This window comes from Sorangiineae bacterium MSr11954 (assembly GCA_037157815.1).
Classification (GTDB): domain Bacteria; phylum Myxococcota_A; class Polyangia; order Polyangiales; family Polyangiaceae; genus Pendulispora; species Pendulispora albinea.
Window position 1 is genome coordinate 3,936,029 of record CP089984.1, and the last position, 461,373, is coordinate 4,397,401.

The window sequence follows — 461,373 nt, forward strand, 5'->3', positions numbered from 1 at the left end:
TCGCGCACCCCGACAAGGGGCAGCAGCCGGCGCACATGTCCAAGTACGTGAACACCACGCAAGACAACGGCGGCGTGCACACGAACTCGGGCATCCCCAACAACGCGTTCTACCTGATGACCAAGGGCGGAACCAACGATGTGTCCAAGGTCCAAGTGTCGGCCGGCATCGGCTGGGACAAAGCCGCCAAGCTCTGGTACCGCACGCAGACGACGTACCTGACGTCGAACGGCAACTTCACGGCCGCCGCCAACGGCAACGTCTCGGCCGCGAACGATTTGAGCTTTACGCAGGACGAGAAGAACATCGTGCAATGTGCATGGATCGCGGTGGGCGTCCTGCAAGGGACCTGCAAGCCCATCACCGGTGCAAGCGGCGGCGCGGGCGGTGGTGACGGCGGTGGTGGTGGTACCGGCGGCGGCGATGGCACGGGCGGCGGTGGTGGCAATGGCACCGGCGGGGGTGGTGGCAACGGCACCGGTGGCGGCAAGGGCACCGGCGCGGGCGGAAACAAGGGCAGCGCCAGCGGCAATCCGAGCGGCAACGACGACGCGCAGTTCAAGACCACCGCCAAGGGTTGCTCGGTCTCATCGTCCATGGTGGAAGACGCCACGAGCACGTCGTACGGCGCCATCCTATTCGCGGCCGCCGGCCTTGGCGCCCTCGTTTCGCGCCGTCGCCGCGCCGTCAACGTCATCAAGTAGGGCGAGCTTTCCTGCGTCTGAACCTCCGATGCGCGCGTCCGCCGTTGCGGCGCGCGCCGCGTCGCGGTGGATGCGCGACGTTTTGCGTGTGAACCGAGCGATGTCTGCGCGCGCGTGTCGCGGCGGACCGAGCGATGTTCGCGCGTAGGTTGCGGTGAACCGAGCGATGTTCGCGCGTGGGTCGCGTGGACCGAGCGATGTTCGCGCGTGGGTCGCGGTGGACCGAGCGATGTTCGCGCGTGGGTCGCGGTGGATGAGCGATGTCCGTACGTGTCGTGGTGGAACGAGCGATGACTCCCCTCGCCGGGGTGCTTTTCACCTTTCGTCCGTGCGCGTCGCGATCGAACGCGGTCGGCGTTGCGTTCGGACGCATCCCATCAATGGCGTTGCGTCGCGGATCGCGTTCGAGGTAGCGCCTGCCGCGATACGATCCTCGCAATTGCGCGGCGTACGACGTTTGAGGTGAACCGAGCGTCCACGATGCACCGCCCATCTCCTGCCGCGGTATGTCGTTTGCGAACGACCGTCGAGACACGCCGAAATTGGAGGCCGGGCCCCCGGCGATGCGTTCGTCGCGCGCGGGAGGGGATGCGGCCGAATCCGACTCGTGCGTGGTTCGAAGGGAGCAATTGGGATATGCAGGAATCACATCGACTCCGAAGGGAGGCGCTCCGCCTGGGCGTGACTCGTTTCTTTTCGGATCGAAGAGGGGTGAGTGCCGTCGAATATGCGCTGCTCGTCGTCGCCATTCTTCTGGTGGTGGCCGGCGGTTATCGTGTGCTGGGCGCCCAGAACGCGAAGTCCGTCTCGGTCGCGACCGCAACACTTTATGGGCACACGAGCTCGAATCCTTCCGGCGGCGGTGGATCCATCCCGACGGGCGGCGGCGGTCATGGAAGTCCGGGCGGGGGGAACGTCGTTTGCGAAGGTGCCTCGTGCCGGGGACCGGGGGCATGTTTCGTCGCCGGAACCCTGGTCGCCACGCCATCTGGCGAGCACCCCATCGAAAGCCTCCGCGAAGGCGACCTCGTGTTCGCCCGCGGCGAGTCGCCCGACGATGCCGTCCGCGCGCGTCCCGTGGTACGCACCCTGGTGCGACCCGCGCCCTCGCTGGTGGACGTGCACATCGTACACATCGACGGCGAGCACGAACGCGTCCGATCCACGCCGGACCATCCGTATCGCACGCTCGATCGAGGGTGGTCGGTCGCAGGGGATCTGGTCGGCGGCGATACGCTGATCGAGCGATCGGGAAACGAAGCTCGCGTGACCAAGGTCGTACCCATCGCGCAGGAGGCGTCGGTCTACAACCTCGTGGTCGACGTCGATCATACGTACTTCGTGGGGCACACGGGGGTGCTGGTTCACAACGGCCAATGCGACGGGCCGGGAGGATCAGGCGCGGGCGGCAACGAAGCGAATGGCGGCGATCCGGCTGCCATTCGGCAAAGTTATGCCAAGGCGCTCGAGGATCTCCGCAACGAAACGCAAGCAAGGCTGAACCAGCTGGACGAGAAACTGAAGTCCGCGCAAGGGATAAGGGAGTACGAGCGAATACGCGAAGAGGGATTGAAGGAGATCGCGACGTGGGCACACGGCGAGCGCAGGGAGGTGGGCGAACGCCACAAAGATGCGACGCCGCCCGAGATCCGTGAGTTGATTTACCAGCGCAACGAAGAGCGGTATGGCGATAAGCTCGGCCCCTCGGTCGATTACCTGCGACGACAGGGCAAGAGCTGGGAGAGCATCGTCGACAGCGCGTCGCGACCGAACCAGGAGATCAACGCATCGCTCGGCGTGAACACGCCGCCCATTCCATTGAAGATACCGCCCCCGCGGTCGCCAGCGAGGCTCTGACGTCGACCGCACGACGAGCGCGCAAGAAAGGTCTAAAATAACGGATGATGAGCACCCGCGACGAGCCGCAGCGAACGGTCACGTTGGGCCCCGAGTACGACGAGGCCACGCGCAACGCGTTGGAAGAGACCCTCGTAGCGCTCGGGGCCTCGCATCTCGGCGGGAGCTGGGGCATCGGCGGCTCGCAGGAGCTCGAGACGGCCATCGTCGTGCTCCGCGGTCGCGAGCTTCGGATCGAAGTCGAAACCTATATCGGCATCAGCATCGTCGGCGACGACGACCTCGTGACGATCGTCGCCAACGGTGTCGCCGATCGCCTTGGTCGTCGGTGACGAACATCACGCGAGGAGACCTCCCCGCATCTCGACCTCGAGCCCTCCGTGCTCCGAGGCGCGCAACGCGAGCTCGGGTGGAGCTCACGCGCGTCCCTTCCTCGTGCCCAGCCCGCACTCCCTCCGACACCGCCGCGCGTGCTCCTTCCATCTCCAAGACATTCGAGAAAGTGTCTTTTCGTGCGCCGCGCGTGTTGCGGGCGCGCAATGTCTTTAGCGCCCTAAAGCTTCTTCGAGAGCCATGCCGGCAGTGCTGGAGCATCGTTCCACGCGCCATCGAAACGCGATCCCGCGCCCGCGAAGACGATGCACCCATGGCCGGCATCGCGCATCGGAGCTCAAATGTACGATCGACAAGCCGTTGCGAGAAATGCGCGCCACGGCAGACATCCTCCGTCACGCGAACGATCACGGCGGCGGGGGGACCTCACAACCCGCTTCAGGGGCGCCCCCGGGCAGAGTCGAACTGCCGACCAACGGTTTAGGAAACCGCTGCTCTATCCTCTGAGCTACGGGGGCGGATCTCAGTTTTTCTTCGTAATATTCGATAGTTACAGGCTTCCGTAGCTCCTTCTGGGACGTCGTCCTCCGAGACACGCCGGACACCAAACTCGGCGCCAGCGACCCCTTGAATAGCCGGACGGCTCGGCCCCGTCTATCCCGTACCCGCCGAGCCGCACCTTTTCCTGCGTCCGCGCGCCGGCGACGTCCCAAATGTCGTTTCGTGAGGAGCGCCACACCCCCGTGAGACGGTTCCAGCAATACTGGAACTGCCCTCCCGGCCCCTGGAGGTAGAGCAGCGGTTTCCTAAACCGTTGGTCGGTAGTTCGACTCTGCCCGCGGGCGCCACTGGAAGCCGGTAGTTCCGGCACATGGCGTCTCGCCCTCTGAGTTTTTGGCGCAGCGCTGCGCCAGGCTTTGTACCAAAAGCCGCACCAAACCTGCCTGTTTCGGGTTTGAATCGAGGGCGCGACATGTCGGTGTCGCTTGCACCTGGTGGGGCTTTCAGAGGTCGAGAAACTTCCCCTTGATGATCTTCCTCGACGAGATCGAACGACGCCGCGGCGCAGTTGCCGCAGGTCGAGCCGACCAGACTGGGCTCGATCCAACGACGGTGTCCAGTAATACCAATATTGATAAACTTGCCGCCCCGGGAGCGCCACCCAGAGCGTGCGCTTGAGGGCGCGCTCTCCTCTCGGCGTTTGGGCGCTCCCCTTACAGGCGATCGCCTGGACGGGGGCACCCCTCGGGAAACGCTAATCGACGATGCGAGGAGAAGGGGTGGCTTCAGCGGGGTTGACCTTTGGATCGGCGGCCATTTCGACGAGGGACACGATGCTCTTGCCGTCGTCCGTGGGGGTGGTGCCAAGAACGACCATCAGGCCGTCCTTGACATAGCCGCGCGCGTCGCGTTCGGGCTCGAGGCCGTGGGTCACGGTGAAAAAGCCGCGCGCTTTCATTTCGGTGTCGTACGCGTCGACGATTTCACGTGGGGTTCCCATCGAGATGTATCCGCGCACGCCGTACGGCGTTCCGTCGATTGACGCGGACAGGGTGCGGCGCGCGCGAATGGGGCGCGGTAGCGCGGGGTTGTCCATACCCGGCTCGTATTCATCGGTTGCCACCAGCTTGTCGAGGTGGAAATGCGTCGCGGTCCAGACGGTTAGAATGTGCGACTGCGCACCATCGCTCCGAACGAAGGCGTAGCGCACCCGTCCCAAGGAGCCGAGATCCTGCGTCCGCTCGAATGCTGCCAATCGATTGAGCCATCCATCGGGCGTTTCCTCCGCCTTGGGGAAACAGACGACCATTCCTTCGTTGCCCTTCTCGTGCCGGATAATTCCGAGATCGAAGCGATTCAAATCGACCTTCGCGAGATCGGATTCCTTGGCGAGCCCTTGCCATGTGCCCTCGCTTACCCCATTCTCGCGGCAATTCGCCGCGAAGCGGCCCAGGATCTTGTCGATCGGATCGCGCGAGATGCTGCTGCCGACCCACGCGGTTTCACCATCAATATTGATTTGCGCGCGCTCGCCCAGCAAGTCGGCGATGGGAAGCAGATCCCGCCCGACTTGAAGGGAGCCCTCCAGCACTACGGCCCGCGCCGAGCGGGCCGTAAAAAAACTCCGATCAAGAGGAGCACTCCAAAGTACACGAGGACGCGATACACCCGCGGCCCATTCTTCACGGAGGTTGCCATGGAGTCGCCGTGAAATCGCTCGATCAAAAACTGAATCCACACGATGGTTCCCTCCGTGTCGGACTTAAAAAAAACATGACGCCCGCGATTCACATGACGAGCCCGCGGGCCATGCCCAGCAAGGTTTTGACAATGCTCATCATGCTGCCCTTGAATCCCGACTCCGGATTGCAATAGACGGAGCTCGTGGTCGTTTGCATGTTGCGTCGAATCATGCTGGTAAGAGGTGCATTGGTCGTCTCCCGGCGTTCGGTCATGGTCGTGGCAATGAAACCTCCGGTGATGATCGCGTCCAGCTTTGCCTGCCCGATCGCCGCTTGACCCTGCTCGCCCCCCACGCTGCTGGCGCCGTTCACCAGGTCGTCGAATCCACCGCTGCCGCGCTCCCCGCCGCTGGGGCACGAACGCAGCGAATTTTGAAATGCCTTGTGCCGGGTTACGAGCATCGTCTCTTGCTTGATCGTAATATGGTTGTAGGCGAATAGGATCAATCCATAGAAGATGACTATGACCGGCATCACTACGGCCCCCTCCACCAACGCGGCCCCCCGCTCTCTGGCGCGATTCCTACGCATCGTCGTCCTCCTTGGTTTCAATGATAATTGCCGGTGGGGATTCGTCCGGCCGTCTGCGAGCGCTCCTTGAGGATCGCCTTGACCATGTCTGCGAAGTAACGCACGGCCGCATCCAGGAGGGGTGCATTGGCAGTCTTGGCGTGAGCCTCTCGGAACCCCTTGCCGGTGAAGTACTCGAGCCCCTTCTCGAGCCCCACGCGTGCAAGCACCTCGAGGGGGTTCATCGATCGCTTCAAGCGTGCCTTCCAGCGAATCGAGTAGAGCGCGTGCTGATACCCCGTGGCGGTTATGCCGATACTGCTCGGGCCATTGCAGCTCGGTTTGCTCCAGGTCTCGCCGCAATCGTAGAAGAACTCCGCCTGCGCGTCGTATGCGTGCACGGAATCCTCCACGCCGCCGCCGTATTGCTGGGAGGCGAGCTGCACCCTCCGAATCGACGTATCCCGGAAGTCGCCACCCAGCGCCCAGCCGAGCACCACGAAGTGGGTGTCGCCATTGGCGAAGGCCATCTCCTTGGGCCCTTGTTCGCGCCAGAGGTCGCGATCGCCAAGCGGAATGTCAATCGTCACCCCGAGCTTTCGCAACGTTTTGACCGCCCCGTCCAGCTTCCCGGCGACGAATTCGACGTTTGGCAGCACCTTCTTGGGCACCAGCTCTTTGAGCTCACCGCCGCAATGAATCCACGCAGGTGCGATGGCCACCGTCTCCACGACTTGCGCGATCCAAGCGCCGACCATCGGGATGGGGATCACGCTCCGGAGCCAATTGGTCAACAAGATGATGGGATAGCCGATCGCCCGCACGCACAGCGCCTGGTTCTTCTCCCGGCTCACCGGTAGCCCCAGGACCTTGTGCTCTCCCTTGTCGAGGAACCCTAGGACCCCGCCGCGTGACTTCGCGTCCGAAGGCTTGTTCGGTTCATTTTCTTTGTAGAAGATGCCGTTGAAGTTGGATGGACCTATCGCGACCCCCATGAAGGAATCCTTTTGGTCGCTGTAGCGACGCGCCGCCTCTCCCGCTGCCGCGGTGCCGAGCCATGGAGCGGTGACAGCGACGGTCGACGACGCGAGGCCGAGCATGGGCAAGGCCGTTTTGAGCGCCGTCTTTTCGTATTTGACCGCCATCTTGTAAGGCGTCGTCGCTGCTTTTGCGAGCTGCAGCGCGGCCGCTTGCCCGCCCGGGATGATGGCCGCTACGATCGCCAAAAGTAGGAGGATATCGCCGATGAGCGAGAGGATGAGATAAAATGCAACGAGCGCGAGCGAAATGATGTTGATCGCCGCGATGGTATTCATCCCACGCGCATGGATGGTGGCCGACGAAAGCGCGACGGAGTCGGCAGCCTCCTGGCCGCGGTCGCGAAAGACGATGGCTTGTCCAATCCCAATCAAGAACCAAAGAGCCCCGCTCAGCGAGAGGGCCACCAAGAGCCCTATCACCATGATCGCCCCCTGCTCATCGTCTTTCAGTCTCTTGACAGAATCCACGTATCCTCCAATCGTCGTTGTCCGAACCGTCATTTGTCGCCGAGCGCCACGATGGCTGCACCGCTCAATAGCCGCTGCCTTCTCCGCCGCAGTTGGACCCAGCCTTCGAGCCTTTGAGACCGTCGGTGGCATCGCCCAGTGCGTTCATCTTGTAACAAGCGCCGTGATTGGGTGAAACAGCGCGAATTTCCTTCGACAGCACCCCCGAACGGCAAAATATATTCTTCCCAATCGGAACGCCGCATTGATATCGGAACGCGACCGTGGTCGACACGTCGCCGAACGGCTTCGAGCAGCCCGCGCCACTGCCACCGGGATAGCTCACGTTGATCTTCTCGACCGTAATCCTACCGTTCCAGGGCCCGAGCGCAGCCTTCGCCGCGGCCATGTAGTTCTCATTGCCTTCTCCCTCCGCAGCTTCGGCCACGTGCGGAACACATCCTTCCACCACGCTCGCATAACGCGCCACCACGGTCGTCGCGTGGCGCATCACCACCCCCGCCGTGAACCCGAAGGCCATCTGCGTGAAGCAGAGAAAGGCATACAGCAGCGGCATGAACGCAATGAGGAACTCCACCGCGACGGCACCGCGCTCTTCGCGCCTCGAGGGGGCTAAAATTCTCCGCATATTGCTTTCTCAAAATTTGGTGAGCGGATGTCCAAGGCGGTGTTTCTCGCCCTCTCCTTATGTTTCGTCAAGCAGGGCTCATGCCGATGCCATTTCGAAAGAAGAGCCCACCGAGCGCTGGCCCTCAGACAATCTCCGACGCAGCGATCCTTTACGAGTAGCAGCTCGTTGGATATGGCCCGGACGTGCGGGCGGGCCTAGCAGGGTGCGATCGTCGGGATCGCATGGTGCGATCGGGCCGATCGAGTGGCGGCTGCCTACATACGAGAGATCGGCTTGGAATTCATGAAAAATGGATTCTTGAGCTCAGCGGCAATTTGCTTTGCGCCATGCTCCTTGTTCGTCGGACGCTTCTCCAGCGCCGCATAGGGCACACGGACATCGGCACTGGGCACTTCGCAACCACACGATTCAGGTGGGAAGACTGCGACCGGTTCCGTAACTGGATCGTCTGGCTCCAGTGTTGGCGAACTGTTTATCCGCAGTGCACGAACATCCGCTTTCGTTGCATCCAGTCTTCTGTGTTGCGTCGGACCTTTCGCCGAGCCGCACCCGCACTCACGACGGAGCGCGCGTCCACGTGCGCGGCGGCGTCCAGAGCGCACGCGTTTTGCTCGACGAGCGCGGCCTCGCGCCTCATCCCGCTCGCGGATCAGACCTCCGCGTCTCTCTCGTGAATATGTACGTGTTTCCAACACGATGATAAGAGAGGCGAGGGACAGGCTATCGCCGATACTATCGGCGCTTCGGTAGCTTGGCACTTACGATATCGACGCCGATTTGGACAATGGCTGAGCCGACCCTTCGTCCGAGAGATGCCGCGGCTATTCGTGGTTAGGGACCTATTCGGTCGAGAACAGAAGCGCTCTGCGAGTCACGCTCCAAACGCCGACGAAGCTCCTGTCCTGTCAGAGTGCTTGCCTTCGAATACCGCGGAACGTTCCGAGTTGGTCGTGTTTAAGCAACTCCGCAGCGCCGTCTCGGGTCGGCTCGCTATGAGCCGGAGAGCAACCCAACCTACCTCGAGATGGCCTCGCACGACACCGCCTGGGTTATTCGCTCACCACGCAGGACAGAAGATCCGTTGCCAAAAGCCGTCGAAAACCGATGCGCGCAGGCTTCACGCCCTAGAAATGTCACGTCGCCCGGCGCGGGCCAAGGTGCGTCGACAAGGGTATGCAGCTTGCTGCAGCGTGCATCGAACGAAAGGGGTAAACGATGCCGTTCTCGTCCATGTCTATTTCGCATGCATCCTTCATGCGTGTACCGCTCATGCATCTCGTCCTCGCAGCTCTCATTTGCGGCTGCTCCGTGAAGAGCAATGATGCCGAGGAGCCCCACGGGGACCCCCCGGGGAAAGAGCCTACGACCAATGGCGACAACGACAGCGTCGGCGAGGTCGTCGAACGCGTCGCCGATGCCCCCGAGGTCACCAAAGTGACCACATTCGGGCTCAGGTCGGGTGATTTTCCAGCGTACGTGAGCCATCTCCTCGGCGGCAAATGGGATCACCTGTTCCAGAACATCACGATCCGCAATCCGAACAAGTCGAAGCAAACGGTCGTTCTGAGCGGCGCGCTCGCTGGCTACACGAAGACCCCTGCCACGGGCACGGTGAAGCTCGATCCGGGTCAAGAAGTCAGCGGGTGGTTCGATGCAGCGCTCGATTTCGAAGCACTCGACAAAATAACGTCCCCTGTCACCGCGAGCATCGAGCTGAAGTTGACGACCCAGGAAGGCAAAGTGCTATTCGCGTCGACGAAGCCGACCCGCGTCTTGCCGAAGAACACCGTTATCTGGAAAGACTTCTTCAGGGCTTCCCACCCGACTTCGCTCGGCCTGGGGTTCCTGGAGATGAAGATCGCCGCCCTCTCCCTGACGACACCGCACGATGGCTGGGGCGAAATCGACAAGCTGCTCCACGAAGCTGCTACCTATTCGACCTACAAATCCATCAGCGGGTATGCCGCCTACCACAAAGCCGACAGCACCCTCGATCAAGACCAAGCGGGATTTGCCGATCAAGTCGGATCCATCTGGAGCGCCCTGAAGGCGCGCGGCTTCAACTACACCAACGTCCCACAGAACTTCTTCGCCGCGAGCCAGAACGTACGCTACCCCGCCGAGTCGCTCCGAGTGACCACGGGAAACTGCATCGACGGCACACTCGTCTTGGCCTCCGTTCTCGAGGCAATAGGCATGGAGCCCTTCATCAACTACGTACCGGGCCACGCCTTCGTGGGCGCACACCTCGCACCCAAGGGATCTCCAAACTACGGCTACTACGCCATCATCGAGACCACCATGCTCGGTACATCGTCCTTCGCCGACGCAACGATGACCGGCCTTCGCGAGTACAACCAGAACAAAAACGCAGGAACGCTCGTGACCTTCGAGGTGAGCGAGGGTCGCGCCGAGGGGTATTTGCCATCGCCGTTTCCCCTGCGATGAATGTCATCACGCTATTGCGCCGGCGGCAGGGAGCTATCGGTAGCGCACCGGCGACATGCGTTCGATTTGCAGTACGCGACGCACACCGCCGCAAAACACCCTTCGACGGCCGCGCCGAGCGGGCAGCATACGTCTTTGCCCGTGTTCGGACGTCCGCAGTGGGGACCTTCGCGTACGCGAGGCACTGGATGCAAATTGGAGAAGACGTGTTGTTCCACCCAGCGCGAATCTCGCACGCCTTGTCGGCATCGTTGACCCATTGTTCGTCGTCGCGGTGTTCTCGGACGACGAGCGCGTTACGCCAACGTTCTCGGGCTCTCGTTCGAGCTTTCGCATCTGTGTGGACGGCTCGGCTCGAGGTCAAAGGTGTTGGTGTTCGCCGAGTGGCCGCAAAGGTGCTGAAAATCTTGCCGATGCTTTTGAACATCAGCGAGAGGTGCCTTTTCGCGCTGGATATCGAGATCCCCATTCTGGACACGCCTGTATCCGCGTGCCTCGATGAACGGCGACAAACGCCGGAAAGATTGCATCGGCCTGCACCTTGCATCACGATCTTGAAGAGGAGGAAGGCATTCATGGGCAAGAGCAAACGGTGTGGTGAGAATACCGTCTGGAACGACACCGCACGTTGCGTCTGATTCGAAATCATAGAGGTGCCGTTCTGAAAGGAGTACGCCTTGCTGCTTGTGCTATTCCGTGTACCCATCCTCGGCATCTACGTGGCGGCACGAAAGTCGTCCCGTTCTACGGGAACGTTCGCGAGCACGAGCTCTCGACTTACCCGTAGAAGAGGCGAAGGTACGCATCAACGAGGTCGTAGTATGTTTTTATTGATGAATTTTGCATTGCTTGCAATGATGTTGATAGCACTGTTTATATTGTGCAACGCCGGCACGAGACGTACGCCAAATTGGCCAACCGCACTTGGAATGATCGCTGTTATTGCCGTCCACACGGGCTTGGTCTATGCTACCACCTCGCTACCTTTCGCTGCGGGTATTGTCAAAATACAAATTAACAAGGTTACAATATGTGCTCATCGATGATGATTTTGTTGACCGCCATTGTGTCCCTGGAGCAGACGGCGAGCCGCATCGTAGACGGGACTATTCTAGCATTCGCATGAACGACCCTTTTCCTCGGTGCGTACGCAGGGGCACGTGCACGTCTCGACGGCGCGAACCGGCTGCCGCGACTGTCCGCAAGCGCTCGCCCGGGCTCGACGTGACCGAGCACGCCGGCGCAGGGACACCGGCAGATGCTCGACCCTTGCGACGCTGCGCTGCGCGCCCGTGACGTGGAAGAGACGCGGTGCACGTGCGTCGAAAGGTTTCTGGCCTCGGCTCGGCCATCTCAGCGCAAATCGACATTCAAACGATCTTCATCCGAGCGCTTGCGCAAACGTTTGGTTGCGGAGCCGTGCTCGACGAGCCCCGCCTATCTCTCCGGCCAGACTACCATCACACGGTGCAGCCTCACCTCTCGCTCGAAACGAGAGGCGATGCGATCCGCCATCGCCTCTCGTTTCGGCTACTACGCTCAAGCTAGAACTACGGTCGTAACTGCACGACTGCGCAGCCTTCAGGGCCCCCGTGGGTGCCGCGCGACTGCGCGGTCTTCACGTGCGTCTTGGTAACCTTTTTTTTGATCCTCGGCAATATATGCGAGCTGCTCCTTATTCGTCCTGAACGATCATCTCCTCTCGCAGCGCCGCTCTCGCGCAGCATTGCCTTGACTTGTCGAAAGGGTGCGAAAAATACTCGCCGAACGGATCGGTGCAAGCTACCCTGGGGTGCCAAGAATCCGCAGAGTTCGATCGTCAGGAGTTGATGCTCGAATCCATCACACGGGGCCAAGTCGATTGGAGAACGCGGCGCGCTCGGCTTACAGCGGCGTAGAAGGATGGCCCATTCCAAGTTGAAGCTGCTCGAACGCGATGGCGCCGACGCGCGAAACGGTCGGCGGCGACCAAGCGTCTCGGCCGTGCCCGGTCCGCGAAGTCGCGCGGCGCGAGGCTCTCGTCGGCGTCGCCGAGCACGACGATGGCCGATGCTCCCTGCGTCCGCCGTTCAGAGGTTCGGTGACGTCGGGTTGGGGCATGGCTCGCGATAAGGGTTGCATGGCTGCGGAGGCGGCGGCGGCATGGAAGCGCTCGTGCTTGGAGCCTGGACGACTTCTTTCTGGCGGGGCCTCCCCTCGTGGCCGCGTTTTTCGCTTGTTGTGTTTGGTCGCGGGCCGGCGTCTCGGACGGATGGGGAAGGCGCCGCCGATGCGCTCGCGAGCCCGCCTGCGAGCGTTGCCGATGCGCTCGCGGGCACGTCCACAACGTCCTGCGATGTTGTCTCGGGGAGCTCGAACGTGGTCGGGCTCGAGGGCAAGGCCTCGGCCGAGTCGCGCGCTGCAACGCGATTCGGCCGCCTCGCGAGGGTGCCCGTGAGCGTGAGCCCCCCGAATGCCACGGCGACGACCAAGGCAAACGTCGTGAACGAGAGCCTTGCCCCGGCGCGGGGGCGAGGTTGGTCGGGCAGCCTCGCGGTGTCCGCGGGGCTCATCGTCAGCTCCAGCGGCAAAGGCAGCGGTGGCCCCGGCTCGCGTGCGACGACCAGGGGCGTAGCCGGGACATCGGGCACGGAGATCGAGCGCAAGCCATCCTTGATGCGCTGCTTTCGCGCGAGGAGCCGCGGCCCCATGCGATCGCGCACGAAGCGGGCCACCTCGTCGTGCGTTCCCGCGTAATCCGAGCGCGCGATCGTCGCGTCCAGCGCGGCGCCGAGATCGCTGGCGCGCTCGAACCGGCCTGCGGGATTTCGGGCGAGGGCGCGACCAACGAGGGCGTCGAAGGTATCTCCGAGCTCGGGCACCACCTCGGACACGAGCGGTACGCGATCCCTCAGCACCTTGTTTATGATGGCGACGGAGTTCTCGCCCTTGAAGAGCCTTCGGTTCGTAAGGATCTCCCACAGCATCACGCCCACGGCAAAAATGTCCGAACGCTGATCGATCCTCGCTCCCGCCATGTACTCCGGCGCCATGTACTGGATTTTGCCCTTGAGGATCCCTTCGCCCGTCGAGGTTTCGTGCGTGTAGAGGCATTTGGCGATGCCGAAATCGGCGAGGCGCGCGACGCCATCGAGCCCGACGAGCACGTTCTGCGGCGACACGTCGCGGTGCACGGCGCCGAGCGGCCGATCTTCATCGTCCGTCAAATCGTGGACGGCTTGCAACCCCGCGCACAGATCGCGGATCACGCGCATCCCCACGCGAATCCGGGGCATTCGATCGGTGCCTCGCGCGCTCGAGAGGAGCTCGTGGAGCGAGGCCCCTTCGACGTAATCCATGACCAGGAGCACGGAGTCGTCCTCCATCTCCACGTCGCGAACGCCGACCACGTTGGCGTGCCGGATGCGCGAGGCCAGCCGCGCCTCGGCGATGAGCGAGTGTCGAAAGTCCGGGAGCTGCATGACGTGCGGGTGCGGGCGCTTGAGCGCGACGAGCTGCTCGAACCCGAGCGCGCCGCGGAGCCGGCCCACGTAAACCGTTGCCATTCCCCCGGAGGCAATCTTGACGAGGCGCTCGTACCGCGATCCCGGTGCAGCGTCTTTTGGGATGGGCGGCGGTGCGGATCCCATTAAAAATCTCCGCGGATCACCATGTGTGATGCTCCCGGCACCAACGCAACCGATATTCTCGGCCAGGGTGACTTCGCCGACGCCGCCGATCCTGGTGGCTTGTTCGCCGCTCGATGCGCGGCATCGTCGCCGCGCGCTCTCCAATCGACCAAGAAGATCCCCACGGCCGCCGTTGCAATCCCCGTTACCACCGCTCCACCCAATAGAATGTTGGTACGAGTCGCGGCCGACTTTCCATCCTCCACCCGCTGCAAGCAATCGAAATTTCCATTTTTGTCGCAACCATGGTCGAGGAAGTCCTGATGCATATTCTTCGCGTCAACCCACGAGAGCACGGCGCCCGCGGCGCCGAGGGTAGTCGCACCCATCCCAATCCAGAACCACGCTGGCGATAGGCCACGGTCCGTGTGCGTGTGCATGGGAGGTGGTGGAGGCCGAAAATCCACGGTTGTGATCCCGATGGATGTGACATTTACGCTATGCTCGTCGCGGTGATCCTTGGTCATCAAAACGATGACGTGGGGTCCAGTCGTCAGCCATCCCTCATTCGTGTCGTCGAGCGGCTTGCCATCGACTTCGACCTTGCAGTGGTCGGGACAGCGCGGCTCGATTCGTCCGGCCCGACCCCGGAATTTGGCTTTGGCGTTTGCCGCGGCCCGTTGCAAATTCGCGGCTTGCGGGCTTCGCGCTGCGCGCGCCATCAGCATCGATCCGAATGCGGCGTCGTCGGCCGCGATGCTCTCGTTGATGGCTTCGGCGAGAACCGAATCCATTGGCCCGAGCTGGTCGGCCAATGCGAATTGCCGGGCGGCGCAGGCAAAATCGCCTCGATGATGACATACGAGGCCGCGATCGTACGCATCAGCCGCGGCGGAATTGGGTGAAGGTGAAGGCGCCGGCGTTTGCGCCAATGCGGGATGACTCGCGAATAGGGTCGCCACAGCGAGTCCCTGGAGGAGGCCCGTTCGATGCCACTCTACCCCGTAGCCCATATAGGTTCGGAGAATAGCACACCGCATTCCGTGTCGCTGATGGATAAAAGCCATCGACCTCGGATGGCTCGAATCATCCGCACTCGTTGCATGAGGGATGTTTAACGTACTCCTCGGAGATCTGAGCAGCGCAGCCGTCGGATCCCTCGTCATGGCGATGCAGGTCCATTGCGCCCGAGGATCGAGATTCAGGAACGACGTGGGGTGCGCGTGTCCCCAAGTGACGTATGCAACCGTCAGGGATTGAAGACTCCATCCGCCGAGCGTTTCGTCCCGCCGAGCCGATCACGGATGATCCAGAGTCGCGGGACTTTAATGCGATCGATGTCCTATTCACTCTTCGAATGGACGTAAGATTATCGACGATATGATGGATCGATTCCGTGGTGCGCAAATCGTGCTCGCGTTGGGGGTTCTGCGGGCCGTGTTCGGCTGCACGTTGGACTATTCCGTGGGGTCGGTGGATGCGGGCGATCGGGGTGCCGGCGGGGGAAGTGGCGGGCTGCCGCCGAGCTGCGCGGTGCCGAAAAGGTGCAATGGCACCGATTGCTGCGCGTCCGGTCTGGTTGCGGGTGGCGGGCCATTCTACCGCGACGGCGCCCCTCAATATCCCGCCACGGTGAGTGATTTTCGGCTCGACATTTTCGAGGTTACCGTAGGTCGATTTCGCGTATTCGTGGAGGCAGGAAAGGGCACGCGCGCCGATCCTCCGGCCGTAGGTGACGGCGAGCGTCCGGGCATGCCGCGGAGCGGGTGGCTGCAGGAGTACAATGACAAGCTGGTACCGGACGTCGCGGCGATGCGGGCTGCGTTCAAATGCGATGGCGGTGTCATCGAAACGTGGACCCCGTCGCCGGCGACGCAGGAGAATCTACCGATGAATTGCCTGACGTGGTACGAAGCCTTTGCGTTCTGCGTTTGGGATGGTGGATGGCTTCCCACCTCCGCCGAGTGGTACTACGCGGCTTCCGGCGGCGTCGAGCAGCGTCCGTGGCCGTGGGGCATCGACGCCATCGATCCATCTCGCGCCACCTATGGCTGCGGCAGCGATTGCAAGCTCGTCGATCTCCCACCGGTCGGCTCGAAGTCTCCCAAAGGCGACGGAAAATGGCGGCAATCCGATCTCTCGGGGAGCCTCTGGGAGTGGACGCTCGACACCGAGGGTGGATATCCCACGCCTTGCATCGATTGCGCGAACCTGACGAACTCACCAAACCGCGTACGGCACGGTGGGAATCTGAAGAGCTCGGAGAACGAGCTCGCGCCGGGCGCGTTCAGCTACACACCGGCAACAGAACGGAGTTACGGCCACGGGGTGCGCTGCGCAAGGCGCAAGTGAGTTTTGCCTTCATCCGCGGGGTGATGTGTGGGGCCCACGGTCATGTTCAGAACAATTGGTAGATGATATTATCGTACCAGACCCGCCACGGGGAACCTGTATTGGGAAAGATCACGCCGAGGGCAAGCTCCGTTTCTTCGGGCGTCCAGCTCGCGCGCAGCTTCTGGTCAACGACGACGTGACCATCGAGCACCGCCGTGAGCCGGCGCGTGGAGCCCGAAATCAGAATATCGATGTGCGCCCAACGCCCAACTTCAGGCCGAAAGCCAGCGAACTCGTGGTCGACGTTTTGAACGCCGGCGTCGCTCACGAACTGCTCCGTCAATCGGGCACCGTCGACGCTGGCATAGATTTCTATCGAGTGCTCGCTCCGCGTCCCTTGCTGGGCATCGATCTGAGCGATTCGTACGGCTTGTTTCGCTCCTACCTCGATGAATACATGGAATGAAAGTCGGATATCACTCGATCGGATACCGTCGAATTTTCGGTGCATGAAGGCGCGAGAGTCCGAATTGGGCGCGACCTCGGAGACAAGTGCTCTCGGGGATGAAAGCGAGCGGGTCGAATCGACCATCAATGTGTCGGTCGTGGATTTCTCGACCGTGAAGTCCGCGCTGAAGGGTCGATCGTCGTCGAAGTCGCGACAGAGCGCGACCGGTACCGTCAGACTCCGACAGAACGGCGATAGGCCCGCCTCTTCCATTCCGCCCACGGAGGTATCCCCCCCGCCTCCCGCATCATCGTTCCGCGCCGCCATGCGAAAATCGAGTGTACACGCGACCACGACGACGCATGCGAGGTTTACCACCCCCCCAACACAGAAACGATCGGAGGCGGCGTCGTCGACTCGAACGACGGTGCGGCCGAAGCAATCTTTCGTGCTCGAGCAAATCCATGCGAGTAAGCCATTCTACGCGATATCGAAACACTGCACTCGTGGTGGCGCCGTGGAAGTTTCAAGGACGCATCGAGGCAATCGCGCTCATCTACCGCCGGGGTTATGAACGGACACATCGTGGCGCGGATCTTACACGAGAAAGGATACCATGCTTCCATGCCTCGAAGGCATTGGGCCGATGTAGCATTCAAACGTAGTTCTGCGTCCAACCTCAGAGCAACGCCCGCAACCCGAAATACCTTCGAATGGATCGCACGGGGCGTCCTAGGGAGCCGGCGCCGGAGGATAGCTCGTTATGGGGGAGCCGAGATCGCAGAGGGTCCGCGAAGGGGACCCACCTGCGTCGACGGAGCCTGCGTCGGGGCTGCCACCGCCCGATCCGCCGCCGCATGGCCTGCAATTGCCCGATCCGCCGCCGCCCGACCCACCTGCGTCGACGGAGCCTGCGTCGGGGCTGCCACCGCCCGATCCGCCGCTGCCCGATCCGCCGCCGCACGGCCTGCAACCTCCCCCGCTACCACCACTATCATTGGGTTTCGAGGGGCAAACGTTGATCGGCAAGCTCGCGGTTGCCGTCCATTTCAGCTCCAAGTGTTCGATCGGAAACCACCGTCCATAGATCCATCCGAGGTTGAAGCCGGGCTGGGGCAAACCGCCGGAGGAGTCCCGCAGTTTTTCGTAAGTGAGGGGGCCGCCGTCGCGGAGATACGTGAGATAAATGTCCTGGTCGCCGCCGACGACGTGATCGCCATCCGGATCGAGTTTGCCGTTTCCATTTTTGTCCACGTAAATGAGAAATCCTGCGACCGCCCGCGATAGCGGTTTGGTCACTTGCCCGCCGGTCGTGCGCGTGCTCACCTCATCGGTGTCGAAGCCGGGCTTCGGGGCGGGCCCCTCCACAGGGGGCGGCCTATGGGGGATGTTCCCCAGAGGAAAGGGGTCGTCATCGGTCATGAAGTAATGGTTCGGTGGCGCTGAGACATCGAGCGAAAAGTGGCCATCGATGACGGGTGCATCCGCGTCGACGGAAACACCGCCATTTCGGCCGACCCGCCAGACCAGCGCGACATGCGCGCCATCGGGCAACGCGGCCCCGGTGCATGTTCCGGATAGCGACATCGGCGGCTCTTGCCGAGGCGACGTCGGATTGGAGAGATCTCCGCAAGCAGCGAGGGCAATGCCAATAAGGGAAGAAAGCGCAATGGCGTGTGGCAACCGCTTCATCGTGGTCTCCTTTCGAATGGGAGGATGGGGTACGGCCATGGCAAGATCTCGGCCTGCAATGCGCGCCGTTTCCAATCGACGTCATTCGTTCGCCGAGCGTGCGTCCGCAAAGGTTGATGCCCGTATCCAACATCGCTCGATGTTTCGGCCCTCCGGATCGTTCGGTCCCCAGACAGGGCCTTCCGGGATCCTCGAGCAAGCCTCGCCGTGTACGACGGCGGCGGGCCCGTAATGGCGGAGCGCTGGCTTCACAAGGACCGAGCCGACCCGACGGCGCATGCGCGGGCAGCGCCGGGGTCAACGTGAGGAGAAGCTCCGCGAGCCCCGCCACAGTGGGATGCTCGAACACGTCGCGGACGGTGACGGGTAGCCCCGCTCGATGAAGGGCGCTCACTGCCCTCAAGACCAAGAGCGAGTGGGCGCCAATTCGAAGAAGTTGTCGTAGCGTCCGATCGGGTTGCGTTTCAGCCATTCCGACCAGATCGCGGCGAGCGCCGGTTCGACCTCGTCCTGTGGGGCCTCGTACCTTCGCGCGGCGTAGGCCCCCGGGTCGGGTGCGGGGAGCGCGCCTCGATCCAGCTTGCCAGGGGGCCCGAGCGGCAGGGACGTCACATGCACGTACGCGGCCGGCACCATGTGCTCCGGCAATGTTCGGGAAAGGTGCGCTCGAAGCTCCGTGACAGGCACTGGCTCATTTGCAACATAGTAACAGGCGAGGCGTAGGTCACCCGGTGTGTCTTCGCGCGCCGTGGCTGCGGTTTCGCGCACCGTGGCATACGAGAGCAGCCGTGCCTCGATCTTCCCCAGCTCAACGCGAAACCCGCGAATCTTGACTTGGTCGTCGTTTCGTCCCAGAAACGCGATATTCTCGTTTAGAAGCCATCGGCCGATATCGCCCGTTCGGTTTCGGATTCGGTGACGAAGGGATCCGTCGAGAATCGCTCGGCGGTGAGCTCGTGCCGGCCGAGGTATCCCCGTGCAACGGCCACTCCGCCAATGTACAACTCTCCAGCTCCGATTGAATCCATGACAACGGCGGCACCGGCACGTGCAACTGATTGCGTCGGCGGGCGCGTGATGCTCGAGCACCACGCGCCGCGGGGGCGGCGTTCGGCCGACTCCACCATCGCGAGATGGTGCGCCCGATGCGCCCCCGCTGACGAATCCCGAACGTTTCCACGTCATCCTTCGAGCACGGCCGGGGCCGTCGTGGTGTCGCGCCAGGCTACGAGTCGCCTTGGAGCCTTCCGTCAACGAAGGTGCGGCTCGAGCCGTGCTCCCTAATTGCCCACGCAGGCAAAGTCGACCGAGACTTTGGCCGCCGTGTCGGTCTTGACCGAATCACAGGTTGCGGCGCAGAGCTCGATGTTCGTGGGGGCGCGCGGATTGTCGTAGCGCCATCCCGAACCGGCGCAGGTGGCGTTGTACGGGAGCTTCGTCGCGAGCCCGTCGTGGGTGAGGGTTACGTCGACCGCGTTGGGGTCGAGCTGTTTGCCTGCCGGGGCCGTGGGGGGCGCAAATCGACATGCCAATGGCTGGAAGCGGCCTTTGTCGAGCGCCGTGGCGAGGGCGTTTGCGGTGTTCTCGGGCGCGGCGACGTCGAGAAAAATGGCTTTTTCGGTGCCGCCTTGTGCCGCGATGGCGTTGAACTTGTTCCGATCGGGTTCATTGCCGACGGCAATGACATGCGTGGGGATGCTGGGGTTTGCCTTGAATGCGGTGGCCGCCGTCTGGTGCAGGTTCTCGTAGGTGGTTTCGCAATTGGCGGGGTTGGTTGGATCCGTGGACAACAGGCCGTCCGTGATCAGGACGATGACCGCTTTTTCTCCGGGCCGCTTGGTGGCCATGTCTTTGGCATACAGCAACCCACCCTCGAGCGCGGGCAGAATGGCGCTACCTCCGACGGGATCGGACGTCTGCGATAGAAAGTTATTGAATGTATTGCTGGGGAGGGCCGTGATGGGGACGTCGGGCCGCTGATAGAGCTCTCGCCTGCACGACTCGGGCACCGAGGCTCGTTCCTGCGGGTAGATGCGAAGCGACGCGTTCATTCCGGCCGTGCCGCCTTGGGTGAAGAAGCTGTTGAGCGCACGGACCATCGGGTACCAACGCCTGCCGATGTTCTGCTCGCTGCCGCTGTTTCCCATGCTTCCCGAGTGATCCAACAGGACGGTGGCATGGACCTTCGCGAGCGAAGTTCGTTCGCTCTTGGTGGCGCACACGGGGCGATCGCCGCGCCCGCCGCCGACGGGGCCGCCCGCGTCCCCGAAAGGGTTGCCGCCATCGCGCGTCGTTTGGCTCCCCGCGTCCCCTCCATCCTCGCCATCCCCGGGGCCGTCACCCTTGGGAGAGGCGGAGTCCTCGCCGCACGACGCACAAATGATGCTCACGATCGCCGATATCGCGCAAAATCCCAAGCAACGAAGCTTCATCCAGCCATGCCTCCATGGAGCTACGACGTATCCGACCACGTTCTATTCATGGAAGCGATTTTTCGTAGACCCTCGTGCGTCGATACGTTTGGAAACCAGCCATGCCCAAATCAGGGTGCGGGAGCGTCCATCCTTGGTCGGCAATGTGCCGATGGGTAGGTCATTCCGCGCCATGAAGATCGGCGGATCGCGCCAAATCGCATCGGCCTCGGACGGTCATCGCACGGAGAGAAGCTCCGCGAGACCCGCGACGGTGGGATGCTCGAATACGTCGCGGAGGGTGACGGGAAGGCGAGCTCGTTGAAGGGCGCTTACGGCCCTCAAGATCAAGAGCGAGTGGGCGCCCAAGTCGAAGAAGTTATCGCAGCGTCCGAGCGGCGCCCGGTTCAGCAACTCCGACCAGATCGCGGCGAGCGCCGATTCGACCTCGCCCTGCGGGACTTCGTACTTTCGGGTGGCATACGCCTGCGCATCGGGCGCGGGCAGCACGCGTCGATCCCGCTTGCCGTGGGGCCCGAGCGGCAGGGTCTCCAAGTGCACGTACGCCGCCGGCACCATATGCTCCGGCAATGTCCGTGAAAGGTGCGCTCGAAGCTCCATGACGGACAGGTGCTCGTCCGCAACGTAGTAAGCGACCAGACGCGCGTCACCCGGTGCGTCTTCACGCATCGTGACCACGGCGTCGCGCACCCCGGGGTACGAAAGCAGCCGCGTCTCGATCTCGCGCGGCTCGATGCGAAAGCCGCGAATCTTGATCTGGTCGTCGTTTCGCCCCAGAAATTCGATATTCCCGTCTGGGAGCCATCGGCCGATATCTCCCGTACGGTACATGCGCGCCTCGGATTCCGCGACGAATGGGTCTTTCGAGAATCGCTCGGCGGTGAGCTCGGGCCGGTGGAGGTATCCCCGCGCAACGGCCACCCCGCCAATGTACAACTCTCCCGCCACGCCCGTGGGAACGGGCTCACCGCGCTCATCCAAAATGTAGATTCGCGCATTCGAAATCGGACGGCCGATGGGAATGCTCGATCGCCCGCCATCGGCCGTGCATGGCCAGGCCGTCACCTCACCGCTCTCCGTGGGGCCGTATTGATTGGAGAGGCGAGCGTTCGGCCACGTCGCGTAGACGCGGTCGACGATGGATGCGGGCAACGCTTCTCCGCTGCAAACCACGCGGGTCAAGCTGGTGCAGCTACCGGCACCGGGCTGGTCGAGAAACATCGGAAGCATCGAGGGGACGAAATGAACGGTGGTGACGCGCTCCTTCCGAATGGTGTCCACGAGGTAGGCGGCATCGCGATGGCCCTCGGCGTGCGCGAGCACCACCTTGGCGCCGGCGGTCAACGGCCAAAAGAGCTCCCATACCGACACGTCGAACGTAAAAGGCGTCTTTTGCAGCACGGTATCGTGGCTTTGCAGAGCATCGGCGTGCTGCATCCACGCGAGTCGATTGACCACGCCACCATGCTCGTACATGACGCCTTTTGGCTCCCCCGTCGAGCCGGAGGTGTACATCACGTAAGCCAGGTGATCCCGTGTGAGGCCCACCTCGGCGCGGTCGAGGTTGTCCGCGGAGAGCTCCGACCAGGGAGGCTTCGGTGCTTCCAGATCGAGCACCGGACAGGCGCCATCGGTGAGGCCAAAGGCGGACAGAGAGGCTTGCGTCAGCAGCGCCTTGGGGGCGCTGTCGCGCAGCATACCGCGAAGGCGCGGGGCGGGAGACGACGGGTCCAGCGGGACGTACGCCCCACCTGCCTTGAGCACCGCCAAGAGGGCCACCACCATGGACACGCTTCGCGCGGCGCACACCGCGACCCGATCATCCGGCCGCACGCCGAGGCTCCGAAGATGACGCGCGAGACGATTGGCGCGCCGATTCAGCTCGGAGTAGGTCGACCTCGACGTGCCGTGCACCACCGCGATCGCATCCGGGGTGCGAGCAGCTCGCGCCTCGAATCCTTCGTGGATGCAAAGATCGTGGGGATAGACGCTATCGGCAGCGTTCCATTCGCGCAAGACGCGGTGGCGCTCTTTCGGGGGCAGCGCGTTCAACGTCTCCACCGCCTTCGCGGGCGCCTGCTCGAGCGCATCCACCAACTCCGAGAGCACGGAGATCATCAGCTCGCAAATGAGATCGGGCTCGATGGGAGCTCGAACTTGGGCGGTCAGGTTGAATCCTCGGCCCCGATCGTCCACCGATAGCATCAAGGGGTAATTGGTTCGTTCCTCGACATGCACGGTCTCGATGCCGTGCCATGCGGGGGAAGGATCGAGCGTTTCGGGGGTGTGGCGGTAATTGAGCAAGGCGGAGAACAGGGGGGTCGGTGCCGCGACCTCGCTGCAGCGTTGCGCCAGGGCCAGCGGTGCATGCTCGTGATGGAGCAAATCGGCTAGCAATTGCTGCATGTGGAGCACGCTGGCTTCGGCGCCCGTTTCATCGATGCGGATTCGCACGGGCAACGTATTGAGGAATACACCCACCGCGCGGTCCATGCCCTCGGCCCCCAACATGCGCCCGAGCAAGACCGTACCAAACACCACATCGCGGCGACCGGAGGTGCGGGCCAAGACTCGGGCCCATGCCAAATGGATGATGCTCGCGGCGCTCACACGAAGACGGCGCGCCGCCTCGCGGAGCCGCAGCGCGAGCTCCGGCGCCAGCGCCGTTCGAGCTTCATCGAGCCCGCGGCCATTGCCCCGCACGTCGAGCAGGCCGAAAGGTGCCGTCGGTCCATCGACGCCGTTCAGGAGCTCTCGGAAGAACGCCTCGTGTTCCGCACGGCTCACCCCCAACCGCCCCTGCGCCACGAAATTGCGGAAGGGGATCGGTGGGTGGAGTCGCTCGGGATGCCCCAGCAGGTGCGCCTCCACCTCTTCGTCCATCACCGCCACGGCGCTGTGATCCATCACCAATTGATGCATGAGCAGCAGCAGCACCCACCCTCCGCGGTCCCCGTCGCGTGAGACGTAGGCGCGCAGCAAGGGTGCCTTTTGCAGATCGGGCTTGTGCCGGCGCGGATCGACCCAGCGATAGAGCTGCTCGGCGATGTCTCCATTCGCGGATTTCAGCTCCACCTCCTCCACGGGGAGCACGGCCTGCCGCCACACCACTTGGACGGGCTCGGAGATCCCTTCCCATACGACCGCCGTGCGCAGAATGTCGTGCCGCGCGATCACGGCTCGTGTCGCTCGAAGATAGCCCTCCAGCTTCGCCCGATGCTCGAAGTGCAGCGTGACGGAGAAGGAATAGGGATCGCCCTCGGTTGCCAGCGCGTGATGGAAGAGAACGCCCTCCTGCAAGGGGGTGAGGGGATAGATGTCTTGCACGTTCGGCGCTCCGCCCGTCACCGTGCCCACCACCTGCTCGATCTCCGGCGCCGTGAGCGCGACCAAAGGGAGCATCTCGGGCGTGATTCGGGACGAGCCATCGTTCGGGATGGCGTTTGGCGGAATGACCGCGGTCGCACCGCTGCTTCCGATCTCGGCGGCCAGCTCCGCCAAGGTCGATGTGGCGAACAAGGAGCGGACGTTGGCCGCGAGCCCCCGGCGTCGCAGCCTCTCCATCAAGGTCACCGCCATCAGCGAGTGGCCGCCCAGCTCGAAGAAGTTATCGCGGCGTCCGACCTGCTCGCGCTGCAAGAGCTCCGACCACAGCCCCGCCAGGATCGTCTCCACCTCGCCGCGCGGAGCCTCGTAGCCGCGAGACGCGTAGGCTCGCAAGTCGGGCGCCGGTAGGGCGCGCGCATCGAGCTTGCCATTTGCGGTGAGCGGGAACGCCTCGAGGTGCAGATACGCCGCCGGCACCATGTAGCTCGGCAGCCCCGCGGACATGTATTCACGAAGGTCCTCGACCTCGGCGGGCTCCTGTGCCGTGTAGTATGCAATGAGCCGTTTGTCGCCCGATTCATGCTCTCGCGCCAGGACGACCACGTCGCGCATACCCGGATACGACCGGAGCCGCGCCTCGATCTCACCCAGCTCGATGCGGAAGCCGCGAATCTTGACTTGATGGTCATTGCGGCCCAGGAATTCGATGTTCCCATTCGGGAGCCAGCGGCCGATGTCGCCGGTCCGATACATGCGCGCTCCTGGCTCGCGCGCGAAGGGATCGTCTCGAAATCGCTCGGCGGTCAGCTCGGGGCGATTCAGATATCCGCGCGCGACCCCCGCGCCACCAATGTACAATTCGCCGGCCGCGCCCACCGGCGCGGGTTCGCCATGGGCATCCAGGATGTAAACCCGCGTGTTTGCGATGGGGCGGCCGATATGCACGGCGTGCCCAGCATCCACGCGGCCCGAGGTGGCGACCACCGTGGTCTCCGTTGGGCCGTAGTTGTTGACCAGGGCGAACGGCAACGTGCGACCGAGGGGGGATCGAAGGCGGTCTCCCCCGATCAACAACGCTTTCAGTCCCCGAGGCAGCTTTTGCTCCGAAATCGCCATCTCCGCCAACGGTGTGGGCAGGAAAGCGATATCGAGCTCTTGTTCCTGCCACCACCCGAGCAATGCATCGGGATCGTCCGCATGCTCGTCGGGAGCCAATCGAATTGTCGCCCCGGAGCAAAGGCCCGACCATAGCTCCCACGCCGCGGCGTCGAATCCCAACCCTGCGACCATCGACGTGCGGCAGCCGGGACCCACCCCGAACGTGCGGCCATGCCAATGAACGAGGTTGCATACGCTGCGGTGCTCGACCATCACGCCTTTCGGCTGGCCGGTGGAGCCCGATGTGTAGATCACGTAGGCGAGGTGCCGGGGCGTAGAGCCCACCCTCGTACCCTCGAGGTTATCGGCCTCGAGGTCCGACCAAGGTGGCTCCGGTAGGTCCAGATCCAGCACGGGCATGTCTTCACGTGGAGAGAGCGCATCGACCGACAATCCGGCGCAGGTCAAGAGCACTTTGGGCGCGCTGTCGCGAAGCATGAAGGCCAGTCGCTCGGGCGGATAGGCGGGATCCAGCGGAATATAGGCGCCGCCTGCCTTGAGCACCGCCAAGAGACCGATCACCATCGCGGGGCCGCGGGAGACGTAGGAGGCAACGAGAACGTCGGGCCCCACCCCGAGCTGCCGGAGATGGCGCGCGAGGCGGTTCGACAATCGATTGAGCTCCGCGTACGTCCATGTCGAAGCGCCTTGCACCACGGCGATGGCGTCGGGCATCCGAGCGACCTCCGCCTCGAACAGCTCGTGGATGCATCGGTCGTGGGGATCGCCCGTTTCGCGCGTGTTCCACTCGTACAAGACGCGGCGCCGTTCCGATGCGGGGAGGACGTCCAGCGATCGGACGGTCTTCTCCGGAGAGCGCTCCAGCGCAAAGGCCAGCGCGGAGAGGGCCGCGATCATCGCGCCGCAAACCCGATCCGGCTCGATGGGGTTTTGCACCTGGGCGGTGAGGGCGAATCCTTCGCCGAGATCGTCCACCGACAAGGTCAATGGGTAATTCGAATACCCATCGGAGTGCACCGTGCGTAGCTCGACGTTGCTGCGGCCCTGGCCGTGAAGGTAATTGAGCAAAGACGAGAAGAGCGGGGTAGGGGCCGCGACGCCGCTGCACCGTTGGGCCAGCGCGAGCGATGCGTGTTCGTGGTGGAGCAAGTCGGCGAGCTGCGTGTGCACCCGCCGCGCGCTGGTGTCGACCGCCGTCTCGTCGATGGCGATTCGGACGGGCAGCGTATTGATGAATACCCCCATGGCATGCGCCGCCCCGTCGCTCTCCAGCGCGCGTCCGAGCAGCACGGTGCCGAACACCACATCGTCGCGGCCGGAGACGCGCGCCAAAACGCGCGCCCAGGCCAAATGGAAGAGGCTGGCCGCGCTCACACCGAGACGGCGCGCCGCCTGGCGAAGCTGCGCGGCGAGATCCGGCTCGAGCACCTGGCGTGCTTCCCGGAAGTGCGCGCTGCCGTCGCCGCGCACTTCCAGCAGGCCGAAAGGTGCGGTCGGCTCATCGACGTCGCCCAGGAGCCTCCGGAAGAAGGCTTCGTGCTCGGCGCGACTCACCCCCAGGCGCGCGTGGGCCACCAAGTGACGGAATGGAAGCGGCTCCGAAAGCCGCTCCGCCTGGCCCGAGAGGTGCGCCTCCACCTCGGCCGACAACACCTCCATGGTGAGGTTGTCGAGCACCAAATGGTGGGTGACCAAGAGCAGCGACCAGCGATCCCGGGCGGTATCGCGCGCAACATAGGCGCGTAGCAGCGGTGCCTTTTCGAGGTCGAGCGGTCGCGTGCGAGGGCCCACCCGGCGGAAAAGTCGTTCGGTCGCCTCTTCCTCCGACGGCTCGAGCTCCACCTCCTCCACCGGCAGGACGGCGCGCCGCCAGACGATTTGGACCGGCTCGGAGACACCTTCCCATACCACCGCCGTGCGTAGAATATCGTGCCGGTCGATCACGGCCTGCACCGCCCGAAGATAGCTCTCCAGGCTCGTTCGATCGGCGAACCCGAGGCCGAAGGAACGAACATAGGGATCGCCCTGCGTGGCCATGAGGTGATGAAAGAGAATGCCCTCTTGCAGTGGCGCCAGCGGGTAGATGTCTTGCACATTGCGCGCTCCGCCGTCCACCCCTGCCACCAGCCGCTCGATCTCCGCCGCCGTGAGCGCCACCAAGGGCAACATCGCGGGCGTGATGAGCGGGCAGTCGCTTGGAATCGCGTTGGGGGGGACCACCACGGGCGGCGCCTCGCGCCCCACCGCAGCGGCAAACTCGGACAAGGTCGATGCGGCAAACAGCGATCGGACGCTCGCCGTGAGCCCGCGACGTCGCATCTTCTCCATCAAGGTCACTGCCGTCAGCGAGTGGCCGCCCAATTCGAAGAAGTTGTCATGGCGCCCGACCCCTTCACGGTGCAGCGACTCCGACCAAAGCTCCGCGAGGATCGACTCCACTTCTCCTTGCGGCGCCTCGTACCTTCGGGACGTGTATGCGAGAGCCCCCGGGGCGGGCAATCGGTGGCGATCCACCTTCAGGCCATTGGCGGTGAGCGGGAGCGCCTCGAGATGCACATACGCGGCCGGCACCATATGATCCGGCAATCCGCTCGCCAGGTGCGCACGAAGCGCCTCGGCCGGCGCGGGCTCCGCGGCCGTGTAATAGGCAACGAGTCGCTTGTCCCCTGGCACGTCCTCGCGCACCAGGACCACCGCTTCGCGCAGGCCGGGGAGGGCCCGAAGCCGCGCTTCGACCTCGCCCAGCTCGACGCGGAAGCCGCGGATCTTCACCTGATCATCGTTTCGACCCAAGAACTCGATATTCCCATCGGGGAGCCATCGTCCGATATCTCCGGTCCGATACATACGAGCTTCGGGATCGCGGACGAAGGGGTCTTTCAGGAAGCGCTCCGCGGTCAGCTCGGGTCGATGGAGATATCCGCGCGCGACGGCGGCTCCACCGATATACAGCTCTCCGGCGGCGCCCACTGGGACGGGCCGCCCGTCGCGGCCCAAGATGTAGATGCGCGCCGTGGGAATGGGGCGGCCAATCGGAGGGTTCACAGGGGCCGTTTCTGGACACGTGTACCAGCTCGCCGTAATGGTGGTCTCGGTCGGGCCATAGCAGTTGATGAGCGGCGCACGCTTCTCCGCATTCTGCGCGTGCCAGCTCTCGATCGTGCCTCGGTCGAGCGCTTCGCCCCCGACGAAGACCATGCGCAATCGATGCGCATTCGGGCTCGAAGCCCCCGCGGCCAGGACGTGCCGAAGGACGCTGGGCGGCAAATCGAGGAGGGTGACGCCTTCTTCGCACACCAATCGATGGAAGTCGCGGGGAGAATGGGTCAGCTCGTGCGGCACCACGATGGCGCGCGCGCCGTGCAGGAGCGCTCCCCATAGCTCCCAAACGGATACGTCGAACGACGAAGAGGTAAAAAGAGTCCACACGTCGTCGGCGCGAAATTGAACCGTCTCCGCGGTCGCCGCGAACAAGCGCACGACGTTCTGGTGCTCGACCATCACGCCTTTGGGCTGTCCCGTCGAGCCGGAGGTGTAGATGACATAGGCCAGGTGCCGCGCGGTGAGGCCCACCTCGGCGGGGTCCAAATTGTCCTCGGAGAGGCCCGGCGCGAGCGCCACCGCGTCGATGTCCACCACCGGCACGGGGCTGTCCGTGAGCCACTCTTCGAGCCCCAACCCCGTTTGCGTCAGCAGCACCTTGGGCGCGCTGTCGCGCAGCATGAAGGCCAGTCGCTCGGGCGGATACGACGGATCCAAGGGCACGTACGCCGCGCCGGCCTTGAGCACCGCCACGACGCCCACCACCATGGCCAGACCGCGCGCGGCGCACAATGCGACGCGATCGTCCGGCCGCACCCCGAGGCGCCGGAGGTGATGGGCGAGCCGATTGGCTCTCCGATTCAGCTCCGAGTACGTCAAGGACATGGATCCGTGGACCAAGGCGATGGCATCGGGCGTGCGGGCGACCTCTGCCTCGAACAATTCGTGGATGCACGCCTCGGCGGGATATTCCGCGGACGCATTCCATTCGTGCAAGACCCGGTGCCGCTCCCGCGCGGGCAACACGTCGAGGGTCCGGATGGCCTTTTCGGGGGCGCGCTCCAGCGCGTCCACCAATTCGGAGAGGGCCGCGACCATCGAGCTGCATACCTGCTCGGGCTCGATGGGGGCTTGCACTTCCACGGTGATGCGGAAGCCTCGTTCCAGCTCGTCCACCGACACGATGAGCGGATAATGGATGGAGCCTTGGCCGTCCGTGCGCAGCGCCTCGATCTCCGTCTCGTCCTTCGGTGCCTCGCGCGGAGCATCGCCCCGACCGTGGCGGTAATTGAGGAGCGACGAGAACAGGGGCGTGGGCGCCGCCACCCCGCTGCAGCGTTGGGCCACGGCCAGCGAGGCGTGCTCGTGATGCAGCAAGTCCGCCAGCCGTTCGTGCATCCGGCGCACCTTGGCCGCGACCCCCGTATCGTCGATGGCGATGCGCACGGGCAGGGTATTGATGAAGAGACCTACGGCACGCAGCGCATCCTCACCGGCCAGCATGCGTCCGAGGAGCACGGTGCCGAACACCACGTCGTCACGATCGGTGGCGCGCGCCAAGACCTGCGCCCACGCCACGTGGAAGAGCGTGGCCGCGCTCACCCCCAGACCGCGCGCCACCGCGCGAAGCCGCCGCGCGAGCTCGGGCTCGAGCTCGTGGTGCGCCTCCGTGATCCCGGCGGGGTCACCGTGCACGTCCAACAAACCGAAAGGTGCGGTTGGCTCGTCGACGTCCCCCAACAGACCTTGGAAGAACGCCTCGTGCTCCGCGCGGCTTACCCCGAGGCGCGTCTGCGCCACGAAGTCTCGGAATGGGATTGAGGCGGAGAGCTGGTGCGTTCTTCCGGACAGATGCGCCGTAACCTCCTGGTGCATCACCTGCAAGGTGAGATGGTCCATCACCAGATGATGGGTGACCAGGAGCAAGAGCCAACGCGAGCGGCCCGATGGGACCGGATCGCGTGCGATATAGGCACGAAGCAAGGGCGCCTTTCGAAGATCGAGCCTCTGCCGGCTCGACGCGGTCCGGCGGTGAAGCTGCTCGACCGCGTCCCCGTCTCGGGGGTCGAGCTCCACGTTTTCTACCGGGAGCACGGCGCGCCGCCAAACGACCTGGACCGGCTCGGGAACACCTTCCCAGATCACCGCCGTGCGCAAAATGTCGTGCCGATCGAGCACCGCCTGCATCGCGCGAAGGTAGCTCTCCAACTTCGCCCGCTCCTCGAACGCGAAGGTGAGCGATGCGACATAAGGATCGACGCCGGTCGCGAGCAGGTGGTGGAAGAGAATGCCCTCCTGCAGAGGTGCCAGCGGATAAATATCCTGCACATTGGCCGCGCCGCCCGCGACGCAACCCACCACATGCTCGATCTCCGCCGGCGTGAGGGCCACCAAAGGGAGCATCTCGGGCGCAATGGCGCGGCAGTCGTTTGGAATGAGGTTCGGTGGGACCACCAAAGGCAGCGCCTTTTGCTCCACGGTGGCGGCCAATTCGGACAGCGTCGATGCGGCGAACAGCGCGGGCACGCTCGCCGTGAATCCGCGGCGTCGCATTCGCTCGACCAGCGCCACCGCCATCAGCGAATGGCCACCCAATTCGAAGAAATTGTCATGGCGACCCACCCGATCGCGGTGGAGCAACTCCGACCAGAGTTGCGCGAGGATGGGCTCCACCTCGCCGCGAGGGGCCTCGTAGGCGCGTGCGGTGTAGGCTTTCGCATCGGGGGAGGGGAGCCGACCCCGATCGAGCTTGCCATTGGGCGTGAGCGGCATGCTCGGCATATGCACATAGGCCGCCGGCACCATGTAATCGGGCAATGTCCGCGACATGTGCGCGCGAAGCTCGGCGACCACGACCGGCTCCGCGGCCGTGTAGTACGCCACCAGGCGGGTGTCGCCGGGCACGTCTTGGCGCGCCCGGACGGCCGCTTCGCGCACGCCGGGATACGACGCGAGCCGCGCCTCGATTTCGCCCAGCTCGATGCGGAAGCCACGGATCTTCACCTGATCGTCATTGCGACCCAGATACTCGATATTCCCGTCGGGGAGCCATCGACCGATGTCCCCCGTCCGATACATCCGCGCCCCCGGCTCGCCGGCGAAGGGATCTTTCAGGAATCGCTGGGCGGTCAGCTCGGGGCGATGGAGATACCCCCGCGCGATGGCAGCCCCGCCGATGTACAGCTCTCCCGCGACGCCCCTGGGGACAGGCTCCCCGTCGCGGCCCAAGATGTAAACGCGCGTATTCGAAATCGGGCGGCCAATGGGAGGGGGCATGGCCTGCGCGGCCTGGCAATCGTACCACGTGGCCCATACGGTGGCCTCCGTGGGGCCGTAGCCGTTGATGAGCCGTGGACACTTGCCCGGATTCTGGGCGTGCCAGCGTTCGACGGTGGTGCGGTCGAGGGCTTCGCCGCCGACGATGACCGTTCGCAAGGCGTGGGCTCGCGGGCTCGCCGCCTGCGCGGCCATGAAGTGTCGAAAGGCGCTGGGCGGCTGACTGAGGACGGTGACCTCTTCGTCGCATATTAATCGATAAAGGTCGTCGGGGGAGCGGGTCTGCTCGTGCGACACCACAATCAGACGTGCGCCACGCAGGAGCGCTCCCCACAGCTCCCAGACGGAGACGTCGAACGACAAGGAGGTAAAAAGGGTCCATACGTCGTCCGCGTCGCCAAATGGAACGACGAACAAGCGGGTTACGCTCCGGTGCTCGACCATCACCCCTTTGGGCTGTCCCGTGGAGCCGGAGGTGTAGATCACATAGGCGAGGTTCCGCGAGGTGAGCCCCACGGTGGCGCGGTCCAGGTTGTCCTCTGGCAGATCCGGCGCCAGCTCCGCGGCGTCGATGCCGATGTCCACCACCGGCAAGGGGTCGTCCGCGAGGAGCCCAAAGGCCCCCGAATCCCGTTGCGTCAGCAGCACCTTGGGCGCGCTGTCGCGCAGCATGAAGGCCAGTCGCTCGGGCGGATACGATGGATCCAAGGGCACGTACCCCGCGCCGGCCTTGAGCACCGCCAGCACGCCGACCACCATCGCGAGCCCGCGCGCGGCGCACAACGCCACGCGATCGTCCGGCCGCACCCCGAGGCGCCGGAGATGATGGGCGAGCCGGTTGGCCCTTCGATTCAGCTCCGCGTACGTCAACGACGTAGGGCCGTGGACCAAGGCGATGGCATCGGGGGTTCGGGCGACCTCGGCCTCGAACAGCTCGTGGATGCAGGCCTCGACGGGATACGCCGCGGAGGTGGCATTCCATTCGTGCACGATCCGGTGTCGCTCCGGCGCCGGCAGAAGGTCCACGTTCCGCAGGCTCGTTTGCGGGGCGCGCTCCAAAGCGTCGACCAGCGCCGAAATGGCGGCCACCATCAAGTCGCATACGTGCTCGGGGTCGATAGGGGCTTGCGCTTGGGCATTGAGCGCAAAACCCTGCCCCAGGTCGTCGACCTGCATGAGCAAGGGATAATTGGTGCGCTCTTCCCAATGCAGCATCTCGATGCCGTGAACGGTCTGTCGCGCGCTCTCCGGGACTTCGGGGCTATGGCGATAATTGAGCAAGGAGGAGAACAAGGGGGTGCGCGCCGGCACCCTGCTGCAGCGCTGGGCCAACGCGAGCGAGGCGTGCTCGTGGTGAAGCAAATCGGCGAGCCCTTTGTGCACCCGCTGGACACCGGCTTCGACCCCCGTTTCATCGAGGGTGATTCGAATGGGCAGTGTGTTGATGAAGAGCCCCACCGCGCGCATGGCCGCATCACCACCCGAGAGGCGCCCGAGCAACACCGTACCGAAGACCACATCGTCGCGACCCGATGTCCGCGCCACGAGCTGGGCCCATGCCAGGTGGAACACGGCGGCCGCGCTCACCCCCAGGCGACGCGCGGTCTGGCGAAGCCGCCGCGCGAGGTCCGGCGCGAGCTTCCGGTCCGCCTCCGCGATTCCGCGGCCATCACCGCGCACCTCCGACATGCCGAAGGGCACCGTGGGCTCCTCGATCCCCTCGAGGAGGTGTCGAAAAAAGGACTCGTGCTCGGCGCGATTCACCCCGAGGCGCGTCTGGGCTATGAAATTGCGGAAGGGCACGGGTGCCGAAAGCCGACTCGTTTGGCCCGAGAGATAGGCCGTTACCTCCTCGTGCATCACCTCCAGGGTGTTATGGTCCAGCACCAGGTGATGGGTGAGCAGCAGCAAGAGCCAGCCCTCGCGAACCGTGTCGCGCGCGATGTAGGCGCGCAGCAAGGGCGCCTTTTCGAGATCGAGCCTTTGCCGATGCGGATCCACCCGGCGATGCATTCGCTCGGCCGCGACGCCGTCCGATGGCCCGAGCTCCAGCTCCTCCACCGGCAGCGCGGCCTGCCGCCATACCACTTGGACCGGCTCGGATACACCTTCCCAGACGATCGCCGTACGCAGGATATCGTGCCGCGCCATCACGGCCTGCAGGGCTTGCAGATAGCGCTCCAGCGAGGGCCGATCGTCGAAGCGAAAGGTCATCGAGACGACATAGGGATCTCCGTCCGTCGCCAGGAGATGGTGGAAAAGAATGCCCTCTTGCAAGGGGGCCAGCGGATAAATGTCTTGCACATTCGACGCTCCGCCCGCCACGCGCCCCACCACGCGGGCGATCTCGTTCGGCGCGAGCGCCACCAAAGGCAGCATCTCGGGCGTAATGGCCTGGCAGCTCTCCGGAATGCCGTTCGGCGGGACCTCGATCGAGGCGGCGCGGCGCCCGACCACGGCGGCGAATTGGGCCAAGGTTGGTGCGGCGAACAGCGCGCGGACGCTGCCCTTGAGGCCGCGCCTCCGCATTTTCTCCGTCAGCGCCACCCCCATCAGCGAATGTCCGCCCAATTCGAAGAAGTGGTCGTGGCGTCCAATCCGCTCACGCTGGAGCAGCTCCGACCATAGCTCCGCGAGGATGGACTCCACCTCCCCCTGCGGAGCTTCATGGGGCCGGATCCCGTACGCTCCCGCATCGGGCGCGGGCAGCGCGCGGCGATCGAGCTTTCCATTGGGGGTGAGCGGCAGCGACGCCAGGCGCACGTAGGCCGCCGGCACCATGTAATCCGGCAATGTCGCGGACAGATGTTCGCGGAGGTCGCGGACGGACAGATGCCGCGTGGCCGTGAAATAGGCGACGAGACGTTTTTCGCCCGCGGCATCTTCGCGCGCCAAGACCACGGTCTCGCCCACCCCGGGGTACAGCAGGATGCGCGCTTCGATCTCACCCAGCTCGATCCGGAAGCCGCGAATCTTGACCTGATCGTCGTTTCGACCCAGAAACTCGATGTTCCCATCCGAAAGCCACCGGGCGACATCGCCCGTCCGATACATTCGGGCTTCGGGCTCGTCCACGAAGGGATCGATCAGGAACCGCTCGGCGGTCAGCTCGGGCTTGCCGAGGTATCCGCGCGCGACCGGCACCCCACCGATGTACAACTCTCCGGTCACGCCCGCGGGGCAAGGCTCACGCCGGCTGTTTAGAATATAGATTCGTGCATTCGAAATGGGCCGGCCAATGGGAATGATCGCGGAGCTCGAAGAATGAGCCGTGCAATCCCACGCGGTGACGTCGACGGCGGCCTCGGTCGGCCCGTAGAGATTGTACAGTCGGGTGCTCGGGAGCCGTTCGCGAAAGCGCTCTACGCTGGACGCGGCCAACGCCTCGCCGCTGCAGACCACCCGCGTCAAGCCCTGGCAGCGGCTCGCATCGGCGTGCTCGAGAAACGTATTCAGCATGGACGGCACGAAATGCAATGTCGTGATCTCTTCCTGCTGAATCACCTCGGCCAGGTACGCAGGATCCTTATGACCGTGAGGGCGCGCCATGACCAATTTGGCGCCCGCCAACAAGGGCCAGAAGAACTCCCACACGGACACGTCGAAGCTGAAAGGCGTCTTCTGCAGCACGGTGTCGTGCGCCTGGAGCCCATAGGCTCGTTGCATCCAGATCAGACGATTGACCACGCTGCGATGCTCGTTCATCACCCCCTTCGGCTTACCGGTCGAGCCGGACGTATAGATCACGTACGCCAGATGTCGCGCGGTAAGCCCGGTGATGTCGCGCCGGGGATTCTCGGAGGAAAGATGCGAACACGCCTCCTCGGGGGCGTCCATATTCAACACGGGCCATGCCGCCTCGCGCGCCGCGGCGTCGAGCGCGACGCCGGCGTGTGTGAGCAGGACCTTCGGGGTGCTGTCGCGCAGCATGGAGGCGAGCCGTTCGGGCGGATAGGACGGATCGAGCGGGACATAGGCGCCGCCGGCCTTGAGGATCGCCAGGAGGGCGACCACCATCGCGACGCTCCGCTCCGCGCACAATGCGACGCGATCGTCCGGCCCGACACCGAGCTGCCGGAGACGGTGCGCGAGGCGGTTGGCCCGTTGATTCAACTCGGAATACGTCAACCTCGAATCGCCATGCACCAGGGCTACGACGTCGGGCGTTCGTGCCACCTGGGCTTCGAACAGCTCGTGGATGCACGCGTCGTGCGGATAGTCGCTGTGGGTCGCGTTCCACGCGTGAAGGACGCGCCTGCGCTCCGACCTTGGCAGCACGTCCACCGTTTGGATCGCCTTCTCCGGGGCGTGCTCCAGGGTCCGCACGAGCTGCGAAATGGCCGTGACCATCGAGGCGCTCGCGAGCTCGGGATCGATCGGCGCCTGCGCCTGAACGGTCAAGACGAACCCGCGTCCCACCGCCTCCAACGATACGATCAGCGGGCAAGGAGGGCGCGCATCGCCGTCCAGCGCGCCGAGCTCGAGCCGCGAGGAGAACGGGGGTGCAGGCGGAGCGTGCGGGTGACGGCGCAAGTCCGAGAGCAATTGGTGCATCTGCTTCACCGTGGCGCGGGCGCTCGCGTCGGCCAGGGCGATCCGCACGGGTAGCTGGGTGCGGATTCGCTTCGTCGCCGTGCCGAACACCACATCGTCGCGCCCCGACACGCGCGCCAAGACCAGCGCCCACGCGAGATGCAAGATGCTGGCTGCGCTCACCCCCAGTCGTTGCGCTTCTTTGCGAAGCCGCCGCGCGAGCCCGGGCTCCACCGCCCGGCGCGCCCTCCCGAGATCCCGGCCGTCCGCGCGGGCCTCCAGCACGCCGAAGGGCGCAGTCGGTTCCTCGACGCCCGCCAAGAGGCGCTGGAAAAAGGTAGCGCCATCGTGAAAGGGCGCCGCCGCGTTCTCGTGTAGCTGCTGGCCCATCGCTTCGTCTTGCATCCGTCCGACTCCTCACCGGCCCCTCGGGGCTTTCATCGACTACCGCGCGCGCGATCCGCGCGTCTCTTCATCCGGCCGCACCGCGATGAGATCGTAAAGACCGGTTCCCTTCAATTTGGGGTCTTGTTTGACCGTGGAATGGAACCCATGTGTTTCGAGCAAGCCGCGAATCGAAGCGAGCCTCCCTCCGAAGTCGTGCACCTCGATGACGGCCTGTCGGATCAACGGCCAATGCTCCGATCGGATCCCGCGCAAGACGTCGAGCTCCGCCTTCTCGACGTCGATTTTGAGCAGATCGATGCTTTCGATCCGGTCTCGATCGATGATCGATGAAACCGTCGTCAACGTGCAATCGTACTGCTCCGGCGCGAACGTCTCGGAGAGCAAAAAGTCGGCGTCTTCGGGATCCATGCCCTCGTTGATCATATAGGCACGCGTCGTTCGCGCGTCCGCCTCGGGATCCGCGTACAAGCCCGACATACAGCTTTTGTTCGGATAGTGCGTCAGCTTGGCGGTGCCGGGCGAATCGGACAGGGCACACGAAAGCACGGTGGCCTCGATCCCCAATCGTGCAACATTTGCCGAGAGGACCTCGAACGCCCTGGGGTTGGGCTCGAAGGCGAAGATCTTCTTGCCCGGGTACTCCTTGTGAAAGAAGTACGTCGCCATGCCGATGTTCGCGCCGACGTCGAAGATGCACCCCGGTGCGTTTTGGTCGAGGCGCAATCCGTTGCCTGCGTAACATCTCCTCTCGAAGATTTCCTCGTACAAGAAGACGCACTCGCCTGCATGCAAATGAAACATGGTTGCGCCATCGGGTAGCTTGAATTCGAGCATTTTCCTTTTCATTTCGCACCAGCGGCGGCTATCCATCGTTACTCGAAGCCACGATGGCTCGAAAATCTTCAGCGAACGGCGGAGGGGCCAAAACGAAGTTTCTTCGGTATTTGCATGTTACGAGCTGAAGATAGCCGGCGAACCGATGGCAATTTGCGACAAATTCTGGCGAAGAACGCCAAACTACCCGTTTGCACGACGCCTCGCGGTCGCCGAACGCGTGTGCAAAAGTTGCGTGTGCGTCGCCCGCGAGGCGGTGGCGCGATCGTCACCTCGAACGTGGCCTCCGTGGTGCCTCGCCCAGGGGAACGGCGTATGAACGCCGTGTTCTCACCCCGGACGATCGAGGCTTCTCCCGCCGCGCTTACCGATACGAAACCACGTGTGCAATGGGATTTCACATCTTCGGGATTGTCATTTTCGGCGCGCTCGGAGCCGCGGTGCATATAGAATCGCGTGATGTCGATGCGCTCCTCCACCCGTTGCAATTCGTCTCGTTCTCGAAGAGCTTCGCGCTGGCTTCGCGTGCAAACGATGGCGGCCGCCGTCTGTGTGATCACGGGGGCCGTCTTTGCGGCGTCCGTCGGTTGCTCGGACGAGAAGAACACGAACATCGATTCGGCTGGAACGTTCGGCGCCGAGGTCTTCGTGACCGTGCGAGGGCCGGGGCGTGTGACCACGAATGGGCCGGGGATCGATTGCCCGGGGCAGTGCGCTGCAAAGCACGTCGTCGCGGCGCGCGGCGAGGAATCCGGCCTGAAGCTGAAAGCGATCCCCGAGCCCGGCGCAAGCTTTCGCGGATGGACATTCGAGACGACCGCGGTGTCCAGCGCGGGGCGCGGCCCTTCGAATTGCAATCCCATCACGCGCTCCGCCGAACCGTCGTCCGTTTCGGCGGGCCAGCTCGAAATCACGTTGCCGTTCGGCGAGACGACGGGGGCGCCGCCCGAGGGCCAGGAGAGCGCTTGCCAGCTCCATGCGAAGGTCCCTCTGGCTTATCGGCTCGTCGCCGAGTTCGGGCCTTCGGGCGGCCTGCCCGACGGCGGCGGCGACGGGAGCGCCGACGGTGGAACGCCCGAGATCGTCGATGGGATCGCCAATGTGAAGGGCGCCGACATAGGGATGTCGGGCACGACCCTCTATTTCCTGGCGACGGGCAGCGGCGGTCACTCGATCTGGATGATCGAGCAACCGAGCAAGCCCGCGCCGCCCAAACCCTACCTCCGTCCGGTGACCGGAGCGACCTCCTACACGATAACGCTCTTTCGGGTCGAGCCGCACGCCGGGCTCATTTTTCAATCGAATTTCGGACTCCAATACGGGACGACACACCTCGCGAACGCGCCGGCGTGCGATGGCATTGCGGTCGACGCGACCCGCACCGTGTACTGCCGCACCTCGGGCGGCTCGCTGGTCACCTGGCGGAACGGCTATTACAACGAGTCGCCGGTCACGCTTTATACGGGGCTTCCTGCCGGACGAGCTCTGGCCGTGGACTTGGACTCGAACAATCTGTACATCGGAATCACGACGGGGACGAATCATGCGATCGCCAGCGCGTCGCGCGCGGGCGACGGCGGCGCGATCGCGCTTTCGCCGCGGGTCGAGGGTCGCCCCTATGCTGCCAGCGGCCTTCAGGCGTTCGGGTTTCGTCTCTGGTGGGTGGAGTCGTCCGATCTCCTGTGGTTCTCCGTTTATGGTCCGCCGAAGACCATGGCGACGTCGCTCGGGCCGGCGGACAACGCGGCCGCTCGGACAGCGCCAAACATCATCGACGACAGCGGAAATGTCGATACCAATACGTACTGGATGGCGACCCCGACGACGATTTACTTCGCCTCGTACGACGGTACGACCCGTCCCCTCGTCCGCGATCAGGACATCGCGGGCATCGCCGCCGATTCCATCTACGTGTATTGGACACGTTCCACGGACGGGCTCATTCGCCGCTTTCCCCGGAGAGGATTCTGAGTCGGCGCGTTTGATTTGCGCGATTCGGATATTGCGATATCCCGCCTCCGGGCCAGACCTGCGCGGGCCGCCAACGACCCTGCCGATTCATGGATACACCATGTGCGCGGCCATTGCGAGACTGGTATGTCGGCGCGCGGTGGCTAGCTTCCACGCCTCACCAAGGAGGCGACCATGGGTGATTTCACCATTTTGTTCGGCCGGCCGCAGCGGGCACCGGACGCCGACGACCGCTTCGAGATCGAGGTTCTCGCGGCCGAGGAGCTAGGGATCGAATCGTTTGCCATCCCGCTCGACCGCATCGTCGATGGTGACGTGGAGCGGGCGTTGAGGGGCCTGCCGCGGCCCCGGGGACGCACATGGCTTTACCGTGGGTGGATGTTGAACGAGGAGGAGTACACGAGCTTGTACGAGGCCATGGGCGATCGCGGTGAGGAGCTGGTGGTCGATCCCGAGAGCTTCGCCGAGGCCACGTATGCGCCCAATTATCTTCCGCTCCTGGGTGAACGTACGGCCCCGGCGCGCTGGACGGAGGGTGAGAGCATCCAAGAGGCGTGGGAGGTCGCGCAGGAGCTCGGGCCGCCGCCGTGGGTCGTGAAGGATCACGTGAAGTCGGCAAAGGAAGCGTGGCACCGCGCGTGTTTCGTCCCAGAGGGCGCGGACTTCGATGACTTCGCGGCCGTTTGCGAGAAGCTCCTCGAGCTGCGCGGCGAGCGCTTCGAGCGCGGGTTCGTGGTGAAGAAATACCTCGAGCTCGCGACCCATCCGGGTTGGACCCCCGAGCGGCGTCGGGTCACCGACGAGCATCGTTTGGTCTTCTGGGACGGACGTCTGGTGGCGCATGCTCCGTATTACGACGTGGACGCCGAGCTCCCATCGCCGGAACGATTCGCGTACCTGGGTCGAATCGTGGCCTCGCCGTTCTTCACGGCCGACGTGGCCCGCCTCGCCGGCGGCGGTTACACCATCCTCGAGCTCAACGATGGCGGCTGTTCCACATTGCCCGAGCAAATGGATCCGCGCGACGTTTATCGTGCCATGCTCGGTTGAAGACCGGGGCGGACGACCTCCGCATCCGCGCCCGCGGCCTGGTGCAGGCCCGGACGACCGGATGAGCGGACCTCGAGACGTCCGGACCCGCGAGCAGCGGTGCCGCGGCCGGGTGCGCGCACGGACCCGAAATCATGATTCGGCAAAGTACGATACGCGCCATATCACATCGTGAATCGAATCGATCAGTGGGCCTGGATTGCCATTTTAATTTGGGCAAATGCGGTATTGCGGCCATGGGAGTATGTTACGTTTGGAACTCGACCAAGGTGCAAATGCAATCGATATCATCGAATTTTACACGACAACGTTGCCTGGCCATTTTTGCCGCCCTGAGCGGTCTCCTCGGGTGTGGGGCGTCCAAAGCATCGGACGAACCCGACCCGGCGTCTTCCGTGCCCGATTCTGCCGACGTGCGCGCGGCCCGCGATGCGGGCCCGGCGATCGGGCGAGACGACACCCGAGCCGCGAGCACGAACTCGCTCGGTCAATTGTACCTCGATTGGGACGAGAGGTCGCTCATTACCCAGCACGCTGGCGCGTATTCGTGGGAGGTCCTCCAGAGCTACATGCGCGACCACATCGATCTCGCGCAGCTGAAGGCGAACAACCCCAATATGCGCCTCTTCATGTACTTCGAAACGGCGGGTGCGTACGACGAGACGCCCGACGCGACATGGCCCTCGGGGATGCCGTATCAGTGGGTGAAGGCGAATCATCCGGATTGGATCCTCAAGGATGGGGCAGGGAAGGACATCACGTTTTGGAATGGATCCCTGCACCTGTACGACGTTGGAAATCCAGCGTACCAAGACGAGTGGGCCAAGCGCGCCGTCGACTATGCCCGCAGCGGCGGCTTTCATGGTGTGTTCGGCGACGACGTGAACATGGGTGAGAGCTTCCTCACGTCCTGGTCGGGGACATCGTCCAAGTACGCGAGCAACATTGCGTGGACGCGCGCCGTCGAGTCGTTTCTGGAGCGCGTCTCGCCCAAGCTGAAGTCGGCCGGCATAACGTTCATGCCCAACGTGGCCTCGCTCTACGACTCCGATCGCGCGACGCAGGTGCGCTGGGCGAAGCTCGCCGGAGCCTATGCGCGCGAGCACTATCAATCGTGGTCGGCCGACACGGAGCTCCTCGGCGGGGCCATGTGGGCATGGATGGCCTCCTTGCATCGCGACATCGTCGCAGCCGGTATTCCGTTTTATGCGTTCCCGCACGGAGGCGGCGCACAGGCCACCGACAAGATGCGCTACACGCGCGCTTCGTTCCTGCTTTGGCACGAGTCGTCGGTGGGGGGAGGCTTCGCTTACTCGACCGGCGGCGGGCCTCAAACCGGACGAGATCCGTACAATTCGGCGTGGACCTTCGACTTGGGGGCGCCCAAGGGTGCTGCCGTCGAGCAGCCCAAGGGCGTATGGACGCGATCCTTTGCCCAAGGGAAGGTCGTGGTGGATTCGAACACCAAGAAGGCCACGATCCGGTAGAGCGGCGAGCGGTGCTGGCTCGATGTCGACGGTGACCTCGGCGCCTGGCGGGATGTCCATGGTGGACCTCGGAGCCTGGCGGGATGTCGACTCGAGCCGGCGCCCTCCTCACCTTTGCGCGGCGTGGCCATTCCCTGTGGTGCGCCGCGCACAGGCTTGAAAAAGTCACACCCCGCCGCCGAATGATTTCGCGGTGGAATGGCTCCGTGTCTTCGCACCGGGCGATGGCCCGCCAATTGCGATGTGTCGTCACGTGGGCAAATTCGGACTTGGCCTCCTCGTCTTCGTGTCTCTCGCGGTCACCGCCCGCTCCGCGCAGGGCGCCGGCGCGGCCATTGGCGCCGAGCCCACGCACGTGCGCATCGCGATCGCGCCGGGGGCCGATCGCACGACGCGTTGGTACTCCATCTCCGCCGGCGCCGTGTCGCAGCCATTTTCATGGGTGATCCCCGTCGGGCACGAGGCCGCCGTCGACACCGTGTCGGATGCTTGGATTGAATCGCTCGATACCGTCACGGCGCCGCGCATCGTCTCGGCGTGTGGCGGCAACGCCATCGAGACCGTGCCCAGCGCCGAAAAGCTGCGCGCGTCCGAGGCGGCGCCCGCGGTGAGCATTTTGACGACCGGCGCGGAGCTGGATGCCAAGCTTGGAAATACGTCGGTGCCGGCGCAGACGCGCGCCGAGCTTCATCGCCTGCTCGCCGCGTCGTACGATCTGGCGTGGATCCATGGCATGGGCCCGTCGCTCCCCACGATCCGTGTGGTCGATCGCGATCCCCGGCTGATTGTTCCGATGTCGCTCATGCGCTCGTCGCGCGCGGTCGACGTCACCGCCTTCGTCATCGGCGGCCAGCGCGCCACCATGGGGGCGGCCGTCGCGGCGCCTACGACGATTCATTGGTATGGCTCCCGCTCGGATTATCTACTTCAACGCGACGAGCTCCTCGCGCGGGCGCCGCCGGGCAGCTTCATCACCGAGAGCGCCATCGCCTCGGCGGTGGTCGAAGAACAGCGGATCAGCCCCCACCGGGTGCAATCGCTGGTGAGCGACTATTTCGAGCGCGCCCGCCAATACGGCGATGGGACCGCATCCGCGGCGTCCTGCACGCAATCCGCGACCGCCGCGGCGGAGACGGTGGCACCCGCTCTCTGCGCGCCCGCCTTGCTCGCAGGCGCGCCCGTCGAGCCGTGCACCCCGTCGAGCCCCTTGGCGTGCGGCGCCACCAGCCACGATGTGGCGCTCGCGGTCTCCTCGTATCGGCCCAAATCCGTATGGCTCACGCGCTTGGTGGGGCGCACGGCCGGAGGCGCTGTGTCGCCCGATTTGGCTCTCTCGTTTACCGACGATCCCGCGGTCCCGATTTTGCGCGTGGGCACGGCTTTCTGCAACGGCGGTGGATCGGGCGGCGGTGGCGGATCGGGCACGTCGGGCGGCAGCAAGCAAAACCCGCCTTCGTATGGATCGAACGAAGGGGGTTGCGGTGGATCCACGGCGCCCTCGCGCAGGAGCTCGAGCGACTCGAGCACGAGCGCGTCCAGCAGCCAGAGCAGCGAGAGCTGCGGCCGCGACGATCGGCCCCGAAGCTCCGAGCCCACCGACGACGATTGCGATTCGGACGAACCCGGTAAACAAGACGATTCGGACGACTCCTGCGACTCCGACGATCCCGGTCGCGAAGACGATGACGACGGCGGGGGTTGCAGCTCCGACAGCTCCGATAAGAAGAAGTCCAAAAAGACGTCGCGCCGGAGTCCGATATCGCGCATCTTGCTCGCGGTCGCGACCTTCATTTTGCCCTTACGGCGCTGGGGCCGCCGTTCGCCCGAGCGCGCAAACGATGGTTGAGCATCGTGAAACGATTTCGGCTCGAGCTGGACGGGTATTTCCAAACGAGACTGGACGGTATTTCCAAACGGGACGTGGCATATCGACACGATGGGCGGGGGCGTCTCGTTGCAGGCGATGCGAAGGCAGGCGATCCGCGTCACGCTGCAAAACGCGCCCGTCCTATGTCGCGAACGCGCCCCTGCGGCATGGCGAACCTACGGCATGGTGAAGCGCGGCTGGACCTTGCGAGGGCGCCGGTATGCAAAGCGCGCCCCATGCGACAGGGTGGGGCGCGCCGGTTGCACTGCAAACCATGATGAACGCGAACCGATCCATCGAGCACCCCGAGCAAGCTCGGGAGCTCGCCACGCAACTTCGCATCGACAGCCTTCGCTGCTCGACGGCGGCGAAGTCCGGCCACCCGACCTCGAGCCTGTCGGCGGCCGATCTCATGGCCGTTCTCCTCTGCGGCCATCTTCATTGGGATACGGCGCACCCGGACAATCCGAACAACGACCACCTCATCTTCTCCAAGGGACATGCCTCACCCTTGCTCTACGCGATGCTCCGAGCCATCGGGGTCCTCTCGGAGGCCGAGCTCCTCTCGTACCGGCGGCTGGGCAGCCGGCTGCAGGGCCACCCCGTGCCGGTGCTCCCGGGGGTCGACGTCGCCACGGGATCGTTGGGGCAAGGATTGCCCATCGCGGTCGGCCTCGCCCTGTCTGCAAAGCGCCTGGAAAAGCGCCCCTACCGCGTTTGGGTCCTCGTGGGCGATAGCGAGATGTCCGAGGGCTCGATGTGGGAAGCTCTCGATCACGCGCGTCACGCCCGACTCGGGAATGTGACGGCCATCCTCGATATGAATCGATTGGGGCAGCGCGGCGAAACGCCGCTCGGCTGGGACTCGGCCGCCTATACGGCCCGGGCGCGCGCGTTCGGCTGGCGCGCCGTCGAGGTCGACGGACACGATGTATCCGCCATTTCGCGCGCCTACGACGAGGCCGTGCGCGATCCCGATGTACCGGCGCTGATCGTCGCAAAGACCATCAAAGGCAAAGGCGTTCCGTTCCTCGAGAACGAAGACGGCTGGCACGGCAAAGCCCTGGACCACGAGCAGGCGGCCAAAGCGATCGCCGACTTGGGCGGGCCGCGTTCGCTCGCCCTTTCGCTGGCGGCCCCTCCTCCGGTGGATCGGGCCGCGCGCGTGGCCCCCGCCAAAGCCGTTCAATTGCCCAGCTACGAGCGCGCCAAGCCGGTGGCGACCCGAAAAGCGTACGGGGAGGCGCTCGCGGCGCTGGGCGATGCCCGGGGGGATATCGTGGCCTTGGATGGAGAGGTGAGCAATTCCACGTTCGCCGAGGACTTCGCCAAGGCGCACCCCGAGCGGTATTTCGAAATGTACATTTCCGAGCAGCAGATGATCGCGGCGGCCTTGGGCCTCGGTGTGCGCGGACACGTCCCGTTTGCCTCGTCCTTTGCGGCGTTCCTCACGCGTGCGTTCGACTTCATTCGCATGGCCGCCGTCTCCCGGGCCGATATGAAGCTCTGCGGCTCGCACGCAGGGGTCTCCATCGGCGAAGACGGTCCTTCGCAGATGGGGCTCGAGGATCTGGCCATGATGCGCGCCGTGCATGGCAGCACCGTTCTCTATCCTTGTTGCGCCAACCAAACGGCGAAGCTGGTGGCGGCCATGGCCGAGACCCGAGGCATCGTGTACCTCCGCACCACCCGCGAAAAGACGGCCGTTCTCTACGATCCTTCCGAGAGCTTCGCGCCAGGCGGCAGCAAGATCCTGCGCCAATCGCCGGACGATCGCGTGGTCATCTTTGCGGCGGGCATCACGGTGCACGGAGCGCTTCGAGCGCACGACGAGCTCGCGTCGCAGGGGATCGCGGCGCGCGTGGTCGATATGTACTCCATCAAGCCCATCGACGCGAGGACCGTGCGTGAATCGATCCGCGAGGCGCACGGAAATGCCCTCATCGTGGAAGATCATTGGGCCGAGGGAGGTCTCGGCGACGCCATTCGCGCCTGCTTGGGGGAGGCGCCCGACGAGCCGCTCGCCGTTCGATGGAGACACCTTGCCGTTCGTGAAATGCCGACTTCGGGTACCCCGGCGGAGCTCCTTCATGCGGCGGGCATCGACGCAGAGGCCATCGTGCGCGCGGCCGTGGAGCTCGTCTCTCAGCCGGGGGCCGACGGCAAGACCGACGCGCGCGCGCGAGGTTGCTACGTGTGCGGCCGTCCGGCAGCTTGGAAAATCGCCGTGGCGGGGGAGGATGAGCGACCGACGGAGGAAAATGCGTGCGAAGTGCACGCACGTGGCCATGTCCGCCGCGAGCCGCTCCTCACCGATCCGGAAGCGCCCCGAAAAAATGGCTCGTCGCTGCGCACGCACTGATCCGAGGCGCCGCGAGCGCGGGGGCGCTGCGAGCGCCGGGGCGCCGCCACGAAGGGAGCCGCGCCCCGGCGGCCGGCTCCCTCCCGCACGTCCTCGTAGCGGAGATTCAAATGCAACGCATCGTCATCGCGCGCCCGAAGGGTGCAAGCAGAGCGCGCTGGTTCGGCAGGCGGTGATGCGCTCGAGCTTATCGAGGGGATCGTTGCAGTTTTCGGCCTTGATGGCCGCCACGCACGCGTCGAGCTCCTTGGGCGCCACGCCGGCGGGGCAGTCGGCGGCGTTGAGATCGTCCCTCATGTCCGCACGGATCTTCTGGGCGCATACGCCGGTGGTGGCATAAGCCTTTTCCGTGCCGATGTTGTTGCAGGTGGCCTCGCGCGCGCACCGGGCGTCGGCAATGCGACCTACGGCGGTGGCGTTCGCGACGGATGGCACATTGGCTCCCGTCACCGTGGTCGTGCCCGGCGAATGCTCCGGGGAGCGCTCTCGGTCGCACCCGACCAGAGCCATGCAACATGCGAACGGTACCGCGTAGCGGGTGAAGCTGCTCATGAATCACCTCCGTTTTTCAGTGGGTTTCCGCGCGGTGCATACGCCACCGCTTGTTCCTCCGCTGAAAGAACGGGCTGCGAGATGCGTGCCGATCCGCACTCCGCTTCAGTAACGGCGCTGCCACACCCCATCCACGATGGATGTCCCGCGATCCCCAAAGGTGGTCTCCAATGTCCAATTGCGTTTGACCCGCCAGCCAATGATCAAAAAGTTGCGGTCGGGCCTGTCGAGCGGCGGGATACCCAGCGCGCGACCCAGCTTCACCGAGAGGCTGCGCGACAATTGGAACTCGAGCTCCGGCCGCGGGTTGGCCGATTGCGTCGTATCGATGTGCGCGGTGATGCGATCGGTCCCCGCGAGATCCTCGATGGCCTTGTTGGCCCCTTGCGCTACATACGCTCCGCCCATCCCCACGGCGCGGACCGTTCCATCGGGCTGGCGCTGAGGGTAAGGGGTCGATTGCGAGCCTTCGGCCGTGCCAAACATCAGCAGCGCCATGATTTCATTCTTGGGCCGGGGCGGCTCCGAGCGCAGATTCACCTTGCCCGTCTCGAGCGGGCCGACGAAATCGGCATACACCAAGGTGCCGTCGGGCGCGTTCCAGCGCGCGGTCACCACCAGCTCGGGATTGCTCGGCTCCCCCACGAAGGTCACCGTGCCGTGCTCGATTTCCAGCTTCTTTCCCTGCAGCTCGATAAATCCGCCCGTGAGACGAAGCTGGCCCGACATCTCCGTTTTCTCCCCCACTTGAATCTTGGGGTTGCCGGTGACACCCACTTTGACGTCCGTGGAGCGTCGAATCTCCACGTCGCCGAGGTGGACATCGATGTTGAGAATGGGCGGCGGCTCCTTCGGTTGGTCTTCGTTGCCCAGGTTCTCGTAATCTTCTTGATCGAGCGCCAGCCGGGTCAGCTTGTCGCGCTCCCGTTCGACCCCGACTCGGATATCGTCCCGCGCCTCGAGATCTTGGACCGAGTTTCCCCCGGTCGGGGGGAGCTTCGTGTGGAAGCTCGGAATGTCCACGGTCATGGTCTTGTCGCGACCGTTGGGCGCCGTTTTCAAGGCGACGCGCACATCGCCGAAGACCGTGCCCACGGGTTGCCCCTGCAAGGCAAAGGGCATGGCCTCGCGCTCGGAGATATGCACCTTGCCCGACGCTTCCACCAGCGACAAGCCCGCCAGCTTGGCCTCCGCGTTGGCCGACACTTTTCCCTCGGTCCCGCGGGCAACGACGTCGTCCACGCGCACCCGCCCGTCCTCGCTCAAGCGAACGGTGGCCCGCACCCCGTGCAGCTCTTCGCCCAGGGCGGGGATGTTGACGACGCCATGACGAAAGGCCACGCTGCCACTCAGCTTGGCGTCGCGCGTTCGCGGATCCAGCTTGGCCTGCGCGCGGGCATCGAGGTACCCGTCCAGATCGGCCACCGCGCCCGCGAGGAAGGGCTCCAAGGCCGCCGCGCGAAAGTGACGCGCGGAGACGGACGCCTCGAGGGGCTGCGTTGGATCGAGCTCGGGCGCCACCCGAGCACCCCATTGGGCGCCGGCGCGTGCGCGCGCCTCCAAAAATCCGTCGTCCTGATCCAAGCGAACCACCGCCTCCGCCGGCGCATTTCCACCGGCGCTCGCTTGGATGAAGCCGCCCTTGTACTTGGCCTCGCCCACCATGAGACGCTCGACGTCGATGCGTGCGCGGGCCTTGGCGTCTTGGTGCAGGCCGTCGACGGTGATCTCGCCATGGATCCGTCCGCGGATGGGCATGGCGGAGAGCGGGGCCAGGATCTCCAGCGGAAAGCTGCTCAACTTCGCGCGCAGGTTGGCGTCCCAAGGCAGCTCGCGGCCCGGCGCCGGGTGGATCAGATCCTCGATGGCGACCTTGGCATGGGCTTCGGCCGCCAAGAGCTCGCCGGCCGGCGGCGCCTTGGGACCCGCGCCGCGCAGCGCCTGCATGCGCACGGAGGCGTCGGCGCGCTGGCCGTCGTAGGTCGCGAGCAGATCGGTGCTCGTGGCTTGGACCAGCGGGGAGGATGAGCCTTGGCCGTCTTGGTCGTCGCGCAGGTTGGCCGCCAGCTGCACCCGCGGCGCGGTGGCGCGGCCCGCGGCGGTGAGATCGAGCTCGAGCGCGCCCGGCATCCCCGCCGTTTGCAGCACCGCGGGGAGCTCGGACAGCTTGCGCCGCGGCACCGACAGGCGCGCTTCGAAGGGGGCCTTCTCCAGCTCGGCCGCCGCCCGCCCTTTGTCGGGATCGGTCCATAGCTCGTTGTACGGGATATCGGCCTTCATATCGAAGTTGGCGAGCAGGCCGTGCTTATCGGTCAAACGCGCCGTCACCTCCGCGTGCCCGCTGGTCGCGTCGACCCGCACATTGAAACCGGCGTCCACATCGTTGCTGCGCCAGGGCGGCGGTGCGAGCACGCGGGTGCTGCCCACGGGGGGCGGCTCTTCGGGCGCGGGCCCGGTGAGGACGAGCCCGCGCGTTTGCGTCGAGAGGGCCACCTCGGGGGCCACCTTTGCCGAGTCGCGGCGGAGGGTTCCCTCCAGGGACAAAAAGCCCTTCACCTCGCCGAAGGGGAGGGCGCGCGGAGGGAGCAGCGACGCGATCTTCTCCAGATCGAGCTCGCCCTCGATGGCGGCCCGCCCGATGGCGTTCGTCCACGCAGCCGGGTCGAGCGGCCCCTTGGCCGAGCCCAGCTTCACCCCCGAGCTTTGCAAGGACAGATGGCCCGCCTCCGCCAAATCGGCCCGCAGCGCCACCGCCAGATCCTCGTCGTCGAGCGTCGCCACCAGCTCCATGTTTCCATTTCGAAGCTTGGAGACCGTGGCCTCGCGCAACCCCAGCTCCACCTTGCCCGTGCTGGCCCCCTTCGCGAGGTTGGCATCGATGGCAAAGGCGAGCGTCCCGTGGCTCACCTGATCTTGCACCTCGAGGAACCGCGCCACCTTCGCGAGATCGAGCCCGTCCGTTTTCGCGTGCACGGTGAGCCCGCGCGCCGTCTTGACGAACGACGCGTTCGCGGGCGCCCCGAGCCCATCGATCACCAGACCATCGACCTTCAATGCGCCGTGCGCCGCCGCCACCTTGGCCACGCGCGCATCCAGGGTGACCCCTTGGCGCACCAGCGATACCCTTGCGCCCTCGACGGCCATGTTGGCCACATCGAGACGGGCGCCGGCGCGCACGTCGTGGAAGGCATACTCGCCGGCCACCACGTCGGTCGCCTGCACCGTGGCGCCGACCATGGGCGCGGACAACGCCCCCGTGGCGCGCGCCCGAATCGCGGCGCGCGCTACCTTGGCGGTGTCGCCGTAGACGACGTTCGTGGCGTTTGCTTCGAGGCGCGCATCCAGCCTCGCGCCCTCCACGTCCACCGTGCCGGTCGCCCGCAACACGGCGGCGCCCGTCACCGGTAAATTTTGCCCGCTCATCGCCTCGAGGCGGGGGATGCGCTCTAGGGCCGGCACCTTCGAGGACACCGAAAAATCGACGCGGTGCCGATCGCCTATTTGCTGCATGGTCGCTTCGAGCGCGACGGGCGCCCCGCGCTCCGCGATGGTCCCCTCGACCCGCGCGCTCGCCTCGGTGAACTTTCCGCGCAGCTGCGCGGCGGGCACCGGGTTCGTTCCCACCGAGCCCGGCGCCAGCGCAAAGGTGTACGTGCCGGAGAGCGCCCCCGCGGGTCCGATGTTCACCTCGATGTCGCTCGCGGCCGCGAGCCGGGAGGCCGGCGCCGTCTCCGAAAAGGCGCGAATGTCCACGTCGTGCGCATCGATGTGCGCCACGATATGCGTCTTGTCCGGATCGAGGCCGATCGTGGCGGCGACGTCCACCGCGCCGCGGCCCGCGTGCAAGGCCGCGGTGGCCTTCAAGCTCGGCATGTCCCCGTGGACCTCCGCGTGCGCGGCAAAGGGCTCGCGCAAGGGCGAGGGGGAGGGATCGAACAGGGGACGCAGCCGCTCCGCCTCCGCCTGCGGCACGTCGAGCACCGCGTCGAGCCGGTCGCCGTTCATCGTTGCCCGAGCAACGGCTGGAACGCCGCCCACGTCGCCGCCGAACCGGCCCGTGAGATCCACGCCCTTTCCGCCCGCCGACGGGGTGACCAGATGAAACTCCGCCTCCCCGTGCGGATCGAGGTGGTTCGGCATGCCGCGGCCCGTGAGCTGGGCGCGGTCCAAATCGACCCGCGTCTCCTTGGGGGCCACGAGCACGCGCACCCCCAGACCATCGGCGTCCACGTCGAGCGCGGGCGCGCCGGCCATGGTGCCGTGGACCCAGCCATGGGTGAGGACGATGCGCGGGAACGATAGACGCAGACCGCGCGCCGTGGGGTCCTCGGGCGCGGGGGGCGAGGTGTCCTTCGACTCCAAGGCGCGAAGGAGGCGCATGGTGTGCTCGGGGCTCTGGTCTTCGTCGACATTGACGTCCAGATAGGCGACGTCCACCGCGCGCACGGCGACGTCGATATCGCCTTTGCCAAAGAGCGCCGATTTGGCCACCGCGATGGCCGAGAGCTCGGCGCTTACGTCGTCGGCGTACAGCACCTGCGTGCCGTTCGGATCGGTGATGCGCACGCGCACCCCGCGCACCCCATCGAGCCCCAGATGCGCCACGTTCTCGATGGCGATTCGGCCTTTGAAGGTGCTGGCCAGCAGCGCGTTGAGCTGCGACGCGGCGACGCGGCGCGTAGCCGGGCGGTCGAGGTGAAGCAGGATTCCGGCGCAGGTGGCGCCGGCCAAGGTAACCGTGGTCCCCACCACCTTGCCGATCACCCCGAGGACCCGGCGCGCGCGGCTTCGAGGTTTGGCCGATTTGGCCGATTGGACGGTCGCGCGGTGCCGCATTTTAGAATGCCTCTCCAAGGCCGAAGGCAATGGCAATTGGAATGCCGAAGAGATCCGACGGCACTTTTTCGTCGCGGGTGCGGCCGCCCAGCACTTGAAGTCCCGGGATTCGGTAGCCGATATCCAAGCGAATGGGCCCCACAGGGGTGTCGTAACGTGCGCCGGCGCCGCACGACAGGTGCAGGTGCGCGAGGCGAATGTCCACGGTGTTCGGCGATACGTCACTCATGTCACAGAAGACGGCCCCAGCCAGCGGACCGTGGATGGTGAACCGCAGCTCGTTCTGAAACTCCCAGAGCGTAAAGCCGCCCACGGGAATGGTGCAGTTCGGATCGAGCGAACCGGGGGCGCACGCGCTCGCCACTTGCGCGGCGGCGGTCTCGGGGTTGAGAAAGGGGACGAACGCGTGCGGGCTCACCCCGCGAAACGGATAGCCGCGGTTGGAGGTGGCGCCGCCCGAGAAGAACCCGCGAAAGAACATGATTTGAAGATCGCGCGTGCGATCGGCGTCGGAGAGGCTGCGCGAGGGATCGCGCACGGCGTCGCCGTAGTTGTAGGGGAATAGAAAGCCGACCGACAAGCGGGTGACGAACGAGCCCTTGGCCGCGACCGGGATGTACGTGCGAATCTCGGGTTGAATCCGGACGTCCCGAACATTGCCTCCGAGGCCGGCTACTTGCAAATCGTTGCCGAGGAAGATCCCTTTGCGCGGGTGCACGGAGTCATCGCGAAAATCGAGCTGGGTCAGGAGCTCGGGGTAGCTCACGACCACCGTGGAGAGGGTGGGGTCGCGGGCGCCCTGGTACATGAACGGTACGTCGATTTGCACGTTGTGGCTCAGGGCGACATAGAGCTTCCAAAGGGTGCGATCGACGCCGGTCGCGCCGCGAAACTCGGCATACCCCAAGACCGGATCCTTGGTCTCTGCGCTGGGGTTCAGGAGCACCGGAAAGACATTGAACTCGGGGCGAATGAACCCCGTGGTGCGCGCCTCCAAGAAGCCTGGCTGCCGCAGCTCCGCCCGGAGCTTCTCCTCGGGAAAGAAGCGCTCGGGCAGCACCAGGTGGTTGATGCGGGTCGGATAGAAGACCAGCCCCGGTTTGAGCTCGACCTGAAAGCTGCGCAGCCCGCCGAGGAAGTTTTTGCTCTCCCACCCGACGAGCCCGTGGATATCGGTTCGCAATTGGTCGAATTCGAACCCTCCGCCCAGCCGCACGGTGCGCAGCCGCGAGGGCTCGACCTTCACGGTCACGGGCACGATTTCCTGGGCGGGGTTCTGCAAATCGGGTTTCATTTCCACCGACGCAAAGACGCCCAAATCCAAAATGGCTTGTTGCGCGCTGTCGAGCTCCGCCTCGGAGTACGGGGTGCCCTCCTTCAAGTTCATGGCGCGCCGCACGGGTGCCTCGGGCAGATCGCGCAAGCCTTCGATGGTCACCTTGCCGAAGCGCGCGGGGTTCTCGGGGGTCGCCCCGAGGACGATCTTGACCGTGTGGCGCACCAGATCGACGGCGGCGCCGCGGGTCACCTTGGCATAGGCGTAGCCGCGATCGCTGAGCGCGCGCCGCACGTCGCCCTCGGCCGCGGTGAGATCGTCCTCGGCGAACGGGGCGCCGTGCTTCAAACGATCCCGGGCGGCGCGCGCGGCGGCCTCGCGGATGGGGGGCGGGATGGTTTCGAGCCCGGTCACCGTCACCCGCTCGATCCGCACGGGCGGTCCCTCTTCGACCACCACCTCGACCCGCACGTGCCCCTCGCTGGTCCGCAGCACCCGGCCCGCGGTGGCACGCGCTTCGTAATAGCCTTTTGCGCGGTAGAAGCGCTCGACCCGCGCGAGATCGCGCTGCAAGACGAAGCGGTCGAGGATCTCGTAATCGAAGACCACGCCTCGAAAGAGCATGAGAAATTTGGGGCTCGCGTTGGTGGCGAGCTTGCCCGTAATGTCGGATTCATCGAGCTCGTGCGCGCCGCGAACGCTCACGTCGTCCACGGCCATGCGCCCTTTCGGGACGCTCGCGCAGCCGGCCAGCAGGATCAGCATCAGCGCGACGCGTAGGATGGCCACGAGGCGCAGGGCGGGCACGAGGCGCACGGCGGACACGATCGGCGTGACCAAGGTGGCGAAAAGACATCTCAAGCGAAGGACCGCAGCCATGGGTACAAAGCAACCGGAGGGCCATCCGTACACCTCGGCACGCCTCCTGCTGCGCGCAGGTGCATGCGCGAACGATGCACGCATGGGGGAGAGGGCGCAGGGCTCGTGGTCCTGCGCCTGTTCCTGCTCATGTTCCTCGCGGGGGTATCCGTTGCATGCGGGTATGCGAGGCATCCGCGCCCGCCGTACGTTCGGCAAACGTCCGAAGCGTTGGTCGAAGTTCCTTATCCGCCGCCGCCGGCCAAGGTGGAGTTCATCCCCGATTCGCCGCGCGAGGGTGCGGTGTGGATCGACGGCGAATGGGCGTGGCATGCGCGCCGTTGGGCATGGCGCAGCGGGCGCTGGGTGATCCCCGCGTCGGGCACCGCGTTCTCACCGCGCGCGGTGATTCGAAATGGGGCAGGGACCTTGTTCGCCGCCGAAGGACGCTGGCGCGATGTCCAATCGGGAAATGAGGTGCCGGCGCCCCCCGCGCTCGCCCTGGCCAAAGCGAGCCCCGGCGAGGTGGTCGATCCCGAGGGCGATTCCACGACCACGGGGCAAGATCTCGCGCCCCAAGGTGCCGATGCCGGCGCACCTACACCCGTGGATCCGCCGCCCGGCGACCCTCGAGCCCGGTGATGCCGCGCGCGTCCCCGGGGCGGGGCAAGAAAGAAACAGTGGCAAAAATGCCACGTTCCTCGGGTTCTTTTTTGGCGACGCGCATCAGGGCGCCCTGGGGCCGCTCGTAGCAAGGGCTCCGCGGCCGTAAACCCCGGCGAGGCGTTCGAGCGCGGCGATCATCGTTTGAAGCAGCTCGTTCACGGGGGTGGGGACACCGTGGCGCTGGCCGAGCTCGATCACGGTGCCGGCGAAGATCTCCACCTCGGTTTTTCGCCCTGCCTCCACGTCCTGGAGCATCGATGTTTTGCCATTTGGATCGAGCGACGCCAGAATGGGGAAGAGCGAGTCGACATCGTCGTTGGTCAGATTCACCCCCTCGCATCGCGCGACGGCGACCGCCTCCAAGGAGGCCCTGCGCGTCAAGGTCTGCACCTCGACGACCTCCGCAAACGCGCGGTAGGGCGCGCGGAGCACGGCCGAGACCTGGTTGACCCCCACGTTGAGCATGAACTTCCACCACAGCGCGCGCACGATATCGGCGCGCACCTCGTGGGGAATGCGCGCCCGCTCGAGCAGCGCGCTCACCTCGGTGACGCGCGGATCGTGCACGTCGCCCGAGGCGGCGCCGAACACCAAGCGGCCGAAGTTCGAATACCGTGTCGCGTTGCCCTCGCGCAGACCATCGTTGCCCACCATGAACGCGTGAAGCACCTTGTCCGCGCCAAATGCGGCGGCGAGCATCGCTTCGCTCGAGATGCCGTTCAAGAGCGAGACGAGGATCGTTCGCTCGCCCACCCATGGGCGCACGTCCTCGATGGCCGCGGTGAGGTGGTGCTGCTTGACGCCGAGGATGACCAAGTCCGCGGGCGGCGCGTCGCCGGGCGCGTCGCCATGGCCATGGACGTTGCCCTCGCCTTCGCCCTGCGGCGCCAGGCAGCGCACGCGAATCGAACGGCCATTGACGATCACCCCGTTCCGCAGAATGTCCGCCCGCCGCGCGCCGCGGGCGACGACCGCGATACACTCCGGATCGAGCTCGAAGAGCCGCTCCACATAGGTGCTCCCCACCGCGCCGGCGCCGCAGAGGACGATCCGCCGAATGTCGGTTCTGCGAATGTCGTTCATGCCCTCGCAGTGTAGAGCACCGAACGGTCCGGTGCTCTAGGGTCCGGGGTCCACCAAACGCAGACCCCGCGGCAGCCCTTCGCCGTAGAACGCGGCGCGATCGGCCTCTTCCACCGGCACGTGCTCGCGCACGGCGCGGATCCACTCGGGTTTGGCCGCTAGTTTTACGAGGCGCTTGTCCACCTCGCGCCGCACACGTTCGCTCACGTCGCGCGCACGATCGTCGGTCACACGCGAAAGTTCCACGGCGGCGCGTGGCGCGGTTGGTACGAGCTCCCATTTTTCGCGCAGCAGGTGATCGAGCCAGCGCTCGGCCACCAAGGGCGTGACCACATGGTGCACGCTGGCGTAGGCCGGTACCCGTGCGCCGATGCGGCCGAGCGCGGCCCATAGGCGCGGATCGCGCTCCGTCCAGGTGCGCTCGAGGATCCAGCCGCCGAGCTCCGAGCGGCGGTTGGCCGGGAGACGCTCGAAGGTGGACACCGTCTCCAAGAGCTCGTCGAGCGACTCCGGTTTGAGCTTCTTCGGCTTCTTCTTCCCGCGATCGGCGGGCGCCAAGAACGCCTCGAACGTATCGAGGACCAGCACCTGCGCCGCTTCGTCGAGCCCCGCGCCCATGCGCCGCAAGGCGATGAAAAACTGCTGCCAGCCGCGGGGCCCCTCGGGGAACGCGAGCTTCTCCGGAAAGAGCGCGAACAACGGCCCGACCCGCGCGGGATCGTTGGGATCGCCGAACCCCGGACGCACGCAATAGCCGGCCAGGAGCCAGAAGACGCGCTCGTGATCGGCCGAGCGCCGCCGCCCGCGCGCAAATGGAAGGAGCGCATCGAACAGGGCGCGCGCGTCGTGCGTGGTCCAGCTGCTTCGCTCGCCGAGCAGGCGCTCGAGCTCGCGCACCAGATCCTTCGCGTCGCGCGGCGATGCGTCCGGGCGCGGCTTGCCGAAGGCGCGATCGATGAGCTCGCGCGCCTCCTCGAAGCGCTTTCCGCGGAGCGAGGTCGCGGGCGCCGGCGGCAAGGACGAGCCTCGCCCCTCCGCCTTGTCGGCCGCCGGCGCGCGCAGCTGAAACGCGAGCCGAAAACGTCGCGGCGCTTTGCCGGCGGGCGGGTCGGCCTCGACGCACGCCAGATCGAGGGTGCCAATGGCCGTGAGCTTCCCTTCGAGCACCACGCCGACTTCGCCTTTGGTCTCGTCGGCGCGAAACGTTACCGCAGCGGGGGGCAGGGGCGTGAAGTGCTCGTCGTCGAGGGTCACCACCGAGCCCGCCGGGTCGATGCGCGCGTCGTCCGAGGTGAAGAGATCGAAGCGCACCGGCCTCCCCACCGTGAGCGCCAGGCGCGTTCCCTCGGCCACGGTGGTCACTTCTTCTTTCGTCCCGCGCGGCACCACGGAGATGGCGCGCTGCTCGCCCAGCGCCACGTAGTAGCCGTGCGCCGCGCCCCCCTCGATGCGCAGCCCATGACCGCGCAGCGAGAGCCCGTACGCCACCGCGCCGCGCGCCACGCCAAAATCCGGATCGGGGTGGGGGAGGATGATGGGCGCCTCGTCGCTCGGGTGCCACGCGCGAATCACCTCCGCCATGCGCTCCGTGATCCGCGGCGCCCGAAAGACGCCGCCGTTGAGCAGGATCGCGTCGATGGGGGTTCCGTCCGGTACGTGCCGCGCGACGAACCACGCGATGTGCCGCGTGATGGCCACGTCGCGCTCGTACGGGAGCCCGAACGCCACCAGCGCCCCGCGGCTGCGCGACGGCCGCGCATCGCGCTCGACCCTCGGAAAGAACCCCTCGAGGACGATGCGCTCCACCTCCTCGCGTCCGAGCTCGGTGCTCTGCGCGCCGCCCACCAGCCGCGCGCCGTGCCCCAGCACCGTCACCTGCGCGCTCTCGGGCGCACCGTCGCCGAGCAGCCGCTCCTTCGCCGCGCGGCAGGCGGCCGTGAGCTGCGCAAAACGACCCGGATCGAATCGGGTCGCGAGCCGCTCCTCGCAGAGGTGGGCCAACGTCAGGTCCATGTTGTCCCCGCCCAGGAGCAAATGGTGGCCGGTGGCCACGCGCGAGAGCAAAGGTCCGTGCTCGCCGCGGGTCACCCGGATGAGCGAAAGATCCGTGGTCCCGCCGCCCACGTCGCACACGAGCACGTGCGCCTCCTCCGAGCCCGCCTCTGCGTTGGCGCCGGCGCCCGAGCCCGAGCGCGAACGCGAACGCGCGAGCAACGCCTCGAGCCCCGCCACGCCGATGCGCTGCATGCAATCGTAAAACGCCGCCTGCGGCTCCTCCAAGAGCCGCACCGAGAGCCCCGCGCGCGCCGCCGCCTCCAAGGTCAGCTCGCGTGCCCCTTGATCGAACGACGCCGGCACCGTGAGCACCACGTCCGCCGCGGCGAGCGGCGCATCGGGGAAGGCCGCATCGTAGGTCGTCCGCAGGTGCGCGAGGTAGCGCGTGCTCGCGTCGAGCGGCGACACCTTGGGGATCGATTCGTCCTCGGAGCCCCACGGCAGGATGGGCGCCGCTCGATCCACGCCCGAGTGGCAAAGCCAGCTCTTGGCCGACACGATCAGCCGGCCCGGCACCTCGGCCCCGCGCCGCCGCGCGAGCTCCCCCGCCACATAGGGCGCGTCCTGAAATGGATCCCCCTCGACCTCGCCGGGGGTCGGCGCAAAGAGGCACGAGGGGAAGAGCTCGCGCGCCTCGATTTCGGTCCGGCTCACCAGCTGCGGGACGGCAAAAATGCGCGGCGCCGATCCCTCCTCGCTGAAGGCGAGCAACGTATTGGTGGTTCCGAGGTCGATGCCGACGACGCGCGCGCTCATGACTCGATCTTAGGCGGAGTTAGGTGGATCCGTCGTTGCCTCGCACGGCCAGCTCGATCGCCCAGCGCTCGTCGGGCTTGCGCGGTGCGGTCGCGACCGCCTCGAGGAGCAAGGTCCCCACCTCGCTCACCGCCGCGTGCAAGCGCACCGGAACGACGTCGCCCTCGCGGCGACCTTCGGCCGGGAGGGTGACCTCGATGGGCGCGAGCTCCTCGAGCTCGCCCTCTTTCCATCGTTCCAGCTCGGTCCCCGCCTCGTCCTCGCGGCGCACCGTCGACCCAAAGAACCGAAAGCGCACGGGCTCGCCCACCACCACGCCCACCTCGTTGGGCGGGAGGCTCGCCTGCGTTCCTTCTTCCATCCCGAACGGCGCCACGCAAAGCGCCGTGATCGGCGGCTCGATACCGGGGACCGCGGGCATGGAGCTCTCGATCCCGACGTAGTACGCGCGCGCCGTTCCACCGCGGATGCGCAGCCCGCGCCCGCGCCGCACCAGCCCGTACGCCGCCGCGCCGCGCGCCACCGCCAGATCGTAGTCCACCTCGTTCAAGGTCCGCACGGGCGGCGCGCCGTCCTCGGCGAGCCATGCGTTCAATGTCCCGAGCAGCCGCGTTCGCAGGGCGTCGCTCTTCATCACGCCGCCGTTGAAGAGCACCGCCGTCGGATGCAGGAGCGAGGGCCCCCGATCCGCCGCCGTCCCCGTGCCCGCGTGGGGCAGCGAGAGCCGCGCGAGCGCGTCGGCCTGCCGCCCCAAAAACGCCGCCAGGTGCTTGGTCACCGCCGCATCCGACGCGTACGGGAGCCCCAGCTGCGTGAGCGCTCCGCGCGCGCGCACCGCCGGCCGCGCCGATCCCGGCACCACGGGGAAAAATCCCTCCACCAGCACCCGCGTCACCTCGTCGCGGGTCAGCTCACTGCGGACCCCGCCGCCGATCAACTTCGAGCCGCGGGCCGCCAGCACGATGGGCACCGCGTCGAGCTTCGCATCGCCGAGCAGCCGCTCCTTGGCCCCGCGGCACGCGTGGGTGAGCGCGCCCATCTGCCAGCGATCCAGCTCGACCCCGCCTTGCGCGACCTTCTGCTTCACCACGTGCGCCAGCGCCAAGTCCATGTTGTCGCCGCCGAGCAAAATATGGTCGCCCACCGCCACCCGTACGAGCTCCAGCGACCCTTCGGTCTCCACCGCGGCGATGGCCGAAAAGTCGGTCGTTCCCCCGCCGACGTCGACCACCAAGATCACATCGCCGACCTTGAGCTCCTTGCGCCACCTTTCGCCCATCGCCTCGATCCAGGCATAGAGCGCGGCCTGCGGCTCCTCGAGCAAGGTGACCTTCTCGAGCCCGGCCGCCATCGCCGCCTCCGCGGTGAGCTCGCGCGCGCCCGCGTCGAACGACGCCGGCACCGTCAGCACGATCTCCTGCTGGCCCAGCGGCGCCGGCGCCTCCCCCAGGCTGGCGAGCCGCGCATCCCACGCTTCCGTGAGGTGCTCCAGGTACCGCCACGACACCTCCACCGGCGATATCTTCTCGATGTCCTCCGGCGCCCCCTGCGGAAGGATCCCGCCGCGCCGATCCACCCCCGGGTGGCAAAGCCAACTCTTCGCGCTCGAAATCGTCCGCAGCGGCGCATCGGCCCCGCGCGACCGCGCCAGCTCGCCCACCGCAAACCGCCGCTCCGCATCCCACGGCAGGGCCTGCGCCCCCTCGGCCTCCGCGGCAAAATACAGGAACGACGGCAGCAAGGTCCGGGCGTCCACCGTCCCCGCCGCCACCAGCTGCGAAATGGGGAGCACCTCGGGCCGCGCGCTCTCCTCGTCGAGCCGCGCGCCCGCCATGGCCGTATGCGTCGTCCCCAGGTCGATGCCGACCACGTACCGCTCTTGCTCGTTCGGTTTGGTGCTCACAGCTCGACCTCCGCCGGGCACAAGATCGTCGCATCGTGCCCCGGCACCGCCGCCGGCAGGGCGATCTCTTTGGCGCGCCACCCCCGGTGCCGCAAAATCCCGCGGTACGGTCCGGACCCCTTCACATTGCCTGTCAACTTCACCTCCGCGGGATCGAACCCCGTATTCAACGTCACCGGACTATCCTCGTTCTCGGCGCGCACGGGGACGATGGTCGCGTGGGAGAGCAGCGCCTTGCGGCACCCCTCGTGGATGACCCGCGCCGTCGCCCCAATCTCGGCATCGCCAAATGGCGCAATTTCCTGTGTCAAAAAGTCGACCAAGCGCCCCTCCCGCTGAAACAACGCCAGCAGCTGCAAGGCTCCCTCCACCGAGCTCTCGGCTTTGCTCGCCGTCGCGGCTGCAACCGCGGTCGCCGTCGATGTGCGCGCGGGCGCCGGGGTCTCGACGGTCGCCGCGGGCGCTTCGTTCGCGGGTTTCGCGGGCGCCCGATCGGAAGCGGGTGCCGCCTTGGGGGCCTCGAGCTCGCGCACCGGCTCGGGGGAGGGCGCGGGCCGGGCAGGGGGGAGCGCCTCGGGCGATTGCGCGCCCCAGACGCGGGCCGCGAACGCCCCATCGAACAGGACGCGGAAAAAGGCCAGCCACGCGAACCACAGACGCGTGAGGAAAGGGAGCTGAGTCGGAAGAGCCGTCGTTTCGGTCACGCGGGCGAGGCTACTTCCGCCCGGAACGCGAAGCAAAGGTTAGGATGGCGCCCATGCCCGAAGGACCGTACACGCCTCCTCCGAACCCGGGGCGTTTCATCATCCAGAGCATGCTCGCGCTCCGCGGTTGGCTCCTCAAGTTGGTGGACACCATCACCCCCCCGGAGCTCACGATCTTCGAGCACACCTTCGCGGTGATGCGCACCCAGATGGTTCACGTCGCCGCCAAGCTCAAACTGGCCGATCAGCTGGAAAACGGGCCTCTTTCTGCGCACGAGCTCGCCCTCCGCACCGGCGCCAACGCCGACGTCCTCGAGCGCATGCTCCGGGCCCTCGCCCAGCTCGGCGTCTTCCGCCGCCAACCCGACGGCCGCTTCGCCAACAACCGCATCTCGCGGGTCCTGCGCACCGGCGCGCTGGGCGGGCCGGCCTTCCCCGAATATTTCGGCAGCTCCTACCACGCGCACGCGTGGGCCGAGTTGGAGCACACGGTCATGACGGGCAAGAGCGCCTTCGAGCACGTCCACGGCGCTTCTTTTTGGGACTACTTCGAGCGCCACCCCGAGCACGGCACCGTCTTCGACGAGGCCATGTCGCGCCTGACCGAGCTCGATGCTCCCGCGGTGGCCTCCTCCCCCATCTTCCGCGAAGTCCGCAAAGTCTGCGACGTCGCCGGCGGCAGCGGCATGCTCCTCGGCGCCATCCTCGCGCGCCACGACCACCTCCACGGCATCCTCTTCGACCAGCCCCCTCGTCTCGACGACGCCCGCGCCCGCCTCCGCCAGCGCAACGTGCTCTCCCGGTGCGAGCTCACCGCCGGCAACTTCTTCGAATCCATCCCCACCGGCGCCGACGCCTACCTCCTCAAAGACGTCCTCCACGACTGGGACGACGCCCGCAGCACCACCATCCTCCGCAACTGCCGCCGCGCCATGAAACCGAACCAGCGCTTGCTCATCGTCGAAATGCTGCTCACCGACGCCCCTCCGTACCCCATGGTCAATTTGCTCGACATGGAAATGATCACCGTCTGCTCCGAAGGCCGCCAGCGCACCGCCACCCAATTCGAAGCCCTCCTCGACGACGCCGGCTTCTCGGTCCGGAAGGTTCACCCGTTACCCGGACTCACGAGCTTGATCGAGGGGGTTGCTCGTTGAGGATGCCCCGCCCCCGTCTCGTGCCCGAAGGGCCGAGGGCGATGGCCGATAGCCGAAAACCGAGGGCCGAAAACCGAGGGCCGAGGCCGAAAAGCTGAAGCCGAGGGCCGGGTCTGGTGCCAGGCCATCGTTGACAAGGGCGGCGACCTTCTCTCCCTTCGCCGCACTTTCGTGCTGCCACCATTCCAAGGGTCTCGAATGAAAATATTCTCTCCTCGCATTCCATCGACCACAACAGAATGGGACGTCCCGAGACGTCCACTCCGTCAGGTCGCGGGCGAAGTGAAAAGCTTGAACCGAGGCAAGACGTTTATCAATTTGACTTGCCACTCTCATTATGAATCGGGAACGACGTCATGATCCGCGCTCTCTTACGATTGGCCCACAACCTCTCGAACTCTTCTTTGGAAACTGTTGTTGCTTCGTACTCAGGATCGGCGTTCAAATCTTCAATTGAAGGCGTTGGTGCTTCCCCCAACACTGAGCCTCCAGCTCCTTCAGTCATGTCCGCGAACCCCCATCGGCCGGCCGGATATATGTCGATCTTCCGAAGTTGCATTCGTTGTTCGTTGAGTTCGGAATATAGAATATTCGGCTCAGCTGGATTCGAGTGTTTCTACTTTACCAATAAATAGTGCATGGCCTAGTGCGCCTGTCCGAAGCTCATGATGCGCCCGGATATGTTCAGCGATTTGTCATTAGGCACGAGGAATACTCCCGAACGACCTTGGGCGACATTCAGCCCCGCGGTATCGATTTCAATATAATGACTATATCGGACGCCCCGCCAGGGCACTCCCAGGAAGGTTGCCGAGAGGGAACCGGCGCTTCTCGTTCCCGGGATGACGTCGGTAAGATACCGTCCGTTCCCATGAACGTTGCTCGTTCGATTTGGCGCTGTTGCGCTAGGGCGAGACATTTAGTTCTCGCGCGAAGTGAAACGCTTGAACCGCCGCGAGAAGACGCTCGGCACCGGGTCGTTGGAGCCCAACAAACTCTCCAAACGCATCATCCCACTGGACAACCTCAATACCACTACTGCCATGCAGCTCGACTATAAATATGAACGTTCGTTCATCCTGTCCTCTGGCAAGAGCTACTCGATATATTCGTTCTTCGCTGCACTCGATCGACTTTAGACTCCACTTCATGGAAGTACTCCGTTGCCGGTCCAAGCGTCATGAAACGCATCCACGGTCATCTCATACGTGCTGCCACCGTTCCAAGGGTCTCGAATAAAGAGGTTCGCTCCTTGCATCCCGTCGACGACAACGAAGTGCGATATCCCCTGAGGTCCACTCCTCAGTTCCGCTATCCAGGGTCGTTTCAGACCCATTAAGTGTGAATATAGATTTGGACCGAGGTAGCCTCCAATTCTTCCGATACCTTTGCCGAGAAATTTAGCATCTGTCGGCGCCCCGACACGAGGAATCAGTTCGTCCTGCGGAATTCCCGACACCATCTCGCCACAGGCCGCGCCGCATGATGTTGGAGTCCGTTGACCAACGGCGCCACCGGCGCTTTCGTTAATGACGCGCCACCCCTTTCCGCCGGCCCCAGCGCCTGACGGGAACGCTGGGCCTTTGGGGCCAGATCTAGACCCAACGAAGACTCCCACCACGTGTTTCGCTTGTTGTGCGTACGAAACTCTCGGTGCCGGTAAGTCGTCAGCTCGCGTCGGAGCGCCCGCTTCGCCGCCACCAAGGATGCCCGAGATCATTTCTGCGGGACTTCCCCGCCTAAGTTCGTCTCGCAGCGCCCTGCGTGTTGCCGGGTCCGAGTCAATGGCTCGGAGTTCACGAAACAGCCTGGCGGCTCCCGCCATGGCGATGTGGACAATTGTGGCGGGGCCGTCAATCTCGCTCGGTCGAGACCACTCTGTCTCCGGTTCCCCAACGATCGTCCCTGCATCGCAGGTCCCGACATTGCCTGCTGTCCCCGCACCAGGGGTACATGTAACGCGACTCCATTCGCCGCTCGAATAGCTGCTCCCTGGAAGGCCCGCATTCGTCATTACGGCGAACCCTGGAACCATTAGCCCCAACGGGTCCACCAACCTCTGCGGCGAGCCCATGACGTACGCGTACGGATTTAGGTCGCTCCCAAGCTCGTGCACCGTCAGCGGGTCCGCACTCGCCCACTGCCCCAACGCCGGCACGTAGTAGCGGTACCCGAAGTACGTGAGCCCGACGCCGACGTCGTCCTCTTTACCCGTGAACCGGAAGTCCTCGCGGAAGAATTGCCATCGCTTCGGGCGATAGTCCGTCTCTGCCTGGCCGTAGGCCAAGTACGTGCTGCGTTCGACGAGCTCGCTCGTCGACTTGTCGACCACCACGCTCGTCGACCCGATCGGATCCGTCATCGTGAAATAGACGCGCGCCTTCTTGAGCCCGATGGTCGGCAAACCAGGGTCTCCATGGACCACACGCGCGATTCCTGTGCCGTTCGACACCAGGTACACGGCTGCGGTGTCCTCGTTTAGCTCGTACTCGAGCGAGCGAAACCTCGCGCCATTGAGCCGCAGGGTCGGGAACACTTCGACCGTGTACACCCGCTCGTGCGACCACGGGTTCTCGACGGACTTAATCACCCGCTGCCCACCCGCGGTGTACGTGTAGCGGAACTCCACGCCCATCGCGATGCCGGAGACTGGCGTGCGCTTGGCGCGCACGAGCTGCCCCACTTCGTCCCATTCGTACGAGAACGACAGATCGATCGCGCCCGCGTCTTCATCGGCGCTCGGTCCTGGCTTTCTTAGCGTGAGCCCGGTCAGGTTCCCCGCGGCGTCGTAGGTCGCCTTGGCGTACCCTTTTTCCGCGCTCGCCGACGCCACACGATTCGGGCCCTTGGTCGGCGTTCCATAGGTCATGGTTCCCATCGAGCGATCGTGGAACGCGTGCACGTCGTCGTCGGACTTCGTCAGGTTACCTTGCCAGTCGAACTCGAACGACTGCCACTGCACCCGCTTGGCGAGCCTCTGCGCGGGGATCGGGCGCGTGTCGTTGTTTTCCAAATCTTCGGCGAACGGGGATACCTGTACGTCGCCACCTGTCTCGTACTCGACGCGGCGCAGCTGGTACCGATCGTCGTATGTGAATTGCTGCATGGAAATCGGTTTTGCCCCCGCTGGCCATTCGTCGCCAATCCGCTCGTCGCGCACGGTGAGGGCGTTGTCAACGGCGTCGTAAGAGACGACATGGAGATCCTGAAGTACCGTCTGCGCCGTCTCCGACGGTGAGGGCTTCTTGTAGCCGGCAGGCGGATTCTTCCAGATATCCGGAGCAACGCGGCGGATCCGCGTCCGTTGAAGCCGACGACGCGCGTCGTACTCGTTGCCCAGCTCCGTGTGCGCCGTGTCCCCGTAGGTGACGAATCGCACGAGATCATCCGCATCTACGATTTTGTTCGTGACGAGATCGCCGTAGCTCCCGGCGACGTGATTGGCAATCCCGCGCGCCGTGTAGCTCGTAGTGACCAAGTCTTTTCCGTTCAGCCCTCCGGCCGTTACGGATTCACCTTGCAGCTCCGGAACCTCGAGCCCCATCGTTTGCGCGATCACTCGGTCCGCTGGGTCGTAGCCAACGGCGGTCTTGTACCAGTGGGAAATGTACCCCGCGGCAAGAGCCGCCTGGTCTTCCTCGGCCGCCGCCGCTGCGCCCTCCTCCGCTCCTCCTTCGAAGGGTCGGCCGTTCTGCTCGGCCATCGCAATCTGCCGCGCAACTTGCGTGGTTCGCCCGCGGCCGTCATAGGTATATCGCGTCCTCTGAGCGCGATCGTAGGAAGCCGCGAGACGGCCGATGAAGAACAATGGGTTGCCTTCTTGTCCCTGCTCGGGCGCGTCGTAGACGAACAAATTCGTCACCTGTTGCTCGCGGTAGCGCGCGTGGCTCCGCAAGCACGGCGAGTACGTCTCCGCGAGCGGCCTCCCAAGACCGTCCCACTGAGTATTCTTCCCGCACCCGCGCGCGTCGCTCGTTCCTATCACGTCGCCGGAGTCGTTGTAGGCGTAGCGCCACGCTTTCATCTTCGTGGTACCGAAACCGCTCGACGTGTTCGGCTCGGCGTTCTGCACGAGCCTGCCCCATGAGTCGTACTGCATCGTGCGCGTGTACACATCACCGCCCGCGCTGTGCGAACGTGTGATGGTCGAGAGCTCTCCTGTCGGGAGGTACACCATCCGCGTCGTGATGGTGTCCGCCGACGTTCCGAGAGCGTTGGTTGCCCGCTGCTTCAGCGTGATGCGCCCATGCCCGTCCCACACCGTTTTGGTCGGATGCGGTGTTGCTCCGGGCGTGAGGTCCGCCGCGTCGAAAGTCTCCTGCCAAAGCCCGTGATACAGCACCGAGCCCTTCGGCTCGCCCTCGAGCCCAAACGTTTGCATGGCCTGTCCAAACGCATCGTACGCGATACGGCTCGACAGCACGGACGCGGGCACGGCCGGCGGCGTTGGACCTTGTGGGTCCACGGTGGCGAAGTATGGCTCGTACGCCTTCACGACCCGTCCACGCGCATCGCGCTCGAGCTGCCCGCTAACGATGTACGGGCCCAGGTCGCCCGCTGCGGGGTCGGCCTGCTTGATGGTCGCAACCGTGTGCCCGTACGGATCCACGTAGCTCCATGCGGACCGGTATCGCACCGCGCTCCCATCATCGTCTCGCGTTTCGACGTGCACGCGCTGATAGGGGCCATTCTCGACGTCGACGTACGTCATCCTCGCCGAAGGCACGCTCTCAGCCAGCACGCCCAGGGTCGGACTCGGCTTGTAGATCTCCTTCGGCCGCCCCCATCCGTCGTACACTGTCGTCGACATTGCCCCGGTCGGGTCGGTGACCATCGTCGCGACTTCAAGCCCGCGGTCGTAGACCGTCGTCGTGGTGAGCCCGCCGCTTCCGCACCCGTTCCTATATGCGGTCTGCGCCACGGGGAGCTGCCCGAAGGAGGCATCGTAGCTCGTGTCTGCGCAGCGCATCCCGGTGGCATTTTTCACGCGCCGCGGGTTGCCGAACAGATCGTACGTCACCTCGAAGCGCAACAAGTTCACGCCGTTCCGCGAGGCGTCTGCAGGCGTCGGAGCCACCTCGGCGAGCCAGTCTTCATGGAATCGGGCAAGTGCCAACGTCCCAGTCAAATCACCGTACGTCTTGAGCAGGTTTCCGACCGCGTCGTGCTCGTAGCGCGCATGCTGCAGGTTCGGTCCCGGAAGCGACTCCCGCACGTAAGTGTCCTTGGCGCGCCAAAGCCAGTGCGACGAATCACCCGATGGAACGGCCCACTCCGTCACCCTGTAGATAGGTGAATCCACCGGAATATCCGGGCTCAACCGAACTAAATTGCCGAAGTCCGCCTCGGACGTGATGTTGCCAAAAGCATCGAGCTCGCGCGCCGTGGCCGTGTGCGCAGTGCCCTGGGCCGTTGCAACCGTATACGTACCGCGCAGCGTGACCTCGGCCGACTGGAGATCGATCACCTCGAGATTCGCGGGCGCGGGCGAGAAGTTCGCTGTGTCGTACCCCCAGTTGTCGGTGAAGGCCGCGTAGATCCGACGAACCTTGCGCCCGTCCGCACCGTCGTAGAGCTTGTCCATCTTGTACTGGTGATGGATCGTCGTGAGGTGAACGCCGTTGGTGTCGAAGGTGTCAACGGTCAGCGGCAACCCGCGCACGGCGGTCCGCGGATTGTCGACGGCGGGTGCGCAAGGCACGTCTCCGCCCGAGCTGCTCACGCACGATCCGATGAGAAAGCGAGTCTCCATCGTCACGCGATTCGGATCGTTGGTGGTGGCTCGCACCGATCGGAAGCCGCGGAATTGACGCTCCAGATGGTCGTAAACCGGCTCGCGATAATCGTAGCTCGTGACGTACGGGCCGCCCGTTCCCTTCACGTCGGCGTTGCTGCTCACCGTGACTTTGCTCACGTGCGCGGGCGCACCGGGCACTCCCGCCGTGATCCCGTACTCGAGCTTGGTTTCCGCTCCGAGTCCGTTCGTGATGGTCGACAGTAGGCCGGGGCGTCCGTTCACGAAGTTCCGTAAATGAAGGACTTCCGTGTAGAACTGCTCCGTTCCCGTCGTCACCACGATGTTGTCGATCCCCGTCCCATACTGATCCGCGAATTGGAGCTGCATCGGCTGCTGCAGGCGACCGGCTCCGGGACCGACGCGATACATCGTCGCCCACTGAGCGACGTCTTCGCCCGGCTTCAAATGCGCCACCGGGCCAATCCATTGCGTTCCATCCCCGAGGGAGATGTCGATGCCAGGATAGGGATCACCTTCGAAGTTCCTCAGATCGATCCGGTCGACAATCGAGTCGCCGTTCAGATCATGCAGGTACGTGTTCGCAATGTAATCGGGGCGCACGGCTTTGACTCCACCGGGGACGAGCTTGTAGCCCACGAAGTTGCCACTCCCTGTCCCATAGGCGACGTGCCATTCCTGATCCCAAAGGTCCGGGGTTGCGCTTGGAACCCACCTGACCGTGAGCTGGTCGACAACACCATCGCCCGTAAAATCCCGATAGAACGTTTCTCCGAGCGTCAGGTACTCGTCATCGTCGTCCTTTGGAACACAATCCCCGGCGGCGGGGCCACGAGAAAATGGCAATACATCTCCCGCGCCGTCCCGAGTCGTGAAGAAGCTGCATGTGCGGAACCTCGTTTTCGGCGGGTCCGAAGGATTCGCGGAGGGAGCTGTCGACTCTGGACGCTTGAGGAGCACCTCGTGGCTATCGAGGTTGCCGTCACCGTCCAGATCCATGTACTCACGGTCACCAGGCATCGCACGCACCGCCGACCAGTCCGAGCTCACGGTGCGAGTGTCACTCGGCACCAAAGACCACGTGTTCGACGGGCCGCTCTGCGGCGAATAGATCGCGTAGTGACCCGTCGGCTTCGCTCCATCGAGCTCCGACCAAAGAATATTGACCTTCCCGTCGCTGCTCCAACTTCCGAACCTACCAAAGATGAAAAGGTTGGAGGAATTCGCGCCCAGCACGGATGTGGGCACGTTCATCGTTCCCATCACGTACTTGAGCCCCGTTTCGCGGATCCCAATGACCAGCGGCCCCACCGGCTCGCCATTTATGGCGGGTGGCCTGGCAAAGGCATCGGCCACGCCGTCGGCGTTCAAATCCATGAAACTGAGGCGGTTCGAGTTCGGCACGTGGTCATGCGGGAACTTCGCGATCAGGCGGCTGCCGAGAGATTGGTTGATGTCTCCAAATCCCGTATAAGCCATTGTAGCGAGGTCGCGCTCTTCGGTCACGCACAGCGGTCCCGAAATCACGAAGTTGTCGTCTTCGCGAACGTCTGGACAGGCCCCCGACAAATGAACCTTTCGGACGATCGACCGCACCTGATGGGAGTGCGCGCGCGAGGGCCAATACGCCACCTGATAGCGTCGGACTAGATGCCGCCGACCATTCCCCGGATCGGCGAAGTCTGCGCTGGTGACATCGACATGATCGAGGTGATGCGCCGGCCTTAGGTGCCATGGCGGCCCGTTGGGAAAGACCTCTCCTTTTTCGGGCACGCTATAGCTGATGTGCGTATGATGCGCGAAATGACCTAGGGGAATCTGCGACGGGGTGGCCACCGGTGCACCCACGCGCGGGGTATCGAAGATGTCCACGAGATAGCCACGTGCTTCGCCCTGGAACCTCTCCCAGCGGTACACGACAACGTTGGCGCGTCCGTTCCCCCACTGCCTCACGAGGTTCCAACGGAAAGCAATCGGCTTCCCGTCCGCGGCTGCTGCACCGGCATCAAGGCCAGAAAAGTTGCCGATATCGTCGCGCGGCGCCCCATACTCCGCCTGCACGCCCGACTTGCCGTCGGCGCGCCACGTTCGCCTGTCGGGAGAGAGAAAGTAGCGTACGCCGTCATCCATGGCGGCGCGAAAGTACGTCCAACCGCTCATGTCGTCGGGAAGCGTCTCACCCGGCAGAAGAGATCCTTGTCCGAAGCATTGCCCATCGGTGACGAGGCAGACCGGAACGAGGTCGACCCCGTTGATCCGGAAACGATCCCTGTCGTCGTAGCGAGGTCCACCACCGCGATTCTCACGTTCAATCCGAGGAAGATTGAGACGCCATGCGTAGCCGACCTCCGTGTTCGTGCCCGCCGAGCTGTAGCTGATTCCAAGGCTGGGTTGCGCCTGGCCACGAGCTCGCGGCAACTGGAACCCGATCGAGGCTTGCGCTGCGCCCGTGGACGGGTCGACCCCAGCCATCGCGCCGTTTCCGGCGCTGCTTCCCTCGGGGATCCCGAGCGTGGCACGGCCGAGGGTCGGGAGATCGCCATCGTGCCCTTCCGCACCGGCCAGCAGTGCACTTCGCGTGGTGCCTGTAGATTCTCCGGTCGCTGCCGCTTTCACCGGCGGTGAGCCCGTGGAAGTGGGCTCTCTCGGCGAGGATTCCCGCGGACCGTCCTCCTCGGCGTAAGCTCGATGCGGGATCATGGCGGTGATGAAGACGGCCGTTAGGACCGCCGCGACGAGGCGAGGACAGCTTCGAAAATGGGCAAGCAAGGTCTCTTCCATGACGGATCTCACATGCGATGGTCGTTGGAATTAAATCAGGCACGCGCCTAGCGGCAGGCGCGGGAAAGCTGTTCACCGGCGACACGGCACTGGGCGGCGAGTCGCCCTTTCGCAGCGTCGTCCTTCGCGGCAACGGTGAGCGCCTGCCGTGTTGCGGCCGCCCGTTGAGAGGCCACATCGGGGCTTATGTCGCTCATGCACCGATTGAGCTGAGCGAGATATGCGACGCAATCCGGCACGAGCTCGTGGTCATCCGCATCGCCACCACCTCGCGCGCTGCATCCGAGTCCGAGAACGATGACGATGGTCGCGACCAACCACGCGAGCCGGTGCAAATATGTGTGATATCTACATCCAACGGGACTCATATCGCTCATCCCCTCTCGCGCCCATCGACCTTTCGTAGGCTGCATTGCGTGAATTTGCATTAGCTTGATCAATTCAAGCAATAAGTTTCGTCGGCTCTAAATTTTGCGACTTATAAGTGTGCTAAAACACTGCACTTCGCGATGGGTTTGCCGATCCGTCACGAACGTCATACTCAAAATTGGCCGGAGAGATGGCTGGACGAGATGGGCGCCAGCGATTTCATTTGCATTCGCGAAACTGCGCAACATTTCACCGAACTTAAAGAGATGCGACTTCAACCGACAGAGAAATCGCCATCGCCATTGTCGTGGGACGCGGGGCATCGTTCAGCCCGACGCCGCATCGGAACTCTCGGAACTCGCCGCGACGGCGCCCCACGCTCGCGGTGTCGACAGTCGGCGTGGACGGACCTCCAGCGCTTCCATTCCTGCTGTTGACACCGCGACATCTTGGGCAGCCGCCGTATACGGCTGGGAAGCGCTTGCGCTTCGCGCACGAAACGTGAAGCCACAAACTGGCGGCATTTTGGCACGTCATCGACACTTCGTAATGTCCACATGGGGTGGGTGTGGCTATTATCCGGCCGATTGAGAGTGGCCATGACCCGAGGCGGCGACAACCAACCGTTGATTCGGATCGAGAATATTAACAAGCGATATCGGAGTGAGTGCTCAAACCGCGCATATCCGGCATCGTTGAGAAGCTCTACGTCGAGACAGCGCACGACGTCAAAGCACACGCTCTCGTCGCCAAAATTCGCGCGCGGACGTTCACGCCGGACCGCAGTCGATGGCGATCGGCACCGTAACTTCAGCCTCCGTAGGTACGAGCGATGGGGGCCATCTCACCGAGCACCCCCCCAAACATTTCGGAGCGTCGAAATGCATCGCGGAGGTTCTCGAGGGCCCCGCACTCGTTCACGGTAAGGGGGCGCTTCGCGAATGTCGCGACTTCCCTTTCGAGTGCTTCGCAGGGCGCACCGGTCAGGAGGTTGCGCAGCGCCATCGCCGTCACCTCGTCGAGCGGAAAGCCCAATGCGGAAGGTTCCTCGAGACGAATGGCCGGGAGCTTCGAGAGCGCAAGAATCCACTCCATGACCGTATCCACGGGATCGCGCTCACGATACTTCTCGCCAATGAGGCGAAGCGCGTTCTCTCGCCCGCGCACGTTGAGAAGGACCGCCAGAAAAAAACGTAGCCCAGGATCCGTCACTACGGACCTTCGGCGGATGATCCCGGCCTCGCATCGGTCCGCTGCGACGACATCCCGCGCAAGCCTTGTAAGCTCTGGGCGGCGTAGCTCCGCGGCATTAAGCAAAGCATTGCCTTCGTCGGGCGAAAGCCGCCCAACCCCGCTACGCAGCGCAAGAAAGGCGCCGACGTCATCGGCGACGTCGAACCAGCGCAGGCAATACTCGTGGACGTGGTCGGGACGCGTCTGCTGTACGAGCTGCAGGAGCTGGCCGCGCCGCTTGATCTCTTTTCGATCGTACAAAGAGTTCCACGCCGCGCCCGCCCGACTATACGAGTATTGAGGTCGCGTCCGCGTGTCGCGATACGTGCGCACGACCAGCGTTGCGGATGGGCGCTCCAAGTGAAAGAGCGAATGAATCGTGCTGTCGGGGTGACCGTTGCCGTGAATCTCCCTTACGTCGCCCGGCTCGAGGCGCTCGACGTGCTTCTCATGCAGCTCTCCGATGGCGAAGTGATCGTTGATCTCGTGCGCAGGACGGAAAGCAAATGTCGTATGAAGACTGCCGCCCTCAAGCACCACGAAGGCGCCGCTAAACCCATGCTCGTGAATGTTGGTGGTTCCGTCGAGCCAGAAATGGACGGATATATAAAATCGCTCGCTAGAAAAAACGGTCAGAGGCGGCTCGCCGAAATCGAAATCTGCGTCCACCTGCTCAGGAAGCCGTTCGCAGCCGAGGCCCCAATCGAGGAGTGCTTCGACATCCACGACGCGTGTCTCGCTGAGAGCACGTGCACAGATAGACGGAAAAGATCTGTCTCGAAAGTTGGCGCGAAACCACTCTTTCTCGATGCGGTCGCCAAGTCGTTGAAGCGTTACATCCATGAGAACCTACAGACGTCCCACGTACACCTGCCAGCTACTACTAGTGGCGCATCGCGGTTCGTTGCTCTGAACAAACTTCGGAAGGCAATTGCAGGCCATTCGCGGCAGCCAAATTGGCTACATGATTCCTCCGGAACTGCTCCCCGGAGCCGCATGTTCGGGGACCTGCACGCGACGGCTCACGCGTCCGGGCGTATACGGTTGCAGACGTAGGCGTTTGCGGCGCTTGGGCTCCGCTCTCGGGCGCAGTCGCGCAACTGCTTACTATGAACGGCAAAAACGACACTATAGATGCGACCCGCATACCCATGTTAAAATCCCGACGTGTGGGCCCCCGCCAGGCCGCGGCGCGGCCCTTGCATCGGGACAGCGAGTTGGCTTATGTTTCAGTCGTTGGCATGGAGGGAGGGGTCCGCGGGCAATGCCGGACAGCAGGGAGGATCCATTGCACGAAGATCAGTAGGCGCTCGTAGGGAATCGATAACAGCAGGGTCAACCAAACAATCGACCTTGTTGAGGTGTGCTCCAGGCGAAGGCTCGCCTGCCTCCGCGTTGACGTCTGCGGAAAGAGGCGTCTGCGACCCGGGCTCACTCGTCTCGGTGTCGATTACACAACCGCTGGCCAGGAGTGGGAGCAATGAAACGATGGCAGCGACATTGGAACGTCGTCGTGAGTAGCTGGATTCCATGATGGCGGTCCTCCGAGTGTTAACACGCACCCAAATGGCCAACAATAAGCGAAATCGTCTCACAAATCGATGCAACGGACAAGGGCCTCGTTGACCTCAGCGGCGGGGTATTCTGTGCTCGATCGCCGCTCCTAGAGACGAGGGCAAACAGCCGCAGCGCGCGATGCCGCCCGCGTCGCGGTTGTGCTCTCTGCGACCCGCGGCCAATAGTGAAGCACTCGGCGATAGACTTCGCAGGCGCGTTCCTTCTGCCCAATATCTTCGAGCAGGGCTCCGTATTGCGTCAGCATCTGGGTGTGCTGTACAGGATTATCGAGACGAGTGCATGCTGCCGATGCACGTTCAAAGTAGGGCAACGCCATGGTGGGTGACCCCGTAAGCCAATAGACTCTCCCAACGGCGGCATCCTCGTTTGCCCACCGCTGCGTGCGCGAAAGTATGGGCGCATATTCCGGCAATACGGCGAGTGCCTCTTTCGCGGCGACGGACGTCGTCGCGGGGACTGCATAAAGTTCGAGCCACGCACGTTGGCGACCGTGCACAAGATCGTCACGGCTGATGTGACGCCTAAGACGCGTATCACGGATAGCTGCCCATTCTGTCCACGAGATGAGTTGCCATTGTGCGGCGAGGCCATTGAGTACGGTCGAATTGTCGCCAACATAACTATGATGATTTACAAAAAATTCTGTGCGGTTTGCGACGAATCGGTCGACTGCCTCGCGTGCCTCTGCCGGCATGCCAAGTTCCACACGCACGTACGTGCTATGGAGTGCGGCATAATAGTGCTCCCAAGCATCGTTGCTGCTCTGAAGTCGACTCTCGTGCTTGTCACTCAACGCGAGCGCATCGTTGAATCGCCCCTCATGGACCGCTAGCGTGAAGTCAGCGGCGGACAACGCGCTTTGCCCACCGGGAGCACCATCTCGCAGTTCCGCACCCTTGTTAAGGGCCGACGCGATCTCCTGGATGCTGGCCCCCTGGGACTCACGGGCATTCGCAAGTTGGAAATAAGCTTCGGCGTCGTTCGGATTCGTTTCGATCTCCTGCCGCAAAATTTGCTCCGCGGCCGCGCACTGCCCTTCCATCAGTTCGATTCTTGCTAAAAATGTCGCGCAATTCGAACTTCCGACAAAATTCACCAGACAACGGCGCAGCGTGTGGCGGCTCGCATCAACGTTATCAATGAGTGCGTACGCAACCGCTAGGAGTTGGAGCACAACGCCCGGGGCATCGGATGTCTGCGCGAGTGGCTCCAGGAGCGTCAAAGCGTCCGCTACGCGGTCGACGCGTATCCAATTTTGAGCGAGGGCGATCACAACTTCAAGATTGATTGGGTCATTTTTTTGGAGCGCCGCGAATCGTTCGCCCGATAGGCGAAAGTTTGGCGGAAACGTCATCGCAGGTGCCAGCGCTTCCAGGTAACTGCGCGCCGAAGGGGAGAGCTCACTTCGACCTTGATACGCTTTTGCGAAATGCTCGCGGTCACCGTCGGTCGGCCAGAGCCCGACGGTCCGTGTCATGGCGAAGCGAGCCTCCGGTGACGCGCCGTGGACCGTGATCGCCTTCCGCGCCTCCTCCCGGGCCACGTCACTCCGAGCGCCGAGCCAAGCGCTTCGCGATGCAACGATATAGGGTGTTGGGTCACCATAGCTGGTTCCGGAGGCGGCCCTCTGAGGTGCCGTGTCACCTCGCGCCACGGTCAAGCCCACAATGGATCCCCCGGCTACCACACCGATAGCTGCGATACCAAGGCTCGTCGCGAGTCGTTGTCGCCATCCCCACCCCGCTCGTCGCTCCGTGGATGTCGGAAGCGAGGGGGCCAGTCCCGATGCAGGGCCGTCAACCGTCGGCGTCCCTGATTCGCTGATCGTAGCCGTGGTTGCCGGTTCGTCGTGGGATTCGTGGAGCGTCGGTGGTACGTGGAGACGGGGTAACTCGCACGGTTGGACCCCGAACTCGGCGCGACACGCTTCGACGAGGGCGGCACGCATCGTCGCCGCGTCGGGCCAGCGGCGCGATATTTCGAACTCGAGGGCGCGGTCGACCAATTGACAGAATGGACCAGAAACCTCGGGGGCAACCTCTCCAAGTGGCCGTGCCTTGCTCGTAGCGGCGCGAACGACTACCTCGTTCCCCGACCGACCTTCATGGACGTGTTTGCCCGAGAGAAGTGCGAACATCGTCGCGCCGACCGCCCAAAGATCGGTGCGCCCATCGACGTCTCGCCCCAGAGCCTGTTCGGGCGCCATGAACGCTGGCGTCCCCCTCGCGTGCCCCGAGCGCGTGACGGCGGCTTCCGCACCCGAAAATAGCCTCGCAGTACCCCAATCGATCACGCGAATGTCGCCGGCTTCCTGCGTGACGAACAGGTTGCTTGGTTTGAGATCCCGATGAACGACGTTCGAGGCGTGGGCCGCCTCGAGAACGTCGAGGAGCGCGTCCGCAACGACGACCACCTCCGAAAGGGGCAGCTTCTTTTCATTCCGCGAGGCTCGTTGCTGCAACGTCTCACCTTCGAGCAGCGGCATGACCAAGAAGATGTGCCCATCGTCGGTCACGTTGTCGTCGACCGCGGAGACGACACCGGGGTGGTTCACACGGTTCGCGAGGAGCGCCTCCCGATGCGATAGGACCTCAACATCGAGACGTTCGCGCAGGATTTTGACTGCGACCGGGCGGCCATTGCGGTGCACCGCGGCGTACACTGACGACGTGCCACCCGTGCCGAGGAGTCGCAAAATGCGATACTTTTCGCACAGAGTCGTTCCAGTGTAACGCCCTGCACTACTCCCCGAAGTGCGGTCGAACATTTGACGGAAAATGCCGTAAAAAAAACTAACGGGTCAAGACGCCGCGCACACGATTACCAATCGATGTTGATTCAACACATTTGAGAATTTCAGTCCGTCTTTCGAAGTGCTTGAGCTCACTCGGCGGGCCGGGCTCAGGACCACTCTCTCGCTTCGTGTAGGAAAATACCGGCAGTCGCCGAACCAAGTCTCAGCCCAAGCTTCGTGCTCCAGCTTTAGGGTTTGAGGTCGTATTTCTTAATAAGGCGTCTCAACTGGTAACGATTTCTGAACCCGAGGGCTTGCCATGTGGCCTCAAGATTGCCGTTATGACGCGCGAGGGCCGCACGAATTTGTTCCCGCTCCTCGGTGTTCTCGTCGCGATCCACGGGAGTGCCCTCGAGGTTTGCGCCATCGCCGGTGCTCTCTGGTGTAGCTTCGGGTGCCTGGATGATGTCGCCGTCGCTGTTCTGGATAGCCGACCACACGATAACGGATAGCTCGCGCGCATTGGTGCGATATCGGCGCAATACGAGCTTGCGCAAGAAAGTGAGTGATATGCGTGGTAGTCCATCGCGGTTGCCGTTGGGGAAAAAGCGCGCGATGGATGGGTCTTCCGTCATGAAGGTGCGCAAAAGGTGTAGGAGAAGCAATGGGATGTCTTCACGTCGCTGATTCAAATCGGGAACTTGTATTCGATACTGAAGTCGGGCGAGAAGGTCTTCTTTGATGGTTGCTATTGGCCGGTTCGTTGATGCAATGAGACGAAATCTCGAGCGTCGAGCGACAGCCTCCCCCAAACGCTGATATTCGCCGCTGTCAAGGACTCGCAAAAGGTGAGTCTGCAACGTCAGTGGCAACTCTGCGAATTCGTCCAGGTAGAGCGTCGATTCGTCAGCCTGCCCAACGAGGCCATGCCGTTCCGGCATGCCGGGATTCGGGTAATTTCGGACATTGCCGAACAGTTCCGCGTCGATGATCCCTTCGGGCAGAGTGGCGGCGTTCCGAGCGACCATGGGCCCCCCCCGCGACAACCGGTGAATAGCATTCGCAACCAGCTCCTTCCCACTGCCGCTTGGGCCATGGATCAGCACGTGACCCGTCCGAGGACCGACGAACGCAAGCTGTCGGCGCAGCTTCCATATCGCGGCGGACTCACCCACAAGGCCGAAAGCATCAGGCTGCCCGTGTGTATGCTCTGGGTAGGCATTGTTGACGGCCGTAGTTGCGGAATGTTCGACGACGCACACAAGCAGGAGTTGCCGTCCGAACTGCACCAAGTCGCCAGGGCCCACTCGACATTTTTCGACCGGGTAGCCGTTAAGGGTCAATCCCGCCCGCCCTACGTTGTGGACGTCAATCGCCATGTCGTGATGCCGCACGCGCAGCAGTGCTTGGATGCGGGAAATTTGCGGGATCTCCATGGGGGAACGAGCAGCGAGCTCGGAGCGCTTACCGAATTGCACACGGCGACCGGGGTCGTTCGTGCGCGCACCGCCACGACCAAAGACGCAATCGCCGCCGGCAGGTGGGAAATGCATGACTTCTCCGAGACGCCACGGCTCGGAGCACCATAGGATCACGAACGTCACCATTCGGCGTTCTTCTTCAACGGAAGCGCCACTCGTCGCGGCTTCGTCATCTATCGTGCCCGTTGACGGGCTGAGTAGGTGCTTTGACATAGGACCGTTCGGGAGCACAGTATATGACCGTCATCGGTTGAGCAACCAGGCGCCGGTGGGCGCCCAATGGGCGCCCCGGGCGCCCCCGGGGCGGCGGTTCAAGGGGATGACGACAAACCTATGCGGGCGAGTTTCCGGCCAAAGAATAGGGCCCGCAGTCTTGGCTTTATGCTTAAACGACATCCCCGTGTCAAATTCCGAGCGTGGAATGGAATTCGCTATGCCGTGGCGTACCCAAACCTTAGGGGAGGTTCGCTAATGGGAGTACATTGCGGAGGACGATGAGGACCTCAGCAGTTCACCCTCGCCGGGGCTACTCGCCGGGGGCAGCCCCAGAGTGAAGCGAGGAACCCGCTCATGAAGCCCAGGAGGGCCCGATGACGGCGAGGGAAGTCATCGTCGCTCAGCTGGTCGTCCCGGCAGTGCGGGCAGCCGTGAGCGCGAAAGGACAGGCACGCCGATCGTAATAATAATTTAAATATTGCATGTCCGACATTGCCAAATACAATGCAGGTCGCAATATGGTCGAAGTGACGAGGGTCGGCAATACACTATTGTCACTGCTTGAGTACCGCATTATATTCATTCTGCCTCTGGAATTGTTCGCTCTTCGACTGGCCCCGAACACCTTCTTCGCGCAACCGCCCGTGCAACTACTTAGCTTATGTCCTCACTCACTCCAGCAGACAATCGTGAAGAAAGGGAGTGTCCCCCATGCAGGCGTATTACGAGCCACTGACAGGCCGCATCACCATCGACAGCGGGGCTCGCGCCGGGTACGCCATGCATGATTTTGTTTGCAGCCGGCCGCGGCTAGATCTTGCATAACGTGTCGTCATCGGGGAGGGGAACTTTGAATTGCCAAATCACATCTCGGTCGTCCCGCGTCGAGCGAGTTGTCAAAGACATGGACCCCACGCTGAGGCGTTACTACTATGAAGCGGTTCAAAGCGCTTTGGACGCGCGCGATCGGGCTCTGACGCATTTGGACTGTACCGGGGTAGCCCTTGCAGCAACCAAACGTCGGCTCACAGCTCGCACGCGACGAAGAGCCACCCTCGACACGGCGGATGCTGGCGGGCCTACCCCCGAAAGGACAATCTCCGTGATGTTCTGCTAACGACGAGGGAGAAGCACGTAATGGAGAACTATTATGAGTCGCCCCTGGATTTGATCACGTCCGACCCGGCGATACGCTGGGGGTTGCCTTGCATTCGCGGGCAGATTCCGGCGTCCCTGCCACTGCTCCGAATGGCCGAAGGCGCATCCATCGAGGGTGTCATGCAAGAACTCGGGATCTCGCGCAGCGAGATCCTCGCGTGCCTTGCGTACGCGGCTCGGGCGGTGGGCGTCGAAACCGACCGCCTGATCCATCCGCTCTAGCGAGCGTTCATCCCGGCTCCAGGCCCTCGTCCAGTTAACGCTTCTTAACTATTTGAAAGGAGTCGATGTCGAGCAAGTACCAGCGTTCTCGCCGTGCCTACCAAATCGCAGGCACCTGGCCGAAACGAGCGTGGACCGGAAACGACGTGACGCATTCGTGGTGCGTGCCTCCGTGCCCGTGGGCATGCGTCATTTCGCCTGATCCGCGCTCGTTTCGGCCAGGAGCTCCGATTGTGTATTCAGGCGTCGCCCGATCCAATCGGTGTGAACAGTCTCCGAAAGAGCGAAGCGACAGCGTCGCGCTGTGATCCCCCCTTTCCACATTGCGCAATCCAGGTGCAGCTCACGCTGCGGTTCCGGTTTCGGAGGATTTGAGACCAACGTCGTAGAAAAGGATTTTCAAATGAGCACGACAAGTGTCCTCACAGTCCCGCGAAACTTCCTCCCGCCCTCTGGCTACAAGATGCTGGAGGGGATCGTCGGCGTTCCGAATGTCCTCGGCGTGTGTCGTGTGGTGCTGCGAGAACGCGATGGGCGAATGTGTCTCATCCAATACTCGCCGAGCGTGAAGCCCGTGGCTGGGGCGACGCTCGAGCTCGTGACGGCCGCGAAGCTCGATGCCGAGATAGGGGCGAACCCGTACATTCCGGAGGATCGCCCGACCAAGCGGGAGATCCCTGACGACGAAAAGGAGCATCTCGTCCCCGACTTTAACCAGGACTTGTGATGTGCAAAGGAATTCGGATCCTCGCTCAGCTTGTCAGGGAGGCGTTCAACGCCCACGTAGTGACTATCCTCACTTCGGTGTTCCCCACCTGGTTTGGGATGTGGGGAGGAGCGCCCGCACCTGAGCGCCATTGCGGCTCACGGGATAGCGCAGAACGGATTTTGCGGAGGAGGAACTACCTGACTTGGGTGCCTCGATACCCAGCTCACGAAGGGGACCCAATTAGGCTGCTTTCTGGATGGTCATGGATCAAGCGATGGCGGGAGATCGAGCCCGTGCTGGAGAAAGAAGACGCAATGGTCGTGGGAGGTGCCATTGATGACGTAGCGGGGGAACGTCTCGCGTCCGGGTTTTCTAAACCAGATATTCTCGCCGCGGAGCCAATTCCGCGGGCCGCCGCGATCGCAATCGGCGCACCTGATATCGGCGAACGGGACGAGGTCGCACTGGCCTACCTCCGGTGGCGGCTCGGCAATAGCGTAACAACCGCATATGGGATCGTCTCGCTTCGATGTGATGGAGAGATGCCACATGGGGAAGGCGGGACGGGGCCGTACAAGGCTTTGGCCAAGTTCGGAGACGTAAAGATTCACGTGCTGAGCGATTGGGATACGTTTTTACTGTCAAGAACGCACGTGACGGGATTGCTGGCTAAGCTCAATGCTCGCTACGAGCTTGGTGAGTCTAATAACGGGTTCGACGCGACCGGCCAGGAGCCATTCGTGGGCGAGCAAGTGGTTGCACTGTTCGCGATAAAGATGTTGCCGAAATAAAATCTCGTGATACCGTACTGCACGTCAGCGACACTCGTGGAAGCCGAGCGGCTGCTCCGCACCATCCGCTCTACGGCTCACGGTGCTCGTTCGGTAATCCGGAGATTTAGGAAGGTACTCGGAGAACAATCAGACCAACACGTGAGGTGTCAAATGAGCAATGCACCCTTGATGACGCACGAAGAGATGGACGCTCTCATGGACGAGCATCTCGCCGCGGAAGCTGCGGGAGACGTGGATCGGGTGATCGCAACGTTCGCCGAGAACGTGGAGCACGACATCGTGGGTCCCGGCGATGTTCCAGTGGTGTTCGGCGTCGACGCAGTGCGGCTCCGCTACGATAGTCTGTTCAAGAACATCCAGGTTGTAGATCGCAAGCAGTTCAGACGGGCCCATGGGGACAACGTTCTCACCGATGACTCGATGTTGACCGTGAAGGTCATCGGTAGGATGGGGCCGATGGAGGGCGGTGGTCGCACCATCAGCTTCCGAATGTTTCATGTTGTGGAGATGGCGCATGGCAAGATCGTGCGCGAGAACGTTTGGTTCGATACTGCAGGTATCGCGCGGGAGCTCGCTGCTGTGGAAACTCAGAGCAACAATGCGGCAGCGGACTAGGTACCCCAAGGACGCAGATCCCGACGCCTTCGAGGAACGCCAAATCGATCTCGGGAAGAACGTGGCTTTGCCCGGTCTGCTGACCGTCACGAACGGGGCGGGACCCTTCCCGGCAGCGGTCCTCGTGTGCGGCGCCGGACGATGGATCAGGACAAGACCGTCGGTGCCGTGAAGGTGCACTGTGATCTCGCCTGGGGGCTCGCGAGCCGCGGGAACGCAGTGGTTCGCTACGCCAGTGCCTTTGGAAATCAACGTGATTGCTTGTGGTTACGCAAATAGATCAACTGCACAATTTGATGGAGTGCAATACCTCATGGCATCTCCGGCTCGCGTCGTACACCCCAGAGCTGCGGGTCAGTACGCGAAAACACTCGTGGCGGATATGATTCGTCTTACTGAGGTCATAACAAGGACACCAGGAGGTTCAACTCGGCGGGCGCTGGTGTCTCAGCTCAACCTTGGCGATACACGATTTCAGTTTGCGTGCTTCGCTGCGCTCGCCACGGGGGCGATGCGCCGGGTCGGAACCCGAACTAGCACGCGGTACGTACCTGCTTCGACAGAGACACCAAGCGAAGTACAGCCGGAAAGGGAGTTATTGCAACGACTTGTCAGTTACGTGAAGGGCCACTCCGCAGGGGTCCTCCGTAGTACCTTACTGATTCAGCTCGGGGTAAACGAACCTCGCCTTTGGATCGCAAGCGAGGTAGCAATTGCTCTTGGCGCCATCGTGAGCAAGACAACGCCGCAGGGACGTGTTTTCTATCCTGCACCCGAAGCATCACCGAACACGCTCCCGAGCGGAGATGACCTCCACCTCGGCGTCCCGGCCCGCGCGACCTCGATCTCGAGTTTGGACGAGCCCTACCCAGAAGGCGATACGGTATGAACACGGGAGCGCCGTCGAAAGGAGAACTCTTCGGGCTGTCACGCGACTACGGTGAGCGGCTGGAGCGGACGCAGAGCGAAGCGCTCTACGAGCTCGCTGCGGACCGCCCGCGGGAGGGGACAGCGCGCAAGCCGTGCTCTCGCACCGCCAAAGGCACGTACGTCGCCGCCGGATTTGCACTCTCGAGGATGCCCGAGCCAGAGTGCTTCGATGCAGACGGAGCCGGCGACTATCATCACGTCGTGTTGGGAGCCATGTCATGAGGACGAACGAACCCGAGATCCTCTGTACGGAACCGGTCATCAGTCCGAATACCGTGCATTTGTTGGGCGGGCTTGTAAGCCCGAACGCCTATGTCGAGCCTGCCATGATGCGGTGGCCCCGTGACCAGTGTCGGCCCGAGATCGGGTACGGCCTCGTGGTGCATTACGAGGCGGACGTGACGAGCGAGACCGAGGTGACGACAGCCACGCGTGCCGGGTCGGCCACCGTCCTCAAGCTTATTGCCGTTATCACGATTGCCCCGGAACAGCTCGACCGTCTGAAGGCAACCATCGAGCGACGTACTCTCGACGCACTCCAACACGCCTATGTGCGGGACGTTTTCGCGGGCCGGTTTGGGCCTGCGGTGGAGGGAGATATCGTGACCAACATTGTAGATGATGTACTACTTGGCGAGCGATTGACGACAGCATCGGTCGATTGAGCGTGGGTGTCTGTTAATTTGTCTCCGGAATACCCAAGAGGCAGCGTGAGCCATCTCCCAATACCAACTGAGCACGATTCTCACCAATGGCTCACGGTGCCCCTTGGGTATTCTGGAGGTGTACGTGGGTGCCGTGCACTTCCTCGGCCTTCGACAGTTCCAGTCCGGGGAGCTCAAGCGGTGCTTCGCGGCCATCGTGCGCGGCGTAGACGCTGGTCTTTCCTACTTCAAGGATCAGCGGGTGAAGCAAACCGGCGCATCCCTCGGGAGAATCGTCACACCAGACGAAATACAGTTGCTTCACCGGTTCGTCGAAGTCCTCCAAGCGCGCTTCAAACCACAAATGGACGACGTCCGACTGCGACCAGGTTGGGCGTCGCAAGAGCAACGACCATGATCCAATCCCGCACGATATCTTTCCAGCACGCATATTCCGTCGCCCTGCTCGCGACGGCCTGCTCCTCACCGCAGGTCCCAGCGCGCGTTTTCCCGAAGGTGCCGACCGCGGCGGCGGTTTCGACGCCGCTTGACGTGAAGGCGCGGACCTTCCTCGAGGAGCTTGGACGCTCCGAATGGGAGCACCCACGCAGCGCGTTCACGGCGCGATTGTCTAACGCGCTTCCACCCTCCAAGCTTCAATCGGTTTGGAGGAGCGTGGAGTCCTCTGCGGGGCCATTCCATAAGGTTTCGGTGACCGAGATGACGGATGGATCGCGCGTCGTTCGGGCGGTCTGCAGGTTCGACCGCGCCACCCTGACGTTCAAAATCACCTACGACACCGAAGCCCGCGTCGCGGGGTTCTACGTCTTGCCCCCGCCTTCCTCCTCCACGTGGGTTGCACCGCCGTACGCGGACCCTGAGGCGTTCGAGGAACGCGAGGTGAAGGTTGGTACTCAGCCCGCATTACCAGGAGTCGTGAGCGTGCCAAAAGGAGCCGGACCCTTTCCGGCAGCGGTTCTGGTGCATGGTTCCGGACCGATGGACCGCGACGAGAGTGTGGGAGGCGTCAAGGTGTTCAAGGACTTTGCCTGGGCGGTTGGCAGAGGTTGAGCTCATTGACACCACGATGAGGACGTATAAAAGACGGCTGGTAGCTCCAACCGAAGGCAAATGGACGAGAGCGAACGAGGTGCTCGAATCTTCTGTCGCGCGGCTTGCGCAACTCGTTGACGCGGTGCCAAGTGGAGTTGAAATGGAAAAGCTGCGCGCGCGACTGGGGGGGCTGGACGCGCGCCTGTTTTCGAAAGTGCTCTTCGTGGCCCTCGATAGGAAGCGCGTTCAAAGGCTGGGCCGAGAGGGGAAAGACGACCTTCTTCTTCCCGCGAACCCGCACGTCGAGGAAAAGACGCTCACGAATCCGGCTGCTCTCAAACGTGCGGGACGTCCCCGATGAAAGAGCCGACCCCTCTTGCAAGCGAGATCGAGCAACTGATCTTCACACCCGATTATATCATTCATGTCCTGCGCAACTCGGGCCCCCTTACGACGAGCGTCCTGACGGCGCGCATGAAGAGAGCAGGCTGGTCGACAAAACGGAAGAATGCACTCGAGAGAGTTAGCACATTTCTCGGTCGGCTGCTCGTTGCGCGGAAGGTGGCGATGACTGCGGATCATCGCTACAGGTTGGTGTCATGATGCACTGCGTACCATGCCTGAAGTGCTATGAATCACGTGCATGCCGTGGCATTCATGAAACCCCGCATTGGCACGGAAGTAGGGGGCGACTGAGTCCAACTGCATCCGCTTCGCGGAATGCGGGCGGTGGCGAAGAGCGAGGGATCATGTCGAAGGCGTTGTTCATGGCGGCGCGCCAACTTGCGCGCGAATTCGCGGATGGTGTGATGAAGCCGGGAAAGCTTGGTTGCAGGGAGCCTCTCCCTGCGAAACATGCTCGCGCCCAGCCCACAAGGGACGTTTGCAAGGGGCCACGCTCATTTCGAGGGGGCGCATGCGCCTCTCGCTCGGACGCGTCGCGGTGCTGGTCTGCGGTGCTTGATGGGCAGCCCCCGCGTTGCGGTATGACCGTATCACGCACGACCCGCGCGTTCGACGAACGCAGCGGTGCCGGGCACACGAGGTAGCATGTCGAACCAGCTCTTTTTGGAGACGCGCGAGTGCGCGCGCAGGTTTACCGACGGCGTGCTCGACGCGGTGCTCGCTGCGTCGCTCGAGGAGCTTCATGCGGCGCGGGCCCGCCGCGCGGAATCCGTCCGTGCGCCGAACGGCGGTCCCGCACGAGGTACCGCGTGGAACCGGTTCTTCTTCGAGGTGCGCCAGTGCGCGTTTAAATTCACCGATGGAGTTCTCGATGCGGTGCTCGCCGGATCGCTCGAGGAACTGTACGTCGCACGAGCCGGCCGCGCGGCAGTTGCAGAGCGCAGCGGCGGGGTGGTCCGCGCCAGCGTAGCCGCTCGCAGCGCGCGCACCGGTGCGCCAGATCCTGCCGCGATCGATGCTGGCTTCGACGCGACGCTCATCGCGCGCACTGGCGGCCGTGTAGCGCGCGTCGCCAAGACGGCCGTTTCCTCCGAGCTTACGGCTGCACCGGATGATGTGGCCATCGACGCGCTCCTCGACCGGATGCTCGAGCTGCTCAAGGTGCGCCCGGAAGGCGTCCGCTCGGAGGAACTACGTGCGTTTCTGAGAATGGAAAAGGTACCTTTTCGCACCCTCATGAAGGAGGCAGAGGAGGCGGACTTGGTCGTACGAAGGGGGGAGAAGCGCACGACGACGTTCTTGGCGGTGTAACGCGTGAAGCGAACGGAACTTGCCTGCTGCCTGCCAAATTGCGGACAAAGAACTCGAACGAATTTGTCCGCTGCTTTACGCAAAATATCGACACCTGTTTGCGAACATCAACGTGCCTACAATTCGATGATACCATTTGTGTGACAATGGGAATGCCGAAGGAGCGCCGTGAGCCACTGCCGACCTGGAAGAGGTCCCTCCATCGTGCGGCTCACTGCGCTCCTCCGGCATTTCGGAAAAATTGAGCCACGTCAACGATGCGTCACGTACACGAAAGGATTTTTTTTCTTCGGAAATTGGCAAGCTGTTGTCGCGGTTTCACATGAGTGCTCGGTCCATGGGCGACCCCGCCCCGCCAGATCGTCGGCATGAATCTTCGAAAAGAGCCATGAGAAAGAATCATGCGGATAGCGCCCAGTTGGAGGGTGCAAACGACTACCAAGATGAAACCAGGGGCACACTTCACGAGGACGGCTCGAAGGGAGCGACCGATGTCAGGTCGTTTGACGTTATTCTCTTGGCCGCGCGCGATATGACCCTCGCGGGGAGAGCTGAGTTCAGCTTGCCACATCTCGCCGTGGTGAGTTGGATGCGTGCTCCGCATCGGTTTGGCTTGCGTGGATTCGAGATAGCGTACCCTGACATTCAATGCGTCTCAGCTGAACTTACCGAACAGCGATACCAATGGCTCGAGAAGACGCGCCCCGATTACTACCGACTAACAGCGCTTGGGCTCACGAGGGCCTCCGAGCTCGGCAATCCCAAGTGCGAGATTGCAATGGTGCACGGGGAACGGCTTGCCGAGTCGTGGTGCAATGTTGCCCTTGGACATCACGAGCAAGCCATCCGTGCCGCGCCGCTGTCGGACGTGGCCCGGAACGCCATTACGCGCTACGCCGGTCATCGCGTGTTCCGTCAATGGCTCGCAAATCCCGAGCAACCGTCAACATGGGCGGATGTTGGCGCCTTTTTCGAGTTTTCAGTGCCGCCTATCGAATTCAGTCGCCGCACTGAAAGGGTGTTGCAGCACATATGTGCGGCTATAACGTGGTGCCGAGAGCACGGTCGCGGTGGGATCGTCGGAAGCGTCGGTATAGTTACCATTATTCAGCTCGAAAAGTTGCGTCAGTTTATTCAACATCTGCGTGAGCGCTTTTCGGGATGAAGCACGAAACAGGGGTAGTGATGGTCCACTTTTCGGTGAGGAGCAGCAGGGTGTTGCACCAGGAGACGCACACTTGTTGGTCTTGGTCGCGGCAGATGAGTCTCAACAAATGGATCTCTTGGGGTGTGCCGGTACCGCGGCCGATGTGGTCTTGGAGAAGACGCTTTGCTGCGTCAGGATCTCGAAGGATCAGGGCGCGTGCTCGGTCGGCTACGCTGGTGGGCGAGAAGGATGCGGGGGAGCACCGTCGCCGGATCGGGGCCGTCGAAGACTTCGCGGTTGGTGAGGCAGCGGAAAAGTACGCAACCCAGCGAAAAGAGGTCGGCGCGACCGTCGAGATCCGGGACGCTGCGCGCTTGCTCGAGAGCCATGTAGCCAACCGCGCTGCGGTCGATTGCGTATCGAGCTTTACCCCGGCTGCCGGCGAATACCCCCGGCGACTTGCGGCAGCGTATCCTCGATTCCGAACCACGCCGCTTTTCGGTCGACGAAGATGTGCCGCATCGGCCGCACCTCGGGATCGTCGTCGAGGCTCCCAGCCGGAATCGACACGAGCCCGCGCTCGGCATGAACGGTCGGCACCGGGCTACCGCACGATGCGCAGAACGTCCTTCGGTAGCCGGGAGGCGAATCGCGCACCGGCGATTCGTAGAGGCGAATCTGCGACTCACCGCCAAGCCATCGAAATTGGGAGAGCTCGGCAACGATCTCGGCGAAGAAGGCCGAGCCGGTGTCAACGGCCACCGAAAACTGACCCATCTCGGCCATCAAAAACTGACCCACCCCGCCGCGATGGGGGGCACTCACCGCGTGAGCGCCGGCACCTCCTGGGTCGCTTTGGGTTTGCTCTCGTCAGATCTTGAATCTGTCTTTTTGGTGGCCGCGGCCGGGACACGGTCTCCCGGACCGCGAGTGACGAGGACCTCCGCATGCTGGGCCAGACGGTCCAGGAGTGCGGCCGTCAGCTTGTCGTCGACGAAGACCCGGTTCCATTCACTAAAAGCCAGATTCGATGTGATCACCGTTGCGCACCGTTCGTGCCGGGTGGACAAGACGTCGAAGAGCAGCTCTCCGCCGGCTTTTTCAAACGGTACAAAGCCAAGTTCGTCCACCACCAAGAGTGAAACCCTTCGCAGTCGCTCTTGCAGGCGAGAAAGAGCGCGTGCATCCCGGGCCTCGGTCAGTGCCCGGACCAAGTCGGAGGCGCGGTAAAAGAGCACGTGGTGGCCGCGCTTGATGGCCTCGATGGCGAGCGCGATGGCCAAGTGCGTTTTTCCGGTGCCCACGGGGCCCAAGATCACGATGTTGCGCGCCGTCGGAATCCAGGCACCACGAGCCAAGTCTTCGACGCGGGCGCGTTCGAGACCGTGTGGCCTCCGCCAATCGAATTGCGACATCGTTTTGTGCACGGGCAGACGAGCCGCTCGCATGCGGCGCCCAATCGCGTGCTCGGCGCGGACTGCGAGCTCGGCGTCGAGCAACGCCCGCAAGTACTGCAACGGTGACCAGCCTTCGGCCAGCGATTGACGTCCCAGCGTTTCGCACTCTCGTGCGACGGTCGGCAGCTTGAGTACGCGCGTATGGGCGCGTACGGCGGCCAAGAGCACGTTGTCGGTGCTCATGCCGATGCCCTCTCGAGAAGCACGTCGTAGCGCGATAGGTCGGGCGTCTCGACCGCGTATTCCGATAATGCCAGCGGGACAGCGGCGAGGGTTTCGGTGCGCCTTGTGCGTTGCAGAAAGGGCACCAGCGTACCGCACGCAAGGGCGGTGATGATGGCTCGCTTGACCCGACCGACTCCCTCGCGGTCAGCGCGCTCCAACCACGGAGCCAGTCTTCGTGCAGCTTCGATCAGGTCGGGCGAATACCGATTGCAAAGCGTCTCCCAGAGCTCGGGCCATGGTGAGCCGAATTGTGCCACCAACTCGTGAGCGACCTGGCGCAGAGCTTGTGGCTTGCGCGATAGTGGCAGTAACAAATGCCGATAGTCGATACTTCGGCCACCGAAGGCCACGCGAGGATGGCAGATGGTCTCGTCGCCTTTGGCGAAGGTGACGGTGTCGATGCCTAGGAATAGGTCGACCATCTGACCGCACCACCGACTGGGCACCGAGTAGTGAGCGCCCGCGACGAGGTAGCTGGCGTGGTGGCGAAGCTGCACGGTGCGCACCTGGCGGCCGTCAAAAGGCGCTGGGAGAGGCCGCAGCGCGCTGCGCTCGCGGGCCCAGGCCTCGACGTACATCGGATTGCGCGAATGCTGAGCATCGAGGCGTGCTTGCAAAGCCGTGGTCATGGCGGCAAGTGATTCACCGCGCGGAATGGGCACCAAATGCTGGCGACGTACGTGTCCTCCGCGGCGCTCGACTCCTCCCTTGTCGTGGCCTTCGCCGGGGCGGCAAAAACGTGGCTCGAAGGCGTAGTGGGCGCAAAGCGCGGCAAATCGGGGCCGAAGCAGCCGTGGCGCCCCAACGAGGATCTTGGCCACGGCAGCGCTCAAGTTGTCATAGGCCACGGCGGCCACCACCCCCGCGAAGTAGGTAAACGCCGCAACGTGAGCCGCTAAGAACCAAGTGGCGTCTTGTTGCGCGCAGAGCATGGCGAAGTCGCGCCCTGAGTGCATCAAGCGCATCACGAACATCCACGCCTTCTGGCGAATCCCCGAGGGCTCGACCCACACCTCGAAAAAATCCACCTGTGCGAGCTCGCCCGGCGTGTACACCAGGGGAACAGTCACCTCACGCTCACCGCTCCGGAATTCGGCCACCAATCGCCGCACGGTGCGCTCGCTCGCCGTGTGCCCGTTTTCACGCAATAGCTCCCACAGCCGCTTGGCCGTCAGCCGCTGTTTGCCCGCCGTAAAGGATCGGCGCGCTCGCCAGATAGCCGCGGCCGCCGTGGCCACCTCGTCGCGCACCGGGCTTGGTCGGACCTGTTTTTCTGGCCTTGGAACCGGAATCTTGTTGGCCCTCACGTATCGCCGAATCGTGTTTCGCGACAATCCGAGCTCCCGCGCCACTTCTCGAATCGGAACCCCTTCGCTCGCCACCTTGTGTCGAATCACTGCCACCACGTCCATCGGCACCATCCCCGGACGACGACTCCATCGCCCGCTCGCCTGTCCACCCCTTTCAGGGGTGGGTCAATTTTCCCTGGCCGAAACTGCTCCCCCCCGCGCTTCGCTCCGCCGGGTGGGTCAATTTCTGGTGGCCGTCGTGGGTCAATTTAACGTGGCCGCGTACAGCCGGTCGACTTGCGGCATCGCGAACAGTGGTCGAGTACGAAGTCGACGACCGCGCCGCCCGATTCAAAGCTGACCGCACCGCACAAACAAGAGCCGATCATCGTGGTTCCCCTCCCGCACACCCGTTCCCAACCTCGCGCGCTCACGCCTCGCGCGCCGGCCGCGCGCTCGCGTTCACCCCCGCGAATCGCGCGCCCACATCGTCTCGAAGAATGCGCACAGCTCCTCGTGCCGCAACCCCGCATCGCGGCGCCCCAATTCGATCAGCTCCGCCGCGAACTCGCCATCGAAGAGCACATACGACAACAAATCCGACTCCGAGTCGCCGCCCGCCTCGGCGAGCCGCCGCATGACGCGCGCGAGCGCGCCCGACAGACGCCCTTGAAAGCGCGGCGAGCGCACGAAATCGACGCTCATCTTGCCGATGTCCTCCGAGGCCCGCACCAACAAGGTCGTGAGCGGCCGCATCTTCGGCGTATCTTTGGGCCGCCCCAGCTCGTCGTTGATGGCGTCGATGAACCCGGGACCATAACGGTGCACGCCGGCCGATAGCAAACGGTTGATCCCCTCCAGGCGCGCCAAATCGGTGTCGAGCCGGTCGAGCAGCAACGAGTTGAGCGCCTTGCCCAGCAAGAGCAGCGGCCCGGGGCGAGGCTCGTCTTCGGCGGGCCGCTCGGCGGGGATACTGCGGATATGGCGCGGATTGACGATAATCAAACCGTCCGCGCCCAGCCGCCGCGCGGGCGACAAGGGGACGTTTTGACGGAGACCGCCATCGCAGTAGTACTGCCCGTCGATCAAGATGGGGCGAAATAGGATCGGGATCGCGGCGGAGGCCAGCGCGTGATGCTCGGTCAATGTCGCGGCGCGCGGCTCGATCGTCGGATCGTGGCTCCAGGCCACCAGGCCCGATCCGGCGCGCTGCACGAAGACCACCGTCTTGCCGCTGGCCACGTGCGTGGTGGACATGGTGATGGCGCTGAAGAGCCCCCGCGCCAGGTTCTCGCCGATGCGCGCGAACGGGATTTGGTCGACCACCAGCTTTTCGAGGCCGCTCGTATCGAACAAGGCGCGCGAGCCCGTGAGCAGCCCCCGCAAATCCGATTTGACCAAGTCGCCGATGCGAAGGCTGCACCACACGTCGATGAGCCGCTGGGCCCGGCCGCGGGGCTCGTCCGCGAAGGCCGCGAGCGCCGCCACATTGAGGGCCCCCACCGAGGTGCCGCAGAGCACATCGAGCGGGACCTCGCGGCCCAGCGCGCGCGACACGTCTTCCAGAATGTACGAGACGACGCCGACCTCGTACGCGCCCCGCGCGGCGCCGCCGGCTAGAATGAGCGCGATCTTTTTCAAGGGCTCGGACCCACCACGAGGAGCTCACCCCCCTCAGGCCGCTCAGGCCGCGCGCACATCGATGAGTCGAAATGCATCCACGTCCATGAGACCACGATCCGTGAGCTTCAGCGAGGGGATCACCGGTAGGCTGAGGAACGCCAGTTGCAAAAAAGGCTCCGGCAGCTCGCACCCGATGTCCGTGCTGGCGCGATGCAAATCGACCAGCGCCCGCTCGACGAAACCCGCGTCCTCCGGCGACATGAGCCCGCCGATGGGCAAGGGGAGACGCGCGCGCACGCTTCCCTGGCTCACCACACAAAAGCCGCCACCGCACGCGATGAGCGCGGCGAGGGCCGCCCGCATGTCGGAGGGATTGGAGCCCACGACGATCAAGTTGTGGCTATCGTGCCCGACGCTCGATGCGATGGCGCCCCGCAAATGGCGGCCGAATCCGCGAACGTAGCCATTGGCCGGCTTGAGGCCGTGACCGTGGCGCTCGAGCACCGTCAGCCGCGCGACCCCCTCGGCGTCGTGGGCCATCACCGCGCGATCGGTCAGAATCCGCCCCTCGCGAACGCCGATGACATGAACGCTGCCCTTGGGGCCCTCGAGATCGGCGAGCTCCGGGACCTTGGCGCGCATCGTCTCCCGCGCCGCGCCGTTTTCGGCGGCCGCGCGCGCGGCGCTGCTGTCCAGATCGAGCTCGCCCGCGGGGGTGCCCGAGACGAGCACGTCGGAGATGGCGCAGGTGTTCGCGTCGTCGAGCAAAATAAGGTCGGCGACATACCCCGGTGCAATGGCCCCGCGCCGCGTGAGCCCGTAGTGCCGCGCCACGCTGAACGATGCGGAGCGGTAGGCAACCTCCGCCGGCACGCCAAGGCCGATGGCGCCGCGCACCAGGTGATCGATGTGCCCCTCGCGCGCGATGTCCAGCGGGTTGCGATCGTCGGTGCAGAAGCCGATGCTCGTGGAGGTGGCCATGGTGAGCAGCGGGGCCAGGGCCCGCAGATCCTTGGCGACGCTCCCTTCGCGGATCCACACCGCGATGCCCTTGCCGAGCTTTTCGCGCGCCTCCTCCAGCTCCGAGCTCTCGTGGCACGAGGAGATGCCGGCCGCCGCGTACGACGAGAGATCGCGCCCGCGCACCAGCGGGCAGTGCCCATCGATGCGCCGCCCGGCGAAGAGCGCGAGCTTGGCGAGCACCTCGGGATCGGCGTGGAGCACGCCCGGCACGTTCATCATCTCGGCCAAGCCGAGGGTCTTGGGATGATCGAGCAACGTGGAGAGCGCCGCGGCGTCGATGGTCCCCCCCCCGTTGGTCTCGAAGGCGGTGGCCGGAACGCAGGAGCTCAGCATCACCCGCAGGTTGAGCGCCATGTCCTGGGAGGCGTCGAGGAAATAGCGGATGCCGGGGAGGCCCACCACATTTGCAAGCTCGTGGGGATCGCAGATGGCCGAGGTCGTGCCCCGCCCGAGCACCGCGCGCTGGAAATGATGCGGCGTGAGGAGGGAGCTCTCCACGTGCACGTGCGCATCGCAGAACCCCGGCACCACCGCGCGCCCTTTGCCCTCGAGGACGCGGCGGGCTGCGAGGCCCGGCTCGACCCCCACGATGTAACCATCCTGGATGGCGAGATCGCCTTGGTGCCAGGTGCAGCTGAAGACATCGAGGTAGCGCACATCGCGAACCACCGCATCGCACGGCGCGCGCCCCTGCGCCGCATCGATCAACCGAGCCAATTTCGCCGCTTCCATCTTCGTAGTGTATCAAGAAACGGACGCGGTAGGATGCGGCGCATGCCCCGACACCCGATGCACGGTTCCTCCCGCGGCCCTGCTCCACACCGCGCCCCCGCTGCGCCCTTCGCGTTCGCCACGTTTGCCGCGATCGCCACCCGCGTCACGCGCGTCACGCGCACCACGATCGGCATGCGCGCCGCGTTGGCTGCGCTCGCCGCGCTCGCCCTCGCCCCCACCATGGGCTGCAGCGCACGCGCATCGTCGGCGCCCGCGCCCGCGGCGTCATCGTCCGTCGAGGTTCACAGCACCGGCGCCAGCATCGCATCCCTCCAGGTGGCGCCGGAGTCGCTGCAAGTCGACAAGGTGGGAGGGCGCGACGGCTACCTCTATCCCGACGGCCTGCGCGATCTCGTCTTCACGGCCGATGTCACCGGCCCCATTTCGGCCTTTTTTCTCCTCTCCACCGACGAGCGAGGCGAGCCGAACGGCTTCTTCCGAACCAACACCTTGACCCGCGCGGAAGAAGCCCCGAAGGAGTTCGGAGGCATGCTCGAGCTCGGGCGCATGACACCCGGGCTCGGCGTGTATGAAGAGGGCAAACCCCTCAACAAGGACAGCGGCGCGGTGAACGTCCCGGCCGGCCGTCATCTCTTGAAACTTTACACGTCGAACCCGGGCAACGTGACGTCGCGAAGTTACCTTCGCCTGTTCGGCGTTCTAGCCGATAAGTCCATCGTCAAGAGCCCCATCCTCGCGATCCCGTGACCTCGGCGAAGACGCGCTCCCGGGCGCGTCGGTGCCGGCCTTCTCGGCTTGCCCGAGGCGAACGGCAGGGAAGAGGAAGCTCAATGCGAGCGCCGCCGCCGCCATCGCCGCGATGATGCGGAAGATGGTGACCAGCGAGCCCTCGAGCTGCGCCGCGATATGCTGCAACACCCTCGGATCGAGGTGGCGCCCGTGCTCGGGGCCCATCACCTCGGACAAGGTCCGCGCATCGGCCGTGCCCGCGAGCCCCGCGGCCAGCACCGCGCCCAGCGCGCCGATGGCGATCGAGCCGCCGATGGTGCGCGCGAAGGAGCTCGCCGCGGTGGCCACCCCGCGCTGCTGCCACGCCACGCTCTCCTGGACCACCAGGATCACGGGCGTGTTGGCGAACCCCAGCCCCAGCCCCAAAAAGAACATGATGACGTGAACCACCGCGGAGCTGGCGGTGGCGTGGATCTCGATGGCCAGGGCGACGGTCGCCGAGGTGGCGAAGACCCACCCGATGATCATCAGCGCGCGGTATGAAATGCGCGCCAGGATCCGGCCGGTTACGGCCGAGGCGATGGGCCACCCGATGAGCAGCGGGGCCAGGGTGGAGCCGGCCTCGGTGGGGCTCGTGCCCAAGATCCCTTGCATGTACAAGGGAAGGTAGGTGACCGTCGACATCAAGCTCGCGCCCACGGCCGCCGCCAGCGCACAGGCGATCCCGATCACGCGGCGCCGCAGAAGATCGAGCGGCAGCACCGGCTCGGCGGCGCGCCCTTCGACCACCACGAAGGCGATGGCGAGCGCGATGGCCAGCGGGATGGTGATCGCGGGGTACGTCTGGCTGGTGCCCAAGAGCAAGGCGATCACGGCGCTCGCCAGGAGCGCCGCGCCGGGCAGATCGAGGCGCACCGCGCGACGGGTCACCGACTCGTGGAAGGCGCCGAAGTACAGGACGGCCGCGATCAGGCCCACGGGGACGTTCACATAGAACACCCACCGCCACGAGAGGTAGCGGACCAAAATCCCCCCGAGGAAGGGCCCGCTCATCCCGGCGACCGCCCAGACGGTGCCGAAGATCCCCTGGATCCGCGCGCGCTCCTTGGCCGTGTACATGTCGCCCGCGACCGTGAAGGCGAGGGTCTGAATCCCGCCCGCGCCCAGCGCTTGCAAACCTCGGAACGCGATGAGCGCGCCCATCGAGTGCGCGAGACCGCTGGCCATCGAGCCGACGAGAAAGACGGTGATGGCGAACAGCATGAGCGGTTTGCGCCCGTAGAGATCGGCCAGCTTGCCGTACAAGGGCATGGTGACCGTGCTCCCGAGCAAATAGATGGACCCCACCCACCCGTACAGCTCGAGGCCCCCCAGATCGGCCACCACCGTGGGCATCGCGGTGGCGATGACCGTCATCTCCATGGCCGCCATGAAGATCGAAAGAAGAATGGCGGCCGTGGTGACGGGGCGGTTCGTACGCTTCTGTGCCGATGACGCGGACGACGAAGGAGACGAATGTGGGGATGACATGAAGTACGTCGCTAGAGCTATTCTCCCGGCATGGGAAGGGACTGTGAGCTTCCGTCGGCCGTTGGGATGACGCTCTCCGCGTGCGGGTGAGAGACCCCACCCTCGGAAGCGTGCTTCCTTTGGCCTCTTTCGGCGCCGGGAACCACGTCGAACTCACCCGGGCCTTTCATCCGGAACAGCTTGCGAAGTTTTTGCGACGCGTCGTCGAAGAGCGAGTAGGCCACCGGGGTCGCGAGCAAAGTCAGCAGCAGCGACAAGAGCTGACCGCCCACCACCACGCCCGCCGTCGCGCGGTTGTACCCTGCGCCCACGCCCTTCGACAGGATGAGCGGGATCATTCCGGCCACGAAGGCCAGGGTGGTCATCAGAATGGGACGCAGACGATCGCGGTTGCCGGCGAGGATCGCCTCCAGCCTCGGCATGCCCTCGCGCCGCAGCTGGTTGGTGTGATCGATCTGGAGGATGGAGTTCTTCTTGACCACCCCGAAGAGCACCAGGATGCCCAGCATCGAGTAGATGTCGATGGCCTGCTTGAACAGGATGATCGAGAGGAACGCGAAGGGGAGGGTGAGCGGGAGGCTTAAGAGGATGGTGAACGGGTGCAGCCACGACTCGAACTGCGCCGCCAGCACCAGGTACATGAAGACGAACGACAGACCGATGGCGAGCAGGAAGTTCTTCAGGGTGCGCCCCATCTCGCGGGTCTGGCCCGTGGGCGCCGCCACGTAGTCGGCCGGGAGCTTCTCCTCGTCGATGATCTTCTTGAGCGCCTCGGCGATCGTGCCCTCGCCCACCCCCGGGATGACGTTGGCCAGCATGGTCACCACGCGCTGCCGATTGAGGTGGCGGATCTCGGCCGGTCCCGTGCCGCGTTTGAGATCGACCACGTCGCTCAGCGGAACGAAGCCCAGGCGCTTGGACGGAACGGTGAGCAGGCGGAGCCCCGTGGCGTCGGCGCGGTACTGCGGCTCGGCGCGCACGCGCACGTCGTACTGTTCGCCGTGCTCCTCGTAGTTCGACACCTCGTCGCCCTCGACCAAGAGCCGGAGCGCGTCGGCGATGTCGGTCACCTGCACGCCCAGATCGGCGGCGCGCGCGCGGTTGATGTACACGCCCAGCTCGGGCTTGCCCAAGATGAGCGACGAGTCCACGTCGACGGCGCCGTGCACCTTTCGAAGCTTGGGGAGCACGTGGCTGGTGACCTCCTCCAGCTTCCGTAGATCCGGCCCCCGCACCGTGTACTGGATCTTCGCGGTCGAGAACCCGCCGCCGGAGAAGGCGCCGATCTCCGAGATCGTGATGCGCAGATCCTTCGGTTGCTTCGGCACCAGCTCGTTGCGGAGCTGGTTCATCACCTGCTCCTGTTTCTGATCCGGGCGCTGCGCCGGATCGGTCATGCGCACGTAGATGCGGGCGGCGTTCTGCGTTTTGTAGGCGTCGCCGCCCACGGTGACCAAGGTGTGGGACACCGTCGGGTACGTGCGGATCTCGCGGGCCATGCGCTCGCCGATCAGCTCCGTCTGCGCCAAGCTGGTGCCCTCGGGGGCGCGCACGACCACCTCGAACTGCGCGTCGTCGTTGCGCGGGAGGAAGCCCTTGTTGGCGGCGCCGGCCAGCGGGAAGCACGAGCCCAAGGTGAGGGTGGCCATCACCACCACGATCCACCGCCGGCGCATCACGAAGCCGAGGATGGCCATGTAGACGCGCTCGACGGGGCGGTAAAAGACGTTGACGATGCGCTCGCCCAGAGGTTCTTGGGCGCCGTGGGTGCGCTCGCTCTTCGGTTTGAGCCAGCGCGACGCCATCATCGGCGTGAGGGTAAAGCTCACCAGCAGCGACACGGCGATGGCGAAGGCCATGGTGACGCCGAAGCTCTTGAGGAAGCGCCCCGGGATGCCCCCCATGAACGCCACCGGCAAGAACACCGCGATGAGCGAGAGGGTGGTCGCGAGCACCGCCAGGCCGATTTCCTTGGTGCCATCGAGCGCGGCCTGCTCCGGCTTCTTCCCCTTCTCGTCGATGTGGCGCCAGATGTTCTCCAGCACCACGATCGCGTCGTCGATGACGATGCCGACGGCCAGGGCCAGGGCGAGCAAGGTGATGGTGTTGAGCGTGAACTGCTCGATCCACATCAAGGCAAAGGTGCCGACGATGCTCGTGGGGATGGCGATGGCGGCGATGATCGTGCTTCGCAGGTTGCCGAGGAAGACGAGCACCACCAAGGCGGCCAGGATGGCGCCCACGATCAAGTGCTCGCGCACGGCGTCGACGCTGGTGCGAATGACCCCCGAGTCGTCGCGCACCGGCTCCAGCTGGTAGCCGGCCGGGAGCGTCTTTTTCAGCTCCTCGATGCGGGTCTTGATCGCGTCGGCCACCTTGACGGTGTTGGAGCCCGACTGCTTGCGCACTTGGAGCGTGACCGTGCGCTTTCCATCGAGCTGCGCCGCCGTCTCCCGCTCCTCGGCGCCGTCCTCCACCCGCGCCACGTCCTTCACCCGAATCGAGTGTCCGGCGGCTTGCCGCACCACCAGCTCGCCGATCTCCTCCGGCCGGCCGACCCGGCCGTGGATGCGCAAGGTGAGCTGCTCGGGCCCCGTGTCGACCCGGCCGCCCGGCGTGGTCAGGTTTTGCTTGGAGATCGCCTTCTCCACGTCGATGGCGGTGACCCCCGCCCCGCGCAGCGCGATGGGGTCGATCCACACGTTCACCTGGCGCTCTTGCCCGCCGACGACCTGCACCTGCCCGACCCCGTCGATGGTCTCGAGCAAACGGCGGATGCGCTTGTCCGCGTACTCCGTGATCTCTTGGATCGGGTGCCCCGGCGCGTTGAGCGCGAGGTACACGATGGGCGAGACGTCCGGATCGAGCTTTTGCACGGTGGGCTGCTCGATGTCCTTCGGCAGATCCGGCAAGATCGTGTTCAGTCGATCGCGCACCTCTTGGGCGGCGATATCGGCATCTTTCTCGAGGATGAACGTGATGTTCACCTGCGAGACGCCCTCGGTGGTGATGGACCCGAGCTCATCGATCCCGCTGACGGTGTTGACCGCCTCCTCGATCTTCTCGGTGATCTCCGTCTCGACGTCCTCCGGGGCGGCGCCCGGCAGACGGGTGGTGACGGTGACGATGGGCAGGTCGACCTTGGGGAAGCGGTCGACGCCCAGCTGCAGGTAGCCGAACAGGCCCACCACGCAGATGACCAGGATCAAGACCGTGGCGAAGATGGGCCTTCGAACGCAAATCGCAGCGAGCCATTGCATGGGTGCCTACTTCTCCGATTCGCTCGCCACGCGAAGGCCGTCGCGCATGTCCGGGCCGGGCTCGGCGATCACGCTGTCACCTCGATTGATGCCGCTCACGACGGCGATGGCGCCGTCTTTTTCCTCGCCGAGCTGCACCAGCCGCTCGTTGCTCCGCCCCTCGACCACGACAAAAATCCGCGCGGTGGCGCCCTCGCGGCGGAGCGCTTGCACCGGCACCGTGGGAACGGGGTGCTCGCTGAGCAGGAGCTTCGCGGTCGCAAACATGCCCGGACGAAGCTTGCCCGTCGCCGCCTTCGCGCCGTCTGCTTTGTTCGTCTTGTCTGCTTTGTCTGCTTTGTCGGCCGGCGCGGGAGGGTTGGGCACCAGGGCCTCCACCACCAGATCGCGGCTGGACTCGCGGATGTTCGGGCTCACATACTTCACGGTGCCGGAGAACGTCTCGTTCCCGAACGCGGTGACGTGGAAGGTGAGGGTCATCCCCTCGTGGATCACGCCGGCCTGCGCCTCCGGCACCGTGAGCTCGAGCCGCAGGGGATCGGGTGCATAAATCGAGGCGACCTTGGTGCTCGACTGCACGTACTGCCCGACATTCACGAAGCGCTCGCCGATCACCCCGTCGAAGGGGGCGCGGATGTTGCTGTCGCCCACCAGCTTGCGCGCGTTCTGTTGCTGGGCCTCGGCCGCGGCCAGAGACCACTGGGTCGACGAGCACTCGGTGGTGGTGCGGTCGTACTCCGCGCGGGAGATGGCGCCCGTTTCGAGCAGGTGCTTGACCCGATCGCACTCGCGCTGCGCCTGCTCCAGGTTGGATTTGACGAGGTTCGATTGGGCCTCGGCCGCGCTCACGCTGATGACCGCGGCGCGCGCGTCGAGGCGGGCGAGCGAGTCCCCCTTCCTTACGAGCTGGCCGCGCTCTACGAATGTGGCGACCACTTTGCCCGCGGCGTCGGCCGCAATGTCCGACTCTTGATTGGCCCGGAGTGTGCCTATGAGCGTGAGGTATTCCGGCATCGGCCGCTCGGTGACCTGAGCCACCTTCGCGTGAACGACCGGATCTTCTTTGGTGTGGGACGACGATTCCGACTTGTCCGACTTCGCTTCGGCGCCCCGGCATCCGGCGCTGCCGAGACCGAGCCCGATCCCGATAACAACGATACCGATACCCGGGAGGGCGGTGAGAGCCGTCAGGCCAAGCGCGGAAAACCAGGGAGAAAATAGCGTGGAGCGCATGTGGGATTGTGGGTTAACTAACTAGGTGGTTACATAGCGTCAAGCGTGACCAAGTCCAATCATCAAAGGGTTAAGAAGTATAAAGAGCCGACTCCCGCGACGTCGCGACGGGACCCGGAGCGCTCGCGCGCGCGCATCCTCGCGGCCGCGATGAAGGAGTTCGCGCTGCGCGGGTTTGCAGGTGCGCGGGTCGATGCGATCGCGCGGCGCGCGCGCATCAACAAGCGGATGCTCTACCACTACTTCGGAAACAAACAGGAGCTGTTCGAGGCCACCATCATGGCCATCCAGGCCGACAAGGAGGAACTGATCAACACCGGGCCGCGCGACATCGCGGACTTGCTCGCCTACATCCATGCAAACGTCGGTGGGAAGCGCGACTGGATGCGCATGATGCAGTGGGAGGCGCTCACCTATGGGGACCGCGAGGTGCCGGCCGAGGCGATGCGCGCGGAGCTCTTCAAGCCGTCCCTGGAGCGCATCCGCGGTTTTCAGCGGGAACACGGGATTCTCGGCAAAGAGACCCCCGAGCTCGCTTTGCTCATTTTGATCGCGCTGGCAAGCTATCCTTGGCTGATGCCCCAGGTTGCACGGATGCTCACCGGCCATGGCCCAACCGAGCCGCAATTTCGCCGCATTTACGCGGCGCTCCTGCGACGGATGGTCGGTTACCTAACGCGCCCGTGATATAGCGGTAGGCCCGAGTAGCAGCCGCCAAAGGGCCAAGGTCCCGAATGTCCGAACGTCCCCCCCCCGACCCCGATACACCGTTCGCTCGTTTTGCCGCCCTCGTGCGCCGCGAGCTCGGGGCGGAGGATGTACGCCTCATTAAAGATGCCGAGCCGCAGAGCCCGGCGGCCAATGTCCTCTATGCCCGCCTCCTCGATGGAACCCGGCTGGCCGTCACCTTCGCCCGGGCGCCGGAGAACCCCGCGGCGTTGCGGCGGCGGCTGGGGATGCTGGTCGGCAGCTTTACGCAGACCGCGGGGGGCACCGAGGATCCCCGGCTGCACGGGCGCATTTCCATCTCGCGCTCGCTTCGTGAGGAGCTTCGGGCGCTGGCCACGCGCACCCAGGCGGTCGAGGCGTTGGTGCTCGACGCGCACTCACCGGTCGTTTGGGGGGCCACCTCGCAGCGCGGTCCGTTGGAGGAGCCGCCCGAGCTGAGCGCCGTTCTTCACGTGGTGGATCCGTTCGAGGAGGGTGGAACCGTCACCCAGCTGCACCCCGAGCGGGTGCAGCAAGATTCGGAGCAGGAGACGAAGCAAGATACGGAGCGGGCCTCGGAGTCGCACATCCCGCTGCCGCCCCCGCGCACCCTGCCTCTGCCCCCGCTCCCGGACGTGAACTCGCCGCCCCCCGAGCCGAGTCAGACCAAGGTGGCGGACACCACCCGCGAGGCCTCCTCCACGAAGACCCCGTCCGTGCCGCCGCCCGATCTTCGCGATCTCGCGCCCAGCGCCCAGCGCGCCCTGCGCGAGGTGCGCAGCCTGCCCGGCATCGACGCGCTCCGCAAAGGCAAGGCGCTGCGCGAGTCCGTGCGGCACCCCGATTTCGGCTATGTCGCGCAGTCCTTCGCGGCCATCTACATCGTGGTCCTCGTCTTCGAGTCCCACTTCGACGAGCTCCGCGCCGAGCGCGCCCTGATCGACGCGCTCCCGCGCATCGAGCGCCTGGTCCTCGCCTTGCCGCCCCTCGATCCCACGCCGGAGCCGCGCTCCAACGCCGTCGCCCTGCGCCGCCCGCGCCGTCGATAGCGCATCCACGCATCGCTTCGTGAGCGCGCGCGTCACTTCACGTTGGCGCGCGTCACTTGACGAGGGCGCGCGTCTTTCACGCGGGCGCGCGTCACTTGACGAGGGCGCGCGTCACTTGACGAGGGCGCGCGTCTTTCACGCGGGCGCGCGTCACTTGACGAGGGCGCGCCCCAACATGTCCTTGACGCAGCGAAGGGCGTGCGAGCGCATGGCGCGCGCCAGCTCCACATTGACCGTGCTTTGGGCCAGCGGGCGAAGGCGGCGCACCCGATCGGTGATCTCGGGGATGCGCTCCGAGCTCTCCTTCGGGATCGCCCCGGGATCGCTGCCCAGGTAGCGCGCGAAGATATGCCGGGTCGAGAGCTCCAGAAAGCGCCGCGCGATGCGATCCATGTCCTCGCGCAAAAGCTCGACTTGCTCGAGCAGCGCCCGAATCGGCACCCCGGCGGCATGAAGCTCCACCCCGATGGCGAACAAGCGCGGGCTCGGCACCCGAAACAGCGTTGCCTTGGCAATATTTTGCACATCCGCCGCCCCCACGCCGGAGAGGCGCCCCGACATTGCCGGCACGTCCGAGCCCGCCTCGGGCTCCACGATGCCGAGCCGGATGGCCGCCGCCAGGCAGGTGATCGCATCCGGCTCGGGAAAGAGCCGAAACAGCTCGTCCAAGCTCACGGTGCCCGGCGCCTCGTCCGCCGGCCCCATGGCCTCCGCCACCAACCCGAGCACGGCGCCCAGGCTTTGCCCGCCGTCCCAGGCTTGCACCAGCTCCTTGATGTTCGCCAAGGTATAGCCCCGCTCGAGCAGCTGCCCCACGAGCCGCAAGCGCGCCAAATGCGTCTCGTCGTAGACGGCGACCCGGCCTCGTTTGCGCGGGCGCGGCAGGAGCCCCTTGTCTTGATACGCGCGCACGTTGCGCACGGTGGTCATCGCCTCGCGCGCGAGATCCTCGATGCGGTACTCCGCGCTGGCCTCCGTCACGCCGCGGCCTTCCACCGCCAACGTCGCACGTGCGGCAGATCGTCATCGAGCCAGAATGCGTCGTCTTTGGTGATCACCAAGAGCTCCTCGAACTTGACCCCCACGCCCCGATGCCCCAGGTGCGGCTCCACCGCCCACAACCCCTCCGCCGGAGGATGATCCGACAACCGGCTGGGCCCCCAAAACGGCGACCAGCCCGCGCGCGTACCGATCATGGCGTCGCCCAAGAGCGACCGCAAGCTGCGCAGCCCAAAGCCGGCCACCGTCCACCGCGGCCCATTCATCGGAAGGTGCTCGATGCGGTGGGCGAGCACGCCCAGCGGGTAGCGCCGGTGCCGGTTCTTGTGGCCTTGCTGCGCGAGGAGCCCGTCCACCTCGCGGTAGATCGCGCGGAACGACCTGCGCGCCCGCACGCCCTCCAGGATGAGCGCGCGGTACGCTTCCAGATCCCGGAGCAGCTGCTCGTGCACGGGGTTCGTTCCCAGACACCCCGCATAGCCGATGTCGGCCGCATATCCATTCACCACCGGCGCGACATCGAGGATGTACGGCATGTTCGCCTCCAGCCGCCGATTCGTCGGAAAGAAGTGGTGCGGCAGCCGCACCCCCTCGAACGCCGTGCGATCCCCGAACCACACGAAGGGTCGATGCAGCCAATCATCGACCCCCCGTCCCAAGAGCCATGTGCGCATGGCCGCCGCCGCATCCCGCTCCGTCACCCCGGGCCGAAGGCTGGCGCCCACCGCCTCGGCGCAATCGTACGCAAGCCGCTGCACGGCCCGAAACTGCTCGAGATCTTGGTCCATGGTTTTCACATCGACGAATGTTACAGTCGTCGATGGTAAGATCAACCGTGGAGACCTTCGCGGGCCGCGGGTCGCGCCTACCGGTCAGCCGTTGACGAATTTATCGGCCAACGACAGCGCCGAGTCGATGATGCCAAAGCCCTCGGCGAGCTCGTCCTCGGTCACCGTGAGCGGCGGGTTGGTCATGATCCCGTTCCAGCGCACGAAGGTGTAGAGGCCCTTCTCCTTCAAGTGCCCGTGCACCTGCTTCATGGCGTCGCTGGTGCCGTTGTAGGGGGCCAGCGGCTCGAAGGACTTTCGATCGCGCACCAGCTCCACCATGCCAAAGAGGCCGATGGATCGGGTGGCGCCCACGCTGGGGTGCTTTTCGTAGAGCGCTTGGTGATGCTTTCGGAGCACCTCGCCCATCTTGGCCGCGCGCTCGATCAAGCCGTCTTCCTCGTAGACGCCGATGGTGGCCAAGGCCGCGGCACAGCCCATCGGGTGGCTGTTGTACGTGAGGCCCGCGAAGAGCACATTGCCCTGGAAGTGATCGGCGATGGGCCGGCGCATGCCCACCGCGCCCAGGGGCAGGTAGCTGCTGGTGAGCCCCTTGGCCATGGTGATGATGTCCGGAACCACGCCATAGTGATCGACGGCGAACCACTTTCCGGTGCGTCCGAAGCCGGCCATCACCTCGTCGCAAATCAGCAAAATGCCATGGCGATCGCAGATGGCGCGCAGGCCCTGCATGTAGCCGTCGGGCGGGATGAGGATGCCGTTGGTGCCGACCACCGTCTCCACCAAAATGGCGGCGATGTTCTTGGCGCCCTCGAACATGACCACCTCTTCGATGTCGCGCAGCGACTCGGCGACCGGCTCCGGATCCTTGCGGCCCCACTTGTGGAAGTCGGGGAAGCGAACCACCCCCGGGATCCCCGGCTCCGCAGCCCAGCGCCGCGGATCGCCCGTGAGGGTCATCGCCCCGGCGGTGCCGCCGTGGTAGGAGCGGTAGCGCGCCAGGATCTTCGAGCGACCGGTGTACAAGCGCGCGATCTTGATCGCATTTTCGTTCGCCTCGGCCCCGCCGTTGGTGAAGAAGAACGCGTCGATGTCGCCCGGGCAGATGGCGGCGAGCTTCTTTCCAAGGCGTGCACGGGGCTCGTGGGCCATGAAGGGGTTGGCGTAGGCGAGCGTCTCGGCTTGCTTCTGGATGGCCCGAATCACGCGCGGATCGCCGTGGCCGACGTTCACGCTCATTAACTGGCTATTGAAGTCGAGGTAGCGTTTCCCATCCGGCGTGTAGAAATAGGAGCCCTTGGCGTGCGAAACGGGGATGGGGTCGACCGCCGATTGCGCGGACCACTCGAACAGGGTGTGCTTTTTCGACAGGGCGACGATTTCGTCGGCCGTGAGTGCTTGGTCGCTCATGCGTTCACGATCGTCCGCTCGCGCCTGGGAATCAAGCGGCCGAGCGAACGCGACATGCGCTTTTCGTCGGGCGATCGCGGCGCCCGACGCGCCGGATCACTCGTTCGACATCCGCACGCGGAACGTGATGCGGGGCGAGCCCTCGGTGGGCTTTTTGAACTGGGCCGCCTCGATGCGCTTGACCAAACAGGGCACGGCGCCTTGCGCAAAGGACGTGCCCCCGACCTTGTCGCTCTTGAGCACATTGCCTTTGGGGCCGATGCGCGCGGTGATCTCGACCCGGGCGTTTTGGGTCGCCTTGCCGTCGACGCAGGCCTTGAGGGTGGAGCGCATGCCGGCGATGGCCTCGTCGAAGCCGGGGATCTTCCCGCCGCTGAGGGTCGCGTCGACGCGCGGGGTCAAGCCGTCGGTCGACGTGGTGCCTGCCGGCGCCGCGTCGAAGGGCGGCGGGGCGGCGGAGGTGGTCTCGCCGGTGGTCTCGGCGGTCGGGGCAGGGGCTCCGGAGCTCGGGGGGAATACGGTGGCCGCAGGTTGGGGTTGGGGGCGGGCGACGGGAGGTCCTTTGGGGCCGCCCCAGTCTTCCTGGACGCAGCCGGACGCGGCCGCGAGCCAAATCAAAGTCGGAGCAAAAATCCGCATGTGAGCCATGCCTTTCGATTCGATGACCTTGCCGGCCGCGACGTCGCGCGCGCTTGCTTCGCAGGCGCATGCGGGCGTGCGAAGATGCCGGGGCCATGTCGCAGCTCGTCCTTTATACGTATTGGCGGTCGTCTTCCTCGTACCGTGTGCGCTTCGCGCTCGCGGTCAAAAAGCTCCCATTTCAGTCGATCCCGGTCAACTTGCGCGAAGGGGAACAGCACCGCGACGAGCACCGGGCCCGAAGTCCTACGGGCTATGTCCCCTGTCTGTTCGTGGACGGGCGCCCGTTGGTCGAGTCGGTGGCCATCATCGAGCTCCTTGATGAGCTGTACCCCGATCCGCCGCTCTACCCGCGCGATCCCTGGGCCCGGGCGCGGGTGCGCTCCTTGGTCGAGGTGATCAACGCAGGGACGCAGCCGATGCAAAATCTGGCGGTGACCGATCGGCTCGCGTCCGATCCGGCGCTGCGCAAAGAGTGGTCCAGGCACTTCAACGCGCGCGGGCTCGCGAGCTTCGAGCGGCTCATGGCGCTTCATGAGCAAGAAGGCGTCGAAGGACGCTATGCGTACGGCGACACCTTGACCGCCGCCGATCTCTTCCTGGTGCCCCAGATGTACAGCGCCCAACGCTTTGGCGTGGACCTGTCCCCGTACCCACGCGCGGTGGCCGCGGCGGAGGCCGCCCTCGCCACCGACGCAGCCCAAGCCGCCATACCCGAGCGCCAACCCGACGCCAGTCCGTGACCTTTTTCCGTAACCGCTATCGTCGCCCGGCGGCGGCGCTGGGAGCCGGGCTCGCGATGGCATGGTCCGCCGTCGCCTCGGCGCAGCCCATTCGCACCTGGGGCGGCGAGCGCACCCCGCCCGAGGTGACGCCATCCGCGCCATCGGCCTCGGCGCCTCCGGCCGCACCGCCCCCGCCGCCGCCCACCACCATCGGCACCCCGGTCGAACCCCCCGGCGGCGCCGCGCCCCCGGCCAGCCCCGCGCCGCCTTCATCCTCGGGCGAGAGCCCCTCGCCGGAGGAGGCGACCCCCGAGGCGCCCAACGACGAGGGCGAAGGCGCGGCGCAAGCCATGGCAGCGCACGCGCCCGGCCGCGGAGGGCTCCGCTATCGGCTGGAGGGCGTCGAGATCCAGGGCAACACCACCACGCTCTCGCGGGTCATCCTCCGCTACGTCCCCTTCAAGACCGGCGACGCGCTGGACGTCGACGACAAGGAAATCTCCGTCACCCGCTTTCGCCTGCTCGGAACCGGCTTTTTCCGCGACGTGCAGCTGTCGCTCCGCCGCGGCTCCCGGCGCGGCCGCGTGGTCCTCGTCGTCCGCGTGGTCGAGCGCAACACGGTGATGATCAACGATTTATGGCTCGGTCTCTCGGCCGACGCCGAGCCCAATGGCCGCGCGCGCCCGCTCACGGCCTACGGCGGCATCGATGTCTCGGAGCGCAACCTCGCGGGCACCGGCATCACCTTGGGCGGCGCCGTGGCCCTCGCCGATCGCCAGCTGGCGCTGCGCACGCGCTTCGCCGACCCGCATTTTTACGGCACGCCGTGGATCGCGAATGTCGAGCTGCTCTACAACAACGCCAAAGACTTCTTCGGCAACCGCGACGTCTTGGTCGACGGCAACCGCGATGTGCTCGGCGACGATCCCTCCCGCATGGGGGAGCAGGACTTTGCCGTCGCCGCCTACCAGCGCTTCGGCGGCTCCTTGGGCGTGGGGCACGATCTCGGCCTCGGCACGCAGCTCTTCGTCGACTACCGCTTCGAAAAAATCGACGCCAACCTCCCGCGCGCGGCCAGCCACCGTCGCGGCCTCGACATCGAGCCCATCGACTTTCACCTGCACGGCGGCAGCTCGCTGCTCTCCACCTTGCGCGCCACCCTGGTGCACGACACGCGCGACGAGCCCTTTCTGCCGAGCCGCGGCAGCCATATCACGGTTCGCTCCGAGGTCTCGCTCACCCCGCTCGGCACCGCCTACCCGTATACCAAGTTGCAATTCCGCGGCTCGCGTTGGTTTCCGCTGCCCTGGGGCCACGTGCTGCGGCTGGAGGGCTTTCTCGGCAGCATCTTCGGCGACGCGCCCCTCTTCGAGCGCTTCTATGTGGGCGACTTCTCGGAGCTGCTCCCCGACCGGGTCCTCGACCTCAACTTCGACCGGCGCGCGGCGCCCAATTTCTTCGACACGAGCATCCTCGAGATGCGCTATGGCACCTACGCTGCCAAGCTGAACTTCGAGTACCGCATCCCCATCTACCGCGGAACGCGCTCCATCTACGGCATCGATCTTTTCGGCTCGGCCGGCATCTACGGTCTGACCGACGACTTGAACCTTCAGAAGCCCCCGCGCGGCTACAACGGCCTCTCCAAGGTCCCCATCGATCTGACCTTCAACGCGGGCCTGCGCATCGAGACCAGCGCCGGCGGCTTCACCTTTGGCATTTCGAACCTCCTGGGCTTCGTCCCCGTGCGCTCGGAGGGCAAATGACCCGAGCCCACCGCCTCCTCGCGGGCATGGCCGCGGTGATCGGCCTGGCCTTTGGAGCCCCCGGCGAGGCCGGAGCCCAAGAGCAGCCCCCCACGGCCACCGCGCTCCCATCGCGTCAGGCCAACTTCGCCTGGGACAAGACGCGCCTCATCGCGAGCTTCTCCTACCGCGACGTCTTCGACGCGCCCTTGACGCAAAAGCTCTCCAGCGGCCTTCCCACCGTCATTTCCATGCGCTCCTTCGTGATGCGCCCGGGCGAGGACAAGCCGGTGGCGCTGGCCTTTCAAACGTGCCGCGTGGTCTACGATCTCTGGAACGAGGCGTACCGGGTGACCATCACCAGCACCCGCGGTGGCGTACGCGAGCAGCCGGCCATCAACACCGAGGGCGTCCTGCGCCAATGCGCCGAGGCGCGCGATTTGTTCATCGCGGACAAGGCGCTCCTTCGGGCGGGGACCGCGCATTTTCTGGCCGTGATCGTGGAGATCAACCCGGTGAGCCAAGAGATGCTCGAGCAGATGAACCGCTGGGCCTCGCGCCCCACCGGCTCGACCGGCATCGGCCCCAGCGACGCCCTCTTCGGCTCGTTCGTGAACCTCTTCGTCCGCACCGTGCGCACCAGCGACCGCACCCTTCAATTCCGTACGCAGTCCATCGTGCCCTCCTGAGCACCGAAGCGCGCCCGCGTACCGAAGAGGTGCTCTCCCCGAAAACGAACGCTATAAGAACATCCCGTGCTCCCCGACGTGGTTCAGGAAAAGCTTCGCGCGCTCCCCGCCGAGTCCGGCGTGTATCTGTTCAAGGACAAAAAAGGCGAGGCCGTCTATGTCGGCAAGGCCAAGAGCCTGCGCAGCCGCGTCCGCAGCTACTTCCAGAGCGGCAGCAGCGACACGCGGCTCTTCATTCCCCATTTGCTGGAGACCATCGGCGATCTCGAGACCATCGTCACCGCCAACGAAAAAGAGGCGACGATCCTCGAGAACACACTCATCAAGGAGCTGCGCCCCCGCTACAACGTCAAGCTCCGCGACGACAAGGAGTACCTGTCCCTCCGCTTGAACGTCACCCACGCGTGGCCGCGCCTGGACGTGGTGCGCAAGCCCGCCGCCGACGGCGCCCGCTACTTCGGCCCCTACCATTCGGCCACCGCGGCCCGGCGGGCGCTTCATCTCATCAACAAACATTTCCAACTTCGGACTTGCAGCGATCTGGAGCTGACGAGCCGTCGGCGCCCATGTTTGCAATATCAAATCAAGCGCTGTCCGGCCCCATGCGTCTACGAGGTCGACCCCGCTTGGTACAAAGACCAAGTGCGCGCCGTGGCCATGTTCATCGAGGGACGCCATGACGAGCTGTCGCACGAGCTCGCCGATCGCATGCGCAACGCCGCGCGCGAAACGCGCTTCGAGCTGGCCGCCGTCTACCGCGATCAGCTCCGCGCCATCGAGCAGGTGCGCCAATCGCAACGGGTCGTCTCGGCGGACGACGACGTCGAAAAAGACGTCATTGGGCTATACCGCGAGGGGGAAGGGGACCTGGTCGAGCTGGTGATCCTCCATGTGCGGGCGGGGCGGCTGGGGGAGGTGGGTACATTCGCCGTCAAGCACGCCGAGATCCCCGACGAGGAGATCGTCGCGGCGTTCATCGCGCAGCACTATGGCGATGTGGAGCCCGACCTCGAGGACGAAGGCGAGGCGGGCGCGCGCGACGCGGTGGCAGGTGATCCGGCGCCGCGCGACGTGACGGCGGTGCGCGATATGACGGTGGCGCGGGTGCCGATCCCGCGGGAGATCGTGGTGCCGTGTTTGCCGGAGGGTCACGCCGGTATTGGCGAGTGGCTATCGGACAAGGCCGGTCACAAGGTATCCATCGTTCATCCAAAGCGCGGTGCACGCGCCGATTTGCTGGCGATGGCGAACGACAACGCGCGGCACGCCTTCCTGGAGAAGCGGCGGGTGTCCGACAGCGTGGAGGAGCGCCTTGCGCAGCTGCAGGAGCGATTGCGCTTGCCCACCTTGCCCCGCCGGATTGAGTGCTGCGACATTTCGCACCTTGGCGGTGGCGATACGGTGGGGGCCATCGTCGCCATGACCGATGGCGTACCCGACAAAAAGCGTTATCGCACGTTTCATGTCCGTGGCACCTCCACTCCAAATCGCAGCTCCGGCGGAGAATTGGTCGGCGACGACTATGCCGCCATGTACGAAGTACTGGCACGGCGATTCCGTCGCGGCTTGGCGGCAGGTGCAGGGCAGGGCCCTGGGGTTCTCGAAGACGTTTCCAAGGCGGGCGCTGCGTCTCTCGAAGACGTTTCCGAGGCGGGCGCCGTGTCTCTCGAAGACGTTTCCAAGACGGATCCCACCCCCCTCGATGACGTTTCCGATGCGGACCCCACCCCTCTCGATGACGTTTCCGATGCGGACCCCACCCCCCTCGACGACGTTTCCGAGGCGACGATCGTGGAAGATCCCGGGGTCGCCGAGAGCGCAGACGGAGAGGCCACGTCGCAGCTCGGTGGGACGGAGGCGGATCCGTGGGAGCTTCCGGATCTCTTCGTGGTGGACGGCGGCCGCGGCCAACTCGGCGTCGCGCTCGCGGCCGCACGCGATTTGGGGCTACACCATTTGCCGATCGTCGGCCTTGCAAAGGAAAAAGAGAACGTCCTTGGCGAGACGATGGTCGACCGCGTCTATCTCCCCGGACAGAAAAATCCGATACCACTCAAGACACATTCGGCATCGCTCTTCTTTCTCGCCCGCCTGCGCGATGAAGCGCACCGCTTCTCCAACCGAGGACGCGAGAAGCGCGGCAAGGCGCGGCGACTTCACTCGGTGCTCGACGACGTTCCCGGTATTGGTCCGAACACGAAGAAGGCATTGCTCAAGGCGCTTGGCTCGGCGTCCGCCGTTCAGCGCGCCGACGACGCAACCTTGCTCGCCGTACCTGGGGTCAACAAGCGACATGTGGCTGCGCTTCGCAAGGTTTTTCCTGGGCCGGCGACCACGCCCGACGAGGCAACGACGTGAGCGTCTGCCAACGTCGTTGACAGCTGCTCTCATGCCCTACCGTGTGCGGAAAACGGCATTTTCATAAGGACTTTCATCGAAGGTGGCGCACGCGAAGACCTTCACACCTTGGTGCGCGATATGCTTTACTCCAGCCGAGCTCCTGAAATCAGGGGCCGCGCAGCTACGCACGACCACGAGGGAGTAGCGGACATGGAAAAGACCGGAGGCGGCCCCGAAGCCGCCTATGCCACCCGCGCCACAGCGCGAACCCCGCAGGAACCCACGCCACGGCGCTCGCTCATGGGCTCGGCCGCCCGTGCGTTGATGGTCGCGGGCTTTCTGGCGGGCATCGGCGGCGTCGGTAGCGGGTGTCTGACCCGCAAAGTCAGCGGTGAACCGCCCACCACGAAAATCAACTACAACACGCGCATTCGGCAGTCGGCGATCGACAAGCTCGATCTCCTGTTCGCCATCGACAACTCCTCGTCGATGGGCGACAAGCAAAAGCTCTTCAGCGAGGCCGTGCCGGCCCTCATCACCCGTCTGCTGACCCCCGACTGCATCAGTGACTCAAACGGCGGGGTCGTCGAGCGCGTGGGCGGGGCATGCCCGACGGGCAGCAAGCCCGAGTTCGAGCCCGTGCAGGACATCCACATCGCCATCGTCTCGTCCTCCTTGGGCGACCGAGGCACGGGCGCGACGTGCGGCACGGACACCACGCGCTTCGACGACGACAAGGGCCGCCTGCTCAATCGGCCCCCGACGGCCGACACCGCACCGAGCAACTTCCTCGCATGGCTTCCCCCCGTCGAAAAGAACAAAGAGAAGCGGGCGAAGCTCAAAAAAGGCGAGGATGTGACGCCGCAGGATGACCAGCAGCTGCTGGTCAATGACTTCAGCTCCCTGGTCGTCGGCGTGGGTCAGAACGGATGCGGATACGAGGCGCAGCTCGAGAGCGCCTACCGCTTCTTGGTGCAGCCCGACCCGTACGAGAGCATCTCCCTGGTCCCGTCGGGCGGCGATCAAATCGCGCAGCTCAACGGGGTCGACAACACGATCCTCGCGCAGCGCGCCAAGTTCCTCCGAGAGGACTCGCTCGTCGCCATCATCATGCTCACGGACGAGAACGAGTCGAACGTCGACCCGCTCGCCGTCGGCGGGCACGGCTACTACTACACGGATCGAAGCACGCACGTGGCGGGCGGTACCGCGGCTTGCGCCCAGAACCCGAACGACGACGCGTGCTTCTCGTGTTACCAGACGAACGCCAAAGGAAAGCCCGAGTGCCGCGACGCGAACGATCAGGTGATCCCGCTGAGCGACAAGGATGACAACCCCAACGTCCGCTTCTACGAGATGAAGCGACGCTTCGGTGTCGATCCGCGGTATCCCATCGAGCGGTACATCAATGGCTTCAGCAAGGCGAAGGTGCCGGATCGCCGCGGCGAGCACCCTGCCAACGCCGAAGGCAAGCCGTCCTTCAACTACGTCGGGCAGACCAACTGCACGAGCCCTCTCTTCGCCAAGAATCTCCCGAAGGATGGCAAGGCGGACGCCGCGGGCCTCGATGCGCTCTGCAACCTGCCGAAGGGAAGCCGCACGGACGATCTGGTGTTCTTGGCGGTCATCGGTGGTGTCCCCTGGCAGCTCCTGACGACCAAGCCGGACGACCTCACGGACGACAACAAGGCCGAGTTCAAAGACAGCCTGGATGTCACCGATTGGAACCGGATCTTGGGACCGGATCCGCTCCACTACAAGTTCGATGGGATCAACGCCCGCATGCGGGAGTCCATCGCGAAGCGCGCAGGTTTGGCCGAGGCCTCCACGTCGGGCGCGGCCAACGGTGGTGAGTGGGATACGGCCTTCAAGGACTTGCAGTATGCATGCACCTTCAAGCTGCCCACGCCGCGGGATTGCACGAACAAGGCCGAGAAGGACGCGTGCGACTGCTCGACGGACGACAGCGGAAACCTCTTGTCGCAGTCCTCGCTTTGCGAGCTGGATCCGAAGTCGGGGAAGAAGACGCTCCAAACGCGCGGCAAGGCCTATCCGACGGTCAGCGAGCTCTCGGTGGCCAGGGCGCTCGACAAGCAGGGCATCGTCGCCTCCCTCTGCCCGCGCTCGCTCGAGGGCGGGGTCAAGAACCCGACCTACGGCTACAACCCGGCGGTTCGGACCATCATCAACCGGCTGAAGGACGCGCTCAACGAGCGATGCATCCCGCAGCCTCTGGAGGAGGCCTCCGACGGCACCGTGCCCTGCTTGGTCCTCGAGCGGCTCCCGCAAACGGGCGACCAGGCCACTGCATGCGATCCGGCAAAGAACCGCGAGCAGCCCGATCCCGGCATCCTCGCTCGGTACAAGGAGCAGCTGAAGAACGATGGTGAGCCGCAGGAGGTGCTGGATCAGCCGGTCTGCGCGATCAAGCAGCTCACGGGAACGCAGCTGGTCAACAACTCGTGCGTCAACTCGACCAAGGGTGGCTGGTGCTACGTCACCCGGAAGAAGAGCCCGAACGAGAAGTGCGCTCAGGCGGTGAAGTTCTCCAACCAGGACAAGCCCGTCAACGGCGCCACCATCGACCTGGCGTGCATCGAGGAGCCGCCCAAGACGGCCGGCGGCGACGGCGGAACCCCCTGACACCGCGCCTCCGCGGTTTCCATCGAGATGGTCGCGCAACTCAAGAAGACGATTCTGATCATCGAGGACGAGCCTCACATCGTCCTTGGGTTGCGCGATTCGCTGGAGTTCGAAGGCTTCCGCGTCCTCTCTGCAGATAAGGGAAAAGAGGGGGTCTCGCTCGCCCGGAACGAGACCCCCGACGCCATCATCCTCGACCTGATGCTCCCGGACATGAACGGGTACGCCGTCTGCGAGGAGCTCCGGCGCTGGAGCCCGTTCGTGCCGATCATCATGCTCACGGCGCGCTCCCAAGAGACCGACAAGATCCGCGGCCTGGACGCGGGCGCCGACGACTACGTCACCAAGCCCTTCAGCGTCGGCGAGCTCATTGCGCGCATCCGCGCCATCTTCCGCCGCGCCGCCCGCACCGGCTCGGCGCCGGAGACCTTCGAAATCGGCGAAGCGCAGGTCAACTTCGCGGCGCACACCCTCACGCGCCACGGCGAAGTGTTGCAGCTCTCGTTCTACGAAGTGGAGCTTTTGCGCCTGCTCTCCGATCGCTCCGGTCAGCCCGTGAGCCGCGATGAGATTCTGCACAAAATTTGGGGTCTCGATGCGTCCCCGTCGAATCGCACGGTGGACAATTTCATCGTGAAGTTGCGTAAAAAGATCGAGATATCGCCCGAGAAGCCGAAGCACATTTTGACGGTGTACGGCTACGGGTACAAGTTGGCGCTTTAGAATCGGTCGGCCTTTCGTCGGGTCGACGTGGATACGCACGAGCGGGATACGTTTTGACGACACCCGTGCGCATCCCCAATCCCGCGAACGGTGCGACGACCTTTGCATACGAGCCCCCGACCCGTCGATTGACGGGGATCACCGAAGCGAATGGAGTGGTGACGACCGCGATCCGCTTACGGATGCCGCTATGTCGACGTTCGTCGATCGAGGTACTAACCCTGTCGTACGCTCCTTCAAGTTTGACGCACTGGAGCGGCTCTCGGTGTCGTGGAACAACTTGGGGCCCAGCTCGCAAGAGCTTCCGCTCGAGTCGTCGACCATTTCGGCGGGCCAAGGAGCGAACCGGGTGGGCGCTCCAGGAAATTCGATCAACGGGATCGCGCGCGACAAACCCATGCGGAGCATCTACGAAGGCGCAGCCGGCGCTATCATCACACCGAAGCTTGGACCACTCACGCCACCCGATCGAGAGCAGCTAGCGCGGTAGAATTCATGGCACGGCGAAAAATCATACCCCGACTTGGAGATGTTTTCGAGATCCCGTTGGCAGACGGCAAGCTCGCGTTTGGTCACATTCTTCGAGGAAATCTCGTAGGCTTCTACGGCTTCGAGAGCGATCGTAGGGTTTCCCTCGATACCGTCGTTGCTAGTGTCGTTGCTTTTCGTATTGTCTGCATGATCGATTCCATTGAAGAGGGTCAGTGGCCGATTTTAGGCAATGTACCTCCGCCTGCTCCTATGAATGAACCCATGAGGTTCTGGAGATCGACCGCCGCCGGATTCTTGTTCATACAGGAATGGCGGTCTGACACAGGCAAAGAGGAAAGGCGCGCAACGGAGGCCGAGATCGCCGGGCTCGAAGAGTCGGTCATCTGGAATCCGAGCGCCGTGATCGCTCGCTTGAAGTGTTTCTTTCGCGGTGAGGCTTGCCCGCAGGTCAGGCTCGGGTAAGGAACGTCATGGGAGCGTGGGGACATCAACCGTTTCAAAACGATACCGCGCTCGATTGGGCCGACTGGGTCCTTGAGACGGGCGTCGCGACCGCGATTCAGCAAACACTTCAACACGTGGCGAGTGCCAACTATCTGGATGCGGACGATGGATCCACGGTGGTGGCCGCGGCCGCGATTGTCGCCGCAGCATGCGACGGTGACGTCGCGGGCTTGCCCGATGACATCGTCCCAATCGTTCCGCATTGGAATCCCGGCGCCGACATCGTGCAGCTTGCTCGCGATGGGCTGAGCGCCGTCTCTGGCGCACAGTCGGAGCTCGCATCCCTCTGGGGAGAGAGCTCCGAGGACGCACTCTGGCGAGCCACGCTCGAAGGACTTCAAGGGAGACTTCGCCACGATCGCGTGTCCCCCACGGCTCGTCATCGACCGTAGGTGGTTCGCCGCCAAGCACGCGGTGGTCGTCTCGAGAGTACGTCGAGGTGATGGTCGGGCCCTTTGTTGCGCGTCAGGTCGGGAGCGCCGCGGTTCGAGGTGTCGGTCGACGAATCGCGCCATGATGGCGATGCCGTGTTCGTGACGCGACGCGCTGACCGGAACTGGCCATTGGCCGGACATAGGAGAGCAGGACCTGGAACTTACCCGAACCAGCCATCCGCGATCTGGATTACCTGCACCTGCAAGAAGCGACAAAAGCGCGCTGGACACAAGACGTCCGGGGGGAACTTGCCGCCGTGTCAGCGTAGATTGCAGAGCCCATTTTTTTCTTAGGAGGGGTGTCTCATGCACCGTGCTTCTGCGTTACTTACGGGATCCTTTGCGATCCTCGCTGGCGTCATCTTTGGCCTCCCGAGCTGCGGGAGCAGCGATGACGTGGGCTTCAACCCCCTGGACGATGGGGGGCGCGTCGACGACGGTAGCTTCACCCCACGACCCGATGGCGGCGGTCCTCGACCGTGCACCACGGGTCTATGCCTCAAACGCGTGTCGTGCCCGGGGGGCGGCGACACGACGATCACGGGGACCGTCTACGATCCGGCTGGGAAAGTGCCGCTCTACAATGCATTCGTCTTCGTACCGAACGCGCCGCTTCAAAAGATTCCAACCGGCGCGTCGTGCGACCGATGTGACTCGGGATCGAACGTGTACTCCGGCGATCCGGTGAGCTCCGCGCTCACCGATGCGTCGGGGAAGTTCACGTTGAAGAACGTGCCCGTCGACAACAACATCCCCTTGGTCGTCCAAATCGGGAAATGGCGCCGCGAAAACGTCAAAATAAACGTGACCAAGTCGTGCGGTGAAAATCCGGTCGCGGCCGAGGTCACGCGTCTGCCGAAGAACAGCGGTGAAGGAAGCATTCCGCATATTGCCCTTGCCACCGGCGGCTGGGACTCCATGGAGTGCTTGCTGCGCCGCATGGGGCTCGACTCCAGCGAGTTCTCGACCAAGGGCGCTGCGGGCGACGGTCGCGTTCATCTTTTCCAGGGGCAGGGCTCGGGAACCCAAAAGCCCACCATCAAGTTCGATAACGACGTGGCAGGCGGCGCGTCCTTCGCCAATGCCGGCACGGATATGTGGAGCAACGTCGACCAGCTCAAAGCTTACGACATGGTCATTCTCTCGTGCGAAGGTGCCCGATTCCCGGATAGCAAACCGGAATCGGCGCGCAATGCGCTTTACGAATACGAGAAGATCGGCGGTCGCGTGTTTGCGTCGCACTGGCACGATATCTGGTTCAGTCAAGGTCCCAGCCCAGTGCCGGCGATCGGGCGATGGACCAATTCGAGTCAGGAGAACGACAGGGACACCCAGGTCGCGGAGGTGAACGAGAAGTTCCCGAAGGGGAAGGCGTTCTCGGATTGGCTGCAGAACGTCCAAGCCACGTCGGCGAAGGGCAAGCTGCCGATCGAGCAGGCTCGCCGCAATTTGAGCTTGCCCCTCGGTTCGAGGGCGCAAGACTGGGCCACCATCCCGAACTACATGTGGCGAAAAAATAACGTCGACGATCCGCCGACCCTGGCCAGTCCTCCGGAGGCCGTGCAGTTCGTCTCCTACAACGCGCCGCTCGACAAACCGGAGGCCGAGGCCTGCGGGCGCGCCGTCTACAGCGGTCTGCACGTCTCGTCGGGCGCTCGAAAAGACAATATCGGGCAGACGTTCCCCGGCGCCGAGTGCATCTCCGGCGATCTGTCGCCGCAGGAAAAGGCCCTCGAGTTCATGCTCTTCGATCTCTCGTCGTGCATCTCGAAGGACACCGAGCCGCCGCCGCCGCCCATCCACTGATCACCAAGCGGTCACCCGCCCGTCGCGCGTCGCGTGCGACGGGCGGACGCATCGACCTACGGCGAGCGACGAGCCCCGTCACTGGAATTCAATCCCCCGCTCGCGACCAACGTCGATTACCTGCACCTGCAGCTGGCTACAAAAAGCGCATGGATGCACGACGAATGGACGAATTCGGTCGGGTGTTGGCTTAGATGACGGGGTTCATTATTCCACTTCAAGGGGTGTTCTCATGCACCGTGCTTCACAGATCCTTACGGCGTCGTGCGCGATCCTCGCGGGCGTCTTACTCGGCCTCCCAAGCTGCGGAAGCAGCGACACCTCCGGGTTCGGCCCCGCGCCGGGCGAAGACGGCGGCAACCCCGTGGACGGCTCCTTCATTCCGCGGCCCGGCGGCGGTGACGGCGGCAAGCCGTGCAACACGGGCCTGTGCCTTCAACGCGTCACGTGCCCCGGTGGCGGCGACACGACCCTGACGGGCACCGTCTACGATCCGGCGGGCAACGTGCCGCTCTACAACGCGCTCGTCTTCGTGCCGAACGCAAAGCTCGAGACCATCCCCACCGGCGCATCGTGCGACCGCTGCGACTCGGGCTCCAATGTTTACACGGGCGATCCCGTGAGCTCCGCGGTGACCGACGCGTTCGGAAACTTCACCCTCAAGAACGTGCCCGTGGGCGAGAAGATCCCGGTGGTCGTGCAAATCGGGAAATGGCGCCGGGAACATGTCACGGTAAATGTGCCGGCCTGCACGGAGACCAAGCTCACCAAGGAGCAGACGCACCTTCCGCGCAACCGGGGGGAGGGGAGCATTCCCCATATCGCCATCGCCACCGGCGGGGCCGACTCCATGGAGTGCTTGCCCATCCGTATGGGGCTCGACCCGAAAGAGTTCTCGACGCGAGGACAAGACGGGCGCATTCACCTGTACCAAGGCAAGGGCGGCGCGACGGTGAAGTTCGATTCGGGCACCGAGTTCGCGAGCGCGAACGAGCTGTGGAGCAGCACGGACACGCTCAAAGCCTACGATATGGTGATCCTCTCGTGCGAAGGCGGGAGGTTCGCGGACGACAAACCGCCGGCCACCCGAAACGCCCTCTATGCCTACGAGTCGATGGGCGGCCGCGTGTTCGCCTCGCACTGGCACGAGATCTGGTTTCGCCTAGGGCCCGCCCCGGTGCCCTCGATTGGAAGCTGGAACGTCAACGAAATCCCCGAGAACGACAGGGATACGCAGCTCGCGGTGGTGAACGATAGCTTCCCCAAGGGGAAAGCCTTCGCCCAATGGCTCAAAAACGTCGGCGCCACGCCCCAAGACAAGATGCTGCCCATCCAACAAGCGCGCGACATCATGAGCGCCGTCACCGATCCACGGGCCCAAGATTGGGCGACCATTCCTCAGTACGTCGGCCGGCACGAGAACGGCGACAAGTTCAACGCCAATCCGCCCAAGGCGGTGCAGTTCGTCTCGTACAACGCGCCCCTCGACAAGCCCGAGGCGGAGGCCTGCGGACGCGCCGTCTACACCAACCTGCACGTTTCGGCCGGCGCACGCGCGGACCACCTGGGCAAGACGTTTCCCACCCAAGAATGCGTCTCGGGCCCGCTCTCGGAGCAAGAAAAAGCCCTCGAGTTCATGCTCTTCGATCTCTCGTCGTGCATCTCGAAGGACACCGAGCCGCCGCCGCCCCCCGTCATCCACTGATGGGTCGTCCGGGCGGCAAACCGTCATCGAGAAAGAAAGAAACCGCCAGGACACCAGGGGCGCCAGCAACACCCGCGTGAAACCTCTGGGTCCTTGGTGCCCACCCTTGGCGCTCCCTCGCGTCCTGGCGGTTGAATCATCGAGCGGAAAGAAACCGCCAGGACACCAGGGGCGCCAGCAACACCCGCGTGAAACCTCTGGGTCCTTGGTGCCCACCCTTGGCGCTCCCTCGCGTCCTGGCGGTTCATTCATCGAGAGCAAGAAACCGCCAGGACACCAGGGCCGCCAGCAACGCCCGCCGTGAAACCCTTGGGGCTATGGTGCCCACCCCTGGCGCTCCCTCGCGTCCTGGCGGTTGATTCATCGAGCGGAAAGAAACCGCCAGGACACCAGGGGCGCCAGCAACACCCGCCGTGAAGCCTTGGGGCTATGGTGCCCACCCCTGGCGCTCCCTCGCGTCCTGGCGGTTCATTCATCGAGAGCAAGAAACCGCCAGGACACCAGGGGCGCCAGCAACGCCCGCCGTGAAGCCCTTGGGGCCATGGTGCCCACCCCTGGCGCTCCCTCGCGTCCTGGCGGTTCATTCATCGAGAGCAAGAAACCGCCAGGAACGCCAGCGCACCCGCGACGCGTCCGCGCGGTTACCCCATCATCGCCTTCGACGATTCGCCTCTTCGCTCAATGAATGACGGGCGGAGGCGGCGGCTTGTCGTCGCTGGATACGCAGGATGCCAGGTCGAACAACATGAACTCGAGCGCCTTTTCCTGCGGGGTCAGATCGGCTTTGCGGACGGCCTCCGGATCCTTGGGATCGTAGCCCTTGCAGCCCGCCGGAAATTGAGTGCCTTGTTCGCCGACGATGTCGCGCGGGGTTCCGCGGGGGACGCCGGCCGACACGTGCATGTCGGTGAAGATGGCGCGGCCGCAGATTTTGTCGTCGGCTGCGCCGATGGGGGCGTTGTAGGACATGAATTGTACGGCGGGTGCGCGCGGATACGTGGGGATCGTGATCCACTCTTGCGCCTTGCTCGCGTTCACGGCGGTGAGCACGCCGCGGGGCTCGGTGATGCTGAGCTGCGTGCGCGGGTTGGTCGCCTTGACGTTGTCGAGCCAGTCGGCGAAGGCGATGCCCTTCGGAAAGTCTTTGTCGCCGTTTTTGGTTCGCACGATGCCCATGGCCGTGTAGGTGTCGCTCGTGGGCTCGTAGGCCTCTTCGTCCCAGGTGCCCGTCTTTTGCACGTCCTCGGGGCCCTTTCGGAAGAAGTACTCGTGCCAGTGCGATGCGAACACGCGACCGCCGATGGACTCGTACTCGTAAAGGGCCTTGGTGGCCTCCGGAGGCTTGCTCTTCGGGTTGGGGCTCCCCTCGCACGACAGAATCACCATGTCGTACGCCTTGAGGCGGTCGGTGCTGTTCCACAGCTCGGTCGACGCCGGGAATGAGGCGCCGCCCGCGACGCTGCTCACGAACTTGCCCGTGGAGTACGCGTTGTCGCTCGGATCTTCCTCGATATCGTTCTCGCCCTTGTAGAGGTGGATCCGGCCCGGGCCGCCCTTGATCGAATATTCGCTGATGTCGATCCCCATGCGCAGCGGCAAGCACTCCATGGAGTCCGACCCGCCCGTGGTGATGGCCATCAGCGGGATGTTGCCCTCGCGCTGGTTGCGCGGCAGACGCGTTTCGGTGGCCGGGAGCGGGGTGTCGACGCACCTCGCGACATGGGGCACCTTGATCGTCCGGCGCCATTTGCCGATTTGAATCACCAGCGGGATGTCTTTGCCGACCGGCATGTTCGGGATTTTGAACTGGCCCTTGGCGTCGGTCTGCACGCCGGTGAGCGGGTTGCCCGAATAGAGGCTTGGATCGCAACGGTCGCAGGAGGCGCCCGTTTGGATGCCCCCGAGCTCCGCGTTCGGCACATAGACGACCACGTTGTACAGAGGGACTTTGCCGGCAGGATCGTAGACGATGCCGCTCACCGTGGTGTCGCCGCCGTCGTCGCAGCGCACTTGCTGCTGGCAGAGCCCCGTGCACGGCTTGCCGCCGCGGGGGCCCGAGTCGCCGAAGTCGCCGCCGGGGTTGGGGCCGGGGATGCCTGCCTCGTCCACCATGTTGTCGAACCCCGAGACGTCGCTGCTCCCGCAGCCAGGGGCCAGCATGACAATCGACGCGGAGGCGGTGAGAAAGCCAATCAGCAGGGTCGAGCCACGTTTCATGAAGTGCATCCTGAAGCTAATTGTGGCCGCAGCGCGGCATGGGATTCGGAAAATCCGACCCACGCATATTTTATCGCCGATGGTGGGTGTCAACCCGAATTCGGTACACTCAGTCGGTTGGTGTCACGAAAACAATGTCGAGACGTGCGTTGCGCGCACGCAATTTCGCGTCGGAAGGATCGACCAGCGGGGCGCGGCTGCCCGCCGTTTCACCATGGACGCGGGTCGAGTTGGCGGCCGATGCCAGGGCCTTGGCGGCGTTGTCTGCGCGCTGCTTGTCCAGGACCGCTTCTTGTGCACTGGGCGCTGCAGCATCGTGGACGACGACCTGCACGGCCACGCCGGGGTGCGCGCCCAGCACGCGGCCGAGCTCTTTGAGCTTCGCTTCGCCGTCGGCGGTGAGGCCCGACGACTTCGAAAAGGTGTCGCGCAGGGTGACGACGACGCCCCGCTCGTCGCGAACGGGCGACCAGCTGCCCGCCGCCGAGAGCTCGGCGAGGAGCGCATCGGCTTGGCCTGCGCTGGCGCGGCCCTCGCTCCTGCGCACCTTGGTCAGCACGGTGAGGCAGGCGACCCGCGCGTGCGTGGCCGCATCGATGGGCGCGGGCTTGGGGCTCGATTCGAGCTTCTTCTCCAGATCGGCCGCCTCTTTTTCGGCCCCGGCGAGGCCCTCCAAGTTGGGCGACAGGAGCCGCGCGGCGCCGCAGAGGAGGCGCGCTTGCGTGGCGAGGGAGCGGGCGGCTTGAAGGCGCGCGGCCTCGCGCAGGGGATCGGCCGGACGGCTCGAAGGCACCAGCGCCTCTTGCGAGAGGGTGAGGCGGCGATCGAGCTCGGCGCCCTCGCGATCGACGTCGATGCGCGCTTGCGAGAGGCGCCGGGCGTCGGCTTGGGCGGCGCTGCGGGCGGTCTGCGCCTTCGTTTCATCGGTCTGCGCGCGCGCCAGGCGGGCGAGGACCGCCGCGTGCTCGTAGGCGGCGATCGCGTGATCGGCATAGAGGCGCGCGGCCACGTCGTCGCCCTCGTCGTGGGCCTTCTTGGCCAGGGCGCGCTCGCGCTCGGCCACGCCGTATTCCTGCGGGGCGAGGGCGGCGCCTTCGCGGGCGCCGGGGCTGCTCCGGGCGCGCTCCACGGCGTCGAGCGCACCGAACGATCCGCGCGGGGTGGCCGCGGCGCCGCCGCAGCCGGTTGCGAGCGCGAGGAGGGTGCATGTGGCGAGGGTCGAGGCGGCGAGCCGCAAACGGAACGAACGGGAGAAAGCTCTCACGGCTGTCGTCCTTTCGAGGGGGTCGCCTTGTTTCCCTTGCTCGGGGTGCTCGCGGGCTTGGCCGGCGAAGGGCCTGCGTCGCGGGTGGCGCTGGCGGAGGTCTTCTCGGGCTCTTGCTTCTTTTCGCGCTCCGCGGACTCCACTTGGGCGCGCAGCCGGCCGTTTTGCGCGATGGCCTCGTCGAGGAGCGCGCGCTCGCGTTCGACCTCGGCCCCCGCGTCGTCGGCCGTGTGGCGGGCCTCGATGGCGCGGCGCTCGAGCTCCACTGTGCGCACCAGATCGCGGCCGACCTCCGCCCACTCGCGGGCGACCACGTCGGCCAGCTTGGCGTGGGCTTCATCGCCCCCCGCCCGCAGCTTGTCCCCTTGCTCCAGGTACTGCCGCGCGCGTCGCACCACCTCGGCCGTCAGGGCCTTGTGCGCCGCATCGGCCTCGAGCTCCGAAACGAGAGACTCCGCGCGTGCTCTATCCCCTTGACCCCCGGCCGCATGGGCCAGGGCTCCCACGAAGAGTCCTACCGCAGGACCGATCCACCACCACCGTATGCGCATCGTTCGGGATGTGCCCTTCGCCATGGGATCCGTCAATGAATTTGGGATGAGGAGTTGATGCGGCCTCGACTTGGCCCCGACGTGAGATGCTTGCCGCCCGGGATCCGGGACCACCCAGGGCGAGGAAAGGCTGCGATTTGCATAGATGACAATGTGACATCGCGCGAAATGCGCGAGAAAAAAAGCGAAAATTGAGCAGTGAATAGGCCGGGAAGGGGAATCCGTGGTATCCCATGAGGCAATGTCGGTTGGGGCCGAACAAGGCCAAGAAGCCGGGATGGAGGCGCTCGGGGTGGGCTCCCCCGCCTCGACGTTCGGCAAATATCACCTGTTCGCCACCTTGGGGCGCGGAGGCATGGCAGATGTTTTTCTGTCGATTGCCCGCGGCCCCATGGGGTTCAACAAGCTCGCGGTCATCAAACGGTTGCGGTCGAACCTGGCCGACGATCCCGCGTTCCGCAACATGTTCCTCGACGAGGCCCGGCTGGCGGCGCGGCTGAATCACCCGAACATCGTTCACACGTACGAGGTCGGCGAGAAGGACGGCAACTACTTCATCGCCATGGAGTACCTCGAGGGTCAGTCCCTCAACAAAATCATCCGCGAGGCGGTGAAGCGCAACGAGGTGTTCGACCAAGCCTTCTGCGCCCGTATCATCTCCGATGCGCTGGCCGGTCTGGAGTGTGCGCACGCGCTCGTCGACTACGACGGCCGCCCGCTCAACATCATCCACCGCGACGTGAGCCCGCACAACGTCTTCGTGACCTACGGCGGCCAGGCCAAATTGGTGGACTTCGGCATCGCCAAGGCCGCCCTCAGCTCCACCGAGACGGAGATCGGCGTCCTCAAAGGCAAGGTCGCGTACATGTCGCCGGAGCAGGCGGTGGGCGGCCCCATCGATCGCCGGGCCGACGTGTTCTCCATGGGCATCTGTTTGTGGGAGATGCTCACCCGCCAGCGCCTGATGACGGGCGACTCGGCCGCGAGCACCCTGCACCGCCTTCTGCACCTGCCCATCCCCGCCGTCTCGTCGGTGCGGGCGGACATCGATCCCGAGCTCGACGCCATCGTGGGCCGCGCGCTGGAGAAAGAGCCGCGATTCCGCTTTCAGACCGCCCAAGAAATGCGCGACGCGCTCGATAGCTTCCTCACGGCGACGGGGCGGCCGATCCGGCAGGACGAGATCGGCCGCAAGATGTCCTCCATGTTCTCGCGGGTGCGCGAGGAGGTGCAGAAGCAAATCCAAGAGCACATGGCGAAGGTCACCGCGGCCACCAGCACCGAGGAGCTGGCGCTGCTCAACGCCGAGGCCATTCGCCGCGCGGGCAACGGCATGGGCTCATCGCCCTCCAGCGCGCAGTTGATGCGCCTGGGGGTGAGCGGCGGGAGCGGGAGCGGGATCGTCCCCAACTTCAGCGGCTACTCCGCCGCGCCGGGCTTTAGCCAGGCGTCGCAGCCGGTGATCGCGGCCGAGCCCAAAAAGAGCCGGCTGGCGGTCATTCTGCTGTCGGTGGTGGTCGGCATCCTGGCCATCGCGGTCATCTTCCTCTATGCGCAAGGGCAGCGCGGCGGCACCGCGCAGGCGAACAAAGGCGATCCGCCGGCCCGCGGTCCGGAGGCTCCCCGCGCCGATAATTCCGGGTCCGCATCGGGAGCAGGCCAAGCGGGCCAAGCGACGGGCGCGGCCACCGGCATCGTCGGCGGCTCGGGGGTGGGCGTGGTCCCGCAACCCGGTACGTCGCCGGGTACGTCCGCCGCGTCGGGTGCGATGGCAGGGAGCCCGGTGCACTCGGGGCGCGTGGCCCAGAGCGGCGGCGGGCGCACGCGAACGCAGCCCCCACCGCACCCCACGGGCACGGCCGCGTCGGGACCTGCGCCCGCCGAGAAGGCCGACGACGGGTTCTTGACGCTCGACACGTATCCGTGGACGAAGGTGAGCGAGGGCGGGCGCGTCTTGGGGACCACGCCCATCCTCCGCGTGCCGCTGGCGGCCGGGTCGCACACCTTGACCTTGGAGAACCCGGACGACGGCATCAAACAGTCGTTTACGGTGACCATCAAGAGCGGCGAGACATTCAACAAGCGCCTCGGTCTAAAGTAGGACTACTCTTAGGCGCGCCATGGCCCGAGCACGCGTTTCCTGGGACGAGTATTTCATGAACATCGCGCGGGAGGTCTCCACCCGCTCGACGTGCGATCGCAAGTTCGTGGGCGCCGTCATCGTGCGCGACCGCATCATCCTGGCGACCGGGTACAACGGGTCGATCCGAGGGATGCCGCACTGCGACGACGTCGGCCATCTGATGGAGGACGGGCACTGCGTGCGCACCGTGCACGCGGAGGCCAACGCCATCGTTCAGGCCGCACGCAATGGCGTCCGCATCGACGCGGCGGACATTTACGTCACCGCATCGCCTTGCTGGATTTGCTTCCGCCTGATCGCCAACGCGGGCATCCAGCGCATCGCGTTCGGCGAGTTTTACCGCGACCCGCGGGTGTTCGAAATGTCGCAGGCGCTCGGCATCGAGCTCGTGGACATGTCGCCGAAAGGATCCGCCGCGTGATATCGTGGCGGGATGTCCGTAGCTCCTGAATCGCCCTCGCGTCTTCGTGTAGCCGTCATCCAGGGAGGCCCTTCCTCCGAAGCCGGTGTGAGCCGCGCCTCCGCCGCCGCCGTGCATCAAGCCCTCACCGAGGCCGGGCACGACGTGACCCGTCTCGAGCTCGATACCGGCATCTTCGAGGCGCTCTTGCGCGGCAAGTTCGATGTGGTGCACCCCGCGGTGCACGGCGCCGTGGGCGAGGACGGGTGCCTCCAGGGCGTGCTCGAGGTGCTGGGCCTGGCCTACGTGGGCTCCGACGTGAAGGCCAGCGCCGTGGCCATGGACAAAGTGTACGCGCGGCGTCAATTCGAGCTGGCCGAGCTGCCGGTGGCGCGCGGCATCTCGCTCTCCCGCGACGCCGAAAAAACGCCGCGCGCGGCCGCCGAGTTTGCGCGCCAGGTCGTCGGCGCCAGCGTGGTGGTCAAGCCTTCGGCGAGCGGTTCGGCGGTCGGCGTGAGCCGGCACGAGGCGGATGCGCCCGACGCGCAGGTGGCCGCGGCCATCGAGGCGGTGTGGGAGCTGGGCGACGCGGCCCTGGTGGAGCATTTTGCGCACGGCCGCGAGGTCACCTGCGGCGTGCTCGATCTGCAGGGCGAGCAGGCGTACGCGCTCCCGCCCACCGAGATCCTGGCCCCCAACGACGCCTTCTACACCTTCGAAGCGCGCTACGCGCCCGGGCGCAGCGTGCACCGCTGTCCGGCCCCATTGGGCGACGAGCTCACGCGCCGGGTGCAGGAGCTGGCCTTGCAGGCGCACCGCGCGCTCGGCTGCCGCGATCTGTCGCGCGTCGACTTCGTGGTGGGCGACGGCGCCGATGCCTCGTCGTGCATCGTGCTCGAGGTCAATACGCTCCCCGGCTTCACCAGCACCAGCTTGTACCCGGAGGCCGCGGCCGCGGTGGGCATCCCCTTTCCGCGCTTGTGTGACGCCCTCGTCCGCAGCGCCCACCGCCGCGGCCCGTCCCGCCGCAACGCACCGCTCGCGTTTCCCGGCGCCGTGCAGTCCTAGCCCCGTCGAGCGCCAAGTCGCCGGGAACACCCAAGGTATGGCCCGCTTCGTGCGTCTCAAGGGCGAGACCATCGAACCCTGCTAGAACTAGGCTAGACCCCCCGCGCGAGCTTGGCATGCGCATGGAGCGCGACTCTCTCTTCAACGAAACGATCCTCTGGTCCGGAAGGCCCCGGGTGGTTCGCGCTCCGCTCGGGGCAAAGCTCGTGGCCGCGGTGTGCGCGACGGTCTCGTTGGTGACCCTCTCGTTCGCGGTCCTCGCCCGCACGTCGTTGCATGCCCACGTGGGCGGCATGATCCTGTTTGCCCTCTGGTGCGCATCGATTGCGCTGGGCGCATGGCGGCTGCCCATCCTCTGGCGTAGCGGGGTCGAGTACATCGTCACGGAGAAGCACATCATTTGGCGGCGCGGCCGCGTGCGGCGCACCATGGACCGCTCCGCCATCAGCTACGCCGTGATCCGGTGGGATCCCAAAGAATCGGACGTGGGGGATTTGATCCTGGTGCGCGCCGTGCCGACGGGGGCGCTGCGGCGCACCTTGAAGCTCGCCCTGCATGGCGTGACGGGGCCCGATCGCCTATGGGCCATCGTGCGCGGCATGACCCCGTGCGCGCCGCTGGGGCAGGGCACGCGGCCCTTGGGCCAGCGCCTGGATCCGGGCGAGCGCGTGCTCTGGAGCGGCATTCCGCTGGCCTCGTCGTGGACGTCGCGGCGCCTCGGGACCGCGGTTCTCTCGCTGGTGGTCTCGCTGGCGGCGGTGCACGTGCTCGTGCGCGCGATCCCCACGCTCCGCGGTGTTCTGCGGCTGCATGCGCTGCCGCCCGTCATGCTCGGGCTGCTCATCTTTGGCGTGGCGCTCACGGTGCTGCTCTTGGCGGCGGTGGCCATCGGCGTGGGGTACGCGTCGGTGGTGCGTCCGATGTTCCTCGCCCGACGAACCATTTACGTGGTGACCAACCGCCGCGTGCTCATTCGCCGCCACCGTGAAGAGCTGCACCTGGAGCGCGGGCGCATCGCCTATGTGATCGCCGCCCCCGCGCGCCGTCTGCACGACGTTTTCTTGGTGCTCGACGGCCCGCAAGCGCGGGCGCTCGCCCCGAGCGGCGCCTTTGCGAGCTTTGGACGCGAGGAGGCCGAGGGCGCGCTCCTGCCCGTGTTTGCCCGCATCGAGGACGCAGAGACGGTGGGCGTCCTCCTGCAAGCGAACGCGTCGGGTGATCTCAGCTCGATGCGCGACGCGGCCTGAACACCATGGCCGCGCAGGCGAGGGCCAGGATGGCGACCTGAAGCCCCAAGGTGCGCGGGTTGGAGCCTCCAATTTTGGCGATGACATAGCCGGAGACGGAGCCCGCGACCATCTGCAGAAAGCCAATGAGGGCGGACGCGGTGCCGGCGATCTCGGGCACCGGCTCCATGGCCATGGCGGCCGAGCTGGGCACCACCAGGCCGATGCCCACGAAGCACCCCACCACCGGCACCATCAAGCCGAGCACGCCGGCGGCGGGCACCTGCACGAGCGCCGCGAGCGCCAAGGCGGCGACGAACAAGGTGAGGCCGCCCAAGGTCACCACCCGGCGCGTGGGCCGGCCCGTCTTGAGAAGGCGCCCCCCGGCCGCGGACCCCGCCATGAGCGCCAGGGCGGTGGCGCCGAAATAGAAGCCGTAGTGCGACGGTTCCACCTTGTAGCCATCGATGAGCACGAAGGGGGAGCCGGAGATGAACGCAAACTGGGCCGCGAAGGAGAGCGCGATGACGGCCGAGGGCCCGCGCGTGCCCCGCGTGCGAAAGAAGCGCCCGACGGACGAGGCGATGGCCCCCAGCGCGAGAGGGCGCCGCTCGGCCAAGGTCTCCTCGAGCGAGAGCGCCGTCATGACGCCCAGCGCGATGCCGCAGAGCCCCAGGGTGGTGAAAATCGCCCGCCAGCCCAGGTGCACGAGCAAAAATCCGCCCACGATGGGCGCCAGCATCGGCGCCAGGCAAAGGACCGCCGTCATGGTGGCAAAGAGCCGCGCGGCTTCGGAGCCCGCGTGCGTATCGCGCACCATGGCGCGCGCGATCACGGTGCCCGAGGCCGCCCCCGTGCCTTGCACGAAGCGCAGCGCGATGAGGACCGAGAGGTTCGTGGTGATCGCGCACGCGAGGCCGGCCAGGGAAAAAACGGCCAGGCCCGCGAGCAAGAGCCTTCGGCGGCCCAGCGCGTCGGAGACATAACCGACGATGAGCTGCCCGATGGCGTATCCGAGCAAGAAAAGGCTGAGGGTGAGCTGGGTGCGGTCGGAGCCCACGCCGAACTCGCGCATCAATGTCGGCTGGGCCGGCAGGCTCATATCGATGGAGAGGGCGGTCATCCCGGTGAGGGCTGCCAGCGAGCCGATCCATCGCGGCGATCCAACGAGCGCGCGGAAAGGCAAGCCGCGGGGAGGAGGAGGCGTGGAGCCCAAATGCAAGAGAGACGACATTCGTGAGGAGAACTCGGGGTATAACCCGAATGTGGCAGGAGTTGGGTACCTCGTCAGTTCCAAGTATCGCCTGGTGCGCCTTTTGGGTGACGGCGGGATGGGTTCGGTTTACGAGGCCGTCCACGAGGTGCTTGGGTCGCGTGTGGCCATCAAGCTTTTGCACCCCGAGCTGGCCGGGCGATCGGGGCTGATCGATCGCTTTCTGCAAGAGGCTCGGGTGGCCGCGCAGATCCGCAGCCCCCACGTCGTGCAGGTGATGGACGTGGATCGCACCCCCGAGGGGCTCGCGTACATCGTGATGGAGCTGCTCCAGGGCGAGCCCCTTTCGAGCGTGCTCGAACGCGAGCGCAAGGTCCCGATCCCGCTCTCCTGCGCGTACACGAAGCAGATCCTGGAGGCGCTGGAGGCGGCGCATGCGCTGGGCGTCACCCACCGCGATTTGAAGCCCGAGAACGTGTTCGTCACCTTCTCGGCCGGGCACCCGGTGCTCAAGCTGATCGACTTCGGCATCGCCAAGTTTCGAACGAGCGAGCCGGGCGCGCCCCGAAACCTCACGGTGGCCGGTGTGGTGATGGGCACCGCCGAGTACATGGCCCCGGAGCAGGCTTACTCCGCCGACCGCGCCGATGCACGCTCCGATTTGTACGCCGTCGGGGTGATGCTCTACGAGATGATCGCCGGCGTGCGCCCCGTGGAGGGCGAGGGCGACGCGCGCATCATCGCCGCGCGCGTGGAGCAGGGCGACGTGAAGCCGCTGGTGCACGCGGCGCCCGACGTTCCGCGCGAGCTCGCAGGGCTGGTGCACCGCGCGATGGCGGCGCGCCCCGATCTGCGCTTCGCCAGCGCGACCGAGATGCGCTTGGCGCTCGAGAAAGTTTCGCTGGCCTCCGACCTCGGGCGCGCGCCCACCAAGCCGCTGGGCGCCGCCGCGCTGGTGGGGCCTGGGGTGGGGCCCGGGACGGTGCTGGGGGCGCCGGCGGACGCGGTGTTCGCGGCCGCACCGGGGCCCAGTCTGTCGGGCGCCACGGTGCTGGGCGCGGTGCAGCTGCCGGTGGCGCCTCCGCCGCCCGGCGCGCCGCCGCAGGTCTATGTGATGGATCCGGGCGCGCTCGCCGCCGGTGCGCCGCCCCACGCGCACGTGCCGCCGCATGCACAGATGCAGGTGCACCCGCAGATGCAGGCGCACGCGCGGGTGAGCACGCCGTATCGATCGCCCGAGCCGCGCCGAAAGCCGGCGAGCCGCGGGTGGTTGTGGCTCCTGGTGCCGCTGGTGCTCGGCCTGGGCGGTGCGATCACGTACGCGGCCATCAGCTGGCAGTCGGATGGCGACGTGACCGCCTCACCGGGCACGCCGGCCGCGACCTATCCGCCCCCGCCCGCGACCCCGGCCGACAGCGCGACGAACGCGCAGACCCCGGCGCCGCCGGCCAATACGTTGGCGCCGCTCACCGGGACCGGGCAGCCGCCGCGGCCCACGACCCCGGGCGCGCGTCCTTCGCCCAAGCCCTCGTCGGCGCCGTCCGCGAGCGCATCGAGCCCCGGGGGCGCGGTGCCGTTTCCGAGCATCCCCATCCCGCTGCCGTCGGCCATCCCGCTGCCGTCGGCCATCCCGCTGCCCTCGACCTTTCCCACCGCGCTCCCCAGCGGGTTTCCTCCGCTTCCAAGCGGGATGCCCGGCGGTTTTCCCTCCACGTTGCCGCCGTTTCCCTCCACCATTCCGCCCCTTGGACCCGCCCCGGCCCCCGCGCCCGCCGGTTCGTAACGACGCATGAAATCGCCCCTCTTCGATCCCCTGCGTCCGCTCTCCGAGGCTTGGCTCCGCGCGGTGCGAACGCCGCGCGAGCGGGCCATCGCAGGGTTCGTGGTGCTCTCCATCACCTCGGCGATGTTTCTCGCGCGCCGCGGGACGCCGGGCGCGCGCGCGGCCGCCGCGGCGGCGATCGCGGCCGTGATTGGCGCGGTCGTGTGGCTGCATTTTCGGGAGAAGCGCGCGTGGGACGATCCGGCGCGGATCATCCGGCGGATCGCGTTCTCGGCCGATCGGGAGCGCGCCGATCGGGCGCTGCGCGCGCTCTCGCTGGTGACCGAGGACGGCGAGGCGAGCACGGGGACCTCGGCGCCGCTGGCGCGGCTGCACGTGGAGCGCACCATCGCGGCGCTGCCGGGCGATCGCATCATGATGGGCGCGCGGCGGCGCGCCATGCAGTTCGGGATCGCCAGCGCCGTGTTTGGCGTGGCGGTGCTGGTGCTGGGCATCTGGAGCCCGTGGGCCATCCTCGAAGGGGCCGACGTGCTGGTGGCCCGCGGCGGGATCGCGCCGGTGTCGATGCGCTGGCTCGACGACGTGCAGATGCTCGTGCGCCCGCCGGAGTACCTGCACGCCGAGGAGTACCGGGAGCAGCCCTACGATATGGCGCAGCTCCACCGGGGCACCTTGGTGACCTTCGTGGGCCGGCCCCTGCACTCGAACCGGCGCATCTTTCTGACCGACGGCCAGAGCGAGATCCCATTCGCCGACGACGGCCACCATCGCCTGGTGGCGCGCTGGCCGTTGGGGGAGACGGTCACCTTGCGCGTGGTCGCGCGCTTCGGCGACGTGCGCATCGAGGAGCCGGAGGCCACGCCCATCACGTCGATCCCCGATCGCGCGCCCGAGGTGGTGCTCGAGGGCGCGCCGCGCAAGGTGCTCTTGGCGACCGAAACGGTGAGCGAGATCCCCATTCGCTACGCGGTGACCGACGATCATGGCCTGCGCGAGGTGCACCTGGTGCTCCGCTCCGCCGGGCGCGAAGAGCGCCGCGTGCTCGCGCGCCTCGACGGCGAGACCCGCAGCGATCGCGGGGGGCACGTGCTCAAGACGACCGATCCCTTCGTGAAGAAGAGCCACGCGCCGGTGGAGGTTCGGGTGGAGGCCAAGGACAACGATCCGGTCACCGGGCCCAAGTGGGGCGCCAGCGCGGCCATCACCTTGATTCCGCCCGAGGTGGGCGAGCCCGAAGCGCGCCGCATCGAGGCGCTCCGCAAGCTGCGCGACGCCTTCGTCGACGCCTTGGCCTGGCGCCTCGGGCACGAGGTCCCCAAGGCCGCCCCGGATCGCAAAGCCTTCGTGCGCGATCTGGTCCGCGGCGCCGACGAGACCTCCGATTTCCTGGAGGCGACGCTCTCCGGCTCCTACGCGGGGCTCCGCGTCCCCTCGCGGCTCCAAGCGATTTTGCGCGGCCAAATGCGCAAGGTGCGGGTGGCGGTGGAGCTCGAGGCGCGCGCGCCCGACAAGGCCAAGCACGACGCGACGGTGAAGGCCACCGAGCGCATCACCTTGGTGGTCGACGCCATCCTGCGCGGTCTGGGGCAGCGCGATACGCGCGACACCTCGCGCCGGCTGGCCGATGTGGCGGAAGATCTGGCGATGGGGCTCGCCGAGATGGCGCGGCACACGAGCCCGGCGCCGCCGTCGCCGCAGCAGCAGCAAGGAAGCGACAAGCCCTCCTCCGATCGCGCCGACGCGGCGGCGGAGGTGCTCACGGGCGGCGGGCGCTCTTTGCTGGCCCTCGGATCGCTCGGGCGCGACATCGGCGAGATCGTGAGCGCCTACCTCGCGCGCGTGGCGCGGGGCCGCAAAGACGACGATCTGCACCACGCGGAGCTGGCAGCGCGCGATCTCGCGGCGCGGCTGCGGCAGCCGGATCCGTCGTTTGGCTCCAAGGGGCAGTCGGGGCGCGCGGGCGGGGAGTCGGGCGGCGGCCGTGGGACGGAGGCGGGCGAATCGGGCGGGGAGGGCGATGCGCCCGACGACGCCGAGCGCGCCTTCAACGAGGCGGCGCAGGAGCTGGAGCGGCTGGCGCAGGATCACGCCGGGGGGATCAACAACGTGGAGCAGGCGCTCGCCGGCGCGGGGAGCGAAGACGAAATGAAGCAGCTGTCGGACGAGGCGAAGAAGCACGCCGCGCAGGTGCGCGAGGCCACGCGCTCGCTGCCCACCATCGGCGCCGGCAGCGACTCGTGGACGAGCAAAGGCGCCGCCGCGCGCGAGCACGGCGAGCAGATGGCGCGCTCGCTCGAGCACGGCAACCCGGCCGACGCCGTGGCCAGCGGCCGCAACGCGCTGCAAGCCCTGGAAGAGGCGAAGCGCACGGCCGCGCGCGAGAAATGGTCGATCTTCTCGCCGCGCGACAACGACGCGGAGAAGAAGCTCGACGAGGCGCAGAAGAAGCTCGAGCCCGAGGTGAAGTGGGCGGAGCAAAAGCTGGAGGCGCTGCGCCAGCGCGCGGCCGAGCGGGCGCAGTCGCAGCTGTCGCGCGAAGGCGAGGAAGAGGACAAGCGCGCCGAGCGCGCGCAAAAGCTCGGTGAGAAGGGGCGCGAGCAAGGCGTGCCCCCGCCGGCGCTCGACTCGCTCGACGCGGCGGAGCGGGCCGCGCGGGAGGCGGCGCGTGCGCTCAAGCGCGGCGAGGCCGACAAGGCGCTCGAGCGCCAGCGCGAGGCGCAGCGCATGCTCGAGATGGCCAAAGAGGCGCTGGGCAACAACAGCGGCGAAGGGGAACGCGCCGAGTCGGAGGGCGATCCCTCGAACGATCACGCCGACATCCCCAAGGCCGACGCGCACAAGGGGCCGGAGGACTTCCGCCGCCGCGTGATCAAGGGCCTCGGGCAGTCGAGCAGCGGCCGGCACGGCGACGCCGTGCGCCGCTATGCGGAGGGGCTCTTGCGATGAAGACCGTCCAACGCTCCTTGCTCGCCGCCGGCGCCGCGCTCACCGTGCTCGCCGTGGCCGGAGGCGCCGTGCGCGCCGATGGCCCCAACGACCACGCGGCGCGCGCGCAGGACCTCATCATGGCCAACGACTTCGACGAGGCGCGCAAGGAGCTCGGCCGCGGCCGGGTCGACGATCCGGCCATCGCCCTCGAGCGCGCGCGCCTTTCGCTCTACGAGGCCGACTGCGACGGCGCCTTGGTGGTCCTGAGCTCCCCGGACGTCGCCAAGACCGAGCAGGGCGCCATGCTGGCCGACATCGCCCGCGGCTGCGCGCGCATCACGGCCGCCACGGTGCTCGACGAAGACCGCGACCAAGGGGTGTGGATCCGCTACCAGGACGAGAACGACCGCGCGCTCACCCCGCTCATCGTCGACACGGTGGTCAAGGCGCGCGACGCGCTCACCCGCGATCTCGGCGCCACCTGGCCCAAGCCCACCCGCATCGTGGTGGTGCGCGATCTCCTCTCGCTCTCGGCCATGACGGGCCTGCCCTACGAGTCGGCGCAGACCACGGGCACGGTGGCCGTCGCCAAGTGGGGTCGGGTGACCTTGCTCTCCCCGCGCGCCAGCATGCACGGCTACGCGTGGCGCGACACCATGGCGCACGAGCTCACCCACCTCGCGGTGACCCGCTCCACCATCGACCGCGCGCCGCTCTGGCTCCAAGAGGGGGTCGCCAAACGCGAAGAGGTCCGCTGGCGCGAGCCGGGGCCGTTCGACGACCGACCCTCGCCCGACGCCATCGCCGCGCGCGGCATCGAGCTGAAGCTGGATCTGCCGCTCGACAAGCTGGGCCCTTCGATCGCCATGCTGCCCAGCGCCGACGCGGCGCTGGTGGCGTTCTCCGAGGTCACCAGCTTCGTGCGTTACTTCGCGACCAACACCCCGCCGGGGACCTTGGAGCGCCTCTTCGCCGCGCTCCGCGAGGGCAAGGAGCCCGATGCGGCGCTGGAGGTCGCGAGCTCCGCCAACTTGAAGCAATGGGATACGCGCTGGCGCGCCTACCTCGCGTCCAAGCCCAAGGAGACGTTGCCTGCGCGACTATCGCTCGGCAAGGAGCGCCCGAACCTGCGCGACATCCGCGAGCGCGTTCGCCTGGCCGAGCTGCTCGTGGGGCGCGATCATCCCGCCGAAGCGCTGACCGAGCTCGATCGCCTTCAGGCGCCCGCCGGAAAGCCACCTGCGGCGAACGGCGGACCTCCGGTGGACGATCCCAGCTACCGCTACCTGCGCGGCCGTGTGCTCCTCGCCTTGGGCGGCGAGGGTCGCACGAAGGAGGCGGAGGTGCTCTTTCAGGAGCCGAAGGAGGTGCTGGCCTCCTATGGACCGTGGTGGGCGGTGCGCGGTGTGCTCGCGCGTGTGCGGGGCGATGGGAGCAGCGCGGAGACATCGTTCGCCGAGGCGGTGGCCACCGATCCCTTCGATCTCGAGGCGGCGTGCGAAGTTCTGGATGCACCGCCTTCCGCCTCTACGCCGGCTTCGACTGGCTTGTCTGCCCCACCCGTCACGTCAAAGGATCCAAACCCGTTATGTCAGACCGCGCGAGCATGGAAAGTTCCAGCACTAGGACAGGACTGAGGCATTTGACCGATTCGGTGCGCCGAAGGTACCATCGTGGCGAAGTGGATTCTTCGCCGCGCGGCGCGGCGTCCGGCCTCGGGGACTCCCCAGCGCGTGCGAAGTTGCCGATGAGTGCACTCTCCTCCGTCATCGCCGAGCTGCTGCGAGTCTGGCCAAAGACCCCAATCAACCGCGTCATGGGAAAGCTCGCAGACCATCGCTGGAATCCGGTCGTCGGCCGAGCCGTCGTGGACTTGTACACACGCGCGTACGGCATCTCCTTCGAGGAGTGCATCAAGCGCGAAGGGTGGTCCTCGTTCGATGAATTTTTCACCCGCACCCTTCGCCCCGGCGTACGACCGATCGATCCGGATCCAAAGGTCGTGGTCAGCCCGGCCGATGGTCGGGTGGACGCGATCGGCCGCGTCGAGCCTGGCCGGCGCTTCCTCGTCAAAGGGCAGGCGTACAGCGTGGACGAGCTCGTGGGCGACTCGGAAGAGGCAGCTCGTTACGAGGGGGGCGGCGGCTGCGTCGTTTATCTTTCACCGCGCGATTACCATCGCGTGCACGCGCCCGCTGGCGGTGTGATCCGGCACGTTCGGTCGATGCCGGGCGAGTATTACCCGGTGAACGAGGTCGGTGTGACCTATGTGCCGAAGCTGTTCGTTCGCAATCGCCGCGTGTCGATTGCGATCGACACGCCCCCCGAAACGGGACTCGGCTGCATCACAGTCGTTATGGTCGCTGCCCTCGTCGTCGGTCGGATTACCGTTGCGGGCATCGACGCACACGATGTTCCGCTCGGGCTCCACAAACCGGGTCTACCGATCGCACGTGGCGACGAAATCGGCATTTTCCACCTGGGCTCGACGGCCGTCCTGTTTCTCGAGCCTTCCGCATTTGCATTTCTCAGGGGCGAAGGACCGGTACTCTACGGTCAGAGCTTGGCGCGTGCTTCGAGGACGGAGTGAGTCCCGCTTATGAAAGAGCCTCGATCGTGCGCAGAGGTGGCGGGCAGAGGCCGCGGACGGCCATAAGGCAGGGGTAACCTGAGAGTGAACGACGAACTTCCCCCCTCGATCAATGCTGCGGCAAGCGGCGGTGCAACTGCATCGGAAGCGCTTGGCGAGAGCATCGATGTAGCGTTGGAGGATGACGCCTTGCCCACCCCCATCGCGCCGCCCGTGCGTCCCGCGAGCTACAGCGCACCCGCGCCCTCGGGGTCGCCCTCGCGCACGCGGCTGCGCGATCTGGAGGAGGACTCGGGCCCCAGCCGTCGTGTGCGTCCACGCATGACATTGCGCATCCCCGACGACGAGGTGGCGCGTCCGCTCAGCGCACCTCCGCCGGAGGCCAGCCCCCAGTCGCGCCCCGAGATTGCACCCATGCGGCTGGAGCCTCCGCCGCCACCCAGCTTGAAGTCGGCCATGGCAGCGCCCGCGCGGCGCTCCGATCCCGAGTCGCGCCCCGCGCCCAAAACGTCGCCCAGCACGCGGGATGTGGCGACGAGCGCGGCAAATGCGAGTGGAGCTGCAGGCGCTGCAATGACGAGCAGCGCGAGCAGCGCGCCGGTGGTGCCACGTCGCAGCGAGATCCCGCCGCGAAGCTCGGAGACGGCGGCGACGCAACGGGTGGAAATTGCGCCCCAGCGGATCATTACGATCAACGCTCCCGCGGGGCTCGCGGCGTCGGCCGTGGCGGCAGCATCTGCGCCTGCGCCAGCATCTGCTGCGCCTTCACCGGCATCGGGACCTCCACCTGCATCCGGAATGGCCCGCTCCGATGCGCTGGCGGATCTGCCGGTGGTGCGCCTGGGCGATACGCCGCCCAAGACACCGGTCGCGCGCCCCGCGAGTTACCGCGAGGTTCCGGTCGCGGCGCCGGTGAGCGTCCACGAGATCGCGGCGGCGCCCGTGAGCCCCCGGGATCTCGCGAGCGGCGGCGGACCTCCGTCTCCGCCGCCCGATACCGAACCGTTGCCGTCGCCCAACGATCTCACGTTGGTGACCTTGGTCGAGGAGGCTCCCGAGATCGAGGTGGAGCCCATCGCGGAAATCGACGCAGCCCCGACCCCGCGCGATGCCTCGGCAGGGCCGCCGCTTCCGGTGCCGCCAGTTCCTGCACCGCCTCTACCGGCGCCCAACTCGCCGAGGGTCAACATTCCGCCGCGCATCGGCACCATCAAGCCGGTCATCGCGGACTCGTACGACTCGCGCTCCCAAATGTTGACCATCCCCGACAGCGATGGGGGCCTCGATATCCCCGTCGTCGAGGACGAAGACTTCGCGCGCCCCTCGGCCCCCGAGCTGGAGCCCGACGATCTGGTGAGCATCGAGTCGGAGCCCAATGTCGAAGCGCGGCCGCGCATCCCACCGGCGCCGCCGACCCCACCGGCCGCCGCGCCGCCTGCGCCCCCACCGGCGCCGCCTGCACCGCCGCCGCCCATCTCCATTTCCACGCCGGTTCCCTCCAGCGCGTCTCCTGTAGCCCTCTCGCCCCCCTCGCCGAGCGCTCCCCCGGTGCGCGAGCACGCCGCGGTTCCCATCGGCGTTCCGTTGGGCTCCGTCGTCGCCAAGTCCCTCCCGCCGCCGAGCGGCGGAGGCGGGGGCGCAGCCTCGGCCGGCGCCCCTTCGCCCGCGGGCATGGGCGCGCGCATCTCCCCGCAGCCCGTGGTGCCCATGGTCCCCGGGCACGGCATGTCGTCGACCCCCGATCTCGGCACCTTGCAGCAGGGCGACGAGCACCCCATCGCCGACGTGATCGGCCCCGCGCCCAGCGAGCTCGCGCCGCCCCCGTTGAGCGACGCCACCGTTCCCCAGCGCAAGCGCACGCGCCCCTGGTGGGAGGAGCTCTTCAACGACGATTTCATCCGCACCATGGCCAAGGTGACGGACGCGCAAATCGCCGCCGAGGCCGACTTCATCGAGGACAGCCTGGCGGTCGCCAAAGGCGCCATGGTGCTCGACCTCGCCTGTGGCACCGGACGGCACGCCATCGAGCTCACGCGGCGCGGATATCAAGTGGTGGGCTACGACTTGAGCCTCTCGATGCTCGCCCGCGCGGCCGACGAGGCGCAGGACCGCAACCAGAAGCTCAACTTCGTGCAGGGCGACATGCGCGAGATGACCTTCGAAGAGACCTTCGACGGCATCTACTCGTGGAACACCAGCTTTGGCTTCTTCGACGAGGACCGCAACGCGCAAGTCATCTCCCGCGTGCACCGCGCGCTGCGCAAAGGCGGACAGTTCCTCCTCGACGTCGTCAACCGCGACTACATCAGCCGGCAGGCGCCATCGCTCGCGTGGTTCGAGGGCGAGGGCTGCGTGTGCATGGACGAGATGACCATCGACTGGATCACCAGCCGCATGCGCATCAAACGCACCATGATGATGGACGACGGCCGCTCGAAGGAAATCGAGTACTCGATCCGCATCTACTCGCTCCACGAGCTGGGAAAGATGCTCCACGACCACGGCTTCCGCGTGGCCGAGGTGAGCGGACGGATCGCGACACCGGGCGTCTTCTTCGGCACCGACTCCCCCCGCACCTTGATCCTGGCCGAAAAGCGCGCATAACTGCGCTTATCGGGGTTCGGTGTGAGGCAAGGGATGCGGGCGTTCTTCGTCGATGGCGAAATCACGGGCGAGACGGACGATATCGACCATGTCCGAAGGCTCCACGCGGCCGGCCAGATGCTCTGGATCGACCTCGGCGAGAAGAGCGACGAGCTGGACGCGATGCTCACCAACGACTTCGGGCTCCACCCGCTGGTCATCGAAGACATCTGGTGCGACCGCGCGCTGCCGAAGATCGAAGACTTCGACGACTACCTCTACGTCTTGATGCACGGCGTGAAGCACGGCGCCGACGTGCAGGAGCTCGCGCTGGTGGAGGTCGACATCGTGGTCGGCCGATCGTGGGTCATCACGCACCACCACGGCGCCGGCTGCGTGGGGGCCGCGCGCCAAAACCTGAGTCGCTCGCCGAAGAGCTTGAAGAAGGGGCCCGCGTGGGTGCTTCACGCGGTGCTCGATCACCTGGTGGACGACTATCTTCCCATCCTCGACGCCTTCGACGACGAGCTCGACAAGCTCGACGAAGCGGTCATCCACAAGGCCGGAACGCGCGGGGGCCATCGGGTCCTCAAGCGCCTCTTTACCTTGAAGCGCACCCTCCAGAGCCTCCGGCGCATCAGCGTCCAGCAGCGCGAGATCCTGCTCCGCCTCTCACGCGGCGAGTTCGACGAGGTGCCCGAGAAGGCGATGCCCTTCTTCCGCGACGTCTACGATCACTTCGCGCACGTCACCGATCTGACCGACAGCTACCGCGAGCTGGCGGGCAACGCCATCGAGTCGTATTTGAGCTTGCAGTCGAACCACATGAACGAGGTCATGAAGACCTTGACCATGATGTCGACCGTCATGCTCCCGCTCACCTTCATCGCCGGCGTCTACGGCATGAACTTCGAGCACATGCCCGAGCTCAAATGGCTGCACGGCTACCCATTTTCGCTCAGCCTCATGGCGGTCATCGCGCTCGCCATCATTCTGTGGTTCCGGCATAAGCGCTGGCTTTGACGCGGGCGCATGCGAAGACGTGCGCCGCGCGGGCGCGGGCTTCGTCCGGGCGTGGGGGCTCCCCGTCGTGCTACAACCCGTGCCATGGCCATCCGCAAAATTGCGACCATTGGACACCCGGTGCTCCGCGAGGTCGCGCGCAAGCTGACGCGCGAAGAGCTCGCCTCTCCCAAGGTGCAGTCGCTCATCGACGATCTCATCGAGACCATGCGCGACGCAAACGGGGCCGGCATCGCGGCCAACCAAATCTTCGAGCCCGTGCAGCTCTGCGTCATCCACGTCCAGAACAACCCGCGCTACCCGTACAAGCCCAACTACCCGCTGACGATCCTCGCCAACCCCGAGGTCACCCCGCTCACCGACGAGACCTTCGACAACTACGAGGGGTGCCTCTCGGTGCCCAACCTCCGCGGGCAGGTGGCGCGCTTCACCCACGTGCGCGTGCGCGCCTGGAACCGCGCCGGCGACGATCTCGAGTTCGAGGTGAAGGGGCTCACCAGCGGCACCTTCCAGCACGAGGTCGATCACCTGCAGGGCAAGCTGTTCGTCGACCGCGTCACCGACACGCGCACCTTGGCGACCTGGAGCGATTTCGAGCGCTTCCACCTCGCAGGCTTTGCGGAGCGCGCGCGCGCCCTGGTGGCCCGCTTCGGGAGCTGAGTCGCGCGCCCACGAAGCGCTACGGAATGAGTCGCGCGCCGCGAAGCGATGCTCAGCAAGGTTCCGTCCGCGAGCGGCTCGAGGCGCAGGGATTGGACTCGGTCGTCGACCCCGTTGCCCTCCGCCGGAACACCGCGCGCCCAAGCATCGTCCACGGTGGCAAACCAGCCTCGCGGGGTGCGAAGCGCCAAACCGAACGCCTTCCAGCGCCTGCCCTGGCCCTCGATGTGCCTGCCGTGGCCCTCGAGGTAAACGCGCATGCCGAACAAACGCGCCTCGAGGATCGAGCCCCGCGGCCCAACGACGCGTTGGCGTTCGGGCGGCTCGTCCGACCAACCCGGCTTGGGCTCGCAGTGGGTCCTTCCTTTTGCGAAAGCGCGGCAAACGTCCTCCGGAAAACGCGCATAGGGACCCTTGAGGCGTTCTCCGCGCACGACCACCACGGGGGTTTCGGGTGGGGGCACTTCGGATGAAGGCGTCTCGCGCGAAGGCGCGGCGCCGTCCGCGGCGACGGTCTGCGCGGGCGCCTTCTTCGACTCCGTCGCGACGACGACCGGCGCGGGTCGGGCTTTGCACCCCGCGCCTGCAGCGAGCAAGGACACGGGTGCGCTGGCGAGCAGCCCCACGGCGGACGCGATGGAGGCCTGTGACGAACGAAGCTTGGCGAAGGAAGTCACCCTCACATGGAACGCGCCCCCGCGTTACGGTACAACGTCCGTTTCGACGGGGGCGCACTGGAGTTGCGCGGGCTGATGCCGATCGAGCGGGCGGGGGATGTCGGACGGCTTGGTGACGACGTCCCACACCTTGCCGCGAAACGTGATCTTGTAGTGCCCAGCCTTGGTGAAGTCGTAGGCGAGCCCCAGGTTTACGTCGGCCTCGAGCGGCTTGCTCGGGGTGAGCGCCAGGTAGCTCTCCGCGCCCGGGTTCCCGCGCTTCATCATCGGGCCGCGGTAGGGAACCTCGACACCATCGCGGGTGACGAGAAAGTCGTCGCCACGAAGCCCCTCGAGCGGCGTACGCCAATTGAGCACGTACACGGCTTGTGGGGACCGCAGGGACAAGCGAAAGTGAACGGTCGCCGGCTGCCCGAGCTTGATCCGCGGATCGACGCGGATTTGACACTCGAAGGCCGGATCGGTCGACGAAGCCGCCGGATTCGACGGCGTCGACGGCGCCACGGGACCCGTTGGATCCGCGGGACCGGACGGAGCGCCCGGCGCCGCAGGACCCGACGGACCTGCAGACGCCGATGCGGCCGACACCGGAGCTTCCGCCGGCGCAGCTTCGGAAGGGCCTTTGGCGCACGCGATGGTACCCATCACGCTGACCATACCGAAGCACGCGACGAGCCTCAAAGAGACCCACGACGAAGCACCGGAGCTCAACCGCGACCGTTCTCTTTCGTTTTTCATCGATCGGTTCACTAAATCAGGGCACACGAGTACGCAACACCCGAGGCTGCGTACACCGTGCAACCCTCGGAGGGGAGGTGACACTCCGTCCTAAATGAGCCCGACAGTCGGGCTTACGTTTGGGATCGAAGACCCCAAACCGCGCACTTAGTTTTGTGGCGGGTTGTTCTCGGCGAAGTACTCGTGGCTATCCGCATTATCGAGCGCGTTGGTGGGGTTCGACTTTGCGAGGCTCTTGCATGCGCTCTGACCGTACGCATGGTCGTCCGTTCCGGCCACCACGGTGAAGTGGCTCATCTCGTGAACGAGGGTGCCCGCTTTGGAGTCGGTGCCGGTTTGCGGTGCGCTCCAGAACGCGCCGCAGAGGTAAATCTTGTAGGGCGAGCCCGGATATACGTACGCATAGACCCCGCTGTCGTTGCAGCTGCAATCCAAGGTGACGTTCTTGGTATCGAACGCATCCTTGATCTTCGCGAAATGCGATTTCGCCGTGCCCCAGCGGGCGGACGTGTAAGCGCCAAACCAAGTCGTGTAACGCGGTGTGGAGCCGGGGGTGCCGTTCAAATAACTCACGGCACCGTTCGCGTAGGTGGTGGCGCCGTTGAAGCCCGTTTGCAGCGCGGTCTTCTCGCTGGCGGTGCAGCCTCCCGTGTACGTGATCGTCCCCGCGAGCTCCGCCGGTCCGCTCTCCTGCGCGTCGGTGCTGGCCGAGGGGCGGCCTTCGACCCAGAGGCCCACGTCGTTCGACACGAGCTCCTGGCGGAAGTTGCCCGCATAGGCCGTATCCGCGCGGAAATGGACCGTGTAATGGCCCGTTACCGACAGATCGTACGTTTCCGCGAGATCGACGGTGCGCGTGAGGCTCTCGCCGGCGCGCAGCACCACGTAATCGCTCGCGCGCGGCGCGATGCGCTTGTACACGCGGCCCGTGTACGCCACCTCGGCGCCGTCGCGCGCGACGACGAAGAGGGATTCGTTGATCCCATCCACCGGCGTCTTCCACTTGAGGAGACGGACGGCGTGGTTGGCCGTGTTGGTCATGGTCACGGTGACCGCGAGGCCTCTCTGCGCAGCGAGCGCGGATTGATCCGTGCTCAAACTCACCGCGACCCGGCCCAAATCGGTATCGAGGTTATCGGTCGTCGTACCGAGGGTCTCCCCTTGGCCGTCACCGGGGGTGACGTCTCCGGATTCCGATGCGCAGGCGGCAAGGACCGGCAGTACGGCGACACATCCGATCCACAACTTGAATTGACGTCGAAACGTATTCATCGTGCTTGCTCCTCTCACGCTTTCGCGTGGACGGTGAAACAGCGCCAACGGTATGAACACTTTCTAGAGAGCAACGCCTTCACGCGAGTGGGCTTGCGTCGTGACGGACGTCATCAAAGCAGCGGTCACGCGGCGCGGACCGAAATAAGCGGGTTGGTCGAATGCTCGTACGAGGGCGCGGAGTGTCGCACGCTGTTTATGGTCCAGCAAGTTTAGAATCGATGAATCGTTGCTGATGCATGTTTGCGTCCTCGGTATTTCTCCCGCGATGACTGGAAAAGACTGAAAAGACCGCGGATGTCGTCGCGCTGCATATGTATGTACACGTGAGCGGCACCTGGTTGGACGGGATGGACTAGGATGACCCGTCCATGACTCCCACGACGCATCGTTCTCTATCGGCCGATTGGCCGCGTCCCGCGGGGCCGGGATCGCAGGGTCTGCTCCGGTCGGTGCCATCTGCGATTGGAATTTTTCGCGATCCGATTGGCTTCGTGTCGCGGCGCTTCGATGCCTACGGCGATATCTACTATGTGCCCAACGGCGATGGTGGCTTGTACGTGCTGCGCCACCCCGATCACGTCGGCGACGTCCTCGTTACGCATGCCTCGAAATTCGACAAATCGCATACGTCGTCGTCGCAGCTCGCCGAGTTTCTCGGCAACGCATTGTTGACCAACGAGGGCGAGGCATGGAGGCGTCAGCGGCGCATGGTGGGGCCCGCGTTTCATCGCGATAGGCTCTCGGGCTACGCCGAAATCATGGTGGAGGAGAGCGTGCGCACCGTGCGCGCATGGCGGGGAGGGGAAGAGCGCGACATGGCGCGCGAGATGATGTCGCTGACGCTTCGCATCGTCGATCGCACGCTCTTCGGGCGCCGCGTCGACGACGCGGAGATCGCCGAGGTCGCGCGCTCGGTGAACACGGCGCAGCGTTCTTTGTGGCTGCCCGGAGCGCTCTTTTCGCTCTACCGCCGCCGCGTGCACCACGCGCGGCGCAACATCGACCGAATCCTCTCCCGACGCATCGACGCGAGGCGGCAGACGCCCGGGTCGGGCGAGCCCGATCTGCTCGATGCCCTGCTTCGCGCGGTCGACGTGGAAGGCGACGGCCGCGGCTTGTCGGATCGCGAGCTCCACGATCTGGTGGCGACCTTCTTCGTGGCGGGCCACGAAACGACGGCGCTCGCGCTCACATGGAGTCTCTATTTGCTGTCGCAGAACCCGGACGCCGGATCGAAGCTCTCCGCGGAGGTCGACGCGGTCCTCGCCGGGCGCACGGTGACGTACGACGATTTACCGAAGCTCGTTTACACGCGCCGCGTGCTCCAAGAGGCGATGCGCCTCTATCCCCCGGCGTTCGCCATCGCACGGCGGGCGCGCGACGACGCGCGCATTGGCGACTACATCGTTCCGGCTGGGAGCGAAGTGGTCATTTGGATTTATATGATGCACCGCCACCCGCGCTTTTACCCGGAGCCCGAGCGCTTCGATCCCGAGCGCTTCACGGAGGAGAGCGAGGCGCGGCGTCCGAAGCATGCGTATCTTCCGTTCGGGGGTGGCGCGCGTGTCTGCATCGGCAAGGCGTTCGCGATGCTCGAGGCCGAGCTCGTCCTGGCGACCTTGGTGCAGCGATTTCGGTTCGAGCTGGTGCGGGGCCACCGGGTCCAGGCGCGCCCGCGAATTACACTGGGACCGAAATATGGGATGCGTATGGTTCTGCAAGGACGAGCTTGACCTTACGGCCGGGGCCCGTATGATGCGCGCCCTTTCCTCTGCCTGACGGCGTCGGGGGCTACCTCGGTAGGTCCCACGGTCACCCGGCACTTCGCACCAGGGTTCGACCGCTTCCTCGTGAAACGCCAACGGGTTTTTTCCCTGGTCCTTTGCGCGAAGAAGGAAAACGTCTCGCATGAATACACAACCCGGCATCTTCGGGAAGAAGCTCGGCTCCACGCAACTCTTCAAAGAGGACGGAACCGTCCAGCGCGTCACGGTGGTCGAGGCTGGGCCCGTCACCGTGGTGGCCAAGCGCACCAAGGAGAAGGACGGCTACTCGGCCCTGGTCCTCGGCCTGGGTGAGCGCAAGGAGCGGCACACCAACAAGCCGCTGGCGGGCTACTACAAGAAGGTTCAAACGAGCCCCAAGCGCGTCCTGAAGGAGCTGCGCGTGAGCGAGGAGTACGCGGCCACCGTCGAGGTGGGGCAGGTGCTCAAGCTCGACGAGCTCTTCAAGCCGGGCCAATTCGTCGATGCGCGCGGGACCACGCGCGGCCGCGGCTTCACGGGCGTCATGCGCCGATGGAGCTTCGCAGGCGGCGTCGCCTCGCACGGTACCCACGAGTACTTCCGCCACGGCGGCTCGATCGGTACGAACATGACCCCCGGTCGCACGCTCCCCAACCTCAAAATGGCCGGCCAATACGGCAATGAGACGGTGAGCATCCTGAACCTGAAGGTCGCCCGCATCGACGTCGAGAAGAACCTGCTCCTCATCGAGGGCGGCATCCCCGGGTCGAAGAATGGTCTCGTGCTGATCCGCCACGCCGTGAAGAAGACGGCCGAGGGCGGCCGCGCGCGCAAGAAGTAGCCTGCGCGCAGGGGCGATCGTTCGTGATGCCCCGACCCCAACCCTCCCCCCTGCCGGGGGAGGGTTTTTTCGTTTGTAGGCGGCTCCGTCGGAGCGGTCGCCCCGTCGGAGCGGTCCCTGGTAGGGAGGGCCTTACAACTTGGACGAAACGGCTTTGTAGGCGTTGATGATCCCGTAGCCCCAGGTGTTGTTGGGGATGGTCGACCCGCTGACGCCGCCGCAGGTTTGCGAGGTGGTCTTCGGCGTGGCGGTGGTGGTCACGATGCGCGTGAGCTCGGCGATGTTGCCGCGCAGGCTGGGGTTCGCCGAAATGAGGAGCGCGACCTCGCCTACCACGTGGGGCCCGGCCATGGACGTGCCGCTGAAGAAGCTCGAATAGCCGCCGCCGGGGACGGAGGAGCGGATGGATACGCCGGGGGCGGCGACGTCGGGGCCGACTTTTTTGTCGAGGGTCGACGGCCCGCGGCTCGAGAACGCGGCGATCGTGTTGTTGGTGTGGCTGTAGGCGCCGACGGAGAGGGTCTCGGGTGAGATGGTCGCCGGCTGATCGGAGATGCTGTTGCAGCCGGAGCCCGAGTTACCGGCCGATGCCACGAAGAGCACGCCGGCCGCGGTCAGCGCTTGAACGACGGGGACCAAGTCGCGGCCGGTGCAGCCCTCGCTCGAAGGGCACCCCCACGAGTTGTTGATGACGTCCGGACGCTTCGAGGGATCGCCCGTGCTGGGATCGGCGCCTTGCGGGTAGGGCGCGAGGAACCACTGCGAGCACTCGATGTAGGTCGAGGGCTTGCCGTTGCCCGCATCCATGTTGCGGCAGGCGATCCATTTGGCGCCGGGCGCCATGCCAATTTGATTGCCGGCGCCGTCGTCGCCGACGATGGTGCCCACGGTGTGCGTCCCGTGATCGTTGTCGTCGCAGGGGGCGGAGAGGTTGAAGCCACACCGATTGCCGCTGGCGCCCGAGCGGATGGCGTCGTGCCAGCTGTATCGGTGATCGGCGGTGGTCCCGTTCCAGCCGCGGTAATGCGATTTGAGCGCAGGGTGCGTCCAATCGACCCCGGTGTCTTGCCCTGCGACGACCACGCCGGCGCCGTTGACCTTTAGCTCGTTCCACACGCGCGGCGCGCCCGTGGCCGTGATGTTCGAGCCGACGGCGGCGATGGCCTCTTCCTCCGCGGCGGGATCGCTGGGGACGCGCTGCAGCGGGATCGATTTATCGACGATGATGCGCTCCACGTCGTCGCGCGCGGCGAGCTTGCGGATCAAGCCGGGGCTCGCGTCGTTCACGAGCACCGCGTTGACGATGAAGAAGGGCTGCACGTTCGCGCCTTGCCGATCGAGCCACGCGAGCAACGACTTTTGCGACGCCTTGGCGTGCTCGCGGAGGCGCGTGTGGACGAACACGCCGCGCTCTTCGTTCGATGCAGCCCGCGCCGCCGGCGAGAGATCCGCGGCGCCGCCCTTCAAATAGACGAGGACCGACGTGGGCGCGCGGCCCTCGAGCATGGCGGAGCTGACGCCGTCACCGAGGTCCGCGCGGGCTTCGTCTGAGGACGGGTCGGATGAGGAGCTGCATCCGCTAAAACCTACGACGATGGAGACAACGGTTACACCGAGGCCGAGTCGTTTCATGGTTACCCTCCAATGGGAGGGGCCATTGTGGTGAGTGGGCTCTGCTTGTCAATCGAAGCACTTGCCTCAGCCGATACGAATTCCCCATCACGAAAAACCAAATACGCACCATGGTGGGAGGGAATGCGCGGACCGGGGAGTAGGACTCCCATTAAATTGAGCGGGTCGCTGGCGCGAATTCGAACGATATCGCCATTTCGTTCTTGTTTCCGTATGCGTCGCAATGCGTCGAGCGCCTCGGGAAGTGCGTATTGTTCGCCAATGAACCCGGCCACGAATCGTCCGCCGCGAACCAATCCGCGGGCCTCGCGCAGTCGCAGCGCGCGAACGATGTAGCGCCATGGAACGGTAAAGCTCTCCCGCGCCGTGAGCTCGCGAAAGACGACGCCGTAGCGCGTCAGGAGCTGACCTGCCACCCGGTCCCCCAGCTCATCGAGCAGCATGGACTCCGGATCGATCCGCTCCACCAAGGACCATCGCCCGCGCAGGGCGCGGCTCCGTTGCCGCGCGCGCCGGGCGGCGTTTCCCGATCCCAAGAGCTCGCGCAGCGGCTGAAAGGCGTCGCCGGCGACCAGGCCGCTGCCGACCAGATCGAGCAAGGCCGCGGTGAGCGCCGGACGCTCGAGCTGCGTAGCCTTGGCGACATCCTCGAGAAAGAGCGCGCCCCGGCGCCGCAGTGCGCTCAAAATGGCGGCGGCGTCGTCGGCCGGCAAGGCGTCGGGCATTGCCGCATCCTCGTGCGGTGCCGCTGTCGCGTTGGCCGCGTTGGCCGCGTTGGTTGCGTCGGCGGCGCTGCGCGTGGCATCGTCGGCGCCCGTGCCGCGCACGGCTTGAAGAAGCCAATCCCGATCCGCGCGCAGGGTGATGGCGATGGGCGTAACCCGCGATGGTCCCGAGCCGCCCGAGCCTGTCGAGCCGGTGCCCGCGCTCGATTTGCGAAGCGAGAGCCGCGCCCATGCCACATCGCCGTCGAGGCAGAGCTCATCGAGCCACTCGGGGCGGTAGCCGGCGACACGGGGACCGAGGATGTCTTTCTCCCACGATGCCGCGGCGATCTCGAAACCTTGGAGCATACCGATGGCCTCGCGCAACCCCGCGCGCCCGCCCGACCGCGCGCGCGCCGACACATGATGGCGCTCGAAGAGGTAGCGAAGGAAATCGCGCGCGCTCACCGGCTCGATTTCGCTTCGCAGCCGGTCCAACGTGTAGCGGTGGATGCGCGCGAGGAGCCGCCGATCGCACACCTCGTCCTCGTCCGGATCGCGGGTCTCGGCGGGACCTGCTGCGCGGGGGCTGAAACGCCCGCGAAGCACGAGCCCCTCCGACTCGAGCTGGCCGATGGCGACGGCCACGTCCGTGGGATCGAGCGCGAGGCGCGCCGCGAGATCGCTTGGAAAAAAGGGCCCCATCACCTCGGCGTGCCCGCGCACCGCGCGAAGAACGGCGTCCTCGAGGCTGGGCGCGGGGGTCGTGAGGTGCTTCGGGAGCGCCAGCTTTGGCGCGATGGTGGCGTTGGGGTACAGCACCCCGATGGTGCCCAGGTGCTCGGCCGCAAAGGCCAGCTTTTCGGGTTGGAGCGTCGCGGCTTGGACCGTGGCGGCGCGACCCGATTGCACCAGAGCGTCCATCCACGGCCGGAAGGGCTCGTCGATGGGCGAGACCACCAGCCCCAGGAGCGCATCGTGCAGTTCGTCGGGATCGCGCGGGCTCGGACGCGCTTCGGCGATCACGCGCGCGATGGCGTCGGGATCGAGCGCGGCCAGATCGCGCTGATGCTCGGGCAAGGTACGCCGCAGCGAAATGGCGCGGGCGCGGCGCTCTTCGAGGGGCGCGTCGTCCAAAAAGGCGTACGGCTTGGCGTTGAGCACCTCGTGCGTGAAGGGGGAGGGCTCGGTGGTGTCGCGCGCGTGCATCCGAATCTCGCCGCGCTCCATCTTGGTGAGCAGCTGGTGAAGGCGCACCGTATCCATGGCCTCGAAGAGGCAATCGTGCACGGTCTGGCGCACCAGCGGATGATCGGGGATCTCCAGCGGCCCGGTGACGTTCTCCTGGCACGCCACCTGGGAGGGAAAGACCGCGGCCAACAAATCGTCGGCGCGCATCCTCTGGAGGAACGGCGGCACCTTCTTGCCGTGCGCGTGGCGCAGCACCGCCAGCGCGCGCCCTGCGTTCCAGCGCCAGCGCGCGCCGAACATGGGCGCCACCAAAATGGCTTGCTCGAGGATGCCGTCCAGCTGCTCGTTGCGAACGAACCGAAAGGCGTCCTGCAGCGGAAAGCTATGCATCTGCCCCATGGAGAGCACGATGGCATCGTCGGTGGCTGCTGCCTGGAGCTCGAAGTCGAAGGTCTGACAAAAGCGCTTTCGCAGCGCGAGGCCAAAGGCGCGGTTCACCCGGCCGCCGAAGGGCGCGTGCACCACCAGCTGCATGCCGCCCGCCTCGTCGAAGAAGCGCTCGAAGACGATGTCCTCCATCGTGGGCACCACGCCGAGCGCATCGCGCTGCGCCATCACGTACTCGACGATCTGCGCGGCGCCCTCGTCGCCCACGGCGCACTCCGCGGAGAGCCAGCCCGGAACCCGGCGCTTCGAGCGGGCCTCGCGCTCGGCCGCGCCATCCAAATCGGCGACCAGATCGGCGCGCAGCCGGCTCACCTCGGCCGAGAGCTCCCAGGTGCGCGAGGGCGCTTCGCCCAGCCAAAAGGGGACGCTCGGCGGCAGACCTTGCGCGTCCTCGACCCGCATCACACCGCTTCGCGATTCGACCCGCCGGATGCGCCAGGAGTGGGTGCCCAGGACGAAGACATCGCCGGCCATGCTCTCGATGGCCCAGTCCTCGTTCACGGTGCCGACCAAGGTCTCGTCCGGATCGAGGATGACCCGGTAGTCCGCCACATCGGGGATGGCCCCGCCGTTGGTGAGCGCGATGATCCGCGACGCCCGCCGTCCGCGCAAAACACCGGCCACGCGATCGCGGTGGAGCAAGGTGGCGTTTCGCCCGAGCCGCGGGGCGACCCCGGTGGAGAGCATCTCCACGATGCCGTCGAACGCCTCGCGCGATAGCTCCGCATAGGGTGTGCTCTCGCGCACCAAGGCATAGAGCGCCGACTCGTCCCACTCGCGCGCCGCGCACTCCGCCACCAGGTGCTGCGCCAGCACATCGAGCGGCGCCTCGGGAGGCTCGATGCGATCGAGCCGGCCCGTCCCCACCGCGCGCACCAGGGCCGCGCACTCCAGGAGCTCGTCGCGCGAGGTGGCAAAGAGCCGCCCGCGCGAGATGCGCCCGAGCCCGTGCCCGGCGCGCCCGATGCGCTGAAGGAACGTGGTGATGGCGCGCGGCGTGCCGATCTGGCAGACGAGATCGACGGAGCCGATGTCGATGCCCAGCTCGAGGGACGCCGTCGCCACCAGCGCGCGCATATCGCCGGCCTTGAGGCGCTGCTCGGTGCGAAGGCGGCGCTCCTTCGACAGGCTCCCATGGTGCGCGGCCACGCGGTCTTCCCCCAGCCGCTCGCCCAGGTGATGCGCCACCCGCTCGGCCATGCGCCGCGTGTTCACGAAGACCAAGGTGGTCCGATGCTCGCCCACGAGCGAGGCGATGCGATCGTAGATGTCCTTCCATTGTTCGTGGGAGGGGACGGCTTGCAGATCGGTGGCGGGCACCTCGATCCGGAGCTCGAGATCGCGGCGGTGTCCTTGGTTGACGATGGCGCACGTTCGGTTCGGTCCGGTGAGGAACCGCGCCGCGTCCTCGATGGGGTGCACGGTCGCCGAGAGCCCGATGCGCTGCGGGCGCTCCTTGGCGATGGAATCGAGGCGGGCGAGCGAGAGCGCCAGATGGCTCCCGCGCTTGTCGCGCATGAGCGCGTGCAGCTCGTCGACGATCACGGTGCGCACATTCGCGAGCAGCGCGCGGGTGCGCTCGGCGGTGAGCATCAAATAGAGCGACTCGGGGGTCGTAATCAAAATATGCGGAGGGTTGCGCACAATGGCCGCGCGCGCGGCCGGCGTGGTATCCCCCGTACGGAGCGCCGTGCGAACATCCGGCGGCTCGAGCCCCATGGCGGCGGCCGCCGCACGAATCCCCGCCAGCGGCGCCTCCAAATTGCGCTGCACGTCGCTGCTCAACGCTTTGAGCGGGGAGATGTACACGACGTCGATGGTCTTCGCGACCGCGTCGCCTTCTTCTTGTTCTTCTTCGTTCTTTTCATACGCACGATGAACGAGCGCATCGAGGCTGGCGAGAAAAGCTGCCAACGTTTTGCCGGAGCCGGTGGGGGCGGCAATCAATGTATCTTTGCCCGCGACGATGTTCTTCCAACCGTGCGACTGCGCCTCGGTGGGCTGATCGAACGTTCGCTCGAACCACGCGCGGACGGCGGGGTGAAAGGAGGCGGGCAAGGGGAGGGGGGAGGTCATGGGCGCTTTTTTTCGCAATGAAATCCATCACGTTATGGCGCCGCCGTGCAAAGTGCGCAACCCGCCGGCGCCCCGTCCCGATGAATGCTCTGCAAAGCATGGTGAATCGGCCCATGCCGCAGAAAATCAGAAGCAGCAGCAGCAGCAGCAGAAGAAGAAGAAGAAGAAGAAAGCAAGGAGGGTGGGATGGAGCAGGTGATGGATCAGGACAAGCCGACCTTGACGATCTCAGAAGGCCCGCGCGCCGCATCCTGGGTGCTCGAGGTGCGCGACGACGGAGGAGCACGGTATCTTCCCATCACGGGGGAGCGCCTGGTCGTCGGTTCGGCACCCTCGGCCGATATCGTGGTGCGCGATGCGACGGTGAGCTCACGGCATTGTTCGCTCTTCATGGATGACAATGGACTATGGATTACCGATTTGGCGTCCAAGAACGGTACGTACATCGGCGGGGCGCGCATCAAAGAAGCATGGTGCAACCTCGGGGCGAGCATATCCATCGGTCGTAGCCTGCTCCTGCTCGGTGAAGGCGCCGCCGCCAAAGACGACAAACCGATTCGCGGCCACGGGGGCGGCGACGATCTGCGCCCGCTACCCGGCGTCGTCGGTAGCTCGATGGCCATGCGGCGAACGGCCGCCTTCGTGCGAAGGCTGGCAAACTACGTGCACCCCGTCCTCATCGCGGGAGAAACGGGCACGGGAAAGGAGCTGATCGCGCGCGCGTTGCATACCGAGGGGCCCCGCAACGATCGGCCGTTCGTGGTGCTCAACGTGGCCGCGATCCCCCGCGAGCTGGTGGAGTCGGAGCTCTTCGGCCACGAGCGGGGCGCCTTCACGGGGGCGACCACCCGCCGTCCCGGTGCCTTTGCCGACGCGGAGGGCGGAACCCTCTTTCTCGACGAGATCGGCGAGCTGCCGCTGGAGGCGCAGCCAAAGCTCCTGCGCGCGCTCGACGGCTACGAAATCCGCCGCGTGGGCGCGGTGGGCAGCGGTGTTCGGTCCAACGTTCGCGTGGTGGCCGCCTCCCACGTGGCCCTCGAAGCACGCGTCGAAGAAGGTCTTTTCCGGCGCGATCTCTTTCACCGGCTCGAGGCGTTCGTCGTCCGCGTGCCCCCGCTGCGCGAGCGAAAATCCGATGTCGCCGCCATCGCCCAGAGCATCCTCGCCAGCTCGTGCGCCGAAATCGGCCCGCGCACCCTTGCACCCGGCGGACTCGGCCGCTTGGAGAGCCACGATTGGCCCGGCAATGTGCGCGAGCTCCGCAACGTCCTCATCCGCGCCGCCGACTTGACGTCGCACCAAGGCGTCATCGATGCCGTGCACATCGAGCGCGCCATGCGCCCGCAGTCGACCGCGCGTCCGCCGCTCACCCTGACACCGCAATCGGCGCGGGCGCTCTTTGCCCAGCACGGCAACAACTTGAGCGCCGCGGCGCGTGCTGCGGGTTATGCGCGCACATCGTTTCGAAAATTGCTCGGGCGCGAGGACGATAAGGGTAAGGCGGGGGGTGGTAAAATGGAATAAACGACGCATCGCGCGCGGCGCTGGGGTCGTGCTCTGGGTACGGCGTATTCGCTAATTGCTCGGGCGCGAGGACGATAAGGGTAAGGCGGGGGGTGGTGAAATGGAATAGTCGGCGCATCGCGCGCGGCGCTGGGGTCGTGCTCTGGGTACGGCGTATTTGCTCCATCGGATCCGTCGTGAGCTCCGGCGAATGCCGGGATGCTCGCTCGCGGCTCGCCCCCGAACGCCTCGCGTTCATCCTGAACGAGCGCACCGCGCGGTATCGGGCTCGCCGCATCGGTGCCTTCGGGCGTTGGGCGCATTCGCTCTTCGACCCTGCGCGTCCTGGGGCAACGGGCGGCCTCGCAAGGCGGAGCGATCGAGCGCGCGCGGGTGAAGCGCATCGCGCGCGCGCCCGCCGTGAATATCATCGCGGATCGAGCACGCCTGTCGGGGAACGAGACGTGTGCACCGCCGGCTCGTCGAGCATCGCGCCGGGCACGGGGCAATGGACTCCTGGACTGGGCAGAATCGTCTCGTCATGGGCGACGATGACCGTGCTGTCGCAGGCGGAGAGGAAGGTCACAAGGACGCTGGCCTCCCCGATCGCTACGCTCCCACACGACGTCGTTGGAGCATGTAACGATCCAAACGGGATGCTCACGGGGTGGGGGAGGCCCAGCGTGCTTTGTAGAATTGCGCGCCACGGCGGACGCGGGTCACGGTGGCGGGGTCGCTCCCGGGTTGGTCGAAGATGATGGTGTCCGACGACCAGCTGCGCGGGACGGGGCCCGGGGCGTTGGTGGCTTTCATCATGCAAACGGTGTTGGACCGGGGGTTCTTGCCCACGGATTTGATGCTGCTGCGATTGGGCCCCGAGGTGTAGGGACCAAAGACGTGGGTGACCCGATCGAACTGAAAGATGCCGGAGATGTTGGAGACGTAGAGCTCATTCGTGTGCGCAATGGGGAAAAGGTCGTGCGCGCCCGATTGCCCATTGGGCAGACTCCAAGAGCCAGCGTCCTTCAACTTTCCGTTGCAGTACCGGAAGGCGCGCACGACGGAGGCTCCGTCGGCGTAGAGCAAGTGGCGTTTGCGATCCCAGTACACGCCGTGAGCGTCTTCGAAGGCGACGGTTTGCTTCAAGGTGCCGCGCCTCGAATACAGCTTCAGAAAACCACCCGTGCTCGAGGCGGAGACCACGCTGCCATCGGGGAGCTCGTCGATGGCGTGGGTGTTCCCGCCCGGGGAGGCTTGGAGCAGGATCTTTTGGTCCGATACGCGAACGACGGCGATGGCTCCGCCGGAGGCCGCGACCAGCAGTCGTTTGCCGTCCTTCGAGTATTTGACGTCGGACAAGTTGGAGAAGCCGGACGGCGGCGGAGTCCAGGTGCGGACGATGGCCTCGTCCTTGGACCAGTCCGTGACATTGAAGTCGAATTCCATGACCCGCCCCGTGGCTTGTTCCACGGTGACCACATGGGTGGCGAGCGCGGACAATGCCGGTGTTGCGCCGTCGTCGGACGCGAGCGACCTATCGAGCGAATCGGCGTCGGTGTCGTCCGGCGCGGTCGTGTCGTCCGGCGCGGTCGTGTCGTCCGGCGCGGTCGTGTCGTCCGGCGCGGTCGTGTCGTCCGGCGCGGTCGTGTCGTCCGACGCGGAGATTGCTGCCACGTCGACGGAATCGGAGGGAGCTTCGACGCTGTCGTCCCCGCTGCACGCGCCGAGCGCGAACGCGACGAGGAGCGGGAGGACGCGCGAAGGGGAGTCCATGCGGGTACGAAAGAAAGACGCGATCATGCGGGGGAGCGTATCGCCCGTGGCGCTCGATCCCGTGACACGTGCGTTTCAGGTTCGCGGGCGGACGGCTCGCTCGGTTCCGCCCTTGCGTTCGTAGCGCCCTGCGCGGACGCCCGAGCGCCACGCTTCGAGCCAGGTCCGCGGGGCGTCGGCGACCAAATCTCCGCACGCATAAAGGCCGTCGGGGGCGCCTTGGACGCGCTGGTGCTCGTCGACGAGGAGGCCGGCGCGCTCCATGACGGGATCCGGGGCGAAGGGCCACGCCAGCGATTCAGGCGGGGCACCAAAGAGGGAGCCGGGGAGCTCCAGCGGGCGGCCATAGGCTCCCACGGTACCGGGCGAGGCGATCGTCACCCGAAAGGCTTGGCGCGCGGGGGCGGCGGCGATTTCGGCGTTCGCATGTAGGTCGCCCGGCTCGTACGCCAGGCCGCCCCCCACCAGTCCGCCGGCGGCGAGCACGATGGACGAGCCATCGAGCGATGCCCCGCCCTCCAAGTGCGCGCGCCACCCCGACGCATCGTGGGCGATGCGCTGCACCCATCCGCGCACGACGGTGACATTGGCCCGCAAAAGGGCGCGATCGCGCGCGCGCTCGAAGCGGCGGCCCGCCGGGGACGCGAGCGCCGACGCCGCCTCCCCGCAAGGAAGCCCCACCCGCTCCGAGAGCGCCTCGGCCCGCGGCGCATCGAGGCCGAGCCAAGGCGGAAGGAGAACGGCCACGCACGGCCCACTGCGCGCGAGCGCCTCGCGCAGCCGTTCGGCGAGCCACCCGAGTCGCGCGGGCTCGTCGTGGCGTGCGGCGATATCGGCGTGCCCCAACGTCCGCTCCTCGCGAAAGCGCAAGATCGTCGCGTCCGCGGCTTGGAACTGAAGCCCGCCCGCGCGCGCTATTTCCGTATCGCCCCACGACCGCGAGAGGGTCACCGCGTCCCACTCATGGTGCTCCGCCCGCGGCACCAACACCGTGCCGCGCCCCAGCCCTTTCACATCGAGCAACCCCCAATCCGCCCCCGCCGCCGGCCGTAAAATCCCCGACACCGTCGCAAGCACCACGCCCCCGACCGGCACCCGATACAAATCGAGCACAAACTCCGCACCCCCCGCACCATCCCCAAGCCCCAGCCCCCCAAGCCCCAGCCCCGCACCCGTCCCCAACTCCCAATCCACCCAATCCACCGCCCCGCCCGAAAGCGCGCTCGCCCCCGCGCCGCCCAGCACCAGACACACCCTTCGCCCAACCTCCGCCGCCGCCAGCGCGGCACCGACCCCCGCCGCGCCGCCCCCCACGACAATCACCGCATCCCGGTCGTCCTCGCCCGCGCCCCCCACGCCCTGCCTACGCCCCGCACCCCCGCCACTCACGACCGCCCCTTCCGCCCCACCCCAAGCATCGCCCGATGATGCGCCAACGCCAGCGCCTCCTGGCGCGCTTGCCCCGGCCCCATCGCGACGATGCGCGCCTTCGCCCGCGTCTCGAGAAAGCGCCGCGCCTGTTCGATCCCCTCGTGCGGCGACAGCCCCAGCTCGTCGGCCACGATTTGCCCGCAGCGCGCCGCGCAGCGCATCCCCCCGCAGGCGCCCAGCCCCAAACGCGTGCGGCGCGCCACGTCGTCCACCGAGCGCGCCATTTCTTCCTCCAGCACATGGCGGATCTCCGCCTCGAACACGGGCTCGCACGCGCACACGATGGCCCGCTCGCGCGGCCGCCGCGCCATGCGCTGCAAAATGCGTTTGACCCGCGACCCATGCCGGTACACGAGCCGGCGCGCCGCCACCGGGGTCAGCTCGTGCTGCTCCGAGAGCGCGAGCGCATCGGGAACGCGATCCCCCCCGGGCAGCGGCTTGATATGCGTTACGCACCGGGTGGTGGGCGCCAGGTTCTGCGCGATGCGATCGCTCATCTCCTGCGCAAAGAGCCGGTAGCTCGCCAGCTTGCCGCCGATCATCGAGTACACGCCCGGCGCACCGTCCTTGGCGTGATCGACGATGGCGTGCTCCCGCGAGAGCGCATCCTCGTTGGGCCCGTACTCGTACAAGGTCGGGCGCACGGCCGCCGTGGTCCCGATCGCCCGCGCCTCGCGGATGGCCGGAAAAATGCGCGCGATGCCCTGCACCAAATAGCGAACCTCCTCGCTGCTCGCCACGACATCGTCCAAATCGCCGAAGAAGTCGTCGTCCGTCGTGCCGAGGACGCTCATGTTCTCCCAGGGCTCGAGGAAGATTTGCCGCCCGTCGATCGCCTCCGTCAAAATCGCGTAGTTCGATATGCGCCTATCGAAGACCACGTGGATACCCTTCGCGGGCCGCACCCGAACCCGCTCCCGGGCGAGCTTCCCCAGGCTCGCCGTAATGGGCCCCCACGCCCCGCTGGCGTTCACCACATTGGCCGCGCGCACCACCCAGGTCCGCTGCGTGATGCGATCGCGCGCCCGAACCACGTACCGCACGGGCCCGCCAGGGGAGGGGGGCGCCTTGGCGATCGACTCCACCGTGGTGTGAACGTGAACGACCGCGCCCCGCTCGCGCGCATCGAGCGCGTTCAGCACGCAGAGGCGGGTGCCGTCGACGCCCCACTCGTCGAAGGTGACCCCGCCGGCCACCCGGCCCGTGAGCCCCGGCTCCAGGTGCAAGAGATCCTGCTCGCCGAGCCGGGTGTGCGGCTCGCCGCGCTTGAGCGGCTGGTACCGGTCGTACGCGTGGAAGAACGCGTCGTACAGCTCGAGCATGATCCGGCCGCGCAGCCCTTTCTCGACCGGCATGAGGAAGGGGATGCGAAAGAGCAGGTGCGGCGCAATCTGCTGGATGTACCCCGAGTCTTGGCACGACTGCCGCGTCACCTTTGGGTTGCTCGGCAGGTAGCGCGCGCCCCCGTGGATCATCCCGCTGGAGTTGCCGCTCGCCCCGAAGGCGAGATCGTGCCGCTCGAAGAGCACCACGCGCAGCCCCCGCAGCGAAAGATCGCGGGCCACGCCGGTGCCGTTGACCCCGCCGCCGATGATGGCCACGTCGTACGACGCGGTCGCGGCGCCCTCGTCGATGGGCATGGTCTCCCCGGGCAACGCGGGGCTGGCAGGCGTGGCGTGCTCAGGCACCCATGACGAGGTATCACGAACTGGGCGGAAGCAGTACCAGCGCGTGCACCAGAGGAACCAGGAGCAAGGTGGTCACCACGAGCATGGTGAACGAGACCCACGTCCAGTCCTGCAGCGGCCCCACCCGAAGGAGCGACGAGAGCATCACCGCCATCCCCGCGATCAGCGCCAGCCGCGAGGGAAAGCACCACACGATCGCGCTCGACACCACCCCCAGCACGCAGCTCACCGTGGCCAGCACGCTGTTCCACGTCCAAGGCTGGATTGCCCGCGCGAACCAGGCCGCCAGCGCCACCGCGGTCAAGGTGCTGTACGCCAGCAACGCGAGCGACGCTGCGAACAGGCTTCGGTGGGGAACGCGCGGATCGACGTCCATCAGGGCGGGCAGAGGACGGGATCAGCCCCGAATGCGAATGGCGTATGTCAGCTTGGCGACGTTTTTCAAGACGTTGGGGACGCGCTTGAACAAATTGATCGACGGAGGCCGCTTCTCGATGACCCGCACGGGGATCTCGCGAATTTTGACCCCGCCGCGATCGGCACGGATGACGAACTCGCTGGCGAAGACGTCCTTGTCGACCAAGCACGCGCGCACGGTGTCGAGCAGGGCCACCCGGCGGAAGGCCTTGAGGCCGTGGGTGTCGGTGCCGCGAAAGCCGAGGAGGACCTTGAGCATGCCGGAGTACGCCTGGCTGGCCACGTGGCGGACCATGGGGCGATCGTCCTCCGAGCCGTCGACCAGCTTGGAGCCGATGACCAGATCGGCCTCCCCGGTCTCCAGGATGTCGACCGCGCGATGGTGGAAGTCGACGTCGCACAAGTCGATCTCCTCGCAGATGACCAGCTCGCCTCTGGCCAGCAGGATCCCTTGCTTCATCGCCTTGCCGTAATTGGGCTCGCCCAGGCTCATGATGCGGACCTGCCCGTCGGCCGGATCGTTGTACTTGCGCGACAGCTCCTCGCCGATTTCGACCGTGTGATCGCGCGAGCCGTTTTCGGCGAGAATGACCTCGTAGCTCCAGCCAAAGGGTTTCAGTCGCTCGCGCAGGTCGACGATGGCGGCGTGGAGGATGCCCTGCTCGTTGTAAACCGGGATGACGATGGAGATTCGAGGCTTTGCCATAGGCTCTGCCGCCGCTACATATCGTTCTTTTGGGCTTTTGTCCGACCTTTTGCCCGTTGACTCGGAGGCGAGAGCGTTCGAAAGATTCGGGGCGGCATCCGTCCCGTCACCAACCGGGGCCGGGGGCCGCTCGTTTCCAGCCTTGTCTCATTGGAGAAAATCATGGCCGAAGGTCTCAATAAGGTGCTCTTGCTCGGAAATTTGGGGGCGGATCCCGAGCTCCGCGTCACGCCAGGCGGCCAGGCGATCCTCAAGCTTCGTTTGGCGACGACCGAGACATACCTCGATCGGAACAACGCGCGCCAAGAACGAACCGAGTGGCACCAGGTCACCGTCTGGGGCAAACGCGGCGAGGCGCTTGCAAAAATTCTCACCAAGGGCTCCAGCATCTTCATCGAGGGGGGCCTGCGCACCAGCAGCTACGAAAAAGACGGCGAAAAGCGCTACCGCACCGAAATCGTCGCCAACAACGTGATCCTGGCCGGCGGCCGCCGCGGCGGCGGTGACCAACCCTTTGAGGGCGGCGGCGCCCCGCGCGCCGAGCGCTCCTACGGCAACCGCGCCAGCGGTGGCGGCGGTGGCGGCGGCGAGCCGCCCTGGGGTGGCGGTGGTGGTGGCGGCGGCGGCGGCGGCGGGCGCTCCCGGGAGCCCGCGCCCCCCGCGCAGGAGCCCGACGACTACGGCAGCGGCTTCGGCGGCGGCGACGACGACATTCCGTTTTGAAGGACGCCCGCGCGGGCCGGAGGCGCCCCTGGCTTCGAGACAGTTGCAAGTGTCAACACTCGAGGCTAGGTTGCGCCTCCCTTCTTATTGGCGTGAGCTCGCCACCGGGCTGGCCCCGGATTTCGGAAGGGATTTGGAGCCGTTATGAAAGAAGGCATTCATCCGAACTACCCCGCTTCGCGCGTCACCTGCGCGTGCGGCAACACCTTCGTCACCCGCTCGACGCGTGGCGACTTTCAGGTCGACGTCTGCTCGAACTGCCACCCCTTCTACACCGGGACGCAGAAGCTGATCGACACCGCCGGCCGCGTGGACCGCTTCCGGAAGCGCTACGAAAACAAGGGCAAAAAGGCGGAAGCCCCCGCCGCCGCCCCCTCGCCGACCCCCAAGGCCGAGGCCTGAGGACAAAGCGGAGGACAACCAGGTCCGAGGGAGCGCGACGCCGCCCGAGACCGTATAGTGTTCCACTATGACGGAAGTCCGCTCCAACGACGTTGCCATGCGCGCATCATCCCAGCCGGCTCAACCGCAGCAGTCGAAGCACGCGCTCGAAAGCGCCCGCCCATACATCGGCGGGCAAGCCGTGCTCGAAGGGGTCATGATGCGCGCCCCGCGATCGTTCTCGATCGTGGTGCGCCGCCGGGATGGTTCGCTCCTCGTGCGCGAGCGCGGGGTGCCGGACGAGCGGCAAGGGATCCGTCGTTGGCCGCTGGTGCGCGGCGTCAGCTCCCTGGTGGAGTCGCTCCGGCTCGGTAGCGAGTCGCTTCGGTTCTCCGTCGAGCAGATGGAAAAGGACTTGAACGCCGAGGAGGAGCAAGCCTCCAAGACCGCCGCGGCACCGCACGGCCTCTCGGCGCTTTCGGCGTTCGGTCTCTCGCTGTTTTCACTTTTGAGCGCCGACGATGGCCAAGGGGTCATCTCCGGGGGCGCCGGCAAAGAAGGCGACAAAAAAGGCGGTCGCGGGGCGATGGGCGTCATGCTCGTGTTCGCCATCGCGTTTCTGATCGCGCTGCCGCAGGCGGCCGCGGCCGGCATCAACCGGATCTTCAACCTGGGGCTCGAGGTGCAGTCACCGATGTTTCAGGTGATCACCGGCGCGCTCAAGCTCTCCGTGGTCGTGGGCTACATGCTCCTCATTCGCCGCGTGCCCGACATCCGGCGCGTGTTTCAGTACCACGGCGCCGAGCACAAGACGATCAGCACCTACGAGGCGGGCGAAGAGCTCGTCGTCGCCAACGCCCGGCGCAAGACCACCTTGCACCCGCGGTGTGGGACCACGTTCTTGGTCATGGTCGCGCTCGTCTCCATCTTGGTCTTCACGGCGGTGGGCGGGCTTCTCCCGCGCATCCACACGGGCAGCGCCATCGCCGACAACGTGCTCTTCTTCCTCGAGAAGCTGCCGTTCTTGCCGCTGATCGCGGCGGTCACCTTCGAGATCCAGCGCGTCTTCGCCCGCTACTGCACGACGGGCCCCCTGCGCGCGCTCCTCTGGCCCGGCTTCCTCGTGCAGAAGATCACCACCATCGAGCCGGAGGACGACCAGCTCGAGGTGGCGCTCGCCTCGCTCAAAGCGACCCTTTTCCGCGAACATGGCGAAGTCCCCGAGGTCGCGGACGATGTGTCGTTCGCGAACTACGAGGCGCTCCTGCGCGCGCCGCACCTGCGAACATGATCCCGACGGACAAGCTCGAACAGCTGTCGCGGCGTTACCGCGAACTCGACGATTTGATGTGCCAGCAGGACGTCCTGTCCGACCGGCAAAAGCTCGCCAAGCTCACCAAGGAGCGCGCCGACATCGAGCCCGTGGTGGGGCAATTCAAGCGCTACCGCGACGTCGAGAAGAGCATCCGCGAGAACGAAGAGGCCCTGGCCGATCCCGAGCTCCGTCCGCTGGCCGAGCAGGAGATGCCGCTCCTCCAAGACGAGAAGCAGGAGCTCGAACGGAGCATCAAGCTGCTCCTCCTGCCCGCCGACCCGAACGACAAGAAGAACACCATCGTCGAGATTCGAAGCGGCGAGGGCGGCGAAGAGGCCGCGCTGTTCGCAGCGGATCTTTTCCGCATGTACGGCCGCTACGCCGAGACCCAGGGATGGACCTTGGAGTTCATGTCGCTCAGCGAGGCGGCCGCCGGTGGCTACAAAGAGGCCATCGTGCTGGTCAGCGGCAAGGACGTGTATTCGCAGCTGCGTTTCGAGGGGGGCGTGCACCGCGTGCAGCGTGTGCCGGCCACCGAGACGCAGGGCCGCATCCACACGTCGACGGCCACGGTGGCCGTGCTCCCGGAGGCCGACGACGTCGAAATTCAAATCGACGAGAAGGATCTGGAAATCAGTATTGCCGCGAGCGGCGGGCCGGGTGGCCAGGGGGTGAATACCACCAACAGCGCCGTCCAGATTCAACACAAGCCGACCGGTATCATCGTCAAATGCCAGGACGAGCGCTCGCAGCTGAAAAATAAAGCCAAGGCGATGAAGGTCCTCAAGAGCCGCCTGCTCGATATCGAGCGCGAAAAGCAAGAGGCGGCGGTCTCGGCCGAGCGGCGCGGGATGGTGGGGACCGGCGAGCGAAGCCAGAAGATTCGGACGTACAATTATCCGCAGAATCGGGTGACGGATCACCGCATCCGCCTGACATTGAACAAGCTCGACCGCATCGTCGAAGGCGATTTGTCCGAGCTCATCACCGCCCTGCGCAACGAGCGCCAGGCGGCGCTCCTCCAAGAGGCGAGCGGAGAGCCGCGTCGCCCCGACGATCGAGGCGGCGATGAGTCAGACGAGCGGTGAGCGGTCCGCGAGCATCATCGACCGCGAAGCGCTGACCGTCGGCATGGCGGTCGTCCCAGGCCTGTACTCGCGCAACAAGATGTTTCTCTTGTTCACCGATCCGGATGTGCGCCTCGCGCGCAGCCGTTCGGCGACCCTCCGTGGCGTGGTCCGGCAACTGTCCGGCGCCAGTGGCACCCCCAGCCGGGTCGAGATCGTGCGCGGCGGCGGAAGCGGGCGCACGTGCGTACTGCGCTATCGAATCCCCAGCATGAAGCTCGATCGCCGTCTCGAGCTGAGCGAGACCGAGATCGCGTGCGTGGTCTACCTCGCCGGCCGCGCCGGGCACGCTTCGCTTCACGCCAGCGAGCGCGATCGTGCGCTGATCGACGCAGCGCTAGCGCGGTTGTCGCTCGGGCTGCGGCTTCGTGGTCTGGAAGAATAGTCCGCCGAATCTCCGGCCGGATGCTCCGATGTCCGAACGTGCTCCGCCGATGCGTCCGGATAAAAAAAGTATTCGATTCAAGTGATTGGTCGCCCATTATCCGACATTCACTTTTCTCGAGATACTTCAGGGTATTTGCGCGCAGATAAAAAAACGACCGAACGCGTCAAAATCGATAACGGAACGCGAGTGAATGTGCCATCACTAGATAAGAGGCCTTCTGCTCGCGTGTAGCGTTGGTCGCACGCTGTTTGGGTTGGCGTTTCGTTTGCGTTTCGATGGGTTTTTGAGGGGGCGTCGAAATAAATAATGCATCGAAATCACGATTCAGGAACCGCAGTTGCCTGATTGATTGGCCGTCAGGGAACTTCTCATAGCTGCGCTTGTTCCTCACGCTGCAGCATCGACTACGGGGAGGGGAGAAAGAAGTCACTCACATGCTTGCCGCCAAGGCAGTCGTGGGACTCAGTCCGTTCGAGAGTCCCGATGTGACACTAGTTGCTGCGCTTGCGCGGGCTTCCGCGCTGGGCGTGCTCGATTTGGGCCACGACGAAAAGGTCGCGCGCGACGCGCTCGATCTTCTCGTGCGGAGACGCGTAGGCGTTTTCGGCGTGCGCTTGCCGGAACATTCCAGCCCGAACATGTTGGGCTTGAATTTGCCGGTCGAAGCGCGGGTCGTCGTCCTACCTGCGTCGATGCTCGAGATCGCGTCGGCCTGGCCGAGTCGTGCGCTGCTCGTGCAGGTGCGGACCGTCGAGGAAGCTCGCGCCGCCGCTGCTGCGGGCGCCCACGGGCTGATCGTCAAAGGCCACGAGTCGGGTGGCATCGTTGGAGAGGAGACGTCGTTCATCCTACTTCAGCGCGTACTCGCGGAAACCGCATTACCCGTTTGGGTACAAGGCGGTATTGGTCTGCATACCGCGCCGGCGTGCATCGCAGCAGGTGCGCGCGGCGTCGTGCTCGATTCGCAGCTGGCGCTGCTCGACGATGCGGAGACCTCCGGCGAGCTCCGTCGTGCGCTCTCGGCCTTCGACGGCAGCGAGACCATCGTCGCGGGCGGATATCGGCTTTATGCGCGGCCCAATGCGCGCGCGCCGGAGCCCGAGGACGGCCCCGCCCAGATTGCCAAGAAGCTCGGCGCGGGCGATCCCTCGAAGCACCTCGTCACCCTGGGGCAAGACGCGGCCTTCGCCGCCCCGTTCGCAAAGCGCTTTGGCACGGTGGAGCGCCTCGTGCGCGCGCTGCATACCTCGTTCGAGGGGCATGTACGCCAGGCCCGCGCCCAAACGCCGCTGGCGCGCTTTTCGTCCTTTGCCGAGACCTACGGAACACGCTTTCCCATCGCCCAAGGGCCGATGACCCGCGTGAGCGATCGCGCGGAGTTCGCGGAGCACGTGGCGCGCGGGGGCGGTCTGCCGTTCTTGGCGCTGTCGCTCATGCGCGGCGCCGAGGCGCGCAAGTTGGTCCTCGAGACCAAGGAGCGCCTCGGTGACATGCCGTGGGGTGTGGGCATCCTCGGCTTCTTGCCGCCCGATGTGCGCGAAGAGCAGCTGGCGCTCCTCACGGAGGTGAAGCCGCCGGTGGTGCTCATCGCGGGGGGCCGCCCGTCGCAGGCCAAGCCGCTCGAGCAGGTGGGCATCAAGACGTTCCTGCACGTCCCCTCGCCGGGGCTGCTGGATCTCTTCATCAAAGAAGGCGCCCGCCGCTTCGTCTTCGAAGGTCGCGAGTGCGGCGGCCATGTGGGACCGCGTTCCAGCTTCGTCTTGTGGGAGACCGCCGTCGAGCGCCTGCTCGCGTGCGAGCGCTTGAACGAGGTGAGCGTGCTCTTTGCCGGCGGCATTCACGATGCCTGCTCGGCCAAGATGGTCGCCACCCTGGCCGCTCCCCTGGCCGCGCGCGGTGCCAAGGTCGGTGTGCTCATGGGCACGGCGTACCTGTTCACCCAGGAGGCCGTGCAAGGCGGCGCCATCGGCGAAGTCTTTCAACAGGCCGCCATCGCGTGCGATCGCACCGTGCTGCTCGAGACCGCACCGGGCCACGCCACACGGTGCGCCGAGAGCGACTATGTGACCATGTTCGAGGCCGAGCGCCAAAGGCTCACGGCCGAGGGCAACGACGCGCAGGCCACGTGGGCGGCGCTGGAAAATCTCAACGTGGGCCGCCTGCGGCTCGCGTCCAAGGGGCTCGTGCGCCAGGGCGACGCGATCGTCGAGGTCAGCTCGAAGGATCAAGCGCGCGAGGGCATGTTCATGATCGGCCAGGTGGCGACCTTGAGGAGCGCCCGCTGCACGATCGAAGAGCTGCACAGCGATGTGTGCGATCGCTCGACCAAGGAGCTCGCCGACATCCTGCTCCCCGATCCGCTGCCCTCGCGGGGGCGGGTGGACGTGGCCATCGTCGGCATGGCGTGCATCCTCCCCGATGCGCCCGATCTGGCGACCTTCTGGACCAATGTGGTCACCGGCAAGAACGCCGTGCGCGAGGTGTCGCCCGAGCGCTGGAACCCCGAGCTGTACTTCGATCCCGAGGGCACGGGTGAGAAGACGCCGTCGAAGTGGGGTGGCTTCATCCCCGACATCGTCTTCGACCCCGGCGCGTACGGCATCCCGCCGCGATCCTTGGCGGCCATCGATCCGGTGCAGATCCTCGCGCTCGAGGTCGCCCGCCGCGCCCTCGAGGACGCGGGGCTCTCGGGCGCCCAGGCGCGCTGGTTCGATCGCGAGCGCGCCAGCGTGGTGTTCGGCACCGAGTCGGGCAACGATCTGTCGAGCGCCTACGGCTTCCGCGCCAGCTACCCGCAGTACCTGGGCGAGATGCCCAAGGAGCTCGACGCGAGCCTCCCCAAGCTGACCGAGGACTCGTTCCCCGGTGTGCTCTCCAATGTGATCTCCGGGCGCATCGCCAACCGCCTGGACTTGCGCGGCTCGAACTACACGGTCGACGCGGCGTGCGCCTCGTCGCTGGCGGCGCTCGACGTGGCGTGCAAGGAGCTCGCGGGCGGCACCAGCGATCTGGTCATCGCAGGCGGCGCGGATTTGCACAACGGCATCCAGGACTACCTGATGTTCGCCAGCGTGCACGCGCTCTCCAAGACCGGCCAATGCCGGCCCTTCGATGGCGCGGCGGATGGAATCGCGCTCGGTGAAGGCGTGGCGGCCCTGGTGCTCAAGCGCCTCTCCGACGCGGAGCGCGACGGCGACAAGATCTACGCCGTCATCAAGGGCGTGGGCAGCTCCAGCGACGGCAAGAGCCTCGGTCTCACGGCGCCGCGCAAGGAAGGGCAGCTTCGCGCCTTGGAGCGCGCCTATGCCCGCGCGGGCATGTCGCCCACGCGCGTCGGCTTGGTGGAGGCGCACGGCACCGGCACGGTGGTGGGCGATCGCACCGAGCTGGCGGCGCTCTCGGAGATGTTCACGGCGGCGGGATCGCCGGCCGGGCGCTGCACCTTGGGGTCGGTCAAATCGCAGATCGGCCACACCAAGTGCACCGCGGGCATGGCGGGGCTCATCAAGGCGGCCTTGTCCATCTACCACGGCGTCTTGCCGCCCACGAAGAACATCACCTCGCCCAACCCAGGCTACGACGCCGAGAGCAGCCCCTTCGTGCTGCGCGAGGCGGCGGCGCCTTGGTCGGACGACGAGCTGGTGGCCGGGGTGAGCGCGTTCGGCTTCGGCGGAACGAACTTCCACACCGTGCTCTCCTCCGACGGCGCGACCCTGCCGCCGGCCACGGCGCTCACCGAGTGGCCCTCGGAGCTGTTCGTGCTGCGCGGCGAGGGCGCGGACGACGTCGCGCGCTTGGTCGACGCGCTCGATGCCATCGCGCAGACCGACGTGCCGCCCAAGCTGCGCGATCTCGCGCTGTCGGCGGCCCGCGAAAATGCCGGCCAGCCCGTGAAGTGCGCGCTGGTGGCGGCGTCCATGGCCGACTTGCGCGACAAGCTCGCGGCCGTGCGCGAGGGGCGCTCCGTCGAGGGCGTGTTCACGGCCATCGCCGGCGCGGCCCACGCGACGGACGGCAAGGTGGCGTTCCTCTTTCCGGGGCAGGGGAGCCAGCGCCCGGGGATGCTCGCCGACCTGTTCGTCACGTTCCCGCAGATCCGCGATCTGCTCGAGCTGGGTCGCTCCTACGAGGACAAGCTGTTCCCGGGCGGAGCGTACAAGCCGGAGACGCGCAAGGCGCAGCAGCAGGCCATCACGGACACGCGGGTGGCGCAGCCGGCGCTGGGCATCGCGGATCTGGCGATGGCGCGGCTGCTCGAGCGGGTGGGGGTCAAGCCGGCCATGACGGCGGGGCACAGCTACGGCGAGCTGGTGGCGCTGGCCGCCGCCGGCGCGTTCTCGGCCGATACCTTGCTCGCGCTCTCGGAGGCGCGCGCGCAGTCCATCCTGGGCGCGACCGGCGACGAGCCGGGCACCATGGCGGCCGTGCGCGGCTCGGTGGCCAAGGTCCGCGAGGTCCTGGGCGACGTGGCCGATCCCGTGGTCGCGAACCACAACGCGCCGGACCAAGCCGTCATCGCCGGGAGCAAAGCGGCGGTGGAGGCGGCGTGCGAGCGCCTCGCGGCGGCGGGTCTCTCGGCCCGTCCCATCCCGGTGGCGTGCGCGTTCCACAGCCCGATCGTGGCCGGCGCCGCGGAGGCCTTCGCCGAGCACCTGGCGATGGTCGACATCGAGGAGCCGAACATCCCCGTGTTCGCGAACGCCACCGCGCAGCCGTACGCACCGACGGCGGAGGACGTTCGCGAGACCTTGGCGGCGCAGATCGGTCTCCCGGTCCGCTTCGTCGAGGAGATCGAGGCCATGTACGCCGCGGGGGCGCGCGTGTTCGTCGAGGCCGGCCCGGGCAATGTGCTCACCGATCTGGTCGGGCGCATCTTGCGCGATCGCCCGCACCTGGCCATCGCCTGCGATCGCTCGGGCACGCACGGCGTGACCGCGCTCCTCACCGCGCTCGGCCGCCTGGTGGCCGCCGGTGTCGACGTCGACCTCGCGCCGCTCTTCCAGGACCGCGCGAGCGCCGTGAAGCTTTCCGATCTTTCATCCTTTGCCGCGCCGCCCACGGCGTGGCTCGTCGACGGCGGGCGCGCGCGTCCGCTCCGCGGGGAGCTCCCCGAATTTGCCATGCGCCCGCTCGCGGCGCCGCTTGGTCTCACCGACATCACCGCCGTCTCCGGCGAATCACGAACTTTCGAAGGTGCACCGATGAGCATGAAGGAAGACGAATCGCAATCCGTGGTCCGCGAATACTTGCGAGCGATGCGCGAGCTCGTCGACGCGCAACGCGAGGTCATGCTGCGCTTCCTAGGCTCCCCGGCGCAGAGCGAGGCGCGCGCGCCGGTTCGGTACGAGTCCCAGCCGCCGCGGCATGCGCAAGCTCCGCAAGCGCCCAAGAGCGCGCCCTCGGTCCACGGTTCGAATGGCGCTTCCTCCAATGGCGTTCATGCGAACGGCGCGTACGCAAATGGTTCGAATGGCACGCACGCCAACGGCGCTTATACCAATGGCGCGCATACGAATGGCGCGCATACGAACGGGGCGCATACGAATGGCGCGCATACCAACGGCGCCCACGCGAACGGCTCGAACGGCGTTCATGTGAACGGCCACGCCGTGAACGGCTCGAACGGCGCCGCCAAGGCGCCCGCGCGAAAGTCGGCCTTCGAGGTGCTCGTCGCCACCGTGAGCGAGCGCACCGGCTACCCGGCCGACATGCTCGACGCCGATCTCGATCTGGAGGCCGATCTGGGCATCGACTCCATCAAGCGCATCGAAATCCTCGGCGAGATGCGGGAGAAGCTCGGGATCCACGGCAGCGCCGACGCCGGCGACGCCTTGGTCGAGCGCCTGGCCTCGGCCAAGACCCTCCGCACCATCGCCAAGCTCCTCGAGCCCGACGGAGGCGATCTCGCGGCAGCACCCGCCGCGGCGCCCGTTGCAGTTGCGGCGCCCGCGCCGGTCGCTCCGCCCACGTCGACCGTCCCGCCGGCATCCGCGGCCGCACCTGCGTCGACGAACGCCATGCCGCCGCCGCCGATGGATTTGCCGGCGCCCGACCCCAAGGTGATCCCGACGGCGCCGCCGCCGACGATCCGCGCGGGCGGCGTGCCCTCCAAGGGCGAAGAGGCGCCGGCGCGCGAGAGCTCGCCGCCGCCCTCCAGCGTCAAACGCTATGTCATGGAGCTGGCCACCGTGCCGCCGCCCTCGCTCTCGGGGGGCCTCAAGTTGTCCGGCAAGCGGTTTGCCATCACCGCCGATGCGGTGGGGGTCGCACCGAAGCTGGTCGAGCGGCTCGAGGCCAACGGCGCCGAGGCGCGCATCGTTGCACCGGGCGACGAGATGGGCGAGGTCGATGGCCTGCTCCACCTCGCGTCGCTCGGCGATGGCTCGCCCGAGACCTTGCGGCGGCTCTTCGTCCGCTCCAAGGAGGCGACGCGCACCCACCTGCAGTGGGTCCTCGCGGCCACCGGCCACGGCGGGCGCTTCGGGCACCACGCGCACGTCAAGAGCTCGAGCTTCACCGCCACCGGCGTGTCGGGCTTCCTCAAGAGCCTCGCCAAAGAGTGCCCCGCGACCCGCGTCCGCGCGATCGACCTCGATCCGCGCGAGGACAACGCGCGGCTGGCCGAGCACATCTTCGACGAGATCCTCGCCGACGACGATCACATCGAGGTGGGCTACACCGCCGGCGAGCGCAAGACCGTGGTGGTCGCCGCGCGCCCGTCGTCGCAGAACCTGCAGGAGCCGCTGGAGATCGACGAGGACACCGTGGTCCTCTTCACCGGCGGGGCGCGCGGCATCACCGCGCAGATCGCGCTGGCCATGGCCCGCAGGTTCAAGTGCAAGATCGAGCTCGTCGGCCGCTCCTCCCTCTTGCCGGAGGACCAAGACGACGCCGAGCTTCGCACGGCCACCGATCTCGCGTCGCTGCGGCGGCTGGTGATCGGGCGCATGAACGGCGCCGGACCCACCAACCCGCAAGCCATCGACGCGCACTGCCGCGAGATCCTCGCCGACCGTGAGATCCGCGCCACCTTGGCCGCCATTCGCGAGGCCGGCTCGCCGGTCGACTACCACGCCATCGACGTGCGCGACGAAGCCGCGTTCCAGGCGCTCATCGATCGGCTGCGCGCCCGCTACGGCCGCATCGACGGTGTGGTGCACGGCGCGGGCACCATCGAGGACAAGCTTCTGCGCGACAAGACGCAGGAGTCGTTCGCGCGCGTCTTCTCCACCAAGGTGAACGGCGCCCGCATCCTGGCGCGCAAGCTCGCCGCGGAGCTCCGGTTCTTCGTCCTGTTCTCCAGCGTGTCGGGCGCCTTTGGCAACCGCGGGCAGATCGATTATGCGGCGGCCAACGACGCGCTCGACAAGCTGGCGCACCACCTCCACGCCACCGTGCGCGGGCGCGTCCTCTCGATCAACTGGGGACCGTGGCGCGGCGCGGGCATGGTGAAGCCGGAGCTCGAGCGCGAGTACGAACGACGCGGGATCGCCCTGATCGATCCGGAGGCCGGCGTGGAGCGTTTCTTCGAGGAGCTGCTCGAGGGGACGGAGCCGCAGGTCATTCTCACCGCCGCGCCGGCCGAGGTCCTGGCGTGAGCGGACGATGAGCGAACGACAAGAGCCGGTGGCCATCGTCGGGATGGCGTGCCTGTTTCCTGGCGCTCCCGATCTCGACACCTACTACCGAAACCTGCGCGAGGGCAGAGACGCGATCACCGCGGTGTCGCCCTCGCGCATCGACCCGGTCTTCTTCGACCGGAACGTGCGCGCCTCCGATCGTTTCTATTGCCAGCGGGGCGGCTTCATCGACGACCTCGCCCGCTTCGACGCGGCCGGCTTCGGCGTGATGCCGCTCGCCGCGCGCGGCGCCGAGCCGGACCAGCTCTTGGCCCTGGAGGTCGCCGCGCAGGCGCTGGGCGACGCCGGCTACCGCGATCGCCCGTTCGCGCGCGACCGCACGGCCGTCATCGTGGGGCGCGGGGGCTACGCGGGCGCGGGCCGCACGCGCCTCGAGCAGCACGTGCGCGCGGCCGAGCAAATCGTCACCACCCTGCGCGCGCTCCTGCCCGATCTGGACGAGACGACCTTGGCGCGCGTCAAGGCGGAGTTTCAGTCGCAGGTGGGCGCGGCGGGCGAGGGGGCGGCCATCGGGCTGGTGCCGAACCTGGCGGCGTCGCGCATCGCGCACCGGCTCGATCTGCACGGGCCGGCCTTCACGGTCGACGCGGCTTGCGCGAGCGCGCTGGTGGCCGTGGACCAAGGGTGCACGGAGCTGCGCAGCCGGCGCTGCGACGTGGTGATGGCCGGCGGCGTGCACCTTTGCCAGGACGAGGCGTTCTGGAGCGTGTTCTGCCAGCTGGGCGCGCTCAGCCCCACCGAGACGATCCGCCCGTTCGACCGCCGCGCCGATGGGCTGCTCATCGGCGAGGGCATCGGCATGTTCATCCTCAAGCGCCTCGAGGACGCCGAGCGCGCCGACGACCGCATCTACGCCGTCGTGCGCGGCTGTGGGACCTCGAGCGATGGGCGCGGGGCCACCTTGCTGAGCCCCTCCGTCGAGGGCCAAGTGCTGGCGCTCGAGCGCGCGTGGCGCGAGGCGGACCTCGATCCGGCGAGCGTGGGCTTGCTCGAGGCGCACGGCACCGGCACCCCGGCCGGCGACGCCGCCGAGCTCACCACCTTGGCGCGCGTCTTCGGCCGCGCCGAGGGCAGCGCGCCGCGCGCCGTCGCGGGCTCCGTCAAGTCGATGATCGGCCACGCCATGCCGGCCGCCGGCGCCGCGGGCCTCATCAAGGCGGCCCTCGCCGTCTACCACGGCGAGCTGCTCCCCTCGTTGCACTGCGATGAGCCGAGCAAGCTGCTCGACGCCACCCGCTTCCGCGTCCTTCCCCGCACCGAGCCGTGGGAATCCCCCGTCCCCCGCCGCGCCGGCATCAACGCCTTTGGCTTCGGCGGTATCAACGCGCACGTCGTCATCGAACAACACGCCGCCCGCCGCCGCGTCACCGGCGCGCTCGGTTCGACGAGCGCCATCCACCCGGCCCGCGGCGTCAGCCCCGTCCCCCCTCGGGGGAGCGCTGGGGCGGGGGAGCCAAACAAAGCCGACACGGATCGCGTCGCCCTCTTCTCCGCCGCCGCCCTGCCCGAGCTCCTCGACGATCTCGCCAACGCCCGCGAGCGCACCCGCGGCGGCCCTGCCCGCATCGCCATCTTCGACCCCACGCCCGAGCGCATCGAACGCGCCCGTACCATCGCATCCCGCGGAAAACCCTGGCGCGGCCGCGACGGCATCTTCTTCGCGCCCGAGGGCCTGCTCTCCGCCGGCGGGACCCTCGCGTTCCTCTTCCCCGGGGTCGACGCCTCCTTCGAACCGCGCGTGGACGATCTCGCCGAATACTTCGACGTGCCGCTGCCGCCTCATATGCGCCCGCAGAACCTCTACGAGACGGGCGTCGGCATCATCGGCGTCAACCGGCTCCTCGATGGAACCTTGCGCCGGCTCGGCATCGTCCCCAAGGACGTCGCGGGTCATAGCATCGGCGAGTGGAGCGGCATGATCGCCACCGGCATCACCCCCGAGGGCGCCGTCGACGCCTTCGTCGCCAACCTCGGGCCGGACAAGCTCAAGGTCCCCGGGGTCGTCTTCGCCGCCGCGGGCTGCAGCATGGAGCGCGCGGAGGCGGCCATGGCCGGCTTGCAGGAGATCGCGCTCTCGCACGACAACTGCCCGCACCAAGTCATCTTCTGCGGCCGCGAGGAGTCCGTCGATGTGGCGCTCGCCCGCTTGAAGGAAGACAGCGTCCTTTGCCAGAAGCTCCCGTTTCAATCGGGCTTTCACTCCCCGCTCTTCGCCGATTACCTGGGACCGCACCGCGAGCACCTGGAGCTGCTCGCCATCGGATCGCCCAAGGCGCCGCTCTGGTCGGCCACCACGTGTGCGCCGTATCCGAAGGCACCCGACGACATTCGCGCGCTCGCGCTGGAGCACCTGGTCGCGCCCGTTCGCTTTCGCCAATTGATCTCGGCGCTCCACGCGCAAGGGACCCGCGTGTTCGTGCAGGTGGGGACCGGGAGCCTCGTGGGCTTCGTGGAGGATACGCTGCGCGGGCAGCCGCACCTCGCCATCGCGTCCAACGTGAAGGATCGCAGCGGGCTGTCGCAGCTGCGGAGGGTCTTGGCTTCGCTCTTCGTGGAGGGCGCCGACATTGGGCTCGCCTACCGCGGGCAGAAGCTCCTGCCGGAGGAGCCGGCGCTGACGCTTCCGCCGCCTTCGAAGGAGGGGGCGTCCGTGCGGCCGCCGGCGCCGCGTACGGTGCCGATGGCGCTGGCGTTGGGGGTGCCGTTGGTTCGGAAGATGGCGCCGTTGGAGCGATCCTCGGCGCACACCCCGACCCCAAGCCTCCCCCGGGGGCTGGACGCCGCAGGCACGGCTCCCACGGGGCTGGACGCGCGTGTCGCGCCGATGGCGCCGCCGGCGCCGGCAGCGGGAACGATGGGGCGCCGGCCGAGTCACGACACCCTTCCGGAGGGGCATCCGTTGGCGGCCGAGTTCGCGGAGAACTTGAGCGCCATGGTGGATGCGCAGCGCGAGATCCTGACCTTGCTGGCGACGCCCGCGGCGCGGCCGCGCCAGGTCGATTTGGTGCGGACGCTCTCGATCGAGACCATGCCGTCGCTGATCGATCATGCGTTCTACCGGCAACCCAAGGGATGGTCGGTGCTCTCCGACCTGCACCCCGTGGTGCCCATGACGACCCTGGTCGATCTCATGATCGAGCACGCCGAGCACACGGTGCCCGGCCGGGCCGCCGTGGCCCTGGAGGACGTGCGCGCCTACCGCTGGCTCGCCATTTCCAAGCCCGTGGAGCTCCCGATTCAATGCCGCTACGACGGCAAGGACCGGGTTCACGTGCGCCTGGGCGACTACAGCGAGGCCACCGTCATCCTCGCCGATCGCTACGAGCCCGCGCCGCCCGATGACACGGCGCCGCTCGCGGGCGCGGCGCCGGCGCCCATCGATGCCCGAACGCTCTACGACGATCGCTGGATGTTCCACGGCCCGCAGTTTCAAGGGGTCGTCGACGTCGGCATCATGGGCGAGGGCGGCATCCGCGGCGTGCTGGAGGTGGGCGAAGCGCGCGGCGCCTTCCTCGACAACGCGGGCCAGCTCTTTGGCTACTGGGTGATGGCCCGCTACGAGACCAACCGCCTGGCCATGCCCGTGCGCATCGGCAAGGTGAACCTGTACGGCCCGCACCCGCCGCCGGGCGAACGGTTCTCGTGCACGGTTCGCATTCGGTCCATCGATGACAAGAGCGTCGTCGCCGATCTCACCTTGGGTCGCGGCGGCCGCGCGTGGGCCGTCATCGAGTCCTGGGAGGACCGCCGCTTCGACAGCGATCCGCGCTTCTGGAACATGCTCATCTGGCCCGAGAAGAGCTACCTCGGCGCGCTGCAGCCGGAGGGCTTCGTCCTCTTCGAGGATCCCTACCGCGCCGCGCCCACCCGCGACCAAATGGCCCGCCGCATCTTGGGCGAGGCCGAGCGCGCGGACTACGAGCGCCAGGGGCCGCGCAAACAGCGCGCGTGGCTCACGGGCCGTGCTGCCGCCAAAGACGCCGTGCGCGAGCTCCTCGGCCGCCTCGGGCACGGGCCGCTCTTCCCGGTGGAGGTGACCCTTTCGAACGAGCCCTCGGGCCGCCCGATCGTGCACACCCGAACACCGCACGACATTCGTGTGTCGATCGCACACAAAGACGACACCGCGGTGGCCATTGCACGAATAGGGGTCGACGTCGGCATCGATATCGAGCGCATCGAGCCGCGCTCCGAATCGTTCGCGGAGCTCTCGTTCACCGCCGAGGAGCTGCGCCTCGTCGCGGACGAGCCGCGCGAGATCGGCTGGACCCGGCTCTGGGCTGCCAAAGAGGCGGTCGCCAAAGCGCGCGGCACCGGCCTCGAAGGCGCGCCCCTCCGATTTCCCGTTCGCGATCGCGTCGGCGAGCGCCTGCTCGTCGGCGGCGATAACCCCAGCAGCACGGATCGAACGGGCCTATGGGTCGACACGAAACGCCACGGCAATTTCATCATTGGGTGGACCGTCCATGAACGAACGAAATGAGCTGCACCAGGGGAGCGAAGCAAACCCGATAACCTACGAGAACGTCCTCGCGGACGTCGGCAGCATGATCCGCGGCGTGATCGGCGAGGACTGGGCGGAGGAGATCCCCATCGAGATGGAGACCTCGTTCTCCAAGGACCTCGAGCTGGAGAGCATCGAGTTCGTGGCGCTCGCCGAGCAGCTCAAGGCGAGGTTTGGCAAGGGGGTCGATTTTGCAGGCTGGCTCGGCTCGATGGAGCTCGAGCAGATCCTCCAACTGCGGGTGGGCCAACTCGTGGAGTTCATCGTCCGATGCAACTCAGAACCGGCGACGGCGTAAGCCTCCACGTTCAAGAGCTTGGAGAGCTGGGCGAGCTGGGCGAGCTGGGAGCGCACGGCAGCGGCCCGCCCGTGGTCATGCTCCACGGCTTGTTCGGCAACCTGGCCACCTGGTACTTCACCACCGGCGCCGAGCTCGCGCCCAAACACCGGATCATCACCTACGATCTGCGCGGCCACGGGCGCAGCGATCGCGTCCTCCATGGATACGATGTCGGTACCATGGAGCAGGATCTCGAGGCGGTGGTCGATCGTCTGATCCCGCGCGAGCCCCTCACGCCCGTGATCGTGGTCGGCCACAGCTACGGCGGCGTGATCGCGCTCGCCTTCGCGCTCCAGAACCCGCACCGCACGCACAAGCTGGTGCTGGTCGACGTGCCGCTGCCCCCGCTCGACACGGGCGAGCTCTGGTCGCGCTTCACCAAGGTCGCCGATCCCGATCCGGCGGCGACCCTCGCCACCTTGCCCGCCGCCGTGCGCGACGCCATCACCTCGGGCGGCCGCCGCGCCGCGCGCTTCCTCGAGACGGTGCGCTTTCTGGCCGTCGAGAGCTCTCTCCGCGACGATCTGGCGCGCGCCGAAATGTCGGACGCCACCTTGGCCACCCTCGCGTGCCCGGTGCTGGCGGTCTACGGCGATGCCTCGAGCTGCCGGCCCTCGGGCCAGAGGCTCGCGCGCCTCGCGAAAGATGTACAATACATCGAAATCCCGGGGGGCCATGATCTGCCGCAAGAGGCTCCTCTTGCGCTCACCCACGAGCTCGTGAGGTTCATCGATGGCTGAGACCTTCGTGCGCGGCGTCAAGCTGCATTTTCAACGGGTCGGGGTGGAGGGCGCCCCGACCAAGGTCGTCTTTTTGCATGGCTTGGTGATGGACAACTTGTCGAGTTGGTACTTCACGGTGGCCAACGCCGTCGCGGCCTTCGCCGACGTCGTCCTCTACGATCTGCGCGGCCACGGCATGAGCGATCGCCCCGCGAGCGGCTACACCGCCGACGACATGGTGCTCGATCTCTGCGGCGTCCTCGACGCCACCGTGGGCGACGCCCCCGTGATCCTGGTGGGCAACAGCTACGGCGCCTTTCTCGCCGTGCAGTTTGCGCTTCGCCACCCGGCGCGGGTCGCGGGCCTCGTCTTGGTGGACGGGCACCTGGGCGACGAGGACTTCGGCGAGCGCATGGCCGGAACGCTGTCCCTTCGGGGCGAGGAGGCCGACCGCGCCATCGCCAGCTCGTTCCAGAATTGGCTCGGACGCCACAGCGCGCGCAAGGCCACGCGCTTGGCCGCGCTGGCCCGTGCCCTGGTGGGCGACACGTCCCTCGTGCGCGATCTCCGCGCCACCCCGCCGCTCGCCGCCGAGGACTTCGCCCGCATCACGGCGCCGGCGCTGGCCCTCTACGGCGAGCGCTCCGACTTGATCGAGCGCAGCGCCAAGCTGGTCGGGCGCATGCCCCGCTGCACCATCCACGTCTTTGCAGGGTGCACGCATTCGATCCTATGGGAGGCCACCAACGAGGTGCGCGGCCACATCGTCGACTTCTGCCGCGTCGCCGGCCACGCGGAGGTACAGCCATGAGCCGCGTCCTCTTCATCGTGCCGCCGCTCACGGGCCACGTGAACCCGACGGTGTCGGTGGCGCGCGCCCTCCTCGCGCGCGGCCACCAGGTGGCGTGGGCGGCGCACGCGCGCTACGTGGGGCACCTGCTCCCCGAGGGCGCCGAGATCGTCGCCCTCGACGATGCGCGCTTCGACGATGCCTGGCAGAGCCTGCGCGAGCGCTCCAAGGCCGTTCGCGGCTTCGAGAGCTTGCAATTTCTCTGGCAAGAGGTGCTCGTCCCGCTGGCGCAGGCCATGCTGCCCGGGGTCACCGAGGCCATCGCCCGGTTCCGTCCCGACGTGCTGGCCGTCGATCAGCAGGCCCTCGCGGGGGCGCTCGCGGCCCGTCGCTCCGGGCTCCCTTGGGCCACGCTCTCCACCACCTCGGCCAGCGTGGTGGATCCGCTCGAGGGGCTCCCCAAGGTCAAACAATGGGTCGACGATAAAATGGCGGACCTCGAGCGCGGAGCAGGGCTCACCCCGGTGGTCTCCCCCGATCTCTCCCCGCACCGCGTGATCGTCTTCTCCACCCTGGAGCTGATTGGCAACGAGCGCGCATGGCCCGAGCACTACCGCTTCGTGGGCCCCTCGATCCAAGACCGCCCCGATCCTACGCCGTTCCCATGGGAGTCGCTCGCGCCCGGACCGCGCGTCTTCGTCTCGCTGGGCACCGTCAGCACCGAGGTGGGCGCTCGCTTCTATCAAAACCTGGTCGAGGGACTGGGCGACATCGGGGCGCAAATCGTCCTGGCGGCGCCGCCGGCGCTGGTCCCCGATCCGCCGGCCCCGTTTCTGGTGCGCGAGCGGGTACCGCAGCTGTTGCTGCTGCCGAAGATGAGCGCCGTGGTCTGCCACGCGGGGCACAACACGGTGTGCGAGTCGCTCGCCCATGGCTTGCCGCTGGTGGTCGCGCCCATTCGCGACGATCAGCCGGTGGTCGCGCACCAAGTGGTGCAGGCCGGGGCAGGGGTTCGCGTGCGCTACGGGCGCATGTCGCCCAAGAGCCTGCGCGACGCGGTGCTCACCGTGCTGCACGATTCAACCTACCGGCGCGCGGCCGAGCGCGTTCGGGATTCGTTTCGAGCCGCGGGCGGCGCCGTCGCTGCGGCCGATGCACTGGAGGGACTCGTTTGATCGCTGGAGCCATCATCGGCGGCGCGCTGGTCGCGCTCGGACTACTCGACGCCATCGGTAAGCGCGGACGCGCCAAGGCCATTCCGGTCCTCGAACCCTCGAACGCCGACGTTTCGGACGAGCATGTCTTCATCGTCCGTCCCGGGGTCGTTCTGGACGAGCCGACCCGAAGAGCCGCCAGCGCGCACGCCCGCGCCAACGGTCTCTTGGTGCTCGATCTGGTGCCGCCGGAGATCTCCTCCTGGCGCGTTCAATTTCTGCTGACCCTCGCGAACCCCATCAAATACCGGAGCGAGCGCATCGCCAACGGCGCCAGCGCCTGCGACGCTTTGTTGGTGGAGCGCGAGACCCTGGCGCGCGCGATCCACGAGCACCGCGCCTTGGGGCAGCCCGCGAGCGCGGTCGCCTTTGCCAAGCTGGCGCAGACATTGAAATACTACGCCTCGACCGAGATGGACTTCGCCGTGGCCCCCGGTCTCGCGTCGCCGGGCATCCCGCTTCGCGAGCGCCGGCGTCTGCTTCGCATGGCCTTTGGCAACTACGTCGGCCCGGTGATCGGCGTTCACAACCTGTTCATCGCGCTGGCCATCGCGCTCGCGCCGGCGTGGGGGCTTGCGGCGCTGGCCGTTCGCCACCTCGAGATCCTGCTGTCCACCTTGGGGACCGCGCTCGCCCCGCGCGATCGCCTGCTGCACGTGCTCGGCCGCACCCCGATCGATCTCGGGAGCACCTTTGGCCCGCTCGCCGACGGTCCCGAGGGCCCCACGGACACCGAAGGTCTGCGGCGCACCTACGCGTCGCTCCTCGCGAACGGCACCACTCCATTCTTCGAGCCCGAGCGCGAAGATTGCCCCATTTGCGCGGCGCGCGGGCTCACCAAGATCCTCGAGATGGGCGACCGCTACCAAGGCAAGCCGGGGCGCTTTGCGCTCTCGCGCTGCGAGGCGTGCGGCCACGTCTTTCAAAACCCACGCCTCTCGATCGAGGGCCTCAATTTCTACTACCGGGACTTCTACGACGGCCAGGGGGAGGAGGCGCTCGCCGGTCTCTTTGCCTCGAACCCCGCGGTCTACCGCGCGCGGGCCCGCATGGTCGCCGAGATCACCACGCCGCACCGCTGGCTCGACGTGGGCGCGGGGCACGGTCATTTCTGCAGCATCGCACGCGATTTGCTGCCCGACACCCATTTCGACGGGCTCGATCTAGCCGCCAGCATCGAAGACGCGGAGCGCCGTCGCTGGGTGGAGCATGGCATCCGAGGCCTCTTTCCCGAGGTCGCGCCCACGCTCGTGGGCCGGGGGGAGCCCTACGATGTCATCAGCATGAGCCACTACCTCGAGCACACCACCGATCCGCGCGCGGAGATCGCGGCGGCGGCGAAGGTGCTCCCCGAGGGGGGCTTCTTCTTCATCGAGGTTCCCGATCCCGATTGCCGCCTGGCATACCTTCTCGGTCGCCAATGGATGCAGTGGTTCCAGCCGCAACACTTGCATTTCCTGAGCGCCGCAAACCTGGAGCGCCTTCTGCGCGAGCACGGCTTCGAGCCCGTGGCATGGCACCGCGGCGAGGCGCATCAGCCCATCGACTTCACCTTCTCCATGTATCTCCTCTTCGCCGATCTGGCCCCTCTCATCGACGGCCCTTGGCGTCCTGCCTCCCAGGGCACCTTTCGCAAGACCCTCTGCGCCGTGCTCCGCGCCGTTTCACTCCCGTTCTTCCTCGTTGCGACCCTACTCGATCACGCGGTCGCGCCGCTGGTTCGTCGGCTGGGCTGGTCGAACACGTATCGGGTTGTCGCGCGGCGGGTGCCGATGGGATGGGCGAAGGGCGAAGATTGATTTCGCGTGGCGCCCCTGCTCGGTGATGCTGTGGCGCCGCGGGTTCGTCGGCTGGGGGTGATCGAACACCGAATCGGGTCGTTGCGCGGCGTGTGCCGATGGGATGGGCGAAGGTTGATTTCGCGAGGCGCCCCTGCTCGGTGATGCGGTGGCGCCGCGGGTTCGCCCCTGGGGTGGTCGAACACGAATCGGGTTGTCGCGCGGCGTGTGCCGATGGGATGGGCGAAGGTTGAAAATTGATTTCGCGTGGCGCCCCCGCTCGGTGATGCGGTCGTGCCGCGGGTTCGCCCCTGGGGTGGTCGAATACGTATCGGGTCGTCGCGCGGCGTGTGCCGATGGGATGGGCGAAGGGCGAAGATTGATTTCGCGTGGCGCCCCCGCTCGGTGGTGCGGTCGTGCCGCGGGTTCGCCCCTGGGGGTGGTCGAACACGAATCGGGTTGTCGCGCGGCGTGTGCCGATGCGATGGGCGAAGGTTGACCTCGGAGAATCGTAAATTTGAAGCGGTGAATGTTCGCGAAGGGGCCTCGGTGATGGCCATCAAGGACCAGGGGGGCGATCATGCACCATACATGGAATGTCGGGCTCGCCGGCTCGTGGCTCGTGCTGGCAGGGCTGATGGGTTGCGACGGGGGAAACACCGCCGGGCCGGTATCGGCTGATGCGGGGATCCCGTCGGGGGACGCCTCGGGCGTGCGCGGACTTCCGTGCGCGGTCGATGAGGTGCTCGCGCGAAATTGCCGGAGCTGCCATGCGAATCCGCCTGCGTTTGGAGCGCCGATGTCGCTCGGGACATGGGAGGATTTGCACGCGACCGCCCCATCGAACCGGTCGAGGCATGTTTATGAGCTCGTGAGCCGGCGCATTCACGACGAGACGGCTCCCATGCCGGCCAAGGGGCGGCTCTCGCCCGCGGACATGCGGATCCTCGATGACTATATCGCGGCCGGAGCGCCGCGTTCGTCCGATTCCTGCGCGCCGCGGCCGGGAAAAGACGATGGCCCCGCGCCACTCGACTGCCATCCCGATGTGCACATCCGGCCCAAGGTTGCGTGGATCATGCCAAAGGATCGGCACGATCAATACGTTTGCTACGGGGTCGACGTGACGCAAGCGAGCAAACGGCATGCGATGGCCATTGCGCCAATCGTCCAGAACCGCCGAATCGTTCACCACGCGCTGCTCATGCAGTCCGACAGAGCGGAAGATCCAACGCCGCATCCGTGCACCCCCGGCGGCGTGGTCCGCTGGCGGATGATTTACGCGTGGGCACCGGGCGGGCAAAACCTGGTTCTTCCGGAGGAAACCGGTTTTCCACAGGAAGGGACGACCCATTACGTGGTGCAAATTCATTACAACAATGTGGCGGGGCTCGAGGCGGAGACCGACGCCTCGGGGTTCGACGTCTGCACCACGGACAAGCTGCGGCCGAGCGACGCCGATGTCATGGCCTTCGGCGCCACGAACTTCACGCTCCCTCCGCGAAGCCGTTACGATATGACCTGCAAGGTGACCGTGCCTCCCTTCTTCGGCCAGGTGCGCGCGATCTATGGGATGCCGCATATGCACAAGCTCGGCACCACCCTCGTCAACACGCTCCATCCCGCCGGCGCAGGCGCGAAGCCCGTCGATTTGGGGACGCAGTCCGCGTGGGATTTCAACAATCAACCCTGGTATCCCATCGACGCCACCCTCCGCGCGGGCGACGTGATCAAAACGCGCTGCGCCTGGATCAACCCGACGCAGAGTCCCGTGACCTTCGGTGAAAATACCGAGGATGAAATGTGTTATGCGTTCACCGTTTACTATCCAAAAATCACGGCGCCTACCTGGAGCTGGGCGCTCCCCGCGGCCAGCAGCACGTGCACCGCGACCCCCGCGGCGAGCCACGAGCGTCTTGGCGCGATAGAGCCATGACCGCAGTGAGCGGCGAGAGCGGGCTGGTCATCAATGGCCAATTGGCCAAACCTACAATCCCATGTACCAATCTGGTACACCGTATCGGTACACTGGATAGGATCGCGCGCTTCGCCCGAGCGTAAACGAGCTTGAATCGCGCGGATTCAGCGGCATATCGAGGGCGACGCGACTGGCATCGTAGCTGCTAGTCAGCGCCAACGGCCCCCACGATGACGTGAGCGCCAATCCGCGGTGCGCATCACGCGCCGCACGACCCTCAAACGAAAGTACGCCAATGAGCCGTATCTTTTTTTCGCCATCATCGCTCACCAAGCTGTGCGCCCGGTCCGCCGCTGCAGCCGCCTTGCTCGGAACGATCGCGTGCGGCGCCCAGGGTGGCTCCGACGATGGGGACCCGAGCACCGATACGAACCTCCAGGCCCTCCAATCCGACTCGTCCGAAGCGGTGACCCCCTCGAAGATCTGCACCGTCCTGATCGGCAAGGCCGCGCCGGGCGAGCAGTCGCCCATCCTCTCCAAGAGCTGCAATACGGATACGGACGCGACCCTCCTCAGCGCCACGGGCAAGCCGCCAGTGCTGCTCATGGAGTGGTTCGAACACGCCAACAACAACCCGCCCAGCTTGACCCGCATCGTCGCCGCCGACGAGTGCGACGCCGATGGATACCGGCTGCGCGCCACCGGCTTCTGGGCAAATCGAATCTCCGGCTTCAACTCGTACAACGAGTGCAACGTCGTCACGGGCTACGATCTGGTCAACCTCTCGGGTGACCGACAGACCTGGTCGGACCACAAGCCATGTGCGTGCGTGCTCGTTCCTTGGGTCGGCTCGTTCATGAACGATCGAATCGAATCGTTCTGGATCCGCAAAGGCTGATCGGCGCTCATTCACGACGCGCGGAGTTTTGGCACGCCCGGTTCGGACACGTGTTGTCGTGCTTCGTGGTGCACGCGAGCAAAGCCAAATCCCTGCAAGCGTGAACGCCTGCATTCGTCCTATGAGCTCCCCTTCGATAAAATCGAGTCGGGAGCTTTGGATCCGCATGCCTCTTTGCAAGGCGTCGCGTCCAAGCATCCGCGGGGAGGGGGCTGTCGCCCGGCTGCCTCGATGGATCGCCGGGCGTCTCGATGCGTCGATGGGAGCGCCAGCTCGGAACATCGGCCGGGCTCCCATCGCACGCGGGACGAAACGGCGGCGCGGACGACAGGCGCGGCATCGAAATGACCACGGGACTACAAGCGTGAACGCCTGCATTCGTCCTATGAGCTCCCCTTCGATAAAGCCGAGTCGGGAGCTTTGGATCCGCGTGCCTCTTTGCAAGGAGTCGCGTCCAAGCATCCTCGGGGAGGGTTCTATCGCCCGGCTGCCTCGATGGACGCCGGGCGTCCGGATGCGTCGATGGGAGCCCGGCTCGGAACATCGGCCGGGCTCCCATCGTACGCAGGAAGGGACGGCGGCGCGGATTACAGGCGCGGCATCGAAATGACTACAAGACTACGGGACGCCGCGGCGGCCTTCGGCGAAGCCGTGGCGGATCCAGTGGTCGATGGCGGCCGGGTAGTTGGTATCGCCGAAGGCGGTCCGCAGATCGGCATACCTAGAGAGGTAGTAGCGGACGTCGAATTCGGACGAGGCGCGGCGGCCTTCGAACATGCCGTTCTCCGACCAATGCCGGGCAGCCAGGTCGTAGTTAGTGCCGAAGACGGCTTTCAAATCGGGATTGGCGTTCAAGTAATAGCGCACGTCGAACTCACGTGAGGCGCGGCGGCCTTCCATGATGCCGACCGTGTACCAGTGGTTGACGGCTGCCTTGTAGTTTTTCTCACCGAGCTCGTTGCGAAGGTCGGGATGGATCGCCAAGTAATACACGGGGTCGAAATCGGTGGAGGCGCGGCGGCCTTCGACCACGCCAGTGGTGTACCAGTGGGTGGTCACGGCGTCCCAGTTGGAGCCGAAGGTGCCCACCAGATCGCTATAGCCGTTGATGTAGAAGGTGGCGTCGAAAGCGAGGACGGGCTTCGGTCCGTAGAGAGGGTGGGCGCCAGAGGTGTCGCTGAACGTGAGCGTCAAATCCTTTCGGTTGGCGCCGTTGCATGGAGGATAGTGCATGACGGAATAAGCGTCGTAGGGGGTGAGCGCGCGCCAATTGTTGTCCTCGAAGCAGGCGCCGGCCTCGGGGCGCGTGTGCTCGTGCCGGAAGCCCAGGGTGTGCCCGACCTCATGGCGAAGGACGCCCGCCAACGTGTAGGGCACGATGTTCCCAAACGCCGAGGCGTCGATGAGGATATTGCGGTTCGGCCGGGTCGAGCTGGGAAGAAAGGCGCGCGCCAAGTAGGGCTGCGCCGTCACCGGGCGAACGTCGAACGTGACATTGGTGTTCGAGGCCGTGCATGTCGCATCTTGATCGCTCCGGTGCTGGAAGTAGATGCTGATGGACTGCCTCCAGGTGGATGTGGCCTCGCGCAGGGCACCGACCACGGCGTTGTATTTATCGCCGAACGCGGTGCTCACACAATATGTAATATTGCGCTGGCGCACGTAACTCCAGCGGTCGTCCTTTTCGCCTATCCGATTGACGGCGAGCGGCTGGCGTGTGGTACCGACCTCCGGATCCTTGGCTTTTTCGAACGAGCGCACGTAATCCGCATACACGTCGCGAAGCTGTTCTTCCGTCTCCACGGGCGTGTCGCCATTGACGATGAACACCCCCGTATCCGGCTCGCGATACGTTTGCGCCCGGAACTCCTCGTACGTGAGCGGAGCGACGTCTTTCCCCTCGTAGGAAGGTTCGGTGTCTGCGCAACCCATGGCCCCCAGGAGCGCGAGTCCCAATCCCAAAATACGCGATGTCTGAATGATATGTTTCGAAGCTCGAATGATGGTCTGCATGGTCCATTCTTTCTATGAATTTAGAATTGCAACGGACCGCGCGGATCATGCCGATGGATCGGCACGACCCACGCGTTTGCTACGGGGGTGAGGCCGTTGGCGCGGCTCGGATCGCGCGCGCGGCGCGATCCGAGCCGGTCGCACGAGGGGCTCGGAGGCCCGTTTGCTTCGTCTACGGGGCGCCGCGGCGGCCTTCGGCGAAGCCGAACCGGATCCAGTGATGGATGGCGGCCGGGTAGTTCGTATGGCCGTAGGCCGCGCGCAGATCGGGGTTGGTGGAGAGGTAGTAGCGGGCGTCGAAATCGGCCGAGCCGCGGCGGCCTTCGAACATGCCGTCGGTGGCCCAGTGCTTGACAGCGAGCTCGTAGTTGTTGCCGAAGGCGGCTTTCAAATCCGGATTGGCGTTTAGGTAATAGCGGACGTCGAACTCGCGGGAGGCGCGCCGGCCTTCTTTGACGCCGTTCGACACCCAGTGGTTGAATGCAGCCTTGTAGTTCTTGGCGCCGAACGCGTCGCGAAGATCGGGATAGAGCGACAAATAATAGGCGGCATCGAAGTCGGTCGAGGCGCGGCGGCCTTCGACCACGCCACTGGTTTCAAAGTGGTAGCTCATGTAGCTCCAAGATAGACCTTCGAGATCGCTGTAGCCGTTGAAATAAAAGGCAGCGTCGAAGCCGATGTCCGGTTTGGGCCCATAGACGAGGTAGGCGCCGTACTGGTCGTAGCTCGAGATCTCGAAATCGTACCGATTGGCGCCGTTGCATTGAAAGTAGTGCATGACGGAGTGATCGTCGTAGGCGGTGAGCGTGCGCCAGTTGTTGTCCTCGAAGCATGCGCGGGCCTCGGGCCGCGTGTGCTCGTGCCGGAAGCCCAACGTGTGTCCGAGCTCGTGGCGCAGGACGCCGGCCAAGGTGTAAGGCGCGATGTTTCCGAACGCCGAGGCGTCGATGAGAACATTGCGATTCGCTCGGATTGCGCTGGGGAAAAAGGCGCGCGCCAAGTACGGCTGCCCGCTCACCGGTCGTACGTCGAAGGTCACGTTGGTGTTCGAGGCGGTGCAGACCGCGTCCTGATCGCTCCGGTGCTGGAAGTACACGCTGGGAAGTCGCCTCCACGCGGTCGCGGCACCACGCAAAGCGGCGACCACGGCGTTGTACTTGTCGCCGAACGCGGTGCTCACACAATACGTAATATTGCGCTGGCGCACGTAACTCCAGCGGTCGTCGGCGTTGCCCACCCGATTGACGATGAGCGGCTGGCGTGTGGTTCCGACCTCCGGATCCTTGGCTTTTTCGAACGAGCGCACGTAATCCGCATACACGTCGCGAAGCTGTTCTTCCGTCTCCACGGGCGTGTCGCCATTGACGATGAACACCCCCGTATCCGGCTCGCGGTACGTTTGCGCCCGGAACTCCTCGTACGTCAGCGGAGCGACGTCTTTACCCTCGTAGGAAGGTTCGGTGCCTCCGCTGTCTGCGCAACCCATGGCACCCAGGAGCGCGAGACCCAATCCCAGCATGCGCGATGTTCGAATGATATGTTTTGAAGATCGAATGATGGTTTGCATTGTCCATCCTTTCGATAAATTTAAACTTGCAACGGACACGCCATTTGAAACTTTCGCCCAAATACGGAATCGATATCCGTTCGACGGAAATTTCATTTCCGTATGCGGAAGCGATCCTTCCGTGGTGCGCCGCGGTCATCACGCGTATTCGGCGCCGAACCGATCCGCATTGCGGACGCGACATCGCGGCAATCGCGAAGCTCGAGCGGCGGTGCACCTCATGATCGAAATGCTCACATGTGATCGTTTCGTGCGCAGAGAAGCTCGGTCCGGATCGAAATGCGACTACCCGTATTAACTGGATTGCCCGCCGTCCGTTAACCCTGTCGAACCGACATGGTGCCCGTCGCGAAACGAGCGTGCACCACGTCGCGGATGGACCCTATGACTCAAGGAGGGGCCGATGAAGCCAATGATTCGACATCGCGTGGGATGGTGGGGGATCGCGGCGCTGAGCATGTCGTGGTTCGCGGTCGCGTGCGCTAGTTCGGTCGAGGAGAAGGCGGCCGGCCGCGCCGAGGATGATCTCGGGCAAGGAGACGGCATCGACGTGCAAGCGGGCGATATTCACGTCGCGTTGTCACGCGGCACCTTATCGTCTGCCGTTCTACCGAAAGACGCGGACTCTGCGATCACCGTCACCCTGACGAATCGGGGATCGCGCTCCGTGCGCATGCTCGCCTGGTCGACGTTGCTCGAAGGCATCGAGGCGCCGCTGTTCGACGTGCGCCGCGATGGCGAGCCGGTGCCGTACATCGGCCGCCTCTACAAGCGCGCCGCGCCGGTGGCCGGAGACTACGTGGTGCTCGCGCCCGGCGAGCGCCTCGTTCGAACGGTGAATTTGGCGGAGGCGTACGATCTCTCGATATCCGGCAATTACCGCGTTCAGTTTCGCGCCGACCTGCCCGGCCTCGCCGGCCATACGCAACGTGCGGCGGCGCTCCTATCCAACGATCTCGACCTGTGGCTCGTTGGGCGCCCAGCGCCGGCACGCGAGCCGGACCATGCGTTCGATGTGTACGGCGGAGGCGAACCGTCGGCGCAGCCGTTTCGGTATTATGGTTGCAGCGATGCGCAGGCCAAAAAGCTCCAAGATGGATTGGTCGCCGCCGAGGATTATGCGATAAACTCGTATTATTACTTGGTCAATCACACCGCGAGCACGCCGCGTTTTACCACGTGGTTTGGCACCTTCAGCCCCGCGGCGCGCAACACGGTCGGACCCCACTTTACGAACCTCGCCAATACGTTCGTACAAAAAAACTTCTTCTTCGATTGCGCCACCTGTACCCGGCCCAACGTCTACGCCTATGTCTATCCGGACCGGCCGTACAACGTGTACCTCTGCCCGGTGGTCTGGAACCGTCCGATACGCGGTACGGACTCGGTGGGCGGCACCCTCGTTCACGAGACGAGCCATTTTCTCGCGGTGGCGGGCACCCGGGATTACGCCTACGGCCAGAGCGCGTGCCGATCGCTGGCCACGAGCAACCCCGCCAATGCGCTCCAGAACGCCGATAGCCACGAGTACTTCGCGGAGAACAACCCCGTGCTGCCGTAATCGAAGCCGGACGGCGCGCGTGAATCAGCCGACCGGGCCCGAGGCATGGGCCCGCGCGGCGCCGATCCCGATGAGCATCACGCCGGCCACGATGAGCACGTCGGCCACATTGAAGACGGGCCAGTGTTTCAGGTGGATGAAGTCGATGACGAAGCCGCGCGCAAAGCGATCGGTGACATTGCCCACGGCGCCCGCCGCGATGAGCGCATAGCCCAGGGGCTCCGGCCAAGGGGCGCTGCGCCTTTGCCACCATGCGACCAGTGTCACCAGCAGGATGAAGCTGGCGACGAGGCCCAGCACCGTGGCCTTGTGCGGGAACGTGATGTCGCGCAAGAGCGAGAAGGCCGTGTCGTGGTTCTCGGTGTACCGAAGATCGAGCACCCCGGAGATCAGCTCGATGACCCGGCCTTCCCCGAGCTCTTGCTGCGCCAGGGCCTTGGACGCGTGGTCGCACCCCGCCAGCACCCCGGAGAACAGAAGGAGCACGAGGGCGCGAGCACCGGAAGCGAGCGCACTGGACCGCATTGGACGTTGGACCGCGGGCGCGGGCAAATTGTTCCCGCCGCCCGCGGCCCGCGCCATTTTTCCTAGCCTCGGCGGCCGTTCGCCGTCTTCGTCTCCGCCGTCCCCGCGCTCTCCGCGGCCGGCTTCACTCGCTTTATCTCCACCTCGATGGCCGCCAAGAGCTCTTCCTCGGCCACCGTGAGCGGAGGGCTGCGCGTCCATTGGAACGGCTCCGTCTCCGGACGGAGGGCATCGCGCGGGTGCACCCGAAGCCAGGCGCGGGTGATGCGCATGAACCGGCCCCGCGTACCAAAGGCCAACGCCATGAGATCCGGTCCCGTCGAGCGCCGGGGCGCGGGGCGAATGGACAGGCGCGTGCCATCGGGCAGGGTCGCGTCGAGCCCTGCGAGCAGATGATCCGCCGGGTCGAGCCACGGATCGGGTGCACCGGGCGCTCCTTCCGAGAGCCACGCGGCCACCGTTTTGTCGCGGTGCGCGTCGAAGTCGGCGATGCCCAGGGTCAGATGGTCGCCGGCCAGCATGCGCTCCACATCGTCGAGGGTCACCCGTGCGTCCACGTCGATGAGCAGGCTCGGGCGATCGATGGCAAACGTCTCCGTGCTCATGACGGCACCGCCTCCGTCGCGGTGGGTGCGGGGATGAGGTTGCCCGGGTTCAGGATCCCCGCAGGATCGAGCGCGCGCTTGAGCGCTCGAACGACATCGACGCCGGCTCCCAGCTCCTTGCCGAGGTGCGGGGCCTTGGAGCGCCCCGCCCCGTGGTGGTGGGCGAGGGTGCCGCCCGCGGCGATGGCGGCGTCGAGGGCGCGCTGCCAGGTGGCATCGTAGACGCGCTCGCAGGCTGCATCCCATTCGCCGGCCTTGGCCCCGGGTGCGGCGCTTCCGGCGAAGGAGAAGTAGATGCAGCAACCATCGGGGTAGGCGTGGCTCAGATGGGCCATCACGAAGACGCTCTCACCCAGGGCCCGGCGGACGCCGTGGTAGAGCGCGCCCAAGCGGGACCAGGTGGCGCAGATCTCCATGGTGTCCAGGAACAAGCCCGACGCGATGGTCGGCGCCTGCCGGTAGCTGATCGCATAACGGTGCGAAAGCCAGCGCCGCGCGGGGCCCTCGCCGCGGTACTCGCCGCGGCTTCGCTCGACGATGCGGCGCGCGGCCTCGAGGTCGCGCACGGGGCGATCGCCGGGGCCCTCGAAGACGGCGACGATCAACGCGCCGCCAAAGGCCTTGGTCCCCAGGCCGCTGTCGATGAGCGCGTTGAACGCGGCCGGCCTCCGCAGGAGCGCGCGCAGCACGGCCGCCCCGGCGCCGGGGGCGCGCTCTTTTTTGGGCCCGTGCGAGACGGATCCGCGGCGCGCGAGCATGGCGTCGAACGGGTCGTAGAGGCGGCAGACGGCGGGGCGCAGACCGGACTGAAATAGGACGCGCATGGCCTCCCAGCCGTCCTCGGTGGAGGGGAAGCTCCACGAGGCAAAGCCGCGCGTCGCGGTGGCGCGATGAAGGCGCAAGGTCGCCGAGGTGACGATGGCCAACGTGCCCTCGCTCCCCACGATGAGCGGCACCAGATCGGGACCGTGGGTGCGGCGCTGCAAGGTGACCACGTCGCCCTTGCCGGTCACGCACTCGAGCGCGGCCACCATGTCCTCCATTTTGCCGTAGTAGCCGGAGTTCTGCCCCGCGCTTCGCGCCGCGATCCAGCCGCCCACCGTGCTGCACAGGATGGACGAGGGGAAGTGCCCCAAGGTGAAGCCACGGCGGCCCAGCTCTTCTTCGAGGGGCAAGCCCAGGTGGCCCGCCTCCACGTCCAGCACCGGCGCGCGCGGATCGAAGCGTCGCCAGCGGTTCATGCGCTTGAGATCGACCACCACCACGTCCTCGCGCGGCAGGATCCCCGCGCAGACCCCGCTGCCGGCCCCGAAGGGAACGAGCGGGGTGCGGGTCGCGTTGGCCCACATGACGAGCGCGCGCACGTCGTCCGTGGAGCTCGGCCAGACGATGATGCCCGGACGATGCGCGGCCACGTTTCCCGCGCGCACCGCCAGGTGATGGCGCGGCCAGAGATCGCGCGCATACGCGACGCGATCGGCGGGATCGGTGCTCGTGCGCAGCGCGGGGAGCGCGCGTGCGAGGTCGCGTTCGAGTTCGCTCACGGCTTCTTCTTATAGCCGTTCTGGCGGACGCTGCCCGGAAGAGGCTCGCGCGCATCGTCTCGAACTGGGCTATAACTCCGCCGTCATGACTTCTCGGCCACTTCGCCCTTTCCTGGAGCAGCTTGCCGCAGAACCCCTCGTCGTCGACGGGGCCATGGGCACGCAGCTCTACGAGCGAGGCATCCTCTACAGCAGCTGCTTCGAGGAGCTCAATGTCTCGCGCCCCGAGGTCGTCGTCCGGGTCCACGAAGATTACGTGAAGGCCGGTGCGAACGTCCTGGAGACCAACACCTTCGGCGCCAACGCCCTGCGGCTCGAGAAGCACGGGCTGCAAGCGCGGGTGCGCGAGCTGAACCTCGCGGGGGTCGAGCTCGCGCGCAAGGCTGCGGCCGGGCGCGCGTTCGTGGCGGGGGCCATCGGTCCGAGCGGCTACTTCCTCGGTGAGGCGAGCGCGCGCGATCTGGCCAAGGTCGAGGCAGCCCTGGGCGAGCAGGCCGAGGCGCTGGTCGAGGGAGGGGTCGATGTGCTGGTGGTCGAGACCTTCCGGCAGCCGAACGAGCTTTTGTTGGCGCTCGACGCGGCCGTTCGCGCGTCCAAGGGGAAGGTGCCGATCATCGCCAGCGCGTCGCTCGACGAGCACGGGCGCATGGCCGATGGAACCATGGCGCACGAGATCGCGCTCCAGATGAAGGATCACGGCGCCTCCATCTTGGGGGTCAACTGCTCCGATGGCCCGATGAACGTGCTGGCCGCGGCCGAGCAGATGCTGGGGCTCGATCTGCCGGTGTGCGCCGTCCCCAACGCCGGCTTGCCGCGGAGGGTGGACGAGCGGCTCGTGTACGTCTCCACGCCGGAGTACTTCGGGCTCTATGCGCGCCGCATGTTCAAGCTGGGCGTGCGCATGGTGGGCGGCTGCTGTGGGACCACGCCCGATCACATCAAGCGCATCGCCGCCTCGGCGCGCATGGCGGGTGCGGCCGATGGCTCGCGGAACGATCCCGAGAGCCAGGCGCGCGACACCGTGGTGGACGGGATCTCGCAGGTGTCGGTGCCGGTGCCGCGCGGGCTCGTGCCGGTGGCGTTCGAGACCAAGAGCACCTTGTCGGCGAAGATCGGCAAGGAGTTCGTGGTGTCGGTGGAGGTCAATCCGCCCATCGGGCTCGATCCCTCGCGGGCGCTGAACGCGGCGCGCATGTTGAAGGAGGGCGGGGTCGACGTCATCAACATCGCCGATGGCGCGCGGGCGCAGGCGCGGATGAGCAACTTGGTCATGGCCGGGCGCGTTCAGCGCGACATCGGCATCGAGACCATCCTGCACGTGTGCGGGCGCGATCGAAACTTGCTCGGCACCTTGGCGCACTTGCTCGGCGCGCACGACATGGGCATCCGGAACTTGGTCATCATCACCGGCGATCCGCCGAAGATGGGCGAGTTCCCCGACGCGACCCCCGTCTACGATCTGGACTCCATCGGCATCCTCAAGCTGGCGGCCCGCTTGAACAACGGCATCGATCCGGGCGGCCGCGCGCTGGGCGACGTGACCCAGTTCGTGCTGGCCACCGGCGCCGAGCCCTCGGCGCTCAACTATGCGCGCGAGATCGAGCGGGTCAAAATGAAGAAGGAGGCGGGCGCGGAGCTGATCATGACGCAGCCCGTGTACGATCCGGCCGCGCTCGATCGCTTCTTGGCCGATATCGCGCCGCTGGGGCTGCCGGTGCTCGTGGGGCTCTTGCCGCTCGCGAGCTACCGCAACGCGGAGTTCTTGCACAACGAGGTCCCCGGCATGCAAGTGCCCGAACATGTGCGCGATCGCATGCGCAAGGCCGGCGGCGGCGCCCAAGGCCGCAAGGAAGGCGTGGCCATCGCGCGCGAGATGCTGGCCGCCGTGCGCGACAAAGTCGCGGGCGCGTACATCATGCCGCCGCTGGAGCGCTACGAGCTGGCGCTCGAGGTGATCGACGGCTTCAAGGGTCCCGTGGCCGCCCCGGCGCGCGCTGGCACGGGATAAGCGTGAACCGGCGAGGGATCGTCGTCATCGCCGCATTGCTGGTCGCGCTGGTGGCCCTGGTGATCGTGGTGCGCGCCTGCGCGCATCGGTTCGCCGAGGGATCGGAGGCGGGCGGGCATGCATCGCGCGGCCCGGGCTCGGGCTCGGGTGATGCGGCGGGTCCGCGCTGCGTGCGGGCCGGCTCGGTGATCCTCGGCAACGGGCTCTCGCGCGGCGGTCTCCTGGTGGGCGAGGCGGTGGCCGCGGCCGATGGGTACGCGGTCGGGGTGATCCGCGCGGTGGGCAAGGAGCGGCGCTCGATGGTGGCGCGGGTCTCGTCGAACGGGGAGCGCGTGACCTTCGTCGACGTGGGGCCCGCGCTGGGCGAGCTTCCGCCGCCGCTTCCCTTCGTCCAGCGCGGCGCGCTCTTCGCGGCGAGCTATGTTCGAAGCGCGGCGCAGAAGGGCCTCGATGCGCCGCGAACGCTCGCCATCGTGCGCATCGGCGATGCGCGCGACGGCAAGGCCGCGCCCTTCGCGGAGATCCCGCAGCAGTCGGATGAATCGATGGCCCTCGACGTGGCCACGTCGCCCGAGGGGCGCGCCATCGTGGTGTGGGACGAGGACGCCACGCCGGCGGGCGCCGGAGGTCCATCGCCAGCGGCCGCCGACGCTCCGCGCGGAGGCCCGCCGCCCGCGCCGGTCGACCTTCAACGCACGAGGGCGCGCGGTGTCATCAAGGTGCTGCCGGTGCCGAACGATCCCGTCAAGGGCGACCCGAACGGCTCGCCGGCGATCGTGTCCTCGAGCGGCGCCGATGTGGAGAGGCCGCGCGCCATCGCGCGGGCCGGCGGCTATTGGGTCGCGTGGATCGCGCGCCGGCTCGATCCGCGCGGCGAGTCGGATCCCAAGGCGCTCGAGGGCCCCGGCGAGGATCGATCGTACGCGTGGGTGGAGATGGCCAAGGTCGACGACGGCGGCAAGCGCGTGGGCGATGTGCGGCGGGTCACCAGCGATGCGGGGCATGCAACGGCGTTCGACTGGGTCGCGGGCGAGGGCGGCAAGCTGGATCTGTTCGTTCGCGACGACGCGGAAATGTCCCAAGAGGGCGACGGCGGCCGCATTCTACGGATCGCGGTGCGCGAGGACGGCCCGCAAGCTCCCGAGGCGATGGTGGGCGCGGGGGTCGGCCTCGGGGATCCCGCGGCGCTTGGCGGTCCCGGCGGTCGATGGCTTTTTTATGCGGACATTGCAGAACATACTCACGGGATTTTTCTCGATAGCGCGGTCGGGGTTGCGGTTGCGCCGGCCACCGAAGCGAGCACCTTGGAGCCGCTTCTCGACGGGAAAAGCCCGCTTCTCGGCACATTGGAGGCACGAAATACGCTTGTGCTTGCCGTCGGACCCGCCACGGCCGATCCCGATGTAGCGGAGGCGCACATCCTTCGCTGCGAGGCGTTGAATAGATAAGCTTATTCGACTACGGTTCGCCGCGTGCTACCCCCAGCTTGCCGGGCCCATAGCTCAATCGGTCAGAGCCCCCGGCTCATAACCGGGCTGTTCCTGGTTCGAACCCAGGTGGGCCCACGAAAGCGTGATTGTCGGAGCGCCGGTTGCCGGATGGTGCCGCCGGTTTTTCAGGAGGCCGGTCGCCGGATGGCACCGGCTAGGGAGTAAGAGCTTGAGCATTACCGAGCAGATTCGATCGCTCGAGGAGCTGGCATCCGTGGATGCGGAGCTGAAAATCCTCGAGGACCAGCTCAGTCAGGAGCGTTCAACGCTCGATGCATTGAAAGGCAGCCTCCAAAAATTGGAGGACAAGCTAAAGGCGGATCGAGCCCACGTCGCCGCGCTCGACAAGACGCGCTCGGATTTCGTGGCCGAAGTTCGTCAGATGGGCCAGCAGATCGAACACTCGCGCGAAAAGATGAACCGTTCGCGCAACGAGCGCGAGGCCAACGCTGCCCAGCGTGAGCTCGAAGAGCTTCGCAAGTTGGTGCGCGATCGCGAAGAGGAAATCGGCAAGCTCACCACCGAGGCGGAGACCGCCCGCCTGCAAATCGAGGCGACCGAGGGGGAAGCGGGCAAGATCTCCGAGGAGCTGGGCTCGCGCGAAGGGGACATTCACTCGCGGCTCGGCGACGCGGAGCAGCAGAAGACCAAGCGCCTGCTCGACCGGGAGCTGGCGTCGAAGAAGCTGCCGCCGGTCCTTTACCGCCGCTACGAAATGATCCGCGGCAAGCGGGGAACGGGCATCGCCCAGACGTCCGACGGGACCTGCAAGGCCTGCAACATGGCCCTGCCGCCGCAGCTTTTTCACCGGCTGCGTCGTGAGCCATTGCTCGATCAGTGCCCGTCGTGCAACCGTATCATCTACTTCGTTTCACCCGTGGCCGCCGCGCAGCCGGTGAAAGAAGGCTGAAAGGTTCGATGCTTTTTCGCGCGGGCGGAGCGGATCGCAAGTGAAAAGTTGCCCGAAGTGCCAGAGGGTCTACCCCAACGACGCCGGCTTTTGTGCGGCAGACGGCACGGGGCTCGTTTTCACCAGCATGGTCCCCGTCGCGAGCGACGACGACCGGCGCATCGGCCTTCGCTTGTGCGGCCGCTACGAGGTTCGTCGCGTCATCGCCGACGGCGGCATGGGGCGCGTGTACGAAGGGGTCGATAAGGCGACCGACACGCGCGTGGCCATCAAGGTGCTGCACGACGATGTGGCGCGCGACGAGGTGTCGGTCGAGCGCTTCCGGCGCGAGTTCGAGATCAGCTCGAAGCTGCCGCACGACCACATCGTCAAAGTCCTGGATTTTCAGCAAGATCCGCAGACGCGCGACTGGCTCTTGGTCATGGAGTTCCTCGACGGCGAGGAGCTGCGCGTGGTGCTGCGGCGCGAGCACTCCATCCCGCCCGAGCGCGTGATTCGGATGCTCTCGCAGGTGGCGCTCGGCCTCGACGCGGCGCACAACATCAACTTCGTCCACCGGGACTTGAAGCCGGACAACCTGTTCCTGTGCGGGAGCCGCGACGGGGACGTGGTGAAGATCCTGGACTTCGGCTCGGTGAAGGACAAGAACACCGACGCCAAGAAGCTCACCGTGCTGGGGACGACCATCGGCTCGCCCTACTACATGGCGCCGGAGCAGGCGCAGGGCCTGGAGACCCTCGACCGGCGCGCCGACGTGTTTGCGCTGGCCGCGATCACCTACGAGTGCCTCTGCGGCGGCGTTCCGTTCCCGGGGAGCAACGGGCCCTCGATCTTGTTGGCCATCCTGACCAAGGACGCCGATCCCCCCAGCGTGCGCTGCCAAGGGCACGCCAACCCTCCACCGCCGGCGCTCGACGAGGTGATGGAGGAGGCCATGGCGAAGAACCCCAACATCCGCACGCAGTCCGTGGGGATGCTCGCCGATGCCGTGGGGCGCGTGTACGGGCTCGAGGGCGATCATCGCGCCTGGGCGCAGATGCCGCAGCGCGAGCTCTCTCGTCTGGTGGAGCAGGCGCGCCCGCACCTGCTGAAGACGCGCACCCTCAATGTTCTCGAGGCGTCGGCCGATCCCTTTGCGGCGCCGCCCGTGCACGCTCCGGTGGTGGCCGGCATGGCCGCGGGGGCCGGCATGGGCGCGGCGCTCGCGTCGGGCGGTGGCATCGCGGTGCAGACGCACGATGGCGCGGTGCCCTATGGGGCGCTCGGCGGCAACCCGGCGGCCGATCCGCGCAATAGCTCCGGCGGGTACTCCACGCCGCCGCCTCCCCATTCGCCTTCGCCGGCGCCGCAGCACCTGCATCTGCCCGCGCCCGCGCCCGCGCCGCAAAACGATTTGCGCGCGATGGATCGCGCGTTCCGTGCGGCGGAAGGGTCGATGACGGACGACGTGGTCGCGGCGGGGCTGCCGTCGCAGGAGCGGCCCGCGTGGTTGGTGCCGGCGATCGTGGGCGGCGTGGCCGTGGTGGTGATCGGCGGGGTTCTGTTCGCCGTTTGCTGAGCGGGGTTGCGGAGACGAGCTCGGTCGGGGCGATGCGCGCGCCGCCGCCCGGTTGGTCCTAACGGCGTTCGCGGCGTTTGAGCGCGAGCTTTTCGGCGGCGGAGAGCTCGCGCGCGGGCGGTGCGGCCGGATCGGCCGGTGATGCAGGCGGCGCGGGCGCTGCGGCAGGCGGCGGCGCTTGGGGGCTTCGGAGGCCGGGGCCCGCCGTGGGCGGTGCCGGGTGCGGCGTGCGAGAGAGCGGGGTGGCGCGCTGCTTGGTGGCGAGGAGGGCGGTGTTGAGGCGCTCGATCTCCTGCGCGCGTTGGATGGCGGCCGCGCGGGTTTCGGCGCGCTTTTCGCGGGCCTCTTTGGAGCGGGCGGAGAGGCCGCGAAGGCGCGCGGCGGCGTGGGTGACGAAGTCGGGGACGCCGAGGCGGCGCGCGCCGACGCCGAGCACCATGGCCAGCGCGGCGAGCAAGGCGAGGGGAGCGCCCAGCGGGGTGTACGCAAAGCGGCGGGCGCCGCGATCGTCGTAGATGCCGGCGAGGGTGTCGCGCACTTTCCCGCCGGTCATGGTGGCGATGCGCGTGAGCAGCGCGCGATCGGTGCCCGTGGGGCGGAGCTCTTCGCCGGCGGTGAGGGCGGCGCCGGTGGTTCCGACGGCCTCGCCGCCCAGCTCGTCCTTGGCGGTGGCCACATAGGTTCCCGGACGCGAGAGGGGTACAGACGCGGCATAGCGCCCGGCGCCCACCGCCTCGAGCGCCAGATCGCGCGCAAAGCCATCGGGACCCGCCACATGAACGGTCAAGCGCCGGAAGGTCTGCGCGCGCCCATCGTCGCCGATCACGTCGGCGCGGATGTGAAGCTCGCCGCCGGAGGTGTCGCTCTCGAGCCGGACCCGCGGATCGTCGGACTTGCGCGCGGTGTCGCGCGCCAGCTGGCCGAACATCTTCAGCGCGCCGGGGAACTGGAGCCACTCGCGCCCCCAACGATCCTTGAAGTCGCTGGTGAACGCGGCGACCCGGCCGATGCCCACCGCCCAGGTGGCGAGCAGCGGATCGCCCTCCTCGGCGGTGAGGGCCACGGTGGCCCGCGGCTTCTTGACGGTGATGACATAGCCGCCGAGCGGCGGTGCATGGCTGAAATCGATGCCGCGCGTGGCCGGAATGGGCGCGCCGATGCCCGCGTGGAAGGGCGTCTCTTTGATGGCGCCCTTGCTGGCCAGGATCGTCTCTTGCGAGAAGACCGCGGGCAATTTGCTGGCGTCGTCGATCAGATAGAAACGGCCGCCGCCGATCTTGGAGAGCACCTCGAGCTCCGCGGTGTCGTTGCCGCGTCCGAGCGAGATGACGCTGGTGGTGATGCCATGGTCCATGGCCGTCTTCGTCAGCGCGCGGCAGCCCGCGAGGCGCTCGGCGTCGTCGCCGTCGGCGAAGAGGAGCAGGTGCTTCAGGTTCACCTGCTCCGACTGGAGCGCCTCGTAGCCGGCCTTGAGCGCGATGTCCGTGTAGATGCCTCCGCCGCCGACGCTCACGGCCTGGATCTTCTTGGCGATGCCCTCGACGTCGGTCACCGGGCTCACGGGGATGGTCCACGCGATCCGGTCGTCGACGTGCTCGACCCCCAAGCGATCGCCGGGGCCGAGGAGGGACGCGGAGCGCGCGGCGGCCTCGTTGGCCAGCGCGAGCTTCGTCTTGCCGCCCACCGTCATGCCCATCGATCCGGAGTAGTCGATGGCGATCACCTCCGCGAGGGACGCGCGCCGCTTCTCTTCTTTCAAGTCGAACGAGACGGGCGACACGTCCTCGATGGCCGTTCGCGCATACCCGCCGGGGCCCATGGAACGATCGCCGCCCATCAGCAGCAGCCCGCCGCCCAGATCCTTGGCGTAGCTGGCCAGGGCGTCGATCTGCGAGGGGGCGAGATCGCTGGCGCGCACGTCGCTGAGCACGACCAGATCGAAGCCCGCGAGCTCGCCCACGTCGGCCGGCACGCCGCTGGTCGTGCGCTGCACGACGCGAAAGCCGGTCGCCGAGAGGGCCTGCGCCAGCGGAGCGCCTTTGCCGCTGTCGCCCTCGAGCACCAGGGCCAGCGAGGGCCCGCGCACCCGCACGAAGGTGCTGCCGGAGTTGTCCTCGGGTGCGCCGTCGGCGTTGGGATCGACGGCGGAGATTTCGACGTCGTAGCGGTGAAGTCCGGGGCCGGCGGCCGTCTCGCGAAGACGGAGCACGTCTTCGCCAGCGCCGATGTGGGCCCGGCCGGTGTGAATGGGCTCGCCGTCGCGCTTGACCCGAATCTCCACGTCGGTGGCGGCGGGGCTGGAGGTGACCACGCGCAGATCGAGGGGCTCGCCCTCGTCGGCTCGCACCGGCGCGCGCACGCTCACCACCCGCACATCGGGGATGCTCCGTTGATCGAGGGGCACGACGTCGATGGGCACACGGGCGGCGACCGCCAGCGCCGCTGCTGCCAGCGCATCGCCGCGGGTCTGCACGCCGTCGGTCATGAGCGCGATGCGCCCTTGCGTATCGGCGGGGAGCTCCGCGAGCGATCGTCGGATGGCCCCCGCGAGGTCCGTGCCGTCGCGGCCCACGTTGGCCCTTTGCGGTGGCGGTAGGTCGCTCTTGGGGCGCGGCGGATCCTCCGTCTGCGCATCGGCGCCGAAGGCGACCACGCCGATGCGGTCGTCGTCGTGCATGCCGCGCTCGGCCAGGGACGTCTCCGCCGCCATCCGTTTGTCCGCGCCGGAGACCAGGTCGATCGAGCGCGAGCGATCGAGCGCCAGGATGAGGGTGGTGCGATCGAGGGGGCGGCCGAGCTCCGGCTCCGCCACCGCAAAGAGGGCGCCGAGGATCGACGCGGCGACCAGCCATGTGACGAGGCTGCGCCGGGCGCTGCTCATGCGCATGGGGAGGCGCGCGATCCGCCATGCGACGAAGGCGCCCGCGGCGAGGAGGAGCCAGAGCGCCGCGGGCGCGCCGAAGCGAACATAGGTCTCGCGCAGGATGCCCCCGTGGGTGAGGGCGACATAGAGGAGCGGCGCGGCGCTCAGGGCGAGGAGGGCGTAGCTGCCTGCGCGGAGCTGTCCTTGGCGGCCGCGGGTGAGCCACCACAGATCGAACGCGAGCACCAGCGCCGCAAACGTAAGGAGCCACGTGTTCCACTCGCGGTGCCCGGGGGTCGAGCGCACGGTCGTGGCGCCTGCGCCGCTCGAGGTGTCGACCAGGACCTTGCGCGCGAGCACGTCGCTCTCGGCCTCGCTCGTCAAGTTGGCTGCGACGGTGGCCGCGCCCACCCGAGGAGACGACCACCTTACGTGGTAGATCCCCGCGCGATCCACGCCGGGGACGACGACGAAGCCGCCGCTCGCGGAGAGCTCGTGATCGGCCATGCCCGGCCCTTCCACGCGCACCGTGGTGATGCCGTTCGGCACGGCGATGCGCAAGGGATCGCCGGTGCGAACGGGGCCGGCGGCGCCTTGGATCCGGTGCAGCCGCGACTGCTCGACCAAGTTGCGCACGAAGAGGACGAAGGAGGCTTGCAGCGGCCAATCGCTGTCGCCCACGTCGAAGCCGACCAGGGTCACCGCGCGCCCGGGGATCGAGGCGTCGGCCATCAAGGTCGCGGTCCCCGCGCGGACCAGCGAACCCTCCGCGCCGATGGCCCGCAGCGGCGTGGCGCGCGACACATGAACGCCGTCCAAGGTGAGGAAGCGCAGCCGCGCGTCGCCCGCCTCCCACGAGGTGAGCTGCGGGTTCGCCACCGGTGCGAGGACGTCGGTCTCGCGGCAGCGGCCCGCGGGCGGCGCGATCACCACCAGATCGCGCCCGGGCGGGTTCTCGGGGCACCCGCCCTCGACGATCACCAGCGCCTCGGGGTCGACATTGACCGTGTCCAGCTGCGCGAGGGTCAGCCGCTGCAGATCGATGCTGGGATCCGCCTCCAGCGCCCGCGCGACCCACGAGTACGGGGCGGCCGACGCCAGGGTCACCGGCATCTTGTAGCCCGAGGGGACGCGCCCGTAGGCGACGTCGTCGAGCGGCAGGCGATCGCTCGCCTCGCGCCCCTCCGGATCGGAGAGCTGCACGATGAGGCCCTTGCCGCGATCGGACGCCCCCAACGATGACGCGGGCTCGAACGTGAGCACCACCGGCGTCTTCTCCTTGGCCGGCAAGAGCACGCGCCGCGACGCGATGGGCTCGGCGCGGTCCTCGATGCGAAGGGTCACGAAGGTGTCGCGCGCGCGGTCCGCGTAGTTGCGGATCATCACGAAGACCTGCGCCTGCTCCCGGCGTTGACCGTCGCGCGCCGCGTGCGACCCGTCCCCGAGCCGGCCATCGGGCGACGCGCCCCCGGGCCGAGCATCGGGCGACGCGCCCCCGGGCCGAGCATCGGGCGCCGCGCCCCCGCGCGAGGTCGTATCGATCCCGGAGCGCACATCGATGCGAACGATGGCGGCGTTGTCGCTGGCGCCGGACCCTTGCGCAGCCTCGTCGACCGCGACGAGCTGCACGTCCACATCGGCCGCCGCGAGCGGCGCGCTCTTGGCGAGCGCTCCGTCGGTCACGATCACCATGCGCTTGCGGCCGCCCATGCTGCGCAGCCGATCGGCGGCCAGCGCCACGGCCGGCGCCAGCTCGCCCTCGAGCTCCCGCACCTCGAGCGAGGCCACGGCCTCCTCCAGACGCCGCCGATCGCGCTCCGGCGGCGAGACGATCTTCGCCTCGCGCGCCGCCTCGATCACGATGGCGTCGGCCCCCGGCTCCATGTTGGCGATGACGTCGCGCACCGCCTTTTGCGCCGCCGCCATGCGCGTCGTCGGCGCGCCGCCCGCGTCCATCCGGGCGCCCATGGAGGCGCTGGTGTCGACCACGATGGCCACGTGATCGCCCGCGATCTTTCCGCCGCGCGCCGCGGGCCGCGCCAGCGCCACCGCGAGTGCCACGAGCGCCAGGATTTGCAGGAGCAGCGGCAGCTCGGCCACGAGCTTGCGAAACGGCTGCTTGGCCATGAGATCGCGCTGCGCGGCCGCCCAGAGCCAGGTGGAGGCGATCCGCACCCGCTGGCGCCGCACCTTCAAGACGTAAAACAATATCAGCGGCCCGAGCGCCGTGAGGAGCCACAGGCCCGGGGCGTTGAGGAGCTCGAGCCCGCCCATCAGTCGACCCCGCGGGCGACGAACCTTCGCACGGCCTGGATCGCGGGCTCCACGTTGCTGGTGCGCACGTAGACCCCACGGCACCGCTTGGCGATGGCCCGCACCGTCGCAAAGAGGCCCCGAAGCCGCGCGAGGTACGCGTCGATGGCCCGCGGGTCGACCGTGACCTCCACCCGCTCCGACGTCTCCGCGTCCTCGAAGGCGAGATCCCCCTCGAAGCTGGGCTCGAGCTCTTCCTGTGCCAGCACCTGGACCAACGCCACGTCGTGGCCCGCGGAGGCCGCGCGCGTGAGCGCCACGTCGAAGGGGCCCGGATCGAGGAAGTCGCTGAGCACCACCATCAGACCGGGCCGCGGGGAGCGCGCCACCGCGCTGTCGATCGCGCGCGCCAGATCGGTCCCGCCGTGCGGCGCGAGGGCGTCCAGATCGCGCAGGAGCGCCGGGAGGCTAGCCCGGCCGCGGGTGGGCTCGGTCATGCGGAAGTCGCCGGCGCTCGACGCGACCACCTGCGCGCGCTCCGACTGCGCCAGCGCCATGTACCCGACGCTGGCGGCCAGTCGTTTGGCGGCCAGCATCTTGGTGGGGCTGCCGTAGTCGAGCGATTGGCTCGTGTCCATCACCAGCCGCACGACGATGTCTTCCTCCGCGCGAAAGAGCTTGAACACCGGCTCCCCGGTGCGCGCAAAGGCGAGCCAGTCGATGCGCCGCAGATCGTCGCCCGGTGCGTAGGGCCGGTGCTCGAGGAACTCCGCGCTGCCGCCCCGGCGCCGGCCGAGGTGATCGCCGCCGCCCCCCGAGCGCGCCCGGACTTGGAGCTTGCGCCGCAGCGCCTCGAGCTCCCGCGCAAAGGCCGGATCGACCAGATCGGAGCGGCTCACGAAGCGGCTTCCCCCACGGCGAGCGCCGGGTCCCCCGCGGTGAGCGCCGCGTCTTCGGCCGCGAGCGCCGCGTCGGCTTGCGCGAGCGCCGCCTCGTGCACGGAGACGATCGAGCGGCACCTTCGCGCGGCCAGGCCGAGCAGCAAGATCCCGATCGCCGCCCACGCGGCCGCGCACCCCAGGCCGGCCAGCATCGGTGGGATCCCCGTGGCCGGTGGGTTGTCGACCGCCTGGAGCATCACCACCACGTAAAAGGGGCTGGGCGCGCCGGCGAGGAGCCAATCCTGTCCGCGCGAATCGGAGAGCGCGCCGCCGATGGTGGCGACCACCCAAGGACCGGCGGCGACGAGGAAGAGAACACCGCACGCGACCAGCCGCGCCGTCCACGCGCTCTCGCTGCGCGCGCGAAGCCAGGCGATCACGCCGGTCACGAAGACGGCGTAGAGCATCGCGTCGGCGGCGAACAAGGTGAGCTGCTCCACCGCGTTGTTCACCTCTTTGGGCGCCGCCGAGCCGGGGTTGCGCAGGATCCACAGCGCGTCGACCCCGGCGATGAAGGCCATGCCGAAGAGCCCGAGCAAAACCGCCAGCACCTGGGTCTTCAAGAGCCCCGGCCCGAAGAAGCGCCGCACGAAGCCCGCGCCCTCGCGCTGCCAGTGCACCCGCACGCGCCGCGATGGACCCGGCGGCTCGGCCCCGAAGAGCAGCGCGCAAAAGCCGAAGTGCAGACCGAAGAGCGAGAGCCCCCAGATGGCCCAAATGAGGCGCGTGTGCAGCTCGGTGGCGGCGATGCTGGGGATGGCGGCGGCCACCGCGAGCAGGGGGGTGCAGAAGACGAACCAGCGCTTGATGCCGCTCGAGCGATCGTCGGCAGGGCCCGCGAGGTTGCTGATGGTCGTCTCGTACAGGTACCAAGCTGGCACCAGCACGAGCAGCAGCGGCACGGCCACCAGCAGCACGACGTAGTCGAGCCCCAGCGGCACGCGCGCGTAGGCGAGGGGAAGCCAGATGGGGTGCGCCACCGGCACGTCGTTCCACAGCTCGTGCACGGCGAAGGAGCAACCAAATCCGAACCCCGCATAGGCGGCCGGGCCGATGAGGATGGCCAAAATGAGCGTGACCACCAGCGCGCCGCGCAGGCTCGACATGAGCGAGCTCACCGCCAAGCCGAACGCCACGCACAGAGCCGCCAAGAGAAAGAGGAAGAAAAAGGCGATGATGACCTCGGTCGCCGTGATCCCGCCAAACAGAAACGACAGCGCGCCCACCGGCGCCAGGATGACGATGTAGAGCGCGATGGTCGTATAAGCCGCCAGGAACTTGCCGCGCGTGATCTCTTTGGGGGTCAGGCCGGTCAAGAGCACCGCCTCCCACGTTCGCCCTTCGCGCTCCGAGGCGATGCTGTTGGCCGCGACGGCTGGCCCGACCACCACCACCACCAGGTAGGCGAGCGAAAAGAAGACCTGAAAGAGCGCGCTGCCGAGGTTGGCCGGGCTGGTGTCCCGCGCGGTGGCGATGCCGCCGATGGAGCACATGAGCAAGGAGATGCTCACGGTGAGCGTGAACAGGACCCAAGGCGTTCGTCCCAGCCTCGCGGACTGGCGCATCTCCCGCATCCAAATCGCGTTGGGCTCGGCGAGGAGCCGCGCAAACAGCGCGGGTACACGCCTCGCCTCCGAGCTCGCAGGGACCTGGTCGATGGAGCTCATTGCACTTCGCCTTTGGTGACTTCGAGGAAGATGCGTTCCAGCTCGTTGCGCTCCGGCTCGACCCCCGCGACGGGCACGTTTGCCATCACCAGCGCACGAACGATGTACGCGACCGTTTGCTCGTTGCCCGTGTAGGTGACCAACACGGTTTGACCCGGCCCCGGTCCCACCCGGAGCACATGGGGCATGCCCGCGAGTGCGGCCGCCGCCGCCTCACCCGGCGCGAGCACGCGGAGCTTCACGGTGTGGGTCGGCAGCTGGGGCGCGGGGGCTGGGGCGATGGCCGGCGCGGGCGCGGCGGTGGCGCCGGCTGGCGCGCCGGCGAACGGCGCGGCGACGGCGGCCTGCGGCGGGGCCGCGTGCTGCAGGCGGCGGGCGATCTCGGAGATGGGGCCCGACACGACCAGGCGGCCGCGCTCCAGGATGGCCACCGAGGTGCAAACGTCGGCGAGCTCGGTGAGGATGTGGCTCGAGAGGAAGATGGTCTTTCCCAGGCCGCGCAGCTCGACCAACAGATCGCGGATCTCGATGCGGGCGCGCGGATCGAGATCGCTCGCGGGCTCGTCCAAGATGAGGACCTTGGGATCGTGCAGGAGGGTTCGCGCGAGCTGAAGGCGTTGCTTCATGCCCTTCGACATGGTGGCGACCAACTTGTCGCGGAGCTTGGTGAGATCGGTGAGCTCCATGACCGCGTCGACCACCGCGTAGCTGGTACCGGCGGTGGGGACCCGGTACGCGTCGGCGAAGAACTCCAGGTACTCGCGCACGGTGACCCGATCGTAGACCCCGGCGTGATCGGGCATGTAGCCGATGATGCGGCGAACGGCCACGGGATCGATGGTGACGTCGTAGCCGTCGATCTCCACCCGGCCGGCCAGAGGCTCGAGCAAGGTGGACATCACGCGGATGGTGGTGGTCTTACCCGCGCCGTTGGGGCCGATGAAGCCGAAAATCTCGCCGTGCGCCACGTCGAAGCTCACATCGCGCAGCACGTCGAACCGACCGAAGCGGTGCCAGAGATGCCGCACGCGAATGGCCGGCGTGGGCTTGGCCTCGACCATCGGTGCGGCGGGGTGCGTGCCCATCACGGGGTCCACGCTCATAGCGCACCCCCGCGTCCGATGACCCGGAGCAGAAGGCGATCGCTCTCCACCGGCAGGTGCCCATCGCGCTTGGTGCCTTCACCGCCGGCCACCTCGGCCATCACCACCGGGACGCTGTCGGGCCACCAATCGACGGACGAGCCGAGCGCACCATCCAGGGGCCCCCATGCGCTGCGGATGGCGTCGGCTTGCTTTCGTCCGGCGCCGCGGGTGAGGGTGGCGAGCACCGTGTCGATCGAGAGCTCGTGGACGGGGAGCATCGAGCTGCTGCCGCCGCTACCTCCGCCCGGGAGCGCGTGCGCGGCGACCAGCAACGGCAGATCGGCCGCGTGGACCTTGCCGCCGTCGGCCAGATCCTCGAGGTGGTGGATCCCGTCCCCCGGCACGGAGATGAGCACGTTCTTCAGATCGCGCCCGGTGTGGTTCGCGACATCGAGGCTTCCATCGCCCGCGTTCACGATGCTCAGCCCTCCTTTGAAGTCGTAGAGGCCGTCCTCGAGCACCACGATGGTCTGCCAGGGGAGCGCGTTGATGTCCTCGAGCGAGACGCCGTTGCGATCGACCGAGAGGGCGCTCTTGTCCTGCGAGGACATGGAGTCGGCGCTGGCGACCGACAAGAGGCTGCTCGCCTCCGTGGACGCGATGGACAAGGCGCGGCTCTCGCTGGTGAAAAATCCGCGGTAGCGCCGGATGGCACCGCGCGGCACCCCGGCGCCCGCTTCCACCAGCGACAGATGGCGCGCGCGCCCGCTCCAGCCTTTGACGGCGAACCCCACGAGCACGATGATCAAGAAGGTGGCCAAGCTGAAGACGGGGGCCCACAGCAACGGCGCCAGAGGCTTCCCCTTGCGCGATGCGCGCAGAAACGTGAGCGGGCCCGCCACGATCGAATAGAGCACGAGCAGGATCGCCGCGACCCCGAGGGCCGGGCGGAAGTTCTCGTTGGGGTCGAGCGCGCGGCGCACGCCGTCGAAGTTCATATCCGTCTGCTCGCCCCCGCCGTGGGCGATGACGTTGATCGCGCGGCGGTCCCACGCGTGCTCCATCAGATCGACCATGCGCCCTTGCACCCAGGGATCGTCGAGCATCGGGGGCTCGGAGGGATCGAAGGGCAGCAGGTGCACCTCGCCGCTTCCATAGGCGGCGCTGGCGCCAAACGCGCTGGGCACCAGGTTGCCGCCCGCGTACCCCTGGAGCTTGCCGCGCACCGTGGGGGAGGGACCCGAGGGGGCCTTCTTGCCGGCGGGCGGATCCGTCGTGCGAAGGGGGAGAAAGGGGTTCGAGGGGTTCGCGCTCGTCCAAGGGGACGACCCGGGGGCCGGCGCGCCGGGGTCGAAGCGGAGGGGGGTCGGGGGATCGTCCGGCTCGGTGTCGAGCGGCTCGGGGGGAAAGAGGCCGCCCTCGGTGGGACGCACCCGCCCGGGGAGCGACATCAAGGTGGGCGGGGGAGGTGCGGAGGTGGCCGCGCCGCCGAGGAGCTTGGTGACCACGGGGCTGCGCAGATCGTCGACGCGGGTGGGGACGAGGGCCAAGGTGCCGCCTGCGATGACCCAGCTCACCAAGGCATCGGCGGACTGCGTCTCCAGGCGCGCGAGCAGATCGGTGGGCATGAGCACGACCACGGCGCTCGAATAGCCGGCGGCGCGATCGGGCAGAATGGGGTCGCCGGTGGTGCGATCGAAGGAGGGGACGCCGACGCTCAACCCGGCGGGGGCGATGCGGTAAGCCACCCGGCCGTGGCTCCACTTGACGGTGACCGGCCAGTTGCGGAGGACCGGCGCGAGCCGTGAGGGCTGGTGGACGTCGACCAAGAGCGGCGCCGCATACGGGATGGAGCCCAGGCTGGTCGACGCGATGGTCTTGCCCGACGGATCGCTGACCCGCACCGAGATGCTCGGCGCCTCCGCGCGCAAGCCGTGCGTCGGCAGCTTGACCACGACGCTGCGGCCACCCGCCACGTGAAAGGGCGCCCGCGTGATGAAATCTTCGTGCGACGACCAGGCCAGCTGCCGGCTCGTGAGCTCGATGCTCCCCTTGGACGCCGTCGTGCCCATGTTCTCGAGGTTGACGGCGATTTCGGTCCATCCATTGCCGATGGCCGATTCATTTCCGAAGACGGGGGTCGCCCGCACGATGAGCGACGGCGGCGTCTGCGGATCTTTCTGCGCCCCCGCGGGCGCGCCGGCATCCGCCTCGCTGGCCGGATCGGCGTACGCCGGCATGGCCGGGAAGCTCGCCACCGCTGCCGCCGCCACCGCCAGGAGCAGCGGCACCAGCGCATTTCGTCGTGTCATGCAGTCCTCGCGCGCTCGGCGTCCACTTTGGCGGGGCGGGCTTCCACCGACGCGAGCAGCGCATCGATCACCGAGTCGGTCGACACGCCGTCGGCCTCGCCCTCGAAGGAGCGGATGATCCGATGGCGAAGCGCCGGCTTGGCCACCCGGGCGACGTCCGCGAACGACACGTTCGCGCGCCCTTCGCAGAGGGCCACCGCCTTGGCCGCGAGCACCAGCGACTGCGCGCCGCGCACCCCCGCGCCATAGCGCAAGCTGCGCTTGACGAGATCGGGCGCTTGCGCGTCGGTCGGATCGCTGGCGCGCACCAGCCGGGCCGCGTAGCGCGCGACCGGCTCGGCGACCACCACGTCGCGGCACATGAGCCGCAGCGCGAGGATGCCGGCTTGGTCGAGCACCCGCGGCGGCGCGCCCATCTCGCGGCCCGTGGTGCGCCCGAGGACGTCGACCAGCTCGTCCTCCGTGGGGTTGGGCACCAGGACCTTGAGCAAGAAGCGATCGAGCTGGGCCTCGGGCAGGGGATACGTGCCCTCCATCTCGATGGGGTTCTCCGTGGCCAAGACGAAGAAGGGCTCCTCGAGCACATGGCGGGTGCCCGCGATGGTGACCGCGTGCTCGGCCATGGCCTCGAGCAGGGCCGACTGCGTCTTGGGGGTGGCGCGGTTGATCTCGTCGGCGAGCACGATCTGCCCGAAGATGGGGCCTTTTTGCACCGCGAACATGGTCCCTGCGGCGCGCTGGGAGGGATCCAGGATCAGCACGTTGGTGCCGATCACGTCGCTGGGCATCAAGTCGGGGGTGAACTGAATGCGCGAGAAGCGAAGATCGAGACACTGCGAGAGCGTGCGCACCAGCAAGGTCTTGCCGAGCCCCGGCGCCCCTTCGAGCAAGACGTGGCCTCCCGCGACCAAACCCCACATGACTTGATCGACCACCGCACCTTGGCCGACGACGACGTGCCCGATCGCCTCTCTCAGCTTGCCGACGGCGTCCGCTGCCCGCCGGAGTCCTGCCTCGAACTGTTCCGACATCGATTCCTCTGAATATGCGTCAAGATGCTTGAGAACGTGTGCTGCGTTACGGTTGAAAGTACTGCCGTACGTGCTCCCGGTACTCCTCGGGGACGTCGCTTCGCTCGACGCCTTCGATCTCGCTGGGCCCGACCACCCGAAGATCGCCGCTTCCGCGCACGTTGGCGGTGCCCCCGGCCTTGCCCGGGACGAAGGTGTTGACGGTGCCCGGCATCGCTTGCCCCTTCGACAAGGCGCCGCGCGCCCGCGATTTCATCGTGTGCGCGTCGATCGGCCCCGTCGCGCCCCGGTGATCGCCGGTCCCCGTGTCGGCGGTGCCCCCGCGCCCGGACTGATTGCCGCCGCTCTGCCCCGGCAGGGGGATGCCGCCTTGGGCCCCGTTCGAACCTTGTCCGCCCTGTCCTTGCGAACCTTGTCCGTTCTGCCCTTGCGAGCCCTGTCCGTTCTGTCCCTGTTGGCCGCCCTGACCGTTTTGACCCTGCTGCCCGCCCTGTCCTTGCTGACCCTGACCGTCCTGTCCCTGTCCTTGCGGACCGTTTTGGGCCTGCGGACCATTCTGTCCCTGCTGCCCCTGACCGTTCTGCCCCTGCTGCCCGTTCTGTCCTTGCTGTCCCGGGCCTTTTTGACCCTGTCCTTGCTGCCCGTTCTGTCCGTTCTGCCCCTGCTGACCCTGACCGCTCGGGTTCGGATCCTTGCCGAGCTCGCGCTCGGTGCCTTCGGCGCCGCGCTCGGCGTCGTCGAGGGCGCCTTGGCGCTTGGATTCGCTGCCCTCGGTGTCCTCGTTGGCGAGCTCCTTGAGCTTTCGTTCGAGCTCTTTTTGCCCCTCGGGGGAGGCGAGATCGCGGGCCATCTCCTTGAGACGATCGGCGTCGGCCGCGGATGTGCCGGATTGTTTGGCCATGTCGCGGAGCTTGTCGGCGAGGCGTTTGCGTTCTTCGGGGGTGAGCTTCTCGAGCGATTTGCCCAGGGCGTCGGCCAGCTGCCGCGCGGCCTTGTCGGAGCCTTGGCGATCGAGCGCCTCGCTCTGGGTCTGCACGTCGTCGTCGCCGGTGCCCGAGCCCTTCATGGCGTCGGCGAGCTCGCGCAAGCTATCGGCCCGCGCGCCGCGGCGTTCGAGGAGCTTTTTCTCCTCCTCGAGCGCCTTGGCCACGCCCTCGGCGCCGTTCTTCCGGGCGCCGTCGGCCGCCTCGTCGAGCTTCTTCTTCGCCAGCTCGCGGTCCTGCTTTTCGCGCTCATTGGCCAGCTTCTCCATTTCACGGTCGAGCGTCTGCAGATCGTGATCGCCCAGCGCCTTGGCTGCTCGTTTGGTGGCGCCGCTCTCGTCGAGCTTCGACACGGCGCTCTCGAGGCCCGCGCGCTGCTCGCCGTCGCCCAGCGAGAGGCGCTCCTGGGTGAGCTGCTCCCGCAGCCGCGCGATCTTGTCCTGCGCCTCGCGCTTTTCAATCCCGCGACGCAGCTCGTCTTTGAGCGCCTCCGCCTCTTTGGCGATCTTGTCCAGCCGCTCGCGTTGCGCCTCGTCGCGCGCGGAGAGCTGCGCGAGCTTGGCCACCTGCTCCAGGCCTTCCACCTGGGTGGTCTGCACCTTGGTCGTCCCGGGTGCGGCGGCGGCGGCAGGTGGGACCGGAAGCGGTTGGCGCAGAATGAACACCAGCGCCCCGATGCCGAGCGGCGCGAGCGCATGCACGGGCCTCCAGAGCCGCGGGCCAATGTGGCGACCGGGCTCCCGCTCCCGCAAGACTTGGGCGGCGGTGGTGATCACCACGGCGCGCGCGGGATCGTCGGGGCTGAACTCCACGGCGGTGGCGATGGCTTCTTCGGTCTCCAGCCGGGCATCGAGAAAGAGCGCCACGTCGGTGTCGCTCCAGCGCTTGCGCCGGGCCACCAGCCACCCGGCGCCAAGGCCCACCAGACCAAGCGCCGGAGCCCAAAGGCGCAGGTCGGGCCAGCGCATTCTCCAGCCCGCCACCGCGGGGATCACGGCCAGCGCAAGGCCCAGGGCGGCGCCCGCGAGCATCCACCGAAGCGCGAGCCTCGTCCGCACCCGGCGCGCCCAGCGCTCGAACAGCGGGTGAAAACCGGGATCCGTCATGGGTTCGTCCTCGTTGCACTTTCCTTGCGGGGGCCTCGGTTCACTCGCACCTTCGTTCGAGAGCAAACGGTGAGCCCGTCGATTGTAGTCCCTGTGCGTTGGTAGCTACGAGCGAAGGCGCAAGGGGATCCCTTGAATCGTCCGAGTGGACTGCGTGTCCACAAGCAAACTTCCGGCCCTGTGGATCATCGGACCCCCAGATTGACTCCTGAACGGGCGCACGACCTGGGTGGACCAAGGTTGGCGGACGATACTTTAGGGAAAATTGTAAGGATCGAGGCAACTCTCCGCGGTTCACACGGTTTGGCTCGGTGGCTGCAAGGGTGTCGATCGTGCAACCGCTACCCAAGCGCAGCGCTCGCATCGACCAGTTCGAACTCGACGCGCCCGACTCCCTCGAGCGGCAAGGACGCAAGCTCCCCGCGACCCGCCCTCCGCCCCGCAACCGCCACGACTCCGTCGCGACGCGCCGCCCTTCGAACGCGCGCAAGGTGCCGCCTGCATTCCCGAAGGCGCCGCCGGTTTCGAGCGGCTCGTGGCCGAAGAACGAGGGGACGGCCCGCTCGTCGGCCATGTTCTTCGAGAGCAGCCGCGCGAGTCGGGATCCGGACTCCACCGGCGATCAAGACGTGACGACCTTGATGCCCGCGCCCTCGCGGCGAACGATGCCACCTCCGCCGGAGGCGAGACCGGGACGGGTGCCGGCACCCTTTCCGCCGTCGCGCCGTCGCGATACCCCGCGCCCGCCACGGCCGCGGCGCGATGAAGAGTGCACCGTCGTCCGGCCCGATCTGAGCGCCTCGGCGTTCACCCCACCGGCCAGGCTCGGCTCGACCCCTCCGCCAAAGCGCACCTCGGCGCCGCCGGCCCCGCCGTCCAATCCGGCGCCGCCGAAGCCTCCGCCGCTCTCGGGGCCGCCGACTTTGGTCGGCGTACCGCGTCCGGCCATGGTCCGCCCGCCGGTCGATGCGATGGCGCATGCGATGCCGGCGCACGCGATGCCGGCGCATGCGATGCCGGCGCATGCGATGCCAGTCAGCGCGCAGGCCACGCAACCCGCGCAAGCGGTACAGGCCACGCAAGGGGACTATGCGTACCCTTATTTTGCGACCACGCGACCGAACCCGGTGATGCCCAATGCGGTGGCCCCCATGGCCATGCCGGTGCGCACGGCCGCGGCCCGTCTGGATTCGCCGGCGGGTCTACCCGCGGCGAAGGATCACGCGGCCGCCGCAAAGAAGAGCGATCCCAACGTGGAAGGCCGTCCCACCATCTCGTGGGTGGCCGTCTTCGTGGCGCTCGGCGTCCTCACGGGCCTGCTCATCGCGCTCTTCGTCCGCGGCGATGGCGAAGCGGCGCTCGAGGCCATGGCGTCGTACATCGATTCGGCCCGCAGCACGAGCGCAGCCACGCAAGCGAACCGGGTACCGGGCGAGGTCCTCCCCGCCGCCCCCGCCGTCCCGTCCGCAGCCGCAACCGACATGACGAACGCCCCGCCCGCACCGCCGCCGCCCCCTGCGTTCGCGCCCCAAGGCAGCGCCGCGCGCGCGACCGCCGCGCTTGCGCATGCTGCGCCGCCGCCGTGGGCCGGGTCGGGTGCATTGGGTACCGGTGTCGTCAAACCCGTTCCCCCCGGGCCTGCGCCGGTCAAGGCGCACGCGCGGGCGGCCAGCGCATCGAGGAGCGAGTCCTCGCGGTCGGAGACCGTGGCCATGGACGCGCCGAAGCTCGAGAAGATCGATCGCGGCGAAAAGAGCGAGAAGAGCGAAAAGAGCGAGAAGACAGAGCGAAGCGAGAAGTCCGTGGCGCGCGCCGAGAAGTCTTCGCGTGGTGGGGCGGGGGGCGCTGCGGACAAAGAGGAGAAGGAGAAAGAGAAGTATCTCGCAGAGGCCGCAACCAAGCTGGCCGATCAGCAATTGGAGCAGTCTCTGGCGCAATGATTGGAGAGCGCGCGCGCTCGAATGAGTGCGCGCGCGCCCAGGCGCAATCGTTTCGAAACGCCGGCGTGGAACGTTGCATACGGGCGCGGCCAGGCGCAATCGTTTCGAAACGCCGGCGTGGAACGTTGCATACGGGCGCGGCCAGGCGCAATTGTTCGAAACGCCGGCGTGGAACGTTGCATACGGGCGCGGCCAGGCGCAATTGTTCGAAACGCCGGCGTGGAACGTTGCATACGGGCGGGGCGAGACGAAGTCGTTTCGAAACGCCGGCGTGGAACGTTGCATACGGGCGCGGCCAGGCGCAATTGTTCGAAACGCCGGCGTGGAACGTTGCATACGGGCGCGGCCAGGCGCAATCGTTCGAAACGCCGGCGTGGAACGTTGCATACGGGCGGGGCGAGACGAAGTCGTTTCGAAACGCCAGTGTGGAACGTTGCATACGGGCGCAGGGCCGGCGGAAACCGTTGCGAATATCGGTGACGAAAGTCGGATGCCCGCCGCGCGGTGCTCAATGATTGACGCGTACACGGGGCCGCCGGAATCGTTGTCCGCGGCGAGCTGCGCACGTTGGTGCCGACGTCGGGCGCGGTAAAGCTTCGCACCTCCGAGCGGACGGCGGGCGTTCGTAGGGGGTTGGCGCACAAACACGTTTCTCGTTTGGTGTCCACGCAATTCAAGGACACGAGGGCTCATTTTGTGATTGGATCAGGTTTGCATCACACCAGGGATGCTTGCGAGGGTCCGCTGAATGTTGCCTCCGGCCAAAGCTCCACCGCCGACCAAGAGGGTCCGTGTGGTGACCGACGACGCCGTGACCCACGATGCGGACACCCGCAAGGTCACCCTGCGCCACGTGCTGATGCGCGACACGGTGTCGAGCGACGCACCGACGGAGAGCACGCTCTCGAGCGACGCACCGACGGAGAGCACGCTCTCGAGCGACGCGATGACACGCGACGCGATGACACGCGATGCCATGACACGCGACGCGATGACACGCGATGCCATGACACGCGACGCGATGACACGCGATGCCATGACACGCGACGCGATGACACGCGACGCGGTGACACGCGACGCGGTGACGCGGCAAACGGTCTCCGACGATGAGTTCACGCGGCTCCTGACGAAGAACCTCGGCGAGCCTCCGGCGCCGGAGGCAGGCTCGTACGAGCCGGATCCTTCGAGCGCGGAGGCGGCGTATCCACGTTCGAACCGCGAGGGCCCGGCCTATCCACGTTCGAACGGTGCGGAGCCCGAGGAGCGCACCAACTTCCGTCCGTTCGCGCACGAACCCTCGCCCGAAGACCTGGCGTTGCGTTCGTCGGCCAACATCCCATTGCGTCCGCCCGCCGCCGGCAGACCGGCCGCGAACGGCGTCCCCAGCTCGCGCACGTCCCCCTCGAGCCTCACCCCCTTCGCCCCGCTAACCCCCGAGCGCATTCACGCCCAGCTCGAGGCCGCGCGCGAGGCACGCCGCCTCAATCGCGCACAAAAAGTCGCCCACACGCCCAACATGGCGCGCCGCGGCCCCGTCCTCGGCGAAGGCGAGCTTCTCCCTCTGTCACGAAGCATGGCCCTCGCGCCGCTCGCGGGACGAAAGACGCGCCCAAAAATTTCGTGGCCCTTTGCGCTCGCCGCCATGGCCATCGTCGGCTCGCTGGCGACGGTGGCTATCGTTCGAGGCAACGGCGACGACCTCCTCCGCACCGGCGCATCCTTCGTCGATCCCTCGACGACCAAAGCCGAGGTACCCAAACCCGAGCCGCCAAAATCCGACACTCGAAAACCCGACCCACCTCACGCCGAAGCGCCAAAAACCGACGTAGCCGGCATGGTCCCACCCACCATCCCGCCGGCCATCCCTCTCTCCGCCCCCATTCCGGTGCTCGACCTCCCCGCCGTCAGCTTCTCACCCTCGCCCCCCGCCGATCCCGCGCCGGCGCCCACCCCACCTCCTCTCTCTCGCACCCCCGCGGCCATCTCGGAGCCAAAGGCGAAGCCCGCCCTCGCCACACCGAGCACCGAGCGCACCAAAGAGCCCAGGCCCGACCGTCTCGAAAAGCCCACCCCGAAACACCGAAAACGAAAACCCGTCACCCCCGACGACACCGCAAACGCCGCCGCCGCCGAAGCCCTCGCCCGCGAACAACTGCAACAATCACTTCAATAAAACCACAGCCTCCTCACGCCCACGCTCCGGGAACCGACGAACCTCTTTGGCGCTCCTGGTGCCCTGGCGGTTTCTCTCACCGGTGATTCCCCGGAGAAGAGCCGGAGAAGAGGCAAACCGCCAGGGCGCCAGAAGCGCCAAAAGAAAAGCAGAGGAAGATTGGTAGGGGAGCCGAACACCCCCGCCGCGCCAGACGCCGGTCCTTCTTCCGATTGACCCTCGCAGTGCCAGACGCCGGCCCTTCTTCCGATTGACCCTCGCAGTGCCAGACGCCGGTCCTTCTTCCGATTGCTCCCCCGCCGCGCCGACCGCCGTCCCTCTTCCGATTGCGCCCGCCGCGCCGACCGCCGTCCCTCTTCCGATAAACGCCCCCCCGCGCCAGACGCCCGTCCCTCTTCCGATAACCGCCTCCCACCGCGCCAGACGCCCGTCCTTCTTCTCAATTGACGCCGAGGACGCCCGCCCTTTTTCGAGCGAACGTCCCCAAACGTCGCGGCGACTATTGATTAAAGTAATTGCTAATCGCGCTATTAATCCGCGACAGCAACTCGTCCGTCAACGTCGCATCATCGCCACTGAGCCCGGGCCGCGAAGCTTTGATCGTATCGCGCGCCGACTCGAGCGCGCTCAGCGCCGCCGTCAGTTGCAGCTTCTTGAGCACCGCCACGGTGACCCGCCGCGTATCGTAGGAGCGGATGGAGTCCGCGTTGACCAGGTTCGCCTTGAGCTCGGCGATGAGCAACGGTGTCACCTGCGGATCGACGGGCGGATCGAGGAGGAACGCACCGCCGTTGCGTGAGTCCCCGCGCAGCGCCGCGGGATCGAGGTAGAGCCGCGCGAACAGCGTTCGCGCCGTAAAGTCGACGCGCGCACCGTAGCCGCGGATGGTGGCGACCTTGGTGGCGTCGGCCGGCACTTTGACGGGGGCCACCGCCGCGTTCCACGCCTGAAGGCGCTGCGCCGCCGAGCCACCGCGGATCCACTTGAGCAGACGGTTCAACGTGTTGCTCGAGAAGCCCGACGTGGTGCCGGACAGGAACGGCTGCACCGTCGCGTTGTAGCCGGGGATCACGTCGTCCGCGATCGGATTGGCCCCGAAATCGAAGCGCGAGCAATCCGGATCGGTCAGCACGTCGGGATCCGTGCAAAAAGGATCCGCCGGCTGCGCGTTCGAGCCGTTGTAGAGGAGGTCGATGACCGCCTTGTCGTATGTGCCCGGCTTGTCGAGCAAGGTCCGGTCCTGCGTCAGGTTGTAGTCCATCACGGTGGACGACACCGGCTTGAGCGACCCCTTGAAGTTGTGGCGCAGCCCCAACGTGTGCCCGATCTCGTGCGCGATCACGTGGGTGATGTACGCCTCGAACTTCTCCTTCTTCGTGCGCCCCAGCGCGGCCGCATCGGCGCCCGCCTCCTCGCGCAGCTGCTCGGCCGTGGGTGCCCACAGCACGCACAAAGGATCGTTGCGAAGCTCGCCCCACGTCAGCGCGGGAACGGCCTTGGGGCCGGCGGCCGGGCTCACGGACGGCGCGGCCGTCGGATCGTCGAAGAATTGGCTCAAGGACGTGAGCCAGACGCCATTGAGGTAAACGCTGGCGCCGCGCACCTCGCCCGTGTTCGGGTTCGAGCGCCAATTGGCGAACGCGTAGCCGTAGGTCGGATCGCCGTCGAAGATGATGAAGTTCTTGTCGTCGTCTGCGTATGAATCGCCCGGCGAGGCGATCTTCGCCTCGAGCGCCTTGAAGCCGAAGACGGCGTTCCAGTTCTCGACCCCGCGCTTCACGGCCCCCGCGATATCGTACGGACCGTAGACGGGATGGTTCTTGAGCTTCTCGAACTGATCCGAGATGAGCCACGTGATCGGCTTGCCGCCTGGGTGCACGTTCCACTTGATCGGAGATTGCGTGGTGGTACCCGTGTTCTTCACGGAGTGCGCGTCGCTGCGGAAGTAATATTCGCGCGGCGGCAGCGGGGAGGCCACATAGTCCGGGCTCTCGCTGTAGCGGCGGAGCGACAGGCCCAAGGTGCCCGAGACCTTGAACACGTTGGGCTCGAGCCCGCCGGCTGCGTTCTGCGGGACGTCGTTGCTCGCGCCGGTGAAGACCTCCTCGAAGGTCGCCCCATCGGAGAGCTTGCGGAAGTTCTGCAAGAACGCCAAATCGATTTGGAAGTGCGCCGGCTGCGAGCCCTGCGCGAATCCATCCGAGAGGACGCCGAAGCGATTCAGCCCCGCCGCCGGATCGAACAGCACGTAGTTGTCGGAGTCGACCCGATCGTCGAAGTCCTCCGACTGGACCAGCGGATAGGCCTCGATGAGGAGGGTCGGGTCGAACGTATCGCTGGTCGCATAGTTGTTCGAGGCGTCGAACACGAACAGCTTTCCGTTCTGCACGCGGAAGGTCACCACGCGCACCCCGAGCGAGGCGGCCGCGCCGCCGCCGACCGTGCCGGGGAAGTAATCTTTCAGGTACGCCGTGAGGAACCAACGCTTGCCCAACTCGCGCTTGTTGATCGCCACATAAAAGGATTGCGGCGCGCGGGTGCTCGGGACCGACTGCGTGATGAGCTGCTGGGTCTTGGTGGGGAGCGTGCGTTCAATGGCCACGAACGGGTCGCCATTCGACAACTCTCCGGACGAGGGCGCAGACGGGGTGTCGCTCTGCCCGCAACCCACGGCGGTCACGAAGAGAGACGACGCAACGAGCATACCAATCGGAAATCCGAGTCGAGACCGTCGAGCAAGTCGCATAGGTGGGGATCCTCCAGTCCCCTTAGTGCGCACCACCCCGCTCTCCTATGACTGCGAAAGTGATGAATTTTACGATTCATCTTTTTCGATTCGCCATCACGAAAGGCCTCGACAGGCGTCTTCGTTATAGTAGAAGATCGTTCGTTTTAACAGAAGTGAACGGGCGCGATGGACACCGCACGGGCCATGGCGCATGGGGACAGCAGACTCGATGGGGGGAATGGAGGGGATCGCGATGTCTCTTGCTCGAACGTTCCGTATCGTAGGATTCCATGTTGCGCTGGTCGCACCGGCGCTGGCTTTGGCCGCCGGTTGCGGACAAACCGACGGCGCGCACCAAGCCGAAATCAATGCCTTGTCGAACGGCGATGCCTTCGTCGCCATCGACCGCCCGCTCCCCGAGGCCGCGCAGGCCTTGGTCACGCAGGCGGTGCCCGCGCTCGACGCGCCGCGATCGTTCTATCTGGCCATTCACCGGAGAGAGCTCGGGCAGCGTTATTTCCTGACCGCGTATGCCAAAGACTATTTCCCGGGCACCGTGGGCGCGTTCGCGGCCGCGTCCCTCGGTGTTCGCGTGGTCACCTTCCGCGAACAGAATGGCAAGCTGTTCGTCTTCGATGCCTCGAACAACTTCGCCACCAGCGATACCTTCGATCCCACGCTCATCCTCGAGGCCTACCCGATCGTCCGATCGTCGCGCTTCGACGACCTCGCGGGTTCGCAAAATTACATTCTCTTCGATCCGGCCGCGGGCCTGAATCGCTTTGGCGCGCTCTCGGATGCCTTTGCGCAAGGCGGCACGCCCGCGCACGTCCAAATCGATCTCGCGTTCTTGCAAAATTTTCGCACGATCGCGGACGGCGTCACCTTCGAAGAGGTCTTTACCGGCTACAGCAACGATATCGCGTTGAACGCCTCCGGGGGACTCGAGCCCAATGTCTTCAAAGCATCGGGAACGCTCGGCCTCTCCCTGCGGCGCTACCGCGAAAGCCCCGATTACGTGCCCGCGCCGCTTCCGCCCAAGGAATATTATTTCCGAAGCGACCGACACATCGTGCGCAATACGGGGACCACGGCGCAGACGCCCATCAAGTGGAACATCCACAAGGGCGGAAAGCCCATCACATGGCTTTTGTCGAATCAATTCACCAAGCTGAAAGACCATCCCGTCTATCGTCCTTACGACATCCTCGGGGCGGTGAAGCGCGGGGTCGAAGGTTGGAACGAGGTGTTCGGCTTCCAAGCGCTCGAGGCCAAGGTGGCCAGCGCCGGCGACTCGTTCGCCGACGACGACAAGAACTACCTCATTTACGACGCCGATCCGACCTACGGCTTTGCGTTCGCCGATTGGCGCTCCAACCCGAACACCGGTGAGGTGCGCGGCGCCAGCGTCTACTTCAACGGCATCTGGCTCACGTCGTTGAGCCAATTCTTCGACGATCCGCCCGCGACCGCCGCGCCGTCCTCGCTCGACGTGGCCGCCGCTCCGCCCGCGCATCGCCCGATCCCCGCCCTCACGTGGGGCGATCTCCGCCCCGATCCCTTGTGCGTGCTATGGGCCCCCACCGCGGCGGATTTCCAGAACGAGCTCGGGCCGCGCGAGGCGGTGCAGGCATTGCCGCGGCTGACGAAGAAGGAAAAATTCGAGGCGTACATCGCGCACGTGATCACGCATGAAATTGGGCACACCTTGGGCTTGCGCCACAATTTCAAGGGCTCACTCCAGCCGGTGGCCTCCACCGTCATGGACTACAACCTCACCCAGGATCGCGCGCGGATTGGAAAGCCGCAGCCCTACGACTTCGCGGCCATCCGCCTTCTCTACGATCTCACCACCGAGCAGCCCCCGCAGCCGTTTTGCACCGATCCCGACGTGCTGAACGATCCGGAATGCTCCCGCTTCGACTTTGGCGCGAACCCGCTGGTCGATGACGCCATCCCCGGCTACACCACCGCGCTCGACGCGTTCCTCACCGGCGTGGTGGCGAATCCACCGGGCAACATCGTCAACCGCCTCCTCAAGTGGATCCGCGGCGGGTCGCAAGCACAGCACCTGCAAGCTTGGAACGCGGCGCTGGGGCAGCTCAAAGTGCCCGTCGATGCCGCCAAGGTCGCCACCATCCCCGGCTACGCCGCCAGGGTGGACCAAGCCACCGGCATCCTCTTTTCGCGCCTCTACCTCGATCCGGCCAACCTTCGCGGCGACACCCGCAACGCCGGCGCATTCCTGCTCGACCCGCCGTTCGACCCGCAGGTCACCCCGCGGATCATCGCCGAGCTGAAGGCGAACCTGGTCAACCTCGACTCCATCCGCTCCTACGCCACCCGGCGCATCACCGTGGCGGCGCTGAAGAAGCTCCAGCTCACCGCGGCGCTCACCGCCCTGGTCGAGGCCCGCGCCACCATTCGGGCCTCGCGCCCGGGCCTGGGCGGCGACGACGCCGTGCTCACCGACGAGCTGCTCTCCCGCATCGATGCGGCCGTGAACAGCTATTTCAACCCGTAGCAGAAACCCTACCTCGAGAACCAAGGCTCCGGGACCGCGCCGTTCATGAAATGAATCGTGTGCGGCTCGAATGGCGACGATCGCTTCGCCAAAACCGGAGCCTCGGGGCTCCCCTCGGCGAGCCCTTCGCGCGCGGACCAGTGCGGTACCTCGTTGGGGTACAGCCCGTGCAAACCGCTCTGGAACACGTCGATGACATGGGTGTGTCCGGCCACCCGGGCACCAAGAAAATGCGCGAGCCGCGCGGCGAAGTCCTGCCCCGCCTTGGCGCCAAAGGTTTCGCACGTGCGAAACCACATGAGCGCGCGCGCGTCCGGCAAAAGGCGCGCCCGCACCGCCGCCAGCGGGGCGTGGAGCGGGTGGCCCGCTTCGAGCGCGTGCGCATTCAGCACGTCGTTGGCGATGAACACCGTGCCCCACTTGCCGTGGCCCCAATATTGAATCTCGGAGATGATTTCGCCCCGATGGATGTTTACAAGCCACCCAAGAGCATCGGCCCAACTCGTCGCGCCATGATAGGCATCGACGCGATTCAGGGCGCGGTAGAGAGGCGCGCCGGTCGACCATGCCGAGCGCAAAAGGCGTTCTCCTTTTTTGGAGGTGCCGTCGAACACGAGCAATCGCAAACCCATGATCCCGAAGGATAGCTCGATTCGCGGCGGCCCCTGAGCGCGCCGAGGAACTGCGGTTTCCGCCGACGGAAGCATCGCTTCCGCGCACGGCCCCCCGTCTGCGCGCGCCGGCACGAAAAACCGTTTGAAAATTACACGCTACGATCGATGGTGCGCCCGTTGCAGTAGCCCGCCGCGGAGAGGCTACGCGACATGAAACCTTGGAGTGCAGTGTTCATTGGGATCACCGTCGTTGGGTCCATGGCCATCGGATGTTCGTCGTCGTCCGACGATCCGGCGGCCACGCCCAAGCTCAGTGGCACGTACCAAGCGACCAGCCCAGGTGCGATCACCGAGATTACCTTCTACGACTCGGCTCATTATTTCCTCTGGCGAAGCCCCTGCAGCCAACAGGAAAAATGCCTCGAGAGCGGTTCGTACGAAATCAACGCCGCGGGCACCGAGCTCGCGCTCACCGACGTCGACACCGGCCAGACCAACGTGCTGCCGTTCGAGGCGAAGAACGTGCAAAACGGCGGCAACAGCACACGGCTGCGCGCCCAGGACATGGTCGTTCCACTGGGCGATCCGCTGGTGGGCGGCGGTGGTGGCTCGCTCATCGGGGGTGGCAGCGGGGGCTCGCTGGTGGGCGACGGCGGCTCCATCGCGGGCAACGGCGGCAACTTGATGGAGCTGATTCAAGCCCTCATTCAAGCCTTTACGGCGGCCGGCCAGTCGTTCTCCAAAGGCGACAAAGGCGACGGCAACGGAGGCGGCAGCGGTGGTGGCGCCGACGCGGGGCAGGGGGGCGGCGAGAGCAACCAGGGCAACACCAGCAAGCGGGTCGACTTGAAGTACGAGGGCACGTGCCAGTTCTTGAGGAACTGCTCCACCTACTCGAAGAACATGCCCGAGGGGGAGGTCTCGTGGGGATGCCCCGGCCCGAAGGCGTGCTCCGACTCCGATCCCTGGGTCGCCGCGCCGAGCCGCTCGTACTGCGGTACGTCAAGCTCGGTCAAGACGGCCACCATGTGCGCCGCCAACGGAAAATGCGTGAGCGTCAATATCCGTGATACATCGGTTTCGGGCGATTGGGAGGCCGGCAACGCGGTCATGTCCGCGCTCGGGCTGCCGAAGGGCATCACCAAGAGCGAGCCCCCGAACTGCGCGGGATACGGCGGCGGTCGGGTGACCGTCACGTACTGATTCGTCGCACCCGTGCGGCGCTGCGCGCGGATTCACCCGTGCCCGCGCACGGCGCGCGCCAATCCATCCGCGCCGCGCACGGCCTGTGAAATTTCGAGCCTCGGTCGAATTCGTCTTGGATCGGCGGTGAGGGGTGCGTTACGAGCATCTCTTTGCCGCCGATCCGGCGCCGCGCGCGCTCCGAGGAATTCGACATGAACATACGCTGGTTCGCCCTTCCGCTCTTTGCCCTCGTTGGTTTCGCGGGCTGCGATGATTCATCCTCCGTCGTCCAGCCGCCGCCCGAGCCGTCGCTGGAGGAGTTCGAGAACCCGCCCGCGCCCGCGGCCACCGCGGTGGGCCGTGGCGGCGCCGCGGCCACCGTGGATGTGCGCGCAACCCTGGCCGCCATCTACACGCTCAAGCACGGCGGCAACGCCATCGATGCGAGCGTGGCCGCCGCCGCCGTCCTCGGTGTGACCGATCCCTTCTCATGCGGCATCGGCGGCGGTGGCTTCATGGTCGTCTACCTGGCGAAGGAGCGGCGGTTCATCACCATCGATCACCGCGAGAAGGCGCCCGGCGCGCAGACCCACGCGCTCTTCTATCGCAACGACAAACCGATCCCGACCAACGATCTTATCACCAGCGGTCTGTCCGTGGGCGTCCCCGGCACCGTGCGCGGCTGGGAGGAAGCGCTGCGCCGCTATGGCAAGCTCACCTTCCGCGAGGTGCTCCGCCCCGCCATCGTGGTGGCCGAAAAGGGCTTCGTGGTCGATGCCACCTTCGCCGATCAAACGGGCCGCAACCTCGATCGCTTCCGGCGCATCTCGAGCACGCGCAAGCTGTTCTTGACCGACGCGGGCGACCCGCGCCCGGTGGGCGAGCGCTTCAAGAACCCCGAGCTCGGCGCCGTGTACCGCAAGATCGCCGAGGGCGGGGCCAAGGTCATGTATGAGGGCGAGCTGGCGCAAAAGATCGTGGAGACGGTGCGGCAGCCGCCCGAGGCCAACCCGCCGCTCGAGCCCGGCGTCATGGCGGTGGAGGATCTCGCCAACTACGAGGCGCGGGTCCGCGTGCCCGTGGAGAGCTCGTACCGCGGGCACACCATCATCGGCATGCCGGCCCCCAGCAGCGGCGGGCTCACGCTCGGCGAGACGTTGAACATCCTGGCGGTGGTTGCGCCCTCGGGTGCCGGGGAGCAAAACGGGACAGAGGAGCATGTGCACCGCTACCTCGAAGCCTCGCGCCTCGCGTTCGCTGACCGCAACGCCTTCCACGGCGATCCCGAGTACGTCGATGTTCCGCGCCAAGGCCTGCTCGCCATCCCCTTCGCCACCGAGCGGAGCGCGCTCATCACCGACCGCGCGCCCACCGCCGCGGCCAAGCCGGGCAACCCCTACGCGTACCAAGACGATCCGAGCCCGAGCGGACCTCCGGGAAAGCCTTCGACCTTCGATGCATCGCCCACCGCGATGGAAAAGGAGACCACGCACATCACGGTCACCGACGACGATGGAAACATCGTCTCGTACACCTTCACCATCGAGGCCGAGGGCGGCAGCGGCATCGTCGTTCCCGGGCACGGCTTTCTCTTGAACAACGAGCTCACGGACTTCGATATCCCCTCCGATCCCAAGGCCAAGGCGGCCAACTTGCTCGAGCCGGGCAAGCGCCCGCGCAGCAGCATGACCCCCACCATCGTCACCAAAGATGGCAAGCCGCGCCTCGCGCTGGGCAGCCCCGGGGGCAGCACCATCATCACCACCGTCGGACAAGCGTTGGTCAACTTCTTCGATTTCAACATGCCGCTGCCCGCCGCCCTCGCGGCGCCGCGCGTCTCCCAGCGCAACGCCACCGACCTGCGTGACACGGCGGAGACGGTCTTTTTGGCGAGCGACATGGCCACGAAGCTCAAAGCGCGCGGGCACGTCTTCACCGAGCAAGCCGAGATCGGCGCGGCCACCGGCATTCAATTCAACGATGACGGCACGGTGACGGCCGCCGCCGAGCCCGTGCGCCGTGGCGGCGGGAGCGCGATGGTGGTCAAGCCTTGAACGACGTCGCATCCAGGGCCGCGGCCGGCGAGCCCGAGACGCTCCGTTCGGCCGCCGCGAGCGAGGACCCCGAGAGGCGCTGGCTCGAGGAGGTCTACCAGCGCGGCGCCGTGCAGCTCACGGTGCGCGCGGTCATCGTGGGCATGTTCCTCGGCGCCGTCATGTGCCTGTCGAACCTCTATGTCGTGCTCAAGACGGGGTGGAGCCTGGGCGTGACCCTGACGGCGTGCATCCTGGCGTACGCGATCTTTCGCGGCCTCGGCGTGCTTCGCGTATCGCGGCGCGACTTTTCCATGCTCGAGAACAACGCCGCGAGCTCCGTCGCGTCGGCCGCGGGGTACATGACCGGCGGTGGAAACATGGCGGCGGTGCCGGCGCTCTTCGTGCTCACCGGCATCCGCCCCGACACGTGGTCGCTCGTCGTATGGTTCGCGGTCATCGGCGCGCTGGGTGTGTTCGTGGCCATCCCGCTCAAACGGCAGCTGGTCAATATCGACAAGCTGCCATTTCCCACCGGCATGGCCACGGCCGAGACGATCCGCGCGCTGCACGAGCACGAAGGGGGCGAAGGAAACAAGAAGGCGCAGCTCCTCCTCTCGGCCGCAGGCCTGGGCGCCGTGATCGCCTGGCTGCGCGACGCCAAGGCCACGTGGATGCCGTTCAACGTGCCCGCGCACATCGGTCTGCCCTTCAAGCTCCGCGGCGTGGAGGCTGCAAAGTGGTCGCTCACCCTCGATGGCAGCTTGATCCTCATGGGCGTGGGCGCGCTCATGACCTTCAAGACCGGCTGGTCGCTGCTCTTGGGCGGTATGCTCAACTACGCCGTCTTGGCCCCTGCCATGGTCGAGCGGGGGGTCATCGAGACGGTCAGCTACAAGGCCATCGTGCAGTACACGCTCTGGCCGGGCGCCGCCATTTTGGTCTCCAGCAGCGTCTTGTCCTTCGCCTTTCAGTGGCGCAGCATCGCGCGGTCGTTCTCGGGCATCACCGCCATCTTTCGCAAGAGCAAGGGGCCGGCCGATGCGGCGCCCGATCCCGTGGCCGAGGTCGAGTGCCCGTCGTGGTGGTTTCCGGCCGGGTTTCTTCTTCTCGCCCCGGTGGTCGTATTTCTCATGGGCGCGCTCTTTCAAATCCCTTGGTGGGCGGGCCTCATCGCGTTGCCGCTGACCCTCGTCACCGGCGTGGTGGGCGGTCGCATGACCGGGGAGACCGACATTACGCCCACCAAGGCCGTTGGCCCGCTGACGCAGCTCGTATTCGGCGCCATGTTGCCAGGCAATATGGTCGCCAACATCATGGGCGCCAATGTCACCGGCGGCGTGGGGTTGCACGCCAGCGATCTGCTCACCGATTTGAAATGTGGATATCTGCTGGGCGGCAATCCACGGCAACAATTCGTTGCGCAACTCTTTGGCTTGGTCGCAGGGGCCGCGGTGGTCGTTCCCGCCTACAATTTGCTGATTCCGACCGCGGACATCATCGGCTCCGCCGATTTTCCGGCGCCGAGCGTAATGGTGTGGGCGGGCGTGTCCAAAGCCTTGTCCTCGGGCCTTGGCGGCTTGCAGCCTGCGGCTCGTGTTGCGCTCGTTGTCGGATTTGCACTCGGCATCGGGTTGACCCTTCTCGAGCGTTGGGCGCCGGCGCGCGTCAAACCCTGGATCCCGTCCCCCAACGCCATCGGTATTTCCATGGTCATTCCCGGCGCGAACGCGATTGCCATGTTTACGGGCGGCGTCATTGCGGAGATTCTGCGACGACGCAAGCCGGCATTGGCCGAACGCACGGTTGTACCGATCAGCTCCGGCTTCATTGCGGGTGAAAGTTTAATGGGAATTGCGATAGCCATACTCGTTGCTATCGGGGTGCTCTCCAAATAAGCTCCGCGCCGTCACGAGACGGCCCTCGCCAGCCCACACGACGGCCCTTTGCAGCTCACACGATGGTCGCGCACTCCCCGCGACCCCAGTAGTGGAGGTTTTCGCATGAGCCGAGACTCGTTGAAAGCGATGAAATCCGCATTGCGTATTGCCGCTGCGGTCCCGATAGCTGTTTTGCTCGCGAGCTGTGCGTCTTCTTCTCCGGAGGAAGTGTCGGCGTCGAGCGCGGACGAGCTGGTCGCGAACGCAAATGGATCCCGCAAGCTCGTCACCTTCAAGCTCGATGATTACCCGCGCCAGATGCAGTACCTGCAGAACCGCGGGTTCGACGTGGCCGGCGTGGATCTGCCGGCGTCCGAGGCCGACGTCATCCTGACGGATTACGAGGTGGCGGAGCTCACGCGACAAGGAATGAAGCTCGTTCGGCACCAGTCGCTCACCGCGGAAGATGCCCTCCTGGCGCCCGATCCGCAGTACAAGACGCCCGCCGAAATCGACACGCTCATCCATCAGCTCGCGGCCTCCAAGCCGGCCATCGCGTCGGTGAAGTCGATCGGCAAGTCGCGTGAAGGCCGCGACATCTGGGCCATCAAGATCACCAAGGACGTGAACCAGCACTCGGCCAACAAGCCGGTCATCCTCTTCAACGCCATGCACCACGCGCGCGAGGTCATGTCGCCCGAGGTGGCGCTCGACACCATCGAGCAGCTGCTCACCAACTATGGCACCAACGCCGACGTCACGCACTGGGTCGACTCCAACGAGATCTGGGTCGTCCCCATGCTCAATGTCGACGGCAACAACAAGGTGTGGACCACCGACAGCATGTGGCGGAAGAACACGCGCGGCTGCCCGTCGAGCGGCTCCTGCCCCTCGGGCACCGGCGTGGACATCAACCGCAACTACCCGTACAAGTGGGGCGCGTGCAATGGATCGTCCGGCAGCGCGAGCTCCGAGACATACCGCGGGCCCAGCGCCGGCTCCGAGCCCGAGACCAATGTGCTGATGAATTTCGTGGCGAGCATCCGCCCAGTGTTCGACATCTCGTACCACTCGTACAGTGAGCTGATCATCTATCCGTACGGCTGCCAAGGCGTGCAAGCGCCCACGCGCGACGTCCTGCGCAGCGTCGCCGACGCCATGGCCGCCAAGCTCCCGCGCGACAGCGGCAGCGGCCGTTACACGCCCGGCACCTCGTGGGAGACGCTCTACGCGGTCGACGGCGGCGACATCGACTGGATGTACAACAAGTACTCGGTGGCGGCCTATGTCATCGAGCTGAATAGCTCGGCGCAAGGCTTCCAGCCCGCGTACAACACCTGGCGCAACCGCACCGTCACCAAGGCGCGCGGGGCGTGGCAGACGCTCCTCACGCGGCTCGATGAAAGCGCCATCCGCGGCAACGTCCCCTCGGGTGTCGCGGCCACGGTCGAGGTTTCGAAGACCGGCGGTGTGGTGCAGACCCGCCCCGTGAACCCCGACGGCTCGTTCCACGTGCTGGTGCTGCCCGGCACGTACCATCTCAAGGTGACCGCCACCGGCCGGCCCACCTTCGAGAAGGACGTCACCGTCGGCTCTGCGCGCGTCGACGTAAACGTTCAGCTCTGAGGTTGGCGCAACGCCTTTCCCCATCGCCGTGGCCCGGGCACCGGCTCGAGCACTGCCAAGACATGGAAGCGGCGATGGGGAGGGGAGAAGCGGAGAAGCGGAGCGCGTTGGTCTACTTGTTCGGAGCGAGCGGCGGGCCGCAGGTGGCCTGCATTTTATCGTTGGAGAGCTTCTCTTTCCTGCACGCGCCGAGGCCGAACGCCGAGCACGACTGCTTTTGCTTCATCCCGCGGAGGCATAGGACCAAGTTGTCGCCCTCGCAGTCATCGATCGTGCATTCGCTGTTGATGTCCATCCCGCAGGCGCGCGATACATCCCACCCTTCGCCCTCGGCCGATGCGCTAGGGAGGCAGTAAACGCCCAGCGAACCGCAATCGTACCGCTCGACGAAGCCGGACGGGCAACCGCGGGCCACGTTGCCATCGCACGTGATCGCCCTCGTCGGCTCGCATGTCTCCGGTTTTCCGCCGTCGGGAGGGCCCGAGGAGACGCAGGCAGGCCCCGCGTCCGTGTTGGTGCATTGTTTGTTGCCGAACGAGGTGCAATCGACGCCGTGATCGTAGACGCCCGAGCCACCGTCCACGCACGAACGCAGGCGGTTGCCATCGCACGCGCTGACCGTGCACGCTCCGCCATCGCCCGTGGCGGGGCCGACGCACACCGCCTCGTTGGTCGACAGTTGTCCGCAGGTACGCCCGGTCGCCGCGCACGACTCGAGCTGCGCGGGGACCCCGAGGGCGCGGCATTCGGCGCGCACGTCACGCACGCTCGGCACTTCCGGGATGCAGCTCCTGAACTTCCCGGAGCCGGAATCCGGGCAACCGATCCCGTCGTTGTTTTTGTTGTCGGTGATGCACGCGGCGACGCTGTCTTCTCCACCCGTGCACGTGTTTGCGCGCCAGAGGCAATCCCAATACGTGTGTGCCTTCTCCCGGACGGGGCGGTTCGGTGCAACCGTGACGTCGTAGGCGCTGAGGGCGTTCTTGAGGCACTCGCCCGCGGCGTTGCCGGAGACCTCTCCACCGAAGCCGCCCTCGCACGCGATGAGGGTCATGCAGGCCTTGAACGCATGTTGGTGCGCCTCGCCCTTGTTCCACTTCGAAAAGTCGGCCGGCTTCGGCTCGCCGGGCGGCCGCGCATCGGCCACTTGGAAGTCCGTACTGTGAAGAAGATCGCCGCAGCCCCAAAGGACGCCCCCCACGATGGCGCTGGCCAAGGTGGCGATTCCAAGAATCAAACGAGAACGACGCACGATCAGAAGCTCCCTTCGAGGCGCATGCCGGTGCCCCACGGGACCAGGCGCACCTGGCGATCCGTGGAGGTCGAGAGGTGGAGGGCCGAAGACGCGTTCGACGGGGACGGCTTGACCCACAGGTAAACGGCGAACGCCCCGAGCGCGGCGCCCGTGGCCCACCCGGTGATGGCCAGCGCGTCCCACGTGCGAATGGCGCCCCGCGCGTCGTCGCAGGCGACGCCGCGGTTGCACGTATTGCGCGCATCGCTCGCCTTGTTGCCCGCCAGCGCAAACGCACCAAAACCGAGCCCCACCAGCGCAACGGCGCCTGCCGTGGCCACGATCGGGAGTGTGCGATTCGCTCCCCCGGCGCTCGCACGATCCGCGGGGCGCTGCTCCTGCACGGCGCTGGTCGCGCTGGCCTTGGCGGGCGCCGGTGCCGATGCGGACGCCGGTGCCGGTGCGGGCGGTGGCCCGGAGGAGGGAACGGGAAGCAACGGCGGCTCCACGGTGGTGATCTCGCGCTCGACGACCTTGAGCGACTTGGAGTACGTCTGCCGGCCCGTGGCCCGCACCTCGAGAACGTGGGTGCCCGGCTCGAGGTTGGTCACATAGCCCGTTTCACCGGGGGCGAGCGTCTTTTTGTCGACGACGACGGTGACCTCGGCCTCGTTGACCCCTTGCGGAATGATCACCTTCAACGTGGGGATGCGCGTGCGCAGCTGGGCGAGCGCCTCGCTGGCCGCCTCCAGCACTTCTTTGTTGTTCTCGGCCCGCGCCTGCTCGTGGGCGCCGACGTAGTCGGCTTGCGCATCGAGCAAGCGCCCCAGGTTCTCTTCGCAATGGGCCATGCGGAATCGCACCCCCGGGGTCAGCTTGATGGCGGCGACCTTCTGCAGCTTGTCCAGCGCCGCGGCCCACTGCTGCGCCTCTTGATCCCTTTCGGCCTTGGCAAACAAATCGCGCGCGGTTCGAATCTCGGCGGCGGAAGGGGTTTGCGGCTGGGCATGCGCCGTCGTTGCCGTGGCCGACGTGATCGCAAAGGTGCCGGTCAACGCCAACGCCAAGAGCAAAGAAGCTCGGGTCATCGGATAAACGCCTCCTCGGATTTCAACTGAGCTAAAATTTGTCGCATCAAATAAGGGCGCAGAGGGCGACGAGGGGGCGCGAAGCGTACTACGGTCGTCGGCGCCATGGCACCGCCCTCGAACTCGTCGAACTCGCCCGTTTCGTCCGCTCCACCCGTCCGCCCAGTCACGGTGAAGGACCCCATCGCGTTCCGCGCGGCATGCGACGAGGCCCGTCGTTCGGGTGCAACTGTAGGGTTCGTCCCCACCATGGGCGCGCTCCACTCGGGACACTTGGCCCTTGTAGCTGAAGCGAAACGAAAAGCGTCGTTCATCGTTGTGTCCATTTTCGTCAACCCCACACAGTTCGGCCCAAACGAAGACTTCGTTCACTACCCGCGCGATTTTGTTGGCGACCTTCAAAAGTTGACCGACCAAGGCGTCGATCTGGTCTTCGCGCCCGAGCCCTCCGCGATGTACCCCGAGGGCGAGCAAACGCGGGTGAAGGTCCACCGGCTGACCGATCCCCTCTGCGGGGCCTTTCGCCCCGGCCACTTCGAGGGCGTCACCACCATCGTGGCCAAGCTGTTCGCCCTCTCGGGGCCGGCCGTCGTCGTGTTCGGCAAGAAGGACTACCAGCAGCTCGCCGTCCTTCGAAAGATGGTGCGCGATCTCTTCTTTCCCATCGATCTCATCGGCCACCCCATCGTGCGCGAGGCCGACGGTCTGGCCATGAGCTCCCGCAACGTCTACCTCTCGGCCGACGAGCGCGCGCGCGCCCTGGGTCTCTCCCGCGGCCTGCGCGCTGCATGGAGCGCCTTCGAAGGCGGCGAGCGTCGCACCGAGACCTTGCGCGCCCTTGCCCTGCGCGAGGTGCACGCCGTGGCCGACCGAATCGACTATGTCGATGTGGTCGACCCCGTGGATCTCATGCCGCCCGGCGAGCGCATCGACGGCGGCGGCGCCGGCGCCAAGGCGCTGGTGGCCATCGCCTGCCACATCGGGAAAACACGTCTGATCGACAACGTCGTCCTCGGCGAAGATCCGGTCCCCGGCGCGGCGGTGACGTCGTGAGCGCCGCGGGCAGGGGAGGACGCTTCGTGGTGCTCGAGGGCATCGACGGCGCCGGCACCACCACGCAGACCGCGCTGCTCGCCGAAACGCTCCGGAGCGAGGGCGTGCGGGTGCGGGCGACGCGGGAGCCGAGCGACGGCCCCATCGGCGCGCTGATCCGGCAGGTGCTCTCGGGTCGGGTGGTCGCGCCCATCGAGGGAGGCACCACGGCGCTCGGGTGGGAGCCCATGGCCTTGCTCTTCGCGGCGGACCGCATGGACCACGTGCAGTGCGAGATCGCGCCCTTCGTCGCCCAAGGCGGCGTCGTCATCTCGGACCGCTACGATGCGTCCAGCCTCGCGTACCAGAGCGTCACCAGCGGAAGGGCCGAGGGCGATCCGCTCGCGTGGATCCGCGTCCTCAACCAGCGCGCGCAGAGGCCCGACTTGACCATCGTGCTCGACATCTCGGCCGAAGCCGCCGCCGCCCGCCGCTCGGCCCGCGGCGAGGCCGCCCAGATCTACGACGCCAACGAGGTGCAGCGCGCATTGGCTGCATTCTACAAGAATCTCCCCCACCACATGCCGGGCGACCGCATCGCCGTGCTCGACGCCGACGCTCCCGTCGATGTCGTTCGAGCTCGGGTGCTGGAGGTCTATCGCACCGCGTTTGCGCCCCACTAGCCGTCCCTTCTGCAGCCGGCGCGCCGCTTCCCGAGACGGCGCGCCCGCATTTCGGCGCATACGCGGATGCGGCGCATAGGTCCGCGCTTGCTGCCGGTGGCTTTCTTCTGGGATCATCCCCCGCGATGACGAAGGATCCGCTTCAGATCGAAGGGCAGACCATCGCCGAGAAGTACCGCGTGGAGCGGGCCGTGGGGGAGGGCGGCTTTGCCGTCGTGTACCGGGCGATTCATACGATCTGGAACCGGCCGGTCGCCATCAAGTTCTTTCACGCCCTCTCGCTCGCGCGCCTCGATCGGCGCGAGCTGTTCATGCAGGCGTTCATTCAAGAGGGCGCGCTGCTCACGGAGCTGAGCAGCCAAACGGCCAGCATCGTTCAGGCGCGCGACATCGGCACGTACATGTCGCCGCAAGGGCATTGGATCCCGTACATGGTGCTGGAGTGGCTCGAGGGCTGCTCCCTCGACGAGCTCCTGGAGCACGAGCGCGAGGAGAAGCTCCCGCCGTGGAGCCTCACCGAAATGATGAACGTGATCGGACCGGTGGCCAGCGCCCTCGAGGTCGCCCACGCGCGCGGCATCGCGCACCGTGACATCAAGCCGGGCAACCTGTTTCTGATCGGCGACCGCACGCGCGGCAAGTCCACCGTCAAGGTCCTCGACTTCGGCGTGGCCAAAATGATGGCCGACAACACGGACGTGCAAGCGGCGCTGGCCAAGACCGGCGCCAGCGTTCAGTCCTTCAGCCCCCTCTACGGCGCGCCCGAGCAATTCACCCGAAGCTACGGCGCCACCGGCCCTTGGACCGATGTGTTCGCGCTCTCCCTGGTCGCCGTCGAGATGCTCTCCGGCCGCCGCGTGCTCGACGGCACCGACTTGGTGCAGCTCGCGTGCGCCTCCGCCGATCGCGATCGGCGCCCCACGCCGCGCGCCCTGGGGGTCCCCGTCTCCGACGCCGTCGAGGGCGTGTTCGCCCGCGCCCTGGCCGTGGAGCCCGCGAAACGCTACGCGCGCTGCGGCGAGTTCTTGGCCGCGCTCACCAGCGCCGCGCGCATCACCCCCATCGAGCCGCCGCGCGTGTCGGTGGCCGCGTCCCGTCCGGCCGTGATCCCCGGGCCGCCGTCGAACATCGCGCTCGAAGAGACCTTGGTCTCGGAGTCGTCCCCCGAGGTCGCGCCCCCGCCGCTCGTGCCATCGACGGGATCGGGCGCCATCCTCCCGAGCTCCGCCTCCCCGCCGCCGGCCGACCTCGGGAAGGGCCGTCGAACGAGCTTTCTCCTCGGCGCCGGCGCGGCCATCCTCGCCTTGGGCACGGGCGTGCTGCTGGCGTTCTTCAACCATTCGCGCGAGCCGTCCGCGCCGGGTGGGCCGGGCGCCGTCGGTGCATCGGGGGCATCGGGCACGCCCGCGGCGCCTTCGCAGGAGCTGGCCTCGGCTGCCGTCGGGACACCGGGCAAGCCTGCGCCGGCGTGCCCGGAGGGCATGGCCCCGATCCCGGCTGGCCAATTCTTCATGGGCTCCGACGCCAAGGAGGCGCAGCCCCATGAAAAGCCGTCGCACAACGTCAAGCTCGGCGCCTTTTGCATGGACACCTACGAGGTCACCGCCAAAGACTACAAAGCGTGCTCCGATATCGGCAAATGCCGGAGGGCGCCCGTGGAGGTCGACTGGCCGGCGATCACGGCGGCCGAGCGAAAGCTGTATTCCACTTTGTGCACGGTGGCCGATCCGGCCAAGCAGGATCATCCCATCAACTGCATCTCCTGGGATATGGCCACGACCTTCTGCAAGGCGCGCGACAAGCGCCTCCCCACCGAGGCGGAGTGGGAATACACGGCCCGCGGCCCCGACGGCCGCACCTATCCATGGGGCGACGAGGAGCCTCTGCCCGCGCACCTCAATGCGTGCGGCACCGAGTGCGTGGCCTGGGGCAAATCCCACCACGTCTCCTTGGAAGCGCTCTACCCCGCCAGCGACGGTTACCCCACCACGGCGCCCGTGGGCCAATTCCCCTCCGGCAAATCGCGCTTTGGCCCCTTCGACGTCGTTGGGAATGTCTGGGAGTGGACCGCCGATTGGTATGGCGACTACGGCCCCGACGATGGCACCAACCCCGCCGGCCCCGCCTCGGGCGAGCGCCGCGTCATCCGCGGCGGCGCCTTCAACGGCAGCTTTGCCAGCTGGCTCCGGCCGTCATTTCGCTATGCGCAGGATCCCAAAGCCCAAAGCCACGGCATCGGTTTCCGCTGCGCCAAATCGCTTTAGCCCGAGCGGGCTCGTTCGCGGCCGTCAGCCCACGAGCGGCCGCACGATCAACGTGCACGTGTGCAATGCGCGCGCGGGGCCATTGATGTATTCGACGGAGTAGCGCCTGCCTTCCGTCGCTTTGTAGCGGCAGAATCCTTCGATGAGGCCCCACTCGAAGTTGCGCGGGTAGGGCGTCTCGCAGCGGACCTCGATGGCGCGGTTGGGCAGGCGCGAGGAGAAATAGTGGCCGACGTCGCCGCGGTGGTTTTGGTAATAGATGCCGTCCAGATTCATCAGGATCGACTCGGTGTCCTCGCCCATCGGAATGTTGGCGCTCTCGACCACGTTGCGCCCCACGTCCCGGAGCTTGGCCGGGCCGACCACGGTTTGAATGTCCTTCAATGCGTTCAGCCAATGTTGAACACGAATGAAATGATCCGGCCGCAGATCGGAAATGCGAAGATCGTGCTTCTCCACGATGCGGCGCCCGATGGCGGGCATCAATTTGAAAGCGTCCAGGGTCGCCCGCACATTGGCGGCGCGAACGACGGCGCCCGGATCGCTGCAGCTGAACTCCATGGACATCCCCCTCGGCGGGTACCGTCACGGTATCACGAGCGCGGGCAGCGCAGCCGTTATCGAAGCGCCCCGCGGGAACCTGCGCACCTTCGGCTACCAACGGACCCCATCGGTGCGGGTCTCGGCGCCGCGTTTTCGGTCGGGTCCGTCCAGGTGCGCGACGACGAATGGCGGTTCGACGGATCGCGCAAACCCGCTGGGATGCCGCGATTGCGCTCGGCCGGCGGGGAGCGCGATGGCGCGTTTCGGGTATTTTCAGAAACGCTTTCTCGCGCGCATCATGAAGACCGAATGACCACCGATTCCCTCAAGGTACGACTGCTCGATTCGTTGCGCGCCGAGCTCACGCGCGAGCTCGAGTCCTCGCGCCGTCGTGCGCACGACGCCGCCGTCGCCGCCACCCACGAAGAAAACCGCCCGGAGAACGACAAGGACATGCGGTCCACCGAGGCATCGTACGTGGCGCGCGGCCAAGCCGAGCGCGTGCGCGAGGTGGAGCACGCCCTCGCGCGCCTGGCCAACATGCCGGTGCGCGATCTGGAGCAGGGCGATGCCATCGTCGTCTCCGCCATCGTCAAGGTTCGCCACGATGGGAGCGAGACCACGTACTTCGTGGTCCCCGCGGCCGGCGGCGTGCGCCTGCGCGACGGCGATGTCGAGGTGCAAACCTTGGCCACCTCCAGCCCCCTCGGCGCCGCGCTCCTCGGTCTCTCCGAGGGCGACGAGGCCGAAGTCTCGACGCCCCACGGCAAAGGCGGATTGACGCGCCTCTTCGAGGTCGTCCAAGTGCGCTGAGCGATTGCAGTTCCACCCCCGCGGCCCCAATCCCGCGGCCCGAATCCCCGAGCCGGAGCCTCGAGACTCTCGCCCGAAAGGCCGAAATTCGAGTAAGAAGCGGACATCATGCGTTTTCTCCGCCGATGCACCTCGCTTCTCGCCGTCTCCTCCACGGTGGTCCTCGCCGCCGCGTGCGGAGGTTCTTCCCGCGCCCCGGCTCCCCCCACGCCACCGCCTGCTCCCGACGCCTCCGCGCCGGTGGATGGCGCCGTGACGGCACCCAGCCTGGCCGAGAGGGTGAAGCAGTTCGCCCCCGTGCGGCTGATGGCGGACGTCTCGAAGCTGCCCCCGTCGGAGAAGGCGGCGCTCGAGAAGCTGGTGGCGGCGGCCAAGCTGATGGACTCCATCTTTACGCGGCAAGCGTACCGCGGGAATGTGGAGCTTCGCGCGAGCCTCGCGTCGGACACCTCGCCCGACGGCAAGGCCAAGCTCGGGTACTTCGATCTGATGCGCGGCCCGTGGGATCGGCAGGATCATTTCAAGCCGTTCGCCATCGAGCGCGAGCACCCCAAGGGCGCCGGGTTCTACCCCGAGGATCTGACGGTCGAGGACTTCAAAGCGTACGTGAGCGCGCACCCCGCGGAGAAAGCGAAGCTCGAGGACGAGCGCACGGTGGTCGAGCGCAACGGCGACAAGCTCGTGGCCGTCCCGTATTCGACCGCCTACGCGGAGTGGTTGAAGCCGGCCGCGGCCCTCTTGCTCGAGGCCGCGAAGCTCACGAGCGACAAGAACCTCAAGACGTTCCTGACCGCCCGCGCCGCCGCCTTCGCCTCCAACGACTACTACGCCTCCGACAAAGCGTGGATGGACCTCGACGGCTCCGTCGAAATCACCATCGGCCCCTACGAGACGTACGAGGACGAGCTCTTGGGGCTCAAGGCCTCCTACGAGAGCTTCGTCACCGTGGCCGATCCGGCCGCCTCGGAGAAGCTTGCAAAATACAAGAAACTCCTGCCCGCCATGGAAGCGCACCTGCCGATCCCCAAGGAGCTGCAGACCAAGCGGGGCGGGGCCAGCCCCATTCGCGTGGTGGATCTGGTCTACAGCTCGGGCGACGCGCGCAAATCGGTGCAGACCATCGCCTTCAACCTGCCGAACGACGAGCGCGTTCGAAAGGAAAAGGGCGCCAAGAAGGTCCTCTTGCGCAACCTGATCGAGAAGAAGTTCGATGTGATCATGCAGCCCATCGCCCAGCGCGTGCTGGCGCCGGGGCAGCTCAAGAACCTCTCGGCCGACGCCTTCTTCCACGAGGTCCTCTTTCACGAGCTCTCGCACTCGCTCGGCCCCGCCTTCGTCACCGTAGGCGGCAAAAAAGTGGAGGTTCGCGCGGCCCTGGGCGAGAGCCACGCGGCCATCGAGGAGCCCAAGGCCGACGTCATGGGCGTCTACAACCTCCTCTACATGATCGAGCGCGGCGAGCTCCCCAAGGACATGCACGACAAGATCCTGGTGTCGTACTTCGCGGGGCTCCTGCGCGGCGTGCGCTTCGGGGTGGCCGAAGCGCACGGGCAGGGGAACGCGCTCCAGATCAACCGCTACCTCGAGGACAAGGCCGTGACCTTCGATGAGCCCACCGGTCGCTTCTCCATCGATCTGCCGAAGCTGGAAGAGTCGGTGACGAAGCTGGTGCGCGATATCTGCATGTTGCAAGCGGCGGGCGACAAGGCCTCGGTCGACGGCATGCTCGCCAAGTACGGCGTCGAGAGCCCGCCCATCGCCAGGGCCACCACGGCGCTCACGGGCATCCCGGTGGACGTCGCGCCGGTCTATCCGATCGCCGGCGAGTACTGAGCTACTTCTGCGGGTGGCGGTGGTGACCATGACCGCCACCCGCCTCGCGGACGGCGTGCGCTTCCTCCTTGGTGACCGTGCCGTCCTGCACCGCGGTGGCCACGGCCGCGCGGATCTTGGCCGTGCGGGCATCGAACCGATCGCGCATCTCTTTGGCCTTCGAGGCGTCGAGCTTCCCGTCGGTGATGCGTTGTTCGAGGTGGGCCTTGTGCTTGGCGATGCGCGCCTCGACCTTCTGCTGAAAGACGTCGGCCTTCATGGGAAACACCTCGTCGCCATGATCGCCCGCGAACGCGGGCAGGGCGACGGCGGTGAGCAAGAAGGTCAGGGCGACGGACGCTACGGATGCTTGAAACTTCTTCGTGAGTGCCATGCCCAATAGACGGCCGGGCCCCCGCATTTCGTCCACCGGGAGGCCCGACCTTACACGTCTTTACGTGGTTTCGGGATAGCCTGCGGCGCTCGCCTCAGTTCAGCGCAGGGTTGTTTTCCGCAAAGTATTCATGGCTATCGGCGTTGGCGCGGGCCTGGCTGGGGCTGCTCTTCGCCAAGCTCTTGCAGTCGCCTTGCCCGTAGGCGTTGTCGTCGGTGTCGGCCACCACCGCAAAGTGGCTGGTCTCGTGGACGATGGTCCCCGCCTTCGAGTCCGTTCCGGTGCGCGGCGCACCCCAGAACGAGCCGCAGAGGTACACGGTGTAGGGTTCGTCTTTGTACACGTACGCGAACGAGTTGCTCGTGCACGTGCTGCAGTCGAACGTAAAGGGTTTGCTGTCGAAGGCGCTCTGGATGTTCGCAAAGTGCCCTTTGACCACGTCCCAATTGCTCGACGAGTACGCCCCGAACCACGTGGTGTAGCGCGTGGTGGCCGAGGGCGTACCGTTCAAATACGTAACGGCTTGGTTCGCATACGTCCCGGCCGAGGAGAACGCGTTGGTGACATCGGTCTGCTGGCTGCTGCTGCACCCCGCGAACGACGGCGTGCCCGCGAGCGCCGACGATTGCACGCTCTTTTGCAACGTCATCCGCCGCGCCAGCGGTGACACGTAGCCTGCGGTCTGCACGCTCACGTGGTTGGACGTGACCTCGGCCCGCTCGTCCGCTGACCGCGCGCCGGCCGGCGCCAGCTCCGCGCGGTACTGAATGTCGTACGTGCCCGGCTGCGACATATCGTAGTACTGCGCCAGATCCACGGCGCGGATCAGGCTCTCGCCCGGCGCCAGCACCAGGTAATCGCTCGGGCGCGGGAGGCCGCGCTTGTAGTGGCGCCCTTGGTATGCGACGGGCTCGCCGTCGCGGGTGAGCACGAAGAGCGGCTCGCCGAGCTCCGTGGCCAAGGTGTTCCACGCGAGAAAGCGCGCGGGCTCGGAGGTTCCATTGGTCAAGGTGACCGTGACGTCGGCGCCATCTTGCTTCGAGAGCGTGGCCCGCAAGGTGGCGTCGTCCGAGCTGGGCTCGGAGGTCGCGGAGCACGCCGCAAGAACGGGGAGAACGGCGAGGGCAATGGCCGACCTGAACCTGCGTGTTCGGGGATGTTCGTTCATGGAATCCTCCTCTTGGACCGACTCAGCGCGATGCATTGGAAGCGAGTTTCACCAGCTCGATGAGGAGATCCCGCACCTTGCGCGGCTTCTCCCCGTCGTTGTCGGCGAGGATCTTGGAGACGTCGTCGCCGGCTGCGTGGTAATCGGGGTTGAGGTCTCCGCCGCCCTCGGGGTTGCTCAGCCCCTCGAAGACGAACAGCACGTCCTCGCCCTTGTCGTAGAACGAAGCACCGTCCTGACGCCGCGCGTACTGCGCGATATCGTGGTTGATGCGTCCGAACGGCGCGGGCAGCTTGGCGTTCGCCTGCGTGAACAGCGACGAGAGGTAGCTGGTGGTGCCGTCCGACTTGGTGTCGATGATGCTCAGACGATTGGCGTCCCAGCGGGCCACCATGTCGAAGTTGATGACCCCGACGATCTCCGACAATCCAACGCCGGCGATGGGATGATCCACGAAGTACTTGGAGCCGATCAGCCCATCTTCCTCGGCCGCCGTCCACACGAAGAGCACCGAGCGATTCAGCTCGTCGTTGGCCTTCGCCTGCGCGAGCGCCGGCAAGCTGGCCACGAGGACCGCGCTGCCCGATGCATTGTCATCCGCACCGTTGCGCACCACGCCGCTCGACGTGGTCCCGATGTGATCGAGGTGGGCCATCACCACGATCACCTCGTTCTTCTTTGCGCCGGTGCCCTCCAGCCGCCCCAGCACATTGTGCGTATTGCCGGCGGCGGCCGCCGCGCCCTCGACATAGGAGCCCCGCTCGAACAACGTGGTGCCGAACGAGCCGGCGCCGTGCGCAGGGTGCGCATCATCGCCAGCCTGGTGCGCGTCGTCGCCGTGCGCGCTCGCCAGCCCAAGGCCCGCCGGCGCCAAGGTGCTTTGCGTGAACGTTTGCGCATAGGCGCCGTTGGGATCCCCGGAGTTGGGCCCCGTGAGCCCGTATTTGACGAGCCGGTCCGTCACGTACTTGGCGCATGAATCGAACTCCGGCGAGGGGCTGTTGCGCCCCTTCATGGAATCCGACGCAAAGTATCGAATGTGCTCCATCGGATCGGAGTCCGCATCGTCCGCGAGGATCACGGACGCCGGCGCGGGCTCGGCAGCCGCCCCCGTCGACTCGGCCGACCCCATCCGCCCCGAAGCGCCGGGATCCTCGGAGCGCCCCGCGCTGCAAGCCCATATGCCCGCCACGGCGAGCATCACCCATGAAAGCGCATGTCGTTTCATCATGCTACTGCGCTCCTCCAACCGCCGACCCGACCCCCACGGCGGCCCACGCATTGCTCACCGACGCGATCTCACCCGCCGAGTAGCCGAGCTCCCGCGCCGCTTGTTCGCTGGCCGAGCGCGCATTGGCATACGTCGCCGAGGAGGTGAGGATGGTCGTATTGGCGGTGTAGAAGACATGGGCGGCCTTCTCGATGCCAATCCCGTCGACCTTGACCTTGGTCTTCCCACGCGGGTGCGTTCCGCCTTGCGAGAGCAGGTAGAAGGCGAGGTTGGGCACCCCGGAGCTGAGATGCGGATTCATCCCCGAGGTGAAGTTGGGCGCATAATCGATCGACCGGCCGTCCTTGGCCGGATCGTTCATATAGCGAAGCGCATCGCCCGACTTGTTCGGCGTGTACACGTCCTCGCCCACCTGCCAGGTGCCCTCGGAGACCACCTTTCCGGCGTGGTACCACTCGACCACGGCGCCAAAGATATCCGACATCCCCTCGTTCAACCCGCCCGATTGACCGGAGTACCGGAGATCCGAGGTGGAGGTGGTCACGCCGTGCGTGAGCTCGTGCCCCGTCACGTCGATCGAATACGCCAGGTTCGAGAACGTCGTGCCGTCGCCGTCGCCGTAGCGCATCTGGGTGCCGTCCCATGACGCATTGTTCTTCGTCGCCCCCGACGAGGTCTGGATCAACGCGTGAACGGAGCTGATCAACGTGAGCCCGTTGCCGTCGAGCGAGTCGCGGTTGAACAGCGTTTTGTACGCGTCGTACGTGATCCCCAGGTTGTCGTAGCTGACATTCACCGTCGCATCGGAGACCTCCGCCTGGCCCTCGCTCCGTTCGAGGGTGCCGCGGCTGGTGGTCTGCCCCGCGTCGTAGATCTTGCGCGACTTGAGGGTCATGATCGTGGGAATGCGATCGACCACCGATCCATCGGTGGCATCGACGAGCACGGTGTCGACGATTTCGCCCTCGGCATCGACGCCCCGCACGGTCAGTCGGTGGACGAGCCGCAAGGCATCACCCTCCGGCTCGCGCCAATACGCCCGATCGCTCGTGGGATCGACCGACACCACGGCATCCTCCGGATACGCAGCGAGCGCATGGGCGGCCGCGGTCTCCACGGAAGCGGTGGCCACCGTAGGCGCCGGCAAATCGCTGCGGACATTTCCATTTGCCGCGTACACGAGCCCGCCCCGCACGTGCACGGCGAGCTCGCCGCCGAGCACCGCGAGACCATTCTTTCGTTGCGTATACCGATGATGAACGGCGCCCGACGCATCGGTCTGCGTGCTCTTCAAGGTAAAGTCGCCCTCGGCGTGCAACACGGCGGCGATCGACGGAAGCGCGCTCTGCGCATTCTGCGCCGTGAACGTACCGAGCTGGCCGCGCACGAACGTGGGGACGAGCGAGACGCGCTCGCGGGCAATCACGCTCACGCCCGCCGGTGCATCCTTGGCGGACTCCTCGCCCGGATCGCCCTCCGAGCTGCTCGAGCAAGCAGGGACGCACGCCAAAATCGGCAATGCCAAGAGCGCGGCCAAACGGCGATTCGAAAACAACACACCTGATTTCATGGCAAACCTCGTATCGAGACGGGGGTCGGGTTCGATGGATTTCGCTCGCCGAAACGTCCCGCAGAAGCGCGCGGCGCAAAGCTCGTGCACGCGCTGCCGGCGATGGTCATCGTCGGGAGACGGGTGATTCGAAAAGGCATGCGGTGGTGCGTGCGGATGCCCCGATGGGGCGATGTCCCGGAAGAAGGCGGAGACCCCGGACGAACCTCAAGGCGCAAACGTCACCCGCAAGCGTAGGTCGCAGCTCGTCGATGGGACGCCACTGCAAATCACTCGTCGGGACGGCGCTGAATATTGGCTACCATAATGGGTGACGCATACGTAAACAAATTATGAATTATGAGAATATTTCGATGGGTGCGGAGGATGCGGGCCAAGTAAGTCCAAGGTGGCGCGATGTGCGCCGCGCGCCGCGCCATTGGAGGCGCGCTGCCCTGCGGCAATCGGGGCCCAATGCGGCGCGGCATTTGACGCAACCAATGTTTCCGTTCTGTTGCGTGCACAATTATTTCTCGACGAAAGCGCGCGCGGACACATTTCGTTCGAAATTCGAGCGCACCGTCATAAAGGGTCGGCCGAGGCCGCACCAACGTTCCTGTGCAGAACCTTCGCAGTGGCGGCGCAAACGCGCGTGTGGAGTTCCGGCAGAATCTTCGTGCTCCTCGCACCAACGAGATGGGAGCGCTCACGGGCGCGGACCCCAAGAAAAATAAGCAAGACAGGAAGGAGGAGCTCCCCAAGTCGAGCCGCAAGGCGCGGGTGCGCTGGCGCGGGGTCATCCCCGCCGTCACCACCCCCTTCAACGCCGACTTGAGCGTCGACTACGGCGCGCTCGCCGATCAATGCCGATGGCTCGCCGAACGTGGCGTGTCGGGCATTGCACCCCTCGGCTCTCTCGGGGAAGGGGCCACCCTGACCCACTCCGAGAAGCGACAAATCCTGGAAACATGCGTTCGTGCTGTTGGCGACCGCGTGGCGGTCCTTCCTGGCGTGTTCGCCCTGAGCACCCCGGAGGCGGTCGCCTTGGCGCGGCATGCGCGGGCGGTCGGCTGCGGCGGTTTGATGATCCTGCCGCCGTTCATCTACGGCGCGGACGCGCGCGAGGTTCAGACGTATGTCGGCGTGGTCATGGCGGCCACGGATTTGCGGTGCATCCTCTACAACAACCCTCAGGCCTACCGTGTCGATTTCCTCCCCGAACAAGTCGCCCTCCTCGCCCGTGAGTTTCCGAATCTGGAGGCCGTCCGCGAATCGAGCCCCGATCCGCAACGGCTCACCGCCTTGCGCGCCGCGTTGGACAGCCGTGTCGAAATTTTGGGCGGCTCCGACTCGACCATCCTCGAAGCGTTCGCGGAAGGGGCTGTCGGCTGGTTATCGGGGTTGGTGAGCGCCTTCCCGGCCGAATGCCTCGCGCTGCATCGCCACGCGGTGGAGTCCAAGGTCGATCTCGATGCTTCGGGCGAGCACCCGATGCAAAAGCTGGCCGAGCTCCACCAGTGGTTTGCGCCGCTCATGCAATTGACCACCGGCCCCAAGGTGATTCAACACACCAAGTTGATTCAAGAGCGGGTGGGCCGGGGCCACTCCCGCGTGCGGGCGCCGCGCCTCGCGCTCGAGGGCGAAGAGCTCCGGCGCGCCCTGGAGATCATCGATCACGCGATCGCGACGCGCCCCAAGCTCGACGAGGCGCCGGCCACGGTCGCTTCGAAAGAGGCATGATTCGTCGATTTGCCAATCGCCGAATGCGATGATGCGGTGAGATTGTTCGGATATCACCGCGCGGATGTGCTAAATGCATGAGGGTCGTTCTGGATGAGCGGCGTTTGCAGCGGCGCGCGCCATGTGCGTGCTGATCGTGCGAATGCCCTTGCGGAGCACAACACCCGACGCGTCCCCACGCGTTCAACCCGTTTCGATAACGAGGTAACAACATGCATATCCGAACCGCTACGCGCAGGTCTGCGCTCGTCCTATCGCTCGTGATGGCCTCCACCACCGTGGTGGCCGTAGGCTGCAGCAGCAACGACGGCCCCGGCGCTGCAAATGAGGCGCCGAGCCGCCCCGAGGGCGACGAAACGAGCATCGCCGTGCAGGAGAAGGTGGCCACCGCGGTGCTCGACGTCCTGAAATCGGAGGACCGAACGCGGGTCATCGTCACCTTGCGCAATCAAGGCGACACCTCGGCCGCGGCGCGCGGGATCGAAAAGCTGGGCGAGGCCCTGCCGATCGAGGCGATTCGAAATCAGGTCCTCTCCAAGGTCGCGAGCCTCGGAAATGCGATCCACGTCTCCCGCACATGGAAGCACATTCCGGGATTTGCCGCGGATCTCGACGCGAGCGCCCTGCGCGCGCTGGCCGCCGATCCGAACGTGGAGCGCGTGGACATCGACGGCCGGATGCAAGCCAATCTGGCGCAGAGCCTCCCGCTGGTCAAAGCCGACAAAGCCCACGCCGCCGGCTACAAAGGCAAAGGTCAAAAGGTCGTCGTCATCGACACCGGCGTGGCCTCGAACCACCCGATGTTGAAGGGCAAGGTGGTCGACGAAGCCTGCTTCTGCGTGGACCAAGGCAACGGCTGCTGCCCGAACGGCCAAGAAACGCAGAGCGGCCCCGGAGCGTCGGCCGACGATCAAGGCCATGGAAGCCATGTCTCCGGCATCGTGGCGGGGGTCGCGCCCGAGGCGAGCCTGGTGGGGGTCAAGGTGTTGAGCGCGCGCGGGTGGGGCGACGATAGCAGCATCATCTCCGCCCTGGACTGGGCGCTCGAGCACCACCCCGACGCGGCCGCGATCAATATGAGCCTGGGGGATCCCAGCCAGCAATATGCGACCGACTGCGATAGCAGCCACAGGAGCTACGCGACGGTGATTGACAATTTGCGGGCCAAAGGCGTCATCACCGTGGCGGCATCGGGAAACGAGGCGAGCTCCACGGGCATCAGCGCACCGTCGTGCGTTGGCAATGCGTTTTCCGTCGGCGCCGTGTACGACGCCAATTTGGGCACCTTGCGGTGGCAGAATTGCACGGATCGCACCACCGCGGCGGACAAGATTACGTGCTTCTCCAACAGCGCGGCCAACTTGGATATTTTGGCGCCGGGCGCGATCATCACCTCCGCCAATTACCAAGGTGGCACCACGGACATGGGTGGCACGTCGCAGGCCACACCGCACGTGGCGGGCGCCGTGGCCGTCGTTCGCGGGGCAAATACCGCGCTTGCCCCCGCGGACATCGAGGGCATTCTCAAGACCACGGGTGTGGCGATTCGTGACTCGCGCAACAACGTGACACGCTCGCGAATCAATGTCGAGGCGGCCGCGAACGAGGCCGTGCGCCGCCGAAGCGCTCCTTAACGGAACCTTGATGTAAGCCGGGGTCGAAGCGGGAATGCGCTCCATCGAGCGCGCATTCCCCTTTCGATCCGCACCTCCTCGACCCGCATTGGGGGATATGACGCAGGGCCGGGCGACCCCGATTGGTCGAAATGGCACCTATCCTGCTTAGAGGGCCCGCTTCGAAGCGAATTGCAATTTTGCAATCGTTAAAAAGGAGCCCGCCGCCTTGGCAAGGGTGCACTCTCGCCCCAAGAGCGACCTTCCATCATGAGCCGTATCACCCAGCAGCGAAGTTCCATGCTGGCCTTTTCCCTTTTGGTCGCGCCCGTTACATGCCTCACCACCGCGTGCAGCAGTGACGGGCCGGGCAGCGCCGACGCCCACGTCACCCAGGGAAACCCTCTTTGCAATTCGCCGAATCGCGCGAAAAACGCAAAAAACGCGAAGGGTGCCAAGAACGCAAATGACGTCGAATCGGCGGGCCGCGCGCGTTACATCGTGACATTGCGCCCACCGAACGATCGTGCAACGCGCGCCGCGCGCGGGCTCGGGGAGTACGACGAATCTTTGGAGCTCGAGGCGATTCGAACCGATGTTCTCGCCAAGGCGAAGAGCCTGGGGGCCGAGCCGGAAATCGCGCATACGTGGAAGCACATACCGGTATTTGCCGCGGAGTTGGATCCGGCCGCGCTCGATACCTTGCGCGCCGATCCCCACGTGGCGCACATCGAGCCCGACGGGCAGGTGCAGGCCAGTCTCGCGGAGAGTTTGCCGCTCATTCACGCCGATGCGGCGAACGCGTCCGGGTACAAGGGAGCGGGGCAGAAGGTCGTCATTCTGGATACGGGCGCTGTGTCCAAGCACCCGATGCTCGCGGGAAAAATCGTCGACGAAGCGTGTTTCTGCATGGACGATTGCACGCCGTGCTGCCCCAACGGGCAATCGACCCAGACGGGACCCGGGGCCGCCGCCGACGACGAAGGCCATGGCAGCCACGTGGCCGGCATCGTGGCGGGGGTCGCGCCCGCGGCCACGTTGGTGGTGGTGAAGGTGCTGAGCGCGCGCGGAAAAGGGGAGGACAGCAGCACGATTTCGGCGCTCGATTGGGTGCTCGAGCACCACCCCGACGCGGCGGCCATCAATATGAGCTTCGGCGACTCGGGGCACCAGTACGCCGGCGATTGCGATGGATCGTTCGTCGGTTACGCGGCGGCCATCGATAAATTACGGAGCAGGGGCGTGCTGGCCGCGGCCGCGTCGGGCAACGATGCGAGCGTCAACGGGGTCAATCATCCTGCGTGCCTCAAAAACGTCGTCTCGGTGGGGGCCGTGTACGACGCCAACTTCGGTTGGCTCGAGTGGAAAAAGTGCAAAGATCCGCTGGCGAAGGCCGACCGGATCGTCTGCTATTCGAACAGCGGCAGCAACTTGGATATCTTGGCGCCAGGCTACAAAATCCGATCCGTCGACTTCGCCGGGGATGGAACGACCGAAATGGGCGGAACGTCGCAGGCCACGCCGCACGTGGCGGGGGCCGTGGCCGTGGTGCGCGCGGCCAATCCTCGGTTGGGGCCCGCGGCGATCGAAGAGATTCTGCAGAAGACCGGTGTGCCCATCAAGGACCCGCGGAACGACGTGACACGCTCCCGCATCGACGTGGATGCTGCCGTCAAAGAAGCCGTGCGCCGCGGCTCGCGTTGATGGCCTATCGTGGGTGAATGGCCTCGTCATGAGGGGTATTTCCCTCGTGCGCCCGAATAGGACCTTCGACGATGTTGCGGATAGGCCATCGAAGTCGTGATGGCATCCATCGTGCTATAGACCCGCGCTCCGAAACATCATCGAATCAACCCCGGAATCAACCGATACGGAGTGTGACGTGGGTCCTAAACGAACGATCGTATGGTGTGCCGCCGTGGGCGCACTCGCGGCAGTGGCATGTGGGAGCAGCTCGTCGGATGCGACGCCGAGCTCCGAGAACCCGAAGCCCGGTGGTCAGGATGGCTCGGGTTGGCCCGGCGCTGGGCCAAACGGTGACGGAGGGGAAGGTGGCAGCCCCACGCCCCCCGTGCAGGCCAAGCCGCCGGTGACCTCGTTCGCCGAATTGAAGGTCGTGCCCTTCGATGTCGATCGCGAGGATCTTTCGGGCCCGAAGAGCCACGATGCCCAGTATGGCAAGCTGCCCGAAATCGTCCCGGTCGCGGGCGGATCGTTCATCGATCTGGCGGTGCGCAACACGGATGAATCGGCGGGCGCCCAGGTCGCCGTCGTTCGGGTGGAGCCGGATGCTTCCGGCGCATGGCGGGTCACGCGCAACTACCAACTGCGATCGCTCGGCTGGCTCCTCGGCTTTGCGCGCGGCGCGGACGGTAGCTACTACTACGCCACGGGAACGAAGGATCCGGACGTCACCAAGACGTTCCCCGCGCCCAAGCAGTACAGGGCGAACGTGGTGCGCGCGCTTCGTTTCGACCCCGAGGGCAAGGCGCTCTTCGACATCGATGTCGACACCGCCCGTCCAGCGGCGGTCAAGGACTCGGAGCCCATCGTGCGCCCCGGCACCGCCTCGAGCTCGCGCCTGTCCGTCGGTGGCAATGTGCTCGGGCTCTTTCACGGGATCAACACGGAGCCCGACAGCAACGGCACGCGGCATCAGAAGGCCACGTCCACGTTCTTCGATGCGAGCTCCGGTGCGGTGCGCAAGGCGTCGAGCATCTGGGTCAGCCACTCGTTCGATCAGCGGCACCTCGTGGACGGCAACGACATTTACGAAGCCCACTTGGGCGACGCTTACCCGCGCGCTGTCGTCATGACTCGGGTGCGCGACGCGGCCGCCGGTCCGGCCCGCGAGGTCTTCCGTCCAAAGGGCGACACGGGTGCAAACAACACCTTTACGCGCCTTGGCAACCTGGCGCGCATCGACGCGGGGCCGGCTTCGGGGAGCTACCTGGCGTTGATCGCGACCGAGCGAACCACGACCACCGGTTCGCTCGTCTCGGGATCGCGCGATCTGGCGTTGGTTCGCCTCACGCCCAATTTTGCGACGGGCGCCGAGGCCGATGTGCTCGACCGCACCTTCGGCGCCGAGTCGCAGGTGACCTCGGGCGGCAAGGCGGTGACGAACCGCCTCCTCTATCTTACGGATTACGATACGACGGCACCGGGGAAGACCCACGCCGAGCGCCCCAAGCTCGTTTCGGTTGGGAACGGGGAATTCATCGTTCTCTGGGAGCAGTGGACCCTCGAGGGTGACAAACAAACGTTCAACGGCACCTTCGCCATGCGCATCGACGGCAACGGGAAGATCCTCGCCGCGGCAAAGAACGTGTCCCAACATCACCTCCCGCGCGGCGACGATGCCGTGGCCTATGGCGGCGGCGCAGCATGGGTCACGGGTGACAAGACCACGCGCGCCATCACCGTCCACAGGGTCGCGCCCAACCTGGACGTCACGGACCACACGATACCTTAACGCTCTTTTCGCAATTCCAGCACAGTCGAGACTTTCGCGGGAGCCCGGACGGTATTAACATGCGCGTGCATGCTCCCCTCCGTTTGGGCTTCTCCTCGCGTTCTCCTCGAAAAGCCGGCCGCTCTTGCCATTGGCACCATGAACTTCGGCAAGCGCACCCCCGCTGAAGAAGCGGAGCGCATCGTTCTGCGGGCCATCGAGCGCGGCCACACGTACTTCGACACGGCCAACGTTTACGAATCGGGCGAGTCCGAGCGCATCCTGGGCAGGGCGCTGGGGCACCGGCGGCCCGCCTGTTTGATCGCGTCAAAGGTCGGCCTGAATCGGCGCGATGGCAAGGTCGAAGGGCTCAAACGCGAGATCGTGGTGCAGTCGTGCGACGAGAGCCTGGACCGCCTGGGCACCGACTACATCGACGTGTACTACCTGCACGCGCCCGATCCGAAGACCCCCATCGAGTCGACCCTCGAGGGCATCCAGGAGCTCCTGGAGTCCAACAAAATCCGGCATTTCGGGATATCGAACTTCGCCTCGTGGCAAATCTTGGAGACGCGGCAGGCGTGCGATCACCTGGGCATTCCGCACCCGGTCATGTCGCAGCAGATTTACAATCTGCTCATCCGTCAGCTCGACATCGAGTACTTCAAATACGCCAAGCGCTACCCGCTCCACACCACCGTGTACAACGCGCTGGCGGGCGGGCTCCTGGCGCGCGAGCACAAGAAGGACGAGGTCACCGCCGGCTCGCGCTTCGATAAGAACACCATGTACCAGCGCCGCTACTGGTCCGACGCCATGTTTGCTTATGTCCGCGATCTTCGAAAGATCGCGGAGGAAGAAGGCCAGACCCTGGCCGCCTTCGCCTATTCATGGCTTGCCTACCGGCCGGGTGTCGATTCCATCCTGCTTGGCCCGGCCTCGGTGGAGCAGCTCGACTTTGCCATCGACGCGGTGGAGCGCGCGCCATCCCGGGAGGCTTGCGAGAAGGTGGACGCGCTTCACCAGGCGTTCACCGGCACCGATGCCACCTATGCTCGTTAACGCGCTCGTTAACGCGCTCGGCAACGTGCCCGAAGCGCTCGGTCGAGAAACGCTCGCTGCCGCGGTCGCACACTTTCACGAGCATGGGTACGCCAGCTTGGGCCGCATCGCCGACGAGGACACCGTGCGCGCCCTCGCCCGGCGCGCCGATGCGCTCATGTTGGGGGAGGTTCAGATCCCGGGGCTCTTCTTTCAGCTCGATTCGGCCACGGGAAATTACGACGATCTCACCTTCGGCCTCGGCTACCAGGGGCCGAGCCTCGAGTACCGCAAGCTGGAGAAGCTGGAGCTCGATCCGCTGTACCGCGCGTGGATCGAGAACCCCGTCTTCGAGCAAGTCGTGCGCGCCATCGTGGGGGACGACGTCGTCCTCTACCGCGCCATCCTCATGAACAAGAGCGCCAGCGGGGGCACGCCGCTCCCATGGCATCAAGACGGCGGCCGTTTCTGGGGCCTCGATCGCGAGCCGACCTTGCAAATCTGGACCGCGCTCGACGACGCGCCGATCGCATCGGGGTGCGTGGAGGTGCTGCCCGGAAGCCACCATGCGGGCTTGGTCACACCGCTGGGGGGCTTGGTGCAGCAGCCCTTCGTCGATGCACGCGGCGCCGATCGCGCGGCGGTGCCGCTGCCTGCGCGCGCGGGCGACGTGATCTTGCTGCACAATCACCTTTGGCATCGCTCGGGGCGCAACACCACGGGCAAGCCCCGGCGCGCGTTCAGCGTTTGCTACATGGACGCCGCCACCCGCTGCCTCCGAAAGAAGCGCGCCCCCCGCACCTTCACGCGCGTCTTCGCGTCATCCTCCTGAGCGCCGCCCGCCGCGCGGTGCGCCTTCGCAGAGGGGCGGCTGCCGCGCGCGGTGCGACTTCGGGCGGCTGCCGTGCGCGGTGCGACTTTTAGCGGCTGCTGTGCGCGGTGCGACTTCGGGCGGCTGCCGTGCGCGGTGCGACTTCGGGCGGCTGCCGTGCGCGGTGCGACTTCGGGCGGCTGCCGTGCGCGGTGCGACTTCGGGCGGCTGCCGTGCGCGGTGCGACTTCGGGCGGCTGCCGCGCGCGGTGCGACTTCGGGCGGCTGCCGCGCGCGGTGCGACTTCGGGCGGCTGCTGCGTGCGGTGCGACTTCGGGCGGCTGCCGTGCGCGGTGCGACTTCGGGCGGCTGCCGTGCGCGGTGCGACTTCGGGCGGCTGCCGTGCGCGGTGCGACTTTTAGCGGCTGCTGTGCGCGGTGCGAATTCGAAGATGGCCGTCTCGCGCGGCGAGCCGCGAGGGGGCGGCTCGCCGCGGGCGGCTTTGGGAGCGGGTCAGGGGATGTTGATCCCCGCACCCAGGCCAAAGCCGATGGTGTTCGTCCAGCTGCCGCCCTTGTCCGGCTCGTGGTTGATGCTGTTCGCGTAGAGCTGCGCCTTCAAGTCCACGAAGCCTGCGACCGTGTAGCCGCCCCCGAACCCGAGGCGGATGTCGCCTTTGTCTTCGTCGCCCACCACCAGCGGGTTGTGGCTGAAACGAACGCCGACGAGCGGACCGAAGAAGATGTCGCCCGACTGGAACCAGAGGTGGGCGGGGATGTCCACCGCGTAGATGGTCTTCTCGGCGAACTGAAACGGGATGTAGATGCCGGTGTCGATGCGCGCCAAGTTGGGAATGCGGACGCGCACGGGAACGCCGGGCACCCACGAGAAGTACGAGTCGTTGACCTCGAGCTTCTGCGTCGTCCCCGGTGTGGGCCCCGGCACGGTGGTCGACGTGTCGCTCGCGAGCGGGAGCACGAAGCGCGTATCGAGGCCGATGGCGACCATCTCGAGATCGAGCAACGTCCCGCGCAGGAACACCTCGGGGTTGGCAAAGGTGTCGGGCCCTTGGCCGACGGTCTGCTTGTCGAACAGACGACCGAACGCATCGGCACCGGACGCCTTGCCCCCATCTCCAAAGCGCGCGCCGGTGCGAACACCGACCTCACCCAAGATGGGAAGGCCCACAGCCGCCTCGAGGTTCGATCCCGAGCCCAGGCTGTGGTTGTAGGTACCATCCGAGTTGACGCCGTCCCGGTACTGAGCGAAGCCAAGGCCCACGTCGGCCGAGAGATGAAGCGGTGGAAGGGTCAGCGGCCGAGCAATCCAAGGATCCGCCGCGTAGGCGCTCTTCGCACATAGCGCGAGCGAGACAATCGATCCAAGCAGCGATCCCCCGATGATGTGTCGTCGGTTCATGCCGGCGACTTAAACAGGTTCGTCCGGAAGCCGGCAAGGATTTGGACGCGGACCAGAGCGCCGGTCTGCCGCGGCGCGTCCCGTGCGCTCGGGCTCGGCTTCGCCGGGTGGTCTCTTTCGCCTTCTCAGGCAAAATGACCAGGGGTTTCCGGGGGTTAACCCCCAGCTGGCCATGTAGACGACTGCTTTGGTCGTGTAGGTCGAATTGGGATACCGGTTTAGCCGAATCGCATTGAGCCAATTCTTTTTTCGCTTTTGTTTCAGGCTTCGTTTGACGCAAGGCGCCAACAGAGGTAACAATTCATTTGTGACGTTTAGCATCGTCCCCGCAGTCGGTTTGGAGACGCCTCGATTGGCGCCCGCTGCGGAGTGCTCTGAAGTTTCACAGGCGGGTTCGATGGCCGCTGCCGTCACCGTCGCGTTCACCTTCGCCTCTGTCGTTTTGGCCGTGTTGGCTGTGTCGGCCGGCTCGGGCGCGCTTGCGCTCGTAGGCCTCGTACTTCTTCCCGTGCTCCTTATTGGTGCCCTTCGGCTCATTACCATCGGGTGCGGGCCGCCGACATGAGGAGAGAGACTCCTGATTCGGCCCCCGCACCCAGAGAAGGTCGCGGGGGTTTTTTTTTGCTTGGTTTCGGTTCGAACGGTGGAGGCAAGAGGGGCATGCAAAGCAATACGTCGAAGAAAGGAGCCGCGCGTGCCCCCGCGCGGGCCACGGGGAAGGGGGCCCATTCCACGGTCGAAGACCCCGCCGCCGTCATGGCGTTTGCGCGCCTCGATGTCCCTTCGCAGATGCTTCGCGGTGGACCCATCGCGCCAGGCTGTTTCGAGGGTCGCGATGTCACCATTGGCGATGCGTTCGAGGCCGTGCGGTCCCATGCTGCCGGTCGTATGAGCCGCGCGCCATTCAAGATGTTGGAGGACAATGCCTGTCCGGGTGCGGGCGCGTGCGGAGCGCTCGTTCTCGATTGGATCCAAAAAGATCGTCGCCCGAGCGAGCATCTCGCCGGGCACGCGTTCGAAAATGCGTTAGCCTCCGTAGCTGCGACCGTCGGCTCCATTTATGGCGTGCTCCACCTGCTCGCCAATGCCCACGAGGCGGGGGTCGATGCGACGATCGATGACTTCGATCCCATTTGGGCACGCACACCGGTGCTCACCGATTTGAAACCCGGCGGGCGCTCCACGGCAGTCGATATGTACCGTGCAGGCGGAGTACGCCTTTTGACCGACGGACGCTCCCGCGGCGCCGCATTCGACATCGCCCCGCGCCGCATCGATGCCGACGCCGATCGGGCCGCACGCGCCAATCGGGCCGCGCGCGCCAAGGCCGAGGGCCTGCCGCGCCGTCAGGAGCGCGCTCGGCGCCGCGTGATTGCCAAATACGCCGCATTGATTTCCTCGGCCGCAGAAGGCGCCATCGCGCGTCCTTCCCCGCGGCCGAATCCAAATGAAAAATTCGAAGCTACCCACACGACGCACACGACCGACACGACGCAAATAAGCCAGACGCGAACGAAGCAAGCGGAGGAGTCATGACCGAGCCAGATAAGAAGAGCGGGGCCCAAGCTCACGAAAAGACACGCATCGCCGTTCTTGGGTACGGAACGGATGCGCGCGATCGAGCTGTCCGGCTCCGCCAAGCGGGGATCGACGTATCGGTGAGCATGCGACCCGGTGGCCTCAGCTGGGTACGTGCCAACGCCGACAAGTTCGCCCCCGCGCGCGCCGACGAGGCCGTGGCATCGGCGCAAGTGGTCGTCTTGCTCGTTCCCGACGAGGAACAACCGTCGGTCTACTGGCGCAGCATCGCGCCCCATATCTCACCAGGGACCTTGTTGGTGGTCGAGCGCGGACACGCGCTTCACGTCGGCGCCATCGACCCTCGTCGTGATGTCGACATCGTGCTGGTCACCGCGGCACCCAGCGGCGATCGGGTGGGCTGCCGCGTCGCCGTTTATCACGACGCCACCGGCAAGGCGCTCGAGCGTGCGATTGCCTACGCGCGCGCCGCCTTCGAGGAGGCGGCGACCAGCTTGGGCACGACCACGGTCACCGAGGAGTTCGAGGCCGATCTGGTCGCCCGCGAGACGCGCGCCGGCGGGCACGATGCGCTGATCGCCGAGCTCGATCAAATCCTGGTGCGCGGCACCCACGAGCCCGACGAAGCGAAGCTCGGGTACTACGAGCGCCTGCGCACCGCGGTCTCGGCCCGCCGCCCGGCCGACTCCACGCCATCGTCGGGTTCTCCCGGCTCCTCGCGCGGCGGTCCGCTCTCCTCGTCGAATGTCAACGACCCCAGCTCGGGCACGACCAAGGTCGTCGCGGCGGCCGCCTCGGCCAGCGATCTCGCGGCCCGCTACTGGACCCATATGCGAGGCGTGGCATGAGCGCGGACAACCGACGAACCGGCGCGCAGATCCTCTGGGAGGCGCTGGTGCGCGAAGGGGTGAAGGTCGTCTTCGGCTACCCCGGCGGCGCCATCATGCCGGCCTACGACGCGCTCCTTCAGTACCCCATCCATCACGTGCTGGTGCGCCACGAGCAGGGCGCCGCGCACATGGCCGATGGGTACGCGCGGGCCTCGGGCGAGGTCGGCGTGGCCGTCGCCACCTCGGGCCCGGGCGCCACCAACTTGGTGACCGGCATCGCCACCGCGTTCCTCGACTCGGTCCCCATGGTCTGCATCACGGGGCAGGTGAACTCGAAGCTCATTGGAAGCGACGCCTTCCAGGAGACCGACATCACCGGCGTGACCCTTCCAATCACGAAGCACAATTACGTCGTCAGCGACGTCGACAAGATCGCGTCGACCATCCGCGAGGCGTTCTACATCGCGCGCTCGGGCCGCCCGGGCCCCGTGTTGGTCGACATCACCAAGGACGCGCAGCAGGCCACCACCGTCCCCGTGTGGAGCGCGGATCCGGTGCGCCTTCCCGGCTATCGCCCCGATCACCGCGCGAGCGAAGAGGATCTCGATCGCGCGGTCGACATGATCGGATCCGCGCGCCGCCCGCTCATCCTGGCGGGGCACGGCATCGTGCGCGCGGAGGCGACGGGGCTCTTGCTCGAGCTGGTGGAGCGCACGGGCATTCCGGTCGCGTCGACCTTGCTCGGCCTCGGCGGGTTTCCGGCCACGCACCCCCAGAGCCTCGGCATGATGGGGATGCACGGCGAAGCGTGGGTCAACCAAGCCATCCAAGAGGCGGACCTCTTGCTCGCGCTCGGCATGCGCTTCGACGACCGCGTCACGGGAAATTTGAAGACGTACGCGGTTCACGCAAAGAAGATTCACTTCGAGCTGGATCCGGCGGAGATCAATAAAAACGTCCGCGTCGATCTCCGACTGGTCGGCGACGTGAAGGACACGCTTCGGGCGCTCTTGCCGCGGCTCAAGCCCCGCGACTGCAAACCGTGGATGGATCGGATCGGATCGCTCAAGGGCGATTCGGCGGTGCGCGACATTCAAAAGCTGCCGCACAACGGGAGGCTGTTCGCCGCGCACGTCCTCCACGATCTCTGGCGCATCACAGAAGGTAAGGCCTTGGTGGTCACCGACGTGGGGCAGCACCAAATGTGGGAAGCGCAGTATTACAAGCACGACCACCCGCGAAAGCTCGTCACCTCCGGCGGTCTGGGCACCATGGGCTTCGCGCTCCCGGCCGCCATCGGCGCCCGCTTCGCGCGCAAGGACGACGAGATCTGGGTGGTGGCCGGCGACGGCGGCTTCCAGATGACCGCCGCCGAGCTCTCCACGGCCGCGCAGGAGGGGATCAAGATCAACATCGCCATCATCAACAATGGCTATTTGGGAATGGTCCGGCAGTGGCAGCAGTTCTTTTACGAGGGCCGCTACTCCGCCACACCTTTGGTCAGCCCCGATTTCGTGAAGCTCGCCGAAGCGCACGGCCATACGGGATTGCGGGTCACCAAGCGCGAAGAGGTCGAAGAGGCGGTGGCGATCGCTCGGCGGACGCCGGGCACGGTCATCATCGATTTCCGAGTCGAGAAAGAGGACAGCGTCTACCCCATGGTCGCGGCGGGCGCCGATCTCCACGACATGATTCGCAGGCCCAATCCCATCGAGGAGACGGCCGATGACGAGTGAGAGGGTGCTCCTGCCGTGCACGTTCCCGAATTTTGGCGAGGGCGGGGAGCTCGGGAACGCGGGACGGGCACGTGTACGGGAACGGGTGAGATTTCTGGGGTGAGGTTCGGGGCGTGAGGTTCACGGAGAGAGGACGGAAAGAGTCATGGCAAAGCCAAGTTTGCGAACGTTCATTGCGTATGTGGAAGACTTGCCGGGTGTCTTGAATCGTGTGACGTCGCTCTTCCGGCGGCGGGGGTACAACATCGAGTCCCTCACGGTCGGACGGACGCAGCGTGAGCACGTATCGCGCATGACCATCGTCATGGAGGCCGACGATGATGCCGCGCACCGCATCGAGGCCAACCTTTACAAGCTGGTCAATGTCCTCCGCGTGGAGGACACGACCCACCAAGCGACCGTCAGCCGCGAGCTCGCCATGATCAAGGTGCACGCCGGCAAGGACACGCGCCCGCACATCATGCAGGTGTGCGAAGTGTTCCGCGCGCGCGTGATCGACGTCGGCGTCTCCGCCCTCATCTGTGAGATCACGGGCACCGGCGACAAGATCGACGGCCTCGTCGAAGTGCTTCGCCCCTTTGGCATTCTCGAAATGGTAAGAACGGGAGCCGTCGCCATGTTGCGCGGCGCCGACGCGCTCGAAGCTTTGGACGCAGACCCTTCGGGCGTGCACGAGCTCCCGCGCGACGCGGCGTGAGCGCTGCTGCCGAGACATGCCTGTCGAGACGTAGTCCGCGGTACTGCAAGAAGATGAGCGGCTTTCGCTAGTGAACGGAGAAAAGAGAAAATGGCCAAGATTTATTACGATAAGGATGCAGACCTCGGGCTTATCAAGAAGAAGAAGGTCGCCATCATCGGCTACGGGTCGCAGGGGCACGCGCACGCGCTGAACCTGAAAGACAGCGGGGTCGATGTGCGGATCGGTCTGCACGCCTCGAGCAAGAGCATCTCCAAAGCGAAGGCCGCCGGACTCGAGGTTTTGCCCGTCGCCGAGGCCGCCGCCTGGGCCGACGTGATCATGGTGCTGGTCCCCGATACGTCGCAAGCGAAGATTTACAACGAGGCGATCGCGCCGAACCTGTCCGCGGGCAAGACATTGATGTTCGCGCACGGCTTCAACATTCGCTTCAAGACGATCGAGCCGCGGCCCGACGTCGACGTCAGCATGGTGGCGCCCAAGGGCCCCGGCCACCGCGTTCGCGAGACGTTCGAGGCCAACGGCGGCGTGCCGGCGCTGATCGCGATTCACCAGGACGCGACGGGCAAGGCGCGCGACGTGGCGCTCTCGTACGCGGCCGGCATCGGGGCCTCGCGCGCGGGCGTCCTCGAGACCACCTTCGCCGAGGAGACGGAGACCGATTTGTTCGGCGAGCAAGCGGTGCTCTGTGGCGGCGCGAGCGAGCTCGTGAAGGCCGGCTTCCAGACGTTGGTGGACGCCGGGTACCAGCCCGAGATTGCCTACTTCGAGTGCCTCCACGAGCTCAAGTTGATCGTCGACCTCATGTACCGGGGCGGCCTCAATTACATGCGATACTCGATCAGCGACACCGCCGAATATGGCGATTACGTGTCGGGCCCGCGCGTGGTGAACTCCGAGACGCGCGAGACGATGAAGAAGATCCTGGAAGACATCCGCAACGGAACCTTCGCCAAAAAGTGGATCGAAGAGAACGCGACCGGCCGAAAGTGGTTCGAGGCCGAGCGTGAGAAGGAGCGCGATCAGAAGCTCGAAAAGGTGGGCGCCGAGCTGCGCTCCATGATGCCGTTTTTGGACCCGGTAACGATTAAACCTGGCGATTGACAGGACCGACAAAGGACAGGGCGATGGGAAACTACGTACGCATTTTCGATACGACGCTGCGGGATGGGGAACAGTCGCCGGGCGCGACCATGACATCGAGCGAAAAGCTCGAGATCGCGAAGGCACTTTCCCGTCTCGGCGTCGATGTGATCGAGGCCGGGTTTCCCGCTGCATCGCCCGACGACCTTGCGGCCGTACGCGCGATCGCCGAGCACGTGGGGCGTGAACCGATCGAGGGGCGGCCATCGTCCGAGCCGCCCACCATCGTCGGCCTCGCCCGCGCCACCAAGGGCGACATCGACGCCGCGTGGGAGGGGATCCGCCCTGCCAAGCACCCGTGCTTGCACACGTTCCTCTCCACGTCCGATCTGCACATGAAGCACAAGCTCCGCATGTCGCGGGAGCAGGTGCTGGCCCGCATCGCGGAGATGGTCGCGTACGCCAAGACGCTCTGCCCCGCCATCGAGTTCAGCCCCGAGGACGCAGGCCGCAGCGAGCCGGAGTTCTTGTACCAAGTGCTCGATACGGCCATTCGCGCGGGCGCCACCACCTTGAATATCCCCGACACGGTCGGGTACACCACGCCGGACGAGTTCGGCTCCCTCATCGCCGGCATCTTCGCCAATGTGCCCGGCATCGACGACGTGATCGTCTCCGTCCACTGCCACAACGACTTGGGCCTGGCGACGGCCAATACCCTGGCGGGTATCCGCGCGGGCGCGCGGCAGGCGGAGGTGACCATCAACGGCATCGGCGAGCGTGCAGGCAATACCTCGCTGGAAGAAGTGGTGATGGCGCTTCATACGCGGGCGCCGAAGTTCGGTCTGACCACCGGCATCGACACCACGCAGCTGGCGCGCGTGAGCCGCATGGTGAGCACCGCCACCGGCATCGTCGTGCAGCCGAACAAGGCCGTGGTCGGCGCCAACGCCTTTGCGCACGAGTCGGGCATCCACCAGGACGGCATGCTCAAGCACGAGGCGACATACGAGATCATGCGCCCCGAGACGGTGGGCGTGACGCAAACGAATTTGGTCCTGGGCAAGCACTCGGGGCGCGCGGCGCTCTCGGCGCGCCTCGTGTCCATGGGGTACTCGTTCGACGGGCCCGCGCTCGACCGCGTGTTCGCCCGCTTCAAGGCGCTGGCCGATCGGCGCAAGCAAGTGCACGACGCCGATCTCGAGGCGCTCGTCCACGACGAGGCGGCGCCCGACGTGGAGGCGTTCACCTTGGAGGGGCTCCTCGTGGGGTGCGGCACCATGGGGATGCCGACCGCCACCGTGCGCCTGCGTTGCCCGGACGGGAAGGTGAGGGTGCACGCGGCCGTGGGGACCGGCCCCGTCGACGCCGCCTACAAAGCCGTCGACGCCATCGTGCAAACCCGCGCCACCTTGCTGGAGTTCACGGTGCGCTCGGTCACCGAGGGCATCGACGCGCTCGGTGAGGTGGCGGTGCGCATCCGCGAGCTGCACGGGCACGAAGGCGTGCGGGCTCAGCACGACGGACCTCAAGCGCGCGTTTTTCACGGCAATGGCGCCGATACCGACATCATCGTGGCCAGCGTTAAGGCATATCTTCGTGCGCAGAACCGGTTGATGGCCGCCACCGGCGGCGTGTGGGATGCGCCCGTCTCGCGTCGCGATGGGGTGGTGCCCATGGAGGTCATCGACCTGCAGCTGGTGAATGGCGCCGAACCCTCCCGAGCATCCTGACTCTTCCTGGTCCTGCGAAGCACCTGACAGAAACGAAAATCCATGCCGCAAACGCTCTTCGAGAAGATCTGGAATGGGCATGTGGTGGCCGAGGCCGAAGGCCGCCCTGCGCTCATCTACATCGATTTGCACTTGATTCACGAGGTCACCTCCCCGCAGGCCTTTTCGGGTCTGCGGGCGCGGGGCCTCAAGGTCCGCCGCCCCGATCGCACGGTGGCGACCATGGATCATTCCACGCCAACCCTTCCGCGCGCCCTCGCGGTGGTGGACGAGCAAGCCGAGGCGCAGCTGCGCACCCTCGAGGTCAACTGCGCGGAGTTCGGGATCGCGCTGCACGGCCTGGATTCGTCCAAGCAGGGCATCGTGCACGTCATCGGACCCGAGCTGGGGGTGACGCAGCCCGGGCGCACCATCGTCTGCGGCGATAGCCACACCTCCACCCACGGCGCCTTTGGCGCGCTGGCCTTTGGCATCGGCACCAGCGAGGTGGAGCATGTGCTGGCCACGCAGTGTCTCCTTCAGCGCAAGCCCAAGACCCTGGAGGTGCGCGTCACCGGAAATCCGGGGCCGGGCACGTCGGCCAAGGACATCATCCTGGCGCTCATCGCCAAGATCGGTGTGGGCGGCGCGACGGGCCATGTGATCGAGTACACGGGCGACGCGATTCGCGCGCTCGACATGGAGGGGCGGATGACCGTCTGCAACATGTCGATCGAGGCGGGCGCCCGCGCGGGCATGATCGCGCCCGACGAGGTCACCTTTGCGTACTTGAAGGGCCGTGAGCACGCGCCATCCGGCGCCGCATGGGATGCGGCGGTCGCGCGCTGGCGCGAGCTGCACACGGACGAGGGCGCGGTGTTCGATCGCCAGGTGACCATCGACGCCTCGTCGCTCGAGCCGATGATCACGTACGGCACCAACCCAGGCATGGGCATCCCCATCACCGGCAAGGTGCCATCGCCCGACGAGGCGGCCGACGCCACGCAGCGCGCGGCGCTGGAGAAGGCGCTTCGCTACATGGATATCGCGCCGGGTGCGCCGCTGCTCGGAAAGAAGATCAACACGGTGTTCGTGGGCTCGTGCACCAACTCGCGCCTCGGCGATCTGCGCGCCGCGGCACAGGTCATGCGCGGGCGGCACGTGGCGGAGGGCGTGCGCGCGCTCATCGTGCCGGGCTCGAAGGCCATCAAGCGCGAGGCGGAGGCCGAAGGGCTCGACCGCATCTTCACCGAGGCCGGCGCCGAGTGGCGCGAGGCGGGGTGCTCGATGTGCATCGCCATGAACGGCGATCAGCTGGCGCGGGGCGAGTACGCGGTGAGCACCAGCAACCGCAACTTCGAAGGGCGCCAGGGGCCCGGCTCGCGCACGTTCTTGGCGTCGCCGCTCACGGCGGCGGCGGCGGCGGTCACCGGGTGCATCACCGATGTGCGCACGTTGCTCGGGGGAGGTGCATCGTGAGCGGCTTCGTCACGCTCTCCGCGCGGGCGGTGCGGCTCTTGGTCGACGACATCGACACGGACCAGATCATCCCCGCCCGCTTCCTCAAGGTGACGGACAAAAAGGGCCTCGGCGAAAAGCTGTTCGCCGACTGGCGCACGCGGCCCGACTTTCCGTTGAACCACCCCGACGCCAAAGGGTCGGAGATCCTCCTGGCCGGCATCAACTTCGGCTGCGGCTCCTCGCGCGAGCACGCGCCGTGGGCGCTCTGCGACTGGGGGATCCGCGCGGTCATCGCGCGCTCGTTCGCCGACATCTTCCGGCAGAACGCGCTCAAGAACGGGCTGCTCCCGGTGGCGCTCGACGAGGCCTCGCACGCGCAGGTGGTCGCGCTCACGGCCGCCGATCCCAAGGCCCAGCTCCGCATCGATCTGCCGAACCAGCGGGTCGAGCTTCCGGACGGCAGTGCGTTCGCGTTCCCCATCGACCCGTTCTCCAAGCACTGCCTCGAGAATGGCCTCGACGAATTGGGGTATATCCTCTCGCTTTCCGATCGGATTACCGCTTATGAAGCGGAGAAGACATTCTGAAGACCGAGGGCGCTCGCTCGCGGCGCCCGTTTCCTGAGCTCGGCGCGCCGCCCGCGGCGCCCGACTTTCAACGAGGAGCTCCCGCGTGACGACGAAAACGATCGTTCTTTTGCCCGGCGATGGCGTCGGGCCCGAGGTGGTGCGCGAGGCCCGCGGTGCGCTCGAGCGCGTGGCGGAGCTGTTTGGTCATTCGTTCGCGTTCAGCGAGCACGCCATCGGCGGCATCGCCATCGACGAGCACGACGATCCGCTCCCCCAGGCGACGCTCGACGCGTGCTCCAAGGCCGACGCGGTGCTCCTCGGGGCGGTGGGCGGCCCCAAGTGGGACGATCCCAAGCGCAAGGTGCGCCCCGAGCAAGGCTTGCTCGGCCTGCGCCGCGGCCTGGGCCTCTTCGCCAACCTGCGCCCGGTGCGCGTTCATCCGAAGCTCGCCGCGGCCTCGCCCCTGAAGACGGACAAGGTGGAGGGGGTCGACATTCTGTTCGTGCGCGAGCTCACCGGAGGCCTCTACTTCGGCCAGCCGCGGCTGCGCGAGAAGCTGGAGAGCGGCAAGGTGCGCGCGGTCGACACCCTCGAGTACACGGACGAAGAGGTCCGCCGCGTCGTTCACCTGGCCTTCCGCTTGGCGGAGCCGCGCAAGAAGCGCGTGACCTCGGTCGACAAGGCCAATGTGCTCGAGTCCTCGCGTCTCTGGCGCGAGGTGGCCACCGAGGTGGGCGCGGAGTTCAAACACGTTGCGCTCGAGCATCAGCTGGTCGACTCGTGCGCCATGCGCCTCATTACGGCGGCGCGCTCGTTCGACGTGGTGGTGACCGAGAACATGTTCGGCGACATCCTCACGGACGAAGCCGCCGTGCTCGCAGGCTCGCTTGGCTTGCTCCCCAGCGCATCGTTGGGCGAGGGGACCCGCGGCGTCTACGAGCCCATCCACGGCTCGGCGCCCGACATCGCGGGCAAGGACATCGCCAATCCCACGGGCACCATCCTGAGCGCGGCCATGCTGCTCCGTCACTCGCTCGGCCTCACGCGCGAGGCGGAGGCGGTCGAGCGCGCCGTGGACGAGGTTCTGTCCTCGGGCGCCCGCACCGCCGACATCCCCGGCGCGGGCGACGCGCTCTCCACGCGCGCCTTTGGCGAACGGGTGCGCGCCGCGATCCGGGCCTGATCGGCTCGTCGATTACCCGCACTTGCCGATGCGCGCGAGGGTGACACCCGCTCTCGCGCGCTCGCAGTCATTTCCGTAGGTCTTCCCGTCGCAGCCGCAAACGGGAGCGCTTTGTTTGGTGCAGGCGTCTGGCTTGGCCCGGCAAATACCGGGCGTGCTGCGCGCGGAGCAGGTGCCTGCGGGGATCTCGCAGAACTCATTGGGGTTGCTGCATGGCGTCTGCTGCGCGCCGCCGCATCCGCGCGGTGCATCGGCGGCGAGCGGCACGGCGCCCGGTGCGTCCTCGGAGGCCCATGCGGTACAGGCCATCGCCAGAATGGCTGCCGACAACAGTGTGCGACCCTTCATGTCTACCCTCCATTGGGATTAGGCTTCAGCCTACGTTGGATTCGTACTTCGTTTGTTTCCTACGAATCACCGTCGATCGTCAACCCGTGGGAACGGCCGCGATCCCTCGACGATACCTCATGCGGCTTTACGTGCCCGACGAGGACGGCCCCAAAAAGAGCCGGTAAACGGGGTTGTAGGTCTCGTGCCAGCGGCGGTAGCCGATGTCGTCGAGCAAATGGTGCAATTGCGATTCGCTCTCCGGAGGCACCTGAAATCCGACCAGAGCGCGTCCGTAGTCGGCGCCGTGGTTGCGATAGTGGAATAGGCTGATGTTCCAATCGCCGCGCAGCCGCTCGAGAAAATTCAAGAGCGCGCCGGGGCGCTCCGGGAATTCGAAGCGAAAGAGCTTCTCGTGGTTGGCCGGCGCGTGCCCTCCCACCAAATGCCGAAGGTGCAATTTGGCGAGCTCGTTGCCGCTCAAATCGAGGGCGGGGAGGCCCGCGTCCTCCAACGTCGCGAGCAGCAGATCGACCTCGCTCGCGCTCTGCACCTCCAGCCCCACGAAGACGTGCGCCTTCTTGGGATCCGCATAGCGGTAATTGAACTCGGTGACCGAGCGCCGCCCGATGAGCGCGCAGAACTCGCGAAAGCTGCCCGGCCGCTCGGGGATGGTCACCGCCAGCAGCGCCTCCCGCTTTTCGCCCAGGGCGGCCCGCTCGGCCACGTGGCGCAGGCGGTCGAAGTTCATATTGGCGCCCGAGGCGATGGCCACCAAGGTGCGCCCGTAGTTGCCCTCGCGCTCGGCCCACTGCTTCAAGCCGGCCACGGCCAGCGCGCCGGCCGGCTCCAGGATGGATCGCGTGTCCTCGAAGACGTCTTGAATGGCCGCGCAGATGGCGTCGCCATCGACCCGGAGCACTTCGTCCACGTATTTTCGGCACAGGTCGAAGGTGGCCTCGCCGACGCGTTTGACGGCGACGCCATCGGCAAAGAGCCCCACCTCCTCGAGGGTGACCCGCGTGCCTGCTTGGAGCGAGCGGTACATGGCATCGGCGTCGACCGGCTCCACGCCGATGACCTTCACCTCGGGCTTGAGCCACTTGATGTACGCGGCGATGCCGGCGATGAGCCCTCCGCCGCCGACCGGCACGAACACCGCGTGCAGATCGCGCGGCCGCTGGCGAAGCAGCTCCATGCCGATGGTGCCCTGGCCGGCGATCACATCGGGATCGTCGTAGGCGTGCACGAAGGTCGCGCCGTGCTCGCGCGCGAGGGCGAGCGCCCGCTCGTACGCTTCGCCGTACGAATCGCCGAAGAGCTCCACCTTGGCGCCGCGATCGGCCACCGCCCGCACCTTGATCTCCGGCGTGGTGGCCGGCATGACGATGCTGGCCCGGCATCCGAGCCTCTGCGCGGCCAGCGCCACCCCTTGCGCATGATTTCCGGCCGAGGCCGCGACCACCCCGCGATCGAGCTCCGCCCGATCGAGCCGGGCCATCTTCGTATAAGCCCCGCGCAGCTTGAAGGAGAACACCGGCTGCAAATCTTCGCGCTTGAGGAGGACCTGGTGCCCAAGGCGCCGCGAGAGGTTGGGCGCCGGATCGAGCGCGCTCTCGATCGCCACGTCGTAGACGGGGGCGGTGAGGATCGATTCCATCAGGGCGCGGGAGTCGTTCGGTCGGGTCATGTCATGGTCTCCGGAAGACCACGAACCTCCTTTTTTGGCCCGGGAACGAAGAAGCCCCGCAGCCTCTGGGAGGTGCGGGGCCGTATGATTCGTGGACTCTGGGAGTCTACGCCCGCACCTTGCCTCCAATAATAATCATCATTGAAGAAGAGGTGGGGCCGCTGCGCATTACCCAATTACCCTGAACTGTCTGGCGCATGGTGTCAAGCTCTCGCGCCGCCGCCCAAACACGCGATGCACCTTTCCCCTCGGGGGAAGGAGAGGCGGAGGGGGACCGCACCCCCTCCGTATCTCGAACCGCGGCGCTCAACGACCCGCGCGAACATCGACCAAGCGCGGCGGTACATTGGCTGCGCCCGTGCCCCACGTGGTCGCGTTTGGATCGTTGGTGAGCGCGAAGCGCACGGTGCGGGCGTGGAGCAGATCCTCGTGTGCGATCCAGCTCTTGCTCCAGGGGCGCCCGCCGATCCGCACGTTCGAGACGTATTGAAGGCTCGAGGCGCTCGCGTTCTTGGCCTCGATGCGCACGGTGCAACCCCCCTCGGGGCGGAGCTCCACCACCTCGAACATGGGCGCGCTCAGCACATACGCCCCGGAGCCCGGGGCGACCTCGAAGAAGCCGGCCATGCCGAACACCAGCCACGACGAGATGGTCCCGAGATCGTCGTTGCCCGGCATGCCGTATGGACCGTCGACGAACAAGGTGCGTGCAGCCCGGAGCACCGCCGAGGTCTTCCAAGGCGCCGCCGTCCACGCGTACATCCAGGGGGCGTGCAGATCGGGCTCGTTGTTGGGGTTGAAGGCGAAGTTGTTGTGGTACTCGTACGCGCCGCGCACCCACGAGTCCTTCGCCGCCTTGGCCGGATCCACGAGAAGGGTCGGCAGATCGAAGAACGTATCCAGCCGCTTTTGCGCGAGCTCGGCGCCGCCGATGCGCTCGAAGAGGGCCGGTGTGTCCTGCTGCGCGAGCCATTGGTACTGCCAGGCCGTACCCTCGTGGAAGCCGGTGGCCTTGGTGGGATTGTACGGCGCGGGGTCGACATACGATCCATCGGGCCGGCGCGTGCGCGGAAAGCCGGCGAAGCCCTTGGACTCCGCGGCCGGATCCCACTGCTGCTCGAAGTTGCGGCAGCGCGCTTCGAGCACCTTCGCCTTGTCGTCTTCTCCGAGCCCGCGCGCCATCAGCGCCAGCGAACAGTCGGCGAGGGCGTACTCCAAGGTCGCCGAGCCGGCCTGCCTCCGATCGCCGTAGGTGTAGCCCGGCGCGTTTTCGTAGCCGATGTAGCCATGGGCTCCATAGCTCGCGTTGCCATCGCGCCCGCGGAAAATCGAGGTGTCGCTCGGAACCTCGGTGGCATTTCGCCAGAGGGCCGCGAAGAGCTTCTTGGCCGTGTCGCGGTCGAGGATGCCGCGCCGGTAGAGCGTGACCACCCAAGGCGTGACCGGATCGCCGCTCATCACATTGGTCTCGCCGTTGCCGAGCGCCCAGCGCGGCACCCACCCGCCATCTTCGGCGATGCGGAGCACCGAGCGCGCCATATCGGCGGCGCGCTCCGGGTGCAGCAGCGCGACCAGCTGGTTCTGGGAGCGGTACGTATCCCAGAGGGAGAACATTTGATAATAGGGGTGCGATCCGCGGCGCACGGTATCGCGGAAATCGCGGTATTTTCCGTCGACGTCCGAGCCGATGCTCGGGTGCAAAAGCGAACGATAGAGCGCGCTGTAATAGGTGCGCTGATCGGCATACGTTCCGCCGGCGACCCGCATGCGCTGGAGCTCATCGCGCCAGACATCGTGCGCGCGCGCTCGGACCGACTCCAAGCTTTGGCCGGCGCTCTCCTTGGTGCGATTGCGCCGGGCGCCCTCCACCGAGGTATAGGAGAGGCCCACGGTCACCCCCACGTTTCGACCGCCTGCGGGGTCGAAGGTGAGCCATGCGCCCGCGCGTCCCGAGGCGCGCTTGGCTTGCCGCTCGTTCGGGCGCATTGTTCCACCGACCCAGGTGCCGAACGAGCTGGCCGCGCGATCGAATTTGGCGCTGAAGAAGATGCGGTAGCGCTCTTTCACGGTCTCCCAGCAGAAGTTGCCGCCGAGCAGCCAGCCCTCGACGGTGTCGTCGCCCACCACCTCGACCTGGCCGTCGAACACATAGCCGTTGCTCTCGCCGACCTCGACGAGCACGTTCTGCGCGGCCGCATCGGCGGGGAACGTGTAGCGATGCCACCCGGTGCGTTCGGTGGCACCGAGCGCCACATCGATGTTCGTGCTGTCGAGGTGCACGTCGTAGGCGCCGGGCGAGGCGCTCTCCTTGGTGTGCACGAAGCTCGCGCCGTACGCGGCCGGATCCGAGGAGCTCACCTGGCCGGTGGTGGGCATGAACCGGAAGTTCCCCATCGTTTGACAGCCGACGCCCGATAAATGCGTTTGGCTGAAGCCGAGGATCTTCGTGTCCTTGTAGTCGTACGAGGCATACCGATTGAGGCCCGTGTCGGGGCTGAGTTGCACCATGCCGAAGGGCATCGCCGCGCCGGGAAATGTCGTTCCGTCGCCGTTGTTGCCAATCGATGTGTTCACCAGCGCGGTGGGATCCTCCGCAAATGCGGGAAATGCAGGGAATGCGCCGGGGTCGCGCGCCTCACGGGGCGCACCCGCAAAGGGGTGCGTATCGGATGAGACCGAGGGGTCGATAAGGTCGTCGGCCCCGTTGCACATGCTCGCCGCACATCCAAGTATGGCGATGATGCCGATTTGGCGATTCATGCGGCGACTTCACGCGAGCGTGCGCATGCCGTCAACCCATTCCGATCCGACAGGCTGCACGAATGCGCAACATCGTGGGAAACCCGTATTAGGGCCCGTAGGGATTCGGCGGCGGCTTATCGGGGATGATGCGCGCAGGTGACTCCGCCGTAGCAGGCGAAGGCGGTGGTGGGGTCGTTCGCGGGCGGGCCCCGGTGCTCGCGCGCGATGGCTTTGCGCTCGCCGCCGGTGCGGCTGGCGTGCTCGACGCAGCCGGCGTCCCCGCTCCACGTGCGTGCTCCACGTGCGCGGGATCCGTTCGCGCAGGCTCGGTGCGCGCGTGCTCTGTGCGTGAAGGCTCTGTGCGCGAAGGCTCCATGCGCGAAGGCTCCGGCGGAGAGGCGGCCGGCGCGACGATGCCCGCGCCCACCGCCGGCTCCCACGTCTCCGCCGCGTGCGCGCCCACAGGTGCAAGCGGTGCGAGCGGCGCGCCGGGCGCTGCCGATGTGACGAGGGGCGCGGGCGCCATTTTGTCCGGTGCGGGCGCCGACAAATTCGTACGCGGAGGGGGCGGCGGCGGCGCAGGCGACGAGTGCACGGCCGACCGATGGGCCAGAAGGGCGCCGGTGGAGACGGCGGCAATGATGATGAGAAGCGAAAGGGGAATGGTGGCACTCAGCTTGGTGCGCGACGCCAGCACCGCGCTTTGCGTCATGCTCTGCGCGGGCGCCGATTGCGTAAACGATGGGACGTCGAGGCTCGGATGCACCTGCGACACGGGCGCCGTGGCGTCCGCGCCCCGCGCGCTGAACCGCTGGCGCCGTTCGTTGAGCTCCGCACCAAAAACGCCTTCGACGAGCGCCGCGACCTCGATGTGCGAGCCCACCAGGTTTCCCTCGCGCGCGTGCGCCTCCAGCTCGTACGCGAACTCGCCCACGCTCGAATAGCGATGATCGGGATGGCGCGCCAGCGCGCGCAAGATCGTCGAGTCGAGCACCTCGAGGTGCGGAAAGTACGCCGAGGGGTAGGGGATGTTCTGCGCGGCCACCCGCTTGAGGGTCTCCAGCTCGGTCGGGCCCTTGAACAAGCGCTCCCCGGTGACCATCTCCCAGGTCACCACCCCCAGCGAAAACAGATCGCTCCGCGCATCGACATAGTGCCGCTCGACGTATTCGGGGGCCATGTACGCGAGCTTGCCTTTGAGCACCCCGGTGGCCGTCTGCTCCACGCTGCGCTCCAAGGTCTTCGCCACGCCGAAGTCGGCGATGCGCGCGACCCCGTCGCGCCCGATGAGCACATTGCTCGGCGAGACGTCGCGATGAACCAGGTAGAGCGGCCGGCCCGACTCGTCGAAGGTGCGGTGCGCGGCGTCGAGCCCGGAGGCGGCGTCGAGCAAGATGCGCAGCATCTCGCGCGGGAAGCGGGCGGTGTCGAGCCGGCGCATCAGATCGGAGAGCGTGCAGCCCTCGACGTAATCGAGCACCAAAACGACATCTCCCCCGTCGTCGTGAATGTCGATGACGCCAACGACATTGGGGTGATGAATGCGCGCGGCCAGCCTTGCCTCGCGCTTCAATCCTTCGATGAGCTCGGGATCCGAGCGCACGTGCTCGTGGGCTCGTTTGAGCGCGACCAGCTGCGAGAGCCCCGTGTCGCCCAGCGCGCGGCCCACGAACACGGTGGCCATCCCGCCGGTCCCCAACCGGGCGAGCGTTTCGTAGCGCCCCACCCGCCCGTAGTCGCCGCCGCCCACGTGGACTCCACCGCTTGCAGTCGCTGCAGGGGTTGAGCCGGTCGCGGTCGCGAACGGAGAAGGCGGGGAGGAGCGATCATTCATCGAAAACGTCCGACGAGCAGCACCGAGCCAGGACCGACGGCGACGGAAAGAGGAGAGGACGTCTGCTTCGCCGCGGTGCTCTTTTGAGAATGACCAAAATCGGTGAGGGCCGCCACTACGATGGTCGTCGCCGCCAACGCACCGGTGATTCCCCACACGATGCGCGCACGTGTCTGCGCGGACTGCCCATCGTCTGCCGTCTGTTGGGAAGGGTTCGATACGAAGTCGTCATGACGCGACTTGGTCATGATCGTGAATACCGTGGCCGTGCCTGCCGCGACCGCAGTGGCTCCGAGCGCAGTCCAAAAGTACACCGGTGCAATACCCTTCGAGTGGTATTCCGGTAGGATTTCAGCGGGAGGCTGGACGACCGTCGGGGCCGTTTTCGGCGCCTCCGCGGCCTCGTTCTTGGTAGCCGGCGGCGCCAACTCGGCAGCCGATGCCGTCACATCGAAGGTCGCGCCGCCCGTCACCGTGACCTCGCGAAGAACGGGCGCGCGCTCGCTGCTGGTCGCGTCCGTCGCACGAATGTGCGCGGTATGTTTCCCAGGGGTCACCCATGCACCGCGACCGTGCTCCAGCTCGCCCTCGCGATTGTCGATGGTGGCGCGGCAGTGCACCTCGGACGGGCACACCAGCCGAATTTTTCCGGCGGAGCTCGCGAAGCGTTTGCGAAGGCGCTGGGCGAGCTCGGCCAACGTCCCATCCACGGCGCGGGCCTCGGCGCGCTCGACCAAGGCCATGGCGAGCAGCGGATCGGAGCCGGCGAGCGACGAGGCCATGGCAAGCTGCAGCGCGCGCGAATTGGGAATGCGCTCATCGGCGCGCGCGAAGTGCTTGGCAGCGGTAGCGTAGTCCTTTCGCTCGTAGGCGGCGGCGCCGAGGTCGTAATCGGCGCGCGCTTGCTTGGAAATATCGTCCGCGCGCGCCAGCGGTGACGCGAACAGCACGGTCGCCACAATCCCTGCGGCGACGATGGCGGAAACGGGACGGGGCAGAACCCTCGCGCGCGACTCGGGCAGGCTCACGAGCCTGGATTTTACACGGAGCCGCATGGTTGTCGTCGGCGCGGTGAAGTTCCCGTAACTGGTGAACATTTTAGCCGGAGTGAAAAGCTCATGCCTGCAAATGGCCGAGAAAACCGACAATTGTTGACACCGCTCACAATAGCTGACCCCGTCGGGCTAACTGAATGGTAGGGTCGGCTCTTTCAGGCTCAACCTTTATTTGCAGCGCGACCCGCAAGCGCGCTCGCAAGTCTTCACTCGGTTCCCGGGTCGGTTCGCGCGGCCCACCAACGACAGGATGTTGAAAACGATGAAGGGTAGATTCTTCGTCTTTGCGATCTTCGCATTCGTGCTCTGCACGGCGTGGACATCGGTGGCAGCAGCCGACACCTCGCTGGAGATCCTTCACGGCTGGAACTACAACAACGACTTCAATGGAGCGAAGGAGCGCACCGTTTATACGGTCAAGACATTCCAGCCTTGGACCTACGGGACGTTCTTTCTCTATTACGACATCACCGGGCCGTTTACGCCGCCCGATTCGAAGGTGCTCCCCAACGAGAAGGGCGGCTTCTTCGGCGGGCAAGCGTTCACGCTCTCGATGAAGCGAATCGGCGAGGCCATCTCCGGCTCGAAGTGGAATTGGGGCGCGCTCGGCGACGTCTCGCTCCGCTACGAAATGGAGCACGTCTCGAAGTTCGGTATGCTCAATTATTACGGCCTGCAGTGGGACATCAAAATCCCCGGGTTCGACTTCGTGGCCGTCACCACGGTCATCCGCGACGACTGGTCGCTCAAAGGCGTGGACCTGCAGCTCGGCGGCGCCTGGCAAATGACCATTCCGCTCGGGAAAATCACCGACTTCGTCTTCGCCGGGTTCATTCAGTGGGGCATGTTCGGCGAGGGCAGCGGCGTGATCAATTTCTGCAACGACAGCGTCGAGAAGTGTGCCACGGTGCAGCAAAAAGGCGCGCCCTTCGTCACGTCGCAGCCGCAGTTCCTGCTCGACGTGGGCAAGCTCGTACGCCTCACGGACCGGCACCTGTTCGCCGGCATCGAATACCAGATTGCGCTCAATCGTTATCTGCAGAAGGGCGTCAACGAGAACCTGGCGCAGGTCATGTTCAAGTGGGCGCTGTGAGCCGTACGGCGAGCTCCTAGCTCCGGCCGCAGCCTGCCGCGTTCGTGTTCAAAGCCTGGAGAGCGCGCGATGGTCGTCGTCGATCGTCGCCAATCGCGCGCAATGGGCCGAGAAGCGCACGATCACGTTTCCTGTTTTACCAATGTGGATATGCGCCGGATCGATGCTCCCGTGGATCATCCCGGCCCCATGCAGCGCCTGAAGCGCGCCGCGGAGCTCCGCGCGCTCCTTCGCGGAGAGGGGACGGTCGAGCGGGCGGCTGTCGGGTCGATCGAGCCAGATCTCGTGCGCTTTGCGGTCGACGCGAAGGACGGTCTGCAGCATCGGATGCACGGCGCGGGCAAACGCCGCGGCGCGTTCGAGCGTGGGCGGTTCGAGCGGGATGCGCTGAATGGGGCGGTCGAGCCATGTGTCGCGATCGGGGGCGCCGGAGGCGCCGGCCTGCACGCGGCAATCCGGTGAGGGCGGGCAGCCGGGGGATGCGCCGGCCGTGGGGGCGTCCTTGGCGTTTTTGGGGTGCGCGGCGCGCGTGTCGGGCCACGCGGGCCATGGCAGCGCGGTGAGCGCGCGGCGGGCTGCCCCGGCGTCCGTGGGGCGCTCGGCCGGGCTTGGGGCCGTGAGGGACGCGACCAGGGCATCGTGGCGGGGGTCGAGCTCGCGGTGCGCGCAGCTGGGCAAGGGATCGAGCCGCGGGGAGGTGCCCGCGCGCAGCCGTTCGCCCGTCAGCATTTCGAACAAGAGGGCGCCGACGCCATAGAGATCGCTGGCCACCGTGGCCGGCTCCCCGTTGCGCTGCTCGGGGCTCATATACGAAAAGGTTCCAATGACGCCGGCGGTGGCGGTGGCCGAAAGATCGCCCAGGTGCGCGGCGCCGAAGTCGGCCAAGCGCGCGGTGCCGGCCGCGTCGAACAAGACGTTGGAGGGCTTGATGTCGCGATGGAGCACGCCCACGCGGTGCGCCTCCGCGAGCGCGCCCAGCACCGCGCCCGCGATCTCCGCCGCGCGGGCGGGCGCGATGGGGCCGCGCTCGAGCATCTGCTCCAGGGTCCCGCCGGGCATGAACGCCAGCACCAGCGCGGGGCCGTCGGAGAAATAGTCGAGCATGGGCACGACATTGGGGTGGTCGATGGACGCGAGCACGTGCAGCTCGCGCTCGAAGCGCGCGAGCACGTCGCGCCCGGCGCCGCGCACGCCGTAGCCGGTGTAAACCTTGATGGCCACCGGCTCGCCGCGCACGGTGTCGATGCACTCGAGCACCCGGGAGCCGGCGGTGGAGGCGATCTCGCGCACCACCTCGTAGCGGCCGCCATAGATGAGCGCGCGCGCCGATTCGCCGCGGGGCGGTGCGATGGCCGGCGCGGCGGGGTGGGCGACCTTGCACGCGAGATCGCGGCGCGCGACGGCGGCGGCTTGGTCGAGGCCCAGCTGCTCCAGGGCTTGCACGAGCAAGGGCAGCGCGTCGTCGCGCTCGCTCGCGTCGGCGGGGATGGCTTGAAGCGCGCGGGCGGCCGCCTGCGTCTTGCCGTAACGAAGGAGCAAGTGGCCGAGGGCGAGGAAGTTCGGCCAGCGCGAGGGCTCCCGCCGGGTCGCCGCCTCGAGCAGCCGGGCCGCGCCCACCACATCGTGAAGTGCTTCGAGAAGCTCGGCGGCGCGCACGGAGTTGCCGGCGCGCTCCCACGCGCGGGAGGCCTCGGCCTTCTTGCCGATGGCCTCGAAGATGCGCGCGGCCCACGCGGGCTCGCCGCGCGCCTCGATCCAAGTGGCGGCGCGCTCGGCCCCCGGCGGGTCGCTGCCCAGGGCCGCGAGCACGCGCTCCGTCAGCTCGTCGTCGCGCGCGAGGACCGCGAGGCGCATGGCGCGGGCCGGATCGCACGCGACGAGGGCGCAGCGCGCCGCGCGTTCCCAGTCGCAGGCGCGCTCGTACAGATCGCAGGCGGCCCGCACATCCCCCCGATCGCACGCGAGCGCCGCGGCCTCGGCGATGCGCTCTTGCGCGACCAGCTTGGCGACGTCGTCATCCATGGCAGGATCTCCGTGCGGGGTGCACCCTGATTTAGTAACCCGTGTTGTCCACCGTGTCCGGGGTGTCGTCTTCGTCGTCCTCGTCGGGCGGCATTTGGGACGGGGCGTGCGGGGCGCGGGCGCGCAGCCAGGCGTCGACGTCGCCGAGCGGGTTGAAGGGCGGGGTAGGGCGCTCGCCGCGGGTGACGGCTTGGCTGTCGCTGCGCGCGGCCAGATCGCCCAGGATGCCGCGCTCGCGGTTTCGTCTCCCGGGGCCGCTTCGGTCGACCCAGAAGTAGCTGCGCTGCCGCACATCGACGTGCACGAACCCGCTCGACGGATACACGCCGATGCCCACGAAGCCGAGCTCGCGCGCGAACTTGGCGACCTCCTCGTCGGTGGCGCCCGGCACGATCATGTCGATGGCGCGCCCCAGGCCGTGGTTCGAGCGGCGATGCCGTCGCGGCGCTCGGTAGGCGGAGACCACGCGGATCTCCTGCGCGCGGAAGAAGCTTTGAATGCGGTAGGCGAGATCGAGCAGGCGCGGATCCATCGGGTGCTCGCACCCGCTGGCGGGCTCGCGCAGAACATGGGCCGCGCGGTCCAAGTCGCGGGCGGAGAAACCTCCGCGCTCGCCGGCGGCGGCCATCTCGATGCGCTCGTTGGTGTTGAGCGAGTAAATGGCGAGCATGGGCCGGCCTTCCTCGTCCACCGGCGCGAGCTTATTGGGCGTGGGCGCGTGCCAGCGGCGGACGCGGGCCAGCTGCTGGGTCGCGTTCACCCGCGCCTTGGGCTTTACCTTGCTGGACGCGGCCGGCGCGCCCACCTTCGAGCTCAGCGGCGCTGCCACCGCGACCGTGGACAGCAGCACACAACTCAGTACCGCAAGGCTCGCCCAACGTCCCAAGCGTCCTCGTAGTCCCCTAGCGGCGTGGCTGCGTGGCGAGATCCGAGGTCTGGCGCCGGAAGGAGGTAACGCGGGCAAAATCGAAGCGAAGAACGCCGGAGTCGATGCCCTTTGCGCGGAACGATTCGCGGTGCACCTTGTGAATGGCCAAGGTCCCTTCGTCGCCGGCGCCCGCATTCACGAAGACGCTGGGGGTCAGGGTCGCGCGCCCGCTGTCGCCGAACGTACAGCGCACGGTGGCCGCACCCGCAGGGCGGGCCGACACGTCGATGTAGAGCAGGTCGTCTTCGGCCGATGCATCGGGGGAGGGCGTCCAGGTCACGTCGACGGGATCGTTCGGCGCGAACACGACGGGCCCCGGATCGCGATGCTCGCGGTGGGCGATGGGCTGATCGGCCACGCGAACGTCGAGCGGTTCCCCTTTGGCCGTGGCCTCCACCGTGAACGGAGCGATGTCTTGCTCGGGCGCGCCCGCCGCGCGAAACACATAGCGGCCGCGCGGGGGAAACGCGTCGCCCTCGGCGCGCGCCGTGTAGACGACGCCGCTCACCACGTCCACGACGTCCGGCAAGTGGCGCGGCAGGAGCTTCGTCTGCGAATCGCGCCCGAGATCGGCCCGATCGCGATCGCCGGCAAAACCTGAGGAGCCTGGCGAGCCTGGGGACGGCGGTGAGAGCTCGACGGAGAGCGCACCCACATTGAGCAGCTCCACGCTGCGGCGCGCCATTTTGGCCGAAGGGCTGCCGGCCGCCGAGAGGCGCGCGCAGGTGCCTACCGCCGGAAGATCGATGGCCGCCCCCACGATGCGGAGGGCATCCTCGTCACCCGGGCGCGCGCGCACGAAGCGGGCGATGATGTCGCTGCGCGCGGCCTCCGAGCCGGGGGCTTCGGGGCGGCCGCCCGCCGAGGTGGAAAGCGCGGTTCGCTCGACGGTGACGACGGCGGTGACCGTGCTCGCTTCGGCGTCGGCCTGCTCGGAGGAGGCCGCCAAATTGGCGGAACACCCCATCGTTACGGCCCCGACGAAGGGGGCGGCGAGCAAGAACGTACGAGCGCGAGCCGACACGGCGATTAAGGGTAGACGGCTATGCACGCTCAGGCAACCTAAGATCACATGCTCATCCTTGCCGCATTTGCGCCGGAGCTCGCACCGTTCTCCGAACCGTACCGCCAAAGTGCACGCGCGGTGGGGATCGGCCTGGTGACCGCCGCGCACGCTACCGGCGCGCTCTTGGCCTCGCACCCCGCGTTCCGTTCGGACCATCCGCATCCTTCGTATCCTTCTCCGTCTTCTCCGCCGTCCGCGCCTTCTCGGCTTTCTCCGCAGAGTCTATCGGTTCTCTTGGTCGGAAGTTGCGGGGTTTATCCTGCGCGGCCTGCTGCGGATCCCGCGCGATCGCGGCCGGGCATCGGCTCGGTCATCGTGGCGGAGCGGGTCGTGCTCGTGGATTCCGCCTCGGTGCTGGGCCATGCCGCGGTGCCCGAACCCATGGGTGCGCGCGCGGAGGTCGATCGCACAGCGAGCACGCGCTTCGTGGAGCAGGGGTGCATCCCCGCGGTGGTGGGCAGCACCCTGGGGATCACCACCTCGGATTCGCTGGCGCACGCGTTGGCCGAGCGGGGCGGGGCCGACGTCGAGAACATGGAAGCCTATGCCGTCGCCGAAGCCTGCGCGGCCGCCGGCGTTTCCTGCACCGTGGTGCTCGGCGTCACCAATGTGGTGGGCAGCGAAGGCCGCGCGCAGTGGCGGCAGCACCATGTCGAGGTCGCGGCGAAGGTCGCGCAAATCGTCGAGCGTGTGCTGCGCCTCGACCTGCGGTGAGCGCGGGCGCATGCCGGCGTCGGGAGGGCCGCGGCCCTCGGGGTCGCCGCGAAGTCGGCGCTAGAACGTCCACCACAGCGCGCTGGAGGGCGTCAGGGCCACGCCGGTCACGGTCACGTTGTTGTCGTTGTACTGGCCGTTGATATGGTTGTACGCGCCCGATAGCTCCAACGCGACGTGCACGTGGCGAAAGCCCACCGCGAGCCCCAGCACGGCGCCCGCGTAAAAGCGATCCGCGGAGAGGGCCTTGCCCGACGTGTTGGGCGGGCCATCTTTCCGCTCGCTGGTCAGGTTCTCGATGGAGACGTGCTCCCAGCCGGCGCGCGGGCCCGCCCAGATCTTGTAGATCCCGCCCGAGCTCTCCCAGCCGACGAGCAGCGGAATGTCGGCGCCGTAGCCGCGCAGGTTGTCGAGGTTGACGTTGCTCAACGTGCCGCCTTGGTGCCGGCCGTAAAAGGGCACGGTGACCCCGGCGCCCACCGAGTAGCTCCACGCGCCATCGTCGAACGCCTTTCGAAGATCGAGGCGCGCGCTCCGGCCCGTGTATGTGATGCCGCCTTCGCCGCCGCCGCCGATCCCCACGCGCCCCGAAAAATAGGGCGCCAGGCCGGGGCCCATCGCCGCGGCCACCAGCGCGCCCTTGGCGTACGAAGGGTTCGTTCCCGGATCGCCCTGCGGCTGGGCGCGGGAGGCCGATTGCTCGCGCGCGTCGCGCAGATCTTCGGCCGCGGAGCCCACGGCGATTTGTCCGCTCAACCCGCCCGCCGCGCGAATCTCGCCGAGCGGAAGGGCGCGCGCGGGGTGCAGCAAAGGCGCACCCGCCCCGCAGCCGGCCAGCGCAGCGGACGAGAGCGCGACGAGCGCGATGGTTACCGAACGACGTCCGCCGACCCCCACGGCGTTACGAGGCAGGCGCCGCGAGCGACGCACCGCCGTAGGGCTCGACCTCACTTGCGAAAGCGCGAGGGGAACTCGTTTGCGGCGGCCTTCTTCTTCAACTCGTCATCGTCCGGGTGAAGGCGGAGGGCGCGCTGCAGCAGGAGGTTCTCGTCCTCTGCGTGGTTCGGATCGGGCAGGCAGCACTCCACGGGGCACACGGCCTGGCACGCCTCGTGGTCGTGGAAGCCCACGCACTCGGTGCACAGCTCCGGGTCGATCACGTAGATCTCGTCTCCCTCGCTGATCGCCTCGTTGGGGCACTCCGGTTCGCATGCGCCGCAATTGATGCAGTCTTCAGTGATGTACGTCGACATGATGTCCAGCGCTCCCGGCTTACCGTAGATGGTCCTTTGCGCTGCGCAACGTACGGGTCGATTTCCGTTGTGTCAAACAACTCTAGCGGGGTGCGTCGCCCCGGCATCCATGGCGAACGAGTCGACGAAAAAAGGCCGAAGGCGTCGGTTGCAATCCGGTTGCTGCTTTGGGGCGAGCCGACTAGTTTCGGCCCGGCTCATGCTTTTTCGACGCCAGCGTTCCGAGGGGACCCACGAAGGCCGTAGGTCGAATCGCCCCTTCTTTTTACTCTCCGCGCTTTCTTCGCCGCTTCTGGCTTTTTTTGCCCTCACTGCAACGGGATGCACCCCGTCCATCGGTGATTCCTGCCAGGTCTCGACGAATTGCTCCTCGTCGGGCGACCGCCTTTGCGATCTGTCGCAGCCGGGCGGTTACTGCACCGTCTTCAACTGCCAGCCAAACAGGTGTCCCGAAGAGGCTGCCTGCGTGATGTTCCACCCGAATGTGGCCGGGTGCTTCTACAACGACCGCGGCCAGCGGTCCGCCAAGAATTTCTGCGCCAAAAAGTGCGAATCGGACTCCGATTGCCGCTCCGATTACCGATGCTCCGACCCCAAGGAGCAACCGCTCTCGGCGATCGTCTTGGACGACAACCAAAACGTGCGCGTGTGCGTCCCCGTCCCGCGCCTGACCCAAGACGCGAGCGCCCCTCCGCTCCCGGATGGTGGCAGCCAGCCGCTGGTGTGCCTGCCGGGCTCCAAGACCAACCCCTCTGAAATCGACGGCTCCGTTGCGCCGCCCAATCCCCCCGACGCAGGGGCCAGCGATGCGGGCGACGCCGGCGAGGCGGGCGCTCCCTCCACCCCCGCCAAATCGAGCAACCCCGGACCCACCAGCCAAGCGGGCCCCGTGAGCTCCAAGAGCCGCGCGAGCGGTGCGTGACCGAGGGAAGCGCACGGGTTGACGGCCGCCGGCGCGGGGCGGATTTTCTTTGTATGGCGGCGTCGTGCCACCCCGAGTGACGGGGGAGGGAAGCGCACGGGTTGACGGCCGCCGGCGCGGGGCGGATTTTCTTTGTATGGCGGCGTCATGCCTCTCCGAGTGATGGGCGAGGGAAGCGCACGGGTTGACGGCCGCCGGCGCGGGGCGGATTTCCTTCGCATGGTGGCGTCGTGCCTCCCCGAGTGACGGGGGAGGGAAGCGCACGGGTTGACGGCCGCCGGCGCGGGGCGGATTTCCTTTATATGGCGGCGTCGTGCCTCCCCGAGTGACGGGGGAGGGAAGCGCACGGGTTGACGGCCGCCGGCGTCCTGCGGATTTCCTTTGTATGGCGGCGTTGCGCCATGTCGAGTTCCTTCGGTAGCTTTCGTCGTCGCGCCTTGCGCGGCTCGGAGCTCCTTGGAATCCTCGGTCCGTCAACCTGATCGGCGCCCAACGCGCGCGTTTCCATTTGCCCGCAGCCTCGCGGCGATGGCGTGGAGCACCGCCGAGGCGGCCCTGGTGCTCCTCGTTCTTGCCTCCCTCGTCTTCGTTGCGCTGCGCACGCTCCCGGGCGATCCGGCCGCGCTGATCCTCGGCGATCAGGCCAGCGCCGAGGAGCTCGCGGCGCTTCGGGCGCGGTTGGGGTTCGATCGGCCCCTTTACGTGCAGTATGCACATTTTTTGCGCGGCCTTCTGAGCCTCGACTTTGGCGACTCGCTGCGAAGGCCGGGGGTGCGCGCGGGCGCCCGGGTGCTGGAGGCGCTGGGGCCGACGGGGGAGCTGGCCGCGCTGGCCGTCGCCATGGGCTCGGTGTTGGGCGTGACGGGCGCCGTGCTCGCCGTGGGACCCTGGCTCGGCACGGCGCGGCGGTTCGTCGAGCGCGCGTTCGTCGCGGTTGCCGCCACGCCGCTCCTCGCATTTGCGCCGCTCCTCACGTACGTGCTCGCTGTGAAGTGGCGCCTGCTGCCGCTGCCGGGCGATCCGGACGCGGGCTTTCTCGGGCTCCTCTTCGCCAGCGGGCTCTTGGCGATCCCGCTCTCCGCGCACGTGGCGCGCATCGGCCGGGTGGCGCTCTTGGAGGTGAGCGGCGCGCCGTTTCTCACGGTGGTGCGCGCCAAGGGCGGGAGCTTCGCGCGAACGTGGTACCTGCACGGTCTGCCGGCCACCGCGGGGCCCATCGTGACCACCATCGGCACGCAGCTCGGGGCGCTGCTCGGGGGCGCCGTGGTGCTCGAGCGCCTCTTCGAGCGCCCCGGCCTCGGCACCTTGATCCTCGAGTCGTACGCCTCGCGGGATCTCCCCGTGCTCGAAGCGTCGGTGGTCGCCGCCGGGGCGCTGTTCGTGCTCACGCAGGCCATCGCCGGCGCCGTTCACGCGGCCATCGATCCGCGGGTGCGATCATGAGCGCAGCCCCCCCGCGCGCGCCCGAAGGCGGAACGGGACGATGGCTCGGAACGGGACGATGGAGCGGCCTGGGGTGGAGCCTGCTCCCGCTCGGGGCCATCTTTGCGGTGGCGGCTGCGGTCGCGCTTTTCGGCTCGCGCTCGCCAACCCGGCTCGATCCCGTCCTGGCGTGGACGAGCCCCAGCCTCGAGCGCCCCTTCGGCTCGGGCGAGGGCGGCGTCGATCTGCTGGCGCTGACGGCGCACGCGGAGCTGCGCGGCATGGTGCTCGCGGTCGCGGTGGCCCTCTTCGGCTTCGTCGTGGGCACACCGCTGGGGGCGGCGGCGGCGTTTGCGCGCGGGCGCTTCGAGCGGGGCGTGGCGCGCACGTGCGACTTGCTCCAGGCGTTTCCCACGTTTTTACTGGCCCTGGTGGTCCTTTCGGCGGTTCGGGCGCCGACCCGCTGGCACTTGGGGATCGTCTTTGCGCTCACGGCTTGGGCGCCGTTTGCTCGGCTTGCGCTCGCGCAGTCGCGGGTGCTGCGCGCGGCGGCCTTCATCGATGCGTCGATCGCGCTCGGGCAGAGCCCCGTGCGCGTGTTTTGGTACCATGTGCTGCCGAACCTGCTCGGCGTCGTCAAAGTCCAGCTGGGGTCCACCGCCGCGAGCCTGATCGTGAGCGAGGCGGCGCTCGCCTTCGTTGGCTTCGGGCCCCACGACGGCGTTTCGCTGGGCAATGTGCTCGATCAGGGCGTGGCGTCCATGCTGCGCGCCCCCCACGTGCTGGCCGTGGGCGCGCTCTCGGTGTTCGTGACGAGCGCGTCGATGCTCGTCGCCGCGCGCGCCCAAAAAAGGTAGAACGCAAGGGTAGACGATGCTGACGCCGCCCCTCGCCCGCAACCTGGAAGCCTCCGTGCGCGATCTCGAGTCCGAGCGCGCCGGGGTGCGCGCCGCCTCGATCGGCGATCTGGTGCGCCACGCCCAAGGAAGCACCGAGGTCCGCGCGCGCGCCATCCCGCTCCTCGAAAAAGCGCTGGGCTCCGATCCCGCCCCCGAGGTGCGCGCGGCCTCCGCCGTGGCGCTGGGCGATCTCGCGGCGCACGAAGCCCTCGGCGCCCTCCTCGTGGCCGTCGAGGACACGGACTTGAACGTGCGGCAGATGGCGCTCAATGCGCTCGGCGAAATTGGGGACGTGCGCGCCCTGCCGCGCCTTCGCCGCGCCCTCTCGGATACCCGCCCCGAGGTGCGCTACCAGGGGATCATCGCCTTTTGCCGCGTGGCCAACGAAGACGCCGACGTGCTCGAGGCCATCACGCGCGCCACCGGCGACGACGACGCGGCGGTTCGCTACATCGCCCTGCGCCTGGTCGAAGAGCGCACCGCGGACTCGCCCAGGCCCTGGGACAGCTTGGCCCCGCGGGTCGAAAAGCTGCTTCGCGATCCGGCGCGGCAGGTGGCGCTGGTGGCGGCCATCGTCCTCGCCAAGATGGGGGCCTCCTCCGGGCACGAGCTGATCGTCAAGGTGGTGCGCGGACAGGTTCGCGCCGACAAAGAAGACGAGCGCGAGGCCGTCGAGATGGCCGGCGAGATCGGCCGCCGCGATCTGGTCCCGCACCTGGAGCGGCGCGCGTGGGGCGCGGGCCGTTGGCTGCGCGACACCTGCGCCTTTCACGCGAAGATCGCGCTGGCCCGCCTCGATCACCCCCGCGCGGTGGCCGAGATCGCGCGCGATCTCGGCTCGCCCAAGCGCGATGTGTGCAGCGCCGCCGTGGTGGCCGCCGGCCGCGCCCTGCGCTTCGAGCTCCGCGCCGCCATCGAAGCGCTCCCCGAGGGCGCCGTCGACCCCGAGCTGCGGTCCGAGGCGATCGCGCGTCTCTCCTCCCCGCCAACGGAGCCCGCATGAGCCCGAGCCCCAGCCCCAGCTATGCCGGTGTGCGTTTCGACCCCGACGCGCCGCGCCCTCACGTCGAGAGCTACTTCCTCAAGGCCAATGATCCCGAGAGCCCGCGCGCGCTCTGGGTCCGGCACACCATTTACGCCGGACGGCACGACGCCTCGAAGGCCGTGGCCGAAGCGTGGGCCATCTTCTTCGATCGCGATCGCGGGCACGTGGCCGTGAAGTCGCAGGTCCCCCTCGACCGCGCGCACTTCGGCCGCGACGCCCTCGATATCCGCGTCGACGGCGTCACCCTCGATCCGCACCGCGCGCGCGGCCGCATCGAGACCGGCGACCGCGCCGTGGGATGGGATTTGGCGCTCACCGCCAACGGCCCGCCGCTGCTGCATTTTCCGCGCGCCTTCCTGTACGAAGGGCCGTTTCCCAGCTCCAAGCTCGTCTCGCTCCTCCCCGACGCGCGCGTCTCCGGGAGCATCGACGCCTTCGGCGAGAAGGTCACGGTCGACGGATGGCCTGCCCTGGTCGGCCACAACTGGGGAAAGCGCAACGCGCACACCTACGCGTGGGGCCACTGCAACGCTTGGGACGGCGGCGAGGACGTGATGTTCGAGGGCACCAGCGCCCGGGTCAAGCTCGGCCCCGTCCTCTCGCCGGTGAGCACCATTCTTTGCGTGCGCCATCGCGGTGTTCGATACGAGCTGAACGGTCTCGCGCAAATGGTGAAGAACCGCGGCTCGATCGGCCTGCGGCGCTGGAGTTTTCGCGGGGCAGGGGAGCTCGTACGCATCGAGGGAGAGCTCTGGGCGAGCGACGACGACTTCGTGGGCCTGCACTACCCAAACCCCGACGCGCCCATGACGTACTGCCTCAACACCAAGATCGCGCACGCGCGCATCGAGCTGGGGATTCAAAAGCGACCGCGCATGCTCCTCGAATCGACCCGCGCCGCCCTCGAGATCGGTACGCACGACGCGCACCACGGCATCAAGATGTACTTGTAGATGCGCCGGTCCGCGCGTACGTAAGCTCTCGCCCATGTCGCTCATTCACAGGATCGCCCGCGCGATCGCGCTTCTGGCCTGGGGGATCTGGCTCGGCGGGCTGGTGGCGCTGGGGGCCATCAGCGCCCCCCTGGTGTTTCGCAATGTCCCCGCGCCCTACAGCGCCGACGCCATGACCCTGGTGTTCCGCCGCTTCGATCTGGTGGCCATGGTGTGCGCGGCCATCGTGGTGGCTCGGGAGCTGGTGGCCCTCATGGGAACGGCCACCATCCGCAAGGTCGACACGGCGCGCATCGTCTCGGCCCTCGTGGCGGCCACGCTGGCGGTGGTCGAGGGCGTGTGGCTCTCCCCCGTGATCGAGGAGCTCCATCGCGCGGGCGCCGTGCGCGGGGTGGGCGAGCTCGGGGAGCGCCTGGCGGTCATGCACACGCGGGCGGAGGGGGTCTCGAAGGTCGAGCTTCTCTGCTTGATGGCCTTCATCGTGTTCGTCGTGTTCTCGGATCCCCCTGCGAAGACCGCGGCGGGGTAGTCGTTTTTTTCCCGGTCTGCCGTATACTCCGGGGTTCTTTGCATGGGAGTTGGAGGAGATTCATGAAGAAGACGTCTTACGGGTTCGTACTGGGCTCGCTCTTGGTCGCGACATTCACCGGATACGGATCCGGCTGCTCCAACGACGAGACGCAGGTCGGCTCGTGCAACATCGCGGACGCGAGCAAGGCCCCCGGCTACCTTCCCCCCGTCCGCGCCGCCTCCCAATGCACGGACCCGCAGCTCGCCGAGTTTCGGGACGCGTGCACCGGCCCGAAGGCTACCGAGACCGCGTGCAATGCGTTCTATGCCAAGAACACCTCCTGCCGGGAGTGCTTGTTCCCGCCCGAGAGCATCACCACCTACGAGGGCGCGTACCTGGGCTCGTTCCCCAACCAGCCGGGCTACCTCTCGCTCCTCGGGGCCTCCTCCGCTTGCGTGACCGCGTACCACAACGCCTTCGCGTGCAACATCGTGGCCTGTCAGTTTTGCGGCACCACCAAAGCATGCAACGACAAGGTGCTCGGCAAGGGCGGCCAGTGCGAGGCCAAGTACGCCGCCTTCCAGAGCGCATGCACCAGCGCCGAGGACAAGGCCGCGCTCCAAAAGACCGAGTCCGATCTGAGCGATCTGGTCGGTTTCCTCAAGGCCTTCTGCGGGGCGCCCCGCCCCGTCAACGATGGCGGAACCGATGGCAGCACCGACGCCAGCGACAGCGGCAGCTCGGACTCCGGCGACGCGGGCGACGCCTCCCTCGATGCCTCCACGGATGCCTGAGTCCACGCACCTTCCTCATCCTTTTCGCAAGGCACTCCTCGGCGCCATTCTCACCATCGCCGCCACGGGATGCGGAAATTGTGGTGGTGGCGCCGATGATCCGCGCGCCCTGATGCCGCGCTCCGAGACCCGCGCCATCCCCGCCCCCAAGTCGCAACCGCCGCCGTCCGATGCGTCCACCGATCGCTGATCCGTGTCCGCCCGCTCCGTTGCACGTTGCGGCGGTCGCGGTGCACGCGGCGCCGCTGCGGTGGAGCGCGAGCCAATCGGTGGCCGCCGAGGCGACCATTGAGCCGTCGCGGCGGGCGAGGGGAGCGGCGACGCAATGCATAACATTGCAACCTCCGCTTGCCGCACCAGGTCGACGGTGTGCATACGGTGTGCATGTTGGCGCGAATTTATTAGACTAAGCCGCGCTGTGCTTCGCTTTCCCTTCTCGGATCGCCGTCGGAGCTCGACGCGGGTCGCCGCCCGCGCGGTCGTGCTCGCGCTCGTGGGCGTTGCAGCCGGTGGCGCGTTTGGCCTTGGGACAGCGTGCACCGAGTCCCCGATGTACGCGGATTTGACGGCGCCTCCGATCCCCGACGGCGGCCGCAGGGATGGAAGCGCGGGCCCCGCCGATGGCGGTGCAAGCGCCTGCGCGCCCGCGAGCGTGGAGGACTTCCAGCCGAGGTGGGTGAAGTTCCAAGAATGGCGCCCGGGCGCCTGCTCGACCTCGCAGCTCGAGGCCTTCAAGGTGGCGTGCGAAGGCCCGGACGATCACCTCGCCAAGTACTCGGCCGCGTGCACGGAGTTTCGCAAGAACCGCGAGCACGCCAAGTGCGTCGCGTGCATCTTCGAGAGCGATCCGGACAAGGTCCAAGCGGCGCTGCTCGTCACGCGCTCCGGTCACTTCGTGCCCAATCGCCCGGCGTGCATCTGGAACACCACGGCCGGCTCCCCCCACGCCGAGTGTGCGTCGACCTACCATGCGCTCACCCAGTGCGAGGTCGAGGGGTGCACGACCAACTGCCCCCTCTCGGCGAGCAGCGGCGATCGGGAGTTCGTCTCCTGTGTCGACCGCGTCGCCCAGGGCGGCTGCCAGGACTACCGCGAGAAAGCCAACGGGTGCGACGCGACATTTCGCTCGGGCGACGGCGGCCCTCGAGCCCTTGCGTGCATCGAGGCGAGCGAGTTTGCGTTGGTCGACATGTTCTGTGGCAAGCGATCCCCCGACGGAGGATGATTCACCATGCACCCCAAGCTCGCCCCATCGCGCTCGTTGCATCGGTCGCGCTTCGCGCGCCTCGCGGGCTCCGTACGCGTCGCGCGCCCGCTTTTCGGGGTGCTGGCGTCCGTCTCGATCGCCGGCTCGGGCCTCTACGCCTGTTCCAGCTCCAGCGACGGCAACCCCGCGCCCGGCGCCGACGCGAGCCTCGACGCCCATGACGCGGGCTCGGATGACGCGCAAGGCCCCCGCGCCCGCTGCAGCGCCGTTCAAGGCCCCGCGTGCGATCTGGTGCTGCAGGATTGTGCACGCGGGAGCGAGTGCATCGTGATCGCCGGCGACGCGGGGCTGACCACCGCGTGCGTCCCATCGGGCACGGGCACCCGGCGCGCGGGCGCGGGGTGCTGCCCTGGCCAGGCCAACACGTGCAGCCCCGGCCTGGAGTGCATCGGCCCTCCGTGCTCGGGCGGCGCCGGCACCGCGCCCACCGGCCGCTGCACGCCGCATTGCTGCCCGGGCGATGATTCGCGGTGCGGCAGCAGCGAGCCGGAGGGCTTCCCCGGTAGCTGCGATCTGCAAGTGTTCGCCAACGCGGGCGGCGCCGCAAGCACACCGGTTTTCCACGTGTGCTCGTACCAACCCGTGTGCAAACCGTTCCGCATTCAACCTTGTCCGTCCGGCAGCACCTGCTTGCTCCAGAAGGATCGCACGAGCTACCGCTGCGGCCCCATCGAGCCCCCGCCCGGGCGCGGCATCGGCCAGCCTTGCACGGTCGCCAACGAGTGCAGCGACGGCCTCGGGTGCCTGGGCGCGGCCGGATCGGCCACCTGCCGCATGTTCTGCTACCGCCAGGGCGCGGGCACGCCGCCCTTCGACCCCTCGGCGGTCCGCGACGAGCCGGGCTACGGCGGCTGCCCCGCGGGGACCGCCTGCACCGGAACGGTCAACGGCTTTCCAGGCTATCTCGGCTTCTGCCGGTAGCGCCCGCGCAGATCGCTAGGACTTCGAGCGGGGGGCGCAGTAAAGTCCGCGCCCATGTCGGAGAGCGCGCAAAACGCCACGGGCATCGCGAGCACCACGACGGAGCCGAGCGCGGGGGCCGAGCCCGACGTGGGGCTCGTGCGCGTCCTTCGCGACGACGACGCGGCGGACTACGGCACGAGGACCCCCATCGACGCCCAGGTGCTCTTTCGCGCCTACCGGGAGATGCGCCGCCTTCGCGCCATCGACGCGCGCATGATCGTGCTGCAGCGCCAAGGGCGGGTCGGCTTTTATGGCGCGTGCACCGGTCAAGAGGCGGTGCCCATCGCGACGGGGCTCGCGCTCGAGAAGACGGACTGGGTCTTTCCCGCGCTGCGCGAGCAGAGCGTCATGCTGGTGCGCGGCTTTCCGCTGATCGCGTTCGTGGCCCAGGTCTTCGGCAACGCGGGCGACGTGCTCAAAGGGCGGCAGATGCCCAGCCACCACTCGGGGCGAAGCGTGAACCAGGTGAGCTGGTCCTCCAACATCGGCACCCAGATCCCGCAGGCGGTCGGCGCGGCGTGGGCCATGAAAATGAAGAAGGCGCCGCACATCGCGGTCGGCTTCATGGGCGACGGCGCCACCAGCGAGGCCGACTTCCACGCGGCCATGACCTTCGCCGCGCGCTACCGCGTCCCTGCCGTTCTCGTGTGCCAGAACAACCACTGGTCGATCAGCGTCCCCACCGAGCGCCAGACCGCCTCGCGCACCATCGCCATCAAGGGCCGCGCGTACGGCATCCCCGCCGTGCGCATCGACGGCAACGATTTGCTTGCGGTCTACACGGTCGTGCGCGAAGCCTCGGAGCGCGCGCGGGCAGGGGAGGGGCCCACCTTCATCGAAGCGCTCACCTACCGCATCGGCGCGCACTCCACGAGCGACGATCCCACGCGCTACCGCTCGGACGCGGAGGTCGAAGCGTGGAAGAAGAAGGATCCGCTCGACCGACTGCGCCGCCACTTGGTGCACTTGGGCGTGGTCGACGCGCGCATCGACGAGCAGCTCGACGCGGAATTTACTCATGAGATCGGTGAAGCGGTGCGCGACGTCGAGGCCATGCCCGCGCCCGCGCGCGCGACTTTGTTCGAGGATGTGTATGCCGTCCCCCCGTGGAACCTGGTCGAGCAGCGCGAGTCCACCTAGGGACTTCGTGGGGCTCTGGGCATGCGGGACCTCCTAGTTCGCCCCGTAAGCGTGTAAGAAGGACGGAAAAGCAGGAACGAGCAGCTGAAAGAGCTGAAAGAGTAGAAAAGAGCAGAAAGAAGGAGAAACTTCGATGGCGACGAGGACGGTGGATGCAGTCGTGATTGGCGCTGGAACGGGCGGTTACCCGTGCGCGATCCGCTTGGGACAGCTCAAACAGAAGGTCATCATCGTCGAGAAGGACGAGGTGGGCGGCGTGTGCCTCAACTGGGGATGCATCCCGTCGAAAGCGCTGATCTCCGCGAGCCATACCTACGAAAAGACGCAGGGCGCCAGCGCCATGGGCCTCGTGGTCGAGAACGTTCGCGTCGACGTCAACAAGCTGCAGGACTGGAAGGGCGGCATCGTCAAGAAGCTCACCGGCGGCGTTCGCTCGCTGCTCAAGACCAACAACGCCGAGCTCATCACCGGCACCGCGCGCATCACAGGCCCGAACACGGTCGAAGTCACCACGCGCGAAGGGCAAAAAGAGACCATCGAGACGCGCGCCATCGTGGTGGCCACCGGCGCGACGACCATCGAGATCCCGGGCTTCAAGTTCGACGGCAAGCAGATCATCGGCGCCAAGGAAGGCGTGAGCTTGCGCGAGATCCCCAAGCGCCTGCTCGTCATCGGCGGCGGTGTCATCGGCCTGGAGCTCGGCACCGTCTATCAAAAGTTCGGCTCGGAGCTCACGGTGGTCGAGGCCACCCCGACCCTGCTCCCGGGCACCGATCCCGATCTCACCGCGGTGGTGGAGCGCAAGCTCGTCAAGCACGGCGCCAAGATCTTCAAGAACGCCAAGGCCCTCGGCTACGAGCGCAACAAAGACGGCTCCTTGGCCGTCAAGGTCGATCTGGGCGAAGGCAAGCACGACACCATCGTCTGCGACACGGTGCTGGTGGCCGTGGGCATGAGGCCCAACAGCGCGGGCTTCGGCCTCGAGGAGCTGGGGGTGAAGATCGATCGCGGCTTCGTCCCGTCCGATCTCTCGGGCCGCACCAACGTCCCCTCCATCTACTCGGTGGGCGACGTGGCCGGGCAGCCGATGCTGGCGCACAAGGCGACCAAGGAGGGCGAGGTCGTGGCCGAGATCATCGCCGGCCACAAAGCCGCCAAGGACTGGGTCTCGATCCCGGGCGTCATCTTCACCGATCCGGAGATCGCCACCGCGGGCCTCAGCGAGGCGCAGGCCAAGGAGCGCGGCATCGACGTGCGCATCGGCAAGTTCCCGTTCTCGGCGCTGGGCCGCGCCATGGCCGTCATGGAGACCGACGGCTTCATCAAGGTCGTCGCCGACAAGAAGACGCACGAGCTCCTCGGCGTCCACATCGTCGGCCCCGAGGCGAGCAACTTGATCAGCGAGGGCGCGCTCGCGCTCGAGATGCACGCCTTCCTCGAGGACATCGGCCTCACGATCCACCCGCACCCGACCCTGGGCGAGGGCATGATGGAGGCCGCGCAGCACGGCCTCGGCCACGCGATTCACATCATGAACAAGTAGCGGCTCGCGTTGCTCGCGTCCTGCGCGCGCCGGCTCGATGCGAAGGTCGGGCCGAGCGCGCGCGATGGCGAGACCCGCCCGCGCGCGGCCGTTTTGAGCTAAAAGATCCGTCGTGACCCACGACGATGGCCAAGCCAAATCCGCGGCAGACACCTTCGATGCCCTGGGCGAGCGCTACGAAGAGGCGTTTCGCGGCCTGCCCGCGCAGCACGCGGCGCTCGAATGGCTCCGCGGCCGGCTCGCGCCGGGGGCGCGCGTGCTCGATTTGGGCTGCGGCACCGGGGTGCCCACGGCGTCCACCTTGGCCGGCGCTGGCTTTCACGTCACCGGCATCGACGTATCCCCCGCGATGATCGCCATCGCCCGGCGGCAGGTCCCGGGCGCCACGTTTCAGCAGGCGGATCTGCGGGAGTTCGAGAGCGCGGAGCGAAGCTGGGACGCCATATGCGCCTTCTTCCCCCTGATGCAAATGAGCCGGAACGAGATCCGCGCGTCGCTGCGGCGCATCACCCGTTGGCTGCGGCCCGGCGGCTCCTTCGTGTTCGCCACGGTGCCCGGAAACGACGAGAACGCGCCCGCCATCTTCATGGGCCAGCCGGTCATCTGCTCCAGCTACGACACCGAGGAGTTCCTGCGCGAAATCACCGACGCGGGCATGGACGTGCTCTTTCGAGCCACCTCGAGCTTCACGCCCAACGATCCCGAGGCGGTGCCCGAGCATCACCTGTTCGTCTACGCGCACCGGATCTGAGCGCGATACCCGCGCGCCCGGCGGCGAGCCTCGCGGTTCGCCCGGCAGCGGATCTCGCGGTGCGCGCCCGGCGGCCGGTCGTGCGGCTACCTCGCCGCGGGCCCTACCTTCGCCCTTTGAAGCCCATCATATTTTGCACGCGCGGTTCGCCCGGCGGCGGATCTCGCGGTTCGCCCGGCAGCGGACCTCGCGGTTCGCGCCCGGCGGCCGGTCGTGCGGCTACCTCGCCGCGGGCCCTACCTTCGCCCTTTGAAGCCCATCATATTTTGCACGACCGCTTCGCTCTGCTCGGCGACTTCCTCGGCCTCGCGCGCGCGATCCGCGCAGTCTTCGCACATTTTCTTGGTTTTGCCCCCGACCTTGACGCTTACGAGCTGGTCGACCTCGTCCTCACATACTTTGCACGTGGCCATGAAAACCTCCGTCTCAGGGACCGAGTGCTAATATTATCGTGGTGAACATGGAATCCGTCGTAATTTTCGAGCGGCGGTAGCGGGTGGTTGCGGAGGCGCGACGGCGACATAAGGTGAGCTCATGGGAATCTTCGACCGGATGGGAAAGGTCATCTCGAGCAACGTGAACAGTTTGCTCGACAAAGCGGAGGATGACCGCAAGCTCCTCGATCTCACGGTCGAGGAAATGGCCGAGCAGCTCAAACGCGGGCAGAAAGAGGTCATCTCGGCGGTTGCCAATGAGAAGCAGCTGAAAAAGAAGCGCGACGATTTGGTGGCCGAGGCCGAAAAGTGGGAGCGCCGCGCCGAGCTCGCCCTCAAGACCGGCGATGAAGCCCTCGCACGCGAAGCGTTGAAGCAGAAGAAGCGCGTCACCACCGAGGCGGACAACGTGGAGAAGGCTCGGGTCGAGCAGCGCAATCATGCGCTCGACTTGAAGGCCGAGTTCGAGCGCATGGAGCAAAAGCTCGAAGAGATCAAGATGAAGAAGTCGACCATCGCGGCCCGCGCGGAGCAGGCGCGCTCGGGCACCGAGGGCCTCGGCGCACGAGGCGGCTCGAACGCCTTCGAGAACTTCCGGCGCATGGAGGAGAAGATCGAAGGCCGCGAGGCGCAGAACAGCGCGATGGCCGAGGTGGAAGAGGCCCTCGGCGGCGGCGAGAAGGCGCGCGATCTCGAGGCCCGCTTTCGCGATCTTGAGCGCGGCACCGGTGGATCGGGCGCCAAGGAGAGCAGCGCGGGCGCGTCCGACATCGACGACGAGCTGGCCGCGCTGAAGAAGCGCATTCGGGTTTGATGACCGAAAAGATCGTCATCTGTTGTCGGATGTCGGCCGCAGGGGCCCGCGGGTACCTGGTGCGCGCCCGAGAGCTCATGCAGCGCGCCGAGGCCTTGGGCGCCACCCTCGTCTCGTGGTCCGCATTGAGCCTGGCGTTCGCGTGGGATTCCGACGCCATCGAGGAGGCGATCCACCTCGCCATCACCGCCGACGAGGACACACCGTCCGGGGACGAGCCCTGGGCATGCGGCATCGCGCAAGGAGAGATGGAGCCGCTCGCCACCACCGCGCAGCGCGCCGATCTCGCGTGGGGTGAGCCGCTGGTCGTGGCCTTGGGCCTCGCGCGCATGGCCCGCGGCGGAGAGGTGCTCCTGCACGCCAGCGTGAAGGCCGCGCTCGAGGGGCTGCTCAACACCTTGGCGCCCCGGGTCGATTCCGACGGCGGCGTGGAGGTGATCGGCGTTCCGCTCGACGTCGACCATCCCTGGAAGCGCGGAAGGGGCGGGCAAGTGCCGCCGTCGCGCAGCATGCGCGCCGTGCTCCCGGCTCCGCCCGCGGTCGTTCCCGTACCGCGTCCGCGCAAAGCGTCCGTGCTGGACGAGGCCAACGAGGCCAGCGAGGCCAGCGAGATTGACCCGGCGGACGCGGAGTCGTTGGCGGCGCGGCTGACACAGCTCGCGCGCGAGGCGCTCCTGAGCGGCGACGCGCAAGCGCTGGAGCGCTGGAGCGCAGGGCTCAAGGCCACGGGCGAGCGCGATTCGCTGGCGAACCGCATGCACGCCATGGCGCGCCTTTCGCGCGGCAAGGTGGGCGATGCGCTGCGCGCATTGAAGCAAGCGCGCCGCGACGTGGATGGCGGCCCCTCGTCGGCGCGCTGCCAAGCGGCGCTCGCGCTCGGCGTGGGCTTGTCGTTCGCAGGTCGCTACGACGACGCCTTGCTCGAGGGCCTCGATGCGCTGGCCCGCGCGCGCGAGGGCGGCGATGACGATGCGACACAGGCATGCCTGGCGTTTTTGGCGAAGCTGTTCGCGCGGGTGAACCGTGCAGAGGATGCCGCCGTCTTTCGCGACGCCGTACGCGCATCGCGCGCCTAGTCGAATCGAAAATAGCTAAATTAGTTAATAGTTAAGGGCCGGATCGCGCCAATCGTCCGGGGTGCGGGCTGCAAATCACGCCTGTGCCGTCCATCCGGGCGACGTTGCCGTAGAATGAAGCGCGTGTAAGTTGCCCATCTTGGGGAGGCGCCACGATGAAAACGGACAACCGGGTGGGTCGGCGAGGCGTGCGTCCGAGGCGGCGGCACGCTCGCGTCGAGGCGCTCGGCAGCCCTGCGACCGATACACTGTCGATCCGCCGCGGTGATGCTTCCTCCGCGCTGTCGTCCTCGTCCACGGGCAAGAGCGCCGCGCCGGGCGAAGGTTGGCGCGCGGATTCCACGCTCCCCTCGGCGGCGGAATCGGGGCTCGCGGCCCCAGCGCCAGGTCAGCGGTTCGGCGGCATCGACCGCGAGCGGTTCGAGCTCCTCGAGCGGCTGGGCGGCGGCGGCATGTCGGACGTGTTCCTCGCGCGCGACACGGTGCTCGACCGCAACGTGGCCATCAAGTTTTTGACCGATGGCGCGCTCGGCACCGAGCCCGCGCTTCGTCGCATCCAGCAAGAAGCGCAGGCGTGCGCCCGGCTCAATCACGAGAACATCGTGCGGCTCTTCGACATGGGCACCGATCGGGGCCTGCCCTTTCTCGTCATGGAGCACCTGGAGGGCGCCTCGCTGGACGCGCTCGTGCGCCGCGATGGCCGGATGGACACGCACGGCGCGGTTCGCATCCTGATCGATGTCGCCAAGGGCCTCTCCCAAGCGCACCGCGCGGGCATCGTGCACCGCGATCTCAAGCCGAGCAACGTGTTCATCACCAAGGGCGGCGCGGTGAAGATCCTCGACTTCGGGGTGGCGCGGATGACCGAGCAGCCCGCGGCCCTGGACGGCGGCCTCTCCGGGACACCCCAGTACATGTCGCCCGAGCAGTGGAAAGGGGAGGCGCAGGATTGCCGCACGGACATCTGGTCCGCGGGGATCATGCTGTTCGAGCTGCTCACGGGAGAGCGGCCGTTCCATGGTGCGGCCTTGGAGGAGCTGCGCCGGCTCATCGTCTCCACCGAGCCCGCGCCCTCGCTCACCCAGGAGCGCCCCGATCTGCCGGAGGAAGCGGAGCGGGTCGTGCAGCGCGCCCTCGCGAAGGAGCCGAGCGAACGCTTTGGCACGGCCGACGAGCTGCTCGACGCCTTGGTGGCGCTCGAGCTCTCGCTCGCACCGGCGGCCCGCGCCCCGCGTCGCTCGACCGTGTCGCCCCGGCCCGAGCGCCGCCAGACGACGGTGCTCTCGTGCTCGTTCCACGATTCGCTCGAGCTCCCGGGCGAGACGGGGCTCGACGAGCTGGGCGAGTCCTTCGCCGACGGCTTCGAGATCTGCGCCACCACCATCCGCGAGCTCGAGGGCACCTTGGTGTCGTCCTTGGGCCCGCGCATCGTGGCGTGTTTCGGCTATCCGGTCGCCCACGAGGACAGCGCCCCGCGCGCCGTTCGCGCCGCCCTGCGCATCGTCGCGGCCTTTCAGCGGCGCGCGCGGCGCGGCGGCGCGGGGACCGTGCGCATCGGGATCGCCACCAGCCACGCCCTCGTCACCCACTCCGACATTGCGAGCGCGCCCTTCATGCTCCAGGGCGACGCGCTGCACGTGGCGCACTGGCTCGAGCAGCGCGCGGGGGAGAACGCCATCCTCATCGGCCGCGCCACCCAAACCTTGGTGCGCGGACAGTTCGATCTCGAGCCGCTGGGCGAAGCCACGCCGGAGGGCGCCCAGAGCCCCATGGCCCTCTTCCGCGTGCTCCGGCCCAAGGACGTCGCCTCGCGCTTCGACCCCGTCGCGGCGGGCGGCGCGCTCACGCCCTTCGTCGGTCGCGCGCGCGAGCTCGAGGTGCTGCGAGGGCTCTGGAACGATGCCAAGGACGGCCACGGCCGATGCGTGCAGATCGCAGGCGAGGCCGGGATCGGCAAATCGCGGCTGCTCGAGCGCTTTCTTCAGTCGGTGGCGGCGGCGGATGCCGACGAGGAGGCGCGGAGCACGGACGATCTCCCCATCGTGGTGCGCTGCCAGTGCTGGCCCCATTTTCAGAACAGCGCCCTCCAACCCATCATCGAGGGGCTCGCGCGCCAGCTCGGGCTCCGCGCGCTCGACCCCGAGGGCGACCACCTGGCCCTCCTCGAGCAGGCGCTCACGGAGATCGATCCCGCGCTTCGGGAGCACGCCCCGCTCCTTTGCGCCTTCTGCGGCCTTCGAAACGAGGACGGCGAGCCGCCTCCGTCGCTCGGCCCGGACGCGTTCCGGCGCCGGCTGCTCGACGCGCTCTTGGCGATCTTCTCCGGCTTGGCCAGCGGGAGGCCCACCATCGTGATCGTGGAGGACGCGCACTGGAGCGATGGCGCGACCCTCGAGCTCCTGAACGTTTTGTGCACCAAGGCGGCGACGGCGCGGATGCTGGTGATCGTGACCGCCCGCACCGAGCTTCACGCGCCGTGGCAGGTGCCGCGGCTCGAGCTCACCCGGCTCTCGGCCGACGAGACCGCGTGGCTCATCGCGTCCGTGGCGCTCTCGAGCGAGGGGCGGCATTTGCCCCGGCCCGTCGTCGAGCGGCTCGTGCAGCGCGCGGACGGCGTGCCGCTCTTCGTCGAGGAGCTCACGCATTGGGTGGTCGAGGCGCTGGGCGCGATGGAGCCGGGCCATGGCTCGATGGCCCTCGACGCCTTCGTGTCGCACGCGATCCCCGCGACCCTCGAGGGCCTCTTGCGCGCGCGCCTCGATGCGCTGCCCCAAGACGGCCGGGACGTGGCGCACCTCATCGCCGTGCTGGGGCGCGACGTGCCCTTCGAGCTCGTCCGAGCCACCTCGGAGCTCGACGAGGAGGCGCTTCGCGTGGGGCTCCGGCAGCTCCTGGAGGCCGGCATCCTTCGCCAGCAGGGCGACGGCTCGGAGGTGCGCTACACCTTTGGCCATGCCTTGGTGAAAGAAGCGGCGTACCAGTCGCTGGTCAAGACCAAGCGCCAGCACCTGCACCGGCGCGCCGCCGAGGTGCTGCTCGAGCGCTTCCGCGACTTCGTGGAGCAGCACGCCGAGCTCTTGGCCGGGCACTTCATGGAGGCGGGGTGCCACGAGCGGGCCGTCGGCTACTTCGAAATGGCCGGCCAGCGCGCGCTGCAGCGGGCCATGAACGCCGACGCGGTGGCGCACTTCGAGCGCGCGCTCGCCGAGCTGCGCATGCTGCCCAAGAGCACATGGCGCGACGATCGCGAGCTGGAGCTGCTCATCCCGATCCGCGCGGCGCACGTCTTCGCGGGCAACCTCACCGGTGTTCCGGCGGACTTCACGCAGCGCTTCGCCACGCACGCCAACGGCTCCATCGATCCGGCCAAGAAGCTGCTCGCGCACGTGGCCTTCGCGGCCAGCTCGCTGATGGCCGGAAACCTGACCACGTCCTGCGAGCAAGGGCTCTCGGCGCTCGCCCTCTGCCACGCCGGCGAACGCGAGGATCCCGCGCCCACCTTCGAGGGCCTCGATCCGGTGGCCGTCAGCTCCCTGGGCCTCGTCTGGGCCTTCGGGCTCCTCGGCGAGTCGGAGCGCGCCCTCGAGCACGCGCGCGCGATGCTCCGGCGGTCGCAGCGCCATGGGCACCCACCGAGCCAAGTGGTCGCGCTCGCGCGCCTCGCCGCCTGGTACAACCATCGGGGCGACTTCGACGAGGGGCGGCGTCTGGTCGACCAAATGGCGCCCCTCTGCGCGCGCGATGGCTTCGAGGGGCCGCGGGCCATGACCAAGATCGTGCGCGGCTGGGCGCGCGTGGCCAAGGGCGATGGCGGCGGCGTGGCGGAGATCGAAGAGGGCATGGTCGATCGCCGCAAGTTCGGCGGCGAGGGGTGCCTGACTCTGTGCTGCGCGGTGCTCGCGTGGGCGCGCTGGCACGAAGGGGCGCTCGACGAAGCCATTCGCGCGCTCGACGAGGCCATGGATCTCGTCGAGCACCGGGGCGAACGCTTCTTCGAGCCCGAGCTTCACCGCTTGCGCGGCGAAGTTCTGTTCGCGCAAGGCGCCGATATGTCGCGGGTGGCGGAGTGCTTCGAGCGCGGGCTCACCGTGGCGCGCGAGCAAAAGGCGCGCACATGGGAGCAGCGGCTCGAAGAGAGCTATGCCCGCATCCGACCTTCGGGTGAAGCGCTCCGCGTCACCGGTGAGGTGCTCCCCATCGGCGAGCCACGGCAAAAATGTGGATGAGGTTTTTTGCAGCGCATCCGCCGATGAAACCCATGTGGTGCATGGCGAGGCGCGACCGCGGAATGTTGAAACGACACCGAGGGTACCAATTGCGCGCGCGGTCGACGTCGCTGATGCCTCCGTAGAATTGCACGTGTAACGTTGACATCGGACGATGCGCGTGGGGTACGCATTGCCGGAGAAGCTTCATGAAAACGGAGAACCGAGGGGCTTGGTCCGACGTAGGCCCGAGCCCGCGTCCGTCTCCTTCGACGTCGTTGCAGGCTGCTGAGGGGGTCACGGCCGAGAGCGAATCCATCCGGCACGGCGACGGCGCCGCCACGGCGTCCGGCGACACGCTCGACGTGCGGAGCGGAGGGAACGGATCCGACACGACGCTTCCCTCCGCCGAGGCTTCCGGCGCAGGAGCGCCCGCGCCGGGGCAGCGGTTTGGCGGTATCGATGGTGCGCGCTTCGAGCTGCTCGATCGGCTGGGCGGCGGCGGCATGTCGGACGTGTTCCTCGCGCGCGATACGGTGCTCGACCGCAGGGTCGCCATCAAGTTCCTCACCAACGGCGCCCTGAACACGGAGAAGTCCCTCCATCGCATTCGGCTCGAAGCGCAGGCCTGCGCGCGGCTCAATCACGAGAACATCGTGCGCCTGTTCGATATGGGCACCGACCGCGGGATGCCGTTCTTGGTCATGGAGTACTTGGAGGGCAGCCCGCTCGATACGCTCGTCCGCCAGGAGGGGAGGGTCGACGTCCGGCGCGCCGTTCGCATCTCCATCGCGGTGGCGAAGGGGCTCTCGCAGGCCCATCGCGCGGGCATCGTGCACCGCGATCTGAAGCCGAGCAACGTGTTCATCACCAAGGACGGCACGGTGAAGATCCTCGACTTCGGGGTGGCCACCATGACCGAGCGGGCGCCCAACGGGGGCGATGATAGCGTCTCGGGGACCCCGCGGTACATGTCGCCGGAGCAGTGGAGGGGAGAAGAGCAGGACGGGCGCACGGACATTTGGTCGTTGGGCGTCATGCTGTTCGAGCTGCTCGCCGGCAAACAACCCTTCCGCGGCGCGAACCTGGAGGCGCTGCGCAACATCATCGTGTCGCCCGATCCGCCGCCCTCGCTGCAAAAAGAGCGGCCCGATCTGCCGGAGGAGGCCGATCGGATCACCCAGCGCGCCATGACCAAGCGCGCCGCCGAGCGCTTTGGCACCGCCGACGAGCTGCTCGACGCCCTGGTGTCCCTCGAGCTCTCGCTCACCCAAGCCATGCGCGCCCGAAGGTTCGCCAGCGCGCAGCCGAAGCCCAGGCCCGAGCGCCGCCAGACCACCGTCTTATCGTGCTCGTTCCACGATCCCTCGGAGCTCCCCGGCGAGGCGGGGCTCGACGAGTTCGGCGAGTCGTTCGCCTTTGCCTTCGAGATCTGCGCGACCACCATCCGCCAGCTGGAGGGGACCTTGGTCTCGTCGCTCGGCCCCCGCATCGTCGCGTGCTTTGGCTACCCCATCGCCCACGAGGACAGCGCCCAGCGCGCCCTGCGCGCCGCCTCGCTCATCGTCGACTCCATCCCGCGGCACACGCACGAGGGCGGGCGGCCGTGCGCGGTGCGGATCGGGATCGGCACCAGCCACTCGCTGGTCAGCCAAACGGAGATCGCCACCGCGCCGCTCATGCTCCACGGCGACGCGCTCCACGTGGCGCAGTGGCTCGAGCAGCGCGCGCAGCCGGGCGAGATCCTGGTCGGGCGGGTCACGCAGATGCTGGCGCGGGGCCTCTTCGATCTCGAGCCGCTGGGCGAGGCCACCCCGGAGGGCACCACGCGCCCGCTCCGGCTCTACCGCGTGCTTCGATCGCGGGAGGCGCCCTCGCGCTTCGACCCGCGCGCGGCCGGCTCGCTCACCCCGTTCGTCGGTCGCCATCGCGAGCTCGACATCCTGCACGCCCTCTGGGAGGGCGCGCGGCGGGGCGGCGGCCGGTTCGTTCTGCTCACCGGCGAGGCCGGCATCGGCAAGTCGCGGCTGCTCGAGCAGAAGCTCGAACGCATCGCGAACGATCGCCACACGGTCGTGCGCTGCCAGTGCTGGCCGCACTTCCAGAACAGCGCGCTCTCCCCCATCGTCGAGGGCCTCACGCGCAAGCTCGGCCTCCGCGGCGACATCCCGGAGGCCGAGCGCATCGGCGTCCTGACGGCGGCGCTGGCGGCCCTCGATCCCGCGCTCCGCGAGCACGCCCCGCTCCTCGCGGCGTTCTGCGGGATCCCCACCGGCGAGGGCTCGCCCCAGGCCTCGCTCAGCCCGGACTTTCTCCGGAGGCGCATGCTCGACGCGCTGGTGGCCATCTTCGCGCGCATGGCCGAGCGGTGCCCCTCGATCGTGATCGTGGAGGACGCGCACTGGAGCGATGGCTCGACCGTCGAGTTCTTGGATCTCTTGCGGGCCAAGGTCGCGAGCGCGAACTTGCTGGTGATCGTCACCGCGCGGCCGGATTTCCAGGTGCCGTGGCAGGTGCAGACCCTCATGATCGGCAGGCTCTCGCCGGAGGAGAGCACCTCCTTCGTCGCGCTGGCCGCCGCCGCGAGCCACGGGCGCGAGCTGCCGCGGCCCATCGTGGATCAGCTGGTGCAGCGGACGGACGGCGTGCCGCTGTTCATCGAGGAGCTCACGCACTGGGTCGCCGACGCGATCCCGGATGCGGAGCAGCCGTCGGGCGCCGTGGCGCTCGACGCCTTCGTGTCGAGCGCCATCCCCGCCACCCTCGAGGGCCTCCTCCGCGCCCGCCTCGATGCGCTGCCGCAAGACGGCCGCGACGTGGCGCAGCTGGTGGCCGTGCTGGGTCGCGACGCCGCGTACGATCTCGTTCACCGCACCTCGGAGCTGCCCGTCGAGTCCCTCCGCGTCGGTCTGACGCAGCTGCTGGAGGCGGGGATCCTCCGCCAAGAGGGCCCTGGCGCGGCCGCGAGGTACACCTTCCGCCACGCCTTGGTGCGGGAGGCCGCGTACCAATCGCTGGTGAAGAGCAAGCGCGTGCGCCTCCACCGGCGCGCGGCCGAGGTGCTGGCCACCCATTTTCGCGACGTGGTCGAGCGGCACCCGGAGCTCTTGGCCGCGCACTTCGCCGAGGCGGAGTGCCACGATCAGGCCGTGCTCCACTTCGAGACGGCCGCGCAGCGCGCGCTCCAGCGTGCGGCCAACCCCGACGCCGCCACCCACTTCGGCCGCGCGATCGCCCAGCTGCGGATGCTGCCCGAGACCCCCGCGCGCGATCAGCGCGAGCTCGCGCTCCAGATCGCGCTCCGCGGCGCGCTCATTTACGCGGGCGAGCTCACGGTGCCCGCCGACTTCGCGCGAAGGTTCGCCGCGCAATCGGACGGCTCCATCGATCCGGCCATGATGCTCGTGGCGCAGGTCGCGCTCGCCGTCAGCTCCACCTTGGGGGGGAACTTTCCCGCCGCGCGCGATCACGCGCTCGCCGCGCGGCTCCTTTATGAAGCGCGCGGACGCCAAAATCATGCGCAGGTCTCCGAAGGGGTGGACCCCGGCTCGGTGAGCGGCCTATGCCTCGCCTGGTCGCTCCTGCAGCTCGGCGACACGGAGCGCGCGCGGGAGGCCGCGCGCAACGTGGTCGATCGGGCCGAGCGCGAGGGGTACCCCGCCAACTGCGTGCAGGCGCTCATCCATTTGAGTGCATGGTACAACCAGTGCGAAGCGTTCGACGTGGCGCGGCGCCTCGCGGACGACATGGCGCTCCTCTGCGGGGAGGACGGCTTCGAGGGCCCCTTCGCCATGGCGCAGTTCGTGCGCGGCTGGTCGCGGTTGGGCAAAGGCGATCGCCATGGCATCCGCGAGCTCGAAGAGGGCGTGAGCGGCCGGCGCAAGGCGGGCGACGAGAGCGGGATGAGCATGTGCCTGGCGGTGCTGGCGCGGGCCCGGCTTCAGCAAGGATCGCTCGACGAGGCCTTGCGCACGATGGACGAGGCCATGGCCATCGTCGAGAGCAAGGGCGAGCGCTTCTTCGAGGCGGAGCTTTACCGGTTGCGCGGCGAGGCCCTGTTCGCGAAGGGCGCCGACGCCTCGCGCGCCGAGGCGTGCTTCGAGCGCGGCCTCGCCATCGCGCGCCAGCAGCAGGCGCGCTTCTGGGAGCGGCGGCTGGAGGAGAGCTACGCGCGCCTCCGCCCCTCGCGGGTCACCGCCGTCTCGTTGGACGCGCTGGATTCGTCGGGTTCGCTGGATTCGTCGGATTCGCTGGATTCGCCGGGCTCGTCGGGGTCTCCGTCCGAGCGCGCACGATGACATCGGCCGCCGCCTCGTAGAGCGCCTCGGGGATCGCTTCGCCCACGGGCAGGCCCGAGAGCAAAATCGCCAAGCGCGCGTCCTCCACGACCGCGATCGCGTGCTCGCGGGCCGTTCGAACCACGTCCTCGGCGCGGCCGCCCTCGTCGCGGCCCAGCAGGATCGGCGCCCGATCGCCCTGGCGGTAGCGCAGCGCGCACGCCAGCTGCGGGCCGGTGACGACCACGGTGGCCTCGCGCACCCCGGCGCGCGTGATCTGCGCCATGCGCTCGAGGTGGGCGCGCGCGCGCGCGGCCTTCCACTCCGGATCGCCCTCGCTCTCTTTGCGCTCGCGCGCCACGTCTTCCTTCGACATGCGAAGGCGCCGGAGCCAGCCCCGGCGACGGATCCCGAGGTCCAGCGCGCCCAGCGCGAGCCCCACGATCGCCGCGTTGCGCGCGAGACGAAGCGCGATGGCGGCGCCCGCGGCCCCGATGGCCTCGGGTCGCTCCGCGAGCACGGCCATGTCGCCGGCGTGCGCGCGCAGCCCGAGGTACGTCAAATACGCGATGACCGCGGCCGAGAAAAAGGCGCGCGCCGCCGCGAAGAGGTGCTCGCCCGCGAGCAGCTGCCGGGCGCCATCGAACGGGTGCAGCCGCCGCAGATCGGCGGCGATGCGTCGCATCGTGAGCACGCCGCCCGTTTGCACCACCGTGGCCGCGACGGCCGTGATGCCGGCAGCCACGAGCACCGGCACCGAAAAGAGCAGCACCGGCCGCGCCAACGTCCACGCATCGACGTCGAGGGCCTGCGCGTCCGAGGCGCGCGCGATGGCGTCGCGGATGGCGCCGGCCGACCAATCCTTCAGCGCGTGGGCGGCGGCCGGGATCATCAGCACCGCGGCGAGGAATGCGAGGGACTGCGCGGCGTGGGTGCTCGCCCCGCTGTCCCCTTGGGCGCGCGCGCTCCGCAGCCTCCGCGGCGTCGCCTCCTCGGTCTTGCCGCTCACGTCCGCTCGGAGCCGCTCATGACTCTGCGGGCTCGTCCGCCTTGGTCTGCAGCTTGTGGAGGGCGATCACGATGTCGCGCACCCCTTCGCCCGTGGCGGCCGACACCGGGTAAAGCTCGAGGTTCTTCTTGCGAAAGTGCTCGCGGATCTCCGGAAACGCCTCGCGCACATGGGGCAGATCCATTTTGCTCATGGCCACCACCGCCGGCCGCTCGGCCAGCACCGGATCGAACTGGCGCAGCTCGTGGAGGAGCGCCTCGTAGTCGGAGATGGGGTCGCGGCCCTCGCCCGGCTCGACCGAAATGAGGTGCAGCAAGGCGCGCGTGCGCTCGACGTGCTTCAAGAAGCGAATCCCGAGCCCCGCGCCTTGGGCGGCGCCGGGAATGAGCCCCGGGATGTCGGCGATGACGAAGCTCGCCTCCTCGCCCACGGACACGACGCCCAGGTGGGGGGTCAAGGTCGTAAAGGGGTAATCGGACACCTTGGGCCGCGCGCGCGAGCACGCGCGGATGAAGGTGGACTTTCCCACATTGGGGAAGCCGAGCAGGCCCACGTCGGCCAGCACCTTGAGCTCGAGCCGCAGCTCCCGCTCCTCGCCCTCGCCCCCCGGCTCCGCGCGCCGCGGTGCGCGATCCTGCGAGCTGGCGAAGTGGATGTTTCCACGCCCGCCACGCCCGCCGCGCACCACCACGGTTCGCTCGTTCGGCCTGTCCAGATCGAAGAGGCGCTCGCCGGTGCTCTTGTCGAACACCTCGGTGCCGACCGGCACACGGCAGATGAGATCCTCGCCGCCCCGGCCATAGCAGTCCGATCCCATACCGTTCTGGCCATCCTGGGCCTTCAAGGTCCTCGCGTAGAGGAGGTCGAGCAAGGTCGACAGGCCGGGGTCCGTCACGAAGACGATGTCACCCCCTTTGCCGCCGTCACCCCCCGCGGGACCCCCAAAAGGGATGTACTTTTCCCGGCGAAATGCCACACACCCGTTCCCCCCGCGCCCGGCCACCACTTTGACTTCACAGCTGTCGACGAACTTCACGCGTATAAGGGTAGTCCATGAGTGCGGGAAAAACCCACAAGACTGAGCTTGTCCGCTTTGGCGTGGCGATGGAGGGCGCGCTCCTCGGCGAGCTCGATGCCCTGGTCGAAGCCCGCGGCGTCACCCGGTCCGAGGTTTTGCGGGATTTGGTGCGCGCGGAGGTCACGCGATCGCAGGCGCGAAGCAAATCGCCCGCGCTCGGTACGCTCACCCTGGTCTACGACCACCACGTGCGCGACTTGAGCGAACGCTTGACGGAAATGCAGCATGCCCTCGGGGATCGCGTGCGATCCACACTGCACGTGCACCTGGACGCGCATACCTGTCTGGAGGTGATCATCATGTTCGGCCAGGCTGACGAGCTCCAGGATATCGCGGACCGAGCTCTAGCGACCAAAGGGGTCAAGCAAGGCGGGCTCGAGCTTGTGCTCGATGCAGTTTGGAAGCATGATCACACACATAACCATACATCGACACCAAAGCGCCGGAGCTAACTTGGGCATACGGCTCAAGTGTAAGAAATCATTATGAAATAGCTGTAAGGTTGCTGCCGACCGATAGGGTTCAGTGGGCCGATGTGCAGCCGTGAACGTATCGAACTGAGCGAATAGCCCGTCTTTCTCTGGGGTGGGGTCTTTCTATTAAAAGACGCCACTATGACTATCGATGCCTTAGCAGCTTGGCTCATGACGGCCATGACCACGTGGAATCCCCCCGGCCAGCATCGCGAGGGGGAACAGGCGGCTACCGAACGCTACACCAGCATTGCGCACGACGTCGCGGAGGTGGCTCTCGATTCCAATGAACAACCGCTCTTCGAGGATGACGGGGGAGGGGTGCGGGCGCGGGCGCAAACCGCGTTGTTGTTGGCTGCGGTAGCATCGTACGAATCGGGTTTTCGGCGGGAGGTGGATCTGGGCACCATCCGCGGCGACAACGGGCGCAGTTGGTGCATTCTACAAGTGCAAGTCTTCGGCCGCACCGTCGAGCAATGGACCGGCAAAGATCTCATCGAGGATCGGCGGCGATGTGTTCGAGCCAGCCTGCACCGAATGCACGACTCCTTTGCGGCGTGCAAAAGCCTCCCGCAAGTGCAGCGCCTCTCGGGCTACACGCGCGGCCGTTGCGGCCCCGACCCCAAGGCCGAGTGGCGCATGCGCCGTGCCTTGAACTGGTGGAAGCTGCACCCCTTGGCCTTGGTCGACACGAAACTCGGAAAAGACACCACGGACGGCAAAGACGCAAAAGACGGCAAAGACGGCAAAGGCGCGACGGATACGAAGGACACCGTGAGGGAAGCGAATAAGAAGGAACTGTAATCGCAAAAGACTCGCCGCGATGAGGGCCCACGCCCCGCGCGCCGAGGCCCCAATCGGGTGCCGCACCAAGCTAGGCGCGGCACCAAACGAGGCGCCGCGCACCAAGCTGGGCGCGGCCCCCAAGCTCAATACACCGCCGCTGCTGCACCCCGCCATCGCCCGACGCTCCTGCGTTACGACACTGCAGCGCCACGCCGTCGCACGACACTACAGCGCTACGCCACCGCACGCCGCCGCTGCGCTACGACACTGCCGCGCTACGCCACCGCACGGCACCACTGCGTTTACGCCGCTGCCGCGCTACGCCACCGCGCGACGCCAGTGCGTTACGCCACTGCCGCGCTATGCCACCGCGCGACGCCGCTGCGCTATGACACTGCAGCGCCCCGCCGCCGCACGACACTGCTGCGTTACGACACTACAGCGCTGCGCCACCGCGCGACGCCGCTGCGCTACGCCACTGCCGCGCTACGCCACCGCACGTCGCTAGTGCGTTACGCCACTGCCGCGCTACGCCCCCGCACGTCGCTAGTGCGTTACGCCACTGCCGCGCTACGCCCCCGCGCGACGCCAGTGCGTTACGCCACTGCTGCGCTACGCCACCGCACAGCGACAAGCACCGCGCCCTAGTCCAGCTGAGATGAATTTGCAAGCACGCTTGAGCCAACAAACGCGAGTGTTATTTACTTAGCCTCCGGAACTTGCTAAAAAATAGCTGCTTCCTCCGTCGGCCGGCGCTTCGGAAGGGCGGGGAAAGACGAGGCGTGCTGAAGCGTCTGGAACCTTCGGTCAGACGGCCAACCCCTCGAGAACGCAGGCGGGACTGAAGATTCTGGTCCTCCGTAACCATTCGGCGCCCTCAGAGTCCCCAAGCCGCCTCACTCGGAGGTTATGCATGAAATCCGTACGGTTGTCGGGCGTGCCGCGCCCGACGTTCAACGCAGCGAAGAGCATGGCGTTGTCCTTGCTCACTGCCATGCTCGTTTTCGTCGTATCGCCTCTGGCGTTTGCAGCCCAGCCAGGGGCGACTCCATCCCAGCCGCATCATGGCGGCGGCGAAGCCAATTTGATTGTTCCGAGGCTGGATGACGCGAGCATCGTCTCCTTCTTCGGCTTGCCCGGCGCGAGCCTGCTCGCGGTCGGCGTGGGTGTATCCATCCTTGGGCTCGTATTCGGGCTAATCGTTTTTACGCAGCTCAAGAACGCCGATGTCCATATATCGATGAAGGATATCTCGGAGCTCATCTACGAGACGTGCAAGACGTACCTCATAACGCAGATGAAGTTCATCCTCATTCTGGAGGCCTTCATCGGCGCCATCATCGTCGTCTACTTCGGCGTGATGCAAAGCTATTTCGCCGACGGCAAGACATTGCAGGTCATCATTATCCTGCTCTTCTCACTGGTCGGTATTGCAGGTAGCTCCGCGGTGGCGTGGTTCGGCATTCGCGTCAATACATTCGCGAACTCGCGCACGGCCTTTGCCGCGCTGCGTGGTAAGCCATTTCCCTGCTACGCCATTCCGCTGAAGGCGGGAATGAGCATCGGCATGCTGCTCATCAGCGTCGAGCTCTTGATTATGCTCGGCATTCTTCTGGTGGTCCCGGGCGATTACGCCGGCCCCTGCTTCATTGGGTTTGCCATCGGCGAATCGCTGGGCGCCTCGGCATTGCGCATTGCGGGAGGCATTTTCACCAAGATTGCCGACATTGGCTCCGACCTCATGAAGATCGTCTTCAAAATCAAAGAGGACGACGCGCGCAACCCTGGCGTCATCGCCGACTGCACGGGCGACAACGCGGGCGACTCCGTGGGACCCAGCGCCGATGGCTTCGAGACCTACGGCGTGACCGGCGTCGCGCTCATTTCGTTCATTCTGCTCGCCGTCAAGGATCCGACCGGCCAGCATGCCAATATCCCGGTGCAGGTCCAGCTTCTGGTTTGGATCTTTGCCATGCGCGTCGTCATGGTCATCGCGAGCGTGCTCTCGTATTTCATCAACGACGCCATCGCCAAGGCGCGTTATGCCGCTGCCGACAAAATGAACTTCGAGCACCCGCTCACGATGCTGGTGTGGATCACCTCGCTGGTGAGTGTGCTTCTCACCTTCATCGTGTCGAAGACGCTCATCCCCGAGCTGGGCGATGGCACCCTCTGGTGGAAGCTGTCGATCATCATCACGTGTGGCACCCTGGCAGGCGCGATCATCCCCGAGTTCGTGAAGGTCTTCACGTCGACGGAATCGGGCCATGTGCGCGAGGTCGTCACGTCGTCGCGTGAGGGCGGCGCATCGCTCAATATTCTCGCGGGCCTCACCGCGGGCAACTTCAGCGCGTATTGGCTGGGGTTCGTTCTGGTCGCGCTGATGGGCACGGCCTGGTATGTGAGCCTGCAGGGCCTTGGCGCGCTGATGACCATTGGCGCGGTCGATGCGTCGGCCGTATTTGCGTTTGGCTTGGTGGCCTTTGGCTTCCTCGGCATGGGGCCGGTGACCATCGCCGTGGACTCGTACGGCCCGGTCACGGACAATGCGCAGTCGGTCTACGAGCTCTCGGTGATCGAGACGATCCCGAACATTCGCGAGGAGGTGAAGAAGAAGTTTGGATTCGACGTTCAGTTCGAGAAGGCCAAGCACTTCCTCGAGGAGAACGACGGCGCCGGAAACACCTTCAAGGCCACCGCCAAGCCGGTGCTCATCGGCACGGCCGTGGTCGGCGCCACGACGATGATCTTCTCGGTGGTCGTGGTCCTCACCACCAACGTGACCACGCAGGTCCCGCTGTCGGCGAACCTCGACAAGCTGTCGCTGCTGCACCCGCCGTTCCTTTTGGGCCTCATCGCCGGCGGCGCGATGATCTACTGGTTCACCGGAGCGTCCACCCAGGCCGTGAGCACGGGGGCGTACCGCGCGGTGGAGTTCATCAAGGCGAACATCAAGCTCGAGGGGGTCGAGAAGGCCTCGATCACCGACAGCAAAAAGGTGGTGGAGATCTGCACGCTCTACGCGCAGAAGGGCATGTTCAACATCTTCTTGACCGTGTTCTTCGGCACCCTGGCCTTCGCCTGCGCGGAGTCGTTCTTCTTCATCGGCTACCTCATCTCGATCGCCCTCTTCGGCCTCTTCCAAGCGCTCTTCATGGCCAACGCCGGCGGCGCTTGGGACAACGCCAAGAAGGTCGTCGAGGTGGAGCTGAAAGAAAAAGGCACACCGCTCCACGATGCCTGCGTCGTCGGCGACACCGTGGGCGATCCCTTCAAGGACACCAGCTCGGTGGCCATGAACCCCGTCATCAAGTTCACCACCCTCTTCGGCCTGCTGGCCGTGGAGCTGGCCGAACAAATCCCCTCGGCCTCCACCCGCCTCGCCATCGCGGCCGTCTTCTTCCTCATCTCCGTCGTCTTCGTGCACCGCTCCTTCTATGGCATGCGCATCAACGCGGCCATCCGTTCGGCCCCCACCGCCAAGGAGGCCCCCGCCGGCGCCGAATAACGCGCTCGGGTACCTCTTGAACGCGAAACCCCGGCTCGAAAGGCCGGGGTTTCGTCGTTTAAAAACATCGACGCGGTTCGCGTGATTACGGCACCGCCGTGAGGCGGATGGCTTCGCGGCGGGCGTAGCTGCCGAGGATTTTGACCATGGCGCAGTGGGCGCGCAGGTTTTCGAAGGCGCGCTGGACGTTAGGGTCCAGGCGGTGGCCGTCGAGATCGGCCAGAAAGACGTAGTCCCACGGCTTTTCTTGGCTCGGGCGCGACTCGAGGCGCGAGAGGTTCACGCCTTCGTCTTCGAAGGCCGAGAGGACCCGGCGCAGGGCGCCGCGCTCGTTGAGGACGGAGAAGGCGAGGGTGGTGCGGTCGTTGCCGGTGCGGGGGGCATCTTCGCGCCCCAGCACGATGAACCGGGTGGCGTTCTCTTTGCGGTCTTGGATGCGCTCGCGCACGATGGAGAGCCCGTGGATCTCGGCCGCCAAGGGGCTCGCGACGGCGGCGCCGGCCGGATCGGACAGGGCTTCGCGGGCGGCGGCGGTGGTGGAGGCGGTTTGAACGAGTTGCGCCGTGGGCAGGTTCTTGGTGAGCCACCCGCGGCACTGGGCGAGCGCTTGCGGGTGCGAGTACACGCGCTGCACGCTCGAGAAGGCCACCTTGTCGCGGGCGAGCAGCGCGTGCTCGATGAGCAGCACCAGCTCTTCGCGCACCGAGAGCTCACCGTCGATCAGCAGATCGGCGCTGAGGGTGACGCTCCCCTCGGTGGAGTTCTCGATGGCCACCACACCCAGCGCCGCAGCGCCCGTCCGAACGGCATCGAAGACACCTTCGATGGTGGCCGCCTCGCGGTACTGAGCCGACAGCCCGAAGAGATACCGGGCCGCCATCTGGGTGAAGGTGCCTTCGGGGCCCAGAAAGGCAACCTGCAGTGGTTGTTCGAGGGACAAACATCCGCTCATGATCTCGCGGAACACCGCGCGCACCGAGTCCCGGGGAAAATCGCCCTTGGCGAGGTTGGTCAGCCGCTCGAGCACCGCGCGCTCTCGCTCGGGATCGCGCATCAAGGCCGCCGGGCGATCGGGTGAGGCGGCGGCCTTTTTCGCGTGACCGATCGCAAGGGCCAGCTTGGCGCGCTCGTTGAGGAGGTCGAGGATCCGTTCATCCGTGGCATCAATCTGAGCGCGAAGCGATTCGATGGACATGTTCGAAAGCTACCGCAACCCCCGCTCGGACGCGTTGTCTGTTTGCGTCATGGTCGGCGGCGCTCGCCGGGTCCGGTTTGGCTCATTTTTGATCCTGGTACTGCATTGCCTTCTCGCGGTTTACGACCAGGGTTACTAGTACTACTGTCGCGTCGCTTCTTCGGACGCCGAAGACGGAGAGAAATGTGAGCACGACCCCAATCCAAGAACGTCCTTTCCCCTCTGCGAAGCTCTCACCCGACGTGCTCATCCGCATGCACGAGCTCATGTTGCGCTCGCGTTTGCTCGAAGAGCGTCTCATTCGCATGCAGAAACAAGGCGATGGCTATTTTTGGATCGGCGGGCCCGGGGAGGAAGCCTTCAACGTGGCCCTCGGACTGCTCGTCGACAAAGGCCAGGGCCTCGCTCACGACTACCTGCATCTGCACTACCGGTCGAGCGCCACGTTGGTGGCCATGGGGATCGACCCCGCCGATGCCATGCGCCAGATGAAGAACACGGCCACCGACCCGTATTCGGGCGGCCGAAACTTCGTGAGCCACTACTCGATCCGCGCGTGGAACGTGGTCCCCATTTCGTCCCCCATCGAAGTGCAATTTTCGATGGCGCCTGGAACGGCCATGGCCCAAAAGCGCTTCGGGGGCCGCGGCATCACCATCGTGCAAGGCGGCGACGCCGGCACCGCGGAAGGCGACTTCGCCAGCTGCCTGGTTTGGACCACCCGCCCGGCCAACGAGCTGCCGGTGCTGATGATCGTGACCAACAACGGCTACGGCATCTCCACCCCCGGCTCCGAGCAGCACGGCGAAAAGCGCATCGCCGACCGCGGAAAGGCCTTTGGCATGCAGACCGCGGTCATCGACGGCAACGATCCCGAGACCGCGTACTTCGGCATCAAGCAGGCCATGGACTACGTGCGCACCGAGCGCCGTCCGTTCCTGCTCGAGGCCAAGGTCTCCCGCCTGTATGGGCACTCCTCGTCGTCGGGTGCCAACTTCGTGAACGACGAGATGGACTGCCTGGCCCGTTTCGAGAAGCGCCTGGAGGAACGCTCCCTCCTGAGCCGCGCCAAGATGGACGAAATGCGCATCCGCGAGACGCAGGCCATGCTCGAAATGTCCAAGCGCGTGCGGGAGGAGCCGCAGCCGGACCCGCGCAGCATCTACGATCACGTGTTTGCCCCGACCGAAGCCGGGGGCGAGCCGCAAGCCCGCCGAATCGCGATGCGGGCCGTAAAGGGAGACGCATAGATATGGCGACCATGGTGCAAGCCATCCGAATGGCGCTTCACGTGGGTGAAGACCGCCTCGGGGTGATGGACATTTTCGGCCAAGATCTCGGCCCGCCCCTCGGGGGCGTGTTCACGCAATCGCAGGGCCTCAAAACGTCGTGGAACTCGCCCCTCGACGAGCGCGGCATCATCGGGTGCGCCATGGGCCTCGCCCTGGCGGGCTCGCGCACCGTCTGCGAAATCCAGTTTTGCGACTACGCGTACAACACCATCGACCTGCTGAAGCTCGTGGGCGGCATGTACTGGTCGACCAACGGCCAGTGGAACCTGCCGATGGTCATGATGACCCCCGTGGGCTCGGGCATTCACGGCAGCATCTACCACTCGCATTCCTTCGACGCGACGGCCACGCACATCCCCGGCTGGAAGATCGTGATGCCCTCGAACCCGCGCGACGCGTACGGGTTGATGCTCAGCGCCATCGTGGATCCCAACCCCGTCATGTTCCTCGCCCCCAAGGCGCTGCTGCGCACCAAGGCGCTGCCCGGCGAAGAAATTCCGGGCGAGCCCGATGAGCGCACCTTGAGCAAGATGATCGACGCCCCGCTCGGCGACCGTTCGCGCTGGGTGCCGAACTGGCCCGATACCCCGGATTTGTTCGTTCCGATTGGAAAGGCGCGCACCGTACGCGAGGGCCGCGATGTCACCCTTGTGGCCTATGGCCGCATGGTGCCGCTCTCCAAGAAGGTGGCCGACGAGCTGGCGGGCGAGGGGATCGAGGTCGAGGTCATCGACCTGATTAGCCTTTTCCCGTACGACTGGGAGCATGTGCGCGAGAGCATCCGCCGCACCGGCCGGGTGCTCTTCGTGAACGAGGACACCGAGGTCACGAACTTCGGCGAGCACCTCATTCGCCGCACGGTCGATGAGCTCTTCTACGAGCTCTATGCGCCGCCGCGCCTCTTGGCCGGCGCCTTCGTTCCCGGTGTGGGGCTCGCCGACAACCTGGAGCAGGCCAGCGTGCCGCAACGGGCAGGCATCGCCGAAGCCCTGCGCGAGCTCGCGAAGCATCAGCCTTAAACGAGCATTTGGCGCGTCATGTGGCAAACGTGTGGCGTAGCCGGAAGCGCGTGACGAAGTCACGGTTCGTGAGCGAAGCTCTCGGGCCGTGACTATGCTGGGTGGGATGCGACGATGCTGAAAGCCGGCGACACGTTCCATCGCTACCGCATCGACGGCAAGCTGGGCGAGGGCGGCATGGGGCTCGTGTACCGAGCGTACGACCCCCTGCTCCATCGCGAAATTGCGCTCAAAATCGTTCGGGCGGAGATCGCGCGCACCCCCTCGGGGCAGCTGACCGAGGCCGCGATCCGCTTGATGCGCGAGGGGCGGGCGGTGGCCTCCTTGAACCACCCGAACGCCATCGGCATCTTCGACGTGGGCGAGATCGACGGCACGCCGTACATCGCCATGGAGCTCGCGACCGGGCGGCTGCTCAGCACCTTCATCGGGGACAAGCGGGTCACCGTCCGCCAGCGGCTCGCGTGGCTCTCGCAAATTGCGCACGGCCTCGACGCGGCCCACAAGCAGGGCCTGGTGCACCGCGACGTGAAGCCCGAGAACATGATGGTGTGCGACACCGGCGAGGTGAAAATCCTCGACTTCGGGGTGGTCAAACGCATCGCGGGCCCCGTGGTCGATCCCGCGGAGGCGCCCCACTCGGAGCCCTTGCAAACCCGGGTCGGGGTGGTGATGGGAACACCTCTCTACATGGCGCCCGAGCAGGCCCTGGGCGAGCCCATCGATGGCCGCAGCGATCAGTTCTCGTGGGCCACCGTCGCCTACGAGCTTCTCAGCAGCGGTGTTCACCCGACGACATCGAACAATCCACGCAAGCTCCCCATCGCCTTTGCGCTGCTCTCGGGCGAGCCGAGGCCGCTGGCGGAGGTGGCCCCCGATCTTCCCCCGGGGGTCGACGCCGTGGTGATGCGGGCGCTCTCGAAGCTGCCGGCCGAACGCTTTGCCACCATGGAGGCCATTTTCGTCGAGCTGGACGCGATCTTGGAGGCCCTGGGCGAGCCTCCGTCGTCGTCCTCGGACGCGCACTCGTCGGTGACCACCGTGCGCCCGTGGAGCTCCGCGTCTTCGGCGTCTCCCAATTCGTCCGAATCGTCCAAGTCTCCCGAATCTGCCGAATTTTCGGGATCTTCCGAGCCGGAGTCCGAGGAGGAGGAGGCGCTCGACGAGCCGGCCCCCGAGGAGCCGGGGCCGCGAAGCGGATGGCCGGGGAGCGCGCGGCCTTGGCTGCTGGCGTTCGCGGCCCTGGTCCTTCTCGCGGCGGGGCTCGTGGGTTACCGATTCATGCTAAAATAACCCTATGCGTATGGCCTCCCGGATCCGCGAAAAGCTGAACGACACCTTGTCGCCCAGCCTGCTCGACGTCATCGACGAAAGCCGCATGCACAACGTCCCCAAGGACGCCGAGACCCACTTCAAGGTCGTGATCGTCGCGCAGGCGTTCGACGGGGTCGGCCGGGTGGAGCGGCACCAAATGGTGTACCGCGTCTTGAAAGACGAGCTCGCGCAAGGCGTGCACGCGCTCTCCATCGTGTCCAAGAGCCCCTCGGAGTGGGAGCACGAGGCGAATGTTCCCGCGTCCCCGCCGTGCCTTGGCGGGTCCAAGCGGTGAGGATCGGCAAGTACGAGCTCGGCGAGCGCATCGCGGTCGGAGGCATGGCCGAGGTGTACTTGGCGCGCCTTCCCCTGGGCGGCAACCGCATGGTGGCGCTCAAGGTCCTTCGCGACGAGCTGGCCGACGATCCCACCTATGTGACCATGTTCATCGACGAGGCCAAGCTCCTCGCCAAGCTGGCGCACCCCAGCACCGTGCAAATCTACGAGTCGGGCGAGGACCGCGGCCGCTACTTCCTGGCCATGGAGCTGCTCATCGGCGATTCGTTCCAGCGGGTGTGGGAGGCCTGCCAGGACCACGGCTACCGCATCCCGTACGGCGTCTCGGCTTGGATTGCCGCGCGCGTCGCCGAGGGGCTGCACCATGCGCACGAGCTCCGCGACGAGAAGGGAAAGCCGGAGAACGTGGTGCACCGCGACGTAAACCCGAGCAACATCCAGATGACGTTCGACGGACGCATCAAGATCATCGACTTCGGGCTGGCGCGCTCGGAGTCGCGCGCCTCCAAGACGGCGGCCGGGATCGTCAAGGGCAAGCTCGCGTACCTGTCGCCCGAACAGATCGACGGCGAGCCGCCCGATCGGCGCGCGGACATCTTTGCGCTGGGCACCACGCTCTGGGAGGTGACCGTCGACCGGCGGCTCTTCAAGCGCGAGAACGATCTCGATACGGTTCGCGCCATCCAGCGCTGCGTGGTGCCCGATCCGCGGACCTTGGTCCCCGACTACCCCGCGAGCCTCTGGACGATCGCCCGCCGCGCCCTTGCGCGCGATCCGCGGGAGCGGTACCAAACGGCGCTCGACATGGCCAAAGCGCTCGATGCCTGCGCCCCCACGTTGGGACCGGAGGTCTCGTCCGCGACCCTCTCGAAATTGATGGGACAAGTATGCACCTGGGCCAAGTAGCTGGGAAAAACGCGAGTCGCGCGATGGGCACCCGGAACGCGCCCGGCGGGGGACGAACATGACCCCGTACCTGGAGCTCTTGCGCCGGGCGCTGGAGGAAGGCGTGGCGCGGAGCGATCGCACCGGCACGGGGACCTTGGGCGTCTTTGGCCATCAGATGCGCTTTCGCCTGCAAGACGGCTTTCCGCTGCTGACGACCAAGAAGCTTCACATGAAGTCGATCATCGTGGAGCTCCTCTGGTTCCTCAGCGGCTCCACCCACGTCGCCCCGCTGCAAGAGCAAGGCGTCCGCATCTGGAACGAGTGGGCGACCGCCGAAGCGTGCGCGAAGTTCGGCCGGAAAGAAGGCGATCTCGGCCCCATTTACGGCCACCAGTGGCGCAATTTCGGGGCGACCAAGCTCGAGGATGGACGGTACGCGCAGGACGGCGTCGACCAGATCCGGCGGGTGCTGGAGGGCATCGCCAAGAACCCGACGAGCCGCCGGCTGATCGTGAGCGGCTGGAACCCCAAGGAGGCGGACGACGTGGCGCTCCCGCCCTGCCACACGCTCTTTCAGTTCCACGTCGCGGGTGGCGCGCTCTCGTGCCAGCTCTATCAACGCAGCGGCGACATCTTCCTCGGCGTGCCGTTCAACATCGCCAGCTACGCCCTGTTGACGATGATGATCGCGCACGTGAGCGGCCTTCGCCCGGGCGATTTCGTCCACACCTTGGGCGATGCGCACCTTTACATGAACCACCTGGACCAAGCGCGCGAGCAGCTGACGCGGGCGCCGCGGCCTTTGCCGCGCATGGTCTTGAACCCCGAGGTGCGCGATCTCTTCGCCTTCCGCTACGAGGACTTTCGGCTCGAGGGCTACGATCCACACCCGCACATCAAGGCCGAGGTCTCGGTGTGATGGCGGCGCTGGCGCTCATCGCGGCCGTGGCCCGCAACGGCATCATCGGCAAAGACGGCGGGCTCCCTTGGCGCATCCCCGAGGACCTGCGCCACTTCAAGCGGACCACCACGGGGCACGCGGTCATCATGGGGCGAAAGACCTATGACGAGGTGAAGAAGCCGCTCCCCAACCGGCGAAACCTGGTGGTGACCCGCCAGCCGCAGCTGGTGCTCGAGGGGTGCGAGGTCGTCTCCAGCTTGGACGAGGCCATCGCCCTGGCGCAGGCGGGCGATCCCGAGCCGTTCATCATCGGGGGAGGGGAGATCTACCGGCTGTCGCTGCCCAAGGTCACGCGCATGTATCTTACATACATCGACCGGGACGCCGAGGGCGACGTGCGGTTTCCGGAGTACGATCGGGCCGCGTTTCGCGAGGTGGATCGCAAGGTGGGGGAGACCCCGGGGGTCACATTCGTGACCTTGGAGCGCGTCTCGGGTTAGCCTTTTCCGATGCGCATCTTCGTCGGGACCAGCGGGTACAGTTACAAAGAGTGGCGCGGGGACTTCTACCCCGAGGACACCCCGGCGGACGGGTTTTTGCCCTACTACGCGACGCGGCTCCCGACGGTGGAGATCAACAACACGTTCTACCGCTTTCCCTCCACGAAGGCGCTCGAAGGCTGGGCCTCCCAGGTGCCCGAAGCGTTCACGTTCGCGCTGAAGGCGCCCGGCCGGATCACGCACCAAAAGCGCCTCAAAGACGTGGGCGATCTGGTGCGGGATCTGTTCGTCAACCTGGCGATCCTGGGCAAAAAGCTGGGGCCCGTCGATTTTCAGCTGCCGCCGAACTTCAAGAAGGACCTCCCGCGCCTGCGCGATTTCCTCGCCGCCGTGCCGCGCGACGCCAAGGTGGCCATGGAGTTTCGGCACCCGAGCTGGTTCGATGACGAGGTGTACGCGACCTTGAACGAGTACGGGGTGGCGCTGTGCATCGCCGAGTCGGACGAGCTGGAGGCCGCGGGCGCCGTCAAAGACGATCTGCAGGCGCCGCTGGTGGCGACGGCCCGCTGGGGGTATTTGCGCTTGCGCCGCTCCGACTACGGCGACGCGGAGCTGCGGGCGTGGGGGGAGCGGGTGAAGGCGCAGGCTTGGGAGCAGACGCACGTGTTCATCAAGCACGAGGCGGTGCAGTCGCCGCTCTTGGCGGTGCGGTTGGCGGAGTTGCTTTCGGGGTAGGGTGCGGGGGGTCGCTGGACGGCAAAGGCCGGCGTCGGCCGTACCTCGGCTCTCCGTTCCGCGGTCACCCCAATGCCGGCAATGTCTGCGTCGGTTCGAGGCACGGTGCGAGGAGATCGCCGTATTTGGCGATGCGATCGCGCAAGGTGCGCAAATTGAACGCTTTGGGATCGAGCTTGTCCGTCACTTCGTCCCAGCGGAGCGGGGCGGAGACGGGGGCGCGGTCGGCGGCGCGCAAGGTATAAGGCGAGACGATGGTGCGGCCGCCGCCGTTTTGCCCATAGTCGACATAGAGACGGCCGCGCCGCTTCTCCTTGATGCGCTCCACGGTGGCGATGGCCGGCATCACCTTGGCGACGGCGCGCGCGATTTGCTCGGCGAAGGCCACGGCGTCGTCGTGGGACGGGCCGCGCGCCAGCGGGACGATCACGTGAAGGCCGCGCTTTCCGCTGGTCTTCACCACGCTCACCAGCGCGAGCGCCTCCAGCAAGGTGCGCACGGCGTGCGCGATCTGAATCACCTCGTCCCAGCGGGTCGACTCGCCCGGATCGAGATCGATGACGACGTAATCCGCCTGCGCCAGCGCGCGGTGCACCTGGGTCGGCGTGGTCGCCTCGGGTGGAGCGTGGCTCGCCCATTGATGCAAGGTGAGCGCCGCCAAGTTGGCGAGCCACTGCAAGGTCTCCAGATTCTCCACCACGATGCGTTCCTTTACGGCGCCCTTCTCCGCCAGGCGGTACCAAGGCGCCTTGTCCTTGGAGAAGGGGATGCGCCGCACGTACTCCGGCGCCTTGGGCGGAAGGCGGTGCTGGAACCACTCCTCGTCGTCGATTCCATGCGGCCAGCGCTGCATGTGGATCGGCCGCCCGCGCAAATGCGGCAGCATCACCTCGGCGATGTCCGTGTAGTAGTCGTAAATGTCTTGCTTGGTGATGCCGTCGCGCGGATAGAGCACCTTGTCGGGGTTGCTCAAGGCCACCTTGCGCCCCGTCGCCCGCTCGCGCCGCGCGGTGCCCGCGCCTTCGTCGTCGCCCTCCGCGTCGCTGAACGATTCGGAGCGCGCCCCATCTTCGCGCAGGCACTCCTCGGGCGCCTTGTCCTCGCGCATCCCGATGAACCGTGGGAAGCGCATGATGCCATCGCGGGTCCACTCGCCCAGGGCCGCCTCGCACACCAGCCGAGGCTCGCAGAAGCGCGGCGAGGGCAGCTTGGGGACGTGCGCCATCTTGGGCGCCTTCACCCGCATCCCATCGAGCAGGTGCGCCAGGTGCGCGCGCGTGCGATCGTCGAAGCCGCTGCCCACGCGCCCCGCGTAGACGAGCGAGCCGCCCTTCTCGTCGTAGACACCGACCAAGAGCGCCCCCACCACCTCCGCGCCCTTGAGCGGCAGGTACCCCCCGATGACGCAATCCTGGCGGAGCTCGAATTTGAGCTTCACCCAGTTCGAGGTCGGCCCCGCCGTGTAGAGCGAGCCTTTGCGCTTGGCGATCAGCCCTTCGAGGCCCGCGTTCTTGGCCGCCGCGAGCAGCTCGTCCACCTTGCCGGTCATGGCCGACGAGAACGACAGCGGCGGCTTGGCGGTGGCGAGCAGCCCCTTCAAGAGCTCCCGGCGCTCTTCGATGGGGCGCTTTCGCAGATCGCGCCCGTCGAGCCAGAGCAGATCGAAGGCGGCGAACGCGATGTGCGCGTCGGGCTCGTCGCCGGCGAGCCAGCGCTGGAGCGCCTCGAACGAGGGCCGCCCTTGATCGTCGACCACGCACGCCTCGCCGTCGAGCACCAGCTCGCGGGCGGGCAGCCGCGCGATGGCCGCCGCGATGATGGAAAACTTATCGGTCCAATCGTTCGACTTGCGCGAGAAGAGGCGAACGTCGCTCCCCGTCTTGCCGGCGAGCAGCCGGTAGCCGTCGAACTTCACCTCGAACAAATAGTGCGAGCCATCGCCGACGATGGGTCCGTTCGTTGCCCTAGACACATCCCCCATGGCCAAAAGAAGCTCGCGCGGGCTTTGCCCGAGCGGCGAAGACGTCACCCGCCCCGGGCCGCGCGTGGCACTGCGCCCGCTCGCCACCGACTCGGGCCGGCTGGTGACGATGTCGAGCGCCGGATCCGCCGTTTCATCGTGCGCCTTGAAGAAGAGCCACTGTGGATGGTCCGCACGCGTTGCTTGCAGGCGGCCCTTGGTGCGCACCAAGTGCCAGCCGCCCTGGAGCTTCTCGCCCGCGAACCGCAGGTGAAAATGCCCCTTGTCGCGCATCGCCTCCAGCGAGGGCGCCTTCTTGTCGAGCACGGGCTCGTACGTGCCACGATCCCAGATGAGGACGTCGCCCGCGCCGTACTCGCCATCGGGGATGCGCCCCTCGAAGTCGTTGTACGACATCGGATGATCCTCCACCTGCACCGCCAGGCGCTTGGTCGCCGGATCATAGGAGGGGCCCTTGGGGATGGCCCAGCTCATCATCGTCCCGCCGAGCTCGAGCCGCAAATCGTAATGTAGACGCCGTGCGTCATGCTTCTGAATCACAAAGGCGAGACCGGTCCTCGGCGCGGGCTCGCCGTCGACCTCGGGCTCGACCTCGACCGCGACTTCGACCTCAGGCTCCGGCGAAGAGGCTGGCGCCTTATGCACCTTTGTAGATGGCTTCGATGTTTTCTTTACCCGCGACCGTGAGCGATGGGACGATGCGGTGTCAGGCTTGTCCTTGGGCCGGCCTGGCGCCGCTCGATCCGCTTTCGACGGCGTGTCCGGGCTTGGCTCCGGCGTGACGTCGAAGTTTCTCTTCTTGCGGTATCTTTCCAGCTTATCGAACGGCTTATCGCCCACAGCCTTATATTCCCTATGCCTGCCGGGGCCCCGCGAGCCTGCGGCTTCGATTTGGAGACGAACCCATGCGTGCGATGTGGTCGGGTGAAATTGCGTTTGGTCTCGTCACGATTCCCGCCAAACTGTACTCGGCGACCAAGGATTTGACCCCCAGTTTTCACCAGCTCCACACGGAGTGCGGGTCCCGCATTTCGATGGTCCGCCGCTGCCCGAAGTGCAACCGCGACATCGAGTGGGGTGAGATTGGCAAGGGGTACGAGGTCTCGAAAGGCGAATATGCTCTCTTTACCAAAGAAGAGCTCGCAAAAATGGATGGCGAGGATGGCCCCGGCGGCATCGACATCGTCGAGTTCATCGATCCCGAGCAGGTCGATAATGTTTATTTCAGCAAGAGCTATTGGGTAGGCCCCGGCGGCAAGAGCGCCCGAGGCTTCACCCTTTTGCGCGAAGCGCTCGAGTCGACCCAACGCGCCGCGTTATGCAAGGTGCGCATCCGCACGCGCACGCAGCTGGCGATGTTGCGCCCGCGCGGAAAGCTGTTCGCCCTCGACATGCTTCGCTTCGCCGATGAAATCGTCCCCGGCGACGAGATCGTGCTCCCCGATGCCAAGCCGGCGAGCGATCGCGAGCTGCAGCTCGCGCTCAACTTGGTGGAGCAATTGAGCAGCGAGGACTTCGACGCGAAGAAGCACCCCGACGAATACCGCGCTGCGGTGGAGGCTGCGGCCGCGGAAAAAGTGGAGCGCGACGAGCTGGCGCGCCCGGACACCGACGCGGGCGAAGAGCAGGTCGCGGCGGGCGGCTCTGGCGGCAAGGTGATCGATCTCGCGGACCTGCTTGCGCGCTCGCTCCGTGTCGCGCCCGCCAACATATCGGCGCCGGCCAAAGGTTTGAAAAAGACGGAGGCGCAGGTGCCGGTCGAGGAGCGCGAGGCGGAGAAGAAACCGAAGAAGCGCGCCGCCGGCAAGCGTTCGTAGCGGAGCATTCATGGTAGGCTGCCGCGCGCATGGCCAAGGACTCCATGTTCGCCCTGGAGATGAGCGGGCAGCCGCCGGCGGTCAACGACGCCATCACCCGCGTGCGCCGCGGCGGCGACGTGATCCTCTTCGGATGGAAGAGCGGCGATCCGATCCTCGAGGGCTTCGACCGGGCCATCGTCGACAATCCGACGAAGTTCGAAGAGCGCATCAGGACCCCAAGGTCGTCCTGCAGTTCCCCCACGACCGCTGAAAACGAAACGAGACCGAGGAGGGCGTGACGCCATGTACGGCAAGGCCAAAGAGATTTACGGCACGACGCTGAAGGAGATTCGCGAGGCGGGGCTCGAGAAGCGGGAGCGGCACATCCTTTCACCGCAGGCGGCCGAGATCCGCGTGGGGGAGAAGAGCGAGCCGGTGCTCAACTTCTGTGCGAACAACTACCTGGGGCTGTCGTCGCACCCGAAGGTGATCGCGGCGGCGCACGCGGCCATCGACACGTACGGCTTTGGCCTCTCCTCCGTGCGCTTCATCTGCGGAACGCAAGACGCGCACAAGACGCTGGAGCGCAAGGCCGCCGACTTCGTCGGGGCCGACGACGCCATCCTCTACTCCTCGTGCTTCGACGCCAACGGCGGCCTCTTCGAGACCTTGCTCGGCGAAGAAGACGCCATCATCAGCGACGCGCTGAACCACGCCTCGATCATCGACGGCATCCGTCTCTGCAAGGCCGAGCGCCATCGCTACCCCAACGGCGACATGGACGCGCTGGAAAAGGCGCTCGCCGCCACCCAAGGCAAGCGCCTGCGCCTCATCGCCACCGACGGTGCCTTCTCCATGGACGGCTACTTGGCGAAGCTCGATCGCATTTGCGAGCTCGGCGAGAAGTACCAAGCCATGGTCATGGTCGACGACAGCCACGCCACGGGCTTCATCGGCAAAACGGGCCGCGGCACCGCCGAGCACTTCGGCGTGCTCGGCAAGGTGGACATCATCACGTCGACCCTCGGCAAGGCCCTCGGCGGCGCCGCCGGCGGCTTCACGGCAGCCCGCCAGGAGATCGTCGATCTGCTGCGCCAGCGCTCGCGCCCGTACCTCTTCTCGAACACCTTGGCCCCCGCCATCGTGGGCGCATCGATCGCGGTGCTCGATCTCCTCGCGTCGACCACCGAGCTGCGCGACCGCCTGGCGGAGAACACGCGCTCCTTCCGCTCGAAGATCGCCGCCGCGGGCTTTGCGACCAAAGAAGGCGTGCACCCCATCGTCCCCATCATGCTGGGCGATGCGCGCCTTGCGCAGGAGGTGGCTGCCGCGATGTTGAACGAGGGTATTTACGTCATCGGGTTTTCGTACCCGGTCGTGCCCAAGGGCGAGGCGCGCATCCGCGTGCAGCTCTCGGCGGCGCATACGCCCGAGCAGGTCGACCGTGCCGTGGATGCGTTTGCGCGGGTTGGGAAGAAGCTTGGCGTTTTGAAGTAGCGGTTCGTCTGGCGCCCGGGACGTGGGGGTGTCCCGGGACAGGGGGGATTTCGTCTGGGACAGGGGCGGTGCGGGGGACCGCAGCGGTTTTTCTCGATGGAATCGAGGGGGCAGGGGCTGGCACTGGTCTCGCTCTATGCGGGCCATGGAACAGACCAGCCTAAACCGAGAAGCCAAGCGGGTGCTTCACGGTCTGTTGCTCAATCTCGAAGAGAAGCTCGATGCCGATGTTCTCGCGCTGATCGGACCAATCCTCGACGGCGTGGAGTACAAGGTTCGTCGGGTCGTCGAGCCGCTCACACCCAGACGAAGAAAGCTCGCCGTGGTGCTGCACACCGAGGGCGGTACGGTCGAAGTCGTCGAGCGAATGGTCAACATCCTTCGCAACTTTTATGACGAAGTGCTCTTCGTGGTGCCCAAGTTTGCCATGTCGGCCGGCACCATCTTTGCGATGTCTGGCGATGCCATCCTGATGGATTACGCCTCTTACTTGGGGCCGATCGATCCGCAGGTCGTTCGAGAGGGCAAGCTCATTCCCGCGCTGTCGTACCTTGCGCAGTACGAGCGTCTGATTGCAAAGTCGCAGAATGGCGTTTTGTCGGACGCCGAATTCGCCTTGCTCCAACGGCTCGATCTCGGAGAGCTCCACCAGATCGAGATGGCGCAGGAGCTGTCGAAGTCCCTTCTGGTGGGGTGGCTTGCCGTTTACAAGTTCAAGGACTGGACTGCGACGCAGTCCGCGAAGCGGCCCGTTGCGCGCCAGGAACGCGAGCAACGAGCGCGCGAGATCGCCGACGCACTCATGGACCACACCCGTTGGGGATCGCACGGGCGCGGCATCTCCATGAAAACGCTTCGTGAAACGCTGAAGCTGCAAATCGACGACTTTGGCGCGGACCCCACGCTGAGCTCAATCGTCCAACGGTACGCGAGTCTCGTGCTAGATTTCATGGATAAGAACGACATCTCACAGCTCGTTCACTCCAGGGAGGTCTTCTAATGGTGCGCCTCGAGCCCGAAGAAATCATTCGCCGCAATCCGAAACTCAATCGCGAGCGCATCGCGCGGTACCTCGAGATCATGAGGGTCAGCGAGCCTCCGCGCTATCGCCTCGACCCCCCGATTGGCAAGATCCGAACGCTCGAGGATCAGGAGGTCGACGACGGGTAGGGCGTTCGCGCTGAACGTCAACACGGTTTGACGGTGACCTGGATGATCTGCTCTTTCAGGTTCGTCAGCTCCTCGGACATCGCGTCCGGCGGTAGGGAAGCGAGGCGGATGGTGGCGACGGCGGCTTTGGCGCCGGCGAAGATGGTGTTGGTCATCTCCTCGACGTTGAGGCCGTATTTGCGAACGATGGCGAGTACGGACGCCAGGACGCCGACGCGGTCGTAGTGGCGGACGATGAGCTGGGCCTTGGCGGGCGACGCACGCTCGATGTTCACCGCGCTGAGGGGTTGGCCCAGTTGCACGAACTCACGGCAGATGCGGACGGCTTCGGCCGCGATGGCGTTCTGCGCTTGCTCGGTGCTGGCGCCGATGTGGTGCGTGCCCACGAAGCCCGGCAGCTTGCACAGCGGGTGATCGAAGGGACCGGCGCCGCCCTCGGGCTCGGGGTTGTAGACGTCGAGGCCCACGCGCAGATCGCGCTCGCGCATCGCCTTTTCCAGGGCGGCGGTGTCGTGCAGGCTTCCGCGGCTGGTGTTGACGAAGGTGGCGCCGTGCTTCATGCGCGAGAAGAAGGACTCGCCAAAGAGCCCGCGGTTCTCGGAGTTGCCGGGGATGTGCACCGATACGATGTCGCTTCGCTCGGCGAGCTCGAACAAGGTGGAGCAGGGAATGATGCCCAGCGATTGCGCGAGCTCCGGGTGGGGCGAGCGCGTATACCCGACCAGGTTCATCTCGAAGGCCGCCGCCCTTCGGGCGACCGCTTGCCCGATGGATCCAAGACCGACCAGGCCCAAGGTCTTGCCTTTGAGACCATCGGCCTTGCTGTACTCCTTCTTGTTCCAGCGCCCCTCGCGCAGCTCGGCGGTGTTCTGCGGAATGCGTCGATCGAGCGCCAGGATGAGACCCACCGTGAGCTCGGCCACGGCCACGCTGTTCTTGCCGGGGCAGTTGGTTACATAAATGCCGCGGGCGCTGGCGGCTTCCACGTCGATGGTGTCGATGCCCGCGCCGGCGCGAATCACCAGCTGCAGGCGGCTCGCGGCCTCGATGGTCTCCCGGGTGACCTTCGTGCTGCGGACCACGAGAATTTCCGCCTCGCGTGCGACGTTGGGCAGCTCGGAAGCCGAGGCGTCGGGGTGGTACTGGACCTCGAGTCCGAGCGAACGAAACTCGAGCAGGTAGTTCTCTGGAAATTTATCGGCAATGACCACGCGCATGGCGCGGATCATATCGGCTTACCGTGCAGGTCGCACGCGGACACATGCCCCCTTGGCCCGAAACTTGTGATGGAAAGACACCAGGGTCACCAAGTAGCATAGGCGCAATGCGCCCTTCGATTGGCTGTGTCCTTCTCCTCGGGATGGTCTCGTGCCAAGAGCCCCGTGCCCGAAAACCCCCGGCCGAAGTTCCGATTCAAGAGTATCGCGTCGAAGGTCCCGCGCCCGAAGTGGCGCCGGAGGCCACCAAGGACGATGGGGGAGGGTCCGCGACGGGAGCAGCCGCCAAGGCCAGCGAGAGCAAAGGTCCGGACACGGCGGCCGTGGGGCCCGCAAGCAAGTTGGACGCGAAAAATGGCTTTGCCGGTGTGCAGCTGGGGTCCTCGTTCAAATCGTTCCATGGCCTGAAGCAGACCGAAAAGAGCGGGGACCGCATCACGTATCGTGTAACGAGAGGGGCTCCGTCGTATGGCGGGGTAGCCCTCCGTGACGTGCTTTACACCTTCAACAAGGGAAAGCTCGATTCCATCACGTTCTCGGTGAAGTCGAACGGCGACTGCAAGGGGGTCAAGGAGTCCCTGGAGCGCGAGCTGGGCGCCCCGCAGGCCACCTCGAGCCAAGCCTCGGTCTGGAAGGGCGAGAAGGTCGGTATGCGCTTCGCGATTTCGCCGACCAGCTCCTGCGGCGGCATGGTGGTGAGCCGCGAGCTCGCCGACGCCATCACCTGGGGCGGCCTGCAGCCGTAGCCGCGCGAGCGGCGCTACATCGCGCGCCGCTCGAAGATCGTCAGCTCGCCGAGCATCTCGTGGTCGCGGGAGCCGATGCGGGTCATCTTGCATTTCTCGATGACCCGCAAGGAGGCGCGGTGCCATTGGAAGGTCGTGGCCTGCACGGCGCGGATGCCCGGCTGCACGAGCGCCCACTGCAGGCAGGTCTCGACCGCCTCGGTGGCGTAGCCGAGACCTTGCCACTCGTCTTCCACGCCGTAGCCCACCTCGGCGATGCCGTCGGGGCCCGGGCGGCCGTGGAAGATGACGCTCCCGACGATACGCCGAGCCTTGGTGCGCACGATCATCAAGCGATCGCCCCAGAGGCGCGTCTCCGGGTCTTTGCGGATCTCGCAGAGCGAGGCGGGGAAGGCGCGCTCGATCATCGCGCGGCCATGCCACCGCTTGGGGAGGGGGGCGTTGACGGCCTGTTCGATCTTGTCGCGGTCGCTCGCCATCATCGCCTCCACCAAAGGAAGCGTGAAAGGAACCAACTCGAGCCGTTCGGTGAGGAGCACGGACACGCGAACGATGATAGTTTCACCCGCGCGAAATGGGCCAGCTTGACCTTCTCTCTGCGCGCGTCGACGAGCCGCGGCGAATCGTTGTCGGTTCGTCCCGCGCCGAGCTCCGCATTGCAAGAGCCGTTTCGTGGCTTGCGTCACGCGGTCCTACGACGCGTCTCGTCATCGTGGGCCCCACGTTGGAGGTGGCCGCGGAGGTCGCGCGCGAAGCCGGAGCGCAAGTCCGCCGAACCTTCGGATGGGAGCGTACGACCCTTGCGCGCATGGCCGCTGCCCTGGCCGCGCCGGAGCTCGCGGCGCGAGGGCTCGTTCCGTCCGGGAGGCTCACCCTGGAGGCCCTTTCGACGCGCGTCGTTCATCGGCTGGCCGAAAAGGGCGAGCTCGGGCGCTTTGCGGCCGTGGCCGACCGGCCCGGCCTTCCGCGCGCGCTGGCCCGCACCTTCAACGAGCTGCGGATGGCCAAGACCGAGCCCCGCGCCTTGGGCGAGACCGATTTGCAACGATTGTGCGACGCCTTCGCCGCGGAGCTCGAGGCGGATCGGATCGCCGACCGCGCGCTGATCTTCGAGCTGGCGGTGACGGCGGCCCTCGATCGCACCACGTCGCATCCGTTTTTGGACGTGCCGATGCTTTTGGTCGACCTGCCGCTGCGCTCCGTGCTCGAGACCGAGCTCTTGACGGCTCTGGCGCTGCGCGCGGAGCAGGTGCTCGCCACGTTCCCCGAAGGCGACCAACGCACCGAGCAGCACCTCGGCGAAGCGCTCGCGGTGCGCGCCGTGCGCCTGACCGACCCCTCGCGCACCACCTTGTCGCGCCTCCAGCGCGGCTTGTTCTCGCCGACCACCGAGACGGGCGAGGTCGACGACGCCGTGGAGATGCTGTCGGCGCCGGGCGAGAGCCGCGAGTGCATCGAGATCGCCCGCCGCATCTTGCGGGAGGCCGCGCGCGGCGTCCCGTTCGACCGCATGGCCATCGTCTTGCGGGCCCCGGTCGCCTACCGCGCGCACCTGGTCGAGGCCCTGCGCCGTGCGGCCATTCCCGCCTATTTTGCACGTGGCACGGTGCGGCCGGACTCGGCGGGGCGCGCGTTTTTGGCGCTTTTGTGGTGCGCCATCGAGAAGCTCTCCGCCCGCCGTTTCTCCGAGTACCTCTCGCTGAGCGAGGTGCCGGGCGCCGATGAAGGCGGGAGGCCGCCGCCGCCCTTGGCCGGCACCGAGCGCTGGGTCGTCCCCGACGACGAGTTTCTCCCGAGCGCGCTGGAACGCACGGCCGAGGACGAGCCCCAAGAAGAAGAAGCCGCCGTGGTCTCGCATAGTCCATCGTCCTTGGCGGTGGTGGGGGGCACCTTGCGCGCGCCGTACCGGTGGGAGCGGCTCATCGTCGATGCTGCGGTCATCGGCGGGCGAAAGCGCTGGGAGTCGCGCCTGGGCGGCCGCGCCAAGAGCCTCGAGCGGGAGCTCGGCCTCTACCCCGAGGACAACGCGCGCGCGGTGGTGATCCGCCGCGAGCTCGCGGATCTGGCGAGCCTCCAGAGCTATGCGCTGCCCTTGCTCGACGATCTCGCCGCGCTGCCGCCTTCGGCCGATTGGGGCACGTACATCGATCGATTGGGCGCGCTCGCCACCCGCGCCTTGCGCCGCCCCAACCGCGTGCTCTCCGTGCTGGCGGAGCTGGAGCCGCTCCGGCGGGTGGGGCCCGTGTCGCTCTCGGAGGTGCGCCTGGTGCTCGAGCAGCGCCTCACGGAGCTCACCGTGCCCCCGCGCGGGCGCCGCTTCGGTTGCGTGTATATTGCATCCACCGAGGAGGTGCGCGGCCTCACCTTCGAGGTGGTGTTCGTCCCCGGCCTGGCCGAGCGCATCTTCCCGCAGAAGGTCATCGACGATCCCGTGCTGCCGGACCGGGTGCGGCTCGCGCACCCCCTCGACCTGGTGACCAACCGCGAACGCTCCGAGGAGGAGCGGCTCGCGCTGCGCATCGCCGCCGGCGCGGCCAACGCGCGCCTCGTTTTGTCGTACCCGCGCATCGACGTGGAGCAGTCGCGCCCGCGCACGCCCTCGTTCTACGGGCTGGAGGTCTTGCGCGCGGCCGAGGGGCGCCTTCCGGGCTTCGACGAGCTGGCCCGCCGCGCCGAGCGGGTGGGCGATGCGCGCATTGGCTGGCCGGCTCCGGCGCAAGCGCGCGACGCCGTGGACGCGGCGGAGCACGATCTGTCGCTCCTCGAATCGATCCTGAAGAAGCCCGAGGCCGAGACCATCGGCACGGCGCGCTACCTGCTCTCCACCAACCCGCACCTGGCGCGCGCCCTGCGGACGCGCGCGCGAAGGTGGCATCCGAACTGGTTCTCGGTGGACGGGCTCCTCGACGTCAAGGGCGAGGCCCGCGAGGCCCTCGACGCGCACCTGCTCTCGCGGCGCTCCTTCTCGCCCACCGCCCTGCAGAACTTCGCGGCGTGCCCGTACCGCTTCGTGCTGCAGGCCATTCACCGGCTCGGGCCGCGCGACGAACCGGCGCCCATCGAGGAGCTCGACCCGCTGGAGCGCGGATCGCTCGTGCACGACGTGGAGTACACCCTGTACGTCCGGCTCCGGGACAAGAACATGCTGCCCGTCACCCGCGAAAATCGGCGGGCGGTCGAGGCGGAGCTCGATCAGGCGCTCGCCGAGGTGGCCGCGCGCTACCAGGACGACTTGGCGCCGGCCATCGACCGGGTCTGGCAGGACGGCATCGAGGCCATCGCCGCCGATCTGCGCGAGATGCTCCGCCGCGACGCGGAGGACGACGAGTGGAGCCCCACGCACTTCGAGCTCTCGTTCGGCTTGCCCGACCGCGCGGGGCGCGATCCGGCAAGCATCGAGGAGCCGCTGAAGCTCGACGAGGGCATCCTCTTGCGCGGCTCGATCGACTGCGTCGAGCGGAGCGCGCGCGGCACCTTGCGCGCGACCGACTACAAGACCGGCAAGGTGCGCGCGACCGCCACCACCCGGATCGGCGGCGGGCAGACGCTCCAGCCGATTTTCTACGCGCTCGCGCTCGAAAAGCTCTTCGAGGGGCGCAGCGTGGAGGGCGGGCGCCTGTATTACTGCACCACCGCGGGCGAGTTCAAAGAGTACACCATCGGGCTCGACGAGGCGGCGCGCGCGGAGGCCAAGACGGTGGTCAACGTGGTCGGCAAGGCGCTGGAGGCGGGGGCGCTGCCGGCCGCGCCCGACGAAGGCGCGTGCCAGTACTGCGACTACCTCCGCGTGTGCGGCCCCTACGAAGAGATGCGGACGCGCAAGGTGAAGAACCAAGCGCCGCTGGCGCCGCTCATGGCCCTGCGGAGGCGCGCATGACGCTTCTTTTCGGCGCCCTCGACAAGCCGCTCGGCGACGCCAAGGCACGGCAGCGGATTCGCGAAGACCTCGATACGACTCTGGTGGTGGAGGCGGCGGCGGGGACGGGAAAGACGACGGAGCTCGTCGGCCGCGTGCTCTCGCTCGTGAAGAAGGGAAAGGCGCGGCTCTCGGCCATCGTGGCCGTCACCTTCACCGAGAAGGCCGCGGGGGAAATGAAGCTGCGGCTGCGCACCGAGATCGAGAAGGCGCGCAGCAGCGAGGTGGTCTCCGATCTCGAGCGCAAGAACCTCGACGCCTCGCTGGCCGAGCTCGAGGCCGCGCACATCGGCACCATTCACGGCTTCTGTGCCGACCTGCTGCGCGAAAGGCCCGTGGAGGCGTGCGTCGACCCGCTGTTCGAGGTGGCGGACGACGACGGCAAGCAGCGCATCTTGCACGACTGCTTCGAGCCATGGTTCGAGGCGCAGCTGGCCAAGCCGCTCCCACAGGTGGAGCGCGTGCTCCGCCGCCGCTCGCGCGATCGCGACGCGGTGGGGCCGCGGCACGTGCTCACCCAGGCGGTGTCGTCCCTCATCGAGCAGCGCGACTTCGACACCCCGTGGTCGCACACCCCTTTCGACCGGCGCGGGGCGGTCGATGACATCCTCGAGGATCTGCGCGCCTTGGGCGCTCTCGCACCGCGTGCAGACTACAAGGATTCCTGGCTCGCCAAGAGCTTTGCCGAGATCGCGCGCTACATCGGGGAGCTCGACCGGCGCGAGGCCGTCCGGGGCGGAGTGGCCGAGCGCGACTACGACGGCCTGGAGGCGGAGCTGCGCACGCTGTGCCGGCAGAAGCTCTGGGGCTGGAAGGGCAGCGGGCGGTACTACGGCAAGGGTCTCGACCGGCAAGGGGTCCTCGACGAGAAGGCGCGCGTCCACGAGAAGCTCAAAAAGGTGCTCGAGCAGGCCGACGCCGATCTCGCGGCCGGGCTCCGCGCGGAGCTATGGCCCCTGGTGGGCGAGTACGAGGCGCGCAAGCGCAGCGCCGGCAAGCTCGATTTTCTCGACCTGCTCCTCCTGACGCGGAACCTCCTCCGCGATCACGCCGACGTTCGCCGGGAGCTGCAGCAACGGTTCACGCATTTGCTGGTGGACGAATTTCAAGACACCGATCCCCTGCAAGCCGAGATCCTCCTGCTCCTCGCCGCCAGCGATCCCGCCGAATACGAGGCGATGCGCGCGTTCCCCGTGCCGGGGAAGCTCTTCGTGGTGGGCGATCCCAAGCAGTCGATCTACCGCTTTCGGCGCGCGGACGTGGCGCTGTACGAGAGCATCAAGCGCCACCTGGAGGCCACGGGCGCGGACGTGCTGCACCTGTCCACGAGCTTCCGCAGCCTCCCCGCGATTCAAAAGGCCGTCAACGCCGCGTTCGAGCCGCTGATGCAAGGCAACGCGCGCGGCTCGCAAGCGACCTATGTGCCGCTGCAGGCCTTTCGCGACGAGCCAAAGCATGCGCGCCCGTCGATCGTGGCGCTGCCGGTCCCGCGGCCGTGGGGCGATTTCGGCAAGATCGTCAACTTTCGCATCGACGACTCGTTCCCCGATGCGGTGGGCGCCTTCGTGCATTATCTCCTGTCGGAGAGCGGCTGGACCATCGCGGAGCGGGAGGGCGGGCGGATGGTGCCGCTCGAGGCGCGCCATGTGTGCTTGCTCTTCAAGCGCCTGCAGAACTTCGGCGCCGACGTGACCCGCCCGTACGTGCGCGCCCTGGAGGCGCGGCGCATTCCTCACGTGCTCGTGGGCGGGCGCTCGTACCACGCGCGCGAAGAGGTGGTGGCCATCGTCAATGCGCTCTCGGCCATCGAGTGGCCCGACGACGAGCTCTCCGTCTTCGCCACGCTTCGCGGGCCCTTTTTCTCGCTGGGCGACGACGCGCTCTTGGCGTTTCGGCACCGCACCAAGGGCGAGCTGAACCCGTTTCGAAGGCTCGATCCGGAGCTGCTCTCCGAGCTCACGCGCCCGGTGCGCGACGCCATGGCGCTCCTGGCCGAGCTGCACCGGCGGCGAAACCGCAGGCCCATCGCCGATACCATCGTGCACGTCCTGGAGGCGACGCGGGCCCATGCGGGCATCGCCATTTGGCCGACGGGCGAGCAGGCGCTCGCCAACGTGCTTCGCGTGCTCGACATCGCGCGGCGCTTCGAGTCGCGCGGGGCCACGTCGTTTCGGTCCTTCGTGGAGTACATGAAGGACGAAGCGCACCGCGGCGGCGTTTCGGAGGCGCCGGTGGTGGAAGAGGGCACCGACGGCGTTCGCATCATGACGGTGCACCGGGCCAAAGGGCTCGAATTTCCGGTCGTCATCCTGGCGGATCCGACGGCGAAGCCAACGTTGTCCGAGCCGTCGCGGTACGTGGATGCATCCCGGCGTTTGTGGGCCATGCCGCTCTGCGGCGCTTCACCGCGCGAGCTCCTCGAGCACCGCGACGATGTGCTGGAGCAAGATGGCGAAGAGGCGCTGCGCCTCCTCTATGTGGCGGCCACGCGGGCGCGCGAGCTGCTCGTGGTGCCTGCGCTGGGCGACGAGGTGTCGGGGGAGTTTTGGACCAGCGCGCTCAATCCCGTGATTTATCCGTACGACGACGCGCGGCGCGCGTCCGAGCGAGCCCCGGGGTGCCCGGAGTTTGGGCCCGACAGCGTGCGCGAGCGGCCCGAGGGGGTGCGCGCGGATGTGCACGACTCGGTGAAGCCGGGGCTGCACCGTCCGCGGGCGGGCGATCACCACGTGGTGTGGTGGGATCCGGCGGCCTTGGGGCTCGACAAGCACCATGACGTGGGGTTGCGGCAGCAGCGGATCCTCGAGGCGGACAAGGCAGGAACCGTCGCGGAAGCGGGGGAGAGGCTGCACGCGCTGTGGCGGAGGGAGAGGGACGAGGCGCTGGCGCATGGAGGGCGGCCGTCGCGGGTGATCCATACGGTGACGGAGGTGTCGCATCAGGCGGAGGTGGCGGCGGAACCCGGTGCGGGGGCGGAGCGGGGGGAGTTGGCGGAGTTGGCAGAGTTGGTTGCGCCGGTGGTGGAGATGATGGTGACGGATGCTCCGCGGGAGGGGCGGCCGCGGGGGAAGCGGTTTGGTACCTTGGTGCACGCGGCGCTGGCGGTGGTGGATTTGTTGGCGGTGCCGGACGCGGTTCGACGGGTGGTGAACGTGCAGGCGAGGCTCGTGGGCGCGAACGAGGAGGAGATCGAGGCGGCGGCGGCGGCGGTGGTGTCGGCGCTGCGGCATCCGATTTTCGAGCGGGCGCGTGACGCCAGTGAGTGCCGGCGCGAATCGCCGATTCTGTGTCAGATGGCGGATGGCTCGTTCTTGGAGGGCGTGCTCGACCTTGCGTTTCGCGAGCGCGACGGGCAGGGGTTCGTGTGGACGGTGGTCGACTACAAGACGGACGCCGGGCTTGGCTCCCACCTCGAGACCGTCCGGCAGTACGAGGCGCAGGTGGCGCTGTATCTACGTGCGGTTTCCGAATCGACGCACGAGCGGGCTCGCGGCGTGCTGCTCTCAGTGTAATCTCCAAGCCCGTGTCGGGCTTGCCTCGTCTTTTCTTAGCGCTCTTTCTTCTTTCGTCCCTCTTGATCGCGCGGCAGGGGCGCGCGGAGCCTTACTCGGCCTACGAGCGGGAGACGATTTCCCTCGTCTTGAAGGACCTCGCCAACGGGAAGCCGGCTGCGCCCAGCTTCGAAGCGAGCCCCGAGGGAAAGACCATCGAGCGCATCGACATCGTGCGCCTCGAGGTGTTCGAAAAGCGCGATCCCGCGCCGGGCTTCCTCAATGTGCTCCACACCCTGACCAAAGAGTCCATCGTGGGGCGCGAGGTGCTCTTGCGCGCGGGCGAGCCCTATCGCCAGGATCTGGCCGATGAAACGGCCCGCAACCTACGGCGGCTGCCGCAGCTGTCCTTGGTCATGGTGGTCCCGCTCCGGGGCAGTACGCCCGATCGCATGCGCCTCCTCGTCATCACCAAGGACGTGTGGTCGCTTCGCATGGGGTTCGACATCGGCCTGAGCTCGTCCGGTCTGGAGTCGCTCCTGCTCGAGCCCACCGAGTCCAACCTCGCGGGCAGCCATCAGCTCGTCCTCGGGCGATTCACCTACCGGCCCAACGCGTACTCGCTCGGCATGGCGTACCGCATTCCGCGCGTGCAGGGGCTATGGCTGGCGCTCAACACCGACGCCAATGTCATCGTGAACCGCACGCGCGGGAACCCCGAAGGCTCGTTTGGCATCGTCTCCGCGTCGCGCTTTTTGTATTCGAAGTACGCCGAGTGGGCGTGGAGCTCCCAGCTCGCATGGCGCGACGAGGTCTCGCGGCGCTATGTCGGCGTGAATGTGGCCCGCTTCAACGCGGAGGCCACACCGGAGAGCGACGCGATGCCCTATCAGTTTCGCTCACGGCGCTACACGTCGACGCACTCGCTCACCCGCTCGTTCGGGCGCGACATCAAGAACGATTTCACCATCGGCGCCGAGATGAACCTGCGGCGCTATCGGACCGCCTTCGACGCCGATCTTCCCGAGGGGGCGGCGGTGCCCAACTACAACCCGGTGGCCGTCGCCGAGTTCGAGCGGCGGGTGATGCCGAGGAGCGACACCCGGGTCGGCCCCTTTCTCCAGTGGCATGGCTACACCACGAACTTTCTCCGGGTGCACGACTTCGAGTCCTTGGCGCTCCAGGAGGACTACCGACTCGGTCACGATCTCTGGCTGCGCGTCTACCCCGTCGCCCACGCCTTTGGCTCCAGCCGCAGCTTTCTCGGCGTCTATGGGGCCGCGCAGTACACCTTGCAGCTCGGGAGCGATGGCCTCGTGCGCGGCTCGGTGGAGGCGACCAACGAGTTCGAGTCCGACCGCATGAGCGACGCCTCCTTGGAGCTCGATTTGCGCGTCTCCACGCCACGATTTGGCTTCGGGCGGCTCGTCTTCGACGCGGCGCTGCTCAATCGGTACCGCAATTACCTCAATCGAACGAGCTTCCTCGGCGGCGATGGGCGCTTGCGCGGCTATCCCAGCGGCTATTTCGCGGGCAAGGACGTGCTCGTCGGCAATGTCGAGTTTCGCACCCTGCCGCTCGCCATCTTCTCCGTCCAACTCTCCGGCGCCGCCTTCTACGACGTGGGAAACGCGGTCAACGGTTTGGACAAGGTGTTCACCCGCGACGCGGTGCGGCTGCACCACTCGGCGGGGGTTGGTTTCCGCGTGCTGTTCCCCCAAGTCGATCGCATCGTCTTCCGCGGCGATCTCGGCTTTCCGCTGGATCGCCCGGCCGGCGTGAACGGTGTGACCTTCTTTTTCACGTTCCAGCAGGCCTTTGGTCTATCCACGGTGGGCACGCTGGCCGGACAGGGGACCTCGGCGACCAGCGGCATGCTCGGTCAATGAACGTAGACCTGGGCCTCGTTTGGAAATCGGCGGTGCGCGCCGGCCAGCAGGCGCTTTGGTCCATTCATGGTGGGCACGCTGGCCGGACAGGGGACCTCGGCGACCAGCGGCATGCTCGGTCAATGAACGTAGGCCGGGGCCTCGTTTGGAAATCGGCGGTGCGCGCCGGCCAGCAGGCGCCTTGGTCTATCCGCGGTGGGCACGCTGGCGGGACAGGGACCTCGGCGAACCGCGGCATGCTCGGCCAATGAACGCGCAAATGTAGGCCGGGGCCTCGTTGGAAATCGGCGGTGCGCCGGCCGGCAGGTGTGGGGCTCGATGGAACGGGCGTGCTTAGACCGAACGGCGCCGGAAGAGCGGGGGGGCTGCGTGGCCGCTGCCGCCAGAACCCGGCTTCGGAACGGAGCGCGCTTGCGGGTTGCGGAAGCCCGCCTCGCCCGATGTCGCCTCGTCCTTTTCCGCATTTTCGGCCTCGGCGGCGGCTGCCGCTGCGGCTGCAGCTGCTTTGGCCGCGAGCTCAGCGGAGCGTGCTGCCTCGTCCGTGGGTAGGTGGCATTTCTTGTATTTGTTGCCGGAGCCGCAGTGGCAAGGGTCGTTTCTACCGATTTTAATGGCCGTCACGAGGGGTCTCTCTCTGGTCTCTCACGTCTGTGTACGATTCGCAGCGCCGGCGGTCAATGGTCGCATTGCGCGGGGACCGATTCGTGGGAAGCTTTCGTTCGTCAAGTCCATTTTCGGCGGCGCTCATTCCCGCATTCTGCGAACCGGCTGACGAAGGAGGGGCGCTGCACCACGTTTTCGACCGAGGTGGCGCATGGATCCGTATCTCAAGCTCCGAGCATGGGTCGACGAACATCGTGATGGCTGGCTCGACCTACTGCGTATTTACATGGGGGTGGCCCTGCTGCTGAAGGCGATATCCTTCATGCAGCACATGTCGGCATTCATCGAGACCATGCCGATCAAGTCGGGCGCCTTCGCACCTGCATTGCTTGCACATTACATTGTCATGGCGCACGCCGCCGGCGGAATCATGCTCATCTTCGGCATGCTCACCCGCGTGGCCGCCGCCGTGCAGGTCCCCATCCTCGCGGGCGCCGTCGTCTTCGTGCACTGGAACGAGGGCCTCTTCCAGCCCGCGCAGACCCTCGAGTTCGCGCTCCTCGTCCTCTTCATCCTGGTGCTGCTCACCGTGGCGGGTGGCGGCCGCTGGTCCATCGACGAGCACCTGCGCCATCAGCGGGAGGCCCTCCCGCTCCCTCGCCACGTGTAGCGCGTCACCTGCGGCGCCCGCGCGCTCCTGCGACGTATCCTCAAAAGCCGCAAAACCCCCGAATCGCATCCATCCCGCCCGTGAGCCCGCGCGTCGTGGCGCTGAAGTACACGGCCGGGATGGTGATCGGATCGGTGATTTTGTCGCTCTCGTCCTTCTTGACGCACCAAAGGAGGATATCCGACGCCGCCTCGCCCGTCTTCGTATCGAGGTTCAATGGGCCCGACGCGCCGTCGTAGTCGAACGAGCGACCCTCGGCCAAAATCTTGAATGCGTCGTTGATGTACGTCTGCCCGGCCCGCACGCTCGGCGCCGCCGCGATCTGCCGCTTGAAGCCCTCGGCGATGTTGCGACCCGTGAGCGGCCTGCCCTCGAGCGACACCATGGAGTACGTTAGCATGTAGAACGCATCGTACGCGTTGACCGCCCACGTGGCCTCGGGGGAGGTGCCGTCGAAGACGCGCGAACGGTACGCGCTCTTGAAGTCCTCGAAGTTCGGCCCCACCGTGCCCGGCTTGGTCCCGAGCATGCGCTGCCTCGTGCCCTCCGGCGCCTCCGCGAGGTACTGGGACATCTGCGGAACGGCGCTGCCATCGGTCATCAGGTAAAACGGGCGATACGGGAGCTCCGGCTTCCAATGTTTCTCCACCGCCACGATGACCGAGCGCACCGTCTCCGTCGTCCCGAAGAGGAAGATGACGTGGGGCGCGAAGTCGACGATCTCCTTCGCGCGCGCCGCGTAGTCGGGTATTTCGATGTCCGGATTACCGTATTCGATGCGGCGATAATAATTCGGCGCATTGGACGGGTCGGTGGCCTTCGCCCCGTTGAACGAGAGGATCGGCGTGAAGGCGTTGCCCAGGCCTCGCCCGTACGGATCGCCCTTGTGCAGGAGGGCGACCTTGAGCTTCGTGCCCGCCGGCAGCTTCGCCTTCATGTCGTCTTCGATCAACTTCATCAGCGCCGCGTGGGCGTCCGCTTGGATGACGTCCGACGGGCACGTGCGCCACACCAGGCCATCGTCTTGGAGGGTCGAGAGGGTGATGCTCGTGGAGGACGGCGAAATGAGGAGCGCGCCCGCCGGAATGGTGACCTGGGTCGCCACCGCCGTGGTCACGCCGCTGTAGGCCGCGCCGATGATCGCGGGCACGCCGACCTCCTCCGTCAAATGTCGGGCCGCGCGAATCGCCGTCGGCTCCTCGGCGCCGTCGTTGCACGCCACCAGGACCATGGGCCGCCGCTGCGTTTTTCCCGGCAGCGGCGGGAGCCACTGGTTCTGGAGGAAATCGCCGAACGCGAGCTCCACCCCGTTCTCGATGGGCGTCCCCGAGGTTTTGTCGCGCCCTTCGATGGGAAAGAGCGAGCCCACGATGATCGCGTCGTCGTTGGTGGGATCGCCCAGCACGCGCTTGCAATCGTCGGACACCAGGCTCACGCAGCGCTTGGTGGAGGCGCGGCAGATCCAGTTTGGCCCGCGCGCCCGCGTGCAGTCGCTGTGCGTGTTGCAGTAGACGCCCTGGGCGACGTGGTACCCGGATGCGTCCACCAGGTTGCTGCAGCCCGCCATATGGGCGGATACCACGAGCGCGACGAGGCCGGCGAACGCCGGGAAGATCGAAGAAGGTCGGGAGCGCATGACGTCAGAAACGCCCCTGCCACGTGATCGACGCGGGGCCGATCGACAGGGCGCTACCGGGCTTGGTGGTGGACGGCGGCTCGGTGAGCAGCAGGATCGCGCCGGCGGCGATCCCCACGCCGCCCACCACGAAGCCGACGGTGGAGATCACGCTCTGCGTCTCGAGCGCCGAGATGCGGCCGTTTTGGTCCGGCGGGCAGGCTTTGCCTGAATCGCACACGTCGTCGAGTTTGCCCTTGGTGTCGAGCGCCAGCAATCCGAAGATGCTCCCGACGATCACGGCGCCGCCGCCCACCCCGAGCGCCACGACGCCCGCCGTGCGGTGCAGGGTCCAAGGGCTCGGCTCTTTGCTGGCCGGAGGGAAATTCGGCTCCGGCTTCGGCGCCGCCGCCCCGCCGCGCGCGCTCGGCTCGCTCTCGTGGAGCTTGGGCGAAGAGGGCTCGATGGGCGGCGCCTCCGGGCGGGGCTCCGACGTCGGCGTCAGGCCCAGGTTGACCTCGGAGCGCTCGCCCTCGGCCAAGGTGACGGTGCTGGTGGCCATCGCGTAGCCCTCGGCGGCGGCGGTGATCGTGTGCGCGCCCGGATCGATGGGCCGATCGATGTCGAGCCACTCGGCCGAGAGCGGCTCGCCGTCCAAGGTGACGCGCGGCTTGGCGTCGGCCTTCGCCTCGACGTGCACGTGGAGCTTGGCGATGCGCGGCAGCACGTCGTCCAAGGTGCGTTTGGCGCGCGCTCGCGCGGTCACGAACGCCGCAGGCGCGGCGGCGGCCAGCGGCTCGCGCACCACGCGCTGCAGCTGCTCGCTGCCGAGCACCAACCGACCGAGCGCGATATGGCACTCACCGAGCCGCCCCAAGGTGGTCGGCGCATGGTGAAGGCGCTCGGCGCGTTCGAGCTTGGCGATGGCCTCCTGGCAATTGCCGGCGTCGGCCAGGCGCACGCCTTCCACGCCCAAGCTGCGCGCGGCCGCGATGGCCGAGGGATCGTAGGTCGGCGTGGGCGGCGCAGGCTGAGCGTGGACGCTTGCGGCGGTGAGGAGCAAGGTCGCGAAGACGAAGAAAGGTTTCATCAGTAACCGAGATCGGGCTCGCCTCCGTCGGCCGGTGCTTTGCCCGCCGTCACGCTTCGAGGTGGGCGCCGTCGCGTGGATCCATCGCTGCGGCTCGCGTCCCGCGGGTCGGCGGAGGGCGACTTGCCGTCGCCGCTCGGCTGCGCCGCTTTGTCTCCGCCGAGCGCACCGTGCGCGGGGTCGGCCGCGCCTTTTTCGGCGCGCGCGAGGTCGTCGGGCCCAGGCCCGCCGCGCGCGCTGCCCAGGTTCTCCGTCGGTCCCGGCTGCGTCGCCGGCGCGACATTGGCCGCGCGCTCGCTCTTCTGCGGTGCTTTGCGGCTGCCGAACGTGGCGACGCCGAGGGCCACGGCGGCGAGGAGCCCCGCGCCCGCGCCGAGGAGCAACATGGCCCGCGTGCGGTTCGCCGCCACCCGCGGCTGGCGCGCCAGCTCCGCACTCAGATCCGGCATGGTGGGCGCGTCGCGCGCGATGGGATCGCGCGAGACGGCGGGGATGGACGAGGCGGGGAGCGAAATGGCCGGCCCGGTCGAGGCGAGCGACGCCGGGGGCGCGGCCGGCGGATGGACCGACGTGGGCAGGCGCAAATCGATGTTCGACAGCCCCGACGAACGAATCACCGACACCGTTCGCTCGGCCGACACCCGCGAGCGCCGCGGCGCGAAGGGGAGCAGCGCGATCGCGAGCTCCGCCACGTTGGCGAAGCGCCGGTTCGGATCTTTCTCGAGGCAGCGCTCGATCACGGAGGCGAGACCGGCCGGCGAGTCGGGCCGCACCGTGTCGAGCCAGGGCGCTTTGCCCTTCAAAATGGCCTGCGTCACCTCGTGCACGCTGGCGCCGTCCCACGCGTAGTGGGCGGTGAGGAGCTCGTAGAGCACCACGCCGAGCGACCAGATGTCCGAGCGGCCGTCGATGGTCTCGAGCTGCTGCATCTGCTCGGGCGACATGTAATGGGGTGTTCCCATCATCCGCGACTCACGGATATTTCCGGGCAGGAAGTCTTGCGACTTGGGGGCCGGGATCGCCTTCGAGATACCGAAATCGAGCAGCTTGATCGAGCGCCAGCCCTCGGTGTGATTCACCATGTAGAGGTTCTCGGGCTTGATATCCCGGTGGACGATCCCGAGCGCGTGGGCCTGCGCCAGCGCCTCGCACGCTTGCACCACGTACTCGACGGCCTCCTCCACGGGGAGCGGGCCATTCTCGTGCAAGGCCGTTCCGAGATCGATGCCCTCGAGGTACTCCATCACCATGAAGGGCGTGCCGTCTTCGCGCATGCCCACGTCGTGCACGCGCGCCACATGCTCGCTCTTGATGCGCACGCAGGCCTTCGCCTCGCGCGAGAAGCGCTCGACGATCTCGCCGTCCGCAGCGATCTCGGGACGCAGCAGCTTGAGCGCGAATTGCTCGTCGAGCACCAGGTGCGTTGCAAGTACGACGACGCCCATGCCGCCTTGACCTAGAACGCGGTCGACCCGGAATTTGCCGGCGATGATCTCGCCTACGGCGACGGTTCCCCGCCCGACGTTGTCGAGTTTTTTCGCGCTCAAGGCGGTTCAGATTATCACGCAGAAGGAGAGACTGGCGGGGGGAATGCTTTGCGGTAGGCGGCAATCGTTTCCACTTCGTCGTACAGGTGACGAAATCCAGTCGCCTTGCGAAACGCGGTCGCATCGACGACCACGGGGTACTTGACATGACTGAGCGCGCCACGTGGCAGACGCGGCAAGCCCCATCTCCCGAGGGTTCGATCGATTAGGAATTCCGGAAGCGGTAGTCGTTTTCGACCGCTTTCGCGGACGATGACGGAAAACGGAACAGGAGGCGGTCCGGCCACATTGAAAATACCGCGTGCACGCTTTTCGAGCGCAAGCGCAATGGACGTCACGACGTCATCCTCATGCATGAACTGGAACAGAGGGTCGAACCCCATGAGGCTCGGAACGGTCGGTCCCTTGAGGTAGGTCGCCAAGGTCCCGTGCCCGCTTGGCCCAAGCGTGTAGGAGACCCGAAGCACGGTCGTGACGAGCTCGGAGAAGCGCCAGAGTGCGGTGGCGGCAAAAAGATCGGCCGCCACCAGATCGGCGAGCTCGGGAAAGGTGGAGAGGGCCATGGGCGGCTCGTCCTCTGTATGGAAGAGAGGAGAGTCGGGCGCGGCGCCGTAGAAGGTATGACGCCCCACGAAAATACAATGCTTTGCGCCATACGCGCGGCAATGGTCGAAAACGGCCCGCGTGCCACCCAGGTTGATGCGGTTGCGTTCTTCGCCCTTCATCATGAGCGACGTCACCGTCGCCATATGCACCACGGCCTCGGGCCGCACCCGACGAAACACGTCTTCGGCGGCGCGTTTTCGGATATCGACCCGGTGAAGGTCGATTTCTTTCGGCGCATCGAACCACGGACGAACGTCGATCCCCACCACGTCGTGGCCTTCGGCGAGGAGGTGCAATGCCAGCTTCTGCCCGACCCCCCCGGAGATGCCGGGAATGACGATTTTCATCGGGAATTGCGATCCTGGCCCGCCCCACGCGAACCGTGCGGACCCGAAATGCCGCCGTCGCCGAGCTGCAGAGAGCCCTTTGGCTCGCCGCGGCGCACGCGAAGCCCTCGATCGATGAGCTGCGCGATACTCGATTTCACCTCGTCGACATAGCCGGCAATCACCTCGTCCTCCTCGCTGCCCGTGCCCTGAAACACCAGCGGTGCTCCGTAATGGATCTCCAGCTTGACGGGGAGGGGAATGGGCGGCCAATACGCGACGATTGGAATGTACGGTACGCCCAGCTTCTTTCCGAGCTTGTACGAGTTGGCCACCGTGGGGAGCGCGTCGCCGCCGCCGAGGAAGCCGAACGGAATGATGGGCGTCTTCGTCTTCAGCGCCAGCCGCAGAAACCCGGTGCCGAAATCGACCAGGGAGTTTCGCTCCTTGAAAAGCTTGGCGGTGCCGCGCGCGCCCTCGGGAAAGACCATGAGCAAGCGGTCCTCCTCGAGCAGCCGCTCGGCGTGCTCGGGCAGCCCCGTGAACTGCCCGACCTTGCCCGACCACGACGAGGCGAACGGAAAGCGGATGATGAACTTCTCCGCCATACCCTGCGCCAGCCGCGGCGGCTCCATTTCGAAGAAGACCGAGCCCCACACCATGGTGGCGTCGATGGCAATCCCACCCGCATGATTGCCGACCAACATGGCGCGCCCGCGCCGCGGCACGTTCTCCAGCCCGTGCGTCTCGACCGAAAAGTAGTGGCGGTAGAAGAACTCCAGCGCGGTGTACGCACGCGTCAGGTGCTTCTTCGATACGCCATATGGGTCTACCCCCCAAGGGCTAAACGGAATTTGCAGCCGCTCCACACGCTCGGCGATCGACTCTTTCGGCAAAGCCCAGCCACGGTAGCATTGCGGGCCGAGAAACCGCTAGCAATCCGGCGCGCTACGGCGGCGGGGGTCCTTTTGGCGCGCGAGACGGTGGAGGCGGTGGGGCCGACGGGAGCGTAAAGCGAAAGGTCGTGCCGCGTCCGAGCGCGCTCTCGCACCAGATTTTGCCTCCGTGGGCGTGGACGATGGCCTTGGAGACGGTGAGCCCGAGCCCGTCGCCTTTGCGGCTCGGATCCTTCCAGCCCTCGCGAAAGAGATAGGGCCAAGCGCGCGGATCGATGCCGGAGCCCTGGTCCTGGACCGAAATGACGATTCCGTTGTCGATGACGCGCGCGTCAATGGTGACCTGACCGCCGCCCGCGCTCGCGGAGATGGCATTGGCAACCAAGTGCAGGAGCACCTTGAGGATGCGTTCCGGATCGCAAGGCGCCACCACGTCCTCGGGCACCGTGTTGCAAAGGCGCAGCGAGCGCCGCGTGGCTTCCTTGCCGAGGCGCGCGAACGCCACGTCGGCCAGGCCGCGCAGCGACTCGGGGCGGCGGGCCAGGGGGATGGCGCCGGCGCTCAAGCGCTCGGTCTCGTACACGTCGCGAAAGACGCGACTTACGTGGCCGACGGGTGTAATTCGGCCGCGCAGCTCCGGCTGCTTGTGTTGTACCCCTCGCCGTTCTCCCGCCCCAAACGGCTTCGAGCGAACGGCGCGTACCGCCGCGAGTGTTCTCTCGAGCATGTCTCGAGATTTACCTTGTGCGAAGAGTGCTGCGCCGCAAGGGTCATTCGTGCTTAGACTCGCGCTTCATGTCGAAGGTGCAAGCGGGCCGGCGGTATCGCGCTTCGAGGATCGGCCCGGTCCTCGCGGGCCTCGCCTTGGCGGGCAGTCTGGCGGGGCTCGGTTGCGATGGTTGCGGGGCCAAAAAGGCGAGCTTAGCCCAGGTCCACGAGGCGCCGAAGAAGCAGCAGGTGCTCGATCGCGCGCAGGCGCCGCAGCTCGACGTGCTCCAGTTCATCAAGGACTTCACGGACGACCCCGGAAACGCAAATGCCAAGTACACGGGGCAGCTTTTCAAAGTGGTGGGCACCGTCCACGAGCTCTCCGGCGAGCGCGTGGTTCTGCACGACCGATTGGGCGCGGTGTCCTGTCAACTCCCGCCCGATCAAGCCAGCCAGCTGACGGTCGGCCAGCCGTCGGCGGTGACCGGTTTCGCGACACCGGGTGGCGGGCATGTCGCAGTTCGCCTTCAAGCGTGTGAGCTCGTGCCGACGAATCCCTGAAATTCCGCGGGCTGTGCGCGCGCCGTCGAATTGTTCGGTGCCCTAACGCTCCGCTTGCTCTACTCTGCGTCCCTGGGCGATCTGGTGGTAGAGGAAAATCGTGCATACGGCCGGGCGGGGCGCATCGGCAAAGTCATTCGGGGCAAGTGGCGCATCGACGCGCGCCTCGGCGAGGGGGCCACGGCCACCGTCTACGCGGCCACGCATCGCAACGGGCACCGGGTGGCGCTCAAAGTACTGCACCCGCAGTTTTTGAGGGACGAGCAGATACGCACACGTTTCATGCGCGAGGCGTACGTAGGGAATGCCATTTCGCATCCCGGCGTGGTTCGGGTGATCGACGACGACGTGACGGAGGATGGCGCGGTCTTCCTGGTCATGGAGCTGCTCGAGGGCGAGTCGTTCGAAAAGCGGGCGGAGCGCCATGGCGGGAGGCTCCCGCTCGCCGAGGTGGTGTGGCTGCTCGATACCTTGCTCGATGTGCTCGCCGCGGCGCACGAGCGGAGCGTGGTTCACCGTGACGTCAAGCCGGAGAACCTCTTTCTCACCCGCGATGGGCGCATCAAGGTGCTCGATTTCGGCTTTGCGCGCATGAAGGAGCAGGCGGAGCGCGGAGGATCCACCGAGGCGGCGACGTCGCTCACCAAGACCGGGTTCATCCTCGGCACCCCGGACTTCATGTCGCCCGAGCAAGCCGGGGGCCGCAACAGCGCGGTCGATGGTCGCTCCGATTTGTGGTCGGCCGCCGCCACGGCGTTCTGCTTGATCTCGGGGCAGCGCGTGCACCCGGGGGCGGTGACCTTGCACCAGCATCTGCTGCAGACGGCGACGGCGCGGGCGCGCTCGCTCGGCTCGGTCGATCCGGGGTTGCCGGCCTCGCTGGTGGCGGTCATCGATCGGGCGCTGTCGCTCGAGCCCGAGCGGCGCTGGTCCGATGCCCATGCGATGCGGACGGCGCTGCGCGCGGCCGTCGGCTCCGTCGCCAAGCCGAAGACCATCTTCGATGACGCGCAACGGTTGGAGCAGCTGCAACGGATGGAGCTGGACTCCGAGCCGGACGAAACCCTCCGCTCCGATCTGGAGGCCACGGTGGTGGTCGACTCCTCGCGGCTGCCGCCGGTTCATGCGTTACCCTTCGATGCACGCCACGATGAGAGCGTGATCTTCGTGAGCACCCTCGAGCCGCAGTCCGGCTACGACATGGCGCCTGCCGCGAGCGGTGGAGCACGGGGCGCGATGTCACCCCCCGCGGGCGGCGCGCCACCGGACACCGAGCGGATGCTGCGCCACGACTCCGCGCCGGAGCCGCGGCATCCGCGCCCCGTCCACACGCCTCGGCCGGCGGGCCTCGGCATGGAAGGGCGGGCGCCGCAAGCGCTGGACCCGCGGCAAGCGGCGGACCTCGGCCCGGGAAATCGGCCGCCGCAAGCGGTGGACCCCCGAGCGCCCATGCCGAGCGAGTCGTCTCGTTCGGGCATCACCGCCCCGAGGATTCGTCCCTCGTCGTTCGATCGCTACTTCTCACGATGGATTTTTTTCCTCGTCATCGCGACCATCGCGGCGATCATTTACATCATTGGATTGCAGCGAAAGAGGCATATGAGCGCGCGGCGCTCCAATGCGGCGCAGGCGCAGCCCGTCGAGCGGGCCTATACGGTCCCGCCCGGGTCCGCTACCGCTTCTACCGCCACCTCCCAGGCGCCTCAAGCTCCGCAAGGGTCTCAAGCGGCTCCTCCTCCCCAAGCGACGACGCCGGCACAGCGAAGGTGACGGCAGGCGCGGGCGCGCGGTCCGGCGCTCCGTCGTGTGCTCGGGTCAGCAATGGGCTTTCCGGAGCGCGAGCCGTAAAGTACCCTGTTTTCCATGCCCAACGCATACATCTCCGGCACGGGGTTCTACGTTCCCCCGCGCGTCGTGACCAACGACGATCTGCGGACGCAATATGGAATCGATACGAACAACGAATGGATCGTCCAGCGGACTGGTATCACCGAGCGCCGCTTCGCCGATCCGGGGGTCGGCACGTCGGATCTGGCGGTCCCCGCCTCGCGTGCCGCGCTGGAGTCTGCGGGGATCGAGGCGCACGATCTGGACATGATCGTCTTCGCCACCCTCTCGCCCGAGTGCTGCTTTCCGGGTAGCGGGCTTTATTTGCAGCGAAAGCTGGGGTTGTGCGAAGGGCCCAAAGCGAAGTTCGTCCCCGCGTTGGACGTGCGCAATCAATGCGCGGGCTTCCTCTATTCGCTCGGCACCGCCACCTCGATGATCAAATCGGGCGCCGCCAAGCACGTGCTGGTGGTGGGCTCCGAAACGCATTCGGCTGCCCTCGATCTCTCGACCCGGGGCCGATCGGTGGCCTCGCTCTTCGGCGACGGCGCAGGCGCGGTGGTGGTGAGCGCCACCGAGGAGGATCGCGGCATCCGCAGCTGGCACCTGGGGGCCGACGGCCGTTACACCGAGGTGCTGTCGCAGAAGGTTTGGGACATCTCCAAGCGCCCGTTCATCCCGCAGAACGCGGAGGGCGTGGGGCAGGTGCAGCCCACCATGATGTGGGCGCAGATGGATGGAAAGGTCGTCTTCAAGAACGCCGTCGAGCGCATGATCGGCGCGCTCATGGAGATTTGCATCACCAACGGAGTGACGGGGAACGATATCGATCTGTTCGTGTTCCACCAGGCCAATTTGCGGATCAACGAATACATCGCCGACCATATGGGCATCCCCAAGGAGAAGCTGGTCAGCAACATTCAATATTATGGCAACACCACCGCGGCGACCATTCCCATCCTGCTCGCCGAGTCGGAGCGCAATGGCAAATTGAAGCGCGGGATGAAGGTGGCCCTGGTGGCCTTCGGCTCGGGGTTCACCTGGGGCTCCGCGCTCGTCGATTGGTGAGGATGGACGGCGTCGGAGAGCCCCCACCGGGGAGGCCGGGCGCCGCTTCGACCTCGTCCTCCTCGCGAAACTCGCTGCGAATCTTCCCGGCCACGAACAGGGCCGGGAACGAGAGGAACAGCCCCGCGAACCCGAACAAGTGCTCGAAGATCACCAGGCTGACGATGAGCACGAAGCCGGGCAGCGGCACATGGCGCGCGGTGAGGTGCGGGTTCAAATAGTACGACTCGATTTTGTGCAGCAGGAAGGTGAGCGAGATCATCAGCGACACGCCCACCCAGCGCTTCGCCTGGTAGGCAAAGAACACGAGCACCGCGCCCGACGCCAAGTTGCCGATGACCGGCACCAGCCCGCTCACGAAGATGAGCACCATGAGCATGGCCACGTGGGGAATGCCGATCAGGAGCAGCAAGGGCAGGGTGAGCAGGGTGTTGCAGGCGGCCACCACCAATTGAAGCTGGATGGTCAAGCTCACGGCGTCCGCCACGTTTCCGCACCAGCGAAGGAGGGTGCCCAGAAAGCTCCGCGGGGCGATGGCCTCGCGAAACGCCGCCAGGCGCTCGCGTTCCAGGTGAAACACGATGGCGAAGATGAAGCCGATGATCGTGTACGCCACGATGTGCCCCACCTGCGAGACGTAGTGCAGCGCGCTGCCCGCGTAGTGCTTCCCTTGTTCCACCAGGGCATCGGTGTCCGTCACCTGCTCGTGCAGGCGCTTGACCCACGGGTGCTCCCGGATCTCCCCGATGCGCTCCGGTAAATCCCGCGCCTCGCGCACCGCCCGCACCACCCTTCCGGCGCCCAGCGCGATGCCGCCGCCCACCGTCAGCAGAACGACGCCGGCCACCGTGAGCACCGCCGCCTTGCGCGGCAAGCGCGTTCGCCCCGCGAGGAACGCGGCCGCCGCGCCCAGACCGCGCTCGAACGCCACGAAGAAGACCAGCAGCGGCAAGAGCTGTCGAAAGAGCACGAGCAGGAGCAAGAACGCTGCGATCGTCAACGCGCGGCGCGGGGTTCGTTCCGCGAGGAAAGCTCCGACGCGATCCGTCATGGTCCGCGAGATTAGATCAAACCGCGGCGCATGACAGGGCCCATGGCCGCATCACATCGGCTTTCGGTACATGAACCGCAGCGCCGCGGGGAAGCGCCTTCGCCAGTGGCGCTCTCCGTGGCCGCCTTTGGGGTCGAGGACCAGTTTGAGCTTCTCGGGCCCATAGCCCCGCCCCGTGAGGTGCTCGGCCATGCGCGCGACCAAGGAGGCCATGTTGCCGCTGCCCTCTTGCAAGCCGCCGTCGAGGTAGATGCGGGAGAACGCCGGGTTTTCTTGCTTGGCCACGAACGAAAACAGCGCGCGCTGCCCGAACCAGAACGAGGGCGACATGGCGATGACGCCGCCAAACAGATCCGGCCTGCGAAAGTGCGCGTAGAGCGAGGCGAGGCCGCCCATCGAGGAGCCGCCGATGCACACGCCCACGGGCCCCTCCACGATGGAGTAGCGGCCGCGCACCTCGGGCAAGAGCGTGGCCCCGAGCCACTCGAGCAGCACGTCGGCCTTTCCGCCGCGGCCACCCGCGCGAAAAGGTCCGAGCTCGTCGATGCGTTGCTCGCCGCCGTGGTCGATGGCGACGATGATGGGGACGTTGTAGCCGGTCGGCCGCAACCGCTCCACGGCGGTGTGCACGTACCATCCCCCGGAGAACGAGGGCTCGTCGTCGAAGACGTTCTGCCCGTCGAACAGGACCAGCAGCGGCCGCGGCGCCACTCCGCGGCGGCGGGAGACCGGGCCGGGCGACCTGGAAGGCGCCGGCGCGGAAGACGGCACGTGCACCCGGACCAGCCGCTCCCCGTCCAACCCTGGAACCGTATACTGCCCGAAGATTTCAGGCATGGCCGGACCTTACGTGCCCACCCGAACCAACGAGAGCACCACGCGGCCTTCGTCGCGCGCGCGGTCCAGATCGACCTTGCACACGATGACCCAGTCGTCGTCGCCCTCGGGATCGAGCACCGTTTGCTGGATTTGCCAGTGGGTCTCGAGCTGGTCGATGCGGCAGAGGGCGGGGCGTCGCGCGTCGGGGTCGACGCGGATGCTGGCGTGCTCCTCGAAGTACGGCGCCCATTTTTCGCGGAGCTCCCCGGCGGAGACGGGGGCCAGCATGTCGGCCGCCACGTCGTAGTCCTTTTTGGCGAGCGCGCGCAGGAGGCGGTACATCTCGTTTCGCACCAGCACGGTGAAGGCGCGCTCGTCGCGGGTGATGTCGCGCGTGTCGGCGCGCTCGAGGATCTCCTCTTTGGCGCCGCCCTCGATGGCCGTCTGGATGCGCGAGGGATCGCGCATTTTTTCCCACTCGTCGAGCAAGCTCGAGTCGACCTGGCGCACGATGGCGCTGAAGTACGTCACGATGTCCTCGACCTCCTCCGTCTTGGCGTAACGGGGGACCGTCTCGACCAGCACTTTGTAGACGTCGGAGAGATATCGAAGCAAAAGGCCCTCGGCCCGCTCCAATCCATATTCGTTCACGTACTCGCGAAACGACATGTACGCCTCGTACATATCGCGCGCCACCGACTTGGGGCGGATATTGTCCTGTCCGACCCAGGGGTGCTTGGCGGAGAAGGCGTTGAACGTATCGTAGATGAAGTCGCGATTGGGCTTGGGGTATTCGAGCTTGGAGAGCTCCTCCATGCGATCGTCGTACTCCACGCCCGCGGCCTTCATTTCGGCCATTTTCTTGGTCTTGAGCGCGTCGAGCTGCTTCATGAGCACCACCTCGGGGTTCTCGAGGATCGACTCCACCAAGGTGAGCACGTCGAGCGCATACGTCTCCGAGTCGGGATCGATGCGGTCGAGGGTGTCGAGCAGATAGAGCGAGAGCGCGTGGTGCAGCGAGAAGTCCTCCTGCAAATCCGCGTTGACCACCACATGGCGCCCGTCGATTTCGATGACCCCGGAGTCCACCAGGGAGCGAAAGAGCATGGCGGTGGTCTTGCCGTGGATGCGCTTTTGCGCGCGGCGCTCGTGTGAGCGCCAAATGAGGCGGGCCATGGCGCGGCAGCCGCCATTTTCGCGCTCGAGCACCTGCATCAGCATGCCGTGCGACACCGAGAAGCGCGACACCAGGGGCTCGGGCGGCGACTCGATGAGGCGCGTGAAGACCCCTTTGTCCCAGTGCACATAGCCCTTCTCCGGCGGCTTCTTCTTCACCATCTTGCGCCGCTTGGCCGGATCGTTTCCGGCCTTGGCCTCCATGCGGAGGTTCTCAATCACGTGCTCGGGCGCCTGCACCACCACGCTGCCGCGGTCGTCGAACCCTTTGCGCCCGGCGCGGCCGCTGATCTGCTGAAAATCGCGCACGCTGAGGATGGCGGTCTTCTCGCCGTCGAACTTGCACAGCTTGGTGAAGACCACGGTGCGAATGGGGATGTTGACGCCGACCCCCAAGGTGTCGGTGCCGCAGATGACCTTGAGGAGCCCTTTTTGCGCCAAGGTCTCCACCAGCAATCGGTATTTGGGCAACAACCCCGCGTGGTGCACGCCGATGCCATGGCGAATGTACTTTTGAATGTCCTTGCCGTACGGCGAGTCGAAGCGCGCGCCGGCGATGGCGGCGGCGATGGCGCGTTTTTCGTCTTTGGTGCAGATGTCCACGCTCATCAGGTTTTGCGCTTCTTCGGCGCAGGCGCGCTGCGTGAAGTGCACCAGATAGAGCGGGATTTTTCCGGCCGCGACCAGCTTGGCCACCGTCTCGTGAAGCGGGATTTCCGAGTATTCGAAGTCGAGGGGGACCGGGCGATCTTTCCCGATGACCACCGCCGTTTCGATCCCGGTGAGATCGTCGAGGTAGCGCTCGAAGGGCGCGGTGTCGCCGAAGGTGGCCGACATCAAGAGGAACTTGGCCTGGGGCAGGGCGAGCAAGGGCAATTGCCAGGCGACCCCGCGGTCTTTGTCGGAGTAGTAGTGGAACTCGTCCATGATGACGTAGTCCACGTCGGCCTGATCGCCGTGGCGCAGCGCCAAGTTGGCGAGGATCTCTTGGGTGCAGCAGATGATGGGGGCGTCGCGGTTGACGGCGGCGTCGCCGGTCATCATCCCGACCCGGTCGGGGCCGAACTCGCGGCACAAGGCGAAGAATTTCTCGCTGACCAGCGCCTTGATGGGGCACGTGTAGAACGAGCGCCGCCCCTCGGCGGTGGCCAGGAAGTGCATGGCGGTGGCGACCAGCGACTTCCCCGAGCCGGTGGGCGTGTTGAGGATGACGTTCTTGCCCGAGAAGAGCTCGAGGATGGCCTCTTCCTGCGCGGGGTAGAGGGTCAGCCCGATTTCGGTGGTGTAGTCGATGAACGAATCGAGGAGCTTTTGCGGATCGACGTCGTCGTCGGGGTGGGGGAGGCGGCGCCCGAGCCGGGTTTCGGCTCGTTCGAGGCGCGAGGTTTGCTCGAACGACATGTCATCGCTTTGCATGGGTTGCCTTGGGATCGCCGGGCTCGCCGGGATGGCCAGGATTGCCGGTTCCGGGGGGCGCGGCCTCGGGCTTGGCCTGGCCGTCGGTTTCGGGGTCGACGCGGTGGGAGGGCTCGTCGTCGAAGATGAAGCGCCAGACCGCGTCGGCCCAGATTTCGCCCCCGCGGTCGGTGGGGTGGATATGGTCGGTCTGCCGCTCGAGGACCAGCCGGCTCGTGTCGAAGAATTTGCAGGGTGCAATGTTTTCCGCGATCACGCGTCGTACACCTTTGTCCCGTTTGACGGCTTTGATGGGCAGGGGAGGACCCAGCCAATAGCACGCGGCGGGCTGCATCTTCTTGACGATCGAGCGAATGTTGGCGGCGAGCGCTTCGGGGTTGGGGTTGAGGACGTTGTTGCTCCCCAGGTTCAAGATGACGATGTCCGGCTTCGCCTTTCGAACCAGCTTCGTGAGGCGCTCGTCCTCGTCGAAGGTGCGGATTTGCGCGCTGGTCCACGAGTTCGAATAGAACTTGGCGCCGGCGCTTTTGAAGCGCGTCTCGAGCGCCATCGTGAGACCACGGCGGAAGCCGACCATGGAGTCGCCCAGGTGGAGGACGGTGTGGACGCGGTCGGGGGTTAGGCGCGGTGCGGCGGGGTCGGGTGCGGGTACGGGGTCGGGCGCGGGGCTAGGGTTGCTGGCGCTGGGGGCAGCAGGGCTGGCGCTGGGAGCAGCGGGGCTGGCGCTGGGAGCAGCGGGGGAATCGCTCTTGGGCGAGGTGGGGTCGCTTCCGCACCCGAGGGTTGCGACCATGGCGAAGGAGACGAGGGCCCGCGATGTTCTCAAGTCCCCAAAATACGTCGTGGGGCGTTGGGATGCCTACTTTTTCTCGAGCTTGAGCGACGCGGAGTTGATGCAGTACCGCAATCCGGTGGGCCCCGGACCGTCGGGGAAGACGTGCCCCAAATGGGCGCCGCATGCCTGGCAGGTCACCTCGGTGCGGGTCATGAAGTGGGAGTGATCCGCGTGTTCCTCGATGGCGGCTTCGGCCACGGGGGAGGTGAAGCTCGGCCAGCCGGAGCCGGAGTCGTATTTGGTGTCGGAGGAAAAGAGCGCTTCCCCGCAGCAGACGCAGCGGTAAGTGCCGGAGTCGTGGCAATCGTAATATTCACCGGTAAAGGCGCGCTCGGTTCCTTTGCGGCGCGTGACGGCGAATTGTTCGGGCGTAAGCTCCTTGTACCACTGGGCTTCGGACTTCTCGATCTTGGCCATCGTGCGCTCCAACGTAAATCACCTGACCGGCGCCTACCAGAGGATGTCCTGATCCTCGGTGACCCCCGCCAGATCCTCGATGGCGTAGCTGCGCCCGAGCGCCCGCAAAGTTCCTGAAAAATGGCCGACGGGCTGAACGAAATGGCTTCGCACGATGCCCAAATTGCGCCGCTCGCGGTGCGCGCCAAAGGGCTGGAAGCCGAGATCGACGGCGCCATCGGCTCCTTCTTCCGTCGTCAAGCGCCAGGGGGCGAGCACATCGTCTCGGTTCCACGTAAAGCGCGCGCGTCCGAGGGGGACCAGCTCGCTGCCGATGAAGAGCGCGTTCTCGCTCACCCCCGGCGCATCGTTGAAGCCCGAGACCAGGTTGAGGCCCACCCGCTCCCCCGTCGGAAGGGTGCCGCACGCAAAGGCCCAGCGCCATGCCGTGCGACGCGCCAAGTAGCCGTTCGTATAGTCGATGCCGCCCACGCCGCCGTTCAAATCGAAGGAGCGCCCCCCGACCTCCAGCATGCCGCGCGACCTTAGCGCCGCCCACTTTTGCGTCACATTGACCCTTCGGCCGTCCTCGGACACGGGCGCAATCACGGTGATGGCCGGAGGGCCTTTGGCGGCCGAGAGCTCGCCCAGCCAGAGCAGATCGTCCACCTGCGCGCGCTGGTGGTACTCGTCGGCGCCCGATGAAAACGACGCGCCCAGGCGCACGCCCGGGAGCCGGAAGCTCGCGCCGCGCTGCGATGTCGGCGCGTTCGCGGGAGCCCCGGCGGGAAAGTCGCTCACGCGCACGAAGGGCCGCGGCAGGCCCGTGAACCCGCGGTCGAAGAGCACCGACTTGGAGGCGCGATCGGCCACCAGGACGAACGCGTTGGACGCGTAGCCCAAGTCGACGATGGCGTAGAGCGCGATCACCTCGCGCGTGGCCACGAAGGTGTAGAGCCACCGCTTGTGCGAGGCCAGGCGGGTGAGCCTCCCTGCGCGCGGCAGAACCACCTGCCCCAGCGCGCCGCGGTACGTTCCGAAGCGTGCGGCGCCCTCGCCATCGACGACGCTCTCGGGGACCTCGGGCAACGCGTTCACGTGGCTCGCGTGGCTACTCTGGTTCACGTGGCTCATGTGCCCCTCAGCGCGTGCTCGACGGCCGCCTTGGGATCCACCACCCCCCAGCCCTGGCGGTCGACCTCCAGGTTGGGCAAGCGCTTGGCCGTCTTCAATAAAATACGTTTGATTTCGAGGGGTTTCAGCCGAGGGTTGGCCTCGAGCATCTGCGCGATCACGCTGGTGACGATGGGCGCCGCGAAGCTGGTGCCGTCGACCATTTTGTAGTGCTCGTTGATCACCAGCTCGTCGCGCAGGCCTGCTTCGATGACCTGGCGAATCAAATACAGCGGGCTGCCCTTGGCCTCGTCGAGCGAGGGGATCACGCCGGGGTATTTGGCGAGGGTGGCCTCGAGCTCGCCGTCGGCGGTTTTATGCAGCTTGGCGAGCAACGCAATCTGCGACGCGGTGAGCGTGCCCGGGAGAATGGGCGCGGCGATCCAATTGGCCACCGTGACGACCTCGGGTTTTTGCAGCCCGTCGATGGTGGGCCCGTACGACGAGCGATATCCCGTTACTTGGCCGAAGTGCGGATTGCCGCGATCGTCGATCCCGCCGACGGAGATCACCGCCGGCACGCTGGCGGGCGGCACCACGTAGCCGGGGCGATGGCCCTGATTGCCCACGGCGGCCACCACCACGATGCCGGCGCGGATCGCCGCCTCTGCGAAACGCGACATCACATCGTCGAGATAGGATGCTTCGTAGTCGCCGCCGGCGGAAATATTGAGGATACGGATGTCGTAGCGGCCGCGGTTGACGAGGACCCATTCGATGCCGCGCGCAATGTCGTCGTGGTGTACGCGCGACAGCGTCCCCACTTTGACGAGGACCAGGCCCAGATCGGGGGCGACCGAGCGGAATCGTCCGTTCGAGAGCGCGCCATTTCCGGCGGCCACCACGGTGGACATCATGCCGTGCCACGAGGAGCCATCGCCGCTGTTCAGCAGCTCGACCCCGTCTTTTTTTTCATGAATGAGATCGTGGTACGCGTGGATGCGGGAGTGCGGCGTGGTCAGATCGGGATGCGCGTAGAAGCCGCTGTCCAAAAATGCAGCCACGATTCCACGGCCGCTGAAACGTGTATCCGCACCGATGCGTTCGCCAATGGGAAGCGGGGCGCGGGCGCGGGGATCGTGCGATTCACGCTCGCCCCGAAGCGGCGCGGCCGGGATGCGCACCGAGATTGGATTCTTTTTCCCTTCGGATATCGCAACGTCGGGGGCCGATGCGGCATCGTTCCTAGTTTCGGGCGTTTCGGGCACATGTCCCGCCATGGCCGTTGCATGGGCATGCGAGGTCGGGGGCGAGGAGGATTCGTCGGGCTGCCGATCGTTTTTCATACCGCGAGCGGGCGTTCTTACTACAATATGGGTTGTTGATGCTTAGCTCTGCACCGCCTCTCCGCGTTTGCCTCGTCGACATGAACAACGGTGTCGCCAATCAGGCGACACGCTGCTTCCGTCGGTTGTTCGACGCATTTCAGAAGCGCGTCAAGGAGCAGAATCCGCACGCGGAGCTGCATTTCCGGCACGTTCAGCCGCGAAACCTGGGCGAGCTCCCGGACGACGACGTCGACATCGTGCTCTCGTCCGGTGGTCCCGGATCCCCCTTCGATGGGTACGAGGATCCATGGGGCGTGGGCTTCCGAAAGCTCATGGACCGCGTGGTCGAAGCGAACCTGAGGGACGCGGATCGCGCCCCGAGGATGTTCGCGGTTTGCTACTCGTTCGAGCTGGCCGTGCTCCACTTTGGCGTGGCGGAAATGTCCAAGCGCGACACGCTCAAGTTCGGCGTCATGCCCGCCTATGTCACCGACGAGGGGCAGGAGAGCGACTATTACAGCCCCTTCGGCTACCGGCTCTTCTCGTGGGAGCACCGAAGCTGGGAGGCCATCAACCTGAACGCCGCGAAGCTCGCCTCCATCGGCGGCAAGGTTACGGCGGTCGAGTCGCACGCCGGGAGCAAGGTCAACACGGGCGACGCCATCCTCGGCTTCGATTTCGCGCCCGGCATTCAAGGCACGCAGTTTCACCCCGAGGCCGACAGGGCCGGGGTCATGGCGTGGATCGAAAAGCCGGAGCACACCGTGCAGGTGGAGGCCGCGTACGGTCGCATCCTCTACGAAAAGATGCTCAAGAGCCTCGCCGATCCGGACCGTCTGGCCCGCACCTTTGCGCTGCTCATCCCCGGTTGGTTGACCTACCGATTCAACGAGCTCGCCCCGGCCCGCGGCTGGAAGCCCCTGGCCGCACCGGAGTTCGATATTCAGCAATTCGATATTGCCGTCTAAGACGTACAAGATACGTAATCGGCATACTGATTCGTCCGGCAGCTTTCGTTTGGATGTCCAAACGAGCTACGGAGCGGCAATGAGGATGGAACGACCTACTTCATCGGGAGGTTCTCCATGCATAAGACCCTCGTTGCCCGCCTTTCCATGATTGCACTCACCACCGTCGCCGGCAGCGCACTTGCTGCGGACAGCGCCTTCGTTGGCCACTGGACCTTCCAGTCGGGGAGCAAGGCCACGACCCCTTGCAGCGCAGGCTACCTGGACGAAACGGGCAAAGCCTTCGACCTGACGCCGGGCTCGGCGCCCGGTGAATTCCTATCGAGCTTCGATGGCTGTACGCTCACCATGGTGGAGTCGGATGCGAGCCATGCGCGCTTGAAGAACGCCACGTCGTGCACGCTCTCGGATGGGAGCACCAGCTACAACGTGACCTTCACGTCCTCCACCTTGGTGCTCGACGGCAGCGGCGTTCTATCCGTCGAGCTCAATGGCAACAGCGGCATTTGTGCGCTGACCGTCAAAGGAACGGCCATCCGGTAACGGCGCGCGCGGGCGGTGCGCTCGGGTGCGGAGCTTTGGCGCGCCCTGAGCACACCGTTGGGGTGGCGACGAAGGTGCTGGCTATGGGATCGACCAGGTAACGCGCGCATGGTGCGCTCATTCGCTGGGCGGAGCTGGGGCGCGCCCGGAGTGCACCGTTGGGGTGGCGACGAAGATGCCGGCTATGGGATCGACCAGGTAACGCGCGCACGATGCGCTCATTCGCTGGGGGGCGCTGGGGGGCGGAGCTGGGGCGCGCCCCGAGCACACCGTGGGGTGGCGACGAAGGTGCTGGCTATGGGATCGACCAGGTAACGCGCGCATGGTGCGCTCATTCGCTGGGGGCGGAGCTTTGGCGCGCCCCGAGCACACCGTTGGGGTGGCGACGAAGGTGCTGGCTATGGGATCGACCAGGTAACGCGCGCACGGTGCGCTCATTCGCTGGGGGGCGGAGCGGCGGCGCGTCCGGAGTGCACCGTTGCGGATGCGACGAAGATGCGGGCCATGTGATCGACCAAGCGGGTGCGCGAGACGGGCAACGAGCCCGAGAGCCACTCGTGCAGAAGCTCGACATAGCCGGCGGCGAAGGTGATGGTCGTGAGGCGCGCGTCGGTGGGGGTCACGCGATCGGCGCCGTAGAAGTCGCGCGTGAGCTTGCTCATGACGGTGGCGACTTGGACGAGCTGCTCGCGGCGGCGGCGCTGAAGCGATTCGGGACCGGAGCCGGAGATGAGCAAGAGCTTGGCCTTGCGGTGATCGTCGGTGATGACATGGATGGCGGCTTCGAGGCCGGCGTGCGCGCGCGCGAGCGCATCCCAAGGTGCTTGGGCTACGGCGTCGAGGGTCGCGCCGGTGACCTCGTCGGCGACGCGATCGAAGAGCGCGACCAGGAGCTCGTCGAGATCGCGAAAGCTCTCGTAGAAATAGCGGCTCGTCAACCCCGCGCGGGCGCACACGGAGCGCAGGCTGAGCCCTTTCAGGCCTCCTTCTCCGATGGCATCCAGCGCGGCTTCGAGCAATCGTTGGCGCCGTCGTTCGCGGCGTTCCAGGCGGGGAAGACCTCCATAGACCCGTTCGGTTGTCATGCAGAAGTGCATCCTACTCCGTTGTGACGTTTCAGTGTCCTTGACGCGGACAGTCGCCGCGCGCATCATCTGGATACGATCGTATTCAGATTGACCCTTGCGTGGCGGGGGCTTTGCCGGAGCGAAGACGATGGACCTCGAGGCCATGTTCGAACGGTGCAAGCGCGACCAGTGGGCCATCTCCGACCTGGACTGGTCCGGAACGCCGAGGCCCATGGCCAAGGCGGATGAGATGGCAATCGTTCAGTATTTTACGGATATGGCGGGCATCGAGCGGCTGGCGAAGGCCCTGTTCGCGCAGCAGGCTAAAAACGCGCGCGATCCGGTGCTTCGCGACATCTTTCGCACCTTCGTGGCGGACGAGGAGCGGCACGCGGTGGTCGCCGAGCGGCTGGCCGTTTACTACGATGTTCATCGTTACCAAAAATATGAAATGAGCCGTGCGCTCCAGCGATTCGCGCCATCGTTCGTGCACCTGGTGCAGAACGTGCCGCCGGACATCGCAAATGTGTATGTCACCGGCGGCGAGATTGCGCTCGATATGGCGCTTTTGCGTTCCATCGACGACTACGTGAACGATGCCATGAGCCAAGCCGCCATGGATCGCATCAACCGCGATGAATCGCGGCACCTGGCCATCGACTACCATATGACGGAGTACTACGCGTCCGCGGAGTACGCGGCCCTCGTCGCGAACGAGCCCCCGGCGTCTTGGACGAAGCGCGCGCGCTCGGCGATGGCGCTCGCGCGGGTCGTCTATTCCGCGGCGCCCTTCTTTCGTGCGGTGTTCTTCGATCCGATGCAGCGGGTCGATCCCGATGGAAAGCGTCTTCGCGAGGCGTTCAAGCGGCTGCAGCTCCTCGGGGAAAAGAACCGGGAGCGGGCGAGCACCTTGGTGCGGGTGCTCTGCGGGGTGCAAGCGCTGTACAATGAATCGAGCTTGTTTCGAAGGGTTTTCGGCCGGGCGGCCGCTCGGATCTGCGGCATTCCGGTGCAGTTGATGGATCGTTTTTACACGCAGGAGGAAGCGCGGCGGGCGGCGAAGATGTCGTACGACGATCTGGCGAACGAGGCGCTGGCGGCGGACTCGTTCAGCTCGTTCAGCTGGGATCGCCCCACACCGCGGCCGCGATCCGCCACGTGTCCTTGACGCGGAGCAAGGCGATGTGATCGACGTAGCGCCGTCCGTGCGCGACGACATCGAGCTTGGCGAAGGCGATTTTGCCGGACGCCTTCGAGGCGAGGACGCGCCATTGGGCTTGGCGGCCGTCCTCTCCGCGCTCGCGCCGGGCGGCATAGCGGGCGGCCCACTCGGAGACGCTGGCGCGCGCGTACGGTACACCGGCGACGTGAACGGCGCTGTAGATGCACTCGTCCAAGTGCGAGCTCGCGAGCAGCGCGGGATCGTTGTCGAGGGCGGCGCGGATCTTTTGCTCGAGGGCGCTGCGTACGCCCGGCTCGTCGGACCACGGGGGCGGCGCCTCCTCGGGCTTCAGCATGTCGTAGACTTTGTCCACCACCCGCCACCCGTCGGGCGTGTCGACGACGAGCAGCAGATCGTGGAAGCGGTGGGTCGCGTAGCGTGCGTACGACGCGACGATGGCCATCGGGCCTTCGCGATCGAGGACTGTGAGCGTTCGCTCCAGGGCGGGGACGCAGGGCTTGGGCGCGTCGATGGCGAGCCACCAGGCGAGCATGGTCTTCGACTGCACGGCGCCTGCGTCGTCGACCCGCACCAGGTGCGACGCCGGGTGAAATGCGGTGCGCAGCGGGGTGCTCGTGCAGCGATCGCTCGCGTCGATGTAGGCGCGGGCCGGGCCCTCGGGCGAGGTGTGGCGTGGTGCGGCCGGCGCGGCCGGGGTGGATCGCGCGGTGGTCGGAGAGGGGGCGGCTGGCGCGGACTGCGCCGTCGTGGTGGATGGCGCGGGCAAGGTGGAGGCCGCGGGGGCACAGGAGGCGGCGAGCGCGAGGAGCAGGTAGCGCATTGCGTGCAAGGTGCGCGGGATCGGGGGGATGGGTCCAATTGATTCTTTTGCGCCCGGTCCATAGAATTCCTCGATGGATACGGATCTCCCTTTTCTCGCGACATTCACCACCGTGTACGAGGTCGGCAATGTCACGAGGGCGGCCGCGAGCCTGGGCCGCACGCAGCCGACGGTGAGCTACCAGCTTCGCCGGCTGGAGGAGGAGCTCGGCCAGCCGCTGTTCGTGCGCCGCGCGGCGCGGGTGGTCGCGACGCCGCTGGCCGACGAGCTGTATCGGTTGGTGCGCGGGTTTGCGCGCGACGTCGCGACCCTTCGCAAGGGGGAGGGGCTCGCGCCGGCCGGCTTGGACTTGGCGGCGGTGTCGGCCTTCGGGCGCTATGTTTTGTTTCCGATCCTGCTCGGCAAGGCGTTCGAGCGGCGGCCGGTGACCTTGCGCTTTCCCGAGCTCGACGAGGTGCTGCGCCGCGTGCGAGGCGGCCAGGTCGACGCGGGGTTCGTCTACCGCGCGCCGGTCGATGCGCACCTGAGCGTGGAGCCGGTGTACGAGGAGACGCTCGACCTTCTAGCCGGCCCCACGTGGGCGCGCCGCCTCCGCAGCATCGACGCTTTTCAAGACATTCCGCTCATCACGTACGACGACGGCGATTACGTCGTCGGCCGTTGGTTCGGACATCATTTCGGCCGGCGCGCGCCGCGCTGGTCGAGCGTGAGCCACTTCGAGGAGGTCGAGGAGGTGGTCGCGTCGGTGGCCAAAGGCCGCGGCGTCGCCATCCTTCCTGGGTTTTGCGCGCGCGCGATGCCGGGGAAGGTGCGCATCGTGCGCTGGGGGCGGCCTCCTTTGCGCAACACGGTGTTTGCCGTGCGGCGCGCGGGGGCGCCCGATCATCCGGGCTTGGTCGAGCTGCTCGCGGCCCTGCGGGCGCTCCCGCCCGAGGCGGGGCCGTCGCGCGGGAAGGCGGGTTGAAGGTCGGGGTTCGGCCCGGGGCGAAGGGCCGGTCGAAGGACGGAGGCCCGCCCCGATCGAAGGCTGGTGCGCGCGTTAATCGTCGCGGCGCTCGGGTGGTGCGAGGCGCCAGGCGAGCCATGTGATGCCCAAGATTTGCCCCGCGTTGGGGTTCGCCAGGGGCCGCGCGGCGCGAAGCTTGACCACCGGGTACAGGGAGAACGTGTTGCGCATCCGCTGCGCCGTGACCGGGTCGATGGGGCCCGCGAGGATCAGCCGCGCTTTTCCAGCGTCTTTGACGGCGCGCACCGTTCCGTGGGGGACGTTCCGCGCGATGTCCCGCAGATCCTCGAGGTAGCCGATCGGGATCCGTCCGCGGACCACCAGCACCCGTCCCCGGCGAATCGAGACGCGAAAGTACTCGTTCTGCCGCGCAAGGTGCCACCCGAAGACCGCGAGCACGACCGCGATCGCGATAAGCCCGGTGCCATCCATGGGCTCAAGGCGCCTTGCGCGTGTAGCGGTGCTTGACCCCCACCGGGAACCAGGCGGGATCGCCTGCGGGCGCGAGCACCACCTGGGGCCTTTGCCGCTCGGGCGGGACGTAGTTGGCAAACTCGCTGCTCCGCAGGCGAAGCGCGAGCACCACGGACTCGGCGATGGCTGGGGCCATGTCGTTCGTTTCGGTGACCCCGGGCGCGAGCTCGACGACGAGCCGCAGCTGCCGATCGCGCGCCTCGTCCTCCTCGGCCATCAGCACGAACTTTCCGGTGACCCACGCGTGAATCGGCGCTCGTTCGAGCGCCACCGTGACATTCTCCGGAAAGACATTGGCGCCAAAGAACGAGACGGTGAAGTGCGATCGCCCGAAGACCCATACGAAGGGGAGCGGGCGGATGCCGCGCCCGCCCTCGAGAGCGGGCGGCATCACGAAGCCGCCGGAGCGCGCAAAATCGAGGAACGCGTCGTGGGACGCGATGCCGCCCGTATCGGCGATGTGGTAGCGCACCAGGGGTACGCCGCCATCGGCCGTGAAGAGGAGCGTCCCGTCGTTCTCCTCGAAGTAGCGCGCGCGCGGATCGTATTGCGCGAGGGTGGGCAAGCGCTCCTCGCCGAAGCGCTCGCGGGCTAGGTCCGGGTGCGCCGCGAAGAAGCGCCGCAGCGCGATGGAAAGCGGCGTCTCGTTGGCGAGGACGCCGGCATCGGCCGTTCCGTACAGCGACGCGGAGTCGTAGAAGACGTTCTCCTGTCCGAGCCGCTCGGCGAGCAAGGTGCGCCACTCCTCGCTGACGACCTCGCCCGCGAGCACCAGCTTGGGGCGGGCGCGCGGTAGGTCGATGCCGCGGGCTCGGGCGGTGTCGACCACGTCCTTCAAGAAGGGCGGGTACCCGAGGAGGACCGTCTGCTCGAACGAGCCGGAGAGCGCGGTGAAGACGCGCAGGATCTCGTCCTTGTTGTTGCCGGGGGTGACCACCGTCACCTTGTGCCCCTTGGCGCGGAGCGCGCGGCAGCCGGCGGTGGTGTACATGCCGCCGACCCACGTTCCGAGCGGGAAACAGATGATGGCGAGGGTGGTCCGCTCATCGGCCCGAAACGAGTCGTGGAACACGTGCTCGAACCGCTCGGCCACGAGCGCCTCGTCGTGCTCATTGCGCGGCCAAAACGCGGGCTCCCCGGTCGATCCCGACGAGACGGCGACCATCTCCGCGCTGGCGAGGGCGCCGTGGCGGCAGCGCGCATCCAGCGGGAAGCGGTGAAAATAGTCTTCCTTCGTCATCAAGGGCAGGCGCCGGAACGACGCCTCGTCGCGCACCTCGTCCGGCGCGATGCCGTGCTGCTCGAGAAAGGTGCGGTACGCCGGCACGCTCGCGTAGGTGGCGTGGAACACCTCGAGCGCGCGGTCGATGGGGGCTCTCATACGCTCAGCGTATCAGCTCGCCCGCCGGGTCACGGAGTAAGCCGAGCGCGTCGAGGGCGCGGGCGAAATCCTCCGGGAGAGGTGCGGTGACGGCGATGCGGGCGGCCGTGATGGGGTGGGCGAAGACGAGGCTCGCGGCGTGCAGCGCCAGGCGGTGAAGGGCATAGTGGGCGCGGTAGTGGCGGTTGATTTCGCCGGAGCCGTAGTTGACGTCGCCGATGAGCGGATGGTGGATGTGGCGAAGGTGGCGTCGGATTTGATGGAGGCGCCCCGTCTCGGGCCACGCTTCGACGAGGGAGCAGCGGTCCACCGGCGAACGCGCGATGCGGCGGTAACGCGTCTGCGCGGGGACGCGGGGGCCACCTTCGCTCTTGGGGATGGGATGATCGATCCGTCCGGACTCCGGCGGCGTACCGCGAACCAGGGCGAGGTAGCGCTTCTCCACCTCACCCGCCTCGAAGGCGCGCGCCAGCGATGCGGCCGCCTCGCGCGTGCGCGCAAAGAGGAGCGCGCCGCTGGTGCCGCGATCGAGGCGGTGGATGGGGTGGACGCGCGCCCCGAGCGCGTCGCGCACCCGAAAGAGCGCGACGTCGTCGTCGTCGTCCCAGCCGCGATGCACGAGGAGACCCGAGGGCTTGTTGGCCACGGCGACGTGCTCGTCGACGTGGAGGAGCTCGATGGGAAGATGCGACGACGACGAGGACGAGGACGAAAACAAGGGCACAGCTCACGGATACAGGCGCGGCGGGCCCATGTCCTTCAAAAAGCCCGATGCGAGAAAGCGCTTCGACGAGGCACGGATGGCGGCGATCTGAAGCTCGTCGAGGAAGACGTCGCCGCCGCTGCGCGAATAGCTCATGAGGTTGTCGGTGACCGGGCTGTGCGCGTTGCCGAAGAAGTGGCCGAGCTCGTGCGCCAGAACGGTGGGGGGCGCATACGCGGCCACGATGAGGTAGCGCTTTTTCCAACACACGCCCCTTCGCGGTCGTCCGGGCTCGTCCACATCCTCCAGCGACTCCACGATGAAGATGGGAATGGTCGTGCGGTCCACGATGGCGTTCGCGAGCGCGTCGCGGTCTTTTCGCGTGTGCATCTCGGTGTGCTCGGCGGCGAGCCGTGTCTCGATGGTCCAGCGAAAGCCAACCTGCGCCGGCGCAAAGAGGCGATTGGCCTCCTCGATCTGCGCTCGGATCCACGAATCGTCCCGAACCGGTTTTCCATCGCGCGAGGCCACGGCGATCGCCAGCCCGAACGTGACATCGGCGGCACGCGCTGGCCTTGCCCATGCGAAAGAGGCGAGGGAGGCGAGGGCGAAGGCGGCGAGCATCGGCCATGCAGCGGGCAGCCGGAAGCGGCGGGGACGATCCATTCGCACCCATAGTTACCCCGCACCGCGAAAATCCGCCGCATCTTTGCGGGGCCGCGAATTTCCTGCGCCTTGGCTGGCGTTCGCCGCTGCTCGTCAGGCAGGTGCGCGCGCGCCTCGTGTGAGCCCTTGCCGCGGCACCGACCGCGAAAGTGCGTCGAGCAGCGCGGCCGTCGCCGGCGGATCGGGGGGCTGACCGTAGGTGGCGGCCAGCACCGAGCGCACCGCGCCCGGGAGCGGCAGGGCGACGATGCCGGCGTGCCGCACCGAGAGCAGCGCCAGCTCCGGCAAGGTCGTGACGCCCAGATCGGCGGCCACCAGCGCTTGCACGGCCACGTAGTCGTCGGTGGTGAACGCGATTTTGGGCGTGAACCCCGCGCGGGCGCACTGCGCGAGCAGATGGCGGCGGCAGCGATCGCAGCCGGCGATCCAGCGCTCGTCGGCGTAGGCGGCCAGGTTCTTGCGGCGCCGCTTTCCCTTGGGCACCACCAAATGGACCGGCTCGGTCAAGAGGTGCGTGAGCCGCACGCCGTCATCATCCGGGGGCGGCGGCAGCCCGTTGTCCGCCGCGAACTCGTGCGCAAAGACCACCGCCACGTCGATTTCGCCCGCCCGCAACTGTTGCAGCGCCTCGGGGGGCTCGGCCTCCCGAAGCCGCAAATCCAGGTTCGGGAACTTCTCCGCGAGCAGCGCCGCGGCCTTGGGTACGAAGGTGCCGAGCGCGGAAGGAAACGCGGCCAAGCGCACCCGCCCTTGCCGCAGGCCCGTGTGCGCCGAGAGCTCGGCCTCCGCGGCCCCGAGGCGGCCCAGGATCTCCGCGGCCCGCTCGGCCAGCATGCGTCCGGCATCGGTCAAACGAATGCCGCGCCCGACGCGCTGCACCAACTTGGCCCCGGTCTCCTCCTCGAGCCGCGCCAGATGGTGGCTCACCGAGGGCTGCGCATAGTGGAGCGCTTGCGCGGCGGCGGTCACCGAGCCATGTTTGGCCACCTCCGCGAGCACCCGCAGGCGCGTCAGATCGAGCATGACGCAATTATAGACGGCATCTATGCATTGTGCCCAACATTGGCATTGGACGTATGTACGAACCATTGCCAGGGTGAACTCATGCGCATCCCGACCTTCACCGACGCGCTGCAAGCTCGCCGCGTCCTTCACGATCGCCTTACCCCCACGCCCATGTGGTCTTATCCCGGGCTCGACGCCGTGCTGGGCGCCAATGTCCACGTGAAGCACGAGAACGTGCAGCCCGTCGGTGCGTTCAAGGTTCGCGGCGGCATTACGTTGCTCTCGTCGATGAGCGAGGAGCACCGCCGGCGCGGCGTGGTCTCGTACTCCACGGGCAACCACGCGCAATCGGTCGCCTATGCCGCGCGCATCTTCGGCGTGCCGTGCTGCATCGTCATGCCCGAGCGCGCCAACCCCGAGAAGGTCCGCGCGGTGCGCGCGCTCGGGTCCGACGTGGTCCTCGAGGGGGCCACCGTGGACGAGTGCTCGTCCGTGGCCGTTCGGGTGGCGGGGGAGCGGGGCATGCGCCTGGTGCAGCCGGACGAGCCCGAGCTCATCGCCGGCGTGAGCACTTGCTACATGGAAATCTTCGAGCGGGTGCCCGATCTCGACGCCGTGGTGGTGCCCGTGGGGAGCGGCACCGGCGCGGCGGCCGCGTGCCTCATGGCGGCCGCGATGGCGCCTCGGTGCCGGGTCATCGCCGTGCAGTCCGAGGCGTCGCCGGCCGGGCACGAGTCCTTCCGGCAGGGCAAATGCGTGAGCCACTCGAACCGCACGGTGGCCGAGGGGCTGGCCACCGGCCGCGGCTTCGTGCTGCCGCAGGAGATCGTGCGCGGCAAGCTCTCCGACTTTTTGCTCGTGAGCGATGCGGCCATCCGCTCGGCGCAGCGTCTGATGATGACCCACGCCCACACCATGGCCGAGGGCGCGGGCGCGGCGGCGGTGGCCGCGGTGCTCGCGCGGCCCGATCTCTTCGCCGACCGAAAAATCGCCGTGGTCTGCTCGGGCGGCAACGCCAGCGCCGCCGAGATGGCCGAGGTGCTCGTGGCCCCGTCGCCGGCCGAATCAGCGAAAAAGCGCGCTGTAGCCGTTGAGGGCGGGCTGTCCGCCGAGATGCGCGTAGAGCACGCGTGAGCCTTTGCCGATCCCGCCTCTGCGCACGAGGTCGATCAAGCCGGCCATCGACTTTCCCTCGTAGACGGGATCGGTGATCATCCCATCCATGCGGGCGGCGAGCTTCATGGCGTCGAGGGTCCGCGCGTCGGGGATGCCGTACGTGCCCCCGTGGTAGTCGTCGAGCAGCACGATCTCGCGGTCCTCCAGATCGCGGCCGAGCTCCACCCGCTCGGCCGTGCTCCGGGCGATGCGCGCGATCTGCGCGTGCGTCTCCGCGGGCTTGGCCGACGCGTCGATGCCGAGCACCTGACGCCGCCGCTCCTGCGCGCCGAACCCCACGATCATGCCGGCCTGGGTGCTACCGGTGACCGAGCAAACGACGATGGTGTCGAAGAAGATGCCGAGCGCGCGCTCCTGCTCCGCCACCTCCATGGCCCAATTCACGAACCCCAGGCCGCCCAGCGGGTGATCCGAGGCCCCGGCGGGGATCGCGTACGGCTTGCCGCCGGAGGCCACGACGTCGGCCAAGGTTCGCTCCCAGCTCTCTTTGAAGCCGATGCCAAACTCCGCCTGCACTAGCTCGATGCGCGCACCCAAGAGCCGGCTCAAGAGGATGTTGCCCACCCGGTCGTAGGCCGAGTCGGGCCAATCGACCCAGCTCTCTTGCACCAGCCGACAGCGAAGCCCCGTCGCAGCCGCAGCCGCCGCGACCTGCCGCGTGTGGTTCGACTGCACGCCGCCGATGGATACGAGCGTATCGCACCCTTGGGCGATGGCGTCGGCCACCAGGTACTCGAGCTTGCGCGTCTTGTTGCCGCCGAAGGCGAGCCCGGAGTTGACGTCCTCCCGCTTGGCCCAAATCTCCACTTGGCCTCCGAGGTGCTCGGTGAGCCTTGGGAGCGGGTGGATCGGCGAAGGTCCGAAGAGCAGCGGCTTTCGAGGAAATGCGTTCAGCTTCATGTCGTTCTCTCTCAGGGGGTTTGGAGTTCGGCGAGCGCGCGGTCGATGAGGTGACCGAGCGTGGACCAGTTTTGGACGGTCAAAAGAGCCGCCGCCTCGGGGTCGCGGGCGGCGCACGCGCGAATGATGCGCGCATGAACCTTCACGGAGCCCCGCCCGGGCAGTGATCCGAACCGAAGGCGCTCGAGCCTCCGGATGAGGGGCGTGTAGCGCTCGATGGTGGCCGCGATGGCCCGATTCCCCGACACGCGGACGAACACCTCGTGAAACGCGTCGTCTGCCTGGAGCGCGCGCTCGACGTCGGCCGCGTCGAGGGCCTCGGTGAAGCGCGCGTTGGCGTCCGTGAGCTCGTGAATGTCGGTCTCCGTCATTTTGGGCACCGCCGTTCGGACCGCCAGCTCGTGCAGGGTGAGCACCACCACGTGCGCATCCATCACATCGCGCCGTGAGAGCGGCGTAACCCGCGTAAACGATCCCGGTTTCGACTCCACGAGCCCCTCGTCCGAGAGCCTCGCCAGCGCCTCGCGGACCGGCGTGCGTGACAACCCGAGCCGCTCGGCCAGCTCCCCGTCCCGAATGGCCTCACCGGGCGCCAAGGTGCCATCGATGATGGCGTCCCGAATCCGCCCATACGCTTCATCCCGCAAAAGCCGGCGCGGCACCGCCGCCAAGGGTCCCGTATGCGACATGCAATATATTGGATGCCATATACACGGACGAAGTCAAGGCGCGCGATGCGCGACGTGACGGTGCGACGCTTGCGACGCGACGGAGGTCCAACGGCACTACCGCCGGCGCGGCAGGGTGCGCTACTCAGCTCTGTACGAGACCATGAAGCCGACCCGTCCCCGCGAATGCCCCTGTTACTCCGGTGCACGTTATTCCGCGTGCTGCGAGCCCTTTCACGCGGGAAGAGCCGAGGCGCCCACGCCCGAGGCGCTGATGCGATCGCGCTATGCGGCATTTGCGCTCGGGCTTGGTGGCTACCTGCTGGAGACGCTCTCCGCCGGGCACCCGGACAGGGATTTGCCGCCCGACGACTATGTGCGCCAGCTCTCGCGGGCGCGTGAGAAGCAGCGGTTCATGGGGCTCACGATCCTCGAGGCGTCGGAGGACGGAGATCGAGGGGAGGTGCGCTTCCACGCGCGCATCTTCGAGCGGGGGCAAGACCGCTCGTTTACGGAGCGCTCGGCGTTCGTGCGGGAAGATGGCGCGTGGCGCTACGATTCGGGGGAGGTGGACATGTAAGATAGGCGCCCTTTTCCACCTTCACGATATCGCTCCAGCTACGCCGGCGAACGCACGTGACGCGCTGGGCGCCATCCGGAGGGCCCGGCGCCCTAGAAAAAGCCTGCGGGGGACGGCCCGTCCGTGAAATGAGGATTCCCATCGCCGAAAAGACATCCGGGATGCTTGGCAAGGGCCGCTTGAGTCGGTGTAAAGTCACATAGCTGTATGACAGAACGCATTGGATTGGTTGTCGGTTACGAGGACACTTTCCCCCCGGCCTTCATCGCGAAGGTCAACGAAACCCCTGGATTTCGAGCGGAACTCGCCAAGTTCGGAGGGACGCCGGAGCGATACCAATCGCCCTACCGGGTGTTGGTCGATCGTTTGAGCCACGAGGTGCCGTATTATCGGTTTCACCTCAAGGCGGCGATGCTTGCGGGTACATACGTCGTCAACGACCCTTTTTGGTGGAGCGCCGATGACAAGTTCTTCGGTTTCTCGCTCGCCTCCAAGATCGGTGTGACGGTTCCGCGGACGGTGATGCTCCCCTCGAAGAGCTACGCGCCGTCCATCGACCCCAGTCGGTCGCTGCGCAATCTCGAGTATCCGCTCGATTGGGGGAAGATTGCCGACTACGTGAAGTTCCCGGCCATCCTGAAGCCGGCGGACGGCGGCGGCTGGAAGAACGTGTCGCGCGTCAACAACATGGATGAGCTCTTGCGCGATTACAATGACAGCAACCAGCTGGTCATGACCTTGCAGGAGTTCATCGAGTTCGACGAGTACGTGCGCTGCATTTGCATTGGCAAGAAGTTCATTCTGCCAATCAAGTACGATCCGCGCCGGCGCTGTTACGTCGAGGCCGATAATTTTCTGCCGAAGGCGTTGGAGCAGAAAATATTGGACGGGGCCTGGGCGCTCAACCACGCGCTCGGCTACGATATGAACTCGGTGGAGTTCGCGTGCAAAGATGGTGTGCCGTACGCCATCGACTTCACCAACCCTGCGCCCGACATGTGCGTGCGATCCATCCTCCCCCGGTACTTCCACATGGTGGTCGACGAGATGGCGCGATTCACCATCGAGCTGGCCCGCGAGGGGAGGAAGAACGCGAGCGTGCACGCGTTCCAAAAATTCCTGGAGAGTCCGATACCGCGACCCGAAACGACCTAAAAACTTCAAACGTAGACGAGGGGTAGATGATCGACGGGCAATTTACGCTCGGTGTAGAAGAAGAATATCAGATCGTTCACCCCGAAACGCGTGAGCTCAGAAGCTACATCTCACGCATTTTGGAAGACGGTAAGAGCGTGCTCCGCGAGCGGGTGCGCACCGAAATGCATCAATCGATGGTGGAGGTGGGCACCTCGGTCTGCGCGGACGTGAACAGCGTCCGCTCGGAGCTGGTGGAGATGCGCGGGGAGCTCGACCGCCTCGCGCGCAAAGGGGGGCTGCGCATCGTAGCCGCGTCCACGCACCCGTTCAGCGATTGGCGGGCGCAGGACATCACCGACAACGATCGCTACCACACGCTCGTGCACGACATGCAGGACGTGGCGCGCGAGAACTTGATCTTCGGGCTCCACATCCACGTGGGCATCAAGGACAAGTCCGTCGCCATCGCGCTCACCAACCAGCTGCGGTATTTCCTGCCGCACATCCTGGCGCTCACCTGTTCTTCGCCGCTCTGGCTCGGTCGCAAGACGGGGCTCATGAGCACGCGCTCGCAGATCTTCCGGCGCTTTCCGCGCACGGGCATCCCGGACGAGTTCGAGAGCCCGCAGCAGCTCCAGAATTTCACCGATCTGCTCATCAAGACGAACTGCATCGACAACGGCAAGAAGATCTGGTGGGACGTGCGCCCGCATTATCTTTACGACACGGTCGAAGTTCGTATTTGCGACATGCCCACCAACATGCGCGACACCGTGGCCGTGGTGGCCCTGGTGCAGGCGCTCATGGCCAAGCTCTATCTCATGTACCGCAAGAACACCGCGTGGCGAAGCTACCCGCGGAGCTTGATCGAAGAGAACAAGTGGCGCGCGGTGCGCTTCGGCACCGACGCGCGCCTCATCGACTTCGGCCAGCAAGCCGAGCGCCCATTCTACGAGCTGGCGCTCGAAATGGTCGACTTGGTGCAAGAGGCGACCGACATCTTCAAGACGCACGATCACATGGAGCGCATCCTCCAGATCGCCAAAAATGGCTCGAGCGCGCGGCGGCAGATCGAGGTGTTCGACCGAACCAAGGGGGAGGCGAAGCACGTGGTCGATTGGCTCATGGCCGAGACCATGAATGGAATTTGATCGTTTTTGAGTGCAGTTCGTGCCCCCGTTCTCGTTCGAGGATGGGGGCTTCGTGCTTTTGTGCGCGTTCGGGAGGGGCGCGTTTTTCGGACCAAACCGTGAATCGCACATGAAGGGGGCGCGCGCGCGATCCATCGGCAATACCTGTCCGTCTTTCCCGATGGCGACTCGCGGCAGCGGGTCCTCTGGAGCTTGGCGCGCGCGCGCGAGGGATCGAGCGCGCACGACGACGCGCTCTGGCGGCGCCGCGGGCTTCTTGCCGCCAAGGACACGCGCCTCGTTTGGGGGATGGAGGATCCGGCCTTCCCGCCGCGGATGCTCGACCGATGGAAAAGGCGCTGCCAAAGGCGACGATCGCGGCGCTGGACGCGGCAGGGCACTGGCCGCACGAAGAGGAGCCGCACGCGGTCGCCGCCGCGCTGAAGCGCTTTCTGGCCGCTTCGAGCATTTTCCATGACGTCGAGGGCGCGCGAGCTCGAGTACGTTGTGCCCCCCATTCACAATCGGCTGCTCGATGGAGGCGTCATGGGTGCGTCGTTCGAGGTTGGGCGAGATCAGCGCAGATCGAGAACGACGTTGTCGTAGCGGGCGCGCCAGGCGAAGCCGGGGTATTTGACGTCGGGGAGGCCGAGGGCCAGCTCGACGGGCTCGGGGGCCCACGCTTTGTGGAGGGGTTGATCCACGACCTTGATACCGTCGAGCTGTGCGGTGAGGCGATTGTCTGCGATGCGCACCTCCACGCGGGACCACTTTCCGGTCTCCATGTGGCGCCCGCCCAGGAAGGGGTAATCGAACCATTGCGCGTTGGGCTCGAGCCCGAAGACCTCTTCGATGTGCGCGCTGCCCGCGTTGAAGTGAAAGAGCAGCGCGTGCTCGTTGGGCGTGTCGAATTGGGAGATGATCTCGAAGACGCGGGCCTCTTGCGCGTTGGAGCCCGCGAGCTCGATGCGCATGTCGAACGCGAGGGTGATGTCCTTCGGCTTGATCCCATCGAAGTACCGGTACATGAGCGCGTGTGGATCCTGAACGCTGGCCGGTATGTCGACGACCAGGGCGCGCGGTGGTGAGAGGGCTTCGTTGGTCGCCGCCAGGATGGTGGCTCCGCTGGCGGCAGCGATATTGAAATCGGCGCTGAAGATTCGTCCGTCGTCGAAGTCGCGGCAGAAGGTGACCGTCTTCGTCGACGCCAAGGTTGCGCAATAGCTGTTGGGGCGGACGGCTCCATCCCCTGGATCGCCGATGCCCCCGTCGTCTTGCGGTGCGCCATCGCCCGGGAGCCCGCCGTCGTAGGCGTTGCCCTTTTCGAGGCGCGTGCCCTCGGGGATCTCTCCGAGCAGCGTCGAACATGCCGCGCATGCCGCGCTGCCCATCACCAGAGCCGCAAATGATACGATGGCACGAGCTCTCCCACGCGCCGCGCACATGGGAAAAGAGGATAGCCATCGAGCGGATAAAGCAAAGCGGCGCATGATCGAAACGGTGTGTGTGAAACATGCATGCCAATGCGCCAAAGGCCGAAATGACATCCGTGGGATATCCGCACCATCGAAGGAATATTGCGATGCGATTCCAATCGAGCGAAGCTCGTGCGGTCGAGTTCCATTCGTGTCGGAGCTCGCCATGTGCAATGTCGCGGGATAAACTGCCGGCCGTGGGCGTCATTGCGAAGGACGTCGTCGTCGCCGAGCGCTTCCGCTTGGTGCGACCCATTGGAAAAGGCGGAATGGGGGTCGTTTGGGAGGCCCTCCATATTCCGCTCGATATCCCATGTGCGGTGAAGTTCATCGATCATCGGGCGGCCACCGAACCCCATTTGGCGGCGCTGCAGCGATTCGAGCGCGAGGCCCGCGCGGCCGCGCGCATCGGCGGCCGCCATGTCGTTCGAATCCTCGATCACGGTGTATGGGATGGCCTTGCGTACATCGTGATGGAGCTGCTGCGCGGCGAGAGCCTGCGGGCGCGGCTCGAACGGGTCGGCCGGCTCTCGCCCCCGGAGCTGATGCCCATCGTCCGGCACGTGGGGCGCGCGCTCCGCAAGGCGCAGGAGAGCGGGATTGTTCACCGCGATCTCAAGCCCGATAACATCTTTCTAACGCACGAAGATGACGGCGAAATCGCGAAGGTGTTGGACTTCGGCATCGCCAAGCTGGTGACGGACGTGCCGCTGGCCGAGCAGACGCGCACGGGGGATCTTTTGGGCACGCCCGTCTACATGAGCCCTGAACAAGTTCAGGGCACGCGGGCCATCGACGGGCGCAGCGATCTCTGGTCGCTGGCCGTCATCGTGTTTCGATGTGTCACGGGTGAGCTTCCTTTTGGCGCGCAAACGTTTGCCGAGTTGGTGATCGAGATTTGCATGCGCCCGCGGGTGATTCCCTCGAGTGTCGCCGTGGTGCCCGAGGGCTTCGATTCCTGGTGGGCCAAGGCCGCGGCGCGCGATCCGGACGATCGCTTCCAAACCGCCCATGCGTTCGTCGATGCGCTCGAGTTGGCGCTCGGGATGGTGCCCCCGGTGGATCCCGTAAGCTCCGGGCGCCTGGTGTCCGTGCACTCCATACGGGGTGAGCTCGACTCCGTGCCCACCGCGGCGGGAGCATCGGGGGTGAACCTGGCGAAGTTCACGGGGGCGCCGGGTGAGGACACCACGGGGCGCGCGGTCGCGAGCGGTCGCGGACGTCTCGATCGACGGTGGCAAGGGACGATGGTCATGGGGATCGTGGCGGGGGTCTCGGCGATGATTCTGCTGGCGGTGGTGTACGGGCGCGCGGGTTCGGCGCCGCGCGCTGCGCCGTCTGCGGCGCCGGCGTTCATGGCGTCGTCGGCCGCCGATCCGGGTGTGCTGGTGCCGACTGCGGCGGCGCCATCGTCGGAGCCCGTCGCCGTCGTTCCTGGTGCGGATGCGGATATGAGCGCGGTGCCGAATGGCGGCGCGGCCCCGAGAGGCGGCGCGGCCGATGCGAATGCGACCGACGCGAGCGTCTCCCGGGCCGCCGCGCCCGGGCCGCGCCGCCCAAAGGTGCGGGAGCCCGATCCATCGCCGGTCACGGGCCGGACGGGGTTTTAGCGTGAAGGCGAAGCTTTGGCGGACAGCGGTGGCGATGGCGTGCGTATGCGCGAGCGCGCCGGCGGCACACGCCCAGTCGCAGGCCGACAAGGCGCAGGCGCGCGAGCTCGGCGAGCGCGGGTACAGCGCCCTCGATCGCGGCGATTGGACCGCCGCGCAGGACCTGTTTCGCCGCGCCGAAGCGTTGTACCACGCGCCCACGTTGCTCTTTGGGCTGGCGCACGCGGAGGTGCGGCTCGGGCACTTCGTGGAGGCGACGGAGCACTACCAGCGCATGATCCTCGAGGGCCCGCCGCCGGGCGCGAGCGCCGTCATGCGCAAGGCCATCGAGGAGGCCAAGCGCGCGATCGAGGGCGTGAAGAAGCGGCGCGCGCGCATCACCGTGACCGTTCGCTTCGAGGGCGCCCGCCCGCGCGATCCCGCGACGGATGCCCTCTCCGTCACCCTCGACGACGCGAAGCTGGCGAACGATGCGCTGGGCAGCGAGCGGCATGTCAACCCCGGCAGCCATCGCATCGAGGCGCGCGCGCCGGGGTACACCGATGCGATCCAAAGCGTGAGTCTGGCCGAGGGCGAGCACACCGCCGTGGCGCTGACCTTGGAGCCGGCGCCCGTGCCGCCTGCGTCGCCGACACCGCACGGAGCGTCGCTCGGGCGAAACTCCGGCGCGGTCGTGGATGCATCGCAAGGGTCGGCGGGGCGAACGCTCGCGTACGTGGCCTTGGGCGTCTCGGGCGCGGCGCTCGCGACCTCCGCGATCTTCGGTGTGGTGGCCCTCCGCGCAAAGGGTTCGGTATCCGACAGCCCTTGCGCCGCCGGACCGTGCGAGGACGGCGCGCTCGATGCCTACCGCGACGATCGCGCCCGTTACTACACGGCGGGCGCCGTTTCGACCGCGGGCTTTGCCGTCTTTGCCGCGGCGGGCATCGCCGGCGGCGTCCTCCTTTTGACCGCACCCTCGGCGACCGCGCGCCCGGCGATGGGCACGACCGGGTCGATCGCCCCCTACGTCGGCGCTGGAAACGCAGGCGTGGTGGGACGATTTTAGCGGCGGGCCCCGCCTCGATCGCGTTCGCCGCGTCGGTGCATTCGCCGCGTCGGTGCGTTCGCCGCGTCGGTGCATTCGCCGCGTCAACGCGTCAACACGTCAACGCGACCGAGGCGCCGCCGTGCTCTCGCGCACCACCAGCCGCGTCGAGAGGTGCACCACGCGAATTTCCGAGCCCTTTGGGAGCCGCGCCAGCGCCAGCGCCTGCGCCCCCATTTCCACCATGGGGACGCGCACGGTGGTGAGCGGGGGCCAGAGATCCGGGGCGAGCGGGATATCGTCGAAGCCGCAGAGGGAGACGTCTTCCGGGATGCGCAGACCGCGGCTGCGCAAAATGCTGAGCGCGCCGATGGCCATCACGTCGTTGAGGGCGAAGATGGCGGTCAGGCCGGGCACCCGGTCGAGGAGCGTGGTGGCACCGGAGGCGCCGGCCTCGCGGGTGAAGTCGCCGCCGGCGATGATGTGCTGCTCGGGCAGCGCGATGCCCGCTTCTTCGAGCACGCCGCGGAAGCCCGCCAGGCGATCGTGGGTGGCGGTCAGCCGCTCCGGCCCTGCGATGACCCCGATGGTCCGATGCCCCAGCTGCACCAGGTGCTCGGCCAGGGCGCGCGCGCCGCCCAGGTTGTCGGCCATGACCACGTCGCCCGGCGCGTAGTGGCGGCCGATCAACGCGGTGCGGCCGCCGGCCGCCTCGAAGTCGAGGATCTGCCGGGTCATGAGGGCGCCGAAGTCGCGATCCTCCATGCCGCTGCCGGCGATGATGAGCGCGCCCGTGCGGCGGGCGCGGAAGCTGGCCATGTAGGCGAGCTCGCGCTCCCGATCGCGGTAGGTGTTGGCGATGAGCACCATCTGCCCGGCGTCGGACGTGGCTTGCAGGATGCCGCGCACGATCTCCGAGAAATACGGATCGCTCACGTCGTGCACGATGACCCCGATGGTCGTGTCGTGGGCGCGTGCGAGCGCGCGCGCATGCGGGTTGGGCGCGTAGCCCAGCTCGCGCGCGGCGGCAAGCACTTGCGACTGCAGATGCGCCGCCACGGGCCGCGTACGATTCAAGGTGCGCGAGGCCGTTGCGATCGAGACACCCGCGAGGCGGGCTACGTCTGCAATCGTGGGTGTTTTGGACGATGCCGGCGCGAGCTCCTCTTGCTCCTCGTGCGCGTCCTCGGTTGCGGATGTCGAATCTTCTTCCCCCATCAAGAAATCGCTTTCCAACCGAGGATAACCCAGGGCTGCCTTGACCACCAACGGAGCCGGTTCTAGGCTCGCAACTCCTTATAGAGTAAGCGCTTTTCTGGGGGAGGTGCAGCGCGCGATGTCGGCATTGGCGAGTGAGGAGCAGCCTTCGCACCCCGTGTCCTCGAGCACGGTGGGGTCGGGCGCAAGGGCAGCTGAGCCACATGCTCTCCTGGAGATGCGGGGGATCCGTAAGAGCTTTTACGGGGTCGAGGTCCTCAAAGGAGTCGATCTCGTCTGCCCGCGCGGTCAGGTGCACGCCATCGTCGGCGAGAACGGCGCTGGCAAATCGACCCTCATGAAGGTGCTCTCCGGCGTCCACGCGGCCGATGCAGGAACCATCCGCATCGCGGGCCGCACCGTGCATTTTCGGCATCCGCGGGCGGCGCAGCAGGCGGGGGTGAGCATCATTTTCCAGGAGTTCCGGCTTTTGCCCGAGCGGAGCGTGGCCGAGAACATTTTCCTCGGGCGCGAGCCGGGCCGGCGGGGGCTGGTGGACGCGGGCGCGCTCGATGCGGCGGCCGCCGAGCTGCTCGCGCGGCTTCGGGTCGAGCACGCGATCACGCCGCGCACCTTGGTGCGGGAGCTCTCGGTGGCCCAGCAGCAGATGGTGGAGATCGCGAAGGCGCTGTCGTTCGACGCGCGCATCGTGGTGATGGACGAGCCGACGGCGGCGCTCTCGCCGAACGAAGCCTCCGCGCTGTTCGAGTGCGTGAACGAGCTCCAGGCCGCGGGCCTCGCCATCGTCTATGTGTCGCACCGCTTGGACGAGGTGTTTCGGCTGGCGCAGCGCATCACGGTGCTCAAGGACGGCGCCACGGTGGGCGAGGTTCGAACCTCCGAGGTGACGCACCGCGATCTGATCGCGATGATGGTCGGCCGGCCGCTGGAGTCGGGCTTTCGCCTGCGCACGCCGGGGCACCTCGCGGGCAAGGCGGGGCGGGTGCGGCTGCGGGTGCGCGGCGGGGGGAACGCGCGGCTCTCGGGCATCGATGTGGAGCTTCGCGCGGGGGAGATCCTGGGGGTAGCCGGCCTCGCGGGCTCGGGTCGCACGGAGCTTGCGCGCGCGCTGTTCGGGGTGGAGCCGTTTACATCGGGCGCGATGGAGCTCGATGGGCGGCCGGTGGCGATGTCCTCGCCTGCGGTGGCCATCGCGGCGGGGATGGGCTTTTTGACGGAGGACCGCAAGGCCGAAGGTCTCTTGCTGCGGGAGTCGGTGCTCGACAACGCGCGTCTTTCGCTGCGTTCGCTGCGGCCGTCGCTGCGGCGCGCGCGCAAGGTCCCGGCGGCGGCGGCGGCCGTCGAGGGGCTTTTGTCGGCGCTCGATCTGCGCTCGGCGCATCGTCCGTGGAACACGCCGGTGCAATACCTCAGCGGCGGCAACCAGCAGAAGGTGGTGCTCGCCAAGTGGCTGGCCACGCGCCCGGAGGTGCTGCTCTTCGACGAGCCGACGCGCGGGGTCGATGTTGGCGGCAAGGCGGCCATCCACGAGCACATCCGCGATCTGGCGCGCAAAGGTGCGGCCATTTTGATGATCTCGTCCGAGCTGTCGGAGGTGATCGCGATGAGCGATCGCGTCCTGGTGATGCACCAAGGCTGCATCGCGGGCGAGCTCGATCTGCGCGAGCGCGACGTCCTCGAGTCGGACATCATGTTGCTCGCCACGGGCGCGCACGCGTCAGCGCCGGCCCCCGAGGCGGGCGATCCGACCGCGTCGCAGACATCCGAGTCGCAACACGCGCCCGAGTCGCAACAAACGCCTGCATGGCGGCAAACGCCTGAATCGCAACAAACGCCTGCATGGCGGCACGCGCCCGAATCGCAACAAACGCCAGCATCACGGGACGCGGCCGAGTCGCAACAAACGCCAGCATCACGGCACGCGCCCGAGTCGCAACAAACGCCAGCATCACGGCACGCGCCCAAATCGCGACAAATGCCTGCATCGCAGCAAGCGCCCGAGTCGCAGCACGCGCCTGCATCGCGGCAGACTCCTGCATCGCAACAAACGCCAGCATCACGGCACGCGGCCGAATCGCAACAAACGCCAGCATCACGGCACGCGGCCGAATCGCAACAAACGCCAGCATCGCAGCGCGCGCCCGAGTCGCAACAAACGCCAGCATCGCAGCGCGCGCCCGAGTCGCAACAAACGCCTGCATCGCAGCACGCGCCCGAGTCGCAACAAACGCCTGCATCGCGGCAAGCGCCCGCATCGCAGCGAACGCCTGCATCGCGGCAAGCGCCCGCATCCTCCCGGTGGGCGAGGGGAGCGGCCACGCCGATTTGGGTGGTGTTCGCGATTTTGTTCGCCGTGGCGTCGGTGGCCGTTTCGGCGCGCGGGCAGCCGTTTTTTAGCGTGGACAACGTTCGCAATATGTTGGTTCGCTCGGTGGCGCTGGGCCTCGTCGCGGTGGGGCAGAGCGTGGTCGTCCTCGGCGGATCCATCGATCTCTCCGTCGCGTATTTGATCAGCGTGGCCGCCGTTTTGGCGTCGCACATCATGCAGGGGCAACCGGCGAATGTGGCGCCGGCGATCTTGCTCGTGCTGGCGATGGGCGCGGCGGTGGGGCTCGTCAATGGGCTCCTGGTGACGCGCATGCGGGTCAACGCGTTCATGGCGACCTTGGGCATGGGCCTGCTCATGCGCGGCGTCCTCGAAAACAGCTTTGCGCATGGGACGGGATCGGTGCCGCCCGTCTTTCAGAGCCTTGGGTACAGCGGCATCGGACCCGTGCCGTATGCGGTGTTGCTCTTGGGCGCCATGGCGGCGGGCGCGTGGCTGCTCGTACGGCGGACGCGCTTTGGCTACCATTTGATGGCCGTCGGCGGCGACGAGGAGACCACCCGCGTCTCGGGCGTTCGCTCGGATCGGGTCATCGTGCTCGCGCACGTGCTCTGCAGCCTCGCGGCCGTGATTTCCGGCCTCTTCTTGGTCAGCCGCGTGGGCTCGGCCGCGCCCTGGATCGGCCCCGACGGGCGCTACGATCTGGACTCCATCGCGGCGGTGGTCCTCGGCGGAACGGCCCTCACCGGAGGCCGCGGGAGCGTGCTCGGCACCGTCGGCGGGGTGCTCGTTCTCGCGGTGGTCGACAATGCGCTGAACCAGTTCGGCGTGAACACCTTCGTTCAAGACGTCGTTCGCGGCGTGATCCTCGTGTCGGCCGTGGCCGCGTACACCCTGCGAAGGCGGCGCGCATCATGAGCACCATCCACGCGATGCATGGCGCGAGCGCGCTTGGGGCGATCCGCGCGATCCGCGAACGGCTTCGGCAGGGCTCACTGCTTCGCGGCGCGGTGCGGGCGATGCCCGTGTTTGGTGTGCTGATCGCCGTGCTCGTCTGGACGGCGATCCTCAACCCGAACTTCACCCGGCCGCCCGTGTTCTTGGCGCTGGTGCGCTTTGCGGTGCCGCTCATGCTGCTGGCGGTGGGGCAGCTCTTCGTCATCGTGGCGGGGGAGTTCGACCTCTCCGTCGGCTCGCTGGTGACCGCGGTGGTGGCCCTGGCCGCGGGCCTCGGCGATGGCGATCCAAGCCGGACGTGGTGGCTCGTTCCCATGCTCGTGGCGCTGGGCGCCGCCGTCGGCCTGATCAACGGCCTGGTGACGGCCAAGCTCGGGGTCCCATCGTTCATCGCGACGTTGGGCATGATGCTCGTGCTCTCCGGCGCGGTGCTCTATTGGACGGGCGGGGCGATGCTCGGCTATGTGCCGGACAATTTGCGCGCGGTGGGGCGCGGCAACCTGACGGGCATCCCATGGATCGAGCGGTTGCCGTATGCGGTGATCGTGATGGTCGTCGTTCTCGGAGGGGCCGCGTGGCTCCGCCATGGCACCGACTTCGGGCATCGCTTGGTCGCGGTCGGGTCGAGCGCCCGCGTGGCCGCGCTCTCCGGTGTGAATGTGGCGCGTGTGCGAATCACCGCGTTCGTCGTGTCGTCGGTCCTCGCGGTCATCGCGGGGATCGTGCTCGGCGGTATCGTGGGGGTCTCGCCGCACGCGGGGCTCGGGTACGAGTTTCAGGCGATCAGCGCGGCCGTTCTGGGTGGCGCGGTGCTCGGTGGAGGGCGAGGTGCGGTGGTGCCGGTGGCCGCGGGGGCGCTCGCGCTTCAGGCGATATTCTCGCTACTTAACTTGCTCGGCGTCGCCGATCCGGTGCGTCATGCATTTCAAGGAGCGATCCTCATCGGCGCGGTCGCCTTGTCGTCGTACGGCATACGGCGGCGAGGCTCGTGAAGCAGTTCATGAAGCGGTTCGCGAAGAGAGCGCATGCACGTGAAGGGGAGGCGGCCATGAAGACAGAACATCGAATGCGGTTCACCTCGATCGCCTTGCTCCTGCTGGTGGCCGCGGCCCCGGGCTGCAGCAAGAAGGCCAACGGCGGCGCGGGCAACGCGGAAGGAGCCGGGCCGGCGTCCTCGGTGGGCACGACCAGCGGCCAAGCGCGCGCGGCGCTTCCCCTGTCGACGTGGTTCGATGCGGCGCTCTACGCCAAGCAGCTCGAGCAAGCGAAGGTTCAGCCCGTGGGCGATCCCGCCGCGCCTTGGACGCAGGCCATCGAGCCGTCCTATGTGGACACCGCCAAGTACAAGAAGACCGCGCCGTGGCACGTGTGCTTCTCCAACGCGTCGCTCACCAACCCCTGGCGCACGGCCGGCTTTGCGACGATGCAGGCCGAGGTGAAGCTGCACCCGCAAATTGCCAAGTTCACGGCGGTCGACGCGGGCGGCAAAGACGAAAAGCAAATCGCCGATATCTCCGATCTGCTCACGCAAAATTGCAGCGTGTTGATCGTGGCGCCGAACACCACCGGGCCGCTCACCACCATCGTCAACGAGGCGTGCAAGAAGATCCCCGTCATCGGCTTCGACCGCGGCGTGAGCACCGAGTGTCCGGTCACCTTCATCCACCCCATCGGCGGCTTTCTCTTCGGGGCCACCTCCGCCAAGTTCCTCACGTCGCACGTCCCCAAGGGCGGCAAGGTGCTGGCGCTGCGCATTTTGCCGGGGGTGGACGTGCTCGAGCACCGCTGGGCCGGCGCGCAGCATGTCTTCAACGAGGCGGGCATCCACGTGGTGGGCATGGAGTTCACGGGCAGCGATCCGGCGAAGACCAAGCAGATCGTGACCGACTACATCCAGCGCTACCACGCCATCGACGGCGTATGGATGGACGCGGGCGACACCACCGCGGCAGCCGCCGAAGCCTTTCAAGATGCCGGCGCCGAGGTCCCGCCCATCACGGGCGAGGACAACAACGCGTGGCTTCAGGCCTGGCAAAAGAACAAATGGACGGCCACCGCGCCGACCTACCCGGTCTACCAGTGGCGCACGGCCATTTTGGCGGCGGTCGACATCCTCTCCGGGCAAAAGGTGCCGAAGGAGTGGATCCTGCCGCAGCCCGAGATCACCCGCGACACCGTGGGTCTCTACGCCGCGTCCAACCTGCCGCCGACGTTCTACGCCATGTGCGGCTGCCAGAAGATGCCCGGCTTCCCCGCGCTGTGGGGCGGTAAATGAGGGCCGCGCAGGTCGAGGCTTACGGCAAGCCCTTGCGCCTCACCAAGGTCCCCGATCCGAAGATCGACGATCCGCACGACGTGATCGTGCGCGTGGCCGGCGCGGGCGTGTGCCGCACCGACCTTCACATCTTGGAAGGGCGGTTGGAGAAGGCCTTCGCCCCCGCGCTCCCCTACACCCCGGGCCACGAGAACGCCGGGTGGGTGCACGAGGTGGGCAAGGCGGTGACCCACTTGAAGCGCGGCGATCCGGTCATCGTGCACCCGGCCATCTCGTGCGGCCACTGCGACGCGTGCCGCGCCGGCAACGACATGCACTGCACGAGCTTTCTCTTGCCGGGCATCCACGGCATCGACGGCGGCTACGCCGAGCTGCTCAAGACCAGCGCCCGCGCCTTGGTCAAGCTCGCCGACGGCACCGATCCCACGCGCCTCGCGCCCTACTCCGACGCGGGGCTCACCGCCATCCACGCCGTCAAACGCCTCGCTCCGTTCACGCACGCCGGGAGCACGGTGATCGTCATCGGCTCGGGTGGCCTCGGGCACATCGCCGTGCAGCTGCTGCGGGTGCTCACCGATGCCCGCGTGGTGGTGCTGGTGCCCGATGGCGCGCGCTACGCCTTCATGGAGCAGTTCGGCCCCGACGCCATCTACATGACGGGCGACGATGGCGGCGTGCAGGCCATCGCCGAGGACACCAAGGGCAAGGGCGCGCACGTGGTGCTCGATCTGGTGGGCGAGGGCCGCGTTCCGTCCGATGCCATGCGCATGCTGCGCAAGGGCGGCCTCTATTCCATCGTCGGCTACGGCGGCAATGTGACCATCGAGCACCTCGATATGATCAACCGCGAGCTGACCATCCAGGGGAACCAGATCGGCACCTACACGGAGCTCTGCGAGCTGATGGAGCTCGATCACCGCGGGAGCGTCCGCATCGAGTCCAAGGTGTTCCCGCTCGACCGCGCGGTCGATGCGCTCGAAGAGCTCCGCGCCGGCCGCATCCTCGGCCGGGCGGTGCTCGTTCCGTAGTTGCTCGCATCGTAACGCCCATCGCATCGACGGCGCGAGCGGCCCGCGCGTCGGGCGGTGCGCGCCCTCCGCGCTAGGCTGGCCGTGTGTGGCGATGGCGCCGAAGGATCAGCGCTCCAAAATGATGCGCACCATGCGGCGGAGCGGCTCGGCGGCGTCGTAACGCCCATCGCATCGACGGCGCGAGCAGCCCGCGCGTCGGGCGGTGCGCGCCCTCCGCGCTAGGCTGGCCGTGTGTGGCGATGGCGCCGAAGGATCAGCGCTCCAAAATGATGCGCACCATGCGGCGGAGCGGCTCGGCGGCGCCCCAGAGGAGTTGGTCGCCGACGGTGAAGGCCGAGAGGTACTCGGGGCCCATCTTCATCTTGCGAATGCGGCCGATGGGGACGCGCAAGGAGCCCGAGACGAACGCCGGGGAGAGCTTGCGAATGCTCTCCTCTTTGGTGTTCGGCACCACCTGGACCCAGTCGTTGGATTGACCGATCGCGTTCTCGACATCGGCCAGGGGGATGTCGCGCTTCAATTTGATGGTCAGCCCCGCGCTGTGGCAACGCATCGCCCCGATGCGCACGCAGTTGCCGTCGACGGGGACGGCTGGATGGAGATCGAGGATCTTGTTCGTCTCCACGTGGCCCTTCCACTCTTCGCGCGACTGCCCATCCTCGACGGGCTTGTCGATCCACGGAATGAGGCTGGCCGCGAGCGGTACGCTGAACTCGGTGACCGGGAAGCTCGGATCGCGCAGGGTGGTGGTGACCGCGCGATCGATGTCCAAAATGGCGGACGCCGGATTGTCCAAGAGGCTCGCGGCCGCGTTGCCGACGGCGCGCATCTGGGCCACCAGCTCCCGCATTTGCTTGGCGCCGGCGCCCGATGCCGCCTGGTAGGTCATGGTGCTGACCCACTCCACCCAGCCTTGCTGGAAGAGGCCCGCGATGGCCATGAGCATCAAGCTCGTCGTACAGTTGCCGCCGATGAAATCGCGGACGCCCGCGTCGAGCGCCTTGTCGATGACCGCGCGGTTGACGGGATCGAGCACGATGATCGCGTCCTTCTCCATGCGAAGCGTGGAGGCCGCGTCGATCCAGTAGCCTTTCCAACCAGCTTGCCGCAGGGCAGGGAACACCTGCGTCGTGTAGTCGCCGCCTTGGCAGCTCACGATGATGTCGAGCTTCTTGAGCGATTCGATGTCGTTGGCGTTGCCGACGGGCTCCGTCTCGCGGCCGATGTCGGGGGCCTTGCCGCCTGCCTGGGACGTGGAGAAGAACTTGGGCTCGAAGAACTTGAAGTCCTTCTCCGCGTTCATACGCTCCATCAAGACGGAGCCGACCATCCCTCGAAACCCGACGATTCCAACATTTTTCATCGCAGCCATGCCAGCACCGTAGCGCTATTTTTGGCGATGCTCATGGAGAAAGTCGGGTTGCGTCATCGGGAAGGATGTAGCGAGGGCGGCAGCAGTTGGCGTGCCGTCGTGCCCGACGCCGTGAACACGAGCGCATCGTAGTCGCGGGCGAGCACCGTCCGGGGGGCCTCCCAGTCGCGGGGGCGGTCGTCGTCGTAGAATCCGTCGAATTGCCGCAGGATTTGGTACGCCCGGAACCAATGTGCGGCCGCGCTGCCCTCGGGGAGCGGGTGCAGGCCCACCAGGGCGAGCGGCGCGCCGGCGGCGGTGAGGGCGTCCTCGAGGGAGCCGGCCGGGGCGGGGAGGACCGTGAAATCGCGCGGGCGACGGGTCTCGGGGTCGATGGCTTGGTAGGAGCCGTAACCGAGGACGCTCCCGAACGCGCGATAGCCGGCGCCGAGCCGCCGGCGCAGGTGAACGCCCATCATGGGCGGTTCGGCTTCAGGGTTGCCAGCGATGTGCGCGTTGTGGGCCCAGACGACGGCGCGCGCGTTCGGGCCGTGGTGCGCGAGGGCGTCAAAGGCGTTTTCGGCCATGGATCGCTCGCGGATGTGCACGCGGGAGGCGCTGCTCTCGGCGGCGAGCCAGTCGAGGAGCTGCACGAGCATGTGCGCCTGCGTGGAGGCCCGCCAGAACGGCTCGGCGCCGGACTGCGCGATGTACTGCGGGCGATGGCTTTCGAAATGGGCGGCGAGCGTGCGCGCCTGCGTCGATAGGGCGGTGAGCTCCGGCTTCGAACGGCGAACGATGTCCTTGTACGTGCGGGGGTCGGCCATGGAGGCGAGGGCGCGTGCGGCGGGGGATTCCAGCGCGGGGCGGTCGATGCGGGCGAGGTAGGCGAGGGCCTCCTTGGCTGCGAGGGAGCCCTTTCGCATGTCCAAGCCGTGAAAGTGGACTTTGCGCGGGTGCGCGCGGTTCCATGTGCGCATCCAGCGCACGAGATCGCGGAGCTCCTCGGTTTGCCAGAGCGCAACGGACAAGGTCGCGAGCAGCTGCTCGGGATCGCCGGGGCCGCCGAGCACGTAGTCTTCGATGGCGAACGACTCGGGTAGGTTCCACTCGATGGCGAACACCGTAAAGCCCATTTCGGCGACGAGGTACTCGAGCAAGCGGTGTTTGACTTGGAAGATCTCGCGCGTTCCATGTGTCGCCTCGCCGAGGCCGACCATGCGCGCTTCGCCGATGAGGGCGCGCAGCGGTGCCAGATCGGCGAAGCCGTGTTCGGGTTCGACCGTCGCGAGGCGGATCGCGTTGGCCTTTATCCAATCGATCACGGCCGGTGGGGGTGGACCGGGTTGGCCTACGGGGTCGAGCAAGAAGTCGACGGTGTCGCGGCCGGTGGGGAGCGCTCTTCGGGCGGCCGCCGCGCGGGGGCCGCAGGTGGCGTCGGCGTGGTAGTCTCCGTCGGGGACGGAGGTGTGGAAGGTGCCGGTGGCGTCGCTTTCGACCAGGAAGACGTCGCCGTTTTCGCCGAGGCCGCGTGCAAGGCGAACTTCGGCGCCGCCGCACGGGCGGCCGTCGCGATCGCGGACACGGCCCGACAAGCGCCGTCCGCCGCGGCCAAGCTGCAATTGCAACGCGGTGGTTCCTGGTGCGACGTCGCCGATCCACGCGGCGGTGCCGTCGGGCGCGGTCGCCGTGACGCCGTAGCGATGTCCGGCGCTCGCCGGGAGGCGGAAGCTACCATCCGCGCCACTGGCGACGTGCACGAAGTGCGCTCCCGACGGATCGAACAAGCCGAGGGGAACCCGCGCGACCGTGGCGCCACGCACCCCGCGCCCCGCCGGATCGACGATGCGACCCACGATGGCAGCGTCGCCTGCACCGGCGGTGTCGTCCGCACCCGCAGTGCCGCCCGCGCTGGCGGTGCCGCCCGCGCTGGGTTCCACCGCGGCCGGCGCACCACGATCGCGCGGGGAATGCGCCGCCGGACACCCCACGAGCATCGCCAGCACCGGGATCCCGTAGCGTGCGCCGCGCAGGACGGCTCGGTGCGTCTTCGACGAGGACGTCGCGCCAATCCGCGGAGCACCCGGCGAGGCCGTTGCGCCAATCCGGGGAGCTCGCGGCGAGGCCGTCGCGCCAATCCGCGGAGCGCCCGGCGAGGCCGTTGCGTCAATCCGGGGAGCTCGCGGCGAGGCCGTCGCGCCAATCCGCGGAGCTCGCGGCGAGGTCGTTGCGCCAATCCGCGGAGCACCCGGCGAGGCCGTTGTGCCAATCCGCGGAGCGCGCAGCGAGGACGTCGCGTCAATCCGCGGAGCTCGCGGCGAGGCCGTTGCGTCAATCCGCGGAGCACCCGGCGATGCCGTTGCGCCAATCCGCGGAGCACCCGGCGAGGTCGTTGCGCCAATCCGCGGAGCACCCGGCGAGGCCGTTGCGCCAATCCGCGGAGCGCGCAGCGAGGGCGTTGCGTCAATCCGCGGAGCGCCCGGCGAGGCCGTTGCGCCAATCCGCGGAGCGCGCAGCGAGGACGTCGCGCCAATCCGCGGAGCGCCCGGCGAGGCCGTTGCGCCGACCCGATGATCCCCCGACGAAGACATGGTACCCATCGAAGAGAACTACGAAGGTGGCGGCCCCTCGGAGTAGTCGTCCTCGAGCGAAATCGACCGGGGTGCGTCCCCGCGCACCTGCTCCATGCGCGCGCGCCCGACCCGTTCGAAGACGGTCAGCGCCCCGTTGGCCAAGGACGCGAGGCACGCCATGGTCATGTCGAAGTGGTCCTCGAGGGTGTCGTAGAGATCGTCCAGATCGATGCGCAGAAGGACGAGATCTTCCGCCGCGCACGCGTCGAACCAGCGCGGCCGCTGGGCGAGGATTTCGATCAGGCCGAGCGGCGCCAGCCGGCCAAGGTGGAAGTGGAGCGCGTCGCCCCCGGGCCGGATGCGGGTGCTCGTGACCGCGCCCGAGATGATCACGCCGCCCCATGAGGCCTCGTCGCCCGCCTTCCAGAGATCGGCGCCGGCGGGGATGCGGACGAGGGTCGTCGTTCGGCCGAGGGCCGCCAAGCCATCGATGCTCGCCTGGGTGAAGATGATCACCTGCCGCAAGATGAGCATCTGCTCCACCGGATCGGGGTCGGTCGGCAGCTGGGGCGGGTTGGGCGGCGACGCCAGATCCTGAAGGAGCTCGTCGAAGGGGTACGAGTGGATGAAGTTCAGAAGAACGCGGGTGAGCCCGCGGAAGATGTGGACCACGACATCGAAGTCGTCTTCGAGGATGCCGTGCAAGACCCCGGTCGGGATCTCGAGCATCACGGTGTCGCGCGTGGTGCGCACCGACTGCCGCGAGGCCCCGGCGAAGAACTCGAAGGCGCCGAGCACCGCGTGGCGCGGTAGCTTCCAGGTCTCCCCCGTGGCGACGAAGCCCTCGGCCTCGCCCTCGACGATGATGCGAAGGTGTTCGATGGTTTCGCCGTCGTGTTGGAACACCGTTCCCGCCGGGAAGAACACCTCCGTCATGTGCTCGGAGAACGTGGCGAGGCGCTCCTGCGGCAAGGTGCCCAAGAGGGGCACCTTGCGGAGAAAGAGGAAACGGTCGATCGGATCGACGAACCGCATGATCCCTACGAGAGCACGGCGGCGCCTCGTTTGGCGGCATAATGACCGGCCACGGCGCGCACAGTCCGAACGGTGCCGCGAAACATCAGCCCAGCGCCGCACGAAGAGCCGAGGGATCGTGCGCATCACGCTCGGCCGCGACCCGGACCGTATGAGCGGGCTCGAGCAATTCGTTCATCTATGAGAGCACGGCGGCGCCCATCTTGGCGGCATAATGACCGGCCACGGCGCGCACAGTCCGAACGGTGCCGCGAAACATCGGCCCAGCGCCGCACGAAGAGCCGAGGGATCGCGCGCACCACGCTCGGCCGCGACCCGGACCGTGCGAGCGGGCTCGAGCAGCTCGTTCATCCTACGAGAGCACGGCGCCGCCCATTTTGGCGGCATAATGACCGGCCACGGCGCGCACGGTCCGAACGGTGCCGCGAAACATCGGCCCAGCGCCGCACGAAGAGCCGAGGGATCGTGCGCACCACGCTCGGCCGCGACCCCGACCGTACGAGCGGGCTCGAGCAGCTCGTTCATCCTACGAGAGCACGGCGCCGCCCATTTTGGCGGCATAATGACCGGCCACGGCGCGGACGGTTCGATCGGAGCCCCGGAGCATCGGCTCCAGCGCCGCGCGAAGATTCGAGGGATCGTGCGCGTCGCGCTCGGCGGCGACCCGGATCGTGCGGGCGGGCTCGAGCACTTTGTTCATCTCGTCGAGGAGCACGGCGAGCCTTCGCCCCAATGGCCCGCTGACCGCGTTCTCCAGGAGCTCGCGGCCGCTGTCGCGCAGGCGGGCGTTCTTGCTCTTGAGCGCCGCCGCGATCTGCTCCCAATCCTCGCCGGGGTGGGTGAGCCCGATGAGGCGGAGGACCCGCTCGAGCGCGTGCGCGAGCTGATCGGCGAGCAGCGATGCGAGCAGGTCGTGCACGGGGCGGAGCTCGGCGCGGGTGGGCACCGCCATGAGCCTCTCGTACCACGACAGGATTTCGTGCGCCTGCTCCAGGTTGCGATCGAAGAGCGGCATCAGGTGGGCGATGTCGACGTCGACCTTGGCCCCGTTGGCGACCAGGCGCCCCAGCCCGCGCAGCGCTTTGTAGCGCACCGTTCCATCGGGGTGCGTTTGCAAGAGGCGGAGCAGAATGGGCGCCGCGAGCTCCGGCGCGAAGCGGCTGATCGAGCGCGGCAAGTGCACGAGCACCCCGCGCGGCGCGGTGTCGATGGCCGAGGTGAGCGCGGTGAGGGCCGCGCCCCCGATGCGGACCAGCGCGCGCCGCGCGGGCTCGCGCGTTCGGTAATGTTCGAGCATCGCGATGAGCTCGGGGAGCGCCTCCGGCGCGGGATCGATTTGAAGGGCGCGCGCGATGGCGGCCCTCACCTCCAGATCCCCGTGCTCGGCCAGGGGGAGGGCGGCGAGGAGCAAGGTGTGCGCGCGGGTGGTGGCGAGCGCCGCCAGGACCGCACGTTGCGCGCGCGGATCGCCCTCGGGCCCGAAGATGCTCGCGATGCGGGCGATGTCCTCCGGCTTTTGCAGCCCCCGCGCCCAGAGCTCGACCATCGCGGTGGCGCGAACACCGGTGTCGGGATCGTCGAGGCAGGCGCGCACGCGATCGCGGTCGAAGGCGAGGGTGGCGGCGGCATGCACGGCGCGCACGCGCACATCGGCGTTCTCGTGCGCGACCAGCCGCCAGGCGAACACCCCTGCGTCGCGGCGCTTGGCGTGGACGAAGAGCTCGAGGGCGCGGATCACCACGCGCGCGCTCGGGTGGTACAGGATGAGCGTGGGGATCAGCTGCACCTTGCCGCGGTCCACCAGGACCTCCATGGCGGCGATGACCTCGTCGTCCTTGGGGCTGCTGAGGGCGCCCACCAGGACCTCGAGGCTGGTCAGGTCCAGGGTGGGCAGCGCCGCTTGCGTGTTGAAGGCGCCCTCTTCCACCATGGTGCGAAAGAGCTCCACGTGCGGCCCGCGCAAGCGCCGGACCAGGACCAGCCACGCGGCCGATCCCACGGCCAACACCGCGGTGAGCACGCGCAGCGGCACATGGGCGGGGGTGAGCAGGATCGCCACCGAGGCCAGCGCCTGCCCGCCGCGCTGGGTCATCACGTCGATCAAGGTCTTGGCCCGGCTTCGGATCGAATCGGCGACCGGCACGAAGAGGAGCTCGACCGAGGTGCGGTGGAGCGAGAAGCGCAAGGTGCCGTCGACCAGGCGCATGGCCACCGCCAAGGCCACCACCGGCCCCAAGGTGCCCGCCATGGCGCCTACCAGCAGCAGCGCCGGAAGGACGCTGAGCGATCCCACCGCGCCGTGCACCCGAATCATCCGCGGCACCACCACGGTCTGGCTCGCGGCGCTGAAAAAGTTGGTCGCCAGCGCCACCGTCGCCAACGTGGCGCCCAGGCTCTCCGGCGCCACGCGCGCGACCAGCGCCCGCTTGAACACATAGTCGAGCAAGGTCAATGTCACGGTCGACGCCAGGGCCATCGCGCCGATACGTTGAATATACATGTTTCCGAACGCCTCGCGGAACGACGCCGGGCTCGCGCCGCCGCCCTCGCTGCGCCGCGAGGGCTCGCCCGGATCCGCGTCGGTCGCCTGCAAGCGGTGCGCGCCGCACCGTCCGAGCCAGAACGACAGGAGCCCCGCCAGGCCGAAGCCCGCGGCCGAGAGCACGATGAGCGCGCGCGCCGGCGCCACCAGGAAGAGCCCGCGCGCGAGCGCTGCGCCGGCCACCCCGCCGAGGATGGCGCCCAGCCCGATGCGCGCATACACGCGCTTGGCCTCGCCCAAGGTAAAAATGCGCGCCATGGTCGACCAAAACTGCGCGACGGCGTTGGCGCCGACCAGGCCGGACCAGAGGTACAGCGCATAGTAGAACCTGCGATCCTCGCCCGTCGCCACCAGCGCAAACGCCACGGTCCCCAGCGCGGCGATCCCCAGGCCCGCGCCGAGGCGCGCGGGCGTGGTGGCGGGCGAGCGGCCTTTCCCCATCCTCGCGGGGAGCATCACCGTGATGGCGGAGATGCCCGCGATGGCCAAGTACATCCACGGCAGGTGCTCGAGCGGCACCTTCTCGAGAAACAGCGCGTCGCGCGCGGTCTCCAGCATCGTATGCGCGGCGAGCAGCGCGCCGATGGTCAGCGAAGCGCGGTGAACGAGCCGTTCGATGTCGCCGAGCGTGGAGGCCACGATGGTGCGAACCTATCGCGCGCGCTCCGGGCGTGCCAACAAGTTGTGTTCACGCCGCCGTCACATCGCGCGGCGCGCGATGGTGCCGCGGAAGTCGATTGGGAGCGGCACGGCGGAGGGGACGATGGTCGACGCGGCCTCGCTCGCGAGCTCGATGCGGTATCGGGTGGTCGCGAGGTACGCGAAGAGGGCGAGCTGGATGGTCCCGAGCTGCGCGCCGATGCACGCGGTGGGGGACCACCCGAAGGGCACGTAGCGGCCCGCGTGGTCGGCCTCGTTCGACCAGCGGTCGGGATCGAAGGTGTCGGGATCGTTCCAGTGCTTGGGATCGCGGTGAACGATGTACGGGCTCACTTGAAAGGCCTGCCCGGGCTCGAGGTGAAAGGCGCCCACATCGATGGGCGCCCGGGCGACGCGCGTGAGGATCGCCGGCGCGCTCCACATGCGCAGCGCCTCTTTGACGAACCGATGGGTGACGGGCGCGGTGCGCGCGGGCGCGGCATAAAACGCGGAGGGCGCCAAGGGAGCGAGCTCCGCCTGGAGTCGCGCGGCCCACGTTGGGTGGTGCGCGATCGCGTGCAGGAGGCACGCGGCCACGGCACCCGGCGGACCCGACACGGCGGTGAGCACGGTGGTGATGGCGTAGGCCGCGCGGTCCATGCCCAGCACAGGGAGCATGTCCACCATCGGATCGGTCAAATCGAGCTGCCGCGGGCTCTTGCCGCGGGCGCGTCGGGCGAGCTCGCGCCGCACGATCCGGCCCGCGCGGACCTGCACGAGGACGCGCTGCATGGATCGCCACGCGGACTCGGGCTCGGCCCGCAGCGCGAGCAGCCGCTCCAATTTCATGGCCTGATCGCGCTGGACGCGGGCTCGTTCATCGCGGGAGAGCCCGGCGATCACGGTGGGGAGCAGCGCGTACGTGGCCACCTCCTGCGCGGCCCAGACGAGATCGAGCTCGCGGCCGAGGCGCGCGTCCAGGAGCGCCTCCATGCGCTGGGCGAGCTGGGCGATGCTGGGGGGCTCGGAGAGTCGCCGCAGCTGCGGATACCACGCGGCGCGAACGTCTCGCCACGATACGCGGGGGCTCCTTCGTCCGCGCACGAGATCGACGAGGCGATCGGGCAAGGTCAGATCGCGAAAGTTGGTGGTGTTGGCCGTCTGGGCGGCGGAGGGATCGAAGACGGCGAGCTCGCCTCGCGGCGTCCAGAAAAGGCCGCCTTCGGCGTGGCTCCGATCCCGCAGATCGCGCACCGTCGTATCCATTCGTTCGTGCGAGCTCGTCATGGGGCCTCGCGAAAGAAAAGGCGGCGGGCGAGCCGGGCCCGCCCGCCGCGGGTTGCTAAATGTGGTGGTACAGGTACCAGAAGTTGTGGATGCCTCCGTAGCCGCCCGCGCGGTACCGCACGTTGAGGGCTGCCAGGGTGGCATGGGCGATTTTGCGTATCATTCCGAGTTCACCTCCTTTCGACGGGAGCGATGTGCTCCTCGTTTCATCGCGGCCCCGACCTTCGTCGAAGGTGGAGCGCGAAGCGCGGCGGGGCGAGGGCCGGGCCGATGTGCGGCCGAGGGTCGATCGTCTCCGCGGTGAGCGCATAGTCGCCCGCGAGGATCCGCAGAATGTCCTCGACCAACTGCATGGATAGCGACCCTGCCGCGCAGGCGTGGGGCCCGAATCCAAACGGCATGAAGGCGCGCTTGGTCTCGGGCGACGCCCAGCGTTGGGGCCGAAATCGTCGGGGCTCGTCCCAATATTTTGGATTGCGGTGCACGAGGTAGGGGCAGACGACGACGTAATCCTTCGGCGTGACCCGAACGCCCAGCACGTCGTGCGTTCGTGCGGGGCGGCGCGCCAACATCCACGCCACCGGCCAGAGTCGCAGCGCCTCGCGAACGATCCATGCCGGCTCGGCGCGCACGTCGGGGTGCGTGCCGAGCAGGTACACCGACCAGCCGAGGGTGAACCCCACCGAGCCGGCGATGGCGAAGACGAACGAGAGGTACACCTCGACCAAATCCGAAATGGCCGCATCCGGCGGCGCGCCGCGCGCGACGACGTCGAGCAAATCGGCCGGCTCTCCGGTGCCCTTGCGGCTCTCTTCGAGGGCGCGCCCGAGCTCCATCGCCACGCGAAACCGGAGCACCGCGCGCCCGAGCCGCGATTGCCGCTCGCGCGCCCCGGCGAGAACGGCGCGCGCCACCACGTCGTCGAGGGTTCGTCGCAGGGGCGAGGGGGGTGAGCTCGAACGCGCGGGCGCATTCGAACGCCCGCGCGAGCTCCAACGCGAACGCGAGCCCGAGCGCGCAGGCGAAAGCAGCGCCTCCGCCAGGTGCGCGTAGACGAGGCGATTGCCGGCATCCGGCCATTCGCTCACCGGTGCGAGCATGCGCACGGCATCGCCGAGCCGCCCTGCGTGCGCCGTTCGATGCGCGGTGAGCAGCGCCCGCGCCGACCCCCCGATGGCGACTTGCGCCGCGCGCGGCCCGAACGTTCCGCGGCGCGTTCGAAAGAAGTCCGAGTGCTCTTCGTACGCGCCCTCGGCGTTGGCCAAGATGGCACGCGCCGCGTCGGCGTTGGCGATGCAAAGCTTTTGGCCCGGCAACCAAATCGCCTCCCCGGCGCTTGGAAAGACGCGATCCAAGAACGACAGCGGCTCGTGCGCCGTCGCGCGGCCGGCGGCGCCGTCGCGCCCAGCCCGCGCGGCCACGGAGTCCGTTTCAATCCTCCCCGTGCCGGTCGCACTCTTCGATGCCGTCATCGCGCTCACCTCGTTCCGCACGCTCCGCACATTCCGCACGTTCCGCGCGTTGCATGCCGTATTCAGCACGTGGCGTGCCGCACGCGAACCTCAGGAAGCGCGCCGATCCCGCACCTTCGTCTCACCCGCCTTGCTGCGCCGCTGCAACACGCGATGTCGCACGTCGCAATGGGCGCGCGTTCGGGCGGAGATCGGCTCGTGCGCAGGGCCGTACCCGCCGCTCATCCCCCCGCGCCAAAGGCAATCCCCTTCGCCTCTTTCCCCGCGGCGGCCAACACGGCGAGCAGCACCAGCGCCGGCACCACGGTCACGGAGAGCGCAAAGGGATACCCGTGCTCGCGCGCCACGTACTCCTGAAGGGGCAGATTGAACGCCGCGATGCAGTTGCCGAGCTGGTACGTCACCCCGGGGTAGAAGCCGCGAATGGCGTCGGGCGACATTTCGGTGAGGTGCGCGGGAACCACGCCCCACGCGCCCTGCACGGCAATTTGCATGAGAAACGCCCCGAGGCCGAGCAGGCCCGCTCTCGTGGAGTACGCGAACAACGGCACGATGGGGAGCGCCAGCGAGGCGCAGAGCACGATGGTCCGTCGCCGCCCGAGATGCTCCGAGAGCCCGCCGAAGACGAACCCGCCGATCATCGCGCCGATGTTGTAGACCACCGCGATCCACGTGGCGGTGCTGGCCGAGAGCCCCGCGCCCGACTGCGTCGTGGCCCGCAGGAACGTGGGGTACACGTCTTGGGTGCCGTGACTCATCCAGGCGAAGAGGGTCATCAGCGCCACCAGATAGACGAACCTTCGCAGGACGGCGCGGTCGAAGATCACCTCGCGCAGGGGCGTGTTGGTCGCGCGCAGCTCGTCGCGGGTGCTCGCCCACGCCTCCGACTCGCTCACCTTGGCGCGGATCAGGAGGCTGATGAGCGCCGGAAAGATGCTCAAGCCAAATAGCCACCGCCAGTTCAAATGCAAGAGCGTGTGCAGCAGCAAGAAGGCGAGGGAGGCCAGCAGATAGCCCATCGAATAGCCCTGCTGCAGCACCCCCGAGAAGAACCCGCGCCGCGAGGCGGGAATTTTCTCCATCGCCAGCGCCGCGCCCAGGCCCCACTCGCCCCCCATGCCGATGCCATAGAGCAACCGCAGCACCAGCAGCACCGTGTAGTTCGGCGCAAAGGCGCAGAGAAACCCCACCACGGAGTAGAAGGCGACATCGACCATGAGCGGGATGCGGCGCCCCACGCGATCGGCCCAGAGCCCGAAGAGAAAGGCGCCCACCGGGCGCATGGCCAAGGTCACGGTGGTGAGAAACGCCATCGTCGGCAAGGAGACCCTGAGCTCCTCGCCGATGTCGGCGTAGACCAACACCACCAGAAAATAGTCGAACGAATCCATCGCCCAGCCCAGAAGGGCCGCGGTGAAGGCGTGGCGCTGATCGGGGGTGAGCCGCTCGCGCGCCGGCGCTCGTTCACCGCCGAGCGCGTTCATGGTTCGCTAGCGGGCGCCCCGCGGATCCTGCCGGCAAATGGAGCCGCGGTGCATCACCGGCGCGAGCAAGTCGGCCTGGACCGGCGCGCTCTCGACCGGGATGGCCGCCCGCCCGTAAAAGCCAATCCGGCGCTGGATCTCCGGGTGCAAGAAATACGCGCCGGCGACGATCTCGGCCAGCGCCGCGAAGGCGAGCGGATGTTGCTCACGCAACCATTGAGCTGCGCGGGCCGGGTGGTCGATGGCCGCCGAGCACGCGAGCGCCTCCCGCAGCGGCGGCGCGAGATCGGGCCGCGCCGCGAGCACGGCATCGACCCCTGCGCCGGCGATGTCGGTGGCGCTGGCGGCGGGCATCTCGCCGTCTGCCGGGATCAAGGCGTCGGCGAGCGCCTCGAGCCATGCGCGCGCGCTGCGATCGAGCCACGCGTACGCTGTGCGATCGAGCGGGCCAGCGGAAGCCGGCGCGGTCGGCACAGTCGCCGAAGCCGGCGAGGTCGGCGAAGCTGGTGAAGTCGGTGAAGCCGGCGGGACGAGCGGGACGAGCGGCATCATGCGGGCACCCTTTGTGTGCGACGTTCCGAGATCATATGCTCCGTGCAGCGCAGCGCCAGCGCGCAGATGGTGGCCGTCGGGTTCATGCCCGAGGAGGTCGGCCAGATGCTGCCATCCATGATGTACAGATTGGGTACGTCGTGGGCGCGGCCCCAGGGATCGACCACCGACGTGGTTCGGTCCATCCCCATTCGGGCGGTGCCGAGCTGGTGCCAGCCGGTCTCCCGGATCTGCGGGGCCACGAACGTTTTGTAGGCGCCCGCGGCCTCCAGCGATTCGCGGGCGCGCGCCACGTGAAAGTCCATCAAGCGGGTCGAGTTCTCGCTCACGCGGTACAGAATCTTCGGGGCGGGGATGCCATCCGTGTCGGTCAAGGTCGGGTCGAGCACCACCCGGTTCGACTCCTCGGGCAGATCTTCGGCCACGATGCCCCACATGGCCGAGTGCCCGAGCCGCGCGCGCACGTTTTCGTGAAAGCTCGGACCCCACACGGGGTTGGCGTGCCCCCATGGCCAATCGCGGGTGGCGCTGACGGGACCGCCGGTGGGCTGCAATCCCCACTTGGCGCCGCGCACGAAGCCGCGGCGCGCGTCGGTCTCGTAGAACTGCAAGGTGTAGATGTGCTGCCCCCACGGCCCTTGGGTGCTCTGCATGTTCTCCGAGAACAAGCCGGTCACCACGCCGAAGGGGTGGAGCATCAGCCGCCGCCCCACCATGCCCGACGCATTGGCGAGGCCCTCGCCGTGGCCGCGGGTGGCCGAGAGCAGCAAGAGGCGCGGCGTGCCGATGCCGTTGGCCGCCAGGATGATCACGTCCGCCCGGGTGATGTGCTCGCGCCCCTCGCGATCGATCCACACCGCGCCGTCGGCGAGGCCGCGCGCGTCGACCGCGATCTGCCGCACCCGCGCGCCCGTGATCAAGCGCACCCCCAGCTCCACCGCGCGCGGCCAGTGCGTGCGATCCGCGCTGCCCTTGGCGCCGTCGGCGCAGCCCCAGAGGCACGTCCCGCGCTGCACGCACGGCTTGAGCGCGCCGTAGGGGCGGGTGGCGATGGCGTTCGAGCCGGGCCACCAGTGCCACCCCAGCGCGTTGTGCGCGGCCGCGACCCTGCGGCCGATGCGGCCCATGGGAACGGGGGGCAGCGGCGGGCCCTCGCCCGGCGGAAAGGCCGGATCGCCGGCGAGCCCGGAGATGCCGAAGGCGCGCTCGACGCGCTCGTAGTACGGGCGCAGATCCTCGTAGGCGATGGGCCAATCGTCGGCCACGCCGTCGAGGGTGCGCACGCAAAAATCCGAGGGGAGGTTGCGGTGCCACTGCGCCGCGAAGATGACGGTGCCCCCGCCCACGGCGTTGTACTGCACCACGTCGATGTCCGACTCGGTGCCGTTGATCGGATAATCGGCGGGGAGCTTTCGCGTATTGGGGTTCCACCCCCAGTCCGCGCCGGCGTTGATCTCGAAGTCGGCGTGCGCCCCGCGCGCTTTGCGGTAGTCGGGCCAGTCCCCTTGCTCGAGCACCACCACCCGAAACCCCTCCTCGGCGAGGCGGGTCGCGGCCACGGCGCCCGCGGGGCCGGCCCCAATGATGCAAATGTCGGCGCGCTCTTGGTTCGTAGGCATCGTCCTCACGATCGAATCGTCATTCGTTCATTGGCAATCAATGCAAATCAACGCAAATTCATGCGCATCGATGCCGATCAATAGGGATATGCGACCGGCGTGCGCTGCACGCCAATCCACCTTCGCTCCGTGAACTCGTCCAGATTGGCGGCGCCGCCCGAGCGGCCGCCCATGCCGGAGGCGCCGGTGCCGCCGAAGGGCACGTGCGCCTCGTCGAGGCAGGTCGCGTCGTTGACGTGCACCATGCCCGAGCGGACCTGCTCGGCGAACGCCAAGCCGCGCATGACGTCGCCCGTGAAGACCGCGTTGGTGAGCCCGTAGCGGGTGCCGTTGGTGAGCGCGAGCGCCTCCGCCTCCGTGTCCACCACCACGACGGGCGCCACCGGACCGAACACCTCCTCGGTGTAGATCGGCATGGTGGGGGTGACCCCCGTGAGCACGGTGGGCCGCACGAAGAGGCCATCGTACGTCCCGCCCTCGGCGATGGTCGCGCCTTGCACCACCGACTCGGCCACCAGCTTCAGCGCGCGATCGCGCTGCACCTCGTTGATCATCGGCCCGAGCCCCACCTTGTCCGAGGAGGAGGGATCGCCCACCGCGATCGCCCGCGTGCGCGCCACCAGCGCCGCGGTGTAAGGTTCGGCCACCGCGCGCATCACGATATGCCGTCCGGCGGTGATGCACGTCTGCCCCTGATAGTGAAACGACGACCACGCGCCCACGGCGCTGGCAAGATCGACGTCGGCGTCGTCGAGCACCACGAAGGCGTTGTTGCCTCCGAGCTCCAGCGCGATCTTCTTGAGGAGCCCGCCGGCTACGCTGCCGATCCGCTGCCCCACGTCGTTCGAGCCGGTGAAGTGGATCATCGGCACGTCCGGGTGACGAACGAGCGCGTCGCCGATCTCCTCGCCCAGGCCCGGCAGCACCTGCAGCACGCCCGCGGGCAGCCCCGCGTCCTCGAAGAGCTCGGCCAGCAGATAACCGCCGGTGATGGGCGTGAGCTCCGCGGGCTTGAGGAGCACCGCGTTTCCGAGCGCCACCGCCGGCGCGACCGCGCGGAGCGCGAGCAGGAGCGGGAAGTTCCACGGCGTGATGATCCCCACCAACCCCACCGGCACCCGCTCCACGATGCTCAACTTGCCCGTGTTGCGCGAGGGCAAGACCTCCGCGCGCGGCGCGCTGCAGAGCGCCGCGGCCTCCTGGAGCTCATGGAGGCTCGCGTGGATTTCATGGTGCGCTTTGCCGCGGATCGAGCCCGTCTCGCGCACGATCCAATCGGCGAACTCCGAGGTGCGCTCCTCGAGCAGCCGCGCCACCCGGCGCAGCACGGCGGCGCGCACGTCGTATGCGGCGGCCGCCCATTTTCGTTGTGCACCATTTGCGAAGGACACCGCCGCGGCGAGATCGCGATCGGTCGCGAGGGCCTGCTGGCCGAGCTCGCGCTGCGTCGCCTTTTCGTAGGAGGCGAGCGTTTGATGGGAGCTCGCGGGGCGCCATTCGCCGCCGACGTAGAGCCTTCCGTTCCATCGCGTGGAGCTCATTGGCTTCCTCCTGACTGGGTCGAGCATGCCTTTGGGCACGCGATATAGGTAAGCGTTTACCCAGTACTGTCATTGCGATAGAACTGTCAAGCATGCTCGAAAAGGGCTGCGCTTGACCTGCAATCCTTCGCCGAATACGTTTTGAACCGGAAAGCGTTTTCCGGGAAATCGAAAGGGAAATGCGATGTCCACTGCGGTCCTGCGCGTTTTGATGAATGGAGTCACCGGCCGGATGGGCTACCGGCAACACCTGGTGCGTTCGGTGCTGGCCATCCGCGACCAAGGCGGGGTGCAGCTCGCCGATGGTTCGCGCGTTCGGCTCGAGCCCGTGCTCATCGGCCGCGACGCACGCAAGCTGCGCGCGATGGCCGAGCGCCACGGCATCGAGCGCTGGACGACGGATCCGAGCGAAGCCCTCGCCGCCTCGCGCGGTGCGATTTACTTCGATGGCCAGGTCACGCCGGCGCGCGAAGCCTCGATCCGCGCGGCCATCGCGGCGGGGATGCACATCTACACGGAGAAGCCGTCGGCCGATACGGCGGCGGGGGCGATGGCGCTCGCGCGGCTCGCGCGGGACGCCGGGGTGAAGAGCGGGGTGGTGCACGATAAGCTTTTCCTGCCGGGGCTCATCAAGCTGAAGCGGCTGGTGGACGGGGGCTTTTTCGGGCGCGTGCTCAGCCTGCGCGGCGAGTTCGGCTATTGGGTATTCGAAGGTGATTGGCAATCGGCGCAGCGCCCTAGTTGGAATTACCGGGCGGCCGAGGGCGGCGGGATCGTGTCCGACATGTTCTGCCATTGGTGCTACGTGCTCGAGCACCTCTTCGGGCCGGTGCGGGCGGTCATGGCCAAGGCGGTGACCCATATCCCGCACCGCTGGGACGAGCAGGGCCGCCCGTACGATGCCACGGCGCACGACGCGGCGTATGCCATCTTCGAGCTGGGCGGGGGCGCCATCGCGCAGATCAACTCGTCGTGGTGCGTGCGCGTGCACCGCGACGAGCTCCTGGAGCTGCAGGTCGACGGCACCGAGGGGAGCGCGGTGGCCGGGCTGCGCAGCTGCCGGGTGCAGCACCGCGCGACCACGCCGCGGCCCGTGTGGAACCCCGATGTGCCGGCGGCCGAGAAATTTCGCGAGGGCTGGCAAGAGGTGCCGGACAACGCGGAGTTCGACAACGCGTTCAAGGCGCAGTGGGAGCTCTTCGTGCGGCACGTGGTCGAGGACGCGCCGTATGCCTTCGATCTGTTCGCCGGCGCGCGCGGGGTGGCGCTCGCGGAGCTGGCCCTGCGCGCGTCGGCCGAGGGGCGGCGCATCGAGGTGCCCAACGAATCCCCCCCGACCCGGCCTTCGCTCGGATGGGACAGCGGCCGATGGCCCTCGCGCTGAACCTCCCGGCGGAGGACGGCGCGCGCGAGCGCTACGTGCTGCGCGAGCCCGTGGAGTGGCCCGTTCCATCGCGCCCGGCGCGCGCGCGGATCGCCTACGCGGCCGCCCATGTGGTGGCCGATCCCCGGGGCGACAACGCGCCGGGCGCGCCGGCGGCCATCGACTGGGATGCGACCTCGGCGTTCCGGCGCCACCTTTGGTCGTATGGATTGCGCGTCGCCGAGGCGATGGACACCGCCCAGCGCAACATGGGCCTCGGGTGGCCCCAGGCGCGCGATTTGATCCGGCGCAGCACCGCGGAGGCGCGCGCCCTGGGCGATCCGTACGAGCTCCTGGCGTGCGGGGCGGGGACGGACCAAGCCGCCGCGGATCTCGCGGATCGCGGCGCCGTCCTCCGTGCGTACATCGAACAAGTCGCGGTGGTGGAGGAGGCGGGCGCCCGCGTGATCCTGATGGCGAGCCGGCAGCTGGCGCGGCTCGCCCGAGGGCCGGACGACTACCACGCGGTGTACGGGGAGCTCCTGCGGCAGGCGCGGCGCCCGGTGATCCTGCACTGGCTGGGGGACATGTTCGATCCGGCGCTCGCGGGCTACTGGGGCTCGCGCGATCGCGGCCGCGCCACCGAGTCGTTTCTGGCGCTGGTTCGCGACCATGCGCCCAAGGTCGATGGCGTCAAGGTGTCGCTGCTCGACCGCGAGCACGAGGTGGCGCTCCGAGGTCGTTTGCCGGCCGGTGTGCGGCTCTACACGGGCGACGACTTTCACTACCCCGACTTGATCCGCGGCGACGAGGCGGGCCACAGCGATGCGCTCTTGGGCATCTTCGATGCGATCGCGCCGGCCGCCGCCGCGGCCTTGGCGGCGCTCGATGCGGGCGACGCCGAAGGTTACGCGGCCGCCTTCGGGCCCACGGTGCCGCTCGCGCGCCGCATCTTCGAGGCGCCGACGTACCACTACAAGACGGGGCTCGTGTTTCTCGCGTGGCTCTCCGGCCGCCAAGACGCCTTCGTCATGCTCCACGGTGCAGAGCGCGCGCGCTCGGCGCTGCACCTCGCGTCCGTCTTCCGCCTGGCCGACGCAGCGGGCCTCTTGCCCGATCCCGCGCTGGCCGCCCATCGCATGCGCGCCTTTCTGGCGACGTGCGGGGTGCCCGCGTGAGCGTCATGCACCCGACGCACCCCATGCACCCGACGCACCCCATGCACCCGACGCACCCCATGCACCCGACGCGCCCCATGCACGATGCACCGAGCGGCCGCCCCGCATCCATCGCGACGCCATCGCCAGGCGATCCGCGCATCGCCGACCTCTCGCTGAACCAATGGACGACGCGCCACTGGACGATGCCCGAGGCCATCGAAGGCTGCGCGCGCGCCGGAATCCCCGCCATCGGCGTATGGCGCGAGCCGTTGCAAGCGCACGGCGTTGCCGCCACCGCCAAGCATGTGCGCGACGCGGGCTTGCGCGTCTCGTCTTTGTGCCGGGGCGGCTTCTTCACGGCGCAGGAGGCCGCGCAACGCGCCGATGCGATGGCCGACAACCGCCGCGCGATCGACGAAGCCGCCGCGCTGGGCGCGCCTTGCCTGGTGCTCGTGGTGGGCGGCCTTCCGCCCGAGAGCCGCGATCTCGTCGCCGCCCGCCGCCGCGTCTCGGCCGCCCTGGCCGAGCTCGTGCCTTACGCGGCCGCCGCGGGTGTCCGCTTGGCGCTCGAGCCGCTCCACCCGATGTACTGCGCCGATCGCGCGGTGCTCTCGACCTTGGCGCAAGCCCTCGACATGGCCGAGTCGTTCCCCGCGGCGCACGTGGGCGTCGTGATCGACGCGTTCCACGTCTGGTGGGATCCGGAGCTCGCCGCCCACGTCGCGCGCGCGGGCGCTCGCATCGCCTCGTTTCAGGTCTGCGACTGGCTCGTGCCCGTGCCCTCCGACCTCTTGCTCGCCCGCGGCATGATGGGCGACGGCGTCATCGACCTTCGAGCGCTCCGCGCCGCGGTCATGGCCGCGGGCTACCGCGGCGACACGGAGGTCGAGATCTTCAACGCCGCGCTCTGGGCAACGCCGGGCGACGACGTCGTGGCCACGGTCGCGCGCCGCTACGTGGAGCACGTCGTGTAGCCCGCTCATCCTCGATCGCGCAGGGCCCTTCGCACCGTCTTGCGCAGCCAGGCGTGCGCCGGATCGCCGTCGAATCGGGGGTGCCAGGCTTGCGCGATGTTCACGGGATCGAGCACCAGCGGGATCTCGAGGATGCGCAGCTTCAAGATGGGGGCGACGTGCTTGGCGAGCACCCACGGGACCGGGACGATGTAGTCGCTCTCGGCGGCGACCCACGCGCCCGCGAGGAAGGCCGGGACCACGAGCTGCACCGTTCGCGTGAGGCCGAGCTCCTTCAAGCGCGCATCGATGGGGCCCGTGGTGAGCCCGCGGCGCGAGATGGCGACGTGCCCGGCGCCGGTCGCAAAGCGACGGGGCGTGAGGCGCTTGCTGGCCAGGGGGTGCCCTTCGCGGACGACGGCCACCATGCGGTCGTGGTACACGGTCTGCACCCGCAAATCGGCGTGCAGCTTGGTGTGGACGCCGACGTCGAGGTCGATCTCTCCGGAGCGCAGCATCTCCTCCCGGACGTAGTTGGGCCCTTCGGCGACGATGCGCAAGGTCACGTGCGGTGCCTGCGCGCGCACCAGCGCGTCGAGCGACCGCCCGAGGAGGACCGCCGAGTAGTCGTTCGCGTGGAGGGTGAAGATCCGAACGAGCGTCCCGAGGTCGAGCCGCTCGTTCGGGCGCAGGATGCTGCGGACCTCTTCGGCTGCGAGCCTCACCCGCTCGCGGAGCTCGAGGGCGCGGGGGGTCGGGAGCATCCGGTGGCCCGCGCGGACGAAGAGCGCATCGCCCGTCGCTTTGCGGAGGCGCGCGAGCGTGCGGCTCATGGCCGGCGCGCTGACATTCATCCGGCGCGCGGCGCCGAAGACGCTCTCCTCCCGGAGCAACGCGTCGAGGGACAAAACGAGGTTGGCGTCCACCAATTGCATGGTGTGCACTTTTAACATGAGCCAAATGCATTCGACGCATTTGGGGCGGGACCCTAGGTTTTCACCGCCATGACGACACCTTCGATGGCGGTGACGGCCGGAGATCCGGCCGCCGCGCCGCGCTCGCTCTTGCGCGCGCTTCTTCCGCTCTGCGCGTTCTTGTTCCTCTGCTATTCGACCATCGCCATCCCGCTACCGCTCCTCCCGGGGCAGGTCCACGACGTGCTCGGCTTCGACGCCTTGATGGTCGCGGTGGTCATCGGCATTCAATCCCTCGCCACCTTGGCCACGCGGCACACGGTGGGGACCCTCACCGATCGGCGCGGTCCTGCCTGGGCCGTGGTCGCCGGCGCCGCGACGTCCTCGCTCGCGGGGCTCGTCTACCTGGCGTCGGTTCCCTTCGCGGCCGGCGCCCCCACGGTGAGCCTGCTCGTGCTGATCCTGGGGCGCCTCGTGCTCGGGCTCGGGGAGAGCCTGGCCATGACGGGCGTGCTCGTGTGGGGCATCGGCCTCGTGGGGAAAGAGCGCGCCGGCCGCGCGATGGCGTGGATCGGCATCTCCATGTACGGGGCGTTCGCGGTGAACGCGCCGCTGGGCGCATTCCTCGGAAAAACGTACGGCTTCGGCGGTGCGGCGCTCCTCGCTGTGGTCGCGCCCATCGTGGCGCTGGGGGCGGTGTTCGCCACGCCCAAGCTCGATGCGTCGCGCGCGGCCGCGGTGCGCGTGCCGTTCCATCGGGTCATCGGGATCATCTGGCGCCAGGGGCTCGGCCTCGCCTTCGCGACCTTGGGGTTCGGCGCGCTCTCCGCGTTCGGGCCGCTCTACTACCAGGCCCACGGCTGGCCCGACGCGGCCTTTGCCCTGAGCGCCTTCGGGGCGGCGTACATCCTGGCGCGCCTCTTCTTTGCCACCTTGCCGGATCGCTTTGGCGGCGCGCGCACCGCCGTCGTCTTCTTGAGCATCGAGATCGTCGGGCAGCTCGTGCTCTGGCGCGCCAGCTCCCCGTCGTGGGCCGCGCTCGGCGCCACCTTGACGGGCTTCGGCTTCTCCCTCGTGTTCCCTTCGCTCGGCGTGGAAGCCGTACGCCGCGCACCCCCGGAGAGTCGCGGGGTCGTCCTCGGCGGGTACGTGGCGTTCTTCGACGTATCCATCGGCTTGCTCGTTCCCCTGGCGGGCGTTTTGGTCCGCGCCATGGGGTTCTCGTTCGCCTTCGTCCTCGGCGCCGCGAGCGCCGCCTTGGCGCTCGCGCTGACGTGGATGGCGTCCGCCCGCGCTCGGACGGGCGCCGGCCCCTAAAGCTTCTGCAAGAAGCTCTGAACGTTGGGCGCCTGGCGGGTGCGGTAGGCGGCGCACAGCTTGATGGCCTCCGTGGTCTGCGCCAGGATGCGCGGCCCGCCGAGGTAGCGCGGGGCGCGGTCGCGGAAGAAGCTCTCGAGATCGGCGCGGTGCGCCTCGTCGCAGAAGGCGGAGCCGGATTGCGCCAGGCGGGCGATGTCGTCGCGCGGGATGCGCGCGGCGAGCGCGTCGAAGTTTTGCTTCACGAAGTCGTAGGCGAGCTGGCGGGTGGCGGGGGCAGCCAGGGCGCCCCAGCGCAAGGTCGACGACTCGCGCGGATCGAACTCCTCCGACAGGAGCAGCGGCAAGCTCGCCCGCACGATCTCCGGATCGCGGAACTGCCCCAGCGCGTACAGGATCTGCGTGCGCTCGTGCCGGTCTTGGGCCTTGCGCGCCGCCGCCAAGGTTTGGTCGAACAGCGCGCGATCGCCCGTGCGCGTGGCGATGCCCAGCACCGCATCGACCATGTCCGCGTCGACCCCTTTGCGCTCGCCGAGCCAGCGCTGCGCGAGCTTCTTCGCCTCGGCCGCCAGCGCCCGATCCTCGCCTTGATCGGCCACCAACGACACCAGCGATTGACGGAGCAGCCGCGTGTCGTCGCTCTCGCCCGCGCGGGGCACGAAGCCCAGCTTGCGCGCGCGGGGCCCGTACGTGTCGCGGATGAAGCGCGCGTACTTCGGCCGAAGCGCCGCCGGGAACATCTCCGTGTCGCGCAGACCCGACACCAGCTCGATCGTGGCCGCCACCACCGCGCCCGACGGATCGTTCGCCAGCTTCGGCACCACCGCCAGCGCGTCCGCGTACGAGACCTTGCCGTTTTGCACCAGCGCCGACAGATCGGAGAGCAGCGCCGTCTTCTCCGCTGCGGAGAAGCTCTTGGACCCGCTGTCCAGGAGCTTGCGCAGCAGATCGCCCTCGTAGTGCACGCGGTAGTAGCCGCGCGCGTCGGCGTTGGCCTCCACCCACGCCGGGCACGACGCGGCCTCGGGGAGCGCCACCTCGCTCTTCGCCTCGGTGAGCAAGGTGCACGCGAGCGCATCGCCTTTCTTGCCCGGGTAGCGCGCGCACACGGGGATTTGCCACCTGGCGTCCGTGCTGCCCTCGGAGCCGAGCGGCAGATAGCGCGCTTGCGAGAGGGCGAGCTTGGGCGGCTGCCCCGCGTCGCACCGCAACGAGGCGGTGACCAGCGGTACGCCGGGTTGATTCAGGAACGAGCCGAACGCGCCGATGAGCGGCGCTTGGTTCCCCTCGAACACGGCGGAGAGGAATTGATCGGCGGTGGCCGTCCCGTGCGCGTACTTGGCCAGGTAGCGCTGGACGCCTGCGCGAAAGACCTCGGGGCTGGCCCATGTCTCGAACATGCGGATGACGGCGGCGCCCTTGCGGTAGGTGATGTCGTCGAACGCGTTCTTGACGTCGTCCTTGCCGAGGATCGGCTGGCGGATGCGGCGCGCGCTCACCAAGCTGTCGTTGCGCATCGCCCGGTCCGTGTGAAGGACGCGGCTCGCGCCCTCGTTCCACTCGGGCTTCCACCGCTCCAGGGTGCGGCTGGTCATCCAGGTGGCGAAGGCTTCGTTGAGCCAGATATCGTCCCACCACGCGGTGGTCACCAGGTCCCCGAACCACTGGTGCGCGAACTCGTGCGTCGCCACCGAGGTGTAGGCATGGCGAAAGCGCGTGGTCTCCCGCTCCGGGCGCGAGAGAATGAGCCTCTGGTGGAAGGTGATGAGCCCGGGGTTCTCCATGGCCCCGCCCCCCATCGGCACATCGATGCAGTCGAGCTTTTCGTACGGGTAGGGGATACCGAAGTACGCCTCGAGCTCGTTGAGTACCTGGGGGGATACTTCCTTTGCAAAGCGCGCCTCGGCCGCTCGGCCATGCGGCACGATGATGCGAATGGGGGTGCGATTTTTTCCTGCGGTGCCGGCGTCGACCACGTCGAACGGGCCCACGCCGAGGGCCACGAGGTAGCTCGGCAGCGGCTTGGTCTCCGCGAACTGAACGATCTTGTAATCGCCCTCGATCTTCTCCGAAACGGAAGGCGTATTGGCGAACGCCTGCTGGTCGCGTTTGACCTTGAGGCGGATCTTCCAAGGCGTCTTGAACCCGGGCTCGTCGAAGCACGGAAACGCCCGGCGCGCATCCATCGATTCGAAGTGGGTGAAGACGTACCACTGGTCGCCTTCTTTTTGCTTGAAGAGGCCGTGTGAGTTCTTGCGCGAGAGCTCACCCGAGTAATCGAGCACCAAGGTGGCTTTTCCGGCGGCGAGCGGCTGCGCGACCTGGATGCCCACGAAGTCCTCGCCGCCCGGGATCACCTTGGCCGGCGCGCCGTTCACCGTGGCCGTGCGAACCTCGATGCCCGAAGCATTGAGCCACACCACATCCGAGGGCGCCATGAGCTCGACGCCAATGGTGATATGGCCGTCGAAGCGCTCCTCCGTGGGCACCACCGTCAAGGTGGCGTCGTAGGCCGTGGGCTTGATCGACTCGGGCAGGCGCAAGGCCGGCGGCTTTGGCGCGGCAGCTCCGGGGGCGGAGGCCACGGGGGCCGGGCCCGACGCGGCCGGTGCAACGGGTGCGGCCTTTGCGGGCTCCGTGGCGTCGTGCGCTTGGCAGCCTGCGAGCGCCAAGAAAATAGCGAATAGGGAGGTGCATCCAATCTGGCGCATGGTCTTTCCTCCATATCGCGCCTTGGATGCCCAGGCGATACCGATTTTCGAACGATTGAAAAGGATTGAAGAAGACGGAGGACGAAACTTTTCTATGTGGCGAGCCGATAAAGCTTTTCCCCAGCGTGGTGAACCACCAGGACTCCCTCGTCCTCGCGCCCTTCGAAGGCCTGCACATCGAGGGTGCGCGGGTCGCAATAGCCGAGGCCGATGCGGTGGCATCGCTCTTCGGAAATGCCGGTCGCCAGGGTGACGCGAATGCGCGGATGTTCGGCTTCTTGCGCTGCGTCATACGTTCCGGCGCCGCGGACGTGGGTGCTGTGCGCCAAGATGGCCCACGGCAAATCGCGAAAGCGCTCCCACTGCGCAACGAAGTAGTCGCGCACGTGGTAGCCCACACGGTCGATCCAGGCGCCGTGTGTGTACGACACTTCTCGAAGATGAGGCGCGTACACGATCACCTCGCCGCCGTCCGCCAGGATCGGCTCGGTCTTGTAGACGGCCTTGGCGGCGGTCCAGAGATCGTCGTAGCGCGCGGCCGGCATCGACAGCACGGTGCGAAACGGGCGCGGAACGCGGACGATGTTCAGCTCCCGCGAGAGCTCCGCCGCCGCCCGAAAGGCCTCTTGGTGGGCGCCGAGCCACATGCCGTGCAGCCGGTCGCCCTCGAGCACCATGGTCAGGCAGAGCACCTCGCAGGGGACGAAATCGGCCGCGCGATGGATCACCCGCCGCACCGGTGTATCGCGCACGCCGATGGTCTCCATGCTGGTGCAGAGCGCGCCCAGCCAGTGCGTAAAGTCGATGATCTCGGGCCCGGCCACCCCCGGAAAGAGGTACTTGGCCCCGCCGGAGAAGCCCGCCACCTCGTGCGGAAAGACGGGGCCGCAGAGCAGCACCACGTCGTACTCGGCGACGAGACGATTCAGGCGCACGGGGATCGCGCGGCTCAAAAGGCCGTCGCTGAGCGTGTGGGTCTCGGACTCCGAGATGACGCCGAAGGTTCGGAGCGCATCGTCATCGTCGTAGCGATGGTTGAGCACCCGAACCCCCGGGTAGCGCGCCGCCCGCTCCTCGGCGCCCATGCCCACCAGCCGCGCGATGGCCGGCTCCGGCATGGGCGGGTGGGTGCCGAGCGCGATCAAGTAGCCGAGCTCGCGCACCCGCGGCGCGAGCTGGTCGCAGAGGATCCGAAAGAGCAGGGGAACGGGCGCGGTGCGCGTGCCATCGGGCACGATGACGAGCACGCGCTTGCCGTCGAGCGGGCGCTCGGCGAGCGCGCCGGCGAGGAGGTCCTCCACCTCGGCATCGCGCAAGGTGGTGCTGGCGGAGCCCCGCCCTCGAAGCGCAGGCTCGCTCACGATCGGCGCTCCATCGTCATAGGGTGGGCCCGCGCATCCACGGCGCGAACTCCGCCTCGCCCAGGCCGAGCTGCTCGCTCTTGGTCGGCTTGCCCGAGGCGACGGCCAGCACCTCGTCGAGGATGCGCTCCCCCACGTCTTGGGGCGACGCTCCATCGAGGATGACGCCGCAGTCGATATCCATATCGTCCTCCATGCGCCGGTAGAGCGCCGAGTTGCTCGCCAGCTTGAGCGAGGGCACCGGCTTGCAGCCAAAGACGGAGCCCCGCCCGGTGGTAAAGCACACCAGGTTCGCGCCGCCCGCGACCAGGCCGGTGACCGACACCGGATCGTAGCCCGGCGTGTCCATGTACACGAACCCCTTCGCCGTGATGGGCTCCGCGTACCCGACCACGTCCGTGAGCGCGGTGGTCCCGGCCTTGGCGATGCCGCCGAGCGACTTCTCGGCGATGGTGGTGATGCCGCCCGCGAGGTTTCCCGGCGAGGGGTTGCTGGTGACGTCGGCCCCGTGCGCGGCGAGGTAGGTCCTCCACCAATCGACCCGTTCCGCGAGCTTCCTGGCGACGGCGTCGTTCGTGGCGCGGGCCATGAGGAGGTGCTCGGCCCCGAAGATCTCCGGCGTCTCCGCCAGCACGCCCGTTCCGCCCAAGCGCACCAGCTCGTCGACCGCCGCGCCCAGCGCCGGGTTGGCGGTGATGCCGGAGTATCCATCGGAGCCCCCGCAGTTGGTCGCCAGGATCAAATCGCTGGCGGGCCGCTTGGTGCGCCGCGCCTCATTGGCGAAGGGCAAGAGCCGCGATACGGCGGCGACCGCGGCCTCGATGGCCTTGCGCGTACCGCCTTCGTACTGAATGCCAATGATGGGGGGCGCGCGGTTCGTCGCCAACAGCGACAGGCGATGCCGCTCCACCATGGGGCCCGCCTGCGCCACCTCGCACCCCAGCCCGATCACGATGTACGCCGCGATGTTCGGGTGGTGCGCGTACCCCGCGAAGACGCGCTCCAGGGTGTCATGATCGTCGCCGCCCGCCACATGACCGCAGCCGCCTTTGTGGGTGAGCGCAATCACGCCATCGACGTTCGGATAATCGCGCGCCACGTCGCGAAAGCGGTCGCGCATTAGGTGGCTCACCGACGCCGAGCAATTGACCGTCGAGAAGACCGCCACGTAGTTGCGCGTTCCCACCCGCCCATCGGCCCGGAGATACCCCTCGAAGTACCGCATCGCCTCCGCCGCGGACGGTCCGGAGCTCCCCGCGCCGCCTCTTTGGCGCTCGGGGGGAGCCGCCAACGGGAAGCGCCGCCCCCCCATCTCACCGCCTCCCGCGGCCCCCACGCCCACGGCGCGCAGATTGTGAACGTGCACATGCTCCCCCGGCTCGATCCGCGCCGTGCACACGCCAATCACTTGTCCGTACCGATGCACCGGCTCCCCGATGGCGCGCGCCCGGATGGCCACCTTGTGCCCCGCACCAATCGTATGGGCGAGCGGGACCGGCCCGTCGTCCGTCTCGATCACGGTGCCCCGTGCCAAGGGCTCCTTGGCGATGACCACATCGTCGCGCGGGTGGAGTTTAATCATCGAGCTTGTACGCGCGCCTCGCTAGGTTGTAGGCCAAATCGACGGCCAGCTCCGCCGCCTCGTCCTCGTCCAAACGATGATCGGCGACCCATTTGGCCAAAAATCCGCAATCGACCCGGCGGGCCACGTCGTGCCGCGCAGGAATCGATAGAAACGCCCGCGTATCATCGTTGAAGCCCGCGGTATTGGAGAAGCCGGCCGTCTCGGTCACCGTCTCGCGGTAGCGCCGCATACCCTCGGGGCTATCGAAGAACCACCACGCCGGCCCCAGCTTCAACGCCGGATAGTGCCCCGCCAGCGGCGCGAGCTCGCGCGCATACGTGGACTCGTCGAGCGTAAACAGAATGAGGGTCAGCCGCCGATCGTTGCCGAAGCGATCGAGCAGCGGCTTGAGCCCGCGCACGTAGTCGGTGCGCGTGGGGATGTCCGCCCCTTTGTCCTTGCCGAAGTCACGAAAGATCTCCGGGTTGTGATCGCGGCATGCGCCGGGGTGAAGCTGCATGACCAGCCCGTCGTCGACGCTCATGCGCGCCATCTCGAGGAGCATCTGGCCGCGGAACCGCTCCGCGTCCTCGGGGGCGAGGGGACCCTCGAGGGCCCGCTGAAACAGCGCCTCGCACTCGCCCGGCGAGTGATCGAAGGTGGCGGCCGTGGGGTGCCCGTGATCGGTCGAGGTGGCGCCGAGCGATGCAAAGTACTGACGGCGGTTGGCGAGCGCCTTCAAATAGCCGGACCATGTCGCGGTGTTTTCCCGCGTGATCTCCCCCAGCGCCGCCACATTGGCGCGAAAGCCCTCGTAGTCGGGGTCGACCACCGGATCGGGGCGAAACGCCGTAATGACCCTCCCAGACCACCCCGAGCTTCGGATCTTCCGGTGGTGAACGAGCGGATCCAGCGGCGACTCGGTGGTCGCCAGGACCTCGATGTTGAACCGCTCGAACAGCGCCCGCGGACGAAACTCGGGCTGCCGCAAGCACCCGTCGATGCGGTCGTAAATGCGATCGGCCGATCCCGCCGTCAGCCGCTCGCGAACGCCGAACGTCTCGCTCAAGGCGTGGGTGAGCCACATGCGGGAGGGGGTGCCGCGAAAGAGGTGCCAATGCTCGGCGAAGAGGCGCCAGATTTTGCGCCCGTCGCGCTCCACCGGTTTGCCGTCGCGCCGGGGGACGCCGAGCGACTCGAGCGGGATACCCTGGCTGTAGAGCATCCGAAAGACGTAGTGATCCGGCACGATCAGCAGGGCCGCGGGATCGGGGAACGCTTCGTTCTCGGCGAACCAGGCCGGATCGGTGTGGCCGTGCGGGCTCACGATGGGCAGCGCGCGCACGTGCGCGTAGAGGCGGCGCGCGATGGCGCGCTCGGTGGGGTCCGGGGGGAAGAGGCGGTCGTCGGAGAGGAGCGCGGGGGATGTCATCGTCGGGACCTCGTGGCGGCGGCCAGGGATTCGCTCTTCTTGAGCGCATCCCAGCCGCGGCTGAACTCGCGATCCACGCGATCCAAATGCTGCCGCATCGCAGCGCGCGCGCCGCGCGAATCGGCGGCCTCCAGCGCCTCCAGGATGGCGCGGTGATCGCGGAAGGTGGCGGTGCGCAGCTCGGGCGTTCGAAAGTGATGCTCCATGCGCTGCCAAATGACGCCGCGCCCGCGGTCCCAAAGATCCTGCACCACCGGCAAGAGGGCGCTGTTGTGCGTGGCGCGCGCGATCCCCAGGTGAAAGGCGCGATCCACCGACTCGGTATCCCGGGAGCGGCGGATGAGGGCCTGCATCTCCGCCACCGCGGCGCGAATGGGCTCCAAGTCCTCGGGCCTCGCGTTCTTCGCGGCCTCCGCGGCAATCTCGCCCTCGAGGAGCCAGCGCGCGCGCAGGTGCTCGAAGGGGCCGGGCGCCTCGCCCGCGTCCTCCACCACGGCCACCGGTCGCGGCGCGGCCACGAAGATGCCGGCCCCGACACGGACTTCGACCTTTCCTTCGATCTCCAGCGCGATCAGCGCCTCGCGCACCGAAGGGCGCGATACGCCCAGTTGGACGGCCAAATCGCGTTCGGAGGGCAGGCGGCTGCCTCGTTCGAACTCACCCGATTCGATGAGGGCGGAGAGCTGATCGGCAATCTGGCGATAAAGGCGTTGATTCTCGACGGTTCGTATCGGCATGGCGTGCGCCAAGTATAGGCCGCCTCCGCTGAATGTCTGGACACCACCGGTTACTTGGGTGTAACGCTATCGAAGCATGGTCAGGCTGTCAAGTGGCCTTACCACTTGGTAGCTGGGCCCGCTGGGGCAAAGAAGCAATGAAACGTAGGGTTTCGGGGGCTATGAATCGGGGGGCGATGGATCAGGGAGCGATGGATCAGGGGACATCCGGTGCGGGGTTTGGTGGATTGCGCCTCGACGGGCGCGTGGCGGTGGTGCTGGGCGGGACCACGGGCATCGGTCGCGCGCTGAGCCTGGGGCTCGCGGACGCGGGGGCCGACGTGGTGGCCTCGGCCCGAAGGCGCGAGCCGCTCGAGCAGGTGGCCTCGGCCATCGAGCAAAAGAACCGCCGAACCTTGCGCATCGCCTCCGACGTGGCCGACCGCGGATCGCTCGTGCACCTCCTGAACGAGGTGGTGAGCGCCCTCGGCAAGGTCGACATCCTCGTCAACTGCGCGGGCAAGACGAAGCGCACGCCCACCCTCGACGTGGGCGAAGACGAGTGGCACGACATCCTCGAGACGAACCTCACGGGCACCTGGCGCGCCTGTCAGGTCTTCGGGCGGCACATGCTCGAGCGGGGGTATGGACGCATCATCAACATCGCGTCGCTCTCCACCTTCGTCTCTTTGTACGAGACGGCCGCCTACAATGCGAGCAAGGCGGCGGTGGGCTCGCTCACCAAGACCTTGGCGGTGGAGTGGGGATCGCGCGGTGTGTTGGTCAATGCCATCGCGCCTGGCGTGTTTCGGACGGATCTCAATCAGGGCTTGCTCGATGGAACGGAGCGGGGGCGCGAATTTCTTCTGCGCACGCCCGTAAAACGATTCGGGCGGGTGGAGGAGCTCGCGGGCGCCGCGGTCTTTCTCGCATCCGACGCGGCCAGCTTCATCAACGGCGAAATACTCGTTGTCGACGGAGGATTTTTGGCGAGTGGTGTCAATCAGTAGCTTGAACGCGATTGTCGCGAATTAAGGGCGCTGCGCCTCGATAGGAAACCGGTTTCCTACCCGGTGCCGCAATGTGTCTTTCGTTCTCACCCCGAGCGCTTTGCTCGCACAAGGAGCACGAATATGCCGATACGTTCCCTTCGAGTATCGGTCATGGCATTTGCCGTGGCCACGATTTTCCCATGGGCCGCGCGCGCGCAAACGCCACCGACATCACCTTGGCCACTGCCACCGACCGCTCCTTCGGACACGCCATCACCTTCCGCGCCGCCGCCCTCCGCCGCGCCATCGACCCCTCCGCCCTCCGCCCCACAACAGGCCCCTGCCGCCCCGCCCGCGCCGCCACCCGCCGAGGCCCCGCCGCCTCAGGCCGCGCCGCGCCCTGTCCCAATCACCGCGCCGCCGCCAACGGCCGTTTCCCCGGCATCCGCACCGCCCGCATCGGCGCCGCCCGCGCCCGCTTCCGCACCTGCGGCACCCGCAGCGGCGGCGGCACCCGCCGCGCCGCGGGGCCCCTTGCCGATGGACTACGCCATGAAGCGCGGTCTCACCTCGACCACGGAATTTGCGCGCGCGCCCTATACGGTGAAGATTGGTGACGACAAATCGCCGTGGAAGATCAGCATTTACGGCTTTGCCGAGTTCGACGTGATGAACGACTCCACGCGGAGCTACTCCGATGTGGCGCAATCCAACGTCATCGCCCGCGACGAGACCTTGGCCGGGCAAAAGGGGCGCACGCAATTCACGGCGCGCAACAGCCGCTTCGGCTTCAAGATGGAGTCCCCGGCCTATGCCGGCATCACGGCGCTGGCCGTGATCGAGGGCGACTTCATGGGCAACCAGCCCCCGGGAGTGTCCGAATATGCCTTCTTCGTCAATGGAACGTTTCGTCTGCGGCATGCGTACGTCAAACTCCTCTCCGACGTCGTCGACGTCACGGCGGGCGAGAGCTATGTGCTCTTTGCGCAGCAGCCCTTTTTCTTTCCCTGTTCGGTGCAGTTCCTCCCGGTGCCGAACCAGGTGCTCCACCGCTCGACGCAGTTTCGCCTCTCGCACACCTTCAAGACCGATCCCGTCAACATCGACGTCGGCGTGGCCGCCGTGCGACCCATTCAACGCGACTCGTCCCTGCCCGAGGGGCAAGCCGCGCTGCGGCTGCAGATCAACGATTGGAAGGCGCTGCACACCCCGGGCTCGCTGGGGACCACGGCGGACGGCGCGGCCATCGGCGTGTCCGGCCTCGTTCGCGGCTTCAAGGTCGACGAGTTTTCGGCGCAGCCCAAGGGCACGCAGACCGAGACCGGGATGGGCTTTTCGGTCGACGCCCTCGTCCCCATCATCCCCGTTCCCAACCCCGATACCCGCGCCAACGCGCTGACCGTCACCGGCTCCTTCGTGGTGGGCCGCGCCATCGGCGATCTCTTCGGCATGCAGTCGGGCATCACGAACCCACCGCTCCCCAACCCCACCAACGCGCCCAACCCGCCGGCCTTTCCATCGAACGTGGACAACGGCATGGTCATTTACGACGCGTCTGGCCATTTGCACACCATCGATTGGCGCGCATTCGTGGTAGGACTGCAGTACTACCTGCCTCCATCGGGGCGCGTCTTCGTGGCCGCCAATTACTCGCAGGGCGAATCGCCGAACGTCGCCCAGATCCTCGACCGTTCTCTGGCCACCAGGGTCTACAAGCGCCAGCGCTATTTCGACGCCAACCTCTTCGTCGACATCACACCGGCGGCGCGCGTGGCCATTTCCTATCAGCTGACCACCCAGACCTTCGTGGACGACGCCACCGCGCGGAATCACCGATACATGCTGGGTATATATTACCTCTTTTGATCGCGGAGCACATCATCATGGGTTTGACGATACGACCAAAGACGGAATGCCGATTCGATCTCGTGGCGCTGGGCGAGGTCATGCTTCGCCTGGACCCGGGCGAGGGGCGCATTCACACCACCCGCACCTTTCGCGCATGGGAAGGGGGCGGCGAGTACAACGTGGCGCGCGGCCTCCGCCGTTGTTTTCGATTGGACACGGCCATCGTGACCGCGCTGGTGGACAACCCCGTGGGCCGCCTGGTGGAGGATTTGATGCTCCAGGGCGGCGTCGATCTATCGCACGTGCGCTGGGTGCCGTACGACGGGGTGGGGCGCTCCGTGCGCAATGGATTGAACTTCACGGAGCGCGGCTTTGGTTTGCGCGGCGGCGTCGGCTGCTCGGACCGCGGCAACACGGCGGTGAGCCAGCTCGGGCCGGGCGACGTCGACTGGGACCGCATCTTCGGCCGCGAGGGCGCCCGCTGGTTCCACACCGGCGGCATCTTCGCGGCCCTGTCCGAGTCGTGCGCCGCGCTGGCCGAGGAGGCCATGATCGCCGCGCACCGCCACGGCGTGATCGTCTCGTACGATTTGAACTACCGCGACTCGCTCTGGAAGGGCATCGGCGGGCGCGAGCGGGCGCAAAAGGTGAATCGGGCCCTGGCGCGTTACGTGGACGTGATGATCGGCAACGAGGAGGATTTCACGGCGGCGCTGGGCTTCGAGGTCGACCACGTCGACGAGCGCTACTCCACCTTGGAGGTCGCGTCGTTCGAGCGCATGATCGCCAAGGTCTCGGCGGTGTATCCGAACTTCTCCGTGGTCGCGACCACCTTGCGGCAAGCCAAGTCGGCCTCGCGCAACGACTGGAGCGCCGTCTGTTTCTCCGACGGACGCCTGCACGTGGCGCCGCAGCGCGCGGAGCTCGAGATTTACGATCGCATCGGGGGAGGCGACTCGTTTGCCTCTGGCATGATTTACGGCTTCCTCCACGGCAAGGGCCCCCAGTGGGCGGTGGAGTGCGGAGCGGCGCACGGCGCGCTGGCGATGAGCACGCCGGGCGATACGTCCATGGCCACCTTGGCCGAGGTGGAGAAGGCGATGAAGGGCTTGGGAACGCGGGTCGAAAGGTGAAATCTCCGATGCAAGCAGTCGATCGAATCGTGAATCTGGGTATCGTCCCGGTCATCCGGGCACCCTCGGCCGAGCTGGCGCAGCGGGCCATCGACGCGGTGCGCGCAGGCGGAATCGACGTCATCGAGGTGACGATGACGGTCCCGGGTGCCGTGCCGCTCATCGAGTCGCTGGTGCGCCGGTATGGCAGCGACATGCTCATCGGCGCGGGCACCGTCCTGGACGCCGAGACGGCCCGCGCCTGCACCTTGGCCGGCGCCGCGTTCGTCGTAAGCCCCATCCTCGACGAGCCGACCATCGCCTCGTGCCGTTCGTACGGGGTGCCGGTGCTGCCGGGCGCGCTCACGCCCACGGAGATCGTGCGCGCGGTGCGGGCAGGGGCCGACATGGTCAAGGTGTTTCCGTGCGGGGCCATGGGCGGCGCGAGCTACATCAAGTCGCTCAAGGCGCCGCTGCCCCAGGTGCACCTGGTGCCGACCGGCGGCGTCTCCGAGAAGACCGCCGGCGACTTCATTCGCGCCGGCGCCAGCGCCATCGGCGTGGGCGCGGACTTGATCGACGTCGAAAAACTCCGCGCCGGCGACACCGATTCCATCGTGGCGAGCGCGCGCCGCTATGTGAACGCGGTGCAATCGGCGAGGGCCGCGATGGGTTGACGGGACGCTCGCGCTTGCGGCCGGTCGTGGGCCGGGGCTAAGGCAAGGGGATGAACCTTCTTTCGGTCGCGGGTTGCTCGCTTGGCTTGGCGCTGATCGGCTGCAAGGGCCCGCAGCGCTCGGTGGTGTGCGGCCCCGCCGATCCGCGCGCCGCCCCGGTCTTCGGCGTGAGCGCGCTGGGCCACTACGATATCAAATCGGCGGAGCTCCCGCCGGTGCACGAGGACTCGACGGAGAACGCACCCAACGTCATCCCGCGCCCGGCGGGCGCATCGCTGATCCTGCCCGAGGGCTTTTCGGCGGCACCGTTTGCCGAAGGTCTCTTCAAGCGGCCGCGTTGGCTCGCCGTGGCACCGAACGGCGACGTCTTCGTGGCCGACGCCGACGCGGACAGCATCCTGGTGCTCCGCGACACGGACGGCGACGGGCGCGCCGACGCCCACTTCGTCTTTGCCACCGATCAGAAGAAGCCCTTTGGCATGGCCTTTCACGAAGGGTGGCTCTACGTCGGCCACACGGACAAGGTCGTGCGCTTTCGCTACGCGCCCGGCCAAACGGCCGCGAGCGGTCCCCCGGAAAAAATCACCGAGCTCCCCGGCCGCGGCTACCGCGAGCACTGGACGCGCAACGTCGCCATCCATAACGGCAAGCTGTACGTCACCATCGGCTCCAAATCGAACGCGGAAGAAGAGCCCGCGCCGCGCGCATCGGTCCTCGAGATGAACCTCGACGGAAGCGATCGGCGCACCTTCGTGTCGGGCACGCGCAACCCCATCGGCCTGGCCTTCCACCCCGAGACGCACGCCCTGTGGGCCGTCGTGCAAGAGCGCGATCACCGCGGCGAAGACCTGGTCCCCGACTACGTCACCGAGCTAAAGCCGGGCGCCTTCTACGGCTGGCCCTACGGCTACATCGGCCGCCGCCAAGACCCCGCGCACCAAAACGAGCACACCGAGGAAGTTCGGACCATGGCCGATCCCGACGTCCTCCTGCAAGCCCACTCCGCCGCCATGGGCCTCGTCTTCTACCAAGGCTCGATGTTCCCCGAGGAGTACAAAAACGACGCCTTCGTCGCCCTCCACGGCTCCTGGAATCGCGTCAAGCGCACCGGCTACAAAATCGTGCGCATCCGCATGAAGCAAGGCCGCCCCATCGGCGGCTACGACGACTTCGCCGTCGGCTGGATGCTGGGGGAAGACCGCTGCGACGTCTGGGGCCGCCCCGTCGGCCTCGCCGTGGCCAAAGACGGCGCCCTCCTCGTGGCCGACGACGGCGGTCATTTGATTTGGAGTATTCGATACGCTTCGAAGAAAGATTGAACCGCCACCGTTCGATCGAAGGAGCCACGCGCGGCGCGCGCGAAGCTCGGATACTCCGAAGCCATGATCCCGCAGTTGCTTTACACGGACGTTCTCAACCCCGATCGGGTACGCGAGTTACGAGCTTACGAACCCCACGCGAGCGGCCCATATCGCACGAGGCGCGAGGCGCACGCGGTCCCGAAAGGGCGCCATTTTGCGCAAAGGGCCCGCACATGGGTGACAACTTCCGTCAGCGCCATCGTGGTGTCGCTCGTGGCAGCTCAGAACGCGCGGTTGACGAAAACAATGCGTTGGTTGCAACCCATCGGGGCTCGTCGGGAGACCTCTTCCCACATTGGGCAGGAACGATGGATTCGTTCGTCCTGGCGTGCGCACACTTCGTCTCCGCGACCAGGGGCGTGAAGCTTACGGCGCCCGCTTTGGCGCGATAGGCTGCATAGGTGAGGCTTCGCGTGACATGGATTGTCTCGCAAGATCACCTCCAATGAAAACGTGATTTACGTGGGCTATCGGGATATTCTCTCGAAACATGTGACGCGGTCGGGTGGCGTGTGAATCGTCTCGACGTCAAACGTCCTACGTGGCACGCTCGTGTCGATGCAATTGGCATGGGGACCCGAAGGAGCCATTCGCCGCGCGTGGGAAGAATTGAAGCGTTCGTGGCGCCCCATCGTGGGCGCGTGCGTGGTCCTGGGTGCCGCAACGAAGGTGCCCGGTATCGTCATGGACGTGTTCGTCGGCACCGGCATGGTCGATCCGAATTCGGGGACCGCGTCGGCCATGGGCGCCCTCACGCTGATCATAACCTGGCTCGCCGACGCGTTCTTCACCATCGGCATCATCCGGCTGTCGCTCGCCATCGTGCGCCAGCAGCCGGCCCCCTTTCGCCTCGTCATTTCGGGCGCCGACCGAATGTTGCCATTCCTCACCCTCACGATCGTGCAGGGCATCGTGGTCGGGCTCGGCTTTCTCCTTCTGTTCCTGCCGGGCGTGCTTCTCTCGCTCGGTCTGATGCTCGCGCCATTCTATGTGGTGGATCGCGGAATGGGACCCATCGCGGCCATGAAGGCCAGTTGGGCCGCGACGGAAGGGCAAAAGACACAATTGGCCATCCTGTACGTTAGCGTATTCTTCGTGCTCGCCGGCGTCGGCCTGTTCGCGTGCCTGGTGTGGAGCGTCGTTCCGTTCGTTGCACCGGCGCTCTGGGCGCTCATCACCGCCATCGTCTACACGCGCCTGGTCGGCCAAAGCAGCGCGCAACAGGACCATCCCGAGTATCCGCTGAACCCCCTTTTGCCGTCGCAACCGTGCTTACCGCAAGAACCCCCTGCGCCGCCAAAGCCTCCGCCCCCAAATGGCCCGTGGGGGCCCGATTGGCCTTGATTCACCGCCGTTGCCGTCCAGACCTGCTTGACGACCGATCGGCGCAGCAACCATAGCCGCACACGAAGTTAGGGTCGCCAAGAGGGATGAAAAAAAGAAATCATCTCTGCATCCTAAAAGCTTGGCGCTCCTAGCGCCCTGGCGGTTTTCCTCGGATTCAGCGCATCACCGGTGTGCGCGGTATTCGAGCCCATTGTAATCCGCCATCGACGAAATGAAGTCGATCTGCACCGAAGCCTCCTCCCGCATGAGCAGGAAAACGCCGCTTCAGGCTCGTCGTACCCGATGACGTCGCGGTCCATGCACGGATCGCCGGGCCGTCATTGAAGGTTGTTTCGCACGTCGGACGGGGTCCGAGGCGCGATCGACCGATTCGACCAAACAAACGTCATAAAATTCATGGCGATCAACAATACAGATCGAGCAGGAAAATAATTTCTTCCTGCTCGATGCCTCGACGACAACTCGCCATCTTACATTTCAGTAATAAATCCAGCAATCATGAATGTCGATAACCCCGCTCCCGGTGCGATCGTCAAGCCCCGCGAGGTGCCTGTACCGCTCGACCTGTCGGACTTTCTGTACGAGGCTATCGACGCCACGTCGTTCCTGGACATGAGCGACTGGGCGACATTTTATGATGAGATACCCGTCGATCCGTATATCCAAGAAGGTTACCGCTACAAAGCCATCGGGTGGTTCCGGATCAAGCACGCGATGGCGGCCGCCATCGAAGGGATCGATGCGCACATCGCCGAAGTGAACCGGCTGAGCGGTATGAACGACGAAGAAAGCAGCCAGTACCTGAGCAGCAGCCGACCCGACTGGCAAGACGAGGCGACCGGCTATTGCTGCTGGCAGTTGCCGCAATACGCCATGCAGCAGTCCATCAAATACAATCCCGTGCACGGCGATATGCGCAGGGAATATCCCCGCATCAATGAGCACATCACCCGATCCCGGGATTTTCATCGCCTGCTCCTACATTACGCCGCATACTTTGGCTGGAGCGATGCGATCGTCTTGGTGCAGTTTCAGCGCGTCGATTGCTACAGCGACCGTAAGGGATTGCCGGCCGTGGAAGGCTTTCACCAGGATGGCAACCCGCATGTGGGCATGCTCATCGTCAACCGGGACAATATCGCCGACGATTCGGGCGTGAGTCAGTACATGATGGACGACAACGGCAAGAGAACAGACATTCTGATCTTCGATACGACCATACCTGCCGGCCAGTTGATCTACTGGAACGATAAGCGACTTTGGCACTACGGCACTGAAATAAGAACGGCAAATGAGAACGTGAACGGCGGCAGAGGCGTTCGTGACATCATTATACTCAGCGCAAAAACCCCGCCTGCCAATATGCCCATCGGCCCAATCCCTGCGGTTTTTCGTTGAGTGTATCGCTCAGCGCAAAAACGACGCCCCGCCAATATGCCGATCGGCCCCGTCCCTGCGGTTTTTTGTTGAGTGTATTGCTTAGCGCAAAAACGACGCCTGCCAACATGCCGATCGGCCCAATCCCTGCGGTTTTTCGTTGAGTGTATCGCTCAGCGCAAAAACGACGCCCCGCCAATATGCCGATCGGCCCCGTCCCTGCGACCTTTCGTCGATGTAATATCTGCGCGCGTAGGGCGCACGCCCGAACGCCATCGAAGTACGACGTGCGATCCATAGACGATGCCGCCCGGCACGCGGATCTTGGGCGGCGAGCGCTCGACGCATCGAACCCTTCCTGAGCAGCACGGGACGGACGAGGAAAAGGAACCACGAGGATCGTCACTCGACCCGCGAACGTCGCCCACGGCCTTGCTCTCCCGGCCGGAGGCGCCTGGGAGCGAGTCCCACACGCAGGGCCGGGGAGCCGGCTCGAGGTCGCGAAGCTCAGAAAGCGCCCGGGTACAGACCGAGATCGCCGTTGGGATTGTCGCCTTTGACGTCGCCGAAGTAGAGGGTGATGAGCGCCTTGTAGCGATCGAGGGCGGTGCGGTCGCTCAGGAAGCGGGGCAGGCCAAGGGGGTCGAGGTTCGGATAGTCCCAGATGGACTTGTAGCCGGAGGGGGGTGCCACGTCCGAGCGGGCGCTCCATGTGTGGATGTCGTTTTCCTGGGTCGTTTTGGCGAGAGCCCAGCTCAGATAGAGCTTGGCCGCTGCTTTGTGCGGGGCGTCTTTCAAGATGGCTCCGGTCTGCGCCCAGGCGACCCAAGGGCTGGTCTTCGGAATCGTAAATCGACTGATGGCGCCCGGCTGCGCGATGAGCGCGCCGCCCACGCCGAAGCTCGCCACGTATTTGCCGTTGCCGACCGCGTCCCCCGCGTCTTGGGTGCCGCGAATGAATTTCGGATTTTGGGCGAGGAGCTTGTGCAAGAACTCCGAGCCGTATTTGTCGGTGAGCTGCTTGAAGTAAAAGAGGACCGCGTCGTCGTCGTTGGGATAGGTGAAGATGAGCTTGTCCTTGAACTCGGGCTTTAGAAAATCCTTGGCCTCGACCGGAGCATTCCGGCCGAGCGAGGTGGCGGTGACATTGGCGAACGCGTAGAACCACAGTCCGGTGAAGTAACCGTCCTTGTCCTTGATCGGGTCGAAGACCTTGTTCCAGCCGACCGGTTTGTACTTGAGCAGCGAGCCCTCGCGCTTCCAGCGGGGAAAGTCGTCGTACGTTTGAAATTGGACGACGTCGGCCAGCACGCGGTGCTCGGCGATTTGGTTGTCGACGCGCGCGTCGTGAACCTTGCTGAAATCGACGATGTCTTTGACTTTGATGCGCGGGAATCGCTTCGTAAATGCGTTCCGGATGTCGTCCTGCTGCGTGGGCTTGTCTCCGCCGGCATAGATGGTCAGCTCGCCGCCCTCGGCGATCGCCTGCTCGTAGAGCTGCTGGAGCTGGGCGTCCTCGCTGGCGGAGCTCACTTCTTGCGTGTCTTCCGACGCCGGAACGGCAAGCAGGGCGCCGGAGCTCTCTTCCGATGACGGTGATGCCGACGTGCACCCCGCCACCGCGAGCACGAGAAATAGTTTCATAAAAGGCTTATTTGCGTTCATTGCAGTCTCCTTTTTCGTTGCAACGACACTTGCCCGCGTGCAGAGCCACGGTTTGCTCCTTCGGTTCGGATGCTGCGCTTCGCGTTCGCGCTGTGGAAGGTCGGGCGCGGCAGACGCGTCCCTCCCGGCGACGGTATGTCTCGTTCTCGAACGCCGCGCAAGGCGTCTGCGAGCAAGATGTAAACGAAGCATCGAGAAACGAAAGATTTGCGACAGCGCGACTCCACGCGCGTCGCGTCGATGGAGCATGGTGCTTGGCCACCGAGCATGGTGCGGCCAGCGGTCTCCCCGCGTCCGCCCGCGTCGGACGTTCGCGAAATATACGAGATAAATTGACTATCTCTGTCTTGTCGCGATTATCAATCTGCGGGTCATTTTAATTGCGCGATGCGGATGTCGCCCGCTCGATGGCGCCCGATTCCGAAGTGTGCTTCCGGGTGGGACGCTCAGCGTCTCATCCATGCTCCGGTGACCGCGCCATCCGAGTAGTTGGCCGGCGGCGGCCTCGCATCCGCGGGAACGCATTCCTCGTCGGGCTCGGGGGCGTCCGCCATCGCGCTCAAGCACTCAAGCACTCAAGCACTCGAATAAGCGCGGCCCGTCGCGACGATTGGCGAGCGGCGCTTACTCCACGAAGCGCCCATCGCGATCCCATATCGCAATTGCGTAGGGCATGTACGCATCATCACGATGTGGGCGAACGCCGGGTGCCGTCGCCAGGTGCGTCTCGCCTCACGCCCTTTTCGCAAATAGGTCGAAGCACACCTGCCGCAGCCAACGGTGGCCAGGGTCGCGGTGGTAGCGCTCGTGCCAATATTGTGCGACCGCAATGGGCGGCATGGCGATGGGCGGCCGGAAGCTCGCGAGCTGCAAGCGCTCGCCGATGGCGAGGACGAGGTTGGCCGGCAAGGTCGCGATGCCGTCCGTTTCGGCTGCGACCAGCGCTGCGGCCACGAAGCTCGGCAGCCGCAGCAGCACGCGGTCGGACGCGATCGCCGATTCGATGGCCTGCTGCGCCATGGCGTGGGCCGCGTGGCCGGTCTCCGAGGCGGTGATGAGGATATGCTGCGCCGCGCAGAACTCGGGCAGCCGCGCGACCCGCCGGCGCCGCGGATGGCCGCGGCGGACCACGCTGAGATATCCGTCGGTGTACAAGTGTTGACGGCGTAGGTCGCACGGCGCCTTGGCGTAGGCTCCCAGAGCGAGATCCGCTTCGCCGCTGGCGAGCTTGGCCTCGAAGCTTCGCGCGTCGAGCGACCGCGCCTCCAGCTCGAGACGTGGCCCCAGCTCGGCCAGCCGCGCCATCAACGGCGGCAGGAAACGGAGCATGCCGACGTCGCTGATCAGGAGGCGAAACTGGCGGTGCGAGGAGCGCGGATCGAACGGCGCGGCTTGCGGATCGGCCAGGCTGTCGGCGGCGCGGAGCAGGTTGCGGAGCGGCGTCAGGATGGCGGCGCCCTTCGGCGTTGGCCGCATGATTTGGCCGTCGCGCACCAGCAGCGGATCGTCGAAATGTGCGCGCAGCCGCGCCAAGGCCTTGCTCAAGGTCGGCTGGGTGGTGTCGAGCAGCGCGGCGGCCCGCGTCAGCGAACCCTCGCTCAGCATCACTTGCAGCATGCGCAGATCGCGCAGCTCGAGCTCGACGTCATTCTCGGTGGGCATGCGGGTCATTCCAATGCCGGCATCGCCAAAGGATGCGACCCGCCATAGGGTCACGTCAAGGCGGAGAGAGCGGCATTGGGACGATCATCCTCGGGAGGCACACATGGCCAAGTTCAAGATCGAAGCGCATTTCCGGCTGCAGGAGTGGGTGGCTGAAGAGAAAGGGTATTTTCGCGACGAGGGGCTCGACTACGAGTTTCAGGAGCTCATTCGCTCGTCGGGCGGTGCACATCACGTGACGGAGGGCGCAAGCGGCGCGTTCCAGAGCATCGAAAGGGGCCGCGAGGCGAACATCACCTGCGCCTGCCACTGGACCGCGAATGTCGCCGCCTCGCGCGGCCACACCAAGCTGTTCGCGGACGCTTATTCGGTGGCGCCCGCGGGCATCTTCGTGCGCGCGGACTCCCCCATCGAAGCACCCGCCGATCTCGCGAACGTGCCGATCTCCGTCGGCTTCCAGTCCGGCAGCCACTACGCCACCATCCAGGCATTGGAGTCCTATCTGCCGAGGGACGCGATCTCCTTGTCGTTCGACGAGGGCATGCTGTTCAGCCGCATGGATGCATTCTTCGGCGGCAAGTCGCAGGCCGCGACCCTGTTTGGCGGTCCCTATTACTTCGCCGAGCAGCTCGGCTACCGCAAGTTGATGGACACCACCTTCATGGTGGGCGCCATGCTCAACGGCGATCCCGACATGGAGGACGTGGCCAAATATTTCACGGCGCTGCGCCGCGCCCAACGCGACATCGATCTGCGGCCGGAGCTCTACACCCATTACTACAAGATGGAATTCCCCGAGCGCTTCCATGTGGCGATGGACACGCGGCGCTGGGGCCCGGGCGAGCGCATCGTGTTCGAACCCTACAGCCGCGATGTGTTCGAGCAGTCGTTCGACTGGATCGCGAAACACGAAATCTTCGAGAGCGGCTGCATGGGTTCCGGCAGTTACGACGACGCCACGGTCTCGATGGCGCCGGCGTGTGCCGTGGGCACCTCGATGACGTGAAGGATCTCGCGGCGCGCGCGGCGGACCGTCGGCGGGCGTTTGCTCGGGCAAGATCGTCTGCGGTGACCTCGGGTATACCGAGGTCGCTGCTGCAGCATGTCAAAGGCCAACGGTGCCTGGGCGCGCCCGAGACGCCGTGCTTCGCGCCGGCGCTCGGGGCCACGAATGGGCCCTCAGCCGGCGGGGCGGAATGGCGAATTGAGGAGCTGCAAAGCGGGCGTCGATCCGTTGTTCGTGAAGTAGGCGGAGACGCCCACGAAGAAGATCTGCCGGAAAAACGGCACGGCGTCCGTGCCGGACGTTTGAATCGTCGAGTAGCGGACGTCGTAGCCCGCGCTGATGCCGATGCCCTTGGCGAGCGGGTAGCGGCCCTCGAGCGAGATGCCGACCGCGTTGATATGGGTCGACGCGGAGCCCGCCGCTTGAAGGCTCGTGTGGGTGGCCGTGGCCTGCGCGGTCATCGTCAAGTTTCGGAGCTTGCCCGTCGGGTACGGGGTGCCGACCAGAGATCCTTGCAAGCCCAACGTGGGGCCGGAGCCGAGGCGGGGGGTCACGCTGCCGTACGAAAAATGGGTCGCGCCCATCAGGGACCAGCGTTCGTTCGTGAAGTAAACCTCCTCGGAAAAGACGGGCAGAATGACGGGGTCGTTGTCGTCGCTGAAGTTCGATGGGGTCGAGATGCTCGCGCCCACGCGCACGAGGTTCCGCCAATCGGGCGTGAAGAAATGCGAGAGCCCCGCGTCGGGGATCACTTGGTGAATGCGCTGGGGTCCTGCGACGCGCGGCGGCGACGAGGTGAAATCGATGGAGTACGGGGAATACGTGTAACGATAGGTGACCGACACATCGCCCGTATCGCGCGGGGTGAGATCGCGGAGCAGGCTCACCATGCCGTAGGGTTGGACGCCGTCCAGGCCGCGTCGATCGAGCTCTTGCCCGCCGGCCAGGGCAAAGGGGGACGCTGAAACCGTGCTGGTGAAGAGCACCCCCGCGCCCTCGCGCACGCGCCATCGCGGCGAGAGCTCGTGGACGAGGCTCAAGGCCCCTTGGCTCAAACTGAATGTCGACTGCGTGGTGCTCGGATCGATGGTGAAAAGAAGGGTCCCATCGCCGACCCGCGCCGAGGTCAGTGCGGTGAGGGTGCCGGAGGCCGAGATCGTGAGGGTCGAAAACCTACCGATGGAGATCGAGCTCGCATACAACGCTTGGAGCGTTCCGTCCGGATCGTCCGTGTGAAAGCCGTCGAGCGACTGATAATACTGGCCGCGCAGCCGAAATCGGAGGCCATGAACGTCGTTATCGGGCTCGATGACGCGGAAGGAGAGGGTCGCCTCCAGGCCGGTGAACGCCGCCGGGTGCCGATCGATGACGCCGCGGTCGTCCGTCGTTTGAATGACGTTGTCGTTGACCCCTTGAACGATGGCCGCCGTCGCCGCGACGTCGCTGGTGTTGCCGGCGGCGTAGATCGGGAGGGCGAACATGCGTAAGAGGGCACCGCGCGGGGAAGGCGAGAAAAAGGAGGGAAGGGCGGACTATGCGATCGATGCTGCATCCGGCCCCGCGGTCACGCGCAATGGCGCAAAAACGAACCCGCGCAGCGGCCGTCGATGTCATAGCGACCTGCGTTGAGGGTCGGAGGTCCCTCTTACGGCCGTAAGAGCCAAAGGACATAAGCCAAGCACCAAACGATCTCCGTTGCGCGCCCCACGAGCGCCCGAATCTCCGGCCATGTCGAGCCCTCGGCCCAGATGCCGAGGAACCCTAGCCCATGGCGCGGGCCAGACGGGGCGGTGGCGGAGGAACCCGCGGGCTTCGAAGGGCGGGAAGACCCGCCGTTCCAAGTAGACGATGCGACGTGACCGATCATCGCCTCCAGCTCGAGGCGGGGCGAGTTTGCGCGCCGGGGCTATCGCAAAACGAACGCGTGCGTACTTCGTAGATGACGGCATCTTCGTACCATTGGGGATCTCGGCTCCGAGACCCGAGGGAGAATCGTTGGCACCTGCCGATGCACGTCTCCTCCCTGGGAATAATCGATGCGTTCGTCGAAATTCCCAAATGAGCGCGCGCTCCTCGATATCTTCTCGCGTACAATGCAATGCATGCTGAACAAACGATTTACTGCAAAGTTGCAAAAGGGTGACAACAAAGGCGCTTGGACCTATGTCGTCATGCCCGATTCCGTAGCGTACTTTGGAACGAGAGGTCTCGTGAAAGTTCGGGGCACCATCGATGGTCACCCATTCCGTAGCTCGTTCATGGCCATGGGCGACGGCACGCACAAGCTGCCCGTCAAGGCGGATGTCCGCAAGGCGATCGGCAAAGACGCGGGCGACACGGTGATCGTCGTCTTGAAAGAGCGAATAACCGAGTAGCATGTTCGCGAAACCACGTTCGGGCCGGCGGTCTGCCCCCACCGCGACCGGCACGTGATGTGCGCTCGCGCAGCAGGGGCAGTGCACGACGACGTTACCGCATCACCGAATAGGCGCGGTACTCGAACTCATTGTAATCCACCGCCGATGAAAGGAAATCGATCCGCACGCGCAAGGAAGAGCGATTCACCGTCGCCGACGGCGGAAGGTAGATCTCGTCCTCGAGCCAGGGATGGCTGGGATTCGCGCCGGGCGTATACCAATCGGTCACGATTTGGCCGTCGATCGACACGCGGGCGCGCTGCCGGCCGATGCCTTGGTCGAGCAGCCGCCGCAGCACCACCCCGCGGTTGTTCGGATCGATGGCGAGCGTAAACTCGCTCGTTCCCTTGTGCGCGCGCCCGCTGGCGGCGACGGCGACCGTGTCGTTTTCGCCTTCGAAGGTGAAGGTGCGCGAGCCCTGCCACGTCGGCTGGGAAACGGTGTAGCCGTGAGTCGACTCGCTCCCGGCATCGCCAATCGACAAGGTATCGCTCAGACGAAGGCGCGCCGCCGGCTGATGGTAGTAGTACGCGAGGGTCCACGCCTCGACGGAGACATCGTTGACCGGGCCGTGCTCGATGCTCAATCGGACGTTCTTGTCGAAGGCGATGGGGTCGGACACGAAGAAGCGGAACATCGCGCGGGCGTGGCGATCGCCGTCGCCCGTGCCGGCGACGTAGCCGTGGGTCGGCTGGCTGAAAAAGCCCCACTCGAAGTACCAACCGCCGTTGAAGAAGTCCTCGGTGCCCGTTCCTTGCACGGACGGGGTGCGTCGATCGTCGATGCGCACGCGCTCGTCGCCCTCGAGGAAGAGGCTGTTGCCGTCGCGGCGCTCGGATTCGACCACCCCCACGATGCGCCCGGCGCCCTCCGTCTCCGCGAACAGCAGATCTTTGCCGTTGGTGCTGGGCTGCGCGGTGTTGAACGCCGTGCGGAAGGTGCCCACGTCGTCGAACGACCCCGTAAAGGGCGCGTGCTTGGCGTCGAACCAAATGTCCGAGACCCGCGCGCTCCCGCGGTTGACCAGCTCGACCTTCGCGTGCCGGGCAAAGGGCATGGGAAAGAACATGTACATGGTGCCGTCGGCGTTCATACCCGCGGCCAGGCCGGTGGAGAGCCCGGGGCCCAATTGACCTTGCGCGAAGAACGAGCCGAGCGGCGCGAAGACGGCCGGCTGCGATTCGCCGTTCCAGGTGATGCGGATCCAGACGTCGTTCAGCGGGCGGGCGAAGGTGGAGGCGCTGGGGTACGAGAAGGTTCGCGTCCCTCGCCAGGTTTGTCCCTCGATGGCGTAGGCGTGCTCCGACTCCGAGGAGTCCGTGCCCACGTCGACGGTGTCGGTCAGCTTTTCGGCGCCGCCCACCCGGCTGTAGATCCAGTAGAAGAACTCGTTGTAGTCGTTGGCGCTGCTCTTGAATCGAACGCGCACGTCGATGGCGCTCTTTCCTTGCGTGAGCGCCCGCGGCACCTGGAAGAAATTGTCGCGCCAGGAGGTCGTTTGGTCTTCGCCGCGGTCGCTCCAGGTCCCGGCCAGGGTGCCATCGATGTAAACGTCCGCCACTTGGTTGGGCACGTGCAGATCGAGCCGGCGCTGGAGCACCACGCCATCATTGGCCGGATCGAGCTTCACCGTGAAGGTGCTCGCGCCTTTGTGCGCGCGGCCCGCGTCTTGGTAGCTCCCGGGGTAGGGGACGGGGACCACCCCTGCGATGCTCGCCCCCAGCCGCGTGATCTGCCGGGGACCGTCGATGTCGAGCAAGGTCCGCGCTTCGCCGGCGCCGAGATCGAAGGTGGCCGTTTCGGTTACGGTGCCCGGAGCGGGCGCCTTGGGATCGGAGCCGGAGCGGCTCCACAGGGCGCGCGCCGCGCTGCTGTCCTCGTTGCCGGTGAAGCTGGTGACCGGCTGCGAAGCCTCGAAGAGGTGGTAATCGAAGTTGTAATACGGATCGCGGTCGCCGCCGCTGATCGTCACGCGGAGCGCCTCCGCAAAAGGCATGGGGAGGTAGCTGATGAAGCCTCCGCTGGACTCGAATTTGTCTTGGACGAGCGGCGCCAAAAACGGCGCCTTGGTGCCGCTGAAGAGCTCGCCGAACGTCATATCGACCCGAGGGGTGGTCTCGCCGTCGAAGTAGAAATGAATGCGCTGATTGGGATCTTGCCCGGTGAACCACGTGCGGTAGACGCAGCCGGGGCCCACCGCGTCGAGGACCACTTTGTCGCCGTGGGAATCTCTGTAGAGGAAATGGTTCCCCTTGGACCAATCGTCATTTCCGCCGCTGCGGTCGAAGCTCGATTCGTGGTGGGCGTGCGCGCCGGCGCGCAAATACGGCAGATCGGAGAACGCCGTCAGCGCCGGGAGGCCGATGGGGCCCGTGGCGCCCATCGCGAGCGCCGCGGTGTCGGCGCCCAGCGCATCGTTCGGTCCTCCTCCCGGATTCATCCCTCCTCCCTGACAGGCGACGAGCCCCGCGATCGTCGCGATGCCCACGGTCATCGATGTAAAATGCATGCGCATGCCGTACCTCCCTCAATGGATAAAAAAAGCCCTCCCCTTGCGGGGAGGGCGCGAAGCAAGACTATGGTAAGACGGAATAAGCTCGATATTCGAACTCATTGTAGTCCACGGCGGACGACACGAACTCGATGGTCACCCGAATGCTCGATCGATTCGCGGTGACCTCTGCGGGGAGGTAAATCTCGTCCTCCAGCCACTCGTGGGTCGGGTTCCCGCCCGGCGTATACCAATCGGTGACCCGCGCGCCGTCCACGGACACGTGCGCGAGCTGCCGGCCGATGTGCTGCGCGAGCAGGCGCCGGAGCACCACGCCGCGGTTGTTCGGGTCGATGGCCAAGGTGAACGCGCTCGTCCCTTTGTGGGCGCGGCCGCTCGCGAAGAGCGGCGTGGTGTCCTCGCCCTCGAAGGTGAACGCGCGGGACCCCTGCCAACTTTGCTGCGTGATCGCGTAGCCGTGGCCCGACTCGCTGGCGTCGTCGCCGATGGCGAGCGTGTCGCTCCATCGAAGGCGCGGCTCGGGCTGCCAATAATAATAGGTGAGGGTCCACGCTTCGACCGGGATCTCGTCGGTGCCGCCGTGCTCGATCGTCAACCGGACGTGTTTGTCGAAGGAGATGGAATCGGACGTGAAGAAGCGGTACATCGCGCGCGTATTGGGGTTCGTGCCGGTCAAATCTCCGGCCACGAACCCATGCGTGGGCAGGCTGAAAAAGCCCTGGTCGAAGTACCAGCCGCCGTTGAAGAAGTCCTCGGTGCCCGTGCCATGAAGGGACGGCGTGCGCCGATCGTCGATGTGCGCGCGCTCGTCGCCCTCCAGGAAGAAGCTGGGCAGGTGGGGCTCGGGATCGATCGTCTTTTGCCCGCGCACCGACTCGACCACGCCCACGATGCGCCCGGCGCCCTCCGTGTCGAGGAAGACGAGATCCTTGCCCTGGGTGCTGGGGCGCGCCGTGTTGTAGGCCGCGCGGAAGGTGCCCACGTCGTCGAAGGAGCCGGTGAAGGGCGCGTGCTTCACGTCGAACCAAACGTCGTCGATGCGCGCGGTGCCCTGGTTGACCAGCTCGATCGTCGCGTGCGCCGCGAAGGGCATGGGAAAGAACATGTACATGGTGCCGTCGGCGTTCATGCCCGCCGCTAGCCCGGTGGAGAGCCCGGGCCCGAGCTGGCCTTGCGCGAAGAAGGAGCCGAGCGGCGCAAAGACGGCGGGTCGCGCTTCGCCGTTCCAGGTGATCCGGATCCAGAGATCGTTGAGCGGCCCCGCGAATTTCACGCCCTTGGGGTACTGGAAGGTGCGATCGCCCAGCCACGTCTGGCCGAGGATCGCATAATCGTGGGCCGACTCGGAGGCGGCGGTCCCCACGTCGAGGACGTCGGTGAGCAAATCCGCGCCGTCGACCCGGCTGTAAACCCAATAGAAGAACTCGTTGTAGTCGTTGGCGCTGCTCTTGAATTGGACGCGAACGTCGATGGCGCGCTTGCCCTCCGTGAGCGCCTTTGGCAGCTGGAAGAACGCGTCGCGCCAGGAGGTCGTCGCGTCCTCGCCGCGAACGAGCCAGGTCCCTGCCAGCGTATCGTCGACATAGACGTCCGCCGCTTGGTCTTTGACGTGGTAATCGAGCCTTCGCTGCAGCACCACCCCCTCGTTGGCCGGATCGATGGCCACCGTGAACCGGCTCGCGCCTTTGTGCGCGCGGCCCGAGTCGCGGTAGTCGCCGGGGTATGGCACGGGGGCCACGCCGGCGATGCTGGCGTGGATGCGCGTGATTTGGCGGGGGCCGTCCACGTCGAGCAAGGTTCGGCTCTCGCCGGGCGAAAGGCCGAAGGTGGCGTCGACCTCCGCGGCGCCGTCCGCGGTGCTCTTGGGATCGGCGCCGGAGCGGCTCCAGAGGGCGCGCGCCGCGCTGCCGTCCTCGTCGCCCGTGAAGGTCGTGACGGGCTCCGAGGCGTCGTAAAGATGGTAATCGAAGTTGAAATACGGATCGCGGCCCTCGCTGCCGGGGCTGAGCGTGATGCGGAGCGACTTCGCGAACGGGAGCGGGACGTAGCTGATGAAGCCCCCGCTCGAGTCGAACCGGTCGCGGACGAGCGGCGCCAAGAACGGCGCGCGGGTGCCGCTGAAGAGGTCGCCCAGCGCCATATCGACGCGCGGTGTGCGCTCTCCGTCGAAGTAGAAGTGAATGCGCTGATCGGGACTCTGCCCCGTAAACCAAGTACGGTAAACGCAGCCGGGCCCCACGGCGTCGAGGAGCACCTTGTCGCCGTGTTCATCGGTGTAGAAGAAATGGTTTCCCTTGGACCAATCGTCGTTGCCGCCGGTGCGATCGAAGCTCGAGGCGTGCTGCGAATGGTGGCCGTAGGGCAGGCGGGCGAGATCGGAGAACGCCGTCATCGCAGGAAAGCCAATCGCGCCGGCGCCGCCCTCGGCACCGTTCGGCGCGCCGTGTTTCGCAGCGATCGCAGCACCCTGCTGCTCGGTTCTCGATCGGGTGTCGAGCTTTTCGTCCGTTCCCCCGTCCCCCTGACAGGCCGTAAGCCAGAGCGTCGCGATGGCGACGGTAACCGATGCAGAATACATGCGCATGGCCGTTCCTCCTTATTCGATGGAAAGCTCCTTGATTACGGGATTTCTTGGCCGCCGGCGGCGACGTTGTCGCGCGTGAAGACGCGGGTCGGGAGGACGATCTTCTTGGGGACGTTCTCGCCTGCGAGCGCCTTGAGGGTCGTGGCCACGGCCTCGGCGCCGCCGGTGGGGTATTGGAACGTCACGCTCAAAATGCCGTCTTTGACGTATTGAACGCCCTCGTGCGGGAGGGCGTCGATGCCCACGAACTTCATCGACTTCTCGCGCCCCACTTGTTTGGCCGCGAGGTAGGCCCCGTGCGCGCCGGGATCGTTGTGCGCGTACACGACGTCGATCTTGGGCTGCGTAGCCAGCGCCGACTCCATCTCCTTGCGCGCGTTGGGCTCCAGCCACTGCATGTCCGCCTCGAACACCACCTTGATGCCCGGGTGCGCCTTCGTATCGAGCCCCTCGATGAAGCCCCGGTGGCGGTCCTGGCCCGGCACGGAGGTCATGAGCCCTTTGAGCTCCACCACCGTCCCCTTGCCGCCGAGGGTCTCGGCCACCCATTTGCCCGCCTCGCGGCCGATCTTCACGTTGTCGGCGCCGATGAAGGTCGTGTAGTCCTCCTTCAGCAAGGCGCGGTCGAGGACGATGACCGGGATGCCCGTGCGGAACGCCTTGGCGACCGGCTCCGTGAGCGGGGCGGCCTCCTTGGGGCTGATGAGGATGGCGTCGACCCCCTGATTGACGAACTCCTCGAGCTGCCCGCGCTGCACCAGCGAGTCGTTCTGCGCGTCCTTGAAGACGATCTTGAGGTTCGGATGTTTTTCGGCCGCCTTGCGCACGTCGTCGTTCATCTGCACGCGCCAGGGCTCGCCGAGGTTGCATTGGCTCATGCCCACCACGAACGGATCCTCGGGTGTTCCTTTGTGCTTCGCCGCGCCCTTGGCCGCGGGCGACGCGGCGCTCACCGACGCGGCGCTCCCCGTGGCTTGTGCCGAGCTCCCGCCGGGCGCGGGCGGCTCGTTCTTACAATGCACCAGCGCGCCCCCCGCGAGCGCCATCCATGCAAGGGGCGCGAGGGTCCACGCGGGCCGCCGGCGCCATCGCGGCGCGGGCGTTTGGGTCGTTTCGAAGGTTGCGAGGTTCGGATGATTGTTCATGATGTCACCTTCTCGTTCCTCTCGTTTCACGGTTGATGGACGTGGACGGTCACGCGCGCGCGCGGCGCCTGGCGCGTCAGGATTGGCGCTGGAGAAAGACGGCGCACACGATGATGGCGCCCGTGAGCATCAACCGGCTCGACTCGCCGACGGCGTTGATGCTGAGGATCTTCTGCAGGTACCCGATGGTGAGGGCGCCCACGAAGGTGAGGCCCATGCCGCCGCGGCCACCGGCGAGGTTGGTGCCGCCGATGACCACGATGGCGATGGCCGACAGCTCGTAGCCCATCCCCGTTTCGGGATCGCCTTGCTGCTCTTGCGCCGCCTGGCAGATGCCCGCGACGGCCGCGAAGAAGCCCGAGATCGCGTAGGCGAGGACCAAGGTGCGCACCACCGGAACACCGGAGAGCCGCGCCGCCTCGAGGTTGCCGCCGGTGGCGTACAGGTAGCGACCAAACCGGGTGCGGCGGAGGAGGAAGGCGGAGGCCGCGACGCAGACGCCGAAGATGACGGTGACGATGGCGAGGTTGTCGCCCAGGATGCGGGCGTCGATCCGCTCGAAGATGTCGGGCAGGGGAACGCTGCGATCCGAGGCCGCGATGTAGGTGGAGATCTTTTGCCCGCCCGATAGATGTTTGGCCAGCCCACGAAGGAGCACCATCGCGGCCAAGGTGACGACGAACGGCTGGATCTTGAAGCGCCCCACCAAGGTGCCGGAGACCGCGCCCATGCCCGCGCCGCCCAGCAAGACCAGCGCGATGGCGAGCCAGGGGTTCATCTCCTGGTGGATGGTGAGGAGCGAGAAGCCGACGGCGCACGCGGCCAGCACGCTGGAGACCGCGAGATCGATGCCGCCGGTCACGATGACCAAGGTCATCCCGCAGCCGAGGATGCCGTAGACCGAGAGCTGCCGGAGCATGTCCCGGTGCGTCGTCCAGCGGAAGAACGCGCCGTCGGCGTGGAACACCGAGCCGAGGATCAACATGCCGGCGAGCGCGAGCACCGCCCGCGCGATGGGCGACTTGAGGACGTGGGAGAGCGCAACAGGCTTCATGGATCACCCCGGAGTGAAAAATCAGGTGCGGCTCCGAAGGCCGCGTGCAGGACCTTCTCCTGCGTCGCTTCGGCGCGGGAGAACTCGGCGGTGGCGCGCCCGCGGTGGAGCACGAGGATGCGATCGGACAAGCGAAGCAGCTCGGGGAGCTCGGAGGTGACGAGGACGATGCCCATCCCTTCGCGCGCCCACTTGGCCAAGAGATCGTAGATCTCCGCCTTGGCGCCGACGTCGACGCCGCGCGTGGGCTCGTCGAGGAGCAGGATCTCCGGCGCCGTCAAGAGGCACTTGGCGAGGACGATCTTCTGCTGGTTTCCGCCCGAGAGCAGCCGCACGGGCGCGTTCGTGCGGCCGCGCACCCCGAGCTGGGCGAAGACGCGCTCGGTGGCCGCCGCCTCCAGCCGGTCGCGCACGATGCCGCCCGGCGAGTAGCGCACGAGGCTCGCCAAGGACGCGTTCTCCCGCGCGTCCATGTGGAGCACCAGGCCCTTGCCCTTGCGGTCGTTGGTGAGGAGCATGATGCCGCGGTCGATGGCCTCCACCGGCGACGTGAGGGCGCGCGCCAGATCGATGCGCTCCCCGCGGCCGTTCGCGTCCTTGCGCCCGTGCAGGGTCACGAGGCCCCGCGCGCGGCCCCGGCGATCGCCGAACAGCGCGTGCAGGACGTCGCTCGCGCCGGAGCCTCGGAGCCCGGCGAACCCCAGGATCTCACCGGCGCGCAGCTCGAACGAAAGATCGTCGACATCGGGCCGCGCGTCCGCACCGTGCGCCTCGCCGCCGCCGTCGCGCGCCCCGCCCGAAACGCCCGAGCCGCTCGAGGCGCTGGAAACGGAGAGCCCCTCGACCGAGAGCAGCACGTCGGCGGCGGCGGCGCTCGCGTGCTCGCCCGACGGCAAATGACGCCCCAGCATCCAGGCGACCAGATCGTGCGCCGGGAGCTCCGACGCGGCCCGCGTCCCGACCCAGGCACCGTCGCGGAGCACGGTGATGCGATCGGCCAGGCGGTAGATCTCGTCCATCTTGTGCGACACGTAGACGATGCCTTTGCCCTGCCGCTTGAGCGCCTCGATGCGATCGAAGAGGCGCAGCGCCTCCGGCTCCCGCAGCGCGCTGGTGGGCTCGTCCAAGAGGAGCACGTTCGCCTTGGCCGCCAGCGCCTTGGCGATCTCCACCAGCTGCTGCGTGGAAATGGGGAGGCTCTCGACCGCGTCGTCCTCGTGCACCTCGGAGCGATCCAGATCGAGCCCGTCCAAGAGCGCGCGCGCCTCGCGCGCCTGGCGCCGCGCATCGACGATGCCGAGCGGCCCCGTGATCTCGCTCCCGAGGAACAAATTGTCGGTCACGCTGAGCGGCCCGATGAGCGACAGCTCTTGATGCACCGTCGCCACCCCGGCCCGCACGGCGTCGCGCGGGTGGCGGAATCGCTGCAGCGCGCCCCCCACCCGGATCTCGCCCTCGTATTCCGTGTGCGTCCCCGCCAGGATGCCGAGCAGGGTGCTCTTGCCCGCCCCATTTTCGCCGGCGAGCACATGCACCTCGCCCGGCCGCACGTCGAAGGACACGTCGCGCAGCACGGGGTTGGGGCCGAACGACTTCGAGACATGCCGTGCCTCGAGGAGGGGTTCGCCCGCGACTCGGGCAGGCTCGCGGGCGCTCTCGTTCATGGCATGACGCTCCTCACCCAAGGATCGCTCGATGGACAACCGCACGAGCGGCGCAGACGAAGCTCCGTCGGAAGGACCAGCTCACGCCCGTGCAGCGCGGGCTCCGCCTTGACGGCCTTCGCCGTCTTCGTCGCCGCCTTGTCCCCGTGGGCGGCGCGCGACTTGGACTGCCGCTCGAGCCGCTCGAGGACGAACCGCCCCGCCTCGTGCCCCATGGTGATGGCCGCCTGCGCCGCCACGCTCATGAACGGCCAAACGTCGGCCACGTGGGGGACGTCCTCGAAGGTGACCAGCGCCACGTCGCCCGGCACCGAGAGCCCGCGCTCGCGCATGGTCAGCATGGCGCCCAGCGCGAGCTGGTTGTTCGCCGCGAACAGCGCCGTGGGCGCGTCCTTCCGCGCGAGCAACTCGGCCGCCTGCGCGCGCCCGCTCGCCACCGAGAACTGCCCCTCGCGCTCCAAGCGCGGATCGCGCGCGAGCCCCGCGGCCTGGAGCGCCGCGCGGTAACCGGTCAAGCGATCGGCGGCGGTGGACAAGGTGAGGGGACCATTGAGGATGCCGATCCGTCGGTGGCCGTGCTCGATCACGTGCGCGACCAGCTGCTCCGCCGCCTGCAAGCTCTCGCCGCGCACCACATCGATGCCCGTCTCGTGAAAGTCGAGCCCCGCCACGGAGCGGTCGACCAGGCAAACGGGCCCGCTGCGCCGAGCCCACTCGATGATGGGCCGCGGATCCGTGTGCGAAGGCGTGAGCACCAAACCGTCGACCCGGCGGCGCGCCAGGATCTCCAGGTACGCGCGCTGCTTCTTGGGATCGTCGTCGCTGTTGCAAAGGATGACGGAGTAGCCGGCGGCGGTGGCCACGTCCTCGAGGCCGCGCGCCAGCAAGGTGAAGAACGGGTTCGACACATCGCCCACCACCAGCCCGAGCGTGCGCGTGGATGCGCTCTTGAGGCTCTGCGCCAGCGCGTTCGGCACGTAGTCGAGCTCGCGCATGGCCGCCTCCACCTTGGTGCGCGTCTCCTCGCTCACCGACGCGTGCTGGTTGAGCACGCGCGAGACGGTAATGCTAGCGACCCCAGCGCGCCGCGCCACCTCGTGAATCGTCGACCCTTTGGAGGATGGTATCGATACCATGACGTAATGGTATCGATACCATTTGCTCGAGCCGAAGACAACCGTGGCTATTTAGCGAACGGTTGGCAGGCGTGTTAGGGACTTGAATCCTCGGGCGATCAGCGCGGCCAGATGCCTACGGTCCCGCCGACCCAGGTCAGGTTTTTGTTGAAGTCGACCCCGAGCATCTTGCCGCGCGAGGTGCGCACCAGAAAGAGCAGGGGGGTGAGCGGGCGCGGGCCCTCGAGCGAATCGCGCAGGAGCATCACGCGCACCTCGGCCTTGACCCCGTTGCCGTCGGGCATGCGGATGACGGGCGCGTAGTCGACCTTCTCCTGCAAGATGAAGTTCGATCGCTCGGCCTCGCTCAGCCGCGCGAGCACCTCGGGGGTGACATCGATGACGACCCCGGCGCCGGCGAAGGAGAAGAGCGGCTTGAGGACGTAGCGGGAGAGATCGTGCGGCAGCTTGGTCGCGTCGGGCACGTCGGACACGAACCGGGTGTGCGGCACCGCCGGATGATCCAAGAAGGGGAGCGCATACTTGGACCATGTCCAGTACCAATTCGGGTGCGAGCACCAGGTGATGTCCAGCTCCTCGCGCCAATCGAACGGGGGCTCGACCCCTTTGACCGCCAGCTCGTCGAACACCAGGCGGTTGTACAATCGCCGGACGGGGATCTTGCGCCCGCCCGACTCGCGGTAAAGGCGGCGGCCCTCTTTGATCAACTTGGTGACGCAGATGCTGTTCACGTCGAACAGGCGCTTGGTGGCCACGAAGTCGGGCGACGTCTTTTGCTTCTCCGGCTCGTGATCGACCAGCACCACCTCCTCGGGTGGATAGTCGGCCACGATCATGCGCCGGATGCGCTCGATGTTCTCCCTCCAGTCGCCCTGAACGAAGCACGTCCAGTCGCGCTCGAGCCCCGGGAGCGGGGAGAGCACGTGGTTCCAGGCCTCGGCCTCCAGGGTCTCCAGCGCATAGAGCGAGGGGAACGCCTGGAGCTCCACGACCTTGCCCTCGATGCGGCCGCTTTCGCCCTCCACCAGGGCGAAGTCCACCTGCACGCAATCGGGCAGGGCGTCCATCCCCGGCGCGTCGTACTTGGCCGGGATGGCCTTCTTCAACTGCGCCAAGGTCTCCGGCCGCGCCAGCGAGCCGACGATCTCCTCGGCCGCGCGCGCCAGCCGATCGCGCAGATCGTGGGAGACGAAGAGCGGCGTCTCCGCCAGGCGAAAGGGGAAGGGACCGACGGCCGTCTCGAGCCAGCGGTGGTAGCGCGCGAAGAGCTCGTCGCTGAATGCTGCGTTGAAGGCGGTGCGGTACGGACGGTCCATGTCAGTGACCCGGTTCCTTGGGGGCGGGAAGAACGGCGTTGAAGTCGCGGGCGAAGCGCTCTTTGTAGCTCTCGAGCAGGCTCTCCACCTTGTGGTGATCGCTCGAGCGGATCACCAGGCCCGCGTGGTTCGCCTCCGGCGCGCGGTAGACGATCTCCGGATCCGAATAGCCGGACCAGTCGGGGTGCTCCTGCTTCGCCAGGGTGATGATCAACCCGGCATAGTCGTTTCGAACGGGCGGGAGCACGTACGCGTCGCGGTCGATCTCGATGTTGGCCCACTCGGCCCACAGGTTGATGCCGCTCGCCGCCTCGATGCACTCGGCGATGTGCGCGCCGCCCACCCGCGCGCCCGACTCGAGAAAGTAAAACTTCCGATCGTGGCGCCCCAGGATGAACTCGGTGTGCGCGGCCCCGTATTGGAGCCCCAGCGCGGCCAGCACCTTTTCGTTCAGCTCACGGAGCTCCTTGGCGTCGGCCGAGTCACGGTCGAGCGTTTGCGTCGAGAAGATGCCCCCGCCGTGCGCCACGTCGAAGGGGGGCGCGCCGCAGCGGTGGGCCAGGGAGAAGATCACCTTGCCGCCCACGACCAGCGAGTCCACGTGGTAGACGTCGCCGGGCAAATATTGCTCGAGCACATGGTACGACTGCGCGTCGCCCTGCTCGTTCACCAGGCGCCACAAATGCTCCTCGGAGGTGACCTTGGTGATCCCCACGGCGGACGCTTGCGAGCGCGGCTTGTTCATCCACGGCGGCGGAACGCGCGCGGCGAAGGCCCGCACGTCCTCGTGGTGAAAGACGCCCGTGAACTCGGGGACGGGGAGGCCGAAGTCCTTGGCGCGCTGGCGCATCGCCAGCTTGTCGCGGAAGAAGCGGGCGCCCGTGTCGCCCATGCCGGGGAAGCGAAAGTGCTCGCGCAGGGACGCGGCGATCTCCACGTCGAAGTCGTCGAGGGCCACCACGCCGTCGAACTTGATGTTGCGCGCCAAGTAGCTCACCGCGCGCACCGTCTCGTCCAGGCTCCCCCGGCCGGGCAGCGCGAAGACGTCGGCCAGCGCCTCGCGCGGCCACTTGTCGCCGAGGAGCTTCTCCAGGGTCAAAAGATAGAGGCGCGCCCCGCGGGCGTGCGCCTGGAGCATGAAGCGCTCTCCTTTGAAATAGCTTGCGAGCAAGAGAAGGGTCGGCTTGGGCATGGCGTTCCTCGCGTGGGCGGGCGAAATCGATGAATCGACGAATCGACGAGAAGAAAAGCGCTAAATCGGAAGGAGCTCGTGCCAGCGCGGGCGCATGGCGCGCGGGGTTCGGGCGGCCTCGATCACGAGGTCGGCCATCTTTTCGACGGTCCACTGAAAGTGGGATTCGCCGAGCGACGTGATATCGAAGTCGGGCGCGGAGTTCATGAAGTCGATGGCGTACGGGACGCCGTCCGCGATCGCGAACTCCACGGTGTTCATGTCGTAGCCGAGGGCGCGGGTCAGCTTGAGGGCGTCGTGCACCACCCGCTGCTCGAGCTGGGGCTCCAGGGCGGGCATCGAGCGGTGGGCGTGCCGGTAGCGCTCGAAGTGCGAGAGCCTCGGATCCCAGAGCGCGGGCAGCACGCTCTTTCCGCCGATGACGATGCAGCGGACGTACTGCGTCCACACGATCTCCTCTTGGAGGATCATGGTGAAGCGCCCGCTGTGATCGTAGGCCGAGTGGAGCTCGGCCATCGAGGTCACGCGCCGCACCGCGCGCCATCCGCCGCCCCAGTGGGGCTTGATGTACATGGGGAAGCCGAGCTCGCCTTCGATGGCGCCCCAGTCGACCAGCGCCATGTTGTGCCGCAGCGACTCCGAGTCGATGTCGCTCTCGTAGTCCTTCGACGGTAGGAGCACCGTCTTGGGCGCGGCCACCCCCAGGGTGCTCGCGAGGGCCACGTCGAAGAATTTGTCGTCGGCGATGCGAAAGAATGGATCGTTGATGGTGCGCACCCCCCGCAGCTTGGCCGCCTTGAGGAAGGGCTGGTAACAGGGCACCTCGTGGGAAATGCGGTCGACCAGGACCTCGTACTCCGGGCTCACCGTGGCGCGCGGCGCATCGAAGCGCGCGTACACCACCTCGACCCCGAGGTTGCGCTTGGCCACCTCCGCCATCAAGGCCTCGGGGAACGATCGCTCCCGGCCCACCAACAATCCGACCCGTCGTATCGCGCGATCCATCAGGTACGTCTCCTCACCAGCCGAGCCTCTCGCCGACATAGTGGTTCAGCATTTTGCGCCAGGTGGGCCAGTCGTGGGGCATATCGTGCCCCCACAGATCGAGGTTGTTCCAGATGCCCGAGTCCCACAGCGCCTTGGAGAAGTCTTTGGACTGCTGCGGGTGCTCCCACTCGCCCTGGCCGGTCAGAATGTGAATTTGGCTTCGGGAAATGAGATCGCGGGTGCGTGCATCATGCAAGTTTCGCACGTACCACATGGGGTTGTTGAAATAGACGTTGTCGTCCGTGTAGCCGTGCAGCCAGCTGGGCCAGAGCTCGTAGAAGCCGCTCATCGCAATCAGCGTATCGAACAGATCCGGGCGGCGGAAGAACGAATTGGCGGCGTGGTAGGCGCCGAAGCTGGCCCCGGTGACCCCGATGCGCGCGGTGGGATCGCCCACAGCACGCCGGATGTGGGGCACCACCTCTTCCTCGACGTATTTGGCATAGAGGGATTGGCGGCGGGCCTTCTCTTTCGGTCCGATGTCGCGATTCATCCACGACAGATCGTTGATGGTGTTGATGGCAAAGATGCTCAACTTGCCATTCTGCATGTGATGCTCGAGCGCCTTGATCAGATAAAAGCGCTCGGCGTCGTAAAGATCGCTCTGGGCGGTGGGAAAGAGAAGGAGCGCGCGGCCGTAGTGGCCATAGCGCACGATGGGCATTTCCAAGCCGAGGTTGGGGCTTCGCCAGCCGAAGACCTCTTTGTGCAACGTGGGGTCGATGTACATGATGTACATCGACCCATACACCTATTTTGCGTCGTTGGTGTTGCCCGCGACGGGCTGAATGTAACGAGGCCGTCCGGCCACCCATTCTTTCAATCGCGGCGGGTCGGTCCCCAGGAGCGGACGGACCCCCGCGGCGCGCGCGCCACCGGGGCGGGCGATCAACCAGGCGCGTTGGAGCGACGCGTCGTTGGCGGGGGTGAGGGCCACGTCGGCCTCGGCGATCCCCAGCTCCGTGGGGGGAGGCGAGGCGGTGGTGGGCACCATCGACGGTGAGTGCTCCTGCCAGTTGTAAGGCCGGGTGCCGGTGGCGACGTTCACCACGTCGGGGAGACCAATCAGCTTGGAGGCGACGGAGGCCGCGAACAAATCCGACGTGCGGCAATACACGAAGCCCAAGGTGGTGGGCTTGGGCGTGCGCACCGGCACCTCGTTCTGCCAATACCAGTTGGCCGGCGCCGCGCCCCACCCGACATACCCCGACGATCCGGTGCGCCAGATCACCCATGCGCCCGCATACCGCCGGCCCGGGACCCACGCCCAGCCGCGCGCGCCCGAGTACATCCAGCGGCCATAGTGAAAGGTCACCCAGCCCCAGGGAAGGGTGGAGACCCAGACGTACTCGCGCTGCCCGTACGTCCAGCGGCCATGGGTGGCGTAGGGGGTGAACTCGGGGCCGACTTCGTCGCGCGAGGGGTACCACACGGTTCCGAGCCGCGGATCGTCGACCCATGATCCATGCGGCTCCAGCTCCGTGCGGAATTGATCGAGGGCGCTCGGATCCGTATCCGAGTACTGCTCCGCGAAAATATCCGTTTCGCTTGGAACGTACCCGACGCTGTGGTGAACCTCGCCCACGGGGCTCTCGATATCCGGCAGGGTCGACGCGCAACCCAATGCTCCGGCCAACGAGAGCCCTGCTGCGCTCATGAGGACGAGACGTTGCATCTTCATACCCGCATCCACGAGGTTAGCGCGGTGCGCGCCGTCCGGCCATGGTGGCGCGCACTCCGGGTGCAGGAGGAGCGCGCGCCGGGCCGAAACGAAGGAGTAAGGCGGTGTAGGGCGGCCTATTTCGCGCGTTGGGGCTGCGTGTACAAGGTTCGCGACTCCGCTTCTGTCTTCACATCGTCGTGCGTAAACGACACCGGGGCATTTTTGTTGCGCCGCCAAAGCTCGGCCTCATCGCGGAAGTGCGGGTTGTCGTCGCGGTTGTCCCAGATGGCGCCACCCGGCAGCGCGTTGCGCGCCTTCGGCCCCGCGGGATCCATGTCGATGACGAAGCGTTGGGTGGGCCCGTGCGAATACGAGAACGAGACGTCCTTCCATTCTTGGACCTGGATCCGGTAAGCGGCCACGTCGACATTGTAGCCATCGCCGTGGCGCGGAAAGCCATTGGGAAAGACCGGATCCCCGGAGGGCGGGATGGAGAGGCGCCCCCACAACGGTACCAGGGCGTCGAAGCTCACGGTGTGGAGCGCGCCCCAGCGCCACTTGGTGCGGTCGCCGCCCAGCCTTCCGTTCAAATAATCGATGGCGTCCAGGAGCGAAAAGACGATGCGCTCGTCGCGCGTCTCCACCTTCGCGGTGGTGCCGAGGTCGTCGAACAGCGCTTCCTTGGTCGCGAGGGTGCTGGGATCGGCGGTCATGAGGTCGACCAGGAGCTTCCGGAGATCGTACGGCGCGCGGGTGACCCCCATGGCAGCGAACTCGTCCCCGAAGGTCGCGCGGATCATGCGCACGAGCCAGGCGTTGAAGATGACGGTGGCCTTGCTGGCCAGCGCCTCCTTGGCGTTGTCCACCGGCTGATTGTTCTCGGGGCTCATGCCCGAGGCGGCGTCGTAGTTGGTCTCGGTGCCCCAGCGGGTGAGCACATCGCGGATCTCGTCGAAAAGCGCCGGCGGCCGTCCGGCCACCAAGGCGGCGAGCTCGGGGTTCGTGGTGGAGGTTGCTTCGCGCGCCCGCTGGAGGGCCTCGAGGATCTTGGAGGTGAGCGCTGCGCCGACGGCCGAGCGCGCGTCGCTTTGAATCGACGCCATCTCGTCGAGGGTCATCCGATTGCCGACGTCCTCGATGCGCTTTTTGATGCGCGCGTGGCGGTAGCCGGCATCGTAGCCGAGGCCGTTGAGGTAAACGGGATCGCCGTTGGGGAGCCGTTTGTTGGTCGGGTTGTTGTCGAAGGTGATGCCGACTTGGTCGTTGTTGGCGGTGGCCACGAAGTCGCCGGGCGGGTTTTTGGCGTGGGGGATGTACGCCTCGTCGAGGAACCCCGTCCACTCGGCGCTGCCGTCGCCCGGCAAAACGAAGGCCGGAATGGCGCCCGTGAACGTGCTCGGGTTCCACCCGGTGAAGGCGCGCACATCGCGCTTCGGGACCTTCGATTGCGACGAATAAAAGATATTGCCATCGGTGTCGGCGAAGACCCAATTCTGCGCGCCCACTTCGAAATTGCGCATGGCCACGCGCGCGTCGTCCACGTTCTTGGCGCGCATGAAGCCCAGGACGGCCGCGAACTCGTTGGTGGGCTGCATGCCCGTCCATTTGATGCTGATCGCGCCCTTGGCCGGATCGGGGGCCTTGGGGCGATGGTCGGCGATCTGGGGCATGAGGGGGCCGTGGTGCGGCACATTCAAGATGTCGTATTCCACGGCGTCGCCGCCGCCGACCTTGATGGTCTCGCGGATTTTTTCGATGGGCACGGATTGCCCTTTGAACTTCACGGCGGTGAGATCGGGGGTGAGCTCCTCGCTGTAGACGTCGGTCACGTCGTAGTTGGCGACGGTCGCGCCCCACGCGACGTGGTCGTTGTGGCCGAGGATGATGCCCGGGATGCCGGGGAAGGCGAGGCCCGAGGCGTTGAGGTTCTTCGATTTGTCGCCCTGCGCGTCGGTGACATTGAGGTGCACCATGTAAAAGACGGCGGGGGCGCTCAAGGTCAGATGCGGATCGCTGGCCAGCATGGCGTGGCCGGTGGTGGTGCGGGCTCCGCGCACGACCCAGTTGTTGGATCCGGTGAACGGGCGCTCGCCCAAGATGGATCGCTGTTTGCGCTCGGCGTCGATGAACGCGTCCGCGCCCGCAAAGGCCGAGAGGGGGACATGGACGGCGGGGCCCGGCTTCGTGTGGGCAGCCGCCAAGGGCAGGGTGTGCGATCCCGATTGCGTATGGGCGCCGTCGTTTGGAAATCCGGAGAGGATCTTCGAGGCCTCGAGGGGGGCGAAGCGAATCAAATCGACGAGGATGCCGGCGCGCGGATTGGTGGGCGGGGTGCCGAACGCGGCGAGCGCTTTGGCGTTGAACTCCGATTGGGCGATCTCTTCGGTGCCGGTGAAGGAGAGGTTCTCCGATTGCAATCGCGCCACGGCCAGGATATCGGCGCCGTCCCAGGGCTGGAAGGCCTCGGCGGGGAGGGCCACCATGGCGGAGCTCAATTTTTCGTCGCCGGTCACCAGCCGCGCGTTGCACTGGGAGATGCCGTCGGCGTACGCATCGAGGATGGCCTTCTCCTCGCTGCCCTCGGGGAGCGCCGCGTACATCTTTTTTGCCACGCGGTGCAAGCCGATGGTGCGGGCGACGATATCGCTGTCAATCTGGCCGCGATCGAAGCTGCCGAACAGCTCGGCCATGCGGCCCTCGGCCACGCGGCGGAGAAGCTCGAGCTGCGCGGTGCGATCGCGCGAGCTGGTAGCCTTGCACCCTCACGGCGTCGGTGAGGCTGGTAGCATAAATATGCACCATGCCGCGACGATCGCGGAGGACGTCGACCGGGCCGCTCAGGCGATCGAGGTCGATCCGGTGGGTGATCGGCGGGGTGTGTCCGAAGGGGCCGGGGGCCTGGGGGGGCTGCAGGGTCGAATCATCGGAGCTGCACGCCACGTGGGTTAGGCACGCCACCGGGCCTAGGGAAAGGGATAAAACGAAATTTCGCCATCGCATAGGCGCAGAATACACGCTTCAAGGGTGCATTCTGCGCCAATCGATGGGATCGATGCGCATAGGGCGCCGGTCGATGGGACCGATGCGCATAGGGCGTCGGTCGATGGGACCGATACGCATATGGGCGTCGGTCGATGGGACCGATGCGCATATGGGCGTCGGTCGATGGGACCGATGCGCATATTGGCGTCGGTCGTGGCGGGTGTGCGCCAATCGATGATTGCCGCTACGCGTGTGGCGGTAGGCCATGGGCAGGCCCGCGCCAATCGAAGAACGCGGCTACGTGTGTGGCGGTAGGCCGTGGGCAGGCCCGCGCCAATCGAAGAACGCGGCTACGCGTGTGGCGGTAGGCCATGGGCAGGCCCGCGCCAATCGAAGAACGCGGCTACGTGTGTGGCGGTAGGCCATGGGCAGGCCCGCGCCAATCGAAGAACGCGGCTACGTGTGTGGCGGTAGGCCGTGGGCAGGCCCGCGCCAATTCGACGCACCGGCGCGCTTCGAGGGGGGGCTATTTCAGGAAATTGCTCACGGCGTTTTTTACGGTGTCGACCGCGTTGTCGACCCTGTCGCCGGTGAGTGCGGCCTCGACGGGGCCGCGTAATGTGTCCGGGAGCTTGGAGCCGATGAAATTGCGCACCACGTCAGCGACCTTTTGGGCCTGCGCGTCATTGAGATCTGCTTGCGCAACGAGCGCCTGGATGAGGGCTTTCATGTCGTCGTTCCTCCGTTCCTGTTCGATCGCATGGGATCGCGTTTGCTCGCGTTCTCGTTGGATTCGTCGATCGCGTCGTTTGCGTTGTTCTCGTTTCTTGCCGTTTTACGGATTCGTCGTTTTGTCTTCGTCGCCGGGCGAGCGGCGGCGAGTCTATCACCCGACCCGCCGGCGGCTAGCGGATGCGCACTCGAGCTCGTGTCAATGGATCACCGCCGTGATTCGATATTCGAAATTCGAGCCAAGTTGCTCATGCATACTTGTCGAAATGCCTTGTCCGGCGTACGAAGCGAACTTATGAAAAAGATCGCCTCAGCAGCTATTTCGATGATGGTGCTCTCAGGAGTCGGTTGTGCAGCGGATGGCGAGGGTTTCGATTCCGAAGGTCGGGTATCGCAAGCGGCGCAGCCGGAGCAAGCAAACCAAACCGAAACATCCGAACGAGCGGCAACCCCAGCCCTCGTGTTCTCTTCCGGCCTCGCCCGTTACGATGCCGCGTACGCCAAGGCGGTGAGCGTGATTTCGTCCGACGTCGTCGATGGGAAGTTCATCGCGGGCGAAAGCTGGGCTCAGGTATGGACCCGTGACACGTCCTACTCCATCGATCTGGGCGCCGGCCTGCTCTACCCGGCCGTGGCGAAACAAACCTTGCTCGGCATGATCGAGAACGTGGCCGGCATCGGCGAGGTGTGGGTTCAGGATCGCGCGGGCCACTTCGGCGGTTGGCCCAACCTGACCGACTCGATCGTGGGCGCACAAGGCGCGTGGTCCCTCTATTCGACCACCGGGGACCAGGGCCTGCTCGAATGGAGTTACGGCATCACCGTCAACACCTTGGCGCGGGCCGAGCGCGACGTCTACCTGGCCGACGCGGGGCTCTTCGGCGGCTGTTCGAGCTTCATGGAGTCCAACAGCGGATATCCCATCAAATACATGAATACGAAGACGTTGCTGGCGAAGACGAAAGCGCTGAGCACCAATCTCCTCTATTACCGCGGCTACGACGTGGCGGCCAAAATGGGAAAGCTGCTCGGCAAAGACGTGCGCGCCTTGGAGGCCAAGGCCGCGCGCCTGAAGGACGCCATCAACCTCCACCTCTGGCAGGAAGACCGCGGCTACTACGCTTACTTCGAGGACGAAAACGGAGTCAAAGAGACCCGCATGGAAGGGACCGGCGAATCGTTCGCCATCCTCTGGGGCGTGGCCGACCGCCGGAAGACGCGCGCCATCCTGGCGAGCACGCCCTCCACCCCGTCGGGCATTCCCTCGCTCTGGCCCCAATACGCCGAGTGGATGGACTACACCAAGGGCGACGCCGACTATTACCACAACGGGATGGTATGGCCCTTCGTTCAAGGCTATTGGGGCTGGGCCGCGACCAAGGGCAAATCCGCATCCCGCGTCGCGCACGAGCTCGATCGCATCCGTTACCTCTCCGAAAAGAACGATACGTTCCAAGAGTTTTACCAACCCGAAACCGGCACCCCCGACGGCTCCCGCCGCCAGCTCTGGAGCGCATCGGGCTACCTCTCGATGGTCTACCACGGCCTCATGGGAATGAGCTTCGATCCCGACGGCATCACCTTCGCCCCCGTCGTCCCCTCCATCTTCGAACGGGTGACCCTCGACTCCATCCCCTACCGCAACATGACCCTGAACATCCGGGTCACGGGCTCCGGCATCCACGTCGCCAAATTCTACCTCGACGGCCGCCGCCGCGACGATCACCGCGTCCCGGCGCACCTCACCGGCACCCATCGCGTCTCGATTCGAATGGCGAACCGATCGCTCGCGGAGGACGACGGCGTAGAGCCTTGACGTAGGGCGTGTCCTCCCGAGGTTGCCGTAGGTCGAACACGGTACGGCGACATCGGCGCGCCCCGGGAGGGTGAGCTCAGCGAGGCTCAAATGGCGGCACGTGGTGGATGCAGCAACGAGGAGATTCGTCGGATCAACGCCTGGTGTGCCGATCCTGCGTGCCCGAGGCTCGGCAGCAAGAGTCGGGGTCTCAAGTTCTGCAACTACGAGCCTGCCCACAATCGGTGCTTCTATGAATGTGACTGCGTTGGTCAAGATCCGGGAGCGACCTACGCGGCCTGCTTCCGGTGAATCTCCCGCTAACGACGCCAGCGGGCCCCATGGCAAATCGGTAGTCGCCTTGCCCACGGCGAAGCAAGCCGAGTGACACCATGACGTCTTGGCGGCGCGTGCGGGGATTTGGGGAGGCGCGCCGCCAGGATGGCAAAGGGACGGTGGGGCGGAATAGGGGGCGCGCGGTCCGAGTCTTTGCATCGAAATGCAGGGAGTTCGTCGGCTCGTCCCGGTCGCGGGGGTTTCGTGGATGGTGCTCGCCTCCGTGCTCGGAATGAGCGGGGTGGCGTTCGGGGGCGATCCGCCGTCCAAGCCGGATAAACCAGACAAGCCGGATAAGCCCGATAAGCCGAATTTCGAGGTCAAACCAAAGCCCCCGGGCGAAAAGATCACGTTGCAGCTCGAAGATGCCGAGATCACGGAGCTCGTCCGGGTGGTCAGCGGGATTACGGGGAAGCGTTTCGTCATCGCCAACGCCAAGATCAAGTCGCTTCGGGCGACGGTGGTGTCGTCGCAGCCCATTACGGTGGCCGAGGCTTATCAGGCATTCTTGTCGGTGCTCCAGAGCAATGGGCTCACCGTCCTCGACCGGGGCACGTTTTATCAGATCATCGAGTCGAAGGACGTCGAGCGGCAGACGACCCAAATCGTGCACACCGGCGCGGTCACGGCCGAGGATCGATACGTGACGCAGATTCATCGGCTCCAGAACGTGCGCGCCGAGGACATCGTGGAGAACCTGCTGACGAAGTTTCAGTCGCGGGATGGCACCATCGTGCCCTATGTGCCAGGCAATCTGCTCATCATGACCGATACGGGCGCAAACTTGCGCCGGTTGATGCAGCTCCTGGAGGAGATCGACGTTCCGACCACCTCCCAGGATAAACTCTACTTCGAGCCCATTCATTATGCGGCCGCCGCCGACGTCGAAAAACGACTGACGGAGATCTTCGATCTCAAGAAGAAGAGCGCGCCCAGCGGCGAGCTGCACGTGACCAAGATCGTGCCCATCGAGCGGCCAAACGCGCTCGCCATCGTGGCCACCCCCGAGTCCTACAAGCGGCTCTTGGCCATCGTACGGCTCTTGGACCAGCCGCTGACCAACGATGGGCAGGTCAATGTCATCCCGCTCCAGCATGCCGACGCCAAGAAGCTGGTGGGGCCCTTGAACGAGGCGCTCACAGGGGCGGCGCCGGCAGGGGGTGCTGCGTCTGCGCCGGGCGCGTCGTCCGGCGGCGGTGGTGGTGGCGGTGCGCCGCGTGCGCCGCTGACGGTGCTCGAATCGGCGGTCAAAATCAGCGCCGAGGAGACGAGCAATTCCATCTTGGTGACGTCGTCGCCGCGCGATTTTGCGGCCATCAAGGCGGTGCTCGACCGGCTCGATCGGCCGAAGCGGCAGGTTTACATCGAGGCGGTGGTCATGGAAATTTCGGCGACCAACGATCTCAATCTCGGCGTCTCCTGGCATGGTGGCGGTACCAACGGCGACAGTTTTCTCTTTGGCGGCTTCAATGCGAAGGGGTCGGCGCTGCCCCCCGATCCGAATACGTTGCAGGCCTTTGCGCTCGGTATTCGCGGGCCCGAAATCCCATTGCCGTTCAGCATCCCCACGGGGACGAGCAGCAGCATTTCATCCATTCCCAGCCTGGGTGCCTTCATCACGGCCTCCGCGGTCACCAAAGGGGCGGACGTTCTGTCGACCCCGAGCATCGTGGCGAGCGACAACACGGCCGCAGAGCTCAAGGTCCAGCTCAATACGCCGCTGAACCCCAATGCACCCCCGTCGCCCATCATCGCGGGGGGTGTGCAGGTGGGATCGCAGGCGCCGGCCGCCAACCTTCAGAAGATCGGTCCGCGCATCAAAATCACGCCGCATCTCAACGACTCCGACGAAATTCGCCTGGACGTCGACGAGCAAATCAGCGACATCGACAGCCGGCCCGATCCGAGCAATCCCTATGGATCGGTGACATTCCTCGAGCGCGCGGCCACCACCACCGTCACCGTGAAGGACGAAGAGACGGTGGTCATCGCGGGCCTCGTGCGCAACGCGCGCACCCGCACGGAGACGAAGATCCCGCTCCTCGGCGACATTCCGGTGCTCGGTGCGCTCTTTCGAAGCACGTCGGAAGGGACGGAGAAGCGCAACTTGGTGCTGGTCCTCACGCCCCACATCATGCGCGACAAGGCCGATCGCGTGCGCATCTTCGAGCAAAAGATGGAAGAGCGCCAGCGCATGGTCGACGAAGCAGCCCTCTTCGGCCGCGAAAAATGGGAGCCGCCGAAGAACTACGCGCACGCGCGCGGCATCCTGCACCTGATCCACAACGAGTATGCGAAGGTCGAACAGCAGCGGGCGCTGGATCGGCAGCGCAACGCGCGCGAAACGTTGGAGCATGAGCCCCGGGCGCCCGTGGAATCTCCGGTGCCGATCCAGACCTGGGGTGCACCCGATTCGTCGCCGTCGTCGCGACCTTCGCCCTCGGTCAAATAGCGAGCCGCTCGGCGGCGGGCGCTGGATCGGCAGCGCAACGCGCGCGAAACGTTGGAGCATGAGCCCCGGGCGCCCGTGGAATCTCCGGTGCCGATCCAGACCTGGGGTGCACCCGATTCGTCGCCGTCGTCGCGACCTTCGCCCTCGGTCAAATAGCGAGCCGCTCGGCGGCGGGCGCTGGATCGGCAGCGCAACGCGCGCGAAACGTTGGAGCATGAGCCCCGGGCGCCCGTGGAATCTCCGGTGCCGATCCAGACCTGGGGTGCACCCGATTCGTCGCCGTCGTCGCGACCTTCGCCCTCGGTCAAATAGCGAGCCGCTCGGCCACCGCGCCTTCGGTCAAGGGGCGAGCCTCGCGGCCACCGCGACCAGCCCCGTGTCGTCGTTGGTGCCCGGGCCATCGGGCGCCAGATCACGGTCGAACGCTTCGCACGCGTTCAGGAATGCCGCGATGGCGTCCGGATCGGCCGCCTCGAAGAGGGCGTCCACGTACGCGTCGCCACAAAGGTGCGCGAGGGTGCCGATGCCCGCCGCGCGGTGCACGAAAAATCCGTTCTCTTCGAGCCTCGTGCGCAGCTCCGCGGCCGTAAAGGCGCGCAATCCGTCGCGCTTTTTTCCGTCGCGCCGCGCGGAGACGTCGACCCACGCGCGGTGCGCGGCCGAGACCATCACGGTGCGTTTGGCGACGCGGCAGGTCTCGCGGAGCACGTCCTCGGCGTGGGGGCCGGACGCGGAGATCGGACCGTCCATGTTCAGCACCACGTCGAACGAGCGATCGGCGAAGGCGCCCAGATCGATCGCGTTGCCCTCGACGAATCGAATGTTCGCGAGGCCCTCCGCCTTGCGCCGCGCGAGGGCCAACATGGCCGGGGAGAGATCGACGTGGGTCACGTCGAAGCCTCGGCGGGCGAGGGGAATCGAGAACGCGCCGGTGGCGCCTCCGACGTCGAGGATGGTGCGCACGTTCTGCAGGTGCGGCTCGAGGAGCCTCCAGCGTAGCTCGCGGTTGACCGAGGGGGATTGGCTCCACCTTTCCTCACCCTCGGCGCTTGCGTCCCATTTCTGCCGGATGGCCTCGAAGTCGACGGATGCCATACCGCAGGTATGCGGGCGCCATCTCAGCGCGACAAGCTCTGATGCGCAACATGGTTGCGAAAGGAGATGGCGAGCTCGCCCCACCAGCGGCCCATGCTGTCGGTGAACGCTTGCCCCGGAAGGCCATGGCGAACGGGATGATCGGGCCGCAAAGTGCTGAAGCCGCGGTGCTCCAGAGTCACCTGGGTGCCATCGTTCATCGACTCGAAGCGGACCTCCACCTCGGTGATTTCGCCGGGCGCGAAGGTGATGCCGCGCCACTCGAAGACCAGGCGCGCGCCGGGATCCCAGACGAGCACGCGGCCGACCTCGAACGTGCCGCGCTCCTCGCCTCCGAACGACTCGACCAGGCGGCCGCCGAGGGTGCCCTCGAAGCGAAGCACCCCTTGTCCTCCGAATCGAAAGCGACGGCCGCGCTTCCACCAGAGGTCGATCTCCTGGGTGAACACCTCGAAGGCATCGCCGGGGGAGACGGCCACGAAGGTGGTGACCCGCGCGCGATCGGCGGGCTTCATCGGGGCGCCTTGTTCCCGCGGGTGCGCTCGGCGTGCGCTTTGAACGCATCGAGCTGCCCGCCCCAGAACGTCTCCACCTCGTCGAGCCAGTCGCGCAGCCTGGCGAAGGGCTCGGGGCGCAAGCGGTAGACGCGGACGCGCGCATCGTCCTCGAGCTCGTCCTCGGCCACCAGCCCCGTCTTGCGGAGCACGCGAAGGTGCCGGCTCATGGCCGGCGGGCTCATATCGAAGGCGGCAGCCAGCTCGCCCGCGCGCTGCGGGCGCCGGCGCAGAAGATCGACCACCCCGCGGCGCGTGGGATCGGCCAGCGCGGCGAGGGTGCGATCGAGATCGACGGCCGCCGCCGCCATCAGGCGCCCTTGACCGATCCGCGCAGGCGCTGCGCGAAGTACCAGAGGTGCCCTTCGCAATCGAGCGCCGAGTAGCCGCGGTCGACGTGGTACTCATCGCCGTAGTTCGTGGTCGCGGGCTCGGTGACGATGGTCGCCCCCGCGGCGCGCGCGCGCTGGCAGTGCGCCTCCACGTCGTCGACGTACATGAACAGCGACTGCGTGTTGACGCCTTCGAGCGCGCGCGGGCTCTTTCGCGTGGGCCCGCAGCGCGAGGAGGAGGAGGCCATGATGACGCCCTCGCGGTACTCGAGCTCGGAGTGGACGATGCTCCCGTCGTCGCCCTCGATCTTGAGCCGAACCTGAAAGCCGAACGCGCGGCAGAGCCAATCGATGGCCCCGGGGCCGTCGTCGTAGAAAAGCGAAGCGGAGATGCGGGGCCAACCCTCGGGGAGCTCTTTGGACATGATTCACCTTGTCGTTGCGGTCGCGCTTGATTGTCGCGAATGGTTAATAGTTAACGATAGGGTGAAATATTGTCAAGGCACTCATCCGGCGCACCGAGCCGCACGAGGCGATCGGCGCGCCACGGGCCGTGGACTGTGGTGTCGGCTTCGTTGCGGTGGATCCGTTCCGGTGGAGCCGTTACGACGGCCCGTTCCGGTGAAACTGTTCCGACGGCTCCTTCCGGAGGAACTGTTACGGCAGCTCGCTCGGAGGAACCGTTACGACAGCTTGTTCCGGAGGATCTGTTTACGACAGCTCGTTCCGGAGGAACCGTCACGACGGCCCGTTCCGGAGGATCTGTTTACGACAGTTCGTTCCCGAGGAACTGTTCCGACGGCTCGTTCCGGAGGATTGTTACGATGGCTCGTTGCGGCGGATCCGTTCCGACAGCTCGTTCCGGAGGATCGTTCCGACAGCCCGTTCCGGAGGAACCGTTCCGACAGCTTGTTCCGGAGGATTTGTTTACGACAGTTCGTTCCGGAGGACCGTTCCGACAGCCCGTTCCGGAGGAACCGTTCCGACAGCTCGTTGCGGCGGATCCGTACGACGGCCCGTTCCGACAGCCCGTTCCGGAGGACCGTTCCGACAGCTCGTTCCGGAGGAACCCTTACGGCGAGCTCGGGCAGAGCGTGCTCCACTCGTCGGGGCACTCGAAGGAGCGCAGCCAGCCGTTGGCGAGCGCCTCGATCGCGTCGGCCTTCGAGGGGGCGTGCCACTTCAATGTCTGGAGGAGATCCTCCATGCGGGCGGCCTCGCCGCGATGGCGCGCATAGAAGTGCGCGAGCGCGCGATCGAGGCGGTCCTCGCCGATGAGCTCTGCCACCTTGCGATAGAAGTATGCGCCTTTGTAGTAGGGCACGCCCGACCAGAGCGGGTGGTGCAACAAGTCGATCTGGTTGCAGGTGGTGTCGGGGAGCGCGATCGTGTTGGGGGTGGAGGCCTGGTCGGCGTCGCAGCGCGCCTTCAGCCGGCACTCGTAGGACGGCCATACGTCGACGCCTTGCTTCTTCAGCGCGTGCGCGGCCAAGTACGTGGTGGTGCCCTCCGAGAGCACGAAGTCTTCCCAACAGGCGACGCGCACACCATTGCCAAACCAGCCGTGCGCGGCCTCGTGGGCGTGCGTCTCCTCGTTGTACATCGAGCCTTTGGCCACGTGCCAATATGGATGGTGCTCCATGCCGCCGTAGTCGCCCGGTCCCCAATTGGCCGATACGCTGCCGACGACCTTTCCAAAGGTGTAACGGCCATACGTCCTCTCGTAAAAGTCGAACACGTTCCGCAAGTGCGCGGTGCCTCGCGCGGTGTCCGCCTCTTGGCCGGGCAGGTGCCACGCCTTCACGCGCGTGCCGAAGAGGGTGCTCCCCAGGTCGATTTCGGTGAAATCGCCCACGGCGATCGCCGGCATGTACGAGGGCGCGTCGCCCGGAACGTTCGTCGGGTAAATGGCCTTCGAGCCCTCCGGAGCCCCCGTGACGTGCAGGCGAAAGCGGACGCCGTCCGATGGGGAGGATTTGCACGGAAATAGATTGCCGCAGAAGTAGGGCCACAAAAAGCTGACACCTGCGCTCGGATCCCAGCCGTCGAATTGATTGTGCCCCTTGAACGTATATTCGACTTCGATGCGAACCGGCCGATACGAGCGCCCGATCGCGACATGCAATTTGCCATTGGCGGCCGTGTACGCGAGCGGTCCGTGTTTTCCGGTGACGCTGTGGATCGTGAGATCGCCGATTTCGAACGATGCGGAGCTCCGTCCGGGCGCTGCGATCGCGAGGGCCGCCTTTCCGCGCAAATTCGCCACGTCGAGCTCCAGATCCGTCTCCAGAAGGTCGTACGACCAGCTCTCGGCGGGCGTGTCCTTCGCGGTATCGACGGTGCCCTCGGTGTCATCGATTGTCGCCAGCGCACCTTCGGCAGGACTCGCCGTCGCCAGTGCACCCGTGGCGCCCTTCGCTGTTGCGCGCGCGTCATTCGTCGACGCGAGCGCCTCGTGAACGCGAGAGCCCTCCGGCTCCAGCGGTGCGCTGTCACACGCTGCAAGAGGGGCCACGAGCAGAACGAGTGCCGAGGTTCGAAGCAAAATGCGCATGGGTAACTCCGAGCGAAAGGATCGCGAGCCAAAACGGACGCCGGCGGCTCCGTTGAACGGTCGTGCTTCGTTACCGGCACCCGTCCGGGGCGTCAAGGTTACACTCGCCCCCATGGCCGCGCCCCGGGTTCCTTGGATCGATCGCGCCGTGGTGGCCATTGGACTGGCGAGTCTCTTTTCGGATGTGGGGCATGAAATGGCCACGGCGGCCATGCCGGCGCTCCTCGCGTCCTTTGGGGCATCGTCGGCGGTGCTCGGGTGGATCGAAGGGCTGTCCGATGCGGTATCGAGCTTCGCCAAGCTCGTATCGGGGCTGTACAGCGATCGCCTCGCGCGCCGCAAACCGCTCGCCGTCGTGGGTTATTTTCTGACCGCCGCGGGCATGGCGAGCTTCGCGTTCGCGACCCAAAGCTGGCACGTGCTCGTGGGGCGGGTGGCCGGCTGGCTGGGGCGGGGAGCGCGCAGCCCCGTGCGCAATGTGCTGCTCACCGAGGCAACGACCCCCGAGACCTACGGCCGCGCGTTTGGATTCGAGCGCTCCATGGATAGCGCCGGCGCCATCGTGGGCCCCCTGGTGGCGCTGCTTCTCGTGGCCACCGCCGGCGTGCGCGCGACGTTTTTGCTCACCGTGGTGCCCGGGCTCATCGCCGCGCTCTTGATTGTCTTCCTCGTAAAGGAAAAGCCCCACGCGCCGCGCCCCAAAGCCTCGCTCCTCGGTGGATTTTCGCGCTTGCCGCCGCGCTTTCGACGCTTTTTGCTGGGCGTCGGCTTGGCCGGCCTGGGCGACTTTTCGAATACGCTCCTGATCCTATGGGCCACGCAAGCCTGGACACCGCGCTTCGGTCTGGAGCGCGCGGCCACCCTCGCCGTGGGGTTCTATGTCGGCTACAACGTGGTCTACACGCTATCTTGTTCGGTGTGCGGCATGCTCGCGGACCGCTTCGACAAGCGTTATGTGCTGGCGGGCGGATATGCCCTGGCGGTCTTTCCGGCCGCCGCGCTGCTCGTCCCCGGCGACTCGTTCGTGAAGTTCGCCATCGTCTTCGGTGCCTCCGGTGCCTATATGGGGGCCTGGGAGACGGTGGAGAGCTCCACGGCCGCGAGCTACCTCCCCGCCGAGGTTCGAGGTACCGGCTTTGGCATCCTCGCGACGGTCAACGGCCTGGGCGATCTGCTCTCGAGCGTCTTGGTTGGAAGCCTCTGGGCCGTCTCCCCCACATCCGCCATGCTCTATGTGATCGTGATGTCGCTCGGCGGCGCAGCCGTTCTCGCGCTCACACCGGCCGAGGCCTGAGGTCGAGCGCGAGGCCTGAGGTCGAGCGCGAGGCCTGAGGTTCGGCCGCCGATAGAAAATTAGCGGTTCCCTCGAAAAAAAAGAATCGCCGGAGGGTGCCTGCTTTCGATCCGCGGCGGTTACATCAAGGGAGAGCGACCAAGGGGCACCTCATGAGGTGCTGCGTTTGTGCTCTTGGCTAGGAGGTAGCATGAGGTTTGGGCATAGGATGAATGCGTTCACTTCGTCGACTCCCGTTGGGCATGAGGTAGCCCTCACGTGGCGCTAGGCGAAACGGTGTTGTGGCAGCTCGGCAAGGCGCACGGGTGGCTCGAGGCGATGGCCCACAATGTCCTCATCGTGCTCGAGGCGCGCGGCGTGCCCATCACGGTCGAGATGCGCAATCGGGTGTTTGGGTGCACCGAGCTCGATCAGCTGGAGATCTGGCTCGTTCGCGCGGCCACCGCCCGGAGCCCCAGCGATGTCATGTGCGATGACGAGGACCTCGACCTGGAAGCCTGTCCCGCGACGCAGCGGGAAGGTTTCCTCGCCCACGTGGTCCCGTTTCGCGATCGCAATTAGACCGCGATTAAGACGTGATTAGACCGCGATTAGACCGCGGCCGGCGCGAGCCGTTTCGTTTCACCGATGGGAAAGATCCAGAGGCGCTCGGGATCGTGCTGGCGTTCCTGCCAGAACGCCCGGAGGCGCTGGGGCGGCTCGCCCATGGGCTCGTCGGTGAGACGGAAGGTTCCCCAGTGCATGGCCACCAGGGTGCGCGCATTCAGGATCTCCCATGCGCGCCCTGCTTCCTCGGGCCCCATGTGTTGCGCTTGCATGAACCACGTCGGATCGTAGGCCCCGATGGGCAAGAGCGCGTAGTCGATCGCCGGGAACCGCCCGGCGATCTGCGCGAACACCTCCTCTTTGAAGGCGGTGTCCCCCGCGTGGTACGCCGTCCCGTCCTGGCTCTCGTAGACGAAACCGCCCCATAGCCGCCGGTTGCGATCCCATGGAAGCCGCGCCGACCAGTGTTGCGCAGGCACCAAGGTGATGGCCACGTCGCCCTCGCGGTGGGTCTCCCACCAACCGAGCTCGATGATGCGCGGCAGACCGGCGCGGCGAAGGACCTCGCCCACGTCTTTTGGCACGATGTAGAGCGCATCGGGGCCGATGCGGCGCAAGGTTGGGATGTCCAGGTGATCGTAGTGCGAGTGCGATATGGTGACGATGTCGGGCACCGGGATACGCTCGAGCGCGACCCCGGGAGGGCACGTGCGCTTGATGTGCCCCACCCGCGTCGACCAAATGGGATCCGTTGCAATGAGCTCTCCGCCCAGCCGCATCAGCCAGGTGGCGTGGCCGACCCATGTCAACGATGGCGCGGAGGACGCGATGAGCGCGCCATCGTTCTCCATGCGCGGGGGCAGGAAGCCGCGCTCGGGGCGCGGGCGGTTCCAGTTCCACTTGAGAAGCTCGCCGAGGCCTTTGTCGGGGGTGGTTCCATCCAGATTCGTGTAGAGGGGCACCCCCTGCACTTAATCCCCGCCCAAAGCACGGTCCAGGCCCCCGGCGGCGCCTTCACCAAACTTCACGTACCGCCGGCGAGGCACCGCGAAGGTTCACCCGGCGAAAGGATCCACACCTGGTGGATGGCACGCGTCAGCGCAACATGCAGCATGCGCCGGTGCAGCGGGGTATCTGGATAGCTCGGGGCATTCGCGTCCGGCACGATCACGTAATCGAACTCCAGCCCTTTGACCTGCGCCACCTCGGTGATCTCCACCCCCGGCGCAAAGGCAAAATCGCCATCGAGGACGAGCCGGGCGGGCAGGGCGCGCGCCACCACGTCGTGAACGGCCCGCGCCGTGGCCGCGTCGTGCGCGATGACCGCCACCATCGCGCGCGGCTCGGTGCGCGCGAGGCCGCGCAGCGCCTCGGCCACGAACACCGCGGCGTGGCCTTCGTTCGGCAGCACCGTGTGCAAGACGGGGCCGCCGTCCCGCACGGCCGCGGGCTTGGCGGCGGCCGCCTCGGGGCCCAGGATCGCGTACGCCGCGTCCAGAATGGGCCGCGGACAGCGGTACGACGTCTTCAAGTAGCTCGCCGTGGTGCGCACGCCCAATGCGGAGAGGGTATCGTCCCACGACGTGAAATAACCGTCACCATCGATGACTTGCGCCTCGTCTCCGGCGATGGTCGCGTTGCCGTGCAGGGCATGTCCGAGCACCCGCAGCTCGATCGAGGTCAGGCTCTGCGCCTCGTCGACCACCAGGTGGCGCGCGCGCCGCAGCTTGCCCGCGCGCGTCTGCGTACGCCCCGTCTTTCGCCAGAGGAGCTCGAACAGAACGGCGTAGTCCTCGATGTCCACCGTTCCGGCCACCGCGTCGGGGGTGCCATCGTCGAGCGAGCGCCCGTCGAGGGTCACCAGCCGATCGGCGTCCACATGGGCAAATCGAATTTCGCTCGGCTCATCGAGCTGCCGCCGCGTGTGCTCCGCCGTTTGCTCGACCCCCGCGCGCGTGAGATCGCCGCCCGAATCGCGAACGGCGTGCGCGAGCAGCGCGCGATCGCCGACCAGCGCGTAGAGATCCTCGCGCACGTCCTCGAGCTTTCGAAGCTCTTCGCGAAAGGCCTCTTCGAGGAGCGGACGTTGCTTGGGGCTGGCCGCCGCGAGCACCTCCACCGCGCCGCGCTCGAGCCTTTTCTCCAGGATGGGCTCACGGCGCGCTTCGAGGGCGCGCTGAATCGCCCCCCGGCCCGCGTGCACGCGGTCGATGCGGGCCGCGAGCTCCCGGGTGCGCTGGTCCAGGAGCGCGTCGATGGCCGAAAAAAGGGCGGGGTGGCGCTTGATCCGGCGCGCGCCGAGCGGGGTCTCCGGCGCTTCGCGGGCGGGCAGCCATGGAAAGATGCGGCGCGCCTCCGCGCGGATCCAATCGTCGAAGGTGCGCACGGCCACCGCGTCGAGCCCCAGATCGCGCAGCATCCGCTCCGCCAGGTGGCGGAGCCCCGCCTCGGGCACGATCACGAGCGCCTTCTTCGGGTCGAAGTCGCCTTTGCGCGCGCGCGCGATGCTCGCCACCCGGTGGATGGCGACCGTCGTCTTCCCCGAGCCGGCCGCGCCCAGCACCAGCACCGTCTCATTGGGATCGCGCTCGAGGAGCGCCGTCTGGTCGGAGCTCAAGAGCGCGGCCATGTTGCGCTGAAAATCCGGACCGCGGCCGAACAGATCGACGGCCAGCGGCTGCCCCGGCGCGCGCGAAAAGGTGGGCAGGAGCACGCCGGTTTCGAAGCGCCAGGTGCCGTCCACCTGCCGCAAGGCTCCGTTGGGGACGGTGATGGCCGAAGGTTCGTCCTCTTCGAAGGTGACCAAATGGCGCCGCTCGAGGATCCCGGTCACGGTGCGGCCGTTTACCTCGATTTCGTACTCGTCGCCCGGCTCGCACGCAAAAAAGACCTCGGCAATCGGCGCGCGCCGGTAGTCGACCACGGTGATACCCCCTTCGGCCGATGTATCGATGTGCGAGTCCAGCCCGAGGAGCACATCGCGCGCCCGCCCCGCGGAGCAGATCCGCATATGTGCGAAATACGGAGGAGCGCCTGCCTTTCCTCGTCGCGCAGCTTCACGCGCCGCAGCCGCCAGCCGTTTCTGCTCGGCGACGATGATCCATTCCCCGGCCGTCAACTCGCGCACAGCGCGGGCTTGCGACCGTACCCCGATGTTTTCCGCTGCCATGGGGGCGAAAGCTAGGAATCGCGCCGCATCCGTTCAAGAATGTTGAAAAATTCGCGAATTTAGTATTATTAATGCTGGGACGAGGGCGCGTTTTCGCTCCCCGAACTCCCTGAAGAAGCGCTGAGCAGCTCGCCCGACGTCACCCGGCGCTGCGCGATCGCCGACGCCAAGGTGAAAATGAGCGCGACGGCGCGGCAGGATTCCCCGACCGTCTTGCGCAGCAGGGGGCTCACGGGGAACACGCTGGTGGCCGCCATGAACCCGTCGTAGACAAGCCAGCCTAGAAAGCTGGCGGTCAGCATGATCCACGGCCACGCCAGCCGGCCGCCACGAAGCGCGAGCGCCGTGGGGAGCACCGGTGCGATCAGGCACAAGCCGATCAGATCGCCCACTTGCGACGCAATGCTCACGAACGCCGCCGGATCGCCTTGAACGGCGGCGCGCACGTGGATGGCGAGCGAGCCGCATCCGAAGAGCACCGCCAAGCCGCCCGCCGCGAGGTACGCGCGAAGCCGGCTTCGGTCGGTGTCGGGGAGCTCGGCCACGGCCCATGCGCGGCCGAATCGCCAACAGCTCGCCACGCCAAACGCGTTGGCGGCGGCCGCGAGCAGCGCGCGCACGAGGTGGATATCGCGGGCGGTGTCGAACCCGGGGATCAAGGTGGTGTCGCGCACCAGCAAGCACGCGAAGCACGCGCCCTGGTAGAACCAGCCGCGCCGCAGGTAATCGCCGGGTTGGAAGGCGAACGCGGCGAGCAGGCACCCGGACACGGCCAGCACCTTGAGCGACTCGTTGCTTATGCGAAAGAACGCCGGGAGCACATAGGCCGGTAGCAAGGCCGCCCCCAGCACGAGCACGAAGACCCAAGCGGGCACGAGCAAGGTAAGCCGGCGCAGACTGGGGTCTCGAAGACCAAATTGGGGACTACGAGCGTCCGCATTTCTCGGCGGCGGTATGCTCATAGGCCAAGCTCTTTTCCTATCTGCCCCAACAGCACCTCCGCGTACGCGCGGCCCACGAAGGTGCGGAGCATGGGGCGAAGCGCCGCTTGAAGCTGCGGCACGTCCTCGAGCTTGAGCGTCTCAGGACCACGGCCGAGCGCCTTGATCGTGAAGGTCTTCACGGCCACGCGACTCGTGTTGGGGCCGAGATACGCGGCGAGTTTCTCCGCGATGCGCTCGGCGATGGGATTGCCCAGGGGATCCATCCGTAAGGGAGCCTATCACCCCTCAGCGTACGGCGCCTCGTGGGGCTTTGCGGCAAAAAAAGTGTAAATCACTGGTAGGACGAATAGCGTCAAAAGAGTAGCAGTCGCGAGCCCTCCGATCACCACCGTCGCCAGTGGTCGCTGAACTTCGGCCCCCGGCTGCGTCGAGAGGGCCATCGGAAGGAACCCCAGCGAGGCCACCAGCGCGGTCATCATGACCGGGCGCAGGCGCTCCTCGGCCGCCTCGCGCATGGCCACCACCCGCTCCTTGCCCTGCTCCTCCAGGTGCTTGGCGAATGATACCAGTACGAGACCATTTAGGACCGCCACCCCGAAAAGGGCGATGAACCCGATGCCCGCCGAGATCGAGAAGGGGATGCTCCGGGCCCAGAGCAAGACCACCCCGCCGACCACGGCGAAGGGGACGTTGAGGAAGATGACCAACCCCAATCGCACGGAACGAAAGGCGAGCCAGAGCAAGAAGAGAATGAGCGCCAGCGAGAGCGGCACCACAATCGCGAGTTTGCCCTTGGCCTCCTGGTAGTGCAAAAATTGACCGCCCCACTCCACACGGTAGCCGGTCGGTAGTACGACATCGCGGCCGACCATGGCTTGCGCGTCGCGCACCACCGAGATCAGATCCCGACCGCGCACGTTGAACTCCACGCTGATGCGGCGCGACTGGTTTTCGCGGTTGATGGCGGCGGGGCCGTCCACGAACGCCAGATCCGCCACGTCGCCCAGGGGGACGATCTGTCCACTGACCGAACGAAGCGGTAGCGCACGGAAGGACTCGAGCTCCCCGCCGGTCGCAAGCTGGACCTTCACCACGATGTCGAAGCGCCGTTCGCCTTCGAGGACGTCGCCCGCCTTGTGCCCCACGGCCATGGTCTCGGCGGCTTGGTTGACATCGTCGACCGTGAGCCCGTAGCGTGCGAGCTTGGCCCGATCCGGTTCGATGCGCAGGTACTTGAGCCCCGCCGTTTGCTCCACCCGTACATCGACCGCCCCATCGACGCGCCGGATGGACGCGGCGGCCCGCTCGGCCAAACGTCGGAGCTCGTCGAGATCGCGTCCGTAGACCAGGAGCGCCACGTCGGAGCGCACCCCCGCCACCAGCTCGTTGGTGCGCATTTGAATCGGCTGTGAAATGGCGGCTGCGATCTCGGGCACGTCGGCCGCCAATCGCTCTTCCAGCTCGCTCGCCAGCGCCTCCTTGGATAAGCCTCTTCGCCACCTCTCGCGCGGCTTCAGGCCGAGGTAGACGTCCGATTGCTCGATGCCCATCGGATCGGTGGCCACCTCGGGCGCGCCCGTGCGCGTGACCACGTGATCGATCTCCGGTATTTCGCGCGCGACCCGCTCGAGCCGCGTGGCCGTGG

At 66.7% G+C, this 461,373-nt stretch carries 328 protein-coding genes, 2 tRNA genes and 1 pseudogene (2 of these 331 only partly in view); 174 read left to right on the forward strand and 157 right to left on the reverse strand.

Annotated features, from left to right (window positions below; all coding sequences use genetic code 11):
• From LZC94_15665 to LZC94_15675, 3 genes are all read left to right on the forward strand, one after another.
• A protein-coding gene (locus LZC94_15665) for a M4 family metallopeptidase (protein ID WXB18663.1) crosses the window boundary here: on the forward strand, nt 1-704 show its end. It extends 1,432 nt beyond the left edge of the window; only the last 704 of its 2,136 coding nucleotides appear in the window; the start codon falls outside the window, past its left edge; the stop codon is at nt 702-704.
• Nucleotides 705-1,415: 711 nt separating this feature from the next.
• Nucleotides 1,416-2,561, forward strand: coding sequence for an HINT domain-containing protein (locus LZC94_15670; GenBank protein ID WXB18664.1), 1,146 nt, complete (start codon nt 1,416-1,418; stop codon nt 2,559-2,561).
• A 44-nt stretch (nt 2,562-2,605) separates the two neighbouring features.
• Nucleotides 2,606-2,893 (forward strand): hypothetical protein, encoded by a 288-nt coding sequence (locus tag LZC94_15675; protein WXB18665.1) that lies wholly within the window; start codon nt 2,606-2,608, stop codon nt 2,891-2,893.
• 446 nt (nt 2,894-3,339) lie between these two features.
• On the opposite strand, the gene LZC94_15680 is transcribed toward LZC94_15675, so the two are convergent.
• The 5 genes from LZC94_15680 to LZC94_15700 form a co-directional block, all read right to left on the reverse strand.
• Nucleotides 3,340-3,412: transfer RNA gene (locus LZC94_15680), tRNA-Arg, on the reverse strand.
• 737 nt (nt 3,413-4,149) lie between these two features.
• The gene (locus LZC94_15685) at nt 4,150-4,986 is read right to left on the reverse strand and encodes a hypothetical protein (protein ID WXB18666.1); all 837 of its coding nucleotides are present in this window, start codon (nt 4,984-4,986) and stop codon (nt 4,150-4,152) included.
• A 196-nt stretch (nt 4,987-5,182) separates the two neighbouring features.
• Nucleotides 5,183-5,668: a hypothetical protein gene (locus tag LZC94_15690; GenBank protein WXB18667.1), complete on the reverse strand. Its 486-nt coding sequence runs from the start codon at nt 5,666-5,668 to the stop codon at nt 5,183-5,185.
• A 17-nt stretch (nt 5,669-5,685) separates the two neighbouring features.
• A complete protein-coding gene (locus tag LZC94_15695; protein ID WXB18668.1) occupies nt 5,686-7,110 on the reverse strand; it encodes a hypothetical protein in 1,425 nt (474 codons plus the stop codon).
• Nucleotides 7,111-7,219: 109 nt separating this feature from the next.
• Nucleotides 7,220-7,783: a hypothetical protein gene (locus LZC94_15700; protein ID WXB18669.1), complete on the reverse strand. Its 564-nt coding sequence runs from the start codon at nt 7,781-7,783 to the stop codon at nt 7,220-7,222.
• A 1,311-nt stretch (nt 7,784-9,094) separates the two neighbouring features.
• Between LZC94_15700 and LZC94_15705 the strand changes: the two genes are divergently transcribed.
• Nucleotides 9,095-10,234 (forward strand): hypothetical protein, encoded by a 1,140-nt coding sequence (locus tag LZC94_15705; GenBank protein ID WXB18670.1) that lies wholly within the window; start codon nt 9,095-9,097, stop codon nt 10,232-10,234.
• 2,069 nt (nt 10,235-12,303) lie between these two features.
• Here the strand turns inward: LZC94_15705 and LZC94_15710 are convergent.
• Entirely contained in the window at nt 12,304-13,863 is a 1,560-nt protein-coding gene (locus tag LZC94_15710; protein WXB18671.1) for a serine/threonine protein kinase, read from the reverse strand.
• A complete protein-coding gene (locus tag LZC94_15715; protein ID WXB18672.1) occupies nt 13,863-14,231 on the reverse strand; it encodes a hypothetical protein in 369 nt (122 codons plus the stop codon). The genes LZC94_15710 and LZC94_15715 overlap by 1 nt, the downstream gene beginning before the upstream one ends.
• A 111-nt stretch (nt 14,232-14,342) precedes the next feature.
• On the opposite strand from LZC94_15715, the gene LZC94_15720 reads away from it, so the two are divergent.
• Nucleotides 14,343-14,747: a hypothetical protein gene (locus LZC94_15720; protein ID WXB18673.1), complete on the forward strand. Its 405-nt coding sequence runs from the start codon at nt 14,343-14,345 to the stop codon at nt 14,745-14,747.
• A gap of 475 nt (nt 14,748-15,222) precedes the next feature.
• On the forward strand, nt 15,223-16,194 hold the full coding sequence (locus LZC94_15725; GenBank protein WXB18674.1) for a formylglycine-generating enzyme family protein: 972 nt from the start codon (nt 15,223-15,225) through the stop codon (nt 16,192-16,194).
• Between the two features lie 46 nt (nt 16,195-16,240).
• Here the strand turns inward: LZC94_15725 and LZC94_15730 are convergent, their stop codons facing one another.
• From LZC94_15730 to LZC94_15750, 5 genes are all read right to left on the reverse strand, one after another.
• Nucleotides 16,241-16,906 carry a hypothetical protein gene (locus LZC94_15730; GenBank protein WXB18675.1) on the reverse strand — a complete coding sequence of 222 codons (666 nt, stop codon included), beginning with the start codon at nt 16,904-16,906 and terminating at the stop codon, nt 16,241-16,243.
• 450 nt (nt 16,907-17,356) lie between these two features.
• The gene (locus LZC94_15735; protein ID WXB20392.1) at nt 17,357-18,211 is read right to left on the reverse strand and encodes a hypothetical protein; all 855 of its coding nucleotides are present in this window, start codon (nt 18,209-18,211) and stop codon (nt 17,357-17,359) included.
• Between the two features lie 1,385 nt (nt 18,212-19,596).
• Complete coding sequence (locus LZC94_15740; GenBank protein WXB18676.1) at nt 19,597-20,706, reverse strand: VWA domain-containing protein; 1,110 nt, start codon at nt 20,704-20,706, stop codon at nt 19,597-19,599.
• A 258-nt stretch (nt 20,707-20,964) separates the two neighbouring features.
• Nucleotides 20,965-36,450, reverse strand: coding sequence for an amino acid adenylation domain-containing protein (locus tag LZC94_15745; GenBank protein WXB18677.1), 15,486 nt, complete (start codon nt 36,448-36,450; stop codon nt 20,965-20,967).
• A 39-nt stretch (nt 36,451-36,489) separates the two neighbouring features.
• Nucleotides 36,490-37,254, reverse strand: a complete 765-nt coding sequence (locus LZC94_15750) for an FkbM family methyltransferase (GenBank protein ID WXB18678.1) — start codon at nt 37,252-37,254, stop codon at nt 36,490-36,492.
• 567 nt (nt 37,255-37,821) lie between these two features.
• Between LZC94_15750 and LZC94_15755 the strand changes: the two genes are divergently transcribed.
• From LZC94_15755 to LZC94_15775, 5 genes are all read left to right on the forward strand, one after another.
• Entirely contained in the window at nt 37,822-39,258 is a 1,437-nt protein-coding gene (locus LZC94_15755; GenBank protein ID WXB18679.1) for a hypothetical protein, read from the forward strand.
• A gap of 174 nt (nt 39,259-39,432) precedes the next feature.
• Entirely contained in the window at nt 39,433-40,308 is an 876-nt protein-coding gene (locus LZC94_15760; protein WXB18680.1) for an ATP-grasp domain-containing protein, read from the forward strand.
• 395 nt (nt 40,309-40,703) lie between these two features.
• A complete protein-coding gene (locus LZC94_15765; protein WXB18681.1) occupies nt 40,704-41,795 on the forward strand; it encodes a putative glycoside hydrolase family 15 protein in 1,092 nt (363 codons plus the stop codon).
• Nucleotides 41,796-42,048: 253 nt separating this feature from the next.
• The gene (locus tag LZC94_15770) at nt 42,049-43,641 is read left to right on the forward strand and encodes a hypothetical protein (GenBank protein ID WXB18682.1); all 1,593 of its coding nucleotides are present in this window, start codon (nt 42,049-42,051) and stop codon (nt 43,639-43,641) included.
• 295 nt (nt 43,642-43,936) lie between these two features.
• The gene (locus tag LZC94_15775; protein ID WXB18683.1) at nt 43,937-46,024 is read left to right on the forward strand and encodes a transketolase; all 2,088 of its coding nucleotides are present in this window, start codon (nt 43,937-43,939) and stop codon (nt 46,022-46,024) included.
• A 123-nt stretch (nt 46,025-46,147) separates the two neighbouring features.
• Here the strand turns inward: LZC94_15775 and LZC94_15780 are convergent, their stop codons facing one another.
• The 3 genes from LZC94_15780 to LZC94_15790 form a co-directional block, all read right to left on the reverse strand.
• Nucleotides 46,148-46,576, reverse strand: coding sequence for a DUF6184 family natural product biosynthesis lipoprotein (locus LZC94_15780; protein WXB18684.1), 429 nt, complete (start codon nt 46,574-46,576; stop codon nt 46,148-46,150).
• 105 nt (nt 46,577-46,681) lie between these two features.
• Complete coding sequence (locus LZC94_15785; protein WXB18685.1) at nt 46,682-51,412, reverse strand: translocation/assembly module TamB; 4,731 nt, start codon at nt 51,410-51,412, stop codon at nt 46,682-46,684.
• Nucleotide 51,413: 1 nt separating this feature from the next.
• Nucleotides 51,414-53,549, reverse strand: a complete 2,136-nt coding sequence (locus LZC94_15790) for a BamA/TamA family outer membrane protein (GenBank protein ID WXB18686.1) — start codon at nt 53,547-53,549, stop codon at nt 51,414-51,416.
• A gap of 81 nt (nt 53,550-53,630) precedes the next feature.
• On the opposite strand from LZC94_15790, the gene LZC94_15795 reads away from it, so the two are divergent.
• Entirely contained in the window at nt 53,631-54,188 is a 558-nt protein-coding gene (locus tag LZC94_15795; protein WXB18687.1) for a YXWGXW repeat-containing protein, read from the forward strand.
• An 84-nt stretch (nt 54,189-54,272) separates the two neighbouring features.
• Here LZC94_15795 and LZC94_15800 read toward each other — a convergent pair whose 3' ends face one another.
• From LZC94_15800 to LZC94_15815, 4 genes are read right to left on the reverse strand one after another with little or no spacing between them, the layout of a single operon-like run.
• Nucleotides 54,273-55,295 (reverse strand): 2-dehydropantoate 2-reductase, encoded by a 1,023-nt coding sequence (locus LZC94_15800; protein WXB18688.1) that lies wholly within the window; start codon nt 55,293-55,295, stop codon nt 54,273-54,275.
• Between the two features lie 36 nt (nt 55,296-55,331).
• The gene (locus LZC94_15805; GenBank protein ID WXB18689.1) at nt 55,332-58,106 is read right to left on the reverse strand and encodes a hsp70 family protein; all 2,775 of its coding nucleotides are present in this window, start codon (nt 58,104-58,106) and stop codon (nt 55,332-55,334) included.
• Nucleotides 58,107-58,125: 19 nt separating this feature from the next.
• A complete protein-coding gene (locus LZC94_15810) occupies nt 58,126-60,009 on the reverse strand; it encodes an Hsp70 family protein (GenBank protein WXB18690.1) in 1,884 nt (627 codons plus the stop codon).
• Nucleotides 60,006-60,713 carry a DUF2760 domain-containing protein gene (locus LZC94_15815; GenBank protein WXB18691.1) on the reverse strand — a complete coding sequence of 236 codons (708 nt, stop codon included), beginning with the start codon at nt 60,711-60,713 and terminating at the stop codon, nt 60,006-60,008. Before LZC94_15815 ends, LZC94_15810 begins: the two co-directional genes overlap by 4 nt.
• Before the next feature lie 53 nt (nt 60,714-60,766).
• On the opposite strand from LZC94_15815, the gene LZC94_15820 reads away from it, so the two are divergent.
• On the forward strand, nt 60,767-61,870 hold the full coding sequence (locus LZC94_15820) for an acetylserotonin O-methyltransferase (GenBank protein WXB18692.1): 1,104 nt from the start codon (nt 60,767-60,769) through the stop codon (nt 61,868-61,870).
• A 935-nt stretch (nt 61,871-62,805) separates the two neighbouring features.
• Nucleotides 62,806-63,009 (forward strand): hypothetical protein, encoded by a 204-nt coding sequence (locus LZC94_15825; GenBank protein ID WXB18693.1) that lies wholly within the window; start codon nt 62,806-62,808, stop codon nt 63,007-63,009.
• Between the two features lie 8 nt (nt 63,010-63,017).
• Here LZC94_15825 and LZC94_15830 read toward each other — a convergent pair whose 3' ends face one another.
• From LZC94_15830 to LZC94_15840, 3 genes are all read right to left on the reverse strand, one after another.
• Nucleotides 63,018-70,406 carry a hypothetical protein gene (locus LZC94_15830; GenBank protein WXB18694.1) on the reverse strand — a complete coding sequence of 2,463 codons (7,389 nt, stop codon included), beginning with the start codon at nt 70,404-70,406 and terminating at the stop codon, nt 63,018-63,020.
• A 1,179-nt stretch (nt 70,407-71,585) separates the two neighbouring features.
• On the reverse strand, nt 71,586-72,851 hold the full coding sequence (locus tag LZC94_15835) for a hypothetical protein (GenBank protein ID WXB18695.1): 1,266 nt from the start codon (nt 72,849-72,851) through the stop codon (nt 71,586-71,588).
• An 820-nt stretch (nt 72,852-73,671) separates the two neighbouring features.
• Nucleotides 73,672-75,063 (reverse strand): hypothetical protein, encoded by a 1,392-nt coding sequence (locus tag LZC94_15840; protein WXB18696.1) that lies wholly within the window; start codon nt 75,061-75,063, stop codon nt 73,672-73,674.
• Nucleotides 75,064-75,486: 423 nt separating this feature from the next.
• Here LZC94_15840 and LZC94_15845 point away from each other — a divergent pair, with 423 nt between their 5' ends.
• The gene (locus LZC94_15845) at nt 75,487-75,855 is read left to right on the forward strand and encodes a hypothetical protein (GenBank protein WXB18697.1); all 369 of its coding nucleotides are present in this window, start codon (nt 75,487-75,489) and stop codon (nt 75,853-75,855) included.
• A 78-nt stretch (nt 75,856-75,933) separates the two neighbouring features.
• Nucleotides 75,934-76,173 (forward strand): hypothetical protein, encoded by a 240-nt coding sequence (locus LZC94_15850; GenBank protein ID WXB18698.1) that lies wholly within the window; start codon nt 75,934-75,936, stop codon nt 76,171-76,173.
• Nucleotides 76,174-76,568: 395 nt separating this feature from the next.
• On the opposite strand, the gene LZC94_15855 is transcribed toward LZC94_15850, so the two are convergent.
• On the reverse strand, nt 76,569-77,927 hold the full coding sequence (locus LZC94_15855) for a sigma 54-interacting transcriptional regulator (protein ID WXB18699.1): 1,359 nt from the start codon (nt 77,925-77,927) through the stop codon (nt 76,569-76,571).
• Between the two features lie 1,227 nt (nt 77,928-79,154).
• Between LZC94_15855 and LZC94_15860 the strand changes: the two genes are divergently transcribed.
• From LZC94_15860 to LZC94_15880, 5 genes are all read left to right on the forward strand, one after another.
• Nucleotides 79,155-79,397 (forward strand): DUF433 domain-containing protein, encoded by a 243-nt coding sequence (locus LZC94_15860; protein ID WXB18700.1) that lies wholly within the window; start codon nt 79,155-79,157, stop codon nt 79,395-79,397.
• A 403-nt stretch (nt 79,398-79,800) separates the two neighbouring features.
• Entirely contained in the window at nt 79,801-80,124 is a 324-nt protein-coding gene (locus LZC94_15865; GenBank protein ID WXB18701.1) for a hypothetical protein, read from the forward strand.
• 275 nt (nt 80,125-80,399) lie between these two features.
• The gene (locus LZC94_15870; protein WXB18702.1) at nt 80,400-80,897 is read left to right on the forward strand and encodes a hypothetical protein; all 498 of its coding nucleotides are present in this window, start codon (nt 80,400-80,402) and stop codon (nt 80,895-80,897) included.
• 153 nt (nt 80,898-81,050) lie between these two features.
• On the forward strand, nt 81,051-81,515 hold the full coding sequence (locus LZC94_15875; GenBank protein WXB18703.1) for an ester cyclase: 465 nt from the start codon (nt 81,051-81,053) through the stop codon (nt 81,513-81,515).
• 1,148 nt (nt 81,516-82,663) lie between these two features.
• Nucleotides 82,664-83,110: a hypothetical protein gene (locus LZC94_15880; GenBank protein ID WXB18704.1), complete on the forward strand. Its 447-nt coding sequence runs from the start codon at nt 82,664-82,666 to the stop codon at nt 83,108-83,110.
• A gap of 91 nt (nt 83,111-83,201) precedes the next feature.
• Here the strand turns inward: LZC94_15880 and LZC94_15885 are convergent, their stop codons facing one another.
• Nucleotides 83,202-83,435 carry a hypothetical protein gene (locus tag LZC94_15885; GenBank protein ID WXB18705.1) on the reverse strand — a complete coding sequence of 78 codons (234 nt, stop codon included), beginning with the start codon at nt 83,433-83,435 and terminating at the stop codon, nt 83,202-83,204.
• Between the two features lie 68 nt (nt 83,436-83,503).
• Here LZC94_15885 and LZC94_15890 point away from each other — a divergent pair, with 68 nt between their 5' ends.
• The 3 genes from LZC94_15890 to LZC94_15900 all read left to right on the forward strand — a co-directional run bounded on the left by LZC94_15890 (nt 83,504) and on the right by LZC94_15900 (nt 87,023).
• On the forward strand, nt 83,504-84,160 hold the full coding sequence (locus LZC94_15890; GenBank protein ID WXB18706.1) for a DUF3887 domain-containing protein: 657 nt from the start codon (nt 83,504-83,506) through the stop codon (nt 84,158-84,160).
• A 1,089-nt stretch (nt 84,161-85,249) separates the two neighbouring features.
• On the forward strand, nt 85,250-85,858 hold the full coding sequence (locus LZC94_15895; GenBank protein WXB18707.1) for a hypothetical protein: 609 nt from the start codon (nt 85,250-85,252) through the stop codon (nt 85,856-85,858).
• Nucleotides 85,859-86,246: 388 nt separating this feature from the next.
• The gene (locus LZC94_15900; protein ID WXB18708.1) at nt 86,247-87,023 is read left to right on the forward strand and encodes a hypothetical protein; all 777 of its coding nucleotides are present in this window, start codon (nt 86,247-86,249) and stop codon (nt 87,021-87,023) included.
• A gap of 408 nt (nt 87,024-87,431) precedes the next feature.
• On the opposite strand, the gene LZC94_15905 is transcribed toward LZC94_15900, so the two are convergent.
• From LZC94_15905 to ade, 5 genes are all read right to left on the reverse strand, one after another.
• Nucleotides 87,432-87,830: a GFA family protein gene (locus LZC94_15905; protein WXB18709.1), complete on the reverse strand. Its 399-nt coding sequence runs from the start codon at nt 87,828-87,830 to the stop codon at nt 87,432-87,434.
• Complete coding sequence (istB, locus tag LZC94_15910; GenBank protein WXB18710.1) at nt 87,827-88,645, reverse strand: IS21-like element helper ATPase IstB; 819 nt, start codon at nt 88,643-88,645, stop codon at nt 87,827-87,829. The genes LZC94_15905 and istB overlap by 4 nt, the downstream gene beginning before the upstream one ends.
• Complete coding sequence (gene istA / locus LZC94_15915) at nt 88,642-90,108, reverse strand: IS21 family transposase (protein ID WXB18711.1); 1,467 nt, start codon at nt 90,106-90,108, stop codon at nt 88,642-88,644. The genes istB and istA overlap by 4 nt, the downstream gene beginning before the upstream one ends.
• Before the next feature lie 330 nt (nt 90,109-90,438).
• On the reverse strand, nt 90,439-91,617 hold the full coding sequence (locus LZC94_15920) for a patatin-like phospholipase family protein (GenBank protein WXB18712.1): 1,179 nt from the start codon (nt 91,615-91,617) through the stop codon (nt 90,439-90,441).
• Nucleotides 91,618-91,659: 42 nt separating this feature from the next.
• The gene (gene ade, locus LZC94_15925; GenBank protein WXB18713.1) at nt 91,660-93,354 is read right to left on the reverse strand and encodes an adenine deaminase; all 1,695 of its coding nucleotides are present in this window, start codon (nt 93,352-93,354) and stop codon (nt 91,660-91,662) included.
• Nucleotides 93,355-93,396: 42 nt separating this feature from the next.
• On the opposite strand from ade, the gene LZC94_15930 reads away from it, so the two are divergent.
• Nucleotides 93,397-94,104 carry a hypothetical protein gene (locus LZC94_15930; GenBank protein ID WXB18714.1) on the forward strand — a complete coding sequence of 236 codons (708 nt, stop codon included), beginning with the start codon at nt 93,397-93,399 and terminating at the stop codon, nt 94,102-94,104.
• Here the strand turns inward: LZC94_15930 and LZC94_15935 are convergent.
• The 3 genes from LZC94_15935 to LZC94_15945 are packed head-to-tail and all read right to left on the reverse strand — an operon-like array spanning nt 94,057 to nt 99,890.
• A complete protein-coding gene (locus tag LZC94_15935) occupies nt 94,057-95,616 on the reverse strand; it encodes an MFS transporter (GenBank protein ID WXB18715.1) in 1,560 nt (519 codons plus the stop codon). The two genes, LZC94_15930 and LZC94_15935, sit on opposite strands and share 48 nt — an antisense overlap.
• A gap of 17 nt (nt 95,617-95,633) precedes the next feature.
• Nucleotides 95,634-98,876: an efflux RND transporter permease subunit gene (locus LZC94_15940; GenBank protein WXB18716.1), complete on the reverse strand. Its 3,243-nt coding sequence runs from the start codon at nt 98,874-98,876 to the stop codon at nt 95,634-95,636.
• 6 nt (nt 98,877-98,882) lie between these two features.
• A complete protein-coding gene (locus tag LZC94_15945; GenBank protein ID WXB18717.1) occupies nt 98,883-99,890 on the reverse strand; it encodes an efflux RND transporter periplasmic adaptor subunit in 1,008 nt (335 codons plus the stop codon).
• A 369-nt stretch (nt 99,891-100,259) separates the two neighbouring features.
• Between LZC94_15945 and LZC94_15950 the strand changes: the two genes are divergently transcribed.
• Complete coding sequence (locus tag LZC94_15950) at nt 100,260-100,796, forward strand: TetR/AcrR family transcriptional regulator (protein ID WXB18718.1); 537 nt, start codon at nt 100,260-100,262, stop codon at nt 100,794-100,796.
• A gap of 47 nt (nt 100,797-100,843) precedes the next feature.
• The gene (locus LZC94_15955) at nt 100,844-101,866 is read left to right on the forward strand and encodes a hypothetical protein (GenBank protein ID WXB18719.1); all 1,023 of its coding nucleotides are present in this window, start codon (nt 100,844-100,846) and stop codon (nt 101,864-101,866) included.
• Nucleotides 101,867-102,016: 150 nt separating this feature from the next.
• On the opposite strand, the gene LZC94_15960 is transcribed toward LZC94_15955, so the two are convergent.
• From LZC94_15960 to LZC94_15975, 4 genes are all read right to left on the reverse strand, one after another.
• Nucleotides 102,017-102,847, reverse strand: coding sequence for a MerR family transcriptional regulator (locus LZC94_15960; GenBank protein WXB18720.1), 831 nt, complete (start codon nt 102,845-102,847; stop codon nt 102,017-102,019).
• The gene (locus LZC94_15965; protein WXB18721.1) at nt 102,844-103,653 is read right to left on the reverse strand and encodes a M24 family metallopeptidase; all 810 of its coding nucleotides are present in this window, start codon (nt 103,651-103,653) and stop codon (nt 102,844-102,846) included. Before LZC94_15965 ends, LZC94_15960 begins: the two co-directional genes overlap by 4 nt.
• Before the next feature lie 84 nt (nt 103,654-103,737).
• A complete protein-coding gene (locus tag LZC94_15970; protein WXB18722.1) occupies nt 103,738-105,063 on the reverse strand; it encodes an aminotransferase class III-fold pyridoxal phosphate-dependent enzyme in 1,326 nt (441 codons plus the stop codon).
• 96 nt (nt 105,064-105,159) lie between these two features.
• Nucleotides 105,160-105,702 (reverse strand): hypothetical protein, encoded by a 543-nt coding sequence (locus LZC94_15975; GenBank protein ID WXB18723.1) that lies wholly within the window; start codon nt 105,700-105,702, stop codon nt 105,160-105,162.
• A gap of 95 nt (nt 105,703-105,797) precedes the next feature.
• Between LZC94_15975 and maiA the strand changes: the two genes are divergently transcribed.
• Entirely contained in the window at nt 105,798-106,445 is a 648-nt protein-coding gene (maiA, locus tag LZC94_15980) for a maleylacetoacetate isomerase (protein ID WXB18724.1), read from the forward strand.
• Nucleotides 106,446-106,569: 124 nt separating this feature from the next.
• Here the strand turns inward: maiA and LZC94_15985 are convergent.
• Nucleotides 106,570-106,692, reverse strand: a pseudogene (locus tag LZC94_15985) (leucine-rich repeat domain-containing protein).
• 358 nt (nt 106,693-107,050) lie between these two features.
• Between LZC94_15985 and LZC94_15990 the strand changes: the two are divergent.
• From LZC94_15990 to LZC94_16030, 9 genes are all read left to right on the forward strand, one after another.
• Nucleotides 107,051-108,193, forward strand: coding sequence for a BamA/TamA family outer membrane protein (locus LZC94_15990; GenBank protein WXB20200.1), 1,143 nt, complete (start codon nt 107,051-107,053; stop codon nt 108,191-108,193).
• Nucleotides 108,190-108,861, forward strand: a complete 672-nt coding sequence (locus LZC94_15995) for a hypothetical protein (GenBank protein ID WXB18725.1) — start codon at nt 108,190-108,192, stop codon at nt 108,859-108,861. Before LZC94_15990 ends, LZC94_15995 begins: the two co-directional genes overlap by 4 nt.
• Nucleotides 108,862-108,927: 66 nt before the next feature.
• Nucleotides 108,928-111,219: an excinuclease ABC subunit UvrC gene (gene uvrC / locus LZC94_16000; GenBank protein WXB18726.1), complete on the forward strand. Its 2,292-nt coding sequence runs from the start codon at nt 108,928-108,930 to the stop codon at nt 111,217-111,219.
• Nucleotides 111,220-111,411: 192 nt separating this feature from the next.
• On the forward strand, nt 111,412-113,844 hold the full coding sequence (locus tag LZC94_16005; protein WXB18727.1) for a hypothetical protein: 2,433 nt from the start codon (nt 111,412-111,414) through the stop codon (nt 113,842-113,844).
• Nucleotides 113,845-113,871: 27 nt separating this feature from the next.
• Nucleotides 113,872-114,567, forward strand: a complete 696-nt coding sequence (locus LZC94_16010; protein ID WXB18728.1) for a response regulator transcription factor — start codon at nt 113,872-113,874, stop codon at nt 114,565-114,567.
• Between the two features lie 495 nt (nt 114,568-115,062).
• Nucleotides 115,063-115,521, forward strand: coding sequence for an immunity 26/phosphotriesterase HocA family protein (locus LZC94_16015; GenBank protein ID WXB18729.1), 459 nt, complete (start codon nt 115,063-115,065; stop codon nt 115,519-115,521).
• Between the two features lie 8 nt (nt 115,522-115,529).
• The gene (locus tag LZC94_16020) at nt 115,530-115,955 is read left to right on the forward strand and encodes a DUF4259 domain-containing protein (protein WXB18730.1); all 426 of its coding nucleotides are present in this window, start codon (nt 115,530-115,532) and stop codon (nt 115,953-115,955) included.
• A 348-nt stretch (nt 115,956-116,303) separates the two neighbouring features.
• Nucleotides 116,304-117,803 carry a carboxypeptidase regulatory-like domain-containing protein gene (locus LZC94_16025; GenBank protein ID WXB18731.1) on the forward strand — a complete coding sequence of 500 codons (1,500 nt, stop codon included), beginning with the start codon at nt 116,304-116,306 and terminating at the stop codon, nt 117,801-117,803.
• A 232-nt stretch (nt 117,804-118,035) separates the two neighbouring features.
• Nucleotides 118,036-119,508, forward strand: a complete 1,473-nt coding sequence (locus LZC94_16030; GenBank protein ID WXB18732.1) for a carboxypeptidase-like regulatory domain-containing protein — start codon at nt 118,036-118,038, stop codon at nt 119,506-119,508.
• A gap of 678 nt (nt 119,509-120,186) precedes the next feature.
• On the opposite strand, the gene LZC94_16035 is transcribed toward LZC94_16030, so the two are convergent.
• From LZC94_16035 to LZC94_16045, 3 genes are all read right to left on the reverse strand, one after another.
• Entirely contained in the window at nt 120,187-121,725 is a 1,539-nt protein-coding gene (locus tag LZC94_16035; protein ID WXB18733.1) for a carboxypeptidase-like regulatory domain-containing protein, read from the reverse strand.
• A gap of 109 nt (nt 121,726-121,834) precedes the next feature.
• Nucleotides 121,835-122,989 (reverse strand): hypothetical protein, encoded by a 1,155-nt coding sequence (locus LZC94_16040; GenBank protein WXB18734.1) that lies wholly within the window; start codon nt 122,987-122,989, stop codon nt 121,835-121,837.
• A complete protein-coding gene (locus LZC94_16045) occupies nt 122,986-123,495 on the reverse strand; it encodes a hypothetical protein (GenBank protein ID WXB18735.1) in 510 nt (169 codons plus the stop codon). Before LZC94_16045 ends, LZC94_16040 begins: the two co-directional genes overlap by 4 nt.
• Nucleotides 123,496-123,781: 286 nt before the next feature.
• Between LZC94_16045 and LZC94_16050 the strand changes: the two genes are divergently transcribed.
• The 4 genes from LZC94_16050 to LZC94_16065 all read left to right on the forward strand — a co-directional run bounded on the left by LZC94_16050 (nt 123,782) and on the right by LZC94_16065 (nt 128,398).
• Nucleotides 123,782-125,641, forward strand: a complete 1,860-nt coding sequence (locus LZC94_16050; protein ID WXB18736.1) for a protein kinase — start codon at nt 123,782-123,784, stop codon at nt 125,639-125,641.
• Between the two features lie 19 nt (nt 125,642-125,660).
• Nucleotides 125,661-126,104 (forward strand): cytidine/deoxycytidylate deaminase family protein, encoded by a 444-nt coding sequence (locus LZC94_16055; GenBank protein WXB18737.1) that lies wholly within the window; start codon nt 125,661-125,663, stop codon nt 126,102-126,104.
• A 12-nt stretch (nt 126,105-126,116) separates the two neighbouring features.
• Entirely contained in the window at nt 126,117-127,151 is a 1,035-nt protein-coding gene (locus tag LZC94_16060) for a D-alanine--D-alanine ligase (GenBank protein WXB18738.1), read from the forward strand.
• A 122-nt stretch (nt 127,152-127,273) separates the two neighbouring features.
• On the forward strand, nt 127,274-128,398 hold the full coding sequence (locus LZC94_16065) for a hypothetical protein (GenBank protein WXB18739.1): 1,125 nt from the start codon (nt 127,274-127,276) through the stop codon (nt 128,396-128,398).
• Here LZC94_16065 and LZC94_16070 read toward each other — a convergent pair.
• Nucleotides 128,373-129,611, reverse strand: coding sequence for a multidrug effflux MFS transporter (locus LZC94_16070; GenBank protein ID WXB18740.1), 1,239 nt, complete (start codon nt 129,609-129,611; stop codon nt 128,373-128,375). The two genes, LZC94_16065 and LZC94_16070, sit on opposite strands and share 26 nt — an antisense overlap.
• A gap of 97 nt (nt 129,612-129,708) precedes the next feature.
• On the opposite strand from LZC94_16070, the gene LZC94_16075 reads away from it, so the two are divergent.
• From LZC94_16075 to def, 7 genes are all read left to right on the forward strand, one after another.
• Nucleotides 129,709-131,373 (forward strand): protein kinase, encoded by a 1,665-nt coding sequence (locus tag LZC94_16075; GenBank protein WXB18741.1) that lies wholly within the window; start codon nt 129,709-129,711, stop codon nt 131,371-131,373.
• Nucleotides 131,374-131,379: 6 nt separating this feature from the next.
• Nucleotides 131,380-134,319 (forward strand): DUF4175 domain-containing protein, encoded by a 2,940-nt coding sequence (locus tag LZC94_16080; protein WXB18742.1) that lies wholly within the window; start codon nt 131,380-131,382, stop codon nt 134,317-134,319.
• On the forward strand, nt 134,316-135,938 hold the full coding sequence (locus tag LZC94_16085; protein WXB18743.1) for a hypothetical protein: 1,623 nt from the start codon (nt 134,316-134,318) through the stop codon (nt 135,936-135,938). The genes LZC94_16080 and LZC94_16085 overlap by 4 nt, the downstream gene beginning before the upstream one ends.
• 110 nt (nt 135,939-136,048) lie before the next feature.
• Nucleotides 136,049-136,891 carry an archaetidylserine decarboxylase gene (gene asd / locus LZC94_16090; protein ID WXB18744.1) on the forward strand — a complete coding sequence of 281 codons (843 nt, stop codon included), beginning with the start codon at nt 136,049-136,051 and terminating at the stop codon, nt 136,889-136,891.
• Between the two features lie 189 nt (nt 136,892-137,080).
• The gene (locus tag LZC94_16095; GenBank protein WXB18745.1) at nt 137,081-139,495 is read left to right on the forward strand and encodes a methyltransferase domain-containing protein; all 2,415 of its coding nucleotides are present in this window, start codon (nt 137,081-137,083) and stop codon (nt 139,493-139,495) included.
• Between the two features lie 33 nt (nt 139,496-139,528).
• Nucleotides 139,529-140,497 (forward strand): magnesium/cobalt transporter CorA, encoded by a 969-nt coding sequence (gene corA / locus LZC94_16100; protein WXB18746.1) that lies wholly within the window; start codon nt 139,529-139,531, stop codon nt 140,495-140,497.
• An 84-nt stretch (nt 140,498-140,581) separates the two neighbouring features.
• A complete protein-coding gene (def, locus tag LZC94_16105) occupies nt 140,582-141,157 on the forward strand; it encodes a peptide deformylase (protein WXB18747.1) in 576 nt (191 codons plus the stop codon).
• A gap of 701 nt (nt 141,158-141,858) precedes the next feature.
• Here the strand turns inward: def and LZC94_16110 are convergent.
• Nucleotides 141,859-142,482 carry a protease gene (locus LZC94_16110; protein ID WXB18748.1) on the reverse strand — a complete coding sequence of 208 codons (624 nt, stop codon included), beginning with the start codon at nt 142,480-142,482 and terminating at the stop codon, nt 141,859-141,861.
• Nucleotides 142,483-142,719: 237 nt separating this feature from the next.
• On the reverse strand, nt 142,720-143,844 hold the full coding sequence (locus LZC94_16115) for a M35 family metallo-endopeptidase (protein ID WXB18749.1): 1,125 nt from the start codon (nt 143,842-143,844) through the stop codon (nt 142,720-142,722).
• 371 nt (nt 143,845-144,215) lie between these two features.
• Here LZC94_16115 and LZC94_16120 point away from each other — a divergent pair, with 371 nt between their 5' ends.
• Entirely contained in the window at nt 144,216-145,580 is a 1,365-nt protein-coding gene (locus LZC94_16120) for a cytochrome P450 (GenBank protein WXB18750.1), read from the forward strand.
• 175 nt (nt 145,581-145,755) lie between these two features.
• Nucleotides 145,756-146,433, forward strand: coding sequence for a 50S ribosomal protein L3 (rplC, locus tag LZC94_16125; protein ID WXB18751.1), 678 nt, complete (start codon nt 145,756-145,758; stop codon nt 146,431-146,433).
• 132 nt (nt 146,434-146,565) lie between these two features.
• On the opposite strand, the gene LZC94_16130 is transcribed toward rplC, so the two are convergent.
• Both LZC94_16130 and LZC94_16135 read right to left on the reverse strand, forming a co-directional pair.
• Entirely contained in the window at nt 146,566-148,065 is a 1,500-nt protein-coding gene (locus LZC94_16130; GenBank protein WXB18752.1) for a S8 family serine peptidase, read from the reverse strand.
• Between the two features lie 2 nt (nt 148,066-148,067).
• The gene (locus LZC94_16135; protein WXB18753.1) at nt 148,068-152,483 is read right to left on the reverse strand and encodes a DEAD/DEAH box helicase; all 4,416 of its coding nucleotides are present in this window, start codon (nt 152,481-152,483) and stop codon (nt 148,068-148,070) included.
• Between LZC94_16135 and LZC94_16140 the strand changes: the two genes are divergently transcribed.
• Nucleotides 152,482-152,682 carry a hypothetical protein gene (locus LZC94_16140; protein ID WXB18754.1) on the forward strand — a complete coding sequence of 67 codons (201 nt, stop codon included), beginning with the start codon at nt 152,482-152,484 and terminating at the stop codon, nt 152,680-152,682. The two genes, LZC94_16135 and LZC94_16140, sit on opposite strands and share 2 nt — an antisense overlap.
• Complete coding sequence (locus LZC94_16145; protein ID WXB18755.1) at nt 152,670-154,007, forward strand: sigma 54-interacting transcriptional regulator; 1,338 nt, start codon at nt 152,670-152,672, stop codon at nt 154,005-154,007. The genes LZC94_16140 and LZC94_16145 overlap by 13 nt, the downstream gene beginning before the upstream one ends.
• A gap of 639 nt (nt 154,008-154,646) precedes the next feature.
• Here the strand turns inward: LZC94_16145 and LZC94_16150 are convergent.
• The 5 genes from LZC94_16150 to LZC94_16170 all read right to left on the reverse strand — a co-directional run bounded on the left by LZC94_16150 (nt 154,647) and on the right by LZC94_16170 (nt 160,001).
• Nucleotides 154,647-155,759, reverse strand: a complete 1,113-nt coding sequence (locus LZC94_16150; protein ID WXB18756.1) for a DUF6528 family protein — start codon at nt 155,757-155,759, stop codon at nt 154,647-154,649.
• Nucleotides 155,760-155,834: 75 nt separating this feature from the next.
• The gene (locus LZC94_16155) at nt 155,835-157,148 is read right to left on the reverse strand and encodes a hypothetical protein (protein WXB18757.1); all 1,314 of its coding nucleotides are present in this window, start codon (nt 157,146-157,148) and stop codon (nt 155,835-155,837) included.
• Complete coding sequence (locus tag LZC94_16160) at nt 157,145-158,878, reverse strand: glycerol-3-phosphate dehydrogenase/oxidase (GenBank protein WXB18758.1); 1,734 nt, start codon at nt 158,876-158,878, stop codon at nt 157,145-157,147. The genes LZC94_16155 and LZC94_16160 overlap by 4 nt, the downstream gene beginning before the upstream one ends.
• A gap of 13 nt (nt 158,879-158,891) precedes the next feature.
• On the reverse strand, nt 158,892-159,254 hold the full coding sequence (locus LZC94_16165) for a hypothetical protein (protein ID WXB18759.1): 363 nt from the start codon (nt 159,252-159,254) through the stop codon (nt 158,892-158,894).
• 21 nt (nt 159,255-159,275) lie between these two features.
• Nucleotides 159,276-160,001 carry a glycosyltransferase gene (locus LZC94_16170; protein WXB18760.1) on the reverse strand — a complete coding sequence of 242 codons (726 nt, stop codon included), beginning with the start codon at nt 159,999-160,001 and terminating at the stop codon, nt 159,276-159,278.
• A gap of 162 nt (nt 160,002-160,163) precedes the next feature.
• On the opposite strand from LZC94_16170, the gene ssb reads away from it, so the two are divergent.
• The 14 genes from ssb to LZC94_16240 all read left to right on the forward strand — a co-directional run bounded on the left by ssb (nt 160,164) and on the right by LZC94_16240 (nt 183,739).
• A complete protein-coding gene (ssb, locus tag LZC94_16175) occupies nt 160,164-160,724 on the forward strand; it encodes a single-stranded DNA-binding protein (protein ID WXB18761.1) in 561 nt (186 codons plus the stop codon).
• 144 nt (nt 160,725-160,868) lie between these two features.
• Nucleotides 160,869-161,126, forward strand: coding sequence for a 50S ribosomal protein L31 (gene rpmE, locus LZC94_16180; protein ID WXB18762.1), 258 nt, complete (start codon nt 160,869-160,871; stop codon nt 161,124-161,126).
• Nucleotides 161,127-161,193: 67 nt separating this feature from the next.
• Complete coding sequence (locus tag LZC94_16185; GenBank protein WXB18763.1) at nt 161,194-162,396, forward strand: DUF1385 domain-containing protein; 1,203 nt, start codon at nt 161,194-161,196, stop codon at nt 162,394-162,396.
• Entirely contained in the window at nt 162,393-163,508 is a 1,116-nt protein-coding gene (prfA, locus tag LZC94_16190; GenBank protein WXB18764.1) for a peptide chain release factor 1, read from the forward strand. Before LZC94_16185 ends, prfA begins: the two co-directional genes overlap by 4 nt.
• On the forward strand, nt 163,489-163,932 hold the full coding sequence (locus LZC94_16195) for a hypothetical protein (protein ID WXB18765.1): 444 nt from the start codon (nt 163,489-163,491) through the stop codon (nt 163,930-163,932). Before prfA ends, LZC94_16195 begins: the two co-directional genes overlap by 20 nt.
• Before the next feature lie 488 nt (nt 163,933-164,420).
• A complete protein-coding gene (locus tag LZC94_16200) occupies nt 164,421-171,533 on the forward strand; it encodes an SDR family NAD(P)-dependent oxidoreductase (protein WXB18766.1) in 7,113 nt (2,370 codons plus the stop codon).
• Nucleotides 171,534-171,540: 7 nt separating this feature from the next.
• Nucleotides 171,541-176,058: a polyketide synthase dehydratase domain-containing protein gene (locus tag LZC94_16205; GenBank protein ID WXB18767.1), complete on the forward strand. Its 4,518-nt coding sequence runs from the start codon at nt 171,541-171,543 to the stop codon at nt 176,056-176,058.
• Nucleotides 176,042-176,377, forward strand: a complete 336-nt coding sequence (locus tag LZC94_16210; GenBank protein WXB18768.1) for a hypothetical protein — start codon at nt 176,042-176,044, stop codon at nt 176,375-176,377. Before LZC94_16205 ends, LZC94_16210 begins: the two co-directional genes overlap by 17 nt.
• A complete protein-coding gene (locus LZC94_16215; GenBank protein WXB18769.1) occupies nt 176,350-177,159 on the forward strand; it encodes an alpha/beta hydrolase in 810 nt (269 codons plus the stop codon). The genes LZC94_16210 and LZC94_16215 overlap by 28 nt, the downstream gene beginning before the upstream one ends.
• Nucleotides 177,152-177,952, forward strand: coding sequence for an alpha/beta hydrolase (locus tag LZC94_16220; GenBank protein WXB18770.1), 801 nt, complete (start codon nt 177,152-177,154; stop codon nt 177,950-177,952). Before LZC94_16215 ends, LZC94_16220 begins: the two co-directional genes overlap by 8 nt.
• Nucleotides 177,949-179,106, forward strand: coding sequence for a hypothetical protein (locus LZC94_16225; GenBank protein ID WXB18771.1), 1,158 nt, complete (start codon nt 177,949-177,951; stop codon nt 179,104-179,106). Before LZC94_16220 ends, LZC94_16225 begins: the two co-directional genes overlap by 4 nt.
• The gene (locus LZC94_16230) at nt 179,103-180,944 is read left to right on the forward strand and encodes a class I SAM-dependent methyltransferase (protein WXB18772.1); all 1,842 of its coding nucleotides are present in this window, start codon (nt 179,103-179,105) and stop codon (nt 180,942-180,944) included. Before LZC94_16225 ends, LZC94_16230 begins: the two co-directional genes overlap by 4 nt.
• 850 nt (nt 180,945-181,794) lie before the next feature.
• The gene (locus LZC94_16235; GenBank protein ID WXB18773.1) at nt 181,795-182,859 is read left to right on the forward strand and encodes a peptidylglycine alpha-amidating monooxygenase; all 1,065 of its coding nucleotides are present in this window, start codon (nt 181,795-181,797) and stop codon (nt 182,857-182,859) included.
• A gap of 277 nt (nt 182,860-183,136) precedes the next feature.
• On the forward strand, nt 183,137-183,739 hold the full coding sequence (locus LZC94_16240; protein ID WXB18774.1) for a hypothetical protein: 603 nt from the start codon (nt 183,137-183,139) through the stop codon (nt 183,737-183,739).
• A gap of 618 nt (nt 183,740-184,357) precedes the next feature.
• Here the strand turns inward: LZC94_16240 and LZC94_16245 are convergent.
• Together LZC94_16245 and LZC94_16250 are read right to left on the reverse strand one after the other, a co-directional pair.
• Nucleotides 184,358-185,752: a M57 family metalloprotease gene (locus tag LZC94_16245; GenBank protein WXB18775.1), complete on the reverse strand. Its 1,395-nt coding sequence runs from the start codon at nt 185,750-185,752 to the stop codon at nt 184,358-184,360.
• Nucleotides 185,753-185,924: 172 nt separating this feature from the next.
• On the reverse strand, nt 185,925-187,271 hold the full coding sequence (locus tag LZC94_16250; GenBank protein ID WXB18776.1) for a peptidase M10: 1,347 nt from the start codon (nt 187,269-187,271) through the stop codon (nt 185,925-185,927).
• A gap of 451 nt (nt 187,272-187,722) precedes the next feature.
• On the opposite strand from LZC94_16250, the gene LZC94_16255 reads away from it, so the two are divergent.
• Nucleotides 187,723-188,880, forward strand: coding sequence for a M35 family metallo-endopeptidase (locus LZC94_16255; GenBank protein WXB18777.1), 1,158 nt, complete (start codon nt 187,723-187,725; stop codon nt 188,878-188,880).
• 24 nt (nt 188,881-188,904) lie between these two features.
• On the opposite strand, the gene lspA is transcribed toward LZC94_16255, so the two are convergent.
• The 3 genes from lspA to LZC94_16270 all read right to left on the reverse strand — a co-directional run bounded on the left by lspA (nt 188,905) and on the right by LZC94_16270 (nt 191,554).
• Entirely contained in the window at nt 188,905-189,366 is a 462-nt protein-coding gene (lspA, locus tag LZC94_16260) for a signal peptidase II (protein WXB18778.1), read from the reverse strand.
• A gap of 101 nt (nt 189,367-189,467) precedes the next feature.
• Nucleotides 189,468-190,010 (reverse strand): hypothetical protein, encoded by a 543-nt coding sequence (locus tag LZC94_16265; protein WXB18779.1) that lies wholly within the window; start codon nt 190,008-190,010, stop codon nt 189,468-189,470.
• Nucleotides 190,007-191,554 carry an FAD-binding oxidoreductase gene (locus tag LZC94_16270; protein WXB18780.1) on the reverse strand — a complete coding sequence of 516 codons (1,548 nt, stop codon included), beginning with the start codon at nt 191,552-191,554 and terminating at the stop codon, nt 190,007-190,009. Before LZC94_16270 ends, LZC94_16265 begins: the two co-directional genes overlap by 4 nt.
• An 85-nt stretch (nt 191,555-191,639) precedes the next feature.
• Between LZC94_16270 and LZC94_16275 the strand changes: the two genes are divergently transcribed.
• From LZC94_16275 to LZC94_16295, 5 genes are all read left to right on the forward strand, one after another.
• Entirely contained in the window at nt 191,640-193,562 is a 1,923-nt protein-coding gene (locus LZC94_16275; GenBank protein ID WXB18781.1) for a bifunctional homocysteine S-methyltransferase/methylenetetrahydrofolate reductase, read from the forward strand.
• 2 nt (nt 193,563-193,564) lie between these two features.
• On the forward strand, nt 193,565-195,010 hold the full coding sequence (locus tag LZC94_16280; GenBank protein WXB18782.1) for a hypothetical protein: 1,446 nt from the start codon (nt 193,565-193,567) through the stop codon (nt 195,008-195,010).
• Nucleotides 195,011-195,053: 43 nt separating this feature from the next.
• A tRNA-Ile gene (locus LZC94_16285) sits at nt 195,054-195,127 on the forward strand.
• Nucleotides 195,128-195,221: 94 nt separating this feature from the next.
• The gene (locus tag LZC94_16290) at nt 195,222-195,962 is read left to right on the forward strand and encodes a C4-type zinc ribbon domain-containing protein (protein ID WXB18783.1); all 741 of its coding nucleotides are present in this window, start codon (nt 195,222-195,224) and stop codon (nt 195,960-195,962) included.
• Nucleotides 195,963-196,002: 40 nt separating this feature from the next.
• Nucleotides 196,003-197,520 carry a serine/threonine protein kinase gene (locus LZC94_16295; GenBank protein WXB18784.1) on the forward strand — a complete coding sequence of 506 codons (1,518 nt, stop codon included), beginning with the start codon at nt 196,003-196,005 and terminating at the stop codon, nt 197,518-197,520.
• Nucleotides 197,521-197,578: 58 nt separating this feature from the next.
• Here LZC94_16295 and LZC94_16300 read toward each other — a convergent pair whose 3' ends face one another.
• From LZC94_16300 to LZC94_16330, 7 genes are read right to left on the reverse strand one after another with little or no spacing between them, the layout of a single operon-like run.
• A complete protein-coding gene (locus tag LZC94_16300) occupies nt 197,579-202,657 on the reverse strand; it encodes a VWA domain-containing protein (protein ID WXB18785.1) in 5,079 nt (1,692 codons plus the stop codon).
• Nucleotides 202,657-203,535: a DUF58 domain-containing protein gene (locus LZC94_16305; protein WXB18786.1), complete on the reverse strand. Its 879-nt coding sequence runs from the start codon at nt 203,533-203,535 to the stop codon at nt 202,657-202,659. Before LZC94_16305 ends, LZC94_16300 begins: the two co-directional genes overlap by 1 nt.
• Nucleotides 203,532-205,244 (reverse strand): ABC transporter permease subunit, encoded by a 1,713-nt coding sequence (locus tag LZC94_16310; GenBank protein WXB18787.1) that lies wholly within the window; start codon nt 205,242-205,244, stop codon nt 203,532-203,534. Before LZC94_16310 ends, LZC94_16305 begins: the two co-directional genes overlap by 4 nt.
• Nucleotides 205,241-206,347, reverse strand: a complete 1,107-nt coding sequence (locus LZC94_16315) for an ABC transporter ATP-binding protein (protein ID WXB18788.1) — start codon at nt 206,345-206,347, stop codon at nt 205,241-205,243. Before LZC94_16315 ends, LZC94_16310 begins: the two co-directional genes overlap by 4 nt.
• Nucleotides 206,344-208,641 carry a hypothetical protein gene (locus LZC94_16320; GenBank protein WXB18789.1) on the reverse strand — a complete coding sequence of 766 codons (2,298 nt, stop codon included), beginning with the start codon at nt 208,639-208,641 and terminating at the stop codon, nt 206,344-206,346. Before LZC94_16320 ends, LZC94_16315 begins: the two co-directional genes overlap by 4 nt.
• The gene (locus LZC94_16325) at nt 208,638-209,672 is read right to left on the reverse strand and encodes an AAA family ATPase (GenBank protein ID WXB18790.1); all 1,035 of its coding nucleotides are present in this window, start codon (nt 209,670-209,672) and stop codon (nt 208,638-208,640) included. Before LZC94_16325 ends, LZC94_16320 begins: the two co-directional genes overlap by 4 nt.
• Nucleotides 209,673-209,718: 46 nt before the next feature.
• The gene (locus tag LZC94_16330; GenBank protein WXB18791.1) at nt 209,719-211,761 is read right to left on the reverse strand and encodes a hypothetical protein; all 2,043 of its coding nucleotides are present in this window, start codon (nt 211,759-211,761) and stop codon (nt 209,719-209,721) included.
• A gap of 332 nt (nt 211,762-212,093) precedes the next feature.
• On the opposite strand from LZC94_16330, the gene LZC94_16335 reads away from it, so the two are divergent.
• Entirely contained in the window at nt 212,094-213,701 is a 1,608-nt protein-coding gene (locus LZC94_16335; protein ID WXB18792.1) for a hypothetical protein, read from the forward strand.
• Nucleotides 213,702-214,406: 705 nt separating this feature from the next.
• On the opposite strand, the gene LZC94_16340 is transcribed toward LZC94_16335, so the two are convergent.
• A complete protein-coding gene (locus LZC94_16340) occupies nt 214,407-214,679 on the reverse strand; it encodes a hypothetical protein (protein WXB18793.1) in 273 nt (90 codons plus the stop codon).
• 73 nt (nt 214,680-214,752) lie between these two features.
• Between LZC94_16340 and LZC94_16345 the strand changes: the two genes are divergently transcribed.
• Complete coding sequence (locus LZC94_16345) at nt 214,753-215,874, forward strand: hypothetical protein (protein WXB18794.1); 1,122 nt, start codon at nt 214,753-214,755, stop codon at nt 215,872-215,874.
• A gap of 499 nt (nt 215,875-216,373) precedes the next feature.
• On the opposite strand, the gene LZC94_16350 is transcribed toward LZC94_16345, so the two are convergent.
• Entirely contained in the window at nt 216,374-218,476 is a 2,103-nt protein-coding gene (locus tag LZC94_16350) for a zinc-dependent metalloprotease (GenBank protein ID WXB18795.1), read from the reverse strand.
• Nucleotides 218,477-218,855: 379 nt separating this feature from the next.
• Here LZC94_16350 and LZC94_16355 point away from each other — a divergent pair, with 379 nt between their 5' ends.
• Nucleotides 218,856-221,126, forward strand: a complete 2,271-nt coding sequence (locus LZC94_16355; GenBank protein ID WXB18796.1) for a zinc-dependent metalloprotease — start codon at nt 218,856-218,858, stop codon at nt 221,124-221,126.
• Between the two features lie 8 nt (nt 221,127-221,134).
• Here LZC94_16355 and LZC94_16360 read toward each other — a convergent pair whose 3' ends face one another.
• The gene (locus LZC94_16360; protein ID WXB18797.1) at nt 221,135-221,758 is read right to left on the reverse strand and encodes a DUF4347 domain-containing protein; all 624 of its coding nucleotides are present in this window, start codon (nt 221,756-221,758) and stop codon (nt 221,135-221,137) included.
• 192 nt (nt 221,759-221,950) lie between these two features.
• Here LZC94_16360 and LZC94_16365 point away from each other — a divergent pair, with 192 nt between their 5' ends.
• From LZC94_16365 to LZC94_16380, 4 genes are all read left to right on the forward strand, one after another.
• Nucleotides 221,951-222,943 carry a hypothetical protein gene (locus tag LZC94_16365; protein ID WXB18798.1) on the forward strand — a complete coding sequence of 331 codons (993 nt, stop codon included), beginning with the start codon at nt 221,951-221,953 and terminating at the stop codon, nt 222,941-222,943.
• 194 nt (nt 222,944-223,137) lie between these two features.
• A complete protein-coding gene (gene ggt, locus LZC94_16370) occupies nt 223,138-224,979 on the forward strand; it encodes a gamma-glutamyltransferase (GenBank protein WXB18799.1) in 1,842 nt (613 codons plus the stop codon).
• Nucleotides 224,976-226,856: an OPT/YSL family transporter gene (locus LZC94_16375; protein WXB18800.1), complete on the forward strand. Its 1,881-nt coding sequence runs from the start codon at nt 224,976-224,978 to the stop codon at nt 226,854-226,856. The genes ggt and LZC94_16375 overlap by 4 nt, the downstream gene beginning before the upstream one ends.
• 129 nt (nt 226,857-226,985) lie before the next feature.
• Nucleotides 226,986-228,464, forward strand: a complete 1,479-nt coding sequence (locus LZC94_16380; GenBank protein WXB18801.1) for a hypothetical protein — start codon at nt 226,986-226,988, stop codon at nt 228,462-228,464.
• A 112-nt stretch (nt 228,465-228,576) separates the two neighbouring features.
• Here the strand turns inward: LZC94_16380 and LZC94_16385 are convergent, their stop codons facing one another.
• Both LZC94_16385 and LZC94_16390 read right to left on the reverse strand, forming a co-directional pair.
• Nucleotides 228,577-229,716: a hypothetical protein gene (locus LZC94_16385; GenBank protein WXB18802.1), complete on the reverse strand. Its 1,140-nt coding sequence runs from the start codon at nt 229,714-229,716 to the stop codon at nt 228,577-228,579.
• A gap of 2 nt (nt 229,717-229,718) precedes the next feature.
• Nucleotides 229,719-230,786: a hypothetical protein gene (locus tag LZC94_16390; protein ID WXB18803.1), complete on the reverse strand. Its 1,068-nt coding sequence runs from the start codon at nt 230,784-230,786 to the stop codon at nt 229,719-229,721.
• 171 nt (nt 230,787-230,957) lie between these two features.
• Between LZC94_16390 and panC the strand changes: the two genes are divergently transcribed.
• The 3 genes from panC (at nt 230,958) to LZC94_16405 (ending at nt 234,765) form a co-directional block, all read left to right on the forward strand.
• On the forward strand, nt 230,958-231,839 hold the full coding sequence (panC, locus tag LZC94_16395) for a pantoate--beta-alanine ligase (GenBank protein ID WXB18804.1): 882 nt from the start codon (nt 230,958-230,960) through the stop codon (nt 231,837-231,839).
• Nucleotides 231,836-232,501: a dTMP kinase gene (gene tmk / locus LZC94_16400; GenBank protein WXB18805.1), complete on the forward strand. Its 666-nt coding sequence runs from the start codon at nt 231,836-231,838 to the stop codon at nt 232,499-232,501. The genes panC and tmk overlap by 4 nt, the downstream gene beginning before the upstream one ends.
• Nucleotides 232,502-232,626: 125 nt before the next feature.
• The gene (locus LZC94_16405; GenBank protein ID WXB18806.1) at nt 232,627-234,765 is read left to right on the forward strand and encodes an SUMF1/EgtB/PvdO family nonheme iron enzyme; all 2,139 of its coding nucleotides are present in this window, start codon (nt 232,627-232,629) and stop codon (nt 234,763-234,765) included.
• Between the two features lie 24 nt (nt 234,766-234,789).
• Here LZC94_16405 and LZC94_16410 read toward each other — a convergent pair whose 3' ends face one another.
• On the reverse strand, nt 234,790-235,332 hold the full coding sequence (locus LZC94_16410) for a hypothetical protein (protein WXB18807.1): 543 nt from the start codon (nt 235,330-235,332) through the stop codon (nt 234,790-234,792).
• Between the two features lie 285 nt (nt 235,333-235,617).
• Here LZC94_16410 and LZC94_16415 point away from each other — a divergent pair, with 285 nt between their 5' ends.
• A complete protein-coding gene (locus LZC94_16415) occupies nt 235,618-236,121 on the forward strand; it encodes a GreA/GreB family elongation factor (protein WXB18808.1) in 504 nt (167 codons plus the stop codon).
• Between the two features lie 108 nt (nt 236,122-236,229).
• Nucleotides 236,230-237,954: a hypothetical protein gene (locus tag LZC94_16420; protein WXB18809.1), complete on the forward strand. Its 1,725-nt coding sequence runs from the start codon at nt 236,230-236,232 to the stop codon at nt 237,952-237,954.
• A gap of 1 nt (nt 237,955) precedes the next feature.
• Here the strand turns inward: LZC94_16420 and LZC94_16425 are convergent, their stop codons facing one another.
• The 4 genes from LZC94_16425 to LZC94_16440 all read right to left on the reverse strand — a co-directional run bounded on the left by LZC94_16425 (nt 237,956) and on the right by LZC94_16440 (nt 242,296).
• The gene (locus LZC94_16425; GenBank protein ID WXB18810.1) at nt 237,956-238,327 is read right to left on the reverse strand and encodes a hypothetical protein; all 372 of its coding nucleotides are present in this window, start codon (nt 238,325-238,327) and stop codon (nt 237,956-237,958) included.
• A 94-nt stretch (nt 238,328-238,421) separates the two neighbouring features.
• On the reverse strand, nt 238,422-239,495 hold the full coding sequence (locus LZC94_16430; GenBank protein WXB18811.1) for a M35 family metallo-endopeptidase: 1,074 nt from the start codon (nt 239,493-239,495) through the stop codon (nt 238,422-238,424).
• A 22-nt stretch (nt 239,496-239,517) separates the two neighbouring features.
• Nucleotides 239,518-240,726 (reverse strand): M28 family peptidase, encoded by a 1,209-nt coding sequence (locus LZC94_16435; GenBank protein ID WXB18812.1) that lies wholly within the window; start codon nt 240,724-240,726, stop codon nt 239,518-239,520.
• A 1-nt stretch (nt 240,727) separates the two neighbouring features.
• Nucleotides 240,728-242,296 (reverse strand): M4 family metallopeptidase, encoded by a 1,569-nt coding sequence (locus LZC94_16440; protein WXB18813.1) that lies wholly within the window; start codon nt 242,294-242,296, stop codon nt 240,728-240,730.
• 597 nt (nt 242,297-242,893) lie between these two features.
• On the opposite strand from LZC94_16440, the gene LZC94_16445 reads away from it, so the two are divergent.
• The 6 genes from LZC94_16445 to LZC94_16470 all read left to right on the forward strand — a co-directional run bounded on the left by LZC94_16445 (nt 242,894) and on the right by LZC94_16470 (nt 250,955).
• Complete coding sequence (locus tag LZC94_16445; GenBank protein ID WXB18814.1) at nt 242,894-244,015, forward strand: dihydrodipicolinate synthase family protein; 1,122 nt, start codon at nt 242,894-242,896, stop codon at nt 244,013-244,015.
• Between the two features lie 212 nt (nt 244,016-244,227).
• On the forward strand, nt 244,228-245,649 hold the full coding sequence (locus tag LZC94_16450) for a S8 family serine peptidase (GenBank protein WXB18815.1): 1,422 nt from the start codon (nt 244,228-244,230) through the stop codon (nt 245,647-245,649).
• 249 nt (nt 245,650-245,898) lie between these two features.
• Nucleotides 245,899-247,332, forward strand: a complete 1,434-nt coding sequence (locus tag LZC94_16455; GenBank protein ID WXB18816.1) for a S8 family serine peptidase — start codon at nt 245,899-245,901, stop codon at nt 247,330-247,332.
• Nucleotides 247,333-247,546: 214 nt separating this feature from the next.
• On the forward strand, nt 247,547-249,103 hold the full coding sequence (locus tag LZC94_16460; protein WXB18817.1) for a hypothetical protein: 1,557 nt from the start codon (nt 247,547-247,549) through the stop codon (nt 249,101-249,103).
• A 69-nt stretch (nt 249,104-249,172) separates the two neighbouring features.
• Complete coding sequence (locus LZC94_16465) at nt 249,173-250,144, forward strand: aldo/keto reductase (GenBank protein WXB18818.1); 972 nt, start codon at nt 249,173-249,175, stop codon at nt 250,142-250,144.
• Entirely contained in the window at nt 250,134-250,955 is an 822-nt protein-coding gene (locus LZC94_16470) for a phytanoyl-CoA dioxygenase family protein (protein WXB18819.1), read from the forward strand. The genes LZC94_16465 and LZC94_16470 overlap by 11 nt, the downstream gene beginning before the upstream one ends.
• Nucleotides 250,956-251,446: 491 nt before the next feature.
• Here LZC94_16470 and LZC94_16475 read toward each other — a convergent pair whose 3' ends face one another.
• Nucleotides 251,447-252,352: a hypothetical protein gene (locus LZC94_16475; protein ID WXB18820.1), complete on the reverse strand. Its 906-nt coding sequence runs from the start codon at nt 252,350-252,352 to the stop codon at nt 251,447-251,449.
• A gap of 660 nt (nt 252,353-253,012) precedes the next feature.
• Between LZC94_16475 and LZC94_16480 the strand changes: the two genes are divergently transcribed.
• The 9 genes from LZC94_16480 to leuB all read left to right on the forward strand — a co-directional run bounded on the left by LZC94_16480 (nt 253,013) and on the right by leuB (nt 263,162).
• Complete coding sequence (locus tag LZC94_16480) at nt 253,013-253,888, forward strand: dihydroxy-acid dehydratase (protein ID WXB18821.1); 876 nt, start codon at nt 253,013-253,015, stop codon at nt 253,886-253,888.
• Nucleotides 253,885-254,739, forward strand: coding sequence for a hypothetical protein (locus tag LZC94_16485; protein WXB18822.1), 855 nt, complete (start codon nt 253,885-253,887; stop codon nt 254,737-254,739). The genes LZC94_16480 and LZC94_16485 overlap by 4 nt, the downstream gene beginning before the upstream one ends.
• Nucleotides 254,736-256,457 carry a biosynthetic-type acetolactate synthase large subunit gene (gene ilvB, locus LZC94_16490; GenBank protein ID WXB18823.1) on the forward strand — a complete coding sequence of 574 codons (1,722 nt, stop codon included), beginning with the start codon at nt 254,736-254,738 and terminating at the stop codon, nt 256,455-256,457. Before LZC94_16485 ends, ilvB begins: the two co-directional genes overlap by 4 nt.
• Before the next feature lie 145 nt (nt 256,458-256,602).
• On the forward strand, nt 256,603-257,154 hold the full coding sequence (gene ilvN, locus LZC94_16495; GenBank protein ID WXB18824.1) for an acetolactate synthase small subunit: 552 nt from the start codon (nt 256,603-256,605) through the stop codon (nt 257,152-257,154).
• A 90-nt stretch (nt 257,155-257,244) separates the two neighbouring features.
• Nucleotides 257,245-258,258, forward strand: coding sequence for a ketol-acid reductoisomerase (ilvC, locus tag LZC94_16500; protein ID WXB18825.1), 1,014 nt, complete (start codon nt 257,245-257,247; stop codon nt 258,256-258,258).
• Nucleotides 258,259-258,281: 23 nt separating this feature from the next.
• The gene (locus LZC94_16505; protein ID WXB18826.1) at nt 258,282-259,970 is read left to right on the forward strand and encodes a 2-isopropylmalate synthase; all 1,689 of its coding nucleotides are present in this window, start codon (nt 258,282-258,284) and stop codon (nt 259,968-259,970) included.
• Nucleotides 259,971-260,012: 42 nt separating this feature from the next.
• Entirely contained in the window at nt 260,013-261,428 is a 1,416-nt protein-coding gene (gene leuC / locus LZC94_16510) for a 3-isopropylmalate dehydratase large subunit (GenBank protein ID WXB18827.1), read from the forward strand.
• Nucleotides 261,425-261,997: a 3-isopropylmalate dehydratase small subunit gene (gene leuD / locus LZC94_16515; GenBank protein ID WXB18828.1), complete on the forward strand. Its 573-nt coding sequence runs from the start codon at nt 261,425-261,427 to the stop codon at nt 261,995-261,997. The genes leuC and leuD overlap by 4 nt, the downstream gene beginning before the upstream one ends.
• An 85-nt stretch (nt 261,998-262,082) precedes the next feature.
• The gene (gene leuB / locus LZC94_16520) at nt 262,083-263,162 is read left to right on the forward strand and encodes a 3-isopropylmalate dehydrogenase (GenBank protein WXB18829.1); all 1,080 of its coding nucleotides are present in this window, start codon (nt 262,083-262,085) and stop codon (nt 263,160-263,162) included.
• A gap of 12 nt (nt 263,163-263,174) precedes the next feature.
• Here the strand turns inward: leuB and LZC94_16525 are convergent, their stop codons facing one another.
• The 5 genes from LZC94_16525 to LZC94_16545 all read right to left on the reverse strand — a co-directional run bounded on the left by LZC94_16525 (nt 263,175) and on the right by LZC94_16545 (nt 270,783).
• The gene (locus LZC94_16525; GenBank protein WXB18830.1) at nt 263,175-263,510 is read right to left on the reverse strand and encodes a Kazal-type serine protease inhibitor family protein; all 336 of its coding nucleotides are present in this window, start codon (nt 263,508-263,510) and stop codon (nt 263,175-263,177) included.
• Nucleotides 263,511-263,637: 127 nt separating this feature from the next.
• Nucleotides 263,638-265,179, reverse strand: coding sequence for a threonine ammonia-lyase, biosynthetic (gene ilvA, locus LZC94_16530; GenBank protein WXB18831.1), 1,542 nt, complete (start codon nt 265,177-265,179; stop codon nt 263,638-263,640).
• Nucleotides 265,180-265,485: 306 nt separating this feature from the next.
• Nucleotides 265,486-267,939 (reverse strand): GH92 family glycosyl hydrolase, encoded by a 2,454-nt coding sequence (locus LZC94_16535; protein ID WXB18832.1) that lies wholly within the window; start codon nt 267,937-267,939, stop codon nt 265,486-265,488.
• An 88-nt stretch (nt 267,940-268,027) separates the two neighbouring features.
• Nucleotides 268,028-269,755 (reverse strand): protein kinase, encoded by a 1,728-nt coding sequence (locus LZC94_16540; GenBank protein WXB18833.1) that lies wholly within the window; start codon nt 269,753-269,755, stop codon nt 268,028-268,030.
• Nucleotides 269,752-270,783 (reverse strand): outer membrane protein assembly factor BamD, encoded by a 1,032-nt coding sequence (locus LZC94_16545; protein WXB18834.1) that lies wholly within the window; start codon nt 270,781-270,783, stop codon nt 269,752-269,754. Before LZC94_16545 ends, LZC94_16540 begins: the two co-directional genes overlap by 4 nt.
• Nucleotides 270,784-271,072: 289 nt before the next feature.
• On the opposite strand from LZC94_16545, the gene LZC94_16550 reads away from it, so the two are divergent.
• On the forward strand, nt 271,073-271,903 hold the full coding sequence (locus LZC94_16550) for a hypothetical protein (GenBank protein WXB18835.1): 831 nt from the start codon (nt 271,073-271,075) through the stop codon (nt 271,901-271,903).
• 48 nt (nt 271,904-271,951) lie between these two features.
• On the opposite strand, the gene LZC94_16555 is transcribed toward LZC94_16550, so the two are convergent.
• The 3 genes from LZC94_16555 to LZC94_16565 form a co-directional block, all read right to left on the reverse strand.
• Nucleotides 271,952-273,925, reverse strand: coding sequence for a protein kinase (locus LZC94_16555; protein ID WXB18836.1), 1,974 nt, complete (start codon nt 273,923-273,925; stop codon nt 271,952-271,954).
• 31 nt (nt 273,926-273,956) lie between these two features.
• A complete protein-coding gene (locus LZC94_16560) occupies nt 273,957-274,754 on the reverse strand; it encodes a DUF882 domain-containing protein (GenBank protein WXB18837.1) in 798 nt (265 codons plus the stop codon).
• A gap of 73 nt (nt 274,755-274,827) precedes the next feature.
• Entirely contained in the window at nt 274,828-275,877 is a 1,050-nt protein-coding gene (locus LZC94_16565) for a hypothetical protein (GenBank protein ID WXB18838.1), read from the reverse strand.
• Between the two features lie 48 nt (nt 275,878-275,925).
• On the opposite strand from LZC94_16565, the gene LZC94_16570 reads away from it, so the two are divergent.
• Nucleotides 275,926-276,633 carry a hypothetical protein gene (locus LZC94_16570; GenBank protein WXB18839.1) on the forward strand — a complete coding sequence of 236 codons (708 nt, stop codon included), beginning with the start codon at nt 275,926-275,928 and terminating at the stop codon, nt 276,631-276,633.
• Between the two features lie 60 nt (nt 276,634-276,693).
• On the opposite strand, the gene LZC94_16575 is transcribed toward LZC94_16570, so the two are convergent.
• Together LZC94_16575 and LZC94_16580 are read right to left on the reverse strand one after the other, a co-directional pair.
• Nucleotides 276,694-277,530: a hypothetical protein gene (locus LZC94_16575; protein ID WXB18840.1), complete on the reverse strand. Its 837-nt coding sequence runs from the start codon at nt 277,528-277,530 to the stop codon at nt 276,694-276,696.
• Nucleotides 277,531-277,580: 50 nt separating this feature from the next.
• The gene (locus LZC94_16580; protein WXB18841.1) at nt 277,581-277,886 is read right to left on the reverse strand and encodes a YfhL family 4Fe-4S dicluster ferredoxin; all 306 of its coding nucleotides are present in this window, start codon (nt 277,884-277,886) and stop codon (nt 277,581-277,583) included.
• 469 nt (nt 277,887-278,355) lie between these two features.
• On the opposite strand from LZC94_16580, the gene LZC94_16585 reads away from it, so the two are divergent.
• From LZC94_16585 to LZC94_16645, 13 genes are all read left to right on the forward strand, one after another.
• Nucleotides 278,356-278,808, forward strand: a complete 453-nt coding sequence (locus LZC94_16585) for a hypothetical protein (protein WXB18842.1) — start codon at nt 278,356-278,358, stop codon at nt 278,806-278,808.
• A 528-nt stretch (nt 278,809-279,336) separates the two neighbouring features.
• Nucleotides 279,337-280,251, forward strand: a complete 915-nt coding sequence (locus LZC94_16590; GenBank protein WXB18843.1) for an ABC transporter permease — start codon at nt 279,337-279,339, stop codon at nt 280,249-280,251.
• Nucleotides 280,248-281,087: an ABC transporter permease subunit gene (locus LZC94_16595; protein ID WXB18844.1), complete on the forward strand. Its 840-nt coding sequence runs from the start codon at nt 280,248-280,250 to the stop codon at nt 281,085-281,087. Before LZC94_16590 ends, LZC94_16595 begins: the two co-directional genes overlap by 4 nt.
• A gap of 16 nt (nt 281,088-281,103) precedes the next feature.
• Entirely contained in the window at nt 281,104-282,132 is a 1,029-nt protein-coding gene (locus tag LZC94_16600; GenBank protein WXB18845.1) for a HEAT repeat domain-containing protein, read from the forward strand.
• Complete coding sequence (locus tag LZC94_16605; protein WXB18846.1) at nt 282,129-283,127, forward strand: carotenoid 1,2-hydratase; 999 nt, start codon at nt 282,129-282,131, stop codon at nt 283,125-283,127. Before LZC94_16600 ends, LZC94_16605 begins: the two co-directional genes overlap by 4 nt.
• A gap of 34 nt (nt 283,128-283,161) precedes the next feature.
• Nucleotides 283,162-283,656 carry a DUF4149 domain-containing protein gene (locus LZC94_16610; GenBank protein ID WXB18847.1) on the forward strand — a complete coding sequence of 165 codons (495 nt, stop codon included), beginning with the start codon at nt 283,162-283,164 and terminating at the stop codon, nt 283,654-283,656.
• Nucleotides 283,657-283,718: 62 nt separating this feature from the next.
• The gene (locus LZC94_16615) at nt 283,719-284,432 is read left to right on the forward strand and encodes a hypothetical protein (protein ID WXB18848.1); all 714 of its coding nucleotides are present in this window, start codon (nt 283,719-283,721) and stop codon (nt 284,430-284,432) included.
• Nucleotides 284,425-284,622 carry a hypothetical protein gene (locus LZC94_16620; protein WXB18849.1) on the forward strand — a complete coding sequence of 66 codons (198 nt, stop codon included), beginning with the start codon at nt 284,425-284,427 and terminating at the stop codon, nt 284,620-284,622. Before LZC94_16615 ends, LZC94_16620 begins: the two co-directional genes overlap by 8 nt.
• A gap of 228 nt (nt 284,623-284,850) precedes the next feature.
• Nucleotides 284,851-285,657, forward strand: coding sequence for a hypothetical protein (locus LZC94_16625; protein ID WXB18850.1), 807 nt, complete (start codon nt 284,851-284,853; stop codon nt 285,655-285,657).
• 6 nt (nt 285,658-285,663) lie between these two features.
• Entirely contained in the window at nt 285,664-286,620 is a 957-nt protein-coding gene (locus LZC94_16630) for a hypothetical protein (protein ID WXB18851.1), read from the forward strand.
• A gap of 54 nt (nt 286,621-286,674) precedes the next feature.
• A complete protein-coding gene (locus LZC94_16635) occupies nt 286,675-287,802 on the forward strand; it encodes a thiamine pyrophosphate-dependent enzyme (protein WXB18852.1) in 1,128 nt (375 codons plus the stop codon).
• A 133-nt stretch (nt 287,803-287,935) separates the two neighbouring features.
• The gene (gene lpdA / locus LZC94_16640; protein ID WXB18853.1) at nt 287,936-289,345 is read left to right on the forward strand and encodes a dihydrolipoyl dehydrogenase; all 1,410 of its coding nucleotides are present in this window, start codon (nt 287,936-287,938) and stop codon (nt 289,343-289,345) included.
• Between the two features lie 112 nt (nt 289,346-289,457).
• Nucleotides 289,458-290,096, forward strand: coding sequence for a class I SAM-dependent methyltransferase (locus LZC94_16645; protein WXB18854.1), 639 nt, complete (start codon nt 289,458-289,460; stop codon nt 290,094-290,096).
• A 236-nt stretch (nt 290,097-290,332) separates the two neighbouring features.
• Here the strand turns inward: LZC94_16645 and LZC94_16650 are convergent, their stop codons facing one another.
• Nucleotides 290,333-290,509, reverse strand: coding sequence for a hypothetical protein (locus LZC94_16650; protein ID WXB18855.1), 177 nt, complete (start codon nt 290,507-290,509; stop codon nt 290,333-290,335).
• Between the two features lie 121 nt (nt 290,510-290,630).
• Between LZC94_16650 and LZC94_16655 the strand changes: the two genes are divergently transcribed.
• The 4 genes from LZC94_16655 to LZC94_16670 all read left to right on the forward strand — a co-directional run bounded on the left by LZC94_16655 (nt 290,631) and on the right by LZC94_16670 (nt 300,923).
• Nucleotides 290,631-291,344: a PspA/IM30 family protein gene (locus LZC94_16655; protein ID WXB18856.1), complete on the forward strand. Its 714-nt coding sequence runs from the start codon at nt 290,631-290,633 to the stop codon at nt 291,342-291,344.
• Nucleotides 291,344-292,420 (forward strand): hypothetical protein, encoded by a 1,077-nt coding sequence (locus LZC94_16660; GenBank protein WXB18857.1) that lies wholly within the window; start codon nt 291,344-291,346, stop codon nt 292,418-292,420. The genes LZC94_16655 and LZC94_16660 overlap by 1 nt, the downstream gene beginning before the upstream one ends.
• 155 nt (nt 292,421-292,575) lie before the next feature.
• The gene (locus LZC94_16665) at nt 292,576-296,646 is read left to right on the forward strand and encodes a protein kinase (protein ID WXB18858.1); all 4,071 of its coding nucleotides are present in this window, start codon (nt 292,576-292,578) and stop codon (nt 296,644-296,646) included.
• 188 nt (nt 296,647-296,834) lie between these two features.
• Nucleotides 296,835-300,923 (forward strand): protein kinase, encoded by a 4,089-nt coding sequence (locus LZC94_16670; protein WXB18859.1) that lies wholly within the window; start codon nt 296,835-296,837, stop codon nt 300,921-300,923.
• Here the strand turns inward: LZC94_16670 and LZC94_16675 are convergent.
• Nucleotides 300,817-301,911, reverse strand: a complete 1,095-nt coding sequence (locus tag LZC94_16675; GenBank protein ID WXB18860.1) for an EscU/YscU/HrcU family type III secretion system export apparatus switch protein — start codon at nt 301,909-301,911, stop codon at nt 300,817-300,819. The two genes, LZC94_16670 and LZC94_16675, sit on opposite strands and share 107 nt — an antisense overlap.
• Before the next feature lie 16 nt (nt 301,912-301,927).
• Nucleotides 301,928-302,947 (reverse strand): GTPase ObgE, encoded by a 1,020-nt coding sequence (gene obgE / locus LZC94_16680; GenBank protein ID WXB18861.1) that lies wholly within the window; start codon nt 302,945-302,947, stop codon nt 301,928-301,930.
• Nucleotides 302,948-302,964: 17 nt separating this feature from the next.
• Between obgE and nikR the strand changes: the two genes are divergently transcribed.
• The 3 genes from nikR (at nt 302,965) to LZC94_16695 (ending at nt 307,756) form a co-directional block, all read left to right on the forward strand.
• Nucleotides 302,965-303,441 (forward strand): nickel-responsive transcriptional regulator NikR, encoded by a 477-nt coding sequence (gene nikR, locus LZC94_16685; protein ID WXB18862.1) that lies wholly within the window; start codon nt 302,965-302,967, stop codon nt 303,439-303,441.
• 162 nt (nt 303,442-303,603) lie between these two features.
• On the forward strand, nt 303,604-304,266 hold the full coding sequence (locus tag LZC94_16690; protein WXB18863.1) for a hypothetical protein: 663 nt from the start codon (nt 303,604-303,606) through the stop codon (nt 304,264-304,266).
• A gap of 895 nt (nt 304,267-305,161) precedes the next feature.
• A complete protein-coding gene (locus LZC94_16695; protein ID WXB18864.1) occupies nt 305,162-307,756 on the forward strand; it encodes a sodium-translocating pyrophosphatase in 2,595 nt (864 codons plus the stop codon).
• An 85-nt stretch (nt 307,757-307,841) separates the two neighbouring features.
• On the opposite strand, the gene pheA is transcribed toward LZC94_16695, so the two are convergent.
• Complete coding sequence (gene pheA / locus LZC94_16700) at nt 307,842-308,951, reverse strand: prephenate dehydratase (GenBank protein WXB18865.1); 1,110 nt, start codon at nt 308,949-308,951, stop codon at nt 307,842-307,844.
• A 254-nt stretch (nt 308,952-309,205) separates the two neighbouring features.
• Here pheA and LZC94_16705 point away from each other — a divergent pair, with 254 nt between their 5' ends.
• The 8 genes from LZC94_16705 to LZC94_16740 all read left to right on the forward strand — a co-directional run bounded on the left by LZC94_16705 (nt 309,206) and on the right by LZC94_16740 (nt 315,897).
• On the forward strand, nt 309,206-310,201 hold the full coding sequence (locus tag LZC94_16705) for a thiamine pyrophosphate-dependent dehydrogenase E1 component subunit alpha (GenBank protein WXB20201.1): 996 nt from the start codon (nt 309,206-309,208) through the stop codon (nt 310,199-310,201).
• 2 nt (nt 310,202-310,203) lie between these two features.
• Nucleotides 310,204-311,262, forward strand: a complete 1,059-nt coding sequence (locus LZC94_16710) for an alpha-ketoacid dehydrogenase subunit beta (GenBank protein WXB18866.1) — start codon at nt 310,204-310,206, stop codon at nt 311,260-311,262.
• A gap of 114 nt (nt 311,263-311,376) precedes the next feature.
• Complete coding sequence (locus LZC94_16715) at nt 311,377-312,555, forward strand: serine/threonine protein kinase (protein WXB18867.1); 1,179 nt, start codon at nt 311,377-311,379, stop codon at nt 312,553-312,555.
• 4 nt (nt 312,556-312,559) lie between these two features.
• Nucleotides 312,560-312,871, forward strand: coding sequence for a BolA family transcriptional regulator (locus tag LZC94_16720; GenBank protein WXB18868.1), 312 nt, complete (start codon nt 312,560-312,562; stop codon nt 312,869-312,871).
• A complete protein-coding gene (locus LZC94_16725; protein WXB18869.1) occupies nt 312,868-313,779 on the forward strand; it encodes a serine/threonine protein kinase in 912 nt (303 codons plus the stop codon). Before LZC94_16720 ends, LZC94_16725 begins: the two co-directional genes overlap by 4 nt.
• Nucleotides 313,780-313,837: 58 nt before the next feature.
• Complete coding sequence (locus LZC94_16730; GenBank protein WXB18870.1) at nt 313,838-314,680, forward strand: thymidylate synthase; 843 nt, start codon at nt 313,838-313,840, stop codon at nt 314,678-314,680.
• A complete protein-coding gene (locus LZC94_16735; GenBank protein ID WXB20202.1) occupies nt 314,680-315,162 on the forward strand; it encodes a dihydrofolate reductase in 483 nt (160 codons plus the stop codon). Before LZC94_16730 ends, LZC94_16735 begins: the two co-directional genes overlap by 1 nt.
• 9 nt (nt 315,163-315,171) lie before the next feature.
• Nucleotides 315,172-315,897 (forward strand): DUF72 domain-containing protein, encoded by a 726-nt coding sequence (locus tag LZC94_16740; protein WXB18871.1) that lies wholly within the window; start codon nt 315,172-315,174, stop codon nt 315,895-315,897.
• A gap of 64 nt (nt 315,898-315,961) precedes the next feature.
• Here the strand turns inward: LZC94_16740 and ligD are convergent, their stop codons facing one another.
• Nucleotides 315,962-318,418: a DNA ligase D gene (gene ligD, locus LZC94_16745; protein WXB18872.1), complete on the reverse strand. Its 2,457-nt coding sequence runs from the start codon at nt 318,416-318,418 to the stop codon at nt 315,962-315,964.
• Nucleotides 318,419-318,783: 365 nt separating this feature from the next.
• Between ligD and LZC94_16750 the strand changes: the two genes are divergently transcribed.
• From LZC94_16750 to LZC94_16770, 5 genes are all read left to right on the forward strand, one after another.
• Nucleotides 318,784-319,695, forward strand: coding sequence for a Ku protein (locus LZC94_16750; GenBank protein ID WXB18873.1), 912 nt, complete (start codon nt 318,784-318,786; stop codon nt 319,693-319,695).
• Nucleotides 319,696-319,724: 29 nt separating this feature from the next.
• Nucleotides 319,725-319,976, forward strand: a complete 252-nt coding sequence (locus tag LZC94_16755) for a hypothetical protein (protein ID WXB18874.1) — start codon at nt 319,725-319,727, stop codon at nt 319,974-319,976.
• Between the two features lie 4 nt (nt 319,977-319,980).
• Nucleotides 319,981-321,174 (forward strand): glycine C-acetyltransferase, encoded by a 1,194-nt coding sequence (kbl, locus tag LZC94_16760; GenBank protein WXB18875.1) that lies wholly within the window; start codon nt 319,981-319,983, stop codon nt 321,172-321,174.
• 145 nt (nt 321,175-321,319) lie between these two features.
• The gene (locus LZC94_16765; GenBank protein ID WXB18876.1) at nt 321,320-322,174 is read left to right on the forward strand and encodes a hypothetical protein; all 855 of its coding nucleotides are present in this window, start codon (nt 321,320-321,322) and stop codon (nt 322,172-322,174) included.
• Nucleotides 322,174-322,344, forward strand: coding sequence for a hypothetical protein (locus tag LZC94_16770; GenBank protein ID WXB18877.1), 171 nt, complete (start codon nt 322,174-322,176; stop codon nt 322,342-322,344). Before LZC94_16765 ends, LZC94_16770 begins: the two co-directional genes overlap by 1 nt.
• A gap of 17 nt (nt 322,345-322,361) precedes the next feature.
• Here LZC94_16770 and LZC94_16775 read toward each other — a convergent pair whose 3' ends face one another.
• On the reverse strand, nt 322,362-323,573 hold the full coding sequence (locus LZC94_16775) for an NAD(P)-binding domain-containing protein (GenBank protein ID WXB18878.1): 1,212 nt from the start codon (nt 323,571-323,573) through the stop codon (nt 322,362-322,364).
• Nucleotides 323,574-323,668: 95 nt separating this feature from the next.
• Between LZC94_16775 and LZC94_16780 the strand changes: the two genes are divergently transcribed.
• Nucleotides 323,669-324,307 carry a hypothetical protein gene (locus LZC94_16780; GenBank protein ID WXB18879.1) on the forward strand — a complete coding sequence of 213 codons (639 nt, stop codon included), beginning with the start codon at nt 323,669-323,671 and terminating at the stop codon, nt 324,305-324,307.
• A gap of 14 nt (nt 324,308-324,321) precedes the next feature.
• Here the strand turns inward: LZC94_16780 and LZC94_16785 are convergent, their stop codons facing one another.
• Nucleotides 324,322-324,852 (reverse strand): GNAT family N-acetyltransferase, encoded by a 531-nt coding sequence (locus LZC94_16785; GenBank protein ID WXB18880.1) that lies wholly within the window; start codon nt 324,850-324,852, stop codon nt 324,322-324,324.
• Nucleotides 324,853-325,019: 167 nt separating this feature from the next.
• Between LZC94_16785 and LZC94_16790 the strand changes: the two genes are divergently transcribed.
• Genes LZC94_16790 through LZC94_16800 form a run of 3 tightly spaced genes read left to right on the forward strand, consistent with a single transcriptional unit; the run spans nt 325,020 to nt 333,603 of the window.
• A complete protein-coding gene (locus LZC94_16790; protein ID WXB18881.1) occupies nt 325,020-328,184 on the forward strand; it encodes a PD-(D/E)XK nuclease family protein in 3,165 nt (1,054 codons plus the stop codon).
• Complete coding sequence (locus tag LZC94_16795; protein WXB18882.1) at nt 328,181-331,735, forward strand: UvrD-helicase domain-containing protein; 3,555 nt, start codon at nt 328,181-328,183, stop codon at nt 331,733-331,735. The genes LZC94_16790 and LZC94_16795 overlap by 4 nt, the downstream gene beginning before the upstream one ends.
• 11 nt (nt 331,736-331,746) lie before the next feature.
• Nucleotides 331,747-333,603 carry a hypothetical protein gene (locus tag LZC94_16800; GenBank protein ID WXB18883.1) on the forward strand — a complete coding sequence of 619 codons (1,857 nt, stop codon included), beginning with the start codon at nt 331,747-331,749 and terminating at the stop codon, nt 333,601-333,603.
• A 333-nt stretch (nt 333,604-333,936) separates the two neighbouring features.
• Here LZC94_16800 and LZC94_16805 read toward each other — a convergent pair whose 3' ends face one another.
• The gene (locus LZC94_16805; protein ID WXB18884.1) at nt 333,937-334,224 is read right to left on the reverse strand and encodes an SEC-C domain-containing protein; all 288 of its coding nucleotides are present in this window, start codon (nt 334,222-334,224) and stop codon (nt 333,937-333,939) included.
• A gap of 193 nt (nt 334,225-334,417) precedes the next feature.
• On the opposite strand from LZC94_16805, the gene LZC94_16810 reads away from it, so the two are divergent.
• Entirely contained in the window at nt 334,418-334,876 is a 459-nt protein-coding gene (locus tag LZC94_16810) for a DoxX family protein (protein WXB18885.1), read from the forward strand.
• 40 nt (nt 334,877-334,916) lie between these two features.
• Here the strand turns inward: LZC94_16810 and LZC94_16815 are convergent, their stop codons facing one another.
• From LZC94_16815 to LZC94_16840, 6 genes are read right to left on the reverse strand one after another with little or no spacing between them, the layout of a single operon-like run.
• Nucleotides 334,917-336,512 (reverse strand): ABC transporter substrate-binding protein, encoded by a 1,596-nt coding sequence (locus LZC94_16815; protein ID WXB18886.1) that lies wholly within the window; start codon nt 336,510-336,512, stop codon nt 334,917-334,919.
• Between the two features lie 4 nt (nt 336,513-336,516).
• Complete coding sequence (locus tag LZC94_16820) at nt 336,517-337,581, reverse strand: hypothetical protein (GenBank protein WXB18887.1); 1,065 nt, start codon at nt 337,579-337,581, stop codon at nt 336,517-336,519.
• Nucleotides 337,581-339,128 carry a protein kinase gene (locus LZC94_16825; protein WXB18888.1) on the reverse strand — a complete coding sequence of 516 codons (1,548 nt, stop codon included), beginning with the start codon at nt 339,126-339,128 and terminating at the stop codon, nt 337,581-337,583. Before LZC94_16825 ends, LZC94_16820 begins: the two co-directional genes overlap by 1 nt.
• 14 nt (nt 339,129-339,142) lie before the next feature.
• On the reverse strand, nt 339,143-340,081 hold the full coding sequence (locus tag LZC94_16830; protein ID WXB18889.1) for an SDR family oxidoreductase: 939 nt from the start codon (nt 340,079-340,081) through the stop codon (nt 339,143-339,145).
• On the reverse strand, nt 340,078-340,956 hold the full coding sequence (locus LZC94_16835) for an acyltransferase family protein (GenBank protein ID WXB18890.1): 879 nt from the start codon (nt 340,954-340,956) through the stop codon (nt 340,078-340,080). Before LZC94_16835 ends, LZC94_16830 begins: the two co-directional genes overlap by 4 nt.
• 52 nt (nt 340,957-341,008) lie before the next feature.
• Nucleotides 341,009-341,683, reverse strand: coding sequence for a HAMP domain-containing histidine kinase (locus LZC94_16840; GenBank protein WXB18891.1), 675 nt, complete (start codon nt 341,681-341,683; stop codon nt 341,009-341,011).
• A gap of 68 nt (nt 341,684-341,751) precedes the next feature.
• Here LZC94_16840 and LZC94_16845 point away from each other — a divergent pair, with 68 nt between their 5' ends.
• The 3 genes from LZC94_16845 to LZC94_16855 all read left to right on the forward strand — a co-directional run bounded on the left by LZC94_16845 (nt 341,752) and on the right by LZC94_16855 (nt 345,120).
• Nucleotides 341,752-342,225 (forward strand): OB-fold putative lipoprotein, encoded by a 474-nt coding sequence (locus LZC94_16845; GenBank protein ID WXB18892.1) that lies wholly within the window; start codon nt 341,752-341,754, stop codon nt 342,223-342,225.
• A gap of 54 nt (nt 342,226-342,279) precedes the next feature.
• A complete protein-coding gene (locus tag LZC94_16850; protein ID WXB18893.1) occupies nt 342,280-343,995 on the forward strand; it encodes a protein kinase in 1,716 nt (571 codons plus the stop codon).
• Between the two features lie 93 nt (nt 343,996-344,088).
• Nucleotides 344,089-345,120 carry a ketoacyl-ACP synthase III gene (locus LZC94_16855; GenBank protein WXB18894.1) on the forward strand — a complete coding sequence of 344 codons (1,032 nt, stop codon included), beginning with the start codon at nt 344,089-344,091 and terminating at the stop codon, nt 345,118-345,120.
• On the opposite strand, the gene LZC94_16860 is transcribed toward LZC94_16855, so the two are convergent.
• The 7 genes from LZC94_16860 to LZC94_16890 are packed head-to-tail and all read right to left on the reverse strand — an operon-like array spanning nt 345,089 to nt 353,272.
• Complete coding sequence (locus tag LZC94_16860) at nt 345,089-346,171, reverse strand: AI-2E family transporter (GenBank protein ID WXB18895.1); 1,083 nt, start codon at nt 346,169-346,171, stop codon at nt 345,089-345,091. The two genes, LZC94_16855 and LZC94_16860, sit on opposite strands and share 32 nt — an antisense overlap.
• A 51-nt stretch (nt 346,172-346,222) precedes the next feature.
• Nucleotides 346,223-347,008 (reverse strand): alpha/beta hydrolase, encoded by a 786-nt coding sequence (locus LZC94_16865; GenBank protein ID WXB18896.1) that lies wholly within the window; start codon nt 347,006-347,008, stop codon nt 346,223-346,225.
• Nucleotides 347,009-347,017: 9 nt separating this feature from the next.
• Nucleotides 347,018-349,567 (reverse strand): DUF3516 domain-containing protein, encoded by a 2,550-nt coding sequence (locus LZC94_16870; protein WXB18897.1) that lies wholly within the window; start codon nt 349,565-349,567, stop codon nt 347,018-347,020.
• Between the two features lies 1 nt (nt 349,568).
• The gene (locus LZC94_16875; GenBank protein WXB18898.1) at nt 349,569-350,408 is read right to left on the reverse strand and encodes an SGNH/GDSL hydrolase family protein; all 840 of its coding nucleotides are present in this window, start codon (nt 350,406-350,408) and stop codon (nt 349,569-349,571) included.
• 33 nt (nt 350,409-350,441) lie between these two features.
• Nucleotides 350,442-350,834, reverse strand: a complete 393-nt coding sequence (gene msrB / locus LZC94_16880; GenBank protein WXB18899.1) for a peptide-methionine (R)-S-oxide reductase MsrB — start codon at nt 350,832-350,834, stop codon at nt 350,442-350,444.
• 33 nt (nt 350,835-350,867) lie between these two features.
• On the reverse strand, nt 350,868-351,947 hold the full coding sequence (locus LZC94_16885; GenBank protein WXB18900.1) for a DUF2804 domain-containing protein: 1,080 nt from the start codon (nt 351,945-351,947) through the stop codon (nt 350,868-350,870).
• Entirely contained in the window at nt 351,944-353,272 is a 1,329-nt protein-coding gene (locus tag LZC94_16890; GenBank protein WXB18901.1) for a S8 family serine peptidase, read from the reverse strand. Before LZC94_16890 ends, LZC94_16885 begins: the two co-directional genes overlap by 4 nt.
• Before the next feature lie 80 nt (nt 353,273-353,352).
• On the opposite strand from LZC94_16890, the gene LZC94_16895 reads away from it, so the two are divergent.
• Entirely contained in the window at nt 353,353-354,222 is an 870-nt protein-coding gene (locus LZC94_16895) for a hypothetical protein (GenBank protein ID WXB18902.1), read from the forward strand.
• A gap of 117 nt (nt 354,223-354,339) precedes the next feature.
• Nucleotides 354,340-354,765 carry a hypothetical protein gene (locus LZC94_16900; GenBank protein WXB18903.1) on the forward strand — a complete coding sequence of 142 codons (426 nt, stop codon included), beginning with the start codon at nt 354,340-354,342 and terminating at the stop codon, nt 354,763-354,765.
• 434 nt (nt 354,766-355,199) lie between these two features.
• Here the strand turns inward: LZC94_16900 and LZC94_16905 are convergent, their stop codons facing one another.
• Nucleotides 355,200-355,850 carry a TetR/AcrR family transcriptional regulator gene (locus LZC94_16905; protein WXB18904.1) on the reverse strand — a complete coding sequence of 217 codons (651 nt, stop codon included), beginning with the start codon at nt 355,848-355,850 and terminating at the stop codon, nt 355,200-355,202.
• A gap of 130 nt (nt 355,851-355,980) precedes the next feature.
• On the opposite strand from LZC94_16905, the gene LZC94_16910 reads away from it, so the two are divergent.
• Nucleotides 355,981-357,000 (forward strand): ferritin-like domain-containing protein, encoded by a 1,020-nt coding sequence (locus tag LZC94_16910; protein ID WXB18905.1) that lies wholly within the window; start codon nt 355,981-355,983, stop codon nt 356,998-357,000.
• Here the strand turns inward: LZC94_16910 and LZC94_16915 are convergent.
• Nucleotides 356,951-357,835 (reverse strand): nuclear transport factor 2 family protein, encoded by an 885-nt coding sequence (locus tag LZC94_16915; protein WXB18906.1) that lies wholly within the window; start codon nt 357,833-357,835, stop codon nt 356,951-356,953. The genes LZC94_16910 and LZC94_16915 overlap by 50 nt on opposite strands.
• Before the next feature lie 73 nt (nt 357,836-357,908).
• Here LZC94_16915 and LZC94_16920 point away from each other — a divergent pair, with 73 nt between their 5' ends.
• A complete protein-coding gene (locus tag LZC94_16920; protein ID WXB18907.1) occupies nt 357,909-358,799 on the forward strand; it encodes a LysR family transcriptional regulator in 891 nt (296 codons plus the stop codon).
• A 75-nt stretch (nt 358,800-358,874) separates the two neighbouring features.
• On the opposite strand, the gene LZC94_16925 is transcribed toward LZC94_16920, so the two are convergent.
• The 5 genes from LZC94_16925 to LZC94_16945 form a co-directional block, all read right to left on the reverse strand.
• The gene (locus LZC94_16925) at nt 358,875-359,273 is read right to left on the reverse strand and encodes a DUF3634 family protein (protein ID WXB18908.1); all 399 of its coding nucleotides are present in this window, start codon (nt 359,271-359,273) and stop codon (nt 358,875-358,877) included.
• Between the two features lie 4 nt (nt 359,274-359,277).
• Complete coding sequence (locus LZC94_16930; GenBank protein WXB18909.1) at nt 359,278-360,696, reverse strand: phenylacetate--CoA ligase family protein; 1,419 nt, start codon at nt 360,694-360,696, stop codon at nt 359,278-359,280.
• A 4-nt stretch (nt 360,697-360,700) separates the two neighbouring features.
• Complete coding sequence (locus LZC94_16935) at nt 360,701-361,420, reverse strand: pseudouridine synthase (GenBank protein WXB18910.1); 720 nt, start codon at nt 361,418-361,420, stop codon at nt 360,701-360,703.
• Between the two features lie 3 nt (nt 361,421-361,423).
• A complete protein-coding gene (locus tag LZC94_16940) occupies nt 361,424-362,065 on the reverse strand; it encodes a hypothetical protein (GenBank protein WXB18911.1) in 642 nt (213 codons plus the stop codon).
• 93 nt (nt 362,066-362,158) lie between these two features.
• On the reverse strand, nt 362,159-363,088 hold the full coding sequence (locus LZC94_16945) for a LysR family transcriptional regulator (GenBank protein ID WXB18912.1): 930 nt from the start codon (nt 363,086-363,088) through the stop codon (nt 362,159-362,161).
• 81 nt (nt 363,089-363,169) lie between these two features.
• Here LZC94_16945 and LZC94_16950 point away from each other — a divergent pair, with 81 nt between their 5' ends.
• Nucleotides 363,170-364,204 carry a pyridoxal-phosphate dependent enzyme gene (locus LZC94_16950; protein WXB18913.1) on the forward strand — a complete coding sequence of 345 codons (1,035 nt, stop codon included), beginning with the start codon at nt 363,170-363,172 and terminating at the stop codon, nt 364,202-364,204.
• On the opposite strand, the gene LZC94_16955 is transcribed toward LZC94_16950, so the two are convergent.
• The gene (locus LZC94_16955) at nt 364,136-365,146 is read right to left on the reverse strand and encodes a 1-aminocyclopropane-1-carboxylate deaminase (GenBank protein WXB18914.1); all 1,011 of its coding nucleotides are present in this window, start codon (nt 365,144-365,146) and stop codon (nt 364,136-364,138) included. The two genes, LZC94_16950 and LZC94_16955, sit on opposite strands and share 69 nt — an antisense overlap.
• Nucleotides 365,147-365,157: 11 nt before the next feature.
• Nucleotides 365,158-365,835, reverse strand: coding sequence for a GntR family transcriptional regulator (locus tag LZC94_16960; protein ID WXB18915.1), 678 nt, complete (start codon nt 365,833-365,835; stop codon nt 365,158-365,160).
• A gap of 142 nt (nt 365,836-365,977) precedes the next feature.
• On the opposite strand from LZC94_16960, the gene LZC94_16965 reads away from it, so the two are divergent.
• The 3 genes from LZC94_16965 to LZC94_16975 all read left to right on the forward strand — a co-directional run bounded on the left by LZC94_16965 (nt 365,978) and on the right by LZC94_16975 (nt 368,682).
• Entirely contained in the window at nt 365,978-366,394 is a 417-nt protein-coding gene (locus LZC94_16965) for a hypothetical protein (GenBank protein ID WXB18916.1), read from the forward strand.
• 207 nt (nt 366,395-366,601) lie between these two features.
• Complete coding sequence (locus LZC94_16970) at nt 366,602-367,549, forward strand: hypothetical protein (GenBank protein ID WXB18917.1); 948 nt, start codon at nt 366,602-366,604, stop codon at nt 367,547-367,549.
• A 26-nt stretch (nt 367,550-367,575) separates the two neighbouring features.
• Nucleotides 367,576-368,682, forward strand: a complete 1,107-nt coding sequence (locus LZC94_16975; protein WXB18918.1) for a carboxylate-amine ligase — start codon at nt 367,576-367,578, stop codon at nt 368,680-368,682.
• A 554-nt stretch (nt 368,683-369,236) separates the two neighbouring features.
• On the opposite strand, the gene LZC94_16980 is transcribed toward LZC94_16975, so the two are convergent.
• A complete protein-coding gene (locus LZC94_16980; GenBank protein WXB18919.1) occupies nt 369,237-370,052 on the reverse strand; it encodes a hypothetical protein in 816 nt (271 codons plus the stop codon).
• A gap of 281 nt (nt 370,053-370,333) precedes the next feature.
• On the opposite strand from LZC94_16980, the gene LZC94_16985 reads away from it, so the two are divergent.
• Together LZC94_16985 and LZC94_16990 are read left to right on the forward strand one after the other, a co-directional pair.
• Nucleotides 370,334-371,746 (forward strand): serine/threonine protein kinase, encoded by a 1,413-nt coding sequence (locus tag LZC94_16985; GenBank protein WXB18920.1) that lies wholly within the window; start codon nt 370,334-370,336, stop codon nt 371,744-371,746.
• 1 nt (nt 371,747) lies between these two features.
• Nucleotides 371,748-372,794, forward strand: a complete 1,047-nt coding sequence (locus tag LZC94_16990) for a hypothetical protein (GenBank protein WXB18921.1) — start codon at nt 371,748-371,750, stop codon at nt 372,792-372,794.
• Nucleotides 372,795-372,893: 99 nt separating this feature from the next.
• On the opposite strand, the gene LZC94_16995 is transcribed toward LZC94_16990, so the two are convergent.
• A complete protein-coding gene (locus LZC94_16995) occupies nt 372,894-373,991 on the reverse strand; it encodes a LacI family transcriptional regulator (GenBank protein WXB18922.1) in 1,098 nt (365 codons plus the stop codon).
• 217 nt (nt 373,992-374,208) lie between these two features.
• Between LZC94_16995 and LZC94_17000 the strand changes: the two genes are divergently transcribed.
• The 4 genes from LZC94_17000 to LZC94_17015 are packed head-to-tail and all read left to right on the forward strand — an operon-like array spanning nt 374,209 to nt 380,577.
• Nucleotides 374,209-377,235, forward strand: a complete 3,027-nt coding sequence (locus LZC94_17000) for an ATP-binding cassette domain-containing protein (GenBank protein WXB18923.1) — start codon at nt 374,209-374,211, stop codon at nt 377,233-377,235.
• Nucleotides 377,232-378,266: an ABC transporter permease gene (locus LZC94_17005; protein WXB18924.1), complete on the forward strand. Its 1,035-nt coding sequence runs from the start codon at nt 377,232-377,234 to the stop codon at nt 378,264-378,266. Before LZC94_17000 ends, LZC94_17005 begins: the two co-directional genes overlap by 4 nt.
• 56 nt (nt 378,267-378,322) lie before the next feature.
• The gene (locus LZC94_17010; GenBank protein WXB18925.1) at nt 378,323-379,549 is read left to right on the forward strand and encodes a substrate-binding domain-containing protein; all 1,227 of its coding nucleotides are present in this window, start codon (nt 378,323-378,325) and stop codon (nt 379,547-379,549) included.
• Nucleotides 379,546-380,577: an NAD(P)-dependent alcohol dehydrogenase gene (locus LZC94_17015; GenBank protein WXB18926.1), complete on the forward strand. Its 1,032-nt coding sequence runs from the start codon at nt 379,546-379,548 to the stop codon at nt 380,575-380,577. The genes LZC94_17010 and LZC94_17015 overlap by 4 nt, the downstream gene beginning before the upstream one ends.
• 256 nt (nt 380,578-380,833) lie before the next feature.
• Here LZC94_17015 and asd (LZC94_17020) read toward each other — a convergent pair whose 3' ends face one another.
• The 10 genes from asd (LZC94_17020) to LZC94_17065 form a co-directional block, all read right to left on the reverse strand.
• The gene (gene asd / locus LZC94_17020; protein ID WXB20203.1) at nt 380,834-381,943 is read right to left on the reverse strand and encodes an aspartate-semialdehyde dehydrogenase; all 1,110 of its coding nucleotides are present in this window, start codon (nt 381,941-381,943) and stop codon (nt 380,834-380,836) included.
• Nucleotides 381,944-382,005: 62 nt separating this feature from the next.
• Entirely contained in the window at nt 382,006-383,928 is a 1,923-nt protein-coding gene (locus LZC94_17025; protein WXB20204.1) for an erythromycin esterase family protein, read from the reverse strand.
• 612 nt (nt 383,929-384,540) lie between these two features.
• The gene (locus LZC94_17030; GenBank protein ID WXB18927.1) at nt 384,541-385,539 is read right to left on the reverse strand and encodes a cyclic nucleotide-binding domain-containing protein; all 999 of its coding nucleotides are present in this window, start codon (nt 385,537-385,539) and stop codon (nt 384,541-384,543) included.
• Nucleotides 385,540-386,065: 526 nt separating this feature from the next.
• Nucleotides 386,066-388,720 carry a hypothetical protein gene (locus LZC94_17035; GenBank protein ID WXB18928.1) on the reverse strand — a complete coding sequence of 885 codons (2,655 nt, stop codon included), beginning with the start codon at nt 388,718-388,720 and terminating at the stop codon, nt 386,066-386,068.
• A 60-nt stretch (nt 388,721-388,780) separates the two neighbouring features.
• Nucleotides 388,781-390,007: a cytochrome P450 gene (locus LZC94_17040; protein ID WXB18929.1), complete on the reverse strand. Its 1,227-nt coding sequence runs from the start codon at nt 390,005-390,007 to the stop codon at nt 388,781-388,783.
• Nucleotides 390,008-390,213: 206 nt separating this feature from the next.
• Nucleotides 390,214-391,479: a cytochrome P450 gene (locus tag LZC94_17045; GenBank protein ID WXB18930.1), complete on the reverse strand. Its 1,266-nt coding sequence runs from the start codon at nt 391,477-391,479 to the stop codon at nt 390,214-390,216.
• A gap of 221 nt (nt 391,480-391,700) precedes the next feature.
• On the reverse strand, nt 391,701-392,963 hold the full coding sequence (locus tag LZC94_17050; protein ID WXB18931.1) for an MFS transporter: 1,263 nt from the start codon (nt 392,961-392,963) through the stop codon (nt 391,701-391,703).
• 6 nt (nt 392,964-392,969) lie between these two features.
• Nucleotides 392,970-393,515: a hypothetical protein gene (locus LZC94_17055; GenBank protein WXB18932.1), complete on the reverse strand. Its 546-nt coding sequence runs from the start codon at nt 393,513-393,515 to the stop codon at nt 392,970-392,972.
• Entirely contained in the window at nt 393,512-395,134 is a 1,623-nt protein-coding gene (locus LZC94_17060; protein ID WXB18933.1) for a GMC family oxidoreductase, read from the reverse strand. Before LZC94_17060 ends, LZC94_17055 begins: the two co-directional genes overlap by 4 nt.
• 77 nt (nt 395,135-395,211) lie before the next feature.
• Entirely contained in the window at nt 395,212-396,675 is a 1,464-nt protein-coding gene (locus LZC94_17065; GenBank protein ID WXB18934.1) for an aldehyde dehydrogenase family protein, read from the reverse strand.
• 184 nt (nt 396,676-396,859) lie between these two features.
• Here LZC94_17065 and LZC94_17070 point away from each other — a divergent pair, with 184 nt between their 5' ends.
• From LZC94_17070 to LZC94_17080, 3 genes are read left to right on the forward strand one after another with little or no spacing between them, the layout of a single operon-like run.
• The gene (locus LZC94_17070) at nt 396,860-398,059 is read left to right on the forward strand and encodes a Gfo/Idh/MocA family oxidoreductase (protein WXB18935.1); all 1,200 of its coding nucleotides are present in this window, start codon (nt 396,860-396,862) and stop codon (nt 398,057-398,059) included.
• Complete coding sequence (locus LZC94_17075) at nt 398,044-399,216, forward strand: dihydrodipicolinate synthase family protein (GenBank protein ID WXB18936.1); 1,173 nt, start codon at nt 398,044-398,046, stop codon at nt 399,214-399,216. Before LZC94_17070 ends, LZC94_17075 begins: the two co-directional genes overlap by 16 nt.
• A 5-nt stretch (nt 399,217-399,221) precedes the next feature.
• A complete protein-coding gene (locus LZC94_17080; protein ID WXB18937.1) occupies nt 399,222-400,172 on the forward strand; it encodes a TIM barrel protein in 951 nt (316 codons plus the stop codon).
• Nucleotides 400,173-400,177: 5 nt separating this feature from the next.
• On the opposite strand, the gene LZC94_17085 is transcribed toward LZC94_17080, so the two are convergent.
• Complete coding sequence (locus LZC94_17085) at nt 400,178-401,086, reverse strand: LysR family transcriptional regulator (GenBank protein WXB18938.1); 909 nt, start codon at nt 401,084-401,086, stop codon at nt 400,178-400,180.
• A 69-nt stretch (nt 401,087-401,155) separates the two neighbouring features.
• Here LZC94_17085 and LZC94_17090 point away from each other — a divergent pair, with 69 nt between their 5' ends.
• Complete coding sequence (locus tag LZC94_17090) at nt 401,156-402,382, forward strand: MFS transporter (GenBank protein ID WXB18939.1); 1,227 nt, start codon at nt 401,156-401,158, stop codon at nt 402,380-402,382.
• Here LZC94_17090 and LZC94_17095 read toward each other — a convergent pair.
• The 5 genes from LZC94_17095 to LZC94_17115 all read right to left on the reverse strand — a co-directional run bounded on the left by LZC94_17095 (nt 402,379) and on the right by LZC94_17115 (nt 410,187).
• Entirely contained in the window at nt 402,379-405,093 is a 2,715-nt protein-coding gene (locus LZC94_17095; GenBank protein ID WXB18940.1) for a M1 family metallopeptidase, read from the reverse strand. The genes LZC94_17090 and LZC94_17095 overlap by 4 nt on opposite strands.
• Nucleotides 405,094-405,185: 92 nt before the next feature.
• Nucleotides 405,186-406,454, reverse strand: coding sequence for a lactate racemase domain-containing protein (locus tag LZC94_17100; protein ID WXB18941.1), 1,269 nt, complete (start codon nt 406,452-406,454; stop codon nt 405,186-405,188).
• 16 nt (nt 406,455-406,470) lie between these two features.
• Complete coding sequence (locus LZC94_17105; protein ID WXB18942.1) at nt 406,471-408,036, reverse strand: altronate dehydratase family protein; 1,566 nt, start codon at nt 408,034-408,036, stop codon at nt 406,471-406,473.
• A complete protein-coding gene (uxaC, locus tag LZC94_17110) occupies nt 408,029-409,450 on the reverse strand; it encodes a glucuronate isomerase (GenBank protein WXB18943.1) in 1,422 nt (473 codons plus the stop codon). Before uxaC ends, LZC94_17105 begins: the two co-directional genes overlap by 8 nt.
• Complete coding sequence (locus LZC94_17115; GenBank protein WXB18944.1) at nt 409,447-410,187, reverse strand: FadR family transcriptional regulator; 741 nt, start codon at nt 410,185-410,187, stop codon at nt 409,447-409,449. Before LZC94_17115 ends, uxaC begins: the two co-directional genes overlap by 4 nt.
• A gap of 191 nt (nt 410,188-410,378) precedes the next feature.
• Here LZC94_17115 and LZC94_17120 point away from each other — a divergent pair, with 191 nt between their 5' ends.
• The 8 genes from LZC94_17120 (at nt 410,379) to LZC94_17155 (ending at nt 418,901) form a co-directional block, all read left to right on the forward strand.
• Nucleotides 410,379-411,176, forward strand: coding sequence for a glucose 1-dehydrogenase (locus tag LZC94_17120; GenBank protein WXB18945.1), 798 nt, complete (start codon nt 410,379-410,381; stop codon nt 411,174-411,176).
• 182 nt (nt 411,177-411,358) lie between these two features.
• Nucleotides 411,359-411,775 carry a hypothetical protein gene (locus LZC94_17125; protein ID WXB18946.1) on the forward strand — a complete coding sequence of 139 codons (417 nt, stop codon included), beginning with the start codon at nt 411,359-411,361 and terminating at the stop codon, nt 411,773-411,775.
• A complete protein-coding gene (locus tag LZC94_17130) occupies nt 411,711-413,024 on the forward strand; it encodes a hypothetical protein (protein WXB18947.1) in 1,314 nt (437 codons plus the stop codon). The genes LZC94_17125 and LZC94_17130 overlap by 65 nt, the downstream gene beginning before the upstream one ends.
• Nucleotides 413,025-413,041: 17 nt before the next feature.
• Complete coding sequence (locus LZC94_17135) at nt 413,042-414,139, forward strand: sugar kinase (GenBank protein ID WXB18948.1); 1,098 nt, start codon at nt 413,042-413,044, stop codon at nt 414,137-414,139.
• Nucleotides 414,140-414,168: 29 nt separating this feature from the next.
• A complete protein-coding gene (gene eda, locus LZC94_17140; GenBank protein ID WXB18949.1) occupies nt 414,169-414,795 on the forward strand; it encodes a bifunctional 4-hydroxy-2-oxoglutarate aldolase/2-dehydro-3-deoxy-phosphogluconate aldolase in 627 nt (208 codons plus the stop codon).
• 50 nt (nt 414,796-414,845) lie between these two features.
• Nucleotides 414,846-416,114, forward strand: coding sequence for a sorbosone dehydrogenase family protein (locus LZC94_17145; protein WXB18950.1), 1,269 nt, complete (start codon nt 414,846-414,848; stop codon nt 416,112-416,114).
• A 594-nt stretch (nt 416,115-416,708) separates the two neighbouring features.
• Nucleotides 416,709-417,500: a hypothetical protein gene (locus tag LZC94_17150; GenBank protein ID WXB18951.1), complete on the forward strand. Its 792-nt coding sequence runs from the start codon at nt 416,709-416,711 to the stop codon at nt 417,498-417,500.
• Nucleotides 417,501-418,001: 501 nt separating this feature from the next.
• Nucleotides 418,002-418,901 carry a 2OG-Fe dioxygenase family protein gene (locus LZC94_17155; protein ID WXB18952.1) on the forward strand — a complete coding sequence of 300 codons (900 nt, stop codon included), beginning with the start codon at nt 418,002-418,004 and terminating at the stop codon, nt 418,899-418,901.
• A gap of 486 nt (nt 418,902-419,387) precedes the next feature.
• Here LZC94_17155 and LZC94_17160 read toward each other — a convergent pair whose 3' ends face one another.
• Nucleotides 419,388-420,524, reverse strand: a complete 1,137-nt coding sequence (locus tag LZC94_17160) for an ABC transporter substrate-binding protein (protein ID WXB18953.1) — start codon at nt 420,522-420,524, stop codon at nt 419,388-419,390.
• A 753-nt stretch (nt 420,525-421,277) separates the two neighbouring features.
• Nucleotides 421,278-422,207 carry a LysR family transcriptional regulator gene (locus tag LZC94_17165; GenBank protein WXB18954.1) on the reverse strand — a complete coding sequence of 310 codons (930 nt, stop codon included), beginning with the start codon at nt 422,205-422,207 and terminating at the stop codon, nt 421,278-421,280.
• 103 nt (nt 422,208-422,310) lie between these two features.
• Between LZC94_17165 and LZC94_17170 the strand changes: the two genes are divergently transcribed.
• Nucleotides 422,311-423,213, forward strand: coding sequence for a hypothetical protein (locus LZC94_17170; GenBank protein ID WXB18955.1), 903 nt, complete (start codon nt 422,311-422,313; stop codon nt 423,211-423,213).
• 173 nt (nt 423,214-423,386) lie between these two features.
• On the opposite strand, the gene LZC94_17175 is transcribed toward LZC94_17170, so the two are convergent.
• The gene (locus LZC94_17175) at nt 423,387-424,694 is read right to left on the reverse strand and encodes a hypothetical protein (protein WXB18956.1); all 1,308 of its coding nucleotides are present in this window, start codon (nt 424,692-424,694) and stop codon (nt 423,387-423,389) included.
• A gap of 621 nt (nt 424,695-425,315) precedes the next feature.
• Here LZC94_17175 and LZC94_17180 point away from each other — a divergent pair.
• Entirely contained in the window at nt 425,316-425,588 is a 273-nt protein-coding gene (locus LZC94_17180) for a DUF1905 domain-containing protein (protein ID WXB18957.1), read from the forward strand.
• Between the two features lie 94 nt (nt 425,589-425,682).
• Here LZC94_17180 and LZC94_17185 read toward each other — a convergent pair whose 3' ends face one another.
• The 13 genes from LZC94_17185 to LZC94_17245 form a co-directional block, all read right to left on the reverse strand.
• Entirely contained in the window at nt 425,683-428,145 is a 2,463-nt protein-coding gene (locus LZC94_17185) for a DUF2961 domain-containing protein (GenBank protein WXB18958.1), read from the reverse strand.
• A gap of 61 nt (nt 428,146-428,206) precedes the next feature.
• A complete protein-coding gene (locus LZC94_17190) occupies nt 428,207-430,726 on the reverse strand; it encodes a DUF2961 domain-containing protein (GenBank protein ID WXB18959.1) in 2,520 nt (839 codons plus the stop codon).
• A gap of 35 nt (nt 430,727-430,761) precedes the next feature.
• Nucleotides 430,762-431,871 carry a substrate-binding domain-containing protein gene (locus tag LZC94_17195; protein ID WXB18960.1) on the reverse strand — a complete coding sequence of 370 codons (1,110 nt, stop codon included), beginning with the start codon at nt 431,869-431,871 and terminating at the stop codon, nt 430,762-430,764.
• Nucleotides 431,872-431,947: 76 nt separating this feature from the next.
• Nucleotides 431,948-432,925 carry an ABC transporter permease gene (locus tag LZC94_17200; GenBank protein ID WXB18961.1) on the reverse strand — a complete coding sequence of 326 codons (978 nt, stop codon included), beginning with the start codon at nt 432,923-432,925 and terminating at the stop codon, nt 431,948-431,950.
• Nucleotides 432,922-434,589, reverse strand: a complete 1,668-nt coding sequence (locus tag LZC94_17205; protein ID WXB18962.1) for a sugar ABC transporter ATP-binding protein — start codon at nt 434,587-434,589, stop codon at nt 432,922-432,924. Before LZC94_17205 ends, LZC94_17200 begins: the two co-directional genes overlap by 4 nt.
• Nucleotides 434,586-435,641: a LacI family transcriptional regulator gene (locus LZC94_17210; protein WXB18963.1), complete on the reverse strand. Its 1,056-nt coding sequence runs from the start codon at nt 435,639-435,641 to the stop codon at nt 434,586-434,588. The genes LZC94_17205 and LZC94_17210 overlap by 4 nt, the downstream gene beginning before the upstream one ends.
• Before the next feature lie 182 nt (nt 435,642-435,823).
• Nucleotides 435,824-437,041, reverse strand: coding sequence for a hypothetical protein (locus tag LZC94_17215; GenBank protein ID WXB18964.1), 1,218 nt, complete (start codon nt 437,039-437,041; stop codon nt 435,824-435,826).
• A gap of 1 nt (nt 437,042) precedes the next feature.
• Entirely contained in the window at nt 437,043-438,233 is a 1,191-nt protein-coding gene (locus tag LZC94_17220; protein WXB18965.1) for a hypothetical protein, read from the reverse strand.
• Nucleotides 438,234-438,293: 60 nt separating this feature from the next.
• Entirely contained in the window at nt 438,294-439,238 is a 945-nt protein-coding gene (locus tag LZC94_17225; protein ID WXB18966.1) for a hypothetical protein, read from the reverse strand.
• A gap of 13 nt (nt 439,239-439,251) precedes the next feature.
• Nucleotides 439,252-440,019: a hypothetical protein gene (locus LZC94_17230; GenBank protein WXB18967.1), complete on the reverse strand. Its 768-nt coding sequence runs from the start codon at nt 440,017-440,019 to the stop codon at nt 439,252-439,254.
• 12 nt (nt 440,020-440,031) lie between these two features.
• Entirely contained in the window at nt 440,032-440,961 is a 930-nt protein-coding gene (locus tag LZC94_17235) for a hypothetical protein (protein WXB18968.1), read from the reverse strand.
• Between the two features lie 116 nt (nt 440,962-441,077).
• The gene (locus LZC94_17240) at nt 441,078-443,633 is read right to left on the reverse strand and encodes a penicillin acylase family protein (GenBank protein WXB18969.1); all 2,556 of its coding nucleotides are present in this window, start codon (nt 443,631-443,633) and stop codon (nt 441,078-441,080) included.
• Between the two features lie 818 nt (nt 443,634-444,451).
• Nucleotides 444,452-444,655: a hypothetical protein gene (locus tag LZC94_17245; GenBank protein ID WXB18970.1), complete on the reverse strand. Its 204-nt coding sequence runs from the start codon at nt 444,653-444,655 to the stop codon at nt 444,452-444,454.
• 462 nt (nt 444,656-445,117) lie between these two features.
• Here LZC94_17245 and LZC94_17250 point away from each other — a divergent pair, with 462 nt between their 5' ends.
• Nucleotides 445,118-446,473, forward strand: a complete 1,356-nt coding sequence (locus tag LZC94_17250; protein ID WXB18971.1) for a hypothetical protein — start codon at nt 445,118-445,120, stop codon at nt 446,471-446,473.
• Nucleotides 446,474-446,996: 523 nt separating this feature from the next.
• A complete protein-coding gene (gspD, locus tag LZC94_17255; GenBank protein WXB18972.1) occupies nt 446,997-449,240 on the forward strand; it encodes a type II secretion system secretin GspD in 2,244 nt (747 codons plus the stop codon).
• A 339-nt stretch (nt 449,241-449,579) separates the two neighbouring features.
• Here the strand turns inward: gspD and LZC94_17260 are convergent, their stop codons facing one another.
• From LZC94_17260 to LZC94_17280, 5 genes are all read right to left on the reverse strand, one after another.
• Nucleotides 449,580-450,335: a methyltransferase domain-containing protein gene (locus LZC94_17260; GenBank protein ID WXB18973.1), complete on the reverse strand. Its 756-nt coding sequence runs from the start codon at nt 450,333-450,335 to the stop codon at nt 449,580-449,582.
• Between the two features lie 23 nt (nt 450,336-450,358).
• Nucleotides 450,359-450,850: an SRPBCC domain-containing protein gene (locus tag LZC94_17265; GenBank protein WXB18974.1), complete on the reverse strand. Its 492-nt coding sequence runs from the start codon at nt 450,848-450,850 to the stop codon at nt 450,359-450,361.
• Nucleotides 450,847-451,200: a metalloregulator ArsR/SmtB family transcription factor gene (locus LZC94_17270; protein WXB18975.1), complete on the reverse strand. Its 354-nt coding sequence runs from the start codon at nt 451,198-451,200 to the stop codon at nt 450,847-450,849. The genes LZC94_17265 and LZC94_17270 overlap by 4 nt, the downstream gene beginning before the upstream one ends.
• Nucleotides 451,200-451,646, reverse strand: a complete 447-nt coding sequence (locus tag LZC94_17275) for a VOC family protein (protein ID WXB18976.1) — start codon at nt 451,644-451,646, stop codon at nt 451,200-451,202. The genes LZC94_17270 and LZC94_17275 overlap by 1 nt, the downstream gene beginning before the upstream one ends.
• Nucleotides 451,647-452,293: 647 nt before the next feature.
• Nucleotides 452,294-453,775: a peptidase M1 gene (locus LZC94_17280; GenBank protein WXB18977.1), complete on the reverse strand. Its 1,482-nt coding sequence runs from the start codon at nt 453,773-453,775 to the stop codon at nt 452,294-452,296.
• A gap of 112 nt (nt 453,776-453,887) precedes the next feature.
• Here LZC94_17280 and LZC94_17285 point away from each other — a divergent pair, with 112 nt between their 5' ends.
• Together LZC94_17285 and LZC94_17290 are read left to right on the forward strand one after the other, a co-directional pair.
• Nucleotides 453,888-455,069 carry an MFS transporter gene (locus LZC94_17285; GenBank protein ID WXB18978.1) on the forward strand — a complete coding sequence of 394 codons (1,182 nt, stop codon included), beginning with the start codon at nt 453,888-453,890 and terminating at the stop codon, nt 455,067-455,069.
• A 258-nt stretch (nt 455,070-455,327) separates the two neighbouring features.
• Nucleotides 455,328-455,630 (forward strand): hypothetical protein, encoded by a 303-nt coding sequence (locus LZC94_17290; GenBank protein WXB18979.1) that lies wholly within the window; start codon nt 455,328-455,330, stop codon nt 455,628-455,630.
• 29 nt (nt 455,631-455,659) lie between these two features.
• On the opposite strand, the gene LZC94_17295 is transcribed toward LZC94_17290, so the two are convergent.
• The 5 genes from LZC94_17295 to LZC94_17315 all read right to left on the reverse strand — a co-directional run.
• Nucleotides 455,660-456,577: an MBL fold metallo-hydrolase gene (locus LZC94_17295; protein ID WXB18980.1), complete on the reverse strand. Its 918-nt coding sequence runs from the start codon at nt 456,575-456,577 to the stop codon at nt 455,660-455,662.
• Between the two features lie 62 nt (nt 456,578-456,639).
• Complete coding sequence (locus LZC94_17300) at nt 456,640-458,784, reverse strand: ATP-binding domain-containing protein (GenBank protein ID WXB18981.1); 2,145 nt, start codon at nt 458,782-458,784, stop codon at nt 456,640-456,642.
• A 68-nt stretch (nt 458,785-458,852) separates the two neighbouring features.
• Complete coding sequence (locus LZC94_17305; GenBank protein WXB18982.1) at nt 458,853-459,659, reverse strand: hypothetical protein; 807 nt, start codon at nt 459,657-459,659, stop codon at nt 458,853-458,855.
• An 83-nt stretch (nt 459,660-459,742) separates the two neighbouring features.
• Entirely contained in the window at nt 459,743-459,991 is a 249-nt protein-coding gene (locus LZC94_17310; protein WXB18983.1) for a hypothetical protein, read from the reverse strand.
• Nucleotides 459,992-460,006: 15 nt separating this feature from the next.
• Nucleotides 460,007-461,373, reverse strand: the final stretch of a protein-coding gene (locus tag LZC94_17315; protein WXB18984.1) for a CusA/CzcA family heavy metal efflux RND transporter. The gene runs 1,747 nt beyond the window's last position; the window shows 1,367 of its 3,114 coding nt (coding positions 1,748-3,114); its start codon lies beyond the right edge, outside the window — the gene reads right to left on this strand; it ends in the stop codon at nt 460,007-460,009.

What these genes read in the sequence shown, in the direction of transcription:
- LZC94_15675 (WXB18665.1), top strand. Translation starts at nt 2,606, where the DNA reads ATGATGAGCACCCGCGACGAGCCGCAGCGAACGGTCACGTTGGGCCCC.
- LZC94_15690 (WXB18667.1), bottom strand. Translation starts at nt 5,668, where the DNA reads ATGCGTAGGAATCGCGCCAGAGAGCGGGGGGCCGCGTTGGTGGAGGGG.
- LZC94_15695 (WXB18668.1), bottom strand. Translation starts at nt 7,110, where the DNA reads ATGGTGATAGGGCTCTTGGTGGCCCTCTCGCTGAGCGGGGCTCTTTGG.
- LZC94_15700 (WXB18669.1), bottom strand. Translation starts at nt 7,783, where the DNA reads ATGCGGAGAATTTTAGCCCCCTCGAGGCGCGAAGAGCGCGGTGCCGTC.
- LZC94_15710 (WXB18671.1), bottom strand. Translation starts at nt 13,863, where the DNA reads ATGGGATCCGCACCGCCGCCCATCCCAAAAGACGCTGCACCGGGATCG.
- LZC94_15715 (WXB18672.1), bottom strand. Translation starts at nt 14,231, where the DNA reads ATGGGTGCGACTACCCTCGGCGCCGCGGGCGCCGTGCTCTCGTGGGTT.
- LZC94_15720 (WXB18673.1), top strand. Translation starts at nt 14,343, where the DNA reads ATGCTCGTCGCGGTGATCCTTGGTCATCAAAACGATGACGTGGGGTCC.
- LZC94_15725 (WXB18674.1), top strand. Translation starts at nt 15,223, where the DNA reads ATGATGGATCGATTCCGTGGTGCGCAAATCGTGCTCGCGTTGGGGGTT.
- LZC94_15735 (WXB20392.1), bottom strand. Translation starts at nt 18,211, where the DNA reads ATGTCGCTATCCGGAACATGCACCGGGGCCGCGTTGCCCGATGGCGCG.
- LZC94_15745 (WXB18677.1), bottom strand. Translation starts at nt 36,450, where the DNA reads ATGCAAGACGAAGCGATGGGCCAGCAGCTACACGAGAACGCGGCGGCG.
- LZC94_15750 (WXB18678.1), bottom strand. Translation starts at nt 37,254, where the DNA reads ATGTTTCATTTGCATGCAGGCGAGTGCGTCTTCTTGTACGAGGAAATC.
- LZC94_15755 (WXB18679.1), top strand. Translation starts at nt 37,822, where the DNA reads ATGGCGGCCGCCGTCTGTGTGATCACGGGGGCCGTCTTTGCGGCGTCC.
- LZC94_15760 (WXB18680.1), top strand. Translation starts at nt 39,433, where the DNA reads ATGGGTGATTTCACCATTTTGTTCGGCCGGCCGCAGCGGGCACCGGAC.
- LZC94_15775 (WXB18683.1), top strand. Translation starts at nt 43,937, where the DNA reads ATGATGAACGCGAACCGATCCATCGAGCACCCCGAGCAAGCTCGGGAG.
- LZC94_15780 (WXB18684.1), bottom strand. Translation starts at nt 46,576, where the DNA reads ATGAGCAGCTTCACCCGCTACGCGGTACCGTTCGCATGTTGCATGGCT.
- LZC94_15785 (WXB18685.1), bottom strand. Translation starts at nt 51,412, where the DNA reads ATGCGGCACCGCGCGACCGTCCAATCGGCCAAATCGGCCAAACCTCGA.
- LZC94_15795 (WXB18687.1), top strand. Translation starts at nt 53,631, where the DNA reads ATGCGCGAACGATGCACGCATGGGGGAGAGGGCGCAGGGCTCGTGGTC.
- LZC94_15800 (WXB18688.1), bottom strand. Translation starts at nt 55,295, where the DNA reads ATGAACGACATTCGCAGAACCGACATTCGGCGGATCGTCCTCTGCGGC.
- LZC94_15805 (WXB18689.1), bottom strand. Translation starts at nt 58,106, where the DNA reads ATGAGCGCGCGCGTCGTCGGCATCGACCTCGGAACCACCAATACGTTG.
- LZC94_15820 (WXB18692.1), top strand. Translation starts at nt 60,767, where the DNA reads ATGCCCGAAGGACCGTACACGCCTCCTCCGAACCCGGGGCGTTTCATC.
- LZC94_15830 (WXB18694.1), bottom strand. Translation starts at nt 70,406, where the DNA reads ATGGAAGAGACCTTGCTTGCCCATTTTCGAAGCTGTCCTCGCCTCGTC.
- LZC94_15835 (WXB18695.1), bottom strand. Translation starts at nt 72,851, where the DNA reads ATGGATGTAACGCTTCAACGACTTGGCGACCGCATCGAGAAAGAGTGG.
- LZC94_15840 (WXB18696.1), bottom strand. Translation starts at nt 75,063, where the DNA reads ATGACACGGACCGTCGGGCTCTGGCCGACCGACGGTGACCGCGAGCAT.
- LZC94_15850 (WXB18698.1), top strand. Translation starts at nt 75,934, where the DNA reads ATGAACGACGTTCGAGGCGTGGGCCGCCTCGAGAACGTCGAGGAGCGC.
- LZC94_15855 (WXB18699.1), bottom strand. Translation starts at nt 77,927, where the DNA reads ATGGTGACGTTCGTGATCCTATGGTGCTCCGAGCCGTGGCGTCTCGGA.
- LZC94_15860 (WXB18700.1), top strand. Translation starts at nt 79,155, where the DNA reads ATGGAGAACTATTATGAGTCGCCCCTGGATTTGATCACGTCCGACCCG.
- LZC94_15865 (WXB18701.1), top strand. Translation starts at nt 79,801, where the DNA reads ATGAGCACGACAAGTGTCCTCACAGTCCCGCGAAACTTCCTCCCGCCC.
- LZC94_15875 (WXB18703.1), top strand. Translation starts at nt 81,051, where the DNA reads ATGAGCAATGCACCCTTGATGACGCACGAAGAGATGGACGCTCTCATG.
- LZC94_15880 (WXB18704.1), top strand. Translation starts at nt 82,664, where the DNA reads ATGAGGACGAACGAACCCGAGATCCTCTGTACGGAACCGGTCATCAGT.
- LZC94_15890 (WXB18706.1), top strand. Translation starts at nt 83,504, where the DNA reads ATGATCCAATCCCGCACGATATCTTTCCAGCACGCATATTCCGTCGCC.
- LZC94_15900 (WXB18708.1), top strand. Translation starts at nt 86,247, where the DNA reads ATGAGAAAGAATCATGCGGATAGCGCCCAGTTGGAGGGTGCAAACGAC.
- istB (WXB18710.1), bottom strand. Translation starts at nt 88,645, where the DNA reads ATGAGCACCGACAACGTGCTCTTGGCCGCCGTACGCGCCCATACGCGC.
- istA (WXB18711.1), bottom strand. Translation starts at nt 90,108, where the DNA reads ATGGTGCCGATGGACGTGGTGGCAGTGATTCGACACAAGGTGGCGAGC.
- ade (WXB18713.1), bottom strand. Translation starts at nt 93,354, where the DNA reads ATGGAAGCGGCGAAATTGGCTCGGTTGATCGATGCGGCGCAGGGGCGC.
- LZC94_15930 (WXB18714.1), top strand. Translation starts at nt 93,397, where the DNA reads ATGCCCCGACACCCGATGCACGGTTCCTCCCGCGGCCCTGCTCCACAC.
- LZC94_15935 (WXB18715.1), bottom strand. Translation starts at nt 95,616, where the DNA reads ATGTCATCCCCACATTCGTCTCCTTCGTCGTCCGCGTCATCGGCACAG.
- LZC94_15940 (WXB18716.1), bottom strand. Translation starts at nt 98,876, where the DNA reads ATGCAATGGCTCGCTGCGATTTGCGTTCGAAGGCCCATCTTCGCCACG.
- LZC94_15945 (WXB18717.1), bottom strand. Translation starts at nt 99,890, where the DNA reads ATGCCGGAATACCTCACGCTCATAGGCACACTCCGGGCCAATCAAGAG.
- LZC94_15950 (WXB18718.1), top strand. Translation starts at nt 100,260, where the DNA reads ATGAAGGAGTTCGCGCTGCGCGGGTTTGCAGGTGCGCGGGTCGATGCG.
- LZC94_15955 (WXB18719.1), top strand. Translation starts at nt 100,844, where the DNA reads ATGTCCGAACGTCCCCCCCCCGACCCCGATACACCGTTCGCTCGTTTT.
- LZC94_15965 (WXB18721.1), bottom strand. Translation starts at nt 103,653, where the DNA reads ATGGACCAAGATCTCGAGCAGTTTCGGGCCGTGCAGCGGCTTGCGTAC.
- LZC94_15970 (WXB18722.1), bottom strand. Translation starts at nt 105,063, where the DNA reads ATGAGCGACCAAGCACTCACGGCCGACGAAATCGTCGCCCTGTCGAAA.
- LZC94_15975 (WXB18723.1), bottom strand. Translation starts at nt 105,702, where the DNA reads ATGCGGATTTTTGCTCCGACTTTGATTTGGCTCGCGGCCGCGTCCGGC.
- maiA (WXB18724.1), top strand. Translation starts at nt 105,798, where the DNA reads ATGTCGCAGCTCGTCCTTTATACGTATTGGCGGTCGTCTTCCTCGTAC.
- LZC94_15990 (WXB20200.1), top strand. Translation starts at nt 107,051, where the DNA reads ATGATCAACGATTTATGGCTCGGTCTCTCGGCCGACGCCGAGCCCAAT.
- LZC94_15995 (WXB18725.1), top strand. Translation starts at nt 108,190, where the DNA reads ATGACCCGAGCCCACCGCCTCCTCGCGGGCATGGCCGCGGTGATCGGC.
- LZC94_16005 (WXB18727.1), top strand. Translation starts at nt 111,412, where the DNA reads ATGGAAAAGACCGGAGGCGGCCCCGAAGCCGCCTATGCCACCCGCGCC.
- LZC94_16010 (WXB18728.1), top strand. Translation starts at nt 113,872, where the DNA reads ATGGTCGCGCAACTCAAGAAGACGATTCTGATCATCGAGGACGAGCCT.
- LZC94_16015 (WXB18729.1), top strand. Translation starts at nt 115,063, where the DNA reads ATGGCACGGCGAAAAATCATACCCCGACTTGGAGATGTTTTCGAGATC.
- LZC94_16020 (WXB18730.1), top strand. Translation starts at nt 115,530, where the DNA reads ATGGGAGCGTGGGGACATCAACCGTTTCAAAACGATACCGCGCTCGAT.
- LZC94_16025 (WXB18731.1), top strand. Translation starts at nt 116,304, where the DNA reads ATGCACCGTGCTTCTGCGTTACTTACGGGATCCTTTGCGATCCTCGCT.
- LZC94_16030 (WXB18732.1), top strand. Translation starts at nt 118,036, where the DNA reads ATGCACCGTGCTTCACAGATCCTTACGGCGTCGTGCGCGATCCTCGCG.
- LZC94_16035 (WXB18733.1), bottom strand. Translation starts at nt 121,725, where the DNA reads ATGAAACGTGGCTCGACCCTGCTGATTGGCTTTCTCACCGCCTCCGCG.
- LZC94_16050 (WXB18736.1), top strand. Translation starts at nt 123,782, where the DNA reads ATGTCGGTTGGGGCCGAACAAGGCCAAGAAGCCGGGATGGAGGCGCTC.
- LZC94_16055 (WXB18737.1), top strand. Translation starts at nt 125,661, where the DNA reads ATGGCCCGAGCACGCGTTTCCTGGGACGAGTATTTCATGAACATCGCG.
- LZC94_16060 (WXB18738.1), top strand. Translation starts at nt 126,117, where the DNA reads ATGTCCGTAGCTCCTGAATCGCCCTCGCGTCTTCGTGTAGCCGTCATC.
- LZC94_16065 (WXB18739.1), top strand. Translation starts at nt 127,274, where the DNA reads ATGGAGCGCGACTCTCTCTTCAACGAAACGATCCTCTGGTCCGGAAGG.
- LZC94_16070 (WXB18740.1), bottom strand. Translation starts at nt 129,611, where the DNA reads ATGTCGTCTCTCTTGCATTTGGGCTCCACGCCTCCTCCTCCCCGCGGC.
- LZC94_16075 (WXB18741.1), top strand. Translation starts at nt 129,709, where the DNA reads ATGGGTTCGGTTTACGAGGCCGTCCACGAGGTGCTTGGGTCGCGTGTG.
- LZC94_16080 (WXB18742.1), top strand. Translation starts at nt 131,380, where the DNA reads ATGAAATCGCCCCTCTTCGATCCCCTGCGTCCGCTCTCCGAGGCTTGG.
- LZC94_16085 (WXB18743.1), top strand. Translation starts at nt 134,316, where the DNA reads ATGAAGACCGTCCAACGCTCCTTGCTCGCCGCCGGCGCCGCGCTCACC.
- asd (WXB18744.1), top strand. Translation starts at nt 136,049, where the DNA reads ATGAGTGCACTCTCCTCCGTCATCGCCGAGCTGCTGCGAGTCTGGCCA.
- corA (WXB18746.1), top strand. Translation starts at nt 139,529, where the DNA reads ATGCGGGCGTTCTTCGTCGATGGCGAAATCACGGGCGAGACGGACGAT.
- def (WXB18747.1), top strand. Translation starts at nt 140,582, where the DNA reads ATGGCCATCCGCAAAATTGCGACCATTGGACACCCGGTGCTCCGCGAG.
- LZC94_16115 (WXB18749.1), bottom strand. Translation starts at nt 143,844, where the DNA reads ATGAATACGTTTCGACGTCAATTCAAGTTGTGGATCGGATGTGTCGCC.
- LZC94_16120 (WXB18750.1), top strand. Translation starts at nt 144,216, where the DNA reads ATGACTCCCACGACGCATCGTTCTCTATCGGCCGATTGGCCGCGTCCC.
- rplC (WXB18751.1), top strand. Translation starts at nt 145,756, where the DNA reads ATGAATACACAACCCGGCATCTTCGGGAAGAAGCTCGGCTCCACGCAA.
- LZC94_16130 (WXB18752.1), bottom strand. Translation starts at nt 148,065, where the DNA reads ATGAAACGACTCGGCCTCGGTGTAACCGTTGTCTCCATCGTCGTAGGT.
- LZC94_16140 (WXB18754.1), top strand. Translation starts at nt 152,482, where the DNA reads ATGGGCGCTTTTTTTCGCAATGAAATCCATCACGTTATGGCGCCGCCG.
- LZC94_16135 (WXB18753.1), bottom strand. Translation starts at nt 152,483, where the DNA reads ATGACCTCCCCCCTCCCCTTGCCCGCCTCCTTTCACCCCGCCGTCCGC.
- LZC94_16145 (WXB18755.1), top strand. Translation starts at nt 152,670, where the DNA reads ATGGAGCAGGTGATGGATCAGGACAAGCCGACCTTGACGATCTCAGAA.
- LZC94_16150 (WXB18756.1), bottom strand. Translation starts at nt 155,759, where the DNA reads ATGGACTCCCCTTCGCGCGTCCTCCCGCTCCTCGTCGCGTTCGCGCTC.
- LZC94_16165 (WXB18759.1), bottom strand. Translation starts at nt 159,254, where the DNA reads ATGGACGTCGATCCGCGCGTTCCCCACCGAAGCCTGTTCGCAGCGTCG.
- LZC94_16170 (WXB18760.1), bottom strand. Translation starts at nt 160,001, where the DNA reads ATGGCAAAGCCTCGAATCTCCATCGTCATCCCGGTTTACAACGAGCAG.
- ssb (WXB18761.1), top strand. Translation starts at nt 160,164, where the DNA reads ATGGCCGAAGGTCTCAATAAGGTGCTCTTGCTCGGAAATTTGGGGGCG.
- rpmE (WXB18762.1), top strand. Translation starts at nt 160,869, where the DNA reads ATGAAAGAAGGCATTCATCCGAACTACCCCGCTTCGCGCGTCACCTGC.
- LZC94_16185 (WXB18763.1), top strand. Translation starts at nt 161,194, where the DNA reads ATGACGGAAGTCCGCTCCAACGACGTTGCCATGCGCGCATCATCCCAG.
- prfA (WXB18764.1), top strand. Translation starts at nt 162,393, where the DNA reads ATGATCCCGACGGACAAGCTCGAACAGCTGTCGCGGCGTTACCGCGAA.
- LZC94_16195 (WXB18765.1), top strand. Translation starts at nt 163,489, where the DNA reads ATGAGTCAGACGAGCGGTGAGCGGTCCGCGAGCATCATCGACCGCGAA.
- LZC94_16205 (WXB18767.1), top strand. Translation starts at nt 171,541, where the DNA reads ATGAGCGAACGACAAGAGCCGGTGGCCATCGTCGGGATGGCGTGCCTG.
- LZC94_16210 (WXB18768.1), top strand. Translation starts at nt 176,042, where the DNA reads ATGAACGAACGAAATGAGCTGCACCAGGGGAGCGAAGCAAACCCGATA.
- LZC94_16215 (WXB18769.1), top strand. Translation starts at nt 176,350, where the DNA reads ATGCAACTCAGAACCGGCGACGGCGTAAGCCTCCACGTTCAAGAGCTT.
- LZC94_16220 (WXB18770.1), top strand. Translation starts at nt 177,152, where the DNA reads ATGGCTGAGACCTTCGTGCGCGGCGTCAAGCTGCATTTTCAACGGGTC.
- LZC94_16225 (WXB18771.1), top strand. Translation starts at nt 177,949, where the DNA reads ATGAGCCGCGTCCTCTTCATCGTGCCGCCGCTCACGGGCCACGTGAAC.
- LZC94_16240 (WXB18774.1), top strand. Translation starts at nt 183,137, where the DNA reads ATGAGCCGTATCTTTTTTTCGCCATCATCGCTCACCAAGCTGTGCGCC.
- LZC94_16245 (WXB18775.1), bottom strand. Translation starts at nt 185,752, where the DNA reads ATGCAGACCATCATTCGAGCTTCGAAACATATCATTCAGACATCGCGT.
- LZC94_16250 (WXB18776.1), bottom strand. Translation starts at nt 187,271, where the DNA reads ATGCTGGGATTGGGTCTCGCGCTCCTGGGTGCCATGGGTTGCGCAGAC.
- LZC94_16255 (WXB18777.1), top strand. Translation starts at nt 187,723, where the DNA reads ATGAAGCCAATGATTCGACATCGCGTGGGATGGTGGGGGATCGCGGCG.
- LZC94_16265 (WXB18779.1), bottom strand. Translation starts at nt 190,010, where the DNA reads ATGAGCACGGAGACGTTTGCCATCGATCGCCCGAGCCTGCTCATCGAC.
- LZC94_16275 (WXB18781.1), top strand. Translation starts at nt 191,640, where the DNA reads ATGACTTCTCGGCCACTTCGCCCTTTCCTGGAGCAGCTTGCCGCAGAA.
- LZC94_16300 (WXB18785.1), bottom strand. Translation starts at nt 202,657, where the DNA reads ATGGGCGGGCTCGAGCTCCTCAACGCCCCGGGCCTGTGGCTCCTCACG.
- LZC94_16310 (WXB18787.1), bottom strand. Translation starts at nt 205,244, where the DNA reads ATGAGCTCCATCGACCAGGTCCCTGCGAGCTCGGAGGCGAGGCGTGTA.
- LZC94_16315 (WXB18788.1), bottom strand. Translation starts at nt 206,347, where the DNA reads ATGAGCGTGGACCCCGTGATGGGCACGCACCCCGCCGCACCGATGGTC.
- LZC94_16320 (WXB18789.1), bottom strand. Translation starts at nt 208,641, where the DNA reads ATGACACGACGAAATGCGCTGGTGCCGCTGCTCCTGGCGGTGGCGGCG.
- LZC94_16325 (WXB18790.1), bottom strand. Translation starts at nt 209,672, where the DNA reads ATGTCGGAACAGTTCGAGGCAGGACTCCGGCGGGCAGCGGACGCCGTC.
- LZC94_16330 (WXB18791.1), bottom strand. Translation starts at nt 211,761, where the DNA reads ATGACGGATCCCGGTTTTCACCCGCTGTTCGAGCGCTGGGCGCGCCGG.
- LZC94_16340 (WXB18793.1), bottom strand. Translation starts at nt 214,679, where the DNA reads ATGGCATCGCGTGTCATCGCGTCGCGTGTCATCGCGTCGCTCGAGAGC.
- LZC94_16345 (WXB18794.1), top strand. Translation starts at nt 214,753, where the DNA reads ATGACACGCGACGCGGTGACACGCGACGCGGTGACGCGGCAAACGGTC.
- LZC94_16355 (WXB18796.1), top strand. Translation starts at nt 218,856, where the DNA reads ATGTCTCTTGCTCGAACGTTCCGTATCGTAGGATTCCATGTTGCGCTG.
- LZC94_16360 (WXB18797.1), bottom strand. Translation starts at nt 221,758, where the DNA reads ATGGGTTTGCGATTGCTCGTGTTCGACGGCACCTCCAAAAAAGGAGAA.
- LZC94_16365 (WXB18798.1), top strand. Translation starts at nt 221,951, where the DNA reads ATGAAACCTTGGAGTGCAGTGTTCATTGGGATCACCGTCGTTGGGTCC.
- ggt (WXB18799.1), top strand. Translation starts at nt 223,138, where the DNA reads ATGAACATACGCTGGTTCGCCCTTCCGCTCTTTGCCCTCGTTGGTTTC.
- LZC94_16380 (WXB18801.1), top strand. Translation starts at nt 226,986, where the DNA reads ATGAAATCCGCATTGCGTATTGCCGCTGCGGTCCCGATAGCTGTTTTG.
- LZC94_16390 (WXB18803.1), bottom strand. Translation starts at nt 230,786, where the DNA reads ATGACCCGAGCTTCTTTGCTCTTGGCGTTGGCGTTGACCGGCACCTTT.
- LZC94_16405 (WXB18806.1), top strand. Translation starts at nt 232,627, where the DNA reads ATGACGAAGGATCCGCTTCAGATCGAAGGGCAGACCATCGCCGAGAAG.
- LZC94_16410 (WXB18807.1), bottom strand. Translation starts at nt 235,332, where the DNA reads ATGTCCATGGAGTTCAGCTGCAGCGATCCGGGCGCCGTCGTTCGCGCC.
- LZC94_16415 (WXB18808.1), top strand. Translation starts at nt 235,618, where the DNA reads ATGACCACCGATTCCCTCAAGGTACGACTGCTCGATTCGTTGCGCGCC.
- LZC94_16420 (WXB18809.1), top strand. Translation starts at nt 236,230, where the DNA reads ATGCGTTTTCTCCGCCGATGCACCTCGCTTCTCGCCGTCTCCTCCACG.
- LZC94_16425 (WXB18810.1), bottom strand. Translation starts at nt 238,327, where the DNA reads ATGGCACTCACGAAGAAGTTTCAAGCATCCGTAGCGTCCGTCGCCCTG.
- LZC94_16430 (WXB18811.1), bottom strand. Translation starts at nt 239,495, where the DNA reads ATGAACGAACATCCCCGAACACGCAGGTTCAGGTCGGCCATTGCCCTC.
- LZC94_16435 (WXB18812.1), bottom strand. Translation starts at nt 240,726, where the DNA reads ATGATGAAACGACATGCGCTTTCATGGGTGATGCTCGCCGTGGCGGGC.
- LZC94_16440 (WXB18813.1), bottom strand. Translation starts at nt 242,296, where the DNA reads ATGAAATCAGGTGTGTTGTTTTCGAATCGCCGTTTGGCCGCGCTCTTG.
- LZC94_16450 (WXB18815.1), top strand. Translation starts at nt 244,228, where the DNA reads ATGCATATCCGAACCGCTACGCGCAGGTCTGCGCTCGTCCTATCGCTC.
- LZC94_16455 (WXB18816.1), top strand. Translation starts at nt 245,899, where the DNA reads ATGAGCCGTATCACCCAGCAGCGAAGTTCCATGCTGGCCTTTTCCCTT.
- LZC94_16465 (WXB18818.1), top strand. Translation starts at nt 249,173, where the DNA reads ATGCTCCCCTCCGTTTGGGCTTCTCCTCGCGTTCTCCTCGAAAAGCCG.
- LZC94_16470 (WXB18819.1), top strand. Translation starts at nt 250,134, where the DNA reads ATGCTCGTTAACGCGCTCGTTAACGCGCTCGGCAACGTGCCCGAAGCG.
- LZC94_16475 (WXB18820.1), bottom strand. Translation starts at nt 252,352, where the DNA reads ATGAACCGACGACACATCATCGGGGGATCGCTGCTTGGATCGATTGTC.
- LZC94_16480 (WXB18821.1), top strand. Translation starts at nt 253,013, where the DNA reads ATGCAAAGCAATACGTCGAAGAAAGGAGCCGCGCGTGCCCCCGCGCGG.
- LZC94_16485 (WXB18822.1), top strand. Translation starts at nt 253,885, where the DNA reads ATGACCGAGCCAGATAAGAAGAGCGGGGCCCAAGCTCACGAAAAGACA.
- ilvB (WXB18823.1), top strand. Translation starts at nt 254,736, where the DNA reads ATGAGCGCGGACAACCGACGAACCGGCGCGCAGATCCTCTGGGAGGCG.
- ilvN (WXB18824.1), top strand. Translation starts at nt 256,603, where the DNA reads ATGGCAAAGCCAAGTTTGCGAACGTTCATTGCGTATGTGGAAGACTTG.
- ilvC (WXB18825.1), top strand. Translation starts at nt 257,245, where the DNA reads ATGGCCAAGATTTATTACGATAAGGATGCAGACCTCGGGCTTATCAAG.
- LZC94_16505 (WXB18826.1), top strand. Translation starts at nt 258,282, where the DNA reads ATGGGAAACTACGTACGCATTTTCGATACGACGCTGCGGGATGGGGAA.
- leuC (WXB18827.1), top strand. Translation starts at nt 260,013, where the DNA reads ATGCCGCAAACGCTCTTCGAGAAGATCTGGAATGGGCATGTGGTGGCC.
- LZC94_16525 (WXB18830.1), bottom strand. Translation starts at nt 263,510, where the DNA reads ATGAAGGGTCGCACACTGTTGTCGGCAGCCATTCTGGCGATGGCCTGT.
- ilvA (WXB18831.1), bottom strand. Translation starts at nt 265,179, where the DNA reads ATGACCCGACCGAACGACTCCCGCGCCCTGATGGAATCGATCCTCACC.
- LZC94_16535 (WXB18832.1), bottom strand. Translation starts at nt 267,939, where the DNA reads ATGAATCGCCAAATCGGCATCATCGCCATACTTGGATGTGCGGCGAGC.
- LZC94_16540 (WXB18833.1), bottom strand. Translation starts at nt 269,755, where the DNA reads ATGAATGATCGCTCCTCCCCGCCTTCTCCGTTCGCGACCGCGACCGGC.
- LZC94_16550 (WXB18835.1), top strand. Translation starts at nt 271,073, where the DNA reads ATGAAGGGTAGATTCTTCGTCTTTGCGATCTTCGCATTCGTGCTCTGC.
- LZC94_16555 (WXB18836.1), bottom strand. Translation starts at nt 273,925, where the DNA reads ATGGATGACGACGTCGCCAAGCTGGTCGCGCAAGAGCGCATCGCCGAG.
- LZC94_16570 (WXB18839.1), top strand. Translation starts at nt 275,926, where the DNA reads ATGCTCATCCTTGCCGCATTTGCGCCGGAGCTCGCACCGTTCTCCGAA.
- LZC94_16580 (WXB18841.1), bottom strand. Translation starts at nt 277,886, where the DNA reads ATGTCGACGTACATCACTGAAGACTGCATCAATTGCGGCGCATGCGAA.
- LZC94_16585 (WXB18842.1), top strand. Translation starts at nt 278,356, where the DNA reads ATGTTCCACCCGAATGTGGCCGGGTGCTTCTACAACGACCGCGGCCAG.
- LZC94_16590 (WXB18843.1), top strand. Translation starts at nt 279,337, where the DNA reads ATGGCGTGGAGCACCGCCGAGGCGGCCCTGGTGCTCCTCGTTCTTGCC.
- LZC94_16595 (WXB18844.1), top strand. Translation starts at nt 280,248, where the DNA reads ATGAGCGCAGCCCCCCCGCGCGCGCCCGAAGGCGGAACGGGACGATGG.
- LZC94_16600 (WXB18845.1), top strand. Translation starts at nt 281,104, where the DNA reads ATGCTGACGCCGCCCCTCGCCCGCAACCTGGAAGCCTCCGTGCGCGAT.
- LZC94_16605 (WXB18846.1), top strand. Translation starts at nt 282,129, where the DNA reads ATGAGCCCGAGCCCCAGCCCCAGCTATGCCGGTGTGCGTTTCGACCCC.
- LZC94_16610 (WXB18847.1), top strand. Translation starts at nt 283,162, where the DNA reads ATGTCGCTCATTCACAGGATCGCCCGCGCGATCGCGCTTCTGGCCTGG.
- LZC94_16615 (WXB18848.1), top strand. Translation starts at nt 283,719, where the DNA reads ATGAAGAAGACGTCTTACGGGTTCGTACTGGGCTCGCTCTTGGTCGCG.
- LZC94_16620 (WXB18849.1), top strand. Translation starts at nt 284,425, where the DNA reads ATGCCTGAGTCCACGCACCTTCCTCATCCTTTTCGCAAGGCACTCCTC.
- LZC94_16630 (WXB18851.1), top strand. Translation starts at nt 285,664, where the DNA reads ATGCACCCCAAGCTCGCCCCATCGCGCTCGTTGCATCGGTCGCGCTTC.
- LZC94_16635 (WXB18852.1), top strand. Translation starts at nt 286,675, where the DNA reads ATGTCGGAGAGCGCGCAAAACGCCACGGGCATCGCGAGCACCACGACG.
- lpdA (WXB18853.1), top strand. Translation starts at nt 287,936, where the DNA reads ATGGCGACGAGGACGGTGGATGCAGTCGTGATTGGCGCTGGAACGGGC.
- LZC94_16650 (WXB18855.1), bottom strand. Translation starts at nt 290,509, where the DNA reads ATGGCCACGTGCAAAGTATGTGAGGACGAGGTCGACCAGCTCGTAAGC.
- LZC94_16655 (WXB18856.1), top strand. Translation starts at nt 290,631, where the DNA reads ATGGGAATCTTCGACCGGATGGGAAAGGTCATCTCGAGCAACGTGAAC.
- LZC94_16660 (WXB18857.1), top strand. Translation starts at nt 291,344, where the DNA reads ATGACCGAAAAGATCGTCATCTGTTGTCGGATGTCGGCCGCAGGGGCC.
- LZC94_16665 (WXB18858.1), top strand. Translation starts at nt 292,576, where the DNA reads ATGAAAACGGACAACCGGGTGGGTCGGCGAGGCGTGCGTCCGAGGCGG.
- LZC94_16670 (WXB18859.1), top strand. Translation starts at nt 296,835, where the DNA reads ATGAAAACGGAGAACCGAGGGGCTTGGTCCGACGTAGGCCCGAGCCCG.
- nikR (WXB18862.1), top strand. Translation starts at nt 302,965, where the DNA reads ATGAGTGCGGGAAAAACCCACAAGACTGAGCTTGTCCGCTTTGGCGTG.
- LZC94_16690 (WXB18863.1), top strand. Translation starts at nt 303,604, where the DNA reads ATGACTATCGATGCCTTAGCAGCTTGGCTCATGACGGCCATGACCACG.
- LZC94_16695 (WXB18864.1), top strand. Translation starts at nt 305,162, where the DNA reads ATGAAATCCGTACGGTTGTCGGGCGTGCCGCGCCCGACGTTCAACGCA.
- pheA (WXB18865.1), bottom strand. Translation starts at nt 308,951, where the DNA reads ATGTCCATCGAATCGCTTCGCGCTCAGATTGATGCCACGGATGAACGG.
- LZC94_16705 (WXB20201.1), top strand. Translation starts at nt 309,206, where the DNA reads ATGCACGAGCTCATGTTGCGCTCGCGTTTGCTCGAAGAGCGTCTCATT.
- LZC94_16710 (WXB18866.1), top strand. Translation starts at nt 310,204, where the DNA reads ATGGCGACCATGGTGCAAGCCATCCGAATGGCGCTTCACGTGGGTGAA.
- LZC94_16715 (WXB18867.1), top strand. Translation starts at nt 311,377, where the DNA reads ATGCTGAAAGCCGGCGACACGTTCCATCGCTACCGCATCGACGGCAAG.
- LZC94_16720 (WXB18868.1), top strand. Translation starts at nt 312,560, where the DNA reads ATGCGTATGGCCTCCCGGATCCGCGAAAAGCTGAACGACACCTTGTCG.
- LZC94_16730 (WXB18870.1), top strand. Translation starts at nt 313,838, where the DNA reads ATGACCCCGTACCTGGAGCTCTTGCGCCGGGCGCTGGAGGAAGGCGTG.
- LZC94_16735 (WXB20202.1), top strand. Translation starts at nt 314,680, where the DNA reads ATGGCGGCGCTGGCGCTCATCGCGGCCGTGGCCCGCAACGGCATCATC.
- LZC94_16740 (WXB18871.1), top strand. Translation starts at nt 315,172, where the DNA reads ATGCGCATCTTCGTCGGGACCAGCGGGTACAGTTACAAAGAGTGGCGC.
- LZC94_16750 (WXB18873.1), top strand. Translation starts at nt 318,784, where the DNA reads ATGCGTGCGATGTGGTCGGGTGAAATTGCGTTTGGTCTCGTCACGATT.
- LZC94_16755 (WXB18874.1), top strand. Translation starts at nt 319,725, where the DNA reads ATGGCCAAGGACTCCATGTTCGCCCTGGAGATGAGCGGGCAGCCGCCG.
- kbl (WXB18875.1), top strand. Translation starts at nt 319,981, where the DNA reads ATGTACGGCAAGGCCAAAGAGATTTACGGCACGACGCTGAAGGAGATT.
- LZC94_16765 (WXB18876.1), top strand. Translation starts at nt 321,320, where the DNA reads ATGGAACAGACCAGCCTAAACCGAGAAGCCAAGCGGGTGCTTCACGGT.
- LZC94_16770 (WXB18877.1), top strand. Translation starts at nt 322,174, where the DNA reads ATGGTGCGCCTCGAGCCCGAAGAAATCATTCGCCGCAATCCGAAACTC.
- LZC94_16775 (WXB18878.1), bottom strand. Translation starts at nt 323,573, where the DNA reads ATGATCCGCGCCATGCGCGTGGTCATTGCCGATAAATTTCCAGAGAAC.
- LZC94_16780 (WXB18879.1), top strand. Translation starts at nt 323,669, where the DNA reads ATGCGCCCTTCGATTGGCTGTGTCCTTCTCCTCGGGATGGTCTCGTGC.
- LZC94_16795 (WXB18882.1), top strand. Translation starts at nt 328,181, where the DNA reads ATGACGCTTCTTTTCGGCGCCCTCGACAAGCCGCTCGGCGACGCCAAG.
- LZC94_16810 (WXB18885.1), top strand. Translation starts at nt 334,418, where the DNA reads ATGGATCCGTATCTCAAGCTCCGAGCATGGGTCGACGAACATCGTGAT.
- LZC94_16815 (WXB18886.1), bottom strand. Translation starts at nt 336,512, where the DNA reads ATGCGCTCCCGACCTTCTTCGATCTTCCCGGCGTTCGCCGGCCTCGTC.
- LZC94_16820 (WXB18887.1), bottom strand. Translation starts at nt 337,581, where the DNA reads ATGAAACCTTTCTTCGTCTTCGCGACCTTGCTCCTCACCGCCGCAAGC.
- LZC94_16830 (WXB18889.1), bottom strand. Translation starts at nt 340,081, where the DNA reads ATGAAAATCGTCATTCCCGGCATCTCCGGGGGGGTCGGGCAGAAGCTG.
- LZC94_16840 (WXB18891.1), bottom strand. Translation starts at nt 341,683, where the DNA reads ATGCTCGAGAGAACACTCGCGGCGGTACGCGCCGTTCGCTCGAAGCCG.
- LZC94_16845 (WXB18892.1), top strand. Translation starts at nt 341,752, where the DNA reads ATGTCGAAGGTGCAAGCGGGCCGGCGGTATCGCGCTTCGAGGATCGGC.
- LZC94_16855 (WXB18894.1), top strand. Translation starts at nt 344,089, where the DNA reads ATGCCCAACGCATACATCTCCGGCACGGGGTTCTACGTTCCCCCGCGC.
- LZC94_16860 (WXB18895.1), bottom strand. Translation starts at nt 346,171, where the DNA reads ATGACGGATCGCGTCGGAGCTTTCCTCGCGGAACGAACCCCGCGCCGC.
- LZC94_16865 (WXB18896.1), bottom strand. Translation starts at nt 347,008, where the DNA reads ATGCCTGAAATCTTCGGGCAGTATACGGTTCCAGGGTTGGACGGGGAG.
- LZC94_16870 (WXB18897.1), bottom strand. Translation starts at nt 349,567, where the DNA reads ATGTCGTTCGAGCAAACCTCGCGCCTCGAACGAGCCGAAACCCGGCTC.
- msrB (WXB18899.1), bottom strand. Translation starts at nt 350,834, where the DNA reads ATGGCCAAGATCGAGAAGTCCGAAGCCCAGTGGTACAAGGAGCTTACG.
- LZC94_16885 (WXB18900.1), bottom strand. Translation starts at nt 351,947, where the DNA reads ATGAGCCACGTGAACCAGAGTAGCCACGCGAGCCACGTGAACGCGTTG.
- LZC94_16890 (WXB18901.1), bottom strand. Translation starts at nt 353,272, where the DNA reads ATGAAAAACGATCGGCAGCCCGACGAATCCTCCTCGCCCCCGACCTCG.
- LZC94_16895 (WXB18902.1), top strand. Translation starts at nt 353,353, where the DNA reads ATGAACAACGGTGTCGCCAATCAGGCGACACGCTGCTTCCGTCGGTTG.
- LZC94_16900 (WXB18903.1), top strand. Translation starts at nt 354,340, where the DNA reads ATGCATAAGACCCTCGTTGCCCGCCTTTCCATGATTGCACTCACCACC.
- LZC94_16905 (WXB18904.1), bottom strand. Translation starts at nt 355,850, where the DNA reads ATGACAACCGAACGGGTCTATGGAGGTCTTCCCCGCCTGGAACGCCGC.
- LZC94_16910 (WXB18905.1), top strand. Translation starts at nt 355,981, where the DNA reads ATGGACCTCGAGGCCATGTTCGAACGGTGCAAGCGCGACCAGTGGGCC.
- LZC94_16915 (WXB18906.1), bottom strand. Translation starts at nt 357,835, where the DNA reads ATGCGCTACCTGCTCCTCGCGCTCGCCGCCTCCTGTGCCCCCGCGGCC.
- LZC94_16920 (WXB18907.1), top strand. Translation starts at nt 357,909, where the DNA reads ATGGATACGGATCTCCCTTTTCTCGCGACATTCACCACCGTGTACGAG.
- LZC94_16925 (WXB18908.1), bottom strand. Translation starts at nt 359,273, where the DNA reads ATGGATGGCACCGGGCTTATCGCGATCGCGGTCGTGCTCGCGGTCTTC.
- LZC94_16930 (WXB18909.1), bottom strand. Translation starts at nt 360,696, where the DNA reads ATGAGAGCCCCCATCGACCGCGCGCTCGAGGTGTTCCACGCCACCTAC.
- LZC94_16940 (WXB18911.1), bottom strand. Translation starts at nt 362,065, where the DNA reads ATGGATCGTCCCCGCCGCTTCCGGCTGCCCGCTGCATGGCCGATGCTC.
- LZC94_16945 (WXB18912.1), bottom strand. Translation starts at nt 363,088, where the DNA reads ATGCTCGATCTGACGCGCCTGCGGGTGCTCGCGGAGGTGGCCAAACAT.
- LZC94_16950 (WXB18913.1), top strand. Translation starts at nt 363,170, where the DNA reads ATGCGCATCCCGACCTTCACCGACGCGCTGCAAGCTCGCCGCGTCCTT.
- LZC94_16955 (WXB18914.1), bottom strand. Translation starts at nt 365,146, where the DNA reads ATGAAGCTGAACGCATTTCCTCGAAAGCCGCTGCTCTTCGGACCTTCG.
- LZC94_16960 (WXB18915.1), bottom strand. Translation starts at nt 365,835, where the DNA reads ATGTCGCATACGGGACCCTTGGCGGCGGTGCCGCGCCGGCTTTTGCGG.
- LZC94_16965 (WXB18916.1), top strand. Translation starts at nt 365,978, where the DNA reads ATGAAGCCGACCCGTCCCCGCGAATGCCCCTGTTACTCCGGTGCACGT.
- LZC94_16970 (WXB18917.1), top strand. Translation starts at nt 366,602, where the DNA reads ATGACAGAACGCATTGGATTGGTTGTCGGTTACGAGGACACTTTCCCC.
- LZC94_16975 (WXB18918.1), top strand. Translation starts at nt 367,576, where the DNA reads ATGATCGACGGGCAATTTACGCTCGGTGTAGAAGAAGAATATCAGATC.
- LZC94_16980 (WXB18919.1), bottom strand. Translation starts at nt 370,052, where the DNA reads ATGGGCAGCGCGGCATGCGCGGCATGTTCGACGCTGCTCGGAGAGATC.
- LZC94_16995 (WXB18922.1), bottom strand. Translation starts at nt 373,991, where the DNA reads ATGGGGGAAGAAGATTCGACATCCGCAACCGAGGACGCGCACGAGGAG.
- LZC94_17000 (WXB18923.1), top strand. Translation starts at nt 374,209, where the DNA reads ATGCGGGGGATCCGTAAGAGCTTTTACGGGGTCGAGGTCCTCAAAGGA.
- LZC94_17005 (WXB18924.1), top strand. Translation starts at nt 377,232, where the DNA reads ATGAGCACCATCCACGCGATGCATGGCGCGAGCGCGCTTGGGGCGATC.
- LZC94_17010 (WXB18925.1), top strand. Translation starts at nt 378,323, where the DNA reads ATGAAGACAGAACATCGAATGCGGTTCACCTCGATCGCCTTGCTCCTG.
- LZC94_17015 (WXB18926.1), top strand. Translation starts at nt 379,546, where the DNA reads ATGAGGGCCGCGCAGGTCGAGGCTTACGGCAAGCCCTTGCGCCTCACC.
- asd (WXB20203.1), bottom strand. Translation starts at nt 381,943, where the DNA reads ATGAAAAATGTTGGAATCGTCGGGTTTCGAGGGATGGTCGGCTCCGTC.
- LZC94_17025 (WXB20204.1), bottom strand. Translation starts at nt 383,928, where the DNA reads ATGCTCGTGGGGTGTCCGGCGGCGCATTCCCCGCGCGATCGTGGTGCG.
- LZC94_17030 (WXB18927.1), bottom strand. Translation starts at nt 385,539, where the DNA reads ATGCGGTTCGTCGATCCGATCGACCGTTTCCTCTTTCTCCGCAAGGTG.
- LZC94_17040 (WXB18929.1), bottom strand. Translation starts at nt 390,007, where the DNA reads ATGACGAGCTCGCACGAACGAATGGATACGACGGTGCGCGATCTGCGG.
- LZC94_17045 (WXB18930.1), bottom strand. Translation starts at nt 391,479, where the DNA reads ATGACGGCATCGAAGAGTGCGACCGGCACGGGGAGGATTGAAACGGAC.
- LZC94_17050 (WXB18931.1), bottom strand. Translation starts at nt 392,963, where the DNA reads ATGAACGCGCTCGGCGGTGAACGAGCGCCGGCGCGCGAGCGGCTCACC.
- LZC94_17055 (WXB18932.1), bottom strand. Translation starts at nt 393,515, where the DNA reads ATGATGCCGCTCGTCCCGCTCGTCCCGCCGGCTTCACCGACTTCACCA.
- LZC94_17060 (WXB18933.1), bottom strand. Translation starts at nt 395,134, where the DNA reads ATGCCTACGAACCAAGAGCGCGCCGACATTTGCATCATTGGGGCCGGC.
- LZC94_17065 (WXB18934.1), bottom strand. Translation starts at nt 396,675, where the DNA reads ATGAGCTCCACGCGATGGAACGGAAGGCTCTACGTCGGCGGCGAATGG.
- LZC94_17070 (WXB18935.1), top strand. Translation starts at nt 396,860, where the DNA reads ATGTCCACTGCGGTCCTGCGCGTTTTGATGAATGGAGTCACCGGCCGG.
- LZC94_17075 (WXB18936.1), top strand. Translation starts at nt 398,044, where the DNA reads ATGGCCCTCGCGCTGAACCTCCCGGCGGAGGACGGCGCGCGCGAGCGC.
- LZC94_17080 (WXB18937.1), top strand. Translation starts at nt 399,222, where the DNA reads ATGCACCCGACGCACCCCATGCACCCGACGCACCCCATGCACCCGACG.
- LZC94_17085 (WXB18938.1), bottom strand. Translation starts at nt 401,086, where the DNA reads ATGCAATTGGTGGACGCCAACCTCGTTTTGTCCCTCGACGCGTTGCTC.
- LZC94_17090 (WXB18939.1), top strand. Translation starts at nt 401,156, where the DNA reads ATGACGACACCTTCGATGGCGGTGACGGCCGGAGATCCGGCCGCCGCG.
- LZC94_17095 (WXB18940.1), bottom strand. Translation starts at nt 405,093, where the DNA reads ATGCGCCAGATTGGATGCACCTCCCTATTCGCTATTTTCTTGGCGCTC.
- LZC94_17105 (WXB18942.1), bottom strand. Translation starts at nt 408,036, where the DNA reads ATGATTAAACTCCACCCGCGCGACGATGTGGTCATCGCCAAGGAGCCC.
- uxaC (WXB18943.1), bottom strand. Translation starts at nt 409,450, where the DNA reads ATGACATCCCCCGCGCTCCTCTCCGACGACCGCCTCTTCCCCCCGGAC.
- LZC94_17115 (WXB18944.1), bottom strand. Translation starts at nt 410,187, where the DNA reads ATGCCGATACGAACCGTCGAGAATCAACGCCTTTATCGCCAGATTGCC.
- LZC94_17120 (WXB18945.1), top strand. Translation starts at nt 410,379, where the DNA reads ATGGATCAGGGGACATCCGGTGCGGGGTTTGGTGGATTGCGCCTCGAC.
- LZC94_17125 (WXB18946.1), top strand. Translation starts at nt 411,359, where the DNA reads ATGGGCCGCGCGCGCGCAAACGCCACCGACATCACCTTGGCCACTGCC.
- LZC94_17130 (WXB18947.1), top strand. Translation starts at nt 411,711, where the DNA reads ATGAAGCGCGGTCTCACCTCGACCACGGAATTTGCGCGCGCGCCCTAT.
- LZC94_17135 (WXB18948.1), top strand. Translation starts at nt 413,042, where the DNA reads ATGGGTTTGACGATACGACCAAAGACGGAATGCCGATTCGATCTCGTG.
- LZC94_17145 (WXB18950.1), top strand. Translation starts at nt 414,846, where the DNA reads ATGAACCTTCTTTCGGTCGCGGGTTGCTCGCTTGGCTTGGCGCTGATC.
- LZC94_17155 (WXB18952.1), top strand. Translation starts at nt 418,002, where the DNA reads ATGAATGTCGATAACCCCGCTCCCGGTGCGATCGTCAAGCCCCGCGAG.
- LZC94_17160 (WXB18953.1), bottom strand. Translation starts at nt 420,524, where the DNA reads ATGAAACTATTTCTCGTGCTCGCGGTGGCGGGGTGCACGTCGGCATCA.
- LZC94_17165 (WXB18954.1), bottom strand. Translation starts at nt 422,207, where the DNA reads ATGCCCACCGAGAATGACGTCGAGCTCGAGCTGCGCGATCTGCGCATG.
- LZC94_17170 (WXB18955.1), top strand. Translation starts at nt 422,311, where the DNA reads ATGGCCAAGTTCAAGATCGAAGCGCATTTCCGGCTGCAGGAGTGGGTG.
- LZC94_17175 (WXB18956.1), bottom strand. Translation starts at nt 424,694, where the DNA reads ATGTTCGCCCTCCCGATCTACGCCGCCGGCAACACCAGCGACGTCGCG.
- LZC94_17180 (WXB18957.1), top strand. Translation starts at nt 425,316, where the DNA reads ATGCTGAACAAACGATTTACTGCAAAGTTGCAAAAGGGTGACAACAAA.
- LZC94_17185 (WXB18958.1), bottom strand. Translation starts at nt 428,145, where the DNA reads ATGCGCATGCATTTTACATCGATGACCGTGGGCATCGCGACGATCGCG.
- LZC94_17190 (WXB18959.1), bottom strand. Translation starts at nt 430,726, where the DNA reads ATGCGCATGTATTCTGCATCGGTTACCGTCGCCATCGCGACGCTCTGG.
- LZC94_17195 (WXB18960.1), bottom strand. Translation starts at nt 431,871, where the DNA reads ATGAACAATCATCCGAACCTCGCAACCTTCGAAACGACCCAAACGCCC.
- LZC94_17200 (WXB18961.1), bottom strand. Translation starts at nt 432,925, where the DNA reads ATGAAGCCTGTTGCGCTCTCCCACGTCCTCAAGTCGCCCATCGCGCGG.
- LZC94_17205 (WXB18962.1), bottom strand. Translation starts at nt 434,589, where the DNA reads ATGAACGAGAGCGCCCGCGAGCCTGCCCGAGTCGCGGGCGAACCCCTC.
- LZC94_17215 (WXB18964.1), bottom strand. Translation starts at nt 437,041, where the DNA reads ATGGACCGTCCGTACCGCACCGCCTTCAACGCAGCATTCAGCGACGAG.
- LZC94_17220 (WXB18965.1), bottom strand. Translation starts at nt 438,233, where the DNA reads ATGCCCAAGCCGACCCTTCTCTTGCTCGCAAGCTATTTCAAAGGAGAG.
- LZC94_17225 (WXB18966.1), bottom strand. Translation starts at nt 439,238, where the DNA reads ATGGATCGCGCGATACGACGGGTCGGATTGTTGGTGGGCCGGGAGCGA.
- LZC94_17230 (WXB18967.1), bottom strand. Translation starts at nt 440,019, where the DNA reads ATGTACATCATGTACATCGACCCCACGTTGCACAAAGAGGTCTTCGGC.
- LZC94_17235 (WXB18968.1), bottom strand. Translation starts at nt 440,961, where the DNA reads ATGAAGATGCAACGTCTCGTCCTCATGAGCGCAGCAGGGCTCTCGTTG.
- LZC94_17240 (WXB18969.1), bottom strand. Translation starts at nt 443,633, where the DNA reads ATGGCCGAGCTGTTCGGCAGCTTCGATCGCGGCCAGATTGACAGCGAT.
- LZC94_17245 (WXB18970.1), bottom strand. Translation starts at nt 444,655, where the DNA reads ATGAAAGCCCTCATCCAGGCGCTCGTTGCGCAAGCAGATCTCAATGAC.
- gspD (WXB18972.1), top strand. Translation starts at nt 446,997, where the DNA reads ATGGTGCTCGCCTCCGTGCTCGGAATGAGCGGGGTGGCGTTCGGGGGC.
- LZC94_17260 (WXB18973.1), bottom strand. Translation starts at nt 450,335, where the DNA reads ATGGCATCCGTCGACTTCGAGGCCATCCGGCAGAAATGGGACGCAAGC.
- LZC94_17265 (WXB18974.1), bottom strand. Translation starts at nt 450,850, where the DNA reads ATGAAGCCCGCCGATCGCGCGCGGGTCACCACCTTCGTGGCCGTCTCC.
- LZC94_17270 (WXB18975.1), bottom strand. Translation starts at nt 451,200, where the DNA reads ATGGCGGCGGCGGCCGTCGATCTCGATCGCACCCTCGCCGCGCTGGCC.
- LZC94_17275 (WXB18976.1), bottom strand. Translation starts at nt 451,646, where the DNA reads ATGTCCAAAGAGCTCCCCGAGGGTTGGCCCCGCATCTCCGCTTCGCTT.
- LZC94_17280 (WXB18977.1), bottom strand. Translation starts at nt 453,775, where the DNA reads ATGCGCATTTTGCTTCGAACCTCGGCACTCGTTCTGCTCGTGGCCCCT.
- LZC94_17285 (WXB18978.1), top strand. Translation starts at nt 453,888, where the DNA reads ATGGCCGCGCCCCGGGTTCCTTGGATCGATCGCGCCGTGGTGGCCATT.
- LZC94_17300 (WXB18981.1), bottom strand. Translation starts at nt 458,784, where the DNA reads ATGGCAGCGGAAAACATCGGGGTACGGTCGCAAGCCCGCGCTGTGCGC.
- LZC94_17310 (WXB18983.1), bottom strand. Translation starts at nt 459,991, where the DNA reads ATGGATCCCCTGGGCAATCCCATCGCCGAGCGCATCGCGGAGAAACTC.